Here is a 458,515-nt window from a genome sequence, read left to right on the forward strand (position 1 = left end):
ATCTCCTCGCGCCAGGGCATGTTCTTGAGCCCGAAGGCGCCGCCCACGTCCTTGGCGATCACGCGGATCGCCTCCTGCGGGACCCCCAGCACGGTCGAGACATAGCGCGCGACGAAATGCGGGCTCTGGCACGAGATGTGGATCAGCAATTCCTCGGCGCCGTCGAACGAGGCGACGCAGCCGCGCGCCTCCATCGGCGACTGAGCGATGCGCTGGTGGTCGATCCGCTGGGTGACGACGTGCGCCGCCTTGTCGAGGATCGCCTGGACCGCCTCGGGGATTTCGGCCGCGCCCATTTCCTGCGTGCAGTTGGATTCGGTGCCCGGATGGACCAGCGCGCCGGTCTGCGCGTCGGTGATCGTCACGACCGGGTCTTCCTCGGCAATCTCCAGCTCGACCAGTCCGGCCGCGTCCTCGGCTATCGCACGGCTTTCGGCGATGACCATGGCCACAGGATCGCCGACGCAGGCCACGCGCCCGTTCGCCAGCAGCGAAATCGGCGAGGCGATCGGCGTGAAGAAATAGGTCATGAACTGGACCGGGACGACGCTGAGGTCCTCGTGCGTGTAGATCGCCTGGACGCCGGGCAGCGCGCGCGCCGCATCGAGGTTCAGCGATACGATCCGCCCGCGAGCGGCGGGCGAGCGGACGAAGACGCAGTGGAGCAGGCCTGGCATGCGCACGTCGTCGGTGTACTGCCCGCGCCCGGTCAGCAGCCGTGCATCTTCCTTGCGCGGCGCACGCTCGCCGATCATCCGGCGGAAGGGGACGGAAGCGTTCATGCGTGCTCTCCCGCGGGCTGGGCGACGCCGGCGATCTGGCGGATCGCGCGGCGGATGCCCTGGTAGCCGGTGCAGCGGCAGATATGGCCCGACATCGCCGCTTCCAGCTCCGCGACGCTGGGCTTGGCCCCATTCGCGCTCAGCGCCGCGAAAGTGATGACCACGCCCGGCGTGCAGAAGCCGCACTGCAGCCCGTAGTTGTCGCGCATCGCCTGCTGGACCGGGTGCAGCGTACCGTCGGCATCGGCGAGGCCCTCGACCGTCGTAACCGCACAGTTGTCAGCTTGGACCGCCAGCATCAGGCAGGACCGCACGGCCTTGCCCTCTACCATGACCGTGCAGGCGCCGCAGACGCCGTGCTCGCAGGCAAGGTGCGTGCCCGTGTAGCCGAGCCCTTCGCGCAGGAACTCGCCCAGCGTGGTACGCGCCTCGACCGAGGCGCTGTGCCGATGACCGTTGACGGTCAGTTCGATGCGATGTTCGCTCATGATCTCTCCCTCGGCCCGGACGCTACCAATTCGCCGGCATTCGTGCGAGCCTTCAAGCTTGGAACATCTCGCAGCTCCGGTCTTGAACCACAGATAGCGAGAATCCGGGAGAGAATCCGATGACTGACCGCAACCAGCGTTTTGCCGGCCGGCGCATCTACCTGACTGGCGCCGCTTCGGGCATCGGCCGCGCAACCGCGCAGATCCTTGCGCAAGGCGGCGCCAAGCTGGCGCTGGTCGACGTGAACGAAGCGGGCCTGAAGATAGTCGCATCGGAGACCGGCGGCGTGGTCTTGCCCACGGACCTACGCGACGGCGCGGCGATCGATCGTTCAGTGGCGCAAGCGGCCGAACAACTCGGCGGGCTCGACGGTGTGGTCAACTGCGCCGGGGTGCCTTCCGGTGGCCTGATCGATCAACTCTCGCCCGATGAATGGGACCGCGTGGTCGCGATCAACCTGACTGCGCCCTACCGCGTCTGCCATGCGGCCGTGCCGCTCATGCGGGGCGAGGCGAACGGATCGATCGTCAATGTCGCGAGCGGCGTAGGCCTGCTGCCGACCGCTGCCGGCGCCACAGCCTATGCCGCTTCAAAAGGTGGGCTGATCGCCTTCACCCGCGCACTTGCCAAGGACGTAGGCCCAAGCATCCGCGCCAACTGCGTCTGCCCCGGCGTCGCCGAGACGCCGATGACCGAACGCATCCTCCACAGCCAGGACGAGGCCAGCGCTGCAGCGTTCGTCGCGCAATATACGCTGAACCGCGTCGCGGATGCTGCCGAGATCGCCGAAGGCATCGCCTTCCTGCTCAGCCACGAGGCATCGTTCGTCACCGGCAGCACGCTGTCGGTCGACGGCGGCCGCGTGTTCCATTGAGCTAACAATCTCATTATGGGCGCGCGGATGCTCGATCCCCCCGCGCCTTGCTGCCTTCACGCTGGTCACCGGCGCGACGAGCCTCGTTCCGGGGCCGCAGATGCTGTTCGTGCTGACCCAGACCGCCTGGCGCGGCCCCCGTGCCGGTCTGGGCGCGCTGGCGGGGCTGCAACTCGGCAACCTGAGCTGGTTCATCCTCGCCGGCCTCGGGCTCGGCACACTCGCCGCCACCGCCCCGCACGCGTTCACGGCGCTCGCAGCGGCGGGAGCGCTCTACCTCGCTTGGCTAGGCATTCAGGCGATTAGAGCGGCGGGACACAGCGCGGAGGAGGACGATGCGCCGCGGCAGGCTCCGGCCCGCGGACTGCGCGACAGCCTGGCCGTCGCGCTCAGCAATCCCAAGTCGCTGGTCTACGTGCTCGCGCTGCTGCCGCCCTTCGTCGATCCGCGCCAGCCGGTCGCGCCGCAACTCGCCATACTGGCCGCGATCGCGATCACCTGCGACACGCTGATCGGCTCAGCCTATGTCGCGGCTGGCAGCAAGCTCGCGGCGGCGATGCAGCGGCCCGCGCTGCGCGCCCGGCTCGAATGGGGTGTCGGCGCGGTGTTCCTGATCATCTCTGCGGCGGTGATCGCGAACCTGATCCGCAACGGCGGCCTCTAGAGCGAATAGCCCTCGCGCGTCAGCGGGGTCGAGGCGCCGGCGATGTCGAGCAACACCTTGCCCGCATCGATCTGCGCCTGCTCGCTGTTCAGCACGTGGGCCGAGCCCGCCATGATGTCGCGGATGCAGCGCTGGATCGCATTGCCGTTGCGCACCGCCCGCGTGGTGCACGAGGCGAAGGCTGCCTGGGCGATCCGCTTGGCGACGGTGAAGGCGTGGCTGGTAGCGAGCTGGCCTTCGAGCCGCATCGCGGCGGTCACCTCGTCAGCCTCGGCCGCGTCGAACAGCACGCCGAAGGTGCGTCGGACATAGGCATCGGCCGCGCGCAGGTCGGCCGTGGCTCCGGCGAAATCGTGCTGGAAGGTTTGCATTTCGCTCATCAGCCCCGTCCCGCGCGCCTTGGTCGCCGCGAACAGGCGCCACTCGTCGAGCAGCCGCCGCGCCGCGCCGAGCGCGAACGAGGCGTGCGAGATGCAGGGGATCGCCATGAAGCCCATTCGGTAGAGCGCGCCGCCGCGGTGCTGCACCGGTGCCGTGGGATTGAAGAAGAAATCCTCGTGCAACACCTGCTCGTTGACCTGGAAATCGTAGCTGCCAGTGCCGCGCAGGCCGAGCACGTCCCAGTTGCCGAGGAAGGTCACGCTCTCGCGCGGGGCGAGGCCGATCAGCATCGTCGGCTGGCCGCCTTCGCCGAGCACCGGCTTGCCGCCCTCGTGCACGACATAGCCGCCGACCAGGAACTGCGCCGCGGCCGAACCCGAACCGAACGCATAGCGCCCCGAGATGCGATAGCCGTCGCCGACGCGCTCGGCCTTGCCCGTCGGCGCGGCCTGCCCCGCCGCCAGTGCGAACCGGCCGTTCGGAAAGATCAGCTCAATCGCGCGCGGCCCCAGGTAAGCGCCGGCTACCGCGCCGCCAGTCATCACCGCATGGCCGAACCAGCCGGCCGAGCCGTCCCAATAGGACAGCTCGCTGATCGCATCGATCACGTCGCCGGGATGCGCCTCTCCGCCGCCGAGCTCGCGGGGCGCCATGATCGCGAAGAGGCCCGCCTCGTCGATCGCCCGCACCACTGCGGGCGACAACTCGGTGGCGGTCTCGGCCTCGGCCGCGGCGGCGTCGATCATCGGGCCGAGCGCGCGGGTGCGTTCGAGCCAGGATAGCGCAGTCGACATCTCGTCTCCCTTTATTCTGTCGGCGCTTCATGCCTATCCGCGGGCGAATGCGCGAGGCCGCGCGTCCAATCTCCCGCGCCTCTTCCCCAACCGACAAGACACGATGCTGGAACAGTCTCGCGTTCTGTCCAAACAAATCCGCTGCGTGCCAGGCGCCGCCCGATGTATAGCCTGAGAGCGATAAAAACCGGGAAAATGCCGGAGAGGATACCGACATGCAGCATCTCGCAGAACTCGATCTCCACTACCTGGCCTGGAACGAGCCCGGCTTCGCCGCCGATCCCTATCCGCACTTCGCCGACGCGCGGAAGAAGCACCCGTGGATCGCCAAGACGGACAACGGCTACGTCGTGTTCGAATACAACGCGATCCGCGACCTGATGCTGCAGGATGACAAGATGCGCGCCTCGTTCGACGGCATCGTCGAGATCATGGGGGGCGCAAGGCACGCCCTGGGGCCGCTTCACCGAGGAACAGATGCTGGCCCTGCCCGCGCGCGAGCATCGCGTGCTGCGCGATACTTTCGCCGCGCGCTTCACTCCGCGCTTCGCCAACGGCGTCCGCCCGCTGATGCGCGAGACGCTGAACCGGCTGATCGACGAATGGGCCGCGGGCGGGTCGATGGATTTCGAGGAATTCTCGTCCTACTACCCGGTCTCGGTCATGGCGCAGTTGATCGGCGCGCCGCTTTCGGCGATCCCGGGCCTGCGTAAATCGCTCGAGACGATGGGCCTCGCTTTCAGCATGAACCCCGATCTCGAGCCCGCGCTGCAGGAAGCGATCGTTCATATCGACCAGTTCTGCCAGGGCCTGATCGACAACCGCCGCGCCAATCCCAAGTCCGCAGGCAGCGAGCCCGACCTGCTCGACATCCTGCTCGACGCCAGCCGCGAGGGCGGCATCTCGGACCGCCAGCTGACCGACCTGCTGATCTTCCTGTTCGTCGCCGGCTACGACACGTCGAAGAACGTGTTCACCTATCTGATGCACCTGCTGATCACGCACCCGGACATCTACAATCGCTGCGCCGAGGACATCGACTATTGCCGTAAGGCGGTCGAGGAAGGGCTGCGCTACTTCAATCCCAGCTCTGCCTTCCGCTTCACCGATGCCGACATCGAATACCGCGGCGTGGTCCTGCCCAAGGATACGATGCTGTTCTTCACGCTCAACATGTCGGGCCGTGATCCGACGCTGTTCGACCGGGCAGACACCTTCGATCCCGAGCGGCCGGTCGATCCCAAGAAGCGCCAGATCGCTTTCGGCCTGGGCAAGCACATGTGCCTCGGCCAGTACATCGCCCGCGCGCAGCTGCAAGAAGGCCTGCACCTCGTGGCGCAGCGGATTCAGGCGCCTCGGATTTCCGGCGAGATCGACTGGCGGCCGTTCCCCGGGATCTGGGGGCTCAAAGGATTACCGCTCGAATTCACCCCGGTTGCGCTGGAGCCCGCCTGAGGCCATGGCGCAATTCGGAGCAGAAACCACCACTGAGGACGTGCTTGCGGGCATCGACCTGACGGGCAAGCGCGTGCTCGTCACCGGCGTCTCGGCCGGCCTCGGCATCGAGACCGCGCGGGCCGCGGCGGCGCACGGCGCGCAGGTGATCGGCACCGCGCGCGACCTCGGGAAGGCGGCCACGGCGCTGGCGGAGCATAGCGAACTCGGCATCGAAGTGCTCGAATGCGACCTCGCCTCGCTCGCCAGCGTCCGCGGCTGCGCCGATGCGCTCCTGGGCCGCGACGAGGCCTTCGACGTGATCATCGCCAACGCCGGCGTGATGAACTGCCCATTCGGCCACACCGCCGACGGCTTCGAAACGCAGTTCGGCACCAACCATCTCGGCCATTTCGTCCTGGTCAACCGGCTGGCGCCGCGGCTCAGGCCCGGCGGTCGCGTGGTGATCGTATCGTCGAGCGCGCACCAGTTCGCCGATGTCGATCTGGACGATCCGGGGTTCGAGAAGACCGACTACGATCCGATGGTCGCCTATGGCCGCTCGAAGACAGCCAATATCCTTTTCGCGGTCGAACTGGACCGGCGGCTACGCGGTCGAGGGATATGCGCGACCGCGCTGCACCCAGGTGGGATCATGACCGAATTAATGCGCCACACCACACCCGAAATGCTGCAGGACATGGCCGCCAAGGCCGCCGGGAATGCTGGCGCGCGGGTGAAGGTCAAGACCGTGCCGCAGGGCGCCGCGACCTCGGTCTGGGCTGCTTTCGTCGCGCCGGCGGAAGCGATAGGCGGGCGCTATCTCGTCGATTGCCAGGTGGCGGAGGTCGCTTCGGGTCGCGAAGGCGTGCAGGCCTATGCCTTCGACCCGGAGCGCGCCAAAGCGCTCTGGGCCAGAAGCGAGGAAATGGTCCGGGAGCGGTTCCCCGAGGCTTAGTGTCCCGGGTGAATCACCGCGTCGGGGAACTGGACCGTCCGGTTCAGCCGGTCGATAACCTCATCCATCGGCTCGACCACGGTGATGCTGCGCCCCTCGCCGAAGCGGATGCGCGTCCCCTCGGTGACCGACGAAATGAACGTGACCTGCGAGGCATTCACCGCGGTTGCGACGCGATCGGCGCTGATGAACTTCACGAACATAGGCAGGCTCTCCTTGTATGATCGGGCCGATGGTAACCGCTTGCGCCGCGTAAGCCAGCCGCAATCGTACGGCATGGTAGAGTCCGCCATTGTGCTTGTGGCGCGAAAAGCCTATCTGGCTCGGCTTCCGCGGGCTATCCGGACAATATCCGGGTCGCAAAGCCCTGCCCTCGCAAGCAAGAGATAATGACCTTTCAGAACCTTCCCACGCTTCTATCCGAAGCGCTCGCAGCGCGTGGCTATGCCGCACCCACCCCCGTTCAGGCCGCGGTCCTGGAGCCGGAGGCGGAAGGGCGTGACCTCGTCGTCTCGGCGCAGACCGGCTCGGGCAAGACCGTCGCCTTTGGCCTCGCCATGGCGCCGCAGCTGCTCGACGAGGCCGGCCGGCCGCGCCCGGCAATGACGCCGCTGGCGCTGATCATCGCGCCGACGCGCGAGCTGGCGCTGCAGGTCAGCCGCGAGCTGACCTGGCTCTACCAGTCGAGCAACGTCCGCGTCGCGACCTGCGTCGGCGGTATGAACCCCTCGGTCGAGCGCCGCGCGCTGTCCTATGGCGCGCATATCGTCGTCGGCACGCCGGGCCGCCTGCGCGATCACCTCGAACGCGGCGCGCTGGACCTCGAGGAACTCGCCGTCGCCGTGCTCGACGAGGCCGACGAGATGCTCGACATGGGTTTCCGCGAAGATCTCGAGGAACTGCTCGACGCCACCCCCGCCGGCCGCCGCACGATGCTGTTCTCGGCGACGATGCCGCAGCCGATTGTCGCGCTGGCGCGCCGCTATCAGCAGGACGCGCTGCGCATCTCGACCGTCGGCGAGGACCGCGGCCACGGCGATATCTCCTATCAGGCCATGGCGATCGCCCCAGCCGACATCGAGCGCGCCGTGGTCAACCTGCTGCGCCTGCACGATGCCGAAACCGCGATGCTGTTCTGCGCCACGCGCGACAACGTCCGCCACCTCCATTCGAGCCTGACCGAGCGCGGCTTCGCGGTCGTCGCGCTGTCAGGCGAGCACAGCCAGAACGAGCGCAACGCAGCGCTGCAGGCGCTGCGCGACCGCCGCGCCAAGGTCTGCGTCGCCACCGACGTTGCCGCGCGCGGCATCGACCTGCCGAGCCTCAGCCTCGTCATCCACGTCGAGATCCCACGCGACGCCGAAACCTTGCAGCACCGCTCGGGCCGCACCGGCCGCGCCGGCAAGAAGGGCACGGCGATTCTGCTGGTGCCTTACCCGCGGCGGCGCCGCGTCGAAGGCATGCTGCGCGGCGCGCGCATCGCTGCCGAATGGATCAATCCGCCCTCGGCCGCCGACATCCGCGCTGCGGACAACGATCGCATGCTGGAAGCGCTGCTCGCACCCGTCGAGATCGAAGATACCGATCGTGAACTGGTGAACCGCCTGCTTGCCGAGCGTACCCCCGAGGAGATCGCGGCAGCGCTCGTCCAGGCGCACCGTGCGCGCATGCCCGAGCCCGAAGAACTGCTCGCCACCGAAGCGCCGCCGCCGAAGGGGCCGCGCGAAGGCTTCGAGGGCAGTTCGTGGTTCCGTCTCAACGTCGGCCGCCGCCACAATGCCGATCCGCGCTGGATCCTGCCGCTGCTCTGCCGTCGCGGCCATGTCAGCCGCAGCGACATCGGCGCGATTCGCCTTGCCGCCAACGAAACGCTGTTCGAAATCGCCGGCCCCGCCGCCGCGCGCTTCCTCGAAGCCGTCCAGCGCACGTCCGAAGAGGATGATGGCGTTGAGATCACGCCCGCCGACGGCGCCCCGCGCGAAGAGGCCCGCCGCAACCGGCGCGACCACCAGCATACCGGCCCCGCGCGTTCGGGCCCGCACAAGCCCAAGCCCTATCAGCACGGTCCCCGTCCGGAAGGCCGCAGCGATGGACAGGGAGCCAAGCCGTTTCGCAAGAAGGGCCCCGGCGGCCAGGGCGGCTGGAAGAAGAAGCCGGATCAGGCGCGCTGATGACCGAAGGCACCGTCCGCATCCTGGTCGATGCCGATGCCTGCCCGGTCAAGGAGGAGATCTACAAGGTCGCCTTCCGCCATGCCGTGCCGGTGACGGTGGTCAGCAACAGCCCGATCCGCGTGCCCGCGCACGCGCTCATCGACCGGGTGGTCGTCAGCGACGGCTTCGATGCGGCCGACGACTGGATTGCCGAACGCGCAGCGCCCGGCGGCGTCTGCATCACGGCCGACATCCTGCTGGCCGACCGCTGCCTGAAAGCCGGCGCGGCGGTGATCGCACCCAACGGCAAGCCGTTCACCCACAGCTCGATCGGCAGCGCCATCGCGACCCGCGCGATCATGGCCGACCTGCGCGCCGGCGGCGATTCGATCGGCACGCAGATCGGCGGCCCGCCGCCCTTTTCCAAGACCGACCGGTCACGTTTCCTGTCGACGTTGGACGAAGCCGTCGTCCGCGCTAAGCGGGGGCGCTGAGGAGCAACTTATGGGCGAAAGATTCGAACGGCACCGCCAACCCTGGAACGCGGACGAGCTCCAGAAGCTGCACACGCTCGCCAAGAAGGGCATGCCGCTGAAGGCCATTGCCAAGGCGCTGACCCGCAGCGAGGAGTCCGTGAAGGACCGCGCCAAGGCCGACGGGCTGAGCATCGCCAAGCTGCGCTGATCGCCGCATGATCCGCCTGTCCGAACTCAAGCTGCCGCTCGACCATGCACCCGGGGCGATCACCCCCGCGATCTGCGCACGGCTGGGCATCGCGCCCGAGGCGCTGAAAAGCTGGCACGTCTTCCGCCGCGGCAACGATGCGCGCAAGCGGAGCGCGATCCAGCTCGTCTATACGGTAGATGTCGAAGTGGACGGCGAGGCCGAAGTGCTGGAGCGGTTCGCCGGCGACAAGGATGTCCGCCCGACGCCCGACATGGCGTATCGCTTTCCGACGAAAGCCCCCGCCGGCTGGTCGGGCAAGCGTCCCGTCGTCATCGGCGCCGGCCCCTGCGGCCTTTTCGCCGGGCTGATCCTCGCGCAGATGGGCTTCAAGCCGATCATCCTCGACCGCGGCAAGGTCGTGCGCGAACGGACCAAGGACACCTGGGGCCTCTGGCGCCGCAACGAGTTCAATCCGGACAGCAATGTCCAGTTCGGCGAAGGCGGCGCCGGCACCTTCTCAGACGGCAAGCTCTATTGCCGCACCAAGGACCCGCGCTTCCTGGGCCGCAAGGTGCTCGAGGAGTTCGTCAAGGCAGGCGCGCCCGACGATATTCTCTGGGAAGCGCACCCGCACATCGGCACTTTCCGCCTCGTCACCATGGTCGAATCGATGCGCAAGACGATCGAGGAACTGGGCGGCGAATACCGCTGGCTGACCCGGGTCGACGATCTCGAACTCGAGCGGCAACCCGACGGCAACCATGTGCTCCGCGGGCTGCACCTCGCCGACGGCACTTTTCTCGAAGCCGATCACGTCGTCATGGCGATCGGCCACTCTGCGCGGCCGACTTTCGAGATGCTTCACCGGCGCGGTGTCTATCTCGAAGCCAAGCCCTTCTCGATCGGGGTACGGATCGAACACCCGCAAAGCTGGGTCGACCGCGCCCGCTACGGCAACTGCGCCGGCCATCCCGACCTCGGCGCCGCCGCCTACAGCCTATCGCATCATGCCTCGAACGGCCGCACGGTTTACAGCTTCTGCATGTGTCCCGGCGGCCGCGTCGTCGCCGCGACTTCCGAGGAAGGCCGCGTCGTCACCAACGGCATGAGCCAGTATTCGCGCGCCGAATTTAACGCCAACTCGGGCCTCGTTGTCGGGATCGACCCGGCGCGCGACTATCCCGGCGGCCCGCTCGCGGGCATTGAGTTCCAGCGCAAGTGGGAAAGCCTGGCCTATGTCGCCGGCGGCTCGACCTATGCCGCACCCGGCCAGAAAGTCGGCGATTTCCTCGCCGGTCGGCCCTCGACCGAACTCGGCGAAGTCGTTCCCTCCTACAAGCCCGGCGTGACGATGACCGACCTCGCCGAGTGTCTTCCCGCCTTTGCCGTGGAAGCGATCCGCGAGGCGCTACCCGTATTCGGCCGCCAGATCGCCAACTACGATCACGCCGACGCGGTGATGACCGGGGTCGAGACGCGCACGTCCTCGCCGCTGCGCATCACCCGCGGCAAGGACTTCCACAGCCTCAATGTCGAGCGGCTGTTCCCCGCCGGCGAGGGCGCGGGCTATGCCGGCGGCATCCTCTCGGCCGCAATCGACGGGATCAAGGTCGGCGAAGCCGTTGCTGCCAGCATCATGGCCGATGCCTGAATCCTACGATGCCATAGTGCTCGGCGCCGGTGCAGCGGGGCTGATGTGCGCAGCCACGGCCGGCCAGCTCGGCAAACGTGTGCTGCTCGCCGATCACGCCGACGAGCCGGGCAAGAAGATCCTGATCTCGGGCGGGGGACGGTGCAATTTCACCAACGTCAATGCGCGCGCCGAATGCTACCTCTCGGCCAACCCGCATTTCGCCAAGTCCGCGCTCGGCCGCTATCGCCCACAGGACTTCATCGACCTGGTCGACGGCTACGGCATTGCCTGGCACGAGAAGACGCTGGGCCAATTGTTCTGCGACAGCTCGGCCCGGCAGATCGTCGACATGATGGTCGAGGAATGCGCCAAGGGCAGCGTCACGCTGCTGCTCGGCGATCCCGCGACCGAGATCGAGCATGCCGACGGCCAGTTCCGCATGACGATCGGCGGGCGTGCCGTTTCCGCACCTGCGCTCGTACTGGCGACCGGCGGCCCTTCGATCCCCAAGCTCGGCGCGACGACTTTCGCTTACGACATCGCGCGTAGGTTCGGTCTGTCGATCGTCCAGCCCCGGCCGGCACTGGTGCCGCTGACGCTCGGCCCTGACGACGCGCTGTTTCGCGAGCTGTCAGGCGTCTCGACCAACGTCGAGGTTCGCTGCGGAAAAGCCGAGTTCCGTGAGGCAGCGCTATTCACGCATCGCGGGCTTTCCGGCCCGGCCATGCTGCAGATCAGTTCCTACTGGCCGCACAAGGGCGAGATCGCGGTCAGCTTCCTGCCCGATCGCTCGCAAGGCTGGCTGCTCGAAGCCAAGCGCGCGCAGCCCCGCACACCGATCCGCCGCGCTCTGGCGCCGCTGCCCGAACGCCTGTCCGATGCGCTGATCGAAAAGCTGGGCGTGGAGGGCGAACTCGCCGGGCTGACCGACAAGACGCTCCGCCAGGTCGAGGAGCGACTGCGCGACTGGCGCTTCAGCCCGAATGGCACCGAAGGCTTCGCCAAGGCCGAAGTCACCGCGGGCGGCATTTCGACCGCCGACCTATCCTCGCAGACGCTTGAAGCGAAGCGCCTGCCGGGCCTCTACGCGATCGGCGAGGCGGTCGACGTCACCGGCTGGCTCGGCGGCTATAACTTCCAGTGGGCCTGGGCGAGCGGTCGTGCAGCGGCACAGGCGATCGCCGGACGCTGATGGTCCCAAACCTCTGGAAAACGGGCCGCGCCGGCTTGGTCCGAATCCATGCCGCGATCTAAGCGCATAGGGTGAGCGCACCCATCCAAATCGGCGTCGACCCCGGCGGCAGCCCGATCGCCATCGACGTCGAGGAGCTTCTGGCCACGCGTCTGCTGGTGCAGGGCAACAGCGGCTCGGGCAAATCGCACCTGCTGCGCCGCATCCTCGAGGAGAGCGCCGGGATCGTCCAGCAGGTCGTGATCGATCCCGAGGGCGACTTCGTCACCCTGGCCGACGTCTTCGGCCATATCGTCGTCGACGGCGCGGCCTATTCGGCGGCCGAACTCACCCGCCTTGCCGCGCGCATCCGCGAGCACCGCGCCTCGGTCGTGCTGGCGCTCGACGGGCTGGAGATCGAGGCGCAGATGCGCTGCGCCGCGCTGTTCCTCAATGCACTGTTCGATGCCCCGCGCGAGCAGTGGTTCCCCGCGTTGGTCGTGGTCGACGAGGCGCAGATGTTCGCGCCTGCCGCCGCCGGCGAGGTCAGCGACGAAGCCCGCCGGCTCAGCCTCGCCGCCATGACCAACCTCATGTGCCGCGGCCGCAAGCGCGGGCTTGCGGGCATCGTCGCCACCCAGCGCCTCGCCAAGCTCGCCAAGAACGTTGCGGCCGAGGCTTCGAACTTCTTGATGGGCCGCACCTTCCTCGACATCGACATGGCGCGCGCCGCCGACCTGCTCGGCATGGAGCGCCGCCAGGCCGAGCAGATTCGCGACCTTGCGCGCGGGCAGTTCCTCGGCCTCGGCCCGGCGATCAGCCGGCGGCCCGTCGCGGTGAGGGTCGGCACGGTACGCACTGGTGCGCGCGTGCTGATCCAGAAGATGGCGCCGCCGCCCACGGCCTCGCCCGACGAGCTTCACGCGTTGCTCCATAACGACCTGCATCTGGACGACGCCCCGGTCTATCAGCCCGAACCGCTGCCCGAACCGGTCGACGCCGAAGTGCTGATGGAGCAGATCGCCGCGGTGCCGCTCGGCGAAGAGGAAGAGGTGGAACAGCCACAGCTCTTCGCCCCATCGCGCCACGAGATCGACGCCGCGGTCAACGAGATCCTGGTCGACATGGCGGCCGAGGAAGGCTGCACCTTCCAGCCGCCAGCGATGCTGTTCCAGGACTTCTCCGTGCGTTGCAGGATGCAGCGTCTGACCGCGGGTCATGTCGACATGACCCAGTTCCGCCGCCGTTTCGCCATGGCCGTGGCTGGCGTAACCGAACCCGACAGCCAGAACTGGAAGGACGTCCTGCGCGTCGCCGGGCCGCTGTCGGACGACCTGCTCGCTCCGTTCCTGGTGATCGCCCGCGCCGCGCAGGAAAGCGCGCCCTGCCCCGACGACGACGAACTCGCGCGGATCTACGGCACCAATTCGCTGGGACGCATCCGCCGCCTGCTCGATCATTACGAGAAGAGCGGCCTGATCGTCGTGCGCACCGATTTCAGCGGTCGGCGATCGGTAGCGATACCCGAGCTGGGACTGGCAACGGCGCCGCTCGAAGCCTGACGAAAGGCTTCACCTCGGCGGCGCGGAAGGCCATAGCGGGAGAATGATCTCGGGCCTCGCCGACAGGATCTCGAACGAGCTGCGCGTCCTGGTGACGCCGGGACGGCGCATGGCCGACGAGCTGGAATGCGTCGCCTCGGTACTGCTGGCGATCGTGCTCGCCCACCTGATCGGCGCGAAGATGATAGCCTGGGCCGCCTTCAGCGCCTTCGTCCTGATGAAAGGCCCGATGTCCGAGACACTGCTGCGCGGGGTGCTGCGGATGATCGGGACGCTGCTCGGGGCGACCCTGGCGATCTGGTTCGTCCGGCTCTCGCCGGGCATGCTGTGGGCGACGATGCTGGTGATGGCGCTGGTCGGCAGCCTGGGCCTCTACGGCACGCTGACCGCGCACCGCTCCTATGCCTGGCTGCTGTTCGGACTGACTTTCGTCATGATCCTGCTCGACAAGCTGCAGCAGCCAGGGATCGACGTCCAGGCGCTCGCAGTAACCCGCGTGCTCGAGGTCGGCGCGGGGACCGTGGCCTGCGTCGCGGTGAGCCTGGTCTCGACACTGACCGCGCGCCGCTGGTGGCCCGTCTTGCCCAACCCGCCCACGTCTTCCGCCGGTTGGCATCCCGACGCAGCCCGCCACGCGGCGCAGGCAGGCCTCGCACTCAGCCTCTTGGTATTGCTCAACCACTTCGTCGCCATACCCGAGCTGGCCCAGGCCGGCGTGACCGTGATGGCGGTGATGATCGTGCCTGTCGCGGGCCTGGGCTCGAGCGGCCTCATCCCCGTCGGCCGCCGCCTGCGCCACCGCGCGATCGGCTGCCTCGCAGGGGGCATCCTGGCCTCGCTCGTGCTGCTCGTCGCCGGTGGCAGCGTGCCGGTGCTCGTCGTGGGCACCTGCCTCGGCATCATCGCCGGCCGCCATATCGAGAACGGCGGACCCGAGCGCGCCTATCTCGGGCTGCAGTTTACCCTGGCCGTGCTGATCGTGTTGATCCCCGACGACTATTCGAACGTCGCGATCGAGCCGGGGATGAAGCGCTTCCTCAGCGTATTCATCGGCATGGCGGTGCTGGTGCCGATCCTGCTGGCCGGGCATTTCCTCGTTCCGGAGCGCAAGGCCGCCGAACCCGCTACCGAAAGCGGGGCGTCGGAATAGGGCTGCCGACCCACAAGAAAAGTGCTCTCGCGACGAAATATCATCCATTTTCGTGGTATTTTACTACTACCGTCGGCAAGGATTCCATCGCTTTCACAGCACTGCCAGCGTCGAGGCTGCGGCTTCCAGCCTTTACTCGGCGGCGGTTTTCGCCTTGCCGCGATGCTGGCTGACCACCGGCAATTCCAATCGAGCATTCAACTTCTTGCCGACGCCTAGCATTTCTACATATCGGCTCGGAATGCCGCCCTTAACGACGACTTGCCTAACGCCCCGTTGACCAAGACATTTTGGGTGAAACGGGGCTTAATCTACATGAAATTCAAGTATCTGCTTCTGGCTGCGACGTTCGCATGCCCGATTTCTGCTTATGCCAACGATGCGGAAGCCAACAGTTCGTCGGCGTCGGCTCAGCCGGCTGCGGCCGAAACGGCACAGCCGACCAAGCGCGCTTTTACCACCGGTGTCGCGCGGGGGCGCGACCTGCTGGACAGCGCAATCTCGACCAGCGCGCTGGATGAGACGGAAATCGAGAAGTACGCACCGCGTTCGGTTGGCGAAATCTTCCGCAACATCCCGGGCATGCGCGCCGAGCCCTATGCTGGCGAAGGCTATGCCAACATTTCGATCCGCGGCCTGCCGCTCGCGCTGGGCGGCGCCAAGTTCCTGCAGCTGCAGGAAGACGGCATGCCGGTCCTCGAATTCGGCGACATCGCCTTCGGCACTGCCGACCAGTTCCTGCGCGCCGACCTGACGCTGTCGCAGGTTCAGGCGATCCGCGGCGGTTCGGCTTCGACCTTCTCATCGAACTCGCCGGGCGGCGTGATCAACCTCATCTCGAAGACGGGTGAGGAACAGGGCGGCGCGGTCCAGCTGACGACCGGGCTCGACTACGAAACCTACCGCATGGACTTCGACTACGGTGCGAAGCTCAGCGACACCGTCCGCTTCAACATCGGCGGCTTCTACCGTCAGGGCGAAGGCCAGCGCGCCACAGGCTATGACGCCTACAAGGGCGGCCAGCTGAAGTTCAACATCACCAAGACGTTCGACGGTGGCTATATCCGCCTCTACGCCAAGTTCCTCGACGACAAGTCGCCGCAGTACTTGGCGGTGCCGATGCAGGTAACGGGCACGAACAGCGATCCGCACTATGCCAACGTCGGCGGCTTCGACGCGCGCACCGACACGATGCTGTCGCGCTACCTCCAGTCGAACGTGACGATGAGCAAGAACAACCAGCTCACGCGCTACGACATGACCGACGGCATGCATTCGAAGGTCAAGTCGCTCGGCGGCGAAGCTCAGTTCGAGCTCGGCGAATGGACCATCACCGAGCGCTTCCGCTATTCGGACATCTCGGGTGCCTCGCGCGGTGTCTACTTGGCGCCGTCGCTGACCGGCCCAGCCGCGGCGATCTCGGCGATCTGGGCACGCACGCCGGGTTCGATCCTGAGCTACGCCAACGGCCCGAGCGCCGGCCAGGTGATCGCCAATCCGGCGGCACTCAACGGCAACGGCCTGCTCGCTTCGGCCACGCTGTTCGACACCGATCTGGACGATCTGACCAACATAACCAACGACATCCGCGCCAGCCGCGTCTGGGATCTGGGCGGCGGCAAGCTGACCGCCACGGCCGGCTTCTACAAGGCCGCGCAGACGATCGACACGACCTGGCACTGGTCTTCGGTGTTCATGGAAGTGAAGGGCGATGGCCAGGCCGCGCTGCTCAACCTCGCGCTGCCGAACGGAACCTCGCTGACGCAGGACGGCTACTTCGGCTTCGGCACCAGCTTCCTCGGCAACGTCCGTCGCAACATCTATGACACTCAGTATTCGGTCAACGCGCCCTACGCGTCGCTGAACTACCACATCGGCAAGCTCGCGATCGGCGGCTCGCTCCGCTACGACTTCGGCACCGCCCGCGGTCAGGTCTTCGGCAGCACCGACCTCGGTCGTCCGGCCAGCGTCACGAGCTATGACGTCAACGGCAACGGCGTGATCTCGAACGCCGAGACGCGCGTGGCGGTCTATCCGCTGCTGACGCCCTCGCCGGTCCACTACGACTACGACTACCTGTCGTACTCGATCGGCGTGAACTACCGCATCGCCGAGCAGCTGTCGGTCTTCGGCCGCTACAGCCGCGGCGGCCGCGCCAATGCCGACCGCATCCTGTTCTCGAACTATGTGAACTCGGTCGACGGCAGCCTCCGCCGCCCCGATGCCGCCTATGATCCGGTCACCCAGGCCGAAGGCGGTGTGAAATTCCGCGGTGCGGACACCGAGCTTTATGTCACCGGCTTCTGGGCCAAGACCAAGGAGCACAACATCAACCTCGACCGCTCGTACCGCGCCTATGGCGTGGAGCTCGAGGGCTCGATCAAGAAGGGCCCGTTCCGCCTGAACGCCGGCGCCACCTATACCAAGGCCAAGATCACCGCCGACGCGCTGGTCGCCGCCATGGTCGGGCACGTGCCCAAGCACCAGGCCGACCTGATCTTCCAGGTGACGCCGCAGTTCGAGACCGAACGCTTCGTGATCGGCGCGAACGTGATCGGCACGACGGACAGCTATGCCGGTGACGATAACCTGCTCAAGATCCCTGGCCACGCTCTGGTCAACGGCTTCGCGCAGTATCGCCTGACGGAACGGATGCTGTTGTCAGTCAATGCCAACAACCTGTTCAACAAGCTGGCCGTTATCGAAACCCAGGAAACCGCTCTCCCCGCGACTGGCATCGTCCAGACCCGCGTGGCGAACGGCCGCACGGTTTCCGCTTCGGTTCGCTTCGACTTCTAAGCTGAGCCGGGCGGCCGGGGGCGATGCTCCCGGCCGCCCAAGCTCTTACGCAGGGTCCTCAATCGAGAGTAAAGACAATGCTGAAATCCGCGAAGATCCCCAGGAAGCTCGGTCTTTCGTTCACCATGATCTGCGCCATGGCGGCGATCGTGATGGTCGTGTTCCTGGCCAACATCCTGATGATCAGTGGTTCGACGGATCGCAACAACGCGAGCCAGGAGATCCATGCGGAGGTCCTGGCACTGGAAACCGCTCTGCTGCGCCAGAACAGCCAGCTGCGCGGCTACCTGGTGACGGCAGACCAATCCTACCTCAAGTCGTATTACGAAGGCCGCGACGCCTACGACGAGGCTTCGAACAAGCTCGAGAAGGTGCTGACCGAGCCCGAACTCAAGGCCGCGCTGCTAAAGTCGCGCGAAGAGACGCTCAAGTGGCGCAAGAACTGGGGTGACCGCCTGATCGCCGAGGTCAAGGCCGGGCGCCAGGAGCCCGCATCGAACGAAGTGCGCGGCGCCGGCAAGGCCGTGCTGATCAGCGACGCGGTGCTGCCGCTGCGCGCCATCCGCGATGCCCAGGTCGCCGCAATCAAGGAAAATTCCGAGCGCCAGGAAACCGCGATCCGGGTCGCGCTGATCACGCTCACCGTCGGCGGCATCGCGCTGCTTGGCCTTGCGATCATGCTGGCCATGATGCTCACCAAGATCATCGCCCGCCCGATCACCGGTCTGACCAAGACGATGGCGCAGCTTGCCGCGGGCAAGAACGACATCGCCGTGCCCGATGCCGATCGCGTCGACGAAATCGGCGACATGGCCCGTGCGGTCCTCGTCTTCCGCGACGCCGCGGTGGGCAAGGAAACCGACGACCGTGACCGCGAGCTGGCCATGGGCGAGATTGGCCGCAAGCTGCACGATCTGTCGCAGTCCGACCTGCGCGCCCGCCTCAACGACCTGCCGCCGGCCTTCTCGGGTGTCGCCCGCGACTTCAACGCCGCGCTCGAACAGCTCTGCGGCGTGATGGGTTCGGTGCGCGGCACGATCGATTCGATCAGCACCAGCTCGTCCGAGATTCGCCAGGCCACCAACGACCTGTCGAAGCGCAGCGAACAACAGGCCGCCAAGCTGCAGTCGTCGACTGCCGCCATGGCCGAGATCACCCGCAAGGTCAGCGAAAGCGCCGCGATCGCGGCCAGCGCCAGCAAGTCGATGCTCGAAGCCCGCGCCGAGGCCGAACAGGGCGGCGACGTCGTCCACAAGGCGATCGAAGCGATGAACGGTATCCAGAAGGCCAGCCAGGAAATCGTCGAGATCGTCACCGTGATCGACGGCATCGCCTTCCAGACCAATCTCCTCGCGCTCAACGCGGGTGTCGAAGCGGCCCGCGCCGGTGACGCCGGCAAGGGCTTCGCGGTCGTCGCCAGCGAAGTGCGGGCACTCGCCCAGCGCGCTGCCGACGCCGCCAGCGACGTCAAGACCAAGATCACCTCGACCGCCGCGCACGTCACCACCGGCGTGGAGCTGGTCAACGAGACCGGCGGTTCGCTGGGCCGCATCATCGAGCGCGTCGCCAGCGTCAGCGAGTCGATCGAGGCAATGGCCCAGGCGGCCGAGCAGCAGTCGACCGGCCTCGGCGAGGTCAACTCGGCGATCGGCTCCATGGACATCATGACGCAGCAGAACGCGGCCATGGTCGAGCAGACGACCGCCGCGACCGAGCTGCTCGCCAAGGAGGCCGAGGATCTCTACCGCGCCTTCTCGGCCTTCCAGGTCGATGCGGGCTCGGCACGCCGCGCCGCGGCACCCGCTGCGCCCGTGGTCCACGCGATGCCCGTCCAGCACCGCGCGCCCCCGCCGCGTCCCGCACCGCCGCCACCCGTCGTCGGCAACCTGGCGGTCCAGAGCGACGACGACTGGTCCGAATTCTAACCGCCTGACCAGGCGATTATCCCCGAAGGCCGGCAAGCGCAGCTTGCCGGCCTTTTGGCATTTTAGCCCCAGCGCTTCAGAAATATCTGGCCGCGATCGGCGCACCGAGGCGCTTGTTAAAGTTAATCGTTTTCAACCGACCCGCCGGCCAACTTGTTAATTAATTTCATAATGCCGGAACTTCGCAAACGACCGGCCGTTCACTCGGCGTGACCGCGCTGGATCCGCCCGATCCGCTCAAGCTGCGGTCGGCTGATGCGTCCCGGCCTGCCCGCATGTGAACCGGGGCGCATCAGCACAGGACCCGGAACGCAATATGAAGCCGGAACGCAATATGAGGGAAGCCGTGACGGGATTGAAACACGACGGGTCCTTGACCATCCGCGAACTCGAGGTCCTGACGCTGATCGCCCAGGGCCTGTCGGCAAAAGAGGCTGCAATCATCTGTAGCATAGCGCCGCGGACGGTGGAGACACACCTGGATGCGATACGCGTAAAGCTGAGGGCGCGTAATCGAGTCCACATGGTCGCAATCGCGATCAACTCGCAGATATTGTCGTTCGTCGCTTCTGAGGCCGCCTGAACGTTAATCGGGTACTCGACCCTCGATAGTGTGCGATTGGGCATAAGTTCAGCCCGGGCGGCCCTGCCTCTTCATCGCTCCCACTGCGCAGTCTCAGCATGTAGAATTAACCATAAGTGTTCGACTGGAACGAAGACAAAAGTTAATCGTTCAACAAGGCACTCACACAGGAGATCGAACATGGCAAATGATGGCCCCCCTTATTGTCGAAACCGGCAATCGCAGCAGCGGAGCAGGTTGGGTAATCGCACTCGTGCTCGTCGTTGCGCTCGTCGCTGGCGTGATTTTCTTCACCCAGATGTCCGGTAGCCAGAACGCAAAGGACAATGCGATCGCCAATGCGGCCGGTCAGGTCGGCAACGCAGCCGAGAAGGCCGGCAACGCGGCGCAGGATGCTGCGAACAACACCAAGCAGTAAGCAAGAGAGGACAGGATCATGGGCCTGATTATTCTGATTATCGTCGGCGGCGTCATCGGATGGCTCGCCAGTATGGTCATGCGTACCGATGGCCAGCAGGGAATCCTGCTCAACGTCGTCGTCGGGATCGTCGGTGCGCTGGTTGCCAGCTTCCTGCTGAATCCGCTGATCGGCGGCGGCAATATAATGGCTGGGGACTACAGCGCCAGTTCGCTGATCGTCACGTTCCTGGGCGCGGTGGTCCTGCTCGCCATCGTCAACCTGATCCGTCGCGGTTCGGCCCGCTGATCGGCCTGAACCACTAGACCGTTTTTGAACGGCGCCGGATGCTACCAGGGATCGGGAGCATCTTACCTATCACCCCCGCTTCGGCGGGGGTTTTTCGTAGGGCCGACCTTCAGCCGCGCCAGTCGATCCAGCTGCCATAGGCGTGGCAGAGCGCCAGCACGCGGCTGGTGCCGGTCTCGCCGCCCTCGCCCGGCCAGCGGGTAAGGCGCAGTTGCACTTCGGTGCGGTCTGAATTCCATTCGAGGCCGATCCAGGCGAATGGGCGGTCCGGCGTCGCGCGGGCGCCGGCGGCCATGATCGAGGTCAGCGCAGCGCGGCGTTCGGCCTCGGGCAAATATTGCAGCACCATCGAATGCATGACGACGCGGCAGACGCCCTCGCGCTGCGGCTGGGTAAGCTGATGTGCCAGCCAGGGCGCGGCGCTGGCGCGCTCGATCTGCGGCGGGCGGGCGAGGTTCAGCGCGATCGCGTGGCACAGCCGCTCGGCCCGCGCGGGATGGTCGGCCCAGATGTAGGACAGCAGGCGCTCGCGGGTGAACGGGTCTTCGAGCCGCAATGGCCGCAAGTCGACCCCGCGTACCGAATGGATCTGCACGGGCGCTTTGACCACGGCAGCGCCACGCCATTCGGGCGACACGCGCACAGGCGAATCTGGCGTTCCCGCGCCGACGCCACCGAGGTCGTGGGCATAGCGGTCGAGCATGAGGTTGAGCCCGGCACTGGCGCCGAATTCGAGCAACTCGAACGGCATACCGGCGCCGTCGGCCAGCGTCATCAGCGCGGCCATGAAAGCGGCCGAGCGGCCCACTTCGTTGGTCTGCGTCGGATGGTCCATCCATTCGAGGATCGTCTCTTCGCCCACTTCCAGCGCCGCACCGATGGCCCGGCCGAAATTGGCGTGGAGGCCGGCGTAGAGCGCGCTCAGGTCGGGAAGGGCACCGCGCCGAGCCAGCGCATGGAGACCGGCGTTGAGCCGCATAGCCATCGCCGCCGCGGCCGGATCGCCGGGCCAGTTGGAGACCAATGCGGCGAGGCGCGGCGCGCGGTCGAGTTGGCGCCAGGCAGCGGCGAGAACTTCACTGACGAAGGGCGAACCGAGGTCACGGGCGATGCCCGACTGGCGCAGCAGTTCGGCGCGCCCATCCCGAGTAACGGCGTCGCGAGTCTCTACAGGGGTCTGCGGAGCCGACTCCGGGCCCGGTGGCGCAGCCCGCGCAGTACCGTGAGACTCGCCCAGTTCGGTCCTCAGAATGGCTGTACTTGTCACCGGATACCCGCAGATAGCGCCGGGCGAATTCGGGTCCCGACTGTCAATCTGCGACTACGCCCGCATGGTGAACTCTTCGGGAATGCAGCCCTCGGAAATATACCTGTTACGGCAAGAAAAATCGTCGGAAATCAACCATTCTGGTGGAAGTCAGCCTTCGGCCTTCGCCTCCGCCTTCAGCACCCAGATGTCGACGGGGGCGATGAACTTGCCCGGCGCGGGCTTACCCACGTCGATCCGCTGGGCGGTGACGAGTTCGCCGCTTTCGAGCGTGAAGCTGGCCCAGGGCTTGGGCATCCGCTCGAACTTCATTTTCTGGATGGGCCGCCCGGTAGCGGCATTCATGATCGTGGCTATGATGGACATGCCGGGCCGGTAGCGAGCCCGGCCCGGGCCTGTCCATCAGGCGACTCGAAACTCCCCCGGAAATTGGCCGGGCTTTGCACCGAAATTCTGCAGGTCCGCGATCTGGCGGCGCTGGCGCCTCCCTCACCCCGGCATCTGGTTCGTCGGCGCCTGCGCCCCGGCCCGTGCTTCCTTCGCTTCGGCCGCCGTCACCGGAGCCTTGTAGCGGTTGCCGAAATGGGTGCGGACGTAGTTGACGACCTCGGCCGCCTGCTGGTCGCTCATCATCATGCCTATAGCGGGCATGCCGTTCATCCCCTGCATCAGCACCGACAGCGGATAGCCGCCGGCTTCGAGCTTGGGATTGCCGGCCAGCGCCGGATAGTGACCGGCGCCCTCCGCGCCTTTGGCATCGGGCATGTGGCAGGCGGCACAGACGCGGCGGTACATCGCCTCGCCGCTGGTCTCGGCGAACTGGCCGCGCCCGGCAAAGGCGCCGTCGGCGGCGTCGACCACGGCCGGCGTTGCCGGCGGAGCAGACTTGGCGGCGACGCCCACCGAGCCGAGCGCAACGCCCATTGCCACTACGCCCGCCGTAAGGAGAGAAAGGGTCTGGATCTTCATGGTCTCTCCTCTCAGGCCGCGAGCACGTGTTGGTGGAGCCGGCCGATCGCGTCGATCGCCGAGGTGATGCCGCCCTCCTGCCAGCCGCCGTAGTAGGAGGCATGTTCGCCCGCGAGCATGATGCGGCCGTCCATCGCGCAGAGGTTCTTGTAGTGCTCGGCGCGCGCCTGCTCGGTCCAGGTGCCGAAGCAGCCCAGCACCCAGGGTACGCGGTGCCAGCCGACCGACACGGCGTTCATGTACTCGGCCTTGGCCTGCGGATGGATCACCGAGTTCCATTCGAGCACCCGCGCGTGGCGTTCGGCCGGGGGCAGCGCGGTCAGCTCATAGCCGGTCGGGCCGCCGGTATAGGCGCCCAGCCAGACGCCCGGCCCCTTGGCGCCGTACTTGCTGCTGGGATAGCTGATCTGGCTGTTCGGCAAGTCGGTGTAGGAGATGCCGCCATAGATCTGGTCGTCCTGCTCCCAGAACCGGCGCTTGAACTCGAGCCCGACCTTGCAACTCGTCGAATAGGCGATGCCGCGGATCGCCGCGGCCATTTCCGGCCCGACGTTCATGTCCACCTGCGCGAGGATCGGCAGCGGGATCGTGCAGATGACGTAGTCGGCGCTGGCCGTCTGCTTGGCGCCGGTCTTGGTGTCGGTATAGGCGACCGTGACGCCCTTGTCGTTCTGCTGGATCGCAGTGACCTTGCTGTTCAGCCGGACGAGATGGCCGACCGCGCGTTCGAACCCCTTGGCCACCTGCCCCATGCCGCCAACCGGCTGGAAGATGGTGAATTCGTGATCCCAGCTGAGGTTGCCGCCCAGCGTTTTCCACAGGCCCGAGCGCAGTACGGTCTCGGCGGTCATCGGCTCGGAAGGGATCGGCTCGGCGGAAAGGCCGCCGCCCGGTTCCTTGTCCCAGCCGCGCCGGTTGCTGGACTCGCGGCCCTTCACATAGCGCATGTTCTTGTCCAGCCCGCCCCAGCTGCGGAGCGATTCCAGCAGGATTTCACCGTCTTCCTTGGTGATCGTGTCGGTCAGCGCACCCTTGTTCACCGCCTTGGCGAGAAGCTCGCCGACATGACCATAATAGTCGGCCTGGGCGTGACGGAAGCGCTGTGGCTTGCCGTCGAACTGCTTCGTCGAATGGATATAGGCATTGTAGTTGACCTGCATGAACGGCTGCAGCTCTACGCCGAGCTCGTGGCAGTAGTGGATCAGGCCGTGGTGGTGCCACGGAATGCGCCAGGGACCGGGATTGATGTAGTTGCCCGGCGCGAATTCACAGCGCTGGGTCGCGCCGCCGAGCTCGGTAAAGGTATCGCCGCCCTGCAGCGTCCACGAACGGCCGCCGACGCGGTCGTTGTATTCGAGCACCTGGACCTTGTAACCGGCGCGGCTGAGCTCCAGCGCCGAAGTCATGCCGGCAACACCGGCACCGAGGATCAGCACCGACGTTCCCTTGGGATCGCCGTCGAGCTTGATCGGGCCCTTGAAATTCGAAGCCTTCGCCTGGTCGAAGGCCCCCATGGCCATATACATGACCGTACCCCCGGCTGCAGCGCCGATCAGACTCAGAAGATCGCGCTTGCTCATCCCCGGGTTGAGGTTTTGCGACATATTGTATTTGCCCTCGCTTGCGGCCGCCCTGCCGTGCAGGGGAAATTCGGCCGCCACGGGCAAAATGTTGATACGCCTTTGTGCTTATTCCGCCAACGTTGTCATTCGACAAGGGTACCGCACTTGCGAAGGCCGGAGATTCCGGCGATCACCCCTATATCACGGGCTATTGTCCCTCTATGGGCCTGCGCAAAACCACGGTCTTGCCTTTGCCCTTCGGCAATGCAACATTCCAATGCAGATACAAAAACAGGGCGCGTCCCAACTAGGGTCTCAGGGCAGAATGTTTCGACACCGACGGCAGTGCTGTGCGCTGAATACCATGACGCGAGCAAAGTCTCCGCAGCCGGGCACGCGCTGACGGCCATGGCGCTGTCCGACGCGAACTGGCTGAGAAAGGCGCCGCCCGTCTCGCGCGGTCCCTGGCGGATCGGCGTGCTCCGCGCCGCGCCGCTGTTCGCCCTGGCCATGGCGCTGCTGGCGATCGCGGCTGATCTCGCCGCCGAATTCTCCTCGGCCGACGATACCCAGATGCACCTGATCGGCATTGTCTGCATGATCGGGATCTGTGTCGTGGCCGCAGTGATTCTCGCACGCGAAGGTGCACGCGTGCCCGGTGCAGTAGTGGCGGAAGAAAATGCCGACCAGCTCAATCTGGACAAAGAGGCCGCAGAAACCGCCAATTTCGCCAAGAGCCGCTACATCGCCAGCGTCAGCCACGAGATCCGCGCGCCGCTCAATGCGATCTACGGCTACGCGCAGCTCATGGAGCGCGGCGACCAGGTCGATTCGCGCGAAGCCGCGCAAGTCATCCGCCGCTGCTCGGAACACCTGACCAGCCTGGTCGACGGGCTGCTCGACATCAGCCAGCTCGAAAACGGCATCATGCGGGTCAAGCACGATACCGTTCGCTTTCGTGATTTTCTCGACCAGATCTTCTGGATGCTGCGACCTAGCGCGCAGGCCAAGGGACTGGATTTCATCGCCGACTATCCCGAACGGCTGCCTGAATATATCCGCATGGATCAGAGCCGGCTGCGCCAGGTGCTGATCAACCTCGTATCCAACGCGATCAAGTTCACCGAGGCGGGATCGGTGACCTTCAAGGTCGGCTACGCGGGACAGATCGCCACTTTCGAAGTGATCGATACCGGCCCCGGCATCCGCCAGGAGGACCGCGAGCGGATCTTCGATCCCTTCGAGCGCGGCGGTGACGCGCACGAGCAGGTGCAGCCCGGGGTCGGGCTCGGGCTGCCGATCACCCAGGCGATCGTCAAGATCCTCGGCGGCGACCTCACGTTCGACAGCATTCCCGGCCAGGGCACCCGGTTCAAGGTCACGCTGATGCTGGGCGACGTCGCCGGCAAGATCAGCGACCTATCGCCGTCGCGTTCCATCGTCGGTTACGAAGGGCCGCGCCGCTCGCTCCTCCTCGTCGATGACGACGTGCGGCAGCTTTCTTTCCTGCGCAATCTGTTGGAATCGATCGGCTTCGACGTCGCGGCCGTACCCAACGGCGAGACCGCAGTTGCGCTCTGCGAACGCCGGCGATTCGATCTAGCGGTGCTCGACATCTCGATGCCCGGCATGTCGGGCTGGCAGACGGCCTCCTACCTGCGCGAGAAGATGCAGCTCGACCTGCATATCGTCATGCTGTCCGCCAATGTGCAGGAATTCCACAAGCCCGAGACCCAGGTGATCGTCCACGACCTGTTCCTGGTGAAGCCGGTCGAATTCAACGCGCTGCTCGACGCGCTGGGCGGCCTGCTCAACCTCTCGTGGAAATGGGAAAACCTGGACCGGACCGTGCCGCTGCCCAAATCGGCGCCGACCGGCGACCTCTCCGAAGACGCCATGGTCCACGTCGAGCGGCTGCGCGATCTCCTGCGCATCGGCCACATCCGCGGGGTCGAGGCCGAGATCGCCGCGCTCGACGAGGCGGCACCCGAAGCGCGCGCGCTGATCGCGCATCTCTATGATTGTCTGGATCGCTACGATCTTTCTGCGATGGTAAGGAAACTGGAAAATGTCTGAAATGGCCGTAGCCCCGCGGCCGGACACGGTGCTCGTGATCGACGACGAGCCCGATTCGCTGCGCATGCTGACCGCGATGCTCGAAACCGCGGACCTGACCGTCCTGATCGCCACTTCCGGCAAGGCCGCACTCGACGTGCTGCAGCACGTCAAGCCCGACCTGATCCTGATGGACGCGGTGATGCCGGGGATCGACGGCTTCGAGACGACGACGCTGATCAAGCGCGATCCGGCGCTCGCCCCGATCCCGATCATCTTCATGACTGGCCTGACCGAAAGCGAGCACGTCATCGAGGCCTTCGAGGTCGGCGGCGTCGACTATGTGCGCAAGCCGATCAACTGGCAGGAACTGCTGGCGCGCGTGCGCGTCCACATGGCGCAGAGCCGCGCGGTTCACGCCAGCGTGACAAGCCTCGACGCGACGGGGCGGCTGATGATGGCGACCGACAGCGAAGGCCGCCTGCTCTGGTGCACGCCGCTTGCCGAACGCGCGATCGCGCGGGTCGCGCCCGGCTGGGACCGCGGCACGCCGGTCCTGCCGCCGCTGCTGCGCGGCGGCGTGCAAAAGCTGCTCGGCCAGGAGAATGCCAGCGGCTCCTCGATCCGTATCGAGCAGCCGCAGGGGACGATCGAATTGGTCGTCATCGACCGGCTTCGCGGCGACGAGGTGCTGATCCAGATCAACGAGCTCGATCCTAAGCAGGACGTGCTGCGGCTGCAGAACGGGCTCAACATCACCTCGCGCGAGGCCGAGGTGCTGCTCTGGGTCAGCTACGGCAAGTCGAACTCGGACATCAGCGACGTGCTGACGATCAGCCCCCGCACGGTGCAGAAGCACCTCGAGCACATCTACGACAAGATGGGTGTGGAAACGCGCTCTTCGGCGGCGGCGATCGCGATCAAGATCATCGGGCGGTAGGAGGAAGCGTCTACCGCGCCGCGCGCAATGGATCAGGCAGCCGGCTTGGCCGCGATCGCTTCGATCTCGATCAGGTAGTAAGGGCCGACCAGCGCGGCTACCTGGAAAGTCGAACGGGCAACCGTGACAGGCGTCTCGGCCGTGCCGAAGAAGGTCTTGAAGCCCTCGTTGGCGCCGGCGAAGTCCATGCGCCCGGTCTTGGGATCGGGCGCGAGGAACAGAGACAGCTTGATCGTGTCGGACATCTTGTAGCCCTGGGTCTCCAGGATCTTCTTGATCTTGCCCAGTGCGCTGATGGTCTGGGTCTTGGTATCCCCCATCTCCTCTACACTCTTCACATCGGCCATCGGCTTTGCGGGGTCGACCGGCGACGGGAGCTGGCCCGAGACGTAAAGCATCTCCGCCCCGGCACCGACCTTGGCGGCGTCGAGGATGATCGCCTGGGGATTGCTCTTGATGCGCGTGACCTGGGCGTGAGCCCCAGACGGCAACAGCGCGGCCGATAGTACGGCGGCAAACAGCATTTTAAATCGCATGGATCTTCTCCTGGACGTCTTGGCAAGCATGGTTCAGCCCTTCGCCGCTGCCGCAGTGCGGGGCTGGAACATCGTCGCGACCACGCCGATCGAATCGCGCGCAGCGGCGTAATCGGGCTCTTCGTTGGGATCATTGAAGCCGAAGGCCTCGTCGGCGCCGAGCGCCTGGACGAGGATGCCGTCGCGGCGCGCGAGCACCGAGACGTGGTTGTACTGGAGGCCGTAGTCGACCTCGGGCTGCGGCAGCAGCCAGGCGATCTGACCGCGCACCGGGACAATGCTCTCGTCCTTCATCAACGCCCGCGCGCCGTAGCCCGTGCAGTTGACGATCGCCTTTTCGCGAATGCGCGCGAAGTCGGCGGGGCCGGTCAGTTCCATCGGCACGAAGCGCCCCCCAGCAATCAGGAAGTCGCTTTCGAGCTGGTGGTAGAGGTCGGCAACGTTGTAGCGCAGCGTGCTCGTCCGCCGCACGAAAGGCATGGAGAACGGGTGCGCGCCGCTGGCGAGATCATCGTTGCGCGGCGTGAGGTCCTTCACCCGGTCGTCGTAGTCGACAAAGGTGTCGCTGCCGCCGCCCGGCATGGCGATCACCGTCTTGGGGCGCTTCTCGAACGGGGTGTCCGACAGCACGTAGCGGTCGACCCATTCGACGGGATTGCCGGCGAGGCCGAGGTAGGATTGGTGCACGGTGAAGGTACGCCGCGCCATCCGTTCCCACTTGGTCGTGAAAGCATCGTTGACTGCGCCGTCCATGGCAACGCGGCTGTGCGGCGACCAGGTGCCGGTCGCCCGTGCAGAGCGGACGTCGGGAAAGCGATCCCTGGCGTAGATCGTGACCTTCAGCCCCAGGCGCTGGGCGGTGATCGCGGTGGTCATGCCGATCGCGCCGGCGCCGACCACGGCAATCTCCTTCGCACCGGTCTGCAGCAGCAACGGCAGCGCCTCCATCGCCGAGCCCCAGGACAGCGACCATCCGCTGCCGCCGTGGCCGTAGTGATGGAGCACGGTCTTGCCCGCGATCTGCTCGACTTCCATGCGCGGCCCAGCGGCACGGAAGGGACGAAGGCAGACGGTGACCTTGAACATGCGGTCGGCCCGCGCCTTGACCGGTGCCAGTGCAGGCGGCGAAGCGAAGGCCGTCTGCGCCATCAGCCTGGCCGGCAAACCGCCGGCGGCCCCAAGCGAACCCCACGCTGCGCTTCGTAAAACCGCCCGACGATCGACCATGCGTTCTTGCGCTCCTCCGCGGCCCGATTCGCCTGCGCAAAAAACGGCGCGGAACGGCCTGCGAAGCCCATAATCTAAGGATTCCAGCCAATCGGACCCTACGCATATCGGCGTATGGGCAACCCCCGCGCTTTCGAGTGGACTGAGGCTTCAATCGGGAAGTCACCGCGACAGGGCGAAGACGTCTTCGAGAGCAAAAGATAAAAACGGGTCGCGCAAGTTGAAGACCACGACGCGCGGACCTGTGAACAAGAGGGAGAGATACGACAAAACATGGGGGTGACCAATGTCGCGTATCTCTAAAGTTGCTATTGCCGTACTTCTGGGTTCTACAACTCTAACTAACGCCCAAGCCGCTTTGGCTCAGGCTGATCCCACACCCGCGCCGACCGAGGTCCAGACCACGGATACTGGGTCGGGCGCCGACGACATCATCGTCACCGGCACGCGCGAAGTCGGCACCAAGGCCGCAGACGCCGCCGCGCCGATCCAGCTCCTCTCGCAGGAAGCGCTCGAGCACGTCGGCCAGCCGAACCTCAACCAGGCGCTGACCCAGATCGTGCCGTCGTTCACGGCGCAGACGCAGGGCACCGACATGGCGAGCTTCTCGCTCTCCGCCCGCCTTCGCGGCGTCAGCCCGAACCACACGCTGGTCATGGTCAACGGCAAGCGCCGCCACGGCAACGCGATCCTTCAGGTGATCAACGGCGCCTTCGGCGGCTCGGCCGCACCGAGCATCGACCTCATCCCGCCGGACTCGGTCCAGCGCATCGAAATCCTGCAGGATGGTGCCGCCGCGCAATATGGTTCGGACGCCATCGCCGGCGTCATCAACATCATCCTCAAGAGCAACGATTCGGGCGTTTCGGCCAAGGCCACCGCCGGCGAATACTATGACGGCGAAGGCCGCACCTACAGCGCCAGCGGCAATTTCGGCCTGCCCGTGGGTGACAGCGGCTTCCTCAGCGTGACGCTGTTCCAGCGCAGCAACGACTATACCAAGGTCGGCGACGGCCAGTTCACGGTGCGCAACATCAACGGCTCGCGCAACACGGGCATCACCGGCGCCTTCGCACCGATCTACGATTCGGTCATCGCCCGCAACGCCGACGCCAACATCAACGGCGGCCAGCCCAAGTCGCAGCTCTACATCGCGTCCTACAACTTCGGCTACGACTTCGGCGGCGTCGAATTCTATTCATTCGGCGACGTGTCCTACCGCCACGGTGATGCTCTTCAGGGCTACCGCCCGCCGAACCGCATCTGCTCGTCGAGCACTCTCCCCGGGACTTGCCTCCAGTCGACCATCACCAACGGCCTCGTCCCGCACATCGAGGTCAAGCAGAACGAATTCGCGCTGACCGGCGGCTTCAGGGGCGAAGTGGGCGATGGCTGGAACTGGGACCTGTCGGGGACCTATGCCGAGGACGTCGCCAAGATCTATACGACCGGCTCCGCGAACGCGTCGATGTTCATCAACACGTTCAACGCCGGCAGGAATGCCGCCTACTGCGCAGCCAATAACTGCGTAGGGTTGACTGCGACGCAGATAGCAAACGCCGCCAACGCTTCGGCTACTGCCGTCGCCGCAGGGCAGGCTGCCGCCCAGACGCCGAGCTATTTCTACGACGGCTCGTTCAAGTTCACGCAGTTCGTCGGCACGCTCGATATCCGCAAGGAACTCGATGTCGGCATGCCGCTGACCCTCGCGTTCGGCGGCGAATATCGCAAGGAGACCTATGCGATCAGCGCCGGCGATGCTGCATCGACCTATTTCGAAGGCGGCCAGTCGTTCCCCGGCTACACGGCCGGCGATGCCGGCACGCTCAAGCGCGACGCCGAGGCAATTTACATCGACCTCATCGCCAAGCCGGTAGATGCCTGGCAGGTCGATGTCGCCGGCCGCTTCGAGCACTACAGCGACTTCGGCGACACGGTGATCGGCAAGCTCACCACGCGCTATGACTTCTCCGACGCCTTCGCTCTGCGCGGCACGGTCAGCACGGGCTTCCGCGCTCCGACGCTGCAGGAATCGGGCTACTCGTCGACCAACGTCGGCCCGACCAGCGCGACGCTTCAGCTTGCGCCGAGTTCGCCCGGCGCGGCGGCTGCCGGCTTCGGTGCACTCAAGCCCGAGAAGTCGCTCAACTTCTCGGCAGGCGTCGTGCTGCGTCCGATACCCCGCCTGGTCGTGACGCTCGACGGCTACTACATCAAGATCAGGGACCGCATCGTCTCGTCGGGCTCGATTACCGGCCAGGACTCGTCGCCCTTCCCCGTTCTGGGCATCCCGCGGACGAACATCATCAACGGCGTCACGGCGTTCCAGCTCGTGCAGAATGCGATCGCGGCGAGCGGAAAGAACCTTGATCCGACGGTGGTGCAGTCCGGCTCGCTCGCGATCCAGACCTTCACCAACGGCATCGATACGCGCACCTACGGCCTCGAGCTGTCGGCCCGCTATCCCGTCGAGCTCGGCTTCGGCAAGCTCGATCTGTCGCTGGGCGCCAACTACAACGATACGAAGGTCACCAAGAACAAGCTCGGCACGCTGTTCAACCTGGCGGCGTACTCGATCATCGAAGACTCGAGCCCCAAGTTCAAGAGCGTGTTCGGCGCTCTGTTCAGCAGCGGCGGCTTCACCCTGAGCTCGCGCGCGACCTACTACAGCAAGACCACCACGCTGGTTCAGCCGAACGCCTTCTCGACGACGGTCCGTCCGATCACTGGTGACGGCACGGCGGGCTACTACGAGGGCGTAGTCAAAGCCGCGGTCATCTTCGATCTCGAAGCGAGCTACGACCTGACCAAGTTCCTCAATGTCGCGGTCGGCGCGAACAACCTGTTCAACAAGAAGCCGGAGATCCCGGCTCTGGTTGCCGACTACGATCCGGCCAACCCGCGTGCGGGCTGGCTGGCGGGCCGCTCGCCCTACGTCAACGGCGGCGGCACGATCAACGGCCCCTACACGCACGGGCCCTACGGTACCAACGGCGGCTACTACTACGCCCGCCTCTCGCTGAACTTCTGATCATGGCCGGGCAGGCGCATCCGCTGCGCCTGCCCGGTTCCTATTTCGTGTCCCCAGGGAGAAGATGATGAAGCAGTTGATGAGCCTAGCCGCCGCTTCCGCGGCGCTCGCCCTTTCCGCGGGCACCGCGCATGCCGCAAAGCCCAAACCCGCGCTGGTAGTCGAGCGCACCGGCCAGCCGACTGGCGTGATTTCCAGCACGGCCACTGTGCCGGCTGAGATGAAGCTGATCTTTCTCTCGGGCAGCACAGCGTCGCCGCTCGATCCGGCCAAGCCCGACGATTTCGGTGACACCCGCCAGCAGACGCTTTCGATCCTCACCAAGATGAAGGCGCAACTGGAATCGATGGGACTCGGCATGGGCGACATCGTGAAGTTGAACGTCTTCCTCGTCGCCCCGACGCCCGGCGGACGGATGGATTCGGCGGCCATGAACGAAGTCTTCAAGACCTTCTTTGGCACGCCCGAACAGCCCAACAAGCCCACGCGTTCAACGGTGCAAGTCGCCGCGCTCGGTCGCCCGACCACTTATGTCGAGATCGAAGGCATCGCCGCCAAGGCACCCTGATTTCCGCAAGACCCGAAGTTTCCCCGAGGGAAAGGATCGCCTGAAAGGTGTCCAGCACGATTTCCGATATGTCGCCGCAGACCCGGCGCGAACTGCTGGCGATGATCGGCAAGGTCGGCGGCGGCCTCGCCATGTACCAGGCGATGACTGCACTCGGCCACGCCGCCGAGACGCAGTTCACCGGGCCGCCGAACTTATCGGGGGCCCGGCCGGGCGCGAGCGTGCTGGTGCTGGGCGCAGGACTCGCCGGCATGGTCGCCGCTTACGAACTGACCAAAGCAGGCTACAAGGTTCAGGTGCTCGAATATCAGGACCGGCCCGGCGGGCGGAACTATTCGGTGCGCGGCGGCGACAAGATCGTCGAGGTCGGCGGCGCGACGCAGACCGTCGGTTATGCGCCCGGTAACTACCTGAACCCCGGGCCTTGGCGCATCCCGCACCACCACCGCACACTGATCCACTACTGCAAGGCCTTCGGCGTCGAGCTGGAGCCTTTCATCCAGCTCGATCACAACGTCTTCGTTCACAAGTCGGACGCCTTCGGCGGCAAGCCGCAGCGCTACAAGGAGCTGGCGACCGACTTCAAAGGCCACGTCTCGGAGCTTCTCGGCAAATCGCTCAACGCCGGCGCGCTCGATGCTGCAGTGACCAAGGAAGACAAGGACAAGCTGCTCGAAGCGATGCGCGACTGGGGCGCGCTCGACAAGAACATGGCCTATTCGAGTTCACTCGCCGTTTCGGGCCAGCGCGGCTACGATCAGGCGCCGGGAGGCGGTGTGGGCGGCGCGCCGACGCCGTCGAAGGTCAACGGCCTGTCCGACGTGCTGGCCTCGCACGTCTGGACGCAGATGGGTTTCTATTTCAGCTACGTCATGCAGACCACCATGTTTCAGCCCAAGGGCGGCATGGACATGATCGGCAAGGGTTTCTACCGCCAGATCAACAAGATGGTCCGGCTGAATACCAAGGTGACCAAGGTCGCCCAGGACGACAAGGGCGTTACGGTCTCGTGGCAGGATGCCAAGACCGGCCAAGTCGGCGAAAGCAAGGCCGACTACTGCGTCTGCACGATCCCGCTACCGGTCCTCAGCCAGCTCGACATCCAGGTCGCGCCGAAGACGCAGGCCGCGATCAAAGCCGTGCCCTATGGCAGTGCCGTCAAGATCGGCCTCGAGATGAAGCGGCGGTTCTGGGAAGAAGACTATTCGATCTACGGGGGGGCACAGCTTCACTGACCAGGCGATCGGGCTGATATCCTACCCCAACTTCGATTTCTTCAAGGACGGGCCGGCCGTGGTGCTCGGCGCCTTCGCCAATGGCAGCGCAGGGGCGTTCCAGCTCGCCGGCATGACGCCCGAGCAGCGCATCCAGGCGGCGCTCGACCAGGGCGCGGTGTTCCACCCGGATTCCTATCGCAAGGAGTTCGCCAATGGCGCCTCGGTCGCCTGGAGCCGGATGCCCTGGATCCTCGGCTGCTCGTCGCGCTGGACCGATGACTTGCGCGCGACGCACTACCAGAATCTCGTCGCGATCGACGGGCGCATCGCGCTCGCAGGCGAGCATGCGTCCTACTACGGCGGCTGGATGGAGGGCTCGCTGCTCTCGGGCATCGACGCCATCAAGCGCGTGCATCAGATGGCCATGTCTGCATGAGCAGGACCAGGCATGCGATGACTGTCGTGCTCGGCGCAGCGGGCCTGCTCGCCGGAGCGACTTTCGCTGCGCGGGCGCAGGACGCGCCCGGTGGCGTCACCAGCGTCCAGGTCGCGGACGAGGGCAAGCAGGTCTACGAGCAGATCTGCCAGGCCTGCCACATGGCCGATGCCAAGGGCGGCGGCAGCGCGGGCGCGATGATCCCGGCGCTGGCGGACAATCCGCGGCTCAAGGACCCCAACTATCCCATCGTCATCCTGCTCAAGGGCCGCGGGGGGAATGCCCTGGTTCAGCGACATGCTGACCCCGGCGCAGATGGCCGCGGTCATCACTTACGTCCGCGGCCATTTCAACGCCTACCCGGACCCGGTGACCGAAGCCGAGGTCAAGAAGCTCGCGGCCGACCCGCCGCCGGTGCCCGAATGCAACTGCACGCGATAGAGATCAGGGGACACAGACAATGACCGCGGAACTGTCGGCGCCGACCCGGCGCGAACTGCTCAGCGCCATCGGCAAGGTCGGCGGCGGCATGGCCATGTACCAGGCGATGACCGCGCTGGGCCATGCGGCAGAGACCCAGTTTACCGGCCCGCCGAACCTCACGGGCGCGCGCAAGGGCGCGAGCGTTCTCGTGCTCGGCGCAGGCCTTGCCGGCATGCTCGCCGCCTACGAGCTGACCAAGGCGGGCTACAAGGTTCAGGTGCTCGAATACCAGGACCGTCCCGGCGGGCGGAACTACTCGGTGCGCGGCGGCGACAAGATCGTCGAGGTCGGCGGCACGACGCAGACCGTGGGCTATGCCCCGGGCAACTACCTCAATCCCGGCCCCTGGCGCATCCCCCCACCACCACCGCACCTTGCTGCACTACTGCAAGGCCTTTGGGGTCGAGCTCGAGCCGTTCATCCAGCTCAACCACAACGCCTTCGTCCACCGCACCGACGCCTTCGGCGGCAAGCCGCAGCGCTACAAGGAGCTGGCGACCGACTTCAAGGGCCACGTTTCCGAACTGCTGGCCAAGTCACTCAATGCTGGCGCGCTCGACGGCAAGGTGACCAAGGAGGACAAGGACAAGCTGCTCGAGGCGATGCGCGACTGGGGTGTGCTCGACAAGAACATGGCCTACTCCAGCTCGCTCGCGGTCTCAGGCCAGCGCGGCTACGATCAGGCCCCCGGCGGCGGGGTGGGCGGCGCGCCGACGCCGTCCAAGGTCAACGGCCTGACCGACGTGCTGGACTCGCACGTCTGGACGCAGATGGGCTTCTACTTCGGCTATGTCATGCAGACGACGATGTTCCAGCCGAAGGGCGGCATGGACATGATCGGCAAGGGTTTCTACCGCCAGATCAGCAAGCTCGTCCGCCTCAACACCAAGGTGACCAAGGTCGCGCAGGACGATAGCGGCGTTACCGTGGGCTGGCAGGATGCCAAGACCGGGCAGATCGGCGAGAGCAAGGCCGACTACTGCGTCTGTACCTTGCCCGCGACGATTGTCAGCCAGCTCGACATCCAGATGGGCGATGCCAAGAAGGCCGCGGTCAAGGCGCTGCCCTACAGCGGCCAGGTCAAGATCGGGCTCGAGATGAAGAGCCGGTTCTGGGAAGAGAACTACTCGATCTACGGCGGCCACAGCTTCACCAACCAGGCGATCGGCCTAGTCTCCTATCCCAATTACAACTTCTTCAAGGACGGGCCGGCCGTGCTGCTCGGCGCCTTCGCCAGCGGTGCGGGCGGCTACCAGCTTGCCGGCATGACGCCCGAGCAGCGCATCCAGGCGGCGCTCGACCAAGGTGCGGTGTTCCATCCGGCCGAATATCGCCGCGAGTACATGAACGGCGCCTCGGTCGCCTGGAGCCGGATGCCCTGGATCCTCGGCTGCTGCGCGTCCTGGACGGAGGAATCGCGCGCCGCGCACTACCAGAACCTCGTCTCGCTCGACGGCCGCATCGTTCTGGCGGGCGAGCACGCGTCCTATTACGGTTGCTGGATGGAGGGGGCGCTGCTGTCATCGATGGATGCTATAAAGCGGCTCCACCAGCGGGCTCTCCAGGCCTGACGGAACCACACAGGGAAAATGGATTCATACTGCCAATGAAAATACGAATGATTGCCGCCCTCGCCATGGCCGCCGCTGCCTGCTCGGCGACGATGACCTATGCCGCCGGTCCCGCGGGCGATCCGGTCAAGGGCAAGACGGTGTTCGCCCGCTGCATGGCCTGCCACAAGATCGACGCCAGCAACACGTCTGGCCTGGGCCCCAATCTCAACCGCCTCGCCGGGCGGCGCGCGGGCAGCCTGCCCGGCTTCCGCTATTCGCCGGCGATGGCCGGTTCGGGCAAGGTCTGGAACGATGCCTCGCTCGATGCCTATCTGACGGCGCCCGCGCGCAACGTTCCCGGCAATCGCATGGCCTTCCCCGGCCTGAGCAATCCGGCCGACCGCCAGAACGTCATCGCCTACATCAAGTCGGCTTCGAAGTAGCAGGTCATGGCGCGCGGCGGTGTTCTCGTCTGTCTGATCGGCACTCTCCTCGTCGCAGGCTGCGGCAAGGCTGGGGGCGATCGCAAGAAACCGCCGCCGCCGCTTGTCGCGGCAGCCGCGGCGGTGCGCCACCGCTTTGTCGACGTGATCGAGGCGGTCGGTACGGCCCGCGCCAACGAGCAGGTGACCATCGCCTCTCCGGTCACCGAACGGCTGGAACGCGTTTTGTTCGACGACGGCATGGCGGTCAGCAAGGGCCAGCTCCTGGCCGTGCTCTCGCAAGGCCAGGAGGACGCCCAGCTGCGCGGCGCGATCGCGGTGCAGACCCAGGCCACCGCGCAATATGATCGTATCAAGTCGCTGGCCGACCGCGGCTTCGCCACGCGCACCCAGCTCGACCAGCAGCTCGCCACGGCCGAAGGCGCCCGCGCCAGCGCCGCCGAAGCGCGTGCCGCGATCGGCGACCGCATGATCCGTGCACCTTTCGCCGGCTATACCAGCCTGCGCACGATCTCGGCCGGGATGGTCGTCAGTACGGGGACCCCGCTTGTGACGATCAGCGATCTCTCGCGGATCAAACTCGATTTCACCGTGCCCGAAACCAAGCTGCAGGCGCTGCGCGTCGGCCAGCCGATCCAGGCCCTCGCCGCGGCGTTCCCGGGCGCGCCGTTTACCGGCACGATCACTTCGATCGATCCCGTGATCGATCCCTCCAGCCGCGCCGTGCTGGTCCGCGCAACGCTGCCCAACCCCGGTGCTCGGATCAAACCGGGCATGCTGATGACGGTGCGGGTCGGCGCGGCCGAGCGGGTCGGCGATGCCGTGCCCGAACTCGCCGTCACCGGCCGCGGCGACGAGCGTTTCGTCTTCATCGTCACGCCAGAAAAGAAAGCCAAGCAGGTTCCGGTCAAGACCGGCCTGCGCTCCGCGGGCCTGATCGAAGTGACCGGCCTGCCCGCCGGCGCCAAGGTCATCGGCGACGGCGTCATCAAGGTCAGCGACGGCAGCCCCGTGCGCCTGCGCGGCGAAAAGCCCCGCCCGACGCGCACCGCAAGCGCCGACTGATGTTCCTTTCCGACCTTTCGGTCCGCCGGCCCGTTGTGGCGACCGTGGCGGCGATCCTGCTGACGCTCGTCGGTTTTGTCGCCTTCACGCAGCTTTCGGTGCGCGAGTATCCCGATACCGACCCGCCGGTGGTGTCGGTCCAGACGGTCTATACGGGCGCCAATGCCAGCGTGATCGAGAACCGCATCACGCAGCCGCTCGAAGACCTGCTCGCCGGGGTCGAGGGGATCGAGACGATCAGCTCGCAGTCGATGGACGGGCGTTCGGATATCACCATCGAGTTCCGCGCCGGCCGCGACATCGACGCCGCTGCCAACGACGTGCGCGACCGCGTCGCCCGCGGCGCTTCCGATCGGCCCGAAGACGCGCTCGCCCCCGAAGTGCGCAAGGTCGATACCGACGCGCAGCCGATCATGTTCTTCTTCGTCACATCGCCGACCTGGGACCAGATCAAGCTGGGCGAATATGTCGATCGCGTGGTGGTCGACCGGCTTTCGACGATCGACGGCGTCGCCCAGGTCACCACCCAGGGCCTGGCGCGTCCCGCGATGCGCGTCTGGCTCGATCCGGGCCGGCTCAGCGCCTATCGCCTGACGCCGAACGACGTGGAGAACGCACTGCGCCGGCAAAACGTAGAGCTTCCGGCCGGCCGCATCGAGGCGGCGAGCCAGAACGTCTCGCTCAAGGTCAACCGCAGCTTCACCACCCCGGCGGACTTCTCCGCGCTGGTGATCGGCCGCGGGCCCGACGGCTACCTCGTCCGCCTCGGTGACATCGCGCGGGTCGAGGAAGCGGCTGAGAACCCCTACACCAAGTTCCGCTACAACGGGAAACAGGGCGTCGGCCTTGGCATCGTGCGCCAGTCGGGCGCCAACACGCTCGAAGTCGCGCTGGCCGCCAAGGCGACGATGGCCGAACTCCAGCGCGAACTGCCGCCCGGCGTCGAAATCCAGATCGGCAGCGACAGCTCGCTCTATATCGAGCAGGCGATCAAGGGCGTCTGGCACACGCTGCTCGAAGCCGCAGCGCTGGTCACGGTCGTGATCTTCCTGTTCCTCGGCTCGTGGCGCGCGACGCTGATCCCGGCGATCACCGTGCCGATCTGCCTGCTCGCGACTTTCGCGGTGCTCTGGGTGCTCGGCTATTCGATCAACCTGCTGACACTGCTGGCGCTGGTCCTGGCGATCGGCCTCGTGGTCGACGACGCCATCGTCGTGCTGGAGAACGTCCACCACCGCATCGAGCAGGGCGAGCCGCCGCTCCTCGCCGCCTTTAACGGCGCGCGGCAGGTCGGCTTCGCCGTCATCGTGACGACCTTGGTGGTCTGCGCGGTCTTCGTGCCGGTGATGTTCCTGGCGGGCCAGACCGGCCTGCTGTTCCGCGAGCTGGCCGCGGCGATGATCGCGGCCGTCGGTATCTCCGGTTTCCTCGCGCTCACTCTGTCGCCGATGCTCTGCTCGAAGCTGCTCAAGGCCAACACGCACAGTGGGCTTTCGGCCCGGATCGAGCATATTCTCGATCGCATTACCGACACCTACGCTCGCTCACTCGATAGCAGTCTCCGGCGCTGGATACCCGTCGCGGGCGCGACCGCTGTGCTGCTGGTGGTCGGTGCCTTCCTCTTCACGCGCGTCGAAAGTGAACTGGTGCCGGCCGAGGATACGGGCGTGATTGAGGTCCGTCTGAGCGCGCCCGAGGGCACGAGTTTTGCCGAACTCGACCGCAGCGTCGGCGAGGCCGAGCAGGCGATCATCCCGCTGGTCGGCAAAGGCGGCGTGCGCGGGATGAATGCGCGCGTTCCCGGCGGCTTCGGCCTGACCGAGGATTTCAACCAGTCGAACATGCTGGTCTTCCTCAATCATTGGGACGAGCGCAGCACCAGCTCGCAGGACATCGCGCAGCTGGTCAATCGCAAGCTCGGCACCGTCGCCTCGCTGCGCGGCAACGGCGTCGTGCGCAGCTCGCTCGGACGCGGGCGCGGCCAGCCGATCGGCTTCGTCATCGCCGGCACGACCTATGAGGGCCTGGCCCGGGCGCGCGACCGCATCCTTACCGCGGCGCGCGACTTTCCGGGCATCGTCAATCTCGATGCCGACTACGTCGAAACCAAGCCGCAGCTCCTCATCGACGTCGACCGCCAGCGCGCGGGCGATCTCGGCATATCGGTCGCCGACGTCAGCCAGGCCCTGCAGACGCTGATGGGCTCGCGCCGCGTCTCGACCTATGTCCGAGACGGCGAGGAATACTATGTCATCGTCCAGGCCGACGACGCCAACCGCGACACCGAGGCCCGCCTCGATGGCGTCTACGTCCGCTCGCGCAGCGGCGAGTTGGTGCCACTGTCGAACCTCGTCAACGTCCACGAGAGCGCCACGGCACGCCAGCTCGGGCGGTTCAACAAGATGCGCGCGATCACGCTGCAGGGCGGCGTCGCGCCCGGCCATTCGCTCGGCACGGCGCTCGATTTCCTCGAGACCGAGGCGCGCAATTCGCCCGAGGTCCTCTCGGTCGGCTATCGCGGCGACAGCCTGGCCTTCAAGCAGACCGGCGGCTCGATATGGGCGGTCTTCGCGATCACCGTGCTGATCATCTATCTGCTGCTGGCGGCGCAGTTCGAAAGCTTCATCCACCCGGCGGTGATCGTCTCGGCCGTGCCGCTGGCCGTGGCGGGCGGCGTGATCGGGCTCTGGGCCACGGGCATGACGATCAACCTCTATAGCCAGATCGGCGTGGTCATGCTGGTCGGCCTCGCCGCGAAGAACGGCATTCTCATCGTCGAATATGCCAACCAGCTGCGCGATGCCGGCGCGAGCATCGACGAGGCGATCCGCGAAGCCTCGGCGCGGCGCCTGCGCCCGATCCTGATGACCTCACTGGCGACGGTTGCCGGCGCCGTGCCGCTGGCGCTCAGCCATGGAGCGGGTGCCGGTGCGCGCTCGGCGATCGGCGTGGTCGTGGTCTTCGGCGTAACGATCGCCACTGCGGTCACGCTCTACATCGTCCCGCTGCTCTATCGCTGGCTGGCGCCCTACACCTCGTCGCCGCAGACGATCAGCCGCCTGCTGCGCAAGATGATGCGCGGCCAGCCCAAGACGCCTGTCCCGGCGCCTGCCGAATAGCCAGGGGCCGAACAAACGAAAACGCCGGAGCGCATAGCGCCCCGGCGTCATCTCGTTCCAGCTTCAGCTCAGCCTTCCAGCCGTCGGCGAGCGAAGCGGAGTAGCCTTAGAGGCCCGTGTTCGAGCCGAAGCGGCTCTGCGTCGCCCGGGCAGCGATCTGCTGCATCGTGGGCTGCACGTTGGCCGCCATCTCGCGGCGGCACTTGTAGTCGGGCGAAAGGTCCGCGCCGACCCGGTCACCCGGGTTGCACGCGGCGGCGATCGCCTTGTCGATGCGGTTCTGGAGCTGCGCCACGCCAGCCTGCGTGGTCAGGTCGAGGTCAGCCGACGAAACATTGACGGAAACGTTCTCGCGCGAGGTTTCAGCCGAAACAGCCGCGGACGCGAACAGGCAAGCAGCCGCGACAGCGGCGCCGATGTACTTCATGGGAATTCTCCTGCAAACAGCGTTTGAGTAGATTTATGGGATTTTTCGCATCGCTCTATTCCGGGGAACCGCCGCTCAAGTGGGCGATTGGCCGGTGGACGTTCTGTGCGTCCTTGCGCTCTTCTTTAATCCTCTAGAGGCGAGGCAACAAGAGCGAATCGCATGCTGCACCGCGGAAATCCGCCATTTTTTGATGCTGAGGCGCAGCAAATTCCTGTTTTGTTCACCCAAACCCGGTTCTTGCCCCATCGTCCACTGCGATCCAGGCAATACGTCAAACTGCGCAATTGCCTCGTCCATCGCACCGACGCATGCTCCCTCACTGCAAGTAAATTCGGAGAAAAGTTCATGCTGTCGGGACGTATCGTGGCAGCATTCTCCGCCCTTGCCCTGCTATCGGAACCTGCTGCTGCTGCGCCACTCCGCCCCGACCAGCAGAGCTTCTTCGAACTCTACAAGGAACTGGTCGAAACCAACACCACCGCCTCGGTCGGCAGTTGCACCCAGGCGGCGGCCCAGCTCGAAGCACGGCTGCGCAAGGCGGGGTTCGGGGACACCGAGCTGTTTTCCTACGCACCGCCTGAGAACCCCCGCCACGGCAATCTCGTCGCGACGATGGCGGGCAGCGACAAGAATGTCCCCGCGGTGCTGCTGCTCGCACATCTCGACGTCGTCGAAGCCAACCGCGCCGACTGGGAGCGCGACCCGTTCAAGCTGACCGAGGAAGGCGGCTTCTACTTCGCGCGCGGCTCGACCGACGACAAATCGCAGGCGGCGATCTTCACCGATACGTTGATCCGGCTCAAGCAGTCGGGCTTCAAGCCCCGCCGCATGCTGAAGCTGGCGCTCACCTGCGGCGAAGAAGGCGGTACCGGTTCGATCAACGGCGCCGAATGGCTGGCGCGCAACCGCCCAGACCTGATCGCCGCGGGCTTCGCGCTCAACGAGGGCGGGCCGGGACGCATGGCGGCCGACGGTGGCCCTTTGAACCTCGGCGTACAGGTTGGCGAGAAAGCCCCGCGCAGCTTCACGCTCGAAACCACGAACAAGGGCGGGCATAGCTCGGTGCCGGTCCGCGACAACGCGATCTACCAACTCGCCGACGCCGTGCTGAAAGTGCGCGAACTGAAGTTCCCGCTGCGGCTCACCCCCGTGACCAAGCTCTACTTCCAGCGCATGGGCGCCCTGCGCAAGGATGCGATGGGCGCGGCGATGATCAAGCTGGCGGCCGATCCCACGGACAGCGCGGCCGAAGCGCTGGTTTCGTCCGACCGGTCGTTCAACTCGATGCTGCACACCACCTGCGTCGCCACGGAGATCGGCGGCGGCCACGCGATCAACGCGCTGCCGCAGCGCGCGAAGGCCAGCATCAACTGCCGCATCCTGCCCGGCGAGACCGTAGAGGAGACCGAGGCCGCACTCGTTGGCGCGATCGCCGATCCCGGGGTCAAGATTACCCTCGTGCAGGAAGGCCTACGTACCCTGGCGATTCCGCCGACGCTCGATCCCGCGGTGATGGACCCAATGGAGCGGCTCACGCAGAAACATTTTCCGGGCGTACCGCTGATCCCGATGATTTCGACCGGGGCGACCGATTCCACCTGGCTGGGCCTCGTCCACATCCCGACTTACGGCATTCCCGGCCTCTGGACCGATCCCGAGACCGTCGGCACGCACGGGCTCAACGAACGCGTGTCGATCCGGGCGCTCTACGAGGGCCGCGACTATATGTTCGACCTGATCAAGACCTACGCCGCGAGCCGCGAGTAAGCGCGTTCCGCCGCAAATTTCCGAGATAAGCCGTCGAACTGGTCGATACACCGGCCGCAGGCCCGGCTTGATCGCAGCCACGCGCCGATCAGCTATTTACAAAATCGACCTCATCATCCGCGGAGAGGATACGACCTGGCTGCCAGTTATCGTCGCCTGCATGGCTGCACGTATTGGCAATCGCAAGGTATTAACCTGGTCAAAGTCAAGATTTCCCTGTTTTTAACGATCAAGTTATGGATGTTTCCAATATCCTCCTCTTAAACGAAATCGCGATGAGCTCAATTCTATTGGAGGCCTCCGCTCATCCGGCCGATCTCACCATCCCGGAGGAAGCATCCATTTTCGATGCAAAATCATTGCACTATTTAACTGATTTTCCTCGCTGCGAGTGGACGCAGACCCCGCGTTGAGCTTACCGGGGGTTGGGGTCGCTTTGAGTAGAGTATTGAATGAGCTCCAATTCAAAATCGGGCGAAAACGAGATTGAGGGCATCCCCGTCCAGAAGAACGATGGCGAGCTCCGTGATCCGCGCATGCTCATCGCCAAATGGATCTACTCCAGCCGGCAGGATCGTCCAGGCGGCAGCGACACGCGCCTTTTCGGCGAGCCCGCTTGGGACATAATCCTGGATATCTACATCCACCAGGCCAAGGGGCGCTCGACCAGCATCACGGCGGCCTGCATCGGATCGCACGCGCCGGCTACGACGGCCCTGCGCTATATCGACCTGCTCTGTGAACTCGACTGGGTCGAGAAGATCCCCGACGACAACGACCGGCGACGCTCCCTGCTGGCACTGACGGCATCGGCCAAGAATCAGATGGACAGCTATCTGGATCGCGTGCTCGAAGGGTTGGCCCGCATGGCGCCCGAGCTCCTGCAGCACCTCCGCAGCAATTCGACCGGCGCGCTCGAACAAAGCCCCTGACGAACGGCAAGTGGACGCACCGGTTCAGTGCAGGCGAAATTGGCTTCGCTTTATTCGCCAAGCGAGCGGGCCTTCGCCGAATTCGCGCGAGAACCACCGCGAGAACGTGCTTCCGTCGCTGAAGCCGACCATTTCCGCGACGATCGAAAGCGGTAGCGAAGACGTATTCACATAACGTATCGCCAGATCTCGCCGTGCCGCTTTCAGCAATTCCGAAAAACTGGCCCCCTCATCCATCAACGATCGCTGCAATGAACGCGCGCTCACGCCCAGATTTCTGGCGACGGATGTCAGCGTAGGCGCTTCGGATCCGATCATCAGGGAGATGGCGTGGCGCGTCTTCTCTGCCAGGGTGCGAACCCGCGCATTTGCCGGCAAGGTATCCAGCAACGCTCGCGCGTTCTGCACCATGCGCTCATCCGCCAGCGGGTTGGGGACATCGAGCAAATGCTCCGAACAGGAAAATCCGTCGAAGTTGCTATCGAACTCAATGATATGATTGAAATATTCGGAGAATGGACGAGTGTTGTCCGGCCTATACCTGGTGAAATGCACGCAATCCGGATGCCACGATCCCCCCGCTTGAAACGCGAAGGACGTTGAACAACACCGCCATATACAGGCTCATTGTCTGAAACTCGGCGCCTTCGCAGTTCAATCCGCATTTGATCGAAGCGGCGCCATCGCGGGTCTCCATATGAAGGCTGATAATATCGTTTATCAGGTGGCGGTACTCTTTCCCGGTGGCGATCACATCGCGTGGGGTTCGAACATGCTGGAGCAGAAGACTGAGCGGCCCCAAGCTTGCATAGCTGCGACGCCTCGCCATCAGAATTCCGAATTCCTGGCAGTTCGACAGTATCGCCGAGTCTTCGATCAGGGATACGACCGGGCCGGCGCCCAGCGACCATTCGGGATTCTGGAGATCCTTGGGGAGCAGTCGTTTTTCCAGAAGCATCGCATAAGGATCGAGCCCGACCGAGCGCGCTACCTCGATGTAGTCGGTCAGAATGACAGCCCGCACTCTCGGCGTCATGAAGCGACCCCGCCGGCAAACCTATGCAACGGCGCATCTTTAGCTGTGCTGTGATCGAACGACCATCGGGTGTTTCCCCAAGCCGGTCGGCGCTGGCGAAATCCGGAACGGCGGGTGCGACGAGCAAGCTGAGCCAACCCGTCGCACCTTCTCGTTATTGTCGAGATTTTGCGAACCGAAGGGGGGATGAACGGCATGCCCCTTCTCGACATGGCGCTTTTCAGCAGGTTCGCAGCGCGGGCGCTTTGCAAAGCGCGAAAGATTCTATGCCCCTCACGCCACTCGCGGGATCATCCCCGCGTGGCAGAGCCGGCTTCCGGAAGCGCGAACGGGCGCAGGTTGGTGGCAGCGGCGCGGACTCGCATCGCTGCCACGCAAATCCGGTCGGTCAGGCCTGGGGCGCTGCTTCGGTCTTGGCGCGACGCGGCGCCTTTGCTTTGGCAGCGGGCTTGCTTGCCACCTTGGTGCCAGGCTTGCGGCCAAGGCCGATCTTCTTGGCAAGACCACGCCGCATTTCCGCATAGTTCTCCGCAACCATCGGATAGTCCGGCTTCAGGCCATAGCGCTCACGATACTGCGCCGGCGTCAGTCCATGACCCGACAGATGGCGCTTCAGCGTCTTGTAGGGCTTGCCATCGATCATCGAGATGATGTGGTCCTTCGAAGCCAACGAACGACGCGCCGTAACCGCCGCGGCGTATTCGGACGCAGGCGCCGCCTCTTCGGCCTTGGCCGGAGCCGCGGCCAGACTTGTCACCGCCCCATGCATCTTCTCGAGGAAGGAAGGCACTTCTTCTGCTGAGGCTCTGGTATTGGGATTGGAGAGCCAAGCGATCGTCAATTCGGTCGCCAGTTCGAGAAGACTGGGATCGGAAGCTTCATCGGCCATGTGAAATCCTCGTTATTGGACAGAACCCATCTACTGACAAACCTGTCAACGTCAATGCTTACTCGTATTTTCAACAGGTAATCTCCATTTCATGGACTTCAACGCTGTGCAAGCATCGAAAATGTCGCACGTTTGCTTGGCAGCCGACCTTCTGTTTCCCTGCAAGCACGGTGCAACAACATCGGAGCGATTGACTTTTGCCAATCTGATCGGGAAGTGTTCCGATTAGACACAGTAGCTCTTGCGTAACCGAGGGCTTCAGATATCATCGCGGTCTCTCATTACTTTTGATTTGCCCTTCGCTTTGCGGGAGTCGTGGGCTTGGCCGATTTCGAGCAAACTCAGATGGTTACAAGTGCCCGGCTGATGGACCTCATCGCCGGTGACCGCTTGCATTGTCTCGAGTTGGCGATCGGTGGCGACATCGAGAGGCGCCATGTCGTCAGCCCCTTGGGCCTAAAGATCGGGCGGACCGCACCCGCCGACGTCATCATTGCCGATTCCGAAGTATCGCGGTCGCACTGTCTGGTCGCGCTCAAGGGAGACGAGCTTTACGTTTCCGACCTCAATTCCACCAACGGTACATTCATCGACGGCGTCCGCGTCACCGGCGTCGCGCCGCTGCCGGTCGGGTCGGTGCTGCAGGTCGGCAGCCGCACGCTCAAGCATGAATGGCGCACGCGAATCGAGATCGATCAATCGGACGATTTCGACCGCGACCTGCAAAGGGCGGCGTCCTATGTGAAGGCGCTGCTGCCGCCGCCGTCGACCGAAGGGCCGATCAGGGCCGACTGGATCTACAAACCTTCGACCAAGCTGGGCGGCGACGCTTTCGGCTACGGCAAGCTGACCGACGACCTCTATGTCTGCTATCTGGTCGATGTCGCCGGGCACGGCGCGGGCGCGGCCATGCATGCCGTGGCGATCATGAACCAGCTGCGGCAACGATCGCTTCCCAACACCGACATGGCCCAGCCCGAACTGGTGCTGAGCACGCTCAACGAGCTGTTCCAGATGGAGGACCACGACGGCCTCTATTTCACCATCTGGTACGGGGTCTACGATGCCCGCACGCGGCGCCTGAACTTCGCCAGCGGCGGCCACCATCCGGCCTATCTGGTTCCGCCCGACCGGCCCGCGGCCATTCCGTTGCGCACACGCAACATCATCATCGGCGCTATGCCGGCGATGAATTTCGTCCGCGGATCGGTCACCGTACCGCCGGGCTCCTCATTCTATCTTTTTAGTGACGGCGTGTACGAAATCATTGACAAGGAAGGGACTCAATGGACGATTGAGGACTTCACGTCGTTGATCCTTCAGCCGCCCGTTCCAGGGCTCAGTGAACCGCAGCGGCTTTACGAGGCCGTCTGCGAACAGGCGCAGTTGACGACGCTGGAAGATGATTTTTCGCTCGTTGTCGTCACGTTCGACTGAGCTCTGCGGGGACCCGTCATGGATGTTTTGATTACCGATGTTTCCGGCGTGACCAAAGTCGAGCTCAATGGGCGGCTCGACACGGCGAACGTCAATCAGGTCGAAACCTCGTTCATCGCCGGCATAGTACCCCAGGGCCAGAACACGATGATCGACCTGACCCAGGTCACTTTCATCGCTTCGCTGGGCATCCGCATGCTGCTGAGCGCGGCGCGCGTGCTGACGCGCCGTGGCGCCAAATTCGTGATGTACGGCGCAACGCCCGCCGTGCTCGACATCATCGAGACGACGGCACTGTCCGAGGTGATCCCTGTCCTGGGCAGCGAAGCAGACGCCATGGCCGCAATCAACGCTTGAACGACGGGAGCGTGAATCCCAACCGGTCACCCCGAGAAGAAGTCTTCTTCCTCGACCTGCCGGTGGCCATGGAGTCGCTCGAAACCGGCCGGCTTGCGCTCCTGTCCTATCTCGAACCCTTCGCTCTCGAAGCGCGGCTGATCAACCGCGTCGAAGTGGTGTTGGAAGAACTGGTCAGCAATGTCGTGCGTCATGCCAAGGACGCGAACAACCTGGCAATCGAGGCCGAACGGACGGGCTCCGCGGTGCTGCTGGCGGTCGAGGACGACGGCCCCGCATTCAATCCGCTGAGCATGCCCGAACCGCCCTCGTTCACTGCCATCGAGGATGCCATGCTCGGTGGTCAGGGCATCCCCCTGATCCGCCGCCTGTCGCAGTCGGTCCGCTACGAACGCCGCGAAACGCGCAACCGGATCGTCGCGCTGATTACCGGCTAGGTCCTCACCGCGACGCTGCCGAGGACCGCGACTCCATGAGCTGCAGATAGCGCTTCGTCTGCTCGCCTTGGGCGATCAGACGGTCGGCATCGTGATCGGTCTTCGCGCCGCGCATCGAATTGGTCAGCGTGTTGAGATAAGTCAGATAGCCTTGGGCGCTCTGCATGTTCTGCTGCAGCGTACGATAATTGGCCTTCTCGTCGTCAGAACCACGGGGGTTTGACCGGGCAGACCGGCCCATCTTGATGACCTTCTGCGCGATCTCGCGACTAGAGGAAACGATGCCGGCCAACTGCTGCGCCTTGCTGCCGGAGACGGCTTGGTTCGCGCTCGATGGCAATGCTACCGGGGCGGCGGGCGTACTCGCGGGGGCAGCAACTTCGCCCGAGCTCAAGCCTGTCTGGTCGACCACAATCGAAGGTGAAGTTGCCGCGGCCCTCGCCTGCGCCGAGACGAAGCTGCGCCAGCTGGAGAGCGCCGCCTGTGCCGAAGCCATCGCCTGACTTGGATCCGCGGCAGTACTCGCCGACTGTGCGGCAGCCGAAAGCGCTCCGCTGGACTGCAGCAACCTTGCGTGGACGCCGCGCCGCTCGGCGCTTTCCGAACGCGCGGCATTTGGCCGCCGCGGATCGGCCCAGGGCAGCTGCCGCGCGATCCGCTGTGCGCGGCGTTCGGCATCGCTGAGCAAAGCCTGCGCGAAGCTCGTGCTGGCGCTCTTGGCCAGACCGGGAATGTCGGCCTGGCCAGTCTGGCCCGCTTGCGCCGCGGTCGCCGCCAGCGCGTTCACCGCGTCGGCCGGTGCACCAGACTTGCGCGCCTCGTCCGCGAGCGCCTGCAGCGTCTGCGCAAAGCCCGTGCTGTCGGAAAGGTTGATCGGCACCGCGGAAGCAGTGGCACCGGGCTGCGGAGCGCCGGCGATCGGACTCACGGCGTCGCTCGCCGCCGTTTGCGACTTGCCGTTCAGCAGGTACCAGCCACCGCCCAGTCCCGCGGCCAGGACCGCCACGCCACCGAGTACGAGCGGCAGCTTGCCCCCGCCGGATGTCTTGACCGGCTTGGCCGCCGGCGAAGGCGCCGAAGGCATCGCGGCAGCAGACTGAACCGGCTTGCCGGGCGGCGGCGGATCGGCTGGACTCCCGTTGGTGGCAATCGGCGACACCGGCGCAGGCTTGGCCGGAGGTTCGACGAGCGCAGCGGACGACAGCCCATCGTCGAGCACAGCTTCCTCGCCGGCCGGGACCAGTTCCGACTGCCTGGCCGCATCGGCATCTTCGCCGACCTGCTGGAACTCGGCCTTGCTGACGCTGTCGGGAACCGGCACTTCGATGTCGTCGACCCGCTCGAACCCCGGCGGTGGCGGCGCGACCGGGAGAATCCGGCGGGTAAGCGTATCGTAGGTCACGAACCGCGTGGTATCGTCATCCTCGCCATCCGAGGCACGGGCCCCCGCAGCGCCAGCTTCCGGCGAGAGTAGGGCCAGCCATTCCGAAATCGACTGCGGCCGTTCTTCGGGCCGGACGATCATCGCTGCATCGATCGCTTTCAGGAACGCGCGGCTGTATCCTGGCCAGTCGCCATCCGCGAGCGGGCTACCCAGCCCGCCGTGCATCCGCTCCAGCACTTCGGGCGGTTTCTGCCCGGTGATGCATTCGTAGAGCACCACGCCGAGGGCATAGATGTCGGTCCATGGGCCTTGGGCATAGGTCTTCACATACTGCTCGATCGCAGCGTAAGGCGGCGTGTGGAAGGTGACCTTGGTGCTGGTCGCATCCGCCGCTTCGAAGCGGGCCGAGCCGAAATCGATCAGGACAGGCCGACCGTCTTCGTTTACCAGGATGTTCGGCGGCTTGATATCACGGTGCAGGACGCCGACGCGGTGCGCCCGTTCCAGACCCTCGGCAATCGGCCGGAGCAGCGCCAGCAGGCTGGCTTCGTTGAAGCGCTGGCCCTGCTTGAGGATCTTGGATAGCGACATGCCGTCCTCGAAATCCATGACCATGTAGGCCGTGCCGTGGATTTCGAACAGACTGCGGACGCTGACGATGTTGGGGTGACGCGAGGGCGTCGACAGGTTCCAGAGGAGCTTGGCCTCCTCAACGAATTTCTTGAGACCGAGCGCGTGGACTTCCTCGGCGGCGGAATCGATCGGGACGACAGTATCGCCGTCCTTGCGATCGCTGATGGCGCTCGGGAAATACTCCTTGATCGCCACGAGCTCGTCGAAATAGATGCCGCGGCCTTTGTAGACAATGCCAAAGCCACCGACACCCAGGACTTCTTCGAGGCGCCATTCCCGAAGAACTGTTCCGGGCGGAAGAGCCTTGTTGCTGTACGCCATATTGATCGTCGTCCCACCACGCGATTTTGCGACGCAACAATCAGTCGCATGATCCGCACACCTTTGCTAGTCTCGCTGCGGCAGAATACGCAAGGACATCCGCATGGTATTCGATTGCGCGACCCGGACACATGTGGGGCATCGGCGCAAGCTTAACGAGGATGCAGTGCTCGACTGCGGCGAACAAGGGCTCTGGGCCGTCGCAGACGGCATGGGCGGACATGAGGCCGGCGAAGTCGCCAGCACAATGGTGGTGGAAGCACTCAGCAATTTCGCCGCGGCGGGCTCCATCGAGCATCGGATCGACAGTGTGATCACCGCGCTAGAGAACGTGAACCTCTCGCTGCACGACATGGGCCGCGCATCGATCAGGCAGCGGACGATTGGCACGACCGTGGTCGGGCTCGTGGCCGACGGCGAGCAATTCCGCTGCTTCTGGGCCGGGGACAGCCGCGCCTATCGGCTGCGCGGTCCCTCGATCGACCAGCTCACGCGCGACCACAGCCTCGTCCAGGATCTCGTCGATGCGGGCATGATCGAGCCGGGCGAGGCCGAGACGCATCCCAACTCCAACGTCGTGACCCGCGCGGTGGGCGCGGCGGAACGGCTTCAGGTCGATACCGTCGGCGGACCGCTCAATGGCGGCGACACGTTCCTGTTGGCCAGCGACGGGCTGACAAGGCTGGTCCGGCCCGAAGAGATCGCGCTTCAGCTGGCCTCGCCAGGCCTCGACACGGCAGCCGACAGCCTGATGGACCTGGCGCTCGACCGGGGCGCGCCCGACAACGTCTCGCTGATCATCGTCCGCTTCCGGAAAGGCTAGCGGATCAGAGAGGAGATGAAGGAGGAACCGACGTTGGTGCAGTCGAAGGCGTGCAGTCCGAATTCTTCGGCCAGCGTTTCGAAGCTGGCAACACCGCGGACCGAATTACCCTTGGCGTCGAGCCGCGGCGAATAGCTGCCAATCCCCAGTTGCCGGTTGATCACCCCGACTATGCCGCCGCCGACGCCGCTCTTGGCGGGAATGCCGACGTCGTAGGCCCAGTGACCGGCATAGTCGTACATGCCGCAGGTAAACATCACCGACAGCGTGCGGCGCACCGAAGTCAGCTCGAAGGCCAGGCGCTTGTCGAGCGGGCTCTGTCCCATGTTGGCGAAAGTCGCGCCCATGCGGGCGAGATCGACCGCGGTCACGCTGATCGAGCATTGCCGGAAATAGAGATCGAGCGCCTTGTCGGGCGACGATCCCGACAGGGCACCGTTCGCCAGCAGGAGATGCGCGATGGCACGGTTGCGATGGCCGGTCTCGTTCTCGGAGCGGTAGACCGCCTCGTCGACCGAGAGCTCGCGCCCCGCGGCGACTGAGAAACGATTGAGCAGGAACTCGAAGGCATCCTTGCCCAGATAGTCGCAGAGAATGCCGGCGACGGCGATAGCGCCGGCGTTCACCATCGGGTTGAACGGCCGGTTCGTGCTGGGATCGAAGACGATCGCATTGAACGGATCGCCGCTCGGTTCGACGCCGACGCGGCTCGATACGCGCTGCGGGCCGGCGATCTCCAGCGCGAGACAAAATGCGAAGGCCTTCGACACCGACTGAATGGTGAACGGCACTTCCGCATCACCGATGGTGTAGAGTTGGCCCTTCGACGTGGCGATGGCGAGACCGAAGTCGTCGGGATTGGCCTTGCTCAGCTCGGGAATGTAGTCGGCGACGGCGCCCTTGGAATTCTTGCCGTGCATCGCCCAGGCCCGCTGCAGAGCGCGATCGAATTCGTTGTCGGGTCCCGCATCCGCGTCTTCTAGCCCCATGCCCACCTCTTGGCTGGCGCCGGAGACCGGCGCGGCCAGAATGCGGCACCCCCTGCCGCTCTGACGAAAGCGCATGGCATCATACTTTATTGTGCGCCGCAATAGAGCATTCGCAGCCAGGCCGCAGATCGAGCGGTCGGCATCAACGCCTTAGGGCCTCATGCGCGGTGCCAGACCTGCGACTTGCAGATCAATCCACCGAGAACGCAACCGCTGATCTTGAGCTTGTTCGGATCGAGCAGGGAGATCGTCGAATAGTAGGTGTGGCCCATGTCCGGCACGAAGACTTCTCCCACCCAGTTGCCCGGGCGCGTGCTGACATAGTCGCGCAGCAGGGTCGTGCCGACGATTTGGGGGACGCCGCCGGCCGCGGCGTCTGCCGCTGCCTCCTCGTTCGCCCAGACGACCCAGCCACACAGCTTGTCGCCGCATCGGCCGGTCTGCACTTTTACGGAACCGTACGGATTTACCCAGGTGCCGATCTCCTCGCCGGAGGAAACCGGTGTCGCCTGCCCGGGTCCAGACACCAGGGTCAGCGTTGCCGCGGCCAATGCCGCCCAAAGCGCCATTCTTCTCATGGGAAAGCCTTATATTCTCTTGGATGAATCGGACATTGCCGGATCTCAGATCACCCCGCCGCTTTGCACCGCCAGCAATGGCTTGGGTTCCAAGCCGGAAATCGCCCCAACGGCTTGGGGACGAGCGGCGCCAGCGCGAGGCGCCCTGCGGTCGCGGGTGTTGGTGCTTCCGGTGGGCGGGTTGGAGATCAGGCGGTTGAGGTCGATCAGAGCCTGCAACAGCGCCAAGCCCTGCGGTCCCGCAATATAGCGCGGCTCCCAGTAAGGATCGAACTTGTCCTTGTAGTTACGGAGGCCCTTGAAGCCGTAGAGCCGCTCCCCGTGGTTGAACATGACCGCGGCGATCTTGGCCCAGCGCGGCGAAAGTCGCCGCGCCTCGATGCCCGACAGCGGCGCCAGGCCGAGCGCAAAGCGCTGGTACCCGTTCTCCCTGCCCCATTGCATGAGGCTGGCGAAGAGAAAGTCCATCGTGCCCGGAGGCATCGTATCGAGATGCCGCATCAGGTCGACCGAAAGCTCCTGCCGGCCGAAAGTCGCCAGCACATTGGCGAAGGCGACGATCCGGCCCTCGTGGCGGACGACCGCGCAATCGAACCGGGTGAGATAGTCGGGATCGAACCGCCCGAGGCTGAACCCCTTCTCCTGCTGATTCTTGTCGGCCAGCCAGGCATCCGAAATCGCCGCGAGTTCCGGCAGAATCCGCTCTACCGACGAGGCAGGGATGATTTCAAACGTAGCCCCCTCGCGCGCCGCGCGGCGCTGCGCGTGGCGCAGGCCACGCATGCGCGGGCCGTCGAGCGTGAAGTCGGTGAGGTCGACCAGCGCCTCCTCGCCATATTTGACCAACTGGAAGCCGAGCTCGAGCGCGATTTCCAGCGCCGCGGCGCTGATCTGATAGAGCAGGAGCCGGCCCTGCGCGGCATGGGCTCGCCCCCGGATCGCCCAGAGCAGTTCGCGCCAGTCCTCGCGCGGACCCACCGGATCGCCCATCACCAGCCAGCTCGATCCGCGCACCTGGTACATCAGCAGCGCGTTCCCAGACGCGGAGCAGATGAAGCGCTTGTCACCGGTATAGGCCAGCGTCGCATCGGTCCGCACCGCGCCTTCGAGGATCCGCTCGAGGTCGACTTCGTCGATGCCCACATCGGGCGACATGCGCGACGATGGTCCCAGCAGGCGCCACACCGCGGCCCCCGCAAGAACGATCCCGACGCCGAGGCTGGCGCGGAGGAACCGCGAGGCATCGCCTTTCAGCGTGAACTGCCACCACAGCGAATCCTGATAGGTGACGTGCTTGTTGGAAAAGAAGCCGATCCACAGCGAGATGCCGACCACTGCCACGACGCAGACCAGCCAGCTCCGCGAAAGCATCTGCCCGGTCAGCGCCGTGCGGCGGTAGAAGGCGGGGCTGGTCAGTTGCAGCAACCCTGCAATGGCGAAGCAGATGATCGCTTCTTCATAGTCGATGCCCTTGATCATAGAGAACACGGCGCCCGCGATCAGCAGCGTCCGCGTCATCAAGAAGGCTCCGTCGAGCCGGCGATAGAGGCCCGGCGCGAGGAGCAGGAGCGCGGTGCCGGCAATCGATGCGGCAACGTGTGAGGCTTCCACAAAGGGAAGCGGCACGACATGCGTCAGCAGCTTGATGCGGTGATGTATGCCCGGCAGCGACCCCGACAGGACCAGCACGGCCCCACCGGTGAAGCAGGCCGCGCTCATCAACACTGGCACCAGGGCGTCCGCAACGCTGCGCGCGCCAGCCAGCGTGCGCGTGGCCGACCGGCGCCAGCGGCGTCCCTCGTTCAAGGCCAGCAGAGTCACCGCGCAGGCCAGCGGCAGCAGATAGTAGATCAGGCGATAGACGATCAGCGCGGCGAACAGCGATGCGTCGCTGCTCGGCAGGGCGGCGATCACCACGGCCTCGAACACCCCGACGCCGCCGGGCACATGGGAAACGAGCGTCGCGACGAGCGCGAGCGAATAGGCCAGGACGAAGCTCGGCAGCAGGCTCGGGTCGAGGTTCGGGACGAGGATGAACAGCGCCGCGGAAGCCGCGCTGAGATCGACGGCGGCCACCGCGATCTGCGCGAGGATCAGCCGTCGGTTCGGCAGAGGCAGGCGCCAGCCGAGCAGGTGCAGTTCCTTCACCCGCTCGTTGCCGAGGATCACGATGATGCCAAGAACCAGCAGCATGGCCATGCCGATCAGCCGCAGGTTGTCGGGAGAAACGCTCCAGACGCCGATCGTCAGCGGGCTTTTCGTCGTGGTCAGGGCAACGCCGCCCATGACGACGACGCCCATCCAGAACGCCGCCCCGGCCAGCGCGACGATCCGCGCGACGTCCGATCCCGACAGCCCCGCATTGGTATAGACGCGGTAGCGCGCCGACCCGCCGGTGATCAGCCCGAGGCCAAGATTATGACTCAGCGTATAGCTGGTAAACGAGGCCAGCGCGGCCGTGCGCCAGGGCAATGGCCGGCCGATGATCCGCAGCGCCAGCACGTCGTAGAATGTCAGCGCGAGATAGCTGATCGCAGTGAGCCCGATGGCAGCGGCCATTTGCACACCGCCGATCGCCCGCAATGCCGAGCGGACATCGCAGAACTTCATGGTCCGGGTCAGGTGATGCAGCGCCCCCCAGCCCCAGCGCGATAAGCACGATGACTGCGGCAATCGCCACAGCCGCGCGATAGCGCGGCCAGGCAGTGCGCAGGCGAACGATCAGAGCGTGACCACCCCGGTCTTCTTGCCCCGCGACCGCTACGGATTGTGCGCCAGGATTCATACCGAAGTCTCGGTCAGCGCAACCCCGGCGCGCCTGTTCCGCCGCCGCTTCAGGTCCATCACTCGCCCGTACAATTCAATTTTCCCTAAAATGAGAAAACTGATTCCTAGGCGCTTGGCCTTGTCCGCGTGGTGGCGCCGAAGTGAACTATCCGTAATTCTTCGGGTTCATCACTCGTGCCGCAGGGCATCGATCGGGTTGAGCGAGGCGGCACGCCGCGCCGGGAAATAGCCGAAGACGACGCCGATCAGGCCCGAGATCACGAAAGCGACGACGTTGATCTGGATGTCGAAAGTCCAGGGAACCTGCATCAGCGGTGTGGCCACAGCGATGACCAGCTGGGCAAGCAGCAGGCCAAGCAGGCCGCCGATGCAGGACAGCACTACCGACTCCACAAGGAACTGCAGCAGCACCTCGTTCGCCACCGCGCCGATGGCAAGGCGGATGCCGATCTCGCGCGTGCGCTCGGTCACCGACACCAGCATGATGTTCATGATGCCGATCCCGCCAACGACGAGGCTGATCGCCGCCACCGCCGTGACGATCGCCGTCAGCAGTGTCGTCGTCCCGGTAAGCGTGTCGGAGATTTGCTTGGTGTCGAAGATGTTGAAATTGTCATCGCGGCCCGCGGTGATGTGGCGGCGTTCGCGCAGCAGATCGGTGATCGAGGCCTGGACCTGGGTCGTCGAATAGGCCTGGTCGACACCGACGAGCATCAGCCGCACGTCGGTGCTGCCGGTGAAGCGGCGCTGCACAGTCTTGATCGGCATGATGACGACATCGTCCTGGTCGCCGCCGAAGCCGGCTTGGCCGCGGGTCGAGAGCAGGCCGATGACATCGCAGCTGACATTGCCGATGCGGAAGCGCAGCCCAACGGCGCGACCGCCGCGGAACAGGTTGGTCTTGACCGTCGAACCGATGATGCAGACCGCCTTGCCCGCGGCTTCCTCGGCCGGAGTGAAATAGCGGCCCGAAGTCAAAGGCCAGGGCTGGACCTGGAAGTAGCCGGAGGTGGTGCCGTTGATCGTCGTCGACCAGTTGGCACCTTCGTAGATCGCCGTCGCGGTCGACTGCGCCTGCGGGGCGACTGCGGTGACGCCGGCAATCTGCTGCGCCACCGCCGTCACGTCGCTCGGATCGAAATCGGGCGGGCGCGGGCCGCCACCGCCACGGCCGAAGCCCTGGCCCGGCCGGATCTGCAGGACGTTGGTGCCGAGCGCCGCGATCTGCTGCTGCACCGCCGCTGTGGTCGCCTTGCCCAGCGTGGTCATCGCCACGACCGCGCCGACACCAATGACGATACCGAGCACGGTCAGGAACGAGCGCAGCACGTGTCGCCGTATCGAGCGCAGCGCCAGGAGGAAAATCGTGCCGAGCATCAGGCGGAAGCCTTCTCGTGCTGCTCGATACGGTCGACCAGGCCATCCCTGAAATGGACGATCGTGCGCGCGAAGGCCGCCATGTCTGGCTCGTGGGTTACCATCAGCACGGTAATCCCGGACTCCTGGTTGAGCGCGGTCAGAAGCTGCATGATCTCGACCGAACGTTCACTGTCGAGGTTACCGGTCGGCTCGTCGGCAAGGAGGACGTCGGGATTGGTGACGATGGCGCGGGCTATCGCGACGCGCTGCTGCTGGCCGCCCGAAAGCTCAGCGGGCGTATGATCCCACCAGTCCTTGAGGCCCACCTTGTCGAGCGCGGCCAGCGCCGTCTCTCGCCGCGCATGCTTCTCGTCGCCACGATAGAGCAGCGGCAGCTCGACATTCTCGAGCGCCGAAGTCCGCGCCAGCAGGTTGAAGCCCTGGAACACGAAGCCGAGATACTTGCGGCGCAGCAGCGCACGCTGATCGCGGTCGAGCGCCTCGACGTGGCGCCCCTTGAACAGGAAGCTGCCGGCGCTGGGCATGTCGAGACAACCGAGAATGTTCATCGTCGTCGACTTGCCCGAACCCGATGGGCCCATGACCGCGACGAAATCGCCGCGCTTGATGTCGAGATCGATACCTTTCAGCGCTTCGAATGCGGTCGGTCCTTCGCCATAGACCTTGGTCACGCCGCGCAGGGCGATGAGCGCTTCCTCAGGCTCAGCCACCGCCGCCGCCTCCTGCGCCAGCGCCGCCACCGCCCTGCCGCCGCCGCTGCCCGCCACTACCGCCGCCCGAGCCCGCCTTGTCGCTGGAGTCCGCGAGCTGACCGGTGATCACTTCCATCCCGGGTTTGAGCCCGCCCGAGACGACCTCGGTCTGCGAACCGTCGCTGTCGCCGGTGACGATCTGCACGGCTTTGGGCTTGCCCTCCTCGTCCTTGACATAGACCGTCTGCGATGCGCCGCGGCTAAGCGTCACGCTGCGCGTGTTGCCCTGACCGCGGCGCGGCGGGCGGAAGCTGATCGCGCTGGTAATGCCGCCGGAACTGCCGCCTCCGCTGGCCTGAGCCTGCGGCGTGAAGCGTAGCGCGGCGTTGGGGATCAGCAACACGTTCTGCTTGTCGGCCGTGACGATGTCGGCCGTGGCGGTCATGCCCGGGCGCAACTGCTGGTCGGCATTGGCCACCGAGAGGTCGGCCGCATAGGAGACGACCTGCCCCGCGGTGGACGTCGTCGTGGTCGACGACGAAGAGGAACTCGCCGCCGATGCGGTCAGGTTCGAGCCGATTTCCACGCGCGTGATCTTCGCCGGGAAGGTCTTGCCCGGGAATGCATCGACCGTGAACGTCGCGTTCTGGCCCTGCTTGACCGTGCCCACGTCGGCCTCGTCGATCGCGACTTCGAGCTTCATCGTCGTCAGATCCTCGGCAATGACGAACAGCGTCGGCGTGTTGAACGAGGAGGCGACGGTCTGGCCGGGATCGACCTGGCGCGCCAGCACTACGCCGGCGACCGGCGAACGGATGATGGCGCGGGCGCGCTGCGTCTGGGTCTGCGCGAGGCTCGCCTGGCTGGCGACGACATTGGCCTGCGCCACCTTGAGCGCCGCCACCGCGCGCTGGGCATCGGCGCGCCCGGTCTGCAACTCGGTGCGCGCGGGCACCTTGCCGCCCGAGAGCCGCGAGACTTCCTCGAGCCGCGCGAGCTGTGCCTGCGCCTCGGCCACGGTGGCCTGCGCCTGCCCGACCTGCGCCTGGTTGGCCGCGAGCTGCGCCTTGCCCTGGCGAATCTGGTCGTCGAGCTGCTCCGGGTCGATCTCCGCAAGCGCCTGCCCCGCGACGACGTGATCGTTCACGTCGACCAGCACTTTGACGACGAGGCCCGAAAGCTGTGAGCCGACGGTAACCTGGTTGGTCGGGGCGAGCTTGCCCGTGGCAGAAACGGTCGTGGTTAGCCGGCCCCGCTCGATCGCTACGGTCGAATATTTCGGTTCGCTCGATCCGCCGAAGAAGCGGAATAGCAGCAACAGCACGATCAGCACCGCCAGCGCGATACCGCCCCACTTGGCATAGCGGTGCCAGGCCGGCTTCGGCTTCACGCCCAGGAAATCGTCGAGGTTTTCGTCTGCCATATCAGTTGGTTCCTCGCGGTGCCGGCGGGACTGTAGCAACGGTTGGCGTCACCGAGCTGTCCCAGCCGCCGCCGAGCGCGGCATAGAGCGCAATCAACGCGGTCGCCTTGTCCGAGCGCGCCTGCACGAGCCCGTTGCGCGCCGAGATCAGCGCCGATTCCTGCGTGTTGAGCGTGGTGAAGTCGGTCAGTCCCGTGCGGTACTGGCTGCGCGCCAGGATCGCCGAATTATTCGACGCGTCGTAGGCGATGGCGAACTGGCGCTCGCGTTCCTGCGCCGAATTCAGCGCGACGACGGCATTCTCGATGTCTTCCATCGCAGTCAGCACGGTCGACTTGTAGGCGGCAAAGGCGCCGTCCGCCGCGGCGCGGCTCGAACGGACCTGGGCATTGAGCCGCCCGCCGTTGAAGATCGCCTGAGTCAGCCCGGCGAAGAGCCCGCCCGTGATCGTCTCGAACAGGCCGCCAATATTGCCCGCGCTGGTATCCAGGCTGCCGCTGATGTTGAGCGCAGGGAACAATTGCGCCTTGGCGACGCCGATCTGCGCGGTCGCGGCAGCGAGACTGCGTTCGGCCGCACGCACGTCCGGGCGCTGGCGCAGCACGTTGGCGGGGATGCCGGCACGGACGGTCGTGGGACCGCTCGGGATCGGCTTCATCGGCGCCAGCATGGCCTTGAGCGCGCCCGGCGCCTGGCCGGTGAGCACGCCGATGCGCGACACCGCGGCATTGTACTGCTGCTCGATCTGCGGGATGCCCGCGGCAGTCTGCGCCCGGCTCGCCCGCGCCTGCTCGGCATCGACCGAGGAAACGAGGCCGGCCTGGACGCGGAAGCCGGCGATCTCGAGATTGTCGTCCTGTATGGCCAGGCTGGCCTTGGCGTTATCGAGCTGCGCCTGATAGGCGCGGGCCAGCACATAGTTGCGCGCGACCTCGCTCTCGACCGACAGCAGCGTGGTCGCATAGTCGAAGCCCGCGGCCTCGTACTGCGCGCGGCTCGCCTCGATGCCGCGCCGGACGCCGCCGAAAAGGTCGACCTGATAGCTGGCATCGAGCCCCAGCGAGAAGTTGCTGCTCCCGCCGCGGCCGGTGGTGGTCACCGTGCCGTCGGGCAGCGTCACCACTTGCCCCCCGCCGCGCAGCGATTCCGTGCGACTAAAGCCGCCCGAACCACTGACGGACGGGAAGATGTCGGACCGGCTGACGACCAGCGCCTCGCGCGCCTGGCGCAGCCGCGCCACCGCCTGGGCCAGATCGAGATTGGCCGCAGCCGCCTGCCCGACGAGCTGGCCCAGCACAGGATCGTCGAACTTGTCCCACCAGCGGGTAATATCCTCGGCCGTCGGCGGAGCGGTGACCGACCAGGCATCGGGCACGCCGAGTTCGGCAGTGCTTTTCGGATGATAGTCTGGGCCGACGCTGCACCCCGAAAGAAGTGCCGCCGCGAGCAGGAAAGGGGTCGCACGCCTCATGAATATCTGGATGGCTCTCGCAGTTGAACGCGTCCAGTCGCAATTTGTCGTCGAGTGTGACAGCCGGACTATGCGCACTAACGCACAAAGCCCGCAGCGGTTGCCGCTGCGCCATCCGGCCGGCGAAATGTGCTCAGGCCGCTACTTCGACCCCAGCGATGCCAGTGCGGTGCATCCTGCGCCCCGAATCCAGCGCGTAGGGGATCACGCGGTGGAGTGCGGACGGGTTGTCCCAGATCACGCAATCGCCCTCCTGCCAGTGATGGCGATAGGTGAACGCGGGCTGCGCGGTCCAGTCGAGCAGGCGCGCGAGCAGAGCGCGGCCCTCGGCATGACTCAATCCGACGATTTCATCGGCGGTAGAGCCGATGATCAACGCCTTCGTGCCGTCGCCGCGCGTCCAGACGAGCGGATGCTCGCGCAGCATCTTGCGCCGCGTATCGTCGATATCGTCGGGCCCGCAGACCTCGCGCAGCGAAGCCGTCACCGTATGCTTCACGCGCAGGCCTTCGAGTTCCGCCTTCTCCTCCTTGGGCAGCGCCTCGTAGGCGGCTTTGGTGCTGGCGAACTCGGTATCGCCGCCCTTCGCCGCCAGTTGGCGTGCGCTGAGCACCGAGGCCTTCGGCGGCGCTCCGTCTACCGTCAGACCGTCCATGTGCCAGAAGAAGGTGCCGAGCACATATTCGCGCTCGATCGCCGCGCCTTCGTTCAAGGTCACCTCATAGACCGGCGCCGCATCGGCACGGCCCGGGACCTTGGCGGCCACGTTGACCCGCTCGCCTAGCGCATCGGTCAAAGCGAGCTGCTCGGCGTCGGACAGGTTGATCTGCGGGAAGACCAGCACCGTATGTTTTTCGAGCAGCGCAAGCAGTTCCTGGCTGACCTCGGGATCGCCGATCATATCGCGATCGAGATAGACCTTGGCACCGACGGCCGGCTTGAGAACTTCAACTTTGAGAGTCATGACACGCCTTCCGCTGCCCCTATCGATCAGTTGCCGTGCGCCAGTTCGTCGCCCTTTGCGGCGAGCAGCGGCAGGATCTTCGAATCCGCGAGCACGGTGCAGAAATATTCGTTGAGCTGCCTGATCTTGCCGTCCTCGAAGGTGAAGATGAAGACGTACTGGTTGCAGTAGGGCTCCCCGTTGCTCAGCACGGCGTTCCCTTCGAACTCGACGACGACCGTGTCGCCTTCGGCCACGACCTTGCCGATCTTGAGGCGGAAGCCGCCGGGCATCACGTCGCCGAAGGCTGCCGTGGTCGCCAGCATGGTCTCGCGGTTGCGCCAGCCCGAGACCTGGCCGAAGCCCTTGGTGAAAGTCTCGGCATTGGGGCCGATGCAACGGTCCATCAGCGGGGCGTCGCCCGTGTCCATTGCCTTGAGGAAATCGAGGGCAATCTGCTTGTTCGCTTCGCTCATGTTCTCACTCCATCGGTCCGCTTGCTGCCAAAGATCGCGTTCCAGATCGATCGCAACCAGGCGAAGAAGCCCGTCGGCGCGGCCTGCGGCGCTGCCACAGGCACATCGACTGCGGCCGCCTCGATCTTGTCCCTAAGCTGACTGGCAAAACCCTTGGCGAGCGTCGGTAGCAGCGGCTTGCCCATGGCTTCCCACATCGGTGCCATCGGCCCGCCGCCCACCACTTGGACGACGAGCTTGACCTCGGTCTCGCGCGGCCCGGTCGCGGTCGCGAGATAGGATCCCCCGCCCTGCACCGGATCGCCCTCGAGCTTGTAGGTGAAGAACACGCGTTCGGGACCGTCCCATTGGTCGACATGGACCTGCACCTTGACCGTGCGGACCAGCCCACCGACGCCGACCTTCAGCGTCCAGCGCGAATTGTCGTCATCGATGACCTCGCATTCCTGCATGCCCGGCATGAGGCTGGCCCAGCCGCGGATATCGCGCGCGAAGGCCCAGACGTTCTCGATGCTCTCGCGGATCGTGACGGTCTGTTCGGTTTCGATCATGACGCGCTCACAGCCCCATGCGCTCGACTTCGCGCTTCAGGAGATCGCTGGGATCGCCGCAGGCCTCGCGCGCGGCGAGCCAGCCATAGGTCATGCCCCGCGCGTTCGAGATGCCGCTCTGCATGACCGCGCCGGTTTCCATCCGCGCGGTCGAATTGCCGGCGGCATAGAGCCCGGCGATCGGCTGGCTGTCCCAGCCGATGACGCGCGCGTGGTGATCGATCATCAGTCCCGCCGCGGCAATGCCGGTACCGCCCATGCGCCGCATCTCGACCGCGTAGAATGGCCCCTTTTCGAGCGGCCCGAGGTTGGGGTTGGGCTTGTGATAGATGTCGCCGCACATCCACGCGCTCCACGGATGGGTACCGCGGCCGAAGTCGGGATCCTCGCCCTTTTCGGCATTGAGGTTGAACCGGGCGACGGTCTCCTGAAGGTTCTTCGCATCGACGCCGATCTTGCCCGCCAATTCGGCCAACGTATCGGCCTTGGCGCCGAATCCCTCGGGGAATTCCTGGCCCGGCGTCACCGAGAAGAACGGGTATTTTTCCAGCACCTGGCTGTCGATCACCACCCAGCAGGGGAAGTTCGGGTGCGTCTGGTTGCCGCCGTCGATCTGGTCGATCTTGTAGTAGAACGAGCGGTAGAACGCCTCGTTGCCGAAGCGCTTGCCCTCGCGGTTGACGACGATGGTATGCGGCTGGCCTATGACCGGCAGCGCGCTGCGCCACAGCGGCTTGCCTTCCTCGTCCTCCTCGCCCGGAACGGTCACGCCCAGCGAGGTGATGTCGGGCACCGTCGCGATGCGTGCGCCGAGCGGTCCTGCCAGGCGGAAATTGGCGCCGTTGATGCCGGAGAACAGCATCGAACCCTGCTCAAGCTGGCGGGCGAGCGTCTTGTTGAGGTCCTGGTTCTGCTCGTAGGAACTGACCGCGACGACGACGGCCCTGTTCGCCTTGATGAATTTCTCCTGCCCGTCCTGCGTCACGCGCACGCCGACCACGCGGGTGCCATCGGAGATCAGCTCGTCGGCATTGGTGCCGGTCAGCAGCGGGATGTTCCGGTCGAGCGCGCCCTTGACGAAATAGGCGGCGAGCCCGGCGCCAAGGCAGCGCTCGTCGTTGGTCAGCCGCTCGCCCATCTTGGCGAAGTCCCACTTCATCATGTTCGCGGTGCCGCCGCCGTCGCCCATGTCCTTGTGGGTAAAGCCATAGGGCATCTGCGGCGAGACGCGGGTTCGGGTCTGCCAGTCACCCAGCGTCGCGCCCTTGAACGGCTTGCATTCGAGCATACGCCCCTGCGCCACCGCGTCGTTGGACACGGTGTAATAGTAGTCGGGGCAATCCTCGATGACTGCCATCTCGAGGCCGATCCGGTCCTCGAAATAGCTCAGCGCCGCGCGCGCGTGGACCACCTTGTTGAGGATTGAGAGGTCGTCGCCATAGTCCATCGACAGGCGCTTGAGGTAGCGGAAGCCGCTGTCGGTCGAATCCTCGACACCCATCTCGGCGGCATGATGATTGCCCGCAACCCAGACCTCGCCCATCGACAGCGCGGTGACGCCGCCGACCTGCTCGGAACGTTCCAGTACGATGGCGCTATGGCCCAGCTCATGCGCGGTGATGGCGGCCGACAGGCCGCCAATGCCCGAACCGATCGCGACCAGGTCTGCTTCCATGTCCCATCGTGCCGGCAGGTTGTTGAGCACTTCGACGATCCCTTCCCATAGACGGCGCGGCTTCATCCGGTCTCCGGAGCCACTGCCTTCTCATTCGTTCGGCTGCCTCATTTACCGGAGTCGGGCAAGAATAAAAATACCGAACGGTCCATTTGTTTTCAAGGACGCTGCGCATCCGGCACGCGTCCGGCGCGCAATTCGTCCATCAGCGGCTTGCCGTATGCCTCGTCGAGAAAATCGGGCGCCATTCCGCCGAGCTGCTGGCCGCCGTCGGCCGCGAAATTCTGGCCGGTGATCCAGCCGGCTTCGGGTCCGGCGAGAAAGCGGATCGCGCGCGCAACGTCCTCGGGCTCACCCGTACGGCCAAGCGGCGTGATCGCCGCATACTGGTCCTCGGTGCCGGGCGTATCGTACATGAACGCAGTCGCCGCCGAGCGGGTCATCCCGGGGCGCACCGAATTGACGCGGATCTTCGCGCCGCCCAGTTCGAGCGCGGAAAGCTCGACGAGCCGCTCGACGCCGGCCTTCATCGCCGCATAGGTGACGAGCCCGGTCGAGGACTGCGCGACGACCGCAGTCGAGACGCAGACGATCGAGCCACCATCGGGCGCCATCAGCGGCGCGCCGTCGCGAACGGCCAGAAACGCGCTGAGGAAATTGCGCTTGAACACGTAGAACACGTGCTCGGTCGGCTCCATCAGCATCGGCGAGTAATTGTTGCTGCCTCCGACCGCGGGCACGATGATGTCGAGCCGGCCCGCCATGGCATGCGCCTTTACAAGCGCCGCACGCACGTCGCCCTCGTCGGTCGCGTCGCCGGCAAAGGTTTCGATGCTGGCCTGCGGAAGAGCGTCGACGATCCTGCCGCGCGCCGCCGCCAATGCCTCTTCGCCACGCCCCATCATCAGCACGGCTGCACCGTCTTCGGCCAGCAATCGGGCGCTCGCCTCGCCAATGCCGCTGCTGGCCCCGGTTACGAAGGCTGTCTTTCCGGTCAGTGCTCCGCCGGCCATTTCTCTCTCCCGTTCAGTGCCCTGCGGGCATCCGACTCCGGTTTCTGAGCCTAATCGAGCTGGGCTTCAAGCTGGAGCGGAACTCTGCGCGCGCTCGGCCAGCGCGGCCGCCAGAAGGGTGCTGGGATCGCCCGCGGCGTGCCGCGCAGCGAGATAGCCATGGGTCATCCCGCGCGCATTGGACATGCCGCTCTGCATCACCGCACCGTTGTCCAGCCGCGCGACCGAGTTGCCGGCCAGGTAGAGGCCCTCGATAGGCTCGCCATCCCAGCCCATGGCCCGGCAGTGCTCGTCGACGACTACACCCGCCGAAGCGATGCCCGAACTGGCGAGCCGGCTCAGCGACACGGCATAGAACGGCGCCTTCAGCAAAGGCCCCAGCGTCGGGCTCGGCTTGTGGAACTTGTCCCCGGTCATATAGGCGCCCCATAGCGACTTGCCGCGGCCGAACTCGGGATCGTCGTTGCGTTCGCAATAGGCGTTGAAGTTCGCGATCGTCTCGGCGAGACCTTCTGCGGCGATGCCGGTCTTGGCCGCCAGTTCCGCGATACTGTCGGCAGTGATGCCCACTTCCTCGGGGATCGGCTGGCCCGGCAGGATCGAGGCCAGCGGATATTTCTCGCGCGCCTGGCTGTCGAGCACGAGCCAGCAGGGGAAATTGGGATGATCCTGCGTCGCGCCGTCGATCGCATCGACTGCGAAATAGAGCGAGCGGTAGAAGCCCTCGTCGGCGAACCGCTTGCCCGCCCGGTTGACCACCATCGAATGCGGCAGCCCGGCGAAGGCCATGATGTTGCGCCAGAGCGGCACCCCTTCCTGCAGCTCTTCGCCTGGAACGGAGAAACCCAGCATCGTCACGTCGGGCACCCGCGCCACCCTGGCGCCAAACTTGCCCGCCAGCCGCAGGTGCGCCCCGTCGACCTCGGGCATGATGACCGATTGCACGTCGAGTTGCTGGCCCAGCGTCTTGGAGAAGGCCGGTGAGCGCTCATAGCTGCTGACCGCCACCACCACGCCGCGATTTGCCTTGATGAACAGCTCCTCGCCGCCGCGTACAGCGCGAACGCCGACGACACGCGTCCCGTCCCCAATCAGTTCCTTGACGTCCATGCCGGTGTGCATGGGAATGCCGCGATCGATCGCGCCTTTGACGAAGTAGCAGATGAGGCCCGAACCCAGGCAGCGCTCGTCCTTTTCGAGCCGTTCGGCCATGGCCGAGAAATCCCACTTGAGAATGTTCGCCGAGCCGCCGTTCCGGGAGATGTCCTCGTGGGTGAAGCCGTACATGACGTGCGGCGAAACCCGCGTGCGCTCCTGCCATTCGCCGAGCGTCTGCGCAGGAAACGGTTCGACCTCGAGCAGCCGGCCCTCGGCGACGCTGTCGTTGGAATAGCCGAAATAGTAATCGGGGCAGTTGCGGATGACGATCATCTTGAGGTCGATCGTCTTCTCGAAGAATTCGAGCATGGCCGGGCCGTGCACCGCCTGGTTGAGGATGGCGACGTCGTTGGCATAGCCCATGCCGAGGCTCTTGACGTAGCGGAACCCGCTCTCGGGTGAATCCTCGATGCCAATCTCTGCCTCGAGATGATTGCCCGGTATCCAGACCTCGCCGAGCGAATAGGCGGTGACGCCGCCGACCTGCTCGGTGCGCTCCAGGATCATCGCGCTGGCACCATGTTCATGCGCCGAGATCGCGGCGGCAAGCCCGCCGGCTCCCGAGCCCACGGAGACGACATCCGCCTCGAGATCCCAACGGTCGGGCAGGTTCCGAATGATCATGCAGGCTCCTCGCAATTGGCGGCGGCGCTTGGCGGCCGCTTCGCCGTTTAGTCCAGTTGCTTGGCGCCTCAGACCGGCTGCCAGATCGGCGAGCCGCGCTCGGCCCGGTTCGACGGGACGACATGGCCGTCCACGTCGGTGATGCCGTATTCCTGCGCCAGCTCGGCATTGATGAAAGTCCCGCCGCTGCGCTTCATGATCGCAGGATCGGCAGCCAGCGCGGCGACGACGCGGCCCGGAAATTCCGGCGAACTGCCCGCCGAACTGCGCAGTTGCGCGGCCATGCCGGGAACGTTCTTCAGGTTGTCGATCGCCCGCTCGGTGAAAGTGAAGCCCTGCCACAGCGCAACCGAGGCGACGTTATGCTCCTTGAGCTCGATCGCCATGTCGCGGGCCATGCGGTCGAGCCCGGCCTTGGCTGCGCCGAAGATCGGCCCGTAAGTATAGGTCACCCCGACATAGCCCGAGATACCGACGATCAGTCCCGAACGCTGCGGCACCATGATCTGCGCGGCATGCCAGGCGGCGACGAATGCGGCGCGCAGGCCGATGTCGAACATCTCCCAGTTGGACAAGGGCTTCTGCCAGAAGCCGCCGGGCTGGGTCAGTTCGTCAGGGATGACGATGGCATTGTTAACGAGCAGGTCGAGCCGGCCCTGTTCGCGCTTCACCTGGTCGAACAGGGCGGCAATGTCCTCGTCCTTCGCGAGATCGACCTGAACGGCGATACCCTTGCCGCCGCGTTGATCAACTTCGGCCGCAGTCTCGCCGATCGTGCCGGAAAGCACCTGGGTGCCTGCCGCCACAGTACGGCCGGTGACGTAGACCGTCGCGCCCTGGTCCGCGAGGGCGAGCGCGATACCCTTTCCTACACCGCGGCTGGCGCCCGTCACGACGGCAACTTTGCCGGTCAGCTGCCCCATGGCGAATTCTCCTCTGCCCAATCGCGTTGGTGATCAGCCCTCTGCGCCGCCGACGCGCGGTGCAGAGGGCTGCACAATCACCGGTTAATAGCCGGCAGCAGGAGCAAGATAAACACCCAGAGGCGTACTTTTTATGCGGTCGCCGTCAGGGCACTTCGGCCGCGTCTGCCGATGCCTTCATGTCCGGCGCATCGCTCGCCGAGATCGAGCAGGCCTTCACCGACGCATCGGTCGCACCGAGAACTTGGCAACGGAGTCCGTCCGATCCTTTCCCCTTGCAGGCGCGAGAGGAGTGCCGCCCGCAAGCTCGGTGCCCAGGATTAGTCTGCCGCTCTTGGCGTGAGGAATTGGCTCTGTTATCGTACCGGCGCGCTGTGCAAACGGCAGCGCCGGGACTGGTAATCCCGCTGGTCAAGCAACTCGGACACCTCGGTTTCCGGGGTTTCGTCGCGCATGTCCAGACCTCCGGGTTAAAGGCGGCGGCGCATGCGACCAGCATGTTACCAGCTTCTCTAGCTGAGGTCCCCTCGGCTGGGGGAGACGCCGGATATGTTTGATCAGAACATGATCTCGTTCCCTCTTCAAGGCCTGGACGGCAAGTATTGATCGACCCGAGGTGCAACACTCTCTCCGGGGTCGTGCGACAGCCTGATGGCTGATGGATCGCACGCCGCATCATGGTCCGTTCGTATCGAAGGGTGGAGCACCATCAACCAGGCACAGGGTCATCGCTGCCCTAAGTTGGTAAAATCGGCGTCTCCGGTCCCTCCGCCTCCCGGGAGGATCGTGCCATCCGCGTCCAGGCGGATGGATCTCGTATCAGGCCCGCGCCCCCTGCATCATCTGGCGATGCGGCTCGACGGTCTCGGTCTTGAACTGGAAGTGCGTGCCGTCGCGCCAGATGCCGAACATGATGACGGCCAGTTTGCGGGCAACAGCGATCTTGGCCTTGTTGTAGCCGACCTTTTTCGATAGGCGAACGCCCCAGTCCTTGAGCGAGCTGAAGGTCTTGGTCGCAGACATGATGACCGTGGCGGCGCCGACGAGGTGAGTTCGCGTCAACCGGTTGCCCATTTTGCTGATCGAGCCCTTATGCAGCGTCTCGCCGGACTGGCTGATCTTCGGCGTGAGGCCGAGATAGGCGGCAACGTCGTCGCAGCGCCGGAACCGCGTCGGGTCTTCGATCGCGGTGTAGAAGGACAGCGCGGTGATCGCGCCGACGCCGGGAATCTCAAGGAAGCGCCGGCACACCGGATGCTCCTTCGCCAGCATCTCCAGTTCCGCCTCGATGCGATCGGCCTCGATCCTGAACTCCTCGCAGAGCTTGAGGATGGGTAGGACGCGCGGGCGCATATTGATGCCCTCCTGATCCTGGATGATGAGCATTTGCTGCATCACACGCTCGCGGAACGTCGCGGAGGATTGTGCGCCGGGTTCGACGCGACCCCCATAGACGCGCAGCAAGCCGCGGATCATGGCTTCGGTCTCCACGCGTTGTTGGACGAGGCGGTGCCGCATGATGATCTGCGCCCTGACTTCGAAGCAGGCCGCGCTCTTCACATAGACTTCGGTCAGATATTCCCGACCTGTCCGCGTGATCTCGGCGAGGCCGCGCGCATCGTTGGTGTCGGTCTTGTTGCGCTTGATCGACAAGACCTTCTTACATTGTAGGGCATCGAGCATGGTGACGCGATAGCCGAGCCGTCTCAGGCTGGTGGTCAGATGCGTCGCCATCGCGCCCGACTCCAGCCCGATCATCGCTATGTTCGTTTTGAAGTTCTTCGAGAAATAGCGCCCCATCTCGGTCGCGTTCGACTTAACCGAGCATTGGTGGACGACCTTGCCGTCGCTATCGACAACACAGACAGCCGTCGATCGCAAACCAACATCGAGGCCGATCCAAACACGCCCGCGCGCCGGGTCCACTTCGGCAGCTTCCTTCAGCGCCAGGATAGCGGGATTGGTGATCTTCTTCGCCATTACGTCCTCCTTCACGCACGATACCGATCGCGGCATCATGCCCGCTGAAGGAGAAAAAAGACCTCAGCTAAACCGCACCCGGCGGCTCCCGCGCCTAGCGTGCGGGAGTTCGGGACCTTTTTTCCGCATCCGTCTCGTCCCTTCCGCTTAACCGCACGATGCGGACCGGAGGTTCTATGGACAATCTCATTCCTGTAACGCCGCAGCGCCCAAAGCCCCGCGCCATCATCACTCCAGCCGCCTCGACCCTGGTCGCGCCGGCACCCCGTTCCCAAAACCCCGCACTGACGGCCCTAGGGGAAGCCTGTAAGGCCAGTCCGGTTCAACTCTTGCGAACCCGAGAAGGGCGTAGCCTGAGCCGGGCACGTTTGCGACGCGCGGAAGAGTTCATGCTCTCCCTTGGACCTGGCGCGCCTGGCGACTGGCAAGACTTTCTGTACGGTGCCGGTATTGTGAGCCAGCTTGCCTTGTCTTCACATTTGCTGGATGTAGGCTTTTCCGACGCCTGGTGCGCCCGCCACATCGGCCTCTATGTTGCCAGATCGCTTGCCTACGCCAACGCGAGCGGTTTGGGTCTAGAGTGCGCAGAGACGGTACGATTGGCGCAAGTGCTCACACCTTACAGCAAATGGAACTGCCGCTCTTTTGCTGACGGCCCCCGCCCGCATGACGGCGGCTTCGCACAGGAGCAGGTCCGGGCTCTGTTGCGCAATTTGATGAACCATGTGGGCTGCGTAACAGGTCACCGCGTTTCTCGGCCTCGAGTAAAACGTGATAATTTACTCGCGCCGTGAGGTGGTAAGCCCCAGAACGGAGGTGAGCATGCTCGAAATTTTTCCAGCCGGCCAACTGGCAAGAGTGGCAGGTACCAGTATGATATTTTAGATTCTCCGTTGAAATTGCACGAATCCGTTACCGCGGGAGGTCATCTGCGACGCCGATGACCCCGCGTGACGGCCGGTCCATCAGCAGTTCCGGTTCGGGCAGGTGTTCACAGAGCATGTCTGCCCAGATCTGCGCGAGTTCGCGCCGACGGAGCATGTAGGCCGCACGATTGCAGGTGCCCGCGACCGTCCTCTCCCTCGTATAGGATAGCATCAGGTCGATAACGTCGCGGTCGTGCTCCTTTCCGCGGTGCTCGGCCCATGCATTCATAATCGTCGAGAACGCGCCCCTGAAAAGGTGCGACACATGGCAACCGTGGTAGCCCGCGCGGCGGAGCAGGGAGCCGATCGCGTCCGCGCTCATAGGTCGGTGCACATTGCGGGCACTTGGAAAGATGTAGTGTCCGCCGCCAGTTAAAGGCCAGATAGCGCGAAGCACGTCGACGCTCTGCCTAGCAAGCGGCACGAGGTGGTCGGAACGCTTGATGCGCTCCCGGTCGCGTTGCATCCGCCAGGCCGGGATGCGCCACAGCGGCTCCGGGCTGTCAAGACGCTCGTGCTCCCTCCAGGCGCCGCCATGGAGCTCGTTGGGCCGCACGGCGGTGAGGGCAATGAAGCGGAGTGCATAGCGAGTGATAGGCCGTGCATAGTCGGCCTCCGCGTCGCGGATCATCTTCTGGAGCCGAGCGAGATCGGTAATCGCAGGCTGGCGCCCTCGCTTCACCGCACTCAGAGCCGCGCCGACCTTCGCCGCAGGATCGCTCGTCGCCCAGCCATGGGCAATTGCATAGACGAAGCTCGCCGAGATCCTCTGGCGGAGGCGATGGGCTGTTTCGATCGCACCGCGGTTTTCGACGGCGCGCAGCACCTCAAGCACGAGCTGCGGGGTGATGTCTGAGATTGGCAGATTGCCGATCTCAATGAAGACATCGCGCTCGAGGCTGCGGATCACATCATCGGCGTGGATGCTCGACCACCGCGATTTAGTGTGCGCATGCCAGGTCCGCGCCACTTTCTCGAAGGTCGTCCGAGCCGCTGCGACGTTTTCCTCGATCAGGAGCTTCTTGACGATGCGTGGCTCGCGCCCCTCCTTGAGCACGGCCTTGAGCTCATCGCGCTTGACCCTGGCATCAAGAATAGACAGGGCGGGATAGTGACCAAGGATCAAAGTCTTTTGGCGGTCATCGAGAAAATAATTATAACACCATGACTTACTCCCGGTCGGGCGAACCAGAAGATAGAGCTGGGCGCTGTCGGCCAGCTTGTAGGGCTTCGATTTTCCTTTAGCATTCCAAGCTTTAGCATCGCTGAGCATGGGTCATCTCCGAGATTATATATTTCAGGTGCCCGAGCCATACCGAGTGCCATATTCCGGTGCGGAAGGTGGCGAACGGCACGACCAAATCGGTCAGCCAATGGGCAATTTTCTGAGGAGAAACACAATCCTAGCGGACCGTGGCGAACCACCGCGGAAACGATGATGGCGAAAGAATATCCGGCGGCAAGTACATACATGGAAAACGGCATCGGGCACCAGACAGTTGGATTTTCAAGGATGAAGGTGAGACAACCAAAAGGATCCAAAGCGGATGCAAAAGCCAATTAACTACGGTCGACGCGGCTAGATTGCCGCCGAGCAACGCTCCGTTCGACAGTTTTGCGCGTCCGATGTAGACGGCAGCCAGGATGCGCATCGTAGATCATGAGGCGAGACGGCAGGAAATAGCCGAAGTGGCGCTGGACCTCATCGCGCGCATCGGGCTCGAAGCAACCACGCTCAACCGGATCGCCACGGAAATGGGCGCCAGCATCAGGGTGATAACGCACTATTTCGCCGAAAAGGACACACTGCTGCTCGACGTCTACCGGGTCCTAGCTCTGGAAGGCCAAGGCCCGATCCGCGAAGTTCTCGCGCGCGATCCGGCCGACCTCGCCGGCGCGCTGACGGCGCTTTGTGGCAGCGACGAAGCGACGCTCAAGCGATGGCGCGTCTATGTCGCATTCTGGGACAAGGCCGTGCGCAGCCCCCAGTTCGCTGCCGAGCAGCGATTGTGGATCGAACGGACGCTCACGACGATCGGCGAGGTCATCATCGCGAGAAATGGCGATGCAGCAAACGTGAGGCAACTGGCAATGGAGATGATTTCGCTCGTCTACGGCATGTCGATCCAGCGCACGCTCGACCCGGAAAGCTGGACACCCGAAGCGATTGCCTCGGTGATCGAGCGCAAGGTTCGCGAAGTCGATCTGTCCAATTAGTACAACCATTGCGGCGAAGATGACTTCAGCGATCTTCGGGCCGCTCCTTCAACCTTTCCGGGATATCCCGGTGCTAGGTTATTGAGATTTCCCAACGTGGTAGACGCAGCCCGGCATTGTAGTCTGGCCAGATGCGAAGTGACGTCCACTGCCCGAGCACCGGCCGATGACCGACAAACTCTACGTCGTTATCTGGGTTAAGGATGGGGTGATCATGAATCTGGAAGAATATGCGCACCTGGAAGACGCCAAGCGTCGCGCGACGGAAAATATGAAGCTGTATCGCTCGCTCGGAATAGCAGACTCCGCGCTCGTTCGTGGCCAGGACGGCGCAGAGTACATGCGCCTTTTCTGACACTGCCGCCGAACGATGAGCGCGGCTGCAGCATGTCCGACCGCAATGGGATTTCCTGAAACTTCAGCTTGCGTCGGCCGTTTAGCGTTCGTGTATCACTACGTCATACGCGCCGAGGACTTGATCCTGCTGAACGGCCTGCCTTTCGAGGAGATCAGGCCGATCGCGCTGGAATGGATCAATCGCGGGACCGACCAGAAGCTGAACCGAATGTCGATCACCATGCTGGTCCGCACGCTGTACCAGCCGACCGAATTCTCGCAGAGTGTCAGGCGGCTGCATTGCGCTGCGGGATTGCGCGTATCGTTCCGCACTGCCGAGGAACGCGCTCAGTTCTAGGATGCTCTCGAAAGTCTGCGCAACCCAGGCAGATGACTTGCCGGTCATCACCGGCCAACGCCCCATCGTGGAGGTGACTGTCGCCACGGTATCTTGATCGGGAAACCATGGGCCCGTGACGACAGCCAAACCCATTCCACACTAATATCATTAATTTTCCGCAACTTTGGCGAAATTGAACTTTGCAATGCAAAGGGAACAGCGGCGAAGGGACTGCCAAAGGGGCGGTCAGCGTCGGCGGCAAGCTGGCGCAGCTGTGCCGAACGGCGCCATCAACACACTGGGGAATCGCAGGAATCGCGGCGTCTAACGGATGCCGGTCGTGATACCGGCCAAAAATCCGCACAAACTCGGCCTCGCCTCGGGCGGGGCTTTTTTTGGCCGGGATCGTTCAACTTTTTCGCCAAATCCCAATGAGAGGATGGAGGCAAAAACCGTTAAGTTAAGACCCGAGGCAGATAACAAGTTAGTGCTCGGAAGCGATATTGCACATGAAGGATGCTCGCCCAGCCGGTCCGGACCACGAAGTCACGGACTTTCCGGCTCGCATAACCCACGGCCCATTAAAGTTCGACGGTCTGATCAGAAACCTGACCGCGAGCGGCGCAATGTTCGAATGTGACTTCCAGTTTTCGACGGGCGCCTGCGTCAGCTTGGATATGGCTGGGCTCGGCCCGCTCGTCGCGACGGTGGCATGGTCTATCGGCACACGCACCGGCCTTAGATTCGATGCGCCGCTTCATTGAGGCAGCACCTGTCGATTTAGCGCAAACCATCGCCCGTCGCCGCATGACCGCCGCTACCGGCGCATCGAGGCCGTGATGAGCCGCTCCGTTATGCCCAGGCTGCTTTCGGAGGCAGAAACGATCCGAAGCCTCTACGAACAGGGTGCGTCGTTTCAGGATTTGGCCGTGCGTTTTGGCTGCGCCCACAACACCATTCGTCGCTTCCTCGTCAGCCAAAACGCGACGCTTCGCAAACCGCTTTCCTCGCACAGGCTGGACGCCGTCCATGCGGAACTGCTTCGGGCACTTCAGGATGGTGACGATATCGGGGCAATTGCCAGACGACATCATGTCCGGCGTGAAACGCTGACCCGCTATCTCATTGCAAAGAGCGGCGTCATGTACTGAGCCCGGCCCCGGCCCGGGCGTGCGGCCAAAACGCGGATTATGCCAACACCAGATGATTGCCGGTGGTATCGAGCCGAACGTTGCCGACCGATCCGAAATGGGGCGCCTAGTGTTTGGACATATCCCGCAGCCCCAAAGCATCGAGCAGCAATCGCATCCGCAACAAGACCAGCCGCTGCGCCTCCGTTTCTGCGAACGCCGGCCGCGCCAGTTCGTTGAGATTCTTCAGAGCTGCCCCGGTGCTGTCCCTACCGGCAAGGAGGCTCCCCCAAGACTCTTCCATCGGCTGGATGGCGTCCCAGGCTGCGCAAAGGTCCTTGGTCAATTGCGCAGCCATTTGCGGTACGAGTTGCATAGAGGCGTCCGACGCGAGGAAATCATGCTGCGGTTGAGCTTTGTTCGTAGATGCCATTTCTCTCTCTACTGAGCGGACACATCCGCAAAAAGGGAACACTCCAACGCTCCACCCCTCCAGGTAGCGCAACCATATCGAGCGACAGGCCAGCTAATTGAGCCTAACCGTCATCGCTCACGCCGGGATTGTAACATGCGCATTGCGACGAGGGACGTTGGGAAATCCTAACTTCGCAATCAGTTCATTAAGTGCACGCAAAGATGACTTCAGCCTTTCTTGGGCGCTGCCTCGACATCGCTATAAGCGCAGGCAAGCGAGGCGATCTGACTGATGGATCGTGCCCCATGGCGTGGTGTAGGATCGCGGGCGTGGCCACGTCGATCTCCGGCTAAGCCGGATTGATCAGGCTGCCATGCTTGGCAACGTGATGATGGCATTGTCGCTCAATCCCGCGACGCTCTCAAGGCTCATGTAGCGGCAGCGCTGGACCGCCCATTCGTCGTTCTGTTCCAGGAGGATAGCGCCGACGAGGCGGGTTATCGCTTCATCGTTGGGGAAGATTCCGACGACATCGGTCCGCCGCTTGATCTCACCGTTGAGGCGTTCGATGGGGTTGTTGCTGTGAAGCTTGGTGCGATGCTGCGGCGGGAAGGTCATGTAGGCCAGGACGTCCTCTTCGGCGCTGTCCATCAAGGCAGAGAGCTTGGGGACCGAGGGACGAAGCTGGTCTGCAACTGAGCGCCATTGAAGCTTTGCGGCCTCAGGTGTCTCCTGCGCAAAGGCCGTGGCGATGAACGCCGATACGACCCGGCGCCCGCTCTTTCCGGCATGCGCCAGGGCATTGCGCATGAAGTGGACGCGGCAGCGCTGCCAGGTTGCGCTGAACACCTTGGCAATGGACGCCTTGATGCCCTCATGGGCATCGGAGATCACGAGCTTCACGCCGCGCAGGCCTCGGCGAGCCAGGCTACGCAGGAAGTCGGTCCAGAAGGTCTCGGCTTCGGAATGGCCGATCGCCATGCCGAGCACTTCGCGGCGACCGTCACTGTTGACGCCGACGGCGATGATGACGGCGACCGACACAATCCGGCCTGCTCGCCGGACCTTGATGTAAGTCGCATCCATCCAGACGTATGGCCAATCGCCCTCGATGGGCCGCTCGAGGAAGGCTTTCACGCGCCCGTCGATTTCTCCGCAGAGCCGGCTTACCTGGCTCTTCGAGATGCCGCTCATGCCCATGGCCTTGACAAGATCATCGACCGATCGCGTCGAGATTCCCTGGATGTACGCTTCCTGGATGACAGCGGTCAGCGCCTTCTCGGCCATCCGCCGGGGTTCCAGAAATCCGGGGGAAGTAACTGCCTTTGCGCAGCTTGGGGATGCGCAGCTCGACCGTGCCCGCCCGGGTCTCCCAGTCGCGATCCCGGTAGCCATTGCGCTGGGCCAGGCGCTCGACGTCCTTCTCGCCGTAAGCGGCCCCGGTCAGGCCGCCGACCTCCATCTCCATTAGTCGCCGCGCGGCAAAGCCGATCATATCGCGCAGAAAATCCGCATCCGGGCTCTTTCCCACCAGCGCCTGCAGGTCCATCATGTCTTCGGTCATCGGAACGTCCTCGTTCAAGTTGAGTGTTGCAACCCAACCTTATCCGAAGATCTCCGATGACCACCCGCGAACCTGACCGGCCGCTACAGCGCTATATGGAAAGCGCGCGTCCGGTCAGCTTCGCTACCCTCGAGCTACACCACCATCCGGGGCACGACCGACTGATGCAAAGATCGCCTGATGGACCGCGCCGTACGACCCAAAATGATACAGATGTAGTTCGGAGGACATCGCGCACCGGCAACGCACAAGCAACACAGTCGCCTAGGCCAACCGATAAAAATCCCTAATTTTCTGTAACTTGGAAAGAACAGAGGCCATCTGCCTCGGCAGCCGACCAGCTTGCCCTGTATGGTCGCGAAACGCCCCAGCGATCAGCAAGACAACGCCAGTTCAGCGAGATTGGTTTTTATCAATTGGCCTTCAAGCAAGGCCCATGCCAACGTCAGGTGATGGGTTCTCGGGAGCAAGTCTACATGATCCGTAAGTTGCGCGACGCTGGCCGGATCACCGTTCCGGCGAAAAATGGTAGTCGACTGCTTACTGCCAACCAGGCCGAAGCCGTAAATGTTCAGGACGCACAAGGACGCTTCGACCCGGAGGCCTGGACGGCAGTCTTGGAAGAGCAGCGGCTTTGCATCGCCGCGGCAGCCGGAGTGGATCCGTCAAAGGTCCGATTTCACATCGGTCATTGAAACCATTTAGCGAAGAAACCGGCCAGCCGTGATGACGGCGGTTTCTCGAACTCGGACGGTTCGCCCAGTTTCGGCAATCTTATCAAAATCCGTAGGCCAGGCTCGGCATTTTCAATCGACACCTCTCCGCCATGAGCGCGCGCGGCCGCAGCAACGAGGCTGAGGCCCAGCCCGTTCCCTGGCGTCGTACGGCTGGTTTCTGCACGAAAGAACCGTTGCAGAAGTTGCTTGGCGTCCGCTTCGGAAACGCCCGGACCGTTGTCTTCCACCGAAAGCATGGCTCGAGAACCCTCCGTCGCCAGCGCGAGCCGGATCGCCGTCCCGGGCGGCGTATGGATGCGCGCATTGTCGAGCAGATTGGCCGCGAGCTGGGTCAATAGCCCATAGTTTCCCATGACGACGATGTCCGGCTCGATTTCCCATTCGATAGTATCGCCCGCGTCGGTCAATGGGGGTTCGAAGCTTTCCGCCACTTCGCTCATCAGCGCGCTCAGATCGACAGGCTTGAAGCTCCGCTCGACATTCCCGCCCTCGACCTCAGCGATGCGCAGGATCGCGGCGAACAACTCCAGCATCTCGTCGCCGATATCGAGCACGCGCTGTTCTGCGCCATCCACCTGGCCGAGGCGGTCGGTCTGGCAGAGCAGACGGATCAGCGGTTTGCGCAAGTCATGGGCAATATCGCTCGACACTTGCTGCAGGTTCTCCATGAGGCCCGCAATCCGCTCCAGCATGAGATTGAATGTGCGCCCCGCCGCATCGAATTCGTCACCGGGATCTCGCACCGGAACCCGCCCCACGATATCGCCCGAGATGATGGCGGAAGCCGTGGCGGTGATCAGGTCCAATCTTCGGCGCAAATAGCTTGCCAGCAGCAGGCAGCCAACCGCGCTCCCCAGCAGCAAGGCGACGAGCGCAATGACGAAGATTTTGGCGACCATCCACCGAGTTTCTTCGATTCCGCTCGAATCGCCCGCGACGACCAGCGTGTAGCCCAGCTCGAGATTGGTCGTGAGCGCCCGCCCGACATGCTCATCTCCGTCAGCATCGCGAATGCGGAGCGATGCAAGCCCGGTCGGCGGAGGCGATAGGTCGAGCTTGCCGGCTATCTTGTTGCCGCTGGGATCGAACAGGGCATAATTCAGACCATTGCCTGGCCCTTCCTCCCGCGAACGGATTTCCCGCAGCAGTTCCGCCCGGGTTGGCTCATGGGACAGGTCGGCGACTTCCTGGACGATTTCCCGATCCTGGAAGCTGTGCATCTTGGCGTCCGCCAAAAAGAACACGGCCAGCGCCAATACCAGGAGGCCCCAGCCTGCCACGGCAGCAGTCGTGATGGAAATGCGATAGGCGGCGCTCGATCTAAGCTTGGGCATCGACCCGCATTCTATAGCCCTGACCGATGACCGTCTCAATCGGATCATCGGCAAAGCCGTCGCGCAGCTTCGCACGCAAGCGGCTCAGATGGCTCTCGACCACATTGGTCTTCGGATCGAAGTCATAACCCCAGACCTGCTCCAGAAACATCTTCCGCGTGACCGGCCTGCCGGCATTGCGCATCAGCAGCTCGAGTAGCGTGAACTCGCGATGCTGCAACGTTACCTGTCTTCCGTCGCGGGTGACCCTGCGCTTGATCAGATCGATCGCGATGTCACCGATTTCGATACGCGTCGCTTCACCGCGTGCCGCGCGCCGCAGCAGGGCGTTCATGCGCGCGACGAGCTCCGAAATATCGAAAGGCTTGACCAAATAGTCATCCGCTCCCGCGTCCAGCCCATCGACGCGATCCGAAATACCACCCATGGCGGTCAGAACCAGAACCGGCGTTTCGATTTCGGCGGATCGAAGGCCGCGAAGCACGTCCAGGCCTTCTCGCTTCGGCATCATGCGATCGAGCACGATCATATCGAACCGTTCCGTAGTGCCGAACTGCAGCGCTTCCTCGCCATTCGACACGCGGACAACTCGGTGACCGAGCTTCTCCAGGCCGCGTTCTACGTAGCCGGCTGCCTCGTCATCGTCTTCAGCAAGAAGGACACGCACCTTCGCCCCCTCGGCATTGCAGGGATTAACTCGATTGAATTTAGTCTATCGAGTATTTCTAATTTTTAAAGGGCGTACGTTAATCTCTCTTCGGGATAACGATCTTTGACTGCCATTCGGATCAGTACTCGATCAAGATCGTGATATTCTTCGGTCCCGTGCCCGATGCGTCGGCAATCATCTGCTTTGCCCGAGCTATGACTTCGGACAGGGCTTCGACCGGCGCTGACGTCAAGCCCTCAGTCGTGGGCTGAATGGAAGAACCCTCTCGATCTTCAGCTTCCGCCTCGGCCGGCTTCGCGTGCATTTCCCCGTTGGTCATACGTGGCTGCAATTGCTGCGGCGACACATCCAATGCGCGGGCGAGCGGCGTCATCAACCTCGGCCGAGGCCTGCTGTCGCCCTTTTCCCATTTCCAGATGGTGACCGATGACACGCCGACGAGACTCGCCAACGCACGCACCGACAGCCCCTGCGCCTCGCGAAGCGTCCGGAGTTGATGCGAAAAGTCTTGCTGCATCTCAACCAACCTTCTTCTCCTGAGAAATGCGCATTGAAGGAAGGTTCCCGCCGTTGAACCCAAACGATGCAAGTTTGGCAATTTCCTGTCAACTAATGCTTTGCAGCTCATAAACCATATGATGGACAGAATTAGCGAATTTTCGCTTACACGGCTCACGAATGTCCCAAAATGGCGGAATTATCGAGTAGAAAGTGCCTCGTACGAAGCACAGAGCGTCCGCCAAGCGGACAATGCGCATGATGTTTGACCGCCGAGAGACGGTAGCGATAACTCTGCGAAGGGGAAGCGGGCGGAAGAGCAACTCGCGACGAGGCCTGCGCGATTGCCTTGCACGATTTCCGCAATGGAACCGCCACGGTAAGAAGGGGAGAGAAAATACTCGCCCGGCAATTCTGCACAAAGTGGGAAGCAATGGGTCCGACGCCTGCCGCGCAGCGTTGATGATCGCAGCAGCCGAGCCGTTCACACCGTCGGCGGGGCGCTGTTCCCGGTCCACCGGAATTCGCTGCACAGCCGGCTTTTCCGTCAGCGCGGCTTCTCGAAGCTCATGTAGCGTCCGGAAAAAATAAACCCCTCCGCCGAGGCGGAGGGGAATCCAAAGGGGTATCAATCATTTGGACCTGGCTCCGTTTCCGGAACCGAGCTTGGAGTTAGCACGCTCAATCCCTGCCCCGTAGTTGGTTTTTCCCAACGAAAATGGCACCCGCATGCAAAAAGGGAGCGCTTTCGCGCTCCCTCTCGCAAACCTTGAAGGTTAAGTCGCTCAGGCGAAGTTGTAGCGAACCGCCTGGCGCTGCCGGCGACGCAGCGCGCCACCCGCGAGACCGATGCCGAGGATCATCAGACCCCAGGTCGCGGGCTCGGGAACCGCACCCCCCGTCTTGTAGAGCGAAACGCCCGAGACCGAACCGTTCTGGAAGCTGAAGCTGTCGAGGTTCGTGCCGGCGTCGAAGCGATAGAAGGCCGTCACACCGCCGGGATTGTTGGGAACAGGTCCCTGCCCGTTGCCATAGTGCACACCGATATAAGTGATCCCATTCAACAGCGTCGCGAAGTTCCCGGAGTTGTCGAGCTTTTCGAGAACGTTGATCGTACCGGTAAGGCCGAGCAGGCCGAGCGCAGTGACCTCGTCAGCGCTCGCGGCGCCGCCCGCGCCCGACTTCAGAACGTTCTTGTCATAGTAACCCGCGCAGGCCTGCGCGTTGGGGATGATGTCATCCAGGCCCACGACGCTGCAGCTGGTGACGATATCAACGGCTGCGGCCGGCGCAGCCATGCCCATGGTGCCGAGCGTCGCGACGGCCGCGGCGAGAGCGATCTTCAAACGGTATGCCATCGTTAACCTCCAAGCTAATACGAATGCACATTGCCGTCGCTGCGGCCTGATGCAGAATCAATGCTTCCCGATCACGGGATCGTATAACCTTGGTTACCTTTTGAGTCGAAGGTTTTTAACGTTTATTTACCACTGTTAGCCGCCATTTAGGCCTTCCGTGCCATAACGGGGCACTTTTCGCGATAAGCCTTGTTAATCCGCTGCCGAGCCCCGTTAGCGCGGCTAAATCTGCTACCTAACGATAAGGTCCGCAGGGCGGATGGACGTGGATGACGGCGTACTTGTCGGCGTAGACCCGTTTCCAGCCTGCGGACCCATCGAGGAGCTTCACAAGCGCTGCGCTGACGCCCGGCGCTGGCATCTACGGCGGCTTCGGCGCAGCCGAGCGCTGTCTCGACATCCTCGAGCGCGAGCTGAGCTGATCGTCATCGAGCGGTTCGGAACTACGGCCGAACAGATGGCACTCGAAAGCCTCGATGATCGCCCTCAGGCGATCAACTTCTGCGTCCGTCCTCTCGAGCTTGCGGGCCTGTTCGAGGACGAGCGCCCGCAGCGCATCGACATCGTCAGGGAGGTCCGCTTCCGTGAACATGGAAGCAGTGAATCAGCCAGCGAACGCCCCGCCAACCGGCGATCTGCAGGGCCATCGGTCGGCGTCCACCATGGACGCGGCGCCAGTCGGGACCCTCGAGCAAAGCCCCGAGTTGCGCCTCTGTCAGGCGCATCACGCCGTCCTGGCTGCCGGGCCACTTAAAGCCGCCCTGCTCGAGCTTCTTAGCCATCAAGCATAGGCCGGTACCGTCCCACCAGATCAGCTTGATCCGGTCGCGGCGCTTTGCCCGGAAGACGTAGATCACGCCGGGAAATGGATCGCCGCCGTACTACGGCCGCCAATGCGTCTGGTCCTTTGCGAAAATCCACGGGCCGCGTCGCAATTACCACTCGCGCACCGGCGCCGGGTCCAATCATCGCGTTGCCTTGAGCGCTTGGATTACTGCCGCGATCAGCCCCTTATCCGCGCCGCGCGCGATCCTGACCGCCACGCCGTCGATCTCTAGCTCTACCGCGCTCGGAGGCGATCCCCGCCGCCGACGTCGCCGCTTCGCGACCGGTGTTACTTCGGGCGAAGGCAGGTGCTCGATCACTGCGGGAACGAAGAGGGGCGCCGGGCGGACGAGACCGGAAGCGGCACTCCTCGCGTCTCCAGCTCCTTGCGCAACTCCCCGCGCCACGTGAACAACTGCGAGGGACAGATGCCATGCCGGCGAGCCACGGCGCTGATGGTCTCTTGGCTCGAATAGCTCTCTGCTACGGTCGAGACCTTTACCTCCGGCGGCCAATCACGGCGCTTGCCTGCGCCGGTGAAAACCTCGAACCGACGAATAACGCTAGTGCCAGCATCATCACATGACATCGTCATAGCACCAGCGACCTCCGCCCGACCAAGGGCGGCAAGACTCGGTGCTGCGGATCACCACCGCAAGGTGGGGCTCAAGCTCCCCTTACCTACAAAGCGATCATGGGTAACCCGCCGCTCAAGCATCAGGACTGCGTTGAAGCGATGGTCGGGGAGCCGCTGCAGTTCCCCCCTTGTTGCTCGGCTAGGGCCTCGGCGACCGCGCGTTGGGTCGTCCCGTGCACGCGTGCATTGGCGACCGTATCGCACCAGTCGATGAGCTGAACATTGAGGTCCTCCATGTTGCGAAAGGATCGTCCCAGGAAGAAGTCCTCGCGGTTATAGTGGAACTCCCACTCAACCTTACCCTTAGTCAGTGGGCGTGTAATTCTCCGCAAAAGTGGGCTTTGAAAATTCCCTGATTGTTGGACCTGGTTGCCCAATGAGCCGGGGTTAACCTCGGTTCATCGACGCCTTGCCAAGGACTTCGAGCAAACAATCGCCTCAGCCACTGCCTGGCTATTCATCGTATCGGTGCAGCTATACGCACGCCGCATCGCGAGGGCTTGAGATCGCAGCGGATAATTTTGAATCGGACCCTCAGCGGTCGCGAACTTGAAGTGGCGAGGTTTGCGCGGTTCAGCCTCAGCAGCAAGGAGATCGCGAGGATGCTGCGCGTATGCGACGGAACCGTGAAAAAGCAGTTACACCATATTCTGCCGAAACTTCACTTAAACAGCCGCGTCGACCTCGTGCGCCTTCTCCCGGCATTCCAGGGAGCCCAAAATCCCCGAGAGGAGATGCCTGAAAGCTAACGGCTTCGAGAAGTAGAAGGGCCGTGGCGGCTCAAGGGCAGGCTCGGATCTAACTCACCAATTTTCGCAGATCAGATCGGGTTTCCGGTCAACGAAAGCATTGCGAGCACCGCGCCGGCGCCGATCGCTATGCCATAGGGTAGGCTATCATACAGCGTCTCGCCGCCTTTCCGGCTGATCGGCAGCCTGCGAATACGGCGATAGGCGAACCAGACGACCAGCAGCGCAAGACCAGAGATGGCGATGCAGACCAACAGGAACGCGGCCTTGCCGACGGTGAACCAGGCTGCGACCGCAGCGTAAAACTTTGCATCCCCGCCGCCGAAAATCCCGAAACGGAATAGCACCATACCGGCGGCGAGTACGATGACCATATGCAAAAACTGGCTGCCCAGAATTGAGAGCCCGCCGAGAAACAGCCCTGCGGCCAGTCCGGCGAGAGCCGTCACGGCGCACAACCAGTTCGGAACGCGTCGATGAAACACGTCCGACCACGAAGCGACCACGGCGGCAAGGGAGAGTGCCGCCAGTGGCAGGAATTTCAAGAACATCAGTGCTTAGGATCCGCCTTGGTCGCCACGGCCTTCGCTTCGGGCATATCTAACCGCACAAGAGGCTGGAAATTGTCGGGCACCTTAGGCGCCAGCACAACCCGGGCCAGCGGCTTGAATCGCTTGTCGAGCGACAAGGCGGCCGTGCGTAACGGAGCGGCCTGGGGAGCCGCCGTGGTAATGTGCACCTCGGCGCGCGAAAGCCTTTGGAGCTGTCCTACTGCCGGCTGTGTTCTCTCTGCCGACTGGGTTGCAGTCTTGGTTTGAGCGAGCAACTCGGTGCTTTGCTGGCTCGCCTGGGCCACGAGAACCGCGGCATTGCGCGCGGCGAAGCTAGGCGAACGCATCAGGAGCGTGAGATTATCGGCATAGCGAGTGTTGGCTGGATCCGCCGCCATCGCCTCGCGGAAAAAACGCTCGGCGAGATCGTCGCGTCCGAGGCGGGAAAAGGCAACGGCAAGTCCGTTCAGCGCGGGAGCGGCCGGCTCGCCGCTCGCTATCGCGCGCTGGAAGGATTCGATGGCGGAGCCCGGCTGCCCGTCAGCCAAAAGCGCACGGCCAGCTTCGGTCGAGCCGCCAACCGACGTTGCGAGAGCCTGAGCCGGTTCCGCTCGAGGCGTGTGCCGGGCGAAATGAATGCCAAGAAAGGAACTACACGCACCCAACGGGAGCGCCAGCACGACGGCTATACCTGCCTTCAAAAGTCCCTGTCGCATATTACCCTCCTCCTGCCATGGCGGGGAAAACTACCCGGACCACCCGTATGGCGGCGGGCAGCATCAGAATTCCGATCATCACTGGCAGCAAGCAAGTCACCAGCGGGATCGAAATCAGCACGGGAATGCGGTGGGCTTTTTCCTCGGCCCGCATCCGCCGCTTTTCACGCATTTCTGCCGCGTAGATTCGCAAAGTAGTAGCAATGCTGGTGCCCAACTTGTCCGATTGGATCAACAGCGTTGCGAAAGAACCGATTTCGTCTACCCCGACCGAATCCGCCATCTTGCGCAACGCTGTTTCCCGCGAAGCACCCGCGCGCAACTGGAGCGTCGCTATGGTCAACATCTCCGCAACCAGCGGATGCGAGACAGCAACCTCCCGCCCAACGCGATCGAGCGCCGCTTCGAGACCAAGCCCCGCTTCGACGCAGACGAGCATCAGATCGAGGCTGTCGGGAAACCCATTAACGATCGCAGTTTTCCGGCGGTCGATTCGAGCCGCGATATAGACCGCTGGCAGGTAGAGCCCTGCAAGCGCCGTGATCGACCCTACAATGTAGAGCTTGATGTACGACATTTGCCCGCCGGAAAGCACGTTCAGGCCAACGAAGGCGGATGGGAGCAAGATAACCAGCGCCAGACGAAGTAGCGTATAGATCTGCGGGGCAGCAGTGGATTGGAAGCCTGCCGCCAACATTTTCGCGCGCAGTCGGTCCGCCTTGGTATCGGTAAGGCTAAGGCCCGCCTTCTCGATCCGGTCGACGAGCCTCGTCCATTGATCGTCGCGCCTGCTGCGGAGCGTCTCGGGCGTGCCTGCCTGCGTCCCTGTAAGCGAACGCAGCTCGCCCCGCAGGGAAACGCGGCGCGATGTCATCAACATAACAAGCAGGGCCACCCCGCCCACTACGGCGAAAAGCGCCAGAAGAGCAGCATAGCGGGCGTAGGGATTGGCGACGAGAAAATCGATCATGTCAAACCTTAAGGTCTACCATGCGGCGAATGATGTAGACGCCCAATGCGTAAAGTAGAATTAGAGTGGAAAATCCAACAATAAAGATAGGATCCTCCGCGACATCCAGGTAAAATTGAGCATTCCCCATGAACATGCTAACAAGGGTGAGGATCGGAAGCACGGTAAGCATCCAGGCAGTCATGCGTCCTTCCGAGCTCAAGGCTCGAACCTTCATGAACATGGAGGCGCGCGCTCGAATTACATTGGACAGATTCTCCAGAATCTCTGCAAGGTTACCGCCGGTTTCGCTCTGGACGGACACGGCTACTACGAACATCCGCATGTCCTCGAGGCTCCAGCGATCGGCCATCGCCAGCAGCGCATCGGTGAGCTCGGCGCCATAGGAAACCTCGTCCGAAACCAAGCCGAACTCGCTACCGATCGGATCCCTCATTTCCTCGGTTATGAGAAAGATGGCCGAGGCGATAGGATGCCCCGCGCGCAGCGAGCGCGTAAATATGTCCAGCGCGATCGGAAACTGTTCGACCATTAGTTTCTGTCGTCGCTGTGCGAGACGGCTCATGACCATTAGCGGGAGACCGATAGAAATAGAGGCTGCGATCACCGCGACGAGCATGATCACGCCAGAGGTCAAAATGAACCGCGAAGCCATGGCGAACAGGATGATGACGCCAGTCAAAAAGCAGAAACCGATTGTCATGCCTATCGTGACCTGACGCGTGTCAAGCGGGATCGCAGACATCATGACCGCGCGCTGGAACGAGGCCCGCATGCGGAGCAGCGGGCCTGCGTCCGGTGGCAGGACCATCGGTGCATTCTTCAGCAACGTATAGTTTATGTCGTCACGGCTGATTCCCGAACGCAGCAAGGTAAGGCGACGATTGACCGCCGAGCGCTCGGCACGTCGATCCAGGTACTGTCCGAGCCCGAACTGCGAAATCAGAAATACCGACGCGAAGATCGCGATAAGCGTAAACAGTCGGACTACTAGCGGTGTCATCGCTGGTCGAACCGCGTTTGCGGCTTGAACAGCGCCGGATCCAAATTGATACCGTGTGAGGCTAGCTCGGTGGCGAATTTAGGACGAATGCCCGTGGCCTCGTGGTAGCCGAGGACATTGCCCGAATCATCGCGTCCGGTCATCTTGAAGCGGAAGATCTCCTGCATGGTGATCGTCTCGCCTTCCATACCCGTCAATTCACTAAGCGAGAGGACTTTGCGTTTACCGTCGCTCAGACGGCCGATCTGAAGAACCACGTTGATCGCCGAGCCTATTTGCGCTCGAGCCGACCGTGCCGAAATGTCGATTCCGCTCATGCCAACCATTTGTTCAATGCGCGAAAGCGCGTCTCGCGGCGTATTGGCGTGGATAGTCGTCATCGAGCCATCGTGGCCGGTGTTCATGGCCTGAAGCATGTCGAAAGCTTCACCGCCGCGGCACTCACCGAGGATGATGCGATCGGGCCTCATGCGCAGTGCGTTCTTGACGAGGTCGCGTTGGTTGACCTCGCCCTTGCCTTCGATGTTGGGCGGCCGTGTTTCGAGACGCGCAACGTGTTCCTGCTGAAGCTGAAGTTCGGCCGAGTCCTCGATCGTGACGATTCGCTCTCGCTCGTCGATGAAAGTGGAGAGCGCGTTTAGCATGGTCGTCTTGCCCGAGCCGGTGCCGCCCGAGATAATGACATTCCGCCGGCCCTGCACGATGCCTTTTAGCACTTCGGACATTTCCGCAGGCATCGAGCCCAGCTCGATCATCCGGTCCATGCTGATCGGTTTCTTGGAAAATTTGCGGATAGATAGAAGCGAGCCGTCTATGGCGAGCGGCGAAACGATGGCGTTTACGCGAGAGCCGTCTGCAAGTCGCGCATCGACGAAAGGCGAGGACTCGTCGATCCGCCTGCCGACCGCGCTGACGATCTTTTGAATTATGCGCAGGAGATGCTTTTCATCCTGGAAGCGCGTGGGTACTTTTTCAAGGACGCCAAAGCGTTCGACGAAGACCGTCTGGCTCCCATTCACCAGAATGTCGTTGATCGTCTCGTCCTTGAGCAACGGTTCCAGCGGCCCCAGGCCGAGCAATTCGTCGAGAACCTCGTTGCTGAGCGCGGATCGCTCGGCACGGTTGAGCACTTGACCGGCGGTCTCGAGCAATTCGGCGACGATATCGTTGACTTCGGGCGCAATCTGCTCGCGCGACATTTTGTCCAAAAGCGACAAATTAATTCGGTCGATCAGCTGCCGATGTATTTCGACTTTGAGGGAGAGGATCCGATCTGAAACCTCGGCTTGGACGCGGTCGGCGACCAGCGTAGGCTGCCCAGGCTGTGTCGGCGCATCAACCTTTTCGAGGTCCTGAGCACCCGAACGACGCAGCTGCCACATGCTCAACTACTCCTGGCGAGGAGGCCAGCGCGAAGCTGCTGGCCGATTTCGGCCAGATCGACGGCAAAGCGACTTTTACGTCGGATGCTGCCGACCAAGGCACCCTGATTTTGCGCGGTGTGTACCGTCGGAGCATCAAGGGCGACAGTAGCCAGGACCCTGTGGCTTAGCGTTTGAGCGACGTCGTCGACGCCAATGGTCCGAAACAGGCGCTTTTCAACACGGTTTACGACGATCTCGACGGCGCGGCCTTCGATGCCGACGGACCGGAAAAGCTCCAGGCGACGCTTGGCCTGGCGCAGGCTGGGAATACTTAGCTCAACGATCATGAGGATGGCGTCGGCTGCCAAGGCCGCCGACAGCGTCCAGTTTGTCCAATTGGCAGGCAGGTCGAGCACTACATAATCGTACTGCTCGCGCAGAAGTGTCAACACCCGCAGTAAATCGTCGGTATCGACCGATTCCAGCGGCATGATTGCATCGGGCGCGGCGATAACCGAAAGTCCGCCTTCGGCTTCGACCGCGACCGAGCGAAGCAATTCTTCATCAAGACGGTTTTCAACGCCGAGCAGGTCGGCGAGGTTGCCGCGCGGCTTGACGCCGAGGAAGTCGGCAACGCTGCCGAACTGGAGATCAAGATCGACGATTACTGCGCCTCGACCATGCGGGCCAAACGAAGCAAGGTCAGCAGCGAGATGCGTAGCGATAGTAGTAGCGCCACAACCGCCGATGGATCGCACTACGGCGACCATGGGGGCCAGATCGACCGGTTGGGGCGCTTTTGCGTCGCGCTTGGCGACGGCGTCCAGCGACACCTGAAGCAGTTCGTCGACATCGAACGGAAGCGAGACGACATCGTTGATGCCTTCGCGCACCAGCGTGCGAACCAGTGAGACATTGGCGCCATTGATTGCGGCCACCAGCAGAAGATTGGGATGATGCGCGCGAATGACACTGATCCGCTGCATCGATGCGCGATCGATAGGGTCGACTTCCACGACCAGCAGCGAGATTTCCCCGATCAGATCGTCGGGAATGGTTTCGTGCGGCTCGACAATGGCTACCCGCAATGCCGGCAGGATCGAGGCGCTGGCGGAGGTCGAAAGGACATCGATATTTTGGCGCGACGCGGCAACAAGAATCCGGGTGCTGTTACGCAACGCTGCTTCCTTCAGATGCCCGGCGAGAAGATCGAGAGTACCCATCGTTGTTCCTGCATTAGCGCATCAAGCGTACCCAGAGAGGGTTGCTGAATGCCTTAATTATCCCCTTTACTCATTACCAGCCCCGCCGCCGCCACTACCGCTATTGCTGCCGCCACCTGTGCTGGTATTTGAGGTCCTTTGGCGTTCGGGCTTCTTGACCTTGTCCGTGCGATAGCGTTCAACCGCCTTGCCGGCATGTTCGCCGCTCGTCGGCGGCACCGCGTCGGCATAGACCGGATTGGGGTCGATGATCTGCGCGGCCATCGTCTCGCGGTTGGCTTCGCCGAAATTGTCGGGGCCACCCAAGTAGGGATACCCGTTCGGCTTGGCCGCGGCGTGACTGGCGGGCAGTGCTGCAACAAGCAGCGCCGCGGCGAAAATGAGCCGCTTAGTAGGCATATCCGTCCCCCTTGGTGGGTGTTTGTCCAGTCACGGCCTGCGACTGCGCTGGCGGTTGGGCGCTCGGCACAGGAGCCGGCTGCGCGGACGATTGTGGCTGGACTGGTGCCGGCGGCACCGCGGGCGCGACCGTGGTCGGCCGATAGGATTGGCCAAGCAGGAGAGTGTCGGCCTCGCGCGGGTCGAGCACTCGATCGGTCGGCAGGCGGACCTGGCCAGGCCTTATCGGCGCGACCAGATGCGGCGTGACGACAATCAGGAGTTCGGTCTCGCCTTTCTGAAAATGGCTAGATCGGAACAAGGTACCCAGAATGGGAATCGAGCCCAAAACCGGCAGCTGATTGACGGTGGTCTGGAAATCACGCTGCAACAAGCCGGCGATGGCAAAGCTCTCGCCGTCTCGCAGTTCCAAGGTCGTGCTGGCGCGACGGGTTTTGAGGCCCGGGATGGTGATGCCATTGAGCGTCAGTGATGCGGCGGGATCAATCGCGCTAACCTCAGGCTCCACGATCATGCTGATCGTCCGGTCGCCCAGAACGGTCGGGGTAAATCCGAGACTGACGCCGAAAGGCTTGAATTCGACCGTAATAGCGGTTCCGTTGCCCGTGCCCGCCCCTGCGGACTGCGCGACCGGAACTGGAAATTCGCCGCCTGCAAGGAATGAAGCTCGCTCGCCTGAGAGGGCAATGAGCGTTGGTTGCGCCAACACCTTCGCGAGGCCGCGGGTCTCCAGCGCGTTGATCGTCCCGATGATGTCGGTATTGCCAATGCTGAATGCCTTGCTGGCGATGCCGAACGAATCGGTGATCGAGCTGAGCTTCAACACGCTGTTGCCATTTGAATCGGGCGTTAGCGATGCACCCTTGCCCGTCACAAAATTGAACGATCCACCCCGGGACTGGCCGAAGAAATCAATGCCAAGGTCTTTTCCAGAGCTGCGGTTCACTTCCGCAAACTTTACCTCAAGCATGATTTGCTGGCTCGATCCCATCGACACCAGGTTGATCACCTTGTCGCCAGCGTAGGCCTTGGCAAGTTGCATCGCGCGGTCGGCGGAGCCGGCCGTATTGACGGTGCCCGTCAGCACTACCGAATCGTTCAAGATGTGCGCCTCGATCGGCTCGCCAGGCACGAGCTGGCGTAGCTGATCGTTCAGCGCGATAACGTCGGGGCCGACGGCGATGTCGAGGATCGAAAGCACGCGGCCGGCGCTATCGTAGAGTGTCAGGCTGGTCGTGCCCATTTTCTTGCCGAGCACGTAGACCGAACGGTCGGTGATCGGCAGAACATCGGCGATCTCGGCGCTGCCCAACAGCGCCCTGGCGATCGGCCGGTCGGCGCTGACCACCTGGCTCTTGTTGAGCGGCACTTCGAGCGTCCCGGCATGTAGGGACGAGCCCTCAATCGCCTCGCACATCCCGGGAGTTGCCGGCGCGATGGCGGCAAGGGCGAGCGCCAAGACGGCGTGCTTCATGCAGTTACCAGCCACGTTGTACCTCGTATTCGCTTGATTGACTGCCACGGTAGACCACCATCGTCGGGCCCTTTGGCCGGACCGGTCCAAGCATGCCAGAAGGAACCCTCGGCAGACGCGGAGGCGCTGCTGCGAGTTGCGGCGTAGGGCTCTGTGGGCGAATAAAATAGTTTCCGTTGGTGAGGTGTTTCGGCACGACGGTCATCTGGGGGCCCGCCACCGGATCAGCCACGTTGCGCAGAGCCAGGCTGAGCTGACCGAGCGTAACAGCCAGCGCGAGTTTCTGCGCGCCAAGCGTATCGACCTCCAACGTTGCGGTCTTTCCCGGGGCTGGTTTGGTCTGCGCCTCGTCGGAAACCTGATCGATGCCGAGCACCGGAACCGCCTCGAGAAGAACGTCCGTCATTTTGTCGGTCGCCTGGGCCCCTGATCCGGGGATGTTTCGCGTCAGGAGCACATCCACGCGGTCGCCAGGACGAACGAAACCACCTACACCCGTTACATCGCTGACCGGGATTGCGAAGGCAAGCTTACCAATTGGGAGGTTTGCGGAAAGAGTTGCGCGTCCATCAGCACCTGAAACCTTGGACGTCAGCACCGGCTCGCCGACAACGATCGGCCGGAGCGCAACGCGGTTATCCTTCATTGCTGCTGGAAGCGAGGTGAAAGCGCCGACGGGAACGGAGCTTGCGGGCCAGTTGGCCATGCGCAGGTTCTGCTCGCTAAGCGGCGTGCCGAACGCCAGATCCTGGCTGGCGACAACGATGCGCGAAAGTTTCTGTTCTTCGGCGACTTGTTGTTGTCGCTGCTCGACCCCCGAAAAGTAGGAATTCGCTAATAGAACAGCGATGAGGCCGACGAAAACGGCCACACCGAGTAAGATTAAATTACGCGCCTGCATCTCAGCCCCCCGAAGCAGGATAGGGCGGCCGAAATCTCGACCGCCCTTGGTATATTTCGATCAAACTGACGCGGAAGTGATCGCGCCGGTGGCGCTGTTCATAGCGCCCGAAACGGCGCCACCCAGAGCCGCCGCAGCGACGGCAATGCCAGCGCCGACGATCGCGAGGATGAGTGCATATTCCGCCGCCGCGGCGCCGGTTTCGTCACGCATGAACTTTTCAAAGAACTTAATCATGTTTGGCTCCTAATTCTAACTTCGGCCAGATTTCGGCTCCGATTTTGATCAGACCGACGCGCTGGTGATCGACGTCGTAGCCTTGTTCATCGCGCCCGAAACAGCACCACCCAGAGCGGAAGCAGCCACGGCAATGCCGGCACCGACGATCGCAAGGATAAGAGCATATTCGGCCGCAGCGGCGCCGTTTTCGTTACGCATGAAATCATGAAAGAACTTGGTCATAACCTTAACCCCTTTTTTGCGTGATGGGCTGAACGGCCCTCGCATCACGCCCGTACCTGTTTAGAGGGCTCCGGCATCTATTTCCGGCTGGCCCGCCTCGGAGGCATATTTGGAACCGGCTGACCTTTGTTTTTATAAATATTTTTGTTCGGTCCCGAAGGTCCCAAACGGGCCTCTCGATGACCCATATAGCTTCTCCCATCGGTTAACCCGCCGTCAACAAAATTCTTGTCAAACAAAATAATCTAATAATTTCAGTTGCTTAGCCAGAACCGACTTAAAAAGCAAGGTTAATTCGTCTACTTTTGCAACACTTTACCGCACGTGCACAACCTCAGATCGAAATAGTTTGTGGCGTTGCGACGGCAAACAAACATGGTTAGGGTTAATGATTCGCCGTATTTCTTATACACGCATGGTGATTGATTCAGGCGTATTCCCCACGCTTGTGGCCGCAATTTTGGCTGCGAAGCGTGCGGTTCCGGGACGTGGCTTGTCTGCATTTGTTGGTGCGGCAGCCCCCGCTGTGTGGTAAGTTAACATGCAATAGGGGTTGCGCACTGATTCCTTGAGGTCCGCCAAAAAGGCGCGTCGTATTGCGATGGGCTCTTTCGTCAAACCGTGAAGATATTGATATGGGAAAACTTAACGCACAGTTCTTGTCATTCGCTATCGGACGCAGTCTGCGGGTTTTTGCGGCGGCCTTGAAATGCAGCCGGGCTGCGATTAGCCCTTTGACCGCGCTGATGCTCGTTCCGATCTCCGGCGCGATCGCGTATTCGATGGAGGTTGGTAGCTGGGAATATCTTCAGCGTTCGTTGCAGAACGCGGCAGACAGCGCGGCTCTTGCCGCGGCAACTAACGCCCGGACCAGCGGTGTTAGCAACTATGCCGTCGAAGGCGCCGCGGCGGCGAGGAAATTTGGTTTCATAACCGCCGGCAACACGACAGTCAGGATTGACCCTCCGGCTCCGGCCGCGGGCGGCGTTACCTGCCCACCGGGATCGCCAACGAATGCGTCCGGCGTGGCAATTTGTTATGCGGCCGCGATCTCCACGAAATTGCCTCTAACATTCTCTAGGATAATCGGTTTCAACGGTGACGTGGCATACGGTTCCGGCCGCGGCCAAACAATCACGGCCTATGCCATAGCTTCCACGGCAGGCGGGGGAATTCGCTACACCCAGGGGTGCTATTATGCGATGTCGACCGACCCCTCTGCCCTCCAAGGCAATGGAATTCCGTTTGCTAATCTGACTGGATGTAGCGTGTTTTCGAACGGGGGAATCGATTGCACCGGCCATGACATGGGCGCGGACTATGCGATCTCCTCAAGCGCTACAGCGCGGCCGGACTGCGCCAGCACTCCGGCCGGGGACTTGTACGGGGCCACACTTCCACCGGTCCCTTACGCGTCGGATCCCTATGTGACCAACGCGAACAATGCCATCGCCAACAGCTGTAACACTACGGCAACCAGCGGCAGTCAATCTGCGACACTACTCGTTTACTGCGGCAATGTGACGCTAACTAATGACTTGACACTGACGTCGGCGAATACGGTGATCGTTATTAAGAACGGTACGTTGGACTTGAACAACTACAAGCTGAGCACCGCCTCAAATGCATCTGCAACGATCATATTTTCCGGTAGCGTCGCGCCGTTTGGCGATAAGAACATGAAGGGGACGATTGACATTCAGGCGCCGCCTCCGCCTACCGGCTCAAATCCGGCTTCTCCCTGGCAGGGTGTTGCAATGTATCGCCCCCCGGGTGGTTCAAATGTGTCGGCCACTCTTGCCGGTAGCAAAGCGACCTGGAAGATCACAGGCGCGGTGTATTTCCCGCAAGTTAATGTCACGATTGATGGGGTGGTAAACAAGTCCGCGAATGGCGCGACGTGTTTCATATTGTATGGGAACATAATCACGGTGAACGGCAATGGTACGATCTTGAACAGCACGAGCGGGTGCACTACGGCCGGGGCTCCGCCGCCATTAGCGGCCGCCGGCACCCGGGCTAAGCTGGTGAAATGATGAAGGTTCCACCCGTAGACATCGGACCTCCCAAAGGCGGATCGTTGTGGAGGGACTGCCACGCCGTGGCGGCGGTAGAGATGGCCCTTGTGCTGCCAATCCTTGCATTCATCGTGCTCAACATCACTGACCTCGCGATCTATGCCTACTCGCGTATGCAGGTTGATTTGGCTGCGCAGGCAGCGGTTGGTGCGGCGCGAGCGCTTTGCAATACCTCAGCTACCAACCGGCAACTGCCGGCTAAGCAGAATTGCACCGGAGTCGACGCGGCAATCGTCGCTGCGGCTCAAACCACTTCGCTTGGCAGTTCGGTCAGTCTCACGGGTACGAGCGGAGACCATTCAACGGAAGGCTACTACTGCGCCGATAACACGTCGACACTGCAGTTGGTTGCGGCATATAATGCCACTCCCCGGCCACTTGTACCGGTACCTACACGGGTAGCACGGTAGCGCCAGGCGACTACATCTCCGTGACTGCGACCTATACCTACACTCCGGTGTTCCCTGGGGCGACAGTAGGAAGTCTGCTGTCTGGTGTGATTACTCGAACTGCATGGCTGGGCCTCAATTGACCCGGCCCGCTACCCGCCACTGGAAATGGCTTGCGTCGTTTCGACGCGACACGTCAGGCGCCTCCGCGGCCGAGTTCGCACTGGTCGTGCCAGTTTTCATCTTGCTGACTTTCGGAACAGTCAGCGCCGGCGTTCTCTTATCGGCCATCACTCAGATGCATTTCGCAGCGGAGAAGGCTGCCCGCTGCCTATCGGTGGATGTCGCAGGCAATTGCCCCACTGGTGCGATCGATGCTTATGCCAAGACGTTCTACAACGGGCCAGCCGTGACGGGCCTGACTTTCACCCGCACTTCTCCAGCGCCTAGCTGCGGCAATCAGATTACCGCTTCCGGCACATATCAGTTCATCACTGGCTTTTCTTCCACTAGCGTGAACCTTTCCTCGTCAGCGTGCTATCCACTCATCTGAAACCATTCGTCGCCTTGAGAATTTACCGTGATCGACTACGTTACGGCGAGGATCGCGCATGGTCAGCCTCGATGAAGCTCACGAACGCCTTCAGCTCGTGACATTTCGCACTGCCGAGCTTTCTCGCGATGTGTCCCAGTGGTTGCACCGGCGTGGCCAGAGGCTGGTTTCTTTTCTCGATATGGGCATGGAGACTGTGATCGTCGGGTGGATTGGCCTGACTGTTTTGCTTGCCCTAGCAAAGATTGCGAATGCGAACGCATGCTTTTCAAGTTCCTGCGACGTTCTGATCACGCTGCTGCCGTACCTGCTCATCGCCTTTGCGCCGATCGCCGGATACCGGGTCGCGACGGGGGCCTTCCCGCGCGGGCTGCTGGCTGGACAGCCGGATGTGCGCTTCTGTCTCTATGGCACCTGGAAACGGCTCAATCCTGTGGCAGCTCGGCAGAGCATGGCGTTCGGGCCCGCTGGCCTGATGGCCTCGCTCATCCTGGGAATTCTGCTCAACGTACCATTTCGCAGCTTTGAATTGCTTCTGTCGCTTCCTGTCATTGGCCCCGGGGATGCGGGCTGGGCGCGGGGCCTGATGGCGGTGATGACTCTCGACGTCGTTGTGATGAATTTCTTCTACATGGTGTGCTTCGTGATGGCGCTACGCTCGGTGCCGCTGTTTCCACGAATGCTGCTGTTTGCCTGGGGCATAGATCTGTCCATGCAATTTGCCATCGCGCACTATGCCGCTACCGCGCAGGCTATGCCGCCGGCGGTGGCGCATGCGCTACAGGTCGTGCTCCTAGGCAACATCAAGAAGGTATTAATTAGCGCCGTGGTATGGCTTCCGTATCTGATCTTGTCCGAGCGGGTGAATATCACGTTTCGACAGCGGGTGCGCGCTTAGGCACGGCGTTCAGGTGGCGCCAGATCCACCAGACTGTCACTGCCGAAACCATCGACATGGGATTGACGCCGAGGGGCAAGGCCATCGCGCGCGCGAGCAACGGCGATACGTAGAGCAGCAGCAGCCAAGTGCGGCTCCAGCCCGGAAAGCCGCGTGCACGTTCGGTCTCGACCAGCCAGCACAATGGCATGACGAGAAATGGCAGATCGTAGCTGAACAAGTAGGGCGTCGCGAGCGGGGTCGCTACGAACAACAAGGCCAGCTTGCCTTCCATTGGACCAGGCCGGGCCCAGGCGCGCCAGGTTAACACGGCCATCGCCAGTGTGACGACAGCTTGTGTCGCCAGCCCAGCTTGGCTTGAGACTGCGACGCGCACCATCGCATAGACTGTTACCTGGCGCAGGAAGAATACGTCGCTGCTCGTCGTCAGAAGCAGATTGCTGGCCGCCCAGGACTTGGGATAGGCTAGCATCGTTGCGGTCCCGAACACCAGCCAGGACAGGGCGAGCAGGCCCAAGACCGAAACAGCGGCGCCGGCGACTGCGCGCCAGTGTCGCCCCGCTAGGAAGGCCACGGGAAACAGCAGCGCAAGATGCGGCTTAATGACCAGCGCGCCCACGAACAGACCGGCGACGAACGGTCGCTTGTCGAGGAGCCCGGCGACCGCGGCCTGGATCGCGCTGGTCAAAAAGCCCGTCTGAGCATGCCAGGCGGCGACGAGAGCGCCCGGAAACGCGGCGATTGGCCACGAGAGCTCGGCATGAAGCCGGCGCGTCGCGATAAACCACACCGCATAGGTCACGACGATCCAGACGACCCAAGCTTCCGGAAAGCCTAGCAGCCCAAGTGGCCAGATGCCCAGCAGCAGGGGAGGTGGGTTGACGAAGGCGAAGACGTCCTGTCGTCCCACCGTCGCCTGGACCCGGGAGAGCAGGGCCGGATCGTACGCCGCCGCGGCCTTGCCAGCGACGGCCAGTTTGGCGGCGGACCAGAATGCGAGAAAGTCGGTTCCAAGGCCCCCCCATGGCCTGGTGAAAGAACCAGGCGAGGCTTACCAGCGAGGCGAAAGCGAGGATGCAGGCATAAGCAACTGCGCGATCGCGACCGAGCCAAGCCAATTGCAGAAAAGCGATCGTTCCTCGGGGAAATCCGTTCATGGCTCTCTTTACTGCAGGCTCGGTTTCCCGGCAATTATTCGGCAATCGGAGTTCCAGTCCCGGACCCGTAAGGTCCTAGGATGTGAGTCAGGGAGATTTATAAGGCACACGAGAATGCGACGGCGTTAATCCCCGATCAAGGGCATCATTCGTGCAAAAGCTGCATATCTCTACCACAAATTGGGGCGAATCAGCCGAGGGCGACATTCCCCTTATCGACCCAATCCGGCGCTCCGGATGAAGGAATTATTCGCATGAGCAATTTCACTTCCGACAGATCGCCCGATCTCGGCGGGATGAGGCTGATGCTGTTAATTTCTAAGTCCATAATTATATCTCTCATCATCATCGTGGTTATAAGTGGAGATAACGAGTCAATTTCCAATATGATGAGAAACGACTTGACGCTAATAAGTGCTCAGATAATACTTTTAGGGTTATGCATATTAGATTTTCGAAAGATTGATCGAGAATTAAATTTGTCAATCTATCAAATTATCCTGATATCGAGTTTGATCATCGTCTTGGCATACGCTGGACACCGGTTGGTGTTGGCCGGATATAACTGTGTTCGCGATGAGCAAATGGCAGATTTTGACGCGTTTATTTATGGGCATGGGCATTTGGCGTGGCCATTGCCGTTAGCTTGGCAAAATGACGCCTCGGCATTGAATCTGCAATTCATGTTGCCCGTTTCGAAGCCGGTCGCCTGGGTGTCGAGCTATCTGCCCATGAACGCTGGGTTTCGGGCACTTGCCGGGAGCGTTGCCGATCCCGCGTTGTCTGGGCCAATATTCGCAGGGCTCTCCTTCCCCATGTTGTGGGCCTGTGGGCGCCGTATTTGGCCCGATGACAACGAGAAAGTGGTTGTCGCGTTGCTCTTGCTGGCCTGCTCGGGGCAAGTGCTCATGATGGGCATGACCGCATACGCGATGCCGGCTTATCTGTTTTTCAATCTGCTGTGGCTGTGGTTGTTTTTGAATAACCGAGTCCGCACCGATTTGGCCGCGCTTCTCGTCGGGTTTGTCGCAACGGGCCTGCATCAACCGCTGTTTCATCCGTTGTTTGCGGTGCCGTTCGTGTTCCTTTTGCTCATCGAGCGCCGGTGGCCCCGGCTGGCGCTTTTTGTTTTTGGCTATGCCATCATCTCAACCTTTTGGCTCGCTTGGCCCCATATCATCCACGGATTGGTCACCGGGCCTCAATCGACCACGGCAAGTGGCGGGGTCGATTACCAATCACGATTGGTCGGCGCATTGAGTCAAAATAACCGCAACGTGACGCTCATGGCTGAGAACATCCTGCGCTTCTTCGCCTGGCAGCACATACTGCTGCTACCGCTTATGCTCGCGAGCGCGAAAACCATACGCCGGGATCGCCTGGCCGGTGCGCTCGCAATGGGGTTCGTGCTCCCGATTATCGTGATGGCCGTCATCCTGCCTTGGCAGGGGTTTGGATTTGGCTATCGCTATCTGCACGGGGTTATCGGCAACGCCGTGCTGCTTGGCGCCTACGGATGGCGGCATCTGGCAGGCCTGCACGATCAGTTGAGGCCATATTTGCTGCGCGCATCGGCGGCAGGTGTATTTGTTATATTACCGATGCAGGCGTGGCTTGCGCACGAAACCTATCGGCCATTTGCGCAGCTTAGCGAGCAGGTTGATGCAAGCGGAGTGGATTACGTCATAATGGGCAGGACCAATCTGGCAGAGGCGAGCAGTCTCGTGACCAATAGACCCGACCTTTCCAATCGCCCAATTCGACTTTACGCCGATGACATAGGCAACGTCGGCGCATTCGCGAAGCGCATCTGCCACGGCAGGACGCTTGTTGCCCTGACTACGGATTCATTTTTTAAGCCAGCAGCTCTTTACTTCAACGTGAGGCCGTTGCCTGATTCTAGCTCCCATTCGAGCGCCTTAGCCGACCTATTGAAGGTCAATGGTTGCAAGGTCAGTTCGCTTCGATAGCATTCGAAATTCCATCAAGCGCCTGGATGATCTTTCCTCGATCAATTGTGCAGTCGCCCGGGCCGGAAGCGAGGCGTTGAGCTTAACGATGCAGCGGACCTTTTCGGCAGGTGCTTGCCATTATCTGTATTGACGCTGTGTGCGAGCGGCGCAGCGAGAGCCCAACCGTCTCGAGTCTACGCGAGCAGCCGTGCGGCGATGCTAACGGACTTTGCCACTGACGCAGCATTGCGAGGAATGTCCGCCGCCAAACCGACGGAAAATTTAAAGCGGCCAGTTTGATAGAATAATTAACTATAATATGCTAAGGCATCGAAATCAGCATTAACTCGCGTGAATCGATGAACGAAATTTCGCCTCTGACATCCATCTCTCACCTGGATGAGTCCGACGCTCCGGATATTTCGATCATCATGCCGTGCTTGAATGAGCACATCAGTCTGCCTCATTGCATTGCCAACGCAAGGCAGGCGTTGGAGTTAATCAATCTCGAGTTCGGACTTTCGGGCGAAATCGTCATCGCCGACAACGGCTCCATAGACGGCAGCCAGGTACTTGCAGAAAGTCTGGGCGCGCGGGTCGTCGATATCGAAAGGCGTGGTTATGGCGCTGCGCTAATCGGCGGGTGCCATGCGGCCAGAGGCCGCTTTCTGCTGATGGGCGATTCCGACGGCAGCTACGATTTCACCGATGGCGTTGCCATGATCGGGCGGTTAGCGGGCGGAGCAGACCTCGTGATGGGCAATCGCTTTTCGGGCGGTATCGCGCGGGGCGCCATGCCGTGGAAGAACCGCTACATCGGCAATCCCGCCCTGTCCGGCGTGCTGAACCTGTTCTTCCGTACCGGCATTGCCGATGCTCATTGCGGTTTGCGGGCTATTGCAAAGTCCGCCTTCCTAGATTGCGCTCTCACGTCGTCGGGCATGGAATTCGCCAGCGAGATGGTCATCAAGGCCAGGCTGTTACACCTGCGTATCGAAGAAGTTCCAGCCAAGCTCCTGCCCGACCTGCGCGAGCGCGACCCGCATCTGCGTCCCTGGCGCGACGGCTGGCGTCACCTGAGGTACCTGCTCATGCTGAGCCCGATGTGGGCGTTCGGCGTGCCGGCCTTGCTGGCGGGCATTCTGGGCGGCCTGCTGTTGCTGGCATCGTGCCTAGAATACCTTTGGCCGGGATTGGTCCCGCAGGTCGGCGCTTACTGGACTTTGCTTGGGTCGGCGTGCATCGACATCGGCCACTTGGCCTTTCTGCTCGGCCTGACGGGCCATCTCTATGGCGTTCGGGCGGGTTTCCGGCGACCAACGGTTGTGACGAGAATAGCCGCCCGGGTCGCGACGCTGGAAACTTTTCTGCTGTCGGGACTGATCATGATCGTGGCCGGGATCGGGATCCTGGGGCTCGTTGCCTTTGGCTGGGTCAATCGCGATTTCAAGGCAGCCTTCTCGATTCTCCCACCGGTCGGGGGCATTCTGGTGTTGACGCTGGGCGTGCAAAACGTCCTCGGTGGTTTTCTCATGGCGATCGTCGGCGGAAACGAGGCGCGCTTCTTCGCCCCAGCTGTGGCTTCGGGGCAAACGCGGTAACCAGCCTGGCTGGCCGGTTGCCCATGGCTGCACAATCGTGGGTAAAGACACTTGCGCCTTCTAACAGTCACCCACTTTTTTGAGGCTCATGGCGGCGGCATCGAACGCGTTGCAGGACAACTTTGCCGCGAGTTCGTAACGCAAGGTCAGGAGGCAATCTGGGCCGCCAGCGACAGAGATGTGCTCCCGTGTGATGGAATCATTCCATTGCCGCTGCGGTGTATTGACCCTGCAGAGCGGCTGAGCGGTCTGCCTATGCCGCTGCCCAGTTTCGGCGCCGCCCGGAATCTGGCCGACGAAATCGGGAAGTGCGATGCGGTAATAATCCACGATGCCCTCTACGTGACTTCGATCCTCGCGATGGTGATCGCCATACGACGAGGCAAGCGGACAGTCCTGATTCAGCACATTTCAAAAATACCGTTCTCCTCACGGTTGCTGAGGTTAACGATGGCATTAGCGAATCAACTAGTGACGCGGCTGATGATGCGGGCGGCAGATGAGCTCGTCTTTATCAGCGATACCGTGCGCGAGGACCTGCTCGGCTCGAAGCCCTGGCGGGACTATCGCCTGATTTTCAACGGTGTCGATCCCGCGATTTTCCACCCGATCTCAGGAGACAACGGGACGTCTCGCGCTCACGTTCAATGGCCACCGGGGAAGACCCGGATTCTTTTTGTGGGACGCTATGTCGAAAAGAAGGGATTGGCGGTTATTCGAGCACTGGCCGAGCTAAGGTCCGATTTGTCATTTCTATTAGCCGGCAGCGGGCCGTTCCGGCCTAGCGATTGGGGGGTTGGCTAATGTTCATGATCTCGGCTCCCGGTCGCAGAGCGAACTTGCCGCACTCTATCGCAGCGCTGATCTGTTGCTGTTGCCTAGCGTCGGGGAAGGATATCCGTTGGTCATACAGGAAGCCATGGCGTGCGGCTTGCCTGTGGTCTGTGGGCAGCCCGCAGATCGGGCCGATCCGAATGCTGCCCGATGGCTGAAGGGTGTGCACATCGATCTCGGCGACCGCCATGGTTCGGCGTTCCGCTGTAGTTCCGCGATTGACGAGGTCGGACTGTCTGAGACGGAGCGTGCGGAAATGGCCGCCTATGCGGCGGCGACCTACCTATGGGGAGCCCTGGCCAGGTCGGTGATTACATGTGCGCGAGGATTTGATGGAAAAGGCTAGGCTGGACCGCGAAGCCTCGCAGTTCGATGAAGTCATGCCGGATCGGCCGACGTTCAGCGTCGTTATTCCCGTCCACAACAACGCCCGGTGCGCGGCAAGGGCCATCATTTCCGCATTGCGGCAATCGATGCCGGTACACGAGATCATTCTCGTCGATGACGCTTCTTGCGCGGCTGAGTTTGCGCGCCTGGCTCGGTTTGTCGGCAATTGCCGATCCCAGGTGCCCGTTCGTTTGGAGCGGCTTCTCGAAAATGTTGGCGCTGGCTTGGCGCGCCACCGCGGCGCTAACTTGGCAAGTGGCACTCACGTGGCATTTCTCGATGCCGATGACGTATGGCACCGGCACAAGATAAGGGAGGTATCGACGGCAATCGTCAGGGATGAAGCAGAGCTCGTCGGCCATCGTCAGCCATGGAAATTCAAGGTAACGCGAGCAGACTTGGCAAGCCTTCCATCTTCGGTGCGGAGCCGATCGCTGCTCCAGCTTCACTTTCTCATGCTGAATCCGATCCTGACCTCGTCGATCATCGTGCGCACGAGTATTGCCCGCGAGATGTTTCGGCTCGGCGGGCGCAAGGCGGAAGACTATATGGCATTGGTGATCGCCTCGCGAATGGCGCGCCGAATGGTCTTCCTTGAGGCGCCGCTGGCCTGGGCGCTGAAACCGCCGTTCGGTTACGCTGGCGAGGGGGCCAGTATACTTGCCAACTACGGGGGCAGTGCGATCAACATGCGTTTGCTTTATCGAGTGCGTGTGATCGGTGCGGTCGACTTGGCAATCTTTTTCGCGTTCCTGGCGGCGCGGGTTCCGATCGGATTGGTGCGCCAAGTTCATTATCGTGCGAGATACGCGCGATAAGTGGCAGTGGCCGACCAACACAAGGTCGCTGATTGGTAGTTTAACGGAAGAGACTTAAGATAACTCGCCATAGCAATTGCGTTGCGGATCTAAAAAGAAGTATCGATCCATGGCATGCGCCAACTTTAGAGAACAAGCACTGCCGAGCATCTGAAACCTGTTCATCAAATGATCTTAGCAGCGAAGGATTCATTCCAGCTGTATAGCGGGCGAGCTGACCAAAAAGCACTCCCAGCAACGTCAAACGTGCGATTGCTGATAACGCTACAGGTCGGCGCTGTTCTGTAGCTCGCTGAATCGCCCACCAATTGGCGAGCCAATAGCCTGCGCGCAGCAGCCAAGTCGACGAAGAAATGGTGATTGAGTTAGAGTGCGAAGAAAATTGTGCAACAACGTTTTCGTGGACGGACACCTTCTGTTCGGCCTCTTCGCCTGCCGCCAGGAACAACATCAAGTCCGGTCCGATAGCGCGTTGCCACATGAGATCATTTCGAACGCCGGGATGCGTGCACCAACTCTCTACGGCTGCAATCCAGCGATCGAATACCCCTCGAGCGAACAATGCTGCGGCCGGACTGACTGGCAACTGCGAGCCGCTGACAAGACCGAGATAATGTTCAAACAGTTTATCGCCATTGAAGGCTGAGGTGACATGTCCACTAACTGGTAATGCACGCTCATCATCAATATTCCTAATAGCGCCCTTACCGATAGAGGCGCCATGGCCTTTAAGTAGGGGTGGTAAAAGTACTTCAAGAAACAATGGCGAAATATAATCGTCCGACCAGATGAATGTCACAAATTCACCGGTAACGAGCCGCGCCCCATCGAGCCAGCTTCGCGTAGGACCTAATCCGCGCTGATTCTGCGCGAGGATCACCCGTCCATCCTTGGAAAATCTGGTCGTCAACAGTTCCCAAGATCCGTCATCACTCATGCTGTCGAGTACGATGACCTCGATATCCACGTCCGCCGCTGTCTGGTTGATGCACGAATCGACGGCACGTATCACGTATCGGCCACGGTTCAGCGTGGGGACGATGAACGAGACTTTCAAGCGCGCAGTCATGTTTGGACCTCAGCAACGAAAGTGCGCAGTTCTGATTCGAGGTCAAATGCGGGAATGGCGACTATCCTGGCCATTTTGGCGGTGTTGGCAATAAGTACGTCGCCAGGTAGCTCGTCGGCTGGCACCCATGAAATGTCTTGTCGTCCGGCCGCTTGAGCGAGTTGCTTTGCAACTTGTGCAATCGAAGTACCGGTGCCGGAGCCCAGATTGAACACCCCTTTGGCGTCGGCCAACAGGAGATCTACAAGTCGATTAGCCAGCCAGTCCGCGTTGGCAATGTCGCGCGAGCTACGATAGCCGAAGAGCGGCAGTTCCGCGTTCAATTCTGCCACGGCGATCCGATTCCGAAGCTGGGGAATGAGAAAACTGTCTGCCTGTCGGCTGTCGAAATAACTAAAGACGCGGACGATCAGTGATTCAGGTGCAAGTCGCTCGACCCACTGCTCTCCCTGCCATTTCGTTAAACCATAGAGTGATGCCGGCGATATCCGCGCCTCTTCCGCGAGTGGCGACGGTGAGGACGCGTAGATATGCGAGGTTGAGATATAGGCAAGTCGTGCGCGCGCAGCGCCCGCCACTTGAGCGACGTTGGCGGTGCCGGCAACATTCACGGCGATCGCTTCACCGGGTGCATCATTGACCTGAACCGTCGGCACAACAGCGGCGGTATGAACGATGTGCGTACAGACTTTGGCCCAGTCGGTCAGCGCGTTCTTGTCGCGGACATCGCCTTTAAATGGCGTTACATGCACGCCACGTGCCTGAAGCGCATCGTTAAGGCGCCGCCCAAGAACTCCTTGGGCCCCAGTCAAACCTACGATCACGTTATGCCTTCGCTGCGAGGTTGAGTGCGTCCGCCACAGCCTCCTCTATCTCTGGTGTGGAGAACGGATTGAGGCCGATCATCAGGCCGCGTGCGAACACATCGTCACAAATCGGTAAATCGGGCTGATCTGCCCGCAGCCCCAGCGCCCGCATTAGCGGGTGGCGCAAAATGTTGCCAACGATGATCGGCCGGGTTTCCACCCCCGCTAGTTCAAGCGCTGCCTGCCCCCGTTGGCGGTGTTCATGATCGGAGAAAAGTAAAGGGGTCGTCATCCAGCTGTGGCGATCGAGGATGGTCGCGCCGGGAATGCTCAGTCGATCGCTCACGTCGGCAATTGCGGCGATCCGGCCCGCCATGAGCCGTCGTCGGGCCGCTAACATTTCAGGCAGACGAATAAGCTGTATGCGACCGATGGCGGCGTTGATTTCGGTTGAGCGCACATTGTACCCCGGTAACACGAAACAGAAACGAGGGTCGATTGTGGCTTCGTCGGCACCTAACTGAAAGAGATTGTGCTTCAGATGGCGAGTCCAGCCGTGAGAGCGTAGCGCATAACACAAATCGGCGAGTTCAGGTAGATCGGTCAGGATCACGCCGCCCTCAATGGTACAGAGGTGGTGAGAAAAATAGAAGCTAAAGGCAGATGCAAGGCCGATCGTGCCAACTGCATTGCCGCGCTCCGTGACAGCGCCCAGACTTTCACAGGAATCTTCGACCAATATCAGCTTCTCACGCGAGCAATAATCTCGCAGATCTTCCAGTCCGGACGGGTTACCGAGTACGGGCACGGCCACGATCATCCGGGTTCTCGGCGTGCGAGCCGCCTCGACTTGGGCGACGGTCGCGTTGAGTGAGTGGATATCGATATCGCAAAAGACCGGCGTAAGCCCGCGGTTGATTATCGGGGTTATCGTAGAAGGCCAGTTGAGGCCCTGGATGATGACCTCATCGCCTCGCTCCATCGGGCTTCCATAGGTGAAATCCGGTCGCAATGTGCTGAGATACGAAATAGCCTCAATCGCGATAAGGTTTGCCGAAGAACCCGAATTGACGAGGATAGCGTGCCTGGCGTTAAGATTGTCGGCCAGCTGCCGCTCAAATTCTTCAACCAGCTTACCCTGGGTGACGAAGCCGCTCGCCAACACCTTCATTGCCGCTTTGATTTCACCTTCACCAAGAGTGTTGAACGCGAGCGGGACTTTATAAGTCATTTTTGGTGCCATCCACAGTGTTGGTCAGATTGCAATCAGAGAATTTATTTACTTGCGCGGACCGAATAAGAACCGGATCCACATCTGCTTTCCTTGCCTTGCGTCGCTGCAGCACACCGAAATTAACCGGCTCGCTGATCCCAATGGGTTGAGTGCAAGCACCATTTTTCGGCTTGAACCGCGATAGTTGACGCTCAGGTAGGTCATGCCAATGCCAGCCACAAAATAGGCGACGACGCTGGCCCAGGCTGCGCCCACTCCGCCGAAGCGAGGTACCAAAAGAAAATTTAGTCCGATGTTCGTAATTGCGCCAGTTCCGGTCAACAGCGCGGAGTTCCAATAACTTCCCGTAGCTGTCAGTTCGCTGGCTATGGCATAGAAAAGAAAATAGAATGGCGTGCCAAGCAGGAGGACCCACAGCATCGGCATTGACCCTGCGTAAGCGCTGCCGAACACCGGTTCTAGGAACAACGCGGCGGCTACGCCTAGCGCGATGGCTGCGACCCAGCCGGAAAGCGCAAATAGATCGAACACCGCCTGCATATGGGGATCTAGTCCGCCCGGCCCGCTTTGGAAGTTGCGAACCATGGCGCCCAACAGTGTCGACTGCAGGACGGCGGGCGCGATATTTCCGATTTCGACGATCCTGGCGGCAACAGCGTAACGACCAAGCTCTTCCTCATTAGACAGTTGTCCCAGAAAAACCTGATCAATTCGCAAAAATATCATGGTAGAAAAAACAGCGATCATTAGCGGTAGCGCTTCAGCCAAGGTTTTCTTCAACATGTCCAGTTTGATAGTCTGGAACGCAGCCCCGCCAATGAGAACGAAGCTCGCTATGGCAGCTACGCCAAGAAAAATACTTTCCATTGATCGTAGCATGACGAAATATCGCGGGTATGGGGTAAAAACGAATACGAGCAGCGACGCGATCACAAACGCGATGGAAGCGATCATGCGTGGAATCGCGAACTGCTTCATTTGTTCGCGGCCCTTGAGATAGGCCACGACCAGATCAAAGGGAGCTGCGAGCAGAATTGGGAGTGCGACGATCAGTAGGATTGGAGTTACGCCTGCCGGATTGTTGCTGAGCAGAAAGGCTACGACGGTTATGGCTGCGGCAAGAACTGTGGTTATGGCGCTTGCGGCGAGTGAGACATATATGCTGCCCTTACCTGCTTCATCCGATGCCGCTTCGCGCATCACATGCGCTTCCATTCCGAACCGAGCGAGGGGCGATAGGATGGTCACAAAGCTCAAGACATAGGCATATGCACCAAATCCTTCGGGCCCGAGCTTGCGCGCGACGATCACGGTAAACGCCAGGCCGATGATCATCCGCAGCGCTTCCTCGATCGAAAGCCAGCCAAGATTCAACAATTTTGTAATCAGTTTGCGTCCTCCCGGAGTAGAATGGCGATAGCCCGTCGCTGACCGCTATTCGTTCAGTAGACTCGCCGGCGATCGCCTCCGGCAGCCGATCATAAACGGAAGGCGGTAACGATCGAACTAAGTCACCACCAAAGAGTGACCCACGTTTTAACCAGTAGCGGACCAATACGTCGAAAGATGATTGTCCAAGAATTCTATTATTTACGCGACTATCTTCAAGCGCGGCACGAACCTGACCCGATTTCGATATGGCGTTGGGCTCAATAGTGTTGACGCTAAGCGTCTTTCGTATTTTCTTCATCCGAGCGCCGGCTCGGTGCATGGCTGCAATCGCGGCGTAGTCTGCGGCAATCTTGTAAGTAAGGTCAAACGGGTGCTGAAGGTGCGTCTCGCGCCGCGTGAAAAGAGACTGATGGGAAAACGGTATCCGCCTATACCGGTCAGTTCCGAGATCAATAGCCGACCTGAAAATAGTTAGGCCATTTGCCAATTCATAAGCTGCGTCTCCGTACACGGCATCCACGTCGTCGCCAAATTCGGTGGCCACGTTGTCCAGCACGGTCTCTTCCGCGAAGCGGTCGCCGGCGTTCAGGAACTGCACCACCTCGCCCTTGGCCTGACGAAGCCCCTTGTTCATCGCGTCATAAACGCCCCGATCCGGTTCGGAGATAACCGTATCCCGGCCTTCGACCAGAAACGGCTGAATGACTTCGAGCGTGCGATCCGAAGAACCGCCGTCGACCACGATCCACTCGTAGTCGCGGAAGGTCTGGCACCGAAGGGACGCGGCGGTCGCCTCGACGACCGCTTCGGCATTGTAGACGGCGGAAACGATCGAAAAGAATGGCGGCTTCATAAGGTGTCCTTCGCTCCCGGGAACAGTCCCATATCCTCAGTCTTCGCGCAAAGCGCCTTGGTTCTCGAGAAACCAGTGGTAGGTCTGGAGGATACCTTGTTCGAGCGGAATGCTCGCGCGCCAGCCCATCGCAGCTAGTCGCGACACGTCCAGCAGTTTGCGGGGCGCGCCCTCTGGGCGGGCGGGATCGAAGGCGATCCGTCCCTTGAAGCCCGTCGCCTCGGCGATGAGTTGCGCGAGCGATGCGATCGAGACCTCCTGCCCGGAGCCGACATTGATGTGGCTCAGCATCGGCTGCGTGTTGGCCTGGTAGATGTCATGCGGCAAATCCATCACGAAGAGCGATGCGTCAGCCATGTCGCCGACATGCAGAAATTCGCGCCTGGGCGTTCCGCTGCCCCAGATCACCACTTCGTCGAACCCCTGCGTCACGGCCTCGTGGAAGCGCCGGATCAGCGCCGGGAGCACGTGCGAGTGCTCGGGATGGAAATTGTCGCGCGGTCCATAGAGATTGGCGGGCATGACGCTGCGGTAATCGGTGCCATGCTGCCGATTGTAGCTTTCGCACAGCTTGATGCCGGCGATCTTGGCGATCGCGTAGGGTTCGTTGGTCGGCTCGAGCACGCCCGTGAGCAGCGCATCTTCGTGCATCGGCTGCGCTGCCGCGCGGGGATAGATGCAGGATGAGCCCAAAAACAGCAGGCGCCGCACGCCGGCGCGGAAAGACTGATGGATGACATTGCATTCCAATGTCAGATTTTGATAGATAAAATCTGCCGGCCTGCTGTCGTTGGCATGGATGCCCCCGACTTTCGCGGCAGCCAGGATGACGGCGTCGGGGCGTTGTTCCGCCAGGAAGTCTCGGACGGCGGCCTGATCCGTAAGATCGAGTTCCTGGCGACTGCGCGTGATGGTTGCAACGCCTCGAGCATGTAGCATGCGCAGGATGGCGGAACCCACCATACCCTGGTGGCCGGCAACGAATATGCTCATCGCGTGGCCTCAATCCTCATTTGCGACAGGCAGGTCATAGCCGTGGTTCCGCAGCAGCGCGTAGCGCTTCGCTGTCTGCAAATCTTCCGCCACCATTTCGGCGCACATCTGTCTGGCCGTAAATTCCGGAGACCAGCCGAGTGCCTGCCTCGCCTTGGTGGCGTCGCCCAAGAGCGTATCGACTTCTGCCGGACGAAAATAGCGGGGATCGATCCGCAAGATGACATCGCCGGCCTTCACGGCCGGCGCAACATCGTCTGCAACAGTTTCGACGATACCTTTTTCTTCCAGACCTTCGCCTTCGAAGCGAAGCGTGATGCCAAGCTCCTGGGCTGACCAAATGATGAATTCGCGAACCGAGTATTGCTGGCCGCTCGCAATCACGAAATCGTCGGGAACGTCTTGCTGCAGGATCAACCACTGCATCCGAACATAGTCCTTGGCGTGACCCCAATCGCGCAAGGCATTGAGATTGCCCATATAGAGGCATTGTTCGAGACCCTGGCTAATGTTGGCTAGGCCTCGCGTGATCTTGCGTGTGACGAATGTCTCACCCCGACGTGGGCTCTCGTGATTGAAGAGGATGCCATTGCAGGCATGCATTCCGTAGGCTTCCCGATAGTTGACTGTAATCCAGTATGCGTAAAGCTTGGCGACGGCATAGGGCGAGCGTGGGTAAAAAGGGCGTTGTTTCGCGTTGGGGGATTTCCTGGACGAGGCCATAGAGCTCTGAAGTCGACGCCTGGAAGAAACGGGTCTTTTTCTCCAGGCCGAGGAACCGGATGGCCTCGAGCAAACGCAAGGTTCCGATGGCATCGACTTCGGCCGTGTATTCCGGGACTTCAAAGCTGACAGCGACATGGCTTTGCGCACCGAGATTATAAACCTCGTCGGGGCGAACCTCGTTGATTATACGGGTCAGGTTCGATGTATCGGTAAGATCGCCATAATGAAGTTTGAGCATGGCATTCGCCGCGTGGGGATCCTGGTAGATGTGATCGATCCGCTGCGTGTTGAAGGACGATGCCCGCCGTTTGATCCCATGGACCTCATAGCCTTTGGTAAGAAGGAATTCTGCTAGGTAAGATCCGTCCTGGCCAGTAACGCCGGTGATCAGCGCGCGTCTTGTCATGCGCTTGTGCTTCCTTCCAATTTGGCTGCCGATCAGGCGGTCGGCGTCGCCAGCAATGCTATTTCTGGTCAAACGTGACGCGTTACGACACACACGCCGCAGTCAATCATTCTAGACGCTAATTCATGAAAAATCTTCAAATCGTCGCAACGCCCCGACCCAACGACCTCACTGAAGCAACATAACATGGCAGCCCCCACGCTCTAGGCTTGCCTCGATCAACGGCATCCGCTCTCGGGCCTCAATAAAAGTCATCGGGCTGTAGTGGGCGATCACCGGCTGCAGGAATTGCTCGGTCGACAAGGCTACCCGCACCTTTGGGCGACAAATCCTGCGTGAAAATCCGTCGATATCCTCGATCTTATGCCCCAGCAGGCGGATCGGCCGGTTGGACAGGTCGGGGCGATTGAGCACGAGATCGCTGGCAGTGTGGTAGTCGTCGGTGCCGACGATGGCATAGTCAGCGCCGCTGGCGTCGATCTTGGCGCTCGCTCGCGCCGATGGTGCATAGTAGCCATGCGCCATCCAGGCCTGGAGCGGCAGCAGAACTAAGGTGGTGGCCGCGGTGGCGCGCCGGAACACGACTCGCAGATGCGGGCGCCAGAACGCTGCCACTCGTTGCCAGCCATAACCGCCGAGTAGCGCTGCATTGCCCAGCACCCCATGGACGTAGCGATAGCCAAAGCCGTTGCCTTGCCAAGGCAGGATGAGTGCCATCACCAATATCGGCAGCACAAAGCTCAGCCCGATCGCGCCGGCGATCCGATCGGTTCGGGCTACGAACCAACTTGCTATCAGCAAAGGCAGCAAGAGTACGTGTTGCCATGTGACAAAGCGCAAAAGGTTTTCCGACATGTAGATGACACGCCCGTCACTGCGGGCTAGGGTGGTAGTTAACATGGACAGGTAATGAGCGATTCCGGTAGGTGCGGTGACAGCGGCAGCATCGGTCGCAGACGTGCCGGGATAGGCGCTTAACGTGTAAGTTTGCACAATCTGGGGCCAGGCCAGCCAAAAGACGGCGACGGCCGCATAGCCCGCTAAAAACAAGAGCAGTCGGGTCCAACAGCGCTCGCGCAAAAGCAGGAGCAGGAACGGGGCGATGAAGAGCGGATGGAACAGCGGCTGATGCAACCCGGTTGCGACCAAGCCGGCCAAGACGGCGGCAACGTCGGCGACCCTGCGATCGGCTATAAACAGGCGAAGCCACAGCAGGTTGAAGAAAAGGTGCGCGGGCATCGCGAACGCCGTCATTCCGGCGAAGATGAACTGACCCGATAGGGCAAGCAGCAAGAGTGCCACGACCGAGGTTTCTCGGTCTTCAGGCCAGAGACGACGTGCGCAACTCCAAAGCAGAAGCAATGAGAGAGCATTAAACACGGGGGGCCGTCAGGTCCCTGCCGCCGAACCACCCCATCACTGCCCGGAGTGCCGCATTCATCGGCAAATAGGCGGATACCCAGGCGCCCTTTACCCCGGGAGAAATGAACAGCAGATTCAACGGGCCGGCATTGGCCCGCCACTCCGGCGGCAGGGGCCAGGCGAGGAATCCATGGGCGAAAATCGTCGCATCGAAATTGGCCATCTGCTCGTCACGGCTCAGATCGTAGCTCAGCAGCAACCAACGATGGCCGAGATAGCATATTGTGAAGATCGCGAGAGACATGAGGCGCACGTCAATAGTTGTGAGCGATCTGGTAGAACCTTGCGCTTTGTTTCCGATTACAGATAATAATGCCAAAAATAATATCGCAGCGATCAGCCAGATATCTTGATACCAAAATTGCTGAAAATTGATCGGATCGATCGTGAAAATGGATCCTAATACGAAATCAATAGCAAGCCCGATCGAAAATACGATCATGATCTTCACTGTGTCTGGCGCGCGCGCGTGCTCTGGGGTCGGGGCTCCGATGCTTGCATTCCCTTCATCGGCTTCACTGCTCATTGCGGCGCCTGCCCTGCACGGGGGCCTCCGCGACAATCGCCCCAAATGGCGATCTGTGCGCTGCGGCCGATTTGATAGGCTGGCTCGACGTCGACTATCCGGCAATTGCTCTCGACATAAGCTTCGACGAGGCGTCGTGTTTCGAGGTTGGCGGGCAAATTGCTCGGCGTTCTCGCCATGGCCACGACACCAGGTCTGTTGCGCAAGATCCTGCGCATTTCCAGGAGCGTATCATACTGGCTCACGTTTCGCTCGATCCAGTGATTGAGATGGTGGGGGGAACGAAAGTGGCGTGAGAGGACGCTTCCCGGACAGAGCGTAGAGTTGGGGCGGCCCGTCATAGACCAGCAGTCCCCCACCCAAGTCATGCTGTTCGATCGCTGTCGTCAACTTTTTCATCGACTGAATCGATTGTTCGCGTTCGCCTCGGGCGGTCGGATTGAACAGAACCATCGAAAAAGCAACCAGCAGCGTCGACAAAAACACGCCGACATCCCGGCGCCCCAAAATCGGGCTCGAAGCTATTGTGAGGGGAACGAGAAGCGGAAGCGCGTAGTGAGTATAGAAGTTGGGAATCGAAAGGACACCCATCGTCGCTGCAGCGATCCAGAGGCCGATGAACCAGTTTGCCTTCCGCTCGAGGGCTTCGCCGTTCGCGATCAGCAAGCCAGCGAAAGACAACGCCAAAACAGGATATAGGCGGGCAAACATGACCAGCGAGTTGTGTGCCGTCGTTGCCAGCGGCTGGCCGAGCTTTGCCACGTTAGATGTCACCATAGCGTGCCACCAGGCGTGCCAGTGGCGGTTCCAGCAGTAGGCTGTCCCGATTGCCAAAAAGGGCAGGGCTCCCAGGCCGGCACAGGCCAGGATCGTCGCTCCTGTCCGCACGGCCGGTGCCCCGCTACGAGCCATGCAGTAGATCACGAACAAACCGAAGAACGAGGCTTCGAACAGCGCGGTCTGCTTGACCGTGATCGCAAGACCGCACAGCGCCATGGCTGCGAACGTGCGCCAAGTCGGCTGGCCTTTTTCCAGTTCCGGCCACGCGTTGAGCAGTAACAGCGCCCCGCTCGCGATGAACAGGTTGTAGAAGACCGGGGTCTGCCCGCCAAAGCCCTCGAGTGGCCCCAGCATGGCGAGATAGCAAGCGCCCGCCAGCAGTCCGCCCTGGATCCCCGCCCAGCGCCGGGCGATGCAGTTGATGACCATCGCCGTGGAGCTGGCGAATAGCCATGCGACGATCTGGTAGGCCAGGACCGAGGTCGAGATGCCGGCTATGAAGTAATAGATCAGGAAAAGACCAAGCGGCTTGCGGTCCCAGATGTCGACATAGGGGATCGAGCCGTGGTGCATCTCCTGCCCCACGAGAAAATAGAACGCTTCGTCGACATGGAGATTCGGATCGCCAAAGGTGAAGGCGCGCAAGAGCAGCCCCGTCAGGAGTAGTAGCGCGAACTGTTTCCAGCTTTGGAGAAGGTGGCGTTGGCACGATCCCGGCGTGTCGGGAAAGTTTTCGAGCCACCGAACGACAACGCTGAAAGCCGTCATTTGCCCAACAGACGGCATGTCACGCCAAAGGCGTAAGCGTCGCAGGAGTTGCGCTTGTCAGCAGTCGGTTCGGATTGGCTGTCGTTTACGACGCCAGCGGATGTCGTGAGCCTGGGGCCCTCAATAACCAGGAACGAGACGGCGAGGTACGTCATTTGCAAATTCGCGATACGCCGCATCTTGAAGTAACACCTTTTCCTCCTCCCGAATTCGCAAGATTTGTATAGCCCAAACCACGACATACAACCCGAGCAACGGGAACGAGAAATAGCCAAGCAAAAAGCCAATCTGAATAAGGATGTACCCAAGATACATCGGATGGCGCACGAACCGATAAGGTCCGCCGCGTTTGACTCCTCTGTTTGCCGCGATCGCTCCAAAACTACGGCGGAGCGCCAACTTTGCCCAAATTGCTATAATACCGCCGACGGCCGATAATCCTAACGCTGCCTGTTCCGGAATTAGGGCTACATCGCCAGGGCGGGCGAGCAATGGCAGGCCCGATCCCAAGAAGCCTATCAAAATCGCATAAGCGGACATGGGTATCTGCCCAGGTCGGCGAATGACGATCAACAAGGCCGACAATAATTCCGATAGCGTCAGGATGATGGCGTGAGGGTGCAGCGGCAGCCATTTGGCGAATGAGATCAAGAAAGGCGCAGCAATCAAGGCCACGAATACGCGCTCAGCGAGGTCTAGCAGTCTTTCCACCTGGCTAGCAAACGCGAGAGGCTTATACAAAGCAAGCGAATTAACCTTGAAGCCGTTCCATTGTAATACAATTGTGCCTTCAAAATCACAACCTAGAGCGGTTTCCCACCGGGACGAGGCGCGCAGATTTCCATTCTCGCAGTGGCTAGGCCAGCTACCCTTCCTGCTCTATCAGGTCGATTTCAGCGGCCGGGAGAAAGCGAGTAGTACGCCTCATTCAACAGCTCGTATGCTCGCGGGTCCATGGCGAAGAAGCATATGACAGCCAGCACCAGTAACATGAATATCGGTAGCCGCAAACCTGGTGAATTGGCGACTAAAGCGAGCAACAGTAGCCCTGCGAATCCCACTACCAGAACGACAACCCACCCCATCACGGCTCACCATGATCAACATCGTTAGTACTTTATATTACGCGTGCGTTTGGACGAAGGAAACATGTAACTCGGCGATCCGAGTCCGGCGCGCGCGGGCCTCTGGCAGCGTGGCGCCGTTGGCGCGCGAAAGGAGCTTTACGACGGCTGCAAATTTCGTTTGGCGCACCGGCGGTGCCGCAGGGACAGTGGCTATCTCGGATCGTTTGCTCATTTTGAAAGCTCCAGCGGTGGCTTGCACGATTGCCGCTTCCACTGGGCAAGGCCCCGCCAATCACGAAGGTCGGGGCTTTTGAGCGATCACGTCGATCGCGGCACAAGCAACACTAACACTCCGATTGAGCTCAAAGTCGAGCGCCAAGTCCGTTATGGCGACAGAAATCCGATCGTCGGAAGCCCGTTGGCCAATCGGGCGGCGCTAGGGCGAAGCGCTCGCCACTGGGTTCAATCCTGCCGGTTTTAGCGACGCCGCGCCGATCCGGCGCGGGCAGCCTGGCAGGTAGTGCACAGTCCCAGTCTGACACTCCCAAGTACCGTCCGCCCAGATTCCGCGTTGTTGACGTGCTTCCAGGAGAAGGCACCGCCTGATACGTTCAGCGCGGAAAGCCACACTTGAGGGCGCTCAATATGATTTTTCAGCAGGTCGACGCCTTTGTGGCGCAGCAGATCTCTGCCTTTTTCACAATCGGGAATGCGACCCAATCTCTACCGGGGATGTTTGTGGCATTCTGCATTGCTGTCGCGTTCTCGCTCGGTCGAGTTCGGCGGCAACGCGACATATCGTGGCGAGTTCTGCGGCGCGCGCTATTGCCGGGCCGGATCATCAAGAGTCCGTCAGGCCGCGTCGACATCGGTTTCACCTTTTGTGGCATTTTTGTTTTCGGATTTCTTTTAGGGGGTGCAATCCTCGGCGCAGCTAGCGTCGGTTTGGCCGTGCAGCACGCCCTAGTTCGAATCTTTGGCAAACCGGAACCGTCCACATTGCCGCCAGCGGCTATCGTGACGCTGACGACCCTGGCTGGTTATCTGGCCTACGAACTAGGCTACTGGCTCCATCACTACCTCTGCCACCGGATCAAGTTTCTCTGGGAGTTCCATGCTGTCCATCATTCGGCAGAGTCGCTCTCGCCTTTGACGAACTTTCGGGTTCACCCCGTCGATACCCTTCTGTTTGGAAACGTCCTTGCAGTGGTGAGCGGTGCCGTTCTGGGCATGCTAACGTATCTGTTCCCGGTTCATGCCCATGAATACCTTGTCAGCGGTACCAATGTGTTAGTGCTCACAGCGCTGCTGCTACTCACGAATCTGCAACATACTCACTTGTGGATTAGCTTTCCCGGATTTTGGGGTAAGATATTTCTGAGCCCGGCTCATCATCAGATACATCATTCACGCGATTGTGCGCATTTCGATCGGAACCTTGGAAGCACGCTAGCAATCTGGGATTCTCTCTTTGGCACGCTGTACTTGCCAAAGCCCGGCCGTGAACGGCTCGAGTTCGGGGTCGAGGGATTCGATAGTCCTCACAGCTTCCACGGGGCTATTAGCCTGCCCTTCATCAAATCGATCAGAGCGCTTTGGAATAAGCTGAGCGCACCGGCTCATTGGCCAGTGTTCCGCCTCGTGAACACAACCTTGGTGCGATCGGAGTAGTCTTCTCGCCAGTGGGGGTTCACTTCCAAAGCGCGGACTAGCGCCGGACTGCGCAGGCGCATCAGAACATAGGCTGACGGCTTATAAGCGGCATTCGTTTCCGCCAGGGTCGCGGGGTCGGTACCGGTTCGCTGGAATCTGTTCAGTTCGGCTTCGTCGTAGAGATAGAAGCGCCCATCCTGGGCAACCTTGAAGCCCCGTTGGATCAGTTCACCGCCGTAAATAGGGTCGGCATAGATGACGCTGCCCGGCGCCAATTGCGGCAACGCGGGTAGCATCTCGACTAGCCTCGGCGGTGCCACCATGAGCACGATCGCCAACGGAGCGGCGCAAATGAAACCAAGCCTGGGATGCCTGAACGTAGACGATTGACCAACTGGTAGTCTCGCGAGCACCGGGATGATTGCGATCGCATAAAATAGAATGAAGCGCGCCGCTAAGAGAGTGAACACAAACGTGACCAAAGCAGGCACGACCTCGACAAGTGGCGGTCGATATTTAACGGCAATGATAGCAACCACCGAGACGGACAGCAAGGTTGCCAAGAGGAACGGGCGGTTGATCGGATGCCACAGCGGAAGCCATTCGGTTGCGCCGGCAAGGAGGCTGGCCTTAGTGTTGTAGGCTGCAACTTCGACGATAGAATATCCGGCCGGCGTTGCGAAGGTTGAAGCGATGGCGATGAGGCACAGCGCTGCCGACGGCCACGGATCGCGACCGGTTGCTCGATACAGCACGGCGACAGTTCCAGTCACAGCAGCGGCAAGCGTTATTGATGGATGTAAATTCTGCCATAGCACAAAAAGCGGGGCGCCGAGGAGAACGGACCGCCGCCCCGTTCTTACCTCCTGTAAAAGGAGCAGCATTACGCTGAATGCCAAGGCTGCAAAATTCTGGGGTCGAATATTGGCTGTCGGGAGCGCGACGGCAAAGCCGATGGCTAGCGCCATGGTGACCGCCATGGGACGCTCGCCTCGTTTCCATGCCGGCAGCGCGGCGACCAGCAGGGCGGACAGCCAAACCACAATGTCGAGCGCACGCAGTGCGAGCCATCCGCCAGCCTGGTTGACGATGTGATAGAACAATTCTGCAAGCCAAGCACTGGGAACAATCGGCTCACCAAGGTGGCTGACCGCGAACTGTTCCTGAAGATAGGGTGTACCGCTCTCCGCCATCAATTGGCCGAGCTTCAGCTGAAAGCCTAGATCAGAAAGGGTGTCGGGTCGCAAGGTTAAGGCAACGGCCATCATCACTGGAAGGCCGCAGAGAATGATCTCGCTGACGAGTGCGGGACCGCGACTAGCTGGCGCCACCTGCGCGGTTCTGCTTGTTTCCATGGGCACTATTGAAAAGCCGGGCTCGGCAAATTGCAACCCTGTTCACGTGTGACTTTCTGCCAAGCAGGATGGCATGATGGCCGATTTCTTCTTCCTGCTCCCAGGCTACGTGATGGCGCGCACGTTTGAGGAGCGCATGAAGGACGATCTAACTGCGGTTGGCTTCGTCATTGTCCGGTTTCGCGGACTCTGGCCACCGGCGGCGGCCGGGTACCTCATCGGCGCGGCTACCCTGCTCGGGACCTTAGGCACCAGCTTTATTGCCGCAATCATGATCCCGGCCATACTGCTGGTGCCAATCCCGACACGATTAGGCACGTTTCCATTGAATGCGCCGGCATGGTCCATCAATTTCGAGATTCTCGCCAATGCCGGCCATGCGCTGTTTCTATATAAGGTGCCAACGCGGTGCTGGCGGTTGTTTCCGCGGTCTGCTTCATCACCTGGTCGTTTCGGGCACCGGCTTTCAGAACTTTCCCGTTCGGCTATTTGCGCGTCTTCGCTGCGTACCCGCTCGGGATAGCTGTCTGGCGCGTCTTCGGCGATTTTGGACGATGGCCTCTTTGGCCTGGCATCGCGTCGCTCATCATACTGCCGGCGGCTTTATATGCGTTCAGAAATTTGCGCCGCGGGCGATTGGGGAACAGTCCGGGCGCAGCTCGCTGGTGCGGGGCGATAATCGAGCGGCATTGCGCAAGGCATCCGTGAGCTGCGCGCGTTCTATGAGCAGGATGAGTGCTGCCTCTGGGTGACCTTTGCCGACGGACCCTTGCGGTGGGCCTTTGCGGAGGCTCAGGTGGTGGCAGAGAGCCATCCAGGAAACGAGGATCCTCGCCGCTTTCGCTGCTCCACCGGTGGCTGGCGCCGCACCATCCTAAACGGCGAGCCGCTTTCGGTTCGAACCCTCAGCTCTTCGCTACCCGGCTCGCCGGATACCGCATGACGATCCTATGCGACCAGCCAGACAGCCACGCCGGGGATGATCGTGCCACCCTTGTTGACGAGGACCGGGCGGAGCATGCCGAACTTCTCGGTCGAAACCTTTGAGGCCGGTCAGATGGCGTTTGCTGTAGCGGCGCACCTTGCGCCCAGGGTCGCGCAGCTGAGAGGTCGGGACATAAACGACGCTGAGCGGAGCGCGGTTCAGATCGGCGGGGCTGACGGCATCGTCGGTGATAAAGCGCAGGTGGCGGTTGCGAGCAGCGGCGGCGCGCTTGCGCGAGCGGACTGGGCATTGTTGGAAAGCATGATGTTCCACCAGAGTAGCCCTAACACGGCGGGCGGACAGACGAACGACGACTCAATGTTGAGGATGGTAGTGCCGGTTTCGTGCTGCCCGCATTCCGGTCGGAACGTCTTATCGGCTGCTCAAAGCATCGGGTCTTGGGACGAAGCGGAGGAAGATTGATCGACTGGCAACTTTGCACGCAAGTAGCATTTTAATCTAAGTCGTTCATATTGCTTGATGTATGAGTTCAACCCTGGTGCTGTATCCGTGTGTGCGCAGCTTCCCACAAATCCAAATACAATTTCCCGTGGAACAAGCCAGCGCGACAAGAAATGTGTTCGCGATCAGCGGGTGGGGGCTATGGGACTACAGGTCAGGCACGCCGCAGATCCGAAATTCCCTTGAAAATTCCCGTCGAACGGGGATCAGTTCCTCCCGCGGGAGCACAAGCCAGTCGTAGGCTTTCTCACTGTCAGGAGCCGCCAGCAAAACGCAGTTGGGCCAAGTTCAGCCGCTTCGCCACGACCAGCGGGACGATCACCGACAGGGCGATGCCGGCGAGCGAGCAGAAGGCCAGCCATATCGCCATCAGAGTCCCGCCGGCCTGATACATCGCGTAGAGCACGGGGCCCGCCAGCAGCAGTCCGCGTATCTCGTTGGTGACGAAAAGGACCAGGACGGATCTCACGATCAGCTTGCCGAAAATGGAAAGGAAAGCGTGCATGCGTTTCCTATGCCGAAAAAACGTAAGCAAAACGTTGCCGTCCGCTGTAGTTCAATTGGCGATGGAAACGTCCGAACCGCGATCTCGGTCCCGGGCATGGGTTCGATCGGCCCCGATTTTTGGGCTAACGACCGCGCTGAGTCCCGCGCCGGAGCGCGGCAGCGTTCTCATCGGGAGATTTTTTCGGGTGAAATCTGCCCCGCCCCTATCGGCCGTTCAGATGAGTGGTCGGATTGATCGGCTGCCCGTTCAGGCGGATCTCATAATGGAGATGCGGTCCCGTCGCGAGGCCACTCGACCCGACATAGCCGATGACGCTGCCCTTGCGGACCTGTTGTCCGGGCTCGACATTCAGCCGTGACATATGGCCATAGCGGGTCTGCAAGCCGCCGCCGTGATCCAGGGTCACGAGCAGCCCGTAACCGCCCTGCCAACCCGCCGTGCTGACCATGCCATCCGAAGTCGCGACGATGGGCGAGCCATAGGAAGCGGCCAAGTCCAATCCTGCGTGCGAGCGCCAGACGCCCAAGATAGGATGCTGGCGCATGCCGAACCCGCTGGTGATGCCATAGGCGGCGACGGGCATCGATGCCGGCATCGTGCCGGGCAGACCCGTGAACGAACCGCCGATTGGCGTAGCCGGCGCCGTAACGACAGGGCGCAAGGCTAACGAGAACACGCTCCCGGCCGGAAGTCGGCGCGACGAGATCGCGACCATGCGGGCCGATCCCAGCCCTTTCGACTGGGAGAAATAGACCGGCTGACCGACGAGGTCGGCGGCGCGACTGACGGTTATCCGAGCAGGTTCAGGACTTCCCGCGCTTTCACCGACCGATTCCTCGCCGCCGCCAGTCACGCCAAGTCCAGGCGAAGCGGGGAAAACTCGATCGACGATGCCATCGGCGCGCGCAGCGACCGGCTCGCTTTCGAGCAGGCTCGTGCAAAGTAGCCCGATCAACAAGAAGATCCGTCCCACAGCCGCTGCGCTTTCCACCCAGTGATTCTTACCCGATAACCACCTTAACACTTAACACGTCACGCCGGGAACGAAGAAGTTTATACCGCTCATCGTCTCATTCTGGGCTGCGAGCGCCAGCGATTACATGGTGCCATGGTCTCAAAGCGAGATTGTTAGCCCGGCAATTCCCAATCGCCGCAAACGGCTATTGGGAAAACACAATCGAGCGAATTCCAGAAAACTGAGCTAGGAACGGCCGGCCGATGAACGATCGGCTAAGTCGAAAGTTAAGACCCCTGACCTGTCCCGCTATTGCGGGACATTTTTTTTGCGGGCATTCATTAGCAGCCTGCGTTGTGCGCCGACATCCTCGGCCTTTCCATGCAGCGCCAGCCGTTTCTTCCAGCAAAAAGAGTTCGTTCCAGCAGCGGAAAACGACAGCCGCTGCCAGCGTGCGGGAATGCCTAATCTGCCGCGACCTTGGCGAGTTGGTCACGAGGCCTGAGCCTCAGCAGGCCAATCGAATCCGCGACATTCCGACGGCTTCAAGTCTCGCTAGCGTCGATGACTCGCGCGATTGCGCCTTCCTGATGATTAACTTTTGTCCGCAAAACTTAACACAGAAAATTATCACATGTTTAACTTTGCGCCTGCAAAATTAATAGCAGCAGCGGAGTCACTAGGATGCGCATAATCAAATGCCGACACCTAAAAGCGCTCGCTTCGGACAAGCGCGGCAACATGGCGATGATCGTCGCGATGGGTATGCCCGCACTGATCGGCAGCGCCGGCCTCGCCGTGGACGTATCGCAATGGTTTCTCTGGAAACGCGAACTGCAGCACTCTGTCGATCAAGCCGCACTCGGCGGCGCTTGGGCTTTGGCCAATCCCTCGTCGAGCGCCAATTACAAAGCGCGAGCGCTGCAGGAATTCAACGCTAACCTGGCAATTACCCAGGGCTTTACCAGCGCGCCCTCAATTGCCCTGGCCAGTTATACGGGCGGCACCGACAACAGCGTGGTCGTGACTGCCAGTGCCACCAAAAGATTGCCTTTCAGCGGCTTTCTGATGGGTGGGCCGGCGACGGTGACCGTACGCTCACAGGCGAGCTTTGCCGCGGGCAAGAAGTATAACGCCTGCCTCATCGCCACATCCAAGACCGGGACCGGCATCGATATTGGCGGCAACGCCGATGTGAAAGCCCAGTGCGGCCTGGCGGCTCTGTCTTGCGATGCCGGCGCGCTCCAGATCGACGGCTCTGCAACGGTCAGAACGGATTCGATTGCGACCTGCGGCACTGCAAGCGTCCCCGATGCGAACAAAAGCGTAGTGACGGAGCACGTCCAGGGGCTCGAGGACGTCTATGACGACCTGCCGACGCCCGATTCCGATAAGGGCTCAAAGACCTACTCTTGCGACACCACGGGCACGGGCAGCAACAAGACCAAGCTCGCGACACCGACACCCGGTACATACACGAGCTTAGTCGTAAAATGCACGACCGTGCTGGCGTCGGGCATCTATGTCATCGATGGCGGAACGCTCGATCTCTCGGCCAACTACAACGTGACCGGAACCAATGTGATGTTCGTGCTGAAGCATGGCGCCCAGCTTAAGTTCGGCGGGGAAGGCAACGGCAACAAGATCACGTTGACGCCCATGGAGGCCTCGGACTTCTACGGCACACCCTATGCAGCCCAGGCGGATCGTTACGCCGGCATCCTCGTGTTCGAGGACAAGAACAACAACCCTTCAAACCCCGGACACCAGCTCACCGGCAATTCAAACTCGCTGATCGAAGGCCTCATCTACCTGCCGTCGGGAGAAATGAGCGTCCTCGGCACTGCCGATGTCGCGGCACAGTGCCTGCAGATCTCGGCGTACAAGATCCACGTCAAGGGCAACGCCTCACTCGAGACGCTGTGCCCGTCGACCGATTCCACGTCCGTTGGCGTCAGTGGCGCCGTAGTGAAGCTGGTGGCCTAGTCATGAGACAGCCTATCCTTTCCACCTTCCGGCGTTTCGCGCGAAGCGAACGGGGGTCCATGGCGATCGAAACGGCACTGGTGGCCCCAATGGTCATTCTCCTGGCGCTCAGCAGCGCGGATTTCAGCAAGATCATCTCGCGGCAGCAGGAACTGCAGTCGGCCATGGGTCAGGTCGAAGGCATCGCGCTGGCTTCCAACTCGGGCGCCACGACAGACACGGCCACGCTCAAGACGCTGCTGATGCAATCGCTTTCCCTGCCGAGCAGCAACGTGGTCGTGGAGAAGCTCTATCGCTGCGGGACCAACGCGACGCTGGTCGCGGACTCGACCAGCTGCAGTTCGAGCGATGTCGTTTCGAGCTATATCAAGGTCACTCTGCTCGACAGCTACAATCCGATCTGGCAGCGGGTCTCGAAGATCGGAACGTGGAATTTCAGCGTCCAGCGCACGGTGCAACTGTCATGACGGCCCGGCAACGCATGCGGCGGCTCTTCGCCGACAGCACAGCGGGATCGGCGATCGAATTCGGTCTGCTGGCCCCGGCGATGATCACGATGCTGATGGGCGTGATGTGGGTCGGCATTCAGATGAAGGCCTACAACGAACTGCGCTCGGTCACCGCCGACGTGAGCCGCTACACCGTGATCGAATACCAGAAATCCAACAAGCTGACGGCGGCCCAGATCTCAGACGTTGCCGCCGCAACTGCAGTGCGGCCGCCCTACGCGCTGATCGGCGACAACCTGGACGTGAACGTGACGGAGCCGACCAGCCCGGTTACCAACACCAGGAAGCTGGTGATCCAGCTGTCCTACACTGCGCCGAGCCTGCTGCAATTTGCCGGCGTCGGCTCTCCGACGCTGAGCTTCAGCCAGACGATATACGTACCCGCTTGAGGGCGTCGAAAGAGGACGGCGGGTGCCGCGCCCAGGCGTTCGCCCGTGCGACCGCCTTTACGGTGCCAATTGCCGGAATCACGGCGTCGGCAGGTTGTAGAGCTCCTTGACGTTGTCGTGCAGAATCCAGACGCGCTGCTCTTCGGGCACCGGCTTGAGGTGCTCGGCGAGGAGGTTGCGGCTCCACGGCCAGGTCGCGTCCGAGTGCGGATAGTCGTTGGCCCAGAGCAGGCGCTTGGGATTGAGCAGCCCGGTCAGCGCGAAGGCGATCGGATCGTCCTGGAAGGTCACGTAGACGTTCTCGTTGAAGTACTCGCTGGGCAGGCGCGGCAGCGCCATCAGGCCGTGGCGCGAACCGTGGCGCTTGAAGCCGTGGTCCATGCGGTAGAGGTAGTCCGGGATCCAGCCCGCACCCGCCTCGACGCAGACCAGCTTCAACCGCGGGAACCGCTCGAACACGCCGCCGAGCACGAACGAGCTCAGCACGTCCTGATTGGCGCGGACCATGGCCAGGCCGAAGTCGACGCTGGAGACCTGGCCCATCAGCAGGCGCGGCGCGTCATTGCGGTTCCGTCCGCTCGCCAAGGTGTGGAAGCTGATCGGCAGTTCCAGGTCCTGCGCGGCTTCCCAGAGCGGGTCGAACACCGGCGCGTGCCAGTCCTCCTCGATCGGCGGGGCGCCGGGCAGCAGCACGCCGACGAGGCCCATCTCCTTGATCCGGCGCAGGTCTGCGATGCCTTCCTCGACCGTGCGCAGCGCCGTCTGGCCGACACCGAACAGCCGCGTCGGGGCTTCGGAGACGAATTCCTGGAGCCAGCGGTTGTAGGCGTTGAAGCAGGCATTCTGGTAGTCGGCGTCCGGGTGGTTGCACAGCACCATGCCCATCGTGGGATAGACCACTTCGGCGACGATGCCGTCGCGGTCCTGCGCTTCGAGCCGCGGCGCGACGCGCCAGCCGCCGGCGGGAATGTCGTCGAAAGTCAGCGATGCCATCGGCACCGGCGCCACTTCGCCGTCGCGCTCGGCGAAGCGGCCCTCGGGGAACGGCGGCGGCAGGTCATCGAGGAAGAAGGCGGTGTCGCCGTTTTGGTCCTTTGCCGCGCGCTGGCGCTTGCCGCAGGCTGAGACGCTGCCGACGGCGATGCGCGCGGGCATGCCGTCGATCACATAGACCGCACCCTTGGCCGGATCGGGCGCGATCTTGGGCGCGCGGTCGCGCCAGGCCGGGTCGATGTGCTTGGCATAGGCCTCGGGCGGCTCGATCGTGTGCGAGTCCGCCGAAATCGCCTTGGGGATCTCGATCGAGCCGTTCGACGGCTCCCGGGTGAGGACGCTCGTGCTCATGACTTCTTCTCCGACTGCATGTTCTGACTAGGCTATCGTGGGCTGGCGCATCACGTCCATCGCGACGGTGCGGGTGTCGCGCCCGGAGCGCAGCACCGTGCCCGGCAGCTTGCCGGTATGGGCACCGTCGCGGACGATCTCCACGCCGTTGACCAGAACGTGGGCAATGCCGAAGGCATCGGCATAGATGCGGTAGGACTCGGCATCGCCTGGAAGATCGTATTTCAGGTAGGTCGCGCCGCGGCCGACCGTCGTCTGGTCGAACACGACGATGTCGGCATGATTGCCCGACGCGATGGTGCCGCGATCGACGAGGCCGAAATAGGCGGCCGGACGCTGCGTCATCTTGTGGATCGCCGCCTCGAGGCTGATCACGCCGTACTTGCGCACGCCCTTTTCGAGCACGGTGGTAGAGAAGGCGAAAGTATCGATCACGTCGAGGTGCGCGCCGGCATCCGAGGCACCGATGAGCACGCGGTCGTCGTCCCACAGCCGGCCGCGCAGGGCATAGCCCGCGGCATCTTCGCCGCCGAGCTCGGGCGCAAAGATCGTATCGAGCCCGTCAGCCACCACGATGTCGAGCAGGGCATCGAGCGGGGCCACGCCGCGCTCAGCCGCGATGTCGCGCACCAGTCGGTCTTTGTAACCGGCATTGGCCCCCGCGCGGGTGGCGATGATCTTGAAGTCGCCGAACTGGACCTTGAATTCCAGCGCCATGCCCTGGCCCTTCACCTTGGCCGCGTCCTCGATCATCTGCGCGCGAACCGCGGGATCGGCGAGGCGGGCGGTGCGCTCGGCAGCCGGCCAGGTGAACATCTCGGCCCAGACGCCCGGCAGGCCGCTGAAGGCTGAGGGCGAGCGGAAGCTCATATGGGCATAGGGCGTGCTCGGAACGGCCAGCGCGATTACCTCGCCGCCGCGGGCACGGGCGACGTCGCTGGCGGCAAGCTGGTGCATCGCCCGGCTCTCGGTGTCCGGTCGGCCGGTGATGACGACGAGGTTCCAGTTCACCGGCCGCTGACCGGCCACCGAGAAGTCGGCCATGAGTTCGGCCATGCCAGGGCCGAACTCGATGTCGGGCAGCAGTTCCAGCCCGGTTCCCTCGTGCCTAGCCACGACGCGGGCTAATTCGATCATCTCGGACGGCTCGGCCCAGCGCGAGGGCACGGGCCGGTTGTCGCCGTCGACGTGTCCCGGCGAGACCGTGGTCGAGAAGCCCAGCGCGCCTTCGGCCAGCGACTGGTCGAGCAGCACTTTCATCGCCTCGACATCGGCCGGCTGCGCCGTTTCGCCCACGGCGCGCTCGCCCATGACAATGCGCCGGATCGCCGAATGGCCGACGTAGAACCCGGCGTTGAGGCCGATCCGCCCATCGAGCCGCGCGAGAAATTCGCCGAACGAGGCCCAGTCCCAGGGCACCGCGGCTTCGAGCGTTTCGAGCGGCATACCTTCGACCCGCGCGAGCATCGGCTTGATGTAGCTGGCCGATTCCGCGGTCAGCGGCGCGATCGAGAAACCGCAGAACCCGCCCATCACCGTGGTCACGCCGTGGAAGCACGAGGGGCTCAGCGTCGGGTCCCAGAAGGCCTGGGCGTCGTAGTGCGTGTGCACGTCGATGAAGCCCGGCGCGACGATCTTGCCCGCAGCGTCGATCGTCTCGAGCGCGGGCTCTTCGACCGAGCCGACGGCGACGATGCGGCCATCCTTGATGCCCAGGTCGCCGCGGAATCCCGGCCGGCCCGTGCCATCGACGATCGTTCCGCCGACAATCCTGAGATCCAGCATTTCTTTTCCTCTCGCACAGCCGAACAAGGGACTCGGGCCCTGCCGGTCAAGCGTTTGGTCCAACTCGCGGTAGAATGTCACCAATAGCATGCCGTGGCGCCATGACTGTGATGGCCGAGGCTAGTGACTGAAATGGTGGCGTAACCGGAGTGTCATTGCCAGCGGGTCGATTTGTGAGCGAAGGACCGGACATGGGACATGCCAGCTTCCACCATATCGAGATCGCCACGGAGGATCTCTCCCGGTCCTGCGACTTCTACGCGACAGTCCTTGGCTTCGTCGTCGGAGATCCGCCCAAGCCGCTGCCGGCCGAAACCATGCAGTGGCTGTTCGATGCGGCGGGTCGCCCGGTCATCCATCTGGTGCAGGAACAGGGCCCGCTGGCAGACGGAACCGTGCGGCACCTCGCGCTGCAGTGCACGGACAAGGTGCAGGTCACGGCTCAGCTGGAAGTGCTCGGCACGCCCTACGAGATCGTCGATACGCGCGGCGCCCCGTTCGACCTGATCTTCGCGCGCGACCCTTCGGGCATCATGCTCGAACTCAGGTTCCATCACGGCGAAGCCTGAACGACGCCTATTGCGGCGCGACGACCAGTCCCGGCTTCCGCCCCGTCAGTTCGCCTTCCAGCACGATCGGCACGCCGTTGACGATCGTGGCGTGGACCCCGCGGCCATAGGCCTTGTAGCGGCCGACGCCGCCCGGCAGGTCGCGAACGAATTCCTTGCGCACCGGGCCGATCTGATCGGGATCGAAGATCATCATGTCGGCCCACTTGCCGACCTGGAGCGTCCCGCGTTCGTGGAAGCCGAGCAGCGCGGCGGGCACCTGCGTGATCTGCCTCACCCCCTCTTCGAGCGACCAGAGCTGGCGCTCGCGCACCCATTTGCCAAGGAAGTAGCTGCTGAAGTCCGACTGATCGTCCTTGGCGAGGTGCGCGCCGCCGTCCGAGGTGCCGATGAGGATGCGCGGATCGGTCTGCGAGCGCGCGACCGCCTCGCTCCAGTCGGACGTGTCCATGCGCCAGCGCAGCTTGGTGGCGAAATCGTCCTTCAGCGCGAGGTCGAGCGCGTGGTCACCCGGCGCGACGCCCTCGCCGACGGCTAGCTCGGCGATACTGCGACCTTGGTGGGTCTCGACCGGCAGGTTCGGAGAATCGTCGACAAAGACATTGTCCCACTGCGGTGCCGGAATGGTCGTGCCCTTGGCGGGATCGCGGTTCTGGTTCTCGACCGCGAAGCGCATCTCCTCGCGCGCCCGCGGGTTCTTGAGCAGGGCACGGCGCTCGTCGATCGGCAGGCGCGTCATCGCGTGCCAGCTGAACACCGCCTGCCAGTGGTGGTTGGTCTCGTCGAAGGCCACGGCACGGTCGAAAGGCCGCGCGATCAGCAGCGAATAGAACGGCGCGCCTTCGGCCTGGGCGCGATCGAGCGCCCTGACCGCATCCTCCCAGCCGGCGCCCGGCACGTCGATCTTGCTGCGCGCACCCAGCCCCTGGATGATCACCGGCAGCCCCGAGCGGCGGCCGATCTCGATGATATAGTCGTAATCGTCTTCCTTGAGCCCGATCGAGGTGCCCGCGGGCAGGAAGCAGATCGATCCCGCACCGTGCCGGCCGGCCTCCTCGGCCAGCGCCAGCACTTCCTCGCGCGCCGCGAAGCGCGACGGTACCGGGCGGCCGTGGATGTCGGCCTGCGTCGGCGACAGCGAGGTGGAGAATCCGGCGGCACCGGCTTCCATCGCTTGGCGGACGATCGCGCGCATGGCCTCGATCTCCCCGGCCGTCGCCTCCCGCTCGATCGCCGCATTGCCCATCACCCAGCGGCGCACGTTCGAATGGCCGACATAGCAGGCGAAATTGACGCCGAGACTGCCCTCCAGCGAGCCGAGGAATTCCGCGAAGGTCTCGAAATTGTCCCAGGCAACGCCCGAGAGCGCAACCGGGTCCATGTCCTCGACCTTGGCGAAGATGTCTTGGATCGCCTGTCGGTCCGCCTTGCGCGTCGGCGCGACCGAGAACCCGCAGTTGCCGGCGAGCACCGTCGTCACACCGTGGAAGCAGGACATCGTCGCATAGGGATCGAAGGTGATCTGGGGATCGTAATGGGTGTGGGCGTCGACGATGCCCGGCGCCACAACGCGGCCCTTGGCGTCGATCTCCTCGCTTGCGGGCACGCCGTCCAGCCGGCCGATCCGCGCGATGCGCCCGTCCTTGACGCCGACGTCGACCCGCCGTCGCGCGAGGCCCGTGCCGTCGATGACATAACCGTTCCGCACGATGAGATCGTATTCCACGGGCGTCCTCTCCTTGCGCCGACGGTTCCGTCGATCTGCACGCAAGATTGGGTCACGCGCCGCCCCGAAGCAACAGCTTGCTCGTGCGCGCGCGGTATTCGTAATTACGGAATTCGCGCGCCGTGCCGATTGGGCTTTGCATCGCTGCACCGATCCCCGAATATCGCCCTCAAGATCCAAGAAAACGATGGGATGGGATATGGTCGCGGCATCGATCGGAGGACTCGTCGACGCGGACGCGCACGTCAATCCCGCACCGACGTTCTGGGACGAATACCTGCCGGCCAGGTTCGCCGGGCGAGGCCCCAAGTGGGAACCCGGCGGTCCCGACGACAAGCATGACTGGATGGTCTTCGAAGGCGTGCGCAAGCCGCTGAACCTGCAGTCGGCGACCTCGGGCCAGGGCAGGCAGTTCCGCCCCACCGGCAAGCAGGAACTGCTGCGCGCGGGCAATTGGGAGCCGGCGGCGCGGCTGGCCGACATGGACCAGGATGGCGTCGAGACGGCAGTGCTCTACGGTGGCGGCCCGCTCGGCACCGCAGACAACGAACTCTATCTCGCCAGCTTCGACGCCTACAACCGCTGGCTCGCGGACTTCTGCGCCTATGCCCCGGGGCGGCTAGCCGGCGCCGCCTATCTGCCGATGCAGGACATCGCCGCCTCGACGGCGATGGTGCACGACGCCGCCAAGCGCGGCCTGCGCGCGGTCAACATCCCGGCCTTCCCGCAATCGGGCGCGATCACCACGGGCGGCTTCGGCGCGCAGGTGCTGGCGCTGACCGGCGATCCCGACGGGCCGCTGCAATACGACGATCCGGCCTTCGATCCGTTCTGGAAGGCCTGCGTCGACAACGACATGGCGGTGACGATCCACCTCGGCGCCCGGATCGCGCGGCCGGGCCAGTTCAAGTTCCTGCCCAACATGGTGATGAGCAAGCTCTGCATGGCCGAGCCGATCGCCATCCTCATCTTCGGCGGCGTGTTCGACCGGTTTCCCGATCTGCGCTTCGGCGCGATCGAGAGCGGCGCGGGCTGGGTCGCCTTCGTCGCCGAATATATGGACGGCATCTACGACAGCCAGCGCCACTGGCTGAAGCTGGAGCTGGCCCTGCGCCCGAGCGAATACTTCGACCGCAACGTCTATGCCTCGTTCATTCGCGACCGCGAGGGCATCCGTAACCGCAGCCTGCCCGGCGGGAAGAACATCATGTGGTCGACCGACTATCCGCATTCCGAAACGACCTGGCCGGATTCGCTGAAGGTCGCCGACTGGCAGTTCGAGGGGCTCGCCGAGGACGAGATACGTCCGATCGTGCGCGACAATGCACGCCGCTTCTACGGGCTGGACTGAGGGGAAACGCGATGAGCCTCGATGCCGAAAACGCCGCTCTCCTCGCCGAGGAGACGCGCGAAGCCAAGGCGCCCGGCTACACGATCACGCGCGGCCGCGATGCCAAGCCGCACATGCCGCGGCGCCAGCGCGATGCCAGTGCGCCGGACTTCGAACTCCATCCGGCGATCCTGCGCGGCCTGTCGCAGTTCCGCGAAACCGCGGACTGCGGGGGGCGCCACGGCCCTGACGCTGTTCTCGATGCCGACGCTCCACGTGTCCTATGTCTGGTTCCAGAGCGGCTACCCCCTGCCGCTGCACAGCCACGACGCGGATTGCTACTACCTGGTGATCGCCGGTTCGATGAAAGTGGGCAGCGAGGAACTGCTCAAGGGCGACGGCGTGCTGATCCCCGGCGCATCGCCTTATACGGTCAATCCCGGCGCGGGAGGCGTCGAATTCCTCGAGATGCGCACCTCGCCCGACTACGACACGCATTACCGGGCCAAGACCGACACCTATTGGGACCGCGTCGCCGACACCCGCCGTGCGCGCAAGGATATCTGGGCCGAGGAAAAGGCGCCCTACGGCCTGCTGGACCTTTCGTAGAGCGCGATCATTTTGACCAAACCCAGTTTCGTCACCCCGGACTTGATCCGGGGTCCCGCTTGTTGCGAGCAACCGCAAGGTCGAAAAAAGGAGCGGTACCCCGGTCGAGCCCGGGGTGACGAGGTCGGTGTAACTAGCCCGGCGTCTTGCGCAGCGCCCCCATCGCCTGGACATCGAGCTTGCGCGTGGTGACGAGGCCGATAGCGGCGATCGCGGCGAGAACCAGTATGCTGCCGCTGTAGATGCGGTTGTCGTGCTCGCCGGTGGCATAGAACAGCCGCATGCCGCTGATCGTCCAGACGCCGAGCGTCACCCCGACCGACATGGTCAGCTGCTGCAACGTGGTGAACAGACTGGAAGCACGCCCCATCCGGCCCTGCTCGACGTCCATATAGGTCGACGCGCTGATCACCATCATCGCGGTGGACATCGCGATCGATTGGACCGCAAGCGCCAGCGCGAACAGCGGCAGCGGCCAGCCCACGTCGAATGTGGCATTGATGAGCAGCGAGGCGACGAGCAGTACGCTCGCCCAGATCGCGACGTTGCGCGGGTGGACCAGCTGGGTCAGCCGCACCCCGCCCAGGCGGCTCAGCATGGTGCCGATCGTCGGGACGATCAGGATCGTACCGGCCACGGCCGGCTTGAGCCCCAGGCCGAGCTGGAACCACAGCGGCATGATGAAGCTGCTCGCCGCCGCGACGGTGCGCAGGATCGTGCCGGTCTCGAGCGAATGGCGGAACGAGCCGATGCGCAGCAACGACAGGTCCAGCACGGGTACCGGATGCCTTCGCGCATGCCGGATGAACAGCCAGGTCAGCACCGCACCGCCGCCCAGCAGCGCCGGCGCCTCCCAGCCGGCGCGCGGATTGGCCACGCTTTCCAGACCGAACATCACGCAGAAGATCGCCGGTCCGATCAGGGCGATGCCCTTGTAGTCGATCACGCCGTCGCTGTGGTCGTGGATGTCGGGGATCAGCAGGAAGGCCAGTACCATGCCGATCACGGCCACCGGCACGTTGATCAGGAAGATCCAGTGCCAGCTCGCATGCTGGACGATCAGCCCGCCCAGTACGGGACCCATCATCGGCCCGATGATGCCGGGCAGGAACAGCCAGTTCATCGCGCTGATGAGCTCGCTCTTCTCGGAAGAGCGGATCACCAGGAAACGGCTGACCGGCGTCATCACCGCCCCGCCCGCGCCCTGCAGCGCACGCGCCGCGACAAGCGCCGGCAAGGTCGTCGACATGGCGCAGAGGATCGATCCGGCTGCGAAGACCAGCAGCGACACGGCGAAGGCATTGCGCTGCCCGACGCGGTCGGCGATCGCGCTGCCCAGCGGGATCAGCACGGTCATCGCCAGCTGGTACGAGATGATCGCGAGGTTGAGGTCGACCGCATCGACCTTGAGGTCGCGGGCGATGGTCGGAATGGCGGTGTTGAGCGCGGTCGAATCCAGGAACTGCATGAACAGCGCCGTCGATACGGTAAGGGCCACGATCCTGTATCCGGCTGCCACTCTCATCCGCTCCCTGGATTTGCCCTGCCATTCACCATTCCCGTTCGCTCTGGCCAAGGCAAGAACGGGGATGGGCGTTCGACGAATAGTGTTCGTGAAAGTCAGCCGGCGGCGATCCCCGCCCGCTGTTCCGCCAGCGACGGCCCATCGCCATCGGTGATGATGCGCCCGACCGCCAGGTTCTGATCGAGGAATACGTCGAGCACGCTTTCGGTGCATTCCTGCACGCGCCTCAGCCAGGGCTTGTCCGTCTCGGGCAGGGAGAACAGCGGGCTCGGCGTGAAGCCCTGCTCCCGCGCATGTTCGATCGACTTCCCCACGTCGTCGACGCCCATGACCACGGCGAACAGCCCCTCGCCGCGCTTGCCCAGATAGTCCCAGCACATCTTCGCCAGCGGAAGATCGGGATCGCCTGCGGGCGACAAGACCTCGAGCCCTGCGCTCCACCAGGTCAGGCGCAGGCCGTAATCCGGGCCGCCGTCGTCGGCCTCGAAGCTCACGTCGTAGATCTTCGACAGCTTCTCGACATAGGCGTCATGGTTTTCCGGGCGGCACATCCAGGCGACGTGGTCGATGCGATTGGTGATCTGGGTCACGGCTCTCTCCCTGCTGATCCGGTATTGGGCGAAGATCAGTATTCCATCTTGATCCAGCGGCCGGTCCGGTGAGACTCCGCCACGGCGTCGCAGATCTTGATCAAGCGATAGCCGTCCTCGAAATCGGGATAGGTCGGGCCATCGGTTCGGATCGCCTCGGCCAGGCCGATCAGCCCTTCGGCGAAACCGCAGATGACCTGCGGCTTCACCTCGCTCGGCACCAGGGTGCAGTCGCTGCGGAAGCGGTGCGAATAGGGCGAGGGGATCGGCGCGGTCGGCTGGCCGCGCAGGCCGCCGGACAGGTTCAGGTCGCAGTTGAATCCGTCGTTCGGCGGCGTCTCGACGGTCAGCCGGCCCTCGCTGCCGTAGAGGTCGAGATACCAGTTGTTGGCATTGCCGGGCACCCAGCTCCCCTGCACCGTGGCGGTGAAACCGTTGGCGAAGCGCGCGATAGCGATGCCCGTGTCGATCGCATCGGGGCGCATGCCCGAACCGTCGGGCAGATGCCATTCCTTGCGGTAGGTCTCAGCCACGCCGCAGACCTCGACGACTTCGCTGTCGAAGGCTTGGCGCAGGATCGCGATGGCGCTGCCGGCGAGGTTGTGCAACCCGCTCGCGCCCTCGCTGGCGTCGCCTTGCCAGAGGTAGTCCATGTGATCCTCGGGCGTCCCATACATTGCGAACTGGAGCTGAGCATGGCCGAAATAGGGCTGTCCCAGGAAGCCTGCGCGGACCTTCTCGGTCAAGACGCGGAAGGCCGGCATCATCTGCCATTCATAGCCGATCAGGTGCTTGACGCCGCTCTGGACCGCGGCGTCACGCAGGACCCTGGCCTCCTCGGTGCTGCGCGCATGGGGCACCTCGCCGACGACGTGCTTGCCGTGACGCATCGCCTCGACCAGCATCTCGGTGCGGACCCGCGGCCGGACGCAGGCGTCGATCAGGTCGATGTCGGGATGGCGGACGACTTCGCGCCAGTCCCAGAACGCCAGCGGAATGCCGTGCTCGCGCGCCAGTCGTTCGGCGGACTCCTGGTGCGCCGTGCAGATCGCAACGACCTCGTAGTCGGGTAGGGACCGGAATGCCGGCAGGTGCGAGACGACGCCCCACTGCCCGCCGATGATGGCAACACGAATCCTGTCGGACATCGCTCAACTCTCCCGCGATTTCTCTTTGCCGGGAGCGTCGCACACAGTTTGCCCCGGTCCAACCCGCTGTTCGGCGCCGCGCCCGGCGAGACCAGTTCAAACGCGCTCAAGGTCAATCGACAATGCATTGAATGCCTTGCATTACACGCCAGGAGGCTGCTTTCTCAATCCAAAGGCGACGGGAAGAGACGATGACCGCAGAAGCAGGCGAAATGGATCGGACCGAGCCGAGAGCGAACCTGCGCGATCCGCTGGCCGAGCGCCTGATAGGCCCGGGAAAGACCTTCGAGACCGAGCAGGTCACGATCGCCGGCATCCGTCAGCAGGTGTTCAGGCACGCGCCGCGCAATCTCGCCGCGATCTACCGCAAGGCGGCGGATCTGGGCGCACGGCCGATGGTCGTTGCCGGCGATGTCAGGCTTTCCTACGAGGAGACCTTCGCGCGTGCCGCGGGGCTGTCGCAGGCCTTGCGCGGGCGGTTTCAGGTCGGGCCGGGCACGCGGGTGGCGATCGCCACGGCCAATCGTCCCGAGTGGGTCATCGCCCTGATCGCGGTGACCGCCGCGGGCGGTATCGCCGCCCTGGTCAACAGCCGCGGCTCAGCCGAGGAAATGCTCCACGCCATGGCGACAGCCGGTTGCGAACTGGCGATCCTCGACGGTGAGCGTGCCGCGCTGGTGCCCGATCCGCCCATGTCGCGGATCGTGATCGAAGGGGAGCGCGCCTCGCTCCGCCCTGGGCAGGACGCCGACTTCGCTGAACTGTCCCACGCGCAGCCCGGAATCGACCTCGATCCGCTCGACTGCGATCCCAGCCACGGCGCGGTGATCCTGTTCACCTCGGGCACCACCGGGCGCCCCAAGGGCGCGCTGCTCAGCCAGGGCGCACTGGCCCACGCCGCGGCGCTCAGCGAAGTCATGGGTACGATGCAAGACCTGCTCTACGAGGAGGAACTGGGCATCGCCGTACCTCCCGATCGCGCCTCGATGGCGGGGCCGGCGGTGATCCTCACGCCTATGTTCCACCTCACCGGCATGCTGCCCGTGGTCCGCGGCATGAGCCTGGGCGCGACGATCCACATCATGGCCAAGTGGAACGTCGACATCGCCTTCGACATGATCGAGCAGTCGGGCCTGTCGCGCGTCGCCTTCGTGCCGACGATGCTCTGGGACATGCTGCAATCGCCCCGCGCCACGCCCGAGAACCTCGCGGCGATCCGCAGCCTCGCCTATGGCGGCGGGCCGCTCAACAGCGAGCTTGTCGCCGAGGTCCGGCGGCGCATGCCGAAAAGCCTGATCACCAACACCTACGGCCAATCGGAGAACACCGGCTGGGCCTGCTCGCTGAGCGGCGAGGCCTATCTGAGCCATCCGCAGTCCTGCGGCTGGGCCTGCCCCACGGTGGACGTCAGCGTGCGCCGCGAGGACGGCAGTGAGGCCGATGTCGACGAAGCCGGCGAGATCTGGGTGCGCAGCGCCGCGGTGATGAGCGAATATGTCGGCGATCCCGCAGCCACCGCGGCGACCTTGATCGACGGCTGGTGCGCCACCGGCGACATCGGCAAGGTCGACGAAGCCGGCCTGTTCAGCGTGCTCGACCGCAAGAAGGACATGGTGATCTCGGGCGGCGAGAACATCTACTGCGCGGAAGTCGAGCGCTTGCTGTTCGATCATCCCGCGGTGCGCGAGGCGATCGCCTATGGCCTGCCGGACCCGCGGCTGGGAGAGAGAGTGGCCGCCACGGTCGTGCTGGAGACCGAGACCAGCGAGGCAGCGCTCAAGGCTCACTGCGGCGAGCGCATGGCGATCTACAAGGTGCCGCGCGAGATCGTCCTGACCCGCGAGAGCCTGCCACGCACCGCCACCGGCAAGATCGACCGCGCGAACTTCGTCAAGACGGCGCGCGCGGCGCGGGAGGAGAAGTAACATGATGCTGAAAGGCAAGCGGGTGATCGTCACCGGCGGCGTCACCGGGATCGGCCGCGCCACCGTCTTCGCCTGCGCGCGCGAAGGCGCCGACGTAGTGTCGCTTTCCCGGGCCGCGCCCGACCGGCGGCGCGTCACGACCTTGACCGAGCAGATCGCCGAACTGGGCGCCGGCCGTCACAGCCACATCCAGGCCGACATCAGCGATCGCGCGGCGGTCGACGCCGCTTTCGCCGAGGCGGCGGAATGGCTGGGCGGGCTCGACGGTCTGGTCAACAGCGCGGCGACGCAGACGCTCAAGCCGGCGGAAAGCTTCACCGCCGAAGAGCTGATGCAGGACATGGCGGTGAACACCTTCGGCACGGTCTTCACCAACCAGGCCGCGTTCCCCTACATGAAGGACAAGGGCGGCTCGATCGTCAACATCACGTCCTACGTGGCGATCGGCGGCCAGGACCAGATGGCAGGCTATGGCCTGGCCAAGGGCGCGGTCAACGGCTGGTCTTTCGTCCTGGCGCGCGAATGGGGCAAGCACATGATCCGCGTGAACCTGATGGCACCCGTGGTCGCGACGACGGGGTTCCAGGCCTGGTACGACCAGCTCCCGCCCGAAGAGCAGCGGGCGAGCGACGAAAAGCGCGCCCAGTCGATCGCGCTCGGCGGCAAGATGGGCTCGGCCGAGGACGCGGCCAACGTCAACGTCTTCCTGCTCAGCGACATGTCGAAATACCTGACCGGGCAGATCCTCTACGCCGACGGCGGCAAGGCTTTCGGGCGTTAGTCCCCACTTCCCGCTCACCCTGAGCTTGTCGAAGGGCTGTTTTTCTTCTTCGAGGCTGGGCGCCGGACCTCAAGAGCAGGAGCAGTCCTTCGACAAGCTCAGGAGGTCGGTGTTCTGACTACAGATAGGCACCGTAGCCGGCGGCATAGTCGGCGAACAGCCGCTCCAGCGCTTCGGGCGTCAGGCCGAACTGGTCGAGCGAATAGCGGTGCGTGCCGTGCTTGGTGCGCGGGCGGCCGTTGAGGTAGCCGAGCATCGCGTCTCCCGCCGCAGCGGTGAACGACAGTCCGCAGTGGGCATAGATCGCCGCCAGGGTCGCTTCGGGCTCGGCCATGAAGCGGTTGAACGCCACGTCGTGGAAACGCGCCTGCTCTGCCGGATGCTGCTCGCGGAAGCGGACCGCACGCATCACCAGTTCGGCGGCATAGGCGGCATCATCGGGCGCCTGCTGCTCGGGATGCACCTCGTCCGACCAGCCCTTGCGCAAAGTCGCGCAGAGGCTGGCGAAGGAGCCGACGACGTTCACCGGCTCGCGGTGCGTCTGGAGTAGGATCGCGTCGGGATAGGCCTCGATCAACGCGGCGGTGTAAAGCGAATGCATCGGCGCCTTGAGCACCCAGAGCGTGCCCGGCGTCCGCGCCTGCAGGAAGCGCACCGCGCGCCGGTGCCAGCGATAGGTCTCGCGCGCATCGTGCGAGAGCATGAACCGGCGATAGGTCGGCGCCCAGGCCAGCGTCGAGAACTGCGGCGTGACGAGGTCGAGCATGGTCAGTGCGACGCATTCCATCGGGATATGCGGGTTCTCGTAGTGGATCGCGGCATAGCCGGGCACGGCCTCGTTCTTGCGCGCGATAGCCGCCTCGATCTCCTGGATGCGCGCATCGGCGTGGGCATCCTGGACCTCGTGGACCAGCGAATAGTCCTTCACTTCCCAGATCAGCGGCGTGCGCATGCCCGGCGCCGAGGCCAGGGTCTCGTGCAGGATCGACGAGCCGGTGCGCGGCAGGCCGAGGATGACGATCGGCGCCTGCACCGGCGCCGCGGCGAGTTCGGGATTGGCCTTTTCCCAGGCAACAAGCACGGCCCGGTTGGCCAGCGCGTCGACCACGCGGTTCCACACCTCGCCGCGGCCCCGCGCGGTGAGCTGCATCTCGTGCTCGACCGAATGGAGCAGCGGCGCCAGCGCCGTGCGATAGCTGTCCGACCCGAAATCGTCGCTGCCGGCCTTGCGCGCGGCGGCGTCGAGCAGCGCCTTCTCGCTGAACTCGGGCTGGTCGGTCATTCCGCTCCCCCGACGATGTCGAGCGGCGGCAGGCGATAGCTGCCATCGAGCACGGGCTGGCGCGGCTGATAGGTGCGGAAGACGAGCTGAAAATCGCCCGGCGGCCCCGGCAGCCAGTTGGCCGTACCGGCCGCGGGCGGATCGGGCTGGACCAGGATCTCGAGCGATCCGTCGTCCTCGAAGCGCAGCCCCTCGGTGCGGTCGTTGACCCCGTAGCGGTCGATCGGATTGTCGAACAGGAAGTAGTTCCCGTCATAAAGCGTCAGCGACCAGAAGGCGTCGACCGGGGGCAGTTCGCCCGGCCCGAAGCGCAGGCGGTAGGTCTTGGCGCCGTTCAGCGTCTCGCCGTCAGGCCCTTTGCGCAGGTTGTAGAACACCGACTCCTCCGCGACCTGGGTGCCGGGGCCGTAGATGTGGTTCGCCGCGCGTTCGAGCGGGTCCGCGATGAACTGCGCGACATTGCTCCGCCGCAGCCAGCCGTTCTCCGACCATGAGCGGACCGATTTCGTGATCAGGTCGACGGCCCCTTCGACATCGCCGGCGAGATCGGCATGCGCAGCCTCGCCGGCCCCGAGGTCGAGCGGTGTGAGCCGTGCGAGGTTCGGCGCATCGCGATCGAGCGGGGGAAACTGATGCGTCAGCCGATCGAGCTCGGCGAAATAGGCCGCGCCCGATCGCGCGATCTCGATATGCGGCAGCGCGCCGCCGGTCCTGCGGCTGCTCGGCTGGAACACGTCGAGCGCCTCGGCGCCCACGGTCGCGGCGGTCTGGCCTTCGGGAAAGCGCGACAGCGGCCCGAGCGTGAAGGCGCCGTTGATCGCCCGCACCGCGTCGAGGTCCCCGCTCCCGCGCACCAGAGTGCGGACGAAGGCCAGCACCTTGGTCGTCGGCGCGCGCACCTCGGTAACGCCTTCCGGAAGCCTGCCCGAGAAGCCCGGCGGCGTAAGCACGAACCAGCCCGCCGCGGTGCCGGTCGTGCGGCGCCCGACATAGGCGAAGGAGTTCATGTACATGTCCTGGAGCTGGATCGTGTAGTAGCGATCGGCCGTCGCCGGCACGCCGATCACCTGCGGCTCTTCCTCCAGATCGATCCAGGCGCGGCCGTTCATCGTATCGATGTTCGGCCCGATGGCACGCGAGCGCGGCGTGGCCACGTCGCTGCTCATGTAAAAGTGGTTGAACCGCACGCCGTTGGCCACCGCGGCATCGAGGTAGCGGCCGAACAGGACGAGCGGCAGCCCCCAGACGACGGCATCGCGCGCCAGTTGCCTGCGCCCGTCAGTCGCATCGACACGATCGCTCATGATTCCCCGAAATCTCCCAATTTTCAGGAGCTTCCGCTTGCCCGATTGCACCTATCGCAATGACATAGGTGCAATCCGGAGAATTAATCAAGCGCTTGCAATCCCTTGGGACTGCGCCGTTCGAGCGGGGGGGGGCTCAGCGGCTGGTGATGACTTCGATAGTCAGTGGCGCACCGCCGGCGGCAATTGCCAGCAAGCGGTCGACATTGGGATGCGCGCCCGGGCGGTTGCGCGCGTCGGCCGTGTGCTCGCCGAAGACGGCGAGGCCATGCTCGGCCGCCTTCGCATCCAGCGCGCCGAACGCCTGCTTCAGGTACTGATAGACGGCGAGCGAGCCCTGCTTGCCCGGCTGGTTTTCGATGCTCGCGACCACGGCGCCCTCCGCGTCGATCAGGTCAATGCGCTCGACGCCATCGACGGGCGGCAATTGCTGAAGGTTGTCCTTGAACGTCGTAGCCGGTTGAATCGTCGCGAGCATTTATCGAATTCCTGAGTTGATTGCGCGCGGGCCAGTAACACCCGCTGCGGACGTCCGCTATCCACCGCGAACCACGCAGCGGAAACCGACGTGGCCGGTCGAGGTGTCGATCGGCTGAGCATAACGCGCAGCGGGGCGATAGCGCTGGCAGTAGTTCTCGGCGCAGAGGTGCGAGCCGCCCTTGAGCACCTTGCGCGGAACGGCGCCGGGGCCGGGTCGTACGATCGAGCCCCCGCGCGTGCCGCCACGCGGATTGGCCGGCACGCAGCACGATCCCTTCGCCTTGCGCTCCAGCTTCGGCTGGGCGAACCAGTCGCTGGTCCACTCCCAGACATTGGCGATCATGTCGTAGAGGCCGTAGCCGTTGGCCGGATAGGTCCGCACCGGCGAAGTGCGCAGGTAGCCGTCGGTCAGCTGGTTGGCGAAAGGGAACAGCCCCTGCCAGTAGTTCGCCAGCATCGCGCCGTCGGGCGCCAGCTCGCTGCCCCAGGCATAGTCCGCGCCGTCGAGCCCGCCGCGCGCGGCGAATTCCCACTCGGCCTCGGTCGGCAGCGCCTTGCCCGCCCAGGCGGCATAGGCCTCGGCATCGGCATAGGCGATGTGAACGACGGGATGGTCGCCGATGGCCTCGATCGAGCTGCCCGGCCCGGTCGGCGCGCGCCAGGACGCGCCGATGCGGAAGTCCCACCAGCTCGGTACGGACGTATCGACCGGCCCACGCGTCATCTCGAACACGGCCGAACCCGGCTGCGCCAGCGCGGGGTCCATGCCGGGATAGTCCTTGGGATCGGGCGCGATCTCGGCGAAAGTGACATGGCCGGTCGCTTGGGCGAAAGCGGCGAACTGGTCGTTGGTCACCGGCGTCTCGTCGATCCAGAACGGATCGACCGACACGCGCCGCACCGGCGCTTCCTCGGGATAGAAGCGGTCGGAGCCCATCGAAAAGGCCCCGCCGGGCACGGCGATCATGCCCATGCGCAGGCTAGTTTCTGCTTCGGCGGCCCTCGCTATCGTCATCGGCTCATGCACCCTGCCTCAGGTCCAAAGCTCGCTGTCTGCGCCGCAGTTCGCGCAAAGTCGGCAGAGGATCGCTACCGGCATGACAACCAAAACTTCGGTTGACAGTCAAACTCAATCAAATAACTTGAGTTTCGTCACGAGCCGGCAGAGCGGCTCCGACGCCTCGTCCAAGGCGACCACGCCCGGACCCTCCTTCCATTCTGGATGGCGATCCTGCCCGCTGGTCACCTTCCGCTTTTTCGTGCGGAACTCCTGTGGCAATCGCCAGATCCTTCAGTCGTTCGAAATCAGAAGGGACGAAAAAGTGAAGCGCAAGGTTTTGATCGCGATGACCGCCTTGTTGTCGCCGGCCGCGATGATCGGGCAGGCCCAGGCGCAGCAGCAGCCCTACCAGGGCACAGTCGGCCGGACTCTGGCCGAATCAAAGGAATGGTGGCCGGAACCGGCGCGGGCACCGGCCGGGGCTCCGAACGTCGTCTGGATACTGCTCGACGACGTCGGCTTCGGCGCTTCGAGCGCCTTCGGTGGCGGCGTCAGCACGCCCGTGCTGGAAACCCTGGCGCAGCAGGGCCTGCGCTATACCAATTTCCATACGACCGCGATCTGCGCCCCGACGCGTGCAGCGTTGCTGACCGGCCGGAACAGTTCCTCGGTGCACGAGGCCGGCTTTTCGCACATTCCGCTTTCGGCCGGCTTTCCTGGCTGGGACGGCCGCATCCCTTCCACGGCCGGCACGATCGCCGAGATCCTGCGCGACGGGGGCTACAACACCTTTGGCGTAGGCAAGTACGGCCTCACGCCCGACGAGGACGCGACCGATGCCGGCCCCTTCGACCGCTGGCCGACGGGCAAGGGTTTCGAGCACTTCTTCGGCTTCCTGGGCTCGCAGACTGACCAGTACAAGCCCGACCTGATCGAAGATCAGGCCCATGCCAAGCCCGATGGCCGGCACCTCAGCGAGCAGATCACCGACAAGGCCATCGGCTATATCGACACCCAGAAGAAGGCGGCGCCGAACAAGCCCTTCTTCCTCTACTACGCGCCGGGCGCGACCCATGCGCCGCACCAGGTCGCGGCCGAATGGAGCGACCGCTACAAGGGCAAGTTCGACGCAGGCTGGGACGTCTATCGCCAGCAGGTCTTCGCCCAGCAGAAGCGGCAGGGCATCATCCCGGCCAATGCCGTCCTGCCCGATCGTGACCCGACGATTGCCGCCTGGTCCTCGCTCTCGCCCGACGAGAAGAAGCTCTATGCGCGCTTCATGGAAGTCTATGCCGGCTACCTGACCTATACCGACCACGAGATCGGCCGGCTGGTCGAGCACCTGAAGGCAACAAATCAGTACGACAACACGCTGTTCGTCGTGATCGTCGGCGACAACGGCGCGAGCAAGGAGGGCACGCTCAACGGCGACGTCGACCGGACCATCACCTCGAAGCCGCTCAGCTACCAGGAGAATGTGGCCTACAACCTGGCGAAGATCGGCGAGCTCGGCACGCCCGCGGCGGTCGAGGGCAACTATCCGCTCGGCTGGGCCCAGGCGGCGAACACGCCGTTCCGGCTGTGGAAGTCCGACGCCAACAGCGAGGGCGGCACGCGCAACCCGCTGATCATCTCCTATCCCAAAACGATCAAGGGCGGCGGTACGATCCGTACCCAGTACGGCCACGTGATCGACATCCTGCCGACCACGCTCGATCTGGTCGGATTGAAGACCCCCGACCGCATCCGTGGGCTGCAGCAGCAGCCGGTCGAAGGCATCTCGCTCGCCTATTCGATCACCGACGCCAAGGCGCCGTCGCGGCACCAGACGCAGTACTATTACATCTTCGGGTCGCGCGCGATCTACCACGACGGATGGAAGGCCGCGCTGCCCTTCCCCAACCGCGTGATCGCCGACAGCCCGGGTGGCGCCAAGCCGTTCGACGAGAACGCCTGGGAACTCTACAACCTGAACGAGGACTTTACCGAGCGCCTGAACCTGGCGAAGCGGTACCCCGAGAAGGTCGCCGAACTGCGGGCCCTGTTCGAGAAAGAAGCCCAGACGCACAACCTCTATCCATTGATCACCTGGGACGACGTGCGCAGCGGCCGCATTCACCGCACGCAGGGCGGCGCGACGGGGCAGGAAGCGCTCGACAAGCTCACGCAGCATCCACGCCCAGCGCAGTAGGGCGCAACGTCCGGAGGGGGATGATCCGGCATCCCTCTCCGGAAACTGCTGCCGCTTCGTTGCTGCCGTGCATTCGGCCAGACAGATGGGCTATAAGCGGCCCGCAAAGCGGAGATCGCGATGATCCGGGACATTCTGAAAATGGGCGATCCGCGACTCCTGCGCGTCGCGAAGCCGGTCGAGGACATCCACGCGCCCGAGCTTAAGAGCATCATCGCCGACATGTACGAGACCATGCATGCGGCGAACGGCGTGGGCCTCGCCGCCCCGCAGATCGGCATCGACCTGCGCCTGATGATCTTCGGCTTCGAGGCCAATCCACGCTATCCGGACGAAGCGGGAGTGCCGGTCACCACGCTGATCAATCCCTGGCTCGAAGCGCTGACCGACGATATCGAAGAAGGCTGGGAAGGATGCCTTTCCGTGCCCGGCATGCGCGGCCTCGTCCCGCGCGCCGCACGGGTCCGCTACGGCGGCACGCTGGAGGACGGCACCGAACTCGTCCGCGAGGTGGCCGGATTCCACGCGCGCGTGTTCCAGCACGAATTCGACCACCTGAACGGCGTGCTCTACCCGCAGCGCATCACCGACATGACGAAGTTCGGCTTCATCGAGGCGCTGTTGCCCGAAAGCGCGGCGACCGTGGTCGAAAGCTAGACACCAGCCGGACACATACCCGTCACACTAGTGAACAATCGTTCATAACTGTGACAGCATGAGTCTAGGGGATTTACTTTCTCAGTCACGTTCTGCGGCAGAGTGCGGCTTCCTTATGATCAGTCGCTCATTTAGAATTGAGGCATAAACGATTCGCTTGGCGCGATGCCCAAGGCGAACGGAGTGCGGATGATTGCCAGGAACAGGGCCACGCCCGGCATTTGCCGGGCGTTGTCGCGTGTGGCTGGCGGGCGGGAAAGGGCGGCGAACCAATCCAGTGAATATCCGTCGCGGCGGATCGGGATGACCCCGTTTCCGCGGACGAACCCATGCGCGCTGCTCTCGCGGGCGGGCGCCAAAATCGTGTGTTTCTACAGGGAGAATGACAACATGACTAACCGACTTACGAAGCAGAGCCTGATCCTGGGCGCCGCCTTCCTGGCGATGGCCGCGCATCCGGCGCTGGCCCAGGAAGCCGACAGCGACGCCGCCACCGGCGACATCATCGTGACCGCACAGCGCGTCGAGCAGCGCCTGCAGGACGTGCCGGTCTCGATCACCGTGTTCAACCAGCAGGCACTGACCCAGAAGAACATCGCGGTCGCGACCGACCTTGCAGTCTACACGCCGTCCCTGTCGGTCAACGAGCGTTACGGCCCCGAGAAGGCCAACTTCAACATTCGCGGCTTCAACCAGGATTCGGCGACCGCCCCGACCGTCGGCGTCTATTTCGCCGAAGTCGTTGGCGTGCGCGCGCAGGGCGGCACGACCTCGGGCAACACCGTGGGCGCCGGCGCCTTCACCGACCTGCAGAACGTCCAGGTGCTGAAGGGCCCGCAGGGCACCCTGTTCGGCCGCAACACCACCGGCGGTGCGGTCCTGCTGACCCCGGCCAAGCCGACCAGCGAACTCGGCGGCTACCTTGAGGGCACCTACGGCAACTATGACCAGATGCGCCTTCAGGGCGCGATCAACATCCCTCTGGCCGATACCTTCAAGGTGCGCATCGCCGCCGAGCGGAACAAGCGCGACGGCGTCCTCCACAACCTCTCGGGCGTCGGCCCCGAAGACTACAACAACGTCAACTACTGGTACGCGCGCCTCAGCATCGTCGCCGACCTTACGCCGGACCTCGAGAACTACACGGTCTTCCACTACAGCGATTCGAATACCCGCGGCTATGCCTCGAAGGTGGTCGGCTGCGCGACACCGGACTCGCCCGATGGCCCGCTAAACGTCAACCTGGGCACGCCCGGCTACAGCGGCACGCGCCACCTCCAGGCGCTTTCCTGTGCTACCCAACTCGCCCGCACGACCGCGCGCGGCGACGGCTTCTACGACATCGAGACGCGCAACAAGAACCCGTTCCTGAAGATTCAGCAGTGGCAGGTGATCAACACGACCACCTGGCGCGCGGGTGACAATATCACGCTCAAGAACATCGCCAGCTACGGCGAATTCCGCGAACGCGCCAACTTCGACCTCGGCAGCTCGAACTTCGTCGTGCCCTCGATCGACACCGGCATCGGACTGAACGGACAGCCCACGACGGGCTTCGCGGCGCGGCGCCTGAGCCCGCAGTTGCCCAACGTCGTGCTCGCGGGCGGCCAGCCCTACAACCGCATCGTGCTAGATACGGCCGGCGCGAACACCTACAACTCGGCGCAGAGTACTTTCACCAACGAATTCCAGATCCAGGGCAGCTATGACCGTCTGAACTTCGTCCTCGGCGGCTATCTCGAGTTCAGCCGTCCGCTCGGCTACAGCCAAGGCCGCACCGGCATCTTCTTCGATTGCGACCGCCCCGAGACGATCACCTGCAACAACCCGCTGCTGATCGGCTCGATTTCGGAATCGAGCACCAAGCTCAATTTCGACAACCACGGCATCTTTGGCCAGGCCACCTACAAGCTGACCGAGCAGCTCTCGCTGACCGGCGGCATCCGTTACACCTTCGACAAGATCGTCGGTCTCAGCAACGGCACCCGCGCCGGCCTGACGGCCAACGCCGGCACCGGCCCGCTGTTCCTCGATCCGATCAGCGGCCGCCAGATCGCCCGCGCCTGCACCGACTCGTTCCGGCATGGCCCGGCAGCCCTCGCGGCCCAGGGTCTGGCGGCTCCGGCGCTCAACCGTGACGTCTGCATCACCAACCTGACCAACAAGTCGAGCGAACCGACTTGGGTCATCAACCTTGACTACAAGCCCTCGCGCGACCTGATGTTCTACGCCAAATATGCCCGCGGCTATCGCCAGGGCGGCGTGAACTTCACCAACCCGGGCGTCGAGCTGTGGAACCCGGAAAAGCTGGACTCGTTCGAAGTCGGCGCAAAAGCCAGCTTCCGCGGTGCGGTGAACGGCTACCTGAACCTCGCCGGCTTCTATAACAACCTGAGCAACCAGCAGGTCTTCGCCGGCCTCGTTGCCACGCCGGCTGCCGCAGCGGCGGGCGTCGCGGGCGGCAATGCGATCGTCAATGCAGGCAAGTCGCGGATCTACGGCTTCGAGGCCGACGGTTCGCTGGGCTTCGGCGACATCTTCCGCGTCGCCTTCGGCTACACCTACTTGAACACGCGGGTTAAGGAAGTCGCGCCGCGCGCGCTGCAGGGAGACGCCTCGCCGCTCGGCCAGCTCCTGATCGGCACGCCGTTCGCTTCGATCACGCCGAACGTCTCGGTGGGTTCGGCCTTCGTGCTCTCGCCGAAGCACAAGTTCAGCATCACGCCGACCATCACCCTCCCGGTGGATGAATCGATCGGCAAGATCGAACTGGCTGCGACCTGGGTGCATCAGTCGAGCTACATCAACGACGGCTCGGTCCCGGGCTTCGTCAATGGCGTTCCGCTGGGCTTCACCCCCGCCACCAACCTGATCAACCTCAACCTCGACTGGCGCTCGGTGGCGGGTTCGCCGATCGACCTCTCGCTCTTCGTGACCAACCTCACGAAGGAAAAGTACAACGTTGCCAACACCGGGAACTGGGTTTCGGGCGGCATTGCCGAAATCATCCCGAACCAACCGCGCTTCTACGGTGTGCGCCTGCGCTACACCTTCGGCCGGTAAAGACCAGGACGCCCGCGACGGTACTATCGCGGGCGTCATTTCGGTGTGGCGGCATCGTGGCGACGATGCCGCTACTTCGTGAACAGTTGATCATAAGCGTTAGTTGCGAGTTACCCGGGCGAGGATTATGCCCTGTCCATGGAGCGCGACCCGCGATCGAAACCCAGAAATCCAGCGGTTACCCGTTCCAAGATCATTGCCGCCGCCCAGCGTTCCTTCGTCGATGCCGGCTACGCGCAAACGGGCCTTCGCGATGTCGCCGAAGCAGCGGGCGTCGCATCCTCGCTCGTCATCAGCTACTTCGGCACCAAGGCCGGCCTCTTCGAGGCGGCTTTCATCGAAGCGATGAGAATCAACGTGGTGCCTGTGGGATCGCGCTCGCGGTTCGGCCGCACCCTCGTCCGGCATCTCGACGATCCCAGCGCCGACATCCGCATACCCGCCATGATCGCGCAGTCCATCGGTGATCCCGAAGCGCTGGCGATCACGCGGCGCATCGTGCGCGACTACCTCGTCGGCCAGACGGCAGCCTGGCTCGGCCCGCCCCGCGCGAGGGCCAGGGCGATGTCGATCCTTTCGATGACGATGGGCTATGTGATCCAGTCCAGATATGTCCTGACCGACGAAACCGCGTCCGCGCGGCGACATGCAGCGAAGACGCTCAGTCAGGTATTGCAGGCGATCGTCGACGAGAGCGACGAGGCGTTGCAGTCGGATCACTCCTGATTTCTGCTCTGTCGGCCTTATTCGTGAGGGGCACATTTGTGAACGGCTGATCAATTATAGCCCCTCATTTCTGCGATTCTTCGTTAGGAATTGATCGGATTTCCCTCCAGATTTGACCGCGGCCGCCAAGGCCCATCGGGCAAATTGACATGCCCGCCGGTCTGCGGAATGCGCCGCGCCGTGCCCGCAGGCACAAGGCTTTCGGTTGCGAATCCAGCGGAAGGAAGAGGCGCTTCCAGATGTCGAGATATTCAGCCGGCGTTTGCCGCATGATGGCGGTGTTGAACGTGATCGCCTCCGCGCCCGGCCAGTCCTTCTCTTTCGCGGAAGTCGTCCGCCTTTCTAGCGTGAGCCGCGCGACTGCGCACGGAATCCTGCTGGCGCTGGTGCGCGACAACTATCTCACACGCGATGAAGAGAAGCGCTTCAGCATCGGTCCAGCCTTTCGCGACATAGCAGCGCGGGTGGGCGGCGATCCGGCGATAGCGGGGTAGCAATAACGGGATAGAACCCGGGCGGGTCCACTCGCCCGGGTTCCCGGCGCAGCTTAGTGAGCCGCGTCCTTGGCCTTGTCGCCGGCCGCCTCGGCCTTGTCGCCGGCATGCTCGGCGGCTTCGCCGGCTGCGGCGGCCTTATCGCCAGCCGCTTCCTTGGCCGCTCCGGCCGGCGCCATCGCCGCTTCGCTGGCGGCAGCGGCAGCATCGCCGGCGGCCTGGCTTGCGGTGTCGGCGGCAACGGCCGCTTCCGAACTTGCTTCGACGGCTTCCTGGCTGTCCTTCTTGCCGCAGCCGCCGAGCGAGATCGCCGCGACGGCGGCAACGCACATGATCAAACGCTTCATATGGATTTCCCCTCCATTTTTACGGGAATGCGAGACGCGTCAGGTCCGGTCCCGAACTGCAAAATGTCTTTTGCAGCCAAATTGTTCCGAGGGGCGTGCAGTCTTTACGCGGGCGTCAGCTTGACATGGAGGCTGGTCAGCCCGCGAACGATGTAGCTCGGTTCGTAGTCGAACTGGCGGTTACCGGCCGGGCCGTGCTCCGCATCGGACACCGTCATGCCCGAGGTATGCTCGACGAAGCGCTCGAACAGGACGCGCACTTCGGCGCGGGCGAGCGGGTTGCCGATGCAGGTGTGTGCGCCGCGACCGAAAGCCAGGTGTTCCCTGATCCGAGGGCGCCCGATCTTGAACGTGTTGGGATCTTCCCAGCGGTTCGGATCGCGATCGGCGCCGGCAATCGATATCACGACCTTCTTGCCCGCCGGCACTTCCATGTCGCCGATGCGGGTGCTCTTGCTGGTCAGGCGGTGGGTCACCTTGGACGATCCCTGCATCCGCAGCATCTCTTCAAGGAATGGCGCGATCAGGCTGCGGTCGGCGCGCAGCTGGTTCTGCAGCTCGACATTCTCCGCCAGTAGCAGCGCCGAATTGCCGACCAGCTTGGCACTGGTATCCTGCCCGGCGGCGAACAGGAAGATGGCGAGCATCACCAGTTCCTCGACGCTGGGGGTCGTGCCGTTGGGCAGGGTCGCGGTGGCGAGTTCGGTCATCACGTCCTCGCGCGGGTTGGCGCGCCGGTCGATGATCCAGCCGGCGAACATCGGCGCGACCTTCTCGGCGATCGGCTGGAGGGAGGCGCCAGCGTCGGCATCGTCGACCGCGCCAGGCAGCGGCGCCGCGGCGAGGATCTCGGTGATCTCCTGGCGCGCCTCTTCGGGCACGCCGAGCAGGTCGGCGATGACGTAGGTGACGTAAGGCGTGGCGAGTTCGTGCATCAACTCGCAGTGGCCCTTGGCCACGACCTCGCGCACCATGCGATCGGCAAGGTCATGCATGTAGGCCTCGTTGGACTTCAGCCGCGACGGGGTGAACAGCCGGTTGACCAGCGCGCGCCAAGCGGAATGATCGGCTCCGTCGAGCGACAGGAACGTCTCGTGGCCAACGAACTGGTCGCGATGCGCGGCGATCTGGTCGGTGATGTCGTCGCCTGCGGGCTCGAAGGGCAGGGGCGCGGTCGGGCCCGCGGCGGAGATGATCGACGAGAAGTGCTCGCCGTCCAGCAGCACCTTGGTCGCCTCTGCAAAGCCGGTGACCATGACGAAGTCGTGGCTCTCCATCTGGCGGACCCGGGCTTCCGCTCGAACGGAGTCGAGGGCTTCATAAGGATCGAGCAGCACCGCGTGATCGGTAAAGAAATCCGGCTCTTCGAAACCTTTTGCCATCGCGCAGCTCTCCTGACTCTCTCCCGGATTTGAGCCTTTGCTGACCAAATCCTTAGCGAGCTGGGTATGCGAACGGCGCGGCGCTGCCAAGGGCCTATTTTGAACAAATGCACAGCACCAAGGATGAAGCGCCCGCTCCGGGTGGAACGGGCGCCTCGCCTTGGTCAGAGGATTAGAGGATCAGAGGATAAAGTCGCCGGCCGACAGGCTGCTGATCCCGTGAAGCTGGATCATGAAGTCCGCCTTGGCATCGCCGTTGAAGTCCCCGCTGACGATCACGTCCGAACCGCTCACTTCGTAGTGAAGCTGCCCCGCAACCTTGCTGAAAGCGGCGCTGCCGATGAAGCTGAAGTGCTCGAACACGTCGGCCGTCTTGGCATTGGCGTCGATCGCCGAGAGGTCGATCTTGTCGAGGCCTGAGACAAAGTCGAGGATCGTGTCGGCCTTGTCGAGCGTCTTGCCGCTGTCTGCCTTGGCGAAGACGAAGGTGTCGGCGCCTTCACCGCCGCTCAGCAGGTCCACACCGGTACCGCCGATCAGCAGATCGTCGCCGGCGCCGCCGTTCAGCGTGTCGTTGCCGAGCAAGCCTTCGAGGTGGTCGTTGCCCGCGCCGCCGGAGAGGACGTTGGCGAAGTTGTCGCCGAACAGCGCATCGTCGTGGGCCGACCCGGTCAGGTTCTCGATGCCGACGTACTTGTCGCCGATCGCCTCGCCGAACGTGCCCTTCTTGGTGCTGAGATCCGCAGCGACCGACGACGACGCGTTTTCATAGCTGGCCGTATCGATGCCCGCGCCGCCGTTCAACGTGTCGCGGCCAAGACCGCCGATAAGCAGGTCGTCGCCGCCATTGCCGTTGATCTTGTCGTCACCCGCACCGCCGTCGAGCACGTTCGCCAGATCGGAGCCATTGATCTGGTCGGCACCCGCACCGGTCGTGACGTTCTCGAAGCCGACAAGCGTGTCGATGCGGCCACCATGGCTGGCAGTGCCGAGAAGCAGGTCGACCTTGACCGCACCATCTTCATAGACCGCTGTGTCGATGCCGTCGCCGCCGTCGATCGTGCCGGTGATCTTGCCGGCGTTGTGCAACAGGTCGTTGCCGGTGCCAAGGAGGACGCTGCCGGTGATCGTGCCATCGTTGGTGACGCTGTCGTTACCGTCGCCCGTGTCCACGGCCGAGCCGCCGGTCGCGGTGACCGTACCGTTGTTGATGAAGCTGTCGACGCCGCCGCCCATCTTCGTGCCGCCGATGATCTGGCCGGTCGCGGCATTGGTGACCGTGTCGTCGAAGTCGCCGAGGAAGTTGATCGCCTCGCCGCCCTTGATGCGGGCCACGAATAGATCGATTTCCGCCTGCGTCACTTCGGTCGGCGCCTGGCCGTCGCCCTTGATCAGGCCTTCGTTGTAGACGGTTGTCGCGGCGAAGGCGGGGCCGTTGCTGCTGTTGTCGATCTCGATGGCGCGGCCGTAGCCGTAGATCGTGCCGCCGGCGTAGTTGTTGATCACGCCGCCGCCGATCGCGATGCCTTCGGACACGTTCGGCTCACCGTCGTGGTAGCCGTTGTGGCCGAGGCCTTCGATCGTGCCGTAGTTGTCGATCACCGCCAGGCCGTCGGTGTCGATCGCGTCGCCGTCGCTGTCGGCATAGTGCGCAGATTCGCCGCGCATCACGCCGTGGTTGGTGACGAACACGGTGTTCGCGACGCTGGAGTCGTTGTCCATGTTCACGGCCGAGCCATTGCGGCCGACCATGAGGCCGCCGAGATCGTTGATCACGGTCAGGCCGCGCTCGCCGGTCACGGCATGGCGCGAGGCTTCGATATAGCCGCCGGCCAGGTTGTGCAGGACGCCGCCCGTGCTGGCCTTGAAGTCGACGCCGTCACCGGCGCGGCTGGCGTTGGGGAGGTCGGGTCCGTTCCGGATCGTGCCGGCGTTGTTGATCGTGGTGTTGTTCCCGACGCGCAGGACGTCCGAGCCCGCCGCGATCGTTTCGATCAGGCCGCCGGCCGCGTTGTTGACGACGAACTTGCCGTTGAGCGCGTCATCCAGGCGCAGCGCGTTGTCGCTCACGCCGCGGATCGTGCCGGCATTGTCTATCGTGACGGTCGAGCCGTGGAAGTCGGCCGTGGCCCGCATGCCGCGGGTGCCGCCCTCGATCAGAGCGCCAGCATTGTTGACGATGGTGATGCCGCCAGTGAAATCGAGCGCGTTGGAATTGCCGATCTGGATCGCCTGGGCAGCCGACTTCATCGTGCCGCTGTTGACGACCGAAGGCAGTACGCCGGGATTGTTGAGGATGACATCGCCCTGGATCGCACCGCCCTGCTCGACGATGAGGGCCTGTCCGGCCGGCACGGTGATGGCGCCGGTGACCAGTTCACCGTTGTGGATCGTATAGGGATCGTCGTTCGTCAGCGTCACGGTCCGGACCAGGCTCGTTCCGAGCAGCGCGCTGGCGGCGCGGTTCTGCGCGGAGGTGAGCGTCAGGATCACGGTCTCGTCGATCTCGAACGTGATGTCGCTCGTGATGGCGATGGTCACCGTCGCCGAGGTCGCGCCGTCGGCGATGACGCCGGTGAAGGTCAGCGGCTTGGAGCCGCCGAAGTCCACGCCGTCGGTCGTGCCGCCGATCGTGCCCGAGAAGGTGAGGTCGCCGGCTGTGAGGCTCCGCTCGACCGTAAACGAGTACAGGGTGACGCCGCTGTTGCCTTCGGCCTGGGTGACGTTCAGCGAGCTGGCGGCGAAGTTCACGAGCTGGGCGGTCGGATCGATCGTCAGCGCCGGGACGGTGAAGGGCACGTCGGGCGCGATGCCGTCATGATCCTGGTTGCCGCTCGCGTCCTGCGTCGTCCAGTTCGCCGGGTTGTTGATGAAGGTCAGGTAGTCTGCATAGGACGGCCGTCCGGTCGTGACGCCGGTGTACTGGGCGATGTCGGCATCCGCGTCCTTGGCGGTCAGCGTAAGCGCGGTCTGGCCGGCGACCAGGCCGGTGCCGCTGAGCGTCGCGCCGGTGGTCAGCGCGTCGTTGGACACGGCGGCGAGGAAAGCGGTCGGCGCCGTCGGCGTGCCGACATAGGCATAGACGATCTCGTCGGAGATCGAGATGTCACGCTGCGTCGTCTCAGAGAAGGCGATCGTGCCGAGATTGCTGGTCGCCGTGCCGCTCGCGAGCGAGTCCAGGCTCACGACCGAGCCCGCGGCGATGTCGGAGGTCGCCGTCCAGCTCCAAGTGGACTCGCCGGTGTTGAAGGCGCTTCCAGTCCATTCGTTGTCAGTGAAGTGTATGACAGTGCCAGCCGCGATCGGCTCAAGCACAACAAAAGCAAGATTGTCGGCGCCATCTGCGTTGAAGCCAACAAAAGCGATAGAACCCATACCAAGAGCCATGATTTTCCCCTTTTTGACGCGACCCATTTCCTGCCCATAACTGAGCAGAATCCGATATTCATTTCGGAAAGACAACAGAACGGCATCGCCGGAAGGCGATGCCGAGTACCGTTGCGCGCGTTTACTGCGGAGTAACAATGACTGACGGATTACACTTCGCGATCACAGGCCAAGAAATGGCATTCGCGCAGTCGCCGACGCGCGTCATTTACATCCATTTCGGATGAAGCTGCCTCAGCTTCGGGTAACGGGACCTAGCGTTCGGCACCGAAATTGAAGGCAGGCCGGACATAAGGCTTGCTGCCGCTTCCGAGGCCCGGCGGACTTGCGGGCACCTCGTCCTTCAGCGTGAGGACAGTGTCAGGCCGCTCCGTTTCGCGATGCCAGAGCGATCCCGCCGGGCCATTCTGGCGCAGCAGGCCGATCGCAGCGTCGATCTCGGCCTGGTATTTGTCGATGCCGTCGAGCGCGGACCGGGCATCGGCCTCGGCTTGCCGGCGGCGCGTCTCTGCATCGGCGAATTCCGCCTCGACGGCGCGCAGGTCCTGCTCGATCTCCGAGAGCGGACGAACGGAAAGATTTGCCATGATTGCATTCATGTCCATCTCCGGGGCGGATGCCTGGGGCGAAGGGCCGACCTTGGCCACTCGGGTGAGAGCCGCCAGGGAGTCGCCTATCGAAGTGCAGGCGTCGGCCGTGACGAGCGGCGCGTCGTCATCGACCGGCTCGATGCTGCCGGCGGTTTGAGACGTCGCGCCCCTGGCTTGACCCGCACTGACCTTGCGGTCCCTAGCAATCGTAGCCTTGATCGTATCCCGCATATCGTCGGCTTCAACTTTGCCGGTCTTATTCTCTTCAACCACCCAGCACCCTCCCAAAATGGGACAGAAATCCGCGCGGGACATTGAACAGCGCCGCTCCGGAGTCAACTCTGCGATTGCAGACGCGCCTATCTAACTGGCCAGAAAGCCTTCTGGCTGAGACCAAGAGGCCTCCAGATCAGCAGGCGGAGGCTAGGCAGGTGATACCGCAATGAAGCTGGGGTCAGCAGGAACTGCCGATCTGGGCCGTGTCGAGCTTCCGGTAAAGCGTGGAGCGGCCGATACCGAGACGGCGAGCGGCCTTGGACACGGACCCGCCATAGATACTGACGGCAAGGTGGATTAGATCGGCCTCGATCTCCATCAGCGTGCGGACATTGCCATCGGGCGCCAGGATCATCACGCCCGATTTTTGAGTGGCGGTGACCGATGCCTCTGACACCGCCGCGAGTTCGTTATGCTTCACCGATCCAGCCATTTGGGCCTCCAAACGCGGAAAATTACGCCCCGATCCCGCAGTACCAGGACCGGGGCGCTTGCGGTGACCGTGCCCGATTGCGGGGCAATGCAGGGGCTCGGTCATAGGCTGAACACGCACCGAAACGGCGAGTTCCGATGTTGGGAATTTTCAATGTGCACAACGCCGCGCCGCAGCGTCTTATGTGCGTGAGGGCTCTATGCATCTGGTTGGAATGGGTTTCGCGGCTTTTGGGGTCTGCATCGCGATCTAAGCGGCGCTGGAGAGCGAAGTCGAGCATCTGGGCCGCCGAACGGCAATCGGGATTTTGGGAATATTGCTGTTTGTCCTGGGCATCCTGATCATGTGACAACTAAAAAGGCGCGCCGCATTGAAGCGACGCGCCTTCCGGGGATGCTGCAAGCCGCGCGTGCCGGCAGCTTGCAACTCCGACTTTAACGCATCGAACCGCGACGGAAGAGGTTCACGATCGCGAGCAGGACGACGGCGCCGAGGAACGATACCAGCAGCGACGAAGCGTTGAAGCTTCCCGACATGATATTGCCGCCGCCGATCAGCGGATTGAGCACGACACCGGCAAGAATCGCGCCGACGATGCCCACGACGATGTTGAGCAGGATGCCCTGCTGCGCGTCGGTGCGCATGACCATGCTGGCGAGCCAGCCAATGACGCCGCCGACGACGAGAAGAATGATAAGGCCCATGACAGTCTCTCCAATTATCTGACCGATAAATGGCTGAGCGGTCTCTTTTGTTCCCGGATCCGGCGCCCCTTCGATTACTTCAGGACATAGCCGCCATCGGCCGCCAGCGTATGGCCGACGACGAACGAAGCGGCGGGTGAGCAAAGCCAGAGCACGGCCTCCGCGACCTCTTCCGGTTCGGCGATGCGCCCCAGCGGAACCCGCGCGGACCGCCGCGCGACGTGGCTCGCGTCCTCCGCGGCGACCTTGCGAAGCGCCGGCGTCCACATCGGGCCGGGTGCGACGGCGTTGACCCGGATTCCCTGCGTCGCATACTCGACCGCGGCCACCTTGGTCATCGAATAGACCGCCTGTTTCGCGGCAAGATACCAGGAGAGACCCGGCTCGGCGGAATAGTGGTTGCCCGAGCCGATATTTACGATCGCACCGCCGCCCCGCTCCAGCATCGCCGCGATCTCGTACTTCATGCAGAGGAACACGCCGGTCATGTTGACCGCCATGACGGCATCCCAGTCTTCGGGATCGATCTCGGCCAACGGCCTGACTCCGAGACTGCGCATCGCATTGTTCACAGCGAAGTCCAGCCCGCCGAAGCGATCCTTGGCAAACTCGATCATGGCGCGCGCATCGGCGGCTTTGCCGACATCGGCCCGGACGAACGCCGCTTCCACCCCAGCGCACCGATCTCCGCGGCCGCGTCTTCGCCGGCGGCCGCATCGATGTCGGCAATCAAGACATTGGCGCCCTCGCGCGCGAAAAGCCGGGCGCAGGCCCTGCCCAAACCGCCGCCCGCGCCGGTGATCAGACATACCTTGCCTTCGAGCTGTCGCATCGTTCGATCCTTTCCCAACACGTCCGCGGTCAATTGACCGATTGCACCTGGCCTCCATCGATCCGGTAGTTCGCGCCATTCACGAAGCCGGAATGCGGGCTGGCGAGGAAGGCAACAAGCGTCCCGACCTCATCGGGCCGGCCATAGCGCACCGACGAGCAGGCGAAGAGCCCCAGGTCCATGAAGGCCCGTTCGCGCGCGTCGAGATCGTCGGGCCAGTCCTTCGCATCGCCGATCGACTTGAGCGTGCCCTCGAACATCTTCGTGCGCGTGCAACCCGGGCTGACCGTGTTCACGGTCACGCCCGAACGGGCGAGATCGACCGACAGGCTGACGGTCAGGTTGTTGACCGCCGCCTTCGCCGCGCAATAGGCCGCGGCCTGGGGCGTCGGCTGGCTTCCGCCGCCGCTCGAAATATTGATCACGCGGCCCCAGCCCCGCTCGCGCATCGCCGGAACGAAAGCGTGGATCATCCGGACCGGCGCGATCAGGTTCTGCTGCATGGCGCCGGCCCAGACTTCGGGCGTGTCGTTGAACCAGCCGTTCAGCCCGCCGCCCGCAGCCTCGTTGCCGCCGATATTGTTGACCAGGATGTCGACCCCGCCGAGGCTTTCGTGCACGCTGGCGATGACCGCATCAGCGCCGTCCTGCGTCGCGAGATCGCCCAGTACGGCATGTGCCGTGCCGCCCGCGGCGCGGACCGCCTCGACGGTCTCGTTCGTCCGCTTCGCGTTGCGGCCATGCACCGCTACGGCGACGCCCTCTCCGGCAAGGACCTGGGCGATGGCGCGGCCGATCCCCGAGCTGCTTCCCGTAACGAGCGCGCGCTTGCCGCTCAACTGCAGATCCATAAGCTCTCCCTCAGGTTCGGACGGTCGGCAATGCCGGCTCTCCGCTTGCGCTACACGATAGCGCGCCAGGCCTGCCGCACCAAACGGCCTTCTGATCATCGAGAATCGAAGCACCGGTTGAGGCTTTTTGGCTGTTCACGCGTTTCATATTGGCGCACGAGACCTGCGCGGAGGCGCCATGAAGACTCTGAACCACGAGCGCATACTCATTCTCGAGGAACAGCCGGCGATCGGCCAGCTTGTCGTCGGCATGCTCGACGCCATGAATGGCCGGGTGATAGGCCCTGCCGAACGCCTGCCCGAGGCGCTCGCTCTGTTGGCTGAAAACGAGGTCGATGCCGCGATCCTCGATGTGAAGATCGAAGGTCAACCGAGCTCATCTGTGGCGGACGAGTTGATCCGGCGAGGGATTCCCTTTGCATTCGCGAGCGCGAACCCTGCGGAAGAACTCGCCCGCCACTATCCGGGCGTCCCGCTCATCACCAAGCCGTTTTCATCGGAGCATCTCGAACAGGTGCTGGAAGGCCTCCTGGCCTCCAACTGACGCTCAGGCTGCGAGGCTTGGGATCACGACGATCCCCGGTCGCGCGATGTGCTCGGCCGCTTCGATGGCCTCGGGCTTGGGCGCGGCATCGTCCATCATCACCTGGCCGCTGCGTTCGAGCTTGCCCCAGCCCACCCGCGGTCCTCCAAGCGCGGCGAAGACAGCCTTGAGCACGACGGCATAGAGCAACTGGCGATAGCCGAAGCGCTGGAGCAGCAGGCGCAGCGCGGGGAAGTGCTTCTCGCGCCCGTCGAGGCGATAGGCGATCCACCCGCAGGCGAGGTCGATCGCGGTGAAAGCCGACCAGAAGCCGAGGATCGTCAGCACGTCTCCGCGCATCGCACCGAAACCGTGGTTGAGCAGGCGCAGGCCCGTGTCGACCAGGCTGGCGACGAGCGCGAGATCGATGATCGGCGAGATCAGGCTGAAGCCGATCTGGAACAGCCAGGCCTGCGGCATGCCGAAGCGCGCGAGGCCGCGAGGCTGGCCCGAGACCAGCGCGGCACGGTGCTTCCACAGGCACTGGAGCGTGCCAAAGGCCCAGCGATAGCGCTGCTTGAACAGCGCGCGAAAGGTCTCGGGCGCTTCGGTCCAAGCGATCGCATCGACATCGCAGGCGACCTTCCAGCCGGCTCGCTGGATCGCGATGGTCAGGTCCTGATCCTCGGCCAGCGTATCGGCCGGATAGCCGCCGACCATATCCAGCGCAGTGCGGCGCCAGGCGCCGACCGCGCCGGGGACGACGGTGATCGCGTCGAGCGCGGACAGTGCGCGACGCTCCAGCCCCTGTGCGGTGATATATTCGACCGCCTGCCAGCGCGTGACGAGATTGATCCGGTTGCCGATCTTGGCGTTGCCCGCGACCGCGCCGATCGCCGGATCGGCGAACCAGCGCGCGAGCTTGGCGATCGTGTCGGGCTCGAACTGGGTATCGGCATCGAGCGCGATGACGACGTCGCCCTTGGCGATCCTGAGGCCGTGATTGAGCGCGCGTGCCTTGCCGCCGTTCTCGATCGTCAGCAACGTGACGCGCGGATCGATGCCGAAAGCGCGGCGGACAATCGCCGATGTCTGGTCGGCCGAGCCGTCGTCGATGACGATCACCTCGACGCGCGGCCCCTGGCTCTGGAGAATGCGGCGCACCGAGGTTTCGATCACCATTTCCTCGTTGAAGGCGGGGATCAGCACGGAAACGAAACTCGGCACGAGATGCGCGGGCGGATTGGGCGCGCTGTGCCGGCAGGCAGCGCGGCAGGCGAGCACGGTGAGGACGACGGCGCGGGTAATGCCCAGCGCTATGGCGATCAGGAAAAGCACGCCGAGGAACTTGCCGCCGCCCGAAAGCCCGGCGAACAGCGTGCCCGCACCGTCGGCGACGACCTGCTGCGTGCCTTTGAGCGGCGGCATGACGGCATCGCGGTCGAGCCCGGCCAGGCGCGAGACTGTGACGAAGTCGTAACCGCGCGCGCGCAGTTCGCGGATGATTTCGGGCAGCGCGGCGATCGTGGCGCTGCGGTCGCCGCCGCTGTCGTGCAGCAGCACGATCTGGGTCGAGCGCTGGGCATTGCCCGATTCGACCTGCGCCACGGTCTTGGCGACGATCGAGCGCGCGTCGGTCTGGGTCCAGTCGAGCGGATCGACGTTCAGGCCGACCGAGAGATAGCCCATGTCCGCGGCGACGCGCGCCGAGCGCAGTTCGGCCTGCGTGCTGGGCTCGGCGTCGCCCAGATAGGGCGCGCGAAACAGGCGCATCGAGCGGCCGGTATAGCTCTCGACGAGTCGCTGTGTGGTGTTGAGCTCGAGCTGAATCGCGGCTTCGGGCAGGCGGTCGAGATCGGCGTGAGTGGTCGAATGGTTGCCGAGCTCCGAGCCCTCGTCGATGATCCGGCGCAGCAGCGCGGGTTCGCCCAGGGCATTCACTCCGGTGACGAAGAAGGTCGCCGGCGCTTTCGCGCGCTTGAGGATGTCGAGAATCTGTGGCGTCCAGCGCGTATCGGGGCCGTCGTCGAAAGTGAGTGCGACGAGGCGGCGATTGTGGCCGGCGCGCTGGACCAGGTTGGCAGTGGGCAGCGCATCATAGCTGGCGCTGCGGATCAGGCTGTCGCTGCCGGGGACTGCCTCGCGCCTGCCGGGCTGCGCCGCGCTGGCGAGACGCAGGACCTCGCCATTGCCGATCAGTTCGACGGTGTCCTGACTAGGCAGGTGCTCGATCTGCGGGGCGCTGCCCTGCGGCGCGGCGAGCGCGGCCCAGAAGCCGGGGTCCTCGCTACCGAGGCGCCAGAGCGCGACGCCGCCCGCGCCGAGCTGACGGGCGACCTGGAGCTGATTCCAGCTCGCAATCGCGTCGAGCATCCAGACCTGATGGCGGACGCCGTTCTCCTCGTAGGCGAAATGGCTGTTGCCGGTCGCCGGATCGAAAGCCGGGCGGACGCCTGCGGCCACGGCCTTTTCCCAGGCCTGCGGCACGGTGGCGGGCGCGGCCCTGCCGGTGCCCCAGTCATAGGCATAGTTGCCCAGCGCAACGATTGCCTTGTCCGGCCCGATCTCTTTCACCGCCGCCGCAACAGTCTGCGCGAACCACGGCTGCGAGGCGATCGGGCCCGGCTCACCGCCCGGCCAGTGCTCGTCGTAGGCCATGAGGAAGATGCGATCGGTAACCGCGGCATAGGCGGCGAGGTCCCAGGTGCTATCGGCGACCGGTGCGGCGATGGTCACGAGCAGGCCGCGCTTGGCGAAACGCCCGTGGATCTCCCCAAGGAAGGCACGATAACCGCCGTGCGCGCTCGTCGGCAGGTCTTCGATGTCGAGGACGATGCCCGCCGCACTTTCGCTGGCGACGGTCTTCTCGATCTGGGCGATGAACCGCCGCCGCGCCGCCGGATCGGCAAACAGCCGCTCGCTGTTGCGACCCTCCCAATGCCCCTCGCCGTCGACGTTCTGGATCATCAGGAGGAGCTTGGCCCTGCCCTGGCCGTCGAGAATCTGGCGAAGATGGTCGTCGCGCTCGAAGCTCCAAGTATGACCGGGCCCGTGCACCGTCGCGAGGCCGGCGGCGACCCAATCGAGATCGCCGACATGAGCGGCGAGCGAGGCCTGCCCGGCCTCGTCCCACGGCATGTAGAAGCCGTAGCGCTCGGCCTTCGCCGAGCCAGTCCCCACCGGCGTCGCGGCATGGGCGGGGAGCCACGCACCAGGCTTGGAATCCGAGATGGCGTCCGACGTCGCGACCGACTTCAGTTGCTCGGTCTTCGGGAAGTCGGAAAAGCTCGGCGCAGCTCGGCGTTCGAGGAACAGAACCTCGGCGAGCAAGATCGCAGCGGCAAGAACCGCGGCAATGCCGATAAACCAAACCGCCGTGCGGACGCGCACCGCGCGCCGACCGCTCGGGTCGTGAAAAATCTGGAAGTCCACACGCCCGCCGCTGCTGGTTCGATACGAGCCGCGCCCTAGGCAATATTGGCTAATGATCCCTTAACCATGACCGTATGAAGGTACCGAAATTGGCGGAAAACCTAGGCTCCCGCAATCTCGTGCTGCGCATAGAAGCGCAGGCTGGTCACCGAATGATCGATCGAATCCGTCATCGTCATCTGGCCCGCCGCCTGCCGCTTGCCCATTTCGACGAGGATGTCGGACGGGTTTTCGACTTCGATCTCGTAGACAGCCAGATAGGGCGCGAAGTCGGGTCCCATGCCAACGGGCGTGCTCTCGAACCGGCGGCCGGAGATCACGCCGGGGATCGCGCAGATTTCCGGATAGTGGACGGTGTCGTACCACTGGTTGAATTCCGCCTCGCGGCCCGGCAGCGCCTTCGAATAGGCGACCATCGCGTACTTGCCCATCAAACCTCTCCGCTGATCATTTCCGGCCCATGTAGTTCATTGGATTGACCGGCCGGCCATTGAGCCGGGTCTCGTAATGCAGGTGGGGTCCGGTCGAAAGGCCGGTCGAGCCAACGAGGCCGATCAACTCGCCCTTACGCACGCGCTGCCCCGCGACGACGTTGAGCCGCGACAGGTGGCCGAAGCGGGTTTCCATGCCACCCGCGTGCTCGATCGAAATCGACAGGCCATAGCCGCCGCGGATGCCCGCCGAGCCGACGATACCGTCTGCCGTCGCATAGACCGGCGTGCCCCTGGGAGCCGCAAGATCGACGCCGAGGTGCAGCCGCTCCACCCCCAGCAAGGGATGCTCCCGCATGCCGAACCCGCTGGTCAGCACCCCGCCGCCAACCGAGCGGCGTGTAGCTTCGGATGTCGCGGCCAGGGCGCGGCGGTTCGGGCTCGCGCGCATGGCCGGAGCGAGCGTGGAACCGTGGTCGGCCGCCTTCCACGACTTGAACAGCTTGGCGAAGGCCGCAGCGTCCTGTTCTTCTCCCTGCGGCGCCGGCACCTTCGCCTCGGGCACCACTTCGGCAGAAGCCACGGCCGGCGCGAGAAGCGCGCCGAGAACCACGAATTTCGTCAATCGAGCGACCAAAGGCACCAGCAAAGTCTCGTCCAGCATGCAGCTTCGCGGGCCGATCTAGCCTGCCCGGCGCAATTCGAAAAGCCTAACCGGCAGTCACGCCGCCGTCCGCTGTCCAGATCGCGCCGTGGACCGCACTCGCCGCGGGCGACGAGATGAAGCCGACGACTTCGGCGACCTCGGCCGCGTCCGTGGGTGGGCGCAGCCCCGAATAGCGCACAATCTTGGCGAAATCGGCATCGGCGGGCGGCCGCGTCGCCTCGCTGATCTCGGTCATCATGCCCCCCGGCGCGACCGCGTTGATGCGGATCGGCTTGTCGGCATATTCGAGCGCCAGCGACTTGGTCAGCTGCAGCAGCGCCGCCTTCGACATCGAATAGGGCACGATATAGGCGGTGCCGATCAGCGCGCTCTGCGACAGCACGTTGACGATGTTCCCTTGCGCTTCCAGCAGGTGCGGGATCGCCGCCTGGGCGAACCAGAACGGTGCGGCGGCATTGACCTGCATGATCTTCCAGAACTCGTCCTCGGGCACCTCGACCGCATGGTTGAACCGCATCAGGCCCGCCGCGTTGACCAGCACGTCAAGCCGGCCATAGGCCGCCACTGCCGCCTCGACTGCGGCGACGCAGTTGGCGCGTTGCGAGATGTCGGCGGGAAAGGCCGCCGCGCGTACCCCGGCGGCTTCGAGTTCGGCACGGGTCTCCTCGAGCCGATCGGCCAGCACGTCGATGAGCATCAGCGCCACGCCCTGCCGCGCCAGAACCTGCGCGATCGCCTTGCCGAGCCCCCTTGCCGCGCCCGTGACCAGGGCGACGCGCTGCGGTGTTTCGCTCATTCTCTATCCCTTCTCGACGAGGTCTGCGGCACTGCGACCGAACCGGCACCGATTGCACGAAAGATCAGTGCGCCACGGCGGCGGCCCAATGTGTCGATGCGGTTGGGTGCGTCGCCGTCAGGCTGGGGGCCAATCGCCATGCGGATCGATCCATCGGGTTCGGTCACACAGGCATTGTCGCCGATGCCTGCACCGGGAAGCGATTCGCACCAGTGGTTGTAGGCATGGAGCGACCAGTAGCCGGGTATGCCCGCGGGGACCGTCACTTCGAGGTGCTCGCCCTCGGCCAATGCGTAGGAGCCGAGATAATAGATCGTGTCGGGATCGCCCTGCACGCCCTGCTGCATCTGCGGCGTTTCGGCATGAAAGCCGTTCGCCGCCGCGCTGGTCACCGCGCTCCATTCGAGGAAAGTGCGGATCGAGCCGACAAGCGCCGCCGCGACCTGGCCGAGCGCGGCTTCGGTATTGCCCTGCGCCAGGGTCAGATCGCGCACCGCGGGACCACCGGTCAGCACCAGCCGCGCCGGCTCGCCCTGCGGGTCGCGGTGGAGCACTCGCACGAGGATCGAGCGCGCACCGGGCAGGATCGGCAGGCTGCCAGGGCCTGTCGCATCGGCGGCGATGTCGAGCGCGAAATGGCCGCCCTCACCCACGTTCCCCGCGTGGAAGGCGGCATAAGCGGAGATGTCCGAAGAGCCGCCCGGACCGAACACATAGGTGCCGATGCCGACGCGCTCGGAATCGCGCAGCCAGCCTTCGAGCCTATAGCGTCGCGCCGGGTCGAGCCCGGCGAAAGCCATGCGGTAGTCGGGGTTCGGCCCGCCGCGCGTCGGCAGCGCGCGCGAGAAGCCGCCTTCGGTCATCAGGTGACCGAGGAAGGCATCGCTGAGACAGGTCGTCAGGATGCGCATGACATAGGCATCGCCTTCGACCGCCGTCGCCGCATCGGGCGCCGCCGCCGCGACTTCGGCGCGCGCCGTGGCAATCGCGATGTTCACCGCATCCCAGCTCATGGTCAGACCGCCGCCGTGCGGGCGAGGCCTTCGCTCTCGCGCGGGATATCGAAGCGGAGCATGTAGTCGCCGAACTGCTCGGCAATCTCGCTGTCGACCAGCCCCCACTGCTCGATCGTGTATTCGTTCTTGCCGCGCGCGTTCTTGGGATTGTCGCGGTGCCAGTCGCCGACCGACTTTGCGATCGCATCGGGCGTGTCGATACCGATGCCGGCGTGGATCCGGCGCATCTCGGCCACCGGGTTCTCGATCAGGGTGTAATAGTCGACGTGGACCACCCGGCTGCCGTTCGGGGCGCGGTCGAATTCCATGATCCGGTCGATATGCCGCTGGATGAAATGGCGCATGTTGCGCCCGACTTCGTGCGGATCGACGTCGACCGCGCGCATCTTGCGCAGGTTGAACGTCATCTTGCAGATCGAGGCGAGCGTCTGCACCGGATCGCGGTGCGTCATGACGAAACGCGCATCGGGATAGACCTCCAGGATCTCGTCCATCGCGATGACGTGGTTCGGATACTTGAGCGCCCAGGGCTTCGTCGGCGACATCCATTGCAGGAGCTGGAGCTGGCGCTTGTGGACCTTGTAGGTCTCGACCATGTCGAGCTCGTCGAGCAGGTAATCGAAGTAGCCGGGCACGCGGAACAGGTTGTTGAGCCCGGCCGCGCCATAGGACTGCTGGAGAAAAGCGTGGCATTCGTCCGAGCCGTCCTCGTCGTAAAGATGCAGCGCGTCGAAGCCCTCGAAAGTCGGCTGGCGCCGCGCGGCCCATTCCTTGCGGCGGCGCTGCGCCGATTCCGGATCGAACCCCGGCGGCGGATTGGGTGACATCGATTCCCAGGTACGGATCAACCGGAAACGCTCATCGCGATCGAACAGGTACTGGAAATAGGTCGTGCCCGATCGCGGCAGGCCCATCAGGAAGACCGGCGCCTCGATCTTCTCGTCGGCGATCTCGGGATGATCCTGCACCCATTTCTGGCCTTCGAGGCGATTGACCTGGTCTTGGCCGAACAGGTGCCGGGTCATCGCCTCGCCTTCGGCGGAGAGGTTGCCGGTGTCGGCCAGCGCTTCGGCCAGCCGCGCCAGGTTGCTCCCGACGGCCGGATCGCCGTCCGATATCCCGACCTTGTCTTCGGCCCCGGCTATGATCGCGGCGGCATCGAGCATCTGATATCTCCCGGTATCTCTTATCCGGCAAGCTTAGGCACAGGGTACCAGCCTCGGCAATGCGGACCGGCTTCGCCCCGGCGTTAAACGTCGCGGAAGTGCGGCATGACCTCCTTGGCGAACAGGCGCAGCTCGCGCGCCTGCTGCTCGGGATCGGGCACGCCGGTGGGGGTGATGAAGAACCACTCCGGGTTGATGACGTCCCTGATCTGCTCCATCTCGCGGATGCAGTCATCGGGCGTGCCGACCACCGCGCGGTTGGGCGCGAATTCTTCCAGCGTCACCTGCTTGCCACCGAACATCGCCGCTTCTGCCAGTTCGTCGCGATCCGCCTTGGCGCCGATATCGTCGTAGCTCCGCCAGACACGAACGATGTTGGCGAGGAAGTCGGGATCGAGCTCCGCCCGCGTCGGGGCGATATGAACGTCGCGCATCAGCGCTAGTGTCGAGGGCCGACCGTGCTCGGCAGCAATCGCCTTGTAGGTCGCGACCTTGCCCTGCAGTTCGAGCAGATGCTCGGCAAAGCTGATCAGCCAACCGTCGCCGAGCCGCCCTGCCCGCTTCATCGCCGGCTCGCTGACCGCGCCGATCCAGATCGGCGGGACGTGGCCGTTCAGCGGCGGCGGCTGGATAGTGACGTCGTCGATCCGGAAATGCTGGCCATGGTAGGAGAAGGCCTCGCCCTTCATCGCCAGCGGCAATAGCTCCAGGCATTCCTCGAAGCGTTTGGCCCGCGTCTTGAAGCTCCAGCCGCAGTTCTCGAACTCATCGGGCTTGTAGCCGATGCCCGCGCCCAGAATCAGCCGGTTGTTCGCCATCTCGTTGATCGTGTTCACTTCCTCGGCCACTTCGAGCGGGTGGCGCGAAGGCAGCAGGAAGATGTTGGTGCAGAACTGCATGGTGCGCGTCCGTGCCATCAGCGCTGAGAGCATGGGCAACGGCGCCGAGGGCTCGGTCGCCTGATCGCCGCCGAAAGCGGTGCTCGCGGCGAAGCGGTGATGCCCGCACCAGCCGAGGTCGTAGCCCAGGTCCTCCATCTCGTTCAGATAGCTGAACAGCCCGCCGTAGGGATCGGACGAGGCCCGGTCGATCCGGTTGCGCGAGACGATGATGCCGAATTTCATGCCATCTCTCCGAGCTTTATTTTTGTGTGATCGTCACCTTGTTAGCGCGGTGCAAACCTGTCAAGGTTCGAGCAGAATAACGACGGGCCAAAATAACGGGAGAGTATGATGAGCGGATCCGGAAAGCGCCTTGCGGGCAAGGTCGCGATCGTGACCGGCGCGGGCCAGGGCATCGGCGAGGCGATCGCGCTGGCCTATGCGGCCGAGGGCGCCAAGGTGATCGTCACCGGCCGAACCAAGAGCAAGCTAGATGAGGTCGTCGGCAAGATCGAGGCGGCGGGCGGCACCGCGCTCGCCATCGAAGCACTGGCCGGCAACAAGGAGCATGCGGTCCTAACGGTCGACCGTGCGGTGGCCGAATGGGGCCGGGTCGACGCGCTGGTCAACAACGCCCACACCTTCACCGATTTCCTGCCGATCGAGGACCCGAAGATGGAAGAGAACTGCATGATCGACATGCAGTCCGCCTTTATCGGTTCGCTACAGCTGATGCAGCTCTGCTTCCCGCACATGCAGAAGCAGGGCGGCGGCGCGATCATCAACATGGGATCGAGCTATGGCCCCCGCAGCGAGCCGGGCTTCCTCGCCTATTCGGCGAGCAAAGAGGCGATCCGCTCGCTGACGCGCACCGCCGCCAAGGAATGGGGCAAGCACGGCATCCGCGTGAACACGATCCTGCCCTCGGCACTGACGCCCAAGTCGATCTGGTATCTTGAGGATTCAGGCACTTACGACGTGGAATTGGCCAAAGTCGCGATGGGCCGTTTCGGCGGCCCAGACGACATCGCGCCGACCGCGGTGTTCCTGGCAAGCGACGAATCCAACTACGTCACCGGCCAGACGATCGGCGTCGATGGCGGCAGCACGATGTTCTGAGGGAGCCGGCGATGAAGAAGTTCGTCAATCACGTCGATCACGTCGCCTGGATGTCGCGGCCCGAAAACCTCGACGCCAACGTCGCGCAGCTCGAGAAGCTGACCGGCGCCACGCTCACCCGCTTCGTGCGCGAGGACATGGGCTTCACCATGTGCATCTCGTGGGAAGCCGGCCTCGAAGTCGTCGCGCCGATGGAACGGCGCACCGAGTTCAACGCCTGGCTATGGAGCGAGCTCGAGAAGAAGGGCGAAGGCGTGTCTTCGGTGGTCTTCGGCGTAAAGAACCTCGATGCACACAAGGCGCGGCTGGAAGCGATGGGCTTTCCCGTCGGCCCGCTGATGGACGATCACCCGGACTCGCCCTGGCACGACAAGCTCGTGCTGTGGGAGCGCATGGCCGGCGAGGCGATGAACACCAATATCGTCCTCGGCGACATCGACTACGCCGACGCGGTCATTCCCTTTGGAGAGGCCTGACATGGCGATCGCCGACGTCTCGAATGTTGACCTTGCCGACCTCATCTCGTTGAAAGGCCGCACCGCCGTCGTCACCGGCGGCGCGCAGGGGCTCGGCAAGGCCATGGCCCGACGCCTTGCGGAAGCGGGCGCATCGGTGCTGATCGGCGATATCAAGCTGGAGGCGGCGCAGGCAGCGGCCGAGGAGCTGAGCCGACGCTACGGCGGCAAGGTGATCGCTACCCGGCTCGACGTAACCGACAGTGCCTCGATCGGCGATGCCGCAGCCTTGGCAGAGGCCGAGTTCGGCAGCATCGGCATCTGGGTCAATAACGCCGGGCTCTATCCGAACATTCGCCTGCTCGACATGACCGACGAGACCTGGGACCAGGTCATGGCGGTCAATCTGCGCGGGGTCTTCGCGAGTTGCCGCGAGGCGGCGCGGCGGATGATCGAGGCGGGGCGCGGCGGCGTGCTGGTCAACGTCGTCTCCACCGCAGGCTTCGCCGGCGTCGCGCCCGGCGTCTCGGCCTATGTTGCCTCGAAGCACGGCGTGCGCGGTCTCAACCGCCAGCTCGCGATCGAGCTCGCCCCGCACGGCATCCGCGTGCTCGGCGTGGCGCCAACCTTCTGCGAGACCGAAGGCAATACGGCTGCGCTGGCGGAATTGCCCGACAGCGTGCGCAGCGAGATATCCGCGACGCTGACCTCGCGGCTTGGCCGCGTCGGCGTGCCCGACGACATCGCCCGCGTCGTGCTGTTCGCGGCCTCGGACATGGCCCTGTTCATGACCGGCAGCAAGCTCCTCGCCGACGCCGGCGAGATTGCCTGACAGGAGCCAGACCTTTGACCATGCAGACCCAGGCCGGCGAGACGATCGCCGCGCGCCACGACGAAGTGCTCGGCCACCCCCCGCGCCTGCCGCCGCTCGACCGCGCTTCGGTGGCCGCAGAGGTACAGGCGGCGACCGATCACCTACGCGGCGGCGCAACGCCTGGCAGGCCGCCGCTGCCGCTCGACGCGATCCCCGAGATCATGTTCACCATGTGCCGCTTTCCGGACCTGTGGCAGCGGCTGATGGACCTGACGATCGAAATCCAGGGCACCTCCGCCACCCTGCCGCTACGCGACCGCAAGCTCGCCATCCTGCGCACCGGGTGGCTCTGCCAGGCGCCCTACGAATTCGGCGAGCACGTCAATCAGGCGAAGCGCGCCGGCCTGACCAGCGAGGAGATCGAGCGCGTCACCGCGGGATCGACCGCGCCCGGATGGGACGCACACGAGCGGGCCATCCTGCGTGCCGCAGAGGAGCTGCATGCGGGCGCCATGATCGGCGACGAGACCTGGAACCGGCTGGCGCAGCGGCTCGACGAACAGCAACTCGTCGAACTGCTGATCGTAGTCGGCCAGTTCACCGCTACCGCTTACTTTCAGAACGCGCTGCGCCTGCGCCTCGAAGCCGGCAACGACGGACTCGCGGCCCGCTAAGCCGGCGTGAACTCGATGAAGAGGTCCGACAGGCTGCGGAAGGTATAGGTCGGCTCGAAACGGTAGCGGCGTGCATCGGCGGGACCGTGATGTTCTTCCGAGATGCTGATGTCCTGCACGCGCGCCAGCAGCTGCTCGATCGCGATGCGCGATTCCATCCGGCCGAGCGGAGCGCCGAGGCAGCCGTGCGCGCCGCGGCTGAAGCCCATGTGGTCGCGCAGGCCGGGGCGGTCGATGTCGAAGCGGTCGGGATCGGCGAAATGGGCGGGGTCGTTGCTTGCGGCGTAAATGCAGACGGTGATGATCGTGCCCGCAGGCACTGCCACATCGCCAAGCGCCGTGTCGCGCAACGCCAGCCGATAGGTCGTTTTGACCGGCGCGTCGTAGCGCAGGACTTCCTCGATGAAGTCCGAGATCCGCTCGGGCTCGCGCCACAGCCGTGCCTGCAGTGCCGGGTCCTCGCCGAGGATCAGGATCGCCATCGAGATCAGCCGCGAGGTCGTGTCCTGTCCCGCCCCGAACAGGAACCGGGCGAGATTGGACAGCGTGTCGAAGTCGGGCACCGAGCCGTCCTTGAACCGCGCCTGGACCAGCTCGGACATCAGGTCGCCGCGCGGGCTTTCCAGCCGCTCGCGCAGGTAGTCGTCGAAACGCGGCTTCATGAAGATCAGCGGGTCCGGCCCAACCTTGTGCACGGCGTCGCCGTCCAGCTGGCTCGGCGGCGCGCCGATCAGGTCGAGCAGTTCGGCCCGGTCGCCCTCGGGAATGCCGAGCAGGTCGGAGATCGCATAGGTCGTCGTCGCATGGGCATAGTCGGGCACGACCGCGCATTTGCCCGAGGCGACGAAGCCGTCGATCAGCCGGTCCGACAGCGCGCGCAGATAGTCCTCGTTCGCCTTCAGCCGCTTGTAGGTCAGCAGGCTGCCCAGCAGCATGCGGTGCTCGGCGTGCTTCTTGCCGTCCATGCAGACGAGATGGTCGGCCCAGGGCAGGTCCGGCCCATGCTCCGCAAGCTGGCCGGTGATATCGTGCGCCTGCGGCGCGAACGGAAGGCCGGGAATCGGCCCGACGACCGAGCAGGCGTTCGAATAGACGCCCGACTTGTCGGTGAGCACCGCGTTGGCCTCTTCGAAGCCGGTCACCATCAGCGTGCCGTGGTGCGGCTCCCAAGCGACCGGCGCCCTGGCGCGCAACATGCCGAAATAGTCCTTCGGCCGGTCGATGATCGCGGGGTCGCTGTAAAAATCGGGCTCGGGCTTGTTCATCGGCGCAACTCTCTCCCAGGCAACCTTGCTAACATAGCGACGAACGAGCAACAAGGCCCCGGCACTGCGCCATTTTCGAGCGTTTTCGTCGCTAGTTCGTCAATTGGTGGCAAAATGTCGGTGAATAACCCATCCCGCTCCGGCGAATTTTGCGAAAACCGTGCATTCCCGGGCTTTCTGCACTGGAATTCCCGATTGGGCTGGGCTAGCCGGGCGCACCTCATCACTGAAGGACTCCACTCACATGAACAACAACGACATCGCCGACGTTCTCGCCGCCGACAACGGCATCACCAAGACCGACGCGCGCAAGCTGGTCGACGGCGTGTTCGCCGCGATCGCCGATGCCGCTGCGAAGGGCGAAGAAGTTTCGCTGAACGGTTTCGGCAAGTTCAAGGTCAAGGACAGCCCGGCCCGCGAAGGCCGCAACCCGGCCACCGGCGCTGCCATGCAGATCGCCGCGTCGAAGAAGCTGACCTTCGCGCCCGCCAAGGCGGTCAAGGACAAGCTGAACGGCTGATCCTATCCTCGCGCCCCGCGGTGAGCGGGGCGCGAGGTTATTCTTCTAGAGTATTTTCAGGGGCGATAGCGGACCCCGTCCGGCATGATCACCCCGTTCTTGCGGGCATAGTCGTCCCAGGCCGCGATGAGCGACCGCAGTTTTTCCGGCTCCTGACCTGCCAGATCGCGGGTTTCGCCCGGATCCTTGGCCAGGTCGAACAAGTGCCACTGGCCGTCGCCCACATCCGATATCTTCCAGTCGCCCTGCCGGATCGAGCGCGAGCCGAACAGCTCGGTGCCGATGGCCTCGCTCGCCGCGTGAACTTCCGGCGTCTTGCCGGTCAGATAGGGCACCCAGCTTTTCCCGGTGATCGGCCGCAGTGCCGGGTCGGCCCGCTCGGGCACGCCCGCGAGGTCGAGGATCGTCGGCGCGATGTCGGTCACATGGGTGAAGGCATCGGCCGGCTTGCCGCCCTTCGCCAGACCCGGCCCGCTGACAAAAGCTACCGTGCGCGTACCGCCTTCGGTTGCATAGGCCTTCATCAGCCAGCTCGGCGCGGTCGCCGCCTGGGCCCAGCCGGCACCGTAGGCGACGTAGGACGTGCCGCTGCCGCGGTTCGCCAGGCTGTTGTCGGCATCCTTGAGATAGCGCGCCATCAGTTCCTTGCCCGTGGTCTCGGGATCGAGCCCCTCGGCGCCGTTGTCGGCCAGGAAGATCACAACGGTATTGTCGAGCTCGCCCTCGGTACGCAGCGTGTCGAGCACGCGGCCGACGTTCCGGTCGAGCCGGTCGACCATCGCTGCATAGATCTCCATGTTGCGCGCGCCCTCGCGCTTCTGCTCGGGCGTCAGCACGTCCCAGCCGGTGGTCAGGCGCGGCTGGTGTGCGGCGGTGCCGGGCGCGAGCAGGCCGAGCTCCTCCTGCCGCTTGAGCCGCGCTTGGCGCAGCACCTCGAAGCCCGCGTCATAGCGTCCGCGATAGCGCGCGATGTCCTCGGCCGGGGCCTGGAGCGGCCAATGCGGCGCGGTGAAGGTCAGCACGGCGAAGAAGGGCTTATCCGCGGCTTCCTTATGCGCCGCCTGTAACTGGCCGATCAGCCGGTCGGCGAAGGCGTCCGACGAATAGAAGCCCTGCGGCAGCGCAGACAGGGCCTTGCCGTTCTCGGTGTAGGGGGCGCCCAGCGCCGGATCGACCGAGAAATCGCGTCCGAAATGGTTGTGTGCGCCGCGCAGCATCGCGAAGCTGGTCTGGAAGCCTCGCGCATGCGGGTCCTGCGCCGGGGTGAGGCCGAGGTGCCATTTGCCCGAGAACAGCGTGCGATAGCCGCCGGCCGCAAGCCGCTCGGCGATCGTTGCGACGTCGCGGCGCAGATAGCCTTCGTAGCCGGGCTTGCCCTGCTGGTTGGGCGAGATCGATTCGGCCATCGAACCAAGCCCGGCGACATGGCTGTCGGCGCCGGTCAGCAGCATCGCCCGGGTCGGCGAACAGGCGGGTGCTGTGTGGAAGTCGGTCAGCCGCGTGCCCTGCAGCGCCAGCCGGTCGAGATTGGGCGTGGCGATCTCGCCGCCGAAAGCACCGACGTCCGAATAGCCGAGGTCGTCGGCAACGATCACCAGGAAGTTAGGCTTCTGCGAATCGGCTGCGAGCGCCGGCGCCGCGGTGCTCGCCAGGAGAGAGGCCGCAAGCGCGGCCTTGCGGAGGAAATGCTTCATCGTTGGACCTCTGGAAAATGCCAAAAAAGTGCCGCGCCCCGGCACGAAACGGGGCGCGGCAGGTGAAGAAGTGGCCAATGGGAGGGAGAAGCTTGGCCGCTTCCGCAGGAACGTCTGGTCAGGCGGCGATCACGCCTCCTGGAATTCGGGCTTCTTCTCTTTCTTGGTGGTGCGGCTGGTGCGGCCGTCGATGCCCACCGGCACGTCGCCGTTAACCGTCGCGCGGCGCAGCGTGCGGCGCTGCAGGCCGAAGTCGGCGACGGCGCGGTGCTGGGTTGCACGGTTGTCCCAGAAGGCCACGTCGCCGGCTTCCCAGCGCCAGCGCACGACGTTTTCCGGCTTGGTGATGTGCTCCTGGAACACATCGTAGAGCTTGGCCGAGTCCGCCTTGTTCAGGCCGACGAAGTTGCGCACGAAATGGCCGAGCAGCAGGTTGCGCTGGCCCGAGATCGGGTGGACGCGGACGACCGGGTGCTCGGTCTCATAGACCGTCGAGGCGAAGACGTTCTTCTGGAACAGCGCGCGCTGGCGCTGGGCCTCCTCGACGTTCGTGGCATCGCGCTTCAGACCGAACTGGGCGGCATAGTCGTAGTCGTTGGTGTGCACGGCCCAGAGGTTGTTGGCGAGCTGGCGCAGCGCCTCGGGCAGGCCTTCATAGGCGGTCTCGGTGTTCGCCCAGACGGTGTCGCCGCCGGCCTCGGGCGCGGTGATCGAGCGCAGGATCGAGCCCTTGGGATAGGCATCGACGAAGGTCACGTCGGTGTGCCAGGACGAGGCCGCGTAGCCTTCCTTGGAGTCGAGATCGAGCAGATAGCGCGAGCCTTCGGCCACCGGCACGGTCGGATGCGCGACGGGATCGCCGAACAGGCCGGCGAAGGCCTCATGCTCGGCATCGTCGAGGTGCGTCTGGCCGCGGAAGAAGATCACCTTGTGGCGGACGAGCGCCGCCTCGATGGCCTGCACGGTTATGGCGTCGAGATCGCCCGAGAGCTGCACGCCGCGGATTTCGGCGCCGATCCGGCCGGTGACGGGACGGATGTCGAGCGGCGAAGCGGGGTCCTTGGCATTCGGGTAGCGGTCGAGTGCGGTAGTCATGGCATTTCTCCAGTCTTGCTTGGGGTATTCAGCGGGGCGGGGGTTATTCGGCGGGCGCGAGGACCGTGGGGCCGGCTTCGAGCTGACGACGAATTTCGGAATGGGCAGCCTCGTCGAGCGGGAACTTCGCGACGAGGGCTGCGGAGATGGCGTGGGCAATGGCCGGGCCGAGGGCGAAGACGTAGAGCAGGCCCTGCAGCGCCTCGGGGCTGTTCGTATGCTTGGGATCGAACCCCAGCCAGGCGATGAGCGGCAGAGCGATGCCGACGGCCAGGGCCGCGCCGGCCTTCTCCGACAGGCTGAACACCGAATAGTAGAGGCCGGTGCGCTCTTCCCCGGTTTCGAAGCGGTGCTTGTCGGCGATGTCGGCGACCATGGCGCGGAGCATGAGATTGCCCGAACCCTGGGCGAGACCCTGGGCCACAGCGAGAGCGAGAACGAGGCCGAAATTGTCGGGCGTGGCGAGGAGCAGGCCCAGGTTGATCGCCACCTGGACGAGCTCGCCGGCCACCGCGGCGCGGTGCTTGCCGACCCGTACACTGATCCGCTGCCAGATCGGGCCGGCGAGGATGCCGAAGACGTACTGGAAGAGGAACAGGCCTGCCGCCCATTCGGGCCGTTGCATGTAGATGCCGATGAAGAACACCATCAGCACGCCCCGGATGCCCTGCCCACCGCGCACCGCCGCATCGGAGAAGAGCACGCGGAGCAGCAGCCGATTGGCAAACACCGCCCGCATCGCCTGGCCGAGCGAGAAGGGAACGGCCGGGGGAAAGGTCGTTGGTTCGCGGAACGAGGTAAGCGTCAGCGCAAGCGCCGGCAGCGCGGTCACCACGATCAGCCCGCCCATCAAGGTCAGCTGCAGCCGCCCGTCGGCGGGATGCAGCTGGTCTGCGATCGTCGGCAGGACGAGCGCGATGAACAGCGTCGCTGCAGTCACGACGGTCTGATAGGTCTGGATCCGCGTGCGCTGATGGTAGTGCCCAGTGATCTCGCCCGACCAGGCCAGGAACGGCGTCTGCGCCGCGGCCCAGCCGAGGTTGAACACCAGCAAGGCCGCGCCGAGGTAGAGCGGCGAGACATGCTCGGGCGGGAAGAACAGCAGCGCCCCACCCAGCGTGAACAGGACGCCGCCCGCAGCCACCCAGGGCTTGCGCCGGCCGAAGCGGCTGCGGGTGCGGTCGCTGAGCGCCCCCGTCAGCGGGTCGAGCACGATGTTGGCGATCTGCCCGACCAGGAACAGCGCCCCGATCACCGTAAGCGGAATGCCGAAATCCCGCGCGTAGATTGCCGGCAGATAGACCGCGAGCGGCATGGCCGCGGCATAGAGCGGTATCGTTATCGCGGAAAAACGCAGCAGCCGTCCGACGCTGGGCGCCGGTTCACTGCGGGCATCGGCAAACGGGGATCGAAAGTCGCTCATAGCTTTCTCACAGTTTGGTGCGGAGGGTGACGCCGTAGGTCCGGGGCTCGCCGACTTGGCCGGTCGTGACGCCGGTGTTCGCGGGCGAGAGGCTCAGGTAGTAATCCTTGTCGAACAGGTTCTTGGCCCAGATCGACACGTCGATCAGACCGTCGCCGGTGCGGAAGCCGATGCGCGCATTGGCCAGGCCGAAGGCGGGAATCTGCGCCCAGGCCGAATTGGTCGACGAGGTGTTGAAGCTCGACCGGTGCGAGTAGTCGGCATGGGCGTAGATCGCGATTTCGCGCCCGCCGAGTTCGCCCAACGGCAGGTCGCCGTCGGCGCCCAGCGTATAGGTGAACTTGGGCACGCCCGGCAGCGGCTGGCCCGACAGGTCCTGGATCGCCGAGATGTTCAGCCGCTCGACCGCCTGCGGCGCGTTCTTGTAATCGACGTACTTCGCGTCGGCATAAGCGATCGAGGCGTTCAGGCTGAAATGCTCGCTCGCCGTGAAGGTCGCATCGGCCTCGAAGCCGCGCGAGCGGACCTTGGGGATGTTCGCGATGTACTGCCGAGTGTTGACGGTGTTCGCGACCTGCTCGGTGATCGCGGTCTGGTAGTCGTGGATCTCGGTCCAATAGGCCGCGCCGTTCAGCGTCAGCCTGTGGTCGAACAGCTGCGACTTGAAGCCGAGCTCGAAGGCATCGACCTTCTCGGGCCGCACCGTCGCGGCGATGCCGGGGGGCAGGTTGGTCAGGTTGAGACCGCCCGACTTGTTGCCGCGCGAGTAAGAACCATAGAGCAGCACGTCCGGCGCCACTTTCCAGCTCACCGAGGCCAGGCCCGAGAGGCTGTTGTTGGTCAGCTCGGTCGAATAGGAGGTGATCGGGTTGAACTGGCTGCGCAGCGCCGTCGCCGCCGCGGCCAGCGACGGCACCGTCGTCAGATCGACGCCCGAGACCCACCACTGGTTGAACGAACCGGTCTTCTTCTCGTGGGTGTAGCGCAGCCCGCCGGTCAGGGTCAGCGTGTCGGTGACCTTCCAGTCGGCCTGGCCGAAGGCGGCGATCGTCTTGGTATCGGGGTTCGACGTGGAACGGGCCTCGAAGCCGTTCAGCGCCGCATCCCAGGCGGCCAACGACACCGCCGAACCGGGCACCCGGTTCCACAGGCCCGCCGCGGGGCCATAGGCCGTGGCGCCGTAGCCCTTGATGATCTGCCAGAAGTAATAGCCGCCGACGACGTAGCTGAGCGGGCCGTCAGTGTCCGAGGCGAGCCGCACTTCCTGGCTGAACTGGCGCTGGCGGTTGGCCTGTTGCGCCTTGGTGATGACCGGCAGCGAGGTGCTGTCGCCGTCGTTGGCCGGGTCCCAGTCCCACCAGCGATAGGCGCTGATCGAAGTCAGCTTGGCGCCACCGAGATCCCAGTCGAGCTGGCCCGAGACGCCGTAGCCCGACATGTTCGACTGGTAGTGGCCATCGGCCTGGCCGATCCGGTCGAAGCCATTGTAGCTCGGGGTGATCGAGCCCGGGAAGCGGGCCAGGCGGTCCGAGAAGTTGTTCGGGATGACCGCGCCGTTCGCATAGGTCGTGTGGTTCGAAGTGAACAGGTTGAGGACGAAGTTCTGTTCCTGACGCGAATAGTCGCCGATGATCTTGACCTCGACGTCCGCGCTCGGCGTGAACAGCAGCTGCCCGCGGACCGAGGCGTTGTAATAGCCCTGCGCGCGCTCCTTCTGCGTCACGTTGTAGAGGAAGCCGCGCCGCTCGGTCAGCGCGCCGCTGATCCGCACCGCCAGGAGATCGGGCACCACGCCGCCCGAAACCGATCCGCGCAGCTGGTAATAGCCGTAGTTGCCGACCGAGGCTTCGGCCGAAGCCTCGGGATTGAAAGTCGGCTTCTTGCTGGTGATGTTGATCACGCCGGAAGTCGTGTTCTTGCCGAACAGCGTCCCCTGCGGCCCACGCAGCACTTCGATCGATTCCAAATCGACGAGGTCGAACTGCGACAGCCCGACGCGGCCGTAGTAGACGTTGTCGATATAGAAGCCGACGCCGTTCTCGAGCCCGTCGTTGGTCAGCGCGACATTGCTGCCGAGGCCGCGGATGTTGATGTTGGTATTGCGCGGGTTGAAGCTGAACACCTGCAGGCTGGGCACCTGCTGCTGGATCTGGCCGAGCGTGAAATCGCCGCGCCGCTCGAGCGAGGCCGCGCTGACGACGCTGATCGCGATCGGCACGTCCTGCACCTTCTCGTCGCGGCGGCGCGAGGCGGTAACGACGATCGGTGCCTCATAGCCGGCGCCGGCCTCGGCCAAGGCCTCGTCTGCAGCGGCTGCGTCGGCGGTCGCGCCTGCGTCATCGGCGTAAGCGGGAACGGCGGCGGCGAGCGCGGCCAGGCTGGTGGTCGCGAGAACGAGACGTCGGAAAACCTGGAGAATCAAAATAAGACATTGAAATTCCTGAACCCTGTTGGCTTGAAGCGTGTTGATTTGATCGCAGCCGGAGGGACGCGGGGCACGGGCAACCGACCGCGCCCTCCCGCCCCATCGAAATCGAAGGGAGTGCGCGCCCGCGCCGGGCACAAAGCTTCCGCGCCAGAACCTGTCGGTCCGGATGAGAGAGAGACGCCGCGCCGGATGGGCGGAAAGCGCCGATATTACGGGATCACGGGGCGCGAGCGGGCCGGTTCAGCCGCCGCGGGGGATGGAGCATCCGGCGCCAGCCTGGCCTCGCAGCCCGCCGCGCCCCGGTCACGTCAATAGTTGCTGGAACACATGCGCATCGCATCACCTCATCGTTGAGGGGAACACGAAGCCTGGCGTTGTCGCCCAAAGCATCGCGCGCTTTAGCTGTTGGTAACGCGGAGCAAGCTGCTTCCCGATCAAAAGCCGCGGGTCAGGATCCGGTCTATGCACGGCGGGCCTGACCAGCCCACTACCGTGCGGAGTGATCTCTACTTATTTGATAGACTATGCTCTAGTCAAGCAAAAGCTTTGCTTTGGCGGCCAGTAGAGCCGGTTTTGCGGTGAAGCTGGGGCCGGATCAGAACAGCTCGAACTGGTAATCCGCCAGAGTCTGCGTGAGGTCGCGGCGGAAATCCCCGGCATAGTTACGGCCCCCGCAATAGCCCGTCTGCCAGACGCGGATCGACAAGGGCGAAGGCGCTAGGCGCAAAGTGCAGCCGTCGGGATCGGGCCCGTCCTGCGGGTTGGGCAGCGGCAGGCCGTTGGCGTCGCCCATCTTGGCCACCATGAAGTCTGGTCCGTCCCACAGTGCCGCGCGCTCCTCCTCGAGCGACATGACATTGGCATCGGGCAGCTTGAACACGCGCAGCGCAAAGCCGTTGGCCCGGCGCGGGTGGAGCAGCAGCTTGCGCCCGTCGGCCGCCAGGTAGACGCCGCTATGCTGATAGCTGCCGCTTTCGATGTCGTCGACGCGGCTGCGCAGCTCCTGCCGGATGCAGGCCTTGTCATCGAGCGTGCAACCACCGTTGTCATCGCGGCCGATCGCGCGGAAGGCCTGCAGCCAGGCTTGCTGGTCCTTGCGGACATAGGGAGCGATCGCGCCCTTCCACACGGTCAGTGCATTGGCATAGGCCGCGGCGATCCGCCCGTCGTAGTCGAGCATCTCGGGATCGGCGCAGATGATCTTGTCGAGCCGGCTTGTCGCCTTGGCGCAGTCTATGCCGCGCGCCTGCGCTGCCGGTGTCATGACCACGAGGCCGATTGCCACGCAGATCGCCTTCGCCAGACCGTTCCTCATGCTGCCAAGCCCCTTTGCTCAGCCCCACGCCTAGCAGGCTATTCCTACCGCAAACTTACACGTCGCGGCGCAGCAACAGCGAGCCCGCGACGTCGCCGCCACCGTTGGCGACCAGCGAAACGTTAAGTGGCTTCCCGATCTGCCGCTCGCCCGCCGCGCCGCGCAGCTGCAGCACGGCTTCGTGCAGGTGCCCCATGCCGTGCATCCGGCCTTCGGAAAGCTGGCCCCCGTTGGTGTTCATCGGCAGCTCGCCTTCGAGCGCGATCCGCCCGCCGCCTTCCACGAAGGCGCCCGATTCGCCCTCGCCGCAGAAACCCAGCGCTTCGAGCCAGGACAGCACCAGCCAGGAGAAGCCGTCGTAGATATGCGCGGAATCGACGTCCTTGGGCTTGAGGTCGGTGCGCCGCCACATCGCGGGCGCCGCATCGTGCATCGCCTGCCTGGGCCAGTCGCTCCGGCCGATCCACGAGCCCATGCGGTCGCACGAGGCCGTCGCCAAGGCTTCGAGCACGATCGGCGGGTGCGGCCTGTCGCGCGCGGTATCGAGCCGCGAGACGATGACCGCGGTGGCGCCGTCGCAGGGAATGTCGCAGTCGAGCACCGAGAACGGCGTCGCCACCAGTCGCGCCGACAGGTAATCGTCCATCGTGATCGGATCGCGATAGATCGCCTTGGGGTTGAGCCCGGCATTGTGCCGCTGGTTGATCGCCACCGCGCCCAGCTGCTCGCGGGTGATGCCGTAGCGCGTCATGTGCGCCGAGGCATGGCAGGCGAGCCAGATCGCGGCCGAGGGCGCGTAATAGGGCACCATCCATTCCATGCCGCCCGAAGGCACCCAGCCGCCTTTCGCGCTCGACAGCGTATAGTGCTGCGCCGACCGCTCGCCCAGCGAACGCCAGCAAAGGACGTGGGTCGCATAGCCCGCAGCGATGGCCGCCACGGCTTCCATGATCGGCGAAAGCTGCGCGGCCATGCCGGCATCGGACCAGTAGCTGAGCTTTAGGCCCAGGCTGGCGGACATATCGGCCACGCCCGCGGCGCCGACGCCGGTGACCGTGCCCGGCGGCGCCGGCGGCCAGGCACAGGCGCCGTCTATGTCCGAGGGTGTGAGGCCGGCATCGGCGATGGCCTTTTCGCAAGCGCGCACGGCCAGTTCGAACGGCAGGACGGTCGGCTTGCGGTAGATGTCCGACTGGCCGATCCCGGTGATCGCGCAGTTCTTTTCGGCATATGTCGTCATGACGGCCCCCCTCACGCCGCTTCGAACAAGGGGAGGAAGATGTCCCCGTGCTGCTCGAAGAACACCTTCACCGGCATGCCGACATGCACATCCTCGATCGGCGTGCGCGGCATGTTGGTCATCAGGCGGAGGTCGTGACGCTCGGCGAGTTCGATCACGGCGACGACATAGGGCACGGGCACATCGGGCAGCCAGGGCTGGTGGTTGACCGTGAACCCCGCCACTGTGCCGAGGCCAGACACGGGCTGCGGCGCGATCTCGGCCGAACCGCAAAGGGGGCAGCGCGCGGCATAGGGATGAATCCAGTGCTGATTGGCGCAGCGCAGGATGTGCAGATGCCCGTCGGCACCCCCGCACCAGAAATGCTGGTTCACCGCGGTGATGACCGGAAATGCCCGTTGCAGCTGCGCCATCGCTATCCTCTCCCGGTGCTCTTGTATTCCGGCGGATTCTCGCCAGTTGAGCAGTCGCCGGCATGTTCACTCCGATATCTTCGGCTGGCAAGCTTGGATGGAGACTTCGTGAGCAAACCGCGCCTGTTCGAGCCGCTGACTGTCGGCGGCAATACCCTCGCCAACCGCATCATCATCGCCCCCATGTGCCAATATTCGGCGGAGGGCGGCTGCATGACCGATTGGCACACGATCCACCTCGGCCACCTCGCGCTATCGGGCGCGGCGCTGCTGACGATCGAGGCGACCGCGGTCACCCCCGAAGGCCGCATTTCCTACGCCGACGTCGGCCTCTGGGACGATCGCACCGAGGCGGCGATGGCCGAGGTGCTGGCAAGCGTGCGGCGCCATTCGGACATGCCGATCGCAATCCAGCTCGCCCATGCCGGGCGCAAGGCCTCGACCGACCTGCCCTGGCAAGGCGGGAAGCAGTTGCCACCCGATCATGCCAACGGCTGGCAGACCCTTGCCCCCTCGGCGCGGGCCTTTGCTCAGGGCGAGAACCCGCCGCTCGCGCTCGACCGGGCCGCGATGGACGCCGTGCGCGATGCCTTCGCCACGGCGGCGGTGCGCGCCGCGCGGCTGGATCTCGCCGCGGTGCAGATCCACATGGCGCACGGCTATCTGCTGCATCAGTTCCTCTCGCCCCTGTCGAACCACCGTGACGACGAATATGGCGGCAGTCTCGAAAACCGCATGCGCTTCCCACTGGAAGTGTTCGACGCGGTGCGGGCGGCCTTTCCGGCCGACAAGCCGGTTACCGTGCGCGTCTCGGGCACCGACTGGGTCGAAGCCGGCTGGGACGAGGGACAGACGGTGACGCTGGCCAGGGCGCTCGAAGCGCGCGGCTGCTCGGCGATCCACGTCTCGAGCGGCGGGCTCGATCCGCGCCAGCATATTCCGGTGGGGCCGAGCTATCAGGTGCCGCTGGCGCGCGCGGTCAAGCAGGCGGTGGCGATGCCCGTGATCGCCGTGGGCCTGATCACCGATTTCGAGCAGGCCGAAGCGATCGTCGGCACCGGCGACGCCGATGCCATCGCACTGGCGCGCGGCATCCTCTACGATCCGCGCTGGCCCTGGCACGCCGCCGCCCATCTGGGCGCGCGGGTCGAGGCGCCGCCGCAATACCTGCGTTCGCAACCGCGTCAGCACCGGCACCTGTTCGATGTGGAGCACGACTGACGATTGCGCTGCATCCGCGCGGACCCTATATGCGCCCCGCGCGGGCATGGTGCCTGCAGGCTGCAGGAGGATGGAATGGACCGGAAGACGCGCTGAACCAGCCCGTCCCTGATTTTGCTTTCCAGTGTTTCCATGCCTCGTTTCCTGAACCTCGATTCCGTCTCGGCGGCCACGCCGTCGGGCCGCCTGCTGTTTTCCGGCCTCTCGCTGAGCTTCGGCGACGAGCGGACCGGGCTCGTCGGCCGCAACGGCTCGGGCAAGTCGACCTTGTTGCGCATGATCGAGGGCAAGGTCGCCCCGAGCGCGGGCACAGTCACCCGGACCGGCACCATCGGCATGCTGCGTCAGGCTCTGCTCGCGGGCGATGCCACGGCGGCCGATGCGCTGGGCGTCGCCGAGGCACTTGCCCGTATGGATCGCATCGAAGCAGGCCAGGGCAGCGACGACGACTTCGCCGAGGCCGACTGGACCCTGCTTGCGCGCATCACGGAGGCACTGGACAGCGCGGGGCTTCCACCCATCGCACTCGACCGCCCGCTCGCCAGCTTCAGCGGCGGTGAGCGGACGCGGATCGGCATTGCCCGCCTGCTGATCGACCCACCCGACCTGCTACTGCTCGACGAACCAACCAACAACCTCGACGCCGAAGGCCGCGCGGCGATCGCGGAACTGCTCGCAGGCTGGCGCGGCGCGGCGATTGTCGCCAGCCACGACCGCGAACTGCTGGAGGGCATGGACCGGATCGTTTCACTCGCGCCCACCGGCATCACCGTCCACGGCGGCGGCTGGTCGTCATGGGTTGCCGCCCGCGACGCTGCGCGCGAGGCTGCCGAGACCGAGCTCGACCGCGCCGGCCGCGACGCCCGGACCCAGACGCGCGAGGCCCAGGCGGCGCGCGAACGGCAGGCCCGGCGCGACAAGGCTGGCCGCACCTACGCCGCCAGCGGGTCGGCACCCAAGATCCTGCTCGGCCGCCAGAAGGAGCGTGCCGAGAATAGCGCGGGCCGCGGGGCCTCGCTGGCCGAGCGGCGCGGCGAGGAGAGCGCGGCGACACTCGTCGCGGCCCGTGCGCAGGTAGAGGTGGTCACACCTTTCACGATCGAGCTTCCCTCGTCGGGCCTGCCCGCCAATCGTGTGCTGGTCTCGTTCGACGACGTCTCGTGGGGGCCGGCGGACGAACCAATCATCCGCGATCTCTCGTTCACGATCACCGGGCCCGAGCGGATCGCCGTCATCGGGCGCAACGGAGCGGGCAAGACGTCGCTCATGCGGCTGATAGGTGGCGCATTGGCTGCCAAGTCCGGCACCGTGAAATCGGTGCCCGAACGCGCAGCGCTGCTCGATCAGGAAGTCGCCTTGCTCGACCGGAATGCCAGTATTCTGCGAAATATGCGTCGGCTCAACCCGGCGCTGACCGACAACCAGGCCCGCGCCGCGCTTGCCCGTTTCGCCTTCCGCAACGTCGACGCCGAAAAACCGGTTTCGGTGCTCAGCGGCGGCGAATCCCTGCGCGCTGGCCTCGCCTGTGTGCTGTCGGCATCACCGATGCCTCAACTGCTCCTGCTCGACGAACCGACCAATCACCTCGACATCGATTCGGTCGAAGTGATCGAAGCGGCGCTGCGCTCTTACGACGGCGCGATCCTGGCCGTGAGCCACGATCCGGCCTTTCTCGAAGCCATCGGCGTGACCCGGACGATCGAGCTCTAGTTCGGCTTGGCCTGCGCCACCACCGGCGGAAGGTCGGCCCAGCCGCCGCCCAGCGCCTTGAACAGGTCGACCCGCAGCGAGCCGAGCTGCTGGTCCGATGCGGCCAGCGCACTGCGCGCCGTGGTCAGCTCTCGCTGGGCATCGAGCTGGTCGATCAGGCCGATAGACCCCGCGCGAAACCGCTGATCCGCGAGCTTGTAGGCGGCATCGGCATGCTGCGCCGCCTCGCGCAGCCGCGCGTTCCGCTCACCTTCGGCAGCGTAGTAGGACAACGCCTGCTCGACCTCCTTGAGCGCGGTCAGCACGGTGCCGTCGAAAGTCGCGAGCGAGGCCCGGGTCGTCGCCTCCGCCTGATCGATCCGCGTCCGCCCTGCCAGCATACTGGGGAAGGACCACGACAGCAGCGGACCCAGTGCGAAGGTGAACGAATCCGAGCCGCGGACCTGGTCGTTGCGGAAGAAATTGCCCGATCCGCCCAGCGAGATCTGCGGATAGAGTTCGGCCGTGGTGACGCCGATCCGCGCCGTGTCGGCGGCCAGCTTGCGCTCGGCCTCGCGCACGTCGGGCCGGCGCGCGAGCAGCGCCTGGCCGTCGCCCACCGGGATCACCTGCAGCACCTTGGGCGCGCGCCGGCACTGCTGCGCCTCCTGAGGCACTTCGGACGGCGTCGCTCCGAGCAGCGCCGCGAGTTCGAACAGCGAGGCGCGGCGGCGGCCTTCGAGCGAGGGCAGTTCGGCGCGGACGTTGGCCAGCGCCGTGGCGGACCGCTCGGTATCGAGCCTTGCCGCTGCGCCGGCGCGCTCGCGCTCCTGCAGCAAGGTCAGCTGGCGGCCGGCGATGTCGGCCGACTGGCGCGCCACCTCGATGCTCTCGGCCAGAGCGCAGGCATCGACATAGGCGCGCGCAGTCTCCGCCGCGACGGTCAACGCGACGCGGTCGCGCGCGGCCTCGTCGGCCTGGGCATCAGCGCGGGTGGCTTCGACGGTCCGGCGCAGGCGGCCGAACAGGTCGATATCCCACTGGACGTCGATGCCGCCGTTATAGGACCATTGCGAGGCCCCGCCGCCTTGCTGGAAATTGCCGTTCCCGCCGCCGCCTTGCGAATTGCCGTACTGGGCGCTGCCGGTGGTTTGGCCTTGCGGCAGCAGATTGGCGCGCGCCTCACGCAGCACCGCCTGAGCCCGTTCCAGATTCGCGCGCGCGACGCGCAGGTCGGTATTGGCCGCGAGCGCGCGCTGGATCAGCGCATCGAGCGCAGGATCGTCGTAGAGCCGCCACCACTTGTCGTCGGCGGCCGCCGTGCTGGTCCCCGGCACAACGGTCTGGAAGGCGCCGGCGGCGGGCGGCGGGCTGGTGGGCCGCTTGTAATCGGGCCCGACCGCGCAGGCAGAAGCCAGCAGCGAAACGAGCAGTACGGCGGCCTTACGCATGGACCACCTCCGGTTCGTCGATGGTGACCTTCGACCGTTCGCTGTCGGCGGCGGCAGAGTGGTCGCGGGCGATGAAGCTGTAAACCGTCGGCAGCACGAACAGCGTGAACAGCGTGCCGATCAGCATGCCCATGACCACGACGATGCCGATGGCGAAGCGGCTCGACGCGCCAGCGCCGGCAGCAAAGATCAGCGGGATCAGGCCCGCGACCATCGCCGCGGTGGTCATCAGCACGGGCCGCATGCGCACCGAGGCCGCCTTGCGGATCGCGTCGATCCGGCTCAGCCCTTCGTTGTGCTGCATCTCGTTGGCGAAGGAGACCATGAGGATACCGTGCTTCGAGATGAGCCCGATCAAGGTGACGAGGCCGATCTGGGTGTAAATGTTGAGCGTGGTGAAGCCGAGATAGAGCGGCACCAGCGCGCCGCAGACCGCCAGCGGCACGGTCACCAGGATGACCAGCGGATCGCGGAAGCTTTCGAACTGCGCGGCAAGCACGAGGAAGATGACGACCAGCGCGAAGCCGAACGACACGGTCAGCGCGTTGCCCTCATAGACATACTGCCGGCTGTCGGAGAGCCAGTCGACCTCGAAGCCTGCGGGCAGTTTCTGCGATTGCAGGAAGGCCACGGCCTGGCCCATCGTCGTGCCCGGCGCGAGGATGGCCGAGAGCGTCGCCGAATTCATCTGATTGTACTGCGGCAGCATGTTGGCCTGCGGTCGCATGTCGACTTTGACCACGGTCGAGAGCGGCACGAGCCCGCCCGACTGCGTCTTGACGTAGAAGCGGCCGAGGCTGTCGGGCGTCAGCCGGCGATTCTGCGGCACCTGGGCGATGACGTCGTAGGAACGGTCGTAGTAGTTGAAGCGGTTGATGTAGTTCTCACCCACCAAGGTGGCCAGCGTGCCCGAGATCGCGTCCATCGTCACGCCCAGCTCGCCCGCCTTGGCGCGGTCGATCGTGATCCGCGCCTCGGGGCTGTCGAAAGCGAGGTCGCTGTCGACGAAGGCGAACAGGCCGCTGCCCCAGGCGGCGCCCTTGATCGCTTCCATCTGCTGGTAGATCTCGCTGAAATCGGCGGACGAGCGGATCACCATCTGCACGGGCAGACCGCCGCTGCCGGCGGGCAGCGAGGGCGGCTGGAAGGCCGCGGCGAAAACGCCGGTCAGGCCGCCGCCCTTCTGGTTGAGCTCGGCCTGGATCTGCGCGGCGCTGCGCTCGCGCTGGTCCCAGTCCTTGAGGATAATGCCGCCGAAGCCGGTGTTGCCCGGCCCCGAGCCGAACCATGAACTGCGGTATTCCTTCTGGTCGTGGAAAATCTTGTCCATCTCGCTGGCATAGCGGACGGTATAGTCGACGCTGGCGTACTGTGGGCCCTTGAGCTGGGTGAAAATGACGCCCTGGTCCTCCTCGGGCGCGAGCTCGCGCTGCGCGCCGGTGAACAGTATGACGATGCCCGCCAGCACAGCCAGCCCCGCCAGCAACACCGCGCCGCGCATCGACAGCGCCTTGCCGAGCAGGTGCTCGTAGCGCCGCGTCACGCCCTCCATGTTCGCTTCGATCTTGCGCGACAGCTTGCCGCTGCTCACCGCATCGTTGAGCAGGTAGCTGCTCATCATCGGCGACAAGGTCAGCGCGACCACGCCCGAGACGATGACCGCCCCCGCCAGGGTGAACGAGAACTCGCGGAACAGCGCGCCGGTCAGGCCGCCCATGAGGCCGATCGGCGCATAGACCGCCGCCAGCGTGATCGTCATGGCAATGACCGGGCCGACGATCTCGCGCGCGCCCACGAGCGCGGCCTTGATCGGCGACAGACCTTCCTCGATGTGGCGGTGGATGTTCTCGACCACGACGATCGCATCGTCGACGACGAGGCCGATCGCGAGAACCATGGCGAGCAGGGTCAGCAGGTTGATCGAAAAGCCGAAAGCCAGCATCAGGGCTGCGGTACCGACCAGCGAAAGCGGGATCGTGATGACCGGGATGATCACCGCGCGCAGCGAGCCGAGGAACAGGAAGATCACGATTACGACGATCACGATCGCCTCGACCAGCGTCGACTGCACTTCCTCGATCGAGGCATTGACGAAGTGGGCGACATCGAACTGGTTGAACACCTTGGTGCCCGGCGGCGCGACGCGCTCGATGCCCGGCAGCAGCTTGTTGATCGCAGCAACGATCTCCAGCGGATTGCCGTCGGGCGTGGGTGAAATCGCCAGGAACACTGCGGGCTTGCCGCTGCTCATCGCGTTGCTGTCGTAGTTCTGGCCGCCGATCTCGACCGTGGCCACGTCGGCCAGCCGAACGATCGAGTTGCCCGTGGTCTTGATCACCATCGCGCGAAAATCGTCGACGCCGCGAAGGTCGGTCGAGGCGGTGATGTTGATTGCGGTACGCGCGCCCTTGAGCTGGCCGGGGGCAGACTGGACGTTATTGGCGCGCAGCGCCTCGGCCACTTCGCCCGCCGAGATGCCGCGCGCGGTCAGCTTGTCGGGATCGAGCCAGATGCGCATCGCCAGGATCTGCTGGCCGCCCATCTCGACCTTGCCGACACCGGGTACCGAAGTGAACAGCGGCTCGGCAACGCGGCTGGCGAAGTCGGTGAGCTGCGGGATCGACAGCTTGGGGTTCTGGAAGGTGATGTACTGGACCGCGGCGACGCCGTCGGTGATCTTGTTGATCACCGGGTCGGTCGCGCCGGGCGGCAGGCGGTTCTTGACCTGCTGCACGCGCGCCAGGATCTCGGTCATCGAGCGGTCGGCATTGGCGTTGAGCACGAGCTTGGCCGTGACCGTGCTCATGCCCTGGCTTGAAGTCGAGGTCAGGTATTCGATGCCGTTCGCCGTCGCGATCGCCTGGCTGATCGGCGTGGTGACGAAACCCTGCATCACCTCCTGCGTCGCGCCCGGATAGGACGTCGTGACGACGATCGACGCGCTTTCCATGTTCGGATATTCGCGCGTGTTCAGCATGAACAGTGAGGCGCCGCCGACCAGCAGGATCAGCAGGCTGACGACGATCGCCAGGATCGGGCTGCGGATGAAGCGGTCGGTGAAATGCATGGGCTCAGCCCCCGCTGGCGGGGATCAGCCGCGAGACGCGCAGGTTTGCGCCCGGCTGGACGCGGAGCTGGCCTTCGGTGACGACGACGTCGCCGGCCTTGATGCCGCTGGTGACGACAACGGAGTCGCCGAAACGGCGCCCGGTCTTGACCGCGACCGGCTCGGCCTTGCCCTCGCTGCGGGCCTTGGTGCCCCGAATCGCCATGATGCTTTCGCCTTGGGCCGAAGTCATGATCGCGGTGACGGGCACGACCAGCGTTCCCTCGATCGGTGCAAGAGTCAACGCCGCGGTGATGTACATGCCGGGGCGCAGCGCCTTGTCGGGATTGGCCAGGGTGGCCTGGACCCAGATGTTGCGGCTCTTGTCGTCGACGCGCGGCTCGACCGTGGTGACGCGCGCGGTGAAGGTGCGGCCCGGCCAGGCATCGGACGTGACACGCACTTCGCTGCCGGGCTGGAGCTTGGACAGTTCCTGCTGCGGCACGGTGAAATCGACGAACAGCTGGTCGAGCGCGGTCAGCGAAGCGATCTGATCGCCGGGATTGAGATATTGCCCGAGGTTGACCTGGCGCACGCCGATCTGCCCGGCGAAAGGCGCGGCGACGCGCTTCTGCACGAGCCGCGCATCGAGCTGGCGCACCGCGGCGATCGCCTGGTCGTATTCGGCCTGGCGCTGCTGCAGCGTCTCGCGCGATTCCGCGCCGCTCGGCGCAAGCTGGCGCGAGCGGGCCAGCTGCAGGCGGGCGAATTCAGCCTTGGCGGCGGCGGCCTGGCGGTCGGCGCGCTCGGGTCCGTCGTACAGCTGGACCAAGGTCGCACCGGCGCCGACGTACTGGCCGCCGGTGAAGCCCAGCGAGGAGACCCGCCCAGCCACTTCGGGGGCCAGCATGACCTCGCGCACGGCGCGCAGCGAGCCGACGGCTTCGAGCGCCGAGGGAACGCGAGTCGGGCCGACGACCGTGGCGACGACCGAAGTCGGCGGCGGTGCGGATTGCGGCGGCGGGGCCGTGCGCCACGCGCGCCAGAGGAACAGAAGTACGAAGATCGCCACGACGGCAACGACCACGATGATCGCCGGCCGCAGGTTTCGGCGCTGCGCGCCTTCGTCGTGCTCCGCTACCGCTACCTCATCGCCCGACATGGCCGGATTGCCCCTGCATGCATTAATCGACTGCCGGTCGATTATTGATGTTGCAGTGCAAGGTCAAATGCAATTTGTTCGCACAGCGGAGGCAAAAAGCGTATTGTGACTGCAATGCCACCACTGCCGACAACGCTTAGCCGCCCTTCCCGCCTCGCCGGCGCCCCGCCCGGACCACGCCAACGCGACCTGCGCCTCGCCAGCCTGCTCGATGCCGCCGCGGCGCTCTTCGTCGAGAAAGGCGTCATGGCGACCAGCATCGAGGACATCGCCGAGCGCGCCGGAGTCGCGAAGAGCACGTTCTACCACTATTTCCACGACCGCGCCGCCATGCTCGAAGCCTTGCGCGGGCGTTATTCGCAGCGCTTCTCGGACCTCGTCGACGCGGCAATGGATGCCTGTGCTCCGCAGGACTGGGACGCCCGCCTCGCCGCCTGGACCCATGCGACGGTCGACGAATATCTCGCGACCTATCTGCTCCACGATGCGATCTTCCATGATCCCGAAGTCTGCCAGCGCTGCGTGATCAGCGAGGAGGCCTTCGTCGTCAGTCTCGCTGCGCTGCTGCGCCGGGGCGCCGAAGCCGGGGCCTGGTCGATCGAGGAGCCGGTGACCTGCGCTGCCTTCATGTTCCACGGGCTGCACGGCCTGCTCGACGAAGCGATCGCCAAGGACGAAGGCGCAGCTTCGCTCGCCCAGCGCGTCACGCGGCTGTTCGGGCAGATGGTGCGGCGCTGAACCTCAGGCGCTCGCCGCCACGATCTCGCAAACGACACCGTCGGGCAGGAAGCGGAGCTCGACCTGCCGCACGCCGCCCGAAGGCTTGAGCAGCCGCGTTCCCATTCCGCGCCGCGTCGGTTGGGCCACGGGCGGACCGCCGATTTCCTTCCAGGTGAGCCGGTACTCGCCTTCCTCGTCGCCGGGCTGCCAGGTAACCTCCACCTTGCCGCCTGCGGCCGACAGCGCGCCGTACTTGCTGGCATTGGTCCCAAGCTCGTGAAGCGCCATCATCAACGGCGTGCAGGCATTGCGCGACACCGCCCAGTCGGGACCCGAGGTATCGAACTGCTGGATCGCGAAAGGCGCAATGGCGGCATCGACCAGATCGTCGATCCGGCATGACTTGAGCGCACCGAAGCGCAGCAATTCGTTGGCCTTGGCGAGCGAACCCAGGCGGCCGGCGAGCATCTCGTAGAATTCCGCGGGGTCGGTCGCCTTCGATGCCTGCGACGCGAGCGCGCGCATCATCTGCAGCGAATTCTTGGTTCGATGCTGGAGCTCACGGTTGAAATCATCGCTTTGCCCCGCGCGCTCGGCGAGTTCGAGGACCGAGTTTCGCAGCACCTCCCCGACGGCGACCATGGTCGCCGCAGAGACCGCGAAGAGCACGAGAATGACCACCTCGCCGACCGTGACCGCGAAGGAAAATTGCGGCGGCAGGAACACCGCCCATCCGACGATGCCGCTGCCCACCGCGGTCACCGCGCCCCAGCGCCAGCCGAGATAGGTCGCGATCATCTGGATCGCGGGGAAATAAAGGATGAAGGGCGCGCCATAGGCGCCGCGGTCGATGAACCAGCGCATCAGCGTAGGAATGGCTACGGCCAACGTAGCTCGGACAAGGCCTTCGCCGAACGACGGATGGGCTTTGATGGCCCGCGTGATGAAGCCTAGGCCTGCTGTTCTCATAGTCTCCCCGCCCTCACATGTTTCCGTGCGGGCGGGGAGAGAGTCAATGCCGAGAAGTACTGGGGCCGATAAGTACCGGGGTAGTTGCCCCCGCCTCAAGCGAGCTCCATCACGTCGGTGCGGATGAGGTGGTCGAAGGCCGAGAGCGAGGCCTTGGAGCCTTCGCCCATGGCGATGACGATCTGCTTGTAGGGCACGGTGGTGACATCGCCCGCCGCGAAGATCCCGGGCACGCTGGTCGCCCCCCGCGCATCGATTTCGATCTCGCCGCGCCCCGACAGCGCGACGGCGCCGTCGAGCCACTCCGTATTGGGGATCAGGCCGATCTGGACGAAGATGCCTTCCAGCTCGACGAGATGCTCCTGCTCGGAATTGCGGTCGCGATAGCGCAGGCCGACGACCTTCTCGCCGTCGCCGAGCACTTCGGTGGTCAGCGCCGAGGTGATCACGGTGACATTGGGCAGGCTGCGCAGCTTGGCCTGGAGCACGGCATCGGCGCGCAGCTGGCTGTCGAACTCGATCAGCGTGACATGGGCGGTGATGCCCGCGAGGTCGATCGCCGCCTCGACGCCCGAGTTGCCGCCACCGATCACCGCGGTGCGCTTGCCCTTGAACAGCGGGCCGTCGCAGTGCGGGCAATAGGCGACGCCGCGGTTGCGGTACGCGTCCTCGCCGGGCACGCCCATCTGCCGCCAGCGCGCGCCGGTCGAGAGGATGACCGTCCGCGCCTTGAGGCTGGCGCCGCTTTCCAGACGCACTTCGTGCAGCCCCCCTACGCCCTTGGCCGGGATCAGCTCGACCGCCTTCTGCAGGTTCATCACGTCGACTTCGTAGTCCTTGACGTGCTGCTCGAGCGCGATCGCCAGCTTGGGCCCTTCGGTGTGGCTGACCGAGATGAAGTTCTCGATTCCCAGGGTATCGAGCACCTGGCCACCGAAGCGCTCGGCCGCGACACCAGTGCGGATACCCTTGCGAGCGGCATAGATCGCCGCCGCCGCACCGGCGGGCCCTCCACCGACGACGAGCACGTCGAAGGGATCCTTGGCTGCGATCTTCTCGGCCGCGCGCTGGGTCGCGCCGGTGTCGAGCTTGGCCATGATCTGCGCGAGGTCCATGCGGCCCTGACCGAAGACCTCGCCGTTGAGGAAGACCATCGGCACGGCCATGACCTTGCGGCGATCGACTTCTTCCTGGAACAGCGCGCCGTCGATCGCAACGTGGCTGACGTTCGGGTTCAGCGCCGCCATGATGTTCAGCGCCTGCACCACGTCGGGGCAGTTCTGGCACGACAGCGAGAAGAAGGTCTCGAAGTGGAATTCGCCTTCGAGCGCGCGGACGCTGTCCAGCAGTTCGGCTTCTTCCTTCGGCGGGTGACCACCGACATGGAGCAGCGCGAGGATCAGCGAGGTAAACTCGTGGCCCATCGGCAGGCCGGCGAAGACAGCCTCGGCGCGCCCTTCGTCGGCGCGGATCGCGAAGGAGGGTTTGCGGGCATCGGCGCCGTCGAAGCGCGCGGAGACCTTGTCCGACTGCGCCGCGATCTCTTCGACCAGGCTGCGCATCTCGGCCGACTTGGCGCTGTCGTCGAGACTGGCGACGAGCTCGATCGGACGGCGCAGGTTGCCGAGATAGGCCTTGAGCTGGCCGGTGGTGGCTTCATCGAGAATGGGCATGACGGGCCTTTCTGGACATGAGGGGGCGATCCGCCGCTCGGGGCGACGGAGAAGGGGAAATGGTGCTGAAGCGGTTCCGGTTCGGATCGCGGAGGGCAATCGGAAGCGGAACGGCTCTGGCCGCGAAGGGTGGCCGGGCGCCGAAACGCCCGGCCGGTAGCCTCATCAGATCTTGCCGACGAGGTCGATCGAGGGCGCGAGGGTCTCGGCGCCTTCTTCCCACTTCGCGGGGCAGACCTGGCCCGGGTGCTCGCGCCAGTACTTGGCGGCCTTGATCTTGCGCAGCAGCTCGGCGGCGTTGCGACCCACGCCCTCGGGGGTGATCTCGACGAGCTGGATCGTGCCGTCGGGATCGGTGACGAAGGTCGCGCGGTCGGCCAGGCCGACGCCTTCGCGCAGCACGCCGAAGTTGTTGCTCAGCGTGTGGTTCTGGTCACCGAGCATGTAGTAGTTGATCTTGCCAATCGCCGGCGAGGTGTCGTGCCAGGCCTTGTGGCTGAAATGCGTGTCGGTGGAGACCGAATAGACCTCGACGCCCAGCTTCTGCAGCTCGGGGTACACGTCGGCCAGGTCTTCCAGCTCGGTCGGGCAGACGAAGGTGAAGTCGGCCGGATAGAAGAAGAAGACGGCCCACTTATCCTTAACCGTTTCCTCGGTGATGCCATCGACGAACTTGCCCTGATGGAAGGCGGTGGCGTTGAACGGCTTAAGCTTGCTTCCGACGATACCCATGTAAAATTCTCCAGTTGGCTCGGGTTTGAAACTGACCGAGCCTAACTAGGGTGCCGGGGCACTGATCGCTAATGGGAATTGTTAGCATCATTGATCGGATCAGCCGATTAATGAGAAGTCCGGTGAGCGAAAAAAGCGAACAGGCCGGATCGTCCCGCACATAGGCGATGCGGCACCGGCTTTCAACCTTCATCGTTACAATCGGCAGTTAAGTCGGTTTCCACGTTGCGCTGCTTCGATGTGAAACCGCTTGACGGCCAAACCCACCTCCCTCAATTTTCCACGATATTGCGAATCACTTGCATTATCAATAGGGGGTATCATGAGACTGCAAGACGGGCGTTTAGTCCGGAACACGATCAATTCGGCCATCAGGCACGGCTGCGCCAGTCTGGCAATCGCGACCGCACTCAGCGCCATACCGGCCGCAGCGCAGGACAACGACGGGCTGTTCTGGGCCGAACTGCTCAACCAGATCACCGTCAGCGCCACGCGTACGCCAGTCCGCATCGAAGACGTGCCCGCAACGATCTCCGTCAAGTCCGACGAGCAGATCGCCGACGAAATGGTCTCGGACATCAAGGACCTCGTCCGCTTCGAGCCCGGCGTCAGTGTCCGCCAGTCGCCCAGCCGCTTCGGCGCGGCGCTCGGCGTGACCGGGCGTGATGGCGCATCGAGCTTCAACATCCGCGGTCTCGACGGCAACCGCGTGCTGATCCAGGTCGACGGCGTGCGCGTGCCCGACGGCTTCGAATTCGGCGCCCAGGCGGCCGGCCGCGGCGCCTATGTCGACCTCGGCCTGGTCAAGTCGGTCGAGATCCTGCGCGGCCCCGCCTCGGCGCTCTACGGCAGCGACGGCCTCGCCGGCGCGGTGAGCTTCACCACCACCGATCCCTCGGACCTGCTCAAGGACGGGAATGTCGCCGGCCGCTTCCGCGCAGGCTACGATTCCGCCGACGAGGAATTCAGCGAGACCGCGATCCTCGCCGCCCGCGGCGGCGCCATCTCGGGCATGATCGCCTATACCAGGCGCGACGGCCATGAGCTCGACAACCAGGGCACGGTCGATGTGCCCAATTCGAACCGTACCACACCCAACCCGCAGGACACCCAATCCGACGCGGTGCTCGGCAAGCTGGTGATCGATACCGGCGCCTCGAGCCGGCTGCGGCTGACCGGCGAATACGAGAAGAACGTCGTCGACACCAACGTGCTCAGCGGCGTCGCCCCCGTGGCCGGCGCCTCGACCAGCGTCATCGGCCTCAAGGCCCACGACACCGTCGAGCGCAAGCGGGCCGCGGTGGATTGGCGCTATGAGGGTGAGGGAGGAATCGATTTCATCCAGCTCACCGCCTACTGGCAGCAGGGCAACAACCGCCAGTTCATCGCCGAGGACCGCAACACCGCCGCGGACCGCACGCGCATCAACACCTTCGACAACCGCGTGATCGGCGGCGCCGCCGATTTCCGCGCCAAGCTGGAAACCGGCGCGATCAAGCACGAGTTCGCCTGGGGCGTCGACGGTTCTGTCACGCGGCAGAAGGGCCTGCGCGACGGCACCGTGCCAACCGCGCCCGACGTGTTCCCGACGCGCGCCTTCCCGATCACCGACTACACGCTGGCCGGCGGCTACGTCACCGACCGCATCCTGATCGGGGGCGAGACGCTGGCACTCTATCCGGCGCTGCGCTTCGACTACTACAAGCTGAGCCCGCAGAAGGACCCGCTGCTACCGACTTTCGCCGCGGCCAAGCAGGACGGCTCGCGGCTGTCGCCGAAGATCGGCGCAATGGTCAAGCTGGGCGGCGGCTTCAGCCTGTTCGCCAACTATGCGCAGGGCTTCAAGGCGCCGGCACCGAGCCAGGTGAACCAGTTCTTCGAGAACCCGACCTCGCCGCAGGGCGCCTACCGCACGATCACCAACCCGAACCTCAAGCCCGAGACCAGCGAGACGATCGAAGGCGGCGTCCGCCTGTCGAGCGATCATGTGTTCCTCAGCGTCACCGGCTTCTCGGGCCGCTATAAGAACTTCATCAGCCAGGAGCAGATCAGCGGCACCGGCACCGTCGCCAACCCGATCATCTTCCAGTACGTCAATCTAGCGAAGGTCAAGATCAAGGGCCTGGAAGGCAAGCTGGACCTCACCGCGGGCAACGGCCTGACCGGCCAGCTCGCGATCTCCTATGCCAAGGGCACGACGACACGCGGCACCGTGCAGTCGCCGCTCTCCTCGATCGATCCGCTCAAGCTCATCGCCGGCATCGGCTACCGCGAGCGCGAAGGTCGCTTCGGCGGGCAGCTGATCATGACCCATTCGGCGCAGAAGGCGGCGCGCGATGCCGTGGCCAACGCCTATCGTCCGGGGGCCTTTACCATCCTCGACGCGACGGCTTTCGTGAAGCCGATCGAAAACCTGACGTTGCGTACGGGCCTGTTCAACATCACCGACGCGAAATACGCCTGGTGGAGCGACGTGCGCGGCGTGTCACTGGTCGCGGCGACGCTGCCCGCCACGGGTTTCGTCGACCCGCCGGTCGCCGATGCCTATACCCAGCCCGGCCGCAACGTCAGCGTGTCGCTGAGCTACAGTTTCTAAAAAGAGAGGGGAAACTCCAAATGAAACGCTATTCCATGCTCATCGGCGCCGCGCTGCTGGCCCTGGCCGGCACCGCTGCCCCTGCCCTCGCCCACCCGCCGATCGCGGCGGACCAGGCTGCGACCACTTTCGAACAGGACCGCGCCGACATCCTCAAGATGGCGGGCAGCTTCGACGTCAATTTCGACATGCAGGAATCGACGCGCTGGGATCCGGCCTACGAGCCGATCCCGAACAAGGTCTCGGGCGGCAACGAGGTCGTCCGGGTGATCGAGGACACCGGCCGCAAGATCTCGCTGCAGCACCTCCTGGTCATCACCCACGAGGGCAAGACCCACGTCATCAAGCACTGGCGGCAGGACTGGGAATACGAGCCCGCGCGCGTGCTGGTCTATTCGGACACGAACTCCTGGCGCTGGGAAGACGTGCCCGAGCAATTCCGCAAGGGCCGCTGGTCGCAGACCGTCTGGCAGGTCGACGACAGCCCGCGCTACGGCGGCTGGGGCCAGTTCGATACGCAGGGCGGCGTGCGCCGCTGGCGCTCCAACTGGACCTGGCGCCCGCTCGCCCGCCGCGACGCGGTGCGCAAGCCGGTCTATGACCGCTACCTGTCGATCAACCGCCACCAGGACACGCCCGACGGCTGGATCCACTGGCAGGATAACACCAAGATGGCGCTGCGCGAGGGCAAGCTGGTGCCGATCGTCCAGGAATACGTGCTCAACACCTACACCCGCTCGACCGACTTCAACGTGAAGGCGGCCGACGACTATTGGGCCGCGACCAAGGACTACTGGGCGCAGATCCGCGCCCAGTGGGATGCGCTGGCGGCAGCCGGCAACGGTATCGCCGTCGACGAGCAGGCCGATACCGGCACGGTGATCAGCGGCCGGCTGCTGGAGCTGGCCGACGAGATCCAGGAAGGCAAGACGACCACGGCCAAGGCCCTGACCGAAGCGCGTGCGCTGTTCGCCAAGGTCCGCAAGCTCTAGAGCGTCCTCACCCCACACCCATATCGTCATCCCGGACTTGATCCGGGATCCCGCTTCCTTTTCGGCCTTGCGTTCGGACGCGACGAGCGGGACCCCGGATCAAGTCCGGGTTGACGAACTTATTATGAGGGGATCCCCAACCCGCGGCGCAGCGCGTCCAGCCTGGCCGCGTGGAAACGCTGCGATACGGCGGCGCCGGGCATGAACATATCGAAGCCGTGGAACGCGCCCGGCACCACCAGCAATTCGGTGGGAACGCCCGCCGCGTTCAACCGCTGGGCGAATTCGATGTCCTCCTCGACGAAGAGGTCGAGCCCGCCTACGCCGATCCAGGCCGGCGGCAGGCCGGCAAGGTCGGCGCAGCGCGCCGGCACGCCTGTGCAGGGCACGTCGTCACCACCCGGCGTACAGCCGAGGAAACTCTCCCAGCCGAAGCGGTTCGCCTCGGGGGTCCAGCCGAAATAGCCGATATGCTCGGCGAGCTGACGCGAGGTGCCGCTGCGATCGTCGAGCATCGGATAGGTCAGGCACTGGAACGTGATCGGCACCTCGCCGCGGTCCCGCGCGGCGATCGCAAGCAGCGCGGCGTGGCCGCCGCCCGCGCTTTCGCCGGCGATGGCGATGCGCGCCGGATCGACGCCGATCTCCGCGGCGTGCCGGTGCAGCCAGAGCAGCGCGGCGTAGTTGTCCTCAAGCGATCCGGCAAAGGTCGTCTCGGGCGCAAGCCGATAATCGACCGTGACGATCGGGCAATCGAGCGCACGCGCCAGCGCCTGGACCGAGGGCAGGCTGTTCCGCGCCGTGCTGGCAGTGAAACCCCCGCCGTGCATGTGAAGGATACCGGGACCCGAATTGCCAGGCCTGGGCAGCACGACATAGGCGAGGACGTCAGGGCCGTTCAGCTGCGGGATATGCTGCTCGAAATAGGGCACGTCGGGCAGCGGCGGCTGGCTGTTCGCGTGCATCCATTCGCGCCGCTGGGCCAGCTTGCCCACCGTCATCGGCGTGTAGAGCGCGGTGGTCTCGCGCATCATCCAGGCGGCGTCGCGCAGCTCGGGATCGACCAGCCCGCCGAAGTCAGCCATCGGCATCGGCCCTCGCAGCGAGCCGGCTGGGTGGCACTTCGCTTTCCCAGTCGTCGCGGCGTGCCTGGATCCGGGCCGCGGCCTTGTCCCAGGCAGCGGCAGCCTTCGCCATGAAGCGAATGTTGAAATTGTCCGTATTGCGAAATTCGAGGACTTCAACACCCTCCGGGCCGGTTTCGTAGGTGTAGGGCACTTCCTTGCCGACGAAGAAGCCGTCACCCGGCCCGAGTTCCTCATGCCCCATGCGGACGCTGCCGGCGACGATGTAGTAGAGGCAGTCGCTGCTGTGCGAATGCAGCGGCAGCGGATAACCGCTCTTGAACCAGACGTGCGTCAGGCTGAAGCCGGGGCGCGAGTAGGCCATGCGCACCTGCTGCCCCGCCGAGGCGCCTTCGCGGTGGAATTGGGTGAGCCCGTCGACGATCGCCGGGCTGTCGGCGACGATGTCCATGATCTCGTGCTCGCCGTAGTCGCGATAGTCCGCCTTCCGGAATATCTCGAACGGCTTGGGTTCGGTATCGCTGGGCATCTCTCTCGTCCTCGCTCTGTCGGCACAGTACAGTTTCGGCTTTCCGAGAGCCGAGTCAATCGCGTGGACTTTGGAATGGTGGGCGCTGACGGTCTCGAACCGCCGACCCTCTCCGTGTAAAGGAGATGCTCTACCAACTGAGCTAAGCGCCCGGCACGCCCCAGGCCGGATGGCGAAGGGGGCCGAGGCGCGCCCTTAGCTCAAAGCCAGCGGGCGCGAAAGGGGCTTAGACCAGTCTTCCGGCACCGCTGCCGAGTTCGGCGAAATAGCGAGCTACGGCATCGGCGGCGCGGTCGGTCAGGGCAATGAAGGCGCGGCGGCGGTCGGTGTCGTCCTCGACGCGCTGGAGCAGGCCCGCATCGGTGAGCTGGCCGATCCAGCGCAGCGCGGTCGTCGGCGGCACGCCCGAGGCGATGCACAGCGAGGTAACCGAGACGCGCTTGTGCTCGGCGCGCGCCGCGGCGAGATCGAGCAGCATGTCCCAGGCGGGATCGGCGAAAAGATCGCCTTCGAAGAACCGGGCGCGCAGTTGGCGCTGGCGGATGATGCGGCGCAGCAGCCGCGGGTCGGGCAGCGGCGGCCGCACCTGGCGGACCAGCCGTTCGCCGTCGCCATCGCCGGTCTTCGCGAAGTCGGACTTCGGCGCCTCGAACCGGAAAGTAGGGTCCGAATGTCTCGGCGTGGTCGGATCGAGCCTTTCGAGCCGCTCGGCGATCTGCGCGACCTGCTCGGTCAGTCGCAGCAAGACCAACCGATCGGCTTCGCCCAGTTCGCGCAGCCGCAATTGCGGTACGCGCGCCAGGACCCGCCCCAGCGCGATCACGCGTTCGGCGCGGCTCGGGTCGACCAGCAGTTGCGGGGTCGATTGGTCCATGCAGGCGAAGACGTCGTCGAGCGCCGCGACCGTGGTCGAGACCACGAGCTGCGCGCCGCTGTTCGCCGCGCGCAGATCGAGCCGGGTGAGCGCCGCCAGCACGCCGCCATCGACCACCGGACAGTCGAGCAGCACGACTTCGCCGAGCGGCCGCGCCTCCCCTTCGAGCAGGCTGGAGACTTCGGCCGCCTGGATGATGCGGAAACCCGCCGCCGCGGCATCGCCTTCCATCTCGGCGCGCAGATGCGGCCGGTCGGCGAAGACCGAAATTGCCAGCGGGAGGTCGGCCGGACCGCTGGCGGGTTCTTCCGCCACGCGGGCGTAGGCGAAATTGGCTTGCGGCATGACGTTCCGTCTCCGATTCGCTAGGTGCGAACAAGAGTAGAACAAATAGGGGTTAAGTCAAGAATGGATCAAATCCACCCCGCCAGTTCGCGCCGTACCAGGGCTTCGAGCATGGCCATGCCCGCCGCGCCGTCATTCAGGCAGTCGAGCGTGGCGAAATCGCTTCCGCCGGCCGCAATAAACTGGTCGCGGCCGCGGATCGCCAGTTCCTCGCGCGTCTCGAGACAATCGGCGGAAAAGCCCGGTGCGACGACGGCCAGGCGTTTCGTACCCCTGGCAGCCTCGGCGGCGATCACGACGTCGGTCGCGGGCTCGAGCCACTTGGCGCGGCCGAAACGCGACTGGAAGCTGGTCTCGATCCGCAAGTCGCTGCGGCCCAGCGCCTCACCCAGCAGCCGTGCGGTTTCGAGGCACTGGCCATAATAGGGATCGCCGAGGCGCGTGGTCCGCTCCGGCATGCCGTGGAACGAGAGCAGCAGCACTTCGGGCGCAAAGGGAAGGCCTGCGAGCTGGCCTTCGATGTCGACCTTGAGCGCATCGATGTGCAGCGGATCGGCGTAATAAGGCGGCAGCGTGCGGATCGCCGGCTGCGCGCGCAGCTTGGCTAGGGCCGCGCCGATCGCATCCATCGCCGAAGCCGTCGTCGCGCCCGAATATTGCGGATAGAGCGGGGCGATCAGGATGCGGTCGCAACCCTCGGCCCGGAGCGCTGCGAGTTCCACCGCGATGGAGGGATTGCCGTAGCGCATCGCCCAGCGCACGCGGGCAGTCTCCCCCAGGCGGGCCCGCAGACCATACGCCTGCGCCTTCGTGATCGCGGCGAGCGGCGAGCCCTGTTCGGTCCAGACCAGGCCATAGGCATGCGCAGACTTCTTCGGCCGCGTGTTGAGGATCACGCCGCGCAGGATCGGCTGCCAGACGAGAGCCGGAATCTCGACGACGCGCTGATCGGAGAGAAACTCGGCGAGATAGCGGCGCACCGCCGCCGGGGTTGGCGCATCGGGCGTGCCGAGATTGACCAGCAAGATCCCGATCATATCTCCTCCGACAGCAGCGGCAGCTTGCGGAAACGCAGGCCGGTGGCGGAGAACAGCGCGTTCGACAGCGCCGGAGCGGCTACCGCGACGCCGAGCTCGCCGGGATCGGCCGAGGGCGCATCGCTGTCGATGAAGTCGACGCGGATCTCGGGGCAGTCGGCGAGCAGCGGTAGCGCCAGCTCGGCGAGGCGGCCGATCACCGGCAGGCCGTCGGCGTAGCCCGTGCTCGACCCCAGCGCGAGGCCAATGCCGAATACCAGCCCGCCCTCGATCTGCTGGCGGGCGATGTCGACGTTGACGATCCGGCCAATGTCGGCGACCGCATCGATCCGGTCGACGCGCACGCCCTCGGCATCGCGCCGCGCAGTAGCGACGACGGCGATCCGGCCCTCGCCGATCACGTGGCAAGCAACGCCCTGCCCGCTGGCATCGACCCCGCCGCCCCACTCGGCCTGGATCGCGACGCGCTGCAGGCACTGCACCAACCGCGGGTCGTGCCCGAGCATGGCGATGCGGAACGACAGCGGTTCCTGTCTGGTGTGATGCGCCAGCTCGTCGACGAAGCTCTCGTTGAAGAAGGCGGTGTAGCCATGGGCATTGCCGCGCAGCCGCCCGGTCGGCAGGCCGATCGCGGCGGGCGCGTGCTCGACCACCATGTTGGGCACGGCATAGGGCGGGATCGCGCCTTCTATGGCGAGCGGATCGGCCTCGCCTTTGCTGGCCTTCATCGCCTGGCGGTCGCTTTGGCCTTCGAACAAGCGGCGGCCGAATTCGTGAGTCGTGGCCGGGAGCGCGAGCCGCGCTTTCCAGCCGGTCACTACCCCCGAACCGTCGACCCGCGCCGCCATGACCGCGGTCACCGGCGGGCGCGGCGGCCCGGCGACGTGCTCCTGCCAGCGCGACCAGGTGAGCTGGACCGGTCGCCCGACCGCACGCGCGATCGCCGCCACTTCGATCGCGTGGTCGTGCTCCAGCCGCCGGTCGAAGCTGCCACCCGCGGGCATCGGATAGAGCACGCAGTCGCGCAGGCCGACGCCGGCCGCTTTCGCGGCCGCCCGCCGCGCCGCTTCGGGCGCCTGCGAGGCGATCCAGAGTTCGAGCCGGCCGTCGTGGAGCCGCGCCGTGGCACTCGCGGTCTCCAGCGTCGCGTGAAGCGCGGGGGCGACGTCGTAGCGCTTTGCCAGAGAGAAATTGCGCTTCAGCGTGCCCGGATCGCCGAGTTCGAGCAGCCGCGTCGCCGCACCACCCCGCACCGCCTCGTCGAGTGCGGTCTCGATCTTGCCGCTGTCGGCGCGGTCCTTGGCGATAAAGTTCGGCGCGATCTCGACCAGAGCGCGCTCGGCCGCCCACCAGGTTTCGGCCACGGCAGCGAGCCAACGCTTCTCCTTGACGAAGGCGATCACCCCCGGCATGCCGCGCGCGCGTTTCTTGTCCCAGCTCGCAAGCTCGGTGTCGCCGATCGGCCCGTGCCGGATCGCGGCATAGACCATGCCGGGCAGGCGCACATCGCCGGCGAAACGGTGGCTGCCGTCGACCTTCGACGGCAGGTCCAGCCGCGGGAAACGCAATGCATCGACATTGCGTTCCCTCGCCGGATGCACGCGCAGCGGCGGCTCCTTGGGCGGATCGAAGTTAGCCGCCTCGGCAGCAAGCACGCCGAAGGGCAGCCGCTTGCCCTGATAGCTGACGAAGCCCTTCTCGACCGCGCAGTCCTGCCAATCGGCATCCCACTGCTTGGCCGCTGCCTGGGCGAGCATCGACCGCGCCGCAGCCGCGGCCACGCGCGCCGGATATTCGTAGGCGGCGAGCGAAGTACCGTCGGCCGTAACGGTGAACACTTCGCCTTCGGCCCAGCGGCGGGTGATCGGGCTGCCGGCGCTGGCGATGCCCGGGAACATCGGCAGCCACAGCTCGGCCCAGCGCGAGGCGAGCGGCAGATTGACGTAGAGCGGGCTCGGCGGCGCCGGCTCGACCGCGACCTGCCGCCAGTCCGCGCCGAGCTCGACCGCGACGATCTGCGCGATCAGCGTGGTGATCCCCTGCCCCATTTCGAGCTGCGGCACCGTCACCGTGACGACACCGTCGCCGGCGATGCGGATCCAGGCGTCGAAGGCGGTCTCGTTCTGCCCGGGCGCGAGCGGAGGCTCGTACTTGTGCGGGCGCAGCGCATACCCGACGGCCAGCCCGCCCCCGACCAAAGCTCCGATCAGGATGCCTCGCCGCGAGACTTCCATGTTAGCGCTTCTGATTGTCCAGCCAGGTCGCCACCCGGCGTGCGATCGCGGCGAAAGCCTCGGCCTGCGGGCCCTCGCCCGCGGCCGGCGGGTTGCCGGCGTCGCTGTCCTGGCGGATCGAGAGGTCGAGCGGGATGCGGCCGAGGAAGGCGTGACCCATCGATTTCGCCGCGGCTTCGGCGCCGCCCTGGCCAAACGGATCGCTGACCTCGCCGCAGTGCGGGCAGGCATAGCCGGCCATGTTCTCGACCATGCCGATGATCGGCACCTCGCTCTGCTCGAACAGGCTGATCGCGCGCGTCGCGTCCATCAGCGCGAGGTCCTGCGGGGTCGAGACGATCACCGCGCCGACGGGCTTGAAGCGCTGCAGCATGGTCAGCTGGACGTCGCCCGTACCCGGCGGCAGGTCAACCACGAGCAGCTCGGTATCGCCCCAGTCGGCATCGACGAGCTGGCTCAGCGCATTGCCCGCCATCGGCCCGCGCCAGGCGATCGCCTGCCCGGGCTCGATGATGTGGCCCATCGAGAGCACCGGCACGCCCCAGGGGCTCGGCACCGGCACCAGCTTCTTGTCGCGCGCGGTCGGCTTGACGCCCTCGTTCGCCAGCAGGCGCGGCTGCGAGGGGCCGTAGATGTCGGCGTCGACCAGGCCAACCTTGCGGCCCATCTTCGCCAGCGCCACCGCGAGATTCGCCGAGAGCGTCGACTTGCCGACGCCGCCCTTGCCCGATCCGACCGCGATGAGCCGGCGCTGGGGCTTGTCGGCGGTCATCGCCACGCGGACTTCGGAAACGCCCTCCTGGCCGCGCAGCGCGTCCTTGACCGCGATCTCCATCCGGTCGCGTTCGAGCCGATCGAGCCCGGCAACGTCTAGCACCAGTGTGGCGACACCATCGGCCAGGCGCAGCGACTGCAGCCGCGCTTGTGCGAGCGGCGGCAACGCTGCTTTCAGTGTGCCGTCATCGCCGTCGCTCATCTTCCGTCCTTGCTGCGAAACACTATGACACGCGCCATAGGACCTCTCGTGCGGAAAAAGCAAAGGCAGGCACTGTTTTTGTGACGAATGCTTCCTATAAGTGCCGGATGAAAACGATCGGAAGTGCCCCGAAGACTGGGTTCATTAGCGGTGTTTTGGCCATGGCCGGACGCCGCAGCCCATGGGGCGGCGGGGACAAGGGCGGAGAGCAACCGGAAGAAGGCGATGCCGAAGAGGCGGACGCCGGAGCGGGAAGCCGTGGCGACGGCGCCCGTGGAGATGGCCCCCGTGGAGATGGCTCGTCCGAACCGCCCAAGGGCCCGCGCAATCCCTGGCTGCCGCCGGGCGGCGACACGCCGCCGCGGCGCTCGGCCACTATCGAAGATATCTTCCGCGCCAAGACCGGCCGCAAACCCGGCGGCGGGGGCGGGGGCGGCGGAATGCCGCGTTTTCCGCAGCGCCCCGACGGCAAGAGCTGGTTCCCCATCGTCGGCGGCGTCGCCGCGCTGCTGTGGATCGGCCTGACCACGACGCACATGGTCGGCCCCAAGGAACAGGGCATCGTCACCACTTTCGGCAAGTATTCGCATACGATCGAGCCGGGCGTGTCGCTGACCCTGCCCTGGCCATTCCAGACGGTCGCGGTCACAGACGTCACCTCGATCAACCGCTTCACCATCCCCGAGGGCGAGGGTGAGAAGCTGATGCTTACCAGCGACCAGAACCTGGTCGACCTGTCCTATCTGGTGCGCTGGAACATCAAGAACCTGAAGCTCTACTCGTTCCAGCTGGCCGATCCCGACCAGACCGTGCGCGAAGTAGCCGAAGCGGCGATGCGCGCCACGGTCGCCGAAGTGCCGCTGCAGGGCGCCATGGGCGGCGCGGGCCGCGCGGCGATCGAGCAGAACGTGCGCAACCGCATGCAGGGCGTGCTCGACGCCTACCGCTCGGGCGTGCTGATCCAGGGCGTCGAGATCAAGAAGGCCGATCCGCCGCAGAAGGTGATCGGCGCCTTCCAGAAGGTCACCGCCGCGCAGCAGAACGCGCAGCGCGACATCTCCACGGCGCAAGGCTGGGCCCAGCAGGTCACTGCTCGCGCCCAGGGTGACGCCGCGGCCTTCGACAAGGTCTACGAACAGTACAAGCTCTCGCCCGAGGTCACCAAGCGCCGCATGTATTACGAGACGATGGAGCGCGTGCTGGGCCGCAACGACAAGGTGATCATCGAATCGCAAGGCGTCACGCCTTACCTGCCGTTGCCCGAGTTTCGCCGGAAAGCGGCCGCCGACACGACGGTGGTAGCCCCTCCCCCGCCGTGCCGCAGCAGGGAGGCCAGTGATGGATTTCGCGCGCCTCTGGGAAGACCACAAGGCCAGCCTGATCGCGCTCGGCATCGCGCTGGCCGCGCTGATGTCGAGCATCATCGTCGTCCCCGAAACCGAGCAGGCTGTCGTCGTCCGACTGGGCGAGCCGAACCGCGTGATCAACAAGTTCCGGCCGAACGTCGATTTCGGCCAGACCGGCGCCGGCCTGTCGCTGCGCATTCCGATCCTGGAACGCGTCGTGCGGATCGACAAACGCGTGCTGGCGGTCGACATGGAGCGCCAGCAGGTGCTCTCAAGCGAGCAGCAGCGGCTCGAGGTCGATGCCTATGCACGCTTCCGTGTGATCGATCCGGTGAAGATGGTCCGCACCGCGGGCACCACCGATCGCGTCGCCGAGCAGCTCCAGCCGATCCTCTCGTCCGTGCTGCGCCAGGAACTCGGCAAGCGGACCTTCCAGTCGCTGCTGACCGCCGACCGCGGCCTGGCGATGAAGCAGATCCGCGCCGGGCTCGACCGCGAGGCGCGCGAATATGGCGCGCAGGTGATCGACGTGCGGATCAAGCGTGCCGATCTGCCCGAAGGCGCGCTTGAAAGCGCTTTCGCGCGCATGGAAGCCGCGCGCAACCAGGAAGCCGTGACGATCGAAGCGCAGGGCCAGAAGCAGGCGCAGATCATCCAGGCCCAGGCCCAGGCCGATGCCGCGCGGATCTATGCCGACGCCTTCGGCAAGGACCCCTCGTTCTACGACTTCTACCGTGCGATGCAGAGCTACGACCGTACATTCTCCGATGGTCCAGGTGCCACGACGATCCTACTTTCGCCCGACAACGACTATCTTCGGGAGTTCAAAGGGCACTAGGAACTTTGAGCGATTTCATGTGCTCGGGATTTCTGGACAATCGTTAATGCGGTCATTCAATATGCGTTCAGCCGCCAACGCTTGAATTGCCGTCGAACTTGAGGCGCTGTCGGCGCCCGGAGCAAAGGAAACTGAAGGACGTGAAGCCCGTGCGATACGCCTATGGAGTCACAACCGCGCTGCTGCTCGGCGGCGCTGCTCTTTCGCTTGCCACCGGCTATCCGGCGGGCGCCCAGGTGGCGCAGAACGACACCACCCAGATGCAGAACGTCGTGCCCCGCGCCGGCGCTCCGGCCAGCTTTGCCGATCTGACGCAGCAGCTCGCTCCTGCCGTGGTCAACATCTCGACCCGCCAGCGCGTGCGCGTCGCAGCCAACGCCAACCCCTTCGCCGGCACGCCGTTCGAGGATCTGTTCGGCGGCGGCCAGGGCGGCGGTGGTCCGCAGGGCGGTCAGGGCGGCACCCCGCAGACGCGCGAGGCGCAGTCGCTCGGCTCGGGCTTCATCATCTCGGCCGACGGCTATGTCGTGACCAACAACCACGTCATCACCGCCGACGGCCAGGGTGAGGTGGAATCGATCACCGTGACCATGCCCGACGGCACTGAGTATCCGGCCAAGCTGATCGGCCGCGACGCGGCCTCCGACCTTGCGGTGCTGAAGATCACCACGCCCAAGGCCCTGCCCTTCGTCAAGTTCGGCGACAGCCGCAACGCGCGCGTCGGCGACTGGGTGATCGCCATCGGCAACCCCTTCGGCCTCGGCGGCACTGTGACCTCGGGCATCATCTCGGCGGTCTACCGCAACACCGGCTCGGGATCGGCCTATGACCGCTACCTGCAGACCGACGCCGCGATCAACCGCGGCAACTCGGGTGGCCCGATGTTCGACATGAAGGGCCAGGTGATCGGCATCAACAACGCGATCTTCTCGCCCACCGGCGGCTCGGTCGGCATCGGCTTCGCCATCCCGGCGGAGACCGCGGCGCCGATCGTCGAGCGGCTCAAGACCGGCCAGTCGATCGAACGCGGCTACCTCGGTATCCGTATCCAGGCGCTCAACGAGGATCTCGCGGACTCGGTCGGCATCGCGCACAACCGCGGCGAATTCGTCCAGGCGGTCGAGCCCGGCCAGGCCGCGGCCAATGCGGGCATCAAGGCCGGCGACGTGGTCGTCAAGGTCGACGGCAAGGACGTTACCCGCGACCAGACGCTGTCGTTCATCGTCGCCAACGTCTCGCCCGGCAAGCGCATCCCGCTCGAGCTGATCCGCGACGGCAAGCGCATGACCGTGACCGCCACGGTCGGCAAGCGGCCGAGCGAGGAAGAGCTGGCCAAGAACAGCTTCGACCAGGACCAGACGCCGGACGACGATTCATTCAGCAAGCCGCCGACCAAGCAGGGCAACGGCCTGTCCGAGCAGTCGCTGGGTCTCTCGGTGCTGCCGCTGACCCCGACCATCGCACGCCAGCTCGGCATGCCCGAAACGCTGCGCGGTGTGGTGGTCAACGCGGTCGATCCTTCGTCCGACGCCGGCACCAAGGGCCTGCAGCGCGGCGACATCGTGCTCTCGGCCAACTACCAGGACGTTGCCACGGCGGCCGAGCTCGAAGCGGCGATCAAGGCCGCCAAGGCCGCCAACCGCAACGCCGTGCTCCTGCGCGTCCAGCGCCGCGGCCAGCCCGCGACCTACGTGCCGATCCGGCTGCGCTAAACGCTAAAACCCTCCCTGCGGCATAGCTGCGGGGAGGGTAATCGGCTTTCAGAGAATGTGCGGCTCGCGCAAATAGCCGAAGGGGCTCTCCCCGTCCCAGCCCGCGCCGTCGGGATAGCGCAGTTCGATGCCAGCGAGATCGCCCGCATCGGCCAGGCGCAGGTTGACGCCCATCTGGACATTGCCGAACTTTGCCTGAGCGCTTGTCGTCAGGACGAAATGCGTCGTCGCGCCACAGTTGGCACAGAACCGCATTTCGGCGGCGGGATCCTCCTTGTCGTCGCGGCTGTAGCCCTTAGTCGCGCCTTCGACCGCGACCTCGGAGGGATGGAAATAGCCCCAGAGCGCGCCCGAGTTTCGGCACAGCTTGCAGTTGCACTCGTGAACGAAGTCCGGGCGCTTGTGTATCTCGACGCGGCTTTGGCCGCAGAGGCAGGAGAGCTTGATCATAGGGCCGCCTCTATCACGACACCTGGCCGTCTGACAGCCGCCCGAACGCCTGTCAGACGAGAGCCATAACGATCCCGCCGAGTAGCGCGAGTGCGCCGACGACCAGCCAGCCGGCCAGTCCTTTGACATAACTCTTCCAGTTCATCGCCACCCAGTCCGGCTGCGCGGCGATCTTGCGCCGGGCGCCATCAACCGTCCCGCCGATGGCGAGAATTCCGAACAGAATCAGGCCCATGCCGAGTGAACGGGTGTCCATGGCACCCTTGCTACTCTGGCCGGACGACCAAGCGCAAGCGGGCACCTCAGTTCACCGGAATCGGACGCTCGCGGCTTCCCGGCTGGCCGGCCCGCGGTGCAGCCGGGACATTGCCACCCTGCCCGGATCGCGCGCCCTCGCGGGGGCGCTTGCCGGTCGCCTGGTCGAGGAAATCGTCGTTGGCCGCAGGCGGCGGATCGGCCGGGACGAGGCCGCCATTGTCTGCAGGCTGGCCGCGTTCGACCGGGGGTTCGCCAGGCCCCGGATTGGAGCCGCCGGGGATCATGTTGCCCTGGTCGTCGGTGTAGTAATAGTCGTTGGGATTGCCCTGGATCTGCTCGTCGTCGGGCTCGAGCTGCCAGTCGGGCAGCTTGAGATCGGTCTCGAACTTCTCGACCGGGCGCTTGGCGACCGCGTAGCGCATATAGGCGGCGAAAGCGCGCGCCGGGGCGGTACCGCCCTGTAGGCCGGGCACGGCATGGGCATCGTCGCGGCCCATCCAGACGCCGGTGGTCACGCCGCTGGAGAAGCCGATGAACCAGCCGTCCTTGTTCGAGCTGGTCGTCCCGGTCTTGCCGGCCACGGGCCGGCCGATCTGCGCGGCCTTGCCGGTGCCGATGGCGACCGCAGACTGCAGCAGGTCGGTGATCCCGGCGGCGACATAGGCCGGCACCAGCAGTTCGCCGCGCGGCGCCGGGCGTTTGTAGAGTTCCTGCCCGTCGGCCGAGGTGACCTTGAGGATGCCATAGGGCTCGACCGAGGCACCCTTGGCCGAGACCGAGGCGAAAGCGCGGGTCATGTCGATCAGGCGCACGTCGGAAGTGCCGAGCACCATCGAGGGCATCGTGTTGACAGGCGTGCTGATGCCGAAGCGCCGCGCCATCGCCGCCACCGCGCCGAAGCCGACCTCGTTGCCGAGCTGCGCGGCGACGGTGTTCTTGGAATAGGCGAAAGCGGTGCGCACGTCGATCTCGCCGGCATAGGAGCCGCCCGAATTGTGCGGGCTCCAGCCGTCGATCGTCACCGGCTCGTCGACCACGCGGTCGTTCGGCTTGTAGCCGGCCTCGAGCGCGGCGAGATAGACGAACAGCTTCCAGGCCGATCCCGGCTGGCGCACGGCATTGGTCGCGCGGTTGTAGTTCGAGGTGACGTAGTCGGTGCCGCCGACCATGGCGAGTACGGCGCCGTCGCGGTCTAGGCTGACAAGCGCACCTTGGGCGCCCTTGGGAGCATTGGCCGCAACCGCCGCGGTCGCCGCGCGCTGCATGCCGGGGTCCAACGTCGTCCAGACCTCGATCGGCTCCTGGTTGTCGGGCAGCAGCAGGTCGAGCTGCGGCAGCGCCCAGTCGGTGAAATAGCGCGCCGAGTTCTGTCCAGCCTCGGGTGCCTGCTTGACGTCCTGCAGATTGGCATTGGCGCGCTGCGCCGCAGTGATTGCGCCGGCCTCTTCCATCGTCTGCAGCACGACCGCGGCGCGGTCGACAGCAGCCTTGGAATCGGCGGTCGGCGAGTAGCGCGAGGGCGCCTTGACCAGGCCCGCGATGATCGCGGCTTCGGCCAGCGACAGATCCTTGGCATCGTGGCCGAAGAACTTGCGGCTCGCGGCGTCGATGCCATAGGCGCCGCCGCCGAAATAGACCTTGTTGAGATAGAGCTCGAGCACCTGGTCCTTCGAGAACTTCCACTCGAGCGCCATCGCCAGGACGGCCTCGCGTATCTTGCGATCGAAGGTCTTGCTGTTGTTAAGGAACACCGTGCGCGCGAGCTGCTGGGTGACCGTCGAGCCGCCCTGGCGCCAGTGCCCGGTCTCGACGCGGACCATCAGCGAGCGGATGATGCCGATCGGATCGACGCCGATGTGCGAGCGGAAGCGCCGGTCCTCGACCGAGACCGTGGCATCCTTCATCACCTGCGGGATCTGGGCGTAGGGCACCCATTTGCCGTAGCTCGGCCCGAGCGAGACGAGTTCCGACCCGTCGCGCGCACGCACGACGATCATCTGGCCGTTCTGGCTGGACTTGAGCTTGTCGTAGCTCGGCAGCGACTGCGCCGCGACGAGTACCGAGACGCCGACGACGATGACCGCCAGCAGCGCCAGGGCGAAGCCCCAGATGAAAGTGCCGCGCACGAAACGCCACAGCCGAGAGGGCTGCTTCTTCGTCTTGGCGGGAGGTGGTGGTGGGGGGCGAACCTTGCGTTTTGCGCAGGTTGTCGTTGCGTGCCATTTGGCTAGCTGGCCCCTCCAGCGGGCGCGCGTGTCATCATCAGTGCGGCCCCGTGCATGAAACATGCATAACACAGCGTTAACGGGGCCGGCATAGCTTGGCCAGAGTTATCCTCCCCGAAGCCTATCTTCGGGGAGGATGCGCCGGGCTATTCCTTCGGCTTGAAGTCCAGCGAGGCGCTGTTGATGCAATAGCGCAGGCCATTCTCGCCCGGGCCATCCGGGAAGACGTGGCCGAGATGGCCCTCGCACTTGGCGCAGCGCACTTCGGTGCGGACCATGCCGTGCGACATGTCGCGCAGTTCCTCGACCGCGTGGGGCGAGACCGGATCAGTGTAGCTCGGCCAGCCCGAGCCCGAATTGTACTTGGTGTCAGAGCTGAACAGCGGCTCACCACAGCCGGCGCAGACATATTCGCCCGCGGCCTTGTTCTGCTCGTACTTGCCGGTGAAGGCCCGTTCGGTGCCGGCGTGGCGCAGGATCTGGTACTGCTCGGGGCTGAGCTTTTCGCGCCATTCCGCGTCGGTCAGTTTCATCTTTTCGGTCATGGGGTACTCCCTTCGGACGCGAATATGGAAACGGCGTGACCCCGGTGCAAGCGGGGATGGTCCACCGCTTGTTAAAGCCTTGCTGCTATTCTCCCGGCAGGTGGAAGCAGGGCATGGCGATGCATCAGCAATCCGGAATGCGATACGTGTTCGGCGGGATGTTCCTGTCCGGCATATCGAAAGTGATCGAGATCCGCGGCGACGTGGCGCCCGACAGCGCATCGGGCGAACGGCTGTTCTATCACTGCCTCGCGCTGCTGGTGCTGCTCGGAGCGCTCGCATGCTTCATCAAGGGCGGCCGCGTGGCCTTCCGCCGCATCTTCAAGCGCGGCGAGACCGAGACCCGGGAACTCGCGGCCGTCTTTGCTGACCGCGGACCTCCGCGAAGAGACCCACCCGAGGACGAGACCTTCGACCCGGACATTGCGCTGGCGCGCTATTTCGAGCGCAAGCAGGCAAAAGGCTTCGAGCCGGCCAGCCCGGCAACGCTACCGCGGCCCGCTCCAGGCGGCTTCGGCCGCAAGGGTCTCTGACAGGCCTAGTGCAAATGCTCGACGACGAGCACCACGCCGTCATGCCCGGCGACGCGCATCTTGGTGCCCGGTTCTGCGTCCGGACCCTTGGCCAACCATTCGCTGTCGCCCTGCTTGACCCGGCCGTTGCCGCCGTCGATCGCGTGGGTGACGACCACGGTTTCGCCCACCAGCCGTGCGCCGCGGTCGTTCATCTTGGGATCGAGCGCTTCGACCGGATTGGCCGCGAGGTAGCGTTTGCCGGTAAACACCGCGGCGATCGAGAGGACGGCGAAGATCACGACCTGCACGGGCAGGCCGATCGGCAGGAACCAGGTGAGCGCGCCGGTGATCAAAGCGGCGGCCGCCAGCCAGATCAGGAAGACGCCGGGGATCGCCATTTCCGCTGCGGCGAGCAGCAGGCCGATCGCCAGCCAATGGTAGTGATTACCAAGAGCGTCGAACCATTCCATTACTTGCTGTCCTTGAAGGCATCCCTTGCCAGTTCGCCGATGCCGCCGAGCGTACCGATGAGCTGCGTCGCCTCAACCGGGAACAGGATGGTCTTGGCATTGGGTGAAGTGGCGAACTGGCTGACCGCCTCGGTGTACTTCTGCGCAATGAAGTAGTTGAGCGCCTGGCTGCCCGAGGCGGCGATGGCGTCGGACACCATCTTGGTCGCCTTGGCTTCGGCCTCGGCCTCGCGCTCGCGCGCTTCGGCGTCGCGGAAGGCGGCTTCGCGGCGGCCTTCGGCCTGGAGGATCGCGCCCTGCTTCTCACCCTCGGCGCGCAGGATCTCGGACGCCCGCGAACCCTCTGCTTCGAGGATCTGCGCGCGCTTCTCGCGCTCGGCCTTCATCTGGCGGGCCATGGCGTTGGAGATGTCGGCCGGCGGGCGGATGTCCTTGATCTCGACGCGGGTAATCTTGACGCCCCAGGGCGCAGTCGCATGATCGACCACGACGAGTAGCTTGGCGTTGATCTCGTCACGCTTCGACAGCGTTTCGTCGAGGTCCATCGAGCCCATGACCGTGCGCAGGTTCGTGGTGGTCAGCTGCATGATCGCGACATAGAGGTTCGACACCTCGTAGGCCGCTTTGCCGGCATCGAGCACCTGGAAGAAGACCACCGCATCAACGCCGACCATGGCGTTGTCGCGCGTGATGATCTCCTGCCCGGGAATGTCGAGCACCTGCTCCATCATGTTGACCTTATGGCCGACCCGGTCGACGAAGGGGATGATGAGGTGCAGGCCCGGCTGCGCCGCGAGTGTATATTTGCCGAGCCGTTCGACCGTATAGACATAGCCCTGCCGAACGACGCGCACGCCCATCAGCAGGAACAGCACGACGACGACGACCAGCGAAATCAGAAATCCGCCCATATCCCAAGTCCCCCGAAGCTTTGACCCATCCTAGCGGTGGGCGGGCGCCGAGGAAAGCGGAACCGGAGAGAGGGTTAACCCGCTATATCTCGGCAAACTGCGGGGCCGGCGGTGCGCCGCGCAGCCGCTCGGCGTCGCGCGCCGGGGGCAGGCCGAACATCCGCGCATATTCGCGGCTGAACTGCGATGCGCTCTCGTAGCCGACGCGGTGCGCCGTGGCCTGCGCATCGGGCTGGACGATCAACATGCGGCGCGCCTCCTGCAGCCGCATCGCCTTCTGGTACTGTAGCGGGCTCATCGCGGTCGCCGCCTTGAAGTGGCGGTGGAACGAGGCGCGGCTCATGCCCGCCAGTTCGGCCAGCACGTCGATCGCCAGCGGCTTGTCGAAATGGGCCCTGATCCAGTGGATCGTCCGGTGCACGCGCGACAGGCGGCTGTCGGCGCGGGCGATCTGCTGGAGCGTGCCGGTATCGTCGCTCTGGACCAGGCGGTAGAGTATCTCGCGGCGGATCATCGGCGCGAGGACGGCGATGTCCTCCGGCTGGTCGAGCAGCTCGATCAGCCGGCGCACCGATCCCAGCAGGCCCGGGGTGATCGGATTGACCAGGAAGCCTGCGTCGCGCGCCACGGGCCGCGGCGGCACTTCGGCGAGGACCGAGGCGAGCAAGGCACGGTCGATTGTCATCGACAGGCCGATATACGGCCTGTCGGCGCTCGCCTCGCAGACGTAGCCGCTCGCCGGCAGGTCGAGCGAGGCGACGAAATAGGTCGAGGTGTCGTAGCGCATCGCCTGATCGCCGATGATCACCCGCTTCGCGCCCTGGAGGATGACGCAGAACATCGGCTCGAACATCCCGGCGACCGGGTCGGTCGGTGCCGAGACGCGGTTGAACCGGACGCCATCGAGCGCGGTATCGACCTGTCCCGCCGGACAATGCTTGTGCGCCAGTGCGATCAGGTGGCTGATGTCATCGTGCATGGCCCAGAGATGCTCACGCCCCCTTGCCCGCGCAAGCGGCTTCCGCGCCCGTCGCAAGCTTTGAGACGATCGGGCAAGGAGTGGAGCCTATCGGGCGAGGGCTTCGGCTTTCACCGCCCTATCTCCGGGTCACCACTCCCCCCTACCTATGGAGACTATCATGTTTGGAGCAACATCGACCACGGACGAAGTGCTGGCGGGCATCGACCTCAAGGGCAAGCGCTTCCTAGTGACGGGCGTATCGGCCGGCCTCGGCGTCGAGACCGCACGCGCCCTCGTCAGCCACGGCGCCGACGTGATCGGCACGGCGCGCGACCTTGCCAAGGCGGAACGCGCGACGGCGCAGGTCCGGGAAGCCGCCGCGACCAGCGGGGGCAGCCTCGAACTGGTCGAAGTCGATCTCGCCTCGCTCGCCAGCGTGCGCGCGGGCGCCGACGCGATCGTCAAGGCCGGCAAGCCACTCGACGTCATCATCGCCAACGCCGGCGTCATGGCCTGCCCCTTCGGCAAGACCGTGGACGGCTTCGAAACCCAGTTCGGCACCAACCACCTCGGCCATTTCGTGCTGGTCAACCGCATCGCCGGCCTGCTCAAGCCGGGCGGCCGGCTGGTCAACCTGTCGTCCTCCGGCCACCGTTATTCGGACGTCGACCTCGACGATCCGAACTTCGACCACACGCCCTACGAGGAATTCCTCGCCTATGGCCGCTCGAAGACCGCGAACATCCTCTTCGCGGTGGAATTCGACCGGCGCCATCGTGACCGCGGCATCCGCGCTACGGCCGTGCATCCCGGCGGCATCCAGACCGAACTGAGCCGCCACATGCCCGAAGGCGCGCTCGACGGCCTGCTGCAGACAATCAACGAGCAGAATGCCGCGGCCGGTCAGCCGCTGATGGAGTGGAAGACGATCCCGCAGGGCAGCGCGACTTCGGTCTGGGCGGCGGTCGTCGCTCCGGCGGACGAGGTCGGCGCACAGTTCTGCGAGGACTGCCATGTCGCCGAAGTGAGCACCCTGCCCGGCCTGACCGGCGGCGTGCAGCCCTATGCGCTCGATGCCGACACCGCCAAGGCGCTCTGGGCCAAGAGCGAGGAAATGGTCGCCGAGACGTTCTGAGGTGGAAAGGCCCCGGCGCAACCTGCGCCGGGGCTGCCATCCTAGAGCTTGGAATAGAGCGCCAGCAGCCGCTCCCAGGCCCGATCGGCCTGGGCCTGGTCGTAAACCGGTGAATCGGGAACGCACCAGCCGTGCTCGGCCGGATAGACCTCGATCTCGGCCGGCCGGCCGGCGGCCGTCGCGGCAGCGCGCAGCGCATCCTTGTCGCCCGGCGCGCGGGCATCGTCGCCGCGAGCGATGGCGAAGAGGTACGATGCCTGGGTCTTGTCGAGCAGCTTGACCGGGCTGTCGGGCGCATCGCCGACCAGTCCGGCGCCATGGAACGAAGCGGCAGCGCCGACGCGGCCCGGCGTGCCGAAGGCCGTGCGCACGGTGAAAGGCCCGCCCATGCAATAGCCTTGCGAACCGATCTTGCGGCGCTTGTCGACCGCGGCCTGCCCATCGAGCCAGGCGACGAAGGCCTTGCCGTCGCTCGTCACCGCATCGGCGGTCAGCTTCGCGCGCATCGGCCCGACCTTGGCCTGGCCTTCGGGCGTGCGGAATTCGGCGAAGGTGTTGAGCACGGGCGACCGCGCGTCGCGGTAATAGGGGTTCACCACCAGCACGGCATAGCCAGCCGCCGCCAACCGCCGCGCCATGACCTTCTTGGCCTCACGCAGTCCGCCGACGTCGGGCCAGAACACCACGCCCGGATGCGCGCCTTTGGCCGGGTGGGCGAAGAAGGCGTCGCACTTGCCGTCGGGCGTCGTCACTTCGACCATCCGCTCGGTCACGCCCGCAGCCGATTTCGCCTCGCCATCGCCACCGCTGCAGGCGACGATCGTGGCCGCGGCGCCGAGCGCGGCGAAATCGCGGCGGCTCAGCCCCCTGCGCGCGAGCGCTTCGTCCTCGGCAGGCTGGGTGAAGTCGTCACACATGGCTCGCGGCTCCTGTTACTCCCCGCGCGCCATGGTAACCGATCAGAGCCCCGCGTAAAGCGCCAGCAGGCGGTCCCAGGCGCGGTCGGCCTCGGCCTTGTCGTAGGACGGGGCATCGGGAACGCACCAGCCGTGGTTGGCCTTGTAGACCTCGATCTCAGCGGGCCGGCCGGCAGCGGCTGCCGCCTCGCGCAGCGCTGCAACGGCATCGGGCTCGTTCTTATCGTCATCCTGGCCGGGAAGGATCAGGTAGGAAGCCCGGGTCTTGGCCATGAGCCGGTGCGGGCTGTCGGGCGCATCGCTGACGAGGCTGCCGCCGTGGAAGCTGGCCACGGCCTTGACCCGATCGGGCACGGCAGCCGCCGTGCGGAAGGCCAGCGCCCCTCCCATGCAGTAGCCCTGGGTGCCGATGCCGCGCGCCGTATCGACCGAAGGCTGGGCATCGAGCCAGGCGGCGAAAGTCTGCGCATCGCGTTCGATGCCGCCGGGCGCGCGAACGCCCGCCATCAACGGCATGATCTTCTCGCGCGCGGCGGGATCGCCGAAATCGGAGAACTTGATGCCGAGCGGCGTATGCGCATCGCGGTAGTACTGGTTCACCACCAGCACCGCATAGCCGGAAGAAGCCAGCCGGCGGGCCATGGCCATCTTCGCGTCACGCAGCGCGATCGCGTCGGGCCAGAAGATCACGCCGGGGTGCTTGCCCTCGGTGGGATGGACGAAGAAGGCGTCGCAGGTGCCATCGGCGGTCTGGATGTCGACCATCGATTCGCTGAGGCCCGGATAGGCCTTCTCGAAATCGGCCATCGCCTGCTGCGGCTGGCCCAATCCGGCCCGACCCGTATTTTCATCGCACATCGACGCACTCTCCCGCCTTGTTCCCTGTCGCTGCGATGCTAGCCTGCGCCCGGGAGGCGAACAATGACCGATGATCCAGAACAGATCTTCAATTGGCAGCGGCTGGACGCGCGAACGACGACATCGGGCAAGCTGATCGCGGACGATGTCGCCGCGCTGGCGGACCTTGGCGTGCGCCACGTGATCAATCTCGCGCCGGACGAATCGGAGGGTGCCTTGGCAGGCGAGGCCGCTTTGATGGCGTCGCACGGCCTGCGCTACACCTATATCCCGGTGCCATACTTCGCGCCCGAGGAAGCGCATCTGGCCGCCTTCCGCGACGCGCTGGCCGCCGACGACGAGCCCGTCCATGTCCACTGCATAGCCAACTGGCGCGTCTCGGCATTCTTCTATCGGCTCAACCGCGCCAAGGGCATGCCGGAGCCGGAGGCGCGCGCGATCATGGCGCGCCAATGGGAGCCCGAAACCAACCAATACAAGGGCGCGGACATCTGGGCCGCCTTCATTGCGAACGGAGACTATTGATGGATTTCACCGGCCAGCACGTCGTCATCACCGGCGGATCGACCGGCATCGGCCGCGCCACTGCCGAGAAGATCGTCGCGGCGGGCGGCAAGGTCAGCCTGATCGCGCGGCGCGCCGACGTGCTTGAAGCTGCCGCACGCGCGATCGGTCCCGATGTCGCGCACTTCGCCGCCGACGTCGGCAACAAGGCCGATCTGCTCGCCGCGATCGACGCTGCGGTCGCGCGCCACGGCGCGATCGACGGCCTCTTCCTCAACGCCGCGGTCAACGGCGCCTTCGCGCTGACGCCAGACTACAGCGACGAGGCCTTCGAGGAGGTCATGCGGGTCAACGCCTTCTCGCTGTTCTGGGCCGTGCGCCACGTCCTCCCGGCGATGATCGCCCGCGGCAAGGGTGCGGTGCTGATCACCGGCAGCCTCGGTGGCGAGACCGGCATGGTCGGCAACATCGGCTATTGCACGAGCAAGCATGCCGCGGTTGGCATCGCCCGGACCATCGCGATGGAAGGCGCGGCGCAGGGCGTGCGCTGCAACTGGATCGCCCCGGGCTTCATCGACACCGAGATGCTCGCGAACGTCCCCGAGGCGTTCAAGCAACAGATGGCCAATCGGGTGCCGCAGAAGCGCATCGGCACTTCCGCAGAAGCCGGTGCAGTCGCGGCCTTCCTGCTGTCCGACGATGCCAGCCACGTCACCGCACAGGGGCTCGCCATCGACGGCGGGCTGCTCGGGACTCTCATGATAGAGACCTGATCGCAGCCCTCACGGCAGGTGTCATCGTGCTGAAATAGCAGCGCAATCATAGTGCCATTTTCGACTCCTACGCCTTCGCACCTGCGAAGTCATATCGCGTTGAGGGAAGAAAAATGGCTATGAATATCCAGTCGGTGTCGCAGCTTAAGCGCCTTGCCCTGCTTCTTGGCGTTGCAACCCTGCCGTTGTGCGCCGCAGCACCGGCCTTTGCCCGCGACGACGCCGCCAGCGCCGATGAAGCGACCGCCGCCGACGAGGCGCTCCCGGCCGACGATACCGGCATGGCGAGCAACACCATCGTCGTGACGGCCAAGACGGTCCGCTCCGCGACGGCGATCCCGCAGGTCGAAATCCAGAAGATCCTGCCCGGCGTCAGCCCGCTGAAGGCGATCCAGACGCTGCCCGGCGTGCTCTACATCACCTCCGACCCCTGGGGCTACAACGAGCAGAACGCGAACATCCTGATCCACGGTTTCGTCGGCAACCAGCTCGGCTACACGATGGACGGGATTCCGCTCGGCGACCAGAGCTACGGCAACTACAATGGTCTCTCGCCGCAGCGCGCGGTGATCTCCGAAAACGTCGGCCGCGTCGTCGTGGCGACGGGCGCGGGCGACCTCGCGACGCCGTCGAACAGCAACCTCGGCGGCACGGTCGAGATCTTCTCGGCCGATCCGCTCGACAGCCTCGGCATCTCGGCCGCGCAGACCTTGGGCTCCTATTCGACCTCGCGCACCTATGTCCGCGTCGACAGCGGCAAGTTCGGCCCGGGCGGCGAGAATTCGGCCTATATCTCGGGCGCGCGCCAGCATGCCCGCGCCTGGGACTTCAACGGCATCCAGGGCGGCTGGCAGGCCAATGCCAAGTTCGTCCACGAGAACGACGCGGTGAAGGCGACGCTGTTCTTCGACTACAACGACATGACCCAGCCGAACGAGGACGCCACGGTGTTTCCGTCGGTGGTCACCTCGACCACCTTCGCGCCTTATACCAAGCCGTTCTTCTACCCCGATGTCGCCGGCTACCGCAGCAGCTACCTGAACGCGCTGGGCAATTCGCCCGCGGCCGCCGGCAGCAATTACCGCAACTATTACTCGGACGCGCAGCGCACCGACTACCTTGCCTATGGCCGCCTCGAAGCCAAGCTCAGCGACCATATCAGATGGACGAACACGGCCTATTACCACCACAACGACGGCGCCGGCGTTGTCGCGGGTCCGCTCGGCCAGTCGATCACCACCGCGCAGCCCTATCTCGACCCCGCCTATGCCAGCCTGCCGGCCAATTGCCGCTTCACCGCCAATGCCAACGGCGTGCGTCCCACCGCAGCCGGTAACCCGTGCACCGCACTGACCGACGCCCAGGCCGCAGCAGCCGGCGCGGCGCTGGTCAAGGCGACCGGCGGCTCGGGCCTGATCACCCGCACTACCGAATACCGCATCGACCGCTGGGGCGTGATCTCGGCGCTCAACCTAGATCTCGGTCGTCACCAGGTCCAGCTCGGCGGCTGGTTCGAGCACAACAGCACCACCCAGTGGCGCCGCTGGTACGCGGTCGACGTCAACAACCCGGCAACCAGCACGCCCTACATCCGTCCGCTCGACGTCCAGCAGCCGCTGTTCACCCAGTACCAGGGCGACGCCAAGATCGAGGAACTGCAGCTTCACCTGCAGGACCGCTGGCAGGCGACCGACCAGCTGACGATCGAGGCCGGCTTCAAGACCAGCGCGCAGTGGGCCGACGGCCGCTTCCCGATCCAGCCGCGCGCGGGCTCGCTCGGCGGCACCACCGCGCTGCCGCAGGGCAAGATCAATACCAACGAATGGTTCCTGCCCGCCTTCGGCGCCAGCTACGACTTCAACGGGCATGAGCAGGTCTATTTCAACGTCCAGAAGAACCTGCGCCAGTTCTCGGCCTATCTCGCCGGCGGCGGCGGCCCCTGGTTCACCGGCAGCCAGGCGGCCTTCGATGCCTTCGCCACGCAGGGCAAGCCCGAGACGAGCTGGACCTACGAGGCGGGTTTGCGCACCAACCGCAGCTTCGGCGGCGGCGTGGGGCTGCAGGCGCAGGTCAACTACTATCACGTCGACTTCAGCAACCGCCTGCTCGCGATCTCGACCAACCCGGGCGGCATCGCCGGCAGCGGCATCACCGGCGGCACGTCGATCCTGGTGAACGTCGGCAACGTGAAGACCGACGGCATCGACGCGGCCTTCACGCTGCGCCTGGGCAGCCTGTTCTCGCTCTACAACGCGCTCTCGTACAACCTGTCCAAATACAAGAGCGATTATCTGTCGAGCGCGATCGGCATCGGCGCCGCGACGGGCACCTGCATCGGCGGCACGGCGACAGTGGGCGGCGTCGTGCCGACCTGCGGCAAGCTGATCCCCGGTGAGCCCAAGTGGATGAACAAGACCGTCGCCACTGTGTCGGTCGGTCCGTTCGAGGTGCAGGGGATCGGCGACTATGTCGGCCGCCGCCCCGCGACCTTCACCAACGATGCCTTCCTGCCGTCCTACTTCCTCGGCTCGGTGCGCGTCGCCGCCAGCCTGCCCGCGGGCATCACCCCGCTCACCAAGGCTGAACTGTCGCTCAACGTCACCAACGTATTCGACAAGAAGGGCTGGTCCAGCCTGTCGGGCGCGGTGGCCACGGGCTATTCGGTCTATCCGATCGCGCCGCGCCAGTGGTTCGTCACGCTCTCGGCCGGGCTTTGACCGATGGCCGGCGCGCTGGCACCATCGGCAACGATGAAGCTCTCGCGTAGAACGATGCTGGTAGCCGGGGCGGGCCTTGTGCTCGCCCCGGCGCTGGGCATAGGGCGGGCCATGCCGCCACGCCCTGTCAGACCGGTCGTGCTCGGCCACCGCGGCGCGCCGGCGCACCGGCCCGAGCATACGCTCGCCTCCTATGCTAAGGCGATCGCCGACGGCGCCGATTTCGTCGAACCCGATCTCGTCGCGACCAAGGACGGCGTGCTCGTCGCGCGGCACGAGAACAACATCGCCGAAACCACCGACGTCGCTGCGCACGCCGAGTTCGCCAGCCGCAAGACGACCAAGACGATCGACGGCCAGTCCGTGACCGGCTGGTTCACCGAGGACTTCACGCTGGCCGAGCTCAAGACCCTGCGCGCCAAGGAGCGGCTCGGCGCGCTGCGGCCCGAGAGCCAGGGCTACGACGGCCAGTTCCAGATCGTCACTTTCGAGGAGATCGCCGATTTCGTCGCGGCCGAGGCGGCGGCGCGCTGGCGCACTATCGGGCTGATCCCCGAGATCAAGCATAGCACCTATTTCGCGGGCATCGGCCTGCCGCTCGAGCCGCGCTTCCTCGCGGTGATGCGCGCCGGCGCCTATCTGAAGCGCGCGCCGGTGATCGTGCAGTCGTTCGAGACAGGCAATCTCAAGGCGCTGCGGCCCGAGATCGCCGATCTCGCCAATGTCCAGCTCATGCAACTCGTCGATCCGTCGCAGCCCGCGCTGGTCAGCCCGGCCGGCCTCGCCGAGATCGCCGCCTATGCCGACTGGGTGGCGCCGCCGACGCGCGAGATCATTCCGCTCGGCCCCGACCAGCGCCTGGCCGCGCCGACGACGATCGTCGCCGACGCGCACAAGGCCGGGCTGCTCGTCGGCACCTGGACCTTCCGCCCGGAGAACAGCTTCCTCGCCGCCGACTTCCGCGACGCTGCCGGCCCGGCCGCGCGTAATCCCGCGGGCAGCGTCGCCGAGATCCGCCGCTATCTCGCGCTCGGGCTCGACGGGTTCTTTACCGATGATCCCGCGCTGGGCCGCGAGGCGGTCGATGCTATGACGAGGGCCTAACCGGAGAACACATATGGCCCGCTCGATTCGCCCGCAACGCGTCAACCACATGAACGCGGTGGTGCAGGACTTCGAGGCCAGCGTGGCCCACGTCGAGCAGGCCTATGGCGCCGAATTCATGGTCGACATGCCGCAGAAGGAATTCCACGCCTGCCTGTTCGAGATGGGCCGCGTGATCTTCGAACTGTTCGTGCCCTGGGACTATCTCGTCACCGCGCGCCTCGGTCCGCACTTCGTCGGCCTCGAATGGCAGGCCGACATGGACGATGTCCGGGCCGCGCTGGCCGACCACGGCGTGCGAACGGTGCGCGACATCGGCCTCGCGCTGCACACCCACCCCGACGACTGTTTCGGCATCGCGCACGAATTCTACGCGGGCGAATTCGTCAGCCGCGACTGGCCGCTGCTCGGCGGCGGCAAGATCAAGTCGGCCGAATACTGGGCGAGCGAGCATCCGCTCGGCCTGACCGGGCTCAGGGGCTATACCCAGGTGGTCGAGGATATCGCCGGCGCGAGCGCCTTCTACCAGTCCTTCCTTTCCGCCGAACCGCTGTTCGAGGAAAACCGCCCGGCAATCGCCGGCCGCGCGGTGGCGCTCAAGGTGGCGGACGCCGTCGTCGAACTGCTGATGCCGACCGGCCCCGGCTGGCTGGCGCAGCGGCTGCGCCGTCAGGGCCAGGGCATCCTCTCGACCGTGTTCGGCGTCGCCGACATGGCCAAGGCGCGCAACTATTTCGTCGCCAAGGGCGTGCCGACCGAAGCTGGAACCGCGCCGGCTTATGCCGCCGTGCCGCCCGAGGCGAACCAGGGGATCATGTTCGAATTCGCGGAGTAGTCCGCCGGGGGCGGGAAGGTCGGAGTAGCGGAAGCCCGGGCTTGGGGCTGCTCGCGCCTGCTACGCGAAGGCAGTACTGGTGATCTGGACATGCCAGTTCGTCGGGACATTGTGCCAGGCATTGGCATCATTGCTGACGAAGCCACCATTCGCCTGACCGAGCCATTCGGTGAATGCGCCTTTGTCGTCACGCCAGATCACGTCGTCGCGGCCATCGCCGTTGAAGTCGCCGGTGCCGGCGACCTTCCAGTTGGTCGGAACATTGTTCCAGGCATTGGCATCGTTGCTGGCGAAGCCGCCATTGGCCTGACCGAGCCATTCGGTGAAAATGCCGCTGTCGTTGCGCCAGATGATGTCGTCCCGCCCGTCGCCGTTGAAGTCGCCGGTGCCGACGATATGCCAACTGGTCGGAACATTGTTCCAGGCATTCGCATCGTTGCTGACGAAGCCGCCGCTCTTCTGACCGAGCCATTCGGTGAAAGCCCCGCTGTCGTTGCGCCAGATCACATCGTCGCGCCCGTCGCCGTTGAAATCGCCAGTGCCGGCAACCTTCCAGCTGGTCGGCACATCGTTCCAGGCATTCGCATCGTTACTGACGAAACCGCCGTTGGCCTGGCCGAGCCATTCGGTGAATGCGCCGCTGTCGTTGCGCCAGATCACGTCGTCGCGCCCGTCGCCGTTGAAATCGCCAGTGCCCACGACATGCCAGCTGGTCGGGGGACTGTTCCAGGCATTCGCATCGTTGCTGACGAAGCCGCCGCTCGCCGTGCCCAGCCAGTCGGTAATCGCTCCCGAATCGTTCTGCCAAATCAGGTCGGCACGGCCGTCGCCATTGAAGTCGCCTGTGCCGACGACGTGCCAACTGGTCGGAACATTGTGCCAGGCATTGCCATCGTTGCTGACGAAGCCGCCGCTCGCCGTGCCCAACCAGTTCGTGAAGGACCCATCTGCATTGCGCCAGACAACGTCGCTACGCCCGTCGCCGTTGAAATCGCTCGAAGGCGCATCATGGGCCAACGCCAGCGTGGCGCCCCCGTTGCTCACGGCTGCCGGGGTACCGGTCGAGCCGGTCTGGGAATCGTCGTGGGAAGCCGGAACAGCGTGCGACGCGTACCACTCAGACAAGACGGAGGCGCCATTGTCGGTCGGAGCACTCACCAGGGTGTTCCCCGAGGGAACCGAACTGCCGTCGGAAGTGGTCTTGTATCCTGTGGCCGCGTTGCCGCTCAGAGTCACAGTCGACCCTTCCACCCTCAAGAACGCCAGCATGTCGGAGAAGCCGAGCACGGTATTGTCCGATACCGCGCCGCTCGTCGCGCCGGTCAGCATGATGGCGTTCCACATCGTGCCGATCAGGAGGTTGTCGGTGATCGACACACGTTGAAACGTGGTTCCTGCCTCGTCGGTGACGAAGATGCCCTGGGCTACACCACCGTCCCCTCGCGTAACGACGTTTCCTGAGATCGCGATGTCGGTGGTCGGCCCGGTCTGGCCCGACGTGAATATCTGGATCGCGTCGGGATGATCTCCAGACTGCGGATGAAAGTCCGTAAAGAAGTTGTTCGAAATGGTGAGATTGGAGGTGTTGGCGCTTTGAATGCCATCAGATTGCAAATCGTGGAACGACCCTCCCGATATGATCACTCCATTGCTGTTGTACGCAAAAAGGCCCGTTTCCAACTGGGAAAATTCGCTGTCGGTTACGCTGACCGAGCTGCTGTCCCGTATATATAGGCCGAACATCTTCGCGTAGCCCGAGTCAAGCGCGGGGCCGCTGACATGGACGTGATCGAAAGAAATGTTCGACGAGCCGAGGACGCCGAAATTGTAGATATTGTTGTCTGCCTGCCCGACCAGATCGAGATCGGTAAAAGCCAGATTGCTGCTGTTCTTTACGTTCAATCCGGTCAAAACTGCGGGCTTCTCGGGATCGGTCGAGGTGAGCGTCACAGTCGAGGAGAAATTCAGGCCCTCCAGCCACAGGCCGGCGTAGGTGCCGCTCGCAAGGCTGATCACATCACCGGCCTTAGCCGCCAATGATGCCGCGGACAACTCCGCATTCGTCGAAACATAAAGGATGCTCATGCAAAAGCCCCGCTGCGTCGGGGTTTTTATCGGATTAAATCATTAATCCCGGGTTTCAGCAGAAAGTGAATCGGGGTGAAAGATCTTAACTAGTTGAGGCAGGGGCAATGCTCGGCAGCGAGCTGCGGTCTGAGCTTTCAAGAGCCCTCAGCCTGCCTATGGCCGCAAAGTCGGCGCCACCAGATGAACAAGGCAGGTGACAGCGGTGACGCATGTGCCACCCTAGTACCGGCTAAACAGGACTTTCCCCGTCAATCCCCCCGCGAAGTTGAGTTCCAGCTTCACGTTGTTCGGATCGGTCACGAAGATCTGCCGGATATCGCCGAACTTGCGGTCGTTCACCGCGTGCTCCACCCCCATCTGCTCGCAGCGCTGCAGCGTTCCGGCGAAGTCCTCGCAGGTCAGCGCGACGTGGTCGATCGAGCCGGTGGCCGAGCCGCGGTCGAGATCGGCGTGGCGCTCGGCGTGAAGGGCCATGACATGGATGATCGCCTGGCCGGTGTCATCGAGCAGCCAGGCGCCCTTGAAGCCCATCGCCGCGCCCGGCGTCTCGCCGCGCTGGAAGCCGAGCAAGTCGCCATAAAACTTGGCGGTCTCGTCGAGGTCGTTGGCAATGATGTTGACGTGGTTGACGCCTTTGACGGCCATTTTTCTTCTCCCAGCGGCGGGTCAGCTCCTGAACACCACCGTCTTGCTGCCGTTGAGCAGCACCCGGTCCTCCAGATGCAACCGCATGGCTTCTGCCAGCACCCGCCGCTCGATATCCCGGCCCTTGCGGACGAGGTCCTCGGGAGAGTCGGCGTGGGTGATCGCTTCCACATCCTGATGGATGATCGGGCCTTCGTCCAGATCGGCCGTGACGTAATGTGCGGTCGCCCCGATCATCTTCACCCCGCGCGCATGGGCCTGGTGATAGGGCTTGGCGCCCTTGAAGCCGGGCAGGAACGAGTGGTGGATGTTGATGCAGCGGCCCGAGAGCCAGGCCGCCATCTCGTCCGAGAGGATCTGCATGTAACGCGCCAGCACGATCAGTTCGGCGCCGGTTTCCTTGACCAGCGCGCGGATCGCGGCTTCCTGCTCGGGCTTAGTGTCTTTTGTCACCGGCAGGTAGTGGAACGAAATGTCGCCGATCGCCGCCTGATCGAGCACTTCGCGCGGGTGGTTGCAGACGATGCCGACTACATCCATCGGCATCTCGCCGATGCGGCGGCGATAGAGCAGGTCGGCCAGGCAGTGGTCGAACTTGGACACGAGCAGCAGCACCTTGCGCGGCTTGTCGCGGCTCCGGAGGTTCCAGGTCATGCCGTATTCGGCGGCAATCCCGGTGAAGCCCGCGCGGATCGCCTCGGGATCGGCAGGGCCGGGATCGAAAGCGACGCGCAAGAAGAAGTCGCCGTCCTCGGTGTCGCCGAACTGTTGCGCCTCGAGCACGTTTCCGCCCTTGTCGAACAGGTAGGAGGTCACGCGCGCGGTGATGCCGGCGCGATCACGGCAGGAAAGCGTCAAGATCTGGACGTCGGTCATGGCGCTTCGCACTTGCCCCTGTTCATGCCGGCGCAGAGCTATCGCGCTTCCGCAGCCATGCAAGCCCGTGAAATTTCGCGGTCCCTCCCCGGGACGTTGCTAGGCTGCTTTCCGCCGGGCCAGTGCCTGCTCGCATTCGGCGAGCAGCGTCGCAATGATGGCGGTCACGGGCTCTTCCTTGGTCACCATGCCCACCGATTGCCCGGCCATGATCGAGCCGCGCTCGACGTCGCCATCGATCACCGCACGGCGCAACGCGCCAGCCCAGAAATGCTCGATCTGGAGCTGCGCCTCGCCCATGTCGACCTTGCCCTCGTCGAGCAGCCGGGCGACCTCTATCTGCTTGGCGGTGAATTCCTCGCTACCCTTGTTCTTGAGCGCGCGGACCGGGATCACCGGCAGGCGCGGATCGACCTGGACCGAGGCGACGGCATCGCGCGCCGAAGCGCGGAAGAAGGCCTTCTTGAAGTCGGGGTGGGCAATGCTTTCGCTGGCACAGGCGAAGCGCGTGCCCAGCTGCGCGCCGCAGGCGCCCATCTCGAGGTAGCCGGCCATTGCCTCGCCCCGCGCGATGCCGCCGGCGACGAAGACGAGGTTGTCCGCGGCGAGCTCGGGCAGGATCTCCTGCGCCAGCACCGAGGTGGAGACCGGGCCGATGTGGCCGCCGGCTTCCATGCCCTCGATCACCAGCGCGTCGGCGCCCGAGCGCAGCAGCTTCTTGCCCAGCGCCACGGTCGGCGCGAAGCAGAGCACCTTGGCGCCCGATGTCTTGATCGCCTCGACCGAGCCCTTGGGCGGGATGCCGCCGGCGAGCACGACATGGCCGACCTTATGTCGTGCGCAGACCTCGATCAGGTCGAACAGCTGCGGGTGCATCGTGATCAGGTTGACGCCGAACGGCTTGGCGGTGAGCGTTTGTGTCCCCGCAATCTCCTTGTCGAGCAGCTCGGGCGTCATCGCGCCGCAGGCGATCACGCCGAAGCCGCCGGCATTGCTGATCGCCGCGACGAGGTTGCGCTCGGACACCCACGACATGGCGCCGCAGAGGATCGCATAGTCGCTGCCGAGGAACTCGGCGCCACGCCGCATCAGATTTTGGGTCAGGGAAAAGTCTGTCATCGGGCAGCCGCTTAGGCGCTGCAAGGTCTGGCGGCAAGACTCGAGAGGCGCGAAGTGCGGTGCCGCAATCGGTATCTCCACTGATAGTAACGAAGTTTGATCGTTTCTATCACTCAATCGCATTCGCTAATCTCCGGTCCATCAGTTCGAAGCACAGAGGAGAGATGGAATGGACGCGAAGACATCTGGAAGCTCCGGCGGCTGCCCGTTCACCGGCGGTGACCCGCTCAGCGATCATGCCAAGGAACCGCGTGCGCTGCGTGCCCTGCTCGGCCGCACCAATCGCGACTGGTGGCCCAACCACCTCTCGGTCGACATCCTCCACCAGCAGGGCAAGACCGGTAACCCGATGGGCGACGACTTCGTTTATGCGAAGGAGTTCAAGACGCTCGACCTCGCCGCGGTCAAGGCGGACCTCACCGCGCTGATGACCGACAGCCAGCCCTGGTGGCCGGCGGACTATGGCCACTATGGCCCCTTCTTCATCCGCATGGCCTGGCACTCTGCGGGCACCTATCGCACCGGCGACGGCCGCGGCGGCGCGGGCGCTGGGCAGCAGCGCTTCGCCCCGCTCAACTCCTGGCCCGACAACGCCAACCTCGACAAGGCGCGCCGGCTGCTCTGGCCGGTCAAGCAAAAGTACGGCCGCAAGCTGAGCTGGGCCGACCTGATGATCCTGGCTGGCAACGTCGCGATCGAATCGATGGGCGGCCCGGTGTTCGGCTTCGGCGGCGGCCGCGCCGACGTCTGGGAGCCCGAAAAGGACGTCTACTGGGGCACCGAGGAGGAATGGGTCGGCCATACCGACAGCCAGACGCGCATCCAGCCCGAGCGCGAAATGGTTCTCGAAAGCCCGCTCGCGGCGATCCAGATGGGCCTGATCTACGTCAATCCCGAAGGCCGCGGCGGCAACATGATCGCCCAGGAATCGGCCGACGACATCCGCGAGACTTTCGCGCGGATGGGCATGGACGACATCGAGACCGCGGCGCTGACCGCGGGCGGCCATACCTTCGGCAAGGCCCACGGCGCGGGTGACGCGGCCAAGGTCGGGGCCGAGCCCGAAGGCGCGGACATCGCCCAGCAGGGCCTCGGCTGGCAGAGCGGCCACGAGAGCGGCGTCGGCGCACATGCGATCACCAGCGGCATCGAAGGCGCCTGGACACCTACGCCGACGAAGTGGGACATGACCTTCTTCGACATGCTGCTCGACCACGAATACGAGGTGGTGACGAGCCCCGCGGGCGCGCACCAGTGGCAGCCGGTAGGCAATCCTGCGGATACTCTGGCCCCGGCTGCGCACGATGCCGCCGCCAGGGTGCCGACGATGATGACCACCGCCGACATGGCGATGAAGGTCGACCCGAAATACCGCGCGATCATGGAGCAGTTCCGCGCCGATCCCGCGCACTTCGCCGATGCCTTCGCCCGCGCCTGGTTCAAGCTGACCCACCGCGACATGGGACCCAAGGCGCGCTACCTCGGCCCCGACGTGCCCGCCGAAGACCTGATCTGGCAGGATCCGCTACCCAAGGCCGACTATGCCCAGATCGGTGACGGCGACGTGGCCGTGCTCAAGGACCGGATCGCGGCTTCGGACCTGTCGGTCGCGGACGTGGTCAGGACCGCCTGGGCCTCGGCCTCAACCTATCGCGGGTCGGACCACCGCGGCGGCGCCAACGGCGGCCGCATCCGCCTCGCCCCGCAGAAGGACTGGGCGGTTAACGAGCCAGCCGAACTGGCGCGGGTGATCGCGGTCTACCAGGGCATCAAGGCCGACTTCGACGCTACTGCCGGCGGCAAGAAGGTGTCGATCGCCGACCTCATCGTGCTCGGCGGCTCCGTCGGCATCGAGCAGGCGGCGCAGGACGCCGGCCACGCCATCGAAGTGCCCTTCACCCCGGGCCGCGTCGATGCGCGTCCAGACCAGACCGACGTCGAAGGGTTCGCCGTGCTCGAGCCCAAGGCCGACGGTTTCCGCAACTACCTGCAAGTCCGCTACAACGTGCCGACCGAAGAACTGCTGGTCGACCGCGCGCAGCTGCTTGGCCTGACGGCGCCCGAGATGACCGTGCTCGTCGGCGGCCTGCGCGTGCTCGGCGCAAACTACGGCGGCGCGGCACACGGCGCGTTGACGGCGCGCGCCGGGCAGCTGACCAACGACTTCTTCGTCAACCTGCTCGACATGGGCACGGCGTGGAAGCAGGTCGACGACAGCGGCGACGAGCTGTTCACCGGCACCGATCGCCATACCGGCGAGGAAAAGTGGACCGCAACGCGTACCGACCTGGTGTTCGGCTCGAATTCGCAGCTGCGCGCACTATCTGAAGTCTATGCCTCGGCCGATGCAGGTGCGAAGTTCGCCGCCGACTTCGTCACGGCCTGGACCAAAGTGATGAACGCGGATCGTTTCGACCTGGCCGCCTAGCACCTTCGGCCGGGTCAGAGCCCCGCCTCCGGCCAGCGTCGGAGGCGGGGTTTTCGTTTCAGGCAGTCGCCATCACTGGACCTATCGTGCGCGGCGCGCCATCGAGCGCGAAATAGCGCTCGGGCCGGCCGAGCTGCAGCCGCGCCCGCGCGGCGTCGATCGGTTCGGCCAGCAGCTTCTCATAGTCCTCGCCGAGCAGCCACGTCGCCTGCCGACCCAACTGGTAGCCTTCCCAGATCGCCCGCGCAGCAGCGAGACCTTGCGGAGAACGCAGGCCGGTCAACGCTGAGCCGACGGCAATCAGCGCCCAGCCCAGGCCCTTGGTCTGCGCATAGGAGAAGGCGACGAGGCAAGCCTCGCCCAGCGGATCGTCGGCGCGGTAGCCGGTGAGGACGTGCCAGATGTCGTGCACGTCGCGCGTCCGCCGGCCGAACCACGACACAGGATGCTGCGCCTCTTGGGGATCGTCGGTGCGGCTGACCGCGGCGAGGCCCTGCGCCGAATAGCCGGTGCGCCGCAGGAATGCCGCATAAGCCGCGCCGACGCTGCCCTCGGGAAAACGCGCCACCCACGCGGGGTCGGACAGGCGCTCGGCCAGTTCGACGTGCTCATAGGCGATGCGCCCGCCTTCGGCGGTACCGAGCAGGCGCTCGTAGCCGCGCTTCGCCGTGCCCGCATTGAGCGCGCGCATGATGCGGAAGACCTGCGCGGTGTCGCCCGGATGCGCCATCAGCTGCTTCACCGCCTTGAGAGCGCCCGCCCAGTCGCGGCGGGAGGAAAGCTCGATTGCTCTTGCCTGGTCGGTCATCGTTCGACTCACTATCTGATAATCTATATTTTCAAATTGTCAGATTGAGTCGGTTATGTCAAGACGGGGCATGAGCAAAACCAAGGAACGGCTCTACGGCGGCCAGAGCCAGGAAGCCCGCGTTGCCGAACGCCGCGAAAAGCTGATGCAGGCGGCAGCCAAGCTCTATGGCGCGGCGGGCACCACGGGGGTTTCGGTCACGGCGATCTGCGCCGAGGCAGGCCTGACCCCGCGCTATTTCTACGAAAGCTTCGTCAGCCGCGAGGCGCTGCTGCTCGCGGTGTTCCGCCAGGTCTGCGATCATCTGATCTTCGACGTGACCGAAGCGATCGACCGCAAGGCTCCGACGGACAGCGCGCTGGCCGCCTTCTTCCGCCTGCTGTCAGAGCATCCCGATCTCGCGCGGGTATTCCTCGTCGAGACCGACCACCACGATCCCGAAATGCTCAAGGTCGGCCGCGGCATGCTCGACCAGCTAGCGGCGCTGATCGCGCCCGACGTGGCCGATCCCCTCGCCCGCGTCGGCGCGATGGGCGCGGTGCTGCGCATGGCGCGGTTCTGGATCGAGGGCGACTATGCCGAGCCAGTCGCCCACATGGCCGCCTTGGCGCGGCGGTTCGTCGACGCAGCGGCCTAAGAGAGTTCAGCTAGCCCAGCTCATCCTGCGGGACCGCCACGGAATCTAGGTCGTGTAAAGCGTGACGAGAAAGATCGCGAACCGGTAGCCGGGCACCAGCGCCGCGACTATCGCCGCCAGGGCGAATGCCGCGGCGGCGCGAACCGCCGGCCGCGCGTCGTGCACCGCGCCCAACATCAAGAAGAGATAAACGGCGCATGCCGCGAAGGCGATCAGCGAAAGCCCGATGTCGATCGCCGGGGACGCCAGGCCCTCCCCGCCCGCCAGCAGGTCGATCTCGACTACCGCCAGTTCAGCGCAGAACACGAGCAGGACGAAGACGTAGAGGTGCAGCGAGAACACCAGATGCACGCCGATCGGCCTGTGCCGGACGTAGAACATCGCGGCGGCGAATGGCGTGAAGGCCAGGGCCATCAGGATGATGAGCGACTTGGCGTTCAGCATCGCCGCCCGGTCGAACAGCGGCGCGAAAGCGGCGAGCGTCGTGTGCCGTGCCTGCAGGCGGTCCGCAACGAGCCGCCCGGCCAGTACGCTCCAGTCCTGACCATGCAGATGCGAGGCCAGCGGTGAGGAGAAGATGCTGGTGTGAGTCAGCGACTGCATGCCGAAGAATAGCGCGTTGGCGATCAGGAAGAGCGGCAGTGGCCCGAGATAGGCGCGCCGCTCGCCGCGCACATGCGCCACGGTGAGCGCGCCCGGTTTCAGCAATAGCAGCCGGAAACTGCGGAGCAGCCGCCCATCGATGCTGCTCAAACCATTGAACAACTGGGTAGCGAGATCGCGCGCCGTAAGATCGAGCGGCCGCAGCGGCTCCTCGCCGCATTGCGAACAATAAGGCGTCGTGCGTTGCCGCTCGCAGCTCGGGCAGATCCAGCGTTTCGTCCTGACAGAAGGCTCGGCCATGCTGCGCCCCCTATCGGCAGGCGCAGTCTAGGCGCGAAACGCCTCTCCGACAACCGAACGCAGGCCGGAGCCTTACTCCGCGTCGAGCCCGTAAGCCGTGTGCAGCACGCGTACGGCCAGTTCGGTCTCGTCCTCGTCGATCAGCACCGAGACCTTGATCTCGCTGGTCGAGATCGCCTGGATGTTGATGCCGCGGTCGGCCAGCGCCTGGAACATGGTCGAGGCGACGCCCGCATGGCTGCGCATGCCGACGCCGACGACGCTGATCTTCGCGACCTTGCCGTCCGACATCATGCGGAAATAGCCGATCTTGTCCTTCTGCGCCTCAAGCAGCGCCTCGGCGCGCGGCAGGTCCGCCAGCGGCACGGTGAAGGTCACGTCGGTCTCGCCCTTATCCTTGGCGATATTCTGGATAATCATGTCGACGTTGATGTTGGCGGCGGCCAGCGGCCCGAAGATCGCCGCGACCGCACCCGGCTTGTCGGCGACGCGGGTGAGCGTGACCTTGGCTTCGTTCTTGTCGGCGGCGATGCCGGTGATCAGCTGGCGTTCCATATCCAATCCTTCGAGTTCTTCGTCACTGACGATCATCGTACCCGGCAGCGTATCGGCGGCCGGCGCATCGTCGTCGATGAAGGACGACAAAACCTGCACGCGCACGCCTTCCTTCATGGCGAGGCTGACAGAGCGCGTCTGCAGCACCTTCGAGCCGACCGAAGCCAGCTCGAGCATTTCCTCGTAAGTGACGTTCTTCAGCTTGCGCGCCTTGGCGACGATGCGCGGGTCGGTCGTGTAGACGCCGTCGACATCGGTGTAGATATCGCAGCGATCCGCGCCGACCGCCGCCGCGACCGCGACCGCCGAGGTGTCCGAGCCGCCGCGGCCGAGCGTGGTCACGCGGTTGTCGTCGGTCAGGCCCTGGAAGCCCGGGATCACCGCGATCTCGCCGGCGGCCATCGAGGCCAGCATTTCGGGGCAGTCGATCGTGCCTATGCGCGCCTTGGCATGGGCATCGTCGGTCTTGATCGGCAGCTGCCAGCCGAGCCACGAGCGCGCCTTGCAGCCCATCGCCTGCAAGGTCAGCGCCAGCAGGCCCGCGGTCACCTGCTCGCCGCTGGCCACGACCACGTCGTATTCGGCGGGATCGTAAAGCGCGTTGGCCTCGCGGCAGAAATTGACCAGCCGGTCGGTCTCGCCGGCCATGGCCGAAACCACCACGGCGACCTCGTGCCCGGCCGCCTGCTGGCGGCGCACGATGCCGGCGACGCGGCGGATGCGCTCGGTGCCGGCCATCGAGGTGCCGCCGAATTTCATCACGATCCGGGCCACGAAACAAAGCTCCTGCATGACAAACGGGGCCTAGGCCCCAAGCGGGCACGCTGTTAGGGATCGGGGATGACGAATGCAACCATAAGACCCGCAGAGGCCGAGCATTTCGGCAGGCTTGCCGCAGACTGGTGGAATCCCAAGGGTTCCTCGGCCATGCTGCACAAGCTAAACCCGGTTCGGCTGGGCTTCATCCGCGAGGCGATCGACGCGCACTGGCGCGGCGACTCGCGCGGCCTGAAGCCGCTGGCAGGCAAACGCGCGCTCGATGTCGGCTGCGGCGCCGGCCTGCTCTGCGAGCCGCTGGCGCGGCTGGGCGGCACGGTGACGGGCGTCGATGCGGCCGAGGAGAACATCGAGGCCGCGCGCGAGCATGCCAAAGGCTCCGGCCTTGCGATCGAGTACCGCTGGGGCGACATCGGCCAGCTCGGCCTTGTCGACTACGACCTCGTCTGCTCGATGGAAGTCATCGAGCACGTCGCCGACAAGCCCGGCTTCATCGCCGCGCTGACCGCTGCGATGAAGCCGGACGGTTTGATGGTGCTATCGACCCCCAACCGCACCCCGCAATCGCGGCTGCTGCTGGTCGAAGGCGCCGAACGCCTCGGCGCCATTCCGCGCGGCACCCACCACTGGGGCGATTTCGTCACACCCGAGGAACTGGGCGAGCTGCTCGCCGATGTCGGCATGACGATGGGCGAGCCGAAAGGCATAGCCTGGTCGCCGACCAAGGGGCTGCATTTGTCGGATAGTTTGGCGCTGAATTATATCGTTACGGCGGTTCGGGCCTAGTCTGGAAACCGTTGAAGCCGGATATCCAGAATGCGCCGCTTGCCTGCAATGTCGACGGTAGCGGCAGGTCTAAGCGGTCACCGTAATCTCCCGAGGACTAACGGCTGGTAGCTTCACGGTGAACGCACTGCCTGCCCTCTCACCGGCGCTCTCCACCGCAATCGACCCGCCGTGCAGTTCGACGATTTGGCGTACCAACGCCAGGCCGATCCCAAGGCCGCCGGCAGCGCGGCTGCGGTGCTCCGACACTTGCTCGAAAATTTTGAAAATCCGCGTTTGCATGTCGAGAGGAATGCCGACCCCGTCATCCTGCACACACAGCTCCACCCGGCCGTCGTCGGCGCGCACCTTCAAAGCGATATTTCCACCCGGCGGCGTATATTTGGCAGCGTTGTTCAGCAAATTCGCGATCACCTGGGCCATGCGGACCGGATCGACCTCCAACCACACCTCCTCGTTCGGCAAATCGAGGCTGAATGCGTGGTTTGCGTCATCCAGATCGACCTGGCTCGCCTCAACCGCAGCCTGGACGATCGCGCGAAGTTCGACGCGCTCCTTTCGCAGCGAAATCTTGCCTTCGCTTATCCGCGAGATGTCGAGCAAATCGTCCACCAGCCGTGTGAGATAGCCAATTCGGCGATCCATCTGGTCGCGAATTTCCGCCGCCTGTCCGGCGTCTTCCCGACGTTCCAGGAGGCGAATGCCGGCCTTGACGGCGGCCAGGGGGTTGCGCAGTTCATGCGCAAGCGTTGCGAGGAATTCGTCCTTGCGGCGGTCCGCCGTCACCAGCGCGCGTGACGCCGCCTCCAGTTCATCGCGCTGGGCGGCAACCACCTGGCGTTGGCGGCAGAGATCGAAAAAGACGTTGGCCTTGCTCCGCAAGACATCTGACTCGATCGGCTTCTGAATGAAGTCGACGGCCCCCGCTTCGTATCCACGGAACCGGCGCCGGGCGTCCGAAGTACCGGCGGTCACGAATATGATCGGAATATTGCGCGTGCGGTCGCTCCCACGCATGAACTCGGCCAGTTCGAACCCGTCCATCCCGGGCATCTGCACATCGAGCAGGGCCAACCCGACGTCGTGCTCCAACAACAGTTCGAGTGCTTCGTCGCCCGATCGTGCTTTGAGAATGACCAGTTCGTCGCGCTTGAGCAGGGCTTCGAGCGAGACAAGGTTTTCCTCGAGATCGTCGACAAGGAGGAAATGCACGGGAGGGAGGGGACGGGTCATGATCCAGCCTTCCCGATGAGAAATTCGGCGATTGCACCCCGAGTCATGACGCGCGCGTCCGGGCACAGTTTCAGCGCCGCCCGCGGCATCGCATCGGCATAGGCATAGGCGGGGTCCTCGACGATTACCATTCCGTTCGCCTCGGCGATCGCTCTGAGTCCAGCAGCGCCATCGGCATTGGCCCCCGTGAGGACTATCCCGATGAGCGATGCTCCGAATGCGTCAGCCGCGCTTTCGAACATCACGTCGATCGAGGGGCGCGAGTGCATCACGGGCGGATCGGCCGATAGCGACAGGGTGCCGTCGTTTTCGAGGAGCAGATGATAATCAGAGGGGGCGAAATAGATCGTACCGGACAGCGCTGGCTCTTTGTCCTCGGCTTCGCGCACCGCCATGCGGCATTTTTTCTCGAACAGTGGCGCCAATATGTCCTGGCGATCGGCGGGAACGTGCACGACGATGACGATCGGAAGCGAGAAGTCGGCCGGGAGAACGGGGAGGATCTCGGACAGGGCCTGGATCGCACCCGCCGATGCGCCGATCACGACCATCTTTGCTTTCGACACGGCGTTCATATGTCGCGCCTCTGGTAGATTTTCTCCGTGCGAACGAAGTCGCCGAAGGCATTCCCATGAGCGGAAAAGCGGATGCTTTCCTTTGCGCCCAGTCCGAGGAAACCATTGCGAACCAGAGAATCTCTGAACAGGCCGATGGCGCGGTCCTGCAGGGCCCGGTCGAAATAGATCATGACGTTGCGGCAGGAAATGAGGTGCATCTCGGCAAAGACCGCGTCCGTGACGAGGCTGTGGTCCGAGAACACCACACGATCGCGAAGGCTCTTGTCGAAGGCGGCGTTGCCGTAGGCCGTCGTATAGTAATCCGAGAGCGAGGACTTGCCGCCCGAAGCGCGGTGGTTCTCGGTGAACAAAGCGATCCGATCGAGCGGGTAGATGCCCCGCGCGGCGGTCTCCAATGCGTCCTGGCTGATATCGGTCGCATAGAACAGCGTGCGCTCCTCCAAGCCCTCCTCACGAAAAAGGATCACCAGCGAATAGAGTTCCTCGCCGCCACTGCAGCCGGCGATCCAGACCTTGAGCGAGGGATAGGTGCGCAAGTGCGGCACCACATTTTCGCGCAACGCCCTGAAGTAGGAGGGATCGCGGAACATCTCGCTGACTTGCACGGTGAGATAGCCGAGCAGCCGGGGCAGCATGGCCTCGTCGTGCAACAGGGCCTCCTGCATCGCCGAGAAGGTCGCGAAACCGAGCTGCTGACGTGCCTGGCGAAGGCGCCGCCGGATCGAAGCCTGGGCATAATGCCGGAAGTCATAGTGGTAGCGCTGATGAAGCGCCTCCAGCAGCAAGCGGATCTCGATATCCTCGGTGACGTCGGACATGGGGCGGCGCCTACCGCGGCATCCAGACGCGGACGAGCGAGAGCAGCTTGTCCACGTCGAGCGGCTTGGCCATGTAGTCGTTCGCGCCGGCCTCGATGCAGCGCTGCTGATCGTCTGGCATTGCCTTGGCCGTGAGCGTGATGATCGGAAGCTTCTTCCAACGCGCATCCTTGCGGATATGCCGCGTCGCGGTGAGACCATCCATGACAGGCATCATGACGTCCATGAGCACGAGATCGATCGCCTCGCGGCCCTCGCCCGCACCAGCCTCGAGCGCGGCGATCGCCTCCTGGCCATTGCGAGCAATCTCCACGATGGCCCCGCGCGGCTCGAGGATATTGGTCAGCGAATAGACGTTGCGCACGTCGTCCTCGACGATGAGGATGCGGCGTCCTTCGAGCATAGCGTCGCGGTTGCGCGCCTGCTGGATCATCTTCTGCTGCTCGGCAGGCAGCTCGGTGACCACCTGGTGGAGGAACAGCGAAACCTCGTCGAGCAAGCGCTCCGGCGAGCGAGCTCCCTTAATGATGATCGAGTCCGAATAGCGGCGCAGGCGCTGTTCCTCGGCCACCGAAAGATCGTGGCCGGTGTACACGATGACGGGCGGGAAACCGTGAGCGGCATCGCCGTGGATCGTCTCGAGCAGTTCGAAGCCCGAAGCGTCCGGCAAGGTCAGGTCGAGGACCATGCAATCGAAGGTGTCCTCGCGCAGGCGCTCCAGGCACTCCGCCGCGGAACCGACGCCGACCGTCTGGACATCTCCGGACGCGAGCAGTTTGGCGACGGCATCGCGCTGGACGGGATCGTCCTCGACGATCAGGACGCGCCGCGTCGTCTGCGACAGTTTCGCCGCAAGCGCTTCCAAAACCCCGGCGAGGTCCTCCCGCTTCACGGGCTTCACCAGATAACCGATGGCGCCGAGCGACAGGGCCGTCTGGACGTGATCGCTGGCCGAGACGACATGAACCGGGATGTGCCGGGTCCCGACGTCGCGCTTTAGTCGGTCGAGCACCGCCAGGCCCGACTGATCGGGCAGGCCGACATCGAGCACCACGGCGCTCGGCCTGGACTCGCGTGCCAGTTCCAGCGCCTCCTCCGCCGTTCCCGCGACCAGACACTGAAAACCCATCTCGCGCGCGAGGTCACGGACGATGGCGGCGAAACTCGTGTCGTCTTCGACCACGAGCAGTATCCGCTTGTCCGCTGCCAACGAGGTGCGGTCATCGTCGACCCGCCGAAGCAAGGTCTGCGACGCAGCACGCGGCTGCGCGGCAGGTGGCTGCGGAGTTACGGGCCGAGCGGGAACGGCGCCCGTCGCGACGACGGGCTCGGGCCCCAATTCCTCGCGCCCCGCAACCAGTGCCGGATCGTAAGCCAAGGGTATCGTCAAGGTGAACCGGCTGCCTTCACCCGGAACGCTGTCGAGCGTGATGGCACCGCCGAGCAGGCGCGCCAGTTCGCGCGAGATCGACAGGCCAAGGCCGGTCCCGCCGTACCTGCGGCTGATCGTGCCGTCGGCCTGGCGGAAGGCATCGAAGATTTCGCGTTGCTGGTCCTCGGCAATGCCGATCCCCGTGTCGGCAATGGTAAGTTCGAGTTCCTCCGGCAAAAAACGGCCTATCAACAGCGTCACGCCGCCCGTCTCGGTGAACTTGAAAGCATTCGAGAGCAGGTTCTTCAGGATCTGGTCGAGACGCTGCCGATCCGTATCGATGGTCGCCGGGCAATCGTCGGCAATCGTCACATCGAACGCGAGTTTGCGCTCTGCCGCGAGTGGCTCGAACAGCTGCGTCATGTCCGCCACCAAACGGTCGAGCGCGACGGTCTCGGGGCGAATCTCGATGTGACCGGCCTCGATCTTCGAAAGATCGAGGATGTCGTTGATCAGCGCCAGCAGGTCGTTGCCCGAGGACTGGATCGTCAGCGCATATTTGACCTGATCCTCTGTCAGGTTGCCGGCGGGATTGTCACCCAGCAGCTTGGAGAGGATCAGCAGCGAATTGAGCGGCGTGCGCAGTTCATGGCTCATGTTGGCCAGGAAGTCTGACTTGTAACGGCTCGCCTGTTCGAGCTCGCGAGCCTTGAGCTCAACGATGCCGCTCGATCGGACAAGGTCGTCGCGCTGGGTTTCGAGTTGCTGCGCCTGCTCCTCGAGCTGCGCGTTGGTCTGTTCCAGTTCGACTTGCTGCTGCTCGAGCCGGGCCTGCGATTCCTTGAGCGCCCTGCCCTGCTCCTCCAGTTCCTCGTTCGATACGCGCAGCTCCTCGCTTTGCGCCTGCAGTTCCTCGGCCTGCCGCTGGGTCTCTTCGAGCAGGTTCTGCAGCTCGGCACGGAAGTGCGCCGAGCGCAGCGCCGTGCCGATAGGGGAGGACGCCAAGGCCAGAAATTCGAGCACATGGTCGTCGACCGGCTGAAGGAAGCCCAGTTCCAGCACGCCCTGTACCACGTCGTCAGCAACCGCAGGGGCTATGACCAGATGGCGAGGCCTGTCGCGGCCCAGAGCGGAACCGATCGTCAGGTAGCCCTCTGGAATGTCGCCGAGGTGCACCGGCAAACGATCGATCACGACTTGCCCCAGCAGGCCTTCGCCAGGTGAAAAGTGCTCGATGATCTGCGCGTCGCTCGGCACGCCCCGCATGGCTATGCGCTGGTATCGTCCGGCTTCGCTGGCGAAGATGGCTCCGCCTTGGGCGCCGAGGTAGCCCGCAAGAAAGGCCAGGACGTTCTCGCCAAGCTGCTGCGCCGGCTGATCTCCGAGCATTGCGGAAGCGAGCTGCGCCTGGCCGGTTTGCTGCCATTGCTGGCGCTCGCGCGCGATGTTGCCGCGGCGCAGGAGAAATCCAACGGCCAGAGTCAGGACGATGCCGAGCAGGCCCGTCAGCGCGCCGGTCAGCCAGGCAGACCTGTAGGCCCCTTCCATCTCATCGACACGAATCTGCCGGAGCCGCGACTCCTCTTGCTGCATAAGTTCGAGCTGGCCGCGGATCGCATCCATTTCCGCTTTGCCGCGGTCGGTATTGACGACTGCAACGGCGGCATCTGCGCCGGAGCCACGCCGCAGATCGATCGTCTCCTTCAGCTCGGCAAGCTTCGCCTCGGCGTGGCGCCGGAGAGTAGCCAGCCGGCCCTGCTGGACGGCGTTGTCGCGGGTGAGCTCGGCGATCCGATCGAGCGTCGTGGGTACCCGAACCAGTGCCTCGTTGTAGGGTGTGAGATATTGGTCTTTGCCCGTGAGCAGATAGCCGCGCTGGCCGGTTTCTGCGTCTTGCAGCGTCGACACCAGCTCATCGAGCGAAGTGATCACGGAGTGTGTGTGCTGCACCTTTGCCGAATCCACACGCAGCACGTTGATGTTGAAGGCCGCAACCAGACCGCCGATCACGAAAAACAGGATGATGAGCGCGAGGCCCAAACCGGCACGCAAGTTCACGCCAGGGTTCGGCCCGGATCTCAAGACAGTCGGGCGGCGCAGAAGTCGCACTAGTTCGTTCTCGCTAATGTGATGAGTACAGCTCCATTGGCCAGCCGAACTATCGGCTTCAACCAATCGGAAAGCGCATATGTGACGGGGATGGGGCTGCCGGAAAACGCGGTCTTCATTTCTTGCGTGCCGCCTTGTCGATAGCCGCCAACAGGTCGCAGAATTCATCGCCCTCCGCTGGCGCGTAAAGCATCTGCAATCCCGATTTCAGATTTTGCTTCGCTTCACCCGCAAGGCGTTCGCGACCTTTCTGCAGGCCAGGCCCGTCATTTTTCGTTCGACGCGGCCCCAAAGAATTTTACCCCAAAGTGATAGGCAGGCCGCTGACAGCTGACGTGCCCTACCAAACATATCCGCATAACCTTCCGCCAAACGCCCTGCGAAATGAAAGGTTCCAGCGTCGCCTTTCAATTCGAGCCGGCGCTTCCGCATCGACAAGCAAGCAGGAGGCCCCCTAGATGGCGCCTCCCTGCAGCGAACCAATGGTGTCGTCCATCGATCTGATCTGAACGATCGGCCGCTTTCAGACAGCCGATCGGAATGTGTGAATGGCCGCAACGTCAGCCATGTTCCAACTTAGAATTCGATGCCAAAGTCGACGCCGTAAGTACGCGGCGGGATGAAGTTGACAGAAGTCGCGATGTCCTGGACCAGCGCGAAGTTGGCGTATTTCCGATCGCTCAGGTTCTTGCCCCACACTGCCAGCTCGCCCTCGAGCCCGCCGACCTTGATGTGCCGTAGTGCCGCGCGGGCGTTGAACAGCCAGTAGGCCGGTACCGACCGCGCGGGTTCCAGCTGGGGAACGTTGACGCGCACGACCTGCGGGTCGATGTCCATATGCGAGAGATAGTTGGCGTCGCTGCGAAGCATCAAGGTCATGTCGCCGGAAATCGGCTGCGTCTCGTACATTGCCCAGAGCGTGCCCGTCACCTTCGGCCGGTTCGTCACGCGCACGGCGCCGTTGTTCGCCGCCAGCACAGCCGGGGAGACGAAGGGATACTTGGTGTCGGTGTAGCCGAGGCTGCCACCAAGCTGGAGACCGCGTGCCGGCGCCGCTGTCACTTCCAGTTCGACGCCTTGGGCTCTGATACTGCCTTGATCGAAAACAAAGGTGCTCAAGGCGGGCACGACCGCGTTGGCGACTGCTACGCCGTAAAGGGGATCGAGAGCAGCATGCGCGATGACCGCCGACGATAGCTGACTGGTTCCTTGCGGACCCTGGAAGTGGTGGTAATCGACATGGAAAAGCGCGAGGTTTGTGCGCAGTTTGTGATCGAGGAAGTCTGCCTTCAGGCCGGCTTCGATCGAGCTCGCGGTCTCCGGCTCGTAGGGGATGCCGCCGGTCGAGCCGCCGGACACGAACGATGTGGAATATTTGGCGTAGATCAGCGTAGCCGCATTGGGCTTCCAGTTCAGGCCGACCATGTAGTTGGGCTTGGTCTTCTTGTAGGTGGGCGGCACGATGGTGTTGAGCGCTCCCGGATTGCCGTAGGTGAAGGTGCTGTCCTTCTTGTCCCGGGTGATGCGGCCGCCCGCGACCAGGCTCAATTGGTCGGTGAAATCGTATTCGAGCTGGAGGTAGGCTGCCAGCGACGTGGCGATATTGTGGAACGCGCCCTGGCGGCCGAGCGGAACGACGCCGCTGGGCGGAACCGCGACCAGGCTGAGCACCGATTGCATGCCGGTCGGGCCTCCGGCAGTGTCATTCGAGTGGAACCAGAGCGCACCGGCGGTCAGTTGGAGCTTGTCGGTGTGATAATTGACCTGAAGCTCGTCACTATACTGCTTGCTGGCCGACGTCGATTCGGTCCCGATGAGGACGAACTGGCCGCCAAGGTTGGGCGCGAGAGCATTTGCCGTCGCCTGGATGGCGGCGGCTTGGACCGTCGGAGACGCCGTGGCGAGCGCGGGGTTGGCGCTGAACGCAGCGAGGGTTGCATAGGCACCCAGGGACTGCGGCGTGAAAGTGAACGAACTGAGGCCGTCGATCGCTGCCGTCGAGAAGATGAAGTTGCTGCGATAGGCGAAGATGTTCTTGACGCTGATATTGTCGCTCGCTTGCCAGGTCGAGGTCAGGCTGTGCCCTTGGACTCGAGCGATGCGCGGGATCACCCAGCCGTTGTTGACCGCTGCCGGACGCCGGGCGGTCGGATCGGTCAGGTAAGGGGTCGGCTGGCTGTTGAGCAGCGCAGTCACGAGAGCGCCGGTGAGCGGTGCGCTCGGGTTGTAGCCGACGAAGCCCGTACCATCGGGCGTGCCCGCATCCTCGTTTCGGTCGAACTTGTAGACCGTCTTGAAACTGTCGCTGGGCTCGAACTTGACGGCGGCGAAGTAAGAGTTGCTATCGGTCGTACCCAGCCATTTCACCGACTGCTGCGTATTGCCGTAGCGTGGCCCCGCCGAATTGCGATTCCAGATCACCCCTGCATCGGCGTTCCGGATGTCTCCGCGTTGGTAGTGCCGGACGAATGAAAAATAGGCGCTGAACGGACCGATCTGAGGCGTATCCGCGGTAAAGCGGATCCGATACTGATCGTAGTTGCCGTAAGAAAATTCGGCCTTGACGTGAGGATCGCCGGTCGGATCGCGGGTGGTGACGCTTACCGCACCGCCCGTCGCATTGCGGCCGAAGAGAGTGCCCTGCGGACCGCGCAGCACTTCGATCCGCGCGACATCGGGCAAGTCGAAGATCGTGCCGCGGGGACTGGAGAGATACACGTTGTCCAAGTAGATCGAGATCTGCTTGTCCGATCCGGCAACGACGCCGAAGCTGACCTGGCCGCGCATCGTAAACGCGGGCAGCTGGATACCGCCGGCCGAAGGCCGGACGGTCAGGCCCGGCGCCAAACCCGAGAGGTCATTGACGTTGTAGATACGGTTCGCCTCCAGCGTTTGCTGGGTGAACGCGGTGATCGCGATCGGAACGTCCTGCATGCTCTGCTCACGCTTCTGAGCAGTGACGACGATCTCCTGCAGACCGGTGTTGCTGTTGTCGGTGGCGGTGGCCTCCTGGGCCCACGCCTGAACCGGGGCGAATGCGACCGGGACAAGCATCGTCGAAACGAGCATGAACGTGCGGATTCCGGATGTCATGATGTTCACCTCCCTCTCCTCTTCGCGTGCTGGGTCAGCAAGATTGTCTGCCACCGCGAATGATTTTTAGAGGTGCACGACGACGCCCACGTCTGTCCTCTCATGCAACTCGCGAAGCATGACACAGAGTGGAAACAAATCCAAGCGCTTGCTTCGGCCCCACGAACAAGGAGCCCATAAGCCGACAATCAGGGCAATGTGGAATGTTTTGGTAATCCGGCATCGCCGGCCAGCAGGAAGCCCGGAGCAAACAATCCTGAGGGGCAAGGCCGACGCTCTCCAGAACTCCGGCCCTGGTTGGCGATAACGACCAAATGTTCATCTTGCGGCAAGCTGACCGCAACGCTGCAAGGCGCACAGATTGCGCGTTATCGCTTGCGTTTACGTACGCCGGAAAGCTCCTGCCTCAAGCCTCGTGTCGAACGAAGATCTGAGCACCTCGCAGCAGGGAATCGCTGGTTTGATCAAAACGGGAGCCGTCGCCGAGACGAGACGTTCCCGTTCCGCCAGGATCGAGAGAGACTTCTCATGAACAATATTCGAATATTTGACGATGTTCTCGGAAACGCCCGGCGAGAAGAGATTTTGCAGTTTCTCAACAGCCCCGGAGAGAATTGGGTTCATGGGGCGACATCCTCGCCCGACCCCCAGATGCCCAAATATTTCTACAAGCATTTTGCGGGATTCAGGCAGTCCGGATTGGAAGACATGGATCCAAGATCCGCCATTGACGAGCTTCAAAATAGATCACCCATATTATATGAATTTTGGAAAATGCTTTCAGTCAAAATTCTACACGGGCATATGCTGTCACGGTGTTATGCGAATGCGATGCCGCCAGGTATAGGCGGCGGCGTGCATAAGGATTCTCCACACCACGATCACCTCACCGCTATATATTACCCCCAGTCGACCTGGAACCATGATGAAGGCGGTGAGACCTTATTCTTCAACCAATCGATTTCTGAAATAAAAATGGCTGTAGCCCCCAAACCGGATCGGCTCGTAGTTTTTTCCGGCACCATCCCGCATGTAGCCAGGCCCGTCTACAGGACATCCCATACCCCGCGCATTACGCTCATGTACAAGACTCTCGGTCGCGCGAAGGCACCAAGTCGCCCAGGGAGGCCCGCCCCATAGCGCAAGACGACTCCGCTGGAGAAAAATGCTCCGGCTGTAACGAGGTATGGGCTGGGTAGTTCAATCTCCGGCTGCAAGCCATCAACGAGCGCTGTTTGCTCCCTCGATGAGGTCCGTAATCTTGTTCGCCAGATCGGCCATGACGAACGGTTTGGTGATGACTTCCATACCCGGCGGGAGGTGCCCGTTCCCCACCACGGCATTTTCCGCGAAACCCGTGACAAACAAGACTTTCAGATCAGGCCGGAAAATGCGCGCCGCGTCGGCGACCTGGCGACCGTTCATACCGCCTGGCAAGCCAACGTCGGTGATCAGAAGGTCTATCCTCGTATCGGATTCCAAGATCTTCAACCCGGACTGGCCATCCGAGGCCTCAATAGAAGCGTAGCCCGCCTCCTCGAGAATATCGACGATGAGCATGCGCACGGTCGGCTCGTCATCGATGACCAGGACCGTTTCGCCAGCGCCTGACGCCGCGATACTTGTATCGTTTGGCTCATCCTCGTCGACGGCACCGACATGACGAGGCAGGTAAAGGCACATGGTCGTGCCTTCGCCCGGCTCGCTGTAGACGCGAACCTGTCCGCCCGACTGGCGAACGAAGCCATGAATCATGGAAAGTCCCAACCCAGTCCCCTGCCCGATCGGTTTGGTGGTGAAGAAGGGATCGAAAATTCGATCGACGATCTCCTTTGGAATGCCCGTGCCGCTATCGGTCACGCAGATGGAGATGTACTGGCCCGGCGTAAGATCACGCTCGCGCGCGCCGCGCTCGTCGAGCCACTTGTTGGCCGTCTCGATCGTGATCCGCCCCCCATCCGGCATGGCATCGCGCGCGTTGATGGCGAGATTGAGCAGGGCGCTTTCAAGCTGCGCGGCGTCGACCCTCGCGGGCCACAGGCCCCCTGCGCCGACCACCTCGACCGCAATTGCCGGACCCACCGTGCGGCCGATGAGGTCTTCCATGCCGCGGACGAGACGGTTGATGTCCGTCGGCCTGGGATCGAGTGTCTGCCGACGTGAAAAAGCCAGCAACCGCTGGGTCAACGATGCCGCGCGCTGGGCCGAGGACTGTGCCCCCTTCAAGAACCGCTCGAGGCCTTCGGTACGCCCCTGTGCCATTCGTCGCTCGATGATTTCGAGGCTGCCGCTGATGCCGGCAAGCAGGTTGTTGAAGTCGTGCGCAATGCCGCCGGTGAGTTGGCCGACCGCCTCCATCTTTTGCGCCTGACGCAGGGCGTCTTCGGCTGCCGCAAGGGCCCTGACGCTTTCCTTCTGATCGGTGACATCACGCCCATAGGCATAGACAAGGCCGCCTTCCATCGCCGTATGCCAGGAAATCCAGCGATAGTTCCCCGCGCGGGTGCGAAAGCGATTTTCGTAACCTGTGAGATCTCCATCGGCGAGCGCCGCCGCCAGGGCCTGTGTGCTGGGGCCGAGATCTTCGTCGGCAATGAAATCGGCAAATGGACGGCCGGCGACCTCCTCGCTCGGATACCCGAAAACGACCTCCCATGATGGACTGACCGAACGAAATACGCCTTCGGCGTCAACGACCACGATCAAGTCCCGGCTGTGAAGCCATATGCGATCGGCGCGTCTCCGTTCGGCGTCGAGCGCGGCAATGTTGCCAAGCGCGCCGCTGACCTGCCCGGCAATCAGGCGAGCGAAATCGGCGATCTCCGGATCGTTCCGACGATAGGGATTGAGACCGAGGATCAGAGTGCCGAACGGCGACTGATCGGCCGTACCCGGGATCGGGAGGACCAGCGCTTCGCGCGGCGGGATATCCCAGGCCCCGGTCGGCCAGGAACGATCGACATCCAGAGCGATTGCCAGAGTGCCCGTCGTGCCGATCACGTCTGCCGGCCACTCGATGTCACCCATGTTGCCGACGTCCGGGGTGCATCCGGTAATCTCGATGCGTTCGCCGCTGGCAAGACCCAACAGTACGAAGGGGAAGTCACGCCGATTGGCTGCGAAGATGTCGCAAACCGCTTCCCGGACCTGAGACCGATCGGTAGCTCCCACGAGGTTCATACCGAGCCGCCGGAGCGTATCGAGGCGGCGTTCGCCGATAACGCGCTCGGTCTCCTCGTTCACGATGCAGAGCATGCCCTTGACGGCTCCGGACTCATCATAGAGCGGGCTGTAGGAGAAGCTGTGGTATGTTTCCTCCGGATAGCCGCTCCGCTCGAGCAACAGCAGCAACGCCTGGTTCCATGTCGCTTCGCCCGCACGCACGCGCGCGACCTGATCGGCGACGTCAGCGTAGACTTCCGACCATACCTCGTGGAAGGGCCGGCCGAGCGCAGTAGGGTGCTTGATCCCCAGCGTCGGAACATAGGCATCGTTATAGAAGAAGCAGAGATCGTCGCCCCAACCCAGCCACATCTCGAAGCGCGAGGTGAGCAGCATGCGAAGGGGTATTTTCAGGCCATCCGGCCAGAGGCACGGATCCCCTAGCGGAGTGGCTGTCCAATCGCGCTCGCGCATCTGCTGCGCCATCACCGACTTGCCCGGGAAGATGACCTCCAAGTCGGCGTTCAAAGTCTGCGTCATGTGCCCCCACGTCCTTCGGCGACCCTATAACGCTCGAAGGCCCGTTTCGATGCAACATCCCGGCGAGTCTGCTCACCAAGCACGGGCCGTTTTCAGGCGGCGAGCACGGCGAAGCAAACGACCGCTATATCGGCGATCCCTATCTGGCTGGATCAGCTGTTCCGAGCTAAGGGGTGCCATGCTCGACCGGAATGATCGATGAGCTTGGAACCGCTCGCGAAAAAGGTCGCCGAAAGCTTGGCCCGCCATCAATCGCGCGGCTTGGTTGACGACGCCAAAGGTATGAGGGACGTGATCATTCACGGGCACATAGACCTCGTCGGCGTCGCGAGCGACGTGCTGACAGCTTCGATCGCGGTATTGAAACCGGCAAGGAAATCCTGGGGCGGGTGGTTCGTCTTGAGAGCGGACGCGCGGCGAAGGCTTCTAAGAAACGAACGAGAGCTCGAGCGGTTGGCCGAAAAGCTCGAGAACGCGAGCAACGATGCCGAGGCAGCAATCATACGCCTGAAATCGCGAGAGATTAGCTGCTAGCCGTTTTCGATGGCAGTATCGAAGTCGAATATTGCGAGAGCGTCACGAGACAGACTGCGCTCGCGAACCGAGACGCGGGATGGCCTGCCGATAGGTGGTCACGGCAGTCAATCGTTCTTCGATCAATGTCAGCGCCGCATCGGCATTCGTTCCGGCGCCGCAAACGAAGATATCGACGGCAGCGACGCCCGTTTCCGGCCAAGTGTGGATGGAAATGTGGGATTCGGCCAACAGGGCCACACCAGTGATGCCCATTCCGGGCCCGAAGGGATGCAGCTTGACGTCGAGCACCTTTACCGCGGCCGCGGCCGCGGCATCGCGCAGCGTCCGCTCGATCCATTCGAGATCGTCGAGGCGGCTGCCTCTTGCGAGGTCCGCGATGAGATGCAGGCCGGCGGCGGAAGCGGGGTGCGGCATTTCAGAGCAGACTTTCGAACGAATGGCCAAGATGCTTCATGGCGCCTTCCGCGGCCGCGACACCGCGATAGTGCGCTTCCTCGAATAGCGAGACGCCGCTGATGTCGGAATGGGCGCGGAAAATAGGCGCCGGCGAATTCTGTGCGGCAAGGCGCGCCGGCTCGGTCAGGAAGCCCGGCGTCGGCCGTATCATCGCGTGACCCCAGCGCCACACGTCGATCCGGGTGATCGCACCGGCAAGTTCGGGATGAAGGCCCAGCAGATCATCGCGCACAACGCGCTGCCAATCGGCGAGCGTCTGGCCGAGCATGGCCTGCCGCTCCGACTGCGGCAGGTGATGCGATAGCGGCATATACCAGGTGAGCACCGTCGGACCGTCGGCACTGCTCGACGCCTGATGCGTCGCGACGACATAGCCCAGCGAATCGCTGGCCGCCGAAACATTATCCCAGGCGAGCGGAACACCGTCGCCACGCGGATGGTGGCTGACGCTGACATTAGCGACCACCCACGGCGCATAGCTGAAGCCGCCGCTGATTCCTGCTTCGGGCAGCAGACGTGCCGCGACGAACTGCGGCATGGCCACGACTACCGCGCGCGCGCGCATACGAAAGCTGCGGCCGCGCCGGTGGTCGAAGCAATCGGCAAGCACGCCCTCGCCGTCGCGCTGCAACCGGAATACCGAGCATCCCTTGCGGATCTTCGCCGCGATGGGCTCCGCCATTCGCTTCGCCAGTCGATCGTTTCCCTCGGGCCAGGTCAGCTCACGGTCGCCGTCCCCGTTCGCCGCCCAGCCGCGGCGCGAGGCGAAATAGTGGATGCCCGCCCAGGCGGAAACATGCTCGGGCTCGGTGCCATAGTCGTCGCGGCAGCAATAGCGTACATAGGCGCGCAAAAGCGGCGATCGCCAGCCCTGCCCGTCCAACCAGCTTGCAAAGCTCTGTCGGTCGAGCTCGGTGAAGTGTGGATCAATGCTCGAATAGGCCAGAGGAATGGCGAAGGCTGGTTTGCCGTCGCTCCCCGTCGCGTCGCGGAACCTGGCCATGGCCTGATCGAACGCACGACGCTGGGCGAGGTCGGCTTCCGTCAGCCCGCTCTGGGGAAACAGCCCTTCCTGCCATCTTCCGCGCCAGAAGAGGCGCTCCTCCAGATCGGCGCAGAGCTGGTAGGGATCGTAGACCGGGGCGCCTTCCCGCTCGCCGACGATCATGCCGAAGCGCTGCAGCATGTGGCACAGCGCCTTCGCTTCGCGGTTGGGCACAGGCAGATAGTGCGCGCCAAGCGGATAGGCCGAGATGGCGTTACGGCCCGAACGGGCATTGCCGCCGGTCTGGTCCTCGAGCTCGCACAGCACGAAGTCGTCGAAGCCAGCCTCGGCCAGCGTCCAGCCGGTCGCCAGCCCGGCAACCCCGCCGCCAGCGATGAGTACGCCCACTTCGGCTTCCACGCCTTCGGGCTCGGCAAACTTCCTGTCGCGCAGTTGGTGCCCGCGGACGTAGTCCGCACCGCCAAGCTCGCCCGGCATGATCGCAGCGCCGCCGCTGCAACCTCCGACGACCAGGACCCCGGCGGAAGCCGCCAGCACTTCGCGCCGGCTGAAGTCAGCCCTCATATCCGCCCCACTCGGCGGCGAAACTACGCACCAGTGCCTGGTTGTCGAGGCGGTTCACCGGCGTGGGGCGGCGCGCCATGTCGGGCGGGAAATCGAACATGAGCCGTTCGCTCGACGGCGTCAGAAAACGCAGACCGGCAGGCAGGCTGACCGCATCGGAGATCGGGCGATGGGCGGCGAGCGTGAAGCCCCACTCGCCAAAACTCGGCACATAGGCGTGATAGCCCCGCGATGAGAGCCCCGCAGCTTCGAGCGTGCTGGCGACGGTCCAGTAGGAGCGCGGCGCGACGAGCGGCGAAGTGCTCTGAACCGTCATCATCCCGGACGGGGCCAGCAGCCGCGCGACTTCGCGGTAGAAGCTTTCCGTATAAAGCTTGCCCAACGAGAATTCGGTAGGATCGGGAAAATCGACGATGACGGCGTCAAAACGCGCCCTCTCGCGACGGACCCACTGGAAGGCATCGTCATTGATCACGCGCAGCTTCGGCGAGGCCAGCGAGCCGCGGTTGAGCGCGGCGAGTTGGGGCGTGTCGCGAAACAGCCTGGTCATCTCGGGATCGAGATCGACCAGCGTCACCGACCGCACCCGTGGGTCGCGCAGCACCTCGCGCGCCGCAAGGCCGTCGCCGCCGCCCAGGATCAGCACGGCGCGCGGGTCGGCGACGCGGCCGAGCACGGGCCAGACCAGCGCCTCATGATAGCGGTATTCATCACGCGAGGAGAACTGGAGGTTGCCGTTGAGATAGAGGCGAAGGTCGCTTCCCCGCCGCGTCAGCACTACGCGCTGATAGGGCGTCGACCGGGCATAGATCACCGGCTCGCCATAGAAGGCGACCTCGGACCAGCGCTGAAGGCGCTCGGCATAGGCCAGCCCGGCGAGGAGCGCCGCGGCGACGAGGCCTGCGGTGATAAGGTCGAAGGCGATGCGGCGACTGCGGCGCAGCGAGACGAGCAGGGCGATCGCGACGGCGACGTTGGCGAGACCGAAGACGAAGCCGGTCCGCATCATTCCGAGCCAGGGCACCAGCACGAGCGGGAACAGTAGCGAGGCTATCAGCGCGCCTACGTAGTCGTAGGTCAGCACGTTCGATACCAGCTCGCGCAGCGCGAAGCGGTGCCGCAGGATACGGATCAGCAGCGGTATTTCGAGTCCGACGAATATGCCGATAGCCAGGACCAGTGCGTAAAGCGGTACGCGGAAATCGTAGACCAGCGGAAACAGAAGGAAGAGCCCCGCCGCCGACCAGCCGCCGATGAGAGCAATCAGGATCTCGATGCGGATGAAGGCGCCCAACTCGTCCTCCCGGACGAACCGCGACAGCCAGCTTCCGACGCCCATGGCGAAGAGATAGGTGCCGATGACCGTCGAGAACTGGGTAACGCTGTCGCCCAGCAGGTAGCTGGCCAGCGTTCCGGCCAGAAGCTCGTAGATGAGCCCGCAGGTCGCGACGACGAGGACAGAGACGAGCAGGATGATCGCGAGAAAACGCGGAGCCTGTTCTGCCGGCTCCGCGCCGGGCATGTCAGCCATGGACGGCGGCAGCGATGATGCTCGAGATGCCGATGGCCACCGCGCCCGCCAGCAAGGCGACCGCCATGTTCTGGCGCTCGATGATCTCCTTCCAGAGTTCGCCTGGGGTCAGCTTGTCGACGAGGACGAAGCTGACGATGAAGATGACGATACCAAGCCCCGCATAGAGCAGGGTCGCAAGAAAGACTTCGAGTGAGACCATGGTTCGGCTCCTTCAGCGCGGTTTATTTGTGGGTCGGTCCGTAGTGGGCGGCCTGATTGTCGCGCTTGCCGTCGGCAAAGGGCGACCAGGCGTAGTAAGACGAGACGGCGGAGCTCGCGGTCATCAAAAGGCACCAGGCAGCGAACAGGACGCTTCGTTTGCTCATCTAATCCTCCCCTCGACTACGATACCAGGCGATGAGCCCCGGCAGGCCGAACAGGCCGAAAAGAAGCGCAAAATAGTTGCTCCATATCAAGCCGCCGGCATCCGCCTTTATGTAGACCGAAACGGCCTCGGGCGCTGACCAGGGGCTCGATGCGCTCTGGTAGCTCGTCCCGTCCGTCCAGCTATGGGCCGAAGTATCGACGACGATGTCATAGGTACCGCGCGGCACGCCCGCGAACTTGGTCACGGTCTGGTGGCTGCCCTCGGTCCAATCGCCGTCGGAATCGCGGCCGGCGTAATATTCGACAGTGCCGCTGGCCTCGATCGACTGCTGGGTCTGGCGGTCGACCAGGCTGTAGTCGAGATCGACCCAGCGGTTGGTGAAATCGGTGGTTCTCGCGGTTACGGTCACGAACTGATAGGGGCGGTTGATCACAAGGCTGCCGACTGTCGTGCTTTTCTCGGGGCCGTCGACGGCGATTTGCACCGAATTCGAGACGCTGCTGGTGCCGTAACCGAATGCCGCCATGATCAGCAGGATCAGGAGGCTCGTGCCCGCCGCCAGCAGGAACATGACGGAAAGATCGCTTTCGCGCATTCCGTCGGCTTGCTGATAGCGCGAACCCATGCGCGACATGAGGCCGTTCGTCGGCGCCGCGCCGGCACCCTCTGGCGCGGCAGTGGCCAGGCCAAAGGCAACGAGCAGGTCGTGTTCCCGCAACCCGACAAGCTGCGTCCAGTTAGCCTCGTCGGTACCCCACTCGACCGAGAGCGTCTCGTCGCCGCGGCTGTATGTCATCGCCTGGACGCTGTCCCCGGCACGCACCCGCCAGTAGAATTCGCCGACCACACGATCGGTGGTCGTGGCCGCGGGCGGATAGTCGCGCGTGAAGCGGCGCCCCCCGCCAGGTCACGCTGTCGTTGTCGCCGTCGGGCTGGTCGAAAAGCATCGTGCCGTACTGCCAGTCGCCCTCGGCGTGGACGAGCCAGCGGTAGCCGGCATAGGGATTGAACAGAAGGTATTCGCTCCAGTTCGCCTCCCCGTCGCCGCGCGAGAGATAGCCAACCACTTCCCACTCGACCTCAAACAGATTGCCCCGGCTGCCAAGCGGCAAGGGCAGGCTGAGCGCGGCCTGATGATACTCCTCGATCACCTTCACGTCGGGATTGGCGACGTCGAGCACCGAGCCGCAATACTGACAGGCCACCGTCACCGAATAGCCCGCGGCCTTGATCGCGATAGTGCCGCCGCAGGAAGGACAGGTGATGCTGTGGGCCGCTGTCACCGCACGGCCTCCGGGATCGTCCAACCCTCGATCGTCCTGAGATTCGCGGGTTTCAATTCGGCAAGGTCGTAGTAGCCGCCCAGCCAGGCTTGCGTGCCCTGCTTGTCGCGCTGCAGGTTGAGCGCGGCGCCGTCCTGGCTGCGGAAATCGATGCTGGTCATCGCCCAGTCAGGCGGTGTCGGAAACGGGAGATCGCCTTCGCCGCCGAGGCATTGCGCCTCCTTGATGTCGGTAGCCCGGAAGGTCCGGCCCGCGGCTTGCAGCTCGACGCCACGCTCCAGCGCCCCGCCGGCAGCGAATTGCGCGACCAGCGGCGCATCGAGCGCGGCGGGAAGTTCCTTGAGCAGCATGAAACTGCCCATGGCTTCGCCCAGCCAGCGCGTTTGCCCGTCGCTGCCCTGAAGCAGCCATTCGTTCCACGAGCCGTCGCTCCAGCCCCAGCGGACCCGGCCGACGACCGTGAAGAGCACCTCATCCGATTTGACGGTGGTACCGAGTTGGATCGGCGAGACGTCGAAGGGCAGCACGGCGGTCTTGCCGATCGCGCGCAGGTCCTCGCCCTCGCGCAGAATCAGGGTCTGGCAATAGGAGCAGACGGCATAGGGCATCGCGGCGCCGCGCAGCGGCACCTCTGACCCGCAGGACGGGCAATTCAGTCGTGACATCAGCCCCCCAAATGTCCCGGCGCGCCGGTGATCGCCCTACTTGATGCGAGCCAGCAGTTCGGCTTTCTTGGCGTCGAATTCTTCCTGGCTCAAGGCACCTATTGTGACGAGCTTATGAAGCTTCTCGATCAGCGCGAATGGGTCTTCGTCAGCCGCCGCTGCAGCCGGCGTTGCGGGGGCGGGAGCGGCGGCTGGCGCCGAGACGACACCTGCGAGGCTCTGCGACATCGCGCCGCCAAGCGCGGCGGCCGCGCCGATCCCCGCACCCAGGCCTGCGAGACCGCCTTCCTGTCCGGCTGCCTTTTCGATCGCCTCTGCCGTCTGGAACTTGGTGTAGCGATCGAGATCGCCGATGACGCGCATCGAGCTGCCCTTGTCGAGATGCGCCTGAACCTCCTCGGGCAGCGAGACGTTCTCGACATAGAAACTCAGGCAGCCCAGCCCCCACTGCGCGAAGGTCTTGTCGACCTCGATCTTGATCTGGTCGGACAGTTTCTGCTGGTTGGAAGCGAGATCGAGAAAGGGAATGCCGCTTCCGCCCAGGGCGGTGGCGATCGCGGTCTGGATCGCCGCGCGCAGTTGCGGTTCGAGGCTGGCGACGCTCACTTCGCCCAGCGTGCCCAGCAGGCGCGAAGCGAAAGGCTCGAGCTCCGCGATGCGGAACGAATAGGTGCCGAAGGCGCGCAGCCGCATCGCGCCGAACTCCGCGTCGCGGACCGTGATGGGCTGCGCCGTGCCCCACTTGAGCCCGAGATGCTCCTTCATCGAGAAGAACACGACGTCGGACTTGAACGGCGAGTTGAACGCCTTGTCCCAGTTCTTCAGGTCGGTGAGGATCGGAAGGTTTGCCGTCGTCAGCCGGTGCAGCCCGGGCCCGAAATAGTCGGCGAGCTTACCCTCGTTGAGAAAGGCCGCCATCTGGGTTTCGCGCACCGTGAGCTGCGCACCCGTCTGGATTTCATGATCGGCGAAGGGCACACGCCAAGCCAGCTGGCCGGGCTGTTCCAGCCATTCGATGACGTCGACGAACTGTTTCTTGAGAAATTCGAGCATCGGTTTCTGCACCAGGCCGTGATTCAAAGAGACTGCAAGTTTAAGTCGGCCGCGGCACTTGGCAAGGCGTACGATATGGCGCCGCTTGCGCGAGCATCATAGAGTTAAGTCACTCAAATACGTCCGTGTGATGACGTGAGTTTTTCGCGCGTCGGGATACCAACCACGTAGCCGGCGCGGCAAAGGTCACAATGAAAGCCAGGCCCTATCATACCGCCAGCTTACAACATCCAGTGTCCTCTTTCAGATCGGTGAAGGGCGAGCTTGAACGACCAGGATATCGGCAATGCCTGCCACAGGATTCAGCGAAAGCCTCCCCGCCGGCGTTCTTGCTGTTCGCCAATCGGCCTGGCCCTGACCCTCACGAATCAGGGCCGGACCTGGTCACAGATGCATCGTCGCCTCAACGCCGACGATACGCGGGTTACCCCAAGTGAACTGGGTGGTGTTGCCCGCGTTCGAGTTGCCGTAGGTCGTATAGGCTTGGTTGAAGAGATTGTTCGCGAAGACCTCCAGCCTAAACCGATCGTCGGATGTCTTGAAGCCAATCCGCGCGTTGACCAGCCAGTACGCATTGCCGACAGAGTCAGGCAGGCAGGTAACTCCCGATACCTGGCCCGCGGCACATGGAGCACCCGACACCTGCCAGAGAACGCTGCTCGAATGACTGGCCAGCGCGTTCGCGACAAGGTTCAGTCCCTCGGTGACAGGCTGATCGAGGTTGGCACTGAAGCTCGCCTGGAACTCAGGGGAATTGATCATCTGATGCCCGCTTAGGTCGAAACCGCTGAGAACCGGCGTATCCGGAAGTTTGAAGTCCTTGTATTTGGCATTGAGATATCCGGCGTTAGCCGACAGCGTCAGCGACTGCATCACGCGCCAGCTCAAGCTGCCTTCGACGCCATAGGTGCGCGCGCTGGGCGCATTGACGATCGTGAGGATGATGCTGTTGGCAAACTCGGGCCTGACGTGGCCCGCGGTCTGAAGGTTCTTGTAGCTGTTGTAGAAGACATCTGCGGTCAGCTGAACCTTGTGGTCGAGCACCTGGGTTTTGAAACCGCCTTCGAAGGTGTCGACGGTCTCGCCTTTGAAAATGCTGCCGGAGGACGCATAATAGACGCCGTCAACTACGAAGGCGCTGGCATTGGCGACCGGGTTGACGCCACCCGACTTGAAGCCCCTCGCCCAGCGCACGTAGACGTTTCCGCCGTCCGGAAGCTTGTAGCTGAGGGTTGCCGAAGGGATGAACTTCTTCTCGACGGCCGTGACCGGCGGACCGGCGGCCGGGCCGAACGAGTTGGGAGCCAACCCATAGAACTGGGCAGTGTTCTTCTCGTGGACGTAGCGGCCCGACGCCGTCAGCGTAAGATTGTCCGTAAAGTTGAACGATGCCTGGGCGTAGGCCGACCAGTTCTTGACCTTGTCGGTCGAGCGGGCCGTCGGCGATGGGGGAATGACGCCGCCGAAGAGATAAACGTCGGTATAGCCCTTGAAATAGTTGTCCAGATAGGTGCCGCCGGCGATGAACTGGAACGGTCCGTCGAGGTGCGAGACCGCGCGCAGCTCCTGGTAGAAGAAGTGCTTGTCGTTCTTCACCAATGCGGCGGTGAAGGCATAAGAACTGGCTCCGAGGTCATCGATGAACTGGGTGTTTTGTGCCCGGTATGCCGTGATCGACGACAGATCGACGCTATCCGTGCTGAGCACCGCCGTCGACGAGACGCCCCAGTCCTTCAATCTGACGAAACCGGGCGTGCCGTTCGAAACGGTGAACTTGGGCGGATTTCCCTGAAGGAAATTGGCGGGGAAGGCAGCCGTGTTGGCCTGGCCGCCCAGTTCTCCGACGAGGAAGCCAAACAGGCCGAGGAACTGCTGCTGCTCATAGGCAGGCGAGTTCTGCCACTGAGCATTGCCCTGGCTGTCGTCTTTCTTCGAATAGTCGCCGGCGAAGGTCACCTTGAAGCTGTCCGACGGCTTGATCAGCAGCTTGCCGTCGACCGCCCAGAAATTCTGATTGCCGACGTCGTTGTTCTTCTGAGCGGAGTTGAACAGCGCGGCCGACTGATCCGGGGTCGTGCCAAATACGCCCTTCGTGAACATGGCCGCGGTATAGGGCGCGGCCGGCGCGGTGTTTTGGAAGTAGGGATCGCTGTAGCGCCGCTGCCCGGCTACACTGAGAGCCACCTTGTCGCTAATGATCGGAACGGTGACATAGCCGTCCGCCTCGATCGAGTTGTGCGACGCGTAGCTGAGCCTGACGTCTGCATGAGGCGCGTTTAGATCCGGCTGGCGCGTGATGATGTTGATAACGCCGCCCGTCGAGTTGCGGCCATAGAGACCGCCCTGCGCGCCCTTCAACACCTCGACGCGCTCGACGTCGACGAAGTTGTTGACCATCGAGCCATAGATACGCGGCACGTCATCGATAAAGGTCGTCACACTTGGATCGGCGCCGACGAATTCGGCATTGCCGACCCCGCGGATGAACACCATCGTGTAGCCGTTCGAGTCCGAAACATTGTAACCAGGCGTCGTGAACTGCAAGTCGGTGATCTGCTTGATGCCGGCAGCCTGCAGCTGGTCTCCAGTCGTGGCCTGGATTGCCAGGGGCACGTCGAGCACGCTTTGCTCACGGCGCCCCGCGGTAACGACGATTTCGTCGACGCCGGTGTTCTTCGTGCCACTGCTGGTTTGATCGTCGGCGAAGGCCGGCGTTGCAAACAGCAACGCGACGGTCGAAGCCGGCGCCACCCAATGAATGCAAACGGTAAGGGCGTTCTTCATGCGCGTCTCCCTTTCCGGTCGACACCTTCGCATATGGGTGCCGTCACGGTTGGTAACGCCCTATCACCCGTGTTCGATCATTATGCCGGGACACAACACTGCGCCATAAAATTAGTCAGGCTTGAACGCGAATGCGCTCAAGCCGTTGCATAATGGTAACATCGGGTATCATAAAGGTACCCGCCACTGCATCGCAGACCTTAGCTCGATGGTCGGCGAAGGCGGTCAAATACAATCCCCCGGAGCGCACTGACGTGCTCCCCGGGGGACCAGCGACGAGGACTTACTTGTTGCCCCCGGACCCAGGCGCCTGCTGCTGCGCGGCGGTCTGCTGGATCTGGCCTTCGGTCATCGCCGACATCACGGCATTGCCGCTGGCCGAGAAGTTGCCGGCCGGCAGCAACGCGGTCGTATCGCCGACCTTGACCAGCATTTGCTGCACTTCGCCGCGGCCGTTGGTGAACAGCTGGCGGACCTTGCCGATGCGCTCGCCGTCGGGGGCGAGAACCGGCATGCCGCGCGTCACCTGAAAGCCGCCCTGGCCCGAGCCGCTGGCGTCGCCGTCGCCACTGATGGGGCCGAGCGCGCCGGCGCCGCCACCCGAACCCGAAGCGCTGCCCGAACCCGACAGCGTGCCGGTCAGGCTGCTGGTGAGGCCGCCGGTGAGACCGCCGACGCTGGAGAGCGCGCCGCTCGAAGCGCCACCGGCGGTGCCGCGCGCGGACTGCGCAGCGCCGCTCGCTGCATCCGTTGCCGCATCGCGGGCCGACTGGGCCGTGCCACGCACCGCATCGGTGCCGAGCAGCTGGGCGTCGAGGCTGCCCGAGCCGCTGCCGCTGGCATTGCCAGCGGCGTTGCCGCTGATCATGCGGGTCGGCGTCGCGACCGTCTGAGCGATGTCGCCGCCGCCGGTGGCGCTGGCGCTGCGGTCCGCGTGGACCTGGCCGCTCTTGCGATTGACGCTCTGGGTGCCGCTGGTCGAACCCGCATTGCGCAGCGTGCCGCTGGTCGAGGAGCGGACCGAGTCCACCGTCGAACCGATCGAACCCGCGCCGCCCAGCGTGCCGCCGATCGTTCCGTTCAGCGAACCGCCCAGTCCGCCACCGAGCCCGCCGCCGAGCAGCTGGGCGTGGGCGGGGGCAGTCGTAAGCATCAGAGCCGTGGTGATTATGATGATGTTGCGCATTGTGCTTATCCTTTTGCTCGATTTCGTGGAGTGCATTTTGCTTCCACAGAGCAAACGACAGCCCGGTTCGGTTTAATCCACCGGGCGCACGATTTTTATCGTGAGCGGCGGCATGAGCCGCAGAGAAGGCCACGGCCATAGGTAGAATCGGGGCCTTTGCGGCCGAGATCGACCGCCTCGCGGTCGAGCGCGCCGATAGTGCCGTCGCCGGAAATCAAAGCGGCCGCTCGCGCCGCGACCAGCGGGGCTGCGTAGGACGTGCCGCGCACCCGCACCCATCGGCCCGCCGAATTGACCGCGACCATGTCGGCGCCGGGGGCAGCATAGTCGAGATGCAGCGCGCGCCCGGCTTCGATCAGCGCACGGTTGCCGCCGTCCACACCCGTCACCGCGATGACGCCGGGATAGGATGCCGGATAGGCCGGCGGAGCGGCCGGGCCGTCATTGCCGACAGCCGCAACGATGAGCGTACCGCGGCGGCGCGCAGCGGCGATAGCCTGGCCGAGCAGCGGATTGCTCGGACCCACGAGGCTGATCGAAATGACTTTCGCACGCAGGCCGATCAGCCAGTCGAGCGCCCGGCTGATCGCAAGCGCATTCCCCCCGGCCGGATCGGCGCCATAGACATCGGCAAGAGCGATACGGCGCACGCCCGCGCCGCGTAGCAGCGACGCCGTGGCGCTGCCGTGATCGCTGGCGCGCGGCGCGCCCGCGACGAAGCCGCGAACGGGTCCGGCCATCGTCCCCGATCCCACGCCGCCGTCGATGAGGCCAACCTGGGTGTCGATCGCCGGAGCGCCGGCAACGCCCGAGCCACCCGTTGCGGCAGCGGAACCGCCTGCGGGCAGATGGATGCTGTCCGACGCGATGCTGGCCTGCGGCAGCAGCTTGCGTAGCGCTGCCTGCGCACGGGCAAGCGGCATGCGATCAGGCGCGCCGAGCCGGGCGACGCCGATGCCGAGCTCGCCGAGCGTCTCGCGCCCCAGTAGGGTAAAGCCCCCGCCCTGGGCCGCGGCGATGTCGGCGTCCGTGGGATCGAGCAACAGCAGTTCGCCCTTGCGCGCCGGATTGCCGGCGTCATCGAATTCGATGCTGTCGCGATTTCGGCGCACCAGATCGCTCAGCCGCGAGACGCGCTGCTCGGCCAATCTGGCTGCGCCCGAAACCGTTTGCCGGGCAGCCTGCTCTATCGGGTCGAGCGTGCGGTCCACTGTACCGAGGACATTGCCTACCGTCCCACCGAGCGGCGGCACGCCGAGCTGGGCGGCAACGGGGGCAGCGGCGCCTGCCACGCCGATGGCCATCAGAATCGCAAGCCGGTTTCGCATGGGCCTTTTCCGAAAAAATTGTACAGAACCATGGATGAAACGAAGCCGCTTGTCCGTTTAATCCGGCGAGAAAGGTAACGACGCTGACGCAGGACTTCCAAGAGGGCATTCTGACGCTTCTGCCGCGGCTGCGGCGGTTCGCCGTCGGGCTCGCCCGCGATCCTGCCGATGCGGACGACCTGTGTCAGATGACGATCGAGCGCGCGTTGCGCAGTCGCGGACAGTGGCTGCCGGGCTCGCGCCTCGATAGCTGGATGTATCGGATCATGCGCAATCTCTGGATCGATGAGGCAAGGGCGAAGACGCGGCGAGGCAAGACCTTCGTCGACGAGGAGCACGGCCTGGCAATCGGCGCGAGTGGCGCGCAGGAGGCAGCGGTAGAATTGAACGACGTCGATCGCGCCTTGGCGCAGTTACCGGACGAGCAGCGTGAAGCCGTGCTGCTGGTGATGGTCGAGGGCTATTCCTACAAGGAGGCCGCCGAGATCATCGGTTGTCCGGTGGGAACCTTGAACTCACGGCTGGTTCGCGGACGCGACGCCTTGCTCGGTCTGCTCGGAGAGGCCGCATGACGATTTCCCCCCGAATTGCTGGCAGCCTATGCCGACGGCGAACTCGACGCCGAAACCGCACGTACCGTCGAAAGCGAAATCGCCGGCGATCCACGACTTCAGGCCGATCTCGTCGCACACCGCGCGCTGCGAACCCGGCTCGCGGCGCATTTTGCGCCGATCACCGAACAAGCCGTACCGGAACGACTGAGACAGGCGGTTTTCTCGGAGGACAATGGGGCCGATATCATCGATTTCGCGACTCAGGCACGCGAACGCCGCGAACGAGCCACGCCCGTGCGTTGGGCGCGCATCGCGGGGCCGGCGCTCGCAGCATCGCTGGTCATCGCCTTGATCGGCATCGGCACGCGGCCAGCCGACACGTCCTATGCGCATGGCGATCTTGCCCAGGCGCTCGACAGCCAGCTCGTCGCGACTCAGAAGGGCGATGCCCCGGTTCGCATCCTGCTGAGTTTTCAGGACAAGCAAGGACACTATTGCCGCGGTTTCACGGGAGAAGCCCGCTCGGGGATCGCTTGCCGGAACGATGACGGCTGGCGTCTGCTGAAAACCTTCGACAGCACCAAAGGCGACCGCACCGAGTACCGCCAGGCGGGTAGCGCGGAGATCATGACGACGGTCCAGGACATGGCGGCCGGCGAGGCGCTCGATGCAGAGCAAGAAGCGCGAGCGGCTCAACTGGGATGGCGGCCGCGACAGGATCGTTGAATCGACCACATGGTTTTTGTCGGGGAACAGATCTTCAAATGGGATCGAACTCCGATCGCTCATGAACGGCTGGCCGCCTTCAAACGCCGCAATCAAGCGCGCTGATATCTGCTATGTCGGCGTCAGGGATTGAGCCGGGGCAGTCGGCCGAGATGGTGACATTCGCCGTAGCGGCTCATGCCTTGGCGGTGGCTTCGGCGAGGGCTGCGGCGAGATCGCCGATCTGGCCGAGCGAAGCGTTCAAGGTAATCGAGATCCGCAGCCGCGCAGTGCCGTTGGGCACGGTCGGCGGGCGGATGCCGCGCACGTCGAAGCCGGCCGCCTGCAGCGCGCCGGCAAGCTGCATCGTGCGCTCGTCGGACCCGATGATCAGCGGGATGATCTGCGAGCCGGCGATCTGGGCGCCGAGCAGGCCAAGCAAGGTCTCGGCATGACGCACACGCTGCCACAGCGCCTCGCGCAGTTCGGGGCGCGTGCGCACGATCTCGAGCGAAGCGCGCACAACGGCAGCCATCAGCGGCGAGGGCGCGGTCGAGAAGATGAAGCCGCGGCCGCGGTTGACGAGGAAGTCCTTCACCACCGCGGGGCCGCAGACCAGCGCGCCTTCGCAGCCCAGCGCCTTGCCGCAGGTGCGCAAGGTGATGACGTTCTCGCGGCCGGATATGGTGTCGGCCAGTCCGCGACCGTTAATGCCGAAAACGCCTGTCGCGTGCGCTTCGTCGATCAGCAGCACGGCGTCATGACGGTCGGCGATCGTGGTGAGCGCGTCCAGCGGCGCGCGGTCGCCGTCCATCGAATAGAGGCTCTCGACCGCCAACCAGACCCGGCCGGTGCCGCCATCTGCGCGGTAGCGGCGGATGGCGAGCTCGAAGGCATCGGGATCGTTGTGGCGGACCGAGACGGTCTCTGCCCGGCCGAGCTTCATGCCCTCGTGCGCGCTGGCATGGACCAGCTCGTCGTGGACGATCAGGTCGCCGCGCTGCGGCAAGGTGGAGAACAGCGCCGAATTGGCGGCGTAGCCGGTGGCGAACCACAGCGCGCTCTCGCTGCCGAAGAAGGTCGCAGCCTCAGCCTCCAGCGCTTCGTGCTCGTCGCAGTTGCCGCGCAGCAGCCGCGAGCCGCCCGAGCCGACGGGCACGCCGCGATCGAGCGCTGCCCGCGCGGCATCGACCAGCAGGCCCGAACGGCCGAGCCCGAGATAGTCGTTCGATGCGAAGTCGATCCCGGTCTCGGGGATCAGCCGGCGCTGGCGCGACTGCGCCGCCAGCCGTGCCAGGTCCTCCGCCTGCGCGGAGAAGACCGGCGGCAGACCGATCGCAATTGCATCGGTTTGGTTCACGCCATGTGGCCTCCGCAATTGGCATGAACGACCTGCCCGGTGATCACCGAAGCCCGGCACGAAGCGAGGAACAGAAACACTTCCGCTATTTCCCTTGGCTCGGCCAACCGGCCGAGCGGAAGGTTGGCCGTGACCGCGGCCACTGCGCCGGTCGTATCGCTGGCCATCAGTTCGACGACTGATTCCGTCATTGTCGGTCCGGCCGAGACGGCGTTCACGCGAATGTCCGGCGCGACTTCGGCGGCGAGCGCCCGAGTGAATGCCTCAACGCCAGCCTTGCTGGCACTGTAAGCCGCAAGCCCAGGGGTTGGGAAACGGGCTGCCGTCGAGGACATGTTGACGATGGCCCCGCCGGCTTCGCGCAGCGCGGGTATCGCCGCGCGGCACATCGCGAAGGTTCCGTGCAGATTGCTATCGATCGTGGCGCGAAAATCAGTGTCGCTGGTCTGTTCCACACGCGCGGTCGGATACCAACCGGCTACGTTGGCCAGCACGTCCAGACGGCCAAAGGCGGAGAGTGCGGCGGCCACGGCGCTCTCGGCCGTCCTGGCGTCGGCCGCATCGCCCGACACGACGATGGGCACATGGCCCGTCTTGCCGGCGATATCCGCGGAAACCGCATCGAGCCGAGCCCGATCGCGCGCTACCAGCACCAGATTGGCGCCCTGCCCCGCGAACAGCTCGGCGATGGCCAGGCCTATTCCGCGCGAGCCGCCGGTCACGATGGCGGCCAGCCCAGCGAGATCGCCGCTCAACCGAGCGTGCCCTTGTTCGCCGAGCGGTTGTCGATAACCAGACGAAGCGTCCGCATGCCCTTGCTGCCGCAGACTTCGGCGTAGACGATCGTCTCTCCCCTCAGCCGGCCGATGGCCTGATCACCGATCTGATAGAGGTGATGACCGTGGTACGCATAGACCCAGCCGCCGCCCGCCAGAGCCTCGATGGCGACCAGAGCCGTCACCGCCCGGCGAACGCGCGGCCTTGCCAGCCAACGGCCCAGGCGCTGGTAGACCGTATCGAACTCGGCGCCTTCCGGCACGCGCACGACACCCCAGAACATGCCCCAGCGGCGCACGACGGCCATCAGGTGCGCGAGAAGCAGCGCCGCGAGGATGCAGCAGGCCACGGCTCAGCATTCCGGCACGAGATCGAGGACACTCCGGTCGTCGGGCTGGAAGTCCAGCGAGGCACGGCCTTGAGCATCGGCCGTGAGCCGTTCGCCAGTCTGAACCACACGGTACCCGCGCCCCGGCACCAGTCGCGCAAAGCCCAGCCGCGTGCGGACAGGCTTGTTCCCCCCGCGCAGGACCAGGCTCAACGCGGCACCGTCGCTGACGGCGCGGGTCACGATCACCTCGGGATAAGTGGCCTCGTCGAGCAGCGGACCGTTGCGCCAGGCTTCGGGCAGGCCCTTGGTGACCATATCGCGGACGGTGTTGCGGCGGGTCCAGGTCAGCATGTCGGCCATGCCCGCGCCATACATCGCGTCGATCGATTGCCGTGTTGCCGCGACGATCTCGTCGTCACCCATCTCCAGCGCGGCCCAGAGGACCATCGTCAGCGGGTTGAGCTCAGGCCATTGTTCGAACGAGAAGTTGGCAGGCTTGCGTGTATCCCAACCGAGGGGCAGCAGCTTGAACTCGAGCGATCCATCGGGCTTGCGCTTGATGAAGTCCTGCTTGAGCACCTGCCACAGGCGCTCGGCCTGCTCGGGCGCATGCGGCGTGAGAAACCGGATGCCCCAGGTCTCGCCGAACAGGCCCGACAGACTGGGCACTTCAAAGCCGAACGGCGTGGACGTGCAGACCTTGATGCGGCCGTCGGCCATCATCATTTCATCGGTCATGGTCTGTTCGAAGCGGCCGCCGATCCTGTCGACCATGTCCGTGCCGTGCCGCGCGTCGTGGAGCGCGAGCGAGGTATGCCCCACGAGATTGCACATCGAATAGATCCAGCGGGGTTCGCAGGGGAACCAGCCGAAGTCGTACCGCTCGTAGTTCTTGACCACCTCGTCCAGCATGGTCGCATGGCTATAGGGAAACGCCGTCTTCTCGTCCCAACGGAAGGTCAGCGATCCGGGCGCGGAGAAAGGCGAGGTTCCGCTGGCCGTCTCGAACAGCCCAAGCGACACGCCGAGAAAGCCCGAGAGCATGATATTGTCGATCGTGACCGGGTTCTTCTCAATCCGGAAATTGCCCCAGAGGCTCTCCCAGTACCAATAGTTCCAGGTCTTGCGGTCGATATGCTTGCGGATCAGGTTTTCCTGCGCGCGGTTCAGATAGCCATGGAAAGCGGGAAGCTGGGTGTACTGGCCGAAAGCCAGGTTCCACGACATCGTGCAGATCTGGTATCGTAGCGCGCCATCCTGCCAGGTATCGTTGGTTGCAAAGCCCTTCCATTCCTCGACCGGCTGCAAGGCCAGGTCCAGCATTCGGCGAAACTCGCGGATCTGCCCTTCGGGCATCTCGGGCGATGCCTCGACCGGCGCTTCGCGCAGGATCGGCTGGGTGCGCGCCAGAAGTTCATTGAGCTCGGTGCCGCGCGCCCGCTGGGCCGCAAAACGGCCGCGCCGCCGCAGGGCCAAGTAGCCGTGAACCGCGAGGACAGCCACAGGGATGGCATATTCCATCGCCACGATCCCCTCGCGCCCCTCGATCCAGGCGGCAGAGAGCAGCGCGGTTCCGACAAGCACCCCCGGCGGTCCGAGAATGACCCCCCGCGCCCACCAGATGAACATGATCACGGCGAAAGCGACCAGCGACAGCAGCGCGCCGATCGCGCCCACTAGGCCGCCAGTATAGAGGAACCCGCCGCCCGGGACGAGCAAGCCCAGTCCGAACGCCTTCCACTGCGCGCTCATGCCCAGCGCGACCGGAGCGACGCCGAGCAGGAACAGTGCGGCCATGCCGATGTAGAAGCGCCGCAGGCGATAGGCCGTCAGCGGGCCGTGCGGGCGATCACGCGCGGGGATCGGCGGGATCCGATCGACCAGGCGATCGGACGGCGATGTCGCGAGACCGACTCCGGGAGTCTCGACGAATTGGGTTGCCATTCGTAGCTCTCCTGTCCCCAAGCTGCGACTCTTGCGAGACACAATCAACGGTATATTGTCTTACGATATCATCGAACACAGAAAAATGCCCCGGCCACGCGGCCGGGGCAGTCGGGAGAACTCAGTAGCGCCAGCTGAGCTGGACGCCGTATGTGCGCGGCATGCCGGTGAAGCGGGAGATCGACGCAAGATTGTCCTGGATGTTGGTCCAGTAGAACGCGTTGGTGGCATTGCGCAGATATCCGCCGATCCGCAGCTTGCCGTCGTTCAGCCTGACACCGGCGCGAAGGTCGAGGATGGCATATTCCTTGATGATGAAGCGCGCGTCGCGGCTCACGAAAGCCGTGTTGGTGTTCGCCAGCGCGGTCGTCGTCTGGCTGTTGTAGGTCACCGAAGCGCCGAGGTAGGCCTTCGCGCTGCTGCCGATACCCCATTCGTATTCGGCATCGCCGATTGCCGTGAGATCGGGGGCATAGGGGAACTTCTGGCCGCTGAAATTGCGCAGGACGCCGAGAGCGTCGTAGCCCTGGAACTCCTTGATCTTGGTGTTGATATAGGTCCCGCCGGCGCTGATCGTCAGACCGTCCATCGGCCGGACGTTGATCTGGGCCTCGAAGCCGTAGACCCGGCTCTTGGGGATCTGGACGAGACCGTCGAGCGTACCGAACACCGGATCGGGCTTGCGGCCGCGGAGCTGCTTGTCGGTGTAGTCGTAGTAGAAGCCGGCGGCCGCGATCTCGACGGCACGATTGGCGAAGCGTGCCTTGATACCAACTTCGTAGGCCGTGACCGATTCCTGCTTGACCGGCGTATAGCCGGTGTAGCTGGCGACCGACGCGGTGGGGAAGCTGCCCGACTTGTAGCCGCGGCTGACCCGGGCATAGAGCAGAATGTCGTTGTTGGTCTTGTAGTTGACGCCGACGTTCCAGGCGACGTTGTCCTCGTTGAGCTTGTCGAAGTCGGCCGGGTTGAAGATGACCGGGAAATTCGGGGTAAAGGTCAGGCAGCCGCCCGGCTGCACGTTGGTGCCGAACAAGGCGTTCCACCAGATCGCGGTGCCTCCGCCGAAATCGTTGGTGCAGCCTTCGAAGCTGCGCTTGCTCTTGGTGTAGCGCGCACCGCCGAGCAGCGTTACGTTCGGGCTCAGCTCGAACTCGACATTGCCGAAGGCGGCATAGGTCGTGACGTTTTGCCGCGAATAGTTGAAGGTCAGTTCGCCCTTGGGCGCGCCCGGGATCGAGAACAGCGGGTCGGAAGACGGACCCTGGCTGAAGTTGTAGAACAGGCGATCGAAGGTCCTTGCCCGGTCGTAGTTTCCGCCGACGATGATGTTGAGCTTGTCGAGCTTGGCCGCGAGCCGAAGTTCCTGCGAGAAATCCTTGATGAAGCCGGTTGTGTTGGTGTCGACCGAGAACAGCGTCGTACCGTCGAAGTCCTGCACCGAATCCGTCTTGTAGTCCGAATAGGCGGTGATCGAGGTCAGCGTGACCTGGTCGCTGAGGTCGAGGTCGGCGCGGGCGCTGACCTGCCAGAACTTGTCGTCGCGCTGCGGCCGGCGACCGAAGATGCCGTAACCCCAATCGGCGGCGCGGGCGTTGTTCGGCGCGCGCGGATAGGCCTTGAAGGCGAGCGCCGCGGGACTGCCGCAGGTACCGGCGGTCGACAGGCGGCAGGTGTCATCCACGATCTGCGCAGCCTGGGTGTCGCCCTTGTCGATCCAGCCGTTGGCGTTGAGCAGCAGGCGGAAGTTGCTGCCGGGATCGAACTGGAGCTGGAAGCGGCCCTGGAGCTGGCGCGTTCGGCCGAGCTTGTCGTTGCGGGTATAGCTGTACTGCCATTCGTCGCCATGGACGCCGCGTACCGCGAGGCGCGCCTTGATGGAATCGCCGATCGGGCCGCTGATGAAGGCCTGGCCGTCGACGACGTTGAACCGGCCGTAGCTGAGATCGGCTCCCGCATCGAAATGGTCGGTGGGCTTGTTGGCGATATAGTTGATCGCGCCGCCGGTCGTGTTCTGGCCGAACAGAGTCCCCTGCGGCCCCTTCAGCACTTCGACGCGCTGGATGTCAAAGGCGACCCCTCGGGTCGTCGCGCTGAACGGCAGCGCGACTTCGTCGGTGTATACCGCCACGGTAGGAGCGGCAGACAGCGTCGTTTCGTAGAAGCCGATGCCGCGCAGCGTGTAGACCGGCGTGTTGAAGGGCGAAGGCTGGACCGTAAGACCCGGGACGATCTTGCCGAGGTCGGTCGGCGAATTGATGCCACGGTTCAGCAGCGCCTCGCCCGTTTGGGCGGTGATCGAAAGGCCGACGTCGTTGATGCTTTGCTCGCGCTTGTTCGCGGTGACGACAATTTCATCAGGAGCGCTCGACGCTTCTGCAGGAGCTGACACCTGGGCCTGAGCAGGAACGGCAATGGCCAACGCCAACACCGAAACCGCAGACATGGCAACACGACGTTCCGACGCTTTCATTGCACCCTCCACTTTCCCTCATGCGAGCGGACTGCATCCGTCTCGTTAGCCGGCAACTGCCACAGCCAATTAAGTCTGTCAATATCGTTCGACGATTTCGTGTGATGGTACTGCCCGATAATTTGGTTCGCGGCATGGACGCGCCGCAGGAATGGGGTTAGAAATACCCAATATATCCAAAGCGGCGTGAGAGATGGCGGGCAGACCAAGAAAAGGCACAGAATTGCGGGGGGATACTGCAACGGGCGACGAAGCGGCGGAGAGCAGCATCGGCAGCGCGGCCGACAAAGTGGCCGACGCGATAATTCGCGGAATCCGGTCCGGGGCATTCGTGCCCGGTCAACACCTCGTCGAGCCGGACCTCACGCGGCGCCTGGGAATCAGCCGCGGCTCGCTGCGCGAAGCACTCAAGCACCTGGCCGCCGCGGGCATCGTCACGCTCAACCGTTTCCGCGGCGCCTATATCGCCTCGCTCGACCGCAAGTCGGTGCTGGACCTGCTCGAGGTGCTGGAACCTCTGGCGCGACTCGCAGCCCGGCTCGCGGCAGAACACTGCGACACCGACGAGAAGCGCGAGATGATGCTTGCGGCGGCCAACGCCACTGACGAGGCCAACCGCAGTCACAACCGCGGCCAGTATCTCGAATGCCGGCGCATCTTCTATTCTACGCTCGTGAAGATCGGCGGTAATGGCGAGCTCGAGCGGGCGATGCCCCTCACCCGCACCGACCTGTTCCGCGCGCAGGTCGAAGCCATCCAGTCGGAGAAGCAGCGCAACCGGCACGCCTCCGGCTACAACAAGATCGCCAAAGCCGTCGTGGAAGGGAATGCCTCTGCCGCCGACCGGGCCGTGCAGCGGCATTTCGACGGAACCCGAGAGACGATAGAGGAACTGCCCGCAGACGCGTTCCCCAACTTCAGCTCCTAAACCGGACAACACCAACCTCTGAAAAGACGCGCGTGCTTCCCGCAAGGACGCGTGCCGATGCGCGCCGTTCGCGAGCGCCACGCTGTCGCAAAATCAAGATGTCGGTAAAAATGACTGGACGAAATCGTAGGACGGTTTTAGCAGTTTGTCCGGGATAGAGAGGCATCGGAAGGGCCTGAGGATGATTCGCGTTTCGGCCCTGTATCCAAACGGCGAAGGCAGTCGTTTCGACGCGCGATACTATGTCGAGCGGCACGAACCCTTCGCCGCCGGAATGCTGAAGCCCTTCGGCCTCCTCGAGATCAGGACCGCGATCGGGCAGTCTGCGCTCGACGGAGCCCCGCCCCCATTCTGGGCGATTTCGGAGATGGTCTTCACCACCCGGGACCATTTCGAAACCGCGATGGACCGCTGCGGCGAGCGCCTGTTCGCCGACATTCCCAACTACACCGACGTCGTGCCCGTGCTGCAGTTCAGCGAGCTCGGCGCCGACACCCAGTCTTGAGAGGAGCCTGACAATGGATGCCATTCTGCCGAGCACGTCGATGCGTCATATGCGCAATGCCATGGAAGACATCGGCATGATCACGGCGCTCGACGAACTGCTCAACCACCAGATCGTCGATACCTTCGCCTCCGTTTCGACGTCCGAGCAGAGCTGGACCGAAAAGATCTGGACCGCGATGGTCCGCAAGGACGGCACGCTGGGGATCGATTTCGGGCTCGGCCGCTACCACAACCGCGGCGTGCTCGATGGTTGGGCCGCCGTGTCGCGCGGCAGCGAGCAGTGGACCGTGCGCGCCAACCGCGAGCTGCGCGATGACCCGCTGATCACCCAGGTCGGCCCGCTCACCTACGAGATCATCGAACCGCTCCAGAAGGTCCGTTTCGCGCTGGCGAAGAACGACATTCAGCCGATTGCCTATGACGTGACTTTCACGGCCGAGATGCCGCCGTTCTTCGAGGATCGCCACAAGCAGCGCGAGCGCGACGGTTTCCGCATCGGTTCCGACGTCATCCGCTACCACCAGATCGGTGTTCCTTCGGGCTGGGTCGAGATCGAGGGCGAGCGGATAGAGATCCGCCCCGAGGAGTGGACCGAATATCGCGATCATTCCTGGGGCACCCGGCTCGACGTGGGCGCGCACAATGCGGACGTCCGCCCGACCTCCGACTTCGGCGACGTCAAATTCGGCGAAGGTGAATACGTGCTCGTCTGGAGCCCGTTCATGCTGACTTCGCCGAGCGGCGAGAAGGTCGCGTACCACTTCTATTTCCAGTCCAAGCAAGGCCGGATCTTCTATTCGTCGGGCTATCGCAACAATCCCGACGGGACGCAGGAGAAAGTCGCGCGCGTCCGCCCCGAGCTGCGCTACGACGACTATACCCGGCGCCTGCTCGGCGGCCGGGTCCACTTCGACATGCTCCAGGGCGGAACGCATACCGTCGAGGTCGAGGTCATGGGCACCTCGGGCGTTCATTTGGGACCGGGACTCTATCTGGGGTTTGACGGACGCAAGCACGGTTCCTGGCATGGGGCCCTGACGACGGAGGGCGAATACTTTCCCAACACGCTCGACCGCGCGACGCTGCAGCGTATCCGCCAACTGCGCGACTGCCCGATCAGCGTGACCGAGGGCGAATGGACAGGTTACGGCATCATGGAATCCATCATTCACGGCGAGCACCCCGAACTGGAGCTCACTGCCGCGAACACGTTGGTCTGAGGCCATGGCACGTGACACCGAACGCCTCGCCGCAGGCCTGAGGGGATTGGCTTCCCCGCGGAAGCGGGATCACCGGCATCACCACGCTTTCGGCCGGCCACTCGAACGAGACCTATCTCGTCGAGGGGCTGGACGAGGTGCTGCGTATGCCGCCCTCGGAAGAAGGCTTGCTGCCGCCTTACGACATGGTCCGCCAACACCAGGTCCTCTCGGCCGTGGCGGCATCCGCACCGCAGGTGCCGTTACCGCCGATGCTGGAACTGTGTGACGATCCCGCAGTGCTGGGCGACCCCTTCTTTCTGATGGGCAAGGTCTCGGGCGAAGCGTTTGAATATGCCGTGCCCGAGTGGCTCGCGGCCGATCCTACAGACGGTGCGGAGCATGTCTGCCGGCAATGGTTCGACGCCATCATCGGCCTGCACGTGATGCCCGTGGCGGCCATGCCCGAGGGCGGGCGAACCGTGCAGGAGGAAGCGCAGCACTGGCTCGACGTCGCGCGCGGCGCCGAGTCCATGCCGGCGCTGATCGCGGTGCTCGAGGATCTGGCCAAGCGGCCGCCCCGGACATCGGGCCCGGCGACGCCGGTCCACGGCGACCCCAAGCATGGCAATTGTCTGTGGGACAGAGGCCGGCTGACCGCGCTGCTCGACTGGGAAATGGCCCAGATCTCCGAGCCGCTCCTCGATCTCGGTTATATTCTGATGTTCCACGACCAGGGCGAGGCCTCGCTGGCCGATGCGGGCTTCGACCTCCCCGGCTGGTGGTCGCCCGAGCGGATGATCACGGAATGGGAGAAGGGCACCGGTCGCACAGCGGTCGACGCCCATCGCTACGCGGTACTCGGCCAGGCCAAGGTCTCGGCGATCATCTCGGTCGGCGCGCACCTGTTCAACAGCGGGCGCATTGCCGATCCGCGCTTTCAAGCCTTCGGCGCAGTATTGCCCGCCTACGTCGGATTGCTCGAACGCCGCGCCATGACGGCCGGCTGAGCAACGAGCCCGTTCCATTTCTCTCCTTATGGAACGGGCTCGACAGTCCAAGGCAAAAAGGCCCGCCCCTTCCGGGACGGGCCTTTTTCTCGTCGCCAAGCGGTAGGGGGTTCAGGCCGCGGCTTCGAGTTCCACCAGGCTGTCGGCATATTCGACGAGCCCGGCGGCAGAGAGCGAAACGATCGTACCCGCAGCCTCGCTGAGTATCTCGGTCTTCCGGCCCAGCACGTCGATCGCGCCGATCACCTCGCCGGGTTCGACTAGGTCTCCCAGGCTCCTCGCAGGTTCGAACAGCCCAAGATGCGGTGCCTTGGCGCCGGTCAGGCGCTCTGGCGCTTCATCTTCGATAAGTGGCGCGATGGCGAGCATGGGATTGTCCGCACCGTCGAGCTTGGCCATGAACACCGCCCAGTCGCCCGCCCTGACGTACATGTCCTTGAGACGGGAGCGCTCGAACTGCAGCAGCAGCGCACGAATCTCCTGGATGTCGGAATACATGGCTCAGCTCTCCAGCGTGACGAGCAATGCCGGCAGCACCGGCTCGGTGATCATCGTCATGACGCCCGCCCGGCGCGCGGCGCGAGCGATCTCGGGATTGGCGAGACCCGAACCGCGCACCGAAACCTGCCCGGCAAGCGCGTCATCCAGGCCTTCCAGCGAGCCTTCCGACAGCAAGAGATCGACATCGATCCCTTCTCCGGCCGGCGCATCTTCGGGCAACACGACCTTGACCGCGCTGCGTGCCCGCGCCCATTCGATCAGGCGGGCGAGTTGCGCGTCGTCGGCCTCGCGCGGGCGTTCGGTCGGCAGCGCGCCAGCGTAGACCTTGCCCGCGGCACCGTCGATCGTGACGACCTGGCCGGCGCGCGCGACTGCGCCGACGCCGACGCCGACCACGCAGGGCCGGCCCAGCGCGCGGCTGACGACCGCGGCGTGCGAGGTAGAGCCGCCTTGTTCCGTAACCACGCCCTTTGCCGCGATCATGCCGTGGACGTCGTCGGGGCTGGTCGTGGCGCGCACGAGGATCACCGCTTCGCCCGCGGCGGCACGGCGCTCGGCTTCATCGGCATCGGCGACGAGTACGCCGCTGGCGACGCCGGGACAGGCCCCCTCGCCCTGCGCGACGATCTCGGCGCCATCGGCCGCGCCGCCGGCAAGGCGCGGCAGCAGAAGCGTCGCGACCTGTTCCGCGCTGACGCGCGAGAGCGCGGTTTCGGGATCGATCCGTCCTTCGGCAACCATGTCGACCGCAATGCGAACGGCGGCAGCGGGGGCTCGCTTGGCCGAGCGTGACTGAAGCAGGTAGAGCCGCCCCGACTGGACGGTGAACTCGATGTCCTGGACGTCACCGTTCTCGCGTTCGAGCAGTTCGCTCGCAGCGAGCAGTTCGCCATGCGCCCGCGGCGCATGATCGCGCATGGCGTCGAGCGATAGCGGCGTGAACTTGCCCGAGACGACATCCTCTCCCTGCGCGCGCGGCAGGTATTCACCATAGGGCACCGGCTCGCCGGCCAGAGGATTGCGGCTGAACAGGACGCCGGTGCCGCTGTGCTCGTCGAGATTGCCGAAGACCATGGCCTGCACGGTCACGGCAGTGCCCATGTCGTGAGGGATATTGTTGTGCTCGCGGTAGCGGCGGGCGCGACGCGTGTTCCAGCTCTCGAACACTGCGCGGATGGCGCCGAGAAGCTGGCTGCGCACATCGCCCGGAGCCTCGCCGCCGGCGTCCGCGATCACCGCGCGCCAGTGCGCGGGATCGCCATCGCGCTCCAGCTCGACCGGAGCCTTGAGCACGATCGCGCTGTAAAGCTCCAGGAAGCGCCGGTGCGTGTCGCGAGCAAAATCGGGCAGCCCCGTCTCGCTCGCCAGCGAAGCCTCGCCGGCATCGTCGATGCCGAGGTTGAGCACGGTGTCCATCATGCCGGGCATCGAGATCGCTGCGCCGGATCGAACCGACAGGAGCAATCGCTTGTCGCCTGCGCCGAAGCCGCGGCCCGCCCGGTCTTCGAGCCAGATGATGCCCTGCTCGACCTCTTCGACGAGGCCCGCCGGGAAATCGCCGTTCTCCAGATAGGCCAGGCACGCCTTCGTCGAAATGACGAAGGCCGGCGGCACGTCGAGCCCGAGCGCAGCCATGCGCGCGATCGACCAGGCCTTGCCGCCGATGACCGCGCGGTCGGGTATGCGGCCGCCATCGAGCAGGATCGTCCAGCTTGCCATGTCTATTCCTCGCGCTCGCGGCCCATGATCCGCAGCAGTTCCTCGTGCAATTCGAACCAGACCGTGTGGTAGCTGTCCCGGCGGATGTCGCTGACCCATTCGTGGTCGCCGTCCTCGGACGCTTCGAGCGCCGCGAGGAGCTTGTCGGCGTAGTAACGCAGCCGCGGCAGCTTGCCCGACAGGCGCGTCAGGATCGGCTCGGCCTGCTCGTGCAGCCCGCCCAGCCGATCGATCACGGCCGCGTCATGCGCCTTGTCGCGGTGATCGTTGGCGATCTTGGCGCCGCCGACGTCCAGGGTCTGCCAATCGGTGATGATCTGCTTGAGCGTGACGTTGATCCGCTCGAACCCCTCGTAGGCGCCGACGAAGCCCGCATCCCCGCGGAGGGCCGCGAAGTGCCTCGCATAGCGTGCCTGGAGCGCGACGCCGGCCAGCGGGGTCAATGCATAGGCGCCCTTGGCCTCGAACACGCGGCCCGCGGCGACCGCGGCTTCGAGTTCAGCCCGTGCGACATCCTCGGGCAGGCCGGCGAGCGCAGCGATCGCCGCCGACGGGGCATGACGCTTGATCGCGGTAGCGTGAAAGACGAGATCGCGGTCGTTCATCGGCCTGCCTCCGCCAAGTCTTCGATGGAGAGCAGCCAGATCCGGCCGACGCGTTCGGTACCTTGCTGGTAGTCCTCGGTAGTCTTCGCCGCGGCGGTCGCCTCGATGGCGATGCGATCGCCTTCTCGGATGCCGGTCACCTTGGCGTTCATCAGGCATGGAATGTTGTACTCACGCGTCAGGATCCCGAGGTGCGAGCGGACGCTGCCGCCGGCGCAGATGACTCCGGCAAACTGGTCGATGATCGGCGCCGTCAAAGTACCGCCGGAATCGTCGATGATCGCAATCGATCCGGCCGGTACGCCGCCCGAAAGCAGTTCCAGCACGCGCTCGTTCGAGCGGACGTAGAGCGCCTTGCCGGATACGTCGGCGGGATGACGCACGACGTTGTCGCCGATCCCGCGGAGCGCCCGCCCGGCCTCGTCGGGTTCGGCCGTTGGTGCCTCGGGATGAGCGAACCCAGCGCTCAGTTCCTCAGCCCCGGCGAGCGGCTTGTGCACCTCGGGACGCTCGGCCACCGATATCCGCGCCGACCAGTCGAAACGGTGGCCCGAGGCGAGGATCGACGCCTCGACATCGGCGATATCCTGGGCCGTTATCAAGCGATCCGAGCCCGAGAAAACGAACTCCTCCCAGCTCATTCCGGACTCGCCCAGGCGCCTGCGCACGCGCGCCTTGATCAGGTCCAAAACCGCCTCGACCAGCGGCGAAGCGGGCGGGCGTACGTGGAGCGCATCGTCGATCGGCAATTTGTCGGAGGTCACACCCTCTTCCCTTGTGCTGTTTCCCGACGATTGCCGAATCCCGGATCGCCTGTCAACATTTTTGGATGAAATCGTCCTACGATATTGACCGATTAATTTTGCCGGCGTAGCTGAACGGATCAATCCCAGGGAAGAGGAAATGCCCCATGCCCACCGATCCGCCCCGCGTCCTGATCGTCAACGATGACGGCATCGACGGCCCCGGCATCGTCCTGCTCGAGAAAATCGTGCGGCGGTTCACGGACGACGTCTGGGTGATCGCGCCGGACGAGGAGCGTTCGGGCGCCGGTCACTCGATGTCGACCTATCATCCGATTCGCGTAAAGCAGCGCGACGAACGGCACTTCGCGGTCAAGGGCACACCCACCGACTGCGCGCTGCTCGGCGTGCACGACCTGATCCCCGGCACGCGTCCGGACATCATCGTTTCGGGCATCAACCGGGGCCCGAACCTGGCCGAGGACATCACCTATTCGGGCACCGCTTCGGCGGCGATGGAAGGCGCCATGCTCGGCATTCCCGCCATCGCGCTCAGCCAGGTGTTCCGCCCGCCGAACCAGCCGCACTGGGCGACGGCAGAAGCTTTCGCCGGCGACATCATCGAAAAGCTCCTGCGCGCCGAATGGCGGCCCGGGATGTTCGTCAACGTGAACTTTCCCGACTGCCCGCCGGACGGGGTGAAAGGCATTCGCACCACCACCCAGGGCCTGCGCCCGCCTGGTGCCTTCCGCCCGGTCCGCCGCATCGATGAGCGCCATATCCCCTATTACTGGATCAAGATCGAGCATCCCGAAGGCGGCCATGCACCGGGCAACGACCTGCAGGCTGCGCTCGACAAGGAAATCTCCATCACCCCGCTGCAGCTCGACATGACCGATCGCCGCGCGCTTTCAGGGCTGCAACAGCTTTTCGAAGCCTGACGTCATGGGTTCCGGCCTCGGTCGTTTCCGAGGCTGGACGCAGTCATGCTCTTTTTCGCAGTTCCGGCTCGGTCTTTTCCAGCGCGTCGTCCTGCGTCGTGAACACCTTCGCGCCGCGGGTCTTCTTGCCGATGGAATACTTGTAGATGACGAAGACGGTCGCCCCCGCCATCGCCCAGCGAGTCAATTTCATGGGTTCTCCTATGAGCGAGACAGGATCGTGACGGCGGACATGCCGTCTTCGACACCGTAGAAGCCGCCCGAATTCTCGGCGATGGCTATGCGAGCGCCCTCGACCTGGCGCCGGCCGGCCCGGCCGCGCAGCTGCGTGACCAGTTCGTGGATCTGGCCGATGCCCGTCGCCGCGAGCGGATGTCCCTTCGATACGAGACCACCCGACCCATTGACCGGGATGCGCCCGCCGAGCGCCGTCTCGCCGCGCTCGGCCGCGGGGCCGGCCTCGCCGGGCGGGCACAGGCCCAAGGCTTCGGTCTGAATGATCTCGCCGATGGAGCTTGCGTCGTGCACTTCGGCAACCTCCATGTCCGCCGGTCCCAGCCCCGCCTTCTCGTAGGCACGGGTCGAGACCAACCGGGTTACATGATTGGCAAAGTCGTCGGGTGCCCGGTCGCTGCCGGTCTGGCTTTCGGCAGCGAGCACGCGGATCGCTTCACCCGAAAACCGTGCGGCCAGTTCGGCCGAGCAGACGATCGCCGCCGAAGCGCCGTCGCTGATCGGCGCGCACATCGGATTGGTAAGCGGCCAGGCGACTTGCGGAGCGGCCAGGATGTCATCGATGCTCATCGCCTCGCGATATTGGGCCAGGGGATTGTGCTGTGAGGCCGTATGGTCCTTCGCCGCGACCGCTGCGATCTGACGTTGGGTGGTTCCGTACGTCGCCATATGCAGCCGAGCCTGGGCGGCATAGGCTTCCATCAACGCATTGGGGCTTTCGAGATCGAGGCCTTCCGGCACCGGCTGAAGCAGGCTCGCGGTTCGCGAAATGTAGCCTTCGGCTTCCTCGATGTCGCGCGGCTGCTGGAACACGGCGAAACGCTTGGCCCGGTCCTGGCTGTAGAGCTTCTCCACGCCGACCACGAGCGCCATGTCGGCAAACCCGGCACGAACATGATCGATCGCGAGATGCAGACCCACCGTCGAGCTGGCACAAGCCGCTTCGACGTGGAAACCCTTCACTCCGGATATCCCGAGCGGGCGCAGCGCATACTCGCCCGGGATCGACATCTCCCCTGCGAAGAAGCCCTGGATGACATTGGCGTAGACCGCCATGTCAACGGACTGGCCTTCGACCCCGGCGTCCTCGAGCGCAAGGCGCACCGCCGCCTGGGTAAGCTGCTCGTGGCTCTTGTCGAGATGCCGGCCGAACGGCGTCATGCCGACCCCCAGGATCACTGCGTCGCGCATCAGATCGTCCTTCCTGCCTCCGCCCAACGCTGCTTGCGCAGTTCGACGCGCAGCACCTTGCCGGCATTGCTGCGGGGGGAGCCGTTCCATCACTTCGATTGCCTTGGGTGTCTTCACCGGGCCCAGCACCTCGCGCGCGGCGGCGAGCAATTTCGCCACGTCGATCGTACCGCCCGCGCGCGGCTCGACCACGGCGATCACCGCCTCGCCCCATTTCTCGTCCGGCACGCCGATCACCGCGCAGTCCTGCACCTGCGGATCGGCCATCAGCGCCTGCTCGACCTCGGCGGGATAGACGTTGAACCCGCCCGAGATGATCATGTCCTTCTTGCGGTCGACCACATAGAACCAGCCGTCTTCGTCGCGCAGACCGATGTCGCCGGTATGATGCCAGCCGAAGGTCGAGACTTCCGCCGTCGCCTCCGGATTCTTGTAATAGCCCTGCATGACGAGCGGCCCGCGCACGACGATCTCGCCGCGTTCGCCGGCCGGGAGAATGTTGCCTTCGTCGTCCATGATCTCGACGATCGACAGCAGGTTGGCGCGGCCGCAGCTGCCCGGATGGGCAAGGTCGCCGGCAGCGTTCAGATGCTCGTGCGGCGGCATGGCGGTGACACACATCGGCGCCTCGGTCTGGCCGAAGCTGGCGTTCATCACCGGGCCGAGCACGTCGATCGCCTCGCGCAGCCGGTCGAGCGACATCGGCGCGCCGGCGTAGGAGATATATTCCAGGCTGGAGAGATCGGCAGTCCGGACGTCCGGATGCGCGAGCAGCATGTAGATCGCAGTGGGCGGCAGGAACATGTAGGTCACGCGGTGCCGCTCGATCGCCTGCACAACCGCGCCGGCGTCGAACGCCGGCAAGACTATGACCGTCCCGCCAAGCGCCATGGAAGCCAGCGCCAGCGGCCCGGCGGCGTGAGTCATCGGTGCCGCCACGAGATTCACCGGCGACTGCTTCATCGGCATCGAGGCGACGAGGCTCGACACCAGCGCCTGCCAGTTGCCGTTGCTGAGCATGACGCCCTTCGAACGCCCGGTGGTCCCGCCGGTATTGGCCAGAAAGCCCAGCTCCTCGCTCGCACCCGGGCGGCGTTGCGGAACCCGGTCGTCGCCCTCGATCACGAGATCGCCGAGCCAGACGTCCGCCTCCGCAACCGGCCGGTCGATCGCGACGTAGCGGCGGATGTTCGGGCAATCGCGGCGGAAGGTTTCGATGCGATCGGCGATGTCCGAATGAACGAACAGGGTATCGACGTCGAGCAGGTCGAGAAGGTAGGCGTTCTCGCCGACGGCCGCGCGATTGTTCGCCATCACCCAGACGCCATCGGCGCGCAGGATGCCCAGGATCGCTTCGAAGGCGGTCATCGAATTGCCGCTGAGCACCGCGGCATGGGCGCTCGGCGCGAAGCCATCGGCGATCAAACCGCGCGCAATGGCATCGCTGCGGCGCTTCACTTCGGCGTAGGTGCGGCTGGTCTCGCCCTCGATCATGCAGGGCCAGTCATGCGCCATGCGGGCACCGCGATCGAAGAAGTCGATCATGCGCATGGCGCGAACCTCACCTAGCGCCGCATCACGAGTTCAAGCTCGGCCGAGCGCATCTGCACCATGGGCAGGCTGGCCATCCGCATCAGGCGCGAAACCTGGTCTAGCTCGGGCGAGGACAGTGTCGGAAAGTCCTGCCGCACCGCGCCTGCCGCGCGCATCCGGTCGATGTCCGTCGCCGGCACCAGGGCGCGTAGCAGCAGTTCGTCGTCATCGCCGCCGGTGCCGTGGCGGCGATGCAGTTCTGCACGGTCGGGCTGCTCGGGCGGGCAGGCCAGGATTTCCTTGGCGCGCGGCATCGACATGATGCGGTCCATCACGTCTTCGTCGATCGGCGCGACAGGGGCGCCGTAATAGCCGGCGGCGTACTGGATGACCTCGTCGGGCACGACCGAATAGCGGTTGCCCGTGACGATGTTGAGCACGGCGAGCGTGCCAACGAGCTGCGCGAAAGGCGTCGCCATACCCGGATAGCCCAGCTCTCGCCGCACGCGGGCGACCTCCTCGAGCACGTCGGGCAGCTTTTCGAGCATGTTCTGCTGGACGAGCTGCGCCCGCAGCGTGCCCATCATGCCGCCCGGGATCTGGTGCTTGAGCGAGGTCACGTCGTATTCGAAATGCTGGTTGACCAGGAATCCCGCAGCCTTGCCGACGCGTTCGAAATGGTCGGCCACCGCCCGAAACTTGCTGGTGTCAAGATTGTGGGTGTGGCCCAGCATCTCGACGTTCCGGGCCATGATCTCCACCGAAGGGATCGACGGGCCATTGGCCATCGGCCGCACCGCGGTATGGATGGTGGTGACGCCGAACTCGATGGCATCGATGTAGGACTTCGCCGATTGGCCCAGCATGTTGTTGGCATGCATCTCGATCGGCTTGCCCCGCGCCTTGGCGACGATTGCCGGCACCAGCGTCGAGATCCGATTGCGATCGAGTACGCCGCCGGTGTCATAGAGCAGGAGGCTGTCGACCTCGGGCAGCGCCGAGAGCTTGTCCGCCTTGTCGGCATAATAGGCATCGTCGTGGACGGGCGAGAGGGTGAACAGCATCGTGCCCGCCACCTGGCAGTCGTACTGCTTCGCCTGCTTGGCCAGCCGCTGCATCTTGTCGATGTTGAAGAGCACGTCGTAGAGCCAGAAACTGCGCATGCCGTGAGCGCAGAGCCGGTCGACCCAGATGTCCATCAGGGCATCGGGAGTGAAGCCGAAAGTGACCGAACCGTTCGAACGGCATCCGGCCCGGAGCGGCGTGTTCGGCATCGACTTGACCAGCAAGTCCAGGCCCGCCCAGGGATCTTCCTGGCAATGGCGGATCAGCACTTCGAACAGCGAGGAGCCCGCAAGGCTGATGATCTGGTAGCCGGTCTGGTCGATGAGCGGCGTCACGGGCAGGGCCATGCCCGCCTGCATGCGCATGCCCCAGAGGCTTTGCTGACCGTCGCGCAAGGTTTCGTCGAGGAACTGGATATGCGCCACGCGCCTACTCCGCTGCCAGAGGCTGGCTCGCGAACAGATCCTGTTCGAGCCAGCGGGTGTGGATGGTGTTTGACCGGAAGCGCGGATCCTTCAGGATCGCGCGATGAAGCGGGATGGTGGTCGGCACGCCTTCCACTTCGAAGCTGTCGAGCGCACCGATCAGCCGATCGATCGCGGCGTCGCGCGTATCGGCATGGACGATCAGCTTGCCGATCATGGAATCGTAGAACGGCGGTATGCTGGCGCCTTCGGTGATATGGGAATCGAGCCTGATCCCTTCGCCTTCGGGCGGCCGCCAGCGGGTGATCGTGCCGGGCACGGGCACGAAGTCCCGCCGCGTGTCTTCGGCATTGATCCGGCATTCGATGGCGTGACCCGAAACGGTGATCTGGTCCTGCGACACCGAAAGGCCCTGCCCGCTCGCGATGCGGAGTTGTTCCTGCACGAGGTCGCGACCGGTGATCATCTCGCTGACCGGATGCTCGACCTGGATGCGCGCGTTGACCTCGATGAAATAGATTTCGCCGCGCGTGACGTCGTAGAGGAACTCGGCCGTGCCGGCATTGCGGTAGTTGACGCTCTTGGCCAGATCGACCGCGGCCTGGTGAAGCTGCGCGCGCAGTTCGGCCGGCATGGCGACGCAAGGCGCTTCCTCGATGACCTTCTGGTAGCGGCGCTGAACCGAGCAATCGCGCTCGCCGAAATGGACCACCTCGCCCTTGCCGTCGCCGACGAGCTGGACTTCGACGTGGCGCGCCTCGGGGACGAAGCGCTCCATGAACAGCGTGCCGTCGTTGAAGGCGGCGAGTGCCTCGGCGCTGGCGCGATTGAAACCGGACTCGACCTCCGCAGGCCCGTTGACGATGACCATGCCGCGGCCGCCGCCGCCCGCCGAGGCTTTTAGCAGCACGGGATAGCCGATCTGGTCGGCGACCTTGCGCGCATCGGCTGCGCTGGCGATCTCGCCACTGCCCGGCACAAGAGGAACGCCGGCCGCCGCAGCCATTTCCCGCGCGCGCAGCTTGTCGCCCAGCGCCTCGATCATGTCGGGCTCGGGCCCCACGAAGACGATGCCGTGCTCGTCGCAGAGCCGCGCGAGTTCGGCGCGTTCGGAGAGGAAGCCGTAACCCGGATGGAGCGCATCGCAGCCGCTGGCCTTGGCCGCCTGGACCACCAGCCGTGCGTCGAGGTAGCTCTTCGCCGCGGGGCCGGGCCCCAGTACCAGCCGGCGATCGGCGAGACGCGCCGCCATGCTGTCGCGATCGGCATCGGAAACGCCGATCACCGTCTCGAGATTCAGCGCCTGCGCGGCCCGCAGCACACGCAGCGCGATCTCACCGCGATTGGCGATGAAGAGGCGGGAGATCGCCATGACCTAGGCCGCTGCGATCACGAAGAGCGGCTGTTCGGCGGCGACCAGTTCGCCGTCGCTGGCGAGCACATGGGTGATCTTGCCTGCCACACCGGCACGCACTGTGGTGAACAGCTTCATCACTTCGACGAGGCACAGTTCGCTGTCGGCCTCTACCGTCGTGCCGACCTCGACATAAGGCGCCGCACCGGGCTTCGGCGAGCGGTAGAACGTGCCGAGATAGGGCGCGCGGATCACTTCGGACCCTGCTGGCCAGCTGGCTTCCGCACCGCTGCTCGCGGAGGCCGGCGTAGGGGCTGGGGCTTCCTTGGGAACCGACTGTTGCGCCGCCTGCTTCGCCGCGGGCTTGCGCGTCACCGAAACCTTGGGTGCGTCCAGCCCGGGAGCGTCGGCGTCCTGCGACAGATAGATCTCGAACTCGCCATGACGGGCGTGGAGTTCGCGCAGCCCGGAGCGTTTGAAGTCCTCGATCAGCTGTTCAAGGTCGGAAAGGTTTTTTCCGGCACTCATGCATTGGCACTCCGGCTGGTTTCGACATCGGCGCGGCTGAGCCCGGCGCCACGGCCGGCGATCGGCGTTCCATCCTGTTCGAGCCGGTAGAGCGCTTGCACCGTTTCGTCGGTCGGCGCGTACTTGGCGGTCGTGTCGCAGATGAAGCGATAGGCATTCGCCATCTGCGTCGGACGGAACTCGGCTGCCTGTGCATTGTATTCGGCAAGCGTCATGCGGCCGGCGCTGGTGGTATAGGCATCCTGCTTGGGATCGTGGTGGCTTATGCCCGGTGCGATCGGCGCCAGTCGCGGCACGTCATCCCCCCGCTCGATCGCGCGATAGGGCACATGCGAGATGTAGCGCACGGGATTGTTGTTGTGCTGCATCATCGCATAGTGGTGGATCTGCTGGGTGGGCAGGGAGACCAGGCCCACCATCTCACCCAGGAAATCGCGGCCGAACTCGTCGTTGAACAGGCCGCGGAAACGATCCGCCCGTGCGTCGATCGTCATCCAGTCGTTGACGTCGTAGACCCCGGCCAGGTGCGCGAAATCCTTGATCATCGAGAAATAGACGATCGCGCCCGCATCCATCATCTGGTCGCGGCTCCAGCCGGCCATGCGCTTCCACAGTTCGACCGTCGCCTTGCGCAAGCGCTCGGTCAGATCCTCGAAGGTCGAAGCCAGTTCCTCGGCCGAGCCCATGCCGACGGGCACGAAGCCGTCCGACAATGCGTCCGAGGTGTAGAGCCCCACTCCGGTCAGCTTGTCGGCGGTGAATTCGGGGCGGGATTCGAAGCTGCCCCAGTCGTCCACCAGATAGAAATGACCGCCGGTCGCTTCCATCGTGACGGTCAGGTTGCTGAAGGGGATATCGCCGGCGACCCCGTCGAGCCAGGGATAGTCGCCTTCCGCGAGATCGGAGAAGTCGCGAATGATCATCTCGCGCCCGTCACCCAGATTGTAGGGTCCCGAGTTGTTCAGCGCGCAGCGGCTCTCGCACGAAACGAGGAAGCCGTACTGGGAGATCGTCGCGAGGAAGGTCTGCGCGGCAGCGTTGAGCCGATCGCCCGCCTGGCAGGGCTGCAACTCGGCATGGAAGCGCTGGATGCGACGTTCGGGGAGGTGCTGTACGCGCTGGCCGAACTCGCGGGCATTGAGGTGCCCGTCCTCGCGCTGCTGGGCGAGCTTGAAGCGGCGCCAGAAGTCCATCACGTAAGCGACGTCTTCGGCCGCATCCTCCGGACCGAGCATGCCGAAATTGATCAGCATTTCGCGCCCCAGCAGATAGAACGTCGGCATCGACCAGCCCGACAGATTGCCGAGTTTGCCGCCCATCAGCCGCGCGCGATCGCCGATCTCCTCTGCCTTGAGCCGCGTCTCGACCTTCCGCAGCAGCTCGGGATAGCGGTAGAAGCAGCAGAGATACGAGAGCAGCATGTAGGACGGCACGGGAAACAGCTTCGATTCCTGCACCGTCCGCGTCACGCAGAGCCAATAGGTGTCGTCACCGATCGTCTGGATCGCGTTGTTGGTTTCCAGCAGGCGAACATAGTCAAGCATCAACCCCGATCCTCTCTTCTGTCATTCTTGTGGACTAGGCGTATCTGGTCTGTCAATATCGTCCTACGATTTTGATCAAATTAGCGAGGCCATAATACCTCGTCAGACCAAGGGAAACGAGAGGAATGCTCGAAAATAGCCCGCTTTTCGACCTTCGGGCGGCCGCAAGCGATGACGGGTTTCAGTCATCGTCAGTGGCGCGAATCCGCTCGGAAAGCGACTCGCCCCGCACCGACTGGACCCGCGACGAGATCGCCGCGCTGTTCGACCTGCCTTTCACCGAGCTGGTCTTCCGCGCCGCCGAGGTTCACCGCGCGCACCACGATGCCGGCGCGGTCCAGCTTTCGACCCTGCTCTCGGTCAAGACCGGCGGCTGTCCCGAGGACTGCGGCTACTGCTCGCAGTCGGCATCGGCGACCAGCGGCGTCAAGGCGACCAAGCTGATGGACGTGCGGGCAGTGCTGCAGTCGGCCGCCCGCGCCAAGGACGCGGGCTCGACCCGCTTCTGCATGGGCGCCGCCTGGCGCAATCCCAAGGACCGCGACATGCCCGCCATCATCGAGATGGTCCACGGGGTGCGCGCCATGGGCATGGAAACCTGCATGACCCTGGGCATGCTGACCGAAAAGCAGGCCGACATGCTCGCCGCTGCGGGCCTCGACTACTACAACCACAACATCGACACCGCGCCCGAGAAATATGGCGACGTGATCTCGACGCGGACCTTCGAGGAGCGGCTGGAGACGCTGGGCAACGTGCGCAAGGCGGGGATGAACGTCTGCAGCGGCGGCATCGTCGGCATGGGCGAGACGCGGCCCGACCGCGTCGGCTTCATCCATGCGCTCGCCACCCTGCCCGAACATCCGCAGTCGGTGCCGGTCAACGCGCTGGTCCCGGTCAAGGGCACCGTGCTCGGCGACATGCTGGCCGATACGCCGCTCGCCAAGATCGACGAGATCGAATTCGTCCGCACGGTCGCCGTGGCGCGGATCACGATGCCCGAGTCCATGGTCCGCCTCTCGGCTGGCCGCGAATCCATGAGTGAATCCACCCAGGCGCTGTGCTTCATGGCCGGCGCCAATTCGATCTTCACCGGCGACACGCTGCTGACCGCGCCGAACGCCGGCGACGACGCCGACGCCGCGATGTTCGCCCGGCTGGGGCTCAGGCCGATGCAGATCGAGCATCTGCGGTGACCGCCCTAGCCCGGAAAGCCAGGCACCCGGTCGGCACGGCGTTCGACCGTGCACAGGACTACGACGTTCACGCACGCGTTCAGGGCCGTATCGCCGATGCTCTGGCCGATCGGATCGCTTCGCTGCCCATCATCGCCGCGCGTGGCGAGAAGTTGCGCCTGCTGGAGATCGGCTGCGGCACGGGTTTCCTGACCCGCGCTCTGCGCGACCGCGGGCTGGACGGGCGCTGGCTGGTAACGGACATCGCCCCGCGCATGGTAAGCCGCTGCGCCGCTGCGATGGGAGATAGCGGGCACAAACCGACGCTCACCTTTGTCACGCTCGATGGAGAGACTCCGGGCCATCACCTGGGCGAGGTCGATCTTATCTGTTCCAGCATGGCCTTCCAATGGTTCGGCAACCTCCGCTCCGCGCTCGGCCGGCTGGCAGCACTGCTCGCGCCAGGCGGTGTCCTGGCATTCAGCACCCTCCTCGACGGCACATTCTCCGAGTGGGAACAGGCGCATCATGCAGTGGGGGTCGATACCGGCGGCCTCTGCTATCCGGATCTGGAACTCCTGTCCGGCCTGTTTCCGCCCCGTGGCAACCTGACCATCGGCGAAATGCATGTGCGCGATGCTTACCCCAACGCAGCGATGTTTCTGCAGGGGCTCAAGCGCATCGGCGCGGGCACGCCGCGATCGGATCATCGGCCGCTTTCCCCCGCCGCGCTGCGCCGCGTGATGACCGCGTTCAACGCGGCGGGTGCGACCGTCACCTACCGAGTAGCGCTGTGCAATTGGACTTCCCCATCTGCGAAGGATGAACTCCGGAATGACTGACGCTTCCGATCACCATGTCACCGGTGCCGGCCCGGACCTCACCGCCGAGATCGCGGAGCGAGTCGAACGCTTCGTCCGCGAGGTCGTGATCCCCTACGAACGCGACCCGCGGCGCGACCATCACGGCGCGCCGACCGACGAGCTGGTCTTCGAGATGCGCGCGAAGGCACGCGATGCCGGCGTACTCACACCGCACATCCTGCCAGGCGGCCACCATCTCACCCAGAAGGAAACCGCGACCGTGCTGATCCGCACGGGCCTGTCGCCGTTGGGGCCCCTCGCCTGCAACACGGCGGCGCCCGACGAGGGCAACATGTACCTACTCGGCCAGGTCGGCAGTGCCGCGATCAAGGAGCGTTTCCTCGCGCCGCTGGTCAGTGGCGAGGCGCGCTCCGCCTTCTTCATGACCGAGCCGGCCGCAGAGGGCGGCGCCGGTTCAGACCCCTCGATGATGAAGACGACCTGCCGGAAGGACGGCGATCACTGGGTGATCCGCGGCCGCAAGAGCTTCATCACCGGCGCTTCGGGCGCGCGGGTCGGCATCGTCATGGCGAAGGCCGAGGATGCCCGGCACGGCACCGGCGCCTGCATGTTCCTGGTCGACCTGCCCGATCCCGCCATCCGTATCGACGAAGTTCCCAATACGATCGACAGCTCGATGCCCGGCGGCCACGCCACGCTGACCATCGACGACCTCCGCGTCCCGGCCGGCCAGATGCTCGGCGCGGCCGGCGAGGGATTCACCTATGCCCAGGTGCGCCTGTCGCCCGCCCGCCTCTCGCACTGCATGCGCTGGCTCGGGGCCTGTATCCGCACCCACGAGATCGCCACGGATTATGCCTGCCGGCGTGAGGCGTTCGGCAAGACGCTGATCGACCACGAAGGCGTCGGCTTCATGCTCGCCGAGAACATGATCGATCTCAAACAGGCGGAACTGATGATCGACTGGTGCGCCGGCGTGCTCGATACCGGCTCGCTGGGAACGGCTGAAAGCTCGATGGCCAAGGTCGCCGTTTCCGAGGCCCTGATGCGCGTCGCCGATCGCTGCGTCCAGGTCATGGGCGGCACGGGCGTAACCGACCATACGGTGGTCGAGCAGGTGTTCCGCGAGATCCGCGCCTTCCGCATCTACGACGGCCCCACCGAGGTCCACAAATGGAGCCTCGCCAAGAAGATCAAGCGCGACTGGAGGACCACGCAGTGACGACGGATACGACCGCCAACGCCGGCAGCACGGGCGTTCGCGAGGGATTCCGCTTCGATGAAGCCGCCCTCGGCCGCTGGATGGAAGCCCATGTCGAAGGCTATCGCGGACCACTGACCGTCGAACAGTTCAAAGGCGGCCAGTCCAACCCGACCTACAAGCTGATCACGCCTGCCCGGTCCTACGTCCTGCGGCGTAAGCCACCGGGCCAGTTGATCGCCGGTGCCCATGCCGTCGACCGCGAGGCGCGCGTGCTCTCCGCGCTGGAACAGGCCGACTTCCCGGTGGCCCATGTCTATGGCCTCTGCACCGACGACAGCGTGATCGGGAGCTGGTTCTACGTAATGGAACTGGTCGAAGGCCGTATCGTCTGGGACGCGACGTTCCCCGAGGTACCGCGCGCCGAGCGAGCGGCCCATTTCGACGCGATGAACGCCGCGATCGCCCGGCTGCACACGATCGATTACGCCGCGATCGGGCTTTCGGACTACGGCAAGCCCGGCAACTACTTTGCGCGCCAGATCGGCCGTTGGTCGCGCCAATACCTGGAAGACCAGGATGCCGGTCGGGACCCTGGCATGGATGCGCTGATCGAATGGCTGCCGACCGCGATTCCCGCCGGAGACGAGACGTCGATCGTTCACGGCGATTTCCGCTGCGACAACATGATCTTCCACCCGACCGAACCGCGGATACTCGCCGTGCTCGACTGGGAATTGTCGACGCTGGGCCACCCGCTGGCTGACTTCGGCTATCACGCGATGATGTACCGCATGCCGCCCGACATCGTCGCCGGTCTTGGCGGTGCAGACATCACCGCGTTGGGCATCCCTTCCGAGGCCGATTACATCGCCGCCTATGCCGCGCGAACTGGTCGCAGCAGCTTTGCCGACTACAACTTCTGCATCGCGTTCAACTTCTTCCGCCTCGCCGCGATTTTCCACGGGATCAAGGGCCGCGTCATCCGCGGCACCGCCGCATCGGCCCATGCCCGCGATCGCGCGGAAAGCTTCCCCCGGCTCGTAAACCTGGCGCTGGAGGCGATGCATGGCTGCAACTGATCTCGTCCTCGTCACCTGCGCCGCCGGCCTCGTCCATATCCGGCTGAACAGCCCCCAGACCGGCAACGCGCTCAACCTGCCCCTGATCGGCGCGCTTTGCGACGCGATCACTGCGATCGATCCCGCGACGACGCGCGCGGTGCTGATCACCGCCGAGGGGCGCAATTTCTGCGTCGGTGGCGACCTGCGCGGCATGGCCGAGAGCGCCGACATGCCCGAAACGCTGCGTAAGATGGCAACGGCGTTCCACGAAGGGCTGAAGCGGCTGGACGGCCTCGACGCCCCGGTTGTCACCGCGATCAACGGCACGGCGGCGGGCGGCGGCCTCAGCCTTGCGATAGCCGGCGACATCGTCCTCGGCGGAGCGGACAGCGGCTATCTGATGGCCTATTCGGCGATCGGCCTGTCGCCCGACGGCGGCGCCACCTATCGCCTGCCGCGGTTGATCGGGCTGCGGCTGACGCAGGACATGGCCTATCTGAACCGCAGGCTCGACGCGGCCGAAGCGTTTCAAGCCGGCCTCATCACCCGCGTCATTGCAGACGACGCGCTGCAGGCCGAAGCACTGGCAATCGCCGGAAGTCTCGCGACTGGCCCGACCGCGGGCTTCGGGCGGATCAAGCGCCTGCTGGCGGAAAGCCCGAGCAGCAGTCTTGCCGAGCAACTCGACCGCGAGGCCGTCTCCATCATCGGTGCCGGCGGCACGCTGGACGCGCGCGAAGGCGTCTGCGCCTTCCTCGAACGGCGGCCGGCTCGTTTCAACGGACGATAGGGAATCCAGAGGATGAGCGAGGAAGCGGAGGGCCTGAACAGCAGCGGAGCGGTCGACAAGGTGGCCGACACGATCATCCGCGGCATCCGGTCGGGCGCCTTCGTGCCGGGTCAGCATCTGGTCGAGCCGGATCTCATGCAGCGCATCGGCATCAGCCGCGGTTCGCTGCGCGAGGCTTTGAAGCACCTGTCGGTCGCCGGCATCGTCACGCTGAACCGGTTCCGCGGCGCCTATATCGCTGCTCTCGACCAGAAGACGACGCTCGATCTGCTCGACGTGCTCGAGCCCCTCGCCCGCCTCGCCGCGCGGCTCGCTGCCCAGCATTGCGACAGCAAGGAAAAGCGCCAGGCGATCCAGGCAGCGGCTCGAGCCGTCGAAGAGGCCAACCGCAGCCTCAATCGCACGCACTATCTAGAGCAGCGCCGCAATTTCTACACAATCCTCATCGGCATCGGCGGAAATCGCGAGCTGGAGCGCGCCATGCCGCTGAACCGCGCAGACCTGTTCCGCGCCCAGGCGGAAGCACACAAGACCGAGAAACAGCGTCAGCGTCACGTCTCGGGCTATGCCAGAGTGAGCAAGGCCGTGACCGAGCAGAACGTCGCGGCCGCCGACCGCGCCGTCCAGAGTCATTTCGCCTGCACCCGCCGGTCCATTAGCGAGATGCCCGAGAACTCCTTCCAGGGCATAGCCGTCTGACTATCGCGCCCGCTTGCCTATAGCGGCCAGCAGTTCGCGTGAGCGGCCCACGGCCTCGCGAGCGAAGTCGAGCGGCGACCCGTTGGCGGCGATCCGCTGGGCCGAAGGCACCTCCACGTCGACCGCGATTCCTACGGGCAACGCCGCCACCAGATCGGCCAGAGGAAAGTCGCCATCGCCTGGCAGCATGCGCTCGAATGCCTCGGAGAAATAGTCCTGCGTGACGTGCAGCCCCGCGCCATCGCAGATCTGCGCATAGGCAAACAGCGAGGCGGGCACCTTCAGCACATCGGCGGGCGTACCGCCCGTCCGCACGAGATGAAGTGCGTCCACGCCAATGCCGATATTGGCGCGCCCTACCTGCTGCACGAACCAGGCGGCGCGCTCGATCGAGGCACAGGCCGGTGTAATGCCCATGAATTCGAGCCCGAGGCGAAGATCGTATTCCGCGGCGAGATCGCACAGGCGACCCAAGCCCGCCACGGCGCGCGCGTCGTCGGGATCATGAACATGGGTGACAGCACTCCTCGCACCGATCGCCGCGGCGACTTCGAAACCGCTGCGATAGATCTCCACGTCGACGTCCGCCGCAATCGGGAAGAATTCGGCATTGCCGACGGCGATCCCGTGGCAATCGAGCGCCGACTTGGTCGACACCACCTTCTCTGGCGTGACGAGCGGAAATAGGATCTGCCCGGCGTCATCGGGCAATGCCGCCGCCGGGATGTGGGTGAACAGGCAGACTTCCTCGCACCCGACCGAAGCGGCCAATTCAATAAGATCGATCGGATCGAGTTCGTTCGCGGTGACCTGATGCAAACCCAGCTTCATAGGAGGTCTCCCGGTCCGGCCGTCGACAGGCCGGTCATGCCAATCGGGTCAGGCCCGCGGTGTGAATGGGCGCGCCGAGAGGGAGCTTCTTGACGCGTGCGACCAGTTCCTCTTCGTCATCGCCCACATTGTTGGCGGTGGGCGAAGCGGCGTTGGCGGCCGGGCGCGTCACGTGGATCACGTCGTCGCCGACCATCCTCAGCGAAAGGCTGCGCCGTGTCGTGCCGGCCGCCGTATATCCGCCGCCATGAAGGCAACTGGGATGGAACACCAACAAGTCGCCGCGCTTCATGGCGCAGGTCACGATGTCCCACTGGTCGCGGTTGGCCTCGATATCCGGCAGGCGGGGCATTTCCTTCTCATCGTACACGGGACGAGTGTCGTCGTCGGGATCGAAAAAGGAACCGTTGTAGAGCGTCTCATTGTGTGATCCGCGGATCACCTCGAGCGCATAGTCTTCGGGGATATCCTGCAGCGGAATCCAGAAGACGACGAACTTGCTGCCATCGATCGGATGATAGGGCGTGTCCTGATGCCAGGGCGTGCGCCGTACCGGCTTGTCGGGATCGCCCTGCTTGAAGAAGAGCTGATCGTGAAAATACCATACGCCCCCCGATCCGAACACGTTCCTGGCGATGTCGACCACCGGTGTGCCCTGAAACATCGCCTGGAAGGCCGGCTTGTTGCCAGAATCCTCGACGGACTGGATGAAGGTGCCGCCGCTTTCGGCATAGAGGTGCTGCGCGAGCGGGCTCGGGTTGTCGAAGTTCCCGTTATAAGCCGCCTCGATCAGCGCCATATCACCTTCGGAGAAGGCGTTCTCGACTATCAAGACGCCGTCGCGGAAAAACCGGGTCGAGAACCCCGCCTTTTCGTTCAGGTTCGTGCGCACTTCGGAAGCATCCGCCATCGGTTTTCTCCCGCCTGCAATCAGTTCTTCTTGTGCACCTGCGCGACCGATTCCGGCATCGGCAGCTGCGGGGCTTCGTAGAAGCGGCCGATCTTCCAGGTGCCGTCCACCTTGCGCATATCGAGGTCGTAATAGACGAACACCTGCATATCGATGCCGGCCTTGGACCGGCCCATGCCGGTGACGTAGGCATGGATCTGGGCATCATCCCCTTCCAGCTTCACGGTCCGGAAGTTGGTGAGCACATGCATGTGATGCGAAACGTCGGCGAAGACCTGGGTGTAGAACCCGCGGATCTGCTCGTGCCCTTCGAAGCGCGGAAGCTCCAGTCCGGTCAGGTCGAGCACGGCGTCCTCGGTAAAGTTCGTCATCATGAAGTCGAGATCGTCGAGCTTGTCGACGGCCGTGCAGTATTTGAGGACGGCCTGTTCCAGCGCGAAGTTTTCGAGAAGATAGTCGATGCCGTATGCCATGTGGTCTCTCCGGATCATTGAGAAAGGATGATGTCCGCCGCCCGCCAGCCGATCGCCATGGCGGGGGCATTGGTGTTGCCAGAGACGAGCGCGGGCATCACCGAACAGTCGGCGACGCGCAGCCCGGTGACGCCGCGCACGCGCAGTTGCGCGTCGACGACGGAGCCCGCATCGCCGCCCATGCGGCAGGTGCCGGTGCCGTGCAGGCCGCTGGTGGACAGGCGGCGGAAGCTTTCGAGAATATCCTCGTCGCTCTGGACCTGGGCACCCGGTAGCAGTTCTTCGCCCATCACGTCGCTGAGCGCAGGCTGGGCCATGAAGCGTCGCATGTAGCGAACGCTGGCGATGGCCGCCTTGCGGTCGTATTCGGTGTCGAGCCAGTTGGGATGGATCGTTGGCTTCGTTTCCGGATCGGCCGAGCCGACATGGACGCTGCCCTCGCTGGTCAGCTGAAGCAGCTGGCCATAGACCGAGATCCCCGGCTTGCGATCGACCTTGCCCAGCGGAACCGGATGGTTGTCTTCGCTCAGCGCGAAGGCATAACCGCCCAGGTAGAGCTGCAGGTCGGTGCGCCCCTGCGGATGCGCGACGTTGCAGAACGCGCCCACTTCCCACGGCCCGTTCGCCATCACGCCGGATCGGGTGAAGGCATAGCGCAGCACCGATCGCACCAGCCCGATCCCGTGATATTGCTGGCTGATCCCCACCGGCCTGGTCATGCGATGCGGAACGGCGAAGGACAGATGCTCGCGCATCTTCCGGCCGACATCCGGGCTTTCGATCAGGGTCGCGATGCCCGCCGCCTGCAGCACCGCCCCGCCGCCGATGCCCGAGCGTTCGAGCAGCAACGGGCTCTCTATCGTGCCGCAGCAGACGATCACCTCGCCGCCGATGGGCTCCACCCATGGCGCCCGGCCCTGCTGCTGGAGTTCCACGCCCGTGACGCGGCCGTCTTCGATCACCAGCCGCCGCGCCAGAGTACGCAGCATGTGATGGAAGTTCTTGCGCTGGCGTGCCTTGGCGACGAAGGCGCGCGATCCGCTTTCCCGCAGGCCGTTGCGGATGTTGTGGCTATAGTAGCCTATCCGGTCACCGACAGTACCGTTGAGGTCTTCGGTTTCGACAAGTCCCATGTCCCTGCCCGCCGCGATGATCGCATCGGTCAGCGGATAGCGGACAGAGCCCGGGGTGATCCGCACCGGCCCGCCGGAACCGCGCAGGTCGCTGCCGCCCAGAGCATGGTCCTCCAGCGCCCTGTAAGCTGCGGTCATGCTGGCCGCGTTCCAGCCGGTGCAGCCCATCGCTGCCCAGTCGTCGTAGTCCTGCGGTTCGCCCCGGCTCCAGATCATGCCATTGATCGCCGACGAACCGCCAAGCCCCCGCCCGCGAATCCACACCTCGGGCACCGGGCTTTCCGGATAGCGCAGGTCCGCCATCTGATAGACCCAGGTATGTTGCGGGCTGTTGACCAGCTTGGCGATCCCCTTGGGCATGTCGACGAGAAGCGAGTTGTTTTCGCCCCCGGCCTCGATCAGCAGCACCTTGTGCGCCGGATTGCGCGACAGGCGCTCCGCCAGAACCGAGCCTGCCGACCCGGCACCGACGATCACGAAGTCCCACTGCGCGGGGTCTGTCATCCGAAGGCCCTCGTCCCCCGCCAGGCTCAGAAATTGAACTTGAACGTCACGCCGTATTCGCGTGGCGAGGTGTAGGAGACCTGGTTGAACAGGCCCGGATTGTTCGTGACCGCCTCGATATAGTGATTGTCGGTCAGGTTGCGGCCCCAGACTTCCAGGGTCCAGCGGCCGCCGTCCGGCGACCAGCCAAGGTTGGCATTGAGGAAATGGGTCGGCTGGATGCGAACGAGCGGCTGGCCCTGGAGACCCTGCAGCAGCTTGGTATCGGTATAGGTATAGAGCACGTTCGCGCGCGCCTTGCCGCTGCCGACCGCGACTTCATAGGTCGCGCCTGCCGATGCCGACCACTTCGGCGAGTTCTGCAACGCCCGCCCGCTGAGGTCGATGACGGCCCCGCTCGGATCGAGGAAATCGAACTGCTTGTACTTGGCGTCGAGGTAGGCCAGCGAACCCGTCAGGGTCAGTCCGTCCGCCGGCAGCGCGGTCGCTTCCAGTTCGAAGCCCTTGATCTCGGCCTTGGCGGCGTTGAAGATCGATGTGCCGATCGTCGTGCCGCCCGGCAGGATGTAGTTCTGCGCCACCTGCATGTCGCGGTAATTGGTGTAGAACCCCGCCAGATTGAGGCGCAGGCGGCGATCGAACAGATCGGTCTTCACGCCCGCTTCGAAAGTGTCGACCTTCTCGGGATCGTAAGGACCCAGATCCTGCGGTTGGGCCACACGGCCGACGAAGCCGCCCGACTTGAAGCCCCGCGCCCACGAGGCATAGAGCAGCGTATCGGCCGTGACCTTGTAATCGACGCCCAGCTTCCAGCCGACGTTGTTCCACGACTTCGTGCCTGCGGCGCGGAAACCACCGAGCAGTATATCGCCGCAACTGCCCTCATGCGTGCAGTAAAGCCCGATGCCGTTCGGATTGAAGTAGTTGTCCGTCCCCGCGACCATGCTGGTCTTCTCATGGGTATACCGGATCCCGGCCTGCACGCGCAGTTGGTCGGTCAGGTCCATATAGGCCTGTGCGAAAAGAGAGCCCGACCAGTTGTCCTGATCCTGCGGCAGGTTCTGGCGCAGGCCCGGCGCGAAGGCTTCCAGCCGCACGCTGTTGAAGTGATCGTAGTGCGTCTTCAGGTAGAAGCCGCCGACCTGCAGCTTGATCGCATCGGAAAGGTCCGCCGCGGTGCGCAGTTCCTGGCTGAACTGCCAGCCCCGCGTCCCGCGATAGGTATCGATGCCCAGCCCGACGACAGCATCGTTGTCGGTAAACTCTTCCAGCTTGAACTTCTTGTAGCCGGTTATCGCGGTGATATCGCCCAGCGGGGTGTTGCTGACGTTCACCGTCAGCGTGCCGCGGTAGTTGTCCATGTCGCTCTTGTCGGGGCCGAAGTCGCGCGCGCTGAAATACTTGTCCGGGGCGCGGCAGGGCGCCGCATCGGACGTGCACGGCGTTTGATACATCGGCAGGACCTGATTGGTCGTCATCGTGCCGGCGGGCGAAAAGATCGCGTAGCTCGGCCCGGTCGAGCCGTTGACGATCACGGGCGCGCCGTTGCGCGAACGTCCGTATTCGCCGCTCAGCGTCACGTCGACGTCGTCATTCGGGGTATATTTCAGGTAGGCGCGCAGAACGGTGACGTTGCGGCGGCCCATGTCCGAGCCATCGACAATGTTCGTGTAGAAGCCGTCGCGCTGTGTGTGCATCGCGGCGATCTTGCCGGCCAGAACGCCCTCGACAAGCGGGATGTCCACAGCGGCCTTGATGTCGAAGCGGTTCCAGTTGCCATAGGTCACTTCCCCGCGGACGCCGAACTCGCCGGTGGGCTGGCGCGTCATCACGTTGACCACGCCGCCGGTCGTGTTCGCGCCGAACAGGGTACCTTGCGGTCCACGCAGGACTTCGATCCGGTCGACGTCGAACAGATCGAGCAGCGCCCCCATGGAGAAGTACTGCGGAACGCCGTCCTGGACGATGGACACGGTATTGCCGGCGAAGGGATCGGGCTCGACCACGCCGATGCCGCGGATCGTGAAGACTGCGCTGTTGGGGGTATTGGTGAAGTTGTTGATCTGCAGGTTGGGTATCGTGCCCTGCAGGCCCTTGAGATCGACCGCCTTCAGGTTCTCGACCGCTTCGCCGGTCACGGCGGTCACCGAGATGGGCACCGACTGGATGTTCTCCGACCGCTTCTGGGCCGTCACCACGATTTCGGAAAGCCCGCCTTCCTGCGGCGCCGCGTCAGGCGCGGCCTCTTGCGCAAGGGCTGGCACGGCCGTGGCCAGAGCGCCGACAATCGCTAACAGCGCCGTATGATTGTACCAGGAATTTGCCATGATCTGCCCCCTTCTGTCGCGCCCCACCCATTGTCGGCAGTCGCGCACATCCATTCCCAAGATCACGCTCAGACGAAGAAGTTGAACGTAATGTAGCCTTGTTGTACAACGCTGATACATTATCGAACGGCGCGCTCCACCTGTCATTTTGATGAGCGGCTCACGCCAAAGCCGCCCCGATCAGCGAGGCGCATCGCCGGTTCATCGGCGGAGGTGATCAGTTGAGGGCGAAGCTGCTTTGCAGAAGGGTGCGCAGCATCGCCTTCTGCCGGTCGGCGGGCCAGGCGGACCGTTCTTGCGCCACCAGTGACGCGATACCGTTCACGAAGATCTGCAACTGAGTGGCTGCGAAGGCGCCGTCGATGTTGCTGGGGAAATGGCCTGACGCCTGCGCGCTGCCTATCAGGCGTTCGAACAGGAGGTGGGCATTGTTGATCCCCTCTTCCCATTCGCGGGTCACGTCGGGCTCGGCCGGGGTCATGCCCCAGAAGGCGAACCAGGTGTGCCAGTCCCGCCAGCGCTCTTCGGTGAGCGGAAGCAGATGCTCGAGGGTCTCGACCAGCGGCCGGTCATCCCGGATCGCGTCGTCGATCAAAGCTTCGGCCTTCCGCCGCGCCAGCTGATGGGTGAAGACCAGCATCTCCAGCTTGCTGCTGAAATAGTGCGAGACAACGGTGGTGCTATATCCGACGCGCGATGCGACCTCGCGGATCGTGACGGCCTGAACGCCCTGTTCGTAGACGAGTTGGTCTACAACCTGCGCGATCAGCACACGCCGCTCGTCGTGATCGACTACGCGCGGCACGCGATGCCATTCGAACGGACGAGCACACACATGGCACTGGGCATAAACAGTCTGTGATAGATACGGCAATCCCTCGCTGGCTATCTAAATCGCTAGATCCAGGCGCCGATCGCGGCTGGGGAGATCTTGGCCTTCCAACTGCCATCGGCGGGAACCCGTCACCGCTCGGTTTGACTGAAGAACGAATGGAACGAAGCGTTCCCGTTCGCCTTCGCCGATGCGATCATCGGGCTAGCCAAGTAACAGCTCACCACCCCGCCACCAACTTTCGAAAGCCGGCCGCAGCGTTTCCGAGGCCAGTTCCACAACCATACCGCCCACCTCCGGGGTAAGATAAGCGAAAAGCCCCCAACCATCTTCGGGAGCGGCGCCCGCGGCAATCACCCTCCAGCCGTTCATGGTCATCGCGGCTACCGTCTCGGCGACGTCGTCCGCCCAGACGCCGACATGATCGCCGCGCGAGAGCGCAGGGTCGAAGAAGCTGCCCGCGTCGCCCTGCTGGAGTTCGAGGCGCAATGGGCCTTCTACCGAAAAGGTGAATCTGTTCCGGACCGTGCGGAGGCCTCCTTCGGGAGTCCAGACGGAGAGCGCTTCCAGGGTGAACGGCGTGGCGAAAGTGATACCCAGCGAGCTGGAATAGAACGCGATGGCCTCATCGAGGTCAGGCACGAGGACCCCGGTGTGGAACGCCTTGCGATAGTCGATCAACGGCCAGCCTCCGTCGTTATGGCCAAAACAGTGTCGTGCCGACGGCTCCGCCGTTGAAAGGTACGCCCCGGAGACGAACTATTGGGAATTCTCACCGGGGCGCTTCGCTGCTGGGGACAGCGAAAATCGTCAGAACTCGAAGCCCAGGATCACGCCGTAGGTGCGCGGTTCGCGCGCGCTCGAGAAGGACCACAGGCCGGCAACGGTGAAGGCCGCGTTCGGGCCGCGGTCGTCGAGGAGGTTGCGGCCGAACACCGTGATCTTGGCCGTCTGGTCGCCCAGCTTGACGCGCGTCGTCAGGCTCGCATCGAGCAGGTCCTGCGTATCCGAACGGACGCGCGGGTCGTTGCGCGGAATGACGATCGTCCCCGTCGCCGGATATGTCGCGGTCGCATCGAGCGCGATCTGCTGGTCGTAGGGGCTGATGTGCCGGTAACCGACGTTCATCACGACTTCGCCGAACGACGTCGGCAGCTTGTAATTGGCGTTCAGCGACAGCGTCGTCTTGGGCGCGTAGATCATCGACACGTTCGAGTAGTCGATGGTCCGCGTCCCCGGGACCGTGGCGCTGATCGCGCCCTGCGAAATGAAGTTCTTGAGATCGTTGTCGAGCAGGCCGAGCGAGCCCGACAGGGTCAGCCCCTGCGCCGGGTGCGCGGTGAACTCGATCTCGAGGCCCTTGAGCCGTGCCGAGCCGACGTTGGTCACGATAGTCTCGCTGCCGACGCCGCCCACCGCGGGGATCGTCGTGTTCTGCTGCAGGTTCTTGTAGTCGGCCAGGAAGGCCGCGATGTTGAGCTCGAGCAGATTGTCGAACAGGGCGCCCTTGAAGCCCGCCTCGTAGGAATCGACGGTTTCCGGCCCATAGGGCGTCGTCGCCGAGAACAGCGTGGTGCCGCGACCCGAGAAGCCGCCCGAACGATAGCCGCGCGACCACGAGGCGTAGAGCATCAGGTCCGAATTGGGCCGAAAGTCGATGCCGATCTTCGGCGTGAACTTGCTGTTGGTCACGGAAGCGTTGGGGAAGCTGTTCGCGTCGACACGAGCCTGGTTCTGCTTGCGGTCCTGGGTCCAGCGGCCACCGAAGGACAGGCGCCACTTGTCGGCGAAGGCCCAGTTGAAGTCGCCGAAGAAGGCGAGCGAGCGCGAATGGCCGATATTGTCCTGCTCGGCGATCGAAGGCGGCGCGAACAGCGTGATCCGCGTGCGCTGCTGCAGCGTGTAGCGCGAGTTGAAGTAGTATCCGCCCACCACATAGTCGAAGCTGCTGGACAGCTTCCCAGCGGCGCGCAGTTCCTGGCTGAACTGCCGGTAGGCCTGCGTGCGGGCCGAGAAATAGATATCGGCCGAGGAACCGTCGAAGTCCTGGGTCTGCGCTTCGTCGGACTTGCGGTAGCCGGTGACCGAGGTCAGCTTCACCGGGCCGGCGTCTAGATTCATCTCCAGCGTGACGGCGGGAGATTCGTAATGCGAGGTGCCGGGTGTCCCGAAGACCGTGTAGAGATCGGTGGTCGTGTTGCGGTTGCACTCGTTGGCGGGCTCGATCAGGCAGAACACCTCGCCGGTCTTGCTGATGTTGGAATTGACCGGCACGAAATCCTGCACCTGTTTCTCGACTGTCAGCAGCGCATCGAAATTCGATGAAGGCTGCAGCAGCGCCGCGACGCCGAAGTTCTCCGAATTCGATCCGCCGGTGCGCGCGCCGGTGATGCCTTGGCGATAGTAGCCGTCGCTCTGGTTGTGGAAATAGAACGGCTTGATGGCGAGGACGCCGTCGACCACGGGAAGGTTGACCACCGCGCGCGTCGCCCAGGTGTCGTAACTGCCATAGGAAGCCTCGAGCTTGCCCGAGAACTCGAACTTGGGCTTTGTGCGGCGAATGTTGATGACGCCGCCGATGGTGTTGCGGCCGAACAGAGTGCCTTGCGGCCCGCGCAGGACCTCGATCTGGCTGATGTCGAAGAAATCGAAGAACTGGCCGGTGCTCGAACCGATGAATACGCCGTCGACGACCACCGCCACGGTGGGGTCGAAGGACTTGTCGACGTCGGCGAAGGACAGGCCGCGGATCGCGACGTTGGCGGCGGCGGCACCCGAATTCTGCTGGGTGATCATCACGCTCGGTGCGGCGCCCATGATGTCGCCGATATTCACCGAGGCCTTGGCTTCGAGAGCCTGCGCGTTCACGGCCGTGATCGCGACCGGCGTTTCGCGCAAGGTTTCCTCGCGGCGGCGAGCCGAGACGATGATTTCGCCGACCGAGGTCGAGTCCGCTTCCGCGGCGCCAGCCTGCGCCGCAGCGGGCGTGGCGAAGGCGGCGGCGGCCAGACCGGTCAAGCCGGCGCTAAGATGCACGAATGCCTTGAACGCGTGAATGCCCCTCATGATCAGGTCCTCCAATTGCCCCCGGCCGGCTTCTTTTTCGATACGACCGTTCGATGGGTGGACTACTGTTATGCAACGCCATTGCAAAACTGTGGTTTGTCATAGTTCCGGGATTGCCCGCGCCAGCTACCTTTTGGCCGGAAGCCAATCACGTAAAGGCGAGGCCACGATGACAAGCGACCTTTTGAACCGGCTCGACGGCGATTTGGGAGTCAGGCGAACATTGGCGAGACTTGGAGATTCAATCTTCCGCCGTGATCGCGACGCCCACGGCGAATGCTATTGCGAGGACGGCGAGTGGCATGCTTTCGGCACCATCACCCGTGGGCGAGACGCAATCGTCGATCATTGGTGGAACGTGATGCAAGGCTTTCCGTTCGTGCGGCAAAGCATATCCTCGCTCGTGATCGAAGTAGAAGGCGACACGGCTGTCTCGCGCGGTCACGTGGATGAGGTTCTGGGCATGCCGGACGGTTCTCATCAAATCGTGATGGGCGTGTACCATAGCACCTTCCTGAAACATGACGCGGAATGGCTGCTGAAAGTTCATCGGTACGATCAGGTGTATTTCGGATCTCCTTTGCTGGACGGCAAATTCTTCCCGATCCTGGACTATGGAAGGCCCCCTCACGATCCCGATCCTGAGCGTCTGACGGCCATGATGGACATCAGCCTGTGAAGTGATTCCGCCTCGGGTAGGGCCTGCACCGTAGCCCGACGGCCGGTTCGCTCGCGCGCTCCGCGAGAGGAAAAGCGCACTCCTCCGCGGCTGGCGACCCCCGAGTTGTTTTGGATTACGAGAGAGGGCAAAGTCGACTCAGTGAGAAAATTCCGGGCGAGATAGGTCTGTCGAGGTAACGGTGCCGCGTATTATTGATCACGATGAACGAAAGCTCGCGCTGGCCCGCATAGCTGCAAAGATCATCGCAGAAGAGGGTTGGCGCGCGGCAACTATCCAGCGCATCGGCCGATCTATGGACTGCAGCACCAAGGTCGTTACGCACTATTTCCCGGACAAGAAGGCCCTCATGTTGATGGCATTCAAGCTCCTGGCCGAGGATACCCAGACCCGCTTCGAGGCCACCTGCTCGATACCGGGCCGGACGACATTGGAATGCATTGCATCGTTGCTGCCGATCGATGAACGCAGCGAGCGGCTGTGGCGCGTCTCGCTGGCCTATTGGGAGTTCGTCAGCGAGCACGGTCGCGATTTCTCGGAAGAGATCTACGAGATCGAGACCGCGCAAAACCTCGTCGAAGAGCTTTTTCGCAACGACGGCATCGAGGGGGACCTCCCGCGCTTGGCGCGACTGGCGATCAATTCGGTCCACGGAATTGGCATACAGGCAATCATGAACCCGACGTTCTGGACGAAAGAGCAGCAGATTGCGGACTTGAACGCGCAAATCACGGCCCTGCTAAGGGTGGAATCCCGTGACGACCATACGATCTTTCCGTCTTCGGACCTTTCGCGCGCCTGACTGTCGGACCTCCGCTTGATCTTAACCATTCTCCATTAGCCGAACCTGAAAAGGTCGCATGGATTGATGGGATGTTCGGGTTTGAAAAGCGCTTGAGCGCAGTCGGGTCCTGGCTTTTGGGTAGTCCAGCCAGGGTACCGGATTCGATTGCCGAACAGCTGATGAGCGGCCTTTTCGCATCGGTGGCGATCTTCCTCGGCGGCGTACTCAACACCACGGCTGTCGCTGCAGTGGCGTCCTGGCGCCATCCGACCTGGCCGTTTGTCGGCTGGCTCTTGTTCGAAATCGGGCTCGGCGTGGTCCGCCTCGGCATCCTAGTCCGTGGCAGGCGCGCGGTCGCCGCCGGCCTCACGCCGCCCAGAGGTCTGGCCGCCTTGCTCTCCTGCGTCTGGGCGGGCTCCGTCGGTTTCGGCACATTCCTCTGCATAACCAGCGGCGACTGGGTTCTCGCGGCGATCGCCTGCCTGTCGGCGGCGGCCATGATCTGCGGCATGTGCCTGCGCAACTTCGGCACGCCGCGCCTCGCTGCAGTCATGGTCTTCTCGGCGCTTGCTCCCTGCGTGGTCGCCGGGCTGGTTGCCCGCGAGCCGATTTTGTCGATGATCAGCATTCAGTTGCCGATCTTCATGGTGACGATCCTGTCGGCGTGCTTCGCGCTGCATCGCATGATGGTTTCGCGCATCAGCGCACTCAGCGACCTCGATCACAGCCGGTCGCTCAACGAGACTATCCTGCGCTCGAGCCCCGATCACACGCTGATCCTCGACCAGGATCACCGTATCGCCTTCTGCAAAAGGCCGGGCGAGGAGGCCCGCCAGCAGGATCCTCTCCTCGGCCGCGAGTGGCTGAGCCTGCTCCCGTCGGAAGATACAATGAATGCCCGCTCTGCGCTTGCCCAGGCCGCATCGGGCAGTCTCGTCAATCTGATCACGAGCCACCGGCAGTTCACTGGCCAGGTCCGCTGGTTCGACAATGTCATCAACCGAACCACCGACGGGTCCGGGCGATTGATCGTCGTCTCGCGCGACATCACCCACCAGAAGAAATCCGAAGAGAAGGCGATCTGGATGGCGCAGCACGACGCGCTGACCGGCCTCCCCAACCGGACGCTGCTCCAAAGCAGGCTGGACCAGCTCCTGAACAGACACGACCGCGCCCCAACGAGCGCGATGCTCATCATCGACGTCGACAACTTCAAGGCGGTCAACGATTCCCTGGGACATGACGCGGGCGACGCGCTGCTCTGCGCGATTGCCGATCGGCTGATCGATGCGGTCGCCGATGACGATCTCGTGGCCCGCACGGGCGGCGATGAATTCGCGCTGCTGATCGCGGCGCGCTCCGATGACGAAATCGAACAGACCTCCGAGCGTATTTTCGCCCAGTTGCGCCGGCCGGTCATCCATGCCGGCCGGCCGATCGACTGCGGGGTCAGCATCGGCGCCAGCCTTATCATGCGCGACGGCAAGGATCGCTCCGAACTGATGAAGGCGGCCGATATCGCGCTCTATGCCGCCAAAGCGGCCGGCAGGGCCCGGCTACGCATCTTCAAACCCTCGATGATGGCCGAAGTGGAAAGGCATCAAACCATGATCGCCTGCGCCCGCGTGTCGCTCCAGCGTGATGAGGTTCTGCCCTACTACCAGCCCAAGATCAGCATGCGCACCGCGCAGGTGGTCGGCTTCGAGGCCCTGCTCCGCTGGCGGGACGATGCGGGCGAGCTACGCGGACCGGACGGCATAGAAGCGGCGTTTCAGGATCCCGTGCTGGGTCCGCTGCTCAGCCAGCGGATGTTCGAAAAGGTCCTCGACGACGTGCGGTGCTGGAGCGAGGCCGCAATCGGTTTCGGGCACGTCGCGATCAACGTCACGAGCGCCGATTTCCGCCGCGACGATTTCGCGGAGTCGCTTTGCACGTTGCTTGAAGAGCGTGGCCTCAGCCCGTCCTCGATCCAGATCGAAGTCACCGAGAATGTCTTTCTCGGTCGCGGCGCCGACGATGTCGAAGAGTCGCTCCGGCGTCTCAGCGATCGCGGCATTCGCATTGCCCTCGATGACTTCGGAACGGGCTATGCCTCGCTGTCGCACCTCAGCCAGTTCCCCGTCGACGTCCTCAAGATCGATCGTTCGTTCACCCAGCGCCTCGGCCGGGACACCGATGCGGCCGCGATCTCGGCGACGGTCATCAACCTGGGTCATTGCCTGGGCATGGAGGTCGTCGCCGAAGGCATCGAAACGGCCGCGCAGGAGGCGCAGCTGCGCGACATGGGCTGCGACACCGGGCAAGGCTTCTTCTATGCGAGACCCCTTCCCGCGAGCCGGGTCGCAACAACCTTGATGCCGCGGGAGACGGCACCTCTGGAACTCCGCCGAGCCTAGAAGCTCAACCGGCATGAAGGGTGTCGACTGAACGACAGCCGGCGATTTAGTGCCCCGGTCGCAGAGGTCTTCGACCGGAAGGCGATCTATCGGACTGCAGTCACCGGCCCGCCGAGTTGCAGCGCCGAGGCCTTGAGCACGAATAGCGGCATGCCGGCCTTGCTCACACTGATTTGCCAGGCTCTCGCCGCCCAGAATTCGGCCACCCCGTTGCTGATCATATCGCCGAATATCCGGGTCAGTTCCTCTTGCGCCGCGCCGACGCTGGGCAATTCCATTTCGTACTCCTGCGTTCGCCCGCGGCCGTCATCGATTGCAACGCAATAGGTTTCCATCCGACCTGAATGCAGCGCGTCGACTTTCGTTTCCAGAAGGGTGAGACCGCTCCGAGCCACATCGTGGCAATTGCGCGCCGAAAGCACGGATCGAGGGTTCGGCGCCAGCCGCGACCTCGCAAAGCCCGATCGGTCAAGCGGTCCGGGTTTAGGCCTTTCCTACACGCGCGAAGTTCAGCACAATTACGACCTTCCTTGACATCGTCATAACTCACTGAAAATGCACATCTTCATAGAATCGTGGGGCTATTTCGTGCCGGGATTCGTCGTAGTCGACATGTGCGATGTTAGAGAACTTCCGGGCGCCCCGGATCACCCCACTTCGAGCAGCTTCTCGTAGGACCCTTCGGGCGCGACATGACCGGGCTTTTCCAGCCCCGCCAGCGTCGTGCGGTGCATGACCCGGCCGGTGTCGGTATAGGGCACCACGCGGTGCATCAGACCCTGGTTGTCCCACAGCACCAGGTCGCCGACCTTCCAGTCATGCGTATAGACGAAGTCCGGCTGCGCCGCCCACTGCTGCAGGCGCCAGAGCAGCGCGCGGCCGTGCGGGTTGGGCATGCCGACCACGCCGTCGGCGTGCGTACCGATCAGCAGCGACTTGCGGCCGTTCTCGTGCGTCCAGACCAGCGGCTGCTCCATGGCATGGGCGATCGAGCGCCAGCGATCGATGCGCTCCTGCGTGGGGTGGCCGAACACTGGCCGCACGCTGGCCTCGACCGTGTGGATCACCTTCACGTCCTCGTACTGCGCCTTTTCCGCATCGGAGAGCTTGTCGTAGGCGGCGTAGAGGTTGGCGAACTCGGTCGAACCGCCCTGGTCCGACAGCTTGCGCGCCGAAAGCAGCGTTCCCTTCGGCAGCGGCTGGTCCATGGTGACGCCATCGACATGCCAGAAGAAGGTGCCGAGCACGTAGTCGGGCTCGTTGTTGACCGCGCGGTCGAGCGTGATCTTGTAGACGTCCTTGGCCGAAACGTCGGAACCGGGCACGCGGCTGTTGTAGTTGGCGCGCGAACCCAGCGCATCGGTCAGCGCGAGCTGTTCCTCGTCGGTCACGTTGATCTCGGGGAAGACCAGCACGCCGCGCTCCTCGAGCGCCCCGCGGATCGCTGCGATCACGTCGGGATCAGTCAGATGCGCCTTGTCGACAGTTACCTTGCCGCCGACGAGCGGCTTGATGGGTTCGATGGTGACGCTCATTTTTCTGTCCCTCTCCACGCGCATTGCTGAACGCCTGCACAGCATCGCGCGGATGCCGGTGCGAGTCCAGAGCTTAGCTAGCCTTCGAGCAGATCGAGGTAGGCGACCACATCGTTGTCGGTGGCGATGAACAGGCCTTCCTGGACCTCCTCCGGCTGATGCGCCGCCAGTTCGAGCGCTTCGGCCAGCGTGCCGTAAAGCAAGGTCTGCGCACCGCTGCCCTCGGGCGAGCCATCGAGATGATAGAGCCGGACCGAGGCTTGCTCGTAAGTCGTGCGCATCAGTCTTCGTCCCGCTTGGCGCCGTCCACAGTGCGCGTCAGCCGCTCGGCATCCTGTTGGCGGCGCAGTTTCTCGCCCTTGGTCGCGCCATGCTTGCTGCGGTTGGCCGCGGCCTGTTTCGCCGCCGCATCGCGGTCCCTCGCCTTGCGGGCGAGGCGGAGGTTGACGATCTCGGCCATCGGCAATGCTTACCGCGTTCAGTCCGGCCGGAACAGCCCGCGCAACGTCGGGACACCGAGTTCGAAATGGGTGACGATGCCCGGCGCCGCGTCGCAGACCGCGGGGATGACGTTGACCCCGGCCATCGCCGTCCACGGCAGGCCGAGGTACTGAACGCCCTCCGCTGCCGCCGGACGCGCCATGGTGACTTCCATTGGCGGGTCGCCCTCGATCCGGATGCGATAGCCGCTGACGCCGGCATTCCAGCGCGGCTCGATGTTCTCGTCGCCCATGGTCCAGAAGCAGTGGTAGGTGATCAGCGGCTTGCCGTCGGCCCAGCCGGTCCATTCATAGTGCTGACCAGCGACGGTGCCCTGCTTCACCACGCCGCGCCCATAGTCGATGTCGCGCACCGCGGTGGCCACGTCGAACTTGGCGGTGACATCGTCGATCGTCAGGCCCAAGCCCTTGGCGACGATCTCCATCGACTGCGCGAACATGTAGGGCGCCTCGGGCGAACGGCCGGGATTGGCCAGCAGATCGGCAGACTCGCGGCCGAAGCCCATGAACTCGATGTAGTTCGACGGATTGGCGAGGTGATCGATCGTCTCGTAGAGGTGGATGTGGTCGATCCGGTTCATGATCCGGGCAACGGTCAGCGGTAGCAGGTCGCCGGCGAAACCGGGGTGAATGCCCGAGCCGTGAAACGAGGTGCCGCCATCGGCGCAGGCTGCGGCGAGCTTGTCGAAATCGGGCTTCCAGCGCTCCCAGGGGAAGAACGGACCTACCGGGCAAACGACGTTCTTGCCCGAGCGCAACAGCCGGCAGACCATGTCGAGGTCGTGGACCGAGGGGGCGAAGTGGACCGCATCGGCCTCAAGCGCGACGATCGCCTCGACATCGTCGGTGGCAATGACGCCGATCGGCCCGATTTTGGCGATCTCGCCCGCGTCCTTGCCGACCTTCTTGGGATTGGTGACGAGCGTGCCGACCAGTTCGTAGGTCGGGTTCTCGGCAAAATGACGGATCGCCACCTTGCCGACGGTGCCCGTTGCCCACTGGATCACGCGATAGGTCTTGCCCGCCATCTGCTCACTCTCCGGAATGTCTCGGGAAGCCTTCTGGCGAGATTGCGCAGACTGTTCAATCGAGAAGTGGGCAGTCGGCCACTTGCAGTATCAACGCGAGATATAAGCCCGCCAACCGCCGAGCGCGGTGATGTCCTCGGCCCCGACGATCGCGCGCGGCTCAGCGACGAAGCCCTTAACCTGGCTGCCGTCGGCCAGCGTGACCGTGCCGATCGCGAGCGGAGGCGGCACTTCGGCAACGAAGCTGCCGAAGGCGGCAGCGTCGAGCTCATAGACCTCGACCTTGATCGCTGCGCCGCCGACATCGTGGATCAGCGCCGGCTTGGGCGGGACGCTGTCGGCCATAGCATAGAGCTTGTAGCTCGGCGCGGTCTCGGTCGCCTCGACGAACGCCGCATCCCGCGAGGTGAGTTGCCAGTGCAGCGGCATGTCCTTGAGATGCGCGCCGACGACGGCGAGGCGGATGCGGTCCATGCGGGTCTCCAGATCGATTTCAGGTGTCGGGTAAGGATTGCCCCATTGCTCGGCCATCGCGAGTAGCGCGCGGTCGGCCCCGGCGGGGGCGAAGAAACTGACCCCGAAACCGGTACCGTTGAGCCGGAAGCCCGCCGGCACGGCGATCGCTGACATGTCGAGCAGGTTCACGAAATTGGTGTAGGTGCCGAAGTGGCTGTTGAGCGGGATCGGGTTCGCCTTCATCTCGCGCAGGCGGTAGATCGTCGGCGAAGTCGGGACGAACAGCGCGTCGATCTGCTGCCACATGGCCTCGGCAACGCGGGCATATTCGGCAAGCTTGTACTGGCCGCGAAAAGCCTCGACCGCGCTCTTGCCGAGCCCCGCCTCGACAATTTCACGCACCGTAGGATCGATCGAGCCCGGATTCTCGCGCAGGAACTGTTCGATCGCGGCGGTGCGTTCAGCGACCCAGGGGCCGTCATAGAGCAGCTTCGCAGCTTCGAGCAGGGGCGCGATGTCGATCTCGCGGATCGAATAGCCCAACTCAATCGCACGCTCGATGGCCTGGGCGAACAGGCGCTCGGCCTGGAGATCACCGAACCACGGCATGTTCCGCGCCAGCGGCACGCCGAGGCGCTGGCCGAGTTGCATGTCGCGCATATTACGCGAGTAGACATCGGCTGCGTCGAAGCCGGCAGCGATCCCATCGACCAGCGCGCAGTCCTCGGCATCGGCCGCGAAGACGGTGATGACGTCGAGCGATCGACAGGCCGGCAGCAGTCCGCTCGCGCTCCAACGCCCCTTGGTCGGTTTTAGCCCCACGAGACCGTTGAACGCGGCAGGAATCCGGCCCGAGCCAGCGGTGTCGGTACCCAGCGCAAAAGGCACGAGCCCTGCCCCCACGACCACGGCCGATCCCGAGCTCGATCCGCCGCTGACATAGTTCAGATTGAACACGCAGGCCGGCGCCCCATAAGGGCTGCGCGTGCCGTTGAGGCCCGTGGCGAACTGGTCGAGGTTGGTCTTGCCGATGCAGACAGCGCCGGCATCGAGCAGCCTCTGCACGACGAAGGCGTTGCGCTCCGGCTGGAAGGCGAAGTCCGGGCAGGCCGCGGTAGTCGGCAGGCCAGCGACGTCGATATTGTCCTTCACCGCGAACGGCACGCCGGCGAGCGGTTGCGGCTGCCCGGCCTTGATCCGGCCGTCCACTGCACGGGCGGCGCCAAGGATCGCCGCATCGGGAAAACGGCTGATCCAGGCCTGCGGCTGGATTCGGTCATAGGCGGCGATTCGCTCCAGTGTCGCGCTCGCCACTTCCTCGGCGCTGATCTTGCGGGCGTTCACCGCATCGGCGATCTCGCGCGCCTTCATTCCCCGATCTCCGGCGAAAATGCCTCCAGCGCGAAGAGCGGCGCACCCGGCGTCACCTGCTGGCGCTCGCTCACATAGATGCGGCGAACCTTGCCGCCGAGGGGACTGGGCACTGGAGATTCCATCTTCATCGCCTCTATGACTGCGACCGTCTGACCGGCCTCCACCACGCTGCCCTCGGCCATCTCCAGCTTCCAGACGACACCGCCGAACGGCGCCTCGACGAGTTCGCAGCCCTCAGGGATCTCGATCTCGATGACCGCCCCTGCCGCGCTGTCTTCGTTCTCCAGCTCCGCCAGCCTATCGAATTCACCGCGCGCCTGCCAGTCGGAGCGCTCGGCATCGAAAGCAGCCTGGCGCTGCGCCTGGAAGGCTGTGATCGAAGCCGCATTGTCCGCCAGGAAAGCGCGGTATTCGGAGAGGCGGAACGTGCCTTCCTCGATGCGGATATCGCGCCGGCCCAGCGGGAAATCGCGGCGCCACTCGGTCAGTTCCTCATGGGTTACCGGGAAGAAGCGGATGCGGTCGAAGAAGCGCAGCAGCCACGGTTTGCCGTCACGGAACGCCTGGGTCTGGCGCCACGAGTTCCAGATCTGGATCGTCCGCCCGAACAGCTGATAGCCGCCCGGCCCTTCCATCCCATAGATGCACATGTAGGCGCCGCCGATGCCGACGACATTGGGCGGAGTCCATGTGCGAGCCGGGTTGTACTTGGTGGTCACCAGGCGGTGGCGCGGGTCCACCGGGGTTGCCACGGGGGCGCCGAGATAGACGTCGCCCAGGCCCATAACGAGGTATTCAGCATCGAAAACGATGCGCTGCACCTCGTCCTGACTGGCGAGGCCGTTGACCCGCCGGATGAACTCGATGTTGTCGGGGCACCAGGGCGCGTCGTCGCGGACCGAGGCCATGTATTTGGCGACGGTCTCGTGGATCGCGGGATCGTTGTAGGACAGCGGCAACCATACGGTGCGCGAGGGAATCTCGAAGTCGTCGAGCCCGCCGAGCCGCTCCTCGGCCTCGATCAGAGCCTCGACCAGGCGCGACTGTGGCATGACGCGGCTGTCGTGATGGACCTGGAGCGAGCGGATGCCAGGCGTGACGTCGACGATGCCGGGCAGCGCCATCGCCTCGATCTCGAGCATCAGCGCATGGACGCGCAGCCGCAGCTCGAGGTCAAGCACGATCGCGCCGAATTCGACGAGCAGGTGCTGGTCACCCTGGCGGCGGATACGGAATTCGGGACGGTCGGCGCGGGCCGGGTCCTCGAACAGCACGGGGCTGCCGAGCTCTTCGGGCTGCAGCGGCTGGGCGAGCGGACGCTCGCCGGTAATCAACGCTTCCTGCTTCGCCAGTGCGGCCTCGGCAGCGACATCGCTGACCGGCACGAAGCGCACGGTATCGCCCGGAGCGAGCTGGCCGACTTTCCAGAGGTCGGCAGCGATTACCACGAAGGGGCAGACGAAGCCGCCGAGCGACGGCCCGTCCGGCCCGAGGATGATCGGCATGTCGCCGGTGAAGTCGACTGCGCCGATGGCATAGGCGTTGTCGTGGATGTTCGAGGGATGCAGCCCCGCCTCGCCGCCATCCTTGCGCGCCCAGCGCGGCTTCGGACCGCTGAGCCGCACACCCGTGCGGTTGGAGTTGTAATGCACCCTCCAGGCTGCGTCGCAGATCATTGCTATATCATCGGTCGTGAAGAAATCGGGCGCGCCGTGCGGGCCGTAGAGCACGCGGATCTGCCATTCGGTGGCAATCGCGGGTTGATGGCAGTCGGCCAATGGCTCGCCCAGGGCGACGTAGGCCAGGTGCAGCGTATCGCCGGTCAGGACGGCGCGGCCAGCGTGGCCGCCGAACTCGCCCATGGTGAAAGCGCTGCGGCTGCCAAGGAACAGCGGCGCGTCGAGACCGCCCGCAACCAGCAGGTAACCGCGCATCCCGCCACCGCCGACACGGGCGATCTGGAGCGTCTGCCCCGAATCGACTTCAACGATATCGTATGGCGCTACGGAAACGCCATCGAGCTTCGCGCCGAAGTCGGCGCCGGTCAGGCATATCCGCGTAGGCGCGTTGAACAGCAGGGTCGGACCGGCGGCGGTGAACTCGAGGCCGGCGGCGCCCTCGTCATTGCCGAGCAGGCGATTGCCGAGGCGGAAGGCCAGTGCATCCATTGGACCCGAGGGCGGCACGCCGACGTCCCAGTAGCCGGCGCGGCCCGGATAGTCCTGCACCGTCGTCGAAGGACCGCCCGCCAGCACGCGGATGGTGCTGGGGCTATAAGCGATCTCGGCCAAAGCGCGTGTCGAGACCTTGCCGCTGGTGAAGGCCTCGGCGCGGATCACGGTGCGCAGCCAGTCGAGGTTGGTCTCGATCCCCGACAAACGCGTCTCGTCCAGCGCAACCTGCAGGGCCGCGATCGCGGCGTCCCGATCGGGCGCAGTGACGATCAGCTTGGCCAGCATCGGATCGTAGAAAGCGCTAACCTGCGATCCCGCCGCGACCCAGCCATCGACGCGAGGGCCGTCGGGAAAGGTCACTTCAGTCAGCATGCCGGAGCTGGGGCGGAAGTCCTGCGCCGGATCCTCGGCATAGAGCCGGACCTGGATCGAGGCGCCCTGCGGCTTGGCCTCGAAGCCATCGAGGAAGGCGAAATCGCCCGCAGCGCCGCGGATCATCCATTCGACGAGGTCGACGCCGGTCACCTGCTCGGTGACGCCGTGCTCGACCTGGAGACGCGTGTTGACCTCGAGGAAATAGAAATCGTCGCGCGCCGCGTCGAAAAGGAATTCGACCGTGCCGGCCGACTGGTAGCGTGCGCCCGCGGTCAGCCGCACCGCCGCCTCGATCATCGCCGCGCGCGTCGCGGCGGGGAACAGCGGGGCCGGGGTTTCCTCGACGACCTTCTGGTTGCGCCGCTGCAGCGAGCAGTCGCGCTCGCCCAACGCGACGACATGGCCAGCGCCGTCGCCGAAGACCTGTACCTCGATATGGCGCGCGGTCTCGACATAGCGCTCAAGGAACACGCCGCCGTTGCCGAAATTGCCCGTGCCCAGGCGCACGACGCTGTCGAAGGCCTCGGCAAGCTGCGCAGCATCAGCGCAGATGCGCATGCCGATGCCGCCGCCGCCCGCAGTGGCCTTGAGGATCACCGGATAGCCGATCGCATCGGCCGCCGCGACGGCCGCAGCGGGATCGGTCAGCAGGTCGGTGCCCGGAGCGAGCGGCACGCCCTGCGCCTCGGCAAGCGCGCGCGCCGTGTGCTTGAGGCCGAATTCGACGATGTTCTGCGCGGTTGGGCCGATGAAGACTATACCCGCATCGGCGCAAGCTTGTGCGAATTCGGTACTTTCGGAGAGAAATCCGTAACCGGGATGGATCGCTTCGACACCCGTGGCGCGTGCGGCATCGAGGATCGCGGCGATGTTCAGATAGCTTTCCGCAGCCGGCGCCGGGCCGATCCGCACGGCCTCGTCTGCCTGAGCGACGTGGAGCGAGCCGGCATCGGCATCGCTGAAAACCGCGACCGAACCGACGCCCATCTTCCGCAGGGTGCGGACGATCCGACAGGCGATCGCGCCGCGGTTGGCGATGAGGACCTTCTGGAACATGCCTATTCGGCAACGATCATGCGGACGGGCGTCGGGTTGAAGCCGTTGCAGGGGTTGTTGATCTGCGGGCAGTTCGAGACGACGACGTCGACATCCATCTCGGCGCGCAGATCCACGGTCAGCCCCGGCGCGGAAATCCCGTCGACGATGCCCAGCGCGCCGTCGGCCTCGACCGGCACATTCATGAAGAAGTTGATGTTCGAGACCATGTCGCGCTTGCCGCGGCCGACGCGGACATTGGCGTCGAGGAAGTTGTCGACGCAGCTGTGCTGGGCCTTCGTGTGGTGGCCATAGCGCAGCGTGTTGCTCTCGCAGGAACACGCTCCGCCGATCGTGTCGTGATAGGCGACCGAAGTGCCAATGATCGTCATCATCGGCCGACCCTCGTTCGACAGCAGCACGGCCCCGTCGCGCAGGAACAGGTTGCCCTGCGCCGCGATCGTGTCCTGCGCGGAATAGCGTTCGGCGTCGTCATCGGCGGCATAGATCAGGAAGTCGACCGCCTGGTTGCCTTCGAGATCGACGATGCGCAGCGTCTGCCCTGCATAGACGCGGAACAGCCAGGGTGCGCGCGCGGGCACCACTTCGTCATGGACGATCGTGCCGGCCAGTCCCTCGGTCGCTCTATCGGTCATCTCGGCTTACCTCAGGTAATAGTCTTCGGTGTTGAGGAAGGCGCGCAGCCCTTCGGGGCTGGCATTGCGCAGCGGATCGTCCGCGAGCGTCACCGGGCCGCGCCAGGCGGTCGCGCGCAGCGGCGTCACCGTGTAATCGGCCCGCGGATCGAGCACGTGCGGGCAGTTCGCCAGGACGACGATCAGGTCCATCTCGGCGCGCAGCAACAGCGACCGCCCCGGCGCGAAAGGCCCGATCTGCGGCGTGGTCGCGCCGTCTGCCTCGATCCGGACGCCCTTGAACCAGTTGATGCAGGGATGAACGTCCTTGCGGCCCAGCCCGTGCTTGGCGGCGCCGAGCATGAAGCGGTCTCGGGCGTTGGGATGGGTGCCATAGTTGACGCCGTCGCCGTACTTGCGCGCGTTCGACGCGTCGTTCGAGGGGCCGCAGAAAGCGTCGTGGGTTTCCGCGCCGTCCTTGACGATCGACATCATGACGCGGCCCATGTCGGACAGCAGCAGCTTGCCCGCGCCCAGGTAGCCGTTCCACTGCACCTTGACCGTATCGGCGACATTGAGCCGTTCGAGCGGGTTCTCCGCGTTGAACAACAGCATCGAAGTGCAGGCATCGCCTTGGAGGTCGATCAGCCGCAGCCGCGCGCCGCGCGCCAGCCGGCGCGAGGCATAGCCGCCTGCCGCGATGGTCTCTTCCCAAAGGACGGGCCCGTCCGCATCTGTGGCTACCGCGGGCAATGTCGGCATCGCCTCGACCCTGGTTCCGGCCATCGCACGAGCATGGGCCTGTGCGCCATAGGGATCGGCAGTATTGGCGTCAGGAGCATTTGGCATCAGCGCGACTCCTTGGACGAAAGCGGCGGCAAAAGTGCCGAAGTGGTGACCAGGCGGACCTGCTGCACGCCGCGGATTTTTCGCAGTGCGTCACACAGTTGCTGCAGACGCAGCGCAGTCCCCTGGACCAGCAGGACCTCCATCGACTGGTCGTCTTCGAGGAAGATGTGCTGCGACGAGATGATCTCGGCGATGAAGCCCGACTGGACCTGCGCGAGTGCCTGGCGACCTCGACCGGCTTCGGCGCGGTAGATCAAGGTCACGGTACCGGCGAGCACGGTTTCCGGCCGTTCACGGGCGTTGTGCTCGGTCAGGGCATTGCGAATCAGCTCGGCAATCATCTGCGACCGATTGGCCACGGCACGCTCCAAGACCATGGCGTCGAGTTCTGCGAACAGCTCTGCCGGTAGGCTGACGCTGAGCCTAACGAGCGAGGGTTGGGAGAGGTCGTTCATGATGAAAGCAGCCTATGTTTTATTACGACTATCGTCAATCGTAATATCTATGGTGCGATGCAGCACCAACCGGCGCGCGAAATTTGGGCAATCCGCGCCCACCTGCTCAAAATTTGGGCAGATAATGTGTCGAACTGTTTCTGTTCCGTTTAGAAATCACAACAAAATGTAAATGGCACACCCCTTGCTTAGGGAATGGCGACCCATGAAGGTCCAATTGCTCTCAAGGGGGGTTCCCAATGTATAAAAGCTTTGCCGCAGCCATCGCTCTCGCCACGGCCGCCATCGTTCCCACCATCGCCTATGCCGACGAGCCGGCGCCCGATCTCAAGGTCACCGGCAGCGTCACACTCGCCAGCGAATACCGCCTGCGCGGCATCTCGCAGTCGGACAGCGATCCCGCCATCCAGGGCGGCATCACCGTCGCCCACTCGTCGGGCCTCTATGTCAGCACCTGGGCCTCGAACCTCGCCGGCAACGGCACGTTCGGCGGTTCGAACATGGAATTCGACGCCATCGCCGGCTTCACCAAGGGCGTTGGCCCGGTGACGTTCGACCTCGGCGGCATCTACTACATCTATCCCGGCACCCACGGTCACGACTTCTTCGAGATCTACGGCTCGGTCTCGGGCAAGGTCGGTCCGGTCAACGCCAAGCTCGGCACCTACTGGGCGCCGCCACAGACCAACATCGGCGTCAGCAACGGCAGCAAGGGCAACAACATCTGGGTCTATACCGACCTCGCCCTGCCGATCCAGGGCACCCCGATCACGCTCAAGGGCCATGCCGGCTATTCGGACGGTGACAGCCTCTACACCAAGGGCGCGGCCGCGTTCGATCCGTTCGACACCGAAGGCAGCCATGGCGTGTTCGACTATGGCGTGGGCGTCGACCTGACCTGGAAGGCGCTGACGCTGAACGTCTCGTACATCGGCACCGACCTCGACCGGTCCTATGCCGACCTGAACTTCGGTGCGGGCAGCCACACCGGCCACAAGATCACCAAGGGCGACATCGTCGCCACGCTGACCGCGGCGTTCTGATCTGATGTGAATACCGGCCCCGCCCGTGCACAGGCTGCCACGGGCGGGGCCACCTCGACGCAATAACCGAAATAACAGGGCAGCCGAAGCATGCGCGTCGTCAACATCAAGCCGCACCGCGGCGCCCGGATCCTGATTGGCGCCGTTCCGATCGTGATCCTGCTGATCGTCTATGCGATCTTCTCCGCCGCGCGGCTCGACGCCAATCCCAACGACAAGGTCCTCCCCACTTTCGCCGCGATGGCGCAGGAAGTGGTGCGGCTGACCACCCAGACCGATCCGCGCACCGGTGAGATCACCGCAGTGGCGGATACCCTGGCCAGCCTCTACCGGCTCGGCATCGGCGTGCTGATCGCCACGGTCTCGACCCTCATCATCGGCCTGGCGCTGGGCGTCGTGCCGCTGGTCCGCGCGGCGCTCGGCCCGATCGTCGCGATCATCGCCGTGATCCCGCCGATCGCGGTGCTGCCGATCCTGTTCATCGCCATGGGCCTGGGCGAAGCCTCGAAGATCGCGCTGATCGCGGTGGGCATCGCGCCGTTCATGATCCGCGACCTCGCCGGCCACGTCGCGAGCCTACCCGCCGAGCAGTTCGTCAAGGCGCAGACGCTGGGTGCCAATTCCTGGCAGCTGACCCTGCGCGTCGCGCTGCCGCAAGCCTTGCCGCGGCTGATCGACTCCTTGCGCCTCTCGATGGGGCCCGCCTGGGTGTTCCTGATCTCGGCCGAGGCGATCGCCTCCGACGTCGGGCTCGGCTACCGCATCTTCCTCGTCCGGCGTTATCTCGCGATGGACACGATCCTGCCCTACGTCGCCTGGATCTCGCTGCTCGCCATCGCCACCGACGCGCTGCTCCAGTGGATCAGCCGCAAGGCCTTCCCCTGGGCCCACGGAGACGCGAAATGAGCGCGCTCCTCCAATTCCAGGAGGTCTGGGTCGAATATGGCGAGAAGGTCGTGCTCGAACGCGTCAGCCTCGACATCCAGGAAGGCGAGTTCGTCTCGGTCGTCGGCCCTTCGGGCGCGGGCAAGAGCACGTTCCTGCGGCTCGTCCTCGGCCAGGAAGGCCCGACGCGTGGCAAGATCCTGCTCGACGGCACGCCGCTGACTCCCGAATGCCATCCCGACCGCGGTGTCGTGTTCCAGCGCTATTCGGTCTTTCCGCACCTCACCGCCCTGCAGAACGTCGCTTTCGGGCTCGAATGCGACGCTTCGCCGCTGCTGGGCAAGCTGTTCGGCGGTGCCAAGCGCAAGGCCAATGCCGCGGCGACGGAGATGCTCGCCGCCGTCGGCCTCGAGCACAACCTCAACGTCTATCCCGCGCAGATGTCGGGCGGCATGCAGCAGCGCCTGGCGATCGCCCAGGCGCTGATCAAGCACCCGCGCGTGCTGCTACTCGACGAGCCGTTCGGCGCGCTCGATCCCGGCATCCGCAACGACATGCACGGGCTGGTGACCAAGCTGTGGCGCGAGCACGGCCTGACCATCGTCATGGTCACGCACGACATCAAGGAAGCCTTCAAGCTGGGCACGCGCGTGTTGGCCTTCGACAAGCGCCGGATCGATCCGCAAGCGCCCAACCGCTACGGCGCGACGGCGGTCTACGACATGCCGGTATCGAAGCGCGCCGACATGGAGGTCGCGACGCCGGACTAGAATTAGTCAGTGCATTAGGTACCGCAAAGGGAACCTGCGGCGTCTTTCTCGGTTAAGTGACCCGGTAACTTAACGAGACAGACGGAACTTGATGACGGAAGCCAAATTTCATGTCGATCTGACGAATTGCGATCGCGAGCCGATCCATCTGCTCGGCGCGATCCAGCCGGTCGGTTTTCTCCTCGCGCTTAGCACCGACTGGCTCATCGCCCGCGCCTCGGCCAATGTCGCCGACTACCTCGGCCATTCGCCCGAAGAGCTGATCGGCAATCCGCTTTCGGACTTCCTAGACCCCCAGCTGATCCACGACCTGCGCAATCGCTGCGCCTATCTGGTCAATTCGGACACGGTCGAGCGCCTGTTCAGCTGCGAGCTAGGCCCGCGCGGTGAATCGTTCGACGTCGCGATCCATTTCTCGAACAAGCAGATCATCATCGAGGCGGAGCCGGGCAGCAAGAACCCCGGCGACGCCACCGGCACCGTGCGCTGGATGATGGCGCGGCTCGACGCCCAGCCCGATATCGAAGCCTTCTACCGCGAAGGCGCCCGGCAGATCCGCGCGCTGCTCGGCTACGACCGGGTCATGGTCTACAAGTTCGCCCAGGATGGGCACGGCGAAGTCGTGGCCGAGGCCTGCAAGCCGGGCATCGGCACGTTCAAGGGCCTGCACTACCCGGCCAGCGACATCCCCAAGCAGGCGCGCGCGCTCTATCAGCGCAACCTGATCCGCATCATCCACGACGTGAACGCCGCGCCGGTGCCGATCGTGCCGACGCTGAACGAGAACGGCCAGCCTATCGACCTGTCGCTCTCGGTGCTGCGCTCGGTCTCGCCGATCCATCTCGAATATCTGCGCAACATGGGCGTCGGCGCCTCGCTGTCGATTTCGATCATCGTCGAGGACAAGCTCTGGGGGCTGTTCGCCTGCCACCACTATTCGCCCCTCTCGCCGACCTTCGAGCGCCGCTCGCTGAGCGAGCTGTTCTCGCAAATGTTCTCGCTGCGGCTCGAAAGCCGCGAACGGCGTGAACTGGTCGAATACGAGCGCCAGGCGCGCGACATCTCGGACCAGCTGCTCGGCGCGGTGGCGTCGGACGAGACCTTGCTCAAGGATCCCGACTGGCTAGGCGACATCCTGACCAGCGCCATCCCGGCCGATGGCGTCGGCGTCTGGATCAACGGCGCCTACGCCTTCTCGGGCGTGACCCCGCCGACCGACGATTTCCGCCGCATCGTCCGCGCGCTGAACGGCACCGCGGCGGGCAAGGTGTTCGCCACCGAGCACATCGGCTCGCTGGTAGACGGCGCGGCCAGCTTCGCCAGGGAAGCCTCCGGGCTGCTCGCCATTCCGATCTCGCGAAGCCCGCGCGATTACGTCGTGCTGTTCCGGTCAGAGATGAAGGAAAAGGTGCGCTGGGCCGGCGATCCACACAAGCCGGTCGAATACGGCCCCAACGGCCCGCGCCTGACCCCGCGTGAGAGCTTCGCCGAATGGCAGGAGCAGGTCGAAGGCAGGTCGGCGCCGTTCACGCCCTCGCAGCTCCGCGTCGCCGAAACGCTGCGCGCCACGCTGATCGAGGTCGTGCTGCGCCTGGCCGACGAGGCGGCGGCGCAGCGCCACCAGGCCAATGCCCGGCAGGAACTGCTGATCGCCGAGCTCAACCACCGCGTACGAAACATCCTCGGCGTTATCCGCGGCCTCATCCGCCAGTCGCAGCCCGACGAGGAAGCGGTCAAGGACTTCGTCAAGGTCGTCGACGGTCGCATTCACGCGCTCGCCCGCGCGCACAACCAGATCACGGACGACCACTGGGGGCCCGCTCCGTTCGAGGCGTTGATCGAGGCCGAGGCCGCCGCTTTCGCTGCCAACAAGCAGAATTCGATCATCTCCGGCGGCCCGCCCGTGCTGCTCAACCCGCAGGCCTATTCGACCATGGCGCTGGTGATCCACGAGCTGGTGACCAATTCGACCAAGTACGGCAGCCTCTCGGGCGATGGCGAGGTCCATCTGAGCTGGGAACGCAACGGAGCCGGCGACCTCGTCATTACCTGGCAGGAGGTCGGCGGCCCGCCGGTGAAGAAGCCGACGCGCAAGGGCTTCGGCACGACGATCATCGATCGCTCGGTCCCCTACGACCTTGGCGGCGCAGCCAAGATCGAATATGATCCCGCCGGCGTGCGCGCGGTGTTCTGCATTCCTAAGCGGCACGTCAGCGAACGCCCGAAAAGCATGTCGGCCCGGTCGAGCGTGCCGCATGACAGGCGGGTCAAGGACGTGCCGGTCCAGCCCGATCTGCTTACCGACGTCTCGGTCCTGCTGGTCGAGGACAGTTTGATCATCGCGCTCGACGCCGAGGACATCCTGCAGCGGTTCGGTGCGACGATCGCCACGGCCTCGACGGTCCATGCCGCGCACGACCTGCTCGACGAGTTCCGGCCCGACGTCGCGATCCTGGACATCAACCTCGGCGATCAGACCAGCTTCAGCATCGCCGACCGGCTGCACGACCTCGGCGTGCCGTTCTTCTTCGCTTCGGGCTACGGCGAACAGGCGAAACTGCCGATGGAGCATCGCATGCGCCCCGTCGTGCAGAAGCCGTACACGACGGGAAACATCATGCGCAGCGTCGAAGATCTGCTCGGGATCAGTCCGGCGCGGGATTGACCAGGGCCGGTGTAGAACGACATCGTCACCAACGACCAGATCAGGAAAGTCATCGGACGTGGAAGCATCTGAACAGTCGGCCGTCACCCGGCTACGCGCCGCAACGCGGCCCGATCACGAGGCGGTCGACAGCGCCTACGGCCATTTCGCGATCGGCACGCGCGACGGCTACCGCGATTTTCTCACGGCCCATGCGCGCATCCTGCCCCTGGCCGAGCGCCTTATCCAGCCGGGTAACCTCGTCGAGAACTGGCACGGCCGGACGGAAGCGCTGATCGACGATCTGCACGCGCTCGGCGGCGAGGCGCCCGCCGAGCTCGATTTCGCCCTGCCCGAGGGCGAGGCGGCGCGCTGGGGCGCGCTCTACGTCATCGAAGGCTCGCGACTGGGCGGCGCGGTGCTCGCGAAGATGGTGCCTGCCGAGCTGCCCGCCGCCTATCTCGGCGCGCGCCATCCCCAGGGCGCGTGGCGGGCGCTGCTGGAACGGCTGGACGAAGCCGATACCGGCCCGACCTGGCGCGACGAAGCGGAGCGCGGCGCCAAGGCCATGTTCGGTGCCTACTTGGCGGCTGCGCGGGCCTAGCCAAAAGTAAAAGGGCCCCGGCTGGTGCCGAGGCCCTCCTTTCCCACTCACTGGAAAGTCAGAGTTTCCCGTCGGCCGCCATCTGCATGTAGGTGGGGTCAAAGCGCAGGCGCACATTGGCCTTGTCGCCCAGTACCTTGCCGCCGGGGAATTCGATGCCGATAGCGTCGACCGACTTGGCATTCGGTCCGAACAGCCCCTTGGAGAAGCTGAACTGACGCACGCCGTCTTCGTGCTTCATGATGTCGGGGCCGGTGTTGTAGGCCACGGCATCGGCCGCCTTGTAGTAGAGGAACGTGGTCTTGAGCTGGGCCTCGTAGTTCTCGGTCGTGGTGCCCGAGAGCTTGGCCATCTCGGCGATCGCCGCCTTCGAGGCATCGTCGCCCTTGGCCATGATCCCCATGACTTCGTACCAGGCGCCGACGAGGGCTTTGCCGAGATCGGGGTTGGCTTTCAGCGTCGCGGTCGAGACGGTCATCAGGTCCTGGATCTCATTCGGGATCTTCGAGCTGTCGAACACCTCGGTAGCGCCGGCGGCCTTCTTGATCTCGGCGAGCTGCGGGTTCCAGGCGGTGACCGCAGTGACTTCGGGCGAGCCGAAGGCACCGACGATGTCGGCGTCGGAGGTATTGACCGTCTTGACGTCGGGCAGCTTCAGCCCGTTCATCTCGAGCGCACGGGCGAGCAGGTAGTGCGAGACCGACAGCTCGACCAGGTTGACCGTGCGGCCTTTGATGTCGGCCATGGTCTTGCCGTTCTTCAGGACGATGCCGTCGTTGCCGTTCGAATAGTCGCCCATGATCAGCGCAGTGGTGTCCTTGCCGCCTGCGGCCGGGATCGTCAGCGCGTCCATGTTGGTCGAGCCGACGCCGTCGAGCTTGCCGGCGGTGTACTGGTTGATCGACTCCACGTAGTCGTTGACCTGGATCAGGTTGATCTTGATGCCGTACTTGTCGGCCCACTTCTTGAGGATGCCGCTCTTTTCGGCATAGGCCCAGGGCATCCAGCCGGCGTAGATCGACCAGCCGATGTTGAATTCCTTCTTCGGCGCCTCGGCAGCCGGCGCGGCGGCCGATTCTTCCTTCTTGGCGCCGCTGCAGGCCGAGACCGTCAGCATGGCGGCGATCAGCGCCGCGTTCAGCGATTTCTTCCATTCGATCTTCATAGGACCCCTTTCGGTGAGCGGTTCAGGCGAGTGAATGCCGCACCGCCTGGCCGAAGCTGGCAAGTGGGCGTGACGTTTCGGGCAATAGAATCTCGCCGCGCTCGGCGCGGTCTTTGAGATAGCGGAAGGTCTGGACGGTCTGGGCGTAGAGATGCTCGCCGGTGCGGATCGGCTCGGCGTTTCGTGCCAACGGCGCCAGCTCGACGTCGTAGTCGAGCGCGAAGAACAGCGGGAACGAATAGCGCTCCTCGGCCACCTTGCGCACGCGGTGCGAGGTGGCGACGAAGGCCCCGCCCGACCAGAACTCCATCATGTCGCCGATGTTTACGATGAGCCCGCCCGGCACCGGCGGAACGTCGACCCATTCACCGGCCGCGTTCATCACCTCGAGCCCCGGCCCCGTCGCGAGCAACAGGGTGAAGCATTCGTAGTCGGTATGGGCGCCGATGCCCGGCGCGTCCGACGCCTCCGCATCGTAGGGATAGTGGACCAACCGGAGCTGGCTCGGCGGCGTGCCGACGAGATGGTCGAAGCTGTCCGCCGGGCGGCCGAGCGCCTGGGCGAAACCGCGCAACAGCCGCCGGCCGACCGCGAAGGCTGCGGCGTAGTAGGCCATGATGTCCTCGCGGAAACCCGGCAGCTCGGGCCACTGGTTGGGTCCGAGCATCGGATGGCCCGCGGGAACCTCGCCCGCAGGCAGGTCGAGCGCGAGGTCGAAGGCTTCCTTGCGGTCGCGCTTGCCTGTGGCGAAGACTTCCTCGCCTTCAGGCACGTAGCCGCGGTGGTTGGTCGAGCGGCCGATATAGCTGGCCATCTTCGCTGCCTCGGGTTGGGCGAAGAAGGCCTTGGCCGCTGCGCGCAGGCGCTCGGTGACCGCGGGCGCGATGCCGTGGCCGGTGACATGGAGGAAGCCGACATCGCCCGCCGCCCGGCGCAGCGCCTCGACCGCCGCTGCTTCTGCCGCCGGGTCCGCACCGCCGAGTGCGGCAATATCAACAACCGGAATGGAGCTCGGGGCGCTGGCAGGGATCAGCGGACGGGTCGCCTGGGCGAAATCGGCCTCGCCCTCAAGCTTCACCAGGCTCAGCCGGCGGGCGATCGGCAGCCCCTGCGCATCCATGTCGGCCATGGTCAGACGGCCGCCAGCTAATTCCGCTCCGGGCCGAAGCAGCATTGCGCCTTCGCGCCAGGGCAGCGTCGAGCGGTCGATCCGCCAGCCCTCGGCGCTCACCGTACCCAGCGCGATCTCGCAATCGACCAGCTCGCGCGCTTCCGCCGCGCTCGCCTGGCCTACACGATCGAGCAGGCATTCGCCGGGGCGCAACGACACGGCACGCTCGCGGGCATAGCCGAAACGGTCGCCGCAGCGCACGAGCATGATCAGCCGGTCGTCCTCTGACAGCAGCTGCGCGGCCCAGCACGGCGCGCCCTTGGTCTCGGGCTCACGTTGCCAGTGCTCGATGTAGACCGCCTCGATGCCGTGCTCGACGAGCAGGTCGCCGTGGTCTTCCAACCGGCCGCGATCACCCAGCAGGCCCGCAGGCTGGAAATCGATCGCCCGCGCCCATTCGGCTTCATCGCCGGCGAGATGGAAACTGCCGGCAAAGCCTTCCTGCGCCGCCAGCAGGCGGGCTTCCTCGGGCAGCAGCTCGGCGAGGCAGCTTGCCTGGACCTTGCCGGCGATGGCCGGCGGCTGGCGGAGGTCGACGTAGAGTCCCGGTCCCTGCAGCCAGCCAACTCGAGTCAGCGTATCGACGGGCTGACCCGGCTGCGAAATCAGCAGCCTTTGCCAGAGCCCCGTATAACGCGTCCCGTCCGCCTGCACTCGACAACTCCTGCCATGCTGCAATGCGGAAAAGCTAACGCGACTCACTCATAGCACTAGAGACTAATTTTCGATGAACCTCATAGATTGAGACTATGATGCCTGCGCGCGCAGCCGCCGCCTGATCTCGTCGAGAAACAGCTGGGTCGCCGTGTCGCGCGAGGGGTCGGCGCGCGAGATCAGGTAGATGTCGTAGGACGGCTGCAGTTCGTCGGGCAGCAGCGGCCAGAGCTTGCCCGCATCGACCGCCAGCGCCGCCGCGCCCACGGGCAGGAAACCGATACCCACGCCCAGCGTGATCAGCCGCAGCGCTTCGTGAACATCCTCGGCCTGGCCGGCACGCTCCTGGCCCAGGCCGTGGCGGCTGCGCAGGCGGGTCACGGGCTCGGCCTCGTCGGCGCCGGTAAGGACGAAGCCCTCCCGCTCCAGTCCTTCGAGCCGCGTCATCTTGCGGCCATAGAGCGGGTGCGAGCGTGCGCAGAACAGCTGCTGTGTCTCGACGAACATCGGCTCGTAGATCAGTTCGGGGCCTGCGCCGCCCTCATAGCCGATGCCGACCTCGACCTCGCCGCGCGCCAGCGCTTCGAGCACACCGCGCCAGGCCGAGACCCGCAGTTCCATGGCGATCGCCGGGTGGCGGCGCTTGAACGAGGCGATCGCCTCGTCGAATTCGGGGCAGATGATCGAGGAGATCAGCTGGATACGCACTTCGCCCGAGACGCGCTTGGTCGCCTGGGCGACCTGGTGCTGCGCCATGCGGACGTTGTCGAACACCTCCTCGCAGACCACCTGCAGCGCCTTGCCCGCCTGGGTGATGCGGATGCCGCCGGTCGAGCGCTCGAACAGCCGCGCGCCGAGCTGGTCTTCCAGCCGCTTGAGGGCGGCGCTGATCGACGGCTGCTGCTTGTTGAGGCTCCGCGCCGCCGCACCGATGCCGCCCGCGCGGACAATCTCCATGAAAACCTTGAGCAGGTTCCAGTCGAGATTGCGCGCAAAGTCGCGGTCGATGCGGGGAAGTCCGGCCTGGATTGGACCTTCGGCCATCAAAGCTCCCGGGCGTCGTAGGCCCATTGCAGCAGGGCCTGCCGCTGCTTGGGCCGGCAGAACGGATCGCCAGGCTCGCAATTGCGGGTGACCTGCGCCGCGTGCCGCCGGAACGCGCGCCAGCGGCCGATCTGGCGCTGGTCGTCGTCCATCCGGCGGCCCGAGTAATAACGGCAGTACCACTGGAACCAGCCGCGCGGATCGTCGGGATGTATCCAGCCCTTGGCCTGCCAGACCTTGAGCGGCTTGCTCGCACGGATGCCGTAGTAGTTGAGCGAGCAGTCGGGCTTGCCGCCGGCCAGCTTCGCCTTCGCGAACCAGCTTTCGGGAAACTCGTCGCGGCAATCGGTCATGTACTTGCCGCAGAACACGCCGAGTTCGAGCATCTCGGCGGGGGTCAGCTCCGGTTCGAACCCGAGATCGAAGCTCCGCCCTGCTCCGGCAACACGCGTATAGCGGTATCCCTGCTGCATCCGGTCGTTCACGACCACTTCGACGGGCTTGCTCATGCCCCCGTCATAGAACGCTTTTGCCCGCCGATGAAGCGCCGCCGCCCGCCCCCCTTCGAGCGGGCGGCAGCGGCGGCTACTTGAAGTCGTAGCCGACCTTCAGGCCGAAATAGCGCGGCTTGGTCGGGTAGGCGCGCGAGAACTGGCCGCAGATCTGCGTCGCGCAAACCGAGTTGAGGCTGAGGATACCGCGGGAATCGAAGGCGTTCTGCAGGAAGGCTTCGATGCGGAAGGCGTCCCACTTGGCCCCGAGCGAGAAGTCGGCCGTGGTGAAGCCCTTGGTCGCGCCGACCGCAGCGAAATCCGCATCGGTCAGGAACGAGCGCGTCCCACCCTGGTGCGTCACCGATGCCTGAACGAAGCCCGTCGCATTGGAAACCGGGAACTCGTACCGCGCCGTCGCCGTGCCCTTGAACTTGGGCATGATCGGCAGGCGGGTGCCCTTGGGCGCGGCCGGCGGCGTTCCGGCAACGCAGACGATATTCTTGGTGACCGGATCGACCTGGCAGAGATCGGTCGTGGTCTTTGCGTCGACGTAGGTTCCCGAAGCCGAGAAACTGAGCCCGCCGAACCGCGCCGAAATCTCGCCCTCGACACCGTAGATCCGGGCATCGCCAGCATTGTAGGTATTGGTCACGCCGTTCTGGCCGAGCGGCACGAGGCCGAACTGCACGTTCTTCCACTTCTCATAGAAGGCGGCCCCGTTGAAATAGAACGGGCCCAGGTGGGTCTTCCAACCCACTTCGAAGTTGTCGAGCGTATCGGACTTGAACGGATCGACGCCGGGCCGCCGGTTGTTACCGCCTGGGCGATAGCCACGCGATACCGTGCCATAGAGCATGATGTCGGGCGTTACCTGCCACTTGACGCCGCCGCGCCAGATCGCGCCCTGCTCGACGTTCTTCTTGTCGATATTGGTGCAGGGCGTGGGTGCTATGACCGACGCGCCGGTGATACAGGCCGCGAGGTTGGACGCACTGTTGGTGCCCGAGAAGCCGTAGAGCGTGTTGTTCGCAATGAAGCCGCGGACGCCGGCGATCACAGTGAAGGTGGGCGCGAGATCCCACTCGACCTGGGCGAACATGGCATAATCGCGGTCGGTTCGCTTGATCCGCGTGAGGAACACGGTGTCGGTAGTGCCGAACGGGGTGAGCCAGACGCTGGGCAGCGCGCCGCTGATGCCCTGGGTCTGGTAATCCGCGGAGATCTTGTCGTTCTGGATCTGCAGGAACAGGCCCGCGGTCAGGCGGAAAGGCTTGTCCGTTGGCGAGTTGATCCTGAGTTCATGCGTCTGCTTGGTGTACTTGTCGCCGAGGATCGCATTCTGGGTCGGATCGAGGAAGGTCCCGTCGGGCCGCTGGAAGAAGGTCGCATAGTAGCCGTAGGTGTCATAGGCGACCGAATAATAGGAATAATCGGGCTTGTTCTCGACCCGGCGCTGGAAATAGCCGCCGGCATAGGTGACGTCCCAGTCGCTGAGTTTGCCTTGGATGGTCAGCCCCGCCTGCCACCACTGATCCTTGTAGGTGCTCGGCAGGTAGTCGGTGACCTTGAGGTCACCGACCTTCGGGTCGAACAAATAGCCGCCGTTGCTGAACTGGTGCTGGTAGATGATCGACGGCGTCACCGTCCAGTTGTCGTCGAGATCGATCTTCAGCGCGGCGCGGCCGCCCCAAGTCTCGGTGTCGTTATAGTCGTTCTTGACGAGCTTGCTGTTGTTGACCGTGACATTGGTCAGGTTGTTGGGGTCGCTGGCGGCATCGTCGAGCGTGAAAGTGCGCGTGCCGGGGACATTGTCGATATAGCCGCCCTGCTTGTCGTAGAAACCGACGATGCGGATCGCGGCATTCTCACTCAGCGGCAGGTTGATATAGCCCTCGGCCGTGCCGCTGAAATCGCCGGCGCCGTACTTGCCGACCTGCAGGTCGATCGCGCCGCTGGTCTTGCCGATCTCGGGCTTGTTGGTGATCAGGCGGAGCACGCCCGACAGCGAGCTCGCGCCGAACAGCGTGCCCTGCGGGCCGGCCAGAGCCTCGACGCGGGCAATGTCGTAGACGTGGAAATCGACCGTGCCGCCGATCGTCGTTACCGGGATTTCGTCGACATACATCGAACTGGTCGGCAGCGGGCCGATGTGGAGGCCGTCGCCGCCCGACGAGACGCCGCGGAAGAAGATCTGCGACTGGCCGGGGCCGAACGACTGGAAGCTGACGCTGGGCAGCAGCTTGGCATAGTCGTCGAAGGACTGGACCTGGGCGTTCTCGAGCTTGGCGGCGCCGAGTGCACTTATGCTGATCGGTACGTCCTGCAGCCGTTCCTCGCGGCGCTGCGCGGTAACGACGATGACGTCGTCGTTTGTTGCTTCCTCAGGCGTGCCCTGTGCCTGTGCTAGCGCGGGGAAAGTGATGGCGGTGGTGGCGAGAAGTAACAGTGCGGCGCGGCTCTTGCGGCTGCTGCAGTTCATATGCTCAGACCCCTGACAAATGAGCTATGAGCACAATGTCACGCAAATGCACTGCTTACACAAATGTAATCTATTGCAGCGCAACATTTTCATGACGCTTTTTTGGCAAGCGTTGCTCAAGCGCCACGGTCAGGGCGCGTCGGGGTAGGCGTCCAGCACCGTGCCGAGGCCCTCGCGCAGAGGCCCGAGCCGGTTTGAAATCGGGCGCCACTGCCCTTCGCCGTCGCGGTTGATCGGGCGGCGAACCTGCTCGCTGCTGGCGGTGCGCACGGCGCGGGCGTTTTCATGGAAGCGCAGGCAGGCGTCCTCGAACGGCAGGCCAAGTGCGGCGAGCAGCGCGCGCGTTTCGGCCTCGGGATCGGCCAGCAGGCGTTCGTGGATCACGCGGTGAACGCGGCCGGGCAGGACCGTGTCGAAGTGCGCCATCAGCCGGACATAGTCGGCGTAGTAGCGGCCGATGTCACCCAGATCATAGGCGAAAGCCTGGCCGCGGGCGAAGTGCTGGCGGAAGTTCGAATAGCCGCAGTCGAGGGGATGGCGCCGGGCGTCGATGATCTTCGCGTTCGGCAGGATCAGGTGGATCAGTCCGACGTAGAGCCAATTGTTGGGCAGCTTATCGATGAAATAGGGCTTGCCCTCGCGCCGCTGCCCGCACGTACGCTCGAGATAACGCTCGCCCAGCGACAGCCAATGCGACACCTCGAGGCCGTCCAGTCGTTGCGGATAGCCGCCTTCGCGGCCCAGTTCGCCGACCAGCGCGGGAATGTCGGGCAATTCCATCGTCCCTTCGACCTGCGAATGGCTCGACAGGATCTGCTCGATCAGGGTCGAGCCGGCACGCGGCAGGCCGAGGATGAAGATCGGATCGGGCGCCGGGCAGCCCGCCCCGGCGCGTGCAGCGAAGAAGGGGGCATCGAACCGCGCGATCGCGGCATCGACCGCCAGCGTCGTATCGGCGGCATCGTAGGGCAGCACGGCGCGGCGCAAGGCATTGCCCTCGGCATAGTGATCGAACGCCGCTTCGGGCCGGCCGAGGTCCTCCGTCGCCTTGCCCAGCGCGAAGTCCAGATGGAACCGATCGTCCTGTGTCGCGCCCGGATCAGCGAGGCCGCCCTGCATCGCGACGACGTCGGCCTCGTCCAGCTTCACCGTCTTGAGGTTGGCGATCGACCACCAGGCCTCGCCGAAGGCGGGCCGCAGCGCGGTGGCGCGGCGATAGGCGGCGATGGCGTCCTCCGTCCGGCCGACGGTCTTGAGCGCGTGGCCATAGCTCATCCAGATCTTCGGCTGGTTCGGCGCCTGGGCCAGAACTTCCTCGTAGAGCGCGATCGCCGCACCGAATTCGCCGACCCGGCCGAGCACCGCGGCGCGCAGGTTGGCGTGGCCGGGATTGTCGGGCTCCTCCTCGGTCAGCCGGTCGAGCTCCGCCAGCGCTTCGGCGGTCTTGTTCTGCCGGTGCAGCACGGTCGCGAGGTTGGCGCGTGCGGCGACGAAGGCCGGCGCCAGTTCCAGCGCGCGGCGCAGCAGCCCTTCGGCATCGCCATTGCGCCCGAGCCGCCCGGCAAGCTCGGCCAGCATCCGGATCGCCGCGACGTCGAACGGATTCTCGCGCAGCCGCCCGCGCAGGATGGGCTCGGCGACATGGAGCTGGTTCTCGATCAGGCCGAAGGCGGCCTTCCGCAGTTCGGGATCGTGCGCCGAGGCGTCGATCGCCGCGAGCTCGGCCTCGGCCGCCCGGTCGGGCTGGCCCAGCGCGTGCAAGGCCCGCGCGGCGAGGCGGTGCGCCTCGGCATCGTTTTCGGGCAAGGCTTCGCAGGCCAGCAAGGCGCGCGCCGGATCCTCGCCGAGCAGCTTGCGGATCGAAAGGTAGGGTTCGCCGCGAATGGCGCTCAAGGCATGGTTCCCAGGTGGCGGCCGGCATCGACAAGCAAGGTCTCGCCGGTGACGTGCCGCGACGCCTGGCTGCCGAAGAACAAGGCGCTGTCGGCAATGTCCTCGGGCTGCGAGGCTAGGCGCAGCGGGTTAGTCGCGATGATGTGGTCGCGCAGCGAAGCCGTATCGATCCCCACCTTGTCGAACCACGGGCTGTCGATGAAGCCCGGGCAGATCGTGTTGACGCGGATCTTCGGCGCCAACGCGTAGGCCAGCGAGCGCGTCATCGTGTTGAGCGCGCCCTTCGAAGCCGAATAGGCGATCGACGAACCGCCCCCGGTCACCCCGGCGATCGATGAGGTGTTGATCACCGCAGCGCGGTCCGACGCCTCGAGCAACGTCCGCGCCGCGCGCGTCATCTGGTAGGGGCCGACGACGTTGACCCGGTAGATGTCCATAAAGTCGTCGCCGGTCAGCGCATCGAGATCGCCATAGGGCCGTGCCCGGGTGATCCCGGCGTTGTTGAACAGCGCATCGATCCGGCCAAAGGGCGCCGCGGCCGCGGCAACGGCCTTGCAGATGGCATCATCGCCGACATCGCCTTTAGCGATCACTGCTTCCGCGCCGGCCTCTCGCACCAGCCCGGCGGTGATCTCGGCCTCGGCGCTGCTGCTGGCGAAGTTGATCACAACGGCCCGCGCACCGCGCTTCGCCGCACCTGCCGCGATCGCGCGGCCGAGCCCGGTCGAGGCCCCCGTCACCACCACCACCGCGCCGTCGTAGGATCGATTCATGCCTAAACTGCTCCTGATGGAGCGAGAGACTAACGTCGGGCGGCGCGAATAGGCAATGGCTGACAGCCCGGGCGTCGCGGAAGTCAGCAAAGGAGCGATTATGCGCCCTTGTCGCGCCTCTCCGCCATGCGCGCTTCATGCGCCCTTCTTTCCCTGGGCTTGGTGGCGCTTATAGGTGCGCTGCTCAGAATGATAGCGCCAATAGGCCACTCCGCCGATCGCGAAGACAACGAGCAGGCCGATAAGGAGGTAGGCGGTTGCGAGGCGGTCCATGCGTAGCTCCGGTTCGGAAGCTGATACGCTGGGGCGCATCAACGTCGGGCGATACCTCTCATATCCTGACAGGGTCAGTCGTTCCAACTCTACGAGCGCGGAACGGCTACCCTGCCGCCATTTGCCCCAGCGTCACGTAGTCGATCTTGCCGGTCCCCAGCACCGGCAGCGCGTCCAGCGCGCGTATGTCGCGCGGTACCATCAGTTCGGTGACGCCGTTGCCGCGCGCCCATTCCTGAAGGGCCTTCTGGTCGGGGTTCTTTGCCGTGGTGAACAGGATGAGCTGCTCGCCCTTCTTGGGATCGGGCCGGGTGACGACGGCATGCTCGGCGCCGGGCCATACCGCTGCGGCATAGCTCTCGACCGCGGGCAACGAGACCATCTCGCCGCCGATCTTGGCGAAGCGCTTGGCGCGGCCGCGGATCGTGCAGAAGCCGGCTTCGTCGAAGGTGACGATATCGCCGGTGTCGTGCCAGCCGCCTTCGGGCGGTTGCAGGTGCCCGGGATCGCTCGCCAGCAGGTAGCCGGCCATGACGTTGGGGCCGCGGATAAACAGGCGGCCGCCTTCGGCGATGCCGGGAACGTCGTCGAGCCGCGCCTCGATCGCGGGGAGCAGGCGGCCAACGGTGCCGGCCTGGTAATGCATCGGCGTGTTGACCGCGATCACCGGTCCGGCCTCGGTCGCACCGTAGCCTTCCATGATGCGCAGGCCGAATTTCTCCGCGTAGATCGCGCGCGTTTCGGGACGCACGCGCTCGGCGCCGGCGAAGATGTAGCGCAGCGAGTAGAAATCGTAGCCGTGTGCCATGCGGGCATAGCCCGAGAGGAAGGTGTCGGTACCGAACAGGATCGTCGCGTTGGCGTCATAGGCCAGCGCGGGGACGATCCGGTAGTGCAGCGGGCTCGGGTAGAGCACAGTGCGGATGCCGTTGAGCAGCGGGAGCAGAGTGCCACCGGTCAGGCCGAACGAGTGAAACACCGGCAATGCGTTCAGCACCACGTCGCTGGCGTTGAAGTCGATCCGCGCGGCGAGCTGGGCGAGGTTCGACAGCAGGTTGCGGTGGGTCAGGACGACGCCCTTGGGCGTGCCTTCGGAACCCGAGGTGAAGAGGATGACCGCGGGCGCATCGGGCGCGATGCCGAGCTTGCGGTGGCGCGCCGCAACACCGCGGCTGGTCAGCGTCGCCCAGAGCTTGGCGCCGCCGCTGATGCTCGCGGAGATGTCCTCCAGGTAGAGCACGCGCTTGCCATCGTTCTCGAGCGCGGCGACCACGTCGTGCAGCTTCGACTGGTCGACGAAAGCGCGGGCGGTGACGATCGTGCGGATCTCCGCGGTCGTGCAGGCCGAGCGCAGGTTGGCCAGGCCGACGGTGAAGTTGAGCATCGCCGCGACGCGGCCAAATGCCTGCAGGCCGAAGAAGGCGACCACCACCCCGTTCACGTTGGGCAACAGCAGGCCGACGTTCTCACCCGGGCGCGTGACCGCGGCGAGCTGTCTGCCCAGCAGCTCTGAAGCCATGAGCAGGCGGTCATAACCGATCGGCTCGCGCTTGACGTCCTCGACCAGCGGCTTCTTGCCGCCGTGGATATGGCGCGCCTCGCAGAGCGCCTCGAACAGCGTGCGATTGATGTCCGTGGTATCGAAGATCATCCGGCTCATCTCGTCATAGAGACGGCGGCCGGCGATGGCGCGGCGTTCGCGCGCGCTCATTTCGCCTTCTATGGCGAAGCGGCGCGGCGGCAGGACGGTCAGCGTGATCTTGGGGAACCAGCGCTGGCGGACCTTGCCCTTCATGTAGGAGGCAGGCGTGTACTGCGGCCCGTCGAGGCGTAGTGGGATGATCGGCGCATCGGCCTTGTCGGCGACCATGCCCGGCCCGTCGAACACCTTCATGAGCGCGCCGGTGACGGTGATGCGGCCTTCCGGGAAGATCACCAGGGTGCGCCCTTCCTTCACCGCGCGGACCATGGCCTTGGCCGCCATCGGGTTGGTCGGGTCGACCGGGAAGGCATCGAACAGGCCGAGGAACGGCTTCACCCACCAGGCCTTGGCGATGTGCGTGTTGATCGCGAAAGTCGGCTTGCCCGGAAGGAAGGCGCCGAGCAGCACGCCGTCGAGCAGGCTCAGGTGGTTGACCACGACGACGGCCCGCTCGCCGGGCTTGGGCATATGCTCGATGCCGCTGACCTCGACACGGTAGAGTGCGCGTAGGATGAGGCGGATCAAGCTCTTGAACAGAGTCTCGGGCAGCAGCCAGATCGAGATCAGCGCGACGACCAGCGTCGCCAGGCCAAGCGCGAGAATCAGCCCCGGTACGTCGACGCCCAGCGCCAGCAACCCGCTGATCGCCAGGACGCAGAGCACGGCGACGCCGGCGTTGATGATGTTGTTGGCAGCGATGATCCGCGAACGTTCCTCGGCCGGACTCTTGACCTGAAGGATCGCATAGAGCGGCACGATGAACATGCCGCCCGAGAAGGCGACGACGCCGAGGTCGATGAGGATGCAGATCGAACCTGGCGTGGCGAGGAACTGGTCGACCGAGGCATTGGCGGTCTGCACCACGAAACCACCGGTCGAGAGCGAGAGGTCGATCAGGCCGAGCGCCAGCCCCAGCGCCGAGATCGGCACGTAGCGCGCCGACACTTCTCCGCCGAGCAGCTTGTTCACCGCCAGCGAGCCCACGGCGATCGTCAGCGAGAAGACGACGAGGAACAGCGTCGCGACTTCCTGCTTGGCCGCGAGCGTGCCGCTGACCAGCGGGGCGAATTCGGACACCAGCACCGCGCCGGCGGCGAAGAACCAGCTGATCCCGAGGATGCAGAGCCAAACGCCGCGGCCGTGGCGCGCGGCGCCCATGATCTCAATGGTGCCGCGCCAGATGTTCCAGTCGACGGGGTGGTCGCCCCGCATCGGCGGCGCGGGCGGGATCGCCAGGGCGGCGAGATAGCCGAGCGCGGCGATGCCCATCGCGGTCAGCCCCGCCTCCCAGGCCGGAATGAACTGCGCGAGCAACTGGCCGCCGAGGATCGCAAGGAAGGTCCCCGCCTCGATCAGGCCGGTGCCGCCGGTGATCTCGTTCGGGCCGAGGTGCTGGGGCAGAATCGAATATTTGACCGGGCCGAACAGCGTCGAGTGCAGCCCCATGAAGAACAGCGCGGTCAGCAGCGCGGGGATCGACTGGAACCAGAAACCGGCGAGGCCGATCGTCATGATCACGACTTCGGCAAGCTTGATCCAGCGGATCAGCCGTGCCTTGTCGATGCGGTCCGCCAGCTGTCCGGCGAGCGCGGAGAACAGGAAATAGGGCAGCATGAACAGGCCGGTCGCGATCACCGCGAGCATTTCGGCCTTGGCCGGCTCGGTCTTGTAGATCACGAAGTTCGCCAAGAACAGCATGGCGAATTTCAGCAGGTTGTCGTTGAACGCGCCCAGGAACTGGACGACGAACATCGGCGCAAAGCGGCGCTTGGCCAGCAGCGACAGGTCAGGTGCGGACACGGCTATTCCCCTATTCGCGCCGACGACTAGCACTCAAATGCTTAATCGTCGGCGATGAAATGGTTACGACGCGAAGAAGTAGTTGGTGAGGTGAAAGAATACGGGTGCGGCGAAAGAGACCGAGTCCATGCGGTCGAGCACGCCGCCGTGGCCTTCGATCATCGTCCCCCAGTCCTTGGCGCCCAGCGAGCGCTTGACCGCCGAGAGCACGAGCCCGCCGACGAAGCCCGCCAGGACGATGGCCAGCGCCATCAGCGCGGCCTGCCAGGGCGCGAAAGGCGTGATCCACCAGAGCGCAGCGCCGACCGCGGTGGCCGAAAGGCCGCCGCCGATCAGACCTTCCCACGTCTTGGCCGGGCTCACGCGCGGGGCGACCTTGTGGCGGCCGAAGAGCTTGCCGAACACGTACTGGAGCACGTCGGAAAGCTGGACGATCGTGATCAGGAAGAACAGCAGCAGGAAGTTCTGCCCCTCGAACCCAGGGATATGCAGGATCAACAGCGCGGGCGCATGGCTGATGCAGAACACCGTCAGCATCAGCGCCCACTGGATGCGCGCGGTGCGGGCGAGGAAATCCTCGGTCTCGCCCTTGAGCACGGCCAGCGCGGGCAGAGCCAAGAAGGCCCAGACCGGGATCAGGATCGCGAACAGGCTCTGCCACTGATCCCAGATCAGCCAGTACTGCAGCGGGATGAACAGGTAGAAGGCGACCGCAACGGCGCGGTGATCCTCGGGCCGCGTCGGCGTGATCGAGAGGAACTCGCGCAAGGCGTAGAACGAGGTCAGCGCGAACAGCGCGATGGTCAGTTCCCGGCCGACGAGGAAAGCGACGGCAAAGACCGCGACCATCGCCCACCACGCCTTGATGCGGGCATTGAGGTTGGCGACGGTTTCGTTCGGGCCGCGGCGCGAGAGCAGGAAGCCCACCGCCGAAGCGATCAGCAACAGCACGAATACACCGCCGATCAGCAGGATCATCTTGTCGTTCACCGGACATCTCCCAGCGCGCAGACCGCCTGGCGGGCGCGTTCGAGGAACAGGGGCTTGGGTTCGTCCGCCCAGCGCTCCAGCGGCTTGCCGAAGCTGACCACGCAACTGATCGGCGCGGGCAGGATCGCGCCCTTCGGATAGGCGCGGGCGAGATTGGTCAGATAGACGGGGACCAGCTCGACGCCCGGATAGTCGCGGGCGAGGTGATGGAGCCCACCCTTGAACGGGCCCGGCACGGCTTCGCTGTGGCGCGTGCCTTCGGGGAACAAGATCAGCGAGTGCCCTCGATCGAGTGCTTCCGTGAGCGGGCCAAGCGGATCGTGGCGGGCGGAGCGGTCGACCAGCACAGCGTTCAGGACCTTAGTGGCGACGAAGCGATGCAGCGGGGTCCTGCCCCAATAGTCGAGCGCGGCGACGGGATGCGTCGTGGTGCGCAGTTCCTTCGGCAGCGCCGCCCAGAGAATCACCGTGTCGAGATGGCTCGAATGGTTGGCGAAGTAGATGCGCTGGCGCGGCGCTGGCGCGCTGCCCTCCCAGCGGGCGTGGCCGCCGACGAGGAAGCGGGTCGCACCGATGATGATCTGGGCGATCATCGTGCCGCCTCCCGCAGCGTACGCGCCTGGCGCATCAGGCGGCGGACGCTGGTAACGGCCGCACCGAAGCAGATCGCCGCGAGGACAACAGGCATGCCGGCAACGAAAGGACTCAGCACCGCGCCGAGCGTTAGCAGCGCCATACGGTGCTGCTTGGCCATCGGGCCGCAGAAATCCTGCGTGAGGCCGATCGAACCGCCAAGCGCGCGGACATAGGCGGTGCCCATCGCGAGCAGCGCCGCGGCCCAGCCGAGCGTCGGCATGCCGGCGCCATAGCCTGCCGCGACGAGCAGCAGCGCATCCTCGATCCGATCCGGGAACTCGTTGTAGAGCGCCCCCGTCGGCGACTTGCGTCCGCCTTCGACCGCGAGCAGGCCGTCCATCAGATTGGCCAGCAGGCGCAGCTGGATGAACAGCGCGCCGCCCAGCCAAAGCAGCGGTAGTTCGGGTGCAAAGGCGAAACAGGCGGCGCCCACGGCGGCAAAGCCGATGCCCGCCACCGACACCGCATTGGGCGTCAGCGGCGTCTTCTGCAGCAACCGGGCGAGCGCGCCGGCCCAGCCGGTCTGGCGCGATTTTAGCGGTCTTCGGTTCGCAAGCTCACTCATGGCTCGTCCTCCAGGCGCGGCTTTCGACTCGCCGCGAGGCTGAAATCGCATAGAATTATACACCGTTCAATTAAAATATTAGACGGTGTTCAATTGTATGGCTAAACTCACATTCCGAAGGCGAGCACAACGGAGGTTTCATGGGCCGGCGATCCGATCATTCGCGCGACGAACTGCGCGAGATGATCGTGCACGAAGGGCATCGGCAGATGAGCGAGGTCGGCTTCGCGAAGTTCTCGGCGCGAGAGGTGGCCAAGGCGATCGGATACTCGATAGGCACGCTCTACAACGTGTTCGGGTCCTACGATCAGCTGATCCTGGCGATCAACGGCCGCACGCTCGACCTCTGGCTGGTCGATCTCGAAGTGCGGCTCGTCGGGCAGAGCGAGGCGCGGTTACACGCCGCAGTGGGCGCCTATTTCGATTTCGCCCTGCGCCACCGCAACGCCTGGACCGCGCTCTACGACTTCCGCCTGCCGGCAAGCGAGGTCATGCCGCCCGAATACCAGCGCAAGGTCACTGCGATCACCGACGTCGTCGTCCGAGAGATCGCCGCCGCGCTGCCGGACCGGCAGAAGGACAAGGCCCCCGCCCTCGCCCGCTCGCTGCTCGCGACGGTGCATGGCCACTGCTATTTCGAACTCAACGGCACTTTCGCGCTGCTGGGCGAGGAGCATCCGCTGGCCGCCGCGCTCGCGCGCGTCGATGATGCGCTGGCGCAATATCGGTAGCGGTATTGGATCCCGCGACGGACAAGTCTAGTGCACCGCAGCATATGGCCCAGAATCCTGAAACGCTTCAGCAGACCCGCACCGACTGGACCCGCGACGAGATCGCCGCGCTGTTCGACCTGCCTTTCACCGAGCTGGTCTTCCGCGCCGCCGAGGTCCACCGCGCGCACCACGATGCCGGCGCGGTCCAGCTCTCGACCCTGCTCTCGGTCAAGACCGGCGGCTGTCCCGAGGACTGCGGCTACTGCTCGCAGTCGGTGAAGGCGGAAAGCGGCGTCAAGGCGACCAAGCTGATGGACGTGCGGGCAGTGCTGCAGTCCGCGGCGCGCGCCAAGGACGCGGGCTCGACCCGCTTCTGCATGGGCGCCGCCTGGCGCAATCCCAAGGACCGCGACATGCCCGCCATCATCGAGATGGTCCACGGGGTGCGCGCCATGGGCATGGAAACCTGCATGACGCTGGGCATGCTGACCGAAAAGCAGGCCGACATGCTGGCCGCGGCGGGTCTCGACTACTACAACCACAACATCGATACATCGCCCGAGAAGTACGGCGAGATATCGACGACCCGCACCTTCGAAGACCGGCTCGATACGCTGAGCAACGTCCGCAAGGCAGGCATGAACGTCTGCAGCGGCGGCATCGTCGGCATGGGCGAAGCGCGCGGTGATCGCGTGGGCTTTATCCACGCGCTCGCGACCTTGCCCGAGCATCCGCAGTCGGTTCCGATCAACGCGCTGATGCCGGTTAAAGGTACGGTGCTTGGCAACATGCTCGAGGGCACGCCGCTCGCCAAGATCGACGACATCGAGTTCGTCCGCACGGTCGCGGTGGCGCGGATCACCATGCCCGAGTCGATGGTTCGACTCTCGGCCGGCCGCGTATCGATGTCCGAAGCGACCCAGGCGCTGTGCTTCATGGCCGGCGCCAATTCAATCTTCTCCGGCGAGACGCTGCTCACCACCGAAAACCCCGGCGAAGACACCGACGCCGCGCTTTTCGCCAAGCTGGGCCTGCGGCCCATGGCGATCGAAGAACTGCGCGGCTGCTCGCGCGAAGCGGCGGAATGACCGGTGACGAGCCGGTCTTCTCCGCGCAGGCGGAGGACCTGGCACGGCTGGCGGCGCAGTCGCGCCAGCGCCGGCTGATCCCCGAGACCGGGATCGACTTCGCATCGAACGATTATCTCGGGCTCGGCCGTTCGGGCCTGCTCGTCGATGCCGCGCGGGCAGCGCTCGATCGCGGCGTGCCCGTCGGCTCGGGCGGCTCGCGGCTGCTGCGCGGCAACTGCGACGAGCATGAAGCGCTCGAGGCCGAGGCCGCGACCTTCTTCGGCAGCGAGAGCGCGCTTTGGTTCGCCACCGGCTATGCCGCCAATTCGGCGCTGTTCTCGACATTGCCGCAGCGCGGCGACCTCATCGTCCACGACGAACTGGTCCACGCCAGCGCGCACGAGGGCATGAAGCTCGGCCGGGCCGAAACCGTCTCGGTGCGCCACAACGACCCCGACGCCTTCGAACTCGCGATCCGCCGCTACCGCGCAGACGGCGGCACCGGACGAGTCTGGCTGGCGGTGGAAAGCCTCTATTCGATGGACGGCGACCGCGCGCCGCTGGACGCCCTCACCGCGATCGCCGATCGCCACGATGCTGTCCTGCTGATCGACGAAGCGCACGCGACAGGCGTGTTCGGAGAGGGCGGTCGCGGACTGGCCGACACCATATCCGGCCGCGAGAACGTCATCACCTTGCGCACCTGCGGCAAGGCGTTGGGCTGCGAAGGCGCGCTGGTCTGCGCGCCCGCAGTGGTCAAGGACTTCCTTGTCAACCGGGGCCGCGGCTTCATCTTCTCGACCGCGCCCTCGCCGCTGATGGCCGCCGTGGTGCGCGCCTCGCTCGAGATCGTTCGCACCCGCCCCGAACTGCGCGAGGCGCTGTGGGCGCGCGTGCGCCACGCCGAGACCCTGCTCGGCCTTCTCGGCGCGCAGATCGCCGGCTCGCAGATCATTCCGCTGATTATCGGACCCGACGACCGCACGATGCAGCTCGCCGGCGCGCTGCAGGCGGCCGGCTTCGACGTGCGCGGCATTCGCCCGCCGACCGTGCCCAACGGCACTGCGCGGCTGCGAATTTCGGTCACGCTCAATGCCTCGCTCGGCCAGATCGGCGATCTCGCCGCAGCCCTCGCCGAAGCCACCGCCAAGGCATGAGCCGCTACGTCGTCACCGGCACCGATACCGGCATCGGCAAGACCGTGGTCGCCGCAGGCCTCGCCGGGCACCTGCACGCCCGCTACTGGAAGCCGGTGCAGGCAGGGCTCGACGACGAGACCGACAGCGATACCGTGCGGCGGCTGACCGAGGGCCGCGCGGAAGTCCTGCCCGAAGGCTATCGGCTGGTCACGCCCTGTTCGCCGCACGAAGCCGCGCGGATCGACCAGGTGCGGATCAATCCCGCGACGCTCGCGCTGCCCGCCGGCGACGGCCCGCTGATCGTCGAGGGCGCGGGCGGCGTGCTGGTGCCGGTCAATGACGAGGCGCTCTACGCCGACCTCTTCGTACTGTGGCGCCTGCCCGTGGTCCTCGTCGCACGTACCACGCTCGGCACGATCAACCACAGCCTGCTCTCGCTCGAAGCCCTGCGCGCGCGCGGCCTCCAGGTCGCAGGAGTGATCTTCTCGGGTGAGGAGAACGCGCCCAGCGAGCAGGCGATCATCGAGTTCGGCCAATGCCGCCATCTCGGCCGCCTGCCCCGGCTCGATCCGCTGACCCCGGCCGCGCTGGCCGAGGCCGTCGCCCATAACATCCGCATGGACCTGCTGGCATGAGCCCGATCTGGCACCCCTTTACCCAGCACGGCTTGCAGGAGCCGATCCCGCTGGTCGAGCGGGCCGAGGGTGCGGCGCTCTACCTCGCCGACGGGCGCCGCATCGTCGACGCCATCTCGTCCTGGTGGGTGACGACGCACGGCCACGCGAACCCGCACATCGCCGCGGCCATCGCGGTCCAGGCCGCGCAACTCGACCAGCTCATCTTTGCGGGCTGGACGCACGAGCCGGCCGAGACACTGGCGCGCAATCTCATCGCCCTGATGCCGCATCCGCTGGCGCATGTGTTCTTCTCGGACTCAGGCTCGACGAGCGTCGAGGTGGCACTGAAGATGGCGCTCGGCTTCTGGCACAACCGCGGCGAGCCGCGGCACCGTATCCTGGTGATGGAGCACTCCTACCACGGCGACACGATCGGTGCGATGTCGGTCGGCGCGCGCGGCGTGTTCAACCGCGCCTACGAAAAGCTGCTGTTCGACGTCGGCACTATCCCGTTCCCGAAGGCCGGCAGCGAACAGGCCACGCTCGACGCGCTCGATGCCGCCTGCCGGGCCGAGCCGGTCGCCGCCTTCATCGTCGAGCCGCTCGTGCTTGGCGCGGGCGGCATGCTGATGTATTCGCCCGACACGCTGCGCGCGATGCACGCAATCTGCGAGCAGCACGGCGTGCTGTTCGTCGCCGACGAGGTCATGACCGGCTGGGGCCGCACCGGCACCCTGCTCGCCTGCGAGCAAGCCGGCATAACGCCCGACATCATCTGCCTGGCCAAGGGCATCACCGGCGGATCACTACCGCTCGCCGTCACGCTAGCGACGCCGGCGATCTTCGAGGCGCACTGGTCGACCGATCCGGCCAAGCAGTTCTTCCATTCGTCGAGCTATACCGCCAACCCGATCGCCTGCGCCGCCGCCAATGCCAACCTGCAGATCTGGCGCGACGAGCCCGTGCGCAAACGCATAACCCGGCTCGCCGAGCGGCAGGCTGCGATGCTGGGCGAGTTGGCCAAGCTGCCACGCGTCGCCAATGTCCGCCAATGCGGCACGATCATCGCGCTCGACGTGGTCGACACCGAAGGCGCCGGTTACCTTTCCGAGATCGGCCCGCGACTGCGCGAGAGCTTCCGCAGCGCACCCGTGTTGCTGCGCCCGCTGGGCAATACGGTCTATGTCATGCCGCCCTATTGCATCGACGAGACCGACCTCGGCAGCGTCCGCGATGCCATCGTCGAAGCGGTCACTTCGCTCGGGAGCTAAGGGCAAACACGTAGCGGTGTGGTTACCCGACATGATTAACCATCGGTTTAGAAGATCGTGCGAAATCTGCCCCAGCCGGCGCAGAAGGGGACGATCGACAGGCCATGAGCAGCCTTGAAACCGCGATGATCAAGGCCCGGGGCGCCGAGAAGCGCGGCGACTTTGCCGAGGCCGAGCGGCTCTACGGCGCGGTCCTGCAGAAGTTTCCCGGCAATGCGCGCGCGCGTAAGGGCATGGACGAACTGTTCAAGGCCCGTGCCCTTGCGCTGGCGAATACCGATACGCCGCCGCAGGAGGCTCTCGACGCGCTTTCCGAAAGCTACCGGCAGCGCCAGATGCTGCAGGTCGTCAGCCAGGCCGAGGCGCTGCTCGTCTCGTACCCGCGCGCGATGATCGTCCACAACCTGCTGGGCGCCGCGCTGCTGTCGATTGGCGACTATGCGCGTGCCGAAGAAGCCTTGCGCACGGCCCATGCGCGCGGCGTGCGCCATGCGGCGATCTGCAACAACCTGGGCATGGCCTTGGCCAATCTCGACCGGCCTACCGAAGCCGCCACCTTCTACCGCGAGGCGATCGCGCTCGACCCGAACCATGCCATCGCCCGCAACAACCTCGGCAACGCGCTGAAGAAGTGCGGCGCGCTGGCAGAAGCGGTCAATGCCTTCGAACAGGCCATCGCGCTCCAGCCCGACTATGCCGATGCCTGGAACAATCTCGCCCTGGCGCTGGAAGCGCTCGGACGCCTGGAGAACGCGCAGGACGCCTTTCGCCGGGTCCTGACGCTCAAGCCGGACCACGCCCCTGCTTGCAACAACCTCGGCAACCTGCGCGCCAGCCTCGGCGACCTGAGCGGTGCGCTTGCTCTCTACGAAGAAGCGCTGCGGATCGATCCAAACCACGCGGATGCGCATTTCAACCTCGGCAACCTCTATAAGAAGCAAGGCAGACTTGCCGAGGCGAACGCGGCTTACGAATGCGCCAAGGCCGCGCGCCCGAACTATGCCGACGCCTGGGCCGAGCAGGGCAAGGCACTGGTTCTTGAAGCCAAGCTCGACCTGGCGATCGCAGCATTCGACCAGGCGCTGGCGATCAATCCCGGCCATGTCGTCGCACGGACCCATCGGCTGTTCTACCAGGCGCATCTCTGCGACTGGTCGGCCTTAGCGGACTGGCAGGCACTAGACGAAGCGGCCGATACGGCAATCTCGCCGTTCGCGGCGTTGACCTTCGGAGACGATCCCGCTGCGCAACTCCGCCGCTCGCGCGCCTGGGCAGCACAGACCTTCGGCCGGAACACGACCCCCTGCCCGCACCTGCGCCCGCCAAGGACGGCCGTATCCGGATCGGCTACTTCTCCGCCGACTTCCACGATCACGCGACGCTCTACCTGATGGCGGGCCTGCTGCGCGAGCATGACCGCAGCCGGTTCGAAATCCACGCCTTCAGCTACGGCCCCGCGCTCGACGATGCGATGCGCCGGAAAATGATCGCTCACACCGACAGCTTCTCCGACGTGCGCGAACTGGCGGATAGGGACATCGAGGTGCTTGCGCGCGGCATGAACCTCGACATCGCCGTCGATCTCAAGGGCTATACGCAGAACGGCCGCACGCAGATCTTCGCCCGCCGCCTCGCGCCGGTGCAGGTTTCCTACCTCGGCTATCCGGGTTCCTGCGGCGCCGACTTCATCGACTACCTCGTCGCCGATCGGGTGGTTATCCCGGTCGAGCAGGAGAGCCATTACTCCGAGAAGCTGATCCTGCTGCCCGGCAGCTACCAGCCGAACGACGACCGACGCGCGATCGCCGAGACCACATGCGCGCGCGCCGACCACGGCCTGCCCGAAGGCGCCTTCGTGTTCTGCAGCTTCAACCAGAGCTACAAGATCAGCCCCCGCGAATTTGCCATCTGGATGCGGCTGCTGGGCCGCGTCGAGGGCAGCGTGCTCTGGCTGCTGAAATCGAACGTCTGGGCCGAGGCGGCGCTCCGCAAGGCCGCGGCCGAGCACGGCATCGCACCCCAGCGCCTCGTCTTCGCCGGTACGCTGCCGCACGCCGAGCACCTCGCGCGCCATCGCCACGCAGACCTGTTCCTCGATACTTTCAACGTCAACGCGCATACCACCGCAAGCGATGCGCTCTGGGCCGGCCTGCCTGTGATCACGCTCGCCGGCCGCCAGTTCGCGGCGCGGGTGGCAGCAAGTCTGCTCCACGCCATCGGCCTGTCCGACCTGGTCACCGAAACGCCCAAAGCCTACGAAGCGCTGGCGCTCGATCTCGCCACGCAGAGCCAGAAGCTGGCGGACGTCAAAGCACGGCTCGGCGCCAATCGTCTTGCCACGCCGCTGTTCGACACCGTCGGCTATACGCGCAAGCTAGAACAGGGCTTCACCGAAGCATATCGTCGCCACACCGAAGGGCTACCGCCCGGCGAGATCGTTATTCGCTGACCTAGCCGATCGCCTTGCTCTCCTTGAGCGCGGCAATCTCCTCCCACGACAGGCCCATGCCGAGCAGTGCCGCCTCGGTATGCTCGCCATGCTCGGGGGCGCGGGTCGGCTGGTTGGGCCGTTCGTTGAACTGCACCGGACTGGTGACCATGGTGATGTCCTTGCCGTTGATCATCTCGACATCGGCGAGATAGCCGTTGGCCGCCACTTGCGGGTCGTCGTGGACTTCGAGCGGAGTCTGGAACGGCGACCAGACGCCCTTGGCCTTGGCCAGCACCTGCACCCATTCGGCGAAGTCACGCTGGAGGAACATTTCGTCGAGCATCTCGACACAGGCGCGATTGTTCGCCTTGCGCGCATCCATGTCCTTGTAGCGCGGATCGTCGATCCACTCAGAGTGGCCGACCACCTGGCAGAAATCGGCCCAGTAGCGGTCGGCATCGAGCATCACGAGGATGATGAAGCGCCCGTCGCGCGTGCGGTAGTTGCCCGAAAGCGGATTCCACGTGGCCTTGCGGTCATAGGCCGCGGCCGGTGCGGCCTGGCCGGCGTTGAGCTTGGCATACATGATGTCGGGCGCGAGTTGCCACATGCCGACACCCATCAGCGAGACGTCGACGATCGGCGCCTCGCCCGTCTGCCCGCGTTGAAACAGCGCCGCGGAGATCGCGCCGGCAATAGTGATCCCGCCGACGACGTCGCCGAAAGCCGGGCGCTGCATGATCGGATATTCCGATCCCTTCGGCGTGAACACCTCGCCGAAGCCGACACGCGACCAATAGGCCGCCGCGTCGTAGCCACCGCGCTGCTTGTCCGGCCCGCGCTGGCCGTAGCCCGAGCCGCGGACGTAGATGATGTTCGGATTGTGCGCGCGGATGTGCTCGGGATCGATTTGCAGCCGGCGGCGCGCATCGGGCCGATAATTGGTCAGGAACACATCGCATTCCTTGGCCATCCGGTAGAGCGCCTCGCGGCCCTGCGGGTTCTTGAGGTCGATCGCCACCGACTGCTTGCCACGGTTGGTCATCTGGAAGCTGGCATCGACGCCGTCGTAAGTGCCGCGCAGGCCCGCGGTCACCAGGCCGCGATAGGGATCGCCCGTCACCGGATGCTCGATCTTGATGACCTCGGCTCCCCATTCGGTCAGGACGCCGCCGGCGATCGGCACGAAGACATGGCTGGCCAGTTCGAGGATGCGCACGCCGGCAAGAGGTTTGTTCACGTCGTTCTCCCGTTTTCGACATTTTGAACCTCGCGCAAGCGAGGCAAGTCAAGGTCTGTTATCGCGAGACGGGAAACAAGCAAGCGCTCGGTACGTCCGCGAGCAGATTTCCTTTGGCCGCCTAGCAAGAAAGGGTGGTCTCGATCGGGCAATGCAAAGGGTGTTGCAACGGGCATTTTGCGCTGGCGCCCTATGACTTCAGCTACACCAGGCAAAAATAGTCTGGCGCAGATAATATTCTAACCAATAGACTAATCGGCTTCAGCGATAAATAATCGGCCTTTCTTAACAACCCCTCGCTCTGTCTTATCACTCAAAACGGATGGATCTCCACGCTGTCCCTAGTGCCCGATCAACATATCATTAAGTCAATTGGACAACCATGCCCACTCGACGGAGATCGGCATGTCTGCACTCAAAGCACATTGGGAAATCACGCGATCCCTTCAGGACGGCCGTTCCGCGCGCCGCCGAAAATTGAGCTTGGAATCGCAAGGGACGACATCTTCGGGAATCGCTGCAGATGTTCTGATCCATAACCTGTCCACGAAGGGATTGTTGATCGAAACTTCCGCGAAACTATCGATCGGGGAAGTACTTGGGGTGGAAGTGCCTCATGCGGGCGCTACATTGGCAGTCGTCATGTGGAATAGCGGCGACTTGTTCGGGTGCGAGTTCGTCGCGCCCGTTCCAAACGCCGCGATCAGCGCTTCGCTGCTACAAAATCCGATCGAGCGGCTGAGCGCGGTCCCTGCAACCGAAGTACCCCTGCTTCGACAAGACAGCGGCAGCCCAGACATCGGCGCCGAGGTGGACGCCGCGACCGATGGGGCGGCGATCAAGAGCGCCCGGTTGCCGCTCCGCACCCGGGCACTGATCATCGTGGGCTCGTCGCTGCTGGCGTGGACGCTGATAATCTGGGTGATCGCGCGCAGCCTCTGACAAGGCCGGCTCAGGCCGGCTTAAGCGTGAAGTCCACCATGATCTCGCCAGAAATCGCTTCGAGCGCGGCCTGTACATCGTCAGGCGAGGTACCTTCCGGCACGGTCAGCCGCGCGGTAGCCCGGAACAGACGCTCAGCGGACATCGAGCCGATCTCGGTGCGCGTGGCAAAGTCCTCGATGTTGACGCCGAGGCCGGCCAGCACCCCGGTCACCTCGTGGACGATGCCCGGCCGGTCCTGCCCGACGAGTTCGAACCACAGCGGCTTGCCCGCGACCGGCGGCGTCTCGCCTGCAGGTGCAATCGAAACGATCAGGCCGCCGGCATTGAGGGCCTGCACGGCGCGTTCCAGTTCGCCCAGCCGCTCGGCATCGAGCTCCACCAGAACCGCACCGGCATATTTGCCGCCGAGATGGGCGAGATTGCTTTCGAGCCAGTTGCCGCCCGCGGCGAAGACCGCCTCGGCAAGGCCCTGGGTCAGGCCGGGACGGTCGCCGCCCACGGCCGAAAGGATGACGCTGGTTTTCATGATCAGCGCTCTAGGCTTTCCTGGCGCCCGAGGAAAGCGGCCCGGCCGTAGCCGGGCCGATTCCAATCAGGCGTCGGCCGGTTCGGCGTGGCGACCGAACATGGCGACGACGTCGCCCGAGGTCACGGGGCGGACTTCGCCGACCTGGGCCGGACGCTCGCCGCTCTGCGACTTGATCGACACGTCGACGCCCTTGGCCTTGGCCTTCGCACGCAGCGCGCCAACCGAAAGCGTCTCGCGCGTGTTCTCCTTGAACGGATTGAACTTGAACTCGCGCATGGCATTGAGGTGGGTGATCTTGTCGATCTGGTTGTCGGTCAGGTGGCCGACCGACTTCCACAGCACTTCGGGGGCATGCGGCCAGGGCGTGTCCGAGTGCGGATAGTCGACCTCGTACATCACGCGGTCCTCGCCGATGAGATCGAGGTTGCGCAGGCCATAGGCGTCGTCAATGAAGCAGCTGGTGAAGTGCTTCTTGAACACGTCACTGGGCTTCTGGCCTTCGAAATAGATACCCGAATGGGTCCAGGCGCGATGCTGTTCGTTCGAGTAGTCGGCGCGTTCGAGCAGGTAGGGGATCCAGCCGATGCCGCTTTCCGACAGCGCGATCTTCATCGTCGGGTAGCGCTTGAGCGCGGCGAGATTCAGCCAGTCGGCCGCGCCGAAGGCCACGGCCATCGGCATCGTCGCGATGTTCACCTCGATCGGCGATTCCATCGACGGGTGCGGGCTGACATTGCCGCAGCCGATGTGCAGGCAGACCGCGGTGTCGTTGTCGACCAGCGCCTTCCAGAACGGCTCCCAGTGGTCGCTGTGGACGCTGGGCAGGCCGCGCTTGGTCGGGTTGTCGTTGAACACGACGGCATGGCAGCCCTTGTCGGCCAGGCGCTTGACCTCGGCGGCCATCAGGTTCGGATCCCACAGCGGCAGCAGGCCGAGGGGGATGAAGCGGTCGGGATAGGCGCCGCACCACTCGTCGATGTGCCAATCGTTGTAGGCACGCAGGTGGGTAAGCGAGAGGTTCCGGTCGGGTGCGTTGAGATAGACGCCGCCGTCCATCCCCGCGAGGCTCGAGAAGTTCATCGACGAGGCGATGCCGTTGACGTCCATGTCGTCGACGCGCGCGTGGACGTCGTAGCAGCCCTTGCGCAGCTGGCTGAGGTTGGTCGGCTCGAAGCCGTATTCCTCGCGCGGGCGGCCGACCACGGCGTTGAGCGCGACCGAGCCCATCTGTGCGCCCTGGTATTCCCAGTAGTTGGCGCCGTTCTCACGCTCGCGCAGTTTGGGCGCGGTGGCATAGGCTTCACCGGACAGCTGGTTGTCGAAGACTTCGGCGGGTTCGGTGATGTGATCATCGACGCTGATCAGCACCATATCTTCCATTTTCATCGCAGACACTCCCGGGGATTCTTTTACCCGACCGGTCTGCTGCAACTGTTCGGGCGGATCAATGCCTATTCCGCCGCGGTCCGTGCCCGGCGGGATGGCGCGTGCATTCATCGCCCGGGCGAGTTTTCCACACGGTTTAGAGTCGTCAATTCGCTTCCGCTGCAGCGGATTGATCCGGCCAGGGCCTGGACGCGAATGCAGACACGCGCGAACGCCGCCGGAACGCCTCAAGGACCGGCTTCTCGAGGAAGTGCCACGACACCGCAGCGAAGGGCAGGACGGCGACGAAGTTCGCCAAGGCCAGCTGGCCGGCGCTCAATCCGGGCCACCACGCTGTCACCAGGACCATAACGGGATAGGCGTAGATGTAGATACCGTAGCTGTAGTCGGGCAACCGCGAGATCGACGGCGTCCAGCGCAGCGGGCGGAAGCCGAAATAGAGCACGGCATAGGCCGTGAACAGAAGCCGCGTCAGGAAGGCGATGGGGGTGTGGGCCGCCAGGAGCTGGACCGCCAGCAGCGCAAGGACGACACCGCCGTGCAGCCGGATGCGATCCCGCCAGAGGGCAGCGGCGCAACCGGCGAGGAACAGCGGAAACAGCCGCGCGGACTGCTCCAGCCAGTAAGTGGCAGCAGGGACGTGGGTATGGACCATATCCTGCAGGCCGGAGAGATACCACAGCCCCATGAACAGCATGGCCGCAGGCAGGACGAAGTAGGTCATCGTCCTGGCGCCCGTCATTCCGAGCAGGCTGAGCAGGATGAGCCCGAGATAGCAGCGCATTTCCCAGGGCAAGGTCCACAGCGAACCGTTTAGCGTGCATAGCGCGGTCGGATCGCCGCAATGGACGCCGGTCAGATCGTAGTAGGCTTTCATGAAGCTGAGATTGCCCAGCAGGAAGCGGAGCGTCTCGCCGCCGAAATAGCGCGGCAGGCTGGCGGTGGTATAGGCAATGCCGAGCAGCGTGGCACCGAGCACGAAAGCGAGCAAAGCGGGGTACATCCGGGCCAGTCGGGCCAGGAAGAAGCGCCGACGATCGTGATGCCGCACCAGGCTGCGAAACACGAGGAAGCCGCTGAGAAAGAAGAAGCCGTCGACGGCGACCCAGGATACCGGCACGCCCAGCCAAGGCGACAGCCAGTCCACCTCGTCCAGGCCCGTCGCCTGGTAATAGCAGTGCGAAACGATGACGGCCGATGCGAGAACGAGCCTCACCAGCGTGAGATTGTTGTTCTGAGGCTCCAGCGATTTGGGTGTTATCCGAAAGCCCCAGTGGGGCTTCGGGTAGGCATCACTGGCCATTGCTCGCTTCCGCGGGGAGGTGCTTGGCCTTCCATGCCCTGCTTGCGGCCGCCGCGTCGGCGGGCGGCACGATCATGCGACGGTTGTTGCCCAGTTCCGCCTTGGCCTGCAGGTTGGAATTGTCCTTCATCAGGTCCTGCGCCACGTTGTCTTCCAGCTCGAGCGCATTCGCCTTGACGAGCTTGATCCAGTTCTGCTGGCCGTCCAGGGGAACGACGACATTGCCGCGAACCGACCCGCTGGCGGCACCGGCAATCGTGATCCCGTGATACATCGAACCGATCACGATATTGTTCGTGATCTCCAGGTTCGCGTACGGATTCCTGTCCGTTTCGTCGGTCACGAAGATGCCCTGCATCAGGCCGCCCGCGCCCTTCTCGATCAGGTTGTCCTTGACCACGATGTCCGTTTGCGCGGTCTGGTTTCCGAGGGTGAATATCTGGACACCGTCCGGATGGTCTCCCGGTGCGGGATGGGCGCTCGAAATGTAATTGCCGCTGATCACAGACTGCGAAGCATCGCTCGCCTGGATCGCATCGGAGCCAAAATCGTGAATGATGTTGTCCGCGACGACGACCTGGCGCGTCCCGATGAGCCGAATTCCGTTCGACACGAGCGAGACCTTGAGTCGCTTGAGCGACACCTGCTTGCTGTTGTGAATATAGACCCCGCCCGGGACGTTGCCGTCGGGCGGCGATTGGCCGACCACGTCGAGTTCGGAAAGGTCGATACCGGAACCGTCATCGACCTGTACGCGCCAGGCGAGGCCCTCGATGCTCCCCCCGAAACGCAGCCCCGAGAGGGCAATGCGATTGCCGCCGTCGATCACGATCGTCTCGAACGACGCCGGCTGAGCGGGGTTGTCGGACAGAAGCGTGAGCCCCTTCGCGGCGCCCAGGTTGACCCGGCCATAGCTGCCGGGCTTCAAGGCGATCGTGGCGCCGTCGAGATCGCATTTGAGCAGCGCCTCGAGATCGGCCTTCGATGCGGCGACATAGCGGTGCCCGGGCTGCTTGGAGCAGGTGCCCATGAGAGCCGCGCGCGGTCCACCGACTGCCTGGGCGGTCACGATTACTGCGCCCAGAACCAGGCCCGCAAGCAACAGGGATTTTCGCAAGTCGGGCCTCATGGTTGCAGCTTCACAAGATCGTCGTGCGCCGAGCATAGACCTTTGTCCTGCATCGGCCACCCCTATCTCATGCCGCGGCTTGTCCCGCCGTTAGACGTAGGCTCGCGCCGGGCCTATCAGGCTTGCCGGGTGCCCCGTGCGGTCCAGGTCGCGATGGTGCCCTTGACCCGCAACTTGAGTTCCGGGGGAAGCGTCGCCCAACTCAGGACGGCCATAGCCGCCAGCGCGATCAGCACTGCCGCCCACCAGACCGGGCTGTCGTAGGTCGCTTGCGCCGCCAGAACGAGACCGGCGCCGAGCAGCCCCGCATAGGAGAGAAGGAGCTTCAGATCCGGATAGCGCCGCTCGCAGCGTAGGAGAGCAGGCAATAGTCGCCGATGTTCCGCAGGATCAGGGCGATCGCGCAGCCGACAAGCCCGAAGTTCTTCATGCAGAAGTACAGAAGCGCGAGGTAGATCAGGATCTCGATCCCGTAGACCTTGACCACCATGTCCGGGCGGCCCGAGGCCTGCATCCGGCTGTAGGGGACGACCGCGAAGGCGTTGATCCAGAAACCGAACACCAGCAGCCGGCCGACCGTGGCGGCCTGATCGCCCAGCGTCGGCCCGACCCACAGATTGAGGAAGGGGTGGAGCAGCAGGATAGCGACCAATGTCGGTCCGCCTAGGGCGCTTGCCAGCGTCTCGGTCGCCCGGTTCGACAGGCTGTCGCGTTCCTCCGGAGAGGCTGTGGGAAGGCGGGGAAACAGCGCCGTCATCAGCGAGATCGGCACGATCCCGATGCGCTGGGCCAGCTGGAACGGGATGGTATAGATCGCCACGGCGGCCGCGCCGATGACGGCGCCGATCGCGAAGCGATCGAGCATGACCAGCGCCGGGGCGACCAGCGAGGTCAAAGCGACCCAGCCGCCATAGCTCAGCAGCGCGCGCGCTTTCGAGCGGTCGAAGCGCGGGGCAAGTCGATGCGCGACCGTGAAGTAGCATCGCAGCCAGAGCACCATGATCGCGACCACCCGCGCCAGGATCGCCGCGAGCAGAAGCCCCCAGAGGTTGGGCCCGAACCACCAGGCGACGGCTAGCGGAAAGAGCTGGAACAGCGAGGTCGACGTGATCGAGACCATGTTCGTCCAGAGGAACTGCCCCCGACCCATGAGGGCGCCGGACAGAACCCCCGTCAGCGTCGCGATCGGGACGGCGAAGGCAAGCAGCCCGATGCTCGATATCACTTCGTCGCGAAGCGCGCCGTCGACCTTGAACAGATAGGAAAAAAAGTAGTGCGAGCAGAGCCAGAGCACGGCGCCGCCGACCACCCCCATGCCGAGATTGATGATTACGGCCGACCAGAACACGCCGGCCCGCTCTTCTTCGCTCGCATCCTTGAGAGCCGCGATCTGGTAGGTCGTCGCCCGCCCCAGCCCCAGGTCGAACAGGCCGAAATAACCCAGGAGCACCCAGGCGATCGCGAGCACACCATAACGGTCTGCGCCGACCAGCTTGATGTAGAGCGGAACCGTAACCAGCGCGAGCACCAGCGGAATGGCCGAGCCGACCAGGTTGTAAGCGGTATTGCGTCCGATGCTCATTTGCTCAGCTTCTTCAAGGTGCCCGGAACCCGGGGCCGTAGCTATGTGCTGCTATTGCCCATGCCATGATAAGGTTAACGGCTAAGCACGGAACCAAGGCGTCTTGACCGCCGGCCCAAGGGTGACGAGCTTTTCGACGCTCACCGGCTGGATATTTCGGTCGGCGAGGCCCGACAGGATCAGATCGACCATGGCAACGCGGTCGAACGCCGGCGGGCTGTCTCCCGCAGGCATCTCCATGCCGTCATGCAGCAGGATGATGTCGCCGCTCGCCACGTTGCCAAGCGCTTTGTCGCAGGCCGATTGCGGCGTCTGCTCGATCCAGTCCTCGGCGTAAGGCCCCCAGCCGACGATCTCGAAGCCCAGCAGGCGGGCAACGGCCAGAGTGGAAAACGACTGCGCACCGAACGGAGGCCGGAAATGTTCGACCTTCCTGCCGGTGAGGTGCTCAAGCTCGCTTTTCGCGGCGGCCAGGCGGCTGCGGACTTCGCCGAGCGGCAGTGTGGTCAGCCGGTCGTGCCGGTCGCAGTGAAGCGCGACCTCGTGGCCTTCCGCGATCATGCGCGCGATCAGGGCGGGCTGGTCGCGCGCCCGGTCGGTCAGGACGAAGAAGGTGGCCGTGGCGCCGTATTCGGACAGTTTGTCCAGCACCCGCGGTGTGACGAGATCATCGGGGCCGTCGTCGAAAGTCAGGGCGACGGCCCGCGTCGACGATCGAACGCGTTCGATCGTGCCTATGGGCGACAGGATCGGCTCGACGAGGTGTTTCGCTCTGCGACGCGTCGAGGCGCTGAGCCCCGTTCGCGCGCATTGCGAAAGAAAGGTCAGCACGCCTGCTCGCCCCATTCCTGCTGGAGCTCCGACTGCCATTGCCGCCGCACCAGAGTGCCGACTTCGTGGGCCCAGGCCGGCCAGTTCAAGCGTCGCTGGCTATAGTTCATCGCGGCGTGGGCCATGTCGATATACCGCGACCGGTCGCTGAGCAGGGCGTTTATCTCGTTGGCGAACTCTGCCGGACCGGCGGAGGTATCGAGCAGGATGCCGGTTTTACCCGGATCGAAATTGCCCGACACGCCGCCCGTATCGTAGGAGATCGACGGCACGCCGAACGATGCCGCTTCGGCCACGACCACGCCCAGCGCCTCGAACTGCGTCGGCAGGATCAGGATGTGGGCGTTCTGGAAAAGCCCGGTCAGCCGATTCCGGTCGGCCTCGACGTTCTTGTTCAGGAACCCATGGAAGGTGACGCCCTCGATCGTCGGCGGGGGCGTCGAAGGCACGCAGCCGGCAATATCGAGATGGACGCGGCATCCCCGGTCACGCAGCAGTTCAGCGGTCTTCAGGGCGATGTCGCCGCCCTTCCCGACCCAATCGACCCCGACGAACAGGATGCGCCATTCGTCGAGCGACCGCTCCTCGGGCGGCTTGATATCGACCGACGGCAAGTTCGCGCCCCACGGCACCTGGAATGCCCGATCGGGCGCCGCCGCATGATCCTTGATTGCGGAAGCCTGGGCCCAGCGCGAGGGGAAGAACGCAGCGATCGATCCGGAAATGCTGGTCGTTTCCAGCTCGGCCGCGCTGGCCTTGAGATTGGCGCTGAGCGCGTTGTGCCGCGGGTTGTAGTTGACCATGGCCGACTGCGTCGCATCCGACACGAAGACCGTCTTGTTCGTGCCGGTGAGGAGCGCGCAGATCGGCGTCGCGGCGACGACGAAGACCATGTCGGAATCGCTGCGCTTGAGCTGCTCTACCGTCGGCCCCGCGCCGAAGCGGGTCCAGGCCCGCGACCAGAAAAGGTCGATCTTCCCCAGGCTCAGCCTGCGGACGAGGCGACGGAAAAACGGGAATCCGGGCCGCCAGGGCTTTCTGATGACGACGCCGAGATCGAACTCTTTTCCCAACGCCTGCAGCATGTGAAAAGGCGTTCCAGACCAAGTATGGATATCGAGCGGGTCCCCGGCGCAGACGAAATCGATTTTCAACTTTTCGGAAGCTGACATACTCGGTCGGTCCATCCTCGCGCTCGTCCGTTACCGCCTGTCCGATAGCACAAAAGTCGTTAGCGGGATGGCATGCCAGGCGCTAGGTCAAAATAGGCAGCCCGCCAGCCGCATCATTTTAGGACAAATCAAGACGGCACAAAGGCTAAGGCCGCCCCACGACGGCAATGCGATTGACCGCGCAAGTTCCGCCGCTTAAGCGATGCCCTACCTCCAAACTGTGACAAGCAGCCGATGCTACGCGGCTGAAACGAAGGTGAGAACCGGATGTTGCCCAAGCTGATCCGGCCGCGCCGCTACGGCGACAACAGGGGCTGGTTTACCGAAAGCTATAACGCGAGGCGATACGGCGAAGCCGGCATCCGTGATACGTTCGTGCAGGATAACCACAGCTTCTCGGCACCCAAGGGAACGCTCCGCGGGCTGCATTTCCAGGCCATCCCGAACGCCCAGGCCAAGCTCGTGCGCTGCGTGGCGGGTGCCATCTGGGACGTCGCGGTCGATATTCGCGACGGGTCGCCTACCCGCGGCCGCTGGGTCGGCGCGGAGTTGACCGCCGAGGGCGGGGAACAGCTCTATGTCCCGGTGGGTTTTGCGCACGGCTTCGTCACGCTGACCGAAGATGCCCACGTGCTCTACAAGGCCGGCGATCTCTATGCGCCCGACAGCGAGGGTTCGATCCGCTGGGACTCGCCCGAACTCGCGATCGCCTGGCCGCTGGACGGTGGCTGCCCCGTGCTCTCCGACAAGGACGCTGTCGCCCCCGCGTTTGCCGATCTGACGGCGGTGTTTCCCTATGAGGGCGACCCGCTCGGCGATCTCGAGGAGATCGTGCTGTGATCCGCCGCCGCGTCCTGGTGACGGGAGGGGCCGGCTTCATCGGCTCGGCCGTCGTGCGCCATCTCGTCGGCGATCTCGGCGCCGACGTGCTGGTGCTCGACAAGCTGACCTATGCGGGCAACCTCGCTTCGCTGGCGCCGGTCGTCAGCGATCCGCGCTACCGCTTCCTCAGGGCCGACATCTGCGACGGATCGGCCGTGGCCGCGGCGATCGGCGAGTTCCAGCCCGATGCGATCATGCATCTCGCGGCCGAGAGCCATGTCGACCGCTCGATCGACGGACCGGCGGCCTTCATCGAGACCAACGTGGTCGGTACCTTCCGCATGCTGGAGGCGGCGACCGCCTATTGGCGCGGGCTCGATGCCGCGGGCCAGGACCGGTTCCGCTTCCACCACATCTCGACCGACGAGGTGTTCGGGGCGCTGGGCGACGAGGGCAAGTTCGACGACAGCACCGCCTACGATCCGCGCTCGCCCTATTCGGCGAGCAAGGCCGGGTCCGACCACCTCGTCCGCGCCTGGCACCATACTTATGGCCTGCCGGTGCTGATCACCAACTGCTCGAACAATTACGGGCCCTATCACTTTCCCGAGAAGCTCATCCCGCTGATGATCCTCAAGGGCCTGTCGGGCGACCGCCTGCCGGTCTACGGCGACGGCTCGAACGTCCGCGACTGGCTGCACGTCGAAGACCATGCTCGCGCGCTGGCGGCGGTGGTGGAGCGCGGTGCGCCGGGGGCGACCTACCTGATCGGCGGCAATGCCGAGCGAACGAACCTGCAGGTCGTCGAAGCGATCTGCGACCTGCTCGATGCCAACGCCCCGCGTGACGACGGCCAGAGCCGGCGCACGCAGATCGGTTTCGTCACCGATCGCCCGGGGCACGACTATCGCTATGCGATCGACGCCTCGCGCATCCGCGACGAACTGGGCTGGACGCCGCAGGAAAGCTTCGGCAGCGGCATGGCGGGGACGGTGCGCTGGTACCTCCACAACCGCGACTGGTGGGAGGCGATCCAGGCCGGCACCTACCAGGGCGAGCGGCTGGGCGTGAAAATTGGCTGAGCGCGTCTGGCTCGTCACCGGCGGTAGCGGCCAGGTGGGTGGCGCGCTGGCGGCCGCACCGCCGCCGGGCGTGCGCATCGTCGCGCCGCCGCGCGCGGTGCTGGACCTGGCCGCCGAGCGTCTCGACATCGCGCCGTTGCTCGCCGCCGAAGGCATCACGGCGATCATCAATTGCGGCGCCTATACCAAGGTCGACCAGGCCGAGGACGAACCGGAACTCGCCCTGCGCATCAACGGCGATGCCCCGGGGGCGCTCGCTGTGGCGGCGCACGCGGCTGGTATCCCGATCGTGCAGATCTCCACCGACTACGTCTTCGCCGGCGACAAGCCTTCGCCCTACTTCGAAGCCGATCCAACCGGGCCGACCAGCGCCTATGGCCGCAGCAAGCTGGCCGGCGAGCAGGCGGTGGCGGCCTCGGGCGCGCGCTATGCGATCCTGCGTACGGCCTGGGTGTTCAGCCCCGGCGGTGCGAATTTCGTGCGTACCATGCTGCGGCTGGGCCGTGAGCGCGATACGGTGGGTGTCGTCGACGACCAGGTCGGCTGCCCGACCCATGCCGGCGACATCGCAGCGGCGGTGGCGCAGGTCACACTGGCGCTCGAAGACGGGCGCAGCGGCGACGGCATCTGGCACCTGGTCAATTCGGGCGAAACGAGCTGGCACGGCCTCGCCGCGCGCGTCTTCGCCCGCGCAGCGCTGCGCGGCCAGCCGGCGCCGCAGTTGAACGCTATCCCGACTTCCGCCTACCCGACCAAGGCACCACGCCCGGCCAATTCCCGTTTGGTAACCGGTCGTCTTTATCATGATTTCGGAATCAGGCTGCGGCCGTGGCAGGAAGCCGCCGACGAGGCGGTCGACGCGATCCTGGCCGGCGAAGGAGATACCAGGCCATGAAAGGCATCATTCTGGCGGGTGGATCGGGCACACGGCTCCATCCGGCGACGCTGGCGATCAACAAGCAGTTGCTGCCGATCTACGACAAGCCGATGATCTACTATCCGCTCTCGGTGCTGATGCTGTCCGAGCTGCGCGACATCCTGATCATCTCGAGCCCAGAATATATCGATAACTTCCGCCGCCTGTTCGGCGACGGCAGCGCCTTCGGGATCAACCTGGAATATGCGGTCCAGGAACGCCCCGAAGGGCTGGCCCAAGCCTTCATCATCGGCGAGAAGTTTCTGGCCGGCGGGCCGGGCGCCCTGGTGCTCGGCGACAACATCTTCTATGGCGCCAACCTGGCCAACCAGTTACGCGCAGCCAAGGCCCGCTCGCAATACGACGGGGCCTCCACGGTGTTCGGCTATCATGTCGAAAATCCGCGGGCCTATGGAGTGGTCGAACTCGATGCCGACGGACTGGCGCTGTCGATCGAGGAGAAGCCGGCCGAGCCACGGTCGAGCTGGGCCGTGACGGGCCTCTACTTCTACGACGAGCGGGTCTGCGAGCTGGCGCGCCAGGTTCGCCCCTCGGCGCGCGGTGAACTGGAGATTACCGATCTCAATCGGCTATACCTCGAAGACGGGTCGCTGCATGTCGAACGCATGGGCCGCGGCTATGCCTGGCTGGACACGGGCACGCACGACAGTCTGCTCGAGGCGAGCGAATTCGTTCGGACGATCCAGAATCGCCAGGGCATGCAGATCGCCTGCCCCGAGGAAATCGCCTGGCATCAGGGGTGGATCGACGAGACGCAATTGCGAGCGGCGGCGGAGGCTTACGGCAAGACCGCCTATGGCCGTTATCTGGGAAGGTTGATCGGCTGACCGGCTCGATCGGCTCCGGAATGGATCGATTAGGATGAGATAACCTAATCCTTCATGAGTTGACGATAGGGCGTTTCACAGCTGCGACATTGCGTGCGGGAATTGATTTCGGTTATGCCGCTTGGCTCATCTGCTTCGTCGGGCCAGACGAAGATGGTGACCCCGGCTTTTGACATTCGCGCTTCCGGACGTGAAAGAAGGATTTCGATTGTGGGGTTTCACTGTGGTTGAAGCGATTTCCAACTATCATGACCTCGTCCGCAGCGACGTCTTCGCTTTGGTACCCCAGAATGCCGGCCGCCTGCTCGATCTTGGCGGCGGTATCGGCGCCACCGGCGCGGCGTTGAAGGAACTGGGCCGCGCAAGCGAAGTCATCGTGATCGATCACGTGACCAGCGCTTGGGCAAAAGGTGTCGACAAGGGCTATGTCGCCGATCTTGAGGACGTGGACTTTCTCGACGGCGTCCTCGCCGAAAATGCTCCGTTCGATACGATCCTGTGCCTCGATGTCCTCGAGCACCTGCGCGACCCCTGGGCCGTGGTCCGCCATCTGCATAAATGCCTCAGGCCCGGCGGCGTAATGGTCATCAGCCTGCCCAACGTCAATCATTGGTCGCTGGTGGGCCCCCTGCTCCTTCACGGCCGCTTCGATCTGGTCGAATCCGGCGTAATGGATCGCACCCATATCCGTTGGTTCGCCCGCCACGGCGTGATCGAGCTCGCCACCAGTTCGGGGCTCGTTTTCGAGGCAATCCAGACGAACATCGGCCGGCGGCTGCACAAGGTCCTCGACAAGGTGTCGTTCGGCCTGCTGCGCCGCTTCGTCACCGTGCAATATGTCGTGCGGGTGCGCCGCCCGGCCTGACCGATCTGCGCTCCTATTTCTGCGCGGGCGGCAGGCAGTTGTCGCGCGGGATGTTCTGGAAGACCTTGCAGTCGTAATAGATATATTCGCTGTTGGTCGCGTCGAGCACATAGCTGAAGCTCAGCGTGGCACGGGCTGCCGGCGAAATCGGGAAGCTCGGCGGCACGGCGCGGCGGTCGGTCCAACCCATGACTCGGCAATAGCCACGGCCGCCGCAGAGACGGCGGCCGAGCAACAGCGCGGCAGGCTCGGTCGCACCCGTGAGATGGACGAGATAGGCACCGCCTTCCTGGCGCCGCGCCGCGACAGTGCCGATGCCCACTTTGTCGCCCACCTTGTGACCTTCGACCGGAACCGACACCAGCGCCGCGGGCGCGTCGCTCACTGCCGTCTCGATCGCCGCCGCGGCGTGGGAGGGAAGCCACGAAAGTTGGGCAATGCCCGGTTCGGCGCCGTGATAGGCGATCCGGCCGGCATCGCGGCTGCCCCAGTAACCGGGCCAGCGGAAGAACAGGTGGGTTTCGACCTGGGCGATCTTGTCGAGTTCGCCGCTCCAGACCGGATGGACCCAATCGGTGTGATAGTGCGTCGCTGCGCCGACCTGGGCGAAGACCTTCCCGTCAAGCGCCTCCCCCGCCCTGCGCCGTGCTGCAGCCCAGGCGGCGTCGCTATACCGGCGCGCCAATGAACCGTCGCAGGTGAAGCTGAACTGGCAGCCCGTGCTGCGCTCGGAACCCTGGAAGACGACGCCGCAGACCGTCTTGGCGAAGGCCGGGTGGCGGACGCGGTTGAGCACGACCTGAATCACCGCACGCTGGCCGGGATCGCTGCCGCCGGCCTCGGCCATGGCGGCGAGCGCCAGGCAATCGAGCGAGCGGCTCCGGTCGAGCGCCGATCCTTCGAAGCGGAACGGGCGCGCGGGCAGCGGCTTGACCTCGGCGAAGGGGGTGGCCGCATTGAGCTTGCGCGCCGTGTCGGTGTCGATCGGCTCGAGCGCCTGTGCCGCAACATCGTCCGGCCGGCCGGGGAGCTGTTCCAGTCCGCCGGCGGCGAGAACGTCGGGGCTAGCCTGAACCGTGGGGCGCCAGTTCCGGCCGTGATCGCCGTGCCGGACCCAGAAGAACGCCACCAATAGCGCAGCGGCGATCACAGCCACGCACAGGGCCGTGCGAACCGTTGCCGCGCGCGGCGGTTGAAGCGTGAGCCCAGGCACGAGTCGTCCCTAGCGCGCGAAGTTACAAAGACAAGTTATGTGCGAGGGTTCGCCCAGCAACCGGGTTTCCCGGAATGGCACGATATTATTCCGTTATAGCACTATTTATTTTCCTACATAAACCTATATGGTTATTTCGTCCTTGTTCCGATTCGGCGGACAAGGAGATTTCCAATGTCGTTCGATCCATTCGCGAATAATGCCAGGGCGGCAGTGGACCCGGCCCGCACTGCTTTCGCCATCGTCCCGCATGACGTGAACGAGCTCCCGATGCTGCCGCGCGCCATCTACGTGGGCACCGGCGGTACGATCACCTTGCGCGCGGCGGACAGCGGCGCGGATGTCCTGTTCAAGAACCTGGCCAGCGGCCAGATCCTCGACCTGCGCGCGCAGTTCGTCCGCGCGACGGGAACCACCGCGGCCGATCTGGTGGGGCTGGCCTGATGGGGCGCTCGGGGATCGGCCTGGCGCGCGCCGGCCGCCGCCGGCTTTACGGCGGGACGCCGACGCCAGCGCCCGCACCGTTTACGGCGATCGCTGCGGACGGCTGGCAGGCGACGGTCGGATCGCCGGCCGACCTTTCGCTCCTGCCCGCTACGGCCACCCGGCAGGGCTTCGACACGGCGGGCGCCGCCACGACCCATATCGATACCCTGTTCCTTACCAAACGCGTGTGGCAGGCCTATCCGGCTCAGGCAAGCTTCACCGCCAGCAGCCAGGCGCTGTCCGACTATGTCTATTCGACCGACACGATAGCCGGCGCGGTCAACAACAGCACCGAGACCTCACCCAAGCCCGTCGCCGCCTGGGTGATGACCGACCGCCGAATCGTCGGCAATTCGCTTGATCTCGAATGCGTGGCCTTCCACCGCAACGGCCGCGGCGGCAAGCCTGTCGCCTGCGTGGTGTTCCGGGCCACCGACGGAACCACGACGGTGACCGCGACCGCAAGCGCAATGGTCGTCTCGCCGGGAAGCTATGACCGCTGTGCCGTGCTCGTCTATCGCGCCACGATCGACATTTCCTCGCTGAGCGACAACGCCAACATCACCTGCAACGCCAAAGTCTATCCGTGGATCGGCGGTAGCGGCTCGGTGCTCGACAGCGCCGACCAGTCGGCAGCACGCGAGTTCAGCCCGCGTGTCTTTCGCAAGAACACATCGCGCGCCGCCGCCCCCTACATCGTCCGCGTCAAGGCGACGGGCAACGACGGCACCGGCGCGGTCAGCACCAGCGCGGCGACGGCCGATGCCTCGCCCTGCCTGACGCTCATCGGCGCGATCAATCGTGCGCGCGCGGTCCTGGGAACCGCGGCGGGATCTCTCGACGGCCTGCGCATCCAGCTCGATGCCGGGACATGGGCGCGGACGTCGTCGCCGAGCGCGTCCAACACGATCAACGCCGAGGTCGTCATCGAGCCGATCCCCGGCGTCGCCAAGGCAAGCTGCATCGTCACATTCGGCGTGTCGAACAACGGCTTCGACCTCGCCTACTTCCGCATGCGCAGCCTGACCGTCCGGCGGGTGGGCCTCTATTCGAACAATGGCACCCAGACCGTCTACGAAGACTGCGCGATCGACTACAATGGCAATACCGACACGCCGCTCGCGATCAGCGGCACCAATATGTACTTCGAAGGCTGCGACTTCGGCACCGGCAGCCTGGCGCTCAATGGACATGTCAGCAGCTTCCATGCCCTCCACCGCGGCTGCACGGGCGGCGTCGCCAACTCGAACGACCAGCGCGAATACTATGTCGTTGTCGGATGCGAATGGACGGGCGGAAGGGGCGAGCCGACGATCGGCCGAAGCCAGAACGGCACGGTGATCGCGTTCAACAAGTTCATGAAGCACGGCAACGCCGGCGGCGGCGGCATGACGCTTACCGGCAGCGGCACGCTCGCCGGAGCGGCCATCGTCCAGAACCTGTTCGAATGGACCTCCACCGGCGCCCAGCTCATCCTGCGCGTGTCGGCGGACGGTGACACCTTGAACACCAGCCACGTCATCCTGTGGCACAACACGATGGTCGGCGCCTTTGCGGCGGGACGCAGCAACGTCTTCTACGACGAGACGACCGGCACCGCGCGCACGCACAAGCTGATGAGCTGCAAAAGCAATATCCACGTCCAGATCAACACCAAGTCGGACGTGTTCAAGACCGACGGCACGCGAACCGGCAACTTCGCCTACGAGCATGGCGTCGGCTGCGACGGCGAGTTCAGCCAGTTCGTCGACGCCGCTAGCGGCGGCGTTGGAACATCCTTCGCGCAGGAGTACCCCGGGCTCCGCGGCAGTCTCGGCACCAGCCCGACCACGCGCAACGACCCGCTGTTCACCAGCTACGCCGGCGCGACCTACAACGGCTCGACCTATACGGCGGGGGCGGGCGGCGGAACCTATACGCTGCAGGCGGGAAGCCCGTGCCTCGCGCGCCTGCCAGTCGCGGTCCTGTCACACGATCTTGCCGGCATAGCGCGCGCGGCAGCGGACAACGCCGCCGGCGCCTATGCCTGACGGGTCGGTGCGGCTCAGGCCCGAATGGCAGCGGGCAATGCGGGAGAACGATCACCGGCAGCACGCGACTTGCGGAGCGCGATTCCGGACATGCCGACGCCGAGGATCATCAAGGCCCAGGTCGCAGGCTCGGGCACCGGCGGTGGGGCGTCGACTGTCTTGCTCACCAGGGTATAGTTCAGTGGCGTGTCGGAGGATTCCCCTCCCGGCAGAGTCACTATGGGTCTCCACGAAGCATTTGCCCAAACCTGGTGGCTGACCGAACATGCCTGGCCGACCACGGCAGGCTGCGTGGCGCAGAAATTGAACTCCGTCGGCATCACGTAGAGGATCGAAAAGCTCGTCGACGTCTGGCCAAGAATCTGGACGCTCGCGAAGTCGAACTTGTCGACGGAAAGACCGTTGCTGGTGCCGCCGCCGGTCCAGGTCTTCGTGAAGGTGAACCACTCGTTGAACTGCGGCAGGGTCAACTGGGTGCCTGCGGGCAAGGGGTCAAGCAGCGTGAAGTCCAGCCTCGTGGCGGGGCCGAACAAAGTCAGGTCCTTTCCAGTATCCGGAAAGATCGTTGCCCCGAACGCCGGCTGGATCCAGAACGCAGCGGCCGCCGCCAGTAACCCCATTAGCCTCATACACTTAACTCCCCCTAATCAGCCCGACATGTTTCCGCAGCGGGCGGCTTGTCCAGCGATAACCGCCCAGCCGGTGCGAATGTTCGACGGGGCGAACGAGCGCAGGCCCGACCGACTGCCGTGCCCGCCGCTGGCGCGCCCCACGGCATCCGGAGAACCGGACACCATTGATCGAGTGCAAACCCCCCGGCGCTCTGGTAGCTGTCACGCCGCCGTTGCGCAGAAAGGGCACCCTATACCCAAACAGATTGCACCAAAATGATGCATCGGTCCGCGCGGGCCGAATTCGTGCCCAATTAACCATTTTTTGCTACCGACAGCGGTAACGCCAGTTATGGACCAGCAAGTGCTCGATCGAAATCCACCGCGACCGGCCTCGGGTGATCTCGGCGTTGTGCGTCGGTTCCTTGTGCGGCGGCAGAACGTCCGTCTGATGCTCTACCTGATGCTTGTGGTCTGCGACGTCGCCGCCATTCGAGCAGCCTTTTCCGTCGGCGTCACGATCAGGGGAGCATACTGGCTCAATTCGGGCGGGTTCGAGCTTGGCTGGCTGATCCTGCCGATCCATATCCTCGTCGGCTTTCGCGGCGGTGCCTATGCGCACGATGCGGTGAAATCGCGGCTTGAATCGGTCGGCCGGGCCTGCCGGTCGTTCATGATCGCCACCGCGCTGATCTGTATGCTTATCCTGTTCCAGCGCACCGGCTTCTTCATCTCGCGAATGGCCTTCGCGGCATCGATCCTGCTTTCGTTGGCGTTCCTGGCGGCGTTCCGCATCGTGACGCTGACCGTGTTCGTGGGCAAGGACAAGAGCTGGATGTTCGGCGAGCTGCTGATCGTCGACGACGTGCCCGCTCCCTCCGACTATACGGGCGAAGTGCTCGACGCGGGCGTGGTCGGGCTCGTTCCCAATATCCGCGATCATGCGCAGCTGTCGGCGCTGGCCGAGGTCGTCCAGCGCTATGACCGCGTGGTCGTATCCTGCGCCACCGAAGCCAGGCGCAGCGACTGGGCGCAGATGATCAAGTGCTTCCCCATCACGGGCGAGGTCCTGCTCGACGGGGGGAGTCCGCTGGGGGCGATCGGGCTCGACCGCTTCCGCGGGCATGACACGATCGTCGTCGTGCGCGGCGCGCTGTCGCTGGGCAACCGGATCAAGAAACGCCTGATGGACATTGCCGTCTCGGGCGCGGCCCTCGTCTTCCTGGCGCCCTTGCTGCTGGTCGTGGCGATCGCGATCAAGTTCGACAGCCGGGGGCCGGTCCTGTTCAAGCAGCCGCGCGTCGGCCGGGGCAACCGCCTGTTCGACGTCTTCAAGTTCCGCAGCATGCGGACCGAGGCCGGCGATCTCGCCGGAAGCCGGTCGACGGCGCGGGACGACGACCGCGTGACCCGCGTCGGGCGGCTCATCCGCGCGACGAGCATAGACGAGCTGCCGCAACTGATCAACGTGCTGAAAGGCGACATGAGCATGGTCGGGCCGCGACCCCACGCGCTCGGCTCGCTGGCCGGCGACAAGCTGTTCTGGGAAGTCGACGCCGCCTACTGGCGTCGTCACGCGCTGAAGCCCGGGATCACCGGGCTGGCCCAGGTCCGCGGCTTTCGCGGTGCGACGCACGAGCAGATCGATCTCGAAAACCGGCTCCAGTCGGATCTCGAATATGTCAGCGGCTGGAGCCTGTGGCGCGACTTCAAGATCCTGGTGTCGACCGTGCGCGTGGTCATCCACCCGCGCGCATTCTGACCGCCTGCGGTCAGGCCAGCACTTTCGTCAGCGCATCGCCGTACCGCGCGAGGATCGCGGGACCGCGGAATTGGTCGGCGGAGGCCTGCTGCCAAACAGCCAGATCCCGTTTGCGTGCAGCATTGTCGCGCAGCAGTTCGCGCAGGCCGGCGGCGATCGCTTCGGGCGAGCGCGCATCGACCCCCAGCGCGAACGACGCACCGTCGAAGTAGCCGTCGACCGCCGCGCCCCTCGGATAGACGATCGGGCAACCGGCGAGCAGCGCCTCGGCGAAAACCATCCCGAAACTCTCCCGCTTCGAAGGCATGGCAAAGACGGCGCCCTGGTTCATCCAGGCCTGGATGCTATCTCCGCCGACCGTGCCGGTCCGACAGGTGAACGCCGAAGCACCGGCCGCGCGCACGGCATCGTCGACCGCCTTCTCGGTGTCCGGCGTGCCGCTGCCCGCTATTTCGAGGCTGAGGTCCGGGAATTCGCCGCGTAGCGCTGTGCAGGCACGGGCGAGCCCGGCGATGTTTTTGTTCCGCCAATGTTCGAGGTGGAACGCCGTGATGACGCGCGAGCCGGTTTCGCGGGGAGAGATCACCCGGTCCGCGACGGGAACGCACGGCAGCGCGATCTGTACCGCATTCGAAGGGCCGAGCGTGGCCTCGCACCATCGCGATATCCACGGCGCGAAAGCGATGACGGCAGCGGCATCGCACCAGACCTGGCGATGGAGCGCGCGCAGGTCCGGCCGCACCGCCACGATTTTCTGGTCGGTGTTTCCCTGCAGCGTCAGCGCATAGGGCACTTGCAGCGCCGCCGCGACACGCCGCGCGGCGATCCCCTCGATGCTGAGCTTGTGTCCCTGGACGAGCGCGGGCCGCAGGCCGCGGTTGCGGATGTCCGCGACTATCCGGTTGGCGATGCGCTCCATCGCGCGGCGGAGCAGGATGCCCTTGGCGGGCGCGGCATAGCGCCACGCGGCGACTTGGCCGTCGTCGGCCACTTCGTCGACCTGTCCGGCCGCCAGGAATCCCGCCAGCCCTCCGCCGTAGCGGTTCAGCGAATAGACCCGGTGGTCGAACCGGCCGGCTGTTCCGTCGATCAGCGCTTTCACGGCGCGGGTCTTCCGCGGCACGCAGGCGTCGGGATAGTCGGCGCTGATGTGGACGACCGTCGGATTCATCGCTGATCTTCGGCGCGCGTCACCGGAACCCGGCGAGCCAGTCATGTCGCTGCCGCCAGATCTGCTTAAGCCGTTCGCTTTGCTCGGCCGAACTGGTTAGACTGGCGCCGACACGCCGCGCCAGCGCCCAGAGCCAGAGCTGGGCGATGCCTACCGGCACCATCAGCGGCGACCAGTGATCGCGAACCAGCGTCGCCTTGGCGCGCATCACCGCGCAGACCTTGTCGGCGTGACGCTTGGTCGAGGCGCCGACGATATGCATGATCTGGGCATCGGGCGTGATCATCGGCCGATAGCCGAGCTTGCGCGCGCGCAGCGCCAGGTCGGCATCCTCGCCGTACATCCAATAGCGCAGGTTGAACCCGCCCAGCCGCCGCCACAGGCTGGTCTCGCAAAGCAGGAAGCAGCCGGTGACGATGTCCACCTCACGCACCGTATCGCGCTTCCAGCCGCCTATGCCTTCGGAATTGAACAGCGGCGAGTGGGGGAACTTCTGGGCCAGGCCCACCGTCTGGCAGAACAGGCTCCACGGCGTCATCCGGCTCCAGCAAGAGGTCGGGTTCAGCGAACCGTCGGGAAAGACCGTTCGCCCGCCGACGATCCCCGCTTCGGGATGGGCCTTGGCGAAGGCGAGCAGATTGGCAATGGCGCCGGGATGCGTCTCGGTATCGGGATTGAGCAGGCAGACATAGGGCGTGGTCGCCGTTTCCGCGACGAGGTTATTCGCCTTGGCAAAGCCGAGGTTGTCCGGATTGGCGACGCATTCGACCTGGGGAAAGCGCGCGCGCACGGCCTCCGCCGAGCCATCGTGCGAGGCATTGTCGAACAGGACCACGCGCATCGCCAGCCCCGGCGAGTTGGCAAGCAGCGTTTCGAGCGCCCTCAGGGTCAGTTCGCGCGTGTTGTAGCTGACGACGATTACGGTCACTTCGGGAACCGCCACGTCCGCCGGATGCGAGGACACGGTTTCGCGATCGGCCGCCCGATCGTATTCACCGCTCACATCGATCGCCATTGCGTACCCCGAACCTTTTGCATGCCCCCTAGCACAGCGGGCCTGGCATTGACATCTGCGCGCTCGCCGCCGCCCTCAATACTTGCCCCAGACGAAGCGCGAGGAGAGGGCGAAGTTCCAGACCGATCCGACGATGATGCCGGTGATCGCGGCGGGGTATTCGTGCACCCCGAAGCGCACGAGGATCGCGGCGACGCCGACATTGGCGGTGAGGCCCACCGAGCAGGTCAGCGCGAACTTGCACCAGCCCTTGAGCAGCGGCACGAAGCCCGTCAGCCGCTTGTCCGAATAGGTCAGCGCGTTGTTGAGCACGAAGTTGAAGGTCATCGCCACCATCGCCGCGACCGTCTGGCCGAGCTCGAAGGCGGTGACCAGCTGGCCCTTGACCGGCGGCCCGCCGAAGATCGACAGGAAAGTCGTCAGCACCGCCATGTGCACGATGACGCCCACCGCGCCGATCGTGCCGAACAGCGCGAAGCGCGTCGGGATGATCCGGCCCAGCCAGCGGTCGTAGAGCCCGACGAGGAATTCGAAGACCACCGTCCGGTCGAGCTTGGACTCGCCGCCCGCGCGCGCCGCGAAATGCATCGGGAATTCCTTGACCCGCAGGGTCGTGTCGACCGTCGCCATGATGTCGAGCAGGATCTTGAAGCCCACGCCCGAGAGGCGGTGCGCGTCGCCGCGCAAGGTCTCGGCGCGCAGCATGAAATAGCCGCTCATCGGATCGCTGAGTTCGACGCCGGTGACCTTGCGCGCGATCGAATTGGCCAGGCCCGAGGCCTTGACCCGGTCGGGGCGGCCCCAGGCCTCGGTGCTCGCGCCCTCGGCAAAGCGCGAGGCGACGGCGACGTCGTAGTTCCCGCTCTCGACCGCCTCGAGCATGCCCGGCAGCAGCGCCGGATCGTGCTGGTGGTCGGCATCCATCACCGCGACGACCGGCGCCGCGGTCGCCAGCATGCCCTCGATCGCCGCCGAGGCCAGCCCGCGCCGGCCGATCCGCTGGATCACCCGCACCCGCGGATCGCCCTGGCTCAGCACCCGCGCCTCGTCCGAGGTCCCGTCGGGACTGTTGTCGTCGACGATGATCACTTCCCAGGCGATCCCCGACAGCGCCGCATCCAGCCGCGTCACCATCCCGGAAATGTTCGTGCGCTCGTTGTAGGTCGGCAGAACGACCGCTAGCTGCGGGCCCATCTGACGCCTGGCAGCGGCTTCGACCGCTGGTGAAGCAGTATCAATGACGGATTGCATAGAGTTTTCCATTCGGTCCGGCATATTTGAGTTCCAGCCATTGTGGTGCGGGTTCGGGCAGGTCTGCCTGGAAAAGCCACACGAAGTCGAAGCGATTGCGCGGTAGGTTCACAAGCCACTGATCGAGGTCGATGCCCGAGCAGACCTTGCCGGGAGGCCGCGTCTTGCCGCGTGGGCTGAACGAGAGCTCGCCGTTGTAGGGCGTCCCCGGATTGTAGATCGGGGCCATGATCTGCTGACCGGGAATGTCCCAATAGGATGAGACGAAGGCATCGCGCCGCACGATCGCCAAGTTCGGCACACCCTTCAAGCTGTCGTTGTACCACGCGTTGAAACAGCCGCGTTCGGGCACGATATTGGCGATACGCGCGCCTCGGGGAATATATTGCAAGGCGCCGAGTTCGGCATTGAGCGATTTGCTGCGTTCGGCCCATCCATGGGCTGTCGCGCCGATACGGACGACGAAGAGCGCCACCGCGAAAGCGGCAATGATGCCCGCGGTCCGCGCATTGCCTTCGAACCGGACTGCGACGAGCGCGATGATGTACATGACCGAAACCAGGCGCGTGTCGACGTAGTAGCCGGACATCGAACTCGACGGCACAATCCAGAAGGCCACGAACAGGAATGCCGAGACCAGCGCGAGACTGAGCATCAGCCGGGCTTGCCCACGCAGCACAAGCACCGCCGGGATGGCTGCAATCAGAGCCAGGCTCGCCAGGTCGAGCAATTTCACTTCGTCCCGCAGCGGTGTGCCCAGGTTGGAAATCTTGAACTTGAGAGAGAAGGGCAGACCGGGGGCCGCTCCGACGATCTCGCGTGCCGGCCCGAGCAGGATCAGCAGGGCAGGCAGGAGGACGGGCAGGCCGACGAAGACGATGCGCCGTGCCATGTAGCGGACGTTCCATTGACGATCGCGGATCAGCACTGACAGCTCGAACATGGCAAGCGTGCCGACGAGGACACACCAGGCGGCGAGATGCGCGAGCCAGACCATCGAAGCGAGCACCAGCAAGCACGCGGCGCGCGGCAACTCGCTCCAGCTTGGGGTGCGGTACCAAAACAGGATCACAGCAAAAGCGAGCGTGATCCCCGTATGAAAATTCATGAAGCCGAAGAGATAGGTAAAGCTGTAGACGAAAGGGACCGCGAGCAGTGCCGTGGGCTGTACCGCGCCATGGACTGCCTTGCTCAGTTGCCGGATCAGCAGGATCTGGAGCGGCGGCAACAACGCCGACAGGACGATCGCACCGCGCTCCGCCCCCCAGCAAGGGGCCGGCGGCAGCCATCAGCAAGTCCTGCCCCATGTTCGGCGCGATCACCCAGCGGAACCGGAAGTACTGCCGCAGGAAAGGCGATTGCTCGCCGTCCAGCATCACATGGTAGCGCGCCATGTGGGTGAGCAGATCGCCGAGCGGCGGCAGGGGAGCGGCCAGGAAGGGCACGAGCGAGCCGAGCGCCAAGGCCAGCCATAGCCAGGGCGACTGCCACCAGCGGGTCTCGGCGCCGCTCGTCGTCCGCGTGCCGTCGCAAACGAAAAGCCTGCTAGCCTGGTCCGCCGCTTTCATCGGGCGTGGCGCCGGTACGGGAGCCGAGCGGCGGCGAACGCGGCGATTCCGACCGAAGGGCGGCGGGCGGGCGGGCTTGCTGGTTCGCGTCGACCGTTATCCACCCGACCTATTCCCCGTCCTTGCGCGGCCCAGATAAGGTAAACGCGCGCACCTTGTCCACGTTCCGGTCCTGGTCCCCCGCCGCCTCAAGCCTCGTATTGCTCGCGATACCAGGCGACGAAACGCTTCACCCCTTCGCGAACGTCGGTCGCGGGCGAATATCCGGTCAACGTCCGCAGCAGCGACGCGTCGGCCCAGGTTGCCGGTACGTCGCCCGGCTGCATGTCCATGTAGTTGCGGATCGCCTTGCGGCCGAGTTCCTGCTCGATCGCGTCGATGAAATCCTCGAGCCGGACCTTGTCGCTGTTGCCGATGTTGACCACGCGGAACGGCGCGACCGGCGAGAGGCTGTCGCCCGCCGGCACCTCGCCAGGCGAGGCAGGGCGCTGCGGCACGGCATCGATCAGCAGGCGAATGCCGCGGACCAGATCCTCGACATAGGTGAAGTCGCGGAACATCTGGCCGTGGTTGTAGATGTCGATCGGCGTGCCTTCGAGGATGCCTTTGGTGAACTTGAACAGCGCCATGTCGGGCCGGCCCCAGGGGCCATAGACGGTGAAGAAGCGGAACATAGTCACCGGCAGGTCCCAGAGATGGGCATAGGAATGGCCCATCGATTCGTTCGCCTTCTTGGTCGCGGCGTAGATCGTCAGCGGCGTGTCGCACTTCTGCGTCTCGGCGAAAGGCATGTCCTCGTTCGCGCCATAGACCGACGAGGTCGAGGCCATCAGCAGGTGGCCGACGCCGAGTTCGCGCGCCACTTCCATCACGTTGAACGTGCCGGTGATGTTGGTGTCGATATAGGTGCGCGGATGCTCGAGGCTGTAACGCACACCGGCCTGCGCGGCGAGGTGGACGATGGCGTCGGGCGCCGCAGCGCGAGCATAGGCAATCAGCCGCTCGGACTCGAGGATGTCGAATTCCTCGGCACTGAAGGCATTGCTCTCACGCAGCATGGCGTGGCGCCGCTGCTTGAGCGCGACGTCGTAGTAGCTCGTCATGGCGTCGACGCCGACGACGCGGAAGCCTTCGGCGAGCAGCAGCCGCGACAGGTGGAAACCGATGAAGCCGGCCGTGCCGGTGACGAGGACGGTGCGCATGGGGTTAGTCCCTAGCTCCGCCATGGTTAACTTTCACCTGCCGACCGCGTGATAGTTGAGGCCGAGGCCTTCGGCGGTCTCGCGGTCGTAGATATTTCTGAGATCCACCAGCACCGGTTCGGCGAGTGCGGCCTTCATCCGTGCGAGGTCGAGCCCACGGTAGGCATCCCATTCGGTGACGATGACCGCAGCCGATGCACCGGCGATCGCTTCCCAGGGGCTGACGACATATTCGACGTCCTCGAGCACGAGCCGCGCCTGCTCGACGCCTTCGGGATCGCAGGCGGCGACGAGCGCACCGGCGTCCTGCAGCGCGCGGATGATGGCGATGGCGGGAGAATCGCGCATGTCGTCGGTGTTGGGTTTGAAGGTCAGCCCGAGGATGGCGATGCGCTTGCCGCGCACGTCGCCACCGCAGGCCGCGATCACCTTGCGGCCCATGGCACGCTTGCGGTTGTCGTTGACCGCGACAACGGCCTCGACGATGCGCTGCGGCGCCTCGAAATCCTGCGCGGTCTTGAGCAGGGCGACGGTGTCCTTGGGGAAGCAGCTGCCGCCATAGCCGGGTCCCGCGTTGAGGAACTTGCCGCCGATGCGGTTGTCGAGGCCGATGCCCCGCGCCACTTCGCGCACGTCAGCGCCGACCTTCTCGCAGAGGTCGGCGATCTCGTTGATGAAAGTGATCTTGGTCGCGAGGAAGGCGTTGCCGGCATATTTGGTCAGCTCGGCGCCGCGGCGGCTCATCTCGATCAGCGGCGACTTGCCGCCGAGGAACAGCGGGCGATAGACTGCGCGCATGGCCTGCAGGCCACGCTCGTCATCGCCGCCGATGACGATGCGGTCCGGATGCTTGAAGTCGGCGATCGCCGCGCCTTCGCGGAGGAATTCGGGGTTCGAGATCACGGCGAAATCGGCTGCGGGATTGGCCTCGCGGATGATCCGCTCGACCTCGTCACCGGTGCCCACGGGCACGGTCGACTTGTTGACGATCACCGTGAAACCGTCGATGGCGGCGGCGATTTCCTCGGCAGCGCCATAGACATAGGACAGGTCGGCATAGCCGTCGCCGCGGCGCGAAGGCGTGCCGACAGCGATGAACACGGCATCGGCGGCCTTGACCGCTTCGGCCAGCTCGGTGGTGAAAGACAGCCGCCCGGCCGCGGCGTTGCTTGCGACGAGATGATCGAGGCCGGGCTCGAAGATCGGGATCTGCCCGGCCTTGAGGGCGCCGATCTTGGCTTCGTCCTTGTCGACGCAGATGACGTCGTGGCCGAAGTCCGAAAAGCAGGCGCCCGATACGAGCCCGACGTAACCCGAACCGATGACAGCAATCAGCATTTGAGCGACATACCCTTTTTCAGCGGCGCGGTAGGCTGGCAATTTCGCCAAAGCGCTTCGATCCGGATCGGCTTCCTCCTTTCGAGGCGGAAAATGACCGGATTGTGTCGGCGGCTCCCTAAACGAAGAGATTCGAGGGGGCTAGTGAGGCATTTCCCAATCGCAGCAATGCTAGACCGAAATCGCGGCGAGGCGCGTCATTGCCGCGAGCAAGTCCTTGCCGTCCCAGATCGCATCGAAATCGAGCGCCGTGCCGACGCGCACGACGCGGTCGATCCCCCGCGGCAGACCCTCCGCCAGGGCTTCGCGCCATTCCTGGTTGTCGATCCCGAAGCTGACGATGGTCTGCCAGTGCGGCTGGGCAAGCGCGGCAAGTTCGTCGAGGGCATCGACGCGGGCCTCACGGAAGAAACCGTTGCCAGCTTCGCTCGGCACGGCCAGCTGTGCCGGCCGGGCGCAGCGGATGACCCGGACGCGGTTGCTGGCGCTGGGCAGGATCGCGACGTCGCCTTCCATCGCTGCGCCCTGCTCGGCCAGCAGCTTGGCCACGGCGTCGGCGTCCTCCCACTCGAAATCGCCTTGCGAGACCGCGCGTTCGATGGCCGTCCAGAAGCCTGCGCTCGCCTTTCCCACGCGCTCGGCCGAACCGCGCCAGACCACGGCACGCGGCGAAGAGCAGGCCATCTGGCCGAACCAGTAGGCGTCGTTGACGAAAGCCCGCGCCACGGCCTCTTGGTCGGCAGCCGCAAGCCAGGCCTCGGCGTCGATCACCGCGAGCGAGAACTTGTTGGGGAACACCAGCTCGCTCGCGGTCGGCGCCAGCGGGCTCGCGCGAACGAGATCGACCGTGGCGTCGCCGCCCCAGACGATTCTGAGACCGACCGCGCGCGACAGCGCATCGGTGATGGCGCGGTCATGCTCGTAGCGGACGATCGCGGTTGCGGCGCGGACCGGTTCGTCGGCTTCGGCCAGCACCCGCTCGAACACCTGCATGAGCAGGCCGGCCTGGTCGCCCGAACGCGAGGAGACACGGACGATATTGGCATTGCCCGCGAGCATCGACAGCAGCAGCGAATAGACGAAGATCGTATCGACGTTCGACGGCGCAATATGAAAGGCAGAGCCGCGCGGCAGTCGCAAAGCCTCTGGATAGGCCGCGTCGAACCGCGCGCGCAGCCGCGCGATGTTGGCAGCGCGGGCCCAGAAGCCGAGCGCGACGAGCTCGGGATAGCGGCGCACCGTCGGATCGCTGCGCAGCGCACGGCCGAACTCTTCGACGAAGCCGAGCACCGGCGGTGCGAACGGCAGCAACGGGCGCGCGGCCAGCACCGCTGCCATCGTGCCGCCGCGCGGAAGCACCACGTTCACGCCGCCCAGCGGATCGTCGGTTGTGGTCACGTCATCCATTCTGGCTGCCAGATTGGCTGAAGGTGTCGCTACAGCCACGCACTTCGGCCTTGGGGATGCGGCCATGAACCGCGAAAGTCCGGCCCAGCCGGCCGCAGGGGCAGTCGTCCTCGCCGAGCAGCACGCCCTTGTCTTCGGTCAGCAGCGAATGGCCCGGATAGGAACGCGGCAGTACCGAGAGGACCTGGATCACCCCCGTCTCGCCGACTGCACATTCGCGCCAGTCGAGCGGATCGCGGATCACGACGTCGGCGAACAGCGGCGCGTGGAGCCGCCCTGCCTCGCATTCGACGAAAACCGAGCCGGTCTGCTCGACCATGCCATAGAAGTTATGGACACGCCCGAAGCCGCCCAGCGCATCGGCCTGGCTCTTGAACACCTCGTTCGAGACCTTCTCGTCCTCGAGCTTCTTCCAGCCGCCGCTGTGTACGAGGATCGCATCGCGGAAGGGCAGCTTGCGGCCCGAGCGTTCGAGCGCCTGGAGCAGGTAGCGCCAGACCATGAAGGTGAAGCCGAAGGCGAAGATCGGCTGGCCCTCGTAAACTTCGGCGAACTGGTCGATCGCTTCCCAGTCGAGCTCCATCGTCTCATCCTTGAGCGCGAAGATGTGCTGGCGGCCGAAGGTCATCATGCCGAGGATGCCGGCGCCGCGCGCGGAGAAGCTGCGCCGGTCCTTGACCACGCTAGGATGGTCGATGATCAGCATCGGCAGACGCTTCGGCCCGAGGAACGAGGTCATGATCTTGACCAGAACGCGCGTCTGGTTGCGCGCCGTATCGGCATCGAGATAGATCCGCGACGGCTGCTGACCGGTCGTGCCCGACGAGGTCATCGTCTTGAACACCGCCTCGCGCGGGACCGAGGCGAGGTCGTGCAGCTTGAAGATCGAGACGGGCAGGAAAGGTGCCTCGACACCGCCCGGCGGCACGGCCTCGCCATATCCCTCTAGGATCGCATCATAGGGCGGGCAGGCGGCGCGGTGGTGCGCGGTCAGCTCGCGCATCTCCTCCGCGAGCACGGCGTGCTTCTCGCGCTGGGTAAGGCCGTAGACCGGCATATCGAACAAGCGGTCGATCATCACGCCCTGTTACCGGCAAGGAATTCGGAATGGAAGCGGGCCGCGTTTCAGGTGCCGGCAGCCTCGTCCCAAGCGGCTTCGAGCGTGCTGGCAGCGACCTTGCCCGAAGCCGGCCGGGCGATCGGGGCGCGGGCCAGCCGCACTTCGATGCCGCGTGGCGGGAGCGAGAACAGCTCGACCAACTGCTGCCGCACCGCCGCGGTATCGGCCTGGCTTTCCAGCAGTACGCGCAGCGCATCCTCCGCGCCGAAACAGACGGCCTGGTGGCCGAACGCGGCCAGCCGCTGCTCGACCTCGTCGGCATTCACCCGCAGGCCGAAGACCTTGACGATGCGCGAGGCCCGCCCGATGATCCGCAGCAGGCCATCGCCTCCGCGCAGCGCTATGTCGCCAGTGGCGAGCCGCCCGCCGAGCAGGTCGCCGACGGCAAGGTCGTCCGGGCCTTGGGCATAGCCCATCATCACGCCGGGGCTCTCGACCACCATCTCGCCCGGTTCACCCTCTCCGACGGGCCGGCCGTCCTCGCCTTGCAGATACACGGTCACGCCGGGCAGCGGCAGACCGATCGCCTCCGGCGCGGAACGCGCGCTTTCGGGCGGCAACAGCGTGATGCGCGGGCCCGCCTCGGTCTGGCCGTACATCACGACGAAGCGCCGCCCGCTGAGCTCGGCCCATTCGGCAAAGAAGGCGACGAGCTTCGGGTCGAGCCGCCCGCCGGCCTGGGTCATGGTCCGCAGCGACGAAGTCTGGATCTTGCCCAGCAGCCGGCGCAGCGCCGCGTAGTGGAACGGCACGCCGGCGATCGAGGTCGCCTGATGGGCTTCGAGATCCTCGAAATAGCCGGGCTCCATTACGCCATGCCGCGTCAGGCCGATGCAGCCGCCGGTGACGATGTGCGAGTGGATCACCGACAACCCGTAGGAATAGCTCATCGGCAGGTGCAGCAGCGGCCGCTCATCGGCATCGAGCGCTAGCGACTGCGCAATAGCCAGCGCATTGGCCAGCACGCCGGCGCGGCTTAGGCGCACGAGCTTGGGCGAACCCGTGCTGCCCGAGGTCGTCAGCAGCAGCGCCAGCTCGGGGTGGAGCACGGCGCCGCCCTGGCGCAGGTCGATACCGCCGATCGGGTCAATGACGGCGTCGACGCGGTAAAGTTCGGCAAGATGTTCGACGAGTTCTTCGGCAAGATCGGCTTCGAGTAGCAGCGGCGCATGGCCGGCGTCGAGCAGGGCGACATAGGCCGCAACGCATTCCGCAGTCAGGGAGCAGCGCAGGATCACCAGCGAGCGCGGCCCATCGAGCTCGGCGATCAGCGAGCGGCCCAGCGCCAACGTCTCGGCATAGGAGAGCACGCGCTCGCCGTCGCGCAGGCAGGGACGGGCGGCGTGGCGCTGAAAATAGTCGCCGAACATCGCCGGTCAGACGACCATGCCGCCGTCCACCCCGATCACCTGTCCGGTGACGTAGCGCGAGGCATCCGAGGCGAGGAAGACGCAGACGGGTGCGATGTCTTCTGCAGTGCCGAGGCGGCCCATGCCGATCGTGCCGACCAGCGCTTCGCGCTTGGCCGCAGGAAGCGCCGCGATCATGTCGGTGTCGATCGCGCCGGGGGCAATCGCGTTGACGCGGATCTGGCGGCCTGCGAGCTCCTTGGCCAGGCTGTAGGTCGCGCCGATCACTGCAGCCTTGCTCGCGGCATAGACCGTCTGGCCCGAATTGCCGAACCGACCCATGATCGATGCCAAATTGATGATCGAGCCGCCGCCGCCGCGCGCCATCAGCCGCGCGGCATACTGGCTGCAGAGCAACAGCCCGCGCACATTCGTGCTCAGCACCTCGTCGATCATCTGCACGGAGGCCATTTCGATCACCCCTTCGCGCAGGATGCCGGCATTGTTGACCAGGATGTCGAGGCGCTTGTTTTCGGACTGGATCCGCGCGAACCCCGTGCGGATGGCGACGGCATCGTTGACGTCGAAATAGAGCGCTTTGGCCTTGGGGCCCAATTCGGCGCAGACCTGATCCAGCGAACCTTCGCTGCGCGCATTGAGCCAGACTTCGGCGCCGGCTTCGATCAGCGCCCGCGCCGTCGCCAGTCCGATGCCACGGCCGGCCCCGGTGACGAGCCCTACCTTCCCATCGAGCGCATCAGGCCGCCACATCGTACTTGGCCAGGATTTCGCCGATCTTCCCCACCGAGGACATCGCGATGATGTCGTCGGTGTCGAGCATGATTTCGAAGCTATCCTCGAGCTCGGCCACGAGCGCCATGTGGGCGACCGAATCCCATTCGGGGATCGAATTGTACTGCAGGTCTTCGACCACGCGGTCCTCGGGGATCATCAAGGCCTTGGCGATCAGCCCCGTCAACTTGCTCATGCCTGCATCCTGTAGCTTGGGGAATTGCTCGCTCCCTAAACCAAGAGTTTCGGGGGGAGCTAGTGGCGCACCTTGCAATAGCCCCGGCAATCGCGCGAAGAGGGGAGGCAAGGTCAGCAGACCGGGAGAAAGCGATGCGCGTTGCGGTGTTCAATGGGGCAGGCAAGCCCATCACGATCGAGGACATCGCCGACGATCCCCTTCCCGCCGGATCGGTGCGGATCGAGGTCAAGCGCTGCGGCATCTGCGGCAGCGATGTCAGCCTGACGTCGGGATCGCCGTTCGACTATGCCGTGGGCAGCCGGATGGGGCACGAGAGTGCAGGCACCGTGATCGAGCTCGGCCATGGGGTTACCTCGCTGAAGGTAGGGGACAACGTCGCGGTGATGCCGCGCGGGTTCTGCGGCGATTGCCCGCCCTGCCGCGCCGGCCGGCCGCTGTTCTGCGAGGTGGGACCTCAGCAGTCCGGCGGTTTCGGCGAGCGGATGGTAATTACCGAACGGTCGGGCTTCCGCTTCCCCGCTTCGGTCTCGATGGCCGAAGGCGCGCTGGTCGAGCCGATCGCTTGCGGCCGCCGCGCCATGCGCATGGCGCGGCTCGAGCAGGGCGCCAGCGTGCTGGTGATCGGCGCGGGTTCGATCGGCATTGCGGCGGTCTATTGGGCGCGTGCGATGGGCGCCGGACGGATCGTCGTGGCGACGCGCACCCCGGCGCGCCACGCCATCGCGCTAGCCATGGGCGCCGACGAGGCGGTGAGCCTCGGTGACGATCCCACGGCGCTGGACCGAGCAATGCCGGCGCCGCCCGACATCGTCGTCGAGGGTATCGGCAAGCCGGGAGCGCTGGGCGAGGCGGTTTCCCGTCTGCGGACCGGCGGGACGATCGTCTCGCTCGGCATGTGCACCAGCCACGATCCGGTGATCCCTGCCTTCACCGCTTTCCGCGACGCCACCCTGATCTTCCCCATCGGCTATGCGCCCGAGGATTTCACCGAAACCGTCCGCCTGTTCGACGCCGGCAGCATACGGCCAGGCGTGGCCGTGACCGAGACGGTCCCTCTTGCCCGCCTCCCCTCGCTGGTGGAGGAGATGCGCGGCCCCAACGATCATCTGAAAGTGCAGATCACGCCTGATTGACCGGCAATGGCGACCGCGCCGGCAATCATGCCTCGGTCCTCAGTTGAGTGCCGGCTGAGCCCTGCGGATGGGGCGCGCCTTCTTTTCGACGGGCAGTTGGGCCGCCGGCTCTGCTGCCTTGGCCACGGAATGTCGATAGGCCAGCGCGACCGCGCCGCCGAGGACGGCAAAGAAATAGGCATGGGTCTCGACCTGAGCGAGGACCAGCTTGGTGATCGCAAACTGGGCCACGACAATCAGGACGACGCCCATCAGGGTCAATTCGCGATCGATCTGCTCCGCCCTCAGGATCGCATTGAGCAGCACGTAGACCGTCCCCAGCAACATGCAGACGAAAGTCACGAAGCCAAGCACACCCAGATCCAGCGCCAGGCAGAGATAATAGCTGTCGATGGTCAGGAAGCCGCTCTCCAACCGATAGTTGAGCACCTCGGCCCCCTTGTCGAGGCCGTAGCCCCACGGATGCGACAGGATCTTCGGCATGGCGCTGTGGAGCTGGTCGTAGCGCGTTTGGGTGCTCAGGGACTGCTCACCCGACCCCCAAATCATCTTGCCCACACGACCGATGAAGAGAGTTATGATGAAGAACATGACGCCCGCGGCCGGAATGCCCATGACGATGGCAGGAGCAACGAGGCTGGATTTGTCGCTCTTCAGCGTTTTCAATCCGTAGAGCGCGGGGAACAGCACTAGCGCAACGAGACAGCCGATGAGCCCCAGTCGTGCGTCCGTCTTGACGACGACATAGAATATGAGCGGTACTGTCGGGACCGCCAAGATGCGGAAGATCGTGCGCTTTCCATAGACCATGACGTAGAACACGAAGGGCAGCGCACAGGATATGAACTCGGCCAGGGACAGCGGCGTGGTGAACTTGCTCTGCACCCGGTAAGCGCCGCCGCGCGTGGCCCCGGCCAGAATGGCCTCGACGTTGTTATCCTCGATCTTCAGAAAGCTGGGAATATGCCCCGCCCAGGGAACCGCGCCAATTCGCGCTTCCCAGACGCCGATCAGGCAAACGACGAGCGCGCAGAGCGAGACTATGTGCGCGAACTTCTCCACCCGGCCGTCCTTGGACAGGACGTAGGCGGCAACGAAGAATATCAGCGTCCAGTTGGACAGAACGATCACCAGGCCGCGCAGAGACGTCGACGGTTCGATCGATATGATGCAGCTTATCACGTTGAGGATCGTGTAGGCCGTAGCCATCTTCCACACGAGCGGGCAGGAATCGAGGATACGCTTCAGCTCCGCGCGGAACGAAGCGGATTGAGACAGCGAAATCAGGAAAAGGATCGCCAGCGGCGCCACTGCCATCCGGATGGCAGTGATCCAGGGCAAGCCGGGAATCGCCAAGGCCAGGTAGTTCGGCCACAATAGCAGCGCGTACATGAAAGCGAAGAACAGCCATTCCACGGCTTTGACCGGCGCCTTGCCCGTCTCCGGCAACAGCCAGATCACCAGCAGGACCAGGACGAGCAGGGGAACGACCAATTGGACCAGCAGATAGATCGTCGTGATGCCGAAAAAGGCGCCATAGAAGAATGCGAAGATGCCCAGGAGGGTCAGGCCGAAGCGGCGATGGCGCTGCCAGTAGCCCGGGCGGGCATAGGGCTGGAGGACGCCGACACGAGGACGCGGATCGCGACGTTTCCAGCGAAAGCGCGGAAGAGCGAACCCCATACTTCAATCCTTCTCAATCTCGAACTTCATCGGCGCCTCAAGGCTTGCCGATCAGCATAGTCCATCCGAGAGGATAATCGCTTAACGCGATCGCGATGGCTCCGCTTCGCCGCCAGGAACAGGTTCGCGCGATGCCCGCTGGCGATCGGGAACGCGTTCTTCGCCAGGCGCCGGTCGGAAGGCATGCGGCGTGGATATGCGCTGGCGGAGGTCAATGCAACCGTTCGGGGTGCTCGAAATGCCGGCCAAAAAGCCAGCGGCCGGCCCCGTCGATTCTCCCGAACCGCTGAAGCCGGCCGCTTTTAGCCGCCAAGCGCTGTCGCGCGAAATTAAAGGTAGAAGTTGCTCGCCGCGAGCGAGGTGACGTTGTGGACGTAGATCTGGAAGTCCGCCACGCCATCGCCGTTGACATCGCCCGCGACCATGACGCCGTCACCATAGCTCTTGGCCTGCAGTTCGCCGGCGACGTTGTGGAAAGACTGAGTGCCGATGAACTTGAAGGCGTCGTCGCCCGGCGTCTTCGTATTGGCATCGATCATGTTCAGGCCAATGATGTCCTTGCCCTTTTCGAAGCCGAAGATCTCATCCTTGTCGTGAGCGACCACCGACTCGTTGCGGAAGATGAAGATGTCCTTGCCGGCGCCACCGTTCATGATGTCGTTCCCGGTGCCACCCTCGAGCGTGTCGTTTCCGGCGCCGCCATAAAGGATATCGTCCCCGGTGCCGCCGGTCAGGACATCGTTGCCATCCTCGCCATAGAGCGTGTCGTTGCCGTCATCGCCCTTCAGCGTGTCGTTGCCACGGCCGCCGTACAGCACGTCGTTCCCGGCCAGGCCCTGCATCCAGTCGTTTCCGTCCAGACCGTACAGCGTATTGTGAAGTTCGTTCCCGGAAATCGAGTTATCCAGCGCGTTGCCGGTGCCGGTCAGCGCCGTACCCTTGAGGAACAACTCCTCGACATTGGCGCCAAGCGTATAGTTGATCATCGAGAAGACCGAGTCATAGCCCTGGCCGGAACCCTCCACGACTTTGTCGCCGGTGCCATAGACCTGGTAGTAATCGTCGCCCTTGCCGCCATACATCTGGCTGTCGGTGCCATTGCCCAGCAGGATGTCGTTCCCTCCCAGGCCGTAGAGGATCGAAGCTGTCGAAACGGCACGAAGCGTTTCGGCACCTTCGGTTCCTGTGAACGTCTGCGGACCGACTGGCGTCGGAGTGGGTGTCGGCGTCGGGGTGGGTGTAGGAGTCGGCGTGGGCGTGGGCGTGGGTGTAGGAGTCGGGGTCGGTGTAGGAGTCGGGGTCGGTGTAGGCGTCTCAATAGGCGCCACGACCTCGATCGAACTCGGCGCATCGACCGGCTTGGCAGGCGTGGAATCGAACACCAACGTCGAGGTCGGCAGGCCGAGGTCCGTCAGGAAAGTGGTGGTACTATCGAAGGCGCCGGGCATTTCATGCTGGCCGAGCCAGGCCGTCAGAAGCGCGTCACCGCCGTCCTTAGGATAGCCGACGGTCGAGTTCCCCGTCGGAACGCTGCTGGTGAAGCCGACATAGGCGGTCGCGGTGTTGCCGGTGACCGCCACGGTCGAGGCATTGACCATGCGGATCCAGCTATCCATGTCCGGCAGGCCGGCCACCGTGTTGTTGGTGATCGATCCGCTCGCGACCCCGGCGATCATGATCGAGTTGTACATCCCACCGAGAACCATGTTGTCGGAGATGTTCACGTTGACCATCGGCACGCCGACTTCGTCGGTGACGAAGATGCCCTGCGAAATGCCGCCATCACCGCGGGTGATGAGGTTGCCCGAGATCGCGATGTCGTGATCGGCGACGGTCTTGTTCGAGGTCCAGATCTGGATGGCGTCGGGATGGTCGCCCGTCGCCGGATGGAAGTCGGTGAAGAAGTTGTCCTTGAAGGCCAGGTTCGAGCTGGCCGAGCTCTGGATGCCGTCGGACTGCAGATCGTGGAAATAGCTGTCCGCGACAGCGACGCCGTTGCTGTTGAGCACGAAGGCGCCGTTGGAGAGATCGTGGAACTCGCTGTTAGTCACGTTAACCGAAGAGCTGTCCCGGACCGACAGGCCGTACTGTGCCGTGCCGCCGGCCTGCCCGCTGAACTCGACGTGATCGAAGGAGATCAGTGACGATTTGGTAACCAAGGCGCCGCCCGCCGCAGCGGTCATCGCGACGTTCGAAAAGCTCAGATTGCTGCTCTGGTCCACTTTGAGGTCGGTGAACACGGCAGGCTTCGTCGCGTCGGCAGATGTGATTGAAACGGCACCAGAAAAATTGATCCCGCTCAGCGCAACACCAGAATAGGTGCCACCAGCAAGCTGAATTTCGTCACCCGCGCGGGCCGACGAAAGCGCGGTGTACAACTGCGCGGTCGTCGAGACCTGAAAAAATGCTCATGAAAACCCCGATCCAATCCTTGAATGGGGCGTTTATGCATTTGAAACCTTAAGGCGGTCCGTTTGTCGATGGTAAACCCATGGTAAGGTTTTCTCGTTAGGCAGAGGGCAAAGCCAGGTCGCTGTCACCGCTATTCTTCAACAGGGGAATGGGGCGGACAGTGCTGGCATTTGAAACGACAGGACCTTAGAGGCAGAGAGCACGGTGCATCTCGGGTTCTCGACGCGGGGCGATAATGGAAACGATCTTCGACTGGCTGACAGTCCTGACCTTCGCCGGCCTCGCCGTGCTGTACCTGCAGCGCTCGGCGCTGGCCGAGCCGACGGACCACATCTGGCAGTATCTCCCACCCGCAATCGGCTGCGCGATGGTCAACTACGCTGGTAACGAAGGCTACACCATACCGGCGGCACTCGGGCTGGTGATGGTGCTGGCTTACATCTATTATGTCCTGAAACCACGGCTGGGCGGCTGAAATCGCGTCCCTGACGCGTCGGCTGGCCCGTGACTTTTTTGCTATGAATGGAGAAACATGAACTGGTCCTCCTGGCTAGGGTCGTTGCTACGCCCCCCCTCTCGCAAAAGAAGAAAGTCGCGATCGGCAGCCCACTCCGTCCCGGTTCCCAAGCTGCTGCGCAATCGCGTCAACTCGACCGTGCCGCGCTTCAGTGGCGCCGCGAGCGAGCCCGATGTGAACGCCCATTCGCAGAACGTGCCGAAGGCCTCGCGGATGAGCCTGGCTTTCACGCCCGCTCAGCCGGTGTCCGACCTGCGCCAGTTCGCCGGCCGCGGCGAACTGCTGCGGAGCCTGATTCGAGCAATCGAGGATCGCCGCATGCATGTCGTGCTCTACGGCGACCGCGGCATCGGCAAGACCTCGCTGCTCCACATCCTGACGCTGCTCGCCCGCGAAGCGCGCTATCTGGTCCGCTACACGTCCTGCAGCGAGGACAGCGAGTTCGACGAGGTGTTCCGCTCGGCCGCCGCCGACATCCCGCTGCTGTTCCACCGCGAATATGATCCGACCTCGATCGAGGCCGAACAAGGCCGCAGCCTAGCCGACACCTTCGGCGACAGGCCGCTTACCCCGGCCAGCCTGAGCGAGGCGTTGGCGAAGATTGCAGGCACGCGGATCCTGCTGATCCTCGACGAGTTCGACCGCGCCCAGTCCCCGAGTTTCCGGAAATCGGTCGCCGATCTCATCAAGAACCTCTCGGACCGCTCGGCCCGGGTCCAGGTCGTCATCGGCGGCGTCGCGGCGAACCTGACCGAGCTCATCGAACACATTCCCTCGATTCGGCGCAACGTCCTCGGCATGTCGGTCGGGCCGATGAGCGATGAGGAAATTCTTCAGATCGTCGCCAACGCGCAGGCCATCGGCCAGGTCACCTTCGACCAGCAGGCGACGTCCGATCTCCTCGTCATCGGCAACGGATCGCCTTACCTGGTGAACCTGATCGGCCAGCAAGCAGGGGGCATCGCGCTCGCCCGCGGCACCAGCCTCGTCTCGGCCGCCGATATCGACGTGGCCACCGGCGATATCGAAAGCGAGTTCCGGGAGCGGCTGAGCGTTGCGGCCGCAGAGCAGTTGGCGGCGCTGGAAAAGAGCATGCCGTCCGATCTGCTGCGCTCGCTGGGACGCTATTCGCAGCATCATTTCGGCCAGCTTCTGCCCGAACACAACACCGCGGTCGCCGCGGCGCTCAAGGCCAAGGGCGACAAGGCCTGGTGGACCGACGCTGGCGAGTTCCGTTTTGCCGACGACACGATTCCGGTCGTCCTGGGCCTGTCGAACCGCAAATGACCGGTAGTTCGCGTAGGGGAGCGCTTGCGCGCCCCTACGCGTAGTTCTGTCCGAGAAGCCCGAGACGACCCGCCGGCCGAAGCGCGGCGATCAATTCGCTCAGAAAGAGCACCAGATTGTCGAACTGCGGCGTCTCGCCCTGGCGCACCGCCGATGAGCGGAACAGGATGCCGTCTCCGATGTACCCCGCCAGCGCCGCTTCGAAGCGCTGGGTACGCTGCTCGCTCAGGGTGCGCGGAAGCGCGTTGCCCATGCGGGTCCAGTAGACGATGTCCTCGATACGAGAACCCGACTTCGCGGTCAGCGCCACAGCAGGCACCGTCTTGCCGGCCCCCGCGGGGATATCCACGAGACGCCGATCGACGATCTCGAAGCCGATCGCCGGATAGCACACTTCGGGCCGGTGCAGCTGCAGCGAGTCGTTCTGCGCCGCGCCGTAGGCAGCCAGAACCATGATATCGGGCTTGTCGTCGCCGGCGTGGTGATAGGCGAGCGCCAATTGCTCGGCATAGAGCTTGGCTGCCAGCGATCCCTCGGTCCGCGGAATCACGATGTTGTCGGTCGGGCCCGAAGTCCAGCCGGCCACCATCCGAGGCACGAGGTCCTCGAGCTTCGCCCCCTTCGGCATGAGCACGAGCTTCCGGCGCGGACGGAGCCATTCGGCCGTGCCCAGCGCGGCCACGCAGCCGAGCCCGGCCATGAGATCGCGGCGGTTCATCGCGCCTCGCCTTTTCCGAGGAAGCGCGACAGAAGCACGTCGGCTCCGAAGATCAGCAGCAGCGCCAGGCCGAACAGGACCATTCCGGTCGTTCCGTGGAGGAAGCCCTGGGCGGCTTCGTTGCCGAAATGGTAGGTAATGAGGATGAGCGCCACGACCCGGAGGACATTCACCAGGATGGCGAAGGGCACAATCAGCGCCAGCAGGGTGAGCGTGTAAGCCCAGGATGCACGGCGAACCATGTAGATATAGAACAGGCTCACCGCGAGCAGGCCAATGAGCGAGTTCATGCCGGCGCATGCGTCCTCCACCAGCAGCTCGTACTGGGCGACGACGAGCGTAACGCCCTGGCGCGCCACCGGATAGCCGAGCAAGGCGGTCAGGTGTTCCGCCCAATAGCTGACCAGCAGTTGCAACGGCGCGGTCACGCGGTCCAGTACCCAGCCGGGCACCGGAATGACGAAGGCCAGGTAGAGCAGCGGGAAGACGAGCTTTTTGATCTCATCGAAGCCGAACAACCGCAGCAACATCGCGATGAAGACCAGATAGAGCGCGAAGACCTCGAGGCTGATGAAGTCGTAGGCCCGGCCGAAGATATAGATCAGGAGCGCCGGGATGAACAAGGGCAGCACCCGGCTCCACGGCATGGCATCGCGCGCGCGCGCGAAAGTCAGGCCCTCATGATAGAGCAGCCAAAGGCCGGTCGCGATGACGATGGGTCCGTGCGCGCCGGCCTCGGTCGACCAGGTCTGGCCGCCGAGACTGACGATGGTCGGAATGGTGAGCGCGAGCATGCCGGCCAGCAAGGGCCACCACGGCATTGCCTGCAAACTCCAACCTGACGAAGGCGCGGTGGCCGAATCAGTAGTCATTCAAATAGGTACCCACCACCGTCGTGCGGTCCGCCTCGAGTTCCTCGAGAAGCGTGTGGATGTCCTTGGCGAAGGTCCGCTGGCGCAGGGCGACGACCATGGCGTAGCGCGCGACCGAGGCGATGCGCCGGGCGTCGGCGTAGCGGTTGGTCGCGGGCGTATCGACGATCGTCAGATCGTAGTCGCGCATGCACGATCCGATCAGCGACTTGAAATTGTTGCCGCCGATCTGGTCGGGCACGGTCGGATCGGGATGGCCGGCATAAATCACCGACAGGCAAGGCTGGATGGCATTGACCACCTGGCCCGCCGGCAAGGTGTCGTCACGCAGGCATTCGCTGAGGCCGCTTACCGGGGCCACCGGCTGAATGTACTCGTGAATGCCCGGGCTGCGGAGATTGGCGTCGACCAGCAGAGTGTTGACGCCGATCTGGGCCATACCCACCGCCAGGTTCGCCGCGAGAAAGCTGCAGCCGGTACCGTCGGAAGGCGAGCAGATCGCCAGCGACCGGCGCCCTTCCTGCAAATGGTTCGTCAGCAGGACCGTCCGCAGCGAGCGCAGCGATTCCGCCATCAGCGAGTCCGGGTCGGTCACCAGGGTCAGCTTGCTGCCGAAGATGAAGCCCGAGGCGGGCGTGTCGGCCGCCTGGTTCGATCCGTCGAAACCACCGGGGGGCGAAAACTCGGAGGAAGTCAAATCGTCCATCACGCCTGCTCCGCTCCCGGCCGGCTAGTCAGGAACGGAAACCGTTCCAGCAGAGCCCTACGCTTTTTCGCCGCATCCGTAGTCGTCATCATCCCGAGGACGGGCACCTTGTGGTAACGCAGATCTTCCATCCCGCGGACGCGGCGGCTGATCAGTTCGGCGATGAGCGACACCAGGATGCCGAGCGCAGCACCCAGGGCGAACGAACCGAAAATGAGCAGCGGCCATTTGGGAAAGTCCGGCGATTCCGGCGCCACGGCGTTGCCGAGCATCGTGAAGCCCATGTCGCTGGCCTGACTCTGCTGCTGCAGTTCGGCCATGCGCACAGCAGCTTTCTGGTACTGGTCGCGCAGAACCGAAACGTCCGTCGCCAGTTGCCGCGCCTCATCCACCTTGCCGCGCTGCGCAAGCACCTTGGCCTGCTGGGCGCCATAGATCGCGGCGATGTTGGGACCGGCCGACATCGTGACGGCTGCGGCACGACCCGAGGCCGCGATGGCGTCGCGCTGACGCCGCATGTTGAGAAGGTCAGGATTGTTCGGACCGAGCACCCTTTCCGCACTGGCGATGGCAGCATCGGCCTGGGCAAGCTGCCCTGCAACCGGATTGGCCGGGGCTATCATGGGTGCCGATACTGAGGGGCCCGCACCGGCCAGGGCGGCAAGGCGCAGGCTTTCCTGATCATTGTTCTGGGAATCGAGCAAGACCCCGTTGGCCGTCTCGAAATCCGTTTTCCGCTTTTCCGCAGTGCGAAGCTGATCGCGCAATTGCTCGGTCTGCTTGCGGAAGAAGTCCGCGTTGCTGACGGCATCCTCGCGCTTGAACGCTACTGCCTGGTCGACATAGGCGCGCCGGACCGCGTCGGCCACTTGCGCCGATTGCTCGGGCGTCGAACCGATATACTGGATCTCGAGGATGTTGCTGCCTTCGATCAGGCGGGCATCGGTGCCGTCGATCACGCGCTGCGCCACCCAGCGGCGGAAATCACGCGTATCGTCTGCCGACCGGTGGGCATAGGCTGCAGCCATCTGAGGCGACGACGTCCATCCCAGCATGTCGGCAACCCGGCCGGCAATGCGATAGTCCTTGATCAGTTCGATCTGGGTGCCGACGTAGGCTCGCGCGAAAGTCGACGAGATCATCTCGCCCGTGACCGGATCGGGCTTGACGATATCGAGCATTACCCGCGAATTCGCCTTGTAGCGCGCTGGCAGCATCGTTCCGACCAGGACGGCCGCCACGATGCAGCTCAGCATGGCGATGACGAGGATGATCCGCCTGGCCCAGAGGATGCGGAGGAACTGAATGGGACTCATGATATGTATCCTTGACGGCGTACTTTAGAAGAAACGCTCTCCGACAAAGATCGTGTCGTTTTCAGTAAGCGGCATGTCCATCGTCGCCTTGACCTTCTGGCCATTGCGATAGACCGAGATCTTGCCGGCCGAACCACGCTGGGTCAGACCGCCGCTGCGCGCGAGCGCCATGCGGATCGTCATGCCGCGCTCGACCTTGTAGGCGCCCGGCGCGCCGACCTGGCCATAGACGTAGAAGATCGGCGCAGCCGCCAGAAACAGCTTGTCGCCGGGCTGAACGTAAGGGTCTTCGGCAGCGCCGCCGCGTGCGACGTCGGTCACCGGCAGGCGGAATTCCTTGCCGTCCGCGCGGCGCAGCAGGATGTCGTCGGCCGCCGAAGGCTTGGCGCCGCCGGCGCGGGCCAGAATCTCGGACACGCGATAGACCCGATCCACTGGGACCAAGCCGGGGTTGCCGAACTCGCCCAGCACGGTCACGTAGCGGCTGGCATAGCTGACTACGGCCACATTGACGACGGGATCGGTATAGAAGCCGCCATCGCGCAGCAGCTTGTTCACCTGCTCGCGGAACTGGATCACGGTGAGGTTGGCCGCCTTGACCGAATGCAGGTAGGGCAGCTGGATCGTGCCGTCGACCTGGACCTGGACGCGCGGGTGAAATTCCTCGCGGCCGAGGACGCTCACCTCGACGACGTCGCCGGCGCCGAGGACATAGCCGTCGTCCGTAGCAGCGGCCGCCGGGGCGGGCGCCGCAGGGGTTGCGGCAGGCGCCGCAACCGGCGCAACCGGGGACGCGCGATTGATCGGGCGCGCAGCGGACTGAGCGGCGGCCGGAACGACACCGAGGATGAGCGCCAGGAGAGCACCCACCAAAGCAAACGATCGTGAAAGGCTTCTAGTCATGCTGCACCTATTAAGCACCCAACGTGAACCGGGTGTTCACTGCGACGAAGGTATTGCGATAGTCGTAAAAGGTTCCATTTGCGTTGCGACGCTCATGTCCGACTTCGAGGCCGACGCTCAGCCGCTGGTTTGGCGTGAAATCGAAGCGACCTGAAATCCGGTTGACGCTGTCGTTGGTCAACGGCGGGCCGAACACGGGCAAGGCCCCGCGGAAGGAGCGTTCGTTCCGGGCGAAAGAGAGGCCTGCCGAAGTCCTCGGGCCAAGCTGGTAGGTCCCGGAAAGCCCCCAGTCCCGATTGCGCGAATAGAGTGCATTGTTGTTCAACGAGGGATCGATCTGCTGCGACAGGTTGGCTCGCAATTGCAGATTGGTGGTCGGGACCATGGTAAGGCCCAGGCTCCAGGACATGCCGCTATAGGAGGGCGCCAGGTTGCTCTCCGGCTTGACGTGGCTGAACGCGATGAAGCCATCCGCCGTCAGCACCGCTCCGATGTTGCGCGACGTGGCCAGCTTAAGCTGGTCCAAGCGATAGCCCGAAAGCCCGACCAGCAAGTTGCGGTTGGGGTACTTCAGCGTTGTCCGCTCGACCGAAACGTCGAAATTTCCGATCACGGGATTGCTGTAGCTCAGGCCGCCGCCGACGGTCTCGCCGCGATAGTTATCGAGCTTGCGCACCGCGTTGCTGTTGTTGCCCCAGGTGCGCTCATAATAGACGAGCGGCCGAATCCCCAACGCGTTGCCGCAGCGCAATTCGCCCCGATAGGTTTGCGTCGTCTCGATATTGCGGACGCTGCCGATGCCCGGAAGATTGACGACGGAGAGATCGTAAAGATTGCTCTGCTGACGATTGACGTGCGGCCTCAGGCCCACCTGGCAGAACCCGACGTCGAATTCCGCATCGGCGCCGAACGAGATTCGCTCGGCATTGAGGTCGGTATTGCGGCGGTAGAAATCGTAGCCCAGAAAGCCATCGACGGAGACGCTGTTACGCCCGAAGGGCCGTGTCAGCCTTATCGCCGTACCGATGCTCAAGCGGTCGTCGGAGGCGCTCAGGCCAGGCGTGCCGCCCGCAGCGATGTTGCTGTCGTGGCGCACTTGTGCGGTGAACGACAGTTCAGTGGTCGGCCCTGACACCGTCTGTGCGCAGGCCGGGGCACTTGCAGCACCCGCCAACAGCAGCCCGAGCAGGGTAGTCCTGCGTCGATAATCGTCAGCAATTAGCCATTGGTTGGTCGCCATGTCGTTCCCGTTACTGCAAATTTGCCCCTGACCCAAGCGTCCCGGGCCCCTGCCCAGCCTGGATCACCCCCTCGTCTCGCGATGAAACATTTGCCCGCCAAAAGATGAATGCACGCGCAACCGCGTCGCTAGAGCCCGGCTCACGGTCGGGCTCCCGCACTTGCGGCGTCTGGTCCATTCCCTCCCTCGGCCCACACCTCGCTCAGTTCGTCTTTCCGGGCGCAGCCGGTTGCGGCTGAGCCTGAGGCGCCTTCTTGGCCTGATAGTCCGCATTGATGTGGACCTTCGACTGACCAGCCTTGACGATTTCTTCCATGGCCTGGCGAACCTGCGTGGCGCCGCGCTGCTGCATCAGCAGAAGCCGCGCGATCCGCTGCGACTCCTCGCCGGCAAGCGGCTCTATCCGCGTGCTGGTGATCCGCGCCACCTGAACCCCGCTGCCGTTCGGCAGGGCGAGGATCTCGTCGACACCCATGCTGGCGACCTTGGTCGCGACATCGGGATTAAGGTTCAAGGTGTCCAGGACGGCAGCCGAACGCACGAACTGAACCTTGTTGTTGTTCAATAGGGCCTCGATCTCCGGCATGGTCTTCAGCGGTTCCATCTGCTTGACCACCTTCATGTCGATCTTCGGGACCAACAGCTGATCGACCGAGATCAGGCGGCGCTGCGAGAAGGTAGCCGGATGCGAGCTGACGAAATCCTTGACCTCATCGTCCGAAACCTTCGGCACGCCGCTGGCAATGTTCATCTGCAGCAGCTGGACCATGGCCTGTTCTTCGGCGCGGGCGCGGAACATGGCGGCGAGCGGCGACTTGTCGAGTTCGCGCCGCTTGGCCTCGGCAACCAGCAGCTTGCGCGCGACGAGACCCTGGAGGGCGGCGCTCTGTGCCGCTGCAGCGAGATTGGGGTCGCTCGGCGCACTCTGCAATTCCATGCGCAGCTCGGAAGCGGTGATTTCCTTGCCGTCGACCGTCGCGACGACCTGGCCCTTCGGCGCCTGCTTGTCCTCCCCCTTGCCGCAGGAAGCAAGCGCAAGGCCCAGCACCAGCAGCGAAATACCTCGTTTCATAGGCTTAGTCCCCATTACCCTCATGCCCGGCCCTCAGCCTGCCGGTGAACCCTACCGCTACACAATTGCGTCCGCCGACGATAGAGAGAACCTAATTTCATGCGCCGGCCCCCAAATCGGGACATGGCCGGCTGGAACCCGCCCGGTAACGCATCGTTTGGACAAGTGGCCTATGGGGGTCGTGGGTGCCGATTGACTTGCCGCGGCGCAGCGAAGATGAACGGATCGAGAGATCGGCGCGCCTCGCTGCGCTCGCTCATGCGGTTCGACTTCTGTGGCGCGGCATCGTCGGGTTAGCGCTTCATATTCAGGCGGAGCAGCAGTGAAGATAGTTATTTTCGGTTTGGGCTACGTCGGCTGCACCGCAGCCGCCTGCATCGCCAGCCAGGGACACAGCGTCGTCGGCATCGATGTCAGCGCCAAGAAGGTCGAGACGATCAAGGCCGGGCTCTCGCCGATCCGCGAACCGGGGATCGACGAGCTTCTGGCCGCAGCGCATGCCGAAGGCCGCCTCGACGCTGCCACCGAGGTCGGCAGCCACCTCGACGAAGCCGATATCGCGATCGTCTGCGTGGGCACGCCGAGCGGCGCCGACGGCGCCCACAACATGAGCTTCATCGCGCAGGTCACGCGCTCGATCGCCAGCGCCCTGAAGCCGGACCGCGCGACGCCGCTAACCGTCGCCTACCGCTCGACCATGCGGCCAGGCACGACGCAGCTGATGATCGAGCCGATTTTCCGCTCGTTCCTGGGTGACCGCACGGATCGGGTGGTGGAGCTTGTCTACAATCCCGAATTCCTGCGCGAGGCGACCGCGATCAAGGACTATTTCCACCCGCCGAAAATCGTCATCGGCACGATGGACGGTGCGCCTTCGCCCAATATGGATCAGCTCCACACCGGCATCGAGGCGCCCGTGTTCCACGTCGGCATCCGCGAAGCGGAGATCACCAAGTTCATCGACAACAGCTGGCACGCGCTGAAAGTCGCCTTCGCCAACGAAGTCGGGCGGGTCTGCCAGAACCTCGAAATCTCGGCGCGGCAGGTTCACGAAATTTTCGTGTCGGACACCAAGCTGAACATCTCGGCCTATTACATGCGGCCCGGCAACGCATTCGGCGGTTCGTGCCTGCCCAAGGACGTTCGGGCCTTCCAGCACATCGCCGCCGACGTCGGCGCCAATACCCATGTCGTCGACGCACTGCTGCGCAGCAACGACGCGCACAAGCATCACCAGTTCAAGCAGGTCGTCCAGGGCCTCGAACCCGGTGCCAAGGTGCTGCTGGTCGGCCTGGCCTTCAAGGCCGAAACCGACGACCTGCGCGAAAGCCCCGCGGTCGACATGGCGCGCCGGCTGCTCGATGCCGGCTTCAATCTCGAAATCTACGACCCGTCGCTCACCAGCGACAGCCTTATCGGCCAGAACCTGGGCTACGCCTATGCCAACCTGCCGACGATCGACACCCTGCTGGTAGACAAGGCAACCGCCGAAGCGGGTGGCTATGCTCTGGTGGTTGCAACCAACAAGATTGCCCAGACGCTGGACCTGCCGGGTGCCAGGATCATCGACGTGAGCGTGATCGCATGAAGATGCCCGAGGGGCCGGTTGCCGAGCACGCGTTTCCCACGTTCATCGAGGGCCAGCCGCTGGCCGGCAAGAGCGTGCTCATCGTCGTCGAGAACCTGCCGCTGCCGTTCGATCGGCGCGTCTGGCAGGAGGCACGCACGCTGGCCGCGGCAGGCGCCACCGTGTCGGTGATCTGCCCGACCGGCAAGGGCTACGAGAAGCGCTACGAATTTCTCGAGAATGTCCACATCCATCGCCACCCGCTGCCGCTCGATGCCCAGGGTGCGCTGGGCTTCCTCGTCGAATATGGCGCCGCCCTGTTCTGGGAGACCCTGCTGGCCTGGAAGATCTATTTCAAACGCGGGCTCGACGTGATTCAGGGCTGCAATCCGCCCGATCTCATCTTCCTGGTGGCCCTGCCGTTCAAGCTGCTCGGCGTGCGCTACATCTTCGATCATCACGACATCAATCCCGAGCTCTACGAGGCGAAGTTCGGCAAGCGCGGCGCGTTCTGGAAGCTGCTGGGCTTCATGGAACGGCTCACCTTCAAGTCCGCGAAGGTCTCCATCGCCACCAATGAGAGCTACAAGCAGATCGCCATCGAGCGCGGCGGAATGAAGCCGGACGACGTCTTCGTGGTCCGGTCGGGGCCCGATCTCAGCCGGCTGAAGCAGGTGCCGCCCGAACCGAAGTGGCGCAACGGGCGCCGGTATCTCGTAGGCTACGTCGGCGTCATGGGAGACCAGGAGGGGATCGACCTGCTGGTCGACGCCGCCGCGCATATCGTCCGCGGGCTCGGCCGCGAGGATATCCAGTTCTGCCTGGTGGGCGGCGGGCCAAGCCTGGCCGACCTCAAGAAACTGGTCAGCGACCAAGGCCTCGACGACTATATCACGTTCACCGGCCGCGCGCCCGACAAGGACCTCTTCGAGGTTCTCTCGACCATGGACCTGGGCGTGAACCCCGACCGGGTCAATGCGATGAACGACAAGTCCACCATGAACAAGATCATGGAGTACATGGCGCTCGGCAAGCCGATGGTTCAGTTCGACGTCACCGAAGGTCGCTTCTCGGCGAGGGAAGCATCGCTCTATGCCAAGGCCAACGACCCGATCGACATGGCGGACAAGATCGTCGAGCTACTGGCCGACCCCGAACGATGTGCGGCGATGGGCAGCTTCGGTCGCGCCCGCGTCGAGCAGGAACTCAGCTGGAACCACCAGGTCGAGCCCCTGCTCGCGGCCTATCGCAAGGCTCTGGCCTAAGCGCCTTCCCGATCGAGGCCCTAGAAACCGATTTCCTGCCTGCGCGCGTCCGACAGGAACACGGTGTTCTTGCTCTTTGCCCAGTCGGCGGAAAGCGTCTTGCCGTCGAAATGATAGGCCTTCATGCCCATGCCGGCGAGGAGTTCGACCAGTTCCGTGCTCGGAGCTTCGACGATCATCAGAGGCTGATTGCGGCGGAACGTCTCGATGCCGCCCTTGACTACCAGCAGTTCGGCGCCCTGGACGTCGATCTTCACGACATCCGGATCGAAGCCGTAGGGATCCAGCGTGCGCACGGCCACTTTCTCCTGCTCCACGTGCAGGAGATGCGGCTTGAAATCGGCAACCCGGTCGCTGTTCAGCCACAACCTGGCCTCGTCGTAGCTTAGAGAGGCCAATCCATCGTAGACGTAGTTGCGGTACCTCGGGATGTACAAATCGAAGCTGCCGGGCTGATCCGACAGCGCGCAGTTTTCGACCTGGACCGTCGCATCGTCGCGGAAAGTCCGGTCCAGGCGGCCGAACAATCCGGAGTTTGGCTCGAAGCAGACGATCCGCTGCGGCTTTGCCACGTGCTTGAGCGCCCAGACGCTTTGCCCCCAGTTGGCCCCGATATCGAGCGCGAGGCCAACCTTCATGCGCGAAAGCAAGCGGAACTCATCGTCGATCCGCATGCCGAACAGGCGGGTCCCCAGATTGTAGGTGTTGAACTTCAGCGGCCGGAGAAAAGGAAAGTGGCTCTGGGCGTCGCGCAGGAAGGAGTACATTTTGGCTTTCACGTTCTCACCACCATTTGCCGGACCGGGCGCCAGGAACCATCGAATGCCTCCGGGGCAGTGTTCCTATACCGCGCCAATGGTTTGCAACCACCCCGCTTCCGCAGATTTCTGCGATAGCTAACGACTACGCGATAGCCCAACGATCACGCTCGATAGCAACTTCACCCAACGCTGTGCCAAATCGGAACAGGCCGTTGATTTTTGGCACTTTATCCCCAACAGGCAGTTGCACGCCCCGGCGAACATCCTTATCGGCCGTTAAGGATTTATGACAATCGCCAATGTCCAAAACTAACGAAAAGGGGCTACAACGTATGAAGAAAGCTTATCTGCTGAGCGTCGCTCTGGGCGCCTTCGCTCTTCCCTCGGCCGCGCTGGCCGTGGTCCCGATCGACGGCACCTTCACCGTCTCGCAGTACTACGGCGATTCGTTCCTCCCGGGCGGCCAGTCGAACGGCGGCCTCGAAATCGACGTCTCGCCCAGCTCGGGTTCGTTCTCGACCACCAGCGGCGCTTCGCCGATCGGCCTGTTCAACATCAGCACGCCCGAAGGCAGCGTCGAGTGGGACGATCTGATCAAGCAGAGCATCGTCGTCGACTTCCTGTTCACCAATCCGGCCGGCGCGGCTGGCAGCGTTGGCGGCCAGACCTATGCCCGCACGATCGGCATCCTCTCGGACGGCTTCGTCAAGTGGAGCCCGGTGAGCATCTTGTTCGGCTCGGGCAACAGCGGCCAGCTCGACATCACGCTCGGCGACACCAGCTTTGACGGCAGCTTCGGCACCAGCCTGGGCAACAAGCCCGGCCTGGTGAAGGCCTCGTTCAACCTCGTCAAAGCGGCGGTTCCCGAGCCCGCGACCTGGGCGATGATGATCGTCGGCATCGGCTTTGCCGGCGCGGCGATGCGCCGCCGGCAGTCGGTTTCGGTGCGCTACGCCTGATAGCGTAGACCGCCTGACCTGATACGAGACCCCGTCCGGAGCGATCCGGGCGGGGTTTTGCTTTCCGGCATCGGCAAGATGGCGCATGGCCGCGCGCAGTCAGCTTAGCGACAGGTCGCGCCCGTTACGCGCCCCTGCGCGAATCGGATGTCCGATCTGCGGGGAAGAGAAAGACCGGTATGCTCAGGGAACTCCACTTCCGGTTCTTCTTCTTCGTGCTCTGGGCCTTCGCGCTGTTCATGGCCCTGTCGCCGCGGCCACCCAAGCTGCCGATCGACGTGTTCGGCGACAAGGCCGAGCATGTTCTTGCCTTCGCAGTGCTGACCTTCTTTGCCCGGCTGGGATTTCGCGACGCGCCCGACCGGCGAATCCTCGAGCGGATGTCCTTCGCCGGGGCCATGATCGAAGTGCTGCAATCGATCCCGGCGCTGCATCGCGATTGCGACTGGCGCGACTGGATGGCCGATACCGTGGCCATCGCAGTCGTGCTGCTGATCATGCGCGCTGTCCCGTGGCGCAGCCTCGTGCCTGCAACCGCGAAGTAGGCGTCGTCAGGCGATCAGGACCTGGTTCCGGCCGGTTTGCTTCGCCTTGTAGAGCGCCTCGTCGGCGGCCTTGAGCGCGGCACGCGGATCGCTGAAGCCGAAGACGTTGGCGACCCCGCCCGAAAAGGTGATCTGGCCGATGGCTTCGTCGGTACGGCGGTTGACCAGATTGCGCGAAGCCAGTTCCTCGCGGGCCTCGTCGAGCCGCTGCTTGGCTTCCTTGGTCGACAGGCCGCGGAACAGCATGACGAATTCCTCGCCGCCGTGGCGCGCGACATGGCAGTTGTCGTTGGTGATCCGCCGCAGCGATTCGGCGATGAGCCGGATCACGCGGTCGCCGGCATCGTGGCCGTGCGTGTCGTTGACCTTCTTGAAATGGTCGATGTCGCAGAAGGCGACGCTCAGCGCGTCGACCGCCGACTGGGCCTCGCGGTAGTGCTTGTCGAGCAGCGCCTCGAAGGCGCGGCGGTTGGGCAGGCCGGTCAGGTGGTCGACTTCGGCATCGCGCTTGGCGCGGTCGAGGTGACGGCGCAGCGCCTTGGCTTCATCCTCGCTCTTGCGCATCGCCTCTTCGACTTTGCGCGTACGGGCGGCCATTTCCTTGGTCAGGTCTGCCAGGCCCGCGATGATCTGGGCCGGATCCTCGACATGCTGCTCGAGCTCGACGACGTGCTGCTCGAGGTGCTCGTTGTACTCGGAGGTGGCGTTGCGGGCGGCTTTCGAGCTCTTGGTGAAAGCGTCGAGGTTCTGCTCGAGCTTGCCGATGAGCCGGTCGATCGCCAGGTCCTTGCGCTCGACGACGTGGTTGGCGGTGGCCTCATCGAGCCACTCCTGGGTGATCTTGTCGCCGGCCTGGAGCTTGGCGGTTATCTGCCGCGCGAGGCCCGGATTGCCGCCGGTAAAGGCACCATGCGCCGCAAGCAGGTTCTCGGGCGACACGACCAGATCGTTGTCGATCAGGAAATCGCAGATCGCGTCGAGCAATTGCCGGCGCGCCTCCTTGAACAAGGCGGCCTTGCCCTGAGGCGGCGCCTCTGCGCCCGACCGGCGGCCGAGCCAGCCCCGCAAAGAGCCGTTGGAGGAATCGGGTGTGGTCACGTCCGCACGCATTGACAGCTCCAACCTTGGTTTCCGGTTAATGCGCGCCCCGTGGAGACCCACCGGACAAGCAAATTACGTCTAGTTATGCCCATGAGGACCTTCGGCCTGCCGGTGCGCGTACTGATTCAGCATCGCACCATGCAGCGGATTGGCGAATTCCAGACCGGTTCTGCCGCCGGACACCCAGCGTACAACCGCAGGCAGGACGAGCATCTGGCCCAGCTGGAGCAGCACCCGTTCGCCCGGCAGGGCGATGTCCGGCGCCATGGCCGCGCAGCAACCGATGCGCGACACTTCGCTCAGTTCGGCGCGATAGGCGATGCCGCGCACGCGGCAAGCCGCTGCAATGGCTGCGTTATCCCGATCGAATTGGCGGCGTTCCAGCTCCAAGGACGAGCTCCTCCCTGAGGAAATCCCTAGCGAAACAAGGTAAACATTCGCTTAGCGCGCCCAGACCCCGCCGCGGCCGCGACGGCAATCCCGGGAAACTACGGAGGTAAGGCTCGGGGGTGCGCGAAGGCGCCGAATCAGGACCTAATTGTCGGCCAGGCGCCAGTGGTTGAGCAGGCTCTCGCTGGCATCGGTGAGCCTGCCCCCTTCGAGCAGCGCCTCGCGCGGCTCGGGATGGCTGATGAAGCGCGTGGGGCTCGAGGTCAGGCCATAGGCACCCGAGTTCTCGATCGAGATGACGTCGCCGATCGTGGCGACGGGCAGCTCCAGCTTGGTCGCCAGCGTATCGATCGTCGTGCACAGTGGGCCGACGACGGTATAGCGCCCGGTCTCGCCGCTCGGGTTCGAAAGATTGGCGATGCGCCAGTTGCGTCGGATGACCGAGCCCATCATGCCGTAGGCGGCGAGGTGGTTGTTGAACCCGGCGTCGCAAATCCGGATCTCGGTGCCGCGGCTCGCTTTGGCGCCGATGATCGAGGACAGCAGCCAGCCGCAGGGCCCGACGAGCCAGCGGCCGAGTTCAAGCTCCAGCCGCGCGCCGGCGAAAGCGGCTTCGGCACGTAGCGCCGCGATCCCGGGCAGGACCTGATCGGCCAGCGCCGCGAGATCGAGTTCCTCGTCGCTCGGCAGGTAGGGCACGCCGAACCCGGCACCGAAGATGAGCTTGCGGGGACTCTGCCCACAATGCGCCACGGCCCGGCGGAAGATGTCCGAGAGGATGACGAAATTCTCGGCCAGCCCCTCGACCGAGAGGCTGTTGGAGCCAGAATAGATGTGAAAGCCTACGAGATCGAGGTGAGGCAGCGCCGCGACTGCGTCGATCGCAGCTTCCATCTCTTCCTCGTCGATGCCGAACTGGCTGGGCTTGCCCGACATGTTGACGCCGAAAGCGCGTGGGCTCGTCGCGGGATTGATCCGCAGCAGCACGATCTGGCGGCAGCCGAGCTCGCCGGCGAACCGGTCGGCGAGGCGCGCTTCATGCAGCGATTCCACTACGAGATAGCCGATGCCCAGTCGCACCGCGCGCCGCACTTCCTCGGCGCGCTTGCCGGGACCGCAGAAGGTGATCCGCTCGGCCTCGCAGCCCGCGGCGATCGCGCGCTCGACTTCGGCGAAGGCGCTGACGTCGAAAGTATCGACCAGCGGCGCGAGGCTGCGCAGCAGCGCGAGGTTGGGGTTCGACTTGATCGCGAAGCTGATGCCGAACTGGCTACCGAAAGCCTCGCGCAGCCGTGCCAGGCGTGCGCGAACGGCATCGATGTCATAGACGTAGAGCGGCGTGCCCAGCGCCGCGGCGGCCGCCAGCAGATCTTCGCGCGTCGCCATCGTCAGAGCCCCTGCATAGTGTCGCAAATGTCATGCATGGAAGCAGCTTAGCCGCAGTCTGATTAAGGTTCACCTGACAAAGCGGCGCCATTTTATCTCGACAGGGTGAGGCTCGCCGGGCCATTGGAGAACGAATGACCGAAGAAGAGAAGAAACTCACCAACCGCCGGTTCTACAAGGCCGAGCAGGAAGCCTCTTTCGCCGAAGCGAAGGAGCACACCACCCCGCAGACGCAAAGCCCGTCCTACAAGCTCGCCTTCAGCGACACCGACTTCCTGCTGCGCGAGGAGCTGCGCCCCGTGCGCTTCCAGCTCGAGCTGCTGAAGACCGAGATGCTGCTCGAGGAAGCCAATATCGGCTCGACGCTGGTGGTCTATGGCTCGGCGCGCATTCCCTCTCCCGAGCACTGCGAGGCCGTGCGCGCCACTGCGACCACGCCCGAGCGGACGAAAGTGGTCGAGCGGCTGATCGCCAAGTCGAAGTACTATGAGGAAGCACGCAAGCTCGGCCACATCGCCAGCACCTGCGCGATCGTCGAGAAGGGCATGCGCCAGTTCGTCGTCTGCTCGGGCGGCGGGCCGTCGATCATGGAAGCCGCCAACCGCGGTGCGATCGAAGCGGGCATGGACACGATCGGGCTCAACATCGTGTTGCCGCACGAGCAGGCGCCCAATCCCTATGTCACGCCCGATCTCTCGTTCCAGTTTCACTACTTCGCGCTGCGCAAGATGCACTTCCTGCTGCGCGCCCGCGCGGTCGCGGTGTTCCCCGGTGGTTTCGGCACGTTCGACGAGTTCTTCGAGCTGCTCACGCTGATCCAGACCGGCAAAATGCAGCCGATCCCGATCCTGCTGTTCGGCCGCGAATACTGGGACCGGGTGGTGAACTTCGAGGCCATGGCCGAGGAAGGCGTGATCAACGAGAACGACACCGACCTGTTCCACTGGGTCGAGACCGCCGACGAGGCCTGGGCCAAGATCGTGGAATTCTACGACCTGGAATGCTGACCGCTACCTGACCGCGTGATGCCCCAGCGGGCCGTGCCCGTGGCCCAGCCTTGGGGCCGCGGCCAGCGCGGCGCGGACGAACTGGCGGGCCTCGGTCACCGCCGCCTCGATCGCCATGCCCTTGCCGAGCAGGGTCGCGATCGCGCTCGACAGCGTGCAGCCCGTGCCGTGGTTGTGGCGCGTGACGATGCGCGCGGCCTGCCAGACCACGGCCTGCTGCCGAGGCAGCACCAGCCGGTCCTCCACCACGTCGCCTTCGGCATCGCCGCCCTTGGCGAGATAGGCGACGCCGCGCGCCGCCATGCCGGCATCGCCGCCGAGCGCGGCAAGCTCGGCGACATTGGGCGTCGTCAGCGTGGCCAGCGCCATCAGCCGCTCGAAGCCGGCGATCGTCTCGGCACTGGCGAGAAGCGAGCCGCTGCTGGCGATCATTACCGGATCGAACACGACGGGCACGCCCAGCGCTTCAAGCCGCTCGGCCACCACCGCCGCGATCGCCGGCGAGCCCAGCATGCCGATCTTCACCGCATCGACACCGATGTCACCGGTGCAGGCGTCGATCTGCGCCGCGACCATTTCGGGCGAGAGTGCATCGACCGCGGCGACACCGGTGGTATTCTGCGCCGTGATCGCGGTAATCGCAGTCATGGCATAGCCGCCGAGCATCGTGATCGTCTTGATATCGGCCTGGATGCCCGCCCCGCCCGAGCTGTCCGACCCCGCGATCGATAGGATGCGCGGCGGATCGCTGAGCGAGACTTCGCTCATCCCTTGAACCTCCGCTCGGTCGACGGCGGCGACTTCGCGTGATGCTGCTTCGCCCGCGCCGGCCGGTCCATCAGTTCGCCGCCGCAATTGGGGCAGCGGTCGTCGAGCGCATCGGCGCATTCGGCGCAGAAGGTGCACTCGAAGCTGCAGATGAACGCGCCGGGCGCCTCGGCGGGCAGATCGGTGCCGCAGCGTTCGCAGTCAGGGCGCATTTCCAGCATCGGCAAAACTCCTGACGGCAGTCTAACGGATTGTCGGTCCGGCGAAAACCGGGTGGATTCCGGGCTTCAGGCCGCAGCTTCCGCCACCGCCGCGCAGATCGCGTCGACAACCTGCCGGACCTGGCCGGCGTCGTCGCCCTCGGCCATGACACGGATCACCGGCTCGGTGCCCGAGGGGCGGATCACCAGCCGGCCCCTGCCCACGAGCGAAGCCTCGGCATCGGCAATCACCGCCTGGACACGCGCATCGTCCAGCGGCTTGCCGCCTGAGAAGCGGACGTTCTTGAGCAGCTGCGGCACCGGATCGAACAGGTGCAGCAACTCGCTCGCCCGCTTGCCCGAGCGGACCAGGGCAGCGAGCACCTGCAAGGCCGCGATCGTGCCGTCGCCGGTGGTCGCATGGTCGAGCAGGATCATGTGGCCCGATTGCTCGCCGCCGACGTTGCAGCCGCGCTCCTTCATCAGTTCGAGCACATAGCGGTCGCCGACCTTGCTGCGCAGCAGTTCGAGCCCCTGGCCCTGCAGATAGCGTTCGAGACCCAGGTTCGACATCACCGTCGCCACCACCGCGCCGCCCTTGAGCTCGCCGCGCGCCGCCAGCTCGCTGCCGATCAACGCCATGATCTGGTCGCCGTCGACCGTGGTGCCCTTCTCGTCGACGACGATCAGGCGGTCGGCGTCACCGTCGAGCGCGATGCCGATGTCGGCACCGCTCGCCACGACGGTTTCCTTGACGAGGTCGAGATGGGTCGAGCCCACCTTGTCGTTGATGTTCTTGCCGTTGGGCTCGACGCCGATGGCGATGACCTCCGCGCCCAGTTCCCAGAGCGCCGAGGGCGCCACCTGGTATGCCGCGCCATTGGCGCAATCGACGACGATCTTGAGCCCGTCGAGCCGGACGTCATGCGGCAGCGAGCCCTTGACCGCATGGATGTAGCGGCCGCGGGCATCGTCGATGCGGCGGGCGCGGCCGATGTCCTCGGACGGCGCCAGCGCCTGGTCCTCGGCCAGCATCGCCTCGATGGCGAACTCGTCCTCGTCGGAAAGCTTGAAGCCGTCGGGCCCGAACAGCTTGATGCCGTTGTCCTCGTAGGGGTTGTGGCTGGCCGAGATCATCACGCCGACGTCGGCGCGCAGCTCGCGCGTGAGCAGCGCAACTGCAGGAGTCGGCATCGGCCCGAGCAGCACGACATCCATGCCGACGCTGGTGAAGCCCGCGACCATCGCGTTCTCGAGCATATAGCCCGACAGCCGGGTATCCTTGCCGATGACCACGCGGTGCCGGTGATCGCCGCGCAGGAAGCGGCGCCCAGCCGCCTGGCCGACCTTCATCGCCACCTCGGCGGTCATCACCCCCGCATTGGTGCGCCCGCGAATGCCGTCGGTGCCGAAGTAGTGCTTTGCCATAATCGTCTCGCCTGGGAGTTCTGTGCGCTCGATTTGCCATGTAGCGGCGGAAAGCTAATGTGATGCCGTCGAAAAGATGACAAGTCGGCAATCCTGAAACCACGGGGATTCATGGCGGAAACGGACCAAACTACCGCGAGCTTCCCCGAGATCCGCGTGCCGGCGCTCTGGACTTTCGCCGGATTGGCCGGCGGGCTCATGGCGGGGCTGCTGCTGCGTGGCACCGCGATCGAGCCAGCGCTTCTCGCTGTCGCGCAGCCGATCGGAACGCTCTGGCTGCGCGCCTTGCAGATGACGATCCTGCCGCTGGTGTCGGCCCTGCTGTTCACCGGGATAGTGCAGACGGTCGCCGCGGCGCAGGCCGGTGCACTCGCCCGCCGCACCCTGGGCCTCTTTGCGCTCGTGCTGACCGCGGGGACGCTTTTCACCGTGGTGGCTCTGCCCCTGCTGCTCGAAAGCTTCCCGGTTCCCCGCGAGGCGGTCGCGGCGCTGGGCGGCATGGCCAAGGCGGAGCCGGGCACGGTGCCTGGCCTCGCCGAGTTCCTGCTCTCGCTGGTGCCGGCCAACGTGTTCGAAGCCGCCGCACAGAACGCCATGGTTCCGGTCATCGTCTTCATCAGCTTCTTCGCCCTGGCGGCGACGCGACTGGCCGCGCCGCAGCGCGACCTGCTGGCGGGTTTCTTCGCGGCGCTGGCGGCGGCGATGATGGTGGTGATCGGCTGGGTGCTGGCGCTGGCGCCGGTCGGCGTCTTCACCCTGGCTTTCGCCGTGGCGGCGCAGAGCGGCTCGGCGGTGATCGCGGCTCTCGCGCACTATATCGTGTTGGTTGCCGCGATGGGCTTCTCGGTGTTCCTGGGCGGCTACCTCGTAGCGGTTGTCGGCGGGCGGTTGCCGTTGGGCGCTTTCGCTCGTGCGGTCGTGCCTTCGCAGACCGTCGCCTTCTCGACGCAGAGCTCGCTCGCCAGCCTGCCGGCGATGCTCGCCGCCTGCCAGACGCTGGGCGTGGCGCGGGCGACCGCCGATTTCGTCCTGCCACTTGCAGTGGCGCTGTTCCGCGCGACCAGCCCGGCGATGAACGTCGCGGTGGTGATCTACGTCGCCTACCTGACGAACACCCCGATCACCGCGATGACGATGGCTGCGGGCGTCGGCGTCGCGCTGGTGACGACCTGGGGCACGATCTCGCTGCCCGGCACGATCAGCTTCATCGCCTCGACTGGCCCGATCGCGCTGGCCATGGGCGTGCCGCTCGAACCGCTGGCGCTGCTCGTCGCGGTCGAGATGCTGCCCGACGTCATGCGCACGGTTGGCAACGTGACGATGGACGTCGCCGTCACCGCCACGGTCGACCGGCGAACGCGATTGCGGAGCGGCGGTTGATGGCCAGGGCGACCCGCGCGACGCTGGCACTCGGAAAGGCCGGCGTCGAATTCACCGTCCACGCATATGACTATGATCCGAATGCCGATTCCATCGGCCTCGCTGCGGCCGACGCGCTGGGCGAGGATCCGGCGCGCGTGCTCAAGACGCTGATGACCAAGATCGACGGCAAGCCCGTCTGCGCGATCGTCCCGTCGAACCGCGAAGTGGCGATGAAGAGACTCGCCGCCGCCTGCCACGGCAAGTCAGCCGAGATGATGAAACCCGCCGACGCCGAACGACTGACCGGCTACAAGGTCGGCGGCATCAGCCCCTTCGGCCAGATGCGCAAGGTGCCGGTACTGATCGAGGAAGCCGCGCTGGCCGAGCCCTACGTGTTCATCAACGGCGGGCAGCGCGGGCTGCAGGTGCGGCTGGCGCCGGGCGACGCGGCGCGGATTTTGAGGGCGACAGTGGCGGTTTTGGCGGCCTGAGACGCTTCAAAGGGTATGGAGGATTGGCTCTTTTTCCTGACCCTTCCAGTCGAGCGTAGCCGCAAGCAATGCTGTCATGACCGTGCAACGATCCGCGTCATTCCCCTCGTTCTGCAGCGCCAACTTGATAGTCGGCAAAGACAGGCCCGTGCTGGTTTGCACACGTTCGATGATCGCACCCGGTATTCGCGCGTTGAAACCGCCGCGAGGCTTGGGCAGTGCGAGCCGCCTTTGCTCAAGCAGGGCTGCAGCAAGCTTTTGCTCTTGCGCATGAAGAGGCTCGGGCAGCGAAACGCGCGGATCGAGCGCAGCTGTACGGTACAAGCTCATGCAGGTCCCCGGCCCCAGCGCCTGCAGCGCCTTTAGATAGCCCAGCCGGAGCCGCATCGCCGCGGCGAGGTCGCTACCGCCCGCTGCCTGCCCGACCTCATAGACGCGGCCCCGCACGAGGTTGGCGATACTGTGCCGGAAATCGTCGTCGCTGTTGCTGGCGCGACGAGCGATCTGCAGGTTGGCGCGGATCGTTGCGGCCAGCTCGGGATCGGCTTCCGCGACGCGCGCGAGCGTCATGCCTGGGCCGAACAGATCGGCTGCCAGGTTGTCCAGCAACGTGGCGTCGGCTACCTGATCCTCATAAGTGGAAACAATCGGCAGAGGGGGCGTCGCGGGCACCTCATCGCTGCTCCCCATCGAGCGAACGATGGCCATGAGGATCTGAAAGGCGATGATGCTGCCGAACCACCACCCTCTGAAGCGCCATCTGATCGACCAACCCTGCGATCCCGATCCAAGGCTCGGCGATTCCCAGGAATAGACCCGCTGCGGATCGAGATGGTGTTCAAGTTCAGGAAAATGCTTGCGGACGCCTTCGAGCAATTGCCGCACGTCTCCGCCCGCGACACGCAGGCGCTTGAACACGCCGGCCGGCCCGGGCTTCGAGAGCTCCATCCAGGCCTTGTGGTACTGATGCCCGGGATCGAGCACGCGCTCGTGGAAGCGCAGCCCGCGCAGCCTGGCGACGAGAAAGCCCATCGCCGGACGCTCGCCGAGCTTGCCGGCTTCGTTCTCCCAGTTGAACGCTGCGGCAGCGGGCTCGAGCAGCGGCGCCGAACGAGGCCATGCCTGCGACAGCGTCTCGGCAAGCCAGAGCTCGATATTGTCCTGTCGGGTGAGATCGCTCAACGCCGCCTGGCGCAGGACGGCCTGCAGGTGTTCGAGCGCTCGCGCCTGCTCCACGGCATTTAACGGCTCGATCAAATCGGCATCGTCGCCCAACAGCAATGCATAAAGCGCCGCATCCCGGCCCCGATCCGACTGCACGACGCCGGCGCCATCTGTCCGGTGCTTTAAGGGCGGTGCCAGAAGAGGCTGGCCGATCCGCGGCGCGTCGCCCTCCTCCACTCTCTGCGCAAGGGCGGCTACAGGCCAGGGTTCATAGCGCCCGGCATCGGGGGCCAATCGTGCAACGACCGGCGCGTCACACGCATGCGTGATCGCCGGCGCGGCATAGGGCCAAGGCGCCGGCGTTGCGACGTCATCGCCCGATGCAGCCAGTTGCTCAGGTGGGAGCGGATCGGAAATGGGATCAACCGCTGCGGCCTGCCTGCCGGCCCAAACCAGGGCAATGTCGCGCGCATCGCGCAACTGCGTATAACCATGCACGTCCTCATCGACGTCCATGGCCTTGAGGCGCGTCGCATAGGCGCGGCGAATCGCCCCTGTTTCGGCGGTTCGGGGAATGCCGAGCCTGCGCCAAGCCTCCCCCAAATTCATAGCGGATCCCGCCCCTCGATTGCATCGAGGTTCGCAGCCAGCAATGTGCGGGCTTCTGCGATCAGGCGCGGATCCTGACGGTCGAGCGCGCCGGCGAATTCGGTGATCCATTGGCCCACGATTCGCCGTTGCTCGCCAAGGAAGCCTTCGTAGCAACGTTCGGCCCGTGCCATCAGCGCGACGCTCTCGGCCTCTTCGCGAGGATGGAACTTGAGCTTGGCGAGGGCTTCGCGCCTTTGTTCGAGCTCCTTGCGATCCCTGCGGTCATCCTCGTCGACGATCACGACGTTGCGGGTGACACCGGTCAGCGGCACGCTGACATCCACTTCAAGCAGGCCGCTGCTATCATAGCTGAAGCGTACGTCGGCATGGACCTCGCCTGCCGGGCGGGGTGGCACCGGCACCGTGATCGTGCCCAGCTTGATATTGCCTGAAACCTCGCGCGCTTCGCCTTGGTAGATGCTGAATTCAAGCTTTGCCTGGTTGTCCGCCAAGGTCCTGTAGGACTGCACCCGGCTGACGGGCACCGGCGTGTTGCGCTCGATAATCGGCGAAAACAGACCGTGATGAAACGTGCCGCCGGCATCGCGCTCGGCATGATCGACGCCAAGAGTGAAGGGCGAAACGTCGCTGATCCGAATTTCCTCGAGCGCTTCGTCGCGCGCGAGCAGGCCCGCCTGGACGGCAGCTCCCAGCGCCACCGCGTGGTCGGGATGAACCGAGGAATTGGGGAAACGCCCGAACATTCGGGTAACGGCCCGGCGAACCGCCGGCATACGCGTCGCGCCTCCTACGAGAACGATCTCGCTGAGCCCGGCAGCGTCTAGCGAACAATCACGCAACGCCCGCACTACAGGCTCTCGCAAGCGGCGAAGCAGTGCGTCGCAGGCGGCCTCGAGATCGGCTGCTGTGACATCCGCGGCGAAGCGGCGGTCGAGCGCGGTCACCGCAAACTCGGTGCTATCGGTCTCGCTCAGCCGGCGACGCGCCTGCTCGGCGGCGAGTTGCAGCAGGGCATTGCGGCGCTCGACCGGTACCGCCGCAAGCGCGCCTTCGGGATCGATCCGCCCCTGCATCATCGCCACGAGTGCGACATCGAAATCGTCGCCGCCGAGGCGGTTGTCGCCCGCCGACGCGCGCACCTCGACGATGCCCTCGAACTTCTCGACCACCGAAACGTCGAAAGTCCCCCCCGCCGAGATCGAAGACCAGGAATGGCTCGCGGTCTCCCTGATCCTGCAGACCGAAGGCCAGCGCCGCTGCCGTCGGCTCGTTGATCAGACGCCTGACGGTAAGGCCGGCTAGTTCGCCGGCGCGGCGTGTCGCCTTGCGCTGACGATCGTTGAAATAGGCCGGCACCGTGATCACGGCCTCGCTGGGCATGTCGCCGACATGGGCAGCGACGTCATCGCGCAAGGCCATCAGCACGAAGGCGGACAGGTCCTCGGCGCGCCAGTCCTTGCCGCCGAGGCGCGTCACCCGGTCGGTTCCCATCAAGCGCTTGAAGCTGGTCGCCGTATCGGCCGTATGCGTTGCCAGGCGGTCGAGCGCCGCCGAGCCGACATAGCTCGTGCCGTCCTTCTCGATGCTGACCGCGGACGGCGTCAACAGCTGGCCCAGCGCATTGGGAACCAGTTCAGATCGACCGTCGCGCCAGATCGCCACGGCGCTGTTCGTCGTCCCCAGATCGATACCGATCAGCATGCCCGCTGCTGCCCACCCTTGCCCGTTAGTGAGATCGCTTAACCGCTGCCGTCACGTGCGCAAGGGGGGAACGAACTGTTTCGGAGCAGACATGGCCCCTCAAGCCTCCAGCTCGATGTCCCAATAGAGCCAGTCCCGCCACGTCTCGTGCAGGTAGTTGGGCGGGAAGGCCCGGCCGCGTTCCTGCAACTGCCAGCTCGTCGGGCGGATCGGATCGATCAGCAGCGGCATATGCGCCTGCCTGGGGGTGCGACCGCCCTTGCGCATGTTGCAGGGCGCGCAGGCCGTGGCCACGTTTTCCCAGCTCGTCTTGCCGCCGAGCCGGCGTGGGACGACGTGGTCGAAAGTCAGGTGCTGCGGACTGCCGCAATACTGGCAGCTGAACCGGTCGCGCAGGAAGACGTTGAAGCGGGTGAAGGCCGGGAACTCGCTCGGCTTCACGAACTGCCTGAGCGCGATCACCGAGGGAACCTGCATCGACCAGCTCGGCGAATGAACCACGCGTTCGTAGCTGGCGACGATATCCACCCGTTCGAGGAAGATCGCCTTGATCGCGGTCTGCCAAGGCCAGAGGCTGAGCGGGTAGTAGGAGAGCGGCGTGTAGTCCGCATTGAGCACGAGCGCGGGACAATGCGACAAATGCCGGGAGGGGTCATCCCCCGCGCTGCGGAACCGGGCCGCGCGCTCGATCAGCTCCGACTTGAGCATGGCCTCCTGTCGCAGGCGGCTGTTGCGGTTTCATGGCAGCTCATGCGTGATAATCAACATGCTGGGCGTTTTGCCGTCAAGTGTTTAGGGCAGGCTAAATCCACAGCCGCGAACCCCGAGCTCACCCTGACCCGCCCCCGCCTCGTCACTCGCCCAATCACGCGCTTCGCTCCCAGCCCGAACGGCTCGCTGCATCTCGGCCACGCCTATGCCGCGCTGGTGGCGCACGACCTGGCGCGGGCACGCGGCGGCGCTTTCCTGCTGCGCATCGAGGACATCGACGGCACGCGCAGCCGGCCTGAGCTGGTGGAGGAAGAATTCGCCGACCTCACCTGGCTGGGCCTCGAATGGGACGGCGAGGCGGTGTTCCAGTCGGCACGGCTGGACAGCTATGCCGCGGCGGGCGAGCGGCTCAAGGCAATGGGTCTGCTCTATCCCTGCCAGTGCACGCGCGCCGAGATTGCCGCAGCGGCCGGCACGATGGGTCCCGACGGACCGGTCTATCCGGGCACCTGCCGCCACCGCGACTTAGATCCCGCCGGGGCGGCCTGGCGGATCGACATGGCGCAGGCGACGGCGCTGGCCGGCCCACTCGAATGGATCGACGAACGCGGCGGCCCCCAGCGCGCCGCGCCCGAGCTGTTCGGCGACGTCGTTTTGCTGCGCCGGGATGCGCCCGCGAGCTACCACCTCGCCGCGACGCTCGACGATGCCGCGGACGGCGTGACACTGGTCACGCGCGGCATGGATCTCTTCGCCGCAAGCCACGTTCACCGGCTGCTGCAGGCGCTGCTCGCCCTGCCGGTACCCACCTGGCACCACCACGGCCTGCTGGTCGAGCCCGACGGCCGCAAGCTCGCCAAGCGGCGCGGCTCGGCCTCGCTGGCCGACCGCCGCCGCGCCGGCGAGGACGGCCCGGCCCTCGCGGCGGACCTGCGTGCGCATCGCTTCCCTGCTGGCATTTCGCTCGATGAAGGCTTACATAAACCGTCATGATCTACGTTCTCATTCTCGTGCTCGTCGGCCTCATGGGCATGACGCTGTTCAGCCTGCTCAAGGGCCTCAACGCCTTCCGCCAGACGATCGACGGCAACCTCGATCCCGAAGGCGCGCTGCGGCTGCAGATGCAGCAGAACAAGATGATGTGGGCGCGCATCAAGTACCAGGGCGCGGCCGTCGCCGTCGTGGTGATCCTGCTCGCGGTAACGGGCGGTGGGCGCTAGCCCTTAGACCCGTCCAAGTGGTCAAGCTCAACAAGATCTACACGCGCACCGGAGACGCCGGCACGACGGGCCTGGTCGATGGTTCCCGGCTGCCCAAGCACGCCGCGCGGATGGAAGCGATCGGCTCCGTAGACGAGGCGAACAGTAGCATCGGTCTGGCCATCTGCGCGCTTTCCGACAGTCCTCACGCCGCAACGCTGACGCGCATCCAGAACGACCTGTTCGATCTCGGCGCAGACCTCGCGACGCCCGGCGAGGACTTCGCCCCGTCCGAGATGATGCTGCGGATCGTACCCGGCCAGGCCACCTGGATCGAGACGGCAATCGATGCGCTCAACGAGGACCTGCCCCCGCTGACCAGCTTCATCCTGCCCGGCGGCAGCGAGGCGGCGGCGCGCGTGCACGTCGCGCGCGCGGCAACGCGGCGGGCAGAGCGGGCCATGACCGCACTGGCGGCCGAAACGCCGATCAACCCGGCAGCATTGGCCTATGTCAATCGGCTGTCGGATTTCCTGTTTGTGCTCGCCAGGGCTATCAATTCTGCCAGCTCGGGCGACGTTCTGTGGGTTCCGGGACAAAACCGCTAGGTCAGGCCCTAGCCAAGCCCTCGCCGCGGCGCTAAATCGTCGCGCTTTGCTGCATCTGCGAAGGATTGTGTGAAATGAGTATCGTTGGCGTGATCGGTGCGGGCATGATGGGCCAGGGCATCGCCCAGACTTCCGCGCAATTCGGCCACCAGGTGCTGCTGACCGACATCTCGCTGGAGATCGCCGAGAAGGGCAAGGGCACCATCGCCAAGACGCTCGACAAGCTGGTCGGACGCGGCAAGCTCGATGCGGCCGAAGCCAAGACCGTGCTCTCGCGCATCACCCCCGTCGGCGAATATGCCCCGCTGAGCGAAGCCGACATCATCATCGAAGCCGCGACCGAGCGCGAGGAGATCAAGCACAAGATCTTCGAAGAGGTGGTGAAGCACCTCAAGGCCGATGCCATCCTCGCCTCGAACACCAGCTCGATCCCGATCACCCGCATGGCCGCGCGCGTGCCCGATCCCTCGCGCTTCATCGGCATGCACTTCTTCAATCCGGTCCCCGTCATGGGCCTGATAGAGATCATTCCCGGCCTGCCGACCTCGGCCGAGACCACGGCCAAGGCGCGCGCTTTCGCCGAGAGCCTCAAGAAGGAAGTCGTGCTGGCCGGCGACGAGCCGGGCTTCGTCGTCAACCGCATCCTCTGCCCCATGCTCAACGAGGCGATCTTCGTGCTCGGCGCGGGCATGGGTTCGATCGAGGACATCGACAAGGGCTGCCATATCGGCCTCAACCACCCGATGGGCCCGCTGACGCTGGCCGATTTCGTCGGGCTCGACACGCTGTTCGAGATCATCAAGGTGCTCTACGCGACCACCGGCGATTCCAAGTACCGCCCGGCCCCGCTTCTGGTAAAATATGTCGAAGCCGGCTGGATCGGCCGCAAGGTCGGTCGCGGCTTCTACGACTATACCGGCGAAAAGCCCGTTCCCACGCGCTGACGGGAACGCTCCCTTTGCCGGCTCGTTGAACCGGCAAAGGAGATGCGCGCATGACCGAAGGTCCCAAGAAGTTCGCCAGTTCTTCCCGTTTCAAGGGCGAGGACGACCAGACGGAAGAGCTCGCCCCGGAGAACCAGAACTCCGAGCAGGACGACGAGGATAGCCAGGCCCAGACTTTCGCCGACGAGGCGCTGGGCCGCTCCTCGGACGACTTCGGCCTCGACGACACCGAGAAAGTCTCGACCGGCGAGGACAGCGACGATGTCGAGGATCTCGTCGACCACATGAACCAGATGGTCCGCAGCGGCCGCATCGATAACGACGCCTACCGTGGCGAGCGCAACGATGACGACGAGGATGACATGTACGGCGAGGACGGCGAGGAAGACTGATCCTCGATCAGTGTGAGGTCTTCGCCCAAGGATTGACGTGGTGCTCGCCCTGCGCCGTCTGCGCCGGCTGTCCCATCATCGTCGCGACGGCCTCGGCCGCCTTTTTCTGGTCCACGCCATCGTCCTCACCCTGCCGCGGGATCGACCAGTAGGCGCCGGCGACGACGCTCAGCACGAACCAGACCGCGCGCCAGCGGCTGCGGAAGACGGTGGTGATCCGGGGACCGAACATGCGCGGAAGCATAGCGCGGCTCGGTTAATGATCCGTGCCTGCCTCGCGCTTCAATTCATAAAGCAGCTCGAGCGCCTCGCGCGGGCTCAGAGCATCGACGTCGAGCCCGTTCAGCCGCTCGCGGATGGTGTCGAGCTTTTCCGAATCCGCCTCGAAGGCAGCGGCAAACAGGGGCAGATCGCCTAGCCCCGCCGCCAGTCCGCCGGTTTCGGCGCGGCCCTTCTCCAGCCGGTCGAGCACGGTCTTTGCCCGCGAAAGTACCGGCTGGGGCACACCGGCGAGGCGCGCCACGGCCAGGCCATAGCTCCGATCGGCAGCTCCCTCAGCGAGTTCGTGCAGCAGCACCAGTTCGCCCTTCCACTCGCGCGCGCGAACGTGGTGCAGCGAGAGCGCCTCGCAGCTCTCGGCCAGCCGGGCGAGCTCGTGGTAGTGCGTCGCGAAGAGGCACCGGCAACGGTTGGCGTTGTGCACCGCCTCGACCACCGCCCAAGCCAGCGCCAATCCATCATAGGTCGAAGTGCCGCGCCCGACCTCGTCGAGGATGACGAAGCTGCGCTCGGTCGCCTGGCTGAGGATCGCCGCGGTCTCGACCATCTCGACCATGAAAGTCGAACGCCCGCGCGCGAGGTTGTCCGAAGCGCCGACCCGGCTGAACAGGCGGTCGACCAGGCCGATCTTCGCGCCGAGGGCAGGGACGAAACCGCCCGCCTGAGCCAGCAGCACGATCAGCGCGTTCTGCCGCAGGAAGGTGGACTTGCCGCCCATGTTGGGGCCGCCGACCAGCCACAGCCGGTCGTCCGCAGAGAGCCGGCAATCGTTGGCGACGAAACGCTCGCCCTTCACGCCCAGCGCCGATTCGACCACCGGATGCCGGCCGCCTTCGATCTCCAGGCAGGCGTGCTCGACGATCTCGGGCCGCACCCAGCCACCTTCGGCTGCGCGCTCGGCCTGCCCGGCGGATACGTCGATCCGCGCCAGGGCCTCGGCCGTCGCAGCGATGGCATGGCGCGAGGCAACCGCGGCGGCGACCAGTTCCTCGAAATGGGCTTCTTCGGCTGCCAGCGCGTGGCCGCCTGCCTCGGCGATGCGGCTCGCTTCCTCGTGCAGCGCCAGGGCATTGAAGCGCACCGCGCCGGCCATCGTCTGGCGGTGGGTGAAACCGCTGTCGGGCCGCATCAGCGCGTCGCCGTGCTTGGCCGGAACCTCGATGAAGTAACCGAGCACGCCGTTGTGCTTGATCTTGAGCGCTGCGATGCCGGTCTCGTCGCGGTATTTGGCTTCGAGCGCGGCGATGGCGCGGCGCGAATGGCTCGACGTATCGCGCAGTGCGTCCAGCGCCGCGTCGTAACCCTCGGCGATATAACCCCCCTGCCCGCGCTCGGTCGGCGGCGAAGGAACCAGAGCGCGGGCATAGAGATCGGTCAGCGCACCGTGTCCGCCGAGGCTGGGCAGCAGCCGTTCGAGCAGTACCGGCCGGTCGCCGAGCCGCAGCAGGTGATCGCGCACGCGCCGCGCTTCGGACAGGCCGTCGCGCAGCTGACCGAGATCGCGCGGGCTCCCACGGCCGGCGACGACACGCCCCAGCGCACGGCCGACATCGGGCGCTGCGCGCAGCACGGCGCGCAGATCCTCGCGCAGCAAGGCATCACGGTGCAGCCAGCCGACCAGTTCCAGCCGCTCGGAGATCGCCTGGACATCGGTCAGCGGCGCCGAGAGGTCTTCGGCGAGTTGGCGCGCGCCCGCGCCAGTAACGCAGCGATCGATCGCGTCGATCAGGCTGCCGCGCCGACCGCCCTGGCTGGAGGCGAGGATTTCGAGGCTGGAACGCGTCGCCTCGTCCATCGCCAGATGCGCCGCGCCCGTGCGCAGCGCCGGTGGCAGCAGTAGCGGCAAAGCGCCGCGCCCGACGTGGTCTAGATAGGCGACGAGTCCGCCCGCGGCCGCCAGCATCGCCCGCGTGAAGCTGCCGAAGCCGTCAAGCGTCGCGACTCCGTGCACAGCCTTGAGCCGCGCCTCGCCGCCGTCGCTGGCGAAATCGCGCCCCGGCCGCGGGATTGCATCCAGAGGCGCTTCCGGCCAGCCATCGGGCACGACGATCTCGCTCGCCCCCACCCGCGCCAGTGCCGCGCCGATCCGGTCGGGCGCGCATTCCTCGAGCTCCATGCGGCCGGTCGAGATGTCGCATGCGGCGATGCCGACGAGGCCACGGATCTCGCAGAACGCCGCCAGCACATTGGCCCGGCGCGGTTCGAGCAGGGCTTCTTCGGTGAGAGTACCCGCCGTGACGAATCGGACGATGTCGCGCGCGACCAGCGCCTTGGAACCGCCGCGCTTCTTGGCTTCCTCGGGCGTCTCGACCTGCTCGGCGATGGCCACGCGGCAACCGGCCTTGATCAGCCGCGCCAGATAGCCCTCGGCCGAATGGACCGGCACGCCGCACATCGGGATCGGCGCCCCGGCATGCTCGCCTCGGCTGGTCAGCGCGATGTCGAGCACCTGGGCTGCCGTCTTGGCGTCATCGAAGAACAGTTCGAAGAAGTCGCCCATCCGGTAGAACAGCAGGCAGTCCTGCGCCTCGGCCTTAAGGGCGAGGTACTGGGCCATCATCGGGGTGACGGCACTGGCGGGCTGCTGGCCGTGCATCTGCGCAGCGTTAGCCGCCAAAGACATGATTCGGAACGTCGGAGAAACAAGCTTTCCCCTATCGCGTCGCGCCGAGTTTGGTTAGGGCGTCAGGTGAAACGGGGAGACATCCATTGTCCGACGAAAGCAACGTTCGCTTCACCGAGCGCGAGGCGCTGTTCTACCACAAGACCATCCGCCCGGGTAAGATCGAGATCATCGCCTCGAAGCCGATGGCGACCCAGCGCGACCTGAGCCTGGCTTATTCGCCCGGCGTCGCCGTGCCGGTCCAGGCGATCTACGACGATCCGGCCACCGCTTATGATTACACCGCCAAGGGCAATCTGGTCGCCGTCATCTCCAACGGCACCGCGATCCTCGGCATGGGCAATCTCGGCGCGCTCGCCTCGAAGCCCGTCATGGAAGGCAAGGCGGTGCTGTTCAAGCGCTTCGCCGACGTCGATTCGATCGACATCGAGCTGGCCAGCGAAGACACCGATGCGCTGATCGAGGCCATCGCGATGATGGAACCGACGTTCGGCGGCATCAACCTCGAGGACATCAAGGCGCCCGAGTGCTTCATCATCGAGCAGACGCTGCGCGAGCGGATGAAGATCCCCGTGATGCACGACGATCAGCACGGCACGGCGATCATCGCCGCCGCCGGCCTGGTCAACGCCTGCTTCATCACCGGGCGCAAGTTCGAGGACGTCAAGGTCGTGGTCAACGGCGCCGGCGCTTCGGCGCTGGCCTGCACCGCGCTGATCAAGTCGATGGGCGTGCGGCACGAGAACGTGACCGTCTGCGACACCAAGGGCGTGATCTACAAGGGCCGCGAAGGCGTCGACCAGTTCAAGTCCGCCCATGCGATCGACACCGACAAGCGCACGCTGAAGGAAGCGCTCGTCGGCGCCGACATCTTCCTCGGCCTCTCGGCCAAGGGCGCGGTGACGCAGGACATGGTCAAGGACATGGCCAGGCAGCCGATCATCTTCGCGATGGCCAATCCCGATCCCGAAATCACGCCGCCCGATGCCAAGGCGGTGCGCCCCGATGCCATCGTCGCCACGGGCCGGTCGGACTATCCCAACCAGGTCAACAACGTGCTGGGCTTCCCCTTCATCTTCCGCGGCGCGCTCGACGTGCGGGCAACCGCGATCAACGAAGAGATGAAGATCGCCGCTGCCAACGCGATCGCCGAACTGGCACGCAAGCAGGTGCCCGAGGAAGTCGCCGCCGCCTATGGCAAGAACCATCAGTTCGGCGCCGACTACATCATCCCCGCTCCGTTTGACCCGCGGCTGATGGAAGTCGTCTCCTCGGCTGTCGCCAAGGCGGCAATGGATTCGGGCGTGGCGCAGAAGCCGATCGAGGATTTCGACGCCTATCGTCTCAGCCTGAAGGCGCGACTCAACCCGACGACCTCGGTGCTGACCAACGTCTATGCCCAGGCCAAGGAGAACCCCAAGCGCGTGGTATTCGCCGAGGCTGAAGAAGACGTCGTGCTGCGCGCGGCGATCCAGTTCCGCGACTTCGGCTATGGTGTCCCGGTACTCGTCGGTCGCACCCAGGCGGTCACCGACAAGCTGCTCGAGCTGGGCATCAGCAATCCCGACAGCTTCGAGATCCACAATTCGACCACCTCGTCGCATGTGCCGGCGATGGTCGCATACCTCTATGAGCGCCTGCAGCGCCGTGGCTTCATGGAGCGCGACGTGCGCCGCATGGTCAACCAGGATCGCAACGTCTTCGCCTCGCTGCTCGTCGCACTCGGCCACGGCGATGCGATGATCTCGGGCGTCACGCGGCCGTTCTCGCAGACGGTGCGCGAAGTGCGCCAGGTGCTCGACCCGAAGGAAGGCGCGCTGCCTTTCGGCATCCACCTGACGATCGCCAAGAACAACACGGTGTTCATCGCCGATACGACGATCAACGAGCGGCCCTCGGCGGAAGACCTCGCGCATATCGCGACCGAGACCGCCGCGGTCGCGCGCCGGCTGGGCCACGAGCCGCGCGTCGCCTTCCTCTCGTTCTCGACCTTCGGCAATCCGGCCGGGCGCTGGCTCGACAACATCCGCGACGCGGTGACGATCCTCGACGCACAGAACCCGGGCTTCGAATACGAGGGCGACCTTGCTCCCGACGCGGCGCTCAACCCCAACATCATGAAGAACTATCCGTTCTCGCGCCTGTCGGCACCGGCGAACGTACTCGTCATGCCGGGGCTGCAGTCGGCCAACATCTCGGCCAAGCTGCTGCGCGAACTGGGCGGCAACACCACGATCGGGCCGATGCTGATCGGCATGGAAAAGCCCGTCCAGATCGCCCCGATGACCGCAATCGCGCCCGACGTGCTGACCCTGGCAGTGCTCGCCGCCGCGGGAATCACGGGCTGATCGCGGCCAGAATCGCGGACTGAGATTGCGCTTCGCGCGGTTGTCGTCGATCCTCTTCGTCAACGATTGACGGGAGAGGATATGACGACACGCCGCGTGGCGCTGCTCCAGCATGCCGGGGGCCTGGCCAACCCCAGCCTCGCGCGCCGGCTGGCACGGTCCGGGCACGACCTCGTCGTCCACGCCCCGCGCGAGGGCATGGTCGCGGAGCTCCTGAGCCTCGGGGCCTCGGTAGAGGTCATCGATGCGGACGAGGTGCCGCTCGAAGGGCCGCGTTCCAGCGGAATGCCGGAGGGCGCGCATATCCTCGTCGAGCGCACGCTCGCGCGGTTCGGGCGGCTCGACGCGGCAGCGCTGATCCCGCCGTTCGGCAGCAGCGTCGGCTCGATCCGCGGCCGACTGCTCGATGCGCCGCGCGAGCATATCGCCGCAATGGGCCCATTTCTCGAGACGACCAGCCACATCCTGCGCGCCGTGATCCCGGCCATGCAGGCCAACGGGCGCGAAAGCGGCGGACAGATCCTGGTCTTCACCAGCGATTCGGGCGCACGCCCCGAAGCGGGCTGGTCGCTCTACGGCGCGGCGCGCGCCGGGCAGAACTTCCTCGTCCGCGCGGTGGCGCTGGAGCACGCGGCCGAGGGCATCCAGATCAACGCCTTGGGATCGAAGAACGCGATAACCGCGGGCTTTCCCTATGCGCCGCCGGATGCCGCCACCGACGGCGAGATCACGCTGGGCGACTGGGCCAAGCCGCTAATGGACCAGTCACCCATGGGCCGGCTCGGCACGATGGAGGAAATTGCCGCCTTCGCGATCTCGCTGCTCGACGGCAGCAACCGCTTCCAGACGGCGCAGTACTTCTCGTTCTCGGGCGGCTGGAGCGAGCTCTAGGCCCCGACCTTCAGGCCCAGGCGCGATAGACGCCATAGGCGCTGGTCAGTGTCAGGACGATACCGACGAGGATGAGCATCTGCTTGGCCGGGAAATGCTTCGCCGCCCAGGCACCGAGCGGCGCGGCCAGCAGGCCGCCGATCAACAGACCGAGCGTCGCGCCCGCCAGGTCGGCAATGCCGAGGTTCCAGATGAACACCGCCGAGACGGTGATCGTCAGGAAGAATTCGACCGAATTGACCGTGCCGACGACCTTGCGCGGATCGGCGCCCTGGATCAGCAGGTTCGAAGTCACAACCGGCCCCCAGCCGCCGCCGCCCGCGGCATCGAGGAAGCCGCCGACGAGACCGAGCGGCGCGATTAGCTTCGCTTCCTTGATCTGCGGCGGATAGAAGAAACCGCGCCACAGCAGATAGAGGCCGATGCCGGCCAGATAGAGCAGCACAAACGGCTTCACCAGCGACGCGTCGAGGGAAGTCAGGATGTAGGCACCGAGAATACCGCCTGCCATGCCCGGCAGCAGCAAGCTGAAGAACAGCCGCTTGTCGATATTGCCATGAAGCAGGTGGCTGATCCCCGAAGTCGCCGTGGTGAAGCATTCTACGAGGTGCACGCGCTGCGATGCCAGCGCCGGCGGCACGCCCAGCACGCCGACCAGCAGCGTGTTCGAGATCACCCCGAAAGCCATGCCCAGTGCTCCATCTACGAGCTGCGCGGCAAAGCCGACGCCGATGAAGGGCAGCAGCGCTTCGAAGTCCAAAAAACTAAATTGCATCACGGCCCCCAAAACGCGAGTCGCGCCGCGTTAGGCGAGAATTTTGGCGATACGGCGAAAGAAATTCTTTGATTGGACGATCAGTGGGCTGGCACCGGCCGCTCGGCGATCGCCGCTTCCAGCCCCTTGGCATAGGCCGAGGTCCAGGCCTGACGGTGCAGCGCCTCGATCCGCCCCGCCATTTTCCGATTGCGCAGCACGACCTCGAGATTGCGCGAATGGTCGAGATAGCCACCTTCCCAGTTGCTGGTCCCGATCCAGGCCGTCGCGCCGTCGATCGTCATGACCTTAGTGTGGACCACGCGGGCATAGGGAATGGGTCCGGTCGAGGCCTCGGGTATGCGGATCACGCGAATCTCGACATTGGGTACCGCAGCCAGGCTGCGCAACGAGGGCAGGCGCGCGGGCGACAGGCTCCAGTCGGTGATCAGCAGGTGCACCTTGACGCCGCGGGCCGCGGCCGCGCGCAAGGCATCGTCGATCACGCGGTAGGGCCCGCCGTCGCGCGCGAGGGCCGCATAGAGCATGACCTCGACATCGATCGAACGCCGGGCCTTCGCGATCAGACGCGGAAGGGCGGCTTCGGAATCGCCGACGCCGGCCGGATCGAAGCGGCCCGGACTGGCGAGGAGAAAAGCCGGCCGCCCTTCGTCTCCGCTATCGTCGGCCGCGCGCAATTCGGGCACGGGCAGTCCCTGCGCCAGCCGCTCCTGCGCGAGCCAGTCCTGCGCGAAGATCGCTCGCATCTGCCCGACGATCCGCTTGTCGTCGATGCGCAGGCCCGTCTCGTCGATATGTTCGAGCGCGCGCCAGTCGAAGTTGTGACTGCCGACATAGGCCTCGCGCCCGTCGACCACGAAGAATTTCGCATGGATGATCCCCCCGCCCGCGACCTTGCCGAAATCGAGCAGACGGAAGGTCAGGTTGGGAATCGCCTTCAGCCGCGCGAGCGTGGCCTCATCCGAAGCGCCGAGCCCCTTCTCCTCCATCAGGAAGCGGATCTTCACGCCGCGCCGGCCCGCCGCCTCGAGCGAGGCGAGCACGTTGTCGAGCGGTTCGCCGGTCTTGCCCGCGACATAGTACTGCTCGAAGTCGATGGTGTCGCGCGCCTGGTCGATCATCTGGCACCAGACGACCACCGCATCGCGCACATCGGGCGTGTCGAGCGTGGTTTCGACGGGCGCTGTGCGCACCAACTCGAACCCCGGGATGCGGACGTCGGCGCTCGCATGACCCGCGTCGCCGAGGAAAAGTGCGACCGCGCAGGTCTTCGCCAACGAAGCTTTGAACCTGCCGATCATTCCGCACCTATTTCCGCTTGAACCGAAAGTACCAGACCTCGTGGCCCAGCGTGCGCGCCTTGGCTTCGTAGCGGGTTTCGGGCCAACCGCCGGGGCGGCGCTGGAAGTCGGCCGGCTTGTCGCAGAGCCAGTCGAACGCGTCACGATGGCGGCGCATGACCATCAGCGCGTGGCGCAGGTAGACCGGGTGATCGGTGCCGAAGCGGAACTCGCCGCCGGGCTTGAGCTTGGCGGCGATCAGGTTCAGCGGCCCGTCGTTCATCATACGCCGCTTGGCGTGGCGCGCCTTGGGCCAGGGATCGGGATGGAGCAGATAGACGAAGGACAGCGCGCCGTCCGGTATCCGCGCCAGCACTTCCAGCGCATCGCCGTGGTGAATGCGGACATTGCCGAGCGGCGTACCGGCGCCGTTGTCGCCATCGACATGGGTCAGCGCCTGGGCGACGCCGTTGAGGAAAGGCTCGGCGCCGATGAAGCCGTGGTCGGGCAGCAGGTCGGCACGGTAGGCCATATGCTCGCCGCCGCCGAAGCCGATTTCGAAATGCAGCGGGCAGGCATGGCCGAACAGCCGCTCGGCCGTGACCTCGCCTTCGAGCGGCACCGCGATGCGCGGCAGCAAGGTATCGACCAGCCCCTGCTGGCCCTTGCGCAAGGGCTTGCCCTTCGCGCGGCCATAGAGCCGGTTGAGCGTGGTCGGGTCGCCGGGCTTGTTGGCAGTCATGGGGCGCGCGACTGGCAGCAAACGGCGCGTGGGTCAACGCGGATGGGTAGGCGTCCGCGGTGTCGGGGAGTCCGGTCAGTCCGCTTTCGATCGGCAAATATAGAAAAGCAGTCCTTTTCCATCTACTCTGAGACAATGCTGCTCACCCTATTGGCTTCCGCCATCACACCACTTGAACCCTGGCTTTCATTCCGACGCGAGCCGTCGTTTCAACAGCCGATGGTCGTAGAAGTCGGGACATTGCATGCGGAAGGCCCGACAGCATATTGGTTCAAGCTTACAACGCATAAGGGCGACGGGAGGACTATCCAGTGGACCGACACCAACCGCTGCCCAGCTGCACGTTCGGTTTTGCGCGCAGTTCGTAACTTGGAAATGCCGCGTGCCACAGTTCCATTTCTCGACAACGATGATGTCGTAGTTACTGCTGACGGGGTTTTCTACGAGTTGCTGGGCGATGCGGCATACGGCGACAGCAGTGCCTACAGCTTCAAAATCAGTTCGAACACTGGCACGCCGCTCGCAAGATGGGTTGATGAAAGCTTGGCAACGCTTTCACAGTGCTGGTCACAGGACGAGCCTCGGCAAGCTGCCAAACGACCGACTTAGAGCCGGTTTACACGCTGGGGAATGACGGAAAAGTCGGCGGCAGCGGCCTCGGACGCCGGGCTCATCATCCGCCGATCCGTCATTTTTCGCTTTCCTACACGAATGAGTTTCCGCACACAGCGCGCGCTCTTTCTCATGGTTGCAAGCCGCTGTTTTATGACAACGAATTTGCCGCGCGCCGGCGCGGTGGCAAACTTCGCCATGCGTCATACGTGTGAAGTTCGACCTGTGGCCGTTGTCGGCGCTAACGCCCGCCCAAACGAAAACGGCCCGTTGCCTAGGCAACGGGCCGCTCTTCGACCGGAGAGAGAGTGTTAGTCGAGGAGGGGGTAAATCAGGCCGCTTCGGCGCGCTCGTCGGGATCGCGCAGGACATAGCCGCGGCCCCAGACGGTTTCGATGTAGTTGGCGCCGCCGCAGGCATGGGCAAGCTTCTTGCGCAGCTTGCAGATGAACACATCGATGATCTTGAGCTCGGGCTCGTCCATGCCGCCGTAGAGGTGGTTGAGGAACATTTCCTTGGTGAGCGTCGTGCCCTTGCGGAGCGAGAGCAGCTCCAGCATGGCATATTCCTTGCCCGTCAAGTGAACGCGGGCGCCATCGACTTCGACGGTCTTGGCGTCGAGGTTGACGATCAGCTTGCCGGTGCGGATGACCGACTGCGAATGGCCCTTCGAGCGACGGACGACCGCATGGATGCGGGCGACCAGCTCTTCGCGGTGGAACGGCTTGGTGACGTAGTCGTCAGCGCCGAAGCCGAAGCTGCGGACCTTCGAATCCATTTCCGAAATGCCCGACAGGATAAGCACCGGCGTCTGCACCTTGGCGACGCGGAGCTTCTTCAGCACGTCGTAGCCGTGCATGTCCGGCAGGTTCAGGTCGAGCAGAATGATATCGTAATCATAGAGCTTGCCCAGATCGAGGCCTTCCTCGCCCAGGTCGGTCGAATAGACGTTAAATCCCTCGGCCGTAAGCATCAGCTCGATGGCCCTAGCCGTAGTGGGCTCGTCCTCGATCAGCAGCACGCGCATGCGAATCCCCTTGTTTCCGCCCGAAAAATTGCAAGACTGACCCCCCGGTCGGGGTCCTCGTAATCAATTAACCATAGGACGTATGAAGAGAAAAGGTTAATTTCTTCTAAACGCGATCCACAATCGTTTCCGCTTCGCTAACGGTCCGCCGCAAATCCGCTGCCTAGAGCACTTCGAGCAGCCCGGCCGCGCCCATGCCGCCGCCGATGCACATCGTCACCACGACATGCTTCGCGCCGCGGCGCTTGCCTTCGATCAGCGCGTGCATCGCGCAGCGCGCGCCGGTCATGCCATAGGGATGGCCGATCGCGATCGAGCCGCCGTCGACGTTGAGCAGGTCGTTGGGGATGCCCAGCTTGTCGCGGCAATAGACGACCTGGTCGGCGAAAGCCTCGTTCAGCTCCCACAGGCCGATGTCCTGCATGTTCACGCCGAACCGGCTCAGCAGCTTGGGGACGGCATAGACCGGACCGACGCCCATCTCGTCAGGCTCGGTGCCGGCCACGGCCAGGCCCACGAAGCGGCCGAGCGGGGCTAGGCCCTTCTTTGCCGCGAGCGCGCCTTCCATCACGACCAGCGCGGCCGAGCCGTCCGAAAGCTGGCTGGCATTGCCCGCGGTGACAGTGCCGCCGGGAATCACGGTCGGCAGGCCGGCGAGCGTTGCCAGCGTCGTCTCGGGACGGTTGCCTTCGTCCTTCGTCAGCGTGACCTCTTTCTTGCTGGTCTCGCCCGTGGCCTTGTCGGTGACGCTCATCGTCGCGGTCGCCGGCACGATCTCGGCATCGAAACGACCGGCCGCCTGCGCCGCCGCGGTGCGCTGCTGCGATTGCAGCGCGTACTCGTCCATCGCCTCGCGGCTAATGTTGTAGCGCTGGGCGACGACTTCCGCGGTCTGGAGCATCGGCATATAGGCCGCTTCGCGCATACGGATCAGGTCACGGTCGAACTCGACGCGGAAGTCCTTGGTCTGGACCGTACTGATCGAATCCTGGCCGCCGGCGACGACGACGTCCATACGGTCCATCACCACCTGCTTCGACGCCGTCGCCAGCGCGATCAGACCCGAGCCGCATTGCCGATCCAGGCTCATGCCGGCGACGGTCACCGGCAGGCCGGCGCGCAGCGCCGCCAGCCGGCCGATGTTGAGCGCCTGTCCGCCCTGCTGCAGCGCCGAGCCCCAGACGACGTCCTCGATCTCACCGCCGTCGATCCCGGCGCGCTCGACGGCTGCCATGATCGACAGCGCGCCGAGCGTCGGCGCGGCAGTGGCGTTGAACGCCCCCTTGTAGGCGCGGCCGATCGGCGTGCGAGCGGCGGCTACGATGACGGCGTCACGCATGGGACCTCTCCTTGGCTGTTCTTATACGAAGTGCATGAAGATCCATTCGGCGAGCAGCGCCGGCTTGTCCTCGCCCTCGATCTCGATCGACGCCTCGACGGTCTGCTGCCACTGGCCCGGACGCTTTTCGACGAGTTCGAGCAGCTTGAAATGGCCACGGATGCGCTTGCCCGACTTCACCGGCGACAGGAACCGCACCTTGTTGAAGCCGTAGTTGACCGACATCTGAACCTCAGGCTTGTCGAGCCCGGACATCATCGGCGCGAGCATCGAAGCGGTGAGGAAGCCGTGGGCGATCGTCTGGCCGAACGGAGTCGCCTTGGCCGCTTCGGGATCGACATGGATGAACTGGTGATCCTCGGTGGTGTCGGCGAACTTGTCGATCCGCGCCTGGTCGATCAAGTACCAGTCCGAAGTGCCGATGACTTCACCGACCTTGGCCGCCATATCCTCCAGCTTCATCCGTCCGATCTCCTGCTTGCGCTGCAGCGACAGTCATGGACCAAGCATGTACGCCGCGCAACGCGGCTACTCGGCAGGTATGGCGCTTTCCCGCCAGGGCCAGCGCGGCGTGTGACGGTTCATCCAGCGCTGCGCCGGCTTCTCGACGCCGTGGTAGAGGGCAATCGACGAGGCGAGCACCAGCACGAGGAAACCGGCGAGCCCGCTCCAGCCGATCTGCGGCGCGGCGTGGCTGACGACCAGCTTGAAGGCCAGGAACAGGAACGTGTGCGCAAGATAGGTCGAATAGCTGACCTCACCCAGATAGCGCAGCGCCCGGCCGCCTAGCGCGCCGATGATGGCGCCCCGGCCTAGCGCAAGCGCGAGCAGGCCCGCGGCGAAGCAGGTCGGGACGAACATCGTCTCGGGGAGACCCAGGTGAAGCCCCATCCCGAGCGCGCCGAGGCAGACGGCAAAGGCGATCTTCGCGCCGTGCGCCGCGCCGCGCCAGCGCAGCCAGACCAGGCACAGGACGTTGCCGAGCGAGAATTCCAGCAGGCAGCGGACAAGGCCCAGCCGCGAGATGTCAGCCCCGAGGATGGTATCGTCGTCGGCCCAGAAGTAGAGCGCGATCGCGCTCAGCAGCGCGAGACCCAGCGCGAGCAGCGCCGCGGTCGGCAGGCGTTCCCATTTGGCCGCCGCGATCACGAGCGGAAAGACGAGATAGGCGGCCATCTCGGTGCTGATCGACCAGGCCGGGTCGTTCCAGGTCAGCCCTGGGGTGAAGCCCCAGTTCTGGATCAGCAGCACATGCAGCGGCAGTTCGGCGAGCGGGTAGAACGAGGCATCGCGCCCGACGGCGACGAACGAGGGCGCGAAGACCACGAACAGGCCGAGAATGAACAGGTGCAGCGGCCAGATCCGCGCGATCCGGCGCCAGAGAAACTGGCCGGCCGCCGCCACCCCGCCTTCACGCAGCCGCGGCGCGTAGTTGTACCAGAGCACGAAGCCCGAGAGGATGAAGAACAGGTCGACCGCGAGATAGCCCTTTGCCAGCACCGCAATCACCGCGGCGGGCAGGATGCCGGTGAGAGCATCGCGGATATGATAGAGTACGACCAGCCAGGCCGCGACCCCACGGATGCCGGTCAGCGCGTCGAGGTGCGCGGGGGCGGTCCGATCAGCTGGCTGCATATGTAGCCGCATCGCGCCTCTGCGCCGTCGTATCGCCCGTCGAGCCCTTCATACCGCGGCTGCGGTAGCGTGAACTTTTGCGGAATGCGACCAGATAGATGTAACCGGCGATCAAACGCCCAACGTTCCATCGGGGGCCACCGCAGGCGCGAGTTTCGGCTTTGCCGCCTCACCAATCCGCCGCCGCGCGGGCTCGTCGATGCGCTTGAGATAGGTCCAGAGCCCGCACTGCAGGCCAATCAGCATGAGGATGAACGGCTGGTAGGCGACGCCGATGAACAGCGCCCCGACCATATAGGCGACGTGGGAGAGTTGCAGGGCATTGGCCAGCGGCGCCTGCCACTGCTCGTCGGGTCCGGTCCGCCGGCTCCACTTCCAGCGGATACGCTCCATCTGCCAGATGCCCGAGAGCTGCAGCCAGAGCCAGAGGATGAGCCCCGGATAGCCCTGCTCGCCGAGCATCTCGAAATAGCCCGAGTGATAGGCGCGGCCGGCATCCGTGATGTAGGTGGAGCCGACTTCGGCCGTGTCGCCGCTGCCCTCGACCGTCTTCTTCTGATAGCGGATCTTGTTGCCCATATAGGCGTTGAACCCGCCGCCCATCGGGTGATCCTGCACGTAGTTCAGCGTCCAGCCCCAGACGGCGACGCGCGTGGAGGCCGATTCGTCTGCCTCGTGGTTCTCGATCGTGTTCATGCGATCGGTGTAGCTCTTGGGCAGGAAGGGGATTGCCACCAGCACCGCAATGGCGCCGAGAGAGCCATAGAGGAAGCGCCGCTTGGCGGTGCGCAGGCTCAGCACGGCCATCGCACCCAAACACAACAGCCCCGTGCGGGCCTGGGTGCCGATCGGGATGAGCAGGCAGGCGAAAGCCAGCGCCAGCCCGAAAACCACGACCATCCAGTTCTTCGGAAAGATCGTCCCGTGACGCACCAGCCAGAGGATCAGCGGCAGGATCGAGATCGCCGCCATGGCCAGGATCGAGCCTTCGTAAAGGCCGGTGTTATTATCGACGAACAGCTTGAGCGAACCGTAACCGCCGCCGCCGAGCGCGGTCTTCATGCCGCCGTCGATGATGATGGCCGCGATCGAAAGGACCATGACCAAAGCCACCGCCTCGATCCGCAGGCGCGTGCGCAGGGTCAGCGGCAGGAAGATCGCGAAGAGCAGCGCCTTCCACACCCAGTCCCACTTGGCCGCAGCCTCGACCGGGAAATCGGCGACCAGCGTGGTGTAGCCGCAATAGACCAGCAGCAGCGCGAGGATCGCCTGCCGGTAGTTGAATCGCGAATCCGTCTTGTCGTCGAGCGCCAGCCAGCCGCCGAAGGCCGCGACGAAGACCATCAGCGAGATCGGGATCTGCGCGAGCAGGTGCCACGAGATCTTCTGCGGCGCGACGATGTCGATATAGAGGTAGGCGAGCACCCAGAGGAACGGCCGTTTGAAGCCGAGCGCCAGCAAGCCCATGGCAAAGACGAAAAGGCCGTAGTCTGTCACTTGAGCCGCATCCCGCGCCGCGACTGCGCCTGCTCTTCCGGCACCGGCTCGGCCTTGGGCGGATCGCGATCGAGATCGGCGCGCTGGATCAGCCGCCAGGCGGCAAGCGCCAGCAGCCCGTGCGTCAGGACAAGGGCGAAGAGATCGACCATCGTCCCCCCTGCCCTAGCAAGCCGCGGTTGACGGGCCGTTAAGCGTTATCGGCTTAGGGAAGCGCCATGCTCAAGGTGCTGCACGTCCTCGACCATTCGCTGCCGCTGCACAGCGGCTACACCTTCCGCACGCGCGCCATCCTGAAGGCGCAGCAGGCGATGGGGATCGAACTACGCGCGATCACCGGCCTGCGCCATTCGGCAGAAGGCCCGGACGTCGAGGAAATTGACGGGATAACCTTCCACCGCACGCCCGGAGAAGCCGGCGGCCCGCCGGGCCTGCGCGAATGGCGCGAGATCGGGCAACTGGCGACGGCGATCGACAAGCTTTGCCGCGAATGGCGCCCCGACGTGCTGCACGCCCACTCGCCCGCGCTCTGCGGCGAAGGCGCGCTGCGCGCCGCTAAGCGGCTCGGCATTCCGGTGGTCTACGAGATCCGCGCCTTCTGGGAGGATGCCGCGGTCGGCAACGGCACCAGCCGCGAGGGCTCGGCCAAGTACCACCTGACGCGCCAGCTCGAGAACCACGTCGTCGGCAGCGTCGGCGCGGTGGTGACGATCTGCGAGGGGCTGCGCGGCGACCTGATCGAACGCGGCTTCAACGCCGAGCGCATCTCGATTATGCCCAACGGGGTCGACCTCGCGATGTTCGGCACACCCGTCCCGCGCGACGCTGCGCTGGCGGCCGAACTCGGGCTCGGAGACGGTCCGGTGATAGGCTTCATCGGCAGCTTCTACGACTACGAGGGCATCGACGACCTGATCGCGGCGATGCCCGCGCTCGTCGCGCGCCAGCCCGATGCCCGCTTGCTGCTCGTCGGCGGGGGGCCCCGCGAGGCTGCGCTGAAAGAGCAGGCGCAGGCCTCGCCCGCGGCAGCGGCGATCCGCTTCGTCGGCCGCGTGCCGCACCACGAGGTCGAGCGCTATTACGCGCTGACCGACATCATGGCCTATCCGCGCAAGAAGAGCCGGCTGACCGATCTTGTCACGCCGCTCAAGCCGCTCGAAGCCATGGCGCAGGACAAACTCGTAGCCGCCTCGGACGTCGGCGGGCACCGCGAGCTGATCACCGACGGCGTCACCGGACGGCTGTTCGCGCCCGACGATCCCGCCGCCTGCGCGGAAGCTCTGGCGCTCCTGCTCGAGGAACGCGGCGCCTGGGACGCCTACCGGAAGGCCGGCCATGTCCACGTCGAAACCCGCCATGACTGGGCGCGCAACGTCGAACGTTATCAAGTCGTTTACCAAACATTGCTAGGAATCGCGCCACTATCCGCGCACGCCGCCTGAGCGGGAAGCGCCGAGAAAACGGGGCTAGAGAATCGTGGCAGAGCCAGACAGCAAGCAAGCCGATCGTCAGCGGGCCAGTCAGCCGATCACCCGTCATCCGTTGTTCCCGGCCATTGTCGCCTTGTGGTTCGCCACGCTGCTCGGCGTCGGCAGCCTGCTGCTCCGGACATCGCTGGTCGAAAGCGCGGTGGTTGCCAGCCATCTCGACGCCCTGATCCCCGCCGCCGCACCGCCGCTGGGCACGACCGCTCGGCTGATGCTCGCCGGGTTGCTCGGCATTCCGGGCGGCGTCATCGGCTGGATCCTGGCGAAGCGCCTCGGCGCCCCCCAGGAAGGCCGGTCCGCAAGTATTCAAGGTCGCCGAGACCGATCTCGGCGGCGAGCAATGGCCCGGCGTGGCCGAAGTGCCGGCCTCGGCCGAGCCCGTGGCCGCCGAAGCGGCGCCCTCGCTCGACCCGTCGAGCCTTGTTGCGGTTGTCGAGGAAGAGAGCTCCCTGCCGGCCGCCGAAGCGGCCATCGTGCAGGAGGTGATCCCTGCGCCCCGCAGCCACACCGCAGCGCAGCGTATTGTCACCGCGGACCTCGCCGACCTGTCGCATGTCGAACTGGTCGAACGCCTGGCGATCGCCTTGCAGCGCCGCGAGGAATTGCGCGGCTCTACGCGGGATGAAACGGATGAAGCCGCCGGCCCCGTGCTCCATTTTCCCGACTTCGCCGACCGGCGCCAGGCCCGCCTGAGCCCGCCGCCCGCGCAATCCCGCCCCGTTCAGCTGGAAACCGAAAAAGCCCTGCGCGCAGCCTTGGCCCAGCTCGATCGGATGAGCGGCACCGCCTGATTCCGCGCGAAGCGGCTGAGATCACCGCACAATCGTTGCCGAATCGCGCCGCAGCCGGCGCGCCGGGGCCTCGTTTCCCGTCTTCGCGGTTGCAAAAATTACTTCCTGTCGTCATGGGGGACGTTCGCGCTCCCGTGCCGTTTTCCTGGCGTGGTGAGTCGCGCTTACGGGGCCGTTAGCCGCGCAAGGCGACCGGCCGATGACAGGATGGTTTATCGATGGGATTTCCTCAGCCCCAGGGGCTCTACGATTCGCGTAATGAACACGACGCCTGCGGTGTAGGCTTCGTCGCCCATATCAAGGGCGCCAAAAGCCATGCGATCGTTACCCAGGCGCTGGAGATTCTGAAAAACCTCGATCACCGCGGCGCCGTCGGCGCCGACCCGCTGCTGGGCGACGGCGCCGGCATCCTGATCCAGATGCCCGATGCGCTGTTCCGCAAGTGGGCAGACGGCGAAGGCCTGACGCTGCCCGCGGCCGGCGACTATGCCGTCGCCATGTGCTTCCTCCCGCAAGACGAAGCTGCGCGCAATTTCGCCATCGCCCATTTCGAGGAATTCATCGCCAAGGAAGGCCAGCACCTGATCGGCTGGCGCGACGTGCCGACCACGCTCGACGGGCTCGGCAAGGCCGTCGTCGCCTCGATGCCCGTGGTGCGCCAGTGCTTCGTCGGCCGCGGCGAGAACATCGCCGACCAGGACGCCTTCGAGCGCAAGATCCTGGCGATCCGCAAGCAGGCGCAGAACCCGCTGGCCGCGCTCGCGGTCAAGCATGACCTGCCGACGCTCGACGAGCTCTACATGCCGAGCTTCTCGAGCCGCACGATCGTCTACAAGGGCCTGCTGCTCGCAACCCAGGTCGGCTCGTTCTACGACGACCTGCGCGATCCCGACTGCGTCTCGGCGCTCGGCCTCGTCCACCAGCGTTTCTCGACCAACACCTTCCCCAGCTGGAAGCTGGCGCACCCCTACCGCTTCATCGCCCATAACGGCGAGATCAACACCGTGCGCGGCAACGTCAACTGGATGAACGCGCGCCGCCGCACGATGGAATCGGAGCTGCTCGGCCCCGATCTTGACAAGATGTGGCCGCTGATCCCGCACGGCCAGTCGGACACCGCCTGCCTCGACAACGCGCTCGAGCTGCTGCTCGCGGGCGGCTACAGCCTCGCCCATGCGGTGATGATGCTGATCCCCGAGGCTTGGGCGGGTAACCCGCTGATGGATTCGAAGCGCCGCGCCTTCTACGAATACCACGCCGCGCTGATGGAGCCGTGGGACGGCCCCGCCGCCGTCGCCTTCACCGACGGCCGCCAGATCGGCGCGACGCTGGACCGCAACGGCCTGCGCCCCGCGCGCTTCCTCGTCACCGACGACGACCTAGTCGTCATGGCCTCGGAATCGGGCGTTCTGCCGATCAAGGAAGACAATATCGTCCGCAAGTGGCGGCTTCAGCCAGGCCGCATGCTGCTGATCGACTTCGACGAAGGCCGGATCATCGAGGACGAGGAAATCAAGGCCCAGCTCGCCGGCGCCGAACCTTACGAGGAATGGCTGCAGGCGGCGCAGTACAAGCTCAAGGACCTCGAAGTCGTCGAGCCCGAGCTGGCCGAGCTGCCGGTCGAGACGACCAGCCTGCTCGATCGCCAGCAGGCATTCGGCTACACGCAGGAAGATACCAACAAGTTCCTCGAGCCGATGGCCGCGAACGGAGACGATCCGATCGGGTCGATGGGCACCGACACGCCGATCGCGGTGCTGTCGAACCGCTCGCGCCTGCTCTACGACTATTTCAAGCAGAACTTCGCCCAGGTCACCAACCCGCCGATCGATCCGATCCGCGAGGAGCTGGTGATGAGCCTGGTGTCGATGATCGGGCCGCGCCCGAACCTGCTGGGCATGGACGCGGGCAGCCACAAGCGCCTGGAGATCGACCAGCCGATCCTGACCAACGAAGACGTCGCCCGCATCCGCTCGATCGAAGCGGCGCTCGACGGCGCGTTCCGCACGCAGACCATCGACATGACCTGGGATGCCGCCACCGGCGCCGAAGGTCTGGAGATGGCGATCAAGGAGATGTGCTGGTCGGCGACCGAGGCGGTCCTGGCCGACAAGAACATCCTGATCCTCTCGGACCGCGCGCAGGGGGCCGACCGCATTCCGATGCCGGCGCTGCTGGCGACGGCGGCGGTGCACCACCACCTCGTCCGCCAGGGCCTGCGCATGCAGACCGGCCTCGTCGTCGAGACCGGCGAAGCGCGCGAAGTGCACCACTTCTGCGTCCTCGCGGGCTACGGCGCCGAAGCGATCAACCCCTATGTCGCCTTCGAGACGCTCGAGGACATCCGCAGCCGCAAGCTGCCGCATCTTGAAGAGAAGCAGGTTCGCAAGAACTACATCAAGGCGATCGGCAAGGGCGTGCTCAAGGTGATGTCCAAGATGGGCATCTCGACCTACCAGTCCTACTGCGGCGCGCAGATCTTCGACGCCGTGGGCCTGTCGACCGACTTCATCGAGCAGTACTTCACCGGCACCGCGACGACGATCGAGGGCGTCGGCCTGCTGCAGGTGGCGGAAGAGGCGGTGCGCCGTCACGCTGCCGCCTATGGCGACAACCCGATCTACACCAACATGCTCGACGTCGGCGGCATGTACCAGCTGCGCCTGCGCGGCGAGGAACACGCCTGGACCTCGACCAACATCGCCGCTCTGCAGCACGCGGTTCGCGGCAACCTCCCCGAGAAGTACCTGGAGTTCGCCCGGACGATCAACGACCAGTCCGAGCGGATGCTGACGATCCGCGGGCTGATGGACCTCAAGAAGGCCGACAAGGCCATCGAGCTCGACGAAGTCGAGCCGGCGAGCGAGATCGTCAAGCGCTTCGCCACCGGCGCGATGAGCTATGGCTCGATCAGCTGGGAAGCGCACACGACGCTGGCCGTGGCGATGAACCGGATCGGCGGCAAGTCGAACACCGGCGAAGGCGGCGAGGATCCCTCGCGGTTCAAGCCGATGGCCAACGGCGATTCGATGCGCTCGGCGATCAAGCAGGTCGCCTCTGGCCGCTTCGGCGTGACCGCCGAATACCTGGTCAATTCGGACGACATCCAGATCAAGATGGCGCAAGGCGCGAAGCCCGGCGAGGGCGGCCAGCTGCCCGGCGACAAGGTCGACAAGACCATCGGCGCCACGCGCCACTCGACCCCGGGCGTCGGCTTGATCAGCCCGCCACCGCACCATGACATCTACTCGATCGAGGATCTGGCGCAGCTGATCCACGACCTGAAGAACGTCAATCCGGTCGCGCGCATCTCGGTCAAGCTCGTCTCCGAAGTCGGCGTCGGCACGGTCGCCGCGGGCGTCTCGAAGGCGCGCGCCGACCATGTGACGATCTCGGGCTACGAAGGCGGCACCGGCGCTTCGCCGCTGACCTCGCTGACTCACGCTGGATCGCCCTGGGAGATCGGCCTTGCCGAGACCCAGCAGACGCTGTTGCTCAACAACCTGCGCAGCCGCATCGCGGTCCAGGCCGATGGCGGCATCCGCACCGGGCGCGACGTTGCCATCGCGCTGCTGCTCGGCGCCGACGAGATCGGCTTCGCCACGGCGCCCCTGATCGCCGCGGGCTGCATCATGATGCGCAAGTGCCATCTCAACACCTGCCCGGTCGGCGTCGCCACGCAGGATCCGGTGCTGCGCGCGCGCTTCACGGGCGCGCCCGAGCATGTGATCAACTACTTCTTCTTCGTCGCCGAAGAGCTGCGGTCGATCATGGCCGAGATGGGCTTCCGCACGATCGCCGAGATGACCGGCCGGGTCGACCGGCTCGATACGCGCAAGGCGATCACCCACTGGAAGGCGCAGGGCATCGACCTGTCGAAGCTGCTCTACCAGGCACCGCTGGGCGAGGGCCCCTCGCTTAACTGGAGCGAGACGCAGGACCACGGCCTCGCCGCCGCACTCGACAACGATCTGATCGCGGCATCGGCCGATGCCATCGACAAGCGCGAAGCCGTGCGGATCGAGCGCCCGGTGATCAACGTCAACCGCACGGTCGGCGCCATGCTCTCGGGCGAAGTCGCCAAGAAGCACGGCCATGCCGGCCTGCCCGACAACACGATCAACGTGCGCCTGACCGGCGTCGCGGGGCAGAGCTTCGGCGCCTTCCTCGCGCACGGCGTGACGCTGGACCTGACCGGTGACGGCAACGACTATGTCGGCAAGGGCCTGTCGGGCGGCCGCGTGATCGTGCGCCAGCCGGGTCACGTTAACCGTGAGCCGACCGAGAACATCATCGTCGGCAACACTGTGCTCTACGGCGCGATCGCGGGCGAGGCCTTCTTCAACGGCGTCGCCGGCGAGCGCTTCGCGGTGCGCAATTCGGGCGCGATCGCGGTGGTCGAAGGCTGCGGCGATCATGGCTGCGAGTACATGACCGGCGGCACCGTCCTGGTGCTCGGCAAGACCGGGCGCAACTTCGCCGCGGGCATGTCGGGCGGCGTCGCCTATGTCTACAACCCCGACGGCGTCTTCGCCGACCTCTGCAACCAAGCCATGGTCGACATCCTGCCGATCTCGGCCGAGCGCGACGAGGAAGACGGTGCAGGCCGGCCGCAACAGCGGACCAACGGCGTGCACGACAACGGCATGGGCGACATGCTGCGCCACGACGCCGAACGCCTGCGCGTGCTGCTCGAACGGCATCATCTCCACACCGGCAGCAAGCGCGCCCGCGCGCTGCTCGACGACTGGGACAACTCGCTGAAGCAGTTCGTCAAGGTGATGCCGCGCGACTATGCGCGCGCGCTCAAGCAACTCGAGGCCGAGCGGCGCGAAGCCGCTTCGGTGGCCGCGGAATAATCAGGGGCTATTACGCAAGATGGGTAAGGAAACCGGCTTTCTCGAGCTCGACCGTTCGGACCGCACTTATGGTCCGGTCGCCGACCGCATAAAGCACTACAAGGAATTCATCGTGCCGCTGCCGGAGAGCGATCTCCGCGCGCAGGCTTCGCGCTGCATGAATTGCGGCATTCCTTATTGTCACAACGGCTGTCCGGTGAACAACATCATCCCGGACTGGAACCACCTGACCTACGAGGGCGACTGGAAGAACGCGCTGGAAGTGCTGCATTCCACGAACAACTTCCCCGAGTTCACCGGCCGCATCTGCCCCGCGCCCTGCGAGGCAGCCTGCACGCTGAACATCCAGGACCAGCCGGTCACGATCAAGTCGATCGAATGCGCGATCGTCGACAAGGGTTGGCAGGAAGGCTGGATCACGCCGCAGGTGCCGACCCAGCGCACGGGCAAGACCGTCGCGGTCGTCGGCGCCGGCCCTGCCGGCCTCGCCGCCGCGCAGCAGCTCGCCCGCGCCGGCCACTCGGTCACCGTGTTCGAGAAGAACGACCGCGTCGGCGGCCTGCTCCGCTACGGTATTCCCGACTTCAAGATGGAAAAGCATCTGATCAACCGCCGCGCGGTGCAGATGGAGAGCGAAGGCGTCCAGTTCCGCACGGGTGTGGAAGTCGGAGTAACCGTATCGGTTGCTTCGCTGAAGGAGAACTTCGACGCGATCGTCCTGTCGGGCGGTGCCGAGGATGCGCGCAAGCTGGAGATCCCGGGCGCCGAACTGCCCGGCGTGCGGCTGGCGATGGAATTCCTGACCCAGCAGAACAAGCGCAACGCCGGCGACGATGAATTACGCGCCGCGCCACGCGGATCGATCACCGCGACCGGCAAGAACGTCGTCGTCATCGGCGGCGGCGACACCGGTTCGGACTGCGTCGGCACCTCGATCCGCCAGGGCGCCAAGAGCGTCACCCAGATCGAGATCATGCCCAAGCCGCCGGAGAAAGAGGCCAAGGCGCTGTCCTGGCCGAACTGGCCGCTGAAGCTGCGCACCTCGTCGAGCCACGAGGAAGGCGTCGACCGAGACTGGGCGATCCTGACCAAGCGCGTCGTCGGCGACAACGACGTCAAGGGCCTGGAATGCGTCCGCGTCGAATGGGTCGATGGCGCGATGAAGGAGATCGAAGGCAGCGAGTTCGTGCTCGAAGCCGAACTGATCCTGCTCGCCATGGGCTTCGTCGGCCCGCTCAAGCAGGGTCTGCTCGACCAGGCGGGCGTTGCGCTCGACGGCCGCGGCAACGTTGCGGCGAACGTCACCGACTATCAGACCAGCGACCCCAAGATCTTCGCCTGCGGCGACATGCGCCGCGGCCAGAGCCTGGTCGTCTGGGCGATCCGCGAAGGCCGCCAGGCCGCTCGCGCGGTCGACGAGGCGCTGATGGGAACGAGCCAGCTGCCGCGCTGAGGCCGTCGGATCGCGCAAGGAATTGGGGCGTGCCGCGAGGTGCGCCCCTTTCTTTTAGGGCGATCCGAGCCGCTTTCGCCGCGACGCGATAGATCCTAGCCTGAAGCGATGGCTCCGCTGGCGACATTTGAGGTCCTGATTCGCGGCGGAGCGATCGCGCTGTTCGTGTTGTGGATCGGCGTGCTGTTACGCCAGCAACGCGGATCGCCAGCCGGTCGCGTTGCGATCACGATGAACGTCAGCATCCTCGCCTACCTCGTCGCACCCCTGTTCGGACCGGGGCCGGTCGGACATCCGGCTTTCATGGCCTTCGATCTCGTTTCGGTCATGGCGCCGGTGCTGTTCTGGCTGTTTGCCCGCGCATGGTTCGAAGACCGGGCGCATATCGGCCGGCGGAGCTGGGGGCTGGTCGTCGGCTATGCCCTGCTGCCCAGCTGCCAGCTGACGCTGATGATCGCCAGCGGCCGGATAAACCTGGTGCTCTGGATCCTGAGCAAGGCGGCCATGTTCGGCTTCACGATTGCCGGAATCTGGATCGCCTGGCGCGGACGGTCGGACGATCTCGTCGAGGAACGGCGCAACCTGCGCCTGCTGCTCGTGGGCGCGATCGGCGCCTTCACCCTGTGGGTGACCGCCTTCGAGATGGCGCGACACGGCAGCGAACGCCACGACCTCGGCCACATCGGGACGATCGTCGCCATTCTCATGACCACGCTCGGCGTATCCATCGCCATGTACGGCTTTCGCCCAGCGGACCTGTTCGCGGCACCCGCGCCCGCGACCGAACCGCCCGAGGATGGCGAACCGGCTCCGGCGATGTCCAGACTGGCCGCGCGCCTGCTCTCGGTCATGGCCAACGAGCGCCCTTACCGCGCCGAAGGATTTGCGATTGCGGCGCTCGCACAGCGGCTCGGCGAGCCCGAGTATCGGCTGCGGCGGACGATCAACGGGGAACTCGGCTACCGCAACTTCACCGCTTTCCTGAACGGCTTCCGCCTGGACGAAGTGCGCGAGGCACTCGCCGATCCGGCGCAGCGCGACGTACCTATCCTGACCGTCGCGATCGACGCGGGTTTCGGCTCGATCGGTCCGTTCAACCGCGCCTTCCGCGAGGCCGAGGGCATGACGCCCAGCGAATACCGGGCCGCCCGGCTCGCCGGCAAACCGATGGCCGATTCCGAAATCGGCTAGCCGAATTTGGATTCCGCGGCGCCAGGCCACGGCGGAAGGTGCAGCAGGACGGCGCAACGCACCGGGAGCCGTCATGCCAGCCTTTCCGCCCCTCGCCATCCTGCTCGACAAGGGCGCCTCGATCTACGCCTTCGATTTCGGGCGCTATTTCGTGGCCGCCACGCTGATAAGCGCCGTCGTCTGGGCGATGCGCCGCAGCCGCTATGCGGGACGCAGGATACAAACGCGTGAGGCGGGAAATCCCGACCGCCGCCGCGAGTTCGTCCATTCGCTGCGCACGATCGCGGTTTACACGCTCGTCTCGTGCTTCATCGTCTGGGGTGTGCAGCTAGGTGTGCTGCACCGCTTCCAAGGCAGCTACGGCCTCGCCGGCGACCTCCTTCTGCTGGCCGTGCTGATCCTGGCGCACGACACCTATTTCTACTGGGTTCACCGCGCGATGCACCATCCGCGGCTGTTCCGGCTGTTCCATCGCACGCATCACCGTTCGATCACCCCGACGCCCTGGGCGGCCTACAGCTTCGCCGTTCCCGAAGCCTTCGTGATGATCGCCTTCGTGCCGCTATGGCTCGCAGTCGTTCCCACGCCGGTGCGCGTGACGCTGACCTGGATGATCTTTCAGATCCTGCGCAACGCCATGGGCCATGCCGGCTTCGAGCTTCACCCCCGCTGGTGGCTGGCGAGCCCGCTCACCCGCTGGATCACCGCCACGACGCATCACGACCTCCACCATTCGGGCGGCTTCAACAGCAACTACGGACTCTATTTCACCTGGTGGGACAAGTGGATGGGGACGGAGCATCCGCGCTATGCTGAGACCTTTGCCCGTGCCGTGGCTGATCGATCCAGCCCGGCGCAGAAGCCCGGAACCGCTGCGGGCAGCTAGCGGCGGCTCGGCCTACAGGAGCGCTTACAGCTGGTTGAGTTAAGTCGTCCGGTCCTCGATGGCCGGCAGAACTTCGCGAACGAGCAGCCGCGTCTGTTCGAGCAAGTCGGCGATCCCGCTGGCGATGGGCAGCACGACGAACTTCGCCATGCCCACCGCAACGTGCACTCTGAGCGTCGCGATCACCTCCTCGGGCGAGCCCAGGGCGAAGGCGTGCGTCCCCTCGGCGCGGTCCTCCTTGGGCAGCCGGGCGTTCAGGTTAGCGCGTGCGGTGACGATCGCAGGATCGTCCGCCGCGCCGATGCGCAAGGGCAAGGTCACGCCGTAGTGGTCGGGCTCGATGATGCGGCCCGTTTCCGCCAGCGCCGCTTCGATCTTCAGTTTGGTCTCGCCGGCCTTGCCGGCATCGAGCAGGCCGCCCAGCCAGCCGTTGCCGAGTAGCGCGGTGCGACGGACGGCGGCGGCGGAGTGCCCGCCCATCCACAGCGGGATCGGCCGCACCGGCCGGGGCAGGACGCCTGGGCCGTGGTACTGGAAATGCTGGCCGGCGAAGTCGACTTCGTCCTGCTCTAACAACAGCCGGATCAGCGCAAGCGCCTCGTTGCCCCTTCGCCCGCGCTCGGTGGGATCGGCAGAGGTGGCGGTGTAGAACGGATCCGAAGCGCGACCGATGCCAAAAACCGGGAACACCCGACCTTCACTCAGATAGTCGATCGTCGCGAGCTGCTTGGCGACGAGCACCGGATCGCGAAACGGCACGACCAAGGCGTTGGTGCCGAAGCGCATGCGCTCCGTCCGGCCTGCGAGCGCGGCAAGCATGGCCAGCGGCTCGGGCGTGGCGCCGAGCAACTGGTCCGAATGCCAGATAGAGTCGATCCCGCTTTGCTCGCAGAGATCGACCCATGCGAAATAGTCGCGCGGCGAGAGCGGTGCGGCCAGCCCCGAGCTGACGCCGATCCGCACGCTCATCGCCTGCGGGCCTCTACCCGGCCAGCCCCGGCATCTGCACGACGCCGAGGTCGATGTGGCTGACCACGCCGGGCGCCGCATCGCAGACTGCTGGCACCGCGGTGGCGCCGACGATGCCGGTCCAGGGCAGGCCGTGGAACGGGCGGCGGCCGTCGGCCTCGGGCATGCCCATCACCTTCACTTCCATCGGCGGGTCGCCGTGGATGCGGACGCGATAGCAGGACTCGCCCTCTTCCCAGAGCGGGTCGAGATCGTCGGTGCTGTCGCCGAGCTGCCAGAAGAAGTTGAAGATGATCAGCGGCTTGCCGTCGGCCCAGGCGGTCCATTCATAGTGCTGGCCGCCGACGGTTCCCTTCTTCACTTCGCCGTAGAGATGGGTGATGTCGCGTTTGGCCTTGGCGACCTCGAACTTGACCGTAACCTTCTCTATCTCCTTGCCCAGGCCCTTGGCCAGCATGTCCATCGACGAATAGAACGCTTTGTAAGTCTCGGGCGAGCGGCGCGGATTGGCGAGCAGGAATTCGGGATCGAGCCCAAAGCCGGCCATCTCGGTATAGATCATCGGGTTGCGGACCTTGTCGATGATCTCTGTGACCTCGACCGTGTCGACCCGCGCCATCAGCCGCGCGAGGGTCAGCGGCAGGATGTCGCCCGAGAAGCCCGGATGGACGCCGCAGCCGTGGAACGAGACGTTGCCTTTGGCGCAGGCCGCCTCGATCTGCGCGGCGGCTTCGGGGAACCACTTGTTCGGCAGGAACGGTCCGGCCGGCGAGACGACGTTCTTGCCCGATTCGAGCAGGCGGCATGCGGTCTCGATCAAGGTCGGCCCCTGCGCCGGCGCATAGAGCACGCAGTCGGCGTCGAGCGCGATCATCGCCTCGAAGTCATCACTGGCGAGGACGCCCGTCTTGGGCAGGCCGGCGAGATCGCCCGCATCCTTGCCCGCCTTTTCGGGATTGGTGACATAGACGCCGACCAGCTCGATCGCCGGGTTCTGGATGAAATGGCGGAGCGCCGCGGTGCCGACCGTGCCGGTGGCCCACTGGATGACGCGATATTTCTTCTCGGCCATAGGACTGCCCTTCCTTAGTTGAGGCTGCGGATCTGGCCGCCGTCGACGCGGTAGTTCGCGCCCGTGACATAGCCCGAGCGCGGGCTGGCGAGCGTGCAGATGATGATCGCGAGATCTTCGGGAATGCCGAGCCGGCCGGCCGGCGGCAAGGTGAACACGCCGGCGCCGACGAGCAGATCGGTCACTTCCTCGAAGCTCGCGTTCGGGTTGTTGAGACGGTCGCGGCCCATGCGCAGCAGCCCGTCGACCATGACGATGCCCGGCGACACGGTGTTGACCGTGATGCCCTTGCCCTTGAGCGCGCCTGCCAGGCTGACGGTGAAGTTGTTCATCGCCGCCTTGGCGGCCGAATAGTCGCCGCCCATGTTGTTCGGCTGAACCGCGACCGCGCTCGACACGTTGATCACCCGTCCGAACTTCGCCGCTTCCATATCGGGAATCGAGAGGTTGGTGAGCCGGATCGCCGCGAGCGCATTGGCGTTGAAATTGGAGAGGTAATGCTCGCCCGAGATCTGGTGCGGCGGCTTGGTCGAATTGCCTTCGGAATTGCCGCCGGCATTGTTGATCAGGATCTCGATATTGCCGCCGAGCGCGGCCACTGCCTCGGCGTGGACCGCGTCGCAGGCCTCCTGGGTGCTGAGCTCGCCGATCGCGACGCCTACCGCTCCCATCTCTTTGGCTACGGCCTCGGCCCGCGCGCGATCCCGACCATGGACCACGACTTTCGCGCCCTCTTCGGCCAGCATCCGCGCAACCGCAGCGCCGATGCCGCTGCTGCTGCCGGTGACGAGCACGCGGCGGCCCGTGAGCTGTAGATCCATCTGTCCGTCTCTCCCGAGTCTTCGCGCGCCCGATTCCGTCTCGCGCGCAGGGTAAGGCCGCCGGTCCCCAAGGGCCAGCGGCGAAGTGGCCGGAGCTACACCACAGCGGCCCAGCACCGCATATCCCCAAATGGGAAGCAACGCGGCGAGGTGCGGCCTTGGTGACAGACGCCCTCACGAAGCGTATCCTGCTTCCTCGGAATGCAAGGAGCATCATGGCGACAGTCGCGATCGTGAGCCAAAAGGGCGGCTCGGGCAAAACCACGCTCGCCATCCACCTCGCCACCTCGGCGGCGATCCGCGGCAAGATCGCTTGCGTCATCGATACCGATCCACAGGCCAGCGCCGCCGCCTGGGGCGACTGGCGCGGCGACTTCCAGCCCGAAGTGATCACCTGTCCGCCGGTGCGGCTGCCGCGAACGATCCAGGCCGCCGAGCAGAAGGGCGCGAAGCTGATCGTCATCGACACCCCGCCGCATGCCGATGCCGCCGCACGCGAGGCGGTGAAAGCGGCTGACCTTGTGCTTATCCCGACGCGGCCGCGCGCCTTCGACCTCCAGGCGATCGAGGCCACCGCCGATCTCGTCGCCAATACCGGCACGCCGGCCTATGTCCTGCTCAACGCGGTGCCGGCGCGGGCAACCAACCTGATCGCCGAAGCCAGCAGCTTCATCGAAGGGCTGGGCCTGAAAGTCTGCCCGATCCGCTTCGGCGACCGCGCCGCCTTCCACCAGTCCTCGGCCGCAGGTCAGATCGCCAACGAAGCCGATCCAGAAGGCAAGGCAGCCGGCGAGGTCGAAGCCTTGTGGCAGTGGCTGCGCAAGGAATTGAAGATCAAGTAGGCCCGCTCAGTCGCGATGGAAGAACGGCGGCCGGCCCATCAACACGTTGCGCGCCATCTCGCCCTTGTCGTGTGAGGCCAGCGACCCGCCGGGCAGCGCGTCGTCCCAGAACTCGGCATCGGCATAGGCGCGAAGCGCCGCTTCGTGGCGTTCGCTACGCACGGCCTGGGCTTCGAGCAGCGCCATCGCGGTGAGGACTTCGGGAAAGTCGTCGCCACCACCCGCCAGCACCATCGTCGCAAGATCCTGGCGGCGCATGCCGTTCAGAAAGGCCGCCGCCAGATCGCGCGCCTGCTCGACGAGCGAGGGCGCCTCAGCCATCGGCCTTGTCGCGCGCATGGAGCTGCGCCCAGAGATGCTCGGTGCCCGCTTCCTGCGCCTTGTTGACGTATTGCGAGGCGACGAGCCAGCCCTTGATCGGCTGGAGCGGGAAGATGCAGCCGAGCCCCAGCAGAGGAAACGAAGTCAGCAGGTGGACCCAGAACGGCGGATCGAAAGCGACCTGCAGCCAGACCACGAAGAAGATCAGCGGGAAGGCGATGATGCAGAGCGAGAAGAAGGCCGGGCCGTCGTCGGGCGCGGCGAAGTTGTAGTCGAGCCCGCAGACGGGGCAGGTGTCGTTGAGCTTGAGCCACTTGCGGAACATCGCCCCCCTCGCCGCAGCGCGGGCAGAGGCCTTTCCAGCCGCAGTGGACGATCCACTCGAACTTCTCGCGACCTTCGAGAACAGTCTTGGCGAGAACGGGCTTGGTAGTCATGCCACACCTTTTCGCGACTCCGCCCTTGCGGAACCCTTGCACGGTCCATATGGTGTTTGTATGCAAACAAAGTCAATACAAACTGACGTACAAAATTGGCTACCCGAAATCGGGCATGCTTCCGGTCCGAAATACCTCTCGATCAGCGCGGCGCTCGGCCGCGACATCGACGCGGGCCGACTGCGGCCCGGCGACCGCCTGCCGCCCCAGCGCGAACTGGCCGATGCGCTGGGCGTCGATCTCGGCACCGTCACCCGCGCCTATGCCGAAGCCCGCCGACTCGGCCTGATCGACGCCGACGGCCGCCGCGGCAGCTTCGTGCGCGAGGCGGCCCCGGCGATCGAACAGATCGCACCCTTCGACACGGGCATGAACCTGCCGCCGTTGCCGCTGCGAAGCTCGCTGCCCGAACGCTACGCCGCCGGCCTGCGCGAAATCCTTTCCGGGCCCGCTGCCGCCAACCGCCTGCAGTACCAGCCCAGCGGCGGCGCCCCGCAGGACCGGCAGGCGGGCGCAGACTGGCTCGCCCAGCGCGGCATCGACGCCGACGAGGACAACGTACTCGTCGTCAGCGGCGCGCAGACCGCGCTCCACGCCATTGCCAATTCGGCGTTCGAGCCCGGCGACGCGATCTGCACGGGCCCCTTCGTCTATGCCGGCTGGCTGGCGATCGCGCGGCGCCTGGGCCTGCGGATCGTGCCCGTAGCCGCCGATGCCCAGGGGATCGATCCCCAAGCGCTCGAACGCGCCTGCACCGAACAGACGATCCGCGCGGTCTACCTGGTGCCGACCAACGACAACCCGACCACCGCGACGATGGGCATCGAGCGCCGACGCGCCCTGGCCGAGATCGCCCGGCGGCATGACCTGCGCATCATCGAGGACGACGCCTACGGCCGGCTCGGCTCCGATCCGCTGCCGCCACTGGCCGCGCTCGCGCCCGAGCGGACCTGGCATGTCGCCAGCCTGTCGAAGATCATCTCGCCCTCGCTGCGCGTCGCCTACCTTCGCGCGCCCTCGCTGCGCGATGCCTGGCGGCTGGTCGCCGACGTTCACGAGACCACGATCATGGCTCCCTCACTCAACGTCGCGGTGGCGACGCAGTGGCTGCGCGACCAGACCTGGGCCGAACTGGTCGCCGAAGTCCGCGCCGAATGCATCGCCCGCCAGGCGATCGTGGCCGAGATCCTCCCACCCGGCAGCTACCGCGCCGACCCCGAGGGCTACCATCTGTGGATCCCGCTCGCCGGAGACATGACCCCTGCACAGTTGGTAAGCGCGCTCGCGCCGTCTGGCCTCTCCGCAGCCTCGAGCGAGGCCTTCGCCGCCGACCGCAGCGAACCGTCGCGCGGCATCCGCGTCTCGATCGGCGGTAGCCTCAGCCGCGAACGCCTGCCCCGCGCGCTGGCGCTGCTCGACGCGCTGCTCCACCACCGCGGCAATCGCGCCGCGCCCATGGTCTGACGGCATGATCATCCGCCCCGCCGAGCCGCGCGACGCCGTAGCGATCACGGCCATCATCATGCCGACTATCCGCGACGGTACGACCTACGCGCTCGATCGCACGATGAGCGAAGCCGACGCCCTCGCCTACTGGACCGCGCCCGACAAGGCGACTTTCGTCACCGAGGAGGACGGCGTGATCCTCGGCACCTACTACCTGCGCGCCAACCAGGCGGGCGGCGGCAACCACATCGCCAACTGCGGCTACATGACCGCCACTGCCGCCACGGGCCGCGGCGTCGCACGTCGCATGTGCGAGCACTCGCTCGACCAGGCGCGGGCGCGCGGCTTCCGCGCGATGCAGTTCAACTTCGTCGTCAGCACCAACGAACGCGCCGTCCGCCTCTGGCAGAGCCTGGGCTTTGCGGTCGTCGGTACCCTGCCCGGCGCTTTCGCCCATCCGGTGCTGGGCGAAGTCGACGCGCTGGTGATGTACCGAAGGCTCTAGTTACTGCTCCCGATCAATTTGCGCGCTCGAATCAATCCGAGACCTTCTCAACCCATTGCCAAAAGGGGTCTGATGAATCAGGATCTCCCGTGAACGCGAGCGATTTGACGATTTCTATCCCACGCCGCGGTATCGAAACATCAAATGTTTGCATCACCCAGTCCGCGAAGGCGTCGTTAGGCCCAATGATGTGTTCGGTATCCTCACCGTACATCTTTGCGAATTCGCTGCCCCAGCAAATTTCATCATAGCCGATGGCGATCAGTCGAAGAAAGTCGACCGGATCGTCAGCCAATACACAGGCCATAGTGGAGCCCGAACCGGAACCCATATGGACGATCTTCTGCGAACCATCATCGGCCAACCAGAACGCCGCCAACGACCCCTCGCTGCCGGTTTTGGCAAAAGCGCTCAATCTCCGTGCAATTTTCGGGTTGTCGGAACCGAACCAATATTTGAGGTCTGATGCGGCCTCCGCACCAAAACTGATGTCTGTGCCCCCCAGGTCGCCCCTCATCGGTCCAGCCTTCCCGCATCTTGTCTTGTGGGAAAAGAAAGCCTCGGCGCTCCTCCTCAGTATCTTCGTAAAGCCCATTCGCCTCGATCCAATAGAACAGTTGGATCAGCGGGTCCGGAAGTATCATGCCCGGGGAGAGCGTGTCGCCAATTTCGCGGGCAAGCCGCGATTTGTGCTTACCGCGCAAGCGTCTTCTCGCCTCATGGAAGCTAATTATCATGGCGGACTATTTATCAGACACCGTGGCAGGTCCGATAGGTTCGCCAGCCCGTGTTACATCCACAACCGACCAAGTTCGATCTCGAACCGGTCGTGCCGCCTATCCCGATTGCGCCTCCGCGCGCCTCATGCGACGAAGAACGCATGACCGCGACGATCGATCCCTTCCACGCCATTGCCATCGGCGAACTCGCCTATGACCTTGCGAGCCAAGGCCGGTCGGTGATCCACATGGAGTACGGCCAGCCCTCGACCGGCGCGCCCGCCGCGGCGATCGCAGTGGCGCATCAGGTGCTCGACAGCGATCCGATGGGCTATTGGGAGAATCCCGGCCTGAAGGCGCGGATCGCGACGCTCTATGCCGAGCAGCACGGCGTTTCGATCCGGCCCGAGCAGGTGGTCCTGACCTGCGGCGCTTCGCCCGCGCTGGTGCTGGCACTGTCGACGCTGTTCGCCCCCGGCGCGCGGGTTGCGCTGGCCCGGCCCGGCTACGTCGCCTACCGCAACGTGCTGAAAGCGCTGCACATGGAGCCGATCGAGCTCGACTGCGGCGAGGCCGAGCGCTTCCAGCTGACCGCCGCGGCGCTCGATGCGCTGGAGCCGGCGCCCGAAGGCGTGATCGTCGCCAGCCCGGCCAACCCCACCGGGACGGTGATCGCCGAGGACGAGATGGCGCGGATCGCCGAGGTCTGCCGGCGCCGCCGCATCCGCCTGGTCTCGGACGAGATCTACCACGGGATCAGCTATGTCGGCCCGGTGCGCTCGGCACTGGCCTTCGCGCCCGATGCGCTCGTGATCAACTCGTTCTCCAAGTACTTCTCCATGGCCGGCTGGCGGCTCGGCTGGCTGGTCGTGCCTCCGGAACTGATCGAGCCGGCGCGGGCGCGGATGGGCAACCTGTTCCTCACGCCGCCGAGCCTCGCGCAGCATGCCGGGCTCGCGGCGATGGACTGCCGCGAGGAGCTGGAGCGCCACGTCGCGACCTATGCGCGCAACCGCAGCGTGATGCTGGCGGGGATCGGCCGACTGGGCCTCAGCCACATCGCGCCGCCCGACGGCGCGTTCTACATCTATGCCGACGTGGGGCATCTATCCGAGGATAGCCTGTCCTTCTGCCGGCGGATGCTAGAGGAAACCGGCGTCGCCACGGCGCCGGGGATCGATTTCGATCCCGTCCACGGCGGCCGCTTCATCCGCTTCAGCTTCGCGGTCTCGACCGCGCTGGTCGAGGAAGCGCTGGCCCGCCTCGAACCCTGGTTTGCCGCGCAACCGCGCCTGACGGTGCCGGCGTGACGCGGCCCGAGGCGCGCTACGAAGGCTCGTGCCACTGCGGCGCCGTGCGGTTCGCGATCACCACCGACTTTCCCGAACTGACCACCTGCGACTGCTCGATCTGCCGTCGCAAAAACGCGCTGATGGTGAAAGTCCACGAGAGCAAGTTCGAGCTTCTTTCCGACACCGACGGCCTCCAGGAATACCAGTTCCACACCCACACCGCGCGGCACTTCTTCTGCCGGACCTGCGGCATCTATCCGTTTCACCGCAAGCGCGTAACGCCCGACTTCCTGGGCATCAACGTGTTCTGCCTGGAGGATTTCGAACCTGACGGGATCCCGGTACGAGCCACGGTCGGCAAGGGTATGGCCTAAGGCTCGCCACGCTCCGATTGATAGCGGCTCGGCGGAACACCCAGTGCGCGGCGGAACATCGTCGAGAAGCTCGCGGTACTCTCATAGCCCAGGTCGAGCGCGATCGTGGTCACCGAAGCCCCCTCCCCCAGCCGTTCGAGCGCCGCAGCGATGCAGGCCTGCTCGCGCCATTCGGCGAAACTCATGCCAGTCTCCTGGCGAAAGCGGCGCGTGAAGCTGCGGCGGTTGAGGCGCAGCGCCTCGGCCCATTCGTCGACCCCGCTCTTGATGCTGGGGCTTTCGAGGAAAGCATGGCACCGCGCCGCGAGCGCCGGTTCGCGCGGGAAGGGGATGGCGAGCGGGATCACCGGCGCCTGGGCCACTTCGGCGACGATCAGCCGCATGACGAGGCCGTCGCGCCCGGCCTCGTCGTATTCGTGCGGGATTGCGGCGGCATCCTCGAGCAGCGCGCTCAGCAGCGGCGATACCTCGACCACGCGGCAGCGCGGATCGAGCGCATCGCCGGGTGCCGGCTCGATCATCACGCTGCGCGTGCTGACCTTGCCGATCATGCGCACCGCATGCGGCGTACCAGCCGGAATCCACACCCCGCGATGCGGCGGGCAGACCCAAGCCCCCTGCGGCGTGCTGACCGCGATTACACCCGTGGTCGCGTGGAGGAACTGGCCGCGCCTGTGCGTATGCCGGGCCAGCTCGAACGACGGCGGATAGTCATTGCCGATCCCGAGCACCGCACGCGGCACCTCGATGTCGGGATCGTTTTGCCATTGGCCCAAATTCATAACAGAAAGGCTTCTAGTCATAAGCGGGACAAGTTGGAAGCTGCTAGGGAGCGCTCACGAAGGAGAATTCCATTGGCCACTGTCAGCCCCGCAACCCAAACGAGCATCAAGCCCAGCGCCGCAAACGCCACGGTCATGGGCGTGCTCGTGGCCATCAGCCTCTGCCACCTGATCAACGACATGATGCAGTCGCTACTGCCGGCAATCTATCCGGGGCTGGCCAAGGAACTGACGCTGAACTTCAGCCAGATCGGACTGATCACGCTGGTCTACCAGATCACCGCATCGATCCTGCAGCCGATCATCGGCCTTGTCGCCGACAAGAAGCCGGTGCCGCTGGCGCTGCCGATCGGCACGCTGTTCTCGATGGCCGGGCTGCTCGTGCTGTCGATCGCCCACGTTTATGCGCTGGTGTTGCTCGGCGCGGCGCTGCTCGGCATGGGCTCGTCGATCTTCCATCCCGAAAGCTCGCGCGTCGCGCGCATGGCCAGCGGCGCCCGGCACGGTTTCGCGCAGTCGCTGTTCCAAGTCGGCGGTAATGCCGGGCAGGCGCTGGGGCCGCTGGCGGCGGCGCTGGTCGTCGTCCGCTACGGCCAGACCAGCCTCGCCTTCTTCGCGCTGCTGGCGCTGCTCTCGGCCGCGATCCTGTGGAACGTCAGCCGCTGGTACAAGCATCACGGCCTCGCGCGGCTGCAGGCCGGGCGCAAGGCCCGTGGTGCCGCGCCGCTGCCGAAGGGCAAGGCACGGATCGGCATCCTGGTGCTGCTGGGCCTCGTCTTCTCGAAGTACATCTACCTCGCCAGCCTGACGAGCTTCTACACCTTCTACCTGATCGAGAAGTTCCACCTGACGGTCGCCCAGGCACAGTTCCAGCTGTTCCTGTTCCTCGCCGCCGTTGCCGCGGGCACGATCGCCGGCGGGCCGCTGGGCGACCGCTTCGGGCGCAAGTACGTGATCTGGTTCTCGATCCTCGGTGCGCTGCCCTTCACCCTGCTGCTGCCCCATGCCAGCCTGCTGTGGACGCCGCCGCTGGCGATGCTGGTCGGCCTGATCCTCGCCTCGGCCTTCCCCGCGATCGTCGTCTTCGCGCAGGAGTTGATGCCCGACAGCGTCGGCATGGTCTCGGGCCTGTTCTTCGGCTTCGCCTTTGGCGTCGGCGGCATCGGCGCGGCGGCACTAGGCTGGACGGCAGACCGCGTCGGCATCGAGACCGTCTACCAGTGGGTCGCCTTCATGCCACTGTTCGGGCTGCTCGCGATATTCCTGCCTAAGGTCGAGAAGGCACCGGCGCGCTGATCCTGCGGCGGCGCATCGCAGCGCCGGTGAGCCCGAAGCCGAGAATGGCCATCATCCAGGTGGCCGGCTCGGGCACACCGGCGCCACGCAGCGAAGCCGTGAACGTGGCCGCCACCGGCGTCCGGTTGGGATCGAGCTTGAGGACGCCGCCGCTGGTATCGACGAAGCTGCGGAAGAAAGTACTGGCCGTCAGGTTGGCCGAAATCGGGCCCAGGCTCGATGCGCCGTCCCAAGTCGCGAACACCGATGGCGTCGTGACGAAGGCAAACGTATTACCGGTCGGCACCGGCGGATAGAACTCGATGAAGCCGAACGTGTTCTGCGGCATGTTGACGAAGCTTACGCTCGGATTGGTCAGCGTCACTTCGCCGAGCGAGCCGAGCTTGAGCACGGCGCTGCTGTTCAACACGAAGTAGCAACCTGCGATCACGCCGCTCGCGTTTGAACACTGCTTACGCGTGGCAAGGTCGCCGATCGTCGTAATCGAGAAATTGCCAGAAAAGCTCTGCCCGGCAAGAGTGCCGCTCGCCGTGCTCGAAACGGTGTACAGCATTTCGGCCGCGGCCGCCGGCGTGGCCAATGCCAGACCAACAATCGCCCAGAATGCGGTAACGAAACCGCGCATCATCCTATCCCCCCCCTGTTTTCTGCCCTTCCGCGCATCGTGGTTAACCAGATGGGAAGAGTCAAATCAGTCCATGGAAATCAATCCATTATGGAGGGGGTTAGACCCGCCAGTCGATTGCGCCGCGGCCGTTCGCTTCGAGGGAATTCGTTCGCCCGGCTGAAATGCTTGCAGCCGAAGAAGCCCGAATGGGCCGAGAGCGGACTCGGGTGCGGGGCGGTGAGGACGAGGTGCCTGCCGCCGGTCAGGCCGGGTAGGCGCGAGGCCTTGTTGCGGGCGTGACTGCCCCAGAGCAGGAACACTGCCGGTTCCTCACGCGCTGCCACCGCCGCCACGGCAGCGTCGGTGATCGCTTCCCAGCCGAGGTTCTGGTGCGATCCGGCGCGGCCTTCCTCGACGGTCAGCGCATTGTTGAGCAGCAGCACGCCCTGCTTCGCCCATTTCTCGAGATTGCCCTGCGCCGGCCGGTCGATGCCGAGGTCGCTGGCAATCTCCTTGTAGATGTTGAGCAGGCTCGGCGGCACTTTCACGCCCTCGGGCACCGAGAAGCTCAGGCCATGCGCCTGGCCGGGGCCATGATAGGGGTCCTGTCCGAGGATGACGACCTTGACCTGATCGAGCGGCGTCAGTTCGAGCGCGCGTAGCCGGCTGCCGCGCGGGGGATAGATTTCGTTTCCCCCGCTGCTTCTTCCGCCGTCAGGAACCCGCCGAGCTTCCTCGCCTCGCGCGTCGCCAGCACCGGCTCGATCGCGCCGCGCCAGCTTTCGGGAACCGCTTCCGCTGCCATCGTTTTGATCCCTAAACCCCTTTGATTTGCGCGCAGATAGGCCTAAGCCGCTTGCCCTATGGCTGTCCATTTCCACGAAGAAGATCTCCCCGAAGGCGTGCTCGCGCCGGGTCCCGTCGCCGTCGATACCGAGACCATGGGGCTCATCACCCCGCGCGACCGGCTTTGCGTCGTACAGATTTCCGACGGGCAGGGTGACGAGCATCTCGTCCGCTTCGCCGCGGACAGCGCCTATGCCGCGCCCAACCTCAAGGCCGTGCTGGCCGACCCTTCGCGGCTGAAGCTGTTCCACTTCGCGCGCTTCGATCTCGCCGCGATCGAACACTATCTCGGCGTCACCGCCGCACCGGTGTTCTGCACCAAGATCGCCAGCAAGCTGACGCGGACCTATACCGACCGCCACGGCCTCAAGGACATCGTCCGGGAGCTGCTCGGCAAGGAAATCTCCAAGCAGCAGCAGTCGAGCGACTGGGGCGGCGCGGTGCTGTCCGACGCGCAGCAGGAATATGCCGCTTCGGACGTGCGCCATCTCCACGCCATGCACGCGATCTTCGTCGAGAAGCTGGCGCGCGAGCACCGCACCGAACTGGCCCAAGCCTGCTTCGATTTCCTGCCGTCGCGCGCCCGGCTCGACCTTGCCGGCTGGCCCGAGCACGACATCTTCAGCCACGAGTAACAGCCGGGCGATGACCACACGATCATGACTACTCAGGCGGACATCATCCGGGGCAAGCGGCAGCGCTTCGCTGCACCCGGCGGATTCCACGACAAGCTGGTCGGCTTCCTGCAGAAGGCACTGCCGGCGGGGATCGGCGTAGTCGCCGCGGTGATGATCCTGGTGCCGCTAAGCCCACGCCACGAGATCAGCTTCCTGCTCGACCGCAACAAGGTGGCGGTGACGCCCGAGCGCATCCACGTCGACAAAGCGAAGTATCGCGGCGAGGACGACGACGGCCGGCCCTTCGAACTGACCGCCGGCAGCGCGATCCAGCCTTCGCCGGCTTCGCCGATCCTCGATCTTACGGATCTCGTCGCTTCGATCCAGCTCAAGGACGGCCCTGCCCAGCTCAATGCACCGGGCGGCAACTACAATTTCGACACCAGCCTGGTGGCGGTGCCCGGCCCGGTCAACTTCTCGGCCTCCGATGGCTACTCGATGGTGACCAACAACGTCGCCATAGATCTCAAGACGAAGCGCATGGCCGGCGCAGGCGGCGTTTCGGGGACGGTCCCCGCTGGCACTTTCGCCGCGAACCGGATAGTCGGCGATCTCGGCGAACGAACCGTGACGCTCGAAGGAAACGCAAGGTTGCACATGACGCCCGGCAAGATGAGGATGCCCCAATGACGTTTCGTGCAGCTTCCAAAATCGCGCTCGGCGCCTTTTTCCTGAGCGGCGCGGCGCTGGTCGGGCTGCAGCAGCTCGGCGCCCAGGCCATCAGCGGGCACGACAGCAACGCGCCGGTCGACTACGCGGCCGACCGCATCGAGCTGCAGGACAAAGCCAATCGCGTCGTCCTGTCTGGCAATGTCGACATCACCCAGGGCGATCTCAAGATGCGCGCCGCGCGCACCACGGTGGCCTATACCAACGCCGATGCGCTCAAGATCCAGCGGCTCGACGCGACCGGCGGGGTCACGGTGACGCGCGGCAATCAAAGCGCGAAGGGCGATGTCGCGGTCTATGACTTCAACCGCCGCATCATCACGATGGCGGGCAACGTCGCGCTGCGCCGCGGCACCGACACCTTGAACGGCGGCCGGCTGGTGATGGACCTCAACACCGGCTTGTCCAGCGTCGATGGCCGCCCCGGTGGCTCCTCCTCGGCGCTCGGCGGAGCGAGCGGCGGCGGTGGGCGCGTCTCGGGCTCGTTCTCGGTGCCCAAGCGCACCAACTAACCGACAGCAGGGGTTCAATCCGCTCACCAAGCGCTCTAAGCCGCGGCGCATGACGCACGCCCGCTCCCCACTACCATTCCTGTCGGTAACCGCGGGGATCGCCACCTTCAGCACGATGGACGCGCTGATGAAAAGCGCCTCGATGGCCGGCGGCGTCTACAATGCCCTGCTGCTGCGCTCGATCATCGGCGGTCTGCTGATGCTGCCGATCTGGCTGCTGGCACGCGGTCGTTGGCCGGCGCTGGCGGTCCTCAAGATCCACGCGCTCCGCTCTGCCGTGGTGGCGGCGATGGCCGGGCTGTTCTTCTGGGCGCTGGTGCGGCTGCCGATGGCGGAGGCCATGGCGCTGTCGTTCATCGCGCCGCTGATCGCGCTCTACCTCGCGGCGGTGGTCCTGGGCGAGACGATCCGGCCGACGGCGATCGTCGCCTCGGTGCTGGGGCTTGCCGGCGTCGCCGTGATCACCGCAGCGCGTTTCAGCACGGAAAGCCCCGCCGAGGCGGCGCCGGCGATCGGTGCGGTCCTGCTGTCGGCCTTCTTCTACGCCTGGAACCTGATCCTGCAGCGGCAGCAGGCGTTGGTGGCGAAACCCTTCGACGTGGCGCTGTTCCAGAGCCTGTTCATGGCGCTGTTCCTGATCCTTGCCGCGCCCGTGATCATGCTGGCCTGGAAGTCCGCCCCCGCCTGGCCGACTCCGGCCTTGCTGCGCGACGTCACGGGCGCCGCGGTCCTCGCGGCGATTGCGCTGATGCTGCTGAGCTGGGGCTATGCGCGCGCCGAGGCGCAGGCGCTGGTACCGCTCGAGTACACCGCCTTCGTCTGGGCGGCGCTGGCCGGCTACGTCTGGTTCAGCGAAGCCGTGACCGCGGCCACGATCGCCGGCACGGCGCTGATCGTCCTGGGCTGCTGGATCGCCACGCGCAGTCCGGCAACGCCGACGGTGCCCGCGGCCGCCCTGCCGCCGGCACCCTGATCACTCTTCGTTTTCGCTGGCCCGGCGCTGGAGCAAACGAACCAACTGCCTGGAATGCAGCTTCTCGATGTGCCGGTAGCCGGCGAAGAGTTCGCGCCGGCCCGTGGCGGCCTGGGCCTGCTGACCCAGCAGCTCGGCCGCGGCGACTTGCAGCGCACCATTGACCATTTCGCGGACGGCGCGGTCCCAGACGGGCCAGAGCTCATCCTCGTCTTCGATGATATGCTCGAGCCTGAGCGCCTCGGTGATATCCGATGGCTTCAGATCGCCCTCCGTAGCGTCGCGATAAGCGGCGAAGAGCTCGACGAGTGCAGTGACCTGCGCGACGATCAGTTCGGGTCGCCCCGCACCGCGGGCAACGCGGAGGAGATTGGCAGTCATTTCGCGAAGACCTTGGCGAACCGCTGTTGCCGACGCCTGAGCTGCCGAGCAGTCGGCGCGATCGGGCATAGAGTTTCTCCTGCGGATTTGAAGCACATCCCTCAATGCAAATGCAAATCCGCCTGGGGGTTTCTCGATTGTTTCTCTGCCCTATCAATCGCTTACTTTGAGCGCAAGCGCACCCATTGCCCAGAATTGGAACAGTATTGGACGCTGTTTCAATCAAAGTAGCGCGGTATCGGCCATTCGGTCGCACCGCGCGGGTACCGGGCTTTAATGCAGCGCCGGCAAGGTCCAGCGCTCGCAGTCGCCCTCGTCGGGGATGCCGATCAGATCCTGGGCAGAGACCAGCGACGATTCCGCCGCAGCCAGCATCCTGCGAACCTGCTGCAGTCGCCGAAGCTGATCGACCCTTTCCGCCATGGCCTGTGGGCGCTGCGTCAGGAATTTCTTGCGGAACATCGGCCAGGGCCTCCTTGAGCCCGAGTCATAGCTCGGCCAGCCTTTGGGCCGCTTCGCAGATCCCGACAGTTTGTTGGCAGTCCCGTTGCGCTCGGGGCTCAGGCCCAGGCGGGACTGCCCGAGGCGTATTTCACCGGCTCCGGGCGATATTCGCGCCCCAGGGTCGGCACGCCGCGTTCGGCGTTGCGCCACGAGGCGGGCGACTTGCCAAACTCGACGGTGAACCAGCGCGAGAACGAGCTGAGCGTCGAATAGCCGAGCAGCATCCCTACATCGGTAACCGAATGGTTCGACGTCGAGAGGTAACGCACGGCCAGATCGCGGCGCGCCTCGTTCAGCAGCGCGGCAAAGGTCGCGCCTTCCTTTTCGAGCAGCCGCTGAAGCATGCGCGGATGCAGGCTGAGGTTGTCGGCGACGCTTTCCATCGTCACGTTGCAGCGGCTGAGCAGGCTGTTGATCGCGCGGCGGACCTGGTCGGTGACCGTGCTCGTCGCGCGCTGGCCCGCCAGCATCTCAAGGCACTGCTCGGCATGGCGCGCCATGAGCTCGTTCGCGGTGCGATTGACCACGTCGAGCGAGGCGGACTGGCAGGAAATGCCGTCGAAATCGCTATCGAACTGGATGGGAAACCCGAAAGTCCGGCGGTGGATCTTGAGATCGGCGGGGGCTGAATGCCGGAAATGGATGCTTTCCGGTCGCCAGCGGCCATCTGCCATCTCGCGCAGCGCTCCGAACATGACCGCAACTGTGAATTCGATCGTCTGGCGCGAAGCGCAGCCGTACATGATCTCGGCACGGAGCATCGCCGTCTCGCCATCGTCTTCGAGCACGTAGTCGATGATGTCGCTGATCATGTGGCGGTGCTTGGCGAGCGATTCGAAGGCACCGCGGACATTGGCGCGATGCTGAAGCAGCAGGCTTATCGGGCCCAGCGAGGCGAAATTACGCGGCTCGGCCAGGAGCAGGCCCAGGGCTTCGCAGCCGGTGGCCCGGGCCGTATCTTCCGCCAGCCTGGTCACCGTGGTGGCGGAGAGGCGCGTTTCCGGATCGGTCAGTTCCTCGGGCCTGATCCTGGCGCTGCGCAGCATGGCAAACGGATCGGCACCCAGGCCCCGCACGACGTCGACATAGGCCGACAGAGTCACGGCGCGAACCTGTGGAACCATCTCCGACTTGACCGACTGCAGCTTCGACATGCGTTACGCCCCCGTTATTCTCCCCCACTACCCAGGCCGATGGCAAAAACGATATCGGAGAACTACCGCATCCCCCGCAGGCTGGCGTTCACCATGGGATCCGGCGGAGCCTCCGGAACAGCGGGCGAAACCCGGGCATTCGCGCCATCGGCTTGATGCCGCGGGCTTTTCCGGGGATAAGTAAAACACGTGCTGCTGCCACTTCTACAATGGCTTGGCGCTTCAAGCCGCGGCTTACGAACCGACTTCAAGACCAGTACCGTAGTATCGCTATATTGCTTAACGAGCGTCGGACCATGATTATTAAAGGTTATATGGGGCGGCGCTAAATGCTTGAAGCGGAGGATCGATGGCTGGCCGCCCACGAGGCGTCGGGTATGGGCGTCTGGGACTGGGACGTCGCTGCCAAGCAGATCTATTATTCCAAGATATGGAAAGCGATGCGGGGCATCGCCGAGGATGAGGACGGCCCGGCCGTCGACGAATGGGACGATTGGCTGCACCCCGAGGATCGCGCCCGTTGCGCCGCCGCGCTCCAGGCGCACCTGGACGGCCAGACACAACTCTATGAACTGGAACAGCGGGTCCGCTGCACCGACGGCAGTTTCAAATGGGTCCTGGCCCGCGGCATGGTCTACGAGCGCGACGCCGACGGGGGACCTCTCCGCATCATCGGCACCAATCTCGACATCGACGACGCCAAGAAGGCCAGCCTGCGCGCCCAGCGCCACGCCCGCCTCCAGGATGCGGTGGCGGCCTGCAATATCGCCATAGCCCGTCGCGAGTCGATCGACGAGCTTTCGAACGCGGTCTGCCGGATCCTCGTCGAGCGTGGCGATATGAAGATGGCCTGGTTCGGCCGGCTCAATCCGGACGGCGACCATATCGAGCCGGTTACCCAGTTCAGCCAGAACTTCGCCAAGAACGGCCTCGACGGCATCCGCTTCTCGACCAGCCCGAACGAACCCTCCGGACGCGGCCCCGTCGCAAGGGCCTATCGCAGCGCCGAGGCACAGTGGGTCGACGACCTCGCAACGGAATCCAATATGGCGATCTGGCAGGATCGTGCGGAGGGTTCCGGCCTGCGCGGCACGGCGGTACTGCCGATCCACCAACGCAGCGGGACGACGGCGCTACTCGCGCTCTACACCGACGAGCCGGCGTTTTTCGACGAAAAGACCCGGTCGCTGCTGCTCGAGATGGTCTGGCAGTTCGGACTGGCGCTGGACGCGCTGGAGGCCGAGCGCGCGGCGGAGGAATTCCAGGAAAGCGCCCGCAAGTCGGAATGGCGCGCGCGCGCGATCTTCGAACGCGCGCCGCTCGGCATCGCCCTGATCGATTCTTCGACGGGCCGCTACATCGACGCGAACGCAAAGTTCCAGGAGATCGTCGGCCGCGACCTTGCGGATCTGCGCAACTATTCCTGGCAGGAACTCACGTTTCCCGATGACCTGGAACGCTGCGTTACGTCGGCCGTGCCTTTCCTGGCCGGCGAAGAGACTAGTTATCAGACCGAAAAACGTTTCGTGCGGCCCGACGGGGTCGTCGTCCCAGTCAACCTGACGGCTACCCATTTCGATGCCCCCGCCGGTGACCACCCGCGCCATATGGTGATGATCGAAGACGTCACCGAACGCATGGAGCTCCAGCAGCAGCTATCCCAGCGTCAGCGGCTCGAGGCGCTCGGCCAGCTGACCGGCGGCATCGCGCACGATTTCAATAACCTGCTGACCGTGATCATTGGCAACAGCGAGGCGCTGGCCCAGGAACTCGGCGAAGGCGATCTCGGCGAACTGGCCGGCCTGATCCTGAGCACGGGCGAGCGCGCCGCGGACCTGACCGAGCGCCTGCTGACTTTCGCCCGCAAGCAATCGCTCATGCCTCGTTCGGTGAAAGTCGGCGATCTCGTCGACGGGCTGTTGCCCCTGCTGCGGCGCGCGGTCCCCGAAACGATCGAGTTGAAGCTTTCGGCGCGGTTCTCGTCGCGCTCGGTCTATGCCGACCCGGCGCAGCTGGAGATGGTACTGCTCAACCTCGTGCTCAATGCGCGCGATGCCCTGCCGGACGGCGGCAGGATCGACATCTTCTCGGAAAACATCGTCGTCGGTGCGAATTCCGTGCAGCATGCCGAGCTCCAGCCGGGCAAATACGTCATGCTGTGCCTTAGCGACAACGGCGTGGGCATGAGCGAGGATACGGTCGAGAAGGCGTTCGATCCCTTCTTCACTACGAAGGGCCCGGGCCAGGGCAGCGGACTGGGCCTCAGCATGGTCTACGGCTTCGCGCGCCAGTCGGGCGGCCACGTCGAACTGAGCTCGCGGCTCGGTGGGGGGACCACGGTGCGGCTCTATCTGCCGGCGACGACAAAATCCTCACCCGAGGCCGAGGCAGCGGACGAAACGCCCCAGAATCGCGGCTCCGGCGAAACCGTGCTCATCGCCGAAGACGACGCGATGGTGCGCAAATACGTCACCTCGCAAGTCGACAGCCTGGGCTATCGGACAGTCTCGATGCCCGACGGCAAGTCGGCGCTGGAACTGTTGTGGAGCGGGGCCAAGGTCGATCTGCTGTTCACCGACATCGCCATGGACGGCGGGATGGACGGTATCGAACTGGCCGTCCAGGCACGCGCAATGCGGCCCGATCTGCCGATATTGTTCACCTCGGGCCATGCCGAGCAGCATCTCGACCGGCTGGCCGCGATCGAAGCCCTTTTGCTTCGCAAGCCCTATCGCAAGAAAGAGCTGGCGGACAGCCTGCGCAAGGCGCTGTCGCCGGCCATGGCCGAGCGGTCCTGAACCTCAGATCAGCCTCGCATCCTTTGCCATCACGAGCGCCGCGCCGATATTGGACACGTTCAGCCGCTTGATGATCCGGGCGCGATGCATGTCGATCGTCCTGATGCTCAGGCCCAGCTCATAGGCCACGACCTTGCTCTGCTTGCCCGTCGCCAGCGCACGCAGGACCTCCAGCTCGCGCTCGGACAGCGTATTGACGGCCCCGAGCTTCGCGCGCTCGGCACGCTGGCGCAGATTGTCCTCGATCTGCTCTCCCGCCCGGCTCAGCGCATCGAGCAGGTTCTCCCGGCGATAGGGCTTGCGCAGGAAATCGACGGCGCCCGCGCGCATCGCCGAGACCGCGTCGGGCACTTCGCCGAAGCCCGTCAGCAGCACCACGGCGTGATCGGTATCGAGCTCGCCAAGCCGATGCTGCACTTCCAGCCCGTCGAGATCGGGCAGCCGCAGGTCGAGCAGGACGCAGCCCGGCGGCAGCTCGGATGCAACCGCGAGGAATGCCTCGCCGGTGGGGAAAGTCTGCACGTCGTGACCTTCGCGCCTCAGGATCAAAGAAAGCGAGGCGAGCAATTCTGGTTCATCGTCGACGATATGGATGTGCAAGATGTGCCCCTGACACGCACGATGGAGCGAGCCTATGCCTAGTATAGTCCCGTATCAAGCCGGATAGAGCAGCAGAGTAGCGCATTCGTTAATCTTTCGCCGCAACCATAGCTCACGGCATCAATAACGTTGCCTGCGCTCAAAAAGATCGCGGTACTTTTGCGTGCGTGTAACCCACAGTCCGCGCATGCCGAGACGGTCCACGCCGCGCTGCCAGGATACGAATTCTTCCAGCGCGATGCCGTAGCTTTCGCAGACTTCCTCGATCGAGAGGAGCCCGCCGTCGACGGCGGCGACGAGTTCTGCCTTGCGATGCGCAATCCACCGCTTGGTCGAAGTCGGGGGCAGCGTTTCGAGCGTCAGAGGCTGGCCCAGGGGCCCGATCACGGATTGCGGACGGGTCCGCGCGGCTTCGGTCATGGCCTGCCCGACCGCCCCTTGCGCTGCTGGCGGCGCTGCGAGCCCCAGCGGCTGGCGCGCGTGAAGAGCGAGCCGCGCGGCAACGGCTGCG

At 64.8% G+C, this 458,515-nt stretch carries 419 protein-coding genes, 1 tRNA gene and 12 pseudogenes (2 of these 432 only partly in view); 166 read left to right on the top strand and 266 right to left on the bottom strand.

The annotated features are described in order from the left end of the window. Together KRR38_RS16590 and KRR38_RS16595 are read right to left on the bottom strand one after the other, a co-directional pair. Positions 1–782 carry the start of a xanthine dehydrogenase family protein molybdopterin-binding subunit gene (locus KRR38_RS16590; protein ID WP_217403636.1) on the bottom strand. Its footprint begins 1,549 nt before the window's first position, so 782 of the gene's 2,331 nt are visible here — the first part of the coding sequence; its start codon is at positions 780–782; its stop codon lies off the left edge, out of view. Beyond that, entirely contained in the window at positions 779–1,270 is a 492-nt protein-coding gene (locus KRR38_RS16595) for a (2Fe-2S)-binding protein (protein ID WP_217403638.1), read from the bottom strand. The genes KRR38_RS16590 and KRR38_RS16595 overlap by 4 nt, the downstream gene beginning before the upstream one ends. A 119-nt stretch (positions 1,271–1,389) precedes the next feature. On the opposite strand from KRR38_RS16595, the gene KRR38_RS16600 reads away from it, so the two are divergent. Both KRR38_RS16600 and KRR38_RS16605 read left to right on the top strand, forming a co-directional pair. Continuing rightward, positions 1,390–2,145: an SDR family NAD(P)-dependent oxidoreductase gene (locus KRR38_RS16600; protein ID WP_217403640.1), complete on the top strand. Its 756-nt coding sequence runs from the start codon at positions 1,390–1,392 to the stop codon at positions 2,143–2,145. After that, the gene (locus KRR38_RS16605; RefSeq protein ID WP_256449474.1) at positions 2,042–2,809 is read left to right on the top strand and encodes a LysE family translocator; all 768 of its coding nucleotides are present in this window, start codon (positions 2,042–2,044) and stop codon (positions 2,807–2,809) included. The genes KRR38_RS16600 and KRR38_RS16605 overlap by 104 nt, the downstream gene beginning before the upstream one ends. Here KRR38_RS16605 and KRR38_RS16610 read toward each other — a convergent pair. Together KRR38_RS16610 and KRR38_RS16615 are read right to left on the bottom strand one after the other, a co-directional pair. After that, entirely contained in the window at positions 2,806–3,984 is a 1,179-nt protein-coding gene (locus KRR38_RS16610; RefSeq protein WP_217403644.1) for an acyl-CoA dehydrogenase family protein, read from the bottom strand. The two genes, KRR38_RS16605 and KRR38_RS16610, sit on opposite strands and share 4 nt — an antisense overlap. An 11-nt stretch (positions 3,985–3,995) precedes the next feature. Then, positions 3,996–4,451, bottom strand: coding sequence for a hypothetical protein (locus tag KRR38_RS16615; protein WP_217403646.1), 456 nt, complete (start codon positions 4,449–4,451; stop codon positions 3,996–3,998). 10 nt (positions 4,452–4,461) lie between these two features. On the opposite strand from KRR38_RS16615, the gene KRR38_RS16620 reads away from it, so the two are divergent. Both KRR38_RS16620 and KRR38_RS16625 read left to right on the top strand, forming a co-directional pair. Next, positions 4,462–5,439 (top strand): cytochrome P450, encoded by a 978-nt coding sequence (locus KRR38_RS16620; protein WP_217403648.1) that lies wholly within the window; start codon positions 4,462–4,464, stop codon positions 5,437–5,439. 4 nt (positions 5,440–5,443) lie between these two features. Further along, complete coding sequence (locus KRR38_RS16625) at positions 5,444–6,376, top strand: SDR family NAD(P)-dependent oxidoreductase (protein ID WP_217403650.1); 933 nt, start codon at positions 5,444–5,446, stop codon at positions 6,374–6,376. Here KRR38_RS16625 and KRR38_RS16630 read toward each other — a convergent pair. Further along, positions 6,373–6,579, bottom strand: coding sequence for a hypothetical protein (locus tag KRR38_RS16630; RefSeq protein ID WP_217403652.1), 207 nt, complete (start codon positions 6,577–6,579; stop codon positions 6,373–6,375). The two genes, KRR38_RS16625 and KRR38_RS16630, sit on opposite strands and share 4 nt — an antisense overlap. A 186-nt stretch (positions 6,580–6,765) precedes the next feature. On the opposite strand from KRR38_RS16630, the gene KRR38_RS16635 reads away from it, so the two are divergent. The 12 genes from KRR38_RS16635 to KRR38_RS16690 all read left to right on the top strand — a co-directional run bounded on the left by KRR38_RS16635 (position 6,766) and on the right by KRR38_RS16690 (position 20,724). Next, positions 6,766–8,547 (top strand): DEAD/DEAH box helicase, encoded by a 1,782-nt coding sequence (locus KRR38_RS16635; protein WP_217403654.1) that lies wholly within the window; start codon positions 6,766–6,768, stop codon positions 8,545–8,547. Beyond that, positions 8,547–9,023 (top strand): YaiI/YqxD family protein, encoded by a 477-nt coding sequence (locus KRR38_RS16640; RefSeq protein WP_217403656.1) that lies wholly within the window; start codon positions 8,547–8,549, stop codon positions 9,021–9,023. The genes KRR38_RS16635 and KRR38_RS16640 overlap by 1 nt, the downstream gene beginning before the upstream one ends. Positions 9,024–9,033: 10 nt before the next feature. After that, positions 9,034–9,213, top strand: a complete 180-nt coding sequence (locus KRR38_RS16645) for a hypothetical protein (protein WP_217403658.1) — start codon at positions 9,034–9,036, stop codon at positions 9,211–9,213. A 7-nt stretch (positions 9,214–9,220) separates the two neighbouring features. Continuing rightward, the gene (locus KRR38_RS16650) at positions 9,221–10,846 is read left to right on the top strand and encodes an NAD(P)/FAD-dependent oxidoreductase (RefSeq protein ID WP_217403660.1); all 1,626 of its coding nucleotides are present in this window, start codon (positions 9,221–9,223) and stop codon (positions 10,844–10,846) included. Continuing rightward, entirely contained in the window at positions 10,839–12,020 is a 1,182-nt protein-coding gene (locus tag KRR38_RS16655) for an NAD(P)/FAD-dependent oxidoreductase (protein ID WP_217403662.1), read from the top strand. The genes KRR38_RS16650 and KRR38_RS16655 overlap by 8 nt, the downstream gene beginning before the upstream one ends. A 71-nt stretch (positions 12,021–12,091) precedes the next feature. Beyond that, positions 12,092–13,561, top strand: a complete 1,470-nt coding sequence (locus KRR38_RS16660; protein WP_217403664.1) for an ATP-binding protein — start codon at positions 12,092–12,094, stop codon at positions 13,559–13,561. Positions 13,562–13,604: 43 nt separating this feature from the next. Continuing rightward, positions 13,605–14,711, top strand: a complete 1,107-nt coding sequence (locus KRR38_RS16665) for an FUSC family protein (protein WP_254514842.1) — start codon at positions 13,605–13,607, stop codon at positions 14,709–14,711. A gap of 315 nt (positions 14,712–15,026) precedes the next feature. Continuing rightward, positions 15,027–17,510 carry a TonB-dependent receptor domain-containing protein gene (locus tag KRR38_RS16670; RefSeq protein ID WP_217403666.1) on the top strand — a complete coding sequence of 828 codons (2,484 nt, stop codon included), beginning with the start codon at positions 15,027–15,029 and terminating at the stop codon, positions 17,508–17,510. Positions 17,511–17,587: 77 nt separating this feature from the next. Then, the gene (locus KRR38_RS16675) at positions 17,588–19,435 is read left to right on the top strand and encodes a methyl-accepting chemotaxis protein (RefSeq protein WP_217403668.1); all 1,848 of its coding nucleotides are present in this window, start codon (positions 17,588–17,590) and stop codon (positions 19,433–19,435) included. A gap of 316 nt (positions 19,436–19,751) precedes the next feature. Continuing rightward, positions 19,752–20,018, top strand: coding sequence for a response regulator transcription factor (locus KRR38_RS16680; RefSeq protein ID WP_254514843.1), 267 nt, complete (start codon positions 19,752–19,754; stop codon positions 20,016–20,018). 187 nt (positions 20,019–20,205) lie between these two features. After that, positions 20,206–20,436: a hypothetical protein gene (locus KRR38_RS16685; protein ID WP_217403670.1), complete on the top strand. Its 231-nt coding sequence runs from the start codon at positions 20,206–20,208 to the stop codon at positions 20,434–20,436. Between the two features lie 18 nt (positions 20,437–20,454). Beyond that, entirely contained in the window at positions 20,455–20,724 is a 270-nt protein-coding gene (locus KRR38_RS16690) for a GlsB/YeaQ/YmgE family stress response membrane protein (protein ID WP_217403672.1), read from the top strand. A gap of 109 nt (positions 20,725–20,833) precedes the next feature. Here KRR38_RS16690 and KRR38_RS16695 read toward each other — a convergent pair whose 3' ends face one another. The 4 genes from KRR38_RS16695 to KRR38_RS16710 all read right to left on the bottom strand — a co-directional run bounded on the left by KRR38_RS16695 (position 20,834) and on the right by KRR38_RS16710 (position 24,564). Further along, positions 20,834–21,991 carry a DUF2332 family protein gene (locus KRR38_RS16695; RefSeq protein ID WP_309141067.1) on the bottom strand — a complete coding sequence of 386 codons (1,158 nt, stop codon included), beginning with the start codon at positions 21,989–21,991 and terminating at the stop codon, positions 20,834–20,836. Between the two features lie 150 nt (positions 21,992–22,141). Then, a complete protein-coding gene (locus KRR38_RS16700; protein ID WP_217403674.1) occupies positions 22,142–22,357 on the bottom strand; it encodes a hypothetical protein in 216 nt (71 codons plus the stop codon). Between the two features lie 123 nt (positions 22,358–22,480). Continuing rightward, positions 22,481–22,960: a cytochrome c gene (locus KRR38_RS16705; protein ID WP_217403676.1), complete on the bottom strand. Its 480-nt coding sequence runs from the start codon at positions 22,958–22,960 to the stop codon at positions 22,481–22,483. 11 nt (positions 22,961–22,971) lie between these two features. After that, positions 22,972–24,564: a flavin monoamine oxidase family protein gene (locus tag KRR38_RS16710; protein ID WP_217403678.1), complete on the bottom strand. Its 1,593-nt coding sequence runs from the start codon at positions 24,562–24,564 to the stop codon at positions 22,972–22,974. Positions 24,565–24,930: 366 nt separating this feature from the next. Between KRR38_RS16710 and KRR38_RS16715 the strand changes: the two genes are divergently transcribed. After that, entirely contained in the window at positions 24,931–26,598 is a 1,668-nt protein-coding gene (locus tag KRR38_RS16715) for an ATP-binding protein (RefSeq protein WP_217403679.1), read from the top strand. Then, positions 26,591–27,517, top strand: a complete 927-nt coding sequence (locus KRR38_RS16720; RefSeq protein WP_217403681.1) for a DNA-binding response regulator — start codon at positions 26,591–26,593, stop codon at positions 27,515–27,517. Before KRR38_RS16715 ends, KRR38_RS16720 begins: the two co-directional genes overlap by 8 nt. A 32-nt stretch (positions 27,518–27,549) precedes the next feature. On the opposite strand, the gene KRR38_RS16725 is transcribed toward KRR38_RS16720, so the two are convergent. Together KRR38_RS16725 and KRR38_RS16730 are read right to left on the bottom strand one after the other, a co-directional pair. Next, positions 27,550–28,053, bottom strand: a complete 504-nt coding sequence (locus KRR38_RS16725) for a Rid family hydrolase (protein ID WP_217403683.1) — start codon at positions 28,051–28,053, stop codon at positions 27,550–27,552. A gap of 33 nt (positions 28,054–28,086) precedes the next feature. Then, complete coding sequence (locus tag KRR38_RS16730) at positions 28,087–29,202, bottom strand: FAD-dependent oxidoreductase (RefSeq protein ID WP_254514844.1); 1,116 nt, start codon at positions 29,200–29,202, stop codon at positions 28,087–28,089. Between the two features lie 364 nt (positions 29,203–29,566). On the opposite strand from KRR38_RS16730, the gene KRR38_RS16735 reads away from it, so the two are divergent. The 5 genes from KRR38_RS16735 (at position 29,567) to KRR38_RS16750 (ending at position 34,996) form a co-directional block, all read left to right on the top strand. After that, positions 29,567–32,311, top strand: coding sequence for a TonB-dependent siderophore receptor (locus KRR38_RS16735; RefSeq protein ID WP_217403688.1), 2,745 nt, complete (start codon positions 29,567–29,569; stop codon positions 32,309–32,311). 67 nt (positions 32,312–32,378) lie between these two features. Continuing rightward, a complete protein-coding gene (locus tag KRR38_RS16740) occupies positions 32,379–32,879 on the top strand; it encodes a Rid family hydrolase (protein WP_254514845.1) in 501 nt (166 codons plus the stop codon). 47 nt (positions 32,880–32,926) lie between these two features. Then, on the top strand, positions 32,927–34,114 hold the full coding sequence (locus KRR38_RS36185; RefSeq protein ID WP_309141068.1) for an NAD(P)/FAD-dependent oxidoreductase: 1,188 nt from the start codon (positions 32,927–32,929) through the stop codon (positions 34,112–34,114). Between the two features lie 16 nt (positions 34,115–34,130). After that, positions 34,131–34,532, top strand: a complete 402-nt coding sequence (locus tag KRR38_RS36190; RefSeq protein WP_309141195.1) for an FAD-dependent oxidoreductase — start codon at positions 34,131–34,133, stop codon at positions 34,530–34,532. Next, entirely contained in the window at positions 34,529–34,996 is a 468-nt protein-coding gene (locus KRR38_RS16750; RefSeq protein ID WP_217403692.1) for a c-type cytochrome, read from the top strand. Before KRR38_RS36190 ends, KRR38_RS16750 begins: the two co-directional genes overlap by 4 nt. Here KRR38_RS16750 and KRR38_RS36195 read toward each other — a convergent pair. Next, entirely contained in the window at positions 34,977–35,189 is a 213-nt protein-coding gene (locus tag KRR38_RS36195; RefSeq protein WP_254514846.1) for a hypothetical protein, read from the bottom strand. The two genes, KRR38_RS16750 and KRR38_RS36195, sit on opposite strands and share 20 nt — an antisense overlap. Between KRR38_RS36195 and KRR38_RS36200 the strand changes: the two are divergent. From KRR38_RS36200 to KRR38_RS16770, 5 genes and pseudogenes are all read left to right on the top strand, one after another. Next, positions 35,188–35,256: pseudogene (locus KRR38_RS36200) on the top strand (hypothetical protein); the annotation flags it as partial. The gene KRR38_RS36195 and the pseudogene KRR38_RS36200 sit on opposite strands and share 2 nt — an antisense overlap. Positions 35,257–35,329: 73 nt before the next feature. Then, a complete protein-coding gene (locus tag KRR38_RS16755) occupies positions 35,330–36,586 on the top strand; it encodes a flavin monoamine oxidase family protein (protein WP_254514847.1) in 1,257 nt (418 codons plus the stop codon). Positions 36,587–36,633: 47 nt separating this feature from the next. Further along, positions 36,634–37,011 carry a cytochrome c family protein gene (locus KRR38_RS16760; protein WP_217403694.1) on the top strand — a complete coding sequence of 126 codons (378 nt, stop codon included), beginning with the start codon at positions 36,634–36,636 and terminating at the stop codon, positions 37,009–37,011. Positions 37,012–37,017: 6 nt separating this feature from the next. Next, positions 37,018–38,076 (top strand): efflux RND transporter periplasmic adaptor subunit, encoded by a 1,059-nt coding sequence (locus KRR38_RS16765; protein ID WP_217403696.1) that lies wholly within the window; start codon positions 37,018–37,020, stop codon positions 38,074–38,076. Continuing rightward, complete coding sequence (locus KRR38_RS16770; protein ID WP_217403698.1) at positions 38,076–41,195, top strand: efflux RND transporter permease subunit; 3,120 nt, start codon at positions 38,076–38,078, stop codon at positions 41,193–41,195. Before KRR38_RS16765 ends, KRR38_RS16770 begins: the two co-directional genes overlap by 1 nt. Positions 41,196–41,301: 106 nt before the next feature. Here the strand turns inward: KRR38_RS16770 and KRR38_RS16775 are convergent, their stop codons facing one another. Continuing rightward, positions 41,302–41,622 carry a UrcA family protein gene (locus KRR38_RS16775; RefSeq protein ID WP_217403700.1) on the bottom strand — a complete coding sequence of 107 codons (321 nt, stop codon included), beginning with the start codon at positions 41,620–41,622 and terminating at the stop codon, positions 41,302–41,304. A gap of 348 nt (positions 41,623–41,970) precedes the next feature. Between KRR38_RS16775 and KRR38_RS16780 the strand changes: the two genes are divergently transcribed. Together KRR38_RS16780 and KRR38_RS16785 are read left to right on the top strand one after the other, a co-directional pair. Continuing rightward, positions 41,971–43,392, top strand: a complete 1,422-nt coding sequence (locus tag KRR38_RS16780) for a M20/M25/M40 family metallo-hydrolase (RefSeq protein ID WP_217403702.1) — start codon at positions 41,971–41,973, stop codon at positions 43,390–43,392. A gap of 452 nt (positions 43,393–43,844) precedes the next feature. Beyond that, the gene (locus tag KRR38_RS16785; protein ID WP_217403704.1) at positions 43,845–44,324 is read left to right on the top strand and encodes a hypothetical protein; all 480 of its coding nucleotides are present in this window, start codon (positions 43,845–43,847) and stop codon (positions 44,322–44,324) included. Between the two features lie 24 nt (positions 44,325–44,348). On the opposite strand, the gene KRR38_RS37400 is transcribed toward KRR38_RS16785, so the two are convergent. From KRR38_RS37400 to KRR38_RS16800, 3 genes are all read right to left on the bottom strand, one after another. Beyond that, on the bottom strand, positions 44,349–44,879 hold the full coding sequence (locus tag KRR38_RS37400) for a helix-turn-helix transcriptional regulator (protein ID WP_217403706.1): 531 nt from the start codon (positions 44,877–44,879) through the stop codon (positions 44,349–44,351). Continuing rightward, positions 44,860–45,360 (bottom strand): AraC family transcriptional regulator ligand-binding domain-containing protein, encoded by a 501-nt coding sequence (locus KRR38_RS16795; RefSeq protein ID WP_217403708.1) that lies wholly within the window; start codon positions 45,358–45,360, stop codon positions 44,860–44,862. Before KRR38_RS16795 ends, KRR38_RS37400 begins: the two co-directional genes overlap by 20 nt. Before the next feature lie 388 nt (positions 45,361–45,748). Next, positions 45,749–46,249, bottom strand: coding sequence for a MucR family transcriptional regulator (locus tag KRR38_RS16800; RefSeq protein WP_217403710.1), 501 nt, complete (start codon positions 46,247–46,249; stop codon positions 45,749–45,751). Between the two features lie 345 nt (positions 46,250–46,594). Here KRR38_RS16800 and KRR38_RS16805 point away from each other — a divergent pair, with 345 nt between their 5' ends. The 3 genes from KRR38_RS16805 to KRR38_RS16815 are packed head-to-tail and all read left to right on the top strand — an operon-like array spanning position 46,595 to position 48,480. Beyond that, the gene (locus KRR38_RS16805; RefSeq protein ID WP_217403712.1) at positions 46,595–47,686 is read left to right on the top strand and encodes a PP2C family protein-serine/threonine phosphatase; all 1,092 of its coding nucleotides are present in this window, start codon (positions 46,595–46,597) and stop codon (positions 47,684–47,686) included. Positions 47,687–47,704: 18 nt separating this feature from the next. After that, the gene (locus tag KRR38_RS16810) at positions 47,705–48,043 is read left to right on the top strand and encodes an STAS domain-containing protein (RefSeq protein ID WP_217403715.1); all 339 of its coding nucleotides are present in this window, start codon (positions 47,705–47,707) and stop codon (positions 48,041–48,043) included. Further along, a complete protein-coding gene (locus tag KRR38_RS16815) occupies positions 48,040–48,480 on the top strand; it encodes an ATP-binding protein (RefSeq protein ID WP_217403716.1) in 441 nt (146 codons plus the stop codon). The genes KRR38_RS16810 and KRR38_RS16815 overlap by 4 nt, the downstream gene beginning before the upstream one ends. A 4-nt stretch (positions 48,481–48,484) precedes the next feature. Here KRR38_RS16815 and KRR38_RS16820 read toward each other — a convergent pair whose 3' ends face one another. Further along, a complete protein-coding gene (locus KRR38_RS16820) occupies positions 48,485–50,818 on the bottom strand; it encodes a serine/threonine-protein kinase (RefSeq protein WP_217403719.1) in 2,334 nt (777 codons plus the stop codon). Between the two features lie 103 nt (positions 50,819–50,921). On the opposite strand from KRR38_RS16820, the gene KRR38_RS16825 reads away from it, so the two are divergent. After that, entirely contained in the window at positions 50,922–51,641 is a 720-nt protein-coding gene (locus KRR38_RS16825; protein ID WP_217403721.1) for a PP2C family serine/threonine-protein phosphatase, read from the top strand. Here the strand turns inward: KRR38_RS16825 and glsA are convergent. From glsA to KRR38_RS16900, 15 genes are all read right to left on the bottom strand, one after another. Beyond that, positions 51,638–52,630 (bottom strand): glutaminase A, encoded by a 993-nt coding sequence (gene glsA, locus KRR38_RS16830; protein WP_217403723.1) that lies wholly within the window; start codon positions 52,628–52,630, stop codon positions 51,638–51,640. The two genes, KRR38_RS16825 and glsA, sit on opposite strands and share 4 nt — an antisense overlap. Before the next feature lie 158 nt (positions 52,631–52,788). After that, positions 52,789–53,199, bottom strand: a complete 411-nt coding sequence (locus KRR38_RS16835) for a DUF2147 domain-containing protein (RefSeq protein WP_254514848.1) — start codon at positions 53,197–53,199, stop codon at positions 52,789–52,791. Positions 53,200–53,253: 54 nt separating this feature from the next. Then, entirely contained in the window at positions 53,254–55,818 is a 2,565-nt protein-coding gene (gene mprF, locus KRR38_RS16840; RefSeq protein ID WP_309141069.1) for a bifunctional lysylphosphatidylglycerol flippase/synthetase MprF, read from the bottom strand. A gap of 345 nt (positions 55,819–56,163) precedes the next feature. Next, positions 56,164–57,372 carry an ABC transporter permease gene (locus tag KRR38_RS16845; protein WP_217403727.1) on the bottom strand — a complete coding sequence of 403 codons (1,209 nt, stop codon included), beginning with the start codon at positions 57,370–57,372 and terminating at the stop codon, positions 56,164–56,166. Further along, positions 57,372–58,106 carry an ABC transporter ATP-binding protein gene (locus KRR38_RS16850; RefSeq protein WP_254515448.1) on the bottom strand — a complete coding sequence of 245 codons (735 nt, stop codon included), beginning with the start codon at positions 58,104–58,106 and terminating at the stop codon, positions 57,372–57,374. Before KRR38_RS16850 ends, KRR38_RS16845 begins: the two co-directional genes overlap by 1 nt. Beyond that, positions 58,078–59,490 carry an efflux RND transporter periplasmic adaptor subunit gene (locus KRR38_RS16855; RefSeq protein ID WP_217403731.1) on the bottom strand — a complete coding sequence of 471 codons (1,413 nt, stop codon included), beginning with the start codon at positions 59,488–59,490 and terminating at the stop codon, positions 58,078–58,080. Before KRR38_RS16855 ends, KRR38_RS16850 begins: the two co-directional genes overlap by 29 nt. Before the next feature lies 1 nt (position 59,491). Then, on the bottom strand, positions 59,492–60,961 hold the full coding sequence (locus KRR38_RS16860; protein WP_217403734.1) for an efflux transporter outer membrane subunit: 1,470 nt from the start codon (positions 60,959–60,961) through the stop codon (positions 59,492–59,494). A 133-nt stretch (positions 60,962–61,094) separates the two neighbouring features. Continuing rightward, entirely contained in the window at positions 61,095–61,925 is an 831-nt protein-coding gene (locus KRR38_RS16865; RefSeq protein WP_217403736.1) for a TauD/TfdA family dioxygenase, read from the bottom strand. Between the two features lie 26 nt (positions 61,926–61,951). After that, positions 61,952–62,380 (bottom strand): nuclear transport factor 2 family protein, encoded by a 429-nt coding sequence (locus tag KRR38_RS16870; protein WP_217403738.1) that lies wholly within the window; start codon positions 62,378–62,380, stop codon positions 61,952–61,954. Continuing rightward, complete coding sequence (locus KRR38_RS16875; RefSeq protein ID WP_217403740.1) at positions 62,377–62,931, bottom strand: CoxG family protein; 555 nt, start codon at positions 62,929–62,931, stop codon at positions 62,377–62,379. Before KRR38_RS16875 ends, KRR38_RS16870 begins: the two co-directional genes overlap by 4 nt. Before the next feature lie 7 nt (positions 62,932–62,938). Continuing rightward, on the bottom strand, positions 62,939–64,672 hold the full coding sequence (locus KRR38_RS16880; RefSeq protein ID WP_217403742.1) for an FAD-binding protein: 1,734 nt from the start codon (positions 64,670–64,672) through the stop codon (positions 62,939–62,941). Positions 64,673–64,764: 92 nt separating this feature from the next. Then, positions 64,765–65,619 carry an SDR family NAD(P)-dependent oxidoreductase gene (locus KRR38_RS16885; protein WP_217403744.1) on the bottom strand — a complete coding sequence of 285 codons (855 nt, stop codon included), beginning with the start codon at positions 65,617–65,619 and terminating at the stop codon, positions 64,765–64,767. A 66-nt stretch (positions 65,620–65,685) separates the two neighbouring features. Then, positions 65,686–67,401, bottom strand: coding sequence for an FAD-binding protein (locus KRR38_RS16890; RefSeq protein WP_217403746.1), 1,716 nt, complete (start codon positions 67,399–67,401; stop codon positions 65,686–65,688). A gap of 68 nt (positions 67,402–67,469) precedes the next feature. Further along, positions 67,470–68,324 (bottom strand): SDR family NAD(P)-dependent oxidoreductase, encoded by an 855-nt coding sequence (locus tag KRR38_RS16895; RefSeq protein ID WP_217403748.1) that lies wholly within the window; start codon positions 68,322–68,324, stop codon positions 67,470–67,472. Between the two features lie 819 nt (positions 68,325–69,143). Then, on the bottom strand, positions 69,144–70,304 hold the full coding sequence (locus tag KRR38_RS16900; RefSeq protein WP_217403750.1) for an IS110 family transposase: 1,161 nt from the start codon (positions 70,302–70,304) through the stop codon (positions 69,144–69,146). 176 nt (positions 70,305–70,480) lie between these two features. On the opposite strand from KRR38_RS16900, the gene KRR38_RS16905 reads away from it, so the two are divergent. Then, a complete protein-coding gene (locus KRR38_RS16905) occupies positions 70,481–71,098 on the top strand; it encodes a hypothetical protein (protein ID WP_217403752.1) in 618 nt (205 codons plus the stop codon). 118 nt (positions 71,099–71,216) lie between these two features. On the opposite strand, the gene KRR38_RS16910 is transcribed toward KRR38_RS16905, so the two are convergent. After that, positions 71,217–72,503 (bottom strand): integrase arm-type DNA-binding domain-containing protein, encoded by a 1,287-nt coding sequence (locus KRR38_RS16910; RefSeq protein WP_217403754.1) that lies wholly within the window; start codon positions 72,501–72,503, stop codon positions 71,217–71,219. 371 nt (positions 72,504–72,874) lie between these two features. Between KRR38_RS16910 and KRR38_RS16915 the strand changes: the two genes are divergently transcribed. From KRR38_RS16915 to KRR38_RS16935, 5 genes are all read left to right on the top strand, one after another. Beyond that, positions 72,875–73,447 (top strand): TetR/AcrR family transcriptional regulator, encoded by a 573-nt coding sequence (locus tag KRR38_RS16915; RefSeq protein ID WP_217403756.1) that lies wholly within the window; start codon positions 72,875–72,877, stop codon positions 73,445–73,447. Positions 73,448–73,613: 166 nt separating this feature from the next. After that, positions 73,614–73,802 (top strand): hypothetical protein, encoded by a 189-nt coding sequence (locus KRR38_RS16920; protein WP_217403758.1) that lies wholly within the window; start codon positions 73,614–73,616, stop codon positions 73,800–73,802. Between the two features lie 15 nt (positions 73,803–73,817). Then, positions 73,818–74,141: a hypothetical protein gene (locus KRR38_RS16925; RefSeq protein WP_217403760.1), complete on the top strand. Its 324-nt coding sequence runs from the start codon at positions 73,818–73,820 to the stop codon at positions 74,139–74,141. Between the two features lie 491 nt (positions 74,142–74,632). Beyond that, a complete protein-coding gene (locus KRR38_RS16930; RefSeq protein WP_217403762.1) occupies positions 74,633–74,887 on the top strand; it encodes a hypothetical protein in 255 nt (84 codons plus the stop codon). Between the two features lie 75 nt (positions 74,888–74,962). Further along, the gene (locus tag KRR38_RS16935) at positions 74,963–75,274 is read left to right on the top strand and encodes a helix-turn-helix domain-containing protein (protein ID WP_217403764.1); all 312 of its coding nucleotides are present in this window, start codon (positions 74,963–74,965) and stop codon (positions 75,272–75,274) included. Positions 75,275–75,380: 106 nt separating this feature from the next. On the opposite strand, the gene KRR38_RS16940 is transcribed toward KRR38_RS16935, so the two are convergent. Together KRR38_RS16940 and KRR38_RS16945 are read right to left on the bottom strand one after the other, a co-directional pair. Beyond that, positions 75,381–75,686, bottom strand: coding sequence for a hypothetical protein (locus KRR38_RS16940; RefSeq protein WP_217403766.1), 306 nt, complete (start codon positions 75,684–75,686; stop codon positions 75,381–75,383). Positions 75,687–76,031: 345 nt separating this feature from the next. After that, positions 76,032–77,232: pseudogene (locus KRR38_RS16945) on the bottom strand (IS256 family transposase). A 476-nt stretch (positions 77,233–77,708) separates the two neighbouring features. Between KRR38_RS16945 and KRR38_RS16950 the strand changes: the two are divergent. Then, positions 77,709–77,927 carry a hypothetical protein gene (locus tag KRR38_RS16950; protein WP_217403768.1) on the top strand — a complete coding sequence of 73 codons (219 nt, stop codon included), beginning with the start codon at positions 77,709–77,711 and terminating at the stop codon, positions 77,925–77,927. On the opposite strand, the gene KRR38_RS16955 is transcribed toward KRR38_RS16950, so the two are convergent. The 7 genes and pseudogenes from KRR38_RS16955 to KRR38_RS36220 all read right to left on the bottom strand — a co-directional run. Then, positions 77,921–79,249: a HAMP domain-containing sensor histidine kinase gene (locus KRR38_RS16955; RefSeq protein ID WP_217403770.1), complete on the bottom strand. Its 1,329-nt coding sequence runs from the start codon at positions 79,247–79,249 to the stop codon at positions 77,921–77,923. The genes KRR38_RS16950 and KRR38_RS16955 overlap by 7 nt on opposite strands. 40 nt (positions 79,250–79,289) lie before the next feature. Beyond that, a complete protein-coding gene (locus KRR38_RS16960; protein ID WP_217403772.1) occupies positions 79,290–79,970 on the bottom strand; it encodes a response regulator transcription factor in 681 nt (226 codons plus the stop codon). A gap of 121 nt (positions 79,971–80,091) precedes the next feature. Beyond that, a complete protein-coding gene (locus KRR38_RS16965; RefSeq protein ID WP_254515451.1) occupies positions 80,092–80,490 on the bottom strand; it encodes a helix-turn-helix domain-containing protein in 399 nt (132 codons plus the stop codon). Positions 80,491–81,256: 766 nt separating this feature from the next. Beyond that, positions 81,257–81,367 (bottom strand): annotated as a pseudogene (locus tag KRR38_RS37780) (PEPxxWA-CTERM sorting domain-containing protein); the annotation flags it as partial. A gap of 1,028 nt (positions 81,368–82,395) precedes the next feature. Further along, positions 82,396–82,692 (bottom strand): annotated as a pseudogene (gene tnpB / locus KRR38_RS36210) (IS66 family insertion sequence element accessory protein TnpB); the annotation flags it as partial. Positions 82,693–82,970: 278 nt separating this feature from the next. Next, the gene (locus tag KRR38_RS36215) at positions 82,971–83,249 is read right to left on the bottom strand and encodes a transposase (RefSeq protein WP_309141071.1); all 279 of its coding nucleotides are present in this window, start codon (positions 83,247–83,249) and stop codon (positions 82,971–82,973) included. 78 nt (positions 83,250–83,327) lie between these two features. After that, positions 83,328–83,608 (bottom strand): annotated as a pseudogene (locus tag KRR38_RS36220) (IS21 family transposase); the annotation flags it as partial. An 82-nt stretch (positions 83,609–83,690) separates the two neighbouring features. Between KRR38_RS36220 and KRR38_RS16985 the strand changes: the two are divergent. Further along, positions 83,691–83,795, top strand: a pseudogene (locus KRR38_RS16985) (IS5/IS1182 family transposase); the annotation flags it as partial. Between the two features lie 17 nt (positions 83,796–83,812). Continuing rightward, positions 83,813–84,040 (top strand): helix-turn-helix transcriptional regulator, encoded by a 228-nt coding sequence (locus KRR38_RS37785; RefSeq protein ID WP_217403778.1) that lies wholly within the window; start codon positions 83,813–83,815, stop codon positions 84,038–84,040. A gap of 71 nt (positions 84,041–84,111) precedes the next feature. Here the strand turns inward: KRR38_RS37785 and KRR38_RS16995 are convergent, their stop codons facing one another. The 11 genes from KRR38_RS16995 to KRR38_RS17045 all read right to left on the bottom strand — a co-directional run bounded on the left by KRR38_RS16995 (position 84,112) and on the right by KRR38_RS17045 (position 93,103). Next, the gene (locus KRR38_RS16995) at positions 84,112–84,591 is read right to left on the bottom strand and encodes a prepilin peptidase (protein WP_217403780.1); all 480 of its coding nucleotides are present in this window, start codon (positions 84,589–84,591) and stop codon (positions 84,112–84,114) included. Further along, a complete protein-coding gene (locus KRR38_RS17000; protein WP_256449478.1) occupies positions 84,591–85,307 on the bottom strand; it encodes a tetratricopeptide repeat protein in 717 nt (238 codons plus the stop codon). The genes KRR38_RS16995 and KRR38_RS17000 overlap by 1 nt, the downstream gene beginning before the upstream one ends. Position 85,308: 1 nt before the next feature. Next, positions 85,309–86,277, bottom strand: a complete 969-nt coding sequence (locus tag KRR38_RS17005) for a type II secretion system F family protein (RefSeq protein WP_217403784.1) — start codon at positions 86,275–86,277, stop codon at positions 85,309–85,311. A gap of 1 nt (position 86,278) precedes the next feature. Then, positions 86,279–87,280: a type II secretion system F family protein gene (locus KRR38_RS17010; RefSeq protein ID WP_217403786.1), complete on the bottom strand. Its 1,002-nt coding sequence runs from the start codon at positions 87,278–87,280 to the stop codon at positions 86,279–86,281. Further along, complete coding sequence (locus tag KRR38_RS17015; RefSeq protein ID WP_217403788.1) at positions 87,277–88,662, bottom strand: CpaF family protein; 1,386 nt, start codon at positions 88,660–88,662, stop codon at positions 87,277–87,279. Before KRR38_RS17015 ends, KRR38_RS17010 begins: the two co-directional genes overlap by 4 nt. A gap of 2 nt (positions 88,663–88,664) precedes the next feature. Next, on the bottom strand, positions 88,665–89,867 hold the full coding sequence (locus KRR38_RS17020) for an AAA family ATPase (protein WP_217403790.1): 1,203 nt from the start codon (positions 89,865–89,867) through the stop codon (positions 88,665–88,667). Between the two features lie 66 nt (positions 89,868–89,933). Beyond that, positions 89,934–90,266, bottom strand: a complete 333-nt coding sequence (locus tag KRR38_RS17025) for a hypothetical protein (RefSeq protein ID WP_217403792.1) — start codon at positions 90,264–90,266, stop codon at positions 89,934–89,936. Continuing rightward, the gene (locus tag KRR38_RS17030; RefSeq protein WP_217403794.1) at positions 90,256–91,740 is read right to left on the bottom strand and encodes a type II and III secretion system protein family protein; all 1,485 of its coding nucleotides are present in this window, start codon (positions 91,738–91,740) and stop codon (positions 90,256–90,258) included. Before KRR38_RS17030 ends, KRR38_RS17025 begins: the two co-directional genes overlap by 11 nt. Positions 91,741–91,744: 4 nt before the next feature. Continuing rightward, a complete protein-coding gene (gene cpaB, locus KRR38_RS17035) occupies positions 91,745–92,641 on the bottom strand; it encodes a Flp pilus assembly protein CpaB (RefSeq protein ID WP_217403796.1) in 897 nt (298 codons plus the stop codon). A gap of 60 nt (positions 92,642–92,701) precedes the next feature. Continuing rightward, positions 92,702–92,878, bottom strand: coding sequence for a Flp family type IVb pilin (locus KRR38_RS17040; protein ID WP_217403798.1), 177 nt, complete (start codon positions 92,876–92,878; stop codon positions 92,702–92,704). Positions 92,879–92,926: 48 nt separating this feature from the next. Beyond that, entirely contained in the window at positions 92,927–93,103 is a 177-nt protein-coding gene (locus tag KRR38_RS17045) for a Flp family type IVb pilin (protein WP_217403800.1), read from the bottom strand. A gap of 596 nt (positions 93,104–93,699) precedes the next feature. Between KRR38_RS17045 and KRR38_RS17050 the strand changes: the two genes are divergently transcribed. The 4 genes from KRR38_RS17050 to KRR38_RS17065 all read left to right on the top strand — a co-directional run bounded on the left by KRR38_RS17050 (position 93,700) and on the right by KRR38_RS17065 (position 97,021). After that, positions 93,700–95,139 (top strand): pilus assembly protein TadG-related protein, encoded by a 1,440-nt coding sequence (locus tag KRR38_RS17050; protein ID WP_217403802.1) that lies wholly within the window; start codon positions 93,700–93,702, stop codon positions 95,137–95,139. Beyond that, the gene (locus tag KRR38_RS37790) at positions 95,139–95,591 is read left to right on the top strand and encodes a TadE family protein (RefSeq protein WP_375293464.1); all 453 of its coding nucleotides are present in this window, start codon (positions 95,139–95,141) and stop codon (positions 95,589–95,591) included. Before KRR38_RS17050 ends, KRR38_RS37790 begins: the two co-directional genes overlap by 1 nt. Before the next feature lie 118 nt (positions 95,592–95,709). Next, positions 95,710–96,123 (top strand): TadE/TadG family type IV pilus assembly protein, encoded by a 414-nt coding sequence (locus tag KRR38_RS17060; RefSeq protein ID WP_217403806.1) that lies wholly within the window; start codon positions 95,710–95,712, stop codon positions 96,121–96,123. A gap of 58 nt (positions 96,124–96,181) precedes the next feature. Next, positions 96,182–97,021 carry a DUF2569 domain-containing protein gene (locus KRR38_RS17065; protein ID WP_217403808.1) on the top strand — a complete coding sequence of 280 codons (840 nt, stop codon included), beginning with the start codon at positions 96,182–96,184 and terminating at the stop codon, positions 97,019–97,021. On the opposite strand, the gene KRR38_RS17070 is transcribed toward KRR38_RS17065, so the two are convergent. Then, positions 96,993–97,931 (bottom strand): glycosyltransferase family 87 protein, encoded by a 939-nt coding sequence (locus tag KRR38_RS17070; protein WP_217403810.1) that lies wholly within the window; start codon positions 97,929–97,931, stop codon positions 96,993–96,995. The two genes, KRR38_RS17065 and KRR38_RS17070, sit on opposite strands and share 29 nt — an antisense overlap. 501 nt (positions 97,932–98,432) lie before the next feature. Here KRR38_RS17070 and KRR38_RS17075 point away from each other — a divergent pair. The 5 genes from KRR38_RS17075 to KRR38_RS17095 all read left to right on the top strand — a co-directional run bounded on the left by KRR38_RS17075 (position 98,433) and on the right by KRR38_RS17095 (position 103,770). Further along, positions 98,433–100,148 (top strand): hypothetical protein, encoded by a 1,716-nt coding sequence (locus tag KRR38_RS17075; protein ID WP_217403812.1) that lies wholly within the window; start codon positions 98,433–98,435, stop codon positions 100,146–100,148. Between the two features lie 341 nt (positions 100,149–100,489). After that, positions 100,490–101,731, top strand: coding sequence for a glycosyltransferase family 2 protein (locus KRR38_RS17080; protein WP_217403814.1), 1,242 nt, complete (start codon positions 100,490–100,492; stop codon positions 101,729–101,731). A gap of 51 nt (positions 101,732–101,782) precedes the next feature. Then, on the top strand, positions 101,783–102,535 hold the full coding sequence (locus KRR38_RS17085) for a glycosyltransferase (protein WP_217403816.1): 753 nt from the start codon (positions 101,783–101,785) through the stop codon (positions 102,533–102,535). After that, positions 102,528–102,911: a glycosyltransferase gene (locus KRR38_RS37795; protein ID WP_217403818.1), complete on the top strand. Its 384-nt coding sequence runs from the start codon at positions 102,528–102,530 to the stop codon at positions 102,909–102,911. Before KRR38_RS17085 ends, KRR38_RS37795 begins: the two co-directional genes overlap by 8 nt. Further along, positions 102,883–103,770, top strand: coding sequence for a glycosyltransferase family A protein (locus KRR38_RS17095; RefSeq protein WP_217403820.1), 888 nt, complete (start codon positions 102,883–102,885; stop codon positions 103,768–103,770). Before KRR38_RS37795 ends, KRR38_RS17095 begins: the two co-directional genes overlap by 29 nt. A 40-nt stretch (positions 103,771–103,810) precedes the next feature. Here KRR38_RS17095 and KRR38_RS17100 read toward each other — a convergent pair whose 3' ends face one another. The 11 genes and pseudogenes from KRR38_RS17100 to KRR38_RS17145 form a co-directional block, all read right to left on the bottom strand. Next, complete coding sequence (locus tag KRR38_RS17100; protein ID WP_217403822.1) at positions 103,811–104,839, bottom strand: glycosyltransferase family 2 protein; 1,029 nt, start codon at positions 104,837–104,839, stop codon at positions 103,811–103,813. Further along, on the bottom strand, positions 104,836–105,663 hold the full coding sequence (locus tag KRR38_RS17105) for an NAD(P)-dependent oxidoreductase (protein WP_217403824.1): 828 nt from the start codon (positions 105,661–105,663) through the stop codon (positions 104,836–104,838). Before KRR38_RS17105 ends, KRR38_RS17100 begins: the two co-directional genes overlap by 4 nt. Before the next feature lies 1 nt (position 105,664). Beyond that, a complete protein-coding gene (locus tag KRR38_RS17110) occupies positions 105,665–106,876 on the bottom strand; it encodes a DegT/DnrJ/EryC1/StrS aminotransferase family protein (RefSeq protein ID WP_217403827.1) in 1,212 nt (403 codons plus the stop codon). A 48-nt stretch (positions 106,877–106,924) separates the two neighbouring features. Continuing rightward, complete coding sequence (locus KRR38_RS17115; RefSeq protein ID WP_217403829.1) at positions 106,925–108,214, bottom strand: flippase; 1,290 nt, start codon at positions 108,212–108,214, stop codon at positions 106,925–106,927. Between the two features lie 475 nt (positions 108,215–108,689). Continuing rightward, positions 108,690–109,124, bottom strand: a pseudogene (locus KRR38_RS36225) (glycosyltransferase); the annotation flags it as partial. A gap of 36 nt (positions 109,125–109,160) precedes the next feature. Further along, a complete protein-coding gene (locus tag KRR38_RS17120; RefSeq protein WP_217403831.1) occupies positions 109,161–110,117 on the bottom strand; it encodes a GDP-L-fucose synthase in 957 nt (318 codons plus the stop codon). A gap of 9 nt (positions 110,118–110,126) precedes the next feature. Then, a pseudogene (gene gmd, locus KRR38_RS17125) lies at positions 110,127–111,249 on the bottom strand (GDP-mannose 4,6-dehydratase). A 168-nt stretch (positions 111,250–111,417) separates the two neighbouring features. Then, positions 111,418–112,551 (bottom strand): hypothetical protein, encoded by a 1,134-nt coding sequence (locus KRR38_RS17130; protein WP_217403834.1) that lies wholly within the window; start codon positions 112,549–112,551, stop codon positions 111,418–111,420. 70 nt (positions 112,552–112,621) lie between these two features. After that, positions 112,622–113,197 carry a hypothetical protein gene (locus KRR38_RS17135; protein ID WP_217403836.1) on the bottom strand — a complete coding sequence of 192 codons (576 nt, stop codon included), beginning with the start codon at positions 113,195–113,197 and terminating at the stop codon, positions 112,622–112,624. Positions 113,198–113,428: 231 nt separating this feature from the next. Beyond that, positions 113,429–114,745 (bottom strand): glycosyltransferase family 39 protein, encoded by a 1,317-nt coding sequence (locus tag KRR38_RS17140; RefSeq protein WP_217403838.1) that lies wholly within the window; start codon positions 114,743–114,745, stop codon positions 113,429–113,431. Positions 114,746–114,865: 120 nt separating this feature from the next. After that, on the bottom strand, positions 114,866–115,420 hold the full coding sequence (locus tag KRR38_RS17145; protein ID WP_217403840.1) for an isoprenylcysteine carboxylmethyltransferase family protein: 555 nt from the start codon (positions 115,418–115,420) through the stop codon (positions 114,866–114,868). Between the two features lie 1,037 nt (positions 115,421–116,457). Between KRR38_RS17145 and KRR38_RS17150 the strand changes: the two genes are divergently transcribed. Continuing rightward, positions 116,458–117,483, top strand: coding sequence for a sterol desaturase family protein (locus tag KRR38_RS17150; protein ID WP_217403842.1), 1,026 nt, complete (start codon positions 116,458–116,460; stop codon positions 117,481–117,483). Here KRR38_RS17150 and KRR38_RS17155 read toward each other — a convergent pair. Beyond that, positions 117,432–118,856 carry a hypothetical protein gene (locus tag KRR38_RS17155; protein ID WP_217403844.1) on the bottom strand — a complete coding sequence of 475 codons (1,425 nt, stop codon included), beginning with the start codon at positions 118,854–118,856 and terminating at the stop codon, positions 117,432–117,434. The two genes, KRR38_RS17150 and KRR38_RS17155, sit on opposite strands and share 52 nt — an antisense overlap. A gap of 40 nt (positions 118,857–118,896) precedes the next feature. Here KRR38_RS17155 and KRR38_RS17160 point away from each other — a divergent pair, with 40 nt between their 5' ends. Next, positions 118,897–119,343 (top strand): hypothetical protein, encoded by a 447-nt coding sequence (locus tag KRR38_RS17160; protein WP_217403846.1) that lies wholly within the window; start codon positions 118,897–118,899, stop codon positions 119,341–119,343. 495 nt (positions 119,344–119,838) lie between these two features. Continuing rightward, positions 119,839–120,228 (top strand): hypothetical protein, encoded by a 390-nt coding sequence (locus tag KRR38_RS17165; RefSeq protein ID WP_217403848.1) that lies wholly within the window; start codon positions 119,839–119,841, stop codon positions 120,226–120,228. A 292-nt stretch (positions 120,229–120,520) separates the two neighbouring features. On the opposite strand, the gene KRR38_RS17170 is transcribed toward KRR38_RS17165, so the two are convergent. After that, a complete protein-coding gene (locus KRR38_RS17170; RefSeq protein ID WP_217403850.1) occupies positions 120,521–120,772 on the bottom strand; it encodes a hypothetical protein in 252 nt (83 codons plus the stop codon). A gap of 205 nt (positions 120,773–120,977) precedes the next feature. Then, positions 120,978–121,730: a M23 family metallopeptidase gene (locus KRR38_RS17175; protein ID WP_254514849.1), complete on the bottom strand. Its 753-nt coding sequence runs from the start codon at positions 121,728–121,730 to the stop codon at positions 120,978–120,980. Between the two features lie 684 nt (positions 121,731–122,414). Here KRR38_RS17175 and KRR38_RS17180 point away from each other — a divergent pair. From KRR38_RS17180 to KRR38_RS17190, 3 genes are read left to right on the top strand one after another with little or no spacing between them, the layout of a single operon-like run. Then, on the top strand, positions 122,415–123,716 hold the full coding sequence (locus tag KRR38_RS17180) for a pilus assembly protein TadG-related protein (protein ID WP_217403852.1): 1,302 nt from the start codon (positions 122,415–122,417) through the stop codon (positions 123,714–123,716). A gap of 59 nt (positions 123,717–123,775) precedes the next feature. Continuing rightward, the gene (locus KRR38_RS17185) at positions 123,776–124,183 is read left to right on the top strand and encodes a TadE/TadG family type IV pilus assembly protein (protein ID WP_217403854.1); all 408 of its coding nucleotides are present in this window, start codon (positions 123,776–123,778) and stop codon (positions 124,181–124,183) included. After that, positions 124,180–124,614 (top strand): TadE/TadG family type IV pilus assembly protein, encoded by a 435-nt coding sequence (locus KRR38_RS17190; protein ID WP_217403856.1) that lies wholly within the window; start codon positions 124,180–124,182, stop codon positions 124,612–124,614. The genes KRR38_RS17185 and KRR38_RS17190 overlap by 4 nt, the downstream gene beginning before the upstream one ends. Positions 124,615–124,692: 78 nt before the next feature. On the opposite strand, the gene KRR38_RS17195 is transcribed toward KRR38_RS17190, so the two are convergent. Both KRR38_RS17195 and KRR38_RS17200 read right to left on the bottom strand, forming a co-directional pair. Continuing rightward, a complete protein-coding gene (locus KRR38_RS17195) occupies positions 124,693–125,958 on the bottom strand; it encodes an amidohydrolase family protein (RefSeq protein ID WP_217403858.1) in 1,266 nt (421 codons plus the stop codon). 27 nt (positions 125,959–125,985) lie between these two features. Further along, positions 125,986–127,743, bottom strand: a complete 1,758-nt coding sequence (locus tag KRR38_RS17200) for an amidohydrolase family protein (RefSeq protein WP_217403860.1) — start codon at positions 127,741–127,743, stop codon at positions 125,986–125,988. Between the two features lie 191 nt (positions 127,744–127,934). On the opposite strand from KRR38_RS17200, the gene KRR38_RS17205 reads away from it, so the two are divergent. Continuing rightward, positions 127,935–128,312, top strand: a complete 378-nt coding sequence (locus tag KRR38_RS17205; protein ID WP_217403862.1) for a VOC family protein — start codon at positions 127,935–127,937, stop codon at positions 128,310–128,312. Between the two features lie 7 nt (positions 128,313–128,319). Here the strand turns inward: KRR38_RS17205 and KRR38_RS17210 are convergent, their stop codons facing one another. Continuing rightward, positions 128,320–130,188, bottom strand: coding sequence for an amidohydrolase family protein (locus tag KRR38_RS17210; protein ID WP_375293422.1), 1,869 nt, complete (start codon positions 130,186–130,188; stop codon positions 128,320–128,322). Between the two features lie 49 nt (positions 130,189–130,237). Here KRR38_RS17210 and KRR38_RS17215 point away from each other — a divergent pair, with 49 nt between their 5' ends. Then, positions 130,238–131,389: an amidohydrolase family protein gene (locus KRR38_RS17215; RefSeq protein ID WP_254514851.1), complete on the top strand. Its 1,152-nt coding sequence runs from the start codon at positions 130,238–130,240 to the stop codon at positions 131,387–131,389. On the opposite strand, the gene KRR38_RS17220 is transcribed toward KRR38_RS17215, so the two are convergent. Next, positions 131,374–131,550, bottom strand: a complete 177-nt coding sequence (locus KRR38_RS17220) for a hypothetical protein (protein ID WP_217403869.1) — start codon at positions 131,548–131,550, stop codon at positions 131,374–131,376. The two genes, KRR38_RS17215 and KRR38_RS17220, sit on opposite strands and share 16 nt — an antisense overlap. A 79-nt stretch (positions 131,551–131,629) precedes the next feature. Here KRR38_RS17220 and KRR38_RS17225 point away from each other — a divergent pair, with 79 nt between their 5' ends. After that, positions 131,630–131,977: a hypothetical protein gene (locus KRR38_RS17225; RefSeq protein WP_217403871.1), complete on the top strand. Its 348-nt coding sequence runs from the start codon at positions 131,630–131,632 to the stop codon at positions 131,975–131,977. Between the two features lie 133 nt (positions 131,978–132,110). Here KRR38_RS17225 and KRR38_RS17230 read toward each other — a convergent pair whose 3' ends face one another. The 3 genes from KRR38_RS17230 to KRR38_RS17240 all read right to left on the bottom strand — a co-directional run bounded on the left by KRR38_RS17230 (position 132,111) and on the right by KRR38_RS17240 (position 135,240). Beyond that, entirely contained in the window at positions 132,111–133,475 is a 1,365-nt protein-coding gene (locus KRR38_RS17230; RefSeq protein WP_217403873.1) for an MFS transporter, read from the bottom strand. Positions 133,476–133,597: 122 nt separating this feature from the next. Further along, complete coding sequence (locus KRR38_RS17235) at positions 133,598–134,092, bottom strand: hypothetical protein (RefSeq protein ID WP_217403876.1); 495 nt, start codon at positions 134,090–134,092, stop codon at positions 133,598–133,600. A 35-nt stretch (positions 134,093–134,127) separates the two neighbouring features. Further along, positions 134,128–135,240, bottom strand: coding sequence for a Gfo/Idh/MocA family protein (locus KRR38_RS17240; protein ID WP_217403878.1), 1,113 nt, complete (start codon positions 135,238–135,240; stop codon positions 134,128–134,130). A gap of 191 nt (positions 135,241–135,431) precedes the next feature. Between KRR38_RS17240 and KRR38_RS17245 the strand changes: the two genes are divergently transcribed. Both KRR38_RS17245 and KRR38_RS17250 read left to right on the top strand, forming a co-directional pair. Next, the gene (locus KRR38_RS17245) at positions 135,432–137,165 is read left to right on the top strand and encodes a class I adenylate-forming enzyme family protein (RefSeq protein ID WP_217403880.1); all 1,734 of its coding nucleotides are present in this window, start codon (positions 135,432–135,434) and stop codon (positions 137,163–137,165) included. Position 137,166: 1 nt separating this feature from the next. Then, positions 137,167–137,946: an SDR family NAD(P)-dependent oxidoreductase gene (locus KRR38_RS17250; protein ID WP_217403882.1), complete on the top strand. Its 780-nt coding sequence runs from the start codon at positions 137,167–137,169 to the stop codon at positions 137,944–137,946. A gap of 118 nt (positions 137,947–138,064) precedes the next feature. On the opposite strand, the gene KRR38_RS17255 is transcribed toward KRR38_RS17250, so the two are convergent. The 4 genes from KRR38_RS17255 to KRR38_RS17270 form a co-directional block, all read right to left on the bottom strand. Then, a complete protein-coding gene (locus KRR38_RS17255) occupies positions 138,065–139,228 on the bottom strand; it encodes a sulfotransferase (protein WP_217403884.1) in 1,164 nt (387 codons plus the stop codon). Then, a complete protein-coding gene (locus KRR38_RS17260) occupies positions 139,225–140,532 on the bottom strand; it encodes a DUF1254 domain-containing protein (RefSeq protein ID WP_217403886.1) in 1,308 nt (435 codons plus the stop codon). The genes KRR38_RS17255 and KRR38_RS17260 overlap by 4 nt, the downstream gene beginning before the upstream one ends. 136 nt (positions 140,533–140,668) lie before the next feature. Then, a complete protein-coding gene (locus tag KRR38_RS17265; RefSeq protein WP_217403888.1) occupies positions 140,669–141,010 on the bottom strand; it encodes a DUF2322 family protein in 342 nt (113 codons plus the stop codon). Between the two features lie 57 nt (positions 141,011–141,067). After that, positions 141,068–141,979 carry a formylglycine-generating enzyme family protein gene (locus tag KRR38_RS17270; protein ID WP_217407308.1) on the bottom strand — a complete coding sequence of 304 codons (912 nt, stop codon included), beginning with the start codon at positions 141,977–141,979 and terminating at the stop codon, positions 141,068–141,070. A 355-nt stretch (positions 141,980–142,334) separates the two neighbouring features. Between KRR38_RS17270 and KRR38_RS17275 the strand changes: the two genes are divergently transcribed. The 5 genes from KRR38_RS17275 (at position 142,335) to KRR38_RS17295 (ending at position 149,143) form a co-directional block, all read left to right on the top strand. Continuing rightward, positions 142,335–144,203: an arylsulfatase gene (locus KRR38_RS17275; protein WP_217403890.1), complete on the top strand. Its 1,869-nt coding sequence runs from the start codon at positions 142,335–142,337 to the stop codon at positions 144,201–144,203. Between the two features lie 120 nt (positions 144,204–144,323). After that, entirely contained in the window at positions 144,324–144,860 is a 537-nt protein-coding gene (gene def / locus KRR38_RS17280; protein WP_217403892.1) for a peptide deformylase, read from the top strand. A gap of 390 nt (positions 144,861–145,250) precedes the next feature. After that, positions 145,251–147,923 carry a TonB-dependent receptor gene (locus KRR38_RS17285; RefSeq protein ID WP_217403894.1) on the top strand — a complete coding sequence of 891 codons (2,673 nt, stop codon included), beginning with the start codon at positions 145,251–145,253 and terminating at the stop codon, positions 147,921–147,923. A gap of 138 nt (positions 147,924–148,061) precedes the next feature. Continuing rightward, complete coding sequence (locus KRR38_RS17290; RefSeq protein WP_217403896.1) at positions 148,062–148,649, top strand: TetR/AcrR family transcriptional regulator; 588 nt, start codon at positions 148,062–148,064, stop codon at positions 148,647–148,649. 239 nt (positions 148,650–148,888) lie between these two features. Then, positions 148,889–149,143, top strand: a complete 255-nt coding sequence (locus KRR38_RS17295; RefSeq protein WP_217403898.1) for a helix-turn-helix domain-containing protein — start codon at positions 148,889–148,891, stop codon at positions 149,141–149,143. A 53-nt stretch (positions 149,144–149,196) separates the two neighbouring features. Here the strand turns inward: KRR38_RS17295 and KRR38_RS17300 are convergent, their stop codons facing one another. From KRR38_RS17300 to KRR38_RS17340, 9 genes are all read right to left on the bottom strand, one after another. Next, the gene (locus tag KRR38_RS17300) at positions 149,197–149,490 is read right to left on the bottom strand and encodes a hypothetical protein (RefSeq protein ID WP_217403900.1); all 294 of its coding nucleotides are present in this window, start codon (positions 149,488–149,490) and stop codon (positions 149,197–149,199) included. Between the two features lie 104 nt (positions 149,491–149,594). Further along, entirely contained in the window at positions 149,595–150,872 is a 1,278-nt protein-coding gene (locus KRR38_RS17305; protein ID WP_217403902.1) for a cytochrome P450, read from the bottom strand. A 180-nt stretch (positions 150,873–151,052) separates the two neighbouring features. Continuing rightward, positions 151,053–154,259, bottom strand: coding sequence for a calcium-binding protein (locus KRR38_RS17310; protein ID WP_217403904.1), 3,207 nt, complete (start codon positions 154,257–154,259; stop codon positions 151,053–151,055). Between the two features lie 254 nt (positions 154,260–154,513). Next, entirely contained in the window at positions 154,514–155,122 is a 609-nt protein-coding gene (locus tag KRR38_RS17315; RefSeq protein WP_217403906.1) for a hypothetical protein, read from the bottom strand. Positions 155,123–155,303: 181 nt separating this feature from the next. Beyond that, positions 155,304–155,558: a helix-turn-helix domain-containing protein gene (locus KRR38_RS17320; RefSeq protein WP_254514852.1), complete on the bottom strand. Its 255-nt coding sequence runs from the start codon at positions 155,556–155,558 to the stop codon at positions 155,304–155,306. 434 nt (positions 155,559–155,992) lie between these two features. Continuing rightward, complete coding sequence (locus KRR38_RS17325; protein WP_217403910.1) at positions 155,993–156,262, bottom strand: GlsB/YeaQ/YmgE family stress response membrane protein; 270 nt, start codon at positions 156,260–156,262, stop codon at positions 155,993–155,995. A 74-nt stretch (positions 156,263–156,336) separates the two neighbouring features. Next, complete coding sequence (locus KRR38_RS17330; protein ID WP_254514853.1) at positions 156,337–156,879, bottom strand: SDR family NAD(P)-dependent oxidoreductase; 543 nt, start codon at positions 156,877–156,879, stop codon at positions 156,337–156,339. Further along, a complete protein-coding gene (locus tag KRR38_RS17335; RefSeq protein ID WP_217403915.1) occupies positions 156,876–157,094 on the bottom strand; it encodes an SDR family NAD(P)-dependent oxidoreductase in 219 nt (72 codons plus the stop codon). Before KRR38_RS17335 ends, KRR38_RS17330 begins: the two co-directional genes overlap by 4 nt. Before the next feature lie 29 nt (positions 157,095–157,123). After that, positions 157,124–157,945: an SDR family NAD(P)-dependent oxidoreductase gene (locus KRR38_RS17340; protein ID WP_217403918.1), complete on the bottom strand. Its 822-nt coding sequence runs from the start codon at positions 157,943–157,945 to the stop codon at positions 157,124–157,126. Positions 157,946–158,072: 127 nt separating this feature from the next. Here KRR38_RS17340 and KRR38_RS17345 point away from each other — a divergent pair, with 127 nt between their 5' ends. Beyond that, positions 158,073–158,489 (top strand): response regulator, encoded by a 417-nt coding sequence (locus KRR38_RS17345; RefSeq protein WP_217403920.1) that lies wholly within the window; start codon positions 158,073–158,075, stop codon positions 158,487–158,489. Between the two features lie 3 nt (positions 158,490–158,492). On the opposite strand, the gene KRR38_RS17350 is transcribed toward KRR38_RS17345, so the two are convergent. The 7 genes from KRR38_RS17350 to KRR38_RS17380 form a co-directional block, all read right to left on the bottom strand. Then, entirely contained in the window at positions 158,493–161,900 is a 3,408-nt protein-coding gene (locus tag KRR38_RS17350; protein ID WP_217403922.1) for a glycosyltransferase, read from the bottom strand. A gap of 101 nt (positions 161,901–162,001) precedes the next feature. After that, complete coding sequence (locus tag KRR38_RS17355; protein WP_217403924.1) at positions 162,002–162,331, bottom strand: hypothetical protein; 330 nt, start codon at positions 162,329–162,331, stop codon at positions 162,002–162,004. A 16-nt stretch (positions 162,332–162,347) separates the two neighbouring features. Further along, a complete protein-coding gene (locus KRR38_RS17360) occupies positions 162,348–162,995 on the bottom strand; it encodes a M23 family metallopeptidase (protein ID WP_217403926.1) in 648 nt (215 codons plus the stop codon). A 46-nt stretch (positions 162,996–163,041) separates the two neighbouring features. Beyond that, complete coding sequence (locus KRR38_RS17365) at positions 163,042–163,794, bottom strand: SDR family NAD(P)-dependent oxidoreductase (protein WP_217403928.1); 753 nt, start codon at positions 163,792–163,794, stop codon at positions 163,042–163,044. Then, entirely contained in the window at positions 163,791–164,807 is a 1,017-nt protein-coding gene (locus KRR38_RS17370; RefSeq protein ID WP_217403930.1) for a hypothetical protein, read from the bottom strand. Before KRR38_RS17370 ends, KRR38_RS17365 begins: the two co-directional genes overlap by 4 nt. 2 nt (positions 164,808–164,809) lie before the next feature. Next, the gene (locus KRR38_RS17375) at positions 164,810–165,976 is read right to left on the bottom strand and encodes a sulfotransferase (protein WP_217403932.1); all 1,167 of its coding nucleotides are present in this window, start codon (positions 165,974–165,976) and stop codon (positions 164,810–164,812) included. A gap of 83 nt (positions 165,977–166,059) precedes the next feature. Then, entirely contained in the window at positions 166,060–167,100 is a 1,041-nt protein-coding gene (locus KRR38_RS17380; RefSeq protein ID WP_217403934.1) for an LLM class flavin-dependent oxidoreductase, read from the bottom strand. A gap of 108 nt (positions 167,101–167,208) precedes the next feature. On the opposite strand from KRR38_RS17380, the gene KRR38_RS17385 reads away from it, so the two are divergent. The 4 genes from KRR38_RS17385 to KRR38_RS17400 are packed head-to-tail and all read left to right on the top strand — an operon-like array spanning position 167,209 to position 169,919. Beyond that, a complete protein-coding gene (locus KRR38_RS17385) occupies positions 167,209–167,976 on the top strand; it encodes an SDR family NAD(P)-dependent oxidoreductase (protein WP_217403936.1) in 768 nt (255 codons plus the stop codon). A gap of 11 nt (positions 167,977–167,987) precedes the next feature. Next, the gene (locus KRR38_RS17390; RefSeq protein WP_217403938.1) at positions 167,988–168,452 is read left to right on the top strand and encodes a VOC family protein; all 465 of its coding nucleotides are present in this window, start codon (positions 167,988–167,990) and stop codon (positions 168,450–168,452) included. 1 nt (position 168,453) lies between these two features. Continuing rightward, positions 168,454–169,263, top strand: coding sequence for an SDR family NAD(P)-dependent oxidoreductase (locus KRR38_RS17395; protein WP_217403939.1), 810 nt, complete (start codon positions 168,454–168,456; stop codon positions 169,261–169,263). Positions 169,264–169,283: 20 nt separating this feature from the next. Then, positions 169,284–169,919: a carboxymuconolactone decarboxylase family protein gene (locus tag KRR38_RS17400; protein ID WP_217407309.1), complete on the top strand. Its 636-nt coding sequence runs from the start codon at positions 169,284–169,286 to the stop codon at positions 169,917–169,919. Here the strand turns inward: KRR38_RS17400 and KRR38_RS17405 are convergent. Next, positions 169,916–171,184, bottom strand: coding sequence for a cytochrome P450 (locus tag KRR38_RS17405; RefSeq protein ID WP_217403941.1), 1,269 nt, complete (start codon positions 171,182–171,184; stop codon positions 169,916–169,918). The two genes, KRR38_RS17400 and KRR38_RS17405, sit on opposite strands and share 4 nt — an antisense overlap. Before the next feature lie 244 nt (positions 171,185–171,428). Between KRR38_RS17405 and KRR38_RS17410 the strand changes: the two genes are divergently transcribed. Further along, the gene (locus KRR38_RS17410) at positions 171,429–171,704 is read left to right on the top strand and encodes an HU family DNA-binding protein (protein ID WP_217403943.1); all 276 of its coding nucleotides are present in this window, start codon (positions 171,429–171,431) and stop codon (positions 171,702–171,704) included. Between the two features lie 56 nt (positions 171,705–171,760). Here KRR38_RS17410 and KRR38_RS17415 read toward each other — a convergent pair whose 3' ends face one another. From KRR38_RS17415 to KRR38_RS17445, 7 genes are all read right to left on the bottom strand, one after another. Further along, positions 171,761–173,398, bottom strand: coding sequence for an arylsulfatase (locus KRR38_RS17415; RefSeq protein WP_217403945.1), 1,638 nt, complete (start codon positions 173,396–173,398; stop codon positions 171,761–171,763). Between the two features lie 129 nt (positions 173,399–173,527). Continuing rightward, positions 173,528–174,493, bottom strand: a complete 966-nt coding sequence (locus KRR38_RS17420) for a TauD/TfdA family dioxygenase (protein ID WP_217403947.1) — start codon at positions 174,491–174,493, stop codon at positions 173,528–173,530. Positions 174,494–174,536: 43 nt separating this feature from the next. Continuing rightward, positions 174,537–175,916 carry an MFS transporter gene (locus tag KRR38_RS17425; RefSeq protein ID WP_217403949.1) on the bottom strand — a complete coding sequence of 460 codons (1,380 nt, stop codon included), beginning with the start codon at positions 175,914–175,916 and terminating at the stop codon, positions 174,537–174,539. 7 nt (positions 175,917–175,923) lie between these two features. Next, complete coding sequence (locus KRR38_RS17430; RefSeq protein ID WP_254514854.1) at positions 175,924–178,338, bottom strand: TonB-dependent receptor; 2,415 nt, start codon at positions 178,336–178,338, stop codon at positions 175,924–175,926. 601 nt (positions 178,339–178,939) lie between these two features. Then, positions 178,940–179,659 carry a lysozyme inhibitor LprI family protein gene (locus KRR38_RS17435; RefSeq protein ID WP_217403951.1) on the bottom strand — a complete coding sequence of 240 codons (720 nt, stop codon included), beginning with the start codon at positions 179,657–179,659 and terminating at the stop codon, positions 178,940–178,942. Positions 179,660–179,714: 55 nt separating this feature from the next. After that, positions 179,715–180,899 carry a thiolase family protein gene (locus tag KRR38_RS17440; protein WP_217403953.1) on the bottom strand — a complete coding sequence of 395 codons (1,185 nt, stop codon included), beginning with the start codon at positions 180,897–180,899 and terminating at the stop codon, positions 179,715–179,717. An 11-nt stretch (positions 180,900–180,910) separates the two neighbouring features. Beyond that, positions 180,911–181,312 carry a Zn-ribbon domain-containing OB-fold protein gene (locus tag KRR38_RS17445; RefSeq protein WP_217403955.1) on the bottom strand — a complete coding sequence of 134 codons (402 nt, stop codon included), beginning with the start codon at positions 181,310–181,312 and terminating at the stop codon, positions 180,911–180,913. Between the two features lie 108 nt (positions 181,313–181,420). On the opposite strand from KRR38_RS17445, the gene KRR38_RS17450 reads away from it, so the two are divergent. Both KRR38_RS17450 and KRR38_RS17455 read left to right on the top strand, forming a co-directional pair. Further along, complete coding sequence (locus KRR38_RS17450) at positions 181,421–182,533, top strand: NADH:flavin oxidoreductase/NADH oxidase (RefSeq protein WP_217403957.1); 1,113 nt, start codon at positions 181,421–181,423, stop codon at positions 182,531–182,533. A 132-nt stretch (positions 182,534–182,665) separates the two neighbouring features. Beyond that, positions 182,666–184,243 (top strand): ABC-F family ATP-binding cassette domain-containing protein, encoded by a 1,578-nt coding sequence (locus KRR38_RS17455; protein WP_217403959.1) that lies wholly within the window; start codon positions 182,666–182,668, stop codon positions 184,241–184,243. On the opposite strand, the gene KRR38_RS17460 is transcribed toward KRR38_RS17455, so the two are convergent. The 3 genes from KRR38_RS17460 to KRR38_RS17470 are packed head-to-tail and all read right to left on the bottom strand — an operon-like array spanning position 184,240 to position 189,881. After that, complete coding sequence (locus KRR38_RS17460) at positions 184,240–185,673, bottom strand: efflux transporter outer membrane subunit (protein WP_217403961.1); 1,434 nt, start codon at positions 185,671–185,673, stop codon at positions 184,240–184,242. The genes KRR38_RS17455 and KRR38_RS17460 overlap by 4 nt on opposite strands. Beyond that, on the bottom strand, positions 185,666–188,740 hold the full coding sequence (locus KRR38_RS17465; RefSeq protein WP_217403964.1) for an efflux RND transporter permease subunit: 3,075 nt from the start codon (positions 188,738–188,740) through the stop codon (positions 185,666–185,668). The genes KRR38_RS17460 and KRR38_RS17465 overlap by 8 nt, the downstream gene beginning before the upstream one ends. Positions 188,741–188,744: 4 nt before the next feature. After that, positions 188,745–189,881 (bottom strand): efflux RND transporter periplasmic adaptor subunit, encoded by a 1,137-nt coding sequence (locus tag KRR38_RS17470; protein WP_217403966.1) that lies wholly within the window; start codon positions 189,879–189,881, stop codon positions 188,745–188,747. 114 nt (positions 189,882–189,995) lie between these two features. Between KRR38_RS17470 and KRR38_RS17475 the strand changes: the two genes are divergently transcribed. Beyond that, positions 189,996–190,619 carry a TetR/AcrR family transcriptional regulator gene (locus KRR38_RS17475; RefSeq protein ID WP_254515475.1) on the top strand — a complete coding sequence of 208 codons (624 nt, stop codon included), beginning with the start codon at positions 189,996–189,998 and terminating at the stop codon, positions 190,617–190,619. A gap of 3 nt (positions 190,620–190,622) precedes the next feature. Here the strand turns inward: KRR38_RS17475 and KRR38_RS17480 are convergent, their stop codons facing one another. From KRR38_RS17480 to ahpC, 3 genes are all read right to left on the bottom strand, one after another. Beyond that, positions 190,623–191,570, bottom strand: a complete 948-nt coding sequence (locus tag KRR38_RS17480) for a sensor histidine kinase (protein ID WP_217403970.1) — start codon at positions 191,568–191,570, stop codon at positions 190,623–190,625. Positions 191,571–191,665: 95 nt separating this feature from the next. Then, positions 191,666–193,243 carry an alkyl hydroperoxide reductase subunit F gene (ahpF, locus tag KRR38_RS17485; protein ID WP_217403972.1) on the bottom strand — a complete coding sequence of 526 codons (1,578 nt, stop codon included), beginning with the start codon at positions 193,241–193,243 and terminating at the stop codon, positions 191,666–191,668. Between the two features lie 165 nt (positions 193,244–193,408). Further along, positions 193,409–193,975: an alkyl hydroperoxide reductase subunit C gene (ahpC, locus tag KRR38_RS17490; RefSeq protein WP_217403974.1), complete on the bottom strand. Its 567-nt coding sequence runs from the start codon at positions 193,973–193,975 to the stop codon at positions 193,409–193,411. A 322-nt stretch (positions 193,976–194,297) separates the two neighbouring features. Here ahpC and KRR38_RS17495 point away from each other — a divergent pair, with 322 nt between their 5' ends. Continuing rightward, the gene (locus KRR38_RS17495) at positions 194,298–196,571 is read left to right on the top strand and encodes a TonB-dependent hemoglobin/transferrin/lactoferrin family receptor (protein ID WP_217403976.1); all 2,274 of its coding nucleotides are present in this window, start codon (positions 194,298–194,300) and stop codon (positions 196,569–196,571) included. Between the two features lie 20 nt (positions 196,572–196,591). Next, a complete protein-coding gene (locus tag KRR38_RS17500; RefSeq protein ID WP_217403978.1) occupies positions 196,592–197,563 on the top strand; it encodes a DUF6607 family protein in 972 nt (323 codons plus the stop codon). Between the two features lie 122 nt (positions 197,564–197,685). On the opposite strand, the gene KRR38_RS17505 is transcribed toward KRR38_RS17500, so the two are convergent. The 7 genes from KRR38_RS17505 to KRR38_RS17535 all read right to left on the bottom strand — a co-directional run bounded on the left by KRR38_RS17505 (position 197,686) and on the right by KRR38_RS17535 (position 204,643). Further along, the gene (locus tag KRR38_RS17505) at positions 197,686–198,654 is read right to left on the bottom strand and encodes an alpha/beta hydrolase (RefSeq protein WP_254514855.1); all 969 of its coding nucleotides are present in this window, start codon (positions 198,652–198,654) and stop codon (positions 197,686–197,688) included. Then, positions 198,641–199,177, bottom strand: a complete 537-nt coding sequence (locus KRR38_RS17510) for a cupin domain-containing protein (protein ID WP_217403980.1) — start codon at positions 199,175–199,177, stop codon at positions 198,641–198,643. Before KRR38_RS17510 ends, KRR38_RS17505 begins: the two co-directional genes overlap by 14 nt. Before the next feature lie 76 nt (positions 199,178–199,253). Beyond that, positions 199,254–199,329, bottom strand: a tRNA-Val gene (locus KRR38_RS17515). A gap of 74 nt (positions 199,330–199,403) precedes the next feature. Continuing rightward, positions 199,404–200,396, bottom strand: coding sequence for a winged helix DNA-binding protein (locus KRR38_RS17520; RefSeq protein WP_217403983.1), 993 nt, complete (start codon positions 200,394–200,396; stop codon positions 199,404–199,406). A gap of 68 nt (positions 200,397–200,464) precedes the next feature. Then, positions 200,465–201,433 (bottom strand): ferrochelatase, encoded by a 969-nt coding sequence (gene hemH / locus KRR38_RS17525; protein ID WP_217403985.1) that lies wholly within the window; start codon positions 201,431–201,433, stop codon positions 200,465–200,467. Continuing rightward, positions 201,430–203,667, bottom strand: coding sequence for a xanthine dehydrogenase family protein molybdopterin-binding subunit (locus KRR38_RS17530; RefSeq protein WP_217403988.1), 2,238 nt, complete (start codon positions 203,665–203,667; stop codon positions 201,430–201,432). Before KRR38_RS17530 ends, hemH begins: the two co-directional genes overlap by 4 nt. Before the next feature lies 1 nt (position 203,668). Continuing rightward, the gene (locus KRR38_RS17535; protein WP_217403990.1) at positions 203,669–204,643 is read right to left on the bottom strand and encodes an Mrp/NBP35 family ATP-binding protein; all 975 of its coding nucleotides are present in this window, start codon (positions 204,641–204,643) and stop codon (positions 203,669–203,671) included. A 536-nt stretch (positions 204,644–205,179) separates the two neighbouring features. Here KRR38_RS17535 and hflK point away from each other — a divergent pair. From hflK to KRR38_RS17550, 3 genes and pseudogenes are all read left to right on the top strand, one after another. After that, positions 205,180–205,656: pseudogene (gene hflK, locus KRR38_RS37405) on the top strand (protease modulator HflK); the annotation flags it as partial. A 325-nt stretch (positions 205,657–205,981) separates the two neighbouring features. Next, positions 205,982–206,827 (top strand): protease modulator HflC, encoded by an 846-nt coding sequence (hflC, locus tag KRR38_RS17545; protein ID WP_217403992.1) that lies wholly within the window; start codon positions 205,982–205,984, stop codon positions 206,825–206,827. Positions 206,828–206,976: 149 nt separating this feature from the next. Beyond that, positions 206,977–208,539, top strand: coding sequence for a Do family serine endopeptidase (locus tag KRR38_RS17550; RefSeq protein ID WP_217407312.1), 1,563 nt, complete (start codon positions 206,977–206,979; stop codon positions 208,537–208,539). A gap of 48 nt (positions 208,540–208,587) precedes the next feature. Here KRR38_RS17550 and KRR38_RS17555 read toward each other — a convergent pair whose 3' ends face one another. The 4 genes from KRR38_RS17555 to msrB form a co-directional block, all read right to left on the bottom strand. Further along, the gene (locus KRR38_RS17555; RefSeq protein ID WP_217403994.1) at positions 208,588–208,989 is read right to left on the bottom strand and encodes a GFA family protein; all 402 of its coding nucleotides are present in this window, start codon (positions 208,987–208,989) and stop codon (positions 208,588–208,590) included. Positions 208,990–209,041: 52 nt separating this feature from the next. Continuing rightward, the gene (locus KRR38_RS17560; RefSeq protein ID WP_217403996.1) at positions 209,042–209,245 is read right to left on the bottom strand and encodes a hypothetical protein; all 204 of its coding nucleotides are present in this window, start codon (positions 209,243–209,245) and stop codon (positions 209,042–209,044) included. Between the two features lie 46 nt (positions 209,246–209,291). After that, positions 209,292–211,373 (bottom strand): transglycosylase domain-containing protein, encoded by a 2,082-nt coding sequence (locus KRR38_RS17565; RefSeq protein WP_375293423.1) that lies wholly within the window; start codon positions 211,371–211,373, stop codon positions 209,292–209,294. Positions 211,374–211,618: 245 nt separating this feature from the next. Continuing rightward, positions 211,619–212,017, bottom strand: coding sequence for a peptide-methionine (R)-S-oxide reductase MsrB (gene msrB / locus KRR38_RS17570; protein ID WP_217404001.1), 399 nt, complete (start codon positions 212,015–212,017; stop codon positions 211,619–211,621). 113 nt (positions 212,018–212,130) lie between these two features. Here msrB and KRR38_RS17575 point away from each other — a divergent pair, with 113 nt between their 5' ends. Next, positions 212,131–212,550, top strand: coding sequence for a hypothetical protein (locus KRR38_RS17575; RefSeq protein ID WP_217404003.1), 420 nt, complete (start codon positions 212,131–212,133; stop codon positions 212,548–212,550). 5 nt (positions 212,551–212,555) lie between these two features. Here KRR38_RS17575 and KRR38_RS17580 read toward each other — a convergent pair whose 3' ends face one another. The 3 genes from KRR38_RS17580 to KRR38_RS17590 form a co-directional block, all read right to left on the bottom strand. Next, positions 212,556–213,002 (bottom strand): NfeD family protein, encoded by a 447-nt coding sequence (locus KRR38_RS17580; RefSeq protein WP_217404005.1) that lies wholly within the window; start codon positions 213,000–213,002, stop codon positions 212,556–212,558. Continuing rightward, positions 213,002–213,913 (bottom strand): SPFH domain-containing protein, encoded by a 912-nt coding sequence (locus KRR38_RS17585; protein ID WP_217404008.1) that lies wholly within the window; start codon positions 213,911–213,913, stop codon positions 213,002–213,004. The genes KRR38_RS17580 and KRR38_RS17585 overlap by 1 nt, the downstream gene beginning before the upstream one ends. A gap of 82 nt (positions 213,914–213,995) precedes the next feature. Further along, positions 213,996–214,892, bottom strand: a complete 897-nt coding sequence (locus KRR38_RS17590) for an AraC family transcriptional regulator (RefSeq protein WP_217404010.1) — start codon at positions 214,890–214,892, stop codon at positions 213,996–213,998. A 160-nt stretch (positions 214,893–215,052) separates the two neighbouring features. Here KRR38_RS17590 and KRR38_RS17595 point away from each other — a divergent pair, with 160 nt between their 5' ends. After that, the gene (locus tag KRR38_RS17595) at positions 215,053–216,009 is read left to right on the top strand and encodes an SDR family NAD(P)-dependent oxidoreductase (protein WP_254514856.1); all 957 of its coding nucleotides are present in this window, start codon (positions 215,053–215,055) and stop codon (positions 216,007–216,009) included. 41 nt (positions 216,010–216,050) lie between these two features. Here KRR38_RS17595 and KRR38_RS17600 read toward each other — a convergent pair whose 3' ends face one another. After that, positions 216,051–216,926, bottom strand: a complete 876-nt coding sequence (locus KRR38_RS17600) for a dienelactone hydrolase family protein (RefSeq protein WP_217404014.1) — start codon at positions 216,924–216,926, stop codon at positions 216,051–216,053. A 42-nt stretch (positions 216,927–216,968) separates the two neighbouring features. Then, the gene (locus KRR38_RS17605; protein ID WP_217404016.1) at positions 216,969–217,784 is read right to left on the bottom strand and encodes a dienelactone hydrolase family protein; all 816 of its coding nucleotides are present in this window, start codon (positions 217,782–217,784) and stop codon (positions 216,969–216,971) included. Positions 217,785–217,847: 63 nt separating this feature from the next. On the opposite strand from KRR38_RS17605, the gene KRR38_RS17610 reads away from it, so the two are divergent. The 5 genes from KRR38_RS17610 to KRR38_RS17630 all read left to right on the top strand — a co-directional run bounded on the left by KRR38_RS17610 (position 217,848) and on the right by KRR38_RS17630 (position 223,717). Beyond that, positions 217,848–218,309, top strand: a complete 462-nt coding sequence (locus tag KRR38_RS17610) for a protein tyrosine phosphatase family protein (protein ID WP_217404018.1) — start codon at positions 217,848–217,850, stop codon at positions 218,307–218,309. Then, on the top strand, positions 218,309–219,061 hold the full coding sequence (locus KRR38_RS17615; protein ID WP_217404020.1) for an SDR family NAD(P)-dependent oxidoreductase: 753 nt from the start codon (positions 218,309–218,311) through the stop codon (positions 219,059–219,061). Before KRR38_RS17610 ends, KRR38_RS17615 begins: the two co-directional genes overlap by 1 nt. Positions 219,062–219,180: 119 nt before the next feature. Continuing rightward, positions 219,181–221,778 carry a TonB-dependent receptor plug domain-containing protein gene (locus KRR38_RS17620; protein ID WP_217407313.1) on the top strand — a complete coding sequence of 866 codons (2,598 nt, stop codon included), beginning with the start codon at positions 219,181–219,183 and terminating at the stop codon, positions 221,776–221,778. Between the two features lie 3 nt (positions 221,779–221,781). Next, a complete protein-coding gene (locus KRR38_RS17625; RefSeq protein ID WP_254514858.1) occupies positions 221,782–222,882 on the top strand; it encodes a glycerophosphodiester phosphodiesterase in 1,101 nt (366 codons plus the stop codon). Between the two features lie 13 nt (positions 222,883–222,895). Beyond that, the gene (locus KRR38_RS17630; protein ID WP_217404022.1) at positions 222,896–223,717 is read left to right on the top strand and encodes a hypothetical protein; all 822 of its coding nucleotides are present in this window, start codon (positions 222,896–222,898) and stop codon (positions 223,715–223,717) included. Between the two features lie 60 nt (positions 223,718–223,777). Here the strand turns inward: KRR38_RS17630 and KRR38_RS17635 are convergent, their stop codons facing one another. From KRR38_RS17635 to KRR38_RS17650, 4 genes are all read right to left on the bottom strand, one after another. After that, a complete protein-coding gene (locus KRR38_RS17635) occupies positions 223,778–225,802 on the bottom strand; it encodes an FG-GAP-like repeat-containing protein (RefSeq protein WP_217404024.1) in 2,025 nt (674 codons plus the stop codon). A gap of 222 nt (positions 225,803–226,024) precedes the next feature. Next, positions 226,025–226,450, bottom strand: a complete 426-nt coding sequence (locus KRR38_RS17640) for a VOC family protein (RefSeq protein WP_217404026.1) — start codon at positions 226,448–226,450, stop codon at positions 226,025–226,027. A 21-nt stretch (positions 226,451–226,471) separates the two neighbouring features. After that, complete coding sequence (gene purU / locus KRR38_RS17645; RefSeq protein ID WP_217404028.1) at positions 226,472–227,326, bottom strand: formyltetrahydrofolate deformylase; 855 nt, start codon at positions 227,324–227,326, stop codon at positions 226,472–226,474. A gap of 99 nt (positions 227,327–227,425) precedes the next feature. Then, on the bottom strand, positions 227,426–228,445 hold the full coding sequence (locus KRR38_RS17650; protein WP_217404030.1) for a nitronate monooxygenase family protein: 1,020 nt from the start codon (positions 228,443–228,445) through the stop codon (positions 227,426–227,428). Positions 228,446–228,614: 169 nt separating this feature from the next. On the opposite strand from KRR38_RS17650, the gene katG reads away from it, so the two are divergent. After that, on the top strand, positions 228,615–230,873 hold the full coding sequence (katG, locus tag KRR38_RS17655) for a catalase/peroxidase HPI (protein ID WP_217404032.1): 2,259 nt from the start codon (positions 228,615–228,617) through the stop codon (positions 230,871–230,873). A gap of 58 nt (positions 230,874–230,931) precedes the next feature. Here the strand turns inward: katG and KRR38_RS17660 are convergent, their stop codons facing one another. Continuing rightward, positions 230,932–231,681, bottom strand: coding sequence for a ubiquinone biosynthesis protein COQ4 (locus KRR38_RS17660; protein ID WP_217404034.1), 750 nt, complete (start codon positions 231,679–231,681; stop codon positions 230,932–230,934). A gap of 70 nt (positions 231,682–231,751) precedes the next feature. Between KRR38_RS17660 and KRR38_RS17665 the strand changes: the two genes are divergently transcribed. Further along, positions 231,752–232,318 (top strand): TetR/AcrR family transcriptional regulator, encoded by a 567-nt coding sequence (locus tag KRR38_RS17665; RefSeq protein ID WP_217404037.1) that lies wholly within the window; start codon positions 231,752–231,754, stop codon positions 232,316–232,318. Positions 232,319–232,363: 45 nt separating this feature from the next. Here the strand turns inward: KRR38_RS17665 and KRR38_RS17670 are convergent, their stop codons facing one another. Together KRR38_RS17670 and KRR38_RS17675 are read right to left on the bottom strand one after the other, a co-directional pair. Continuing rightward, on the bottom strand, positions 232,364–233,221 hold the full coding sequence (locus KRR38_RS17670) for a DUF3667 domain-containing protein (RefSeq protein ID WP_217404039.1): 858 nt from the start codon (positions 233,219–233,221) through the stop codon (positions 232,364–232,366). A 72-nt stretch (positions 233,222–233,293) separates the two neighbouring features. After that, positions 233,294–234,535: an aspartate kinase gene (locus KRR38_RS17675; protein ID WP_217407315.1), complete on the bottom strand. Its 1,242-nt coding sequence runs from the start codon at positions 234,533–234,535 to the stop codon at positions 233,294–233,296. 81 nt (positions 234,536–234,616) lie between these two features. On the opposite strand from KRR38_RS17675, the gene ubiG reads away from it, so the two are divergent. After that, positions 234,617–235,339 carry a bifunctional 2-polyprenyl-6-hydroxyphenol methylase/3-demethylubiquinol 3-O-methyltransferase UbiG gene (gene ubiG / locus KRR38_RS17680; protein WP_217404041.1) on the top strand — a complete coding sequence of 241 codons (723 nt, stop codon included), beginning with the start codon at positions 234,617–234,619 and terminating at the stop codon, positions 235,337–235,339. A 69-nt stretch (positions 235,340–235,408) separates the two neighbouring features. On the opposite strand, the gene KRR38_RS17685 is transcribed toward ubiG, so the two are convergent. The 6 genes from KRR38_RS17685 to KRR38_RS17710 form a co-directional block, all read right to left on the bottom strand. After that, positions 235,409–236,572 carry a hybrid sensor histidine kinase/response regulator gene (locus KRR38_RS17685; protein ID WP_217404043.1) on the bottom strand — a complete coding sequence of 388 codons (1,164 nt, stop codon included), beginning with the start codon at positions 236,570–236,572 and terminating at the stop codon, positions 235,409–235,411. After that, positions 236,569–237,147, bottom strand: a complete 579-nt coding sequence (locus tag KRR38_RS17690) for a chemotaxis protein CheB (protein ID WP_217404045.1) — start codon at positions 237,145–237,147, stop codon at positions 236,569–236,571. Before KRR38_RS17690 ends, KRR38_RS17685 begins: the two co-directional genes overlap by 4 nt. Beyond that, on the bottom strand, positions 237,144–237,968 hold the full coding sequence (locus tag KRR38_RS17695; RefSeq protein WP_217404047.1) for a protein-glutamate O-methyltransferase CheR: 825 nt from the start codon (positions 237,966–237,968) through the stop codon (positions 237,144–237,146). The genes KRR38_RS17690 and KRR38_RS17695 overlap by 4 nt, the downstream gene beginning before the upstream one ends. Positions 237,969–237,978: 10 nt before the next feature. Then, positions 237,979–241,392: a response regulator gene (locus KRR38_RS17700; protein ID WP_254514859.1), complete on the bottom strand. Its 3,414-nt coding sequence runs from the start codon at positions 241,390–241,392 to the stop codon at positions 237,979–237,981. A gap of 633 nt (positions 241,393–242,025) precedes the next feature. Continuing rightward, positions 242,026–244,542 (bottom strand): TonB-dependent receptor, encoded by a 2,517-nt coding sequence (locus KRR38_RS17705; RefSeq protein WP_254515481.1) that lies wholly within the window; start codon positions 244,540–244,542, stop codon positions 242,026–242,028. A gap of 381 nt (positions 244,543–244,923) precedes the next feature. Then, on the bottom strand, positions 244,924–245,166 hold the full coding sequence (locus KRR38_RS17710; RefSeq protein ID WP_217407535.1) for a hypothetical protein: 243 nt from the start codon (positions 245,164–245,166) through the stop codon (positions 244,924–244,926). A gap of 207 nt (positions 245,167–245,373) precedes the next feature. Between KRR38_RS17710 and KRR38_RS37800 the strand changes: the two genes are divergently transcribed. Continuing rightward, complete coding sequence (locus KRR38_RS37800; protein WP_375293465.1) at positions 245,374–245,682, top strand: 2OG-Fe(II) oxygenase; 309 nt, start codon at positions 245,374–245,376, stop codon at positions 245,680–245,682. 81 nt (positions 245,683–245,763) lie between these two features. Here KRR38_RS37800 and KRR38_RS17720 read toward each other — a convergent pair whose 3' ends face one another. After that, positions 245,764–248,244: a PAS domain-containing protein gene (locus KRR38_RS17720; protein ID WP_254514860.1), complete on the bottom strand. Its 2,481-nt coding sequence runs from the start codon at positions 248,242–248,244 to the stop codon at positions 245,764–245,766. Positions 248,245–248,442: 198 nt separating this feature from the next. On the opposite strand from KRR38_RS17720, the gene KRR38_RS17725 reads away from it, so the two are divergent. Beyond that, entirely contained in the window at positions 248,443–248,778 is a 336-nt protein-coding gene (locus KRR38_RS17725) for a hypothetical protein (protein ID WP_217404055.1), read from the top strand. 42 nt (positions 248,779–248,820) lie between these two features. Here the strand turns inward: KRR38_RS17725 and speD are convergent, their stop codons facing one another. The 12 genes from speD to KRR38_RS17785 form a co-directional block, all read right to left on the bottom strand. After that, positions 248,821–249,225 (bottom strand): adenosylmethionine decarboxylase, encoded by a 405-nt coding sequence (speD, locus tag KRR38_RS17730; RefSeq protein WP_254514861.1) that lies wholly within the window; start codon positions 249,223–249,225, stop codon positions 248,821–248,823. Continuing rightward, positions 249,197–250,807, bottom strand: a complete 1,611-nt coding sequence (locus KRR38_RS17735) for an FAD-dependent oxidoreductase (protein WP_217404057.1) — start codon at positions 250,805–250,807, stop codon at positions 249,197–249,199. The genes speD and KRR38_RS17735 overlap by 29 nt, the downstream gene beginning before the upstream one ends. Further along, positions 250,797–252,338 carry a polyamine aminopropyltransferase gene (locus KRR38_RS17740; RefSeq protein ID WP_217404059.1) on the bottom strand — a complete coding sequence of 514 codons (1,542 nt, stop codon included), beginning with the start codon at positions 252,336–252,338 and terminating at the stop codon, positions 250,797–250,799. Before KRR38_RS17740 ends, KRR38_RS17735 begins: the two co-directional genes overlap by 11 nt. Then, entirely contained in the window at positions 252,331–252,540 is a 210-nt protein-coding gene (locus tag KRR38_RS17745) for a DUF350 domain-containing protein (RefSeq protein ID WP_217404061.1), read from the bottom strand. Before KRR38_RS17745 ends, KRR38_RS17740 begins: the two co-directional genes overlap by 8 nt. A gap of 22 nt (positions 252,541–252,562) precedes the next feature. After that, complete coding sequence (locus KRR38_RS17750; RefSeq protein ID WP_217404063.1) at positions 252,563–252,706, bottom strand: hypothetical protein; 144 nt, start codon at positions 252,704–252,706, stop codon at positions 252,563–252,565. After that, complete coding sequence (locus KRR38_RS17755) at positions 252,707–253,504, bottom strand: hypothetical protein (RefSeq protein ID WP_217404065.1); 798 nt, start codon at positions 253,502–253,504, stop codon at positions 252,707–252,709. It abuts the gene before it with no gap. Next, positions 253,446–253,991 (bottom strand): DUF4178 domain-containing protein, encoded by a 546-nt coding sequence (locus KRR38_RS17760; protein WP_217404067.1) that lies wholly within the window; start codon positions 253,989–253,991, stop codon positions 253,446–253,448. The genes KRR38_RS17755 and KRR38_RS17760 overlap by 59 nt, the downstream gene beginning before the upstream one ends. After that, positions 253,988–254,656, bottom strand: a complete 669-nt coding sequence (locus KRR38_RS17765) for a DUF4178 domain-containing protein (RefSeq protein ID WP_217404069.1) — start codon at positions 254,654–254,656, stop codon at positions 253,988–253,990. The genes KRR38_RS17760 and KRR38_RS17765 overlap by 4 nt, the downstream gene beginning before the upstream one ends. Before the next feature lie 36 nt (positions 254,657–254,692). Further along, positions 254,693–255,709: an SPFH domain-containing protein gene (locus KRR38_RS17770; protein ID WP_217404071.1), complete on the bottom strand. Its 1,017-nt coding sequence runs from the start codon at positions 255,707–255,709 to the stop codon at positions 254,693–254,695. 384 nt (positions 255,710–256,093) lie between these two features. Further along, a complete protein-coding gene (locus KRR38_RS17775) occupies positions 256,094–258,493 on the bottom strand; it encodes a TonB-dependent receptor (RefSeq protein ID WP_217404073.1) in 2,400 nt (799 codons plus the stop codon). A gap of 283 nt (positions 258,494–258,776) precedes the next feature. Beyond that, positions 258,777–259,679: a hypothetical protein gene (locus KRR38_RS17780; protein ID WP_217404075.1), complete on the bottom strand. Its 903-nt coding sequence runs from the start codon at positions 259,677–259,679 to the stop codon at positions 258,777–258,779. A gap of 95 nt (positions 259,680–259,774) precedes the next feature. Beyond that, positions 259,775–261,007 (bottom strand): S8 family serine peptidase, encoded by a 1,233-nt coding sequence (locus KRR38_RS17785; RefSeq protein ID WP_217404077.1) that lies wholly within the window; start codon positions 261,005–261,007, stop codon positions 259,775–259,777. Between the two features lie 83 nt (positions 261,008–261,090). Here KRR38_RS17785 and KRR38_RS17790 point away from each other — a divergent pair, with 83 nt between their 5' ends. Next, positions 261,091–261,579, top strand: a complete 489-nt coding sequence (locus KRR38_RS17790; protein WP_217407318.1) for an RNA polymerase sigma factor — start codon at positions 261,091–261,093, stop codon at positions 261,577–261,579. Positions 261,580–261,594: 15 nt separating this feature from the next. After that, positions 261,595–262,287, top strand: coding sequence for an anti-sigma factor (locus KRR38_RS17795; protein ID WP_217404079.1), 693 nt, complete (start codon positions 261,595–261,597; stop codon positions 262,285–262,287). Between the two features lie 175 nt (positions 262,288–262,462). On the opposite strand, the gene KRR38_RS17800 is transcribed toward KRR38_RS17795, so the two are convergent. The 5 genes from KRR38_RS17800 to KRR38_RS17820 all read right to left on the bottom strand — a co-directional run bounded on the left by KRR38_RS17800 (position 262,463) and on the right by KRR38_RS17820 (position 269,151). Beyond that, positions 262,463–263,626, bottom strand: coding sequence for an 8-amino-7-oxononanoate synthase (locus KRR38_RS17800; RefSeq protein WP_309141074.1), 1,164 nt, complete (start codon positions 263,624–263,626; stop codon positions 262,463–262,465). Then, the gene (locus tag KRR38_RS17805; RefSeq protein ID WP_217404081.1) at positions 263,623–264,381 is read right to left on the bottom strand and encodes an SDR family NAD(P)-dependent oxidoreductase; all 759 of its coding nucleotides are present in this window, start codon (positions 264,379–264,381) and stop codon (positions 263,623–263,625) included. The genes KRR38_RS17800 and KRR38_RS17805 overlap by 4 nt, the downstream gene beginning before the upstream one ends. After that, positions 264,378–264,752, bottom strand: a complete 375-nt coding sequence (locus KRR38_RS17810) for a hypothetical protein (RefSeq protein WP_217404083.1) — start codon at positions 264,750–264,752, stop codon at positions 264,378–264,380. The genes KRR38_RS17805 and KRR38_RS17810 overlap by 4 nt, the downstream gene beginning before the upstream one ends. Positions 264,753–264,755: 3 nt before the next feature. Beyond that, positions 264,756–266,678: a hypothetical protein gene (locus KRR38_RS17815; RefSeq protein ID WP_217404085.1), complete on the bottom strand. Its 1,923-nt coding sequence runs from the start codon at positions 266,676–266,678 to the stop codon at positions 264,756–264,758. Between the two features lie 121 nt (positions 266,679–266,799). After that, a complete protein-coding gene (locus KRR38_RS17820) occupies positions 266,800–269,151 on the bottom strand; it encodes a TonB-dependent receptor (RefSeq protein ID WP_217404087.1) in 2,352 nt (783 codons plus the stop codon). 193 nt (positions 269,152–269,344) lie between these two features. On the opposite strand from KRR38_RS17820, the gene KRR38_RS17825 reads away from it, so the two are divergent. The 4 genes from KRR38_RS17825 to KRR38_RS17840 all read left to right on the top strand — a co-directional run bounded on the left by KRR38_RS17825 (position 269,345) and on the right by KRR38_RS17840 (position 272,795). Further along, positions 269,345–270,079 (top strand): GntR family transcriptional regulator, encoded by a 735-nt coding sequence (locus tag KRR38_RS17825; protein WP_217404089.1) that lies wholly within the window; start codon positions 269,345–269,347, stop codon positions 270,077–270,079. A gap of 181 nt (positions 270,080–270,260) precedes the next feature. After that, positions 270,261–270,584 carry an EthD family reductase gene (locus tag KRR38_RS17830; protein WP_217404091.1) on the top strand — a complete coding sequence of 108 codons (324 nt, stop codon included), beginning with the start codon at positions 270,261–270,263 and terminating at the stop codon, positions 270,582–270,584. A gap of 13 nt (positions 270,585–270,597) precedes the next feature. Further along, positions 270,598–271,806 carry a hypothetical protein gene (locus tag KRR38_RS17835; RefSeq protein WP_217404093.1) on the top strand — a complete coding sequence of 403 codons (1,209 nt, stop codon included), beginning with the start codon at positions 270,598–270,600 and terminating at the stop codon, positions 271,804–271,806. A 77-nt stretch (positions 271,807–271,883) separates the two neighbouring features. Beyond that, positions 271,884–272,795 (top strand): phosphotransferase family protein, encoded by a 912-nt coding sequence (locus KRR38_RS17840; RefSeq protein WP_309141197.1) that lies wholly within the window; start codon positions 271,884–271,886, stop codon positions 272,793–272,795. Positions 272,796–272,906: 111 nt separating this feature from the next. On the opposite strand, the gene KRR38_RS17845 is transcribed toward KRR38_RS17840, so the two are convergent. From KRR38_RS17845 to KRR38_RS17860, 4 genes are read right to left on the bottom strand one after another with little or no spacing between them, the layout of a single operon-like run. Beyond that, the gene (locus KRR38_RS17845; RefSeq protein ID WP_217404095.1) at positions 272,907–273,293 is read right to left on the bottom strand and encodes a hypothetical protein; all 387 of its coding nucleotides are present in this window, start codon (positions 273,291–273,293) and stop codon (positions 272,907–272,909) included. Between the two features lie 3 nt (positions 273,294–273,296). Further along, a complete protein-coding gene (locus KRR38_RS17850) occupies positions 273,297–275,015 on the bottom strand; it encodes a pyruvate, phosphate dikinase (protein ID WP_254514862.1) in 1,719 nt (572 codons plus the stop codon). A 2-nt stretch (positions 275,016–275,017) separates the two neighbouring features. Further along, a complete protein-coding gene (locus KRR38_RS17855; protein ID WP_217404097.1) occupies positions 275,018–275,620 on the bottom strand; it encodes a hypothetical protein in 603 nt (200 codons plus the stop codon). Continuing rightward, the gene (locus KRR38_RS17860) at positions 275,617–276,384 is read right to left on the bottom strand and encodes a PEP-utilizing enzyme (protein ID WP_309141075.1); all 768 of its coding nucleotides are present in this window, start codon (positions 276,382–276,384) and stop codon (positions 275,617–275,619) included. Before KRR38_RS17860 ends, KRR38_RS17855 begins: the two co-directional genes overlap by 4 nt. Positions 276,385–276,530: 146 nt before the next feature. Here KRR38_RS17860 and surE point away from each other — a divergent pair, with 146 nt between their 5' ends. After that, on the top strand, positions 276,531–277,304 hold the full coding sequence (gene surE, locus KRR38_RS17865; RefSeq protein WP_217404099.1) for a 5'/3'-nucleotidase SurE: 774 nt from the start codon (positions 276,531–276,533) through the stop codon (positions 277,302–277,304). Positions 277,305–277,347: 43 nt separating this feature from the next. Here the strand turns inward: surE and KRR38_RS17870 are convergent, their stop codons facing one another. From KRR38_RS17870 to KRR38_RS17895, 6 genes are read right to left on the bottom strand one after another with little or no spacing between them, the layout of a single operon-like run. Beyond that, positions 277,348–277,497 carry a hypothetical protein gene (locus KRR38_RS17870; protein WP_217404101.1) on the bottom strand — a complete coding sequence of 50 codons (150 nt, stop codon included), beginning with the start codon at positions 277,495–277,497 and terminating at the stop codon, positions 277,348–277,350. Positions 277,498–277,505: 8 nt separating this feature from the next. After that, the gene (locus KRR38_RS37410) at positions 277,506–280,280 is read right to left on the bottom strand and encodes an AMP-binding protein (protein WP_217404103.1); all 2,775 of its coding nucleotides are present in this window, start codon (positions 280,278–280,280) and stop codon (positions 277,506–277,508) included. A 14-nt stretch (positions 280,281–280,294) separates the two neighbouring features. Continuing rightward, positions 280,295–281,752 (bottom strand): pyruvate carboxylase, encoded by a 1,458-nt coding sequence (locus KRR38_RS37415; RefSeq protein ID WP_217404105.1) that lies wholly within the window; start codon positions 281,750–281,752, stop codon positions 280,295–280,297. A 4-nt stretch (positions 281,753–281,756) separates the two neighbouring features. Then, positions 281,757–283,124, bottom strand: coding sequence for an acetyl/propionyl/methylcrotonyl-CoA carboxylase subunit alpha (locus tag KRR38_RS17885; RefSeq protein ID WP_217404107.1), 1,368 nt, complete (start codon positions 283,122–283,124; stop codon positions 281,757–281,759). Between the two features lie 3 nt (positions 283,125–283,127). After that, positions 283,128–283,634 carry an acetyl-CoA carboxylase biotin carboxyl carrier protein gene (gene accB / locus KRR38_RS17890; RefSeq protein WP_217404109.1) on the bottom strand — a complete coding sequence of 169 codons (507 nt, stop codon included), beginning with the start codon at positions 283,632–283,634 and terminating at the stop codon, positions 283,128–283,130. Next, a complete protein-coding gene (locus KRR38_RS17895) occupies positions 283,631–285,178 on the bottom strand; it encodes a hypothetical protein (protein ID WP_217404111.1) in 1,548 nt (515 codons plus the stop codon). The genes accB and KRR38_RS17895 overlap by 4 nt, the downstream gene beginning before the upstream one ends. Before the next feature lie 125 nt (positions 285,179–285,303). On the opposite strand from KRR38_RS17895, the gene bioB (KRR38_RS17900) reads away from it, so the two are divergent. Genes bioB (KRR38_RS17900) through KRR38_RS17925 form a run of 6 tightly spaced genes read left to right on the top strand, consistent with a single transcriptional unit; the run spans position 285,304 to position 290,931 of the window. Then, the gene (gene bioB / locus KRR38_RS17900) at positions 285,304–286,374 is read left to right on the top strand and encodes a biotin synthase BioB (protein ID WP_217404113.1); all 1,071 of its coding nucleotides are present in this window, start codon (positions 285,304–285,306) and stop codon (positions 286,372–286,374) included. Then, complete coding sequence (locus tag KRR38_RS17905) at positions 286,371–287,195, top strand: methyltransferase (RefSeq protein WP_217404115.1); 825 nt, start codon at positions 286,371–286,373, stop codon at positions 287,193–287,195. Before bioB (KRR38_RS17900) ends, KRR38_RS17905 begins: the two co-directional genes overlap by 4 nt. Then, positions 287,188–288,399, top strand: a complete 1,212-nt coding sequence (locus KRR38_RS17910; protein ID WP_217404118.1) for an acyl-CoA dehydrogenase family protein — start codon at positions 287,188–287,190, stop codon at positions 288,397–288,399. The genes KRR38_RS17905 and KRR38_RS17910 overlap by 8 nt, the downstream gene beginning before the upstream one ends. Further along, a complete protein-coding gene (locus tag KRR38_RS17915; RefSeq protein ID WP_217404121.1) occupies positions 288,351–289,460 on the top strand; it encodes a phosphotransferase family protein in 1,110 nt (369 codons plus the stop codon). The genes KRR38_RS17910 and KRR38_RS17915 overlap by 49 nt, the downstream gene beginning before the upstream one ends. Further along, entirely contained in the window at positions 289,447–290,232 is a 786-nt protein-coding gene (locus KRR38_RS17920) for an enoyl-CoA hydratase/isomerase family protein (RefSeq protein WP_217404123.1), read from the top strand. The genes KRR38_RS17915 and KRR38_RS17920 overlap by 14 nt, the downstream gene beginning before the upstream one ends. Before the next feature lie 12 nt (positions 290,233–290,244). Continuing rightward, positions 290,245–290,931, top strand: a complete 687-nt coding sequence (locus tag KRR38_RS17925; protein ID WP_217404126.1) for a GntR family transcriptional regulator — start codon at positions 290,245–290,247, stop codon at positions 290,929–290,931. On the opposite strand, the gene KRR38_RS17930 is transcribed toward KRR38_RS17925, so the two are convergent. From KRR38_RS17930 to KRR38_RS17965, 8 genes are all read right to left on the bottom strand, one after another. Next, a complete protein-coding gene (locus tag KRR38_RS17930) occupies positions 290,932–291,762 on the bottom strand; it encodes a sugar phosphate isomerase/epimerase (RefSeq protein ID WP_217404128.1) in 831 nt (276 codons plus the stop codon). It abuts the gene before it with no gap. Between the two features lie 34 nt (positions 291,763–291,796). Further along, complete coding sequence (locus tag KRR38_RS17935; protein ID WP_217404130.1) at positions 291,797–292,672, bottom strand: phytanoyl-CoA dioxygenase family protein; 876 nt, start codon at positions 292,670–292,672, stop codon at positions 291,797–291,799. Between the two features lie 20 nt (positions 292,673–292,692). After that, a complete protein-coding gene (locus KRR38_RS17940; protein WP_217404132.1) occupies positions 292,693–293,145 on the bottom strand; it encodes a nuclear transport factor 2 family protein in 453 nt (150 codons plus the stop codon). Positions 293,146–293,159: 14 nt separating this feature from the next. Continuing rightward, positions 293,160–294,782 carry a GMC family oxidoreductase gene (locus KRR38_RS17945; RefSeq protein WP_217404134.1) on the bottom strand — a complete coding sequence of 541 codons (1,623 nt, stop codon included), beginning with the start codon at positions 294,780–294,782 and terminating at the stop codon, positions 293,160–293,162. Positions 294,783–294,808: 26 nt separating this feature from the next. Beyond that, positions 294,809–297,109 (bottom strand): TonB-dependent receptor, encoded by a 2,301-nt coding sequence (locus KRR38_RS17950; RefSeq protein ID WP_217404136.1) that lies wholly within the window; start codon positions 297,107–297,109, stop codon positions 294,809–294,811. A gap of 217 nt (positions 297,110–297,326) precedes the next feature. After that, the gene (locus KRR38_RS17955; protein ID WP_217404138.1) at positions 297,327–297,881 is read right to left on the bottom strand and encodes a TetR/AcrR family transcriptional regulator; all 555 of its coding nucleotides are present in this window, start codon (positions 297,879–297,881) and stop codon (positions 297,327–297,329) included. A 264-nt stretch (positions 297,882–298,145) separates the two neighbouring features. Next, positions 298,146–298,622 (bottom strand): VOC family protein, encoded by a 477-nt coding sequence (locus tag KRR38_RS17960; RefSeq protein ID WP_217404140.1) that lies wholly within the window; start codon positions 298,620–298,622, stop codon positions 298,146–298,148. Between the two features lie 129 nt (positions 298,623–298,751). Further along, on the bottom strand, positions 298,752–301,007 hold the full coding sequence (locus KRR38_RS17965; protein ID WP_217404143.1) for a TonB-dependent receptor: 2,256 nt from the start codon (positions 301,005–301,007) through the stop codon (positions 298,752–298,754). Between the two features lie 169 nt (positions 301,008–301,176). On the opposite strand from KRR38_RS17965, the gene KRR38_RS17970 reads away from it, so the two are divergent. From KRR38_RS17970 to KRR38_RS17980, 3 genes are all read left to right on the top strand, one after another. Further along, the gene (locus tag KRR38_RS17970; RefSeq protein ID WP_217404145.1) at positions 301,177–301,686 is read left to right on the top strand and encodes a nuclear transport factor 2 family protein; all 510 of its coding nucleotides are present in this window, start codon (positions 301,177–301,179) and stop codon (positions 301,684–301,686) included. Between the two features lie 181 nt (positions 301,687–301,867). After that, entirely contained in the window at positions 301,868–302,488 is a 621-nt protein-coding gene (locus tag KRR38_RS17975) for a TetR/AcrR family transcriptional regulator (RefSeq protein WP_217404147.1), read from the top strand. 161 nt (positions 302,489–302,649) lie between these two features. Beyond that, positions 302,650–304,866, top strand: a complete 2,217-nt coding sequence (locus tag KRR38_RS17980; RefSeq protein ID WP_217404149.1) for a bifunctional diguanylate cyclase/phosphodiesterase — start codon at positions 302,650–302,652, stop codon at positions 304,864–304,866. Between the two features lie 86 nt (positions 304,867–304,952). Here KRR38_RS17980 and KRR38_RS17985 read toward each other — a convergent pair whose 3' ends face one another. From KRR38_RS17985 to KRR38_RS18030, 10 genes are all read right to left on the bottom strand, one after another. Next, positions 304,953–305,201 carry a hypothetical protein gene (locus KRR38_RS17985; protein ID WP_375293424.1) on the bottom strand — a complete coding sequence of 83 codons (249 nt, stop codon included), beginning with the start codon at positions 305,199–305,201 and terminating at the stop codon, positions 304,953–304,955. Positions 305,202–305,513: 312 nt separating this feature from the next. Next, a complete protein-coding gene (locus tag KRR38_RS17990) occupies positions 305,514–306,401 on the bottom strand; it encodes a TauD/TfdA family dioxygenase (RefSeq protein ID WP_217404153.1) in 888 nt (295 codons plus the stop codon). A gap of 77 nt (positions 306,402–306,478) precedes the next feature. After that, positions 306,479–306,682, bottom strand: coding sequence for a hypothetical protein (locus KRR38_RS17995; protein ID WP_217404155.1), 204 nt, complete (start codon positions 306,680–306,682; stop codon positions 306,479–306,481). Continuing rightward, complete coding sequence (locus KRR38_RS18000; protein ID WP_217404157.1) at positions 306,682–306,861, bottom strand: DUF4169 family protein; 180 nt, start codon at positions 306,859–306,861, stop codon at positions 306,682–306,684. Before KRR38_RS18000 ends, KRR38_RS17995 begins: the two co-directional genes overlap by 1 nt. Positions 306,862–306,879: 18 nt before the next feature. Then, positions 306,880–307,929 carry a hypothetical protein gene (locus KRR38_RS18005; protein ID WP_217404159.1) on the bottom strand — a complete coding sequence of 350 codons (1,050 nt, stop codon included), beginning with the start codon at positions 307,927–307,929 and terminating at the stop codon, positions 306,880–306,882. Positions 307,930–308,019: 90 nt separating this feature from the next. Then, entirely contained in the window at positions 308,020–309,756 is a 1,737-nt protein-coding gene (gene atzF / locus KRR38_RS18010) for an allophanate hydrolase (RefSeq protein WP_217404161.1), read from the bottom strand. Continuing rightward, a complete protein-coding gene (gene uca, locus KRR38_RS18015; protein ID WP_217404163.1) occupies positions 309,753–313,364 on the bottom strand; it encodes an urea carboxylase in 3,612 nt (1,203 codons plus the stop codon). Before uca ends, atzF begins: the two co-directional genes overlap by 4 nt. 2 nt (positions 313,365–313,366) lie before the next feature. Beyond that, positions 313,367–313,999: an urea amidolyase associated protein UAAP2 gene (locus KRR38_RS18020; protein ID WP_217404165.1), complete on the bottom strand. Its 633-nt coding sequence runs from the start codon at positions 313,997–313,999 to the stop codon at positions 313,367–313,369. A 6-nt stretch (positions 314,000–314,005) separates the two neighbouring features. Continuing rightward, on the bottom strand, positions 314,006–314,827 hold the full coding sequence (locus tag KRR38_RS18025) for an urea amidolyase associated protein UAAP1 (RefSeq protein WP_217404167.1): 822 nt from the start codon (positions 314,825–314,827) through the stop codon (positions 314,006–314,008). After that, positions 314,827–315,282 carry a CopG family ribbon-helix-helix protein gene (locus KRR38_RS18030; protein WP_217404169.1) on the bottom strand — a complete coding sequence of 152 codons (456 nt, stop codon included), beginning with the start codon at positions 315,280–315,282 and terminating at the stop codon, positions 314,827–314,829. The genes KRR38_RS18025 and KRR38_RS18030 overlap by 1 nt, the downstream gene beginning before the upstream one ends. A 239-nt stretch (positions 315,283–315,521) precedes the next feature. Here KRR38_RS18030 and KRR38_RS18035 point away from each other — a divergent pair, with 239 nt between their 5' ends. The 5 genes from KRR38_RS18035 to KRR38_RS18055 all read left to right on the top strand — a co-directional run bounded on the left by KRR38_RS18035 (position 315,522) and on the right by KRR38_RS18055 (position 321,228). After that, complete coding sequence (locus tag KRR38_RS18035; protein WP_217404171.1) at positions 315,522–316,325, top strand: TorF family putative porin; 804 nt, start codon at positions 315,522–315,524, stop codon at positions 316,323–316,325. A 90-nt stretch (positions 316,326–316,415) separates the two neighbouring features. Further along, entirely contained in the window at positions 316,416–317,231 is an 816-nt protein-coding gene (locus tag KRR38_RS18040; RefSeq protein ID WP_217404173.1) for an ABC transporter permease, read from the top strand. After that, the gene (locus tag KRR38_RS18045; protein WP_217404175.1) at positions 317,228–317,980 is read left to right on the top strand and encodes an ABC transporter ATP-binding protein; all 753 of its coding nucleotides are present in this window, start codon (positions 317,228–317,230) and stop codon (positions 317,978–317,980) included. Before KRR38_RS18040 ends, KRR38_RS18045 begins: the two co-directional genes overlap by 4 nt. 91 nt (positions 317,981–318,071) lie before the next feature. Then, positions 318,072–320,645, top strand: a complete 2,574-nt coding sequence (locus tag KRR38_RS18050) for an HWE histidine kinase domain-containing protein (protein WP_217404177.1) — start codon at positions 318,072–318,074, stop codon at positions 320,643–320,645. Between the two features lie 58 nt (positions 320,646–320,703). Continuing rightward, positions 320,704–321,228 (top strand): biliverdin-producing heme oxygenase, encoded by a 525-nt coding sequence (locus KRR38_RS18055; protein ID WP_217404179.1) that lies wholly within the window; start codon positions 320,704–320,706, stop codon positions 321,226–321,228. A gap of 58 nt (positions 321,229–321,286) precedes the next feature. On the opposite strand, the gene KRR38_RS18060 is transcribed toward KRR38_RS18055, so the two are convergent. The 12 genes from KRR38_RS18060 to KRR38_RS18115 form a co-directional block, all read right to left on the bottom strand. Continuing rightward, the gene (locus KRR38_RS18060) at positions 321,287–322,393 is read right to left on the bottom strand and encodes a putative urea ABC transporter substrate-binding protein (protein ID WP_217404181.1); all 1,107 of its coding nucleotides are present in this window, start codon (positions 322,391–322,393) and stop codon (positions 321,287–321,289) included. Between the two features lie 22 nt (positions 322,394–322,415). Then, a complete protein-coding gene (locus KRR38_RS37420) occupies positions 322,416–324,218 on the bottom strand; it encodes a 2-oxoglutarate and iron-dependent oxygenase domain-containing protein (protein WP_309141076.1) in 1,803 nt (600 codons plus the stop codon). Positions 324,219–324,311: 93 nt separating this feature from the next. Then, positions 324,312–325,262 (bottom strand): LysR family transcriptional regulator, encoded by a 951-nt coding sequence (locus tag KRR38_RS18070; protein WP_217404183.1) that lies wholly within the window; start codon positions 325,260–325,262, stop codon positions 324,312–324,314. After that, on the bottom strand, positions 325,262–325,771 hold the full coding sequence (locus tag KRR38_RS18075; RefSeq protein WP_217404185.1) for a hypothetical protein: 510 nt from the start codon (positions 325,769–325,771) through the stop codon (positions 325,262–325,264). The genes KRR38_RS18070 and KRR38_RS18075 overlap by 1 nt, the downstream gene beginning before the upstream one ends. A gap of 76 nt (positions 325,772–325,847) precedes the next feature. Next, positions 325,848–328,235, bottom strand: coding sequence for a TonB-dependent receptor (locus tag KRR38_RS18080; protein ID WP_217404187.1), 2,388 nt, complete (start codon positions 328,233–328,235; stop codon positions 325,848–325,850). Between the two features lie 129 nt (positions 328,236–328,364). Continuing rightward, positions 328,365–330,119 carry a sulfotransferase gene (locus KRR38_RS18085; RefSeq protein ID WP_217407324.1) on the bottom strand — a complete coding sequence of 585 codons (1,755 nt, stop codon included), beginning with the start codon at positions 330,117–330,119 and terminating at the stop codon, positions 328,365–328,367. 5 nt (positions 330,120–330,124) lie between these two features. Then, entirely contained in the window at positions 330,125–330,901 is a 777-nt protein-coding gene (locus tag KRR38_RS18090) for an SDR family NAD(P)-dependent oxidoreductase (protein WP_217404189.1), read from the bottom strand. Between the two features lie 135 nt (positions 330,902–331,036). After that, complete coding sequence (locus KRR38_RS18095) at positions 331,037–331,174, bottom strand: hypothetical protein (RefSeq protein ID WP_217404191.1); 138 nt, start codon at positions 331,172–331,174, stop codon at positions 331,037–331,039. Positions 331,175–331,280: 106 nt separating this feature from the next. After that, positions 331,281–334,676, bottom strand: a complete 3,396-nt coding sequence (locus tag KRR38_RS18100; RefSeq protein ID WP_309141077.1) for an acyl-[ACP]--phospholipid O-acyltransferase — start codon at positions 334,674–334,676, stop codon at positions 331,281–331,283. Between the two features lie 63 nt (positions 334,677–334,739). Next, on the bottom strand, positions 334,740–335,666 hold the full coding sequence (locus KRR38_RS18105; protein ID WP_217404193.1) for a phosphatidate cytidylyltransferase: 927 nt from the start codon (positions 335,664–335,666) through the stop codon (positions 334,740–334,742). Further along, positions 335,663–336,259, bottom strand: coding sequence for a 1-acyl-sn-glycerol-3-phosphate acyltransferase (locus KRR38_RS18110; protein ID WP_217404195.1), 597 nt, complete (start codon positions 336,257–336,259; stop codon positions 335,663–335,665). The genes KRR38_RS18105 and KRR38_RS18110 overlap by 4 nt, the downstream gene beginning before the upstream one ends. Then, a complete protein-coding gene (locus KRR38_RS18115; RefSeq protein WP_217404197.1) occupies positions 336,256–336,867 on the bottom strand; it encodes a CDP-alcohol phosphatidyltransferase family protein in 612 nt (203 codons plus the stop codon). The genes KRR38_RS18110 and KRR38_RS18115 overlap by 4 nt, the downstream gene beginning before the upstream one ends. Before the next feature lie 140 nt (positions 336,868–337,007). Between KRR38_RS18115 and KRR38_RS18120 the strand changes: the two genes are divergently transcribed. The 7 genes from KRR38_RS18120 (at position 337,008) to KRR38_RS18150 (ending at position 344,126) form a co-directional block, all read left to right on the top strand. Beyond that, positions 337,008–337,598: a TetR/AcrR family transcriptional regulator gene (locus KRR38_RS18120; RefSeq protein WP_217404199.1), complete on the top strand. Its 591-nt coding sequence runs from the start codon at positions 337,008–337,010 to the stop codon at positions 337,596–337,598. Between the two features lie 44 nt (positions 337,599–337,642). Then, the gene (gene bioB / locus KRR38_RS18125) at positions 337,643–338,668 is read left to right on the top strand and encodes a biotin synthase BioB (RefSeq protein WP_217404201.1); all 1,026 of its coding nucleotides are present in this window, start codon (positions 337,643–337,645) and stop codon (positions 338,666–338,668) included. After that, a complete protein-coding gene (locus tag KRR38_RS18130; protein ID WP_217404203.1) occupies positions 338,665–339,807 on the top strand; it encodes an 8-amino-7-oxononanoate synthase in 1,143 nt (380 codons plus the stop codon). The genes bioB (KRR38_RS18125) and KRR38_RS18130 overlap by 4 nt, the downstream gene beginning before the upstream one ends. Further along, positions 339,804–340,424, top strand: coding sequence for a dethiobiotin synthase (gene bioD / locus KRR38_RS18135; protein WP_217404205.1), 621 nt, complete (start codon positions 339,804–339,806; stop codon positions 340,422–340,424). Before KRR38_RS18130 ends, bioD begins: the two co-directional genes overlap by 4 nt. Next, positions 340,421–341,677 (top strand): adenosylmethionine--8-amino-7-oxononanoate transaminase, encoded by a 1,257-nt coding sequence (locus KRR38_RS18140; protein WP_217404207.1) that lies wholly within the window; start codon positions 340,421–340,423, stop codon positions 341,675–341,677. Before bioD ends, KRR38_RS18140 begins: the two co-directional genes overlap by 4 nt. Before the next feature lie 104 nt (positions 341,678–341,781). Then, positions 341,782–343,068 carry a tetratricopeptide repeat protein gene (locus KRR38_RS18145; RefSeq protein ID WP_217404209.1) on the top strand — a complete coding sequence of 429 codons (1,287 nt, stop codon included), beginning with the start codon at positions 341,782–341,784 and terminating at the stop codon, positions 343,066–343,068. Then, positions 343,020–344,126 carry a hypothetical protein gene (locus tag KRR38_RS18150; RefSeq protein ID WP_309141198.1) on the top strand — a complete coding sequence of 369 codons (1,107 nt, stop codon included), beginning with the start codon at positions 343,020–343,022 and terminating at the stop codon, positions 344,124–344,126. Before KRR38_RS18145 ends, KRR38_RS18150 begins: the two co-directional genes overlap by 49 nt. A gap of 1 nt (position 344,127) precedes the next feature. On the opposite strand, the gene KRR38_RS18155 is transcribed toward KRR38_RS18150, so the two are convergent. Further along, the gene (locus tag KRR38_RS18155) at positions 344,128–345,348 is read right to left on the bottom strand and encodes a CaiB/BaiF CoA-transferase family protein (RefSeq protein WP_217404213.1); all 1,221 of its coding nucleotides are present in this window, start codon (positions 345,346–345,348) and stop codon (positions 344,128–344,130) included. A 405-nt stretch (positions 345,349–345,753) separates the two neighbouring features. Between KRR38_RS18155 and KRR38_RS18160 the strand changes: the two genes are divergently transcribed. After that, positions 345,754–346,290 (top strand): PilZ domain-containing protein, encoded by a 537-nt coding sequence (locus tag KRR38_RS18160; RefSeq protein ID WP_217404215.1) that lies wholly within the window; start codon positions 345,754–345,756, stop codon positions 346,288–346,290. Positions 346,291–346,300: 10 nt separating this feature from the next. On the opposite strand, the gene KRR38_RS18165 is transcribed toward KRR38_RS18160, so the two are convergent. The 8 genes from KRR38_RS18165 to KRR38_RS18200 form a co-directional block, all read right to left on the bottom strand. After that, on the bottom strand, positions 346,301–346,819 hold the full coding sequence (locus KRR38_RS18165) for a glycine cleavage system protein R (RefSeq protein WP_217404217.1): 519 nt from the start codon (positions 346,817–346,819) through the stop codon (positions 346,301–346,303). A 66-nt stretch (positions 346,820–346,885) separates the two neighbouring features. Beyond that, the gene (locus KRR38_RS18170; RefSeq protein ID WP_217404219.1) at positions 346,886–348,208 is read right to left on the bottom strand and encodes an amidohydrolase family protein; all 1,323 of its coding nucleotides are present in this window, start codon (positions 348,206–348,208) and stop codon (positions 346,886–346,888) included. A 145-nt stretch (positions 348,209–348,353) separates the two neighbouring features. Next, the gene (locus tag KRR38_RS18175) at positions 348,354–349,511 is read right to left on the bottom strand and encodes an acyltransferase (protein ID WP_217404221.1); all 1,158 of its coding nucleotides are present in this window, start codon (positions 349,509–349,511) and stop codon (positions 348,354–348,356) included. Further along, positions 349,501–350,580 carry a right-handed parallel beta-helix repeat-containing protein gene (locus tag KRR38_RS18180; protein WP_217404223.1) on the bottom strand — a complete coding sequence of 360 codons (1,080 nt, stop codon included), beginning with the start codon at positions 350,578–350,580 and terminating at the stop codon, positions 349,501–349,503. Before KRR38_RS18180 ends, KRR38_RS18175 begins: the two co-directional genes overlap by 11 nt. Positions 350,581–350,756: 176 nt before the next feature. Then, positions 350,757–351,008, bottom strand: coding sequence for a hypothetical protein (locus tag KRR38_RS18185; RefSeq protein ID WP_217404225.1), 252 nt, complete (start codon positions 351,006–351,008; stop codon positions 350,757–350,759). Then, entirely contained in the window at positions 350,966–352,222 is a 1,257-nt protein-coding gene (locus KRR38_RS18190; RefSeq protein WP_217404227.1) for a flippase, read from the bottom strand. The genes KRR38_RS18185 and KRR38_RS18190 overlap by 43 nt, the downstream gene beginning before the upstream one ends. 81 nt (positions 352,223–352,303) lie before the next feature. Continuing rightward, on the bottom strand, positions 352,304–353,053 hold the full coding sequence (locus KRR38_RS18195; protein WP_217404230.1) for a polysaccharide deacetylase family protein: 750 nt from the start codon (positions 353,051–353,053) through the stop codon (positions 352,304–352,306). Further along, entirely contained in the window at positions 353,047–354,138 is a 1,092-nt protein-coding gene (locus tag KRR38_RS18200) for a glycosyltransferase family 4 protein (protein ID WP_217404232.1), read from the bottom strand. Before KRR38_RS18200 ends, KRR38_RS18195 begins: the two co-directional genes overlap by 7 nt. Before the next feature lie 354 nt (positions 354,139–354,492). On the opposite strand from KRR38_RS18200, the gene rfbC reads away from it, so the two are divergent. From rfbC to KRR38_RS18225, 5 genes are all read left to right on the top strand, one after another. After that, positions 354,493–355,065: a dTDP-4-dehydrorhamnose 3,5-epimerase gene (gene rfbC, locus KRR38_RS18205; protein WP_217404233.1), complete on the top strand. Its 573-nt coding sequence runs from the start codon at positions 354,493–354,495 to the stop codon at positions 355,063–355,065. Then, a complete protein-coding gene (rfbB, locus tag KRR38_RS18210; protein WP_217407326.1) occupies positions 355,065–356,129 on the top strand; it encodes a dTDP-glucose 4,6-dehydratase in 1,065 nt (354 codons plus the stop codon). Before rfbC ends, rfbB begins: the two co-directional genes overlap by 1 nt. After that, positions 356,122–357,024 carry a dTDP-4-dehydrorhamnose reductase gene (gene rfbD, locus KRR38_RS18215; protein WP_217404235.1) on the top strand — a complete coding sequence of 301 codons (903 nt, stop codon included), beginning with the start codon at positions 356,122–356,124 and terminating at the stop codon, positions 357,022–357,024. Before rfbB ends, rfbD begins: the two co-directional genes overlap by 8 nt. Continuing rightward, positions 357,021–357,893: a glucose-1-phosphate thymidylyltransferase RfbA gene (gene rfbA, locus KRR38_RS18220; protein ID WP_217404237.1), complete on the top strand. Its 873-nt coding sequence runs from the start codon at positions 357,021–357,023 to the stop codon at positions 357,891–357,893. The genes rfbD and rfbA overlap by 4 nt, the downstream gene beginning before the upstream one ends. A 223-nt stretch (positions 357,894–358,116) precedes the next feature. After that, complete coding sequence (locus KRR38_RS18225; RefSeq protein ID WP_217404239.1) at positions 358,117–358,758, top strand: bifunctional 2-polyprenyl-6-hydroxyphenol methylase/3-demethylubiquinol 3-O-methyltransferase UbiG; 642 nt, start codon at positions 358,117–358,119, stop codon at positions 358,756–358,758. Positions 358,759–358,771: 13 nt separating this feature from the next. Here the strand turns inward: KRR38_RS18225 and KRR38_RS18230 are convergent, their stop codons facing one another. Further along, a complete protein-coding gene (locus KRR38_RS18230; RefSeq protein ID WP_309141079.1) occupies positions 358,772–359,914 on the bottom strand; it encodes a cell wall hydrolase in 1,143 nt (380 codons plus the stop codon). Between the two features lie 231 nt (positions 359,915–360,145). On the opposite strand from KRR38_RS18230, the gene KRR38_RS18235 reads away from it, so the two are divergent. Both KRR38_RS18235 and KRR38_RS18240 read left to right on the top strand, forming a co-directional pair. Next, a complete protein-coding gene (locus KRR38_RS18235; protein WP_217404241.1) occupies positions 360,146–360,415 on the top strand; it encodes a hypothetical protein in 270 nt (89 codons plus the stop codon). After that, entirely contained in the window at positions 360,415–362,487 is a 2,073-nt protein-coding gene (locus tag KRR38_RS18240) for a hypothetical protein (RefSeq protein ID WP_217404243.1), read from the top strand. Before KRR38_RS18235 ends, KRR38_RS18240 begins: the two co-directional genes overlap by 1 nt. A 14-nt stretch (positions 362,488–362,501) precedes the next feature. Here KRR38_RS18240 and KRR38_RS18245 read toward each other — a convergent pair whose 3' ends face one another. Next, a complete protein-coding gene (locus tag KRR38_RS18245) occupies positions 362,502–363,116 on the bottom strand; it encodes a PEPxxWA-CTERM sorting domain-containing protein (protein WP_217404245.1) in 615 nt (204 codons plus the stop codon). 394 nt (positions 363,117–363,510) lie between these two features. On the opposite strand from KRR38_RS18245, the gene KRR38_RS18250 reads away from it, so the two are divergent. After that, the gene (locus tag KRR38_RS18250) at positions 363,511–364,860 is read left to right on the top strand and encodes an exopolysaccharide biosynthesis polyprenyl glycosylphosphotransferase (protein WP_217404247.1); all 1,350 of its coding nucleotides are present in this window, start codon (positions 363,511–363,513) and stop codon (positions 364,858–364,860) included. Between the two features lie 10 nt (positions 364,861–364,870). On the opposite strand, the gene KRR38_RS18255 is transcribed toward KRR38_RS18250, so the two are convergent. From KRR38_RS18255 to KRR38_RS18305, 11 genes are all read right to left on the bottom strand, one after another. Further along, on the bottom strand, positions 364,871–366,031 hold the full coding sequence (locus tag KRR38_RS18255; RefSeq protein WP_217404249.1) for a glycosyltransferase: 1,161 nt from the start codon (positions 366,029–366,031) through the stop codon (positions 364,871–364,873). Between the two features lie 19 nt (positions 366,032–366,050). Next, positions 366,051–367,046, bottom strand: coding sequence for a glycosyltransferase family 2 protein (locus KRR38_RS18260; RefSeq protein WP_217404251.1), 996 nt, complete (start codon positions 367,044–367,046; stop codon positions 366,051–366,053). Between the two features lie 75 nt (positions 367,047–367,121). Continuing rightward, entirely contained in the window at positions 367,122–368,240 is a 1,119-nt protein-coding gene (locus KRR38_RS18265; RefSeq protein ID WP_217407328.1) for a glycosyltransferase family 2 protein, read from the bottom strand. Positions 368,241–368,280: 40 nt separating this feature from the next. Further along, positions 368,281–369,525, bottom strand: a complete 1,245-nt coding sequence (locus tag KRR38_RS18270; RefSeq protein WP_217404253.1) for a hypothetical protein — start codon at positions 369,523–369,525, stop codon at positions 368,281–368,283. 528 nt (positions 369,526–370,053) lie between these two features. After that, the gene (locus tag KRR38_RS18275; RefSeq protein ID WP_217404255.1) at positions 370,054–371,067 is read right to left on the bottom strand and encodes an SDR family NAD(P)-dependent oxidoreductase; all 1,014 of its coding nucleotides are present in this window, start codon (positions 371,065–371,067) and stop codon (positions 370,054–370,056) included. A gap of 33 nt (positions 371,068–371,100) precedes the next feature. Then, entirely contained in the window at positions 371,101–372,405 is a 1,305-nt protein-coding gene (locus tag KRR38_RS18280; protein ID WP_217404257.1) for a UDP-glucose/GDP-mannose dehydrogenase family protein, read from the bottom strand. Between the two features lie 171 nt (positions 372,406–372,576). Next, complete coding sequence (locus KRR38_RS18285) at positions 372,577–373,812, bottom strand: acyl-CoA reductase (protein WP_217404259.1); 1,236 nt, start codon at positions 373,810–373,812, stop codon at positions 372,577–372,579. Further along, a complete protein-coding gene (locus KRR38_RS18290; protein WP_217404261.1) occupies positions 373,805–374,890 on the bottom strand; it encodes an acyl-protein synthetase in 1,086 nt (361 codons plus the stop codon). Before KRR38_RS18290 ends, KRR38_RS18285 begins: the two co-directional genes overlap by 8 nt. Before the next feature lie 47 nt (positions 374,891–374,937). Further along, positions 374,938–376,302 (bottom strand): AMP-binding protein, encoded by a 1,365-nt coding sequence (locus KRR38_RS18295; protein ID WP_217404263.1) that lies wholly within the window; start codon positions 376,300–376,302, stop codon positions 374,938–374,940. 6 nt (positions 376,303–376,308) lie between these two features. After that, the gene (locus tag KRR38_RS18300) at positions 376,309–377,052 is read right to left on the bottom strand and encodes an SDR family NAD(P)-dependent oxidoreductase (RefSeq protein ID WP_217404265.1); all 744 of its coding nucleotides are present in this window, start codon (positions 377,050–377,052) and stop codon (positions 376,309–376,311) included. Further along, positions 377,039–377,269, bottom strand: a complete 231-nt coding sequence (locus KRR38_RS18305) for an acyl carrier protein (protein ID WP_217404267.1) — start codon at positions 377,267–377,269, stop codon at positions 377,039–377,041. The genes KRR38_RS18300 and KRR38_RS18305 overlap by 14 nt, the downstream gene beginning before the upstream one ends. Before the next feature lie 134 nt (positions 377,270–377,403). Between KRR38_RS18305 and KRR38_RS18310 the strand changes: the two genes are divergently transcribed. After that, on the top strand, positions 377,404–378,405 hold the full coding sequence (locus KRR38_RS18310; protein WP_217404269.1) for a zinc-binding dehydrogenase: 1,002 nt from the start codon (positions 377,404–377,406) through the stop codon (positions 378,403–378,405). Between the two features lie 39 nt (positions 378,406–378,444). Here the strand turns inward: KRR38_RS18310 and KRR38_RS18315 are convergent, their stop codons facing one another. Both KRR38_RS18315 and KRR38_RS18320 read right to left on the bottom strand, forming a co-directional pair. Further along, positions 378,445–380,088 carry an O-antigen ligase family protein gene (locus KRR38_RS18315; RefSeq protein ID WP_217404271.1) on the bottom strand — a complete coding sequence of 548 codons (1,644 nt, stop codon included), beginning with the start codon at positions 380,086–380,088 and terminating at the stop codon, positions 378,445–378,447. A 329-nt stretch (positions 380,089–380,417) separates the two neighbouring features. Next, positions 380,418–382,328: a right-handed parallel beta-helix repeat-containing protein gene (locus KRR38_RS18320; RefSeq protein WP_217404273.1), complete on the bottom strand. Its 1,911-nt coding sequence runs from the start codon at positions 382,326–382,328 to the stop codon at positions 380,418–380,420. A gap of 407 nt (positions 382,329–382,735) precedes the next feature. Between KRR38_RS18320 and KRR38_RS18325 the strand changes: the two genes are divergently transcribed. Further along, a complete protein-coding gene (locus tag KRR38_RS18325; protein WP_217404275.1) occupies positions 382,736–382,975 on the top strand; it encodes an XrtV sorting system accessory protein in 240 nt (79 codons plus the stop codon). Positions 382,976–383,155: 180 nt separating this feature from the next. Further along, complete coding sequence (locus KRR38_RS18330; protein ID WP_217404277.1) at positions 383,156–384,304, top strand: ATP-binding protein; 1,149 nt, start codon at positions 383,156–383,158, stop codon at positions 384,302–384,304. Positions 384,305–384,338: 34 nt separating this feature from the next. Here KRR38_RS18330 and epsI read toward each other — a convergent pair whose 3' ends face one another. From epsI to KRR38_RS18365, 7 genes are all read right to left on the bottom strand, one after another. Further along, a complete protein-coding gene (epsI, locus tag KRR38_RS18335; RefSeq protein WP_217404279.1) occupies positions 384,339–385,022 on the bottom strand; it encodes an exosortase-associated protein EpsI, V-type in 684 nt (227 codons plus the stop codon). Further along, positions 385,019–385,843: an exosortase V gene (gene xrtV, locus KRR38_RS18340; protein WP_217404281.1), complete on the bottom strand. Its 825-nt coding sequence runs from the start codon at positions 385,841–385,843 to the stop codon at positions 385,019–385,021. The genes epsI and xrtV overlap by 4 nt, the downstream gene beginning before the upstream one ends. Before the next feature lie 40 nt (positions 385,844–385,883). Then, positions 385,884–386,600 (bottom strand): CpsD/CapB family tyrosine-protein kinase, encoded by a 717-nt coding sequence (locus KRR38_RS18345; protein WP_217404283.1) that lies wholly within the window; start codon positions 386,598–386,600, stop codon positions 385,884–385,886. Next, the gene (locus KRR38_RS18350; protein ID WP_217404285.1) at positions 386,600–387,916 is read right to left on the bottom strand and encodes a chain length determinant protein; all 1,317 of its coding nucleotides are present in this window, start codon (positions 387,914–387,916) and stop codon (positions 386,600–386,602) included. The genes KRR38_RS18345 and KRR38_RS18350 overlap by 1 nt, the downstream gene beginning before the upstream one ends. Positions 387,917–387,940: 24 nt before the next feature. After that, positions 387,941–388,786 carry a polysaccharide biosynthesis/export family protein gene (locus KRR38_RS18355; protein WP_309141080.1) on the bottom strand — a complete coding sequence of 282 codons (846 nt, stop codon included), beginning with the start codon at positions 388,784–388,786 and terminating at the stop codon, positions 387,941–387,943. 43 nt (positions 388,787–388,829) lie between these two features. Further along, positions 388,830–390,059 (bottom strand): porin, encoded by a 1,230-nt coding sequence (locus tag KRR38_RS18360; RefSeq protein ID WP_217404290.1) that lies wholly within the window; start codon positions 390,057–390,059, stop codon positions 388,830–388,832. 202 nt (positions 390,060–390,261) lie between these two features. After that, positions 390,262–391,131, bottom strand: coding sequence for a peptidyl-prolyl cis-trans isomerase (locus tag KRR38_RS18365; protein WP_217404292.1), 870 nt, complete (start codon positions 391,129–391,131; stop codon positions 390,262–390,264). Positions 391,132–391,453: 322 nt separating this feature from the next. On the opposite strand from KRR38_RS18365, the gene KRR38_RS18370 reads away from it, so the two are divergent. Together KRR38_RS18370 and KRR38_RS18375 are read left to right on the top strand one after the other, a co-directional pair. Next, positions 391,454–392,719: a nucleotide sugar dehydrogenase gene (locus KRR38_RS18370; protein WP_217404293.1), complete on the top strand. Its 1,266-nt coding sequence runs from the start codon at positions 391,454–391,456 to the stop codon at positions 392,717–392,719. Next, positions 392,716–393,963: a glycosyltransferase family 4 protein gene (locus KRR38_RS18375; RefSeq protein ID WP_254514864.1), complete on the top strand. Its 1,248-nt coding sequence runs from the start codon at positions 392,716–392,718 to the stop codon at positions 393,961–393,963. Before KRR38_RS18370 ends, KRR38_RS18375 begins: the two co-directional genes overlap by 4 nt. A 20-nt stretch (positions 393,964–393,983) precedes the next feature. Here the strand turns inward: KRR38_RS18375 and KRR38_RS18380 are convergent, their stop codons facing one another. Next, on the bottom strand, positions 393,984–394,742 hold the full coding sequence (locus KRR38_RS18380) for an FkbM family methyltransferase (RefSeq protein ID WP_309141081.1): 759 nt from the start codon (positions 394,740–394,742) through the stop codon (positions 393,984–393,986). A 314-nt stretch (positions 394,743–395,056) separates the two neighbouring features. Between KRR38_RS18380 and KRR38_RS18385 the strand changes: the two genes are divergently transcribed. Both KRR38_RS18385 and KRR38_RS18390 read left to right on the top strand, forming a co-directional pair. Continuing rightward, a complete protein-coding gene (locus KRR38_RS18385; RefSeq protein ID WP_217404295.1) occupies positions 395,057–395,683 on the top strand; it encodes a PEPxxWA-CTERM sorting domain-containing protein in 627 nt (208 codons plus the stop codon). 179 nt (positions 395,684–395,862) lie between these two features. Beyond that, positions 395,863–396,228, top strand: a complete 366-nt coding sequence (locus KRR38_RS18390) for a hypothetical protein (protein ID WP_217404297.1) — start codon at positions 395,863–395,865, stop codon at positions 396,226–396,228. 6 nt (positions 396,229–396,234) lie between these two features. Here KRR38_RS18390 and KRR38_RS18395 read toward each other — a convergent pair whose 3' ends face one another. The 3 genes from KRR38_RS18395 to KRR38_RS18405 all read right to left on the bottom strand — a co-directional run bounded on the left by KRR38_RS18395 (position 396,235) and on the right by KRR38_RS18405 (position 399,105). After that, entirely contained in the window at positions 396,235–397,338 is a 1,104-nt protein-coding gene (locus KRR38_RS18395; RefSeq protein ID WP_217404299.1) for a GGDEF domain-containing protein, read from the bottom strand. 69 nt (positions 397,339–397,407) lie between these two features. Continuing rightward, a complete protein-coding gene (locus KRR38_RS18400) occupies positions 397,408–397,719 on the bottom strand; it encodes a PilZ domain-containing protein (RefSeq protein WP_217404301.1) in 312 nt (103 codons plus the stop codon). 144 nt (positions 397,720–397,863) lie between these two features. After that, the gene (locus KRR38_RS18405) at positions 397,864–399,105 is read right to left on the bottom strand and encodes an alanine racemase (RefSeq protein WP_217404303.1); all 1,242 of its coding nucleotides are present in this window, start codon (positions 399,103–399,105) and stop codon (positions 397,864–397,866) included. Positions 399,106–399,239: 134 nt separating this feature from the next. Between KRR38_RS18405 and KRR38_RS18410 the strand changes: the two genes are divergently transcribed. After that, positions 399,240–400,112, top strand: a complete 873-nt coding sequence (locus KRR38_RS18410; RefSeq protein ID WP_217404305.1) for a TIGR00730 family Rossman fold protein — start codon at positions 399,240–399,242, stop codon at positions 400,110–400,112. 3 nt (positions 400,113–400,115) lie between these two features. Here KRR38_RS18410 and thiD read toward each other — a convergent pair whose 3' ends face one another. The 3 genes from thiD to glmM all read right to left on the bottom strand — a co-directional run bounded on the left by thiD (position 400,116) and on the right by glmM (position 402,508). Further along, the gene (thiD, locus tag KRR38_RS18415) at positions 400,116–400,880 is read right to left on the bottom strand and encodes a bifunctional hydroxymethylpyrimidine kinase/phosphomethylpyrimidine kinase (protein ID WP_217404307.1); all 765 of its coding nucleotides are present in this window, start codon (positions 400,878–400,880) and stop codon (positions 400,116–400,118) included. Next, positions 400,877–401,101 carry a DUF1272 domain-containing protein gene (locus KRR38_RS18420; protein WP_217404310.1) on the bottom strand — a complete coding sequence of 75 codons (225 nt, stop codon included), beginning with the start codon at positions 401,099–401,101 and terminating at the stop codon, positions 400,877–400,879. Before KRR38_RS18420 ends, thiD begins: the two co-directional genes overlap by 4 nt. Before the next feature lie 66 nt (positions 401,102–401,167). Then, entirely contained in the window at positions 401,168–402,508 is a 1,341-nt protein-coding gene (gene glmM, locus KRR38_RS18425) for a phosphoglucosamine mutase (RefSeq protein ID WP_217404312.1), read from the bottom strand. Between the two features lie 111 nt (positions 402,509–402,619). Here glmM and KRR38_RS18430 point away from each other — a divergent pair, with 111 nt between their 5' ends. Next, on the top strand, positions 402,620–403,888 hold the full coding sequence (locus tag KRR38_RS18430; protein WP_217404314.1) for a dicarboxylate/amino acid:cation symporter: 1,269 nt from the start codon (positions 402,620–402,622) through the stop codon (positions 403,886–403,888). Further along, positions 403,888–404,361, top strand: a complete 474-nt coding sequence (ybaK, locus tag KRR38_RS18435; protein ID WP_217404316.1) for a Cys-tRNA(Pro) deacylase — start codon at positions 403,888–403,890, stop codon at positions 404,359–404,361. Before KRR38_RS18430 ends, ybaK begins: the two co-directional genes overlap by 1 nt. A 6-nt stretch (positions 404,362–404,367) precedes the next feature. Here the strand turns inward: ybaK and KRR38_RS18440 are convergent, their stop codons facing one another. The 4 genes and pseudogenes from KRR38_RS18440 to KRR38_RS18450 form a co-directional block, all read right to left on the bottom strand. Further along, entirely contained in the window at positions 404,368–406,134 is a 1,767-nt protein-coding gene (locus tag KRR38_RS18440) for a hypothetical protein (RefSeq protein ID WP_217404318.1), read from the bottom strand. Next, positions 406,131–407,306: an Hsp70 family protein gene (locus KRR38_RS18445; protein WP_309141082.1), complete on the bottom strand. Its 1,176-nt coding sequence runs from the start codon at positions 407,304–407,306 to the stop codon at positions 406,131–406,133. The genes KRR38_RS18440 and KRR38_RS18445 overlap by 4 nt, the downstream gene beginning before the upstream one ends. 70 nt (positions 407,307–407,376) lie before the next feature. Continuing rightward, positions 407,377–407,838, bottom strand: a pseudogene (locus KRR38_RS36240) (Hsp70 family protein); the annotation flags it as partial. A 99-nt stretch (positions 407,839–407,937) separates the two neighbouring features. Further along, positions 407,938–408,546: an HNH endonuclease gene (locus tag KRR38_RS18450; RefSeq protein ID WP_217404320.1), complete on the bottom strand. Its 609-nt coding sequence runs from the start codon at positions 408,544–408,546 to the stop codon at positions 407,938–407,940. A 42-nt stretch (positions 408,547–408,588) separates the two neighbouring features. Here KRR38_RS18450 and gluQRS point away from each other — a divergent pair, with 42 nt between their 5' ends. From gluQRS to KRR38_RS18475, 5 genes are all read left to right on the top strand, one after another. Beyond that, a complete protein-coding gene (gene gluQRS / locus KRR38_RS18455) occupies positions 408,589–409,542 on the top strand; it encodes a tRNA glutamyl-Q(34) synthetase GluQRS (RefSeq protein ID WP_217404322.1) in 954 nt (317 codons plus the stop codon). Beyond that, the gene (locus tag KRR38_RS18460) at positions 409,539–409,769 is read left to right on the top strand and encodes an HIG1 domain-containing protein (protein ID WP_217404324.1); all 231 of its coding nucleotides are present in this window, start codon (positions 409,539–409,541) and stop codon (positions 409,767–409,769) included. The genes gluQRS and KRR38_RS18460 overlap by 4 nt, the downstream gene beginning before the upstream one ends. 17 nt (positions 409,770–409,786) lie before the next feature. Beyond that, positions 409,787–410,356 (top strand): cob(I)yrinic acid a,c-diamide adenosyltransferase, encoded by a 570-nt coding sequence (locus KRR38_RS18465; protein ID WP_217404326.1) that lies wholly within the window; start codon positions 409,787–409,789, stop codon positions 410,354–410,356. A gap of 74 nt (positions 410,357–410,430) precedes the next feature. Then, positions 410,431–411,300, top strand: a complete 870-nt coding sequence (locus KRR38_RS18470; RefSeq protein ID WP_217404328.1) for a 3-hydroxyacyl-CoA dehydrogenase family protein — start codon at positions 410,431–410,433, stop codon at positions 411,298–411,300. Between the two features lie 50 nt (positions 411,301–411,350). Beyond that, a complete protein-coding gene (locus KRR38_RS18475) occupies positions 411,351–411,692 on the top strand; it encodes a hypothetical protein (protein ID WP_217404330.1) in 342 nt (113 codons plus the stop codon). A gap of 7 nt (positions 411,693–411,699) precedes the next feature. Here KRR38_RS18475 and KRR38_RS18480 read toward each other — a convergent pair whose 3' ends face one another. Further along, entirely contained in the window at positions 411,700–411,936 is a 237-nt protein-coding gene (locus KRR38_RS18480; RefSeq protein WP_217404332.1) for a hypothetical protein, read from the bottom strand. Positions 411,937–411,948: 12 nt separating this feature from the next. After that, positions 411,949–414,531 (bottom strand): DNA mismatch repair protein MutS, encoded by a 2,583-nt coding sequence (mutS, locus tag KRR38_RS18485; protein WP_217407331.1) that lies wholly within the window; start codon positions 414,529–414,531, stop codon positions 411,949–411,951. A gap of 149 nt (positions 414,532–414,680) precedes the next feature. Here mutS and KRR38_RS18490 point away from each other — a divergent pair, with 149 nt between their 5' ends. Together KRR38_RS18490 and KRR38_RS18495 are read left to right on the top strand one after the other, a co-directional pair. Further along, positions 414,681–416,942, top strand: coding sequence for an NADP-dependent malic enzyme (locus KRR38_RS18490; RefSeq protein ID WP_217404334.1), 2,262 nt, complete (start codon positions 414,681–414,683; stop codon positions 416,940–416,942). Between the two features lie 81 nt (positions 416,943–417,023). Continuing rightward, the gene (locus KRR38_RS18495; protein ID WP_217404336.1) at positions 417,024–417,833 is read left to right on the top strand and encodes an SDR family NAD(P)-dependent oxidoreductase; all 810 of its coding nucleotides are present in this window, start codon (positions 417,024–417,026) and stop codon (positions 417,831–417,833) included. A gap of 10 nt (positions 417,834–417,843) precedes the next feature. Here KRR38_RS18495 and KRR38_RS18500 read toward each other — a convergent pair whose 3' ends face one another. The 3 genes from KRR38_RS18500 to KRR38_RS18510 all read right to left on the bottom strand — a co-directional run bounded on the left by KRR38_RS18500 (position 417,844) and on the right by KRR38_RS18510 (position 420,630). Beyond that, positions 417,844–418,608: a sulfite exporter TauE/SafE family protein gene (locus tag KRR38_RS18500; RefSeq protein ID WP_217404338.1), complete on the bottom strand. Its 765-nt coding sequence runs from the start codon at positions 418,606–418,608 to the stop codon at positions 417,844–417,846. Positions 418,609–418,688: 80 nt separating this feature from the next. After that, positions 418,689–419,909 carry a phosphatidylserine/phosphatidylglycerophosphate/cardiolipin synthase family protein gene (locus KRR38_RS18505; protein WP_217404340.1) on the bottom strand — a complete coding sequence of 407 codons (1,221 nt, stop codon included), beginning with the start codon at positions 419,907–419,909 and terminating at the stop codon, positions 418,689–418,691. A 7-nt stretch (positions 419,910–419,916) separates the two neighbouring features. Continuing rightward, positions 419,917–420,630, bottom strand: coding sequence for a tRNA (guanosine(46)-N(7))-methyltransferase TrmB (locus KRR38_RS18510; protein ID WP_217404342.1), 714 nt, complete (start codon positions 420,628–420,630; stop codon positions 419,917–419,919). Positions 420,631–420,765: 135 nt separating this feature from the next. Here KRR38_RS18510 and KRR38_RS18515 point away from each other — a divergent pair, with 135 nt between their 5' ends. Next, positions 420,766–421,239, top strand: a complete 474-nt coding sequence (locus KRR38_RS18515) for a hypothetical protein (RefSeq protein ID WP_217404344.1) — start codon at positions 420,766–420,768, stop codon at positions 421,237–421,239. Here the strand turns inward: KRR38_RS18515 and KRR38_RS18520 are convergent. The 7 genes from KRR38_RS18520 to KRR38_RS18550 form a co-directional block, all read right to left on the bottom strand. Then, positions 421,236–421,442 carry a hypothetical protein gene (locus KRR38_RS18520; RefSeq protein ID WP_217404346.1) on the bottom strand — a complete coding sequence of 69 codons (207 nt, stop codon included), beginning with the start codon at positions 421,440–421,442 and terminating at the stop codon, positions 421,236–421,238. The two genes, KRR38_RS18515 and KRR38_RS18520, sit on opposite strands and share 4 nt — an antisense overlap. Positions 421,443–421,573: 131 nt before the next feature. Beyond that, entirely contained in the window at positions 421,574–422,269 is a 696-nt protein-coding gene (ctrA, locus tag KRR38_RS18525) for a response regulator transcription factor CtrA (RefSeq protein WP_217404348.1), read from the bottom strand. Between the two features lie 163 nt (positions 422,270–422,432). After that, the gene (locus tag KRR38_RS18530; RefSeq protein WP_217404350.1) at positions 422,433–423,608 is read right to left on the bottom strand and encodes an acetyl-CoA C-acyltransferase; all 1,176 of its coding nucleotides are present in this window, start codon (positions 423,606–423,608) and stop codon (positions 422,433–422,435) included. A 21-nt stretch (positions 423,609–423,629) separates the two neighbouring features. Further along, positions 423,630–424,070 carry a MaoC family dehydratase gene (locus KRR38_RS18535; protein WP_217404352.1) on the bottom strand — a complete coding sequence of 147 codons (441 nt, stop codon included), beginning with the start codon at positions 424,068–424,070 and terminating at the stop codon, positions 423,630–423,632. A gap of 66 nt (positions 424,071–424,136) precedes the next feature. After that, entirely contained in the window at positions 424,137–425,243 is a 1,107-nt protein-coding gene (locus tag KRR38_RS18540; RefSeq protein ID WP_217404354.1) for an acyltransferase, read from the bottom strand. 111 nt (positions 425,244–425,354) lie between these two features. Then, the gene (locus tag KRR38_RS18545) at positions 425,355–426,740 is read right to left on the bottom strand and encodes a putative O-glycosylation ligase, exosortase A system-associated (protein WP_309141083.1); all 1,386 of its coding nucleotides are present in this window, start codon (positions 426,738–426,740) and stop codon (positions 425,355–425,357) included. Beyond that, positions 426,737–426,892 carry a hypothetical protein gene (locus KRR38_RS18550; RefSeq protein WP_217404356.1) on the bottom strand — a complete coding sequence of 52 codons (156 nt, stop codon included), beginning with the start codon at positions 426,890–426,892 and terminating at the stop codon, positions 426,737–426,739. Before KRR38_RS18550 ends, KRR38_RS18545 begins: the two co-directional genes overlap by 4 nt. Positions 426,893–426,958: 66 nt before the next feature. Here KRR38_RS18550 and KRR38_RS18555 point away from each other — a divergent pair, with 66 nt between their 5' ends. Next, the gene (locus tag KRR38_RS18555) at positions 426,959–428,182 is read left to right on the top strand and encodes a TIGR04063 family PEP-CTERM/XrtA system glycosyltransferase (RefSeq protein ID WP_217404358.1); all 1,224 of its coding nucleotides are present in this window, start codon (positions 426,959–426,961) and stop codon (positions 428,180–428,182) included. Between the two features lie 93 nt (positions 428,183–428,275). Here the strand turns inward: KRR38_RS18555 and KRR38_RS18560 are convergent, their stop codons facing one another. After that, positions 428,276–428,476 (bottom strand): hypothetical protein, encoded by a 201-nt coding sequence (locus KRR38_RS18560; RefSeq protein WP_217404360.1) that lies wholly within the window; start codon positions 428,474–428,476, stop codon positions 428,276–428,278. A gap of 101 nt (positions 428,477–428,577) precedes the next feature. Between KRR38_RS18560 and KRR38_RS18565 the strand changes: the two genes are divergently transcribed. From KRR38_RS18565 to KRR38_RS18585, 5 genes are all read left to right on the top strand, one after another. Further along, positions 428,578–429,018 carry a hypothetical protein gene (locus tag KRR38_RS18565; RefSeq protein ID WP_217404362.1) on the top strand — a complete coding sequence of 147 codons (441 nt, stop codon included), beginning with the start codon at positions 428,578–428,580 and terminating at the stop codon, positions 429,016–429,018. A gap of 218 nt (positions 429,019–429,236) precedes the next feature. Then, entirely contained in the window at positions 429,237–433,877 is a 4,641-nt protein-coding gene (gene gltB, locus KRR38_RS18570) for a glutamate synthase large subunit (protein WP_217404364.1), read from the top strand. A 19-nt stretch (positions 433,878–433,896) separates the two neighbouring features. After that, the gene (locus tag KRR38_RS18575) at positions 433,897–435,330 is read left to right on the top strand and encodes a glutamate synthase subunit beta (RefSeq protein ID WP_217404366.1); all 1,434 of its coding nucleotides are present in this window, start codon (positions 433,897–433,899) and stop codon (positions 435,328–435,330) included. 108 nt (positions 435,331–435,438) lie between these two features. Further along, entirely contained in the window at positions 435,439–436,521 is a 1,083-nt protein-coding gene (locus KRR38_RS18580) for a helix-turn-helix domain-containing protein (protein ID WP_217404369.1), read from the top strand. Positions 436,522–436,594: 73 nt separating this feature from the next. After that, positions 436,595–437,407, top strand: a complete 813-nt coding sequence (locus KRR38_RS18585; protein ID WP_217404371.1) for a sterol desaturase family protein — start codon at positions 436,595–436,597, stop codon at positions 437,405–437,407. Between the two features lie 39 nt (positions 437,408–437,446). On the opposite strand, the gene KRR38_RS18590 is transcribed toward KRR38_RS18585, so the two are convergent. From KRR38_RS18590 to KRR38_RS18600, 3 genes are read right to left on the bottom strand one after another with little or no spacing between them, the layout of a single operon-like run. Continuing rightward, positions 437,447–438,376 (bottom strand): LLM class flavin-dependent oxidoreductase, encoded by a 930-nt coding sequence (locus tag KRR38_RS18590; protein ID WP_217404373.1) that lies wholly within the window; start codon positions 438,374–438,376, stop codon positions 437,447–437,449. A 13-nt stretch (positions 438,377–438,389) separates the two neighbouring features. After that, complete coding sequence (locus KRR38_RS18595) at positions 438,390–439,448, bottom strand: hypothetical protein (protein WP_217404375.1); 1,059 nt, start codon at positions 439,446–439,448, stop codon at positions 438,390–438,392. Positions 439,449–439,462: 14 nt separating this feature from the next. Next, the gene (locus KRR38_RS18600; RefSeq protein WP_217404377.1) at positions 439,463–440,269 is read right to left on the bottom strand and encodes an SDR family NAD(P)-dependent oxidoreductase; all 807 of its coding nucleotides are present in this window, start codon (positions 440,267–440,269) and stop codon (positions 439,463–439,465) included. 215 nt (positions 440,270–440,484) lie between these two features. Between KRR38_RS18600 and parA the strand changes: the two genes are divergently transcribed. Further along, positions 440,485–441,111, top strand: a complete 627-nt coding sequence (gene parA, locus KRR38_RS18605) for a ParA family partition ATPase (protein WP_217404378.1) — start codon at positions 440,485–440,487, stop codon at positions 441,109–441,111. A 6-nt stretch (positions 441,112–441,117) separates the two neighbouring features. Here the strand turns inward: parA and KRR38_RS18610 are convergent, their stop codons facing one another. After that, the gene (locus KRR38_RS18610; protein WP_217404380.1) at positions 441,118–441,432 is read right to left on the bottom strand and encodes a hypothetical protein; all 315 of its coding nucleotides are present in this window, start codon (positions 441,430–441,432) and stop codon (positions 441,118–441,120) included. Beyond that, positions 441,425–441,869: pseudogene (locus KRR38_RS18615) on the bottom strand (DUF983 domain-containing protein). Before KRR38_RS18615 ends, KRR38_RS18610 begins: the two are co-directional and overlap by 8 nt. 60 nt (positions 441,870–441,929) lie before the next feature. Between KRR38_RS18615 and KRR38_RS18620 the strand changes: the two are divergent. Together KRR38_RS18620 and KRR38_RS18625 are read left to right on the top strand one after the other, a co-directional pair. Further along, positions 441,930–443,333 (top strand): PLP-dependent aminotransferase family protein, encoded by a 1,404-nt coding sequence (locus tag KRR38_RS18620; RefSeq protein WP_217404384.1) that lies wholly within the window; start codon positions 441,930–441,932, stop codon positions 443,331–443,333. A 4-nt stretch (positions 443,334–443,337) separates the two neighbouring features. Continuing rightward, on the top strand, positions 443,338–443,820 hold the full coding sequence (locus KRR38_RS18625; RefSeq protein ID WP_217404386.1) for a GNAT family N-acetyltransferase: 483 nt from the start codon (positions 443,338–443,340) through the stop codon (positions 443,818–443,820). Positions 443,821–443,851: 31 nt separating this feature from the next. Here the strand turns inward: KRR38_RS18625 and KRR38_RS18630 are convergent, their stop codons facing one another. Next, positions 443,852–444,337 (bottom strand): hypothetical protein, encoded by a 486-nt coding sequence (locus tag KRR38_RS18630; RefSeq protein WP_217404388.1) that lies wholly within the window; start codon positions 444,335–444,337, stop codon positions 443,852–443,854. A gap of 363 nt (positions 444,338–444,700) precedes the next feature. Here KRR38_RS18630 and KRR38_RS18635 point away from each other — a divergent pair, with 363 nt between their 5' ends. Both KRR38_RS18635 and KRR38_RS18640 read left to right on the top strand, forming a co-directional pair. Continuing rightward, positions 444,701–445,849, top strand: a complete 1,149-nt coding sequence (locus KRR38_RS18635; RefSeq protein ID WP_217404390.1) for an aminotransferase class I/II-fold pyridoxal phosphate-dependent enzyme — start codon at positions 444,701–444,703, stop codon at positions 445,847–445,849. Then, positions 445,846–446,205 (top strand): GFA family protein, encoded by a 360-nt coding sequence (locus KRR38_RS18640; protein ID WP_217404392.1) that lies wholly within the window; start codon positions 445,846–445,848, stop codon positions 446,203–446,205. The genes KRR38_RS18635 and KRR38_RS18640 overlap by 4 nt, the downstream gene beginning before the upstream one ends. On the opposite strand, the gene KRR38_RS18645 is transcribed toward KRR38_RS18640, so the two are convergent. After that, positions 446,202–446,987, bottom strand: a complete 786-nt coding sequence (locus KRR38_RS18645) for a helix-turn-helix domain-containing protein (RefSeq protein WP_217404394.1) — start codon at positions 446,985–446,987, stop codon at positions 446,202–446,204. The genes KRR38_RS18640 and KRR38_RS18645 overlap by 4 nt on opposite strands. A gap of 135 nt (positions 446,988–447,122) precedes the next feature. Here KRR38_RS18645 and KRR38_RS18650 point away from each other — a divergent pair, with 135 nt between their 5' ends. Beyond that, positions 447,123–448,283 (top strand): MFS transporter, encoded by a 1,161-nt coding sequence (locus KRR38_RS18650; protein ID WP_217407333.1) that lies wholly within the window; start codon positions 447,123–447,125, stop codon positions 448,281–448,283. On the opposite strand, the gene KRR38_RS18655 is transcribed toward KRR38_RS18650, so the two are convergent. Continuing rightward, a complete protein-coding gene (locus tag KRR38_RS18655) occupies positions 448,255–448,908 on the bottom strand; it encodes a PEPxxWA-CTERM sorting domain-containing protein (protein ID WP_254514865.1) in 654 nt (217 codons plus the stop codon). The two genes, KRR38_RS18650 and KRR38_RS18655, sit on opposite strands and share 29 nt — an antisense overlap. 100 nt (positions 448,909–449,008) lie before the next feature. Beyond that, positions 449,009–449,695 (bottom strand): annotated as a pseudogene (ung, locus tag KRR38_RS18660) (uracil-DNA glycosylase). 58 nt (positions 449,696–449,753) lie between these two features. On the opposite strand from ung, the gene KRR38_RS18665 reads away from it, so the two are divergent. Genes KRR38_RS18665 through KRR38_RS18680 form a run of 4 tightly spaced genes read left to right on the top strand, consistent with a single transcriptional unit; the run spans position 449,754 to position 452,567 of the window. Further along, positions 449,754–450,371 carry a ribonuclease D gene (locus tag KRR38_RS18665; protein ID WP_217404398.1) on the top strand — a complete coding sequence of 206 codons (618 nt, stop codon included), beginning with the start codon at positions 449,754–449,756 and terminating at the stop codon, positions 450,369–450,371. A 24-nt stretch (positions 450,372–450,395) separates the two neighbouring features. Next, positions 450,396–451,043 carry an LPS export ABC transporter periplasmic protein LptC gene (locus KRR38_RS18670; protein WP_217404400.1) on the top strand — a complete coding sequence of 216 codons (648 nt, stop codon included), beginning with the start codon at positions 450,396–450,398 and terminating at the stop codon, positions 451,041–451,043. Continuing rightward, the gene (locus tag KRR38_RS18675) at positions 451,040–451,594 is read left to right on the top strand and encodes an LptA/OstA family protein (RefSeq protein WP_217404402.1); all 555 of its coding nucleotides are present in this window, start codon (positions 451,040–451,042) and stop codon (positions 451,592–451,594) included. The genes KRR38_RS18670 and KRR38_RS18675 overlap by 4 nt, the downstream gene beginning before the upstream one ends. A 49-nt stretch (positions 451,595–451,643) precedes the next feature. Further along, positions 451,644–452,567 carry a DMT family transporter gene (locus KRR38_RS18680; protein WP_217404404.1) on the top strand — a complete coding sequence of 308 codons (924 nt, stop codon included), beginning with the start codon at positions 451,644–451,646 and terminating at the stop codon, positions 452,565–452,567. Here the strand turns inward: KRR38_RS18680 and KRR38_RS18685 are convergent, their stop codons facing one another. The 3 genes from KRR38_RS18685 to KRR38_RS18695 all read right to left on the bottom strand — a co-directional run bounded on the left by KRR38_RS18685 (position 452,568) and on the right by KRR38_RS18695 (position 454,606). After that, a complete protein-coding gene (locus KRR38_RS18685; RefSeq protein WP_217404406.1) occupies positions 452,568–453,017 on the bottom strand; it encodes a hypothetical protein in 450 nt (149 codons plus the stop codon). 204 nt (positions 453,018–453,221) lie between these two features. Next, on the bottom strand, positions 453,222–453,410 hold the full coding sequence (locus tag KRR38_RS18690) for a hypothetical protein (protein WP_217404408.1): 189 nt from the start codon (positions 453,408–453,410) through the stop codon (positions 453,222–453,224). 98 nt (positions 453,411–453,508) lie between these two features. After that, positions 453,509–454,606: an AraC family transcriptional regulator gene (locus KRR38_RS18695; protein ID WP_217404411.1), complete on the bottom strand. Its 1,098-nt coding sequence runs from the start codon at positions 454,604–454,606 to the stop codon at positions 453,509–453,511. Positions 454,607–454,935: 329 nt separating this feature from the next. Between KRR38_RS18695 and KRR38_RS18700 the strand changes: the two genes are divergently transcribed. After that, a complete protein-coding gene (locus KRR38_RS18700) occupies positions 454,936–457,404 on the top strand; it encodes a PAS domain-containing protein (RefSeq protein ID WP_217404413.1) in 2,469 nt (822 codons plus the stop codon). A 3-nt stretch (positions 457,405–457,407) separates the two neighbouring features. Here the strand turns inward: KRR38_RS18700 and KRR38_RS18705 are convergent, their stop codons facing one another. The 3 genes from KRR38_RS18705 to KRR38_RS18715 form a co-directional block, all read right to left on the bottom strand. Further along, the gene (locus tag KRR38_RS18705; RefSeq protein WP_217404415.1) at positions 457,408–458,004 is read right to left on the bottom strand and encodes a response regulator transcription factor; all 597 of its coding nucleotides are present in this window, start codon (positions 458,002–458,004) and stop codon (positions 457,408–457,410) included. 120 nt (positions 458,005–458,124) lie between these two features. Continuing rightward, positions 458,125–458,424, bottom strand: coding sequence for a DUF1153 domain-containing protein (locus KRR38_RS18710; protein ID WP_217404417.1), 300 nt, complete (start codon positions 458,422–458,424; stop codon positions 458,125–458,127). Continuing rightward, a protein-coding gene (locus KRR38_RS18715) for a histidine kinase dimerization/phospho-acceptor domain-containing protein (RefSeq protein WP_217404419.1) crosses the window boundary here: on the bottom strand, positions 458,421–458,515 show its 3' end. Its footprint extends 301 nt past the window's final position; the window shows 95 of its 396 coding nt (coding positions 302–396); its start codon lies beyond the right edge, outside the window — the gene reads right to left on this strand; it ends in the stop codon at positions 458,421–458,423. Before KRR38_RS18715 ends, KRR38_RS18710 begins: the two co-directional genes overlap by 4 nt.

It is taken from the genome of Novosphingobium sp. G106, assembly GCF_019075875.1.
GTDB lineage: Bacteria > Pseudomonadota > Alphaproteobacteria > Sphingomonadales > Sphingomonadaceae > Novosphingobium.

Bases quoted from the DNA above. Each gene is read 5' to 3' on its own strand.
- KRR38_RS17445 (WP_217403955.1), bottom strand. From the start codon at position 181,312: ATGGCGCAGCTGCAACGGGCATTTCCGGTCATCACCGCGGTGAACCAG.
- KRR38_RS18325 (WP_217404275.1), top strand. From the start codon at position 382,736: ATGGAAACGATCTTCGACTGGCTGACAGTCCTGACCTTCGCCGGCCTC.
- KRR38_RS18190 (WP_217404227.1), bottom strand. From the start codon at position 352,222: ATGAGCATCGGACGCAATACCGCTTACAACCTGGTCGGCTCGGCCATT.
- KRR38_RS17920 (WP_217404123.1), top strand. From the start codon at position 289,447: ATGGCTGCAACTGATCTCGTCCTCGTCACCTGCGCCGCCGGCCTCGTC.
- KRR38_RS18450 (WP_217404320.1), bottom strand. From the start codon at position 408,546: ATGCTCAAGTCGGAGCTGATCGAGCGCGCGGCCCGGTTCCGCAGCGCG.
- KRR38_RS17640 (WP_217404026.1), bottom strand. From the start codon at position 226,450: ATGGCCGTCAAAGGCGTCAACCACGTCAACATCATTGCCAACGACCTC.
- KRR38_RS18350 (WP_217404285.1), bottom strand. From the start codon at position 387,916: ATGAGTCCCATTCAGTTCCTCCGCATCCTCTGGGCCAGGCGGATCATC.
- KRR38_RS17300 (WP_217403900.1), bottom strand. From the start codon at position 149,490: ATGAAGCGTTTGATCATGTGCGTTGCCGCCGTCGCGGCGATCTCGCTC.
- KRR38_RS18175 (WP_217404221.1), bottom strand. From the start codon at position 349,511: ATGGCCAGTGATGCCTACCCGAAGCCCCACTGGGGCTTTCGGATAACA.
- KRR38_RS17985 (WP_375293424.1), bottom strand. From the start codon at position 305,201: ATGGAAACCTATTGCGTTGCAATCGATGACGGCCGCGGGCGAACGCAG.
- KRR38_RS17575 (WP_217404003.1), top strand. From the start codon at position 212,131: ATGGCGATGCATCAGCAATCCGGAATGCGATACGTGTTCGGCGGGATG.
- KRR38_RS18050 (WP_217404177.1), top strand. From the start codon at position 318,072: ATGACGGAAGCCAAATTTCATGTCGATCTGACGAATTGCGATCGCGAG.
- KRR38_RS16675 (WP_217403668.1), top strand. From the start codon at position 17,588: ATGCTGAAATCCGCGAAGATCCCCAGGAAGCTCGGTCTTTCGTTCACC.
- KRR38_RS18300 (WP_217404265.1), bottom strand. From the start codon at position 377,052: ATGTGGCGGCCTGATGCGCTCGATGGGAAGGTAGGGCTCGTCACCGGG.
- KRR38_RS18690 (WP_217404408.1), bottom strand. From the start codon at position 453,410: ATGTTCCGCAAGAAATTCCTGACGCAGCGCCCACAGGCCATGGCGGAA.
- KRR38_RS18395 (WP_217404299.1), bottom strand. From the start codon at position 397,338: ATGCGTGCGGACGTGACCACACCCGATTCCTCCAACGGCTCTTTGCGG.
- KRR38_RS16760 (WP_217403694.1), top strand. From the start codon at position 36,634: ATGATTGCCGCCCTCGCCATGGCCGCCGCTGCCTGCTCGGCGACGATG.
- KRR38_RS17470 (WP_217403966.1), bottom strand. From the start codon at position 189,881: ATGTCGGGCGATGAGGTAGCGGTAGCGGAGCACGACGAAGGCGCGCAG.
- KRR38_RS18020 (WP_217404165.1), bottom strand. From the start codon at position 313,999: ATGACCGATAGAGCGACCGAGGGACTGGCCGGCACGATCGTCCATGAC.
- KRR38_RS17500 (WP_217403978.1), top strand. From the start codon at position 196,592: ATGAAACGCTATTCCATGCTCATCGGCGCCGCGCTGCTGGCCCTGGCC.
- KRR38_RS18630 (WP_217404388.1), bottom strand. From the start codon at position 444,337: ATGAGGGGCGACCTGGGGGGCACAGACATCAGTTTTGGTGCGGAGGCC.
- KRR38_RS17710 (WP_217407535.1), bottom strand. From the start codon at position 245,166: ATGAACCCAATTCTCTCCGGGGCTGTTGAGAAACTGCAAAATCTCTTC.
- KRR38_RS18110 (WP_217404195.1), bottom strand. From the start codon at position 336,259: ATGATCGCCCAGATCATCATCGGTGCGACCCGCTTCCTCGTCGGCGGC.
- KRR38_RS17400 (WP_217407309.1), top strand. From the start codon at position 169,284: ATGCAGACCCAGGCCGGCGAGACGATCGCCGCGCGCCACGACGAAGTG.
- KRR38_RS17625 (WP_254514858.1), top strand. From the start codon at position 221,782: ATGGCCGGCGCGCTGGCACCATCGGCAACGATGAAGCTCTCGCGTAGA.
- KRR38_RS17120 (WP_217403831.1), bottom strand. From the start codon at position 110,117: ATGAGCATATTCGTTGCCGGCCACCAGGGTATGGTGGGTTCCGCCATC.
- surE (WP_217404099.1), top strand. From the start codon at position 276,531: ATGCCCACCGATCCGCCCCGCGTCCTGATCGTCAACGATGACGGCATC.
- KRR38_RS17440 (WP_217403953.1), bottom strand. From the start codon at position 180,899: ATGACGACATATGCCGAAAAGAACTGCGCGATCACCGGGATCGGCCAG.
- KRR38_RS18025 (WP_217404167.1), bottom strand. From the start codon at position 314,827: ATGCCAAATGCTCCTGACGCCAATACTGCCGATCCCTATGGCGCACAG.
- KRR38_RS17695 (WP_217404047.1), bottom strand. From the start codon at position 237,968: ATGTCCGACGTCACCGAGGATATCGAGATCCGCTTGCTGCTGGAGGCG.
- KRR38_RS18555 (WP_217404358.1), top strand. From the start codon at position 426,959: ATGCTCAAGGTGCTGCACGTCCTCGACCATTCGCTGCCGCTGCACAGC.
- KRR38_RS17755 (WP_217404065.1), bottom strand. From the start codon at position 253,504: ATGACATACAGCCGCGGCGACGAGACGCTCTCGGTCGAGTGGGGTACC.
- KRR38_RS17475 (WP_254515475.1), top strand. From the start codon at position 189,996: ATGCCACCACTGCCGACAACGCTTAGCCGCCCTTCCCGCCTCGCCGGC.
- KRR38_RS18670 (WP_217404400.1), top strand. From the start codon at position 450,396: ATGACTACTCAGGCGGACATCATCCGGGGCAAGCGGCAGCGCTTCGCT.
- KRR38_RS17970 (WP_217404145.1), top strand. From the start codon at position 301,177: ATGACAAGCGACCTTTTGAACCGGCTCGACGGCGATTTGGGAGTCAGG.
- KRR38_RS18645 (WP_217404394.1), bottom strand. From the start codon at position 446,987: ATGAATTTGGGCCAATGGCAAAACGATCCCGACATCGAGGTGCCGCGT.
- KRR38_RS16800 (WP_217403710.1), bottom strand. From the start codon at position 46,249: ATGGCCGATGAAGCTTCCGATCCCAGTCTTCTCGAACTGGCGACCGAA.
- KRR38_RS17995 (WP_217404155.1), bottom strand. From the start codon at position 306,682: ATGCGCACGACTTACGAGCAAGCCTCGGTCCGGCTCTATCATCTCGAT.
- KRR38_RS16700 (WP_217403674.1), bottom strand. From the start codon at position 22,357: ATGTCCATCATAGCCACGATCATGAATGCCGCTACCGGGCGGCCCATC.
- KRR38_RS18255 (WP_217404249.1), bottom strand. From the start codon at position 366,031: ATGAATCCGACGGTCGTCCACATCAGCGCCGACTATCCCGACGCCTGC.
- epsI (WP_217404279.1), bottom strand. From the start codon at position 385,022: ATGAACCGCCGCGATCTCATGGCCGGGCTCGGCTGCGTGGCCGCGCTG.
- KRR38_RS17885 (WP_217404107.1), bottom strand. From the start codon at position 283,124: ATGGCGATCTCCCGCCTCTTCATCGCCAATCGCGGTGAGATCGCGCTG.
- KRR38_RS18515 (WP_217404344.1), top strand. From the start codon at position 420,766: ATGCTGCTCACCCTATTGGCTTCCGCCATCACACCACTTGAACCCTGG.
- KRR38_RS17610 (WP_217404018.1), top strand. From the start codon at position 217,848: ATGACCGATGATCCAGAACAGATCTTCAATTGGCAGCGGCTGGACGCG.
- KRR38_RS16640 (WP_217403656.1), top strand. From the start codon at position 8,547: ATGACCGAAGGCACCGTCCGCATCCTGGTCGATGCCGATGCCTGCCCG.
- KRR38_RS17140 (WP_217403838.1), bottom strand. From the start codon at position 114,745: ATGACGGCTTTCAGCGTTGTCGTTCGGTGGCTCGAAAACTTTCCCGAC.
- KRR38_RS17780 (WP_217404075.1), bottom strand. From the start codon at position 259,679: ATGCGCAACATCATCATAATCACCACGGCTCTGATGCTTACGACTGCC.
- hflC (WP_217403992.1), top strand. From the start codon at position 205,982: ATGGATTTCGCGCGCCTCTGGGAAGACCACAAGGCCAGCCTGATCGCG.
- KRR38_RS16920 (WP_217403758.1), top strand. From the start codon at position 73,614: ATGACCGACAAACTCTACGTCGTTATCTGGGTTAAGGATGGGGTGATC.
- uca (WP_217404163.1), bottom strand. From the start codon at position 313,364: ATGTTCCAGAAGGTCCTCATCGCCAACCGCGGCGCGATCGCCTGTCGG.
- KRR38_RS18520 (WP_217404346.1), bottom strand. From the start codon at position 421,442: ATGGCGAAGTTTGCCACCGCGCCGGCGCGCGGCAAATTCGTTGTCATA.
- KRR38_RS17390 (WP_217403938.1), top strand. From the start codon at position 167,988: ATGAAGAAGTTCGTCAATCACGTCGATCACGTCGCCTGGATGTCGCGG.
- KRR38_RS16900 (WP_217403750.1), bottom strand. From the start codon at position 70,304: ATGGCGAAGAAGATCACCAATCCCGCTATCCTGGCGCTGAAGGAAGCT.
- KRR38_RS17020 (WP_217403790.1), bottom strand. From the start codon at position 89,867: ATGGGTACTCTCGATCTTCTCGCCGGGCATCTGAAGGAAGCAGCGTTG.
- KRR38_RS18460 (WP_217404324.1), top strand. From the start codon at position 409,539: ATGATCTACGTTCTCATTCTCGTGCTCGTCGGCCTCATGGGCATGACG.
- hemH (WP_217403985.1), bottom strand. From the start codon at position 201,433: ATGATCGGGATCTTGCTGGTCAATCTCGGCACGCCCGATGCGCCAACC.
- KRR38_RS16720 (WP_217403681.1), top strand. From the start codon at position 26,591: ATGTCTGAAATGGCCGTAGCCCCGCGGCCGGACACGGTGCTCGTGATC.
- KRR38_RS18505 (WP_217404340.1), bottom strand. From the start codon at position 419,909: ATGATCGGCAGGTTCAAAGCTTCGTTGGCGAAGACCTGCGCGGTCGCA.
- KRR38_RS16595 (WP_217403638.1), bottom strand. From the start codon at position 1,270: ATGAGCGAACATCGCATCGAACTGACCGTCAACGGTCATCGGCACAGC.
- KRR38_RS17585 (WP_217404008.1), bottom strand. From the start codon at position 213,913: ATGGGCGGATTTCTGATTTCGCTGGTCGTCGTCGTCGTGCTGTTCCTG.
- KRR38_RS18700 (WP_217404413.1), top strand. From the start codon at position 454,936: ATGCTTGAAGCGGAGGATCGATGGCTGGCCGCCCACGAGGCGTCGGGT.
- KRR38_RS18275 (WP_217404255.1), bottom strand. From the start codon at position 371,067: ATGCGCACCGTCCTCGTCACCGGCACGGCCGGCTTCATCGGTTTCCAC.
- KRR38_RS18080 (WP_217404187.1), bottom strand. From the start codon at position 328,235: ATGAACTGCAGCAGCCGCAAGAGCCGCGCCGCACTGTTACTTCTCGCC.
- KRR38_RS17285 (WP_217403894.1), top strand. From the start codon at position 145,251: ATGACTAACCGACTTACGAAGCAGAGCCTGATCCTGGGCGCCGCCTTC.
- KRR38_RS17590 (WP_217404010.1), bottom strand. From the start codon at position 214,892: ATGCACGATGACATCAGCCACCTGATCGCACTGGCGCACAAGCATTGT.
- KRR38_RS17195 (WP_217403858.1), bottom strand. From the start codon at position 125,958: ATGAGCACGAGCGTCCTCACCCGGGAGCCGTCGAACGGCTCGATCGAG.
- KRR38_RS17605 (WP_217404016.1), bottom strand. From the start codon at position 217,784: ATGTGCGATGAAAATACGGGTCGGGCCGGATTGGGCCAGCCGCAGCAG.
- KRR38_RS16630 (WP_217403652.1), bottom strand. From the start codon at position 6,579: ATGTTCGTGAAGTTCATCAGCGCCGATCGCGTCGCAACCGCGGTGAAT.
- KRR38_RS16870 (WP_217403738.1), bottom strand. From the start codon at position 62,380: ATGAGCGAAGCGAACAAGCAGATTGCCCTCGATTTCCTCAAGGCAATG.
- mutS (WP_217407331.1), bottom strand. From the start codon at position 414,531: ATGATGGCCCAGTACCTCGCCCTTAAGGCCGAGGCGCAGGACTGCCTG.
- KRR38_RS16635 (WP_217403654.1), top strand. From the start codon at position 6,766: ATGACCTTTCAGAACCTTCCCACGCTTCTATCCGAAGCGCTCGCAGCG.
- KRR38_RS16930 (WP_217403762.1), top strand. From the start codon at position 74,633: ATGAAGGATGCTCGCCCAGCCGGTCCGGACCACGAAGTCACGGACTTT.
- KRR38_RS16950 (WP_217403768.1), top strand. From the start codon at position 77,709: ATGATCCGTAAGTTGCGCGACGCTGGCCGGATCACCGTTCCGGCGAAA.
- KRR38_RS18365 (WP_217404292.1), bottom strand. From the start codon at position 391,131: ATGAAACGAGGTATTTCGCTGCTGGTGCTGGGCCTTGCGCTTGCTTCC.
- KRR38_RS17870 (WP_217404101.1), bottom strand. From the start codon at position 277,497: ATGAAATTGACTCGCTGGGCGATGGCGGGGGCGACCGTCTTCGTCATC.
- KRR38_RS16810 (WP_217403715.1), top strand. From the start codon at position 47,705: ATGGATGTTTTGATTACCGATGTTTCCGGCGTGACCAAAGTCGAGCTC.
- KRR38_RS18075 (WP_217404185.1), bottom strand. From the start codon at position 325,771: ATGAGCAAGCCCGTCGAAGTGGTCGTGAACGACCGGATGCAGCAGGGA.
- KRR38_RS17815 (WP_217404085.1), bottom strand. From the start codon at position 266,678: ATGGCAACCCAATTCGTCGAGACTCCCGGAGTCGGTCTCGCGACATCG.
- KRR38_RS18590 (WP_217404373.1), bottom strand. From the start codon at position 438,376: ATGAGCGTGCGGATCGGCGTCAGCTCGGGGCTGGCCGCACCGCTCTCG.
- KRR38_RS16735 (WP_217403688.1), top strand. From the start codon at position 29,567: ATGTCGCGTATCTCTAAAGTTGCTATTGCCGTACTTCTGGGTTCTACA.
- KRR38_RS16690 (WP_217403672.1), top strand. From the start codon at position 20,455: ATGGGCCTGATTATTCTGATTATCGTCGGCGGCGTCATCGGATGGCTC.
- KRR38_RS18390 (WP_217404297.1), top strand. From the start codon at position 395,863: ATGCTCAGGGAACTCCACTTCCGGTTCTTCTTCTTCGTGCTCTGGGCC.
- KRR38_RS18710 (WP_217404417.1), bottom strand. From the start codon at position 458,424: ATGACCGAAGCCGCGCGGACCCGTCCGCAATCCGTGATCGGGCCCCTG.
- KRR38_RS18090 (WP_217404189.1), bottom strand. From the start codon at position 330,901: ATGAATCGATCCTACGACGGCGCGGTGGTGGTGGTGACGGGGGCCTCG.
- KRR38_RS17165 (WP_217403848.1), top strand. From the start codon at position 119,839: ATGCCGAACTTCTCGGTCGAAACCTTTGAGGCCGGTCAGATGGCGTTT.
- KRR38_RS17420 (WP_217403947.1), bottom strand. From the start codon at position 174,493: ATGACTACCGCACTCGACCGCTACCCGAATGCCAAGGACCCCGCTTCG.
- KRR38_RS16705 (WP_217403676.1), bottom strand. From the start codon at position 22,960: ATGAAGATCCAGACCCTTTCTCTCCTTACGGCGGGCGTAGTGGCAATG.
- KRR38_RS16880 (WP_217403742.1), bottom strand. From the start codon at position 64,672: ATGAAGCCGCGCCGTCTATGGGAAGGGATCGTCGAAGTGCTCAACAAC.
- def (WP_217403892.1), top strand. From the start codon at position 144,324: ATGATCCGGGACATTCTGAAAATGGGCGATCCGCGACTCCTGCGCGTC.
- KRR38_RS18475 (WP_217404330.1), top strand. From the start codon at position 411,351: ATGACCGAAGGTCCCAAGAAGTTCGCCAGTTCTTCCCGTTTCAAGGGC.
- KRR38_RS18145 (WP_217404209.1), top strand. From the start codon at position 341,782: ATGAGCAGCCTTGAAACCGCGATGATCAAGGCCCGGGGCGCCGAGAAG.
- atzF (WP_217404161.1), bottom strand. From the start codon at position 309,756: ATGAAGGCGCGCGAGATCGCCGATGCGGTGAACGCCCGCAAGATCAGC.
- KRR38_RS17340 (WP_217403918.1), bottom strand. From the start codon at position 157,945: ATGGATCTGCAGTTGAGCGGCAAGCGCGCGCTCGTTACGGGAAGCAGC.
- KRR38_RS17270 (WP_217407308.1), bottom strand. From the start codon at position 141,979: ATGATCGCCGTGCCCGGCGGGGCCTTTTCGATGGGCTCCGACCGCTTC.
- KRR38_RS18650 (WP_217407333.1), top strand. From the start codon at position 447,123: ATGGGCGTGCTCGTGGCCATCAGCCTCTGCCACCTGATCAACGACATG.
- KRR38_RS16835 (WP_254514848.1), bottom strand. From the start codon at position 53,199: ATGGCGCTTTGGGCGGCATTGGCCGCGGCAACGCTGACCCTGGTGTCT.
- KRR38_RS17305 (WP_217403902.1), bottom strand. From the start codon at position 150,872: ATGGCAAAAGGTTTCGAAGAGCCGGATTTCTTTACCGATCACGCGGTG.
- KRR38_RS16610 (WP_217403644.1), bottom strand. From the start codon at position 3,984: ATGTCGACTGCGCTATCCTGGCTCGAACGCACCCGCGCGCTCGGCCCG.
- KRR38_RS18360 (WP_217404290.1), bottom strand. From the start codon at position 390,059: ATGGCGACCAACCAATGGCTAATTGCTGACGATTATCGACGCAGGACT.
- KRR38_RS18040 (WP_217404173.1), top strand. From the start codon at position 316,416: ATGCGCGTCGTCAACATCAAGCCGCACCGCGGCGCCCGGATCCTGATT.
- KRR38_RS17725 (WP_217404055.1), top strand. From the start codon at position 248,443: ATGAGCTTGGAACCGCTCGCGAAAAAGGTCGCCGAAAGCTTGGCCCGC.
- KRR38_RS17580 (WP_217404005.1), bottom strand. From the start codon at position 213,002: ATGGAATGGTTCGACGCTCTTGGTAATCACTACCATTGGCTGGCGATC.
- ahpC (WP_217403974.1), bottom strand. From the start codon at position 193,975: ATGGGTATCGTCGGAAGCAAGCTTAAGCCGTTCAACGCCACCGCCTTC.
- KRR38_RS17150 (WP_217403842.1), top strand. From the start codon at position 116,458: ATGATTTTTCAGCAGGTCGACGCCTTTGTGGCGCAGCAGATCTCTGCC.
- KRR38_RS16710 (WP_217403678.1), bottom strand. From the start codon at position 24,564: ATGTCGCAAAACCTCAACCCGGGGATGAGCAAGCGCGATCTTCTGAGT.
- KRR38_RS18305 (WP_217404267.1), bottom strand. From the start codon at position 377,269: ATGAGCAAGTTGACGGGGCTGATCGCCAAGGCCTTGATGATCCCCGAG.
- KRR38_RS18385 (WP_217404295.1), top strand. From the start codon at position 395,057: ATGAAGAAAGCTTATCTGCTGAGCGTCGCTCTGGGCGCCTTCGCTCTT.
- KRR38_RS18060 (WP_217404181.1), bottom strand. From the start codon at position 322,393: ATGAAGATCGAATGGAAGAAATCGCTGAACGCGGCGCTGATCGCCGCC.
- KRR38_RS17560 (WP_217403996.1), bottom strand. From the start codon at position 209,245: ATGGACACCCGTTCACTCGGCATGGGCCTGATTCTGTTCGGAATTCTC.
- KRR38_RS17015 (WP_217403788.1), bottom strand. From the start codon at position 88,662: ATGTGGCAGCTGCGTCGTTCGGGTGCTCAGGACCTCGAAAAGGTTGAT.
- KRR38_RS16600 (WP_217403640.1), top strand. From the start codon at position 1,390: ATGACTGACCGCAACCAGCGTTTTGCCGGCCGGCGCATCTACCTGACT.
- KRR38_RS16875 (WP_217403740.1), bottom strand. From the start codon at position 62,931: ATGATCGAAACCGAACAGACCGTCACGATCCGCGAGAGCATCGAGAAC.
- KRR38_RS18540 (WP_217404354.1), bottom strand. From the start codon at position 425,243: ATGCAGCCAGCTGATCGGACCGCCCCCGCGCACCTCGACGCGCTGACC.
- KRR38_RS17190 (WP_217403856.1), top strand. From the start codon at position 124,180: ATGACGGCCCGGCAACGCATGCGGCGGCTCTTCGCCGACAGCACAGCG.
- KRR38_RS16865 (WP_217403736.1), bottom strand. From the start codon at position 61,925: ATGACTCTCAAAGTTGAAGTTCTCAAGCCGGCCGTCGGTGCCAAGGTC.
- bioB (WP_217404201.1), top strand. From the start codon at position 337,643: ATGGCCCAGAATCCTGAAACGCTTCAGCAGACCCGCACCGACTGGACC.
- KRR38_RS17615 (WP_217404020.1), top strand. From the start codon at position 218,309: ATGGATTTCACCGGCCAGCACGTCGTCATCACCGGCGGATCGACCGGC.
- KRR38_RS17465 (WP_217403964.1), bottom strand. From the start codon at position 188,740: ATGCATTTCACCGACCGCTTCATCCGCAGCCCGATCCTGGCGATCGTC.
- KRR38_RS18030 (WP_217404169.1), bottom strand. From the start codon at position 315,282: ATGAACGACCTCTCCCAACCCTCGCTCGTTAGGCTCAGCGTCAGCCTA.
- KRR38_RS17740 (WP_217404059.1), bottom strand. From the start codon at position 252,338: ATGGCTGACATGCCCGGCGCGGAGCCGGCAGAACAGGCTCCGCGTTTT.
- KRR38_RS17245 (WP_217403880.1), top strand. From the start codon at position 135,432: ATGACCGCAGAAGCAGGCGAAATGGATCGGACCGAGCCGAGAGCGAAC.
- parA (WP_217404378.1), top strand. From the start codon at position 440,485: ATGGCGACAGTCGCGATCGTGAGCCAAAAGGGCGGCTCGGGCAAAACC.
- KRR38_RS18675 (WP_217404402.1), top strand. From the start codon at position 451,040: ATGACGTTTCGTGCAGCTTCCAAAATCGCGCTCGGCGCCTTTTTCCTG.
- KRR38_RS17180 (WP_217403852.1), top strand. From the start codon at position 122,415: ATGCGCATAATCAAATGCCGACACCTAAAAGCGCTCGCTTCGGACAAG.
- KRR38_RS37790 (WP_375293464.1), top strand. From the start codon at position 95,139: ATGAAGGTTCCACCCGTAGACATCGGACCTCCCAAAGGCGGATCGTTG.
- KRR38_RS17750 (WP_217404063.1), bottom strand. From the start codon at position 252,706: ATGAGCAAACGAAGCGTCCTGTTCGCTGCCTGGTGCCTTTTGATGACC.
- KRR38_RS17820 (WP_217404087.1), bottom strand. From the start codon at position 269,151: ATGAAAGCGTCGGAACGTCGTGTTGCCATGTCTGCGGTTTCGGTGTTG.
- KRR38_RS16765 (WP_217403696.1), top strand. From the start codon at position 37,018: ATGGCGCGCGGCGGTGTTCTCGTCTGTCTGATCGGCACTCTCCTCGTC.
- KRR38_RS16820 (WP_217403719.1), bottom strand. From the start codon at position 50,818: ATGGCGTACAGCAACAAGGCTCTTCCGCCCGGAACAGTTCTTCGGGAA.
- KRR38_RS17530 (WP_217403988.1), bottom strand. From the start codon at position 203,667: ATGGAAGTCTCGCGGCGAGGCATCCTGATCGGAGCTTTGGTCGGGGGC.
- KRR38_RS16770 (WP_217403698.1), top strand. From the start codon at position 38,076: ATGTTCCTTTCCGACCTTTCGGTCCGCCGGCCCGTTGTGGCGACCGTG.
- KRR38_RS18170 (WP_217404219.1), bottom strand. From the start codon at position 348,208: ATGAAAATGGAAGATATGGTGCTGATCAGCGTCGATGATCACATCACC.
- KRR38_RS16685 (WP_217403670.1), top strand. From the start codon at position 20,206: ATGATGGCCCCCCTTATTGTCGAAACCGGCAATCGCAGCAGCGGAGCA.
- KRR38_RS18130 (WP_217404203.1), top strand. From the start codon at position 338,665: ATGACCGGTGACGAGCCGGTCTTCTCCGCGCAGGCGGAGGACCTGGCA.
- KRR38_RS18045 (WP_217404175.1), top strand. From the start codon at position 317,228: ATGAGCGCGCTCCTCCAATTCCAGGAGGTCTGGGTCGAATATGGCGAG.
- KRR38_RS17720 (WP_254514860.1), bottom strand. From the start codon at position 248,244: ATGACGCAGACTTTGAACGCCGACTTGGAGGTCATCTTCCCGGGCAAG.
- KRR38_RS16725 (WP_217403683.1), bottom strand. From the start codon at position 28,053: ATGCGATTTAAAATGCTGTTTGCCGCCGTACTATCGGCCGCGCTGTTG.
- KRR38_RS18200 (WP_217404232.1), bottom strand. From the start codon at position 354,138: ATGCTGCAGGCGTTGGGAAAAGAGTTCGATCTCGGCGTCGTCATCAGA.
- KRR38_RS18550 (WP_217404356.1), bottom strand. From the start codon at position 426,892: ATGGTCGATCTCTTCGCCCTTGTCCTGACGCACGGGCTGCTGGCGCTT.
- KRR38_RS17825 (WP_217404089.1), top strand. From the start codon at position 269,345: ATGGCGGGCAGACCAAGAAAAGGCACAGAATTGCGGGGGGATACTGCA.
- KRR38_RS18265 (WP_217407328.1), bottom strand. From the start codon at position 368,240: ATGGGCCCGCAGCTAGCGGTCGTTCTGCCGACCTACAACGAGCGCACG.
- KRR38_RS18580 (WP_217404369.1), top strand. From the start codon at position 435,439: ATGGCTCCGCTGGCGACATTTGAGGTCCTGATTCGCGGCGGAGCGATC.
- glmM (WP_217404312.1), bottom strand. From the start codon at position 402,508: ATGGCAAAGCACTACTTCGGCACCGACGGCATTCGCGGGCGCACCAAT.
- KRR38_RS16740 (WP_254514845.1), top strand. From the start codon at position 32,379: ATGAAGCAGTTGATGAGCCTAGCCGCCGCTTCCGCGGCGCTCGCCCTT.
- rfbA (WP_217404237.1), top strand. From the start codon at position 357,021: ATGAAAGGCATCATTCTGGCGGGTGGATCGGGCACACGGCTCCATCCG.
- KRR38_RS16785 (WP_217403704.1), top strand. From the start codon at position 43,845: ATGAGCTCCAATTCAAAATCGGGCGAAAACGAGATTGAGGGCATCCCC.
- KRR38_RS17555 (WP_217403994.1), bottom strand. From the start codon at position 208,989: ATGATCAAGCTCTCCTGCCTCTGCGGCCAAAGCCGCGTCGAGATACAC.
- KRR38_RS18530 (WP_217404350.1), bottom strand. From the start codon at position 423,608: ATGCGTGACGCCGTCATCGTAGCCGCCGCTCGCACGCCGATCGGCCGC.
- KRR38_RS16895 (WP_217403748.1), bottom strand. From the start codon at position 68,324: ATGGGGCAGCTGACCGGCAAAGTTGCCGTCGTGACGGGCGCCAGCCGC.
- KRR38_RS16910 (WP_217403754.1), bottom strand. From the start codon at position 72,503: ATGCTCAGCGATGCTAAAGCTTGGAATGCTAAAGGAAAATCGAAGCCC.
- KRR38_RS16605 (WP_256449474.1), top strand. From the start codon at position 2,042: ATGCTGCCGAGATCGCCGAAGGCATCGCCTTCCTGCTCAGCCACGAGG.
- KRR38_RS17535 (WP_217403990.1), bottom strand. From the start codon at position 204,643: ATGAGCGACGGCGATGACGGCACACTGAAAGCAGCGTTGCCGCCGCTC.
- KRR38_RS16860 (WP_217403734.1), bottom strand. From the start codon at position 60,961: ATGAGGCGTGCGACCCCTTTCCTGCTCGCGGCGGCACTTCTTTCGGGG.
- KRR38_RS18585 (WP_217404371.1), top strand. From the start codon at position 436,595: ATGCCAGCCTTTCCGCCCCTCGCCATCCTGCTCGACAAGGGCGCCTCG.
- rfbC (WP_217404233.1), top strand. From the start codon at position 354,493: ATGTTGCCCAAGCTGATCCGGCCGCGCCGCTACGGCGACAACAGGGGC.
- KRR38_RS17000 (WP_256449478.1), bottom strand. From the start codon at position 85,307: ATGCGACAGGGACTTTTGAAGGCAGGTATAGCCGTCGTGCTGGCGCTC.
- KRR38_RS17675 (WP_217407315.1), bottom strand. From the start codon at position 234,535: ATGAAATTCGGCGGCACCTCGATGGCCGGCACCGAGCGCATCCGCCGC.
- KRR38_RS17620 (WP_217407313.1), top strand. From the start codon at position 219,181: ATGAATATCCAGTCGGTGTCGCAGCTTAAGCGCCTTGCCCTGCTTCTT.
- KRR38_RS17925 (WP_217404126.1), top strand. From the start codon at position 290,245: ATGAGCGAGGAAGCGGAGGGCCTGAACAGCAGCGGAGCGGTCGACAAG.
- KRR38_RS17855 (WP_217404097.1), bottom strand. From the start codon at position 275,620: ATGAACGACCGCGATCTCGTCTTTCACGCTACCGCGATCAAGCGTCAT.
- KRR38_RS18245 (WP_217404245.1), bottom strand. From the start codon at position 363,116: ATGAGGCTAATGGGGTTACTGGCGGCGGCCGCTGCGTTCTGGATCCAG.
- KRR38_RS17045 (WP_217403800.1), bottom strand. From the start codon at position 93,103: ATGACCAAGTTCTTTCATGATTTCATGCGTAACGAAAACGGCGCCGCT.
- KRR38_RS17775 (WP_217404073.1), bottom strand. From the start codon at position 258,493: ATGAAGAACGCCCTTACCGTTTGCATTCATTGGGTGGCGCCGGCTTCG.
- xrtV (WP_217404281.1), bottom strand. From the start codon at position 385,843: ATGCCGTGGTGGCCCTTGCTGGCCGGCATGCTCGCGCTCACCATTCCG.
- KRR38_RS17980 (WP_217404149.1), top strand. From the start codon at position 302,650: ATGAGCGGCCTTTTCGCATCGGTGGCGATCTTCCTCGGCGGCGTACTC.
- KRR38_RS17010 (WP_217403786.1), bottom strand. From the start codon at position 87,280: ATGACACCGCTAGTAGTCCGACTGTTTACGCTTATCGCGATCTTCGCG.
- KRR38_RS17990 (WP_217404153.1), bottom strand. From the start codon at position 306,401: ATGAGCGTCACCATCGAACCCATCAAGCCGCTCGTCGGCGGCAAGGTA.
- KRR38_RS17410 (WP_217403943.1), top strand. From the start codon at position 171,429: ATGAACAACAACGACATCGCCGACGTTCTCGCCGCCGACAACGGCATC.
- KRR38_RS17600 (WP_217404014.1), bottom strand. From the start codon at position 216,926: ATGTGTGACGACTTCACCCAGCCTGCCGAGGACGAAGCGCTCGCGCGC.
- KRR38_RS17385 (WP_217403936.1), top strand. From the start codon at position 167,209: ATGAGCGGATCCGGAAAGCGCCTTGCGGGCAAGGTCGCGATCGTGACC.
- KRR38_RS18665 (WP_217404398.1), top strand. From the start codon at position 449,754: ATGGCTGTCCATTTCCACGAAGAAGATCTCCCCGAAGGCGTGCTCGCG.
- KRR38_RS17170 (WP_217403850.1), bottom strand. From the start codon at position 120,772: ATGCACGCTTTCCTTTCCATTTTCGGCAAGCTGATCGTGAGATCCGTC.
- KRR38_RS16965 (WP_254515451.1), bottom strand. From the start codon at position 80,490: ATGCAGCAAGACTTTTCGCATCAACTCCGGACGCTTCGCGAGGCGCAG.
- KRR38_RS17065 (WP_217403808.1), top strand. From the start codon at position 96,182: ATGGTCAGCCTCGATGAAGCTCACGAACGCCTTCAGCTCGTGACATTT.
- KRR38_RS18285 (WP_217404259.1), bottom strand. From the start codon at position 373,812: ATGGATGACGTGACCACAACCGACGATCCGCTGGGCGGCGTGAACGTG.
- KRR38_RS16665 (WP_254514842.1), top strand. From the start codon at position 13,605: ATGATCTCGGGCCTCGCCGACAGGATCTCGAACGAGCTGCGCGTCCTG.
- KRR38_RS18000 (WP_217404157.1), bottom strand. From the start codon at position 306,861: ATGGCCGAGATCGTCAACCTCCGCCTCGCCCGCAAGGCGAGGGACCGC.
- KRR38_RS18235 (WP_217404241.1), top strand. From the start codon at position 360,146: ATGTCGTTCGATCCATTCGCGAATAATGCCAGGGCGGCAGTGGACCCG.
- bioB (WP_217404113.1), top strand. From the start codon at position 285,304: ATGCTCGAAAATAGCCCGCTTTTCGACCTTCGGGCGGCCGCAAGCGAT.
- KRR38_RS18495 (WP_217404336.1), top strand. From the start codon at position 417,024: ATGACGACACGCCGCGTGGCGCTGCTCCAGCATGCCGGGGGCCTGGCC.
- KRR38_RS17910 (WP_217404118.1), top strand. From the start codon at position 287,188: ATGACTGACGCTTCCGATCACCATGTCACCGGTGCCGGCCCGGACCTC.
- KRR38_RS17335 (WP_217403915.1), bottom strand. From the start codon at position 157,094: ATGCGACAGCTCGAAGGCAAGGTATGTCTGATCACCGGCGCGGGCGGC.
- KRR38_RS18610 (WP_217404380.1), bottom strand. From the start codon at position 441,432: ATGGCTGAGGCGCCCTCGCTCGTCGAGCAGGCGCGCGATCTGGCGGCG.
- KRR38_RS17310 (WP_217403904.1), bottom strand. From the start codon at position 154,259: ATGGCTCTTGGTATGGGTTCTATCGCTTTTGTTGGCTTCAACGCAGAT.
- msrB (WP_217404001.1), bottom strand. From the start codon at position 212,017: ATGACCGAAAAGATGAAACTGACCGACGCGGAATGGCGCGAAAAGCTC.
- KRR38_RS17770 (WP_217404071.1), bottom strand. From the start codon at position 255,709: ATGCTCGAATTTCTCAAGAAACAGTTCGTCGACGTCATCGAATGGCTG.
- ahpF (WP_217403972.1), bottom strand. From the start codon at position 193,243: ATGCCCATTCTCGATGAAGCCACCACCGGCCAGCTCAAGGCCTATCTC.
- KRR38_RS17200 (WP_217403860.1), bottom strand. From the start codon at position 127,743: ATGCTGGATCTCAGGATTGTCGGCGGAACGATCGTCGATGGCACGGGC.
- KRR38_RS17220 (WP_217403869.1), bottom strand. From the start codon at position 131,550: ATGGAGTTCGAAGTCCGGCGCACTGGCATCGCGCTGGCGCCGCGGCAT.
- KRR38_RS18095 (WP_217404191.1), bottom strand. From the start codon at position 331,174: ATGGACCGCCTCGCAACCGCCTACCTCCTTATCGGCCTGCTCGTTGTC.
- KRR38_RS17435 (WP_217403951.1), bottom strand. From the start codon at position 179,659: ATGAGGAACGGTCTGGCGAAGGCGATCTGCGTGGCAATCGGCCTCGTG.
- KRR38_RS18115 (WP_217404197.1), bottom strand. From the start codon at position 336,867: ATGAGTGAGCTTGCGAACCGAAGACCGCTAAAATCGCGCCAGACCGGC.
- KRR38_RS18140 (WP_217404207.1), top strand. From the start codon at position 340,421: ATGAGCCCGATCTGGCACCCCTTTACCCAGCACGGCTTGCAGGAGCCG.
- KRR38_RS17160 (WP_217403846.1), top strand. From the start codon at position 118,897: ATGGCCGATTTCTTCTTCCTGCTCCCAGGCTACGTGATGGCGCGCACG.
- bioD (WP_217404205.1), top strand. From the start codon at position 339,804: ATGAGCCGCTACGTCGTCACCGGCACCGATACCGGCATCGGCAAGACC.
- KRR38_RS17185 (WP_217403854.1), top strand. From the start codon at position 123,776: ATGGCGATCGAAACGGCACTGGTGGCCCCAATGGTCATTCTCCTGGCG.
- KRR38_RS17320 (WP_254514852.1), bottom strand. From the start codon at position 155,558: ATGGCTGGATCGGTGAAGCATAACGAACTCGCGGCGGTGTCAGAGGCA.
- KRR38_RS16995 (WP_217403780.1), bottom strand. From the start codon at position 84,591: ATGTTCTTGAAATTCCTGCCACTGGCGGCACTCTCCCTTGCCGCCGTG.
- KRR38_RS18560 (WP_217404360.1), bottom strand. From the start codon at position 428,476: ATGACGCCGCCCGGAATGCCGAGCAACCCGGCGAGCATCAGCCGAGCG.
- KRR38_RS16915 (WP_217403756.1), top strand. From the start codon at position 72,875: ATGCGCATCGTAGATCATGAGGCGAGACGGCAGGAAATAGCCGAAGTG.
- KRR38_RS18260 (WP_217404251.1), bottom strand. From the start codon at position 367,046: ATGGCGATCGATGTGAGCGGTGAATACGATCGGGCGGCCGATCGCGAA.
- KRR38_RS17100 (WP_217403822.1), bottom strand. From the start codon at position 104,839: ATGACTGCGCGCTTGAAAGTCTCGTTCATCGTCCCCACGCTGAACCGT.
- KRR38_RS17785 (WP_217404077.1), bottom strand. From the start codon at position 261,007: ATGCGAAACCGGCTTGCGATTCTGATGGCCATCGGCGTGGCAGGCGCC.
- KRR38_RS17110 (WP_217403827.1), bottom strand. From the start codon at position 106,876: ATGACTTATAAAGTCCCGCTCGCGTTCAACACTCTTGGTGAAGGTGAA.
- KRR38_RS18635 (WP_217404390.1), top strand. From the start codon at position 444,701: ATGACCGCGACGATCGATCCCTTCCACGCCATTGCCATCGGCGAACTC.
- KRR38_RS18405 (WP_217404303.1), bottom strand. From the start codon at position 399,105: ATGGCGACGCGCGAAGATCTGCTGGCGGCCGCCGCGGCGCTGGGCACG.
- KRR38_RS17225 (WP_217403871.1), top strand. From the start codon at position 131,630: ATGCCGACGCTCCACGTGTCCTATGTCTGGTTCCAGAGCGGCTACCCC.
- ctrA (WP_217404348.1), bottom strand. From the start codon at position 422,269: ATGCGCGTGCTGCTGATCGAGGACGAGCCCACTACGGCTAGGGCCATC.
- KRR38_RS17375 (WP_217403932.1), bottom strand. From the start codon at position 165,976: ATGCTCGATGCCGCCGCGATCATAGCCGGGGCCGAAGACAAGGTCGGG.
- KRR38_RS17370 (WP_217403930.1), bottom strand. From the start codon at position 164,807: ATGAGCTGGGATGCGGTGAACATCGCGATTGCCACGGCGCGCGCCGAA.
- KRR38_RS18625 (WP_217404386.1), top strand. From the start codon at position 443,338: ATGATCATCCGCCCCGCCGAGCCGCGCGACGCCGTAGCGATCACGGCC.
- KRR38_RS17735 (WP_217404057.1), bottom strand. From the start codon at position 250,807: ATGAGGGCTGACTTCAGCCGGCGCGAAGTGCTGGCGGCTTCCGCCGGG.
- KRR38_RS17830 (WP_217404091.1), top strand. From the start codon at position 270,261: ATGATTCGCGTTTCGGCCCTGTATCCAAACGGCGAAGGCAGTCGTTTC.
- KRR38_RS17025 (WP_217403792.1), bottom strand. From the start codon at position 90,266: ATGCCTACTAAGCGGCTCATTTTCGCCGCGGCGCTGCTTGTTGCAGCA.
- KRR38_RS16715 (WP_217403679.1), top strand. From the start codon at position 24,931: ATGGCGCTGTCCGACGCGAACTGGCTGAGAAAGGCGCCGCCCGTCTCG.
- KRR38_RS17705 (WP_254515481.1), bottom strand. From the start codon at position 244,542: ATGACATCCGGAATCCGCACGTTCATGCTCGTTTCGACGATGCTTGTC.
- KRR38_RS18120 (WP_217404199.1), top strand. From the start codon at position 337,008: ATGGGCCGGCGATCCGATCATTCGCGCGACGAACTGCGCGAGATGATC.
- KRR38_RS16670 (WP_217403666.1), top strand. From the start codon at position 15,027: ATGAAATTCAAGTATCTGCTTCTGGCTGCGACGTTCGCATGCCCGATT.
- KRR38_RS18600 (WP_217404377.1), bottom strand. From the start codon at position 440,269: ATGGATCTACAGCTCACGGGCCGCCGCGTGCTCGTCACCGGCAGCAGC.
- KRR38_RS17765 (WP_217404069.1), bottom strand. From the start codon at position 254,656: ATGTCACGACTGAATTGCCCGTCCTGCGGGTCAGAGGTGCCGCTGCGC.
- KRR38_RS18240 (WP_217404243.1), top strand. From the start codon at position 360,415: ATGGGGCGCTCGGGGATCGGCCTGGCGCGCGCCGGCCGCCGCCGGCTT.
- KRR38_RS17665 (WP_217404037.1), top strand. From the start codon at position 231,752: ATGAGCAAAACCAAGGAACGGCTCTACGGCGGCCAGAGCCAGGAAGCC.
- KRR38_RS17595 (WP_254514856.1), top strand. From the start codon at position 215,053: ATGTTTGGAGCAACATCGACCACGGACGAAGTGCTGGCGGGCATCGAC.
- KRR38_RS17205 (WP_217403862.1), top strand. From the start codon at position 127,935: ATGGGACATGCCAGCTTCCACCATATCGAGATCGCCACGGAGGATCTC.
- KRR38_RS17215 (WP_254514851.1), top strand. From the start codon at position 130,238: ATGGTCGCGGCATCGATCGGAGGACTCGTCGACGCGGACGCGCACGTC.
- KRR38_RS18680 (WP_217404404.1), top strand. From the start codon at position 451,644: ATGACGCACGCCCGCTCCCCACTACCATTCCTGTCGGTAACCGCGGGG.
- KRR38_RS17360 (WP_217403926.1), bottom strand. From the start codon at position 162,995: ATGCTGGACGAGACTTTGCTGGTGCCTTTGGTCGCTCGATTGACGAAA.
- KRR38_RS17685 (WP_217404043.1), bottom strand. From the start codon at position 236,572: ATGACCCGTCCCCTCCCTCCCGTGCATTTCCTCCTTGTCGACGATCTC.
- KRR38_RS16780 (WP_217403702.1), top strand. From the start codon at position 41,971: ATGCTGTCGGGACGTATCGTGGCAGCATTCTCCGCCCTTGCCCTGCTA.
- KRR38_RS18685 (WP_217404406.1), bottom strand. From the start codon at position 453,017: ATGCCCGATCGCGCCGACTGCTCGGCAGCTCAGGCGTCGGCAACAGCG.
- KRR38_RS16645 (WP_217403658.1), top strand. From the start codon at position 9,034: ATGGGCGAAAGATTCGAACGGCACCGCCAACCCTGGAACGCGGACGAG.
- KRR38_RS37800 (WP_375293465.1), top strand. From the start codon at position 245,374: ATGCCGCCAGGTATAGGCGGCGGCGTGCATAAGGATTCTCCACACCAC.
- KRR38_RS18295 (WP_217404263.1), bottom strand. From the start codon at position 376,302: ATGTTCGGCGACTATTTTCAGCGCCACGCCGCCCGTCCCTGCCTGCGC.
- KRR38_RS16890 (WP_217403746.1), bottom strand. From the start codon at position 67,401: ATGATCATTCGGAACCTGCCCGACCGTTGGGATCTCGAGGCGGATGTC.
- KRR38_RS16650 (WP_217403660.1), top strand. From the start codon at position 9,221: ATGATCCGCCTGTCCGAACTCAAGCTGCCGCTCGACCATGCACCCGGG.
- KRR38_RS17405 (WP_217403941.1), bottom strand. From the start codon at position 171,184: ATGAACAAGCCCGAGCCCGATTTTTACAGCGACCCCGCGATCATCGAC.
- KRR38_RS18695 (WP_217404411.1), bottom strand. From the start codon at position 454,606: ATGTCGAAGCTGCAGTCGGTCAAGTCGGAGATGGTTCCACAGGTTCGC.
- KRR38_RS16805 (WP_217403712.1), top strand. From the start codon at position 46,595: ATGGTTACAAGTGCCCGGCTGATGGACCTCATCGCCGGTGACCGCTTG.
- gltB (WP_217404364.1), top strand. From the start codon at position 429,237: ATGGGATTTCCTCAGCCCCAGGGGCTCTACGATTCGCGTAATGAACAC.
- KRR38_RS17415 (WP_217403945.1), bottom strand. From the start codon at position 173,398: ATGAAGCATTTCCTCCGCAAGGCCGCGCTTGCGGCCTCTCTCCTGGCG.
- KRR38_RS18070 (WP_217404183.1), bottom strand. From the start codon at position 325,262: ATGGCCGAAGGTCCAATCCAGGCCGGACTTCCCCGCATCGACCGCGAC.
- gluQRS (WP_217404322.1), top strand. From the start codon at position 408,589: ATGCGTGATAATCAACATGCTGGGCGTTTTGCCGTCAAGTGTTTAGGG.
- glsA (WP_217403723.1), bottom strand. From the start codon at position 52,630: ATGGGGCTAGAAGACGCGGATGCGGGACCCGACAACGAATTCGATCGC.
- KRR38_RS17455 (WP_217403959.1), top strand. From the start codon at position 182,666: ATGCCTCGTTTCCTGAACCTCGATTCCGTCTCGGCGGCCACGCCGTCG.
- KRR38_RS18165 (WP_217404217.1), bottom strand. From the start codon at position 346,819: ATGAAAACCAGCGTCATCCTTTCGGCCGTGGGCGGCGACCGTCCCGGC.
- KRR38_RS36215 (WP_309141071.1), bottom strand. From the start codon at position 83,249: ATGACGATGTCATGTGATGATGCTGGCACTAGCGTTATTCGTCGGTTC.
- cpaB (WP_217403796.1), bottom strand. From the start codon at position 92,641: ATGCAGGCGCGTAATTTAATCTTACTCGGTGTGGCCGTTTTCGTCGGC.
- KRR38_RS17425 (WP_217403949.1), bottom strand. From the start codon at position 175,916: ATGAGCGACTTTCGATCCCCGTTTGCCGATGCCCGCAGTGAACCGGCG.
- ybaK (WP_217404316.1), top strand. From the start codon at position 403,888: ATGGCCAGGGCGACCCGCGCGACGCTGGCACTCGGAAAGGCCGGCGTC.
- KRR38_RS16795 (WP_217403708.1), bottom strand. From the start codon at position 45,360: ATGACGCCGAGAGTGCGGGCTGTCATTCTGACCGACTACATCGAGGTA.
- KRR38_RS17835 (WP_217404093.1), top strand. From the start codon at position 270,598: ATGGATGCCATTCTGCCGAGCACGTCGATGCGTCATATGCGCAATGCC.
- KRR38_RS18345 (WP_217404283.1), bottom strand. From the start codon at position 386,600: ATGGACGATTTGACTTCCTCCGAGTTTTCGCCCCCCGGTGGTTTCGAC.
- KRR38_RS17660 (WP_217404034.1), bottom strand. From the start codon at position 231,681: ATGACCGACCAGGCAAGAGCAATCGAGCTTTCCTCCCGCCGCGACTGG.
- KRR38_RS17845 (WP_217404095.1), bottom strand. From the start codon at position 273,293: ATGTATTCCGACATCCAGGAGATTCGTGCGCTGCTGCTGCAGTTCGAG.
- KRR38_RS17395 (WP_217403939.1), top strand. From the start codon at position 168,454: ATGGCGATCGCCGACGTCTCGAATGTTGACCTTGCCGACCTCATCTCG.
- KRR38_RS17520 (WP_217403983.1), bottom strand. From the start codon at position 200,396: ATGCCGCAAGCCAATTTCGCCTACGCCCGCGTGGCGGAAGAACCCGCC.
- purU (WP_217404028.1), bottom strand. From the start codon at position 227,326: ATGACCGACGTCCAGATCTTGACGCTTTCCTGCCGTGATCGCGCCGGC.
- KRR38_RS18375 (WP_254514864.1), top strand. From the start codon at position 392,716: ATGAAGATGCCCGAGGGGCCGGTTGCCGAGCACGCGTTTCCCACGTTC.
- KRR38_RS17690 (WP_217404045.1), bottom strand. From the start codon at position 237,147: ATGAACGCCGTGTCGAAAGCAAAGATGGTCGTGATCGGCGCATCGGCG.
- KRR38_RS17670 (WP_217404039.1), bottom strand. From the start codon at position 233,221: ATGGCCGAGCCTTCTGTCAGGACGAAACGCTGGATCTGCCCGAGCTGC.
- KRR38_RS16905 (WP_217403752.1), top strand. From the start codon at position 70,481: ATGGACAATCTCATTCCTGTAACGCCGCAGCGCCCAAAGCCCCGCGCC.
- KRR38_RS17265 (WP_217403888.1), bottom strand. From the start codon at position 141,010: ATGCTCGCGACGATTCAACCGGCTACGACGTTCAAGGACAACCTTCAG.
- KRR38_RS16940 (WP_217403766.1), bottom strand. From the start codon at position 75,686: ATGGCATCTACGAACAAAGCTCAACCGCAGCATGATTTCCTCGCGTCG.
- mprF (WP_309141069.1), bottom strand. From the start codon at position 55,818: ATGAAGTTCTGCGATGTCCGCTCGGCATTGCGGGCGATCGGCGGTGTG.
- KRR38_RS16755 (WP_254514847.1), top strand. From the start codon at position 35,330: ATGCCCCGGGCAACTACCTCAATCCCGGCCCCTGGCGCATCCCCCCAC.
- KRR38_RS18310 (WP_217404269.1), top strand. From the start codon at position 377,404: ATGCGCGTTGCGGTGTTCAATGGGGCAGGCAAGCCCATCACGATCGAG.
- KRR38_RS16855 (WP_217403731.1), bottom strand. From the start codon at position 59,490: ATGGCAGACGAAAACCTCGACGATTTCCTGGGCGTGAAGCCGAAGCCG.
- KRR38_RS36195 (WP_254514846.1), bottom strand. From the start codon at position 35,189: ATGCCGGCAAGGCCTGCGCCGAGCACGAGAACGCTCGCGCCCTTGCGC.
- KRR38_RS18480 (WP_217404332.1), bottom strand. From the start codon at position 411,936: ATGCTTCCGCGCATGTTCGGTCCCCGGATCACCACCGTCTTCCGCAGC.
- KRR38_RS17505 (WP_254514855.1), bottom strand. From the start codon at position 198,654: ATGCCGATGGCTGACTTCGGCGGGCTGGTCGATCCCGAGCTGCGCGAC.
- KRR38_RS17650 (WP_217404030.1), bottom strand. From the start codon at position 228,445: ATGACAGACTTTTCCCTGACCCAAAATCTGATGCGGCGTGGCGCCGAG.
- KRR38_RS18315 (WP_217404271.1), bottom strand. From the start codon at position 380,088: ATGGGGTTCGCTCTTCCGCGCTTTCGCTGGAAACGTCGCGATCCGCGT.
- KRR38_RS17250 (WP_217403882.1), top strand. From the start codon at position 137,167: ATGATGCTGAAAGGCAAGCGGGTGATCGTCACCGGCGGCGTCACCGGG.
- KRR38_RS17495 (WP_217403976.1), top strand. From the start codon at position 194,298: ATGAGACTGCAAGACGGGCGTTTAGTCCGGAACACGATCAATTCGGCC.
- KRR38_RS18420 (WP_217404310.1), bottom strand. From the start codon at position 401,101: ATGCTGGAAATGCGCCCTGACTGCGAACGCTGCGGCACCGATCTGCCC.
- KRR38_RS16845 (WP_217403727.1), bottom strand. From the start codon at position 57,372: ATGCTCGGCACGATTTTCCTCCTGGCGCTGCGCTCGATACGGCGACAC.
- KRR38_RS17950 (WP_217404136.1), bottom strand. From the start codon at position 297,109: ATGGCAAATTCCTGGTACAATCATACGGCGCTGTTAGCGATTGTCGGC.
- KRR38_RS17630 (WP_217404022.1), top strand. From the start codon at position 222,896: ATGGCCCGCTCGATTCGCCCGCAACGCGTCAACCACATGAACGCGGTG.
- KRR38_RS16620 (WP_217403648.1), top strand. From the start codon at position 4,462: ATGCTGGCCCTGCCCGCGCGCGAGCATCGCGTGCTGCGCGATACTTTC.
- accB (WP_217404109.1), bottom strand. From the start codon at position 283,634: ATGAGTGCCGGAAAAAACCTTTCCGACCTTGAACAGCTGATCGAGGAC.
- KRR38_RS17380 (WP_217403934.1), bottom strand. From the start codon at position 167,100: ATGAAATTCGGCATCATCGTCTCGCGCAACCGGATCGACCGGGCCTCG.
- KRR38_RS16925 (WP_217403760.1), top strand. From the start codon at position 73,818: ATGAGCGCGGCTGCAGCATGTCCGACCGCAATGGGATTTCCTGAAACT.
- KRR38_RS17290 (WP_217403896.1), top strand. From the start codon at position 148,062: ATGGAGCGCGACCCGCGATCGAAACCCAGAAATCCAGCGGTTACCCGT.
- thiD (WP_217404307.1), bottom strand. From the start codon at position 400,880: ATGAGCGAAGTCTCGCTCAGCGATCCGCCGCGCATCCTATCGATCGCG.
- KRR38_RS18470 (WP_217404328.1), top strand. From the start codon at position 410,431: ATGAGTATCGTTGGCGTGATCGGTGCGGGCATGATGGGCCAGGGCATC.
- KRR38_RS17255 (WP_217403884.1), bottom strand. From the start codon at position 139,228: ATGACCGACCAGCCCGAGTTCAGCGAGAAGGCGCTGCTCGACGCCGCC.
- KRR38_RS17940 (WP_217404132.1), bottom strand. From the start codon at position 293,145: ATGGCATACGGCATCGACTATCTTCTCGAAAACTTCGCGCTGGAACAG.
- KRR38_RS17240 (WP_217403878.1), bottom strand. From the start codon at position 135,240: ATGTCCGACAGGATTCGTGTTGCCATCATCGGCGGGCAGTGGGGCGTC.
- KRR38_RS18535 (WP_217404352.1), bottom strand. From the start codon at position 424,070: ATGAAGCTGGAGGATATGGCGGCCAAGGTCGGTGAAGTCATCGGCACT.
- KRR38_RS18410 (WP_217404305.1), top strand. From the start codon at position 399,240: ATGACCGAAGAAGAGAAGAAACTCACCAACCGCCGGTTCTACAAGGCC.
- KRR38_RS16750 (WP_217403692.1), top strand. From the start codon at position 34,529: ATGAGCAGGACCAGGCATGCGATGACTGTCGTGCTCGGCGCAGCGGGC.
- KRR38_RS16680 (WP_254514843.1), top strand. From the start codon at position 19,752: ATGAAGCCGGAACGCAATATGAGGGAAGCCGTGACGGGATTGAAACAC.
- KRR38_RS17260 (WP_217403886.1), bottom strand. From the start codon at position 140,532: ATGAGCGATCGTGTCGATGCGACTGACGGGCGCAGGCAACTGGCGCGC.
- KRR38_RS37410 (WP_217404103.1), bottom strand. From the start codon at position 280,280: ATGCGCATGATCGACTTCTTCGATCGCGGTGCCCGCATGGCGCATGAC.
- KRR38_RS17365 (WP_217403928.1), bottom strand. From the start codon at position 163,794: ATGAGCGAAACACCGCAGCGCGTCGCCCTGGTCACGGGCGCGGCAAGG.
- KRR38_RS18035 (WP_217404171.1), top strand. From the start codon at position 315,522: ATGTATAAAAGCTTTGCCGCAGCCATCGCTCTCGCCACGGCCGCCATC.
- KRR38_RS18575 (WP_217404366.1), top strand. From the start codon at position 433,897: ATGGGTAAGGAAACCGGCTTTCTCGAGCTCGACCGTTCGGACCGCACT.
- KRR38_RS18500 (WP_217404338.1), bottom strand. From the start codon at position 418,608: ATGCAATTTAGTTTTTTGGACTTCGAAGCGCTGCTGCCCTTCATCGGC.
- KRR38_RS18510 (WP_217404342.1), bottom strand. From the start codon at position 420,630: ATGACTGCCAACAAGCCCGGCGACCCGACCACGCTCAACCGGCTCTAT.
- KRR38_RS17915 (WP_217404121.1), top strand. From the start codon at position 288,351: ATGGAGCCTCGCCAAGAAGATCAAGCGCGACTGGAGGACCACGCAGTG.
- KRR38_RS18620 (WP_217404384.1), top strand. From the start codon at position 441,930: ATGCAAACAAAGTCAATACAAACTGACGTACAAAATTGGCTACCCGAA.
- ubiG (WP_217404041.1), top strand. From the start codon at position 234,617: ATGACGAATGCAACCATAAGACCCGCAGAGGCCGAGCATTTCGGCAGG.
- KRR38_RS17080 (WP_217403814.1), top strand. From the start codon at position 100,490: ATGAACGAAATTTCGCCTCTGACATCCATCTCTCACCTGGATGAGTCC.
- KRR38_RS16775 (WP_217403700.1), bottom strand. From the start codon at position 41,622: ATGAAGTACATCGGCGCCGCTGTCGCGGCTGCTTGCCTGTTCGCGTCC.
- KRR38_RS18595 (WP_217404375.1), bottom strand. From the start codon at position 439,448: ATGGCCGAGAAGAAATATCGCGTCATCCAGTGGGCCACCGGCACGGTC.
- KRR38_RS17355 (WP_217403924.1), bottom strand. From the start codon at position 162,331: ATGGGCAAGTACGCGATGGTCGCCTATTCGAAGGCGCTGCCGGGCCGC.
- KRR38_RS17510 (WP_217403980.1), bottom strand. From the start codon at position 199,177: ATGCCCAGCGATACCGAACCCAAGCCGTTCGAGATATTCCGGAAGGCG.
- KRR38_RS16655 (WP_217403662.1), top strand. From the start codon at position 10,839: ATGCCTGAATCCTACGATGCCATAGTGCTCGGCGCCGGTGCAGCGGGG.
- KRR38_RS18440 (WP_217404318.1), bottom strand. From the start codon at position 406,134: ATGAATTTGGGGGAGGCTTGGCGCAGGCTCGGCATTCCCCGAACCGCC.
- KRR38_RS17460 (WP_217403961.1), bottom strand. From the start codon at position 185,673: ATGCGTAAGGCCGCCGTACTGCTCGTTTCGCTGCTGGCTTCTGCCTGC.
- KRR38_RS16825 (WP_217403721.1), top strand. From the start codon at position 50,922: ATGGTATTCGATTGCGCGACCCGGACACATGTGGGGCATCGGCGCAAG.
- KRR38_RS17965 (WP_217404143.1), bottom strand. From the start codon at position 301,007: ATGAGGGGCATTCACGCGTTCAAGGCATTCGTGCATCTTAGCGCCGGC.
- KRR38_RS17075 (WP_217403812.1), top strand. From the start codon at position 98,433: ATGAGCAATTTCACTTCCGACAGATCGCCCGATCTCGGCGGGATGAGG.
- KRR38_RS17850 (WP_254514862.1), bottom strand. From the start codon at position 275,015: ATGGCAAGCTGGACGATCCTGCTCGATGGCGGCCGCATACCCGACCGC.
- KRR38_RS17030 (WP_217403794.1), bottom strand. From the start codon at position 91,740: ATGAAGCACGCCGTCTTGGCGCTCGCCCTTGCCGCCATCGCGCCGGCA.
- katG (WP_217404032.1), top strand. From the start codon at position 228,615: ATGGACGCGAAGACATCTGGAAGCTCCGGCGGCTGCCCGTTCACCGGC.
- KRR38_RS17040 (WP_217403798.1), bottom strand. From the start codon at position 92,878: ATGATTAAGTTCTTTGAAAAGTTCATGCGTGACGAAACCGGCGCCGCG.
- KRR38_RS18290 (WP_217404261.1), bottom strand. From the start codon at position 374,890: ATGATCGACCGCTTGTTCGATATGCCGGTCTACGGCCTTACCCAGCGC.
- KRR38_RS17745 (WP_217404061.1), bottom strand. From the start codon at position 252,540: ATGGTCTCACTCGAAGTCTTTCTTGCGACCCTGCTCTATGCGGGGCTT.
- KRR38_RS17330 (WP_254514853.1), bottom strand. From the start codon at position 156,879: ATGATCGAGTTTGCCAAGGATCGCTTCGGCGGGCTGGACTTCGCTGTG.
- KRR38_RS17295 (WP_217403898.1), top strand. From the start codon at position 148,889: ATGTCGAGATATTCAGCCGGCGTTTGCCGCATGATGGCGGTGTTGAAC.
- KRR38_RS18655 (WP_254514865.1), bottom strand. From the start codon at position 448,908: ATGCGCGGTTTCGTTACCGCATTCTGGGCGATTGTTGGTCTGGCATTG.
- KRR38_RS17635 (WP_217404024.1), bottom strand. From the start codon at position 225,802: ATGAGCATCCTTTATGTTTCGACGAATGCGGAGTTGTCCGCGGCATCA.
- KRR38_RS17480 (WP_217403970.1), bottom strand. From the start codon at position 191,570: ATGAGAACAGCAGGCCTAGGCTTCATCACGCGGGCCATCAAAGCCCAT.
- KRR38_RS17005 (WP_217403784.1), bottom strand. From the start codon at position 86,277: ATGATCGATTTTCTCGTCGCCAATCCCTACGCCCGCTATGCTGCTCTT.
- KRR38_RS16730 (WP_254514844.1), bottom strand. From the start codon at position 29,202: ATGGCGCAGACGGCCTTCGCTTCGCCGCCTGCACTGGCACCGGTCAAG.
- KRR38_RS17895 (WP_217404111.1), bottom strand. From the start codon at position 285,178: ATGCTTGACTATGTTCGCCTGCTGGAAACCAACAACGCGATCCAGACG.
- KRR38_RS17115 (WP_217403829.1), bottom strand. From the start codon at position 108,214: ATGATCATCGGCCTGGCGTTTACCGTGATCGTCGCGCGCAAGCTCGGG.
- KRR38_RS16625 (WP_217403650.1), top strand. From the start codon at position 5,444: ATGGCGCAATTCGGAGCAGAAACCACCACTGAGGACGTGCTTGCGGGC.
- KRR38_RS17935 (WP_217404130.1), bottom strand. From the start codon at position 292,672: ATGGCGGATGCTTCCGAAGTGCGCACGAACCTGAACGAAAAGGCGGGG.
- KRR38_RS18280 (WP_217404257.1), bottom strand. From the start codon at position 372,405: ATGCTGATTGCTGTCATCGGTTCGGGTTACGTCGGGCTCGTATCGGGC.
- KRR38_RS16885 (WP_217403744.1), bottom strand. From the start codon at position 65,619: ATGGCCGGCGGAGCACTGACCGGAAAGACAGCCTTCGTAACCGGGGCC.
- KRR38_RS17930 (WP_217404128.1), bottom strand. From the start codon at position 291,762: ATGAAGCTGGGTTTGCATCAGGTCACCGCGAACGAACTCGATCCGATC.
- KRR38_RS17325 (WP_217403910.1), bottom strand. From the start codon at position 156,262: ATGGGCCTTATCATTCTTCTCGTCGTCGGCGGCGTCATTGGCTGGCTC.
- KRR38_RS18430 (WP_217404314.1), top strand. From the start codon at position 402,620: ATGGCGGAAACGGACCAAACTACCGCGAGCTTCCCCGAGATCCGCGTG.
- KRR38_RS17945 (WP_217404134.1), bottom strand. From the start codon at position 294,782: ATGACAGACCCCGCGCAGTGGGACTTCGTGATCGTCGGTGCCGGGTCG.
- KRR38_RS16935 (WP_217403764.1), top strand. From the start codon at position 74,963: ATGAGCCGCTCCGTTATGCCCAGGCTGCTTTCGGAGGCAGAAACGATC.
- KRR38_RS18160 (WP_217404215.1), top strand. From the start codon at position 345,754: ATGTCTGCACTCAAAGCACATTGGGAAATCACGCGATCCCTTCAGGAC.
- KRR38_RS18005 (WP_217404159.1), bottom strand. From the start codon at position 307,929: ATGGCGGGCAAGACCTATCGCGTGATCCAGTGGGCAACGGGCACCGTC.
- KRR38_RS17135 (WP_217403836.1), bottom strand. From the start codon at position 113,197: ATGAGCAGTGAAGCCGATGAAGGGAATGCAAGCATCGGAGCCCCGACC.